The sequence below is a fragment of the Haloplanus natans DSM 17983 genome, from assembly GCF_000427685.1.
Taxonomy (GTDB): domain Archaea; phylum Halobacteriota; class Halobacteria; order Halobacteriales; family Haloferacaceae; genus Haloplanus; species Haloplanus natans.
Genome location: NZ_KE386573.1, coordinates 2654249 through 3091763 on the forward strand (window position 1 = coordinate 2654249; position 437515 = coordinate 3091763).

The window sequence follows — 437515 nt, forward strand, 5'->3', positions numbered from 1 at the left end:
ACCGGCCCCATCACGGGCAGGCCATTGGGCGACTCGGCGAACATGCCGTTGTATTTGAACTCCAGTTCCTTGTCCGCCGTCGCCGGGAGGAGTTCGTCGGAGGCCCGTCGCGGGGCCTTGTGCGGCCGGTCGGGATGGGTCGGATTCTCCATGTGGTAGTCCGTGAACTCGTGGACCGACCCCTGCTCTCCCTCGGGGTCGTTGCCACCCAGGTCCTGTGGGTCCGGCACGATTGGCTCGTGGTTGTACGAGCCGATGCCGTAGGCGTCGCCGTGGTTCCGGTAGTACATGGCGTTGTCCTGGTCGCGCAGGATCGGACGGTCCGGGCCGACGAGCAGCCGTTTCGCCTTCTCGCCGGAGACGTTCTCGTAGCCCTCGAACAGCGGGTGGTCGGTGATATCGACCGCGCTGTCGGCCAACTCCTCCAGCGACTCGGTCATCGTGTACTGGTGTTCGACCGGCGTCACGGGCAGGTGGACGCCCAGCTTCTCACCCAACTGGCGGGCCCAGATGTTCGTCGCGACCACGACTTCGTCACAGTCGATCCGCCCGCGTTCGGTGACGACCGACTCGACGGAGCCGTCCACGACTTCGACGTCCTCGGTACGGGTGTGTGGGACGAACGTCGCGCCCCGGTCCATCGCCTCGCGGGCGAGAGCGTCACAGGCGATGACCCCCGACACCTGCCCGTCGGTCGGCGAGTAGTAGCCGCCGAGGATCTGGCTCTCGTCGACGAGCGGCAGGTGGTCCGTGACCTCTTCGGGCGTGAGCAGCTGTGGGTCAGGAATGCCCCACGCCGTCGCGTGTTCGACCCGTCGCTGGAGGAAGGCCATCCGCTCCTCGCTTCGGGCGACTTCGATGCCGCCCGTCTCGTTGTACGCCTGCCGACCGTCCCGGCCTTCGAGCTCGGAGTACAGCTGTCGGCTGTAGTTCGCGAACTTGGAGAGTTCCTTCGGCTCGGCCGTCTGGAACATGATACCCGGCGCGTGCGTCGAGGAGCCGCCAGTCGTCGGCATCGGCCCCTGATCGACGACCACTACGTCGTCGCGGCCCAACTCGGTCAGCTGATACGCGAGGTTACACCCGACGATGCCCGCGCCGACGATTACGGTGCCGGCGTCGCTGGGTAGCGTGGTTTCTTCACTCATACCGAAACACTGCGTCCGGTGCGTCTTATATTCACACCTCCGCGACGACACCCGTTTATATACCAGCATCCACGGGAGACGGACAGCAATTCTTAACGCAGATAGAACTGTTAAATTGGGGCGACTGACGAACGGTCCCGTGCCGGGGGGCCTCTTATATGTACGAGATAGCTGTGGTCCACCCTTATGCGGATAGGGGTCAACGTTTGGATAGATGACGAACAACGAATCCCAGTCGCTCGATGCACACCCGAACCATCCGGAGATCGACCAGTCCGACCGCGTACTGCCGCGGAATCTGCGACAGACCGGTGATCCGGGCATTCAGATGCTCGTCTCGACCCGCGTCCGCAAATCCCCTTTCTTCGATAAGTCGTTCAACGAGGAGGGTGCGTGGCGCTGTACCGTCTACAACCGAATCTACCACCCGCGTGGCCTCGTCGAGCCGGAAGACGGCGGCGCGATGAAGGAGTACGAGGCGCTGACAGAGAGCGTGACGCTGTGGGACGTGGCCGTCGAGCGTCAGATCCGCGTGAAGGGGCCGGACGCGGAGGCGCTCACGGACTACGTGATCACGCGGGACGCGACGGAAATCGAGACGATGCGCGGGAAGTACGTCATCCTCTGTAACGAGGACGGCGGCATCCTCAACGACCCGGTTCTCCTGCGCGTCGAGGACGACGAGTTCTGGTTCTCCATCTCGGACTCGACGCTCATGCAGTGGCTCCAGGGCGTCAACGTCGGCATGGACTTCGACGTCGAGATCGACGAAATCGACGTGGCACCGATGCAGATTCAGGGGCCGCTCTCGGAGGACGTGATGGTCGAAGTCGTCGGCGAGGAAGTGAGCGACATTCCGTACTACGGGCTCATGGATGCCGAGATCAACGGCTGTGACGTGCTGGTGAGCCAGACCGGCTTCTCCGGCGAGAAGGGCTTCGAAGTCTACGTCAAGGACGCGAGCGAGAACGCCGAGGCCGTCTGGGACCCGGTGATGGAGACGGTGAAAGACCACGGCGGCCGACAGATCGCACCCGGTCACCACCGCCGGATCGCGGCCGGCATCCTCTCGTGGGGGCAGGACATGGACCACGAGACGTCGCCGTTCCAGGTCAACCTCGGCTACCAGGTCCCCGACGACAAGGAGGGTGACTACATCGGCAAGGAAGAGCTCGAACGCCAGAAGGCCCTGATCGAGGACGGCGAGTACCCGTTCAACCTCAAACTCGTGGGCCTGAAGATCGCGGGCGAGCCGATCCGCGACTACGCACCGGACTTCTGGCTCATCTCCGATCCGGAGACGGGCAAGGAGTGTGGCTACATGACCTCACCGTGGTGGAATCCGGATCTCGAGACGAACGTCGGCCTCGGCTTCGTGCCCGCCGAGAAACTGCAGGCGGAGACGGATGCTCTGCTCAACGACGAAATCTACGAGCATGACCTCGACCTCGAGTTCAACGTCCACCTGCCCGACGAGTACTCCGAAGAGGCGGGCGAACCGGCGTACGCGACGGTCTCCGAGGTTCCGTTCAAGGAGTCGGTCAATCCGAGCGCCCGCGAGCAGGCGAAGCTGAACGCTCGGAAAGAAAGCGAAGAGTAACTCCGGGAACGGAGTTAACCGCCGCCGGACCGTACGAACGACGAACGGAACCCACCACATGTCACTCACCACATCAAAAGGCGTCGAGGGCGAATCGAGCCTGCTCAGCGAGCCACGCTTCGAGTTGATGCCGTTCGACAGCTTCGAAGGGCAGATGGAACAGCTTCCGGACGGGGCGGCTATCGCCGTCACGGCGTCGCCACAGCTCGGCCTCGATGCGACGGTCGAGTGGTCCGAGAAGGCCGCCGCGCGCGGCTACGAACCGATCCCACACGTCGCGGCGCGTTACGTCGAGGACCGCGACCACCTCGACGAGGTGGCCGGTCGGCTGCTCGATGCGGGCATCACCGACATCTTCGTGCCGGGCGGCGACCGCGAGGAACCGGTTGGCGAGTTCGAGTCGGCGTACGAACTCCTCACCGCCCTCGACGACCTCGGTCACGAGTTCGACGAGGTGGGCATCACCGGCTACCCCGAGGGCCACGACTTCCTCGACGACCGCACACTCGCCGAAGCGATGGACCGAAAGGCTCCCTACGCCACGTACATCACCACCCAGCTCTGTTACGACCCCGCCGCCGTCATCGAGTGGGTCGAGACGATCCGCGACCGCGGAGTCGACCTCCCCGTCGAGGTGGGAATTCCGGGCGTGATGAAATACCAGCGCCTCCTGAGCATCTCCCAGAAGGTCGGCGTCGGGGATTCGATCCGGTTCCTGCAGAAGACGAGCGGCATCCTCGGCTTCGTGCGCCAACTCGTCGGCTCGCGCGGGAAGTACACCCCCGACGCCCTGATCGACGGACTCGCTCCGTACGTCGACGACCCCGAGTACGGCATCCGCGGAATCCATATCTACACGTTCAACCAGACGGCCGACACCGAGACGTGGCGGCGCGAGCGGCTGAACGGTTGACATCCTCCCCGCCCTGAAGCGCGGGGCTTTCTCCTTGCACTTCCGCGAGCCCGGCTATTGCCCCACGGGTTCGAGTCGGTCACGGACCATCCACGTTCGACGGAGCGTCGATAGCTCCGCGTTGCTGTCGGGCCGACTTATCCGGTGTCGGTCGTCTCGCGAAGCAACACGACGCCGGTACTGCGGACGACGACGACGTAGCCGCCGTAGGTGAACGTGAGACAGCCGGCGGTTGGGCGGCCGGGGGCGTCCGTCTCCCACAGTGCGTCGAGCGCCGGGACGTTGATCCGGGTTTCGAGAGGGGGGAGGTCGGCGGGCGCGGTGTCGGTGAGGTCGGCGACGGCGTCGACGAGGGTGTCGCTCAACCGGCCATCGCCGTCGTGGTGGACCCGGTGGATCTCACCCTGATTCGTGGTAGCGGTGCTCATAGGTAGTTCTCGGAAAGAAGCGACCTGACTTCACGGGTGTCTCACCTGCGGCGTTTATTTGACCGGGTTCGTGGAGGAGGGGCTTCCTGACGGGCCTCGACGGTGGCGCCCGCGCTACGAATCGTCGATCAGCGTCCGTTCGATGAGCCGGGAGGTGCCCCGGCGGATGCGGCCGCCGACCGCGGTGGGGGAGATGCCGAGCTCCTCGGCGAGTGCCTGGAGCGACGTGCCCCGGGGTTCCTCGAAGTAGCCGGCCTCGTAGGCGGTCACGAGGGTGTCGCGCTGGGCGTCGGTGAGCCCGATCCGGTCGTCGACGGAGAACTCGTCGAGCGAGTAGATGTGGCCGAGGTCGAACTCGATGTCCTCGCGGTCGCAGTGCTCCCAGAGCGTGCCGAGCGTCTCGCGGTCGGGGAGTTGCATCCGTACCGACCAGCCACGGGCCGTGCTCTCGGCTTCGAGCATGAGACCGCCCATCTCCGTCGTCGTGGGCGAGATGAGCTTCGTCCCCGGAGTGTGCCGGAGGCGGTAGATGCGCGTCGTCGACGCCTCGGCGACGAGCATCGACTCCGCGACGGTGTGGTCGCGTTCGAGCGCGGCCTCGAACATCGGAAACGACTCCGTCTCGACGAGAAAGAAGAACATCCCCGTCTCGGGGTCGGTGGCGGTGTGTGAGACCACCTGCACGTCGGCGTCGGTCGACTGGATGGTCGGCGTCAGGGCGAGATCGGGGTGGGAGAGTTCGGCGACGGCGATGAGGCTCATCTGTCCCTCCGGGCGCCGGCAGGGGAAGGGCTGGCGGACGGTCCGTCCCCGTCGACGGAGTACCCGTTCATGTCCACCCTCGGGAAGCGAACCGACTTTACGCTTTGGGAGTCGGAGCCGAGCGAATTTCCGCCTCCGGTGACTCTTTCAACGGCGGCGTGGCAGGTCGGGGCATGGATCTCGGACTCGACGGCAACGCAGCACTGGTATCGGCCTCCAGCAGCGGCCTCGGAAAGGCGTCGGCGGCGGCGCTCGCCGCCGAGGGGGCGAACGTCGTGATCAACGGGCGCGATCCGGACCGCCTCGACGACGCCCTCGCGGACGTACGGGAGGACGCGACGGGCGAGGTGATCGCCGTGCAGGGCGACCTCACCGACCCCGACGACGTGACCCATCTGGTCGAGCGGACCGTCGAGGCGTTCGGCGGCCTCGACCACCTCGTCACGAGCGCCGGCGGGCCGCCGAGTGGCCCCTTCCTCGACACCACCGACGAGGACTGGTACGAGACGTACGACCTGCTGGTGATGAGCGTCGTCCGGCTGGTCCGCGAGGCGGCGCCCCATCTGCAAGACGGCGGCGGCACCATCGTCAACGTCACCTCCGGGACCGTCAAGGAGGCCATCGACGGCCTGGTCCTTTCCAATTCGGTGCGGATGAGCGTCGTCGGCCTGGAGAAGACGCTCTCGACCGAACTCGCCCCCGAGGTGCGCGCGAACACGGTGTTGCCGGGCACCCACGAGACGCCGCGGATCGCGGAACTCGTCGAACAGGGCGTCGAGCGCGGCGACTACCCCGACTACGAGACGGGCGTATCGGAGTGGAGCGCCGGCAACCCGGCCGAACGGATCGGCCAACCCGAGGAGTTCGGCGACGTGGTCGCCTTCCTCTCGTCCGACCGCGCGAGCTACGTCAACGGGGCGGCCATCCCCGTCGACGGCGGCGATCACGCCTCGAACCTGTAGTGCCGACGAGTGGTGTCGGGTGGGTTTATGTAACACCCTCCGTTTCTCCCTCCAACTCGCATGGTGCTCGGACTGTCGGGAGAGCTGGTCTCGGTCGTGTTGTTTCTAGTCGGCGTCGTCATCGTCGTCGTGAGCGTCGAGACGTTCATCGAGGCGGTGGCAGAGGGCGCCCTCGCGCTCGGCGTCTCGGGGTTCTTTCTCACCGTCGTCCTCGCCGGCACCGATTTGGAGAACGTCATCCTCGGCATCGCGGCGGCGTACGATCAGTTGCCGGATCTGGCGCTCGGCACCGTCTTCGGGGAAGCCCTCTTTATTCTCGGCGCCGCCGTCGGCCTCGCGGGCGTGCTCGTCCCCTTCGAGACGGACGTTCCGCGGAACTATCTGGGACTCATGCTGCTGGCTCCGTTTCTCTTCTTCGGCCTCGCGCTCGACGGCACGCTCTCGCAGTTCGACGGCATCGTCCTCACCGCGACGTTCGTCCCCTACCTCGCGATTATTTACACGCTCGAACGGTATACCGACACCCGCTACCTGTCGGCCGAGGAAGTCGAGATCATGGAGGAAAGGCGGGAGGCGGCCGAAACGGAGGACGACGACGGGTGGTTCGACTTCGATCTGGACCTCGACGTCGACGACTTCGTCGAGGAGCGCGTCCCGGAACGGTACGAGGGGCCGGCCTTCCTCGCCATCGCCGTCGTCGCCGCGGTCGGGATGGCCGTCGGTTCGGAACTCGCCGTCGAGGGGGCGAAGGCCATCCTCGCGATCCTCGGCGTGACCGGCCTCGCCTTCGGCGCGACCGTCATGAGCTTCATCGCGTCGCTCGAAGAGCTGTTCCTGACCGTCGAACCCGTCCGGCGAGGGCGGCCCCACATCGGCGTCGGCAACGTCGTCGGGAGCATGCTCTTTTTCGTCAGCGCGAACGCGGGGCTGATCGCGATAGTCCACCCGCTGAACACGGCCGGAACGGTCGTCACCGTCCACTGGCCGTTCTTCTTCGGAACCTTGCTCGTCGTCGCCGCCGCGTTCTACCGGGGAAAGGTGGGGCGACCCACTGGGATACTGCTCCTCGGTGCGTACGCGGCGTACTGGGCCGCGAACTACGTCGTGTGACGGCGCGGCCACTCGCCGTCTACGGTCGAAAGAACGGAGACACCGGGAGCGCTATTCGCCGACCGGCATCCCGCTCAGGACGACGAGCGAGATGACCCAGTAGGCGACGTAGAGCCCACCGAGCAAGGCACCCTGCCAGCGCCTCATCTCGCCCTGATAGAAGAAGTAGGCGGCGAGCGCCGTCACGACGATCATAAACGGGAGATGGAAGGTGAGCACCGTCGAGGAGATGGTCACCTCGCTGAGAAACATGATGACGCCGATGTTGCCGGTCACGGAGAACAGGACGCTCCCGATCACGTTGCCGACGCCGATCTCGGGGAACCCCCGGCGGACCGGTTCGAGCGTCAGCATGATGTCCTCGAAGGTGAGGATGAGCGTGAGGAAGGTGGCACCGAAAACCGTCTCGCCGATGCCGAACCCTTCGATGACGACTTCCGAGCCGCCCTCCAGGAGCATCGCGGCGAAGACGATGCCGGCGAGTGCAACGATAGCGAGAGCGATCCAGACGATGCCGGAGTCGGCGAGATCACCCAGAATTCGTTCCTCGGGGATCTCTTCCAGCGACTGCGGCCGGGCGACACCGCCGTCGGGCTGGAGTTCCTTGCCGAGTTCGGTGTCACGGAAGACCGGAATATCGCGCTGGCGCTCGCGGACGATGAAGTACGCGAACGCGAAGACGAAGAAGGCGGTCAGAATGACGCCGTGGACGAGCGTCAGCGTCCCGAGCAGGACGAACGGAACGAGAACGAGCGGTGCGAGTCCGAAGATAACGATGTAGTCGGTCGGCAGATCGACCGGGAACGGCTTGACGAGCGCTGCAAGCGCAAGCGTCACGCCGATGATCGCCAGCCCCGTCCCGAGGGCAGAACCGAGCGCCGCCTGTTCCAGGCCGCCGCCGGAGAGCACCAGCGCGAGGATGGTGTCGTCGAACTCGAAGCCGGTGAAGACGATTGCGAGCGCGAACAGGGACATCTTCATGTTGATCGACGCGCGGGCGAGGTAGCTGATCAGTTTCTCCGTGCAGGCGGTGAGCAGGAGGATGCCCCCGAGGAGGACGATCACCGCCCCGATGGTCCCCTGGGCTTCGATGAAGCCGGAGATGGCGCCCTCGATGCTGCCTTCTTCCTCTCCGCCCTCTTCGCCGGCTTCCTGTGCATTCACTAGATCGACCGGCCCGCTCGCACCGAAGTCGTCCGCGACCGCGGACACCGCGGGAGAAGCGACGACGAGCGACAGTAACAACACGATACCGACAACCATCCGCTTGCGTGTCATGGACCGTCGGAAGGGGTGGTCCTACATGTATGTTAGTACGCGAGTAGAAACATGCATTGAACGATTATACATGCGGGCGAAGACGTATCGAGCGGCCAACTACCGAGAGCGTTCGGGATCGTCGACGTCGTCGGCGTGCAGGAGGAACATGGGGTCCGGGGAAGGAGAGGCCCGGAGTTCGATGCGCTTGGTCAGTCGGTAGTACTTCCGCTGGCTCGTCCGGTAGCTCTCGACGAAGCCCGCCTCCTCCAGCGTCGAGAGGTGATGCACCGCCGTCTTGCCGTCCATCCCCACCCGATCCGCGAGTTCGGAGACGTAGCGGGGCTCGGTCGCGAGTTCACGGATGATCTTCAGTCGTGCCTTGCTCCCGAGCACGTCGAACAGGGACATTCGTTACTGTTCTTTGGGACGCACACTATTTTACCTCTCTCCTCTATAGATTCCCTATGGCTGACCTGCCGGACGCGAACGACGGGCCGCGAACCGTCACCGAGGGGTATTTCGAGCGGGAAGTTCGGCTCTCCCGTGAATCGACCGCCGCCTTTTTGCGTGATCTCGCCGACCAGATCGAATCCGAACCTCGACTGACCATCTCCACCGACGAGTGGGAGATTCCCTTCGAGTTCGACGAGCCAATCGAGGTGGAAGTGGAGTTCGTCGGGGAGACACACCGGCAGCTAGAACTGGAGTTGGAGTTCGAATGGTCCCCGCCCGAGGACGAGCTAGGAGTTAGTTAATAAACGTTTCACCGGAATTTTTATACTAATCGTATCCTGATAGCCGCACATGAGCGGGACTACGAGGCGAGCGTTTCTCGCGGCCACGGGCGTGGGTGCGAGCGGACTGGCCGGCTGTCTCGGCGGCACGAACGGGGGTGGCGCCACCGGCGACGGGGATGGGACGGCGTCGCCGACGGGAACGACGACGGGGACGCCGATTCCGGGGGAGTCCTCGCTGCTCCTGAACTGGAAGCCAAGCGGCCTGCACGTCCCCTACTTCACCGCGAAGGCGAACGGGTTCTACGAGGCGGAGGGGTTGACACTCGGGGAGATTCGGACGGGGGAGGGGTCGACGTTCTCGGCGAAACAGGCCGGCCTCGGCAACGTCGACTTCGCGGTCACGAGCAGCGATCAAGTGTTGAACGTCAACAGCCGCGGCCTCTCGCCGCTGTCGGTGGGGGTCGTGATGCAGAAGAGCCCGGTCGTGGTGTTCTCCACCCGGGACACCTTCGGCGGCGAACTGACGAGCGTCGACCAGCTATCGGGCAAGACCGTCGGCACCGGGCCGGGGATGGTCCGGATGCTCACCAGCCTCCTACTCGAACAGGCGGGCGTGCGCGGGAACGTGGAGATGGTGGATACGGGCTACGACACCGTCCAGCAGCTCCTCTCGGGGGAAATCGACGCCGCGGGCGGCGTCTTCGGCGACGCCATCAGCGCCGAGGCACAGGGGTACACCGTCGACAGCCTCGCCGTCGGCGATTCGATTGCCTCCTACGGCCACGTTCTCGCGACGAACGGGGAGTGGGCGGGAGACAACGCCGAGGCGGTGCGCGCGTTCCTCCGGGGGACCGCCCGCGGTGCGGCGTGGGCACACGAGCGCCCCGGCGCAGCGACGGACCTCCTCGTCGAGGCAAACGGCGTCCTCAAGGAGTCCCGTGACCAGCAGCAACGGAAGTGGGAGCGGATGGCGAACGGCTTCATGACCGGCGACGCCGTGGCCGAACACGGCTGGGGGTGGAGCACGAACGAACCGTGGCGGGTCATCCACGACGCCCTCGCCAGCGCCGACGCCCTCGGCGGCGAGGTCGATCCGTCGTCGGTCTGGACGAACGAGTATCTGGACACCGACTACCGGTTCGTCGGCTCGTACACCGACGTGGTCTGATGGCGACGAGTGACCGACGGCTCCCGGCGGTGGGAACGCTCGCGATGAGCGGCGGCGCCGTCCGGTCGCTCGTCGGCCGCGTCTGGCCCCCGGTCGTCGTCGCCGCCGTCGTCGTCGTCGGGTGGCAGTGGTTCGTGACGGCGACGGGCGTCCCCGAGGTGATCCTGCCCGGCCCCGGCGACGTGGTGGCGGCGGGACTGGCGGCGCGCGGGACGCTCCTCGTCGCCGCGGCGACGACGGCGCTGACCGCGGTGATCGGTCTCCTCGGCGGCGTCGTCGCCGGTCTCGTCCTCGCGTTCGCGATGGTCGGCTCCCGGACGGCCGACGCCGTCCTCCATCCCTACCTGATCGCGCTCCGTATCGCCCCCCTGATCGCCATCGCCCCGCTCGTCTTCCTCTGGATCGGCGACGGCGTCCTCGCGCGGGCGGCGCTCGTGACGACGATGACGGTCTTTCCCGTCGCCATCGCCTCGGTGGACGGCCTCCGCGCCGTCCCGGCGGAGTACACTGATCTCGCGCGCTCGGTGCGGGCGCCGCCCGCCCGGACTTTCCTCCGGGTTCGAGTGCCCGCGGCGGCGCCGAGTGTCTTCGCCGGCGTGAAACTCGCCGCGACCCTCGCGGTCGTCGGTACCGTCGTCGCGGAGTTTCTCACCCTGCAGTCGGGGCTCGGCTACCGTCTGTTCGACTCGGCGGAGTTCCTTCGGACGAGCACCACCTTCGCGGCGCTGTTCGTCCTCACGCTTCTCGGCCTCGTCTTCTATCTCGTCCCCGCGGCGGTGGAGCGACGGCTCGACTGGGGGTGATCACTGCCACGCGACGGCGCGATAACAGAGCGACACCCCGCCGTAGAGGAGAAGGCCCATACCGAGGAGGACGGTCAGCGCCGCGAGCATCACGTCGACCTGGACGTTCTCGGAGGCGACGAGGACGAGCGAGCCGAGGCCGTCGTTCGAGAGGATCCACTCGGCGACGACGGCGCCGACGACGGCGAGGGTCACCGACTGCTTCACGCCCGCGAACACGTCCGGGAGGGCGTGGGGAAGCCGGACAGCGAAGAAGGTGCGAACGGGGTCGGCGTCGACCGACCGGAGCAAGTCGAGGTGGGACTCCGGCGTGCGATCCAGGCCCGCCGCCGTCCCGACGACGACGGGGAAGAAGACGATCAGGGCGACGAAGACGACGGCCGTCTCGAAGCCGACGCCGAAGTAGATGAGAAACACCGGCGCGACGGCGATTTTCGGAAGGACGCGCAGGGCGACGAGGTAGGGGTAGAGCGCCCGTTCGAGGACTGGCACCGCCCAGACGACGAGCGCGATGGTGAAACCGGAGACGATACCGACGGTGCCGCCGATCAGGATCTTGCGCAACGTCGTGACGGCGTTTGCCAGATAGAGGCCGGGGCTGTCGAGGAGGCGGGTGGCGACGGCGACGGGCGAGGGGAGGAGATACGGGGGGATAGCCAGGGCGACGGTGAGCGCCCACCAGGCGGCGACGGCGACGACCAGGCCCGAGACGGGGAGGACAACGTTAGGGGCGGGGACCCGTTCGGCGACGCTCATGGGGGTCGTGAGCCGTCGGTACCGCGGTGGCGCCTCGCGGCGACTCGCCGGGACGCGGTTGCCACGGTCCGAGTCATGCGTCGTCGTGGAGCGACCCACGCACCCGCGCGACCTGTCGGCCGAACGCCTCCGAACCGAACACCGACTCGTCGCGGGGACGGGGGAGATCGATGTCGAACTCGCCGACGATCCGGCCCGGCGTGCCGTTGCCGGCGACGGACCCATCGGCCGTGCCGGCGCCGGAGACGACGAGACAGCGGTCGCCCAGGAAGACCGCTTCGGGCACGCTGTGGGTGACGAAGACGACAGTCTTGCGGTTCTCGCGCCACAGGCGGAGAATCTCGACGCTCATCTCGTCGCGGGTGATCTCGTCGAGTTCGCCGAAGGGTTCGTCCATGAGCAACACGTCGGCGCCGAGGTGGATGGCGCGTGCGATGGCGACGCGCTGTTTCATGCCACCGGAGAGTTCGGCGGGACGGGTGTCCTCGAAGCCGTCGAGGCCGGTCGTCGCCAGCAGGTCGCGGGCGCCCTCGGGGTCGGGCTCTTTCCCCGCCATTCGGCGGAGGAAGGTGACGTTCTCGAGGGCCGTCTTCCAGGGGAGGAGGGTGTGATCCTGAAAGACGAAGCCGAGGCGGGCGTCCGACTGGGCGGCTTCAGGGGGGTCGCCGTCGACCCTGACGTGACCGTCCGTCGGCGACTCCAGCCCACCGATGGTACGCAACAGCGTGGTCTTGCCACAGCCCGAGGGGCCGACGACGGTGACGAACTCGCCGTCGGCGATGTCGATGGACACGTCGTCGAGGGCGCGGAGGTCGCCGTAAGTAACGGACAGGTTCTCGACGGAGATCATGGGTTGAGAGTCGCGGCCTGTTCGAGGGCGACACGGAGCCGTTCCCACGTCTCCGGCGAGTGCCACCCCCAGCCGTTCTTCTCGACGGCGTCCCCGCCTGCGAACCGGTCGAGCGCACCGTCGAGCTTTCGGCGCTCGTCGGCGACGACGACATCGGCGTCGGCGTGGCCGGCGAGGGCGTCGATCGCGGCATCCGGGTCGGCCCGGGCCACCGACCAGCCGGCCATCGCCCCTTCGAGAAAGCCTCGAAGCGCCTCGGGGCGCTCGCGAAGCGTCTCCCGACGAACGACGAACGCGGGGCCGGGGACGGGGAAGTGATCGGCGAGCAACACGGAGTCGACATCGTGGCCGGCGGCCTCCAGTTCGAGCGGGTCGGTGAAGACGCCGGTGGCCACGTCCGCGTCGCCACCGAGCAACGCCTCGCGCTCCTCGCCGTTCGCGCGGACGGTGATCACGTCGTCGACGACGCCGGCCTGAGCGAGAAAGAGACGGCCGAGCGCACCGGTTTCGGAGCCGGCCGGCATGGCGACGCGGCGGCCACGGACGTCCTCGACGCTCCGGAGTGGGCCACCGAAGGCCGATCGGGTCGTATAGAGAGTGACTATCGCGCGCTGGTAGTACAGGGCAAGTGGGACGACATCGACGGTATCCCGCGCGCGGAGAAACGTCGCTGCGCCGGTGAGACCGACGTCGACGTCGCCGTCGGCCACAGCCGAGAGGGCGGCACTGGAGCCGCGACGGCCGGTGAGGGTCACGTCGACGCCGTAGTCGGCGTAGGTACCGGCAAACAGCGGGGCGTGGAGCCCGTTCGGCTCCCAGTTCAGGCCAACTGCGACACGACCGGCGTCGCGGGTTCGGGGATCGGAGCCCGCCCCGCCGAGGGAGAGACCGTCCTCGAACGCGGAGGCGACGGTGGCCGCCTGATCGAGCAGCGACTGTGAGTGGAGGGCGCGAACGCGGGTGAGGGTCCGGTCACGGCCGGCGTCGGCGCGCCACCCCTTTGGCGGCCGGCCGGGGGCCTCGCTGTCCACGGTCGTCTCGACGACGAGACCCAGATCCGTGAGCGTTCCCAACACGTCGGAGACACGGCCACGGCCCAGGTCGACGCCGACGCGAACGGCGAGACGCGACGCCGCCTCGCCGGAGAAGCGACCGGACTCCTCGCGGCCGACGAGGTAGGCGAGGACGCGTGCTGCCTCGCGGTCGAGGCCCGTGGCGAACGCCTCGACCGTCGGCGCGTCCTCGTCGCCGAGGATGGGAAACTCTCGAACTCGCACGTCCTCCCCTTGGCATTGCAGGATATATAAACTGCGGGCGGGCCGTGGCGATACGTTGGCAATTGCACACGTACGGGCGTGCGTGGGAGTGCCTGACGTAAATTCACCAGTTTTAAGAGATACAAACCGAAGTTCGTGCCGATGGTCTCAAAGCAGTCGAAAGAGTTCCTGTCGCGGCGGAAATTCGCAGCCACGTTCAGCGGCGTCGTGCTTGCCGGACTCGCGGGATGTTCGGGAGGCGGCGGCGGTGGCGGTGACGAGGCAACGGCGACGGCAACCGAGACACCGGAACCGACCGCGACGGCGACGGCGACGGCGACGGCGACGGCGACCCCCGCCGCGGAGGCCGACGCCACGATCACGGTCGGTCCCGGTGGCAGTCTCCAGTTCGACCCGGCGAACACGGCAGTCTCACAGGGGGATACGGTCGAGTGGGTGTTCGACTCCGGCGGTCACAACGTCTCGGGCCATCCCGACGCCCACCCCGATGTCTCGCTTCCCGAGGGTGCCGAGCCGTTCGCGAGCTACGACATCTCGGGTGACGACATCAACCACATCTCGCTCAACGAGGCCGGTACCACGTATCGACACACCTTCGAGACGACCGGACAGTACACCTACGTCTGTGTGCCCCACGCCGCCTCGGGTATGATCGGTCAGCTAACCGTTCGATAACCCGAACAAATTCGGCAACCGCGGGTAGACGCCCCCTTTCTCGTCCCTACGGCAATGCTCCTGATAGACGCTTATGAATGGAACTTTAATTTACGTCTTCGATTGTGAAAGATATCACAAAGTTAAATATAGACAATTCCTACGCTACTGTTGGAGTGATATGGCATGTCGCAATATGTAAACGACGGAATGCCCGAGATCGGCCGGGAGGATCGTCGACAGTTCCTCAAGGTCGTCGGGCTCACCGGCGCAGTGGCAGCAGGCAGCGAGTTCACCCTGAGCGACCTCAGGGGCGAAGTAGAAGGGGAGACGGCGGGGGAACTCGCCGCGATGGGCGAAGCGATCCGCTCGGACCTCGTCGGCACGCTCGACGCTGGTCTGCTCGGTAGCGAGCTCGCTTCCCTCGAAGGCCAGATCGAACGCCTCCCCGAACTGCGGGCGATGGGTGTTCCGGCCGAGGACAGCACGGAGTATCAGACACTCGCCGAGCCCGGTTGGGCGATCCACGAACATCTCGTCGAAGTCGGCTTCTTCGGGAGCGTCGAGGAGCACCTGCCGGAGTTCACCCCCGAGCATATCGGGGCGACGGCGCGCGAGTTCATCAACACGGCGGCGCTCGCGTCCGCGCTCGTCGAACTCGGCTACACCGAAGAAGAACTGACGTCGACGGTCGTCAACGTCGTCAACAACAAGGAACGCCTGGCAATGTGGGTGCCGACGAAGAACATCCCGGCCGGCGTCGAAGGGTTCGACCCCGAGAACATCGCCCCGCTCCACCAGCGAGCGTCGGCCGGTGTTCTGCTGTGGACGGACTACCTCGACACGTACCTCTGGCAGAACGAGGTACTCCTGACCGAGACGATCCTCGACAACAACTACGGCGACCTCAAGCAGATGTACGCCGGCCTGCACCTGCTCGCGAGCGCGGCCGAAGACCTCGCGGGTTCGCAGGAACTCAGCGATGCGCAGCTCACGGCTGCGCTGTCCGCCGGCGCGGCGATGATGATCGTCGGACAGGAAGATCTGACGAACGACGTGATGCGCATCACGGACGAAATGCGCGCCCCGCGCACGGGAGGTGCGTAACGCATGGCTAGCATTCACCAGCACGACGCAGCGGTAGAGGCGGCACAGAAGATCGAGATGGTGGAAGTCGAGGACGGGTACACGCTGACCAACGTCCCCGAGCAGTCCATCACCCAGCAGTTCGACATCGAGCAGATCCCCCAGCAGGACGTTACCCAGCAGATGCGGGAGGAGTCCGCGGTCGAGGACCCCACGTCCTGGCTGATGTACGGTGGGAACTACCAGCAGCAGCGTCACACCTCCGCCGACGTCATCACGAAGGACAACGTCGGGGACCTCGAACTCGAGTACCTGGTCCAGACCGGAGTCGCCTCCAGCATGGAGGGCGTGCCGATCGTCGTGCCCGGCGACCCGCCGGTCATGTACCAGACGAACGGGCCGAACCACGCGAAAGCGATCAACGCCCGCACCGGTGAGACGCTCTGGAGCTACACGTACGCGAACCCGCAGGGGCTGCTTCTCTGCTGTGACGCGAACAACCGCGGCTTCGCCGTTCACGGCGACAAGGTCTACATGACCACCCTCGACTCCGGGATCGTGGCGCTCAACCGCTACACCGGCGAAGAGGAGTGGTACACCTCGACCGGCGACCACGAGATCGGCTACTCCGCGACCTGGGCGCCCAACGTTCACGATGGCAAGGTCATCACCGGTTCCGCCGGTGGCGAGTACGGTGTCAGCGGGTTCGTCGCCGCCCTCGACCCCGAGAGTGGGGAAGAGATCTGGCGAACGAACACGACGCCCGCCGAGGAATGGGCGGGCGACTCCCACGAACACGGTGCCGGTACCGTGTGGATGACGCCGACGATCGACCCCGAAAGCGGCATGATCCACGCCCCGGTCGGCAACCCCGGTCCGGACTTCGACGGTACGGTCCGTCCGGGTCCGAACCGCTACACCATCGGGACGCTGACCCTCAGCGCCGACGACGGCTCCATCCAGTGGCACTACGGCGAGTCGCCCCACGACGTGTGGGACTACGACTCCTCGGCGCCCAAGATCCGTGTCAACGACATGGAGATGGACGGCGAGACGCGAGACGTCGTCATCAGCCCCGGCAAGACGGCCTGGGTCTACACGATGGACGCCAACAACGGGCGTCTGCTCGAGCGGTCCCAGGAGACGACCCAGCACATCAACATGTGGAAGATGGTCCCGCACGTCGACGAGGACCGTCGCGTGGCCTTCGTGCCCGGTGCGCAGGGTGGGAACGACTGGCAGCCGCCGTCGTACAACCCCGAGACTGGCCTGGTCTATCTCAACCAGCACAACGCACCACACGAGATTTTCTGGGAAGAGGCGCAGTACGAGGCCGGCCAGACCTACTGGGGCGGCGGCCTGAACGACTGGCCCGACGTCACCAATCCGGAAGGCTGGAACGGCAACATCAGCGCCATCGTGGCCGTCGATCCGGTCACCGGCGAACGTGTCTGGCGCGAGTGGATCTCCGGCGAGGAGACCAGCGACTACCTCTGGGGCGGGTCGATCACGACCGCGACCGGACTCACCTTCCTGGGGACCCAGAAGGGTAACATCGTCGCCTACGACGGCGAGAACGGTGACCGACTCTGGCAGTTCCAGCTCGGTGCGCCGATCTGCTCGTCGCTCTCTAGCTGGTACGACCCCGGCGAGGGCAAGCAGTACGTCGCCGTGCAGGTCGGCGGCTCCGGCTGGCTCCACGGAGGTCGCCGTGGCTCCACCGTCGCCGTCTTCGGCCTCAGCGAGAACTAATCGCCACCCGATTTCTCCGTTTTTTCACCACCCAACAGCGACGCGTCTCGGCCCCCGCGTGACTCGGTCTCAGTATGAATACCCCCTAATTTTATTTAATGCGGGATACAGGGAACGGGTATGGCGACGCGAAGAACATTCCTGATCGGTGCTGCGGCAGCGACGACCGGACTGGCTGGCGCCGTGGGATCGGCGTCCGCACAGGCCCAGACCTTCGAACTCGAACTGACGGAGCAAGGCTTCGTCGGGCGTTCACCCTCCGGCATCTCCGGGACGACGAACCCGACCCTGGAGATGGAGGCAGGCAACGAGTACACCATCAGCGCCACCTTCAGCTACTACCCCGAGACGGAGGGGCTGCCGGCACGGCACAACCTCGCCCTGCGGACGGAGAGCGGGACACCCTTCCGGAGCAACTACGTCTTCCCACAGGACAACGATCCGGAGAGCCCGTCGACATCCCAGAGTATCTCGACCACTGTCGAGGCGACATCCAACATGACGGCGTACCTCTGTGAGGAACACATGGGCGAAGGCGGTGACATCTCCGTCTCCGGCGGCGCGACGGCGACACCGGAGCCGACGCCGACCGAGAGCGACATGGACGGCGGCGCCACGGCGACGCCGACCGAGAGCGGCGGCGGCGACGGCGGTGGAGAGACTTCGGGCGGCGGCCCCGGCTTCGGTGTCGGTGCGGCCGTGACGGCCCTCGGTGCAGCGACCTACGGCGCCCTCCGCAAGCGCGACAGCGACGAGTAACTGCCGGCGGTCCGGCACACAGCCTTTTTCGAGACGTACTCCCAAGAAGGGAGCGATGCGTAACGAACTCATCGCCGTCGGCGATCGCCTACGGCGTCCGGAGTACACGGGCGAGAACCGCTGTTTCCCGTGTACCGTCGTGAACCTCTGTCTCACTCTCGTCGCCGCCGCCGTCGTCTCGGTGGTCCTCACACCGCTCGGCGGGCTGTTCGTCCTCACGGGCGGCCTGGGCGCCATCTACTTTCGTGGCTATCTCGTTCCCGGGACGCCCGAACTCACCGTCCGGTACTTCCCTCCCTGGCTGCTCGAACTGTTCGGGAAGGAGGGAGAACTCCGCGAGACGCTCCACCCGGTCGAAGGAGTCGCCGTCCGGGCGACGCCCGAAGGCGGCCGTCTCGTCGCGGGGTTCGCGTCGGCGTGGGACGACCGGATCGAGTCGCTGCGTGCCGCGGGCGTGGCCGACGACGACGTGGCGACGCTGCTCGGCGTCGACGGGGCGTCGAGCGTCCCCGGTGACGTGGCGTACGTCGTCGACGGCGGCCTCAGGCAGTGGCTCTCCGAATCCGCGCTCCTGGCCGATGCCGCCGCCGCGGCGGTGTTGGCCGAGCGTGGCGGCGAGTCGTGGGCGTCGCTCGACGCCGACGGGCGGGTGGCGACGCTCCGTGATCTGCGCAAACTCCTCGACTACTGCCCGCTGTGTGGCGGTGACCTCGACAACGAAGAGACCGAAACCGTAGAAACCTGCTGTACCGAATCCGAACGGGTGTTGATGGCGACGTGTGTCGACTGCGACGTGCGGTTGATCGAGGATCTGGACGACCGCTAGTCGTCGGCGGGCGCGTCCGCGTCGGCGGCGTCCGTATCGACGGCGACCTCGATTTTGGCCGCGGCGGCCTTGTACTCCGGAATCTTCGCACGCTCGTCGAGCACGTCGTTGGTGAGACGGTTCCCCGCCGAGTCGGCGAAATGCGGCGTCGTCCACACCGTTCCCTCCTTGATGTCCTCGGTGACCTGCGCTTTCACCCTGATCTCGCCGCGACGGGATTTGAGCATCACGTAGTCGCCGTCCTCGATCCCGTACGTCTCGGCGTCGTTCGGGTGGACGTCGACGAAGTTCTCGGGTTCGACGCGGGTGAGCGTCGCGGACCGACGGCTCATCGTCCCCGTGTTGTAATGTTCGATGATCCGACCCGTGGTGAGAATGAGCGGGTACTCCTCGTCGGGCACCTCCTTGGGCGGCTGGTGACGAACGCCCTCGATCTGTCCGCGGCCACTCTCGGTGGTGAATCCGTCCTCGTAGAGGTACGGGTCACCCTCGTCGCCGGGTTCGTAGCAGGGCCAGTGAACGCCCTCCTCGCCGAGGACATCGTAGGTCATGCCGTGGAAGATGGGCGCGACCTGGCGGAGTTCCTCGAACACGTCCTCGGGGCCCTCGAAGTCGAAGCTGCCGTCGCCGAACAGGCGGTTGCCCACGTCACAGAGGATCTCGAGGTCGTCTTTCGTGTTCGGATACACCTTCTCGACGCCGCGCATCCGCTGGGTGCGGCGGTCGGTGTTGACGACGGTGCCGTCGCGTTCGGCCCACGAGGTGGCGGGCAGGACCACGTCGGCGTACTCGGCGGTTTCGGTCGGGAAGACGTCCTGAACCACCATGAAGTCCAACTCCTCCATCCGTTTTTCGACTTGGTTGGTGTCGGGTTCGCTCATCACGGGGTTCTCGCCCATGATGTAGAGGCCGTGGATGGTGTCACCGATCTCGTGGGACACTTCGACGTTCGTCAGACCGGGTTCGGACGGAATCTCGAAGTTCCAGACCTCCTCGACGTCCGCGCGGACCTCGGGGTCGGACACGTCACGGTAGCCGGGGAGGACGTTCGGCATCGCGCCCACGTCGGAGGCACCCTGAACGTTGTTCTGGCCGCGAAGCGGGTTGACGCCCGTGCCGGGACGGCCGAGGTTCCCCGTGATCAAGGCGAGGTTGATCTCGTTTTGCACGTTGTCGACGCCGCAGGTGTGCTGGCTCATCCCCATGCCGGTGAAGATGGCAGCGTTGTTCGCCTTGGCGTACTTCTCGGCGGCGAGTTCGATGTCTTCGAGGGGGACGCCACACTCCTCGGCGGCCGCCTCCTTGTCGAAGTCCTCCAAGGTCTCTTCGAGGTGCTCGAAGCCCTCGGTGCGCTCCGCGACGAACTCCTCGTCGACCCAGTCGTTCTCCAGAACCGTCTTGATGACGACGTTGAGAAGCGGGATGTCGGTGCCCGGTTCGAGCTGGAGATGCATGTGGCGGTCGGTCTCGGTGACTTCGAACGACTGCGTCGTCTTGTTGGCGTGGGGATCGACCTGGATGACGGTCGCCCCCTCGAGGACGGCCTGCCGGAAGTACTGGCTGTTGGCGATGGGGTGTTGTTCGCCGGGGTTGGCGCCCTGAATCCAGAACACGTCGGCGGCATCCTCCAAGTCCTCCATGCTGTTGGTCATGGCGCCCTCGCCGAGGCTGTTCTTGAGCGCGTACACCGTCGAGGCGTGGCACATCCGCGTGCAGGTGTCGACGCTGTTGGTACCGTAGCGCCGGGCGAGCTTCTGGATGAGGTAGTTCTCTTCGTTCATGGCCTTCGAACAGCCATAGAAGCCCATCGCCTGCGCGCTGTACTCGTCGCGGATACCCTCCATCTCGTCGATGATCCGGTCGTAGGCCTCCTCCCACGTCGCCTCGTGGAGTTCGCCGTCGTCGCCGCGGATCAGCGGGTCGGTCAACCGCTCGTCGTGGTTGACCGACTGCGTCGCCGCGCCGCCCTTGATACAGATGCTCCCCTCGTTGACCGGCGCGTCCGCCCACGGTCGGAAGGTTACCTCACCGTCCTCGTCCTGTGAAATCTGGATGCCGCACCCGACTCCACAGTACGGGCAGATGGTTTTGGTCGGCCCGTCGGATTCGCCGCTGGATTCGGATGACATTGTATGTAAAAATCACCGCGGTGGATCATCAATGTTGTCATCCAGTACCGTGCGAAACCCCGTCATCGGGGCCTAAAAGTCCCGATTGGGGCAAATACGGCGTCGGGGAAACGTTGACCCATCGGGGGACGAATACGTTCGTATGACCAGTTACAGCGAACGGCCAGACGGGGGAAACGAAACCACAATCCACCTCACCCGCGAACGGATCGACGACCTCGCAGCCGAGTACGGACAGCGCGAGCCGTTCGATTTGGTCGAACGCGAACACGTCGAGACCGTCCCGCGCACGTTCACGTCGGAGGACTTCGGCCGCCGCGACGCGGAGTGGCCGGTCCAGTGGTATCACCGCCGTGAGCTCCGGTCCGACCCCGAGCGACGCGACGCGGAGGAACGCTTCCTCGACAACGACTACGAGGCGATGGTCGACGCCATCCACGGGGCCATCGAAGCGACGACGCTCGACCGAAAACTCGACGCCTTGACCACGCTGGTCGGTGTCGACGTGCCCGTCGCCTCCGCGTTCCTGGCGTTTACGCATCCGGACGACTACGTCGCCGTCGGACGGCGGGAGTGGGAGGCCCTGCGCGCGGCCGACGAACTGGCCGACCCGTATCCCGACACCGTCACACCCGCCGCGTACCGGACCTACGTCGAGGCGGTCCGCACCGTCGCGGACCGGACCGACCGTGACGTGTGGACGGTGTATCGGGCGCTGTGGCGCCTCGGCACCGACTAGCGGCCGATCCGATCGGCGTAGTTCGCGATCACCGGTTCGGCGTCGTCGACGTACTCGTTCGTCCACGCGTCGTCGGGGTCGACCGGCGACTCCAACAGGTCCGTCTCGGCGAGCATCTCGGCCAGGTTCTCCCAGCGCCCGCCGTCGAAGTGACCCCACCCCGCCTCGCGGACGAACTCGGTGAACTGGAGGTCCTCCGCCGAGGCGAGGAACTTCATCCGCTCCACCTCGCGGTTGTGTTCGAGTTGGGCGTTGCGGGCGATCAGCGCGTCGATGGCGCGGTCGGGCTCGTTCGTTGCCAGCTCCCATCCGCGAGCGGTCGCCCGCAGGAACGATCGGATCGTCTCGGAGTTGTCGGCCGCGAACTCGGGGTTGGTGACGACCGTCATCCCGTAGACGTCGAGGTAGTTCCCGATGAGGAGTTCGTCGGCCACCCGGTCGTACTCGCGTTCGAGCTCCTTCCCGTTCGTGACGACGCCCACCGCGGCGTCGACGTCGCCGTCGAGCAACTGGTGTTCGACGCGATGGTGGGTGTGTTTCTGCACGTCGTTGACCTCGACCTCGTCGCGGATACCTCGATCCTCCAGCAGTTGCAGGGTGAGGATACGGGTCTTGGTCGCCGACGGCCCGACGACGCGTCCGCGAAGCTGTTCGGGCTCGGTGAACGGTTCGCTGAAGGCGTCACGGAGGGTGTAGACCGTCGCAGGCGTCTTCTGGCTGACCGCGGCGACGGCCAACGGGTCGAGTCCCTGGCTCCGCACCGAGAGGACGGCGCTCCCACCGGAGAGGCCGAGGTCGCTCCGACCTTTCGCGGTCTGTTCGGCGGCGAAGGGCGAGCCGTGGCCCTCGACGAACTCGACCTTCAAGCCCTCGTCGGCGTAGAAGCCCGCCTCGCGTGCGAGGAAGTACGGTGCCTGGAAGCCGTTCGGTTCCCAGTTCAACTGAAAGGTGACGGTTTCCGTCATGGATCGACCTCGAAGGTCCCGTCGGGGATCTCGTCGACGCCGAGCGCCTCGGCGCCGGCGACGGCTTTGAGATGATCGAACAGTCGGTACATCCCGTCGACGCTCTCGGCGTCCCAGTCGCGGACGACCATCTCCCGCCAGCCGTCACGCACCGCACACGTTACGTCGGGGTCGTCGTAGGTCATCAGCTTCTCGCTGATCTCCGTCCAGATGTCGTCGTCTTCGACGAGTTTGTCGACCGCGTCGCGGTACGCGTCCGCGAACGCCCGCACCGTCTCGGTCTGCTCGTCCAGATACTCCCCGCTCGTGAGGAAGGCGGCGATTGGGAGTTTGTTGTCCGTCTCGGAGAGGCGCTGGACCAACTCGGCGACGGGCAGGACGTTCTCGTAGGGGCCCGTCTCCGTAATCTCGGGGATGATCTGCCAGAACTGGAAGCCGGCATCGACGTCGCCCTCGCGAATCATGCGCGTGAGTTCGACCTTCGACCCGGCTTCGACCGGCGTCGCCGTCTCGTCCGGGTCGAAGTCGTGATACTCCCGGCAGGCCGCCCGCGTCAGAATCCAGTTCTTGTCGAGTCGACGGACGACGCCGATGCGCTTGCCCGACAGGTCGGTCAGGCCGTCGATGTCCGAATCCTCGGGGGCGACGAGGCCGCCCACGGTCCGGCCGTACGGGTGGAAGGCGACGATGTCCGCCCCCTCGGCGCGTTCGCGGGCGATGGAGATGTAGTCGATGTCGATCAGGTCGGCGTGACCCTCCTGCAACTGGGCTTCGACCGTCTCGATGCCGTCCTCCAGGGCGTCGGAGACGAGTTGTACGTCGAGATGGAAGCCGTGGTCCCGGTCGAAGCCGAAGCGCTTGATGGTGTAGAGCAGGTACCGGGGGCTTCCGTTGTGTTCGAACCGGGCGCGCATGGTCGGCAGGTCGCCCGGGTCGTCGTGATACCCGTCGAGGGCGGCCTGCTGTGTGTCGACGTGGTCCCGACTCATCGGCCCACGGGAGCAAATGCGGTCGTCCGTCGCGTCGACTCGGGGCCGTCACGTCCGGCGTCGCTCTCGGAGGGTGTCCGACAGCGCGCCACGATGGTCTCGTCGGTCGGCATACCCGCAGGGTACGACTGTACCCTGATAAAAGTTCCTTGGAAACGTTCAAATGATAGCCGAGATTCACGCGTCCGGTCGGAGCGTCCCGTCCGGAATCTCGTCGACGCCGAGCGCCTCGGTACCGGCGACGGACTGCAGGTGGTCGAAGAGGCGATACATCCCGTCGACGCGCGCCTCGTCCCAGTCGCGGACGACCATCTCCCGCCAGCCGTCACGCACCGCGCGCACCACCGTCGGGTCGTCGGTTCGCATCAGGCGCTCGCCGATCTCCACCCAGAGGTCGTCGTCGGTCAGGAGGCGGTCGGCCCCGTCCCGGGCGGCCGCTCGGAAGCCACGCACTGCCTCGGGGTGGGCGTCGAGATACGACTCGCCGGTGAGGAAGGTGGCGATGGGGAGTTCGTCGTCGGTGCCGGCGAGTCGCTGGACCAGCGCGGAGACGGGGAACACCTCGACGTAGGGCCCGGTGCGGGTGAGTTCGGGTACGAGCGGCCAGAACTGGAAGCCGGCGTCGACGTCGCCCTCGCGAATCATGCGCGTGAGACCGTCACGCGAGTCGGCCTCGACGAGTGTGACCGTCTCCGCCGGGTCGAAATCGTGATACTCCCGGCAGGCCGCCCGCGTCAGAATCCAGTTCTTGTCGAGACGGCGGGTGACGCCGATACGCGTGCCCGGGAGGTCCGATAGGCCGTCGATGTCCGAATCCTCGGGGGCGACGAGGCCGCCCACGGTCCGGCCGTACGGGTGGACGGCGACGATGTCCGCCCCCTCGGCACGCTCGCGGGCGACGGAGATGTAGTCGGTGTCGACGAGGTCGGTCCCGCCCCCGTCGAGTCGGTGGCGAATCGTCTCCATGCCACTTTCGAGTTCGTCGGTGACGAGGCGCACGTCGAGGTGGACGCCGTGGTCGTGGTCGAAGCCGAAGCACTTGATGGCGTAGAGGAGATACCGGGGGCTCCCGTTGTGTTCGAACCGGGCGCGCATGGTCGGCAGGTCACCCGGGTCGCCGTGGTACGCGTCGAACGCGGCCTGCTGTGTGTCGACGTGGTCCCGGTTCATTCACCGCAGCGGCGACACGATGGCGTCGATGTCGGCGTCGTCGTCGATCAACTGCCGCCGTTTCATCCAGTCGAGGTGGTAGTCGAGGTCCTCGCGGTCCGCGAGTTCGGGCACCTCGTACTCGGGCACCTCGATGGAGTCGCGGACGGCGTCGACGTCCACGTCGTCGAAGAGGTCCGGGGCGACTTCCTCGTCCTTCCAGAGCATGTCGAGATACTGGTCGCGGTAGGCGTCGGGGTCGGCGTTGATTTCCTCGACTGCGCGGCGGTACGCACGCATGAACGCGTCGAGCGTCTCGCCTTCCAGCGCCTCCGCGCCGACGACGCCCATGTGGTTCTCGAACTCCAACACCTTCTCGAAGCCGAGGTGTTCGGCGAGCGTGATGTGGGGGTCGAGGAGCGTGACGGCGTCCACGTCGCCGTCGCGGAGGGCGCGAAGTCGGTCGGTCGGCATCCCGTGGCCCTCGATGACCACCTCGTCTTCGTCCATGTGCTCCTCGAGGGCGCGAATCGCCGTGTACTCCTGTCCGGTGCGTCGGTTGACGCCGACGGGGACGTTCGCCAGGTCGGCCGGCCCCTCGATGCCCGAGTCGGGGCGCACGAACACCGCGTACGGCTGGTCCGCGAACGTCCCCTTGGCGACGATGCGGCCGTCGTCGAACTCCCACGTCCGCTTCAGGCTCTCCCACTTGCAGATGGGGTAGAGGTCCACGTCGTTGTCGCCGGTGAGCGTCTCCTCGGCCGGGATGTACTTGTTCGTCACACAGGTCCGGTCGCGCTCGACCAGGTCGACATCGAGCCCCTCGTCGGCGAAGTAACCACGTTCCGCCGCGATGCGCTGCGGGAGCATGAACGAGAACGGCAGGTGAAACACCGTGATCGCCTTGGATGCTGACATACGACATGCGTACGACCAGACTCATATAAAATTTCCTCAGGAACCTTTATTAATTACCCATAGTATCGGGCATGTGGGGACATCGAATGAGGCGGATCAACGACGAACGAGCGGACGGCAAGGAGGTCGCAGACGGCGTGTATCTCGCTGACCTCGCGGCCGGCGAGCAAGCGTCGATGAAACACTGGCGAGTCGAACCGGGAGCCACACTCCCCGTCCACCGGCACGACAACGAACAGATCGGATACATGATTCGGGGGACTCTGACGGCGATCACCGAAGACGAGGAGATCACGCTCCGACCGGGCGACTCGTATCTGTTCACCGCGAACGAACTCCACGGCGCGGAGAACCGCGGCGACGAACCCGCGGTCGGCATCGGCGTCCTCTCGCCGCCTCGTTCGGACCCGGACTGGAAACAGTCGTAGTCGTCTCCGCACCGCTCTCGCGCAGTCACCCGGACCCGGCGAGCCGGTCACATCGCGTGACCGGCACCGTTCCGTCCTCGTTCCAGCCGCGCCGGTCGTAGTACGCGTCGAGCGCCGCCGCGAGCCCGTCGAGCGCGTACGGGAGCGCGTCGTCGTCACCGCGGTCACGACCCCGACGGTCGTTGAAGCCACGCTCCAAGTCGACGCCGCCGTCCCGAACGTGGACGGCGAGGCGGTCGTCGCTCGCGCCCGTAATCTCGACCGCCGAGTGGTCCGTGCCGACGAAGTTGCCCGCGGCGAAAATCAGTCGCTTCGTCGACCCGAGCGGGTCGGCGTCGAAGGAAATGCGCTCGTAGGCCAGTCGGGTGCCGAGTCCCCGACCGCCGACGAACGTCCCGCGGCGTCCCGAGCGTCCTCGGCGTGCCACTGGCGCGCACTACCGTCGACGGAGAGCAAGGGACCGTGCACGTGTCGCATCGCCCCGACGAAGGGAGGCGGGCCACACGAGGAAAACCTATATCCGGAGCGCCTCGCCAGTAGAGGCATGGACGCCGTCGACCACATCAACATCGACGTGGACGACCTAGACGCCGCGTACGAGTTCTACCGGGACGTACTCGGCCTCGACCTGTTGCGCCCACCGGAGGATTTCCAGGGCGCTCACGTCATGTTCGAAACCGACGCCGGGACGGTCGTGACGCTCATGGAGACGGGGCGAGCCGAGAAGTGGGACGACGAGGGGCTGGCACATCCCCTCGATAAGGCCCACGTCGCCTTCGAAACCGACCGCGACACCTACCAGTCGCTGATGGACCGTCTGGAGGGTCAGTTCCCGAAACAGGGCCCCTACGACTGGGGGACGTTCGAGGGCTTTTATTTCCTCGATCCCTCGGGGAACTTGCTCGAAATCATCACCTACGACCCCGCGCCCGCGGATCGACCACGGTCGCTCATGGATCACGACGACGTGGAGTGAACCGCGGGGGCGGCGATCAGTCGGCCGGGGCGGGGGCGTTCCCCATGTCGGTCGTCACCACGTCGGTGAAGACACGACGCCGGGCGTAGAAGAAGTAGACGTACGGCACCTTCGCCAACACGTCGAGGAAGGCGTACGTGAGGCTGACGCCGACGAAGCCGGCGAACCCGAGGCCCGCGGGCCCCATCAGCCAGACGAACGGGTAGGCGATCCAGAGGAGTGCGATGTGGTTTTTGAGCAGGCTGAACAGGCCGCGCTGCATCGGCGCGTCGGGGGCCCTCCGCGGGAACACGACGTACAAGAACCCGAACAGGGAGAGATGCGCAAGCACCGAGACGCCGAAAAGCGACCACTTGAGCAACCCGCCGGTGGCTACCGCACCGGCGCCGGCGGCGATCATCAACGCGTCCGCCAGCATGATCCCGGCGATCGCTCGACGCGAGGCACCGGCGACGTAGCCGATGTATCCGACGAGCAGCGGCGTCGTCACGATCCAGTCGACGTACCGGAAGCCGACGAGCGTCGTCCCACCGAACTCGACGGTACCGATACCGAGCGCCATCGCGACGTACGAGAGGCCGGCGAAGCCGGGAATGATCATGAGTCCGGCGAGCGGGCCCTGATGATCCGAGCCCTCGAGGGAGACGTACAGTATCGCGGCTACACCGGTGCCGACGAGGAAGGCGGCGGCAGCCAGGGCGTACGCGATCGTGACGGGGTCCATCAGCGGTCACCCCCGTCGGTCGCGGCGGCGGTCGGCCTTGGCGTGGCGGCGGTACCGGCATCGACGGTGAACGCGTCGATGTCGGCTTGGAGCTGTGTCACCACCGTCTCCCGGAAGGTCCGGAGCGACGCCGAAATCGACGACACCACTTCCTCCTGGTCCTCGATACGGGTCGCCGTCTCCGCGGCGGTCTCGGCCGTATCCCGGCTGAGGTCGGTGAGCGCCTCAACGGAGGCCGCCGTGCTCTGGACGGTATCGGCTTGATCGGTCGTCGTCTGCCGGATCTCCTCGAGCGACGCGGAGACGTCGTCGATCGAATCGGCGATCGTCTCGATGTCGCCGAGCGTCGATTCGACGGTGTCGGTGCCGGCACGAACCCGCTCCTGAGTCGATCGGATCGAGACGGTGACCTCCTCCGTCTGTTCGGAGAGCTCCTCTATCATGTCGGCGATCTCGCTCGCTCGCGCTCCCGTCTGCTCGGCGAGGGACTTCACCTCGTCGGCGACGACGTCGAACCCGTTGCCGGTGACGGCACCACCGCCGGCTCCGTCGCCGGCGCGGGCCGCCTCGATGGAGGCGTTCAGCGCCAGCATGTTCGTCTGCTCGGCGATGTCGGAGATGATGTCGACGATTTCGGTGATCTCGTCCATCCGGCTCTGGAGCGTCTCGACCCGCTCGACGGCTTGCTCGGCCTCCTCCTCGATTCGACTCATCTCCTCGATGGCCGTCCGCGAGGACGTCCGCGCGTCGTCGCTCGCCGTCGCCACCTCGTCGGCCCGCTCCGACAGGTCGCTCACCGTCGCCGCGATCTCCTCCGCGGACGCGCTGATCGTATCGACATCGCCGGCGACCGACTCCAGTTCCTCGCGCTGCTCCGACGACTGCGTCCGTATCGTGGACGCGGTCTCGACCGTCTCCGTGACCTGTCGTTCGACCGTCCGGCTCATATCCGTCATTTCCTCGGCGTCGGTGTCGATTCGGTCGGCTACGTCGGCGACGGTTTCGACCGTCTCCTGCAGGTCGTCCATCATGCGGTTGAACGACAGGCCGATCGTCTCCAGCGCGTCGTAGTCGGTGTCGGTGTCGAGCCGCTGTGTGAGATCGCCCGTGGCCGCCCGCTCCATCGTCTCCCCGTACTGCTCGGCGATACGCCGGTAGTCCTGTGCCATGTCGCGCGCCTCGCGTTCGGCCTCGCGGGCCTCCGCCTCCGCCCGTTCGGCTTCCGCCTTGGCGTCGTCGAGTTCGGATCGAGTCTCCTCCATCTCCGCCAAGCGCTGCCGGAGTGACTGCCGCATCTGGTCGATGGAGCCGGCGAGTTGGCCGAACTCGTCCGTTCGGGAGGAGGCGACCTCCCGTTCCAGATCGCCGTCAGCGACGCGGGCGGTCTGTGCGGAGATCTCAGTTACGCTCGCGATCGTCTCCGCCGCGTTGATCGATCCGAGGGTCAACAACCCCGCGATGGACGCGACGACCGTCGCCGCCACGTCGTTCGTAACCGTGCCGACCGCGACGATGAACGCCCCGGTGGCGATATAGCCGAGCCCCAACTTCGCACCGTATCGGCGCCTGATTGCTCCGACGAACATACACCGTTCGCCGATACGGGCGGATCGACATAAACGGCGTCACTCGATTTTCACAGATAGTAACTGGACGGACGGCGTCGACGGGATCGGTCGGCTCCGACGCGGTCAGTCGTCCTCGACCCGCGCTTCGACACCCGCCAGATCCTCGATGACCTGCATCACGCCGGAGTTGTCGTCCTTGCCACGACCCGTCGCGACCATCGATTTGTACATCTCGTGGACGAGTTCCGTCTGGGGCATCGGCGATTCGTACGCCTCGCCGGCGTCGGTGGCGATGCGGAGATCCTTGTACTGGTAGTCGGCGAAGAAGCCGGGTTCGAAGTCGCCCTGGATCATGCTGGGCGCGCGGTTGTCGAGCGTCCAGCAGCCGGCCGCGCCGCCGCTGATGGCGTCGACGACGGCTTCGAGGTCCGCGTCGGCCTTGTACGCGAAGACCAACGCCTCGCTGACGGCCTCCATCGTCCCCGCGACGACGATCTGGTTACACGCCTTCGTGACCTGTCCCGCACCGTTGTCGCCACAGTACGTGATCGTCTCGCCCATCGCGTCGAGGATCGGGCGACACGCCTCCAGAACGTCCTCGTCGCCGCCGACCATGATCGACAGCGACGCCTCGATGGCGCCCTCCTCGCCACCGCTGATCGGGGCGTCGAGCATCCGGGCGCCGCGTTCCCGTACCTCTTCGGCGAGCGCTTCGGTCACTATCGGCGAGATAGTCGAGTTGTCGATGACCACGTCGCCCTCGCTCAGGCCGGCGAGGACGCCCTCCTCGCCCCGCATGACCTCGCTTACCACGTCCGAATCCGGCAGACACATGATCGTCACGTCGGCGCGTTCGGCCGCCTCCTTCGGCGTCTCGGCGGCTTCCCCGCCGGCGGCGACGTGGTCGTCGACGGGCCCTTGCGAACGGTTGTGCCCGACCACGGTGTAGCCCGCGTCGAGGAGGTTCTTCGCCATCGGTCCACCCATGATCCCGAGTCCGACGAATGCGATTGTCTCGTCCACCATATTCAGTTCACACCGCTCGCCCGACATAAAAGGGCCGGACCGGGAACCGGCGTCGAGAGCGGGGACCGTTTGATGCGTCTGGCCGTCAAAGGGACGGGTATGACCGACGCCGACACCGCCGTCGAACGCCGCCTCGGCCGTCGTCTGCGCGAGCGCGACGAGACTATCGCCGTCGCCGAATCGCTCACCGGCGGCCTCGTCGGGTCGCTGCTGACTGACGTGCCCGGCTCCAGCGACTACTTCGACCGGAGTGTCGTCGCCTACTCGAACGACGCCAAACTCGACTGCCTCGGCGTCTCCCGGGAGTCACTCGACGCTCACGGCGCCGTCTCCGCCCCCGTCGCCCGCGAGATGGCCCGCGGCGTCCGCGACGACGCCGGGACGACATGGGGCGTCTCCACCACCGGCATCGCCGGGCCGGGGGGCGGAACCGAGGACAAACCGGTCGGCCTCGTCTTCGTCGGCGTCGCCTACGCCGCCCCGTGGGGGACCGAAGACTCCTTCGTCCGCGCCGAACGCCGCGTCGCCGACGGCGACCGCTCGACGGTCAAAGCCGAGAGCGCACGGTGGGCGCTGCGGGCCGTCGAGGATGCACTGGATTAGGTCGTCGTCACGAGTTCGATCACGTCGCGGTCGTCGAGAACGTATCCCCCGCCGATCTGTCGTGACGACCGGCAGTCGACGCCGTGGAGCAACGCATTACCCAGATCCGTGTGGATGTGGTTCGCGAAGTCCTCGGTCGTCGAGCCGTCGGGCAGAAGGAAACAGTCGCGGAACGACCCCTTCTCGCTCGTCGATCCCCCGGAAACACCGCGATGAGATCGAGGGCGTCGAAGAGGGCGGCCTCGAGCGACGACTGAACGCCCGTCCCGCCGTGGTCGTCGAGCAGCGATCCGATCCGTTCCAGCCCCGCTTCCTGCTCCGCGCTCACGTCCCCAACGAGTTCGAAATCGTCGTGACCGGGCGTGTAGTCGACCCGCCCCGCCTCGTCGGCCGCTTTCGGTGCCTTCTCCGCGTGTGCGCTCGCCGGGACGATGGGAAGGTGGTCGTAGTCTGGATCGGCAGCGATGTCCGCGAAGTTCGCCGCGGCCGCGGGATCGTCGGTCTTGTTCGCCGCGATCACCATCGGCTTCGTGCGCTTGCGAATCTCGCGGGCCAGCGACTCGCGGTCCGACTCGTCCCACGTCCCCGGATCGAGGTCGAGTCCCTCGGAGAGGATGATCCGTTTGATCTCGTCCTCGTTCGTCCGGAACGCGCTCATCTGCTCGGCGAGATCGGCCTCGATGCTCGCGTCCGCACCGTGGGACTTCGACTCGAAGCGTTCGATCCCTTTCTTCAGGATCCCCGGATACCACATATCGAGTTCGTCCTCGAGGAAGTCGATGTCGTCGCGGGGGTCGTGGCCCTCCGTGGGTTCACCCTCGCTGTCCGCTTGCCCGAGAAGTCGACGGCGTGGACCAGCACGTCGGCCTCGTTCAGGTCGCTCAGGAACTGGTTGCTGAGACCCTTTCCCTCGTGGGCGCCGGGAATCAGTCCGGCGACGTCGACCAGCTGGACGGGGACGAACCGCGTCCCGTCGTCACAGTAGCCAACACTCGGCGTACACGTCTCGTCGAACTCCGGGGCCGCACACTCGACCCGAACGTACGCCTCGCCCACGCTCGGGTCGATGGTGGTGAAAGGATACGCGCCCTCCGGTACGTCGTTCATCGTCGCCGTCGCAGGATCGCAGTGCGATCCTGCGGCCCGTCAGAGCTTCGCTCTGACGACCGCGTTAAAAAACGTCGACTTGCCGACGAGTCCGATGGCGTAGCTCATACTCTCCCTCCACCGTCGGCGGTCAAAAACGCCGCCATCGCGTCGCCATCCGGCTGTCACTCACACCCACACCGACCGGCTTATTCGTCCGGACGACCGAGCGTGGGCATGGCCGACGCCTCCGACGGCGCGTCCCCCGCCGACACCTTCGGCGTGAGTATCGGCGTCGACGACGACGCGTTCCGGTTTCTGGTCCACGTCCCCTCCGCCCTCGAAGCCGCGTGGAGCGACCGCGACGCGTTCCAACGACTGGTCGAGGAGGCGGTCTGGGACCTTCTCGACCGCGGCGAGACGCTTCGCGCCGTCGACCGGGTGGCCGACGCGGGCGAACGCGTCGAACTCGGAACGGTGACACTGCGGCCCGACGGTACCGTCGTCGATCACGCCCTCACGGCACCATGACCCTCGACGAGATTCGAGCGGCCGCTATCGACCGAGCACTCGTCGGGGACGACCCCGGACCGGCGCTGGCGTTAGCGGGCGCCGTCGACGGTGTGGCACGACGCGACGCGAGCAGCGGGCCGCGGACCGCGACACCGCTCGCTGCCGCGATGCTCACCGTCACCTATCTGTCCGCCGAGAGGGGTCGCCCGCTCGACGACCGAGCGTGGCATCCCGGACGGGTGACCGATCCGCTCGTCGTCGCCGGGGCGGCCGCCGCCGTCCGAACGCGAAACGTCGCCGTCGACCGGGCGGCCGAACTCGCCGACTGCGCGACGACGACACTCGACGCCGCCGTCAACCGACAGCGTCGGCGTGAAAAGGAGCGCTGACCGTCTCAGTTATCGGCCGTTGCCGTTGTCGCCGGCGTTACCGTTGCCGCCGGCGTTGCCGCCGCCGTTACCGTTGCCGCCGCCGTTACCGTTCGAATCGTCGTCGTCTCTCTCGTCTTCTTCGTCGCTGTCGTCAGCCTCGTCGCTGTCGTCAGCCTCGTCGCTGTCGTCAGCCTCGTCGCTGTCGTCGTCACTGTCGTCGGACTGACCCGGTGCGGACCCCGAGTTGCCGGGCGCGTCGTCCTCGTTCTCGTCAGCCTCGTCGTCGGACTGACCCGGTGCGGACCCCGAGTTACCGGGTGCGTCGTCCTCGTTCTCGTCAGCCTCGTCGTCGGATTGACCCGGTGCCGACTCCGAGTTGCCGGGCGCGTCGTCCTCGTTCTCGTCAGCCTCGTCGTCGGACTGACCCGGCGCCGACTCCGAGTTGCCGGGCGCGTCGTCGTCGTCCGCACCGGACTGACCTGGCGCCGACTCGGAGTTCCCCGGACTGTCGACCGGCGGGGTCGCCGGGACGACGCGGGACTCGTTTTTCTTCTCCTGCCCCGGCGGCGTGACCGGCGCGTTGTTGCCCGCCTCCGGCGGCGAGACGGCCTCGGAGTTGCCCGCGTTCGACGGGTTGTTGCTCGTCACGAAGTCGGACACCTGCGAGCCGATTCCGGTGAAGCCGGCCCCTTTCAGTGCGTCGACGAACGCAGAGACGATCTGGCCGAACGGCCCGACCGATTCGGCCGGTTCGAGTTCGACCGTCGTCGTCGCCGTGTCGTCGTCCGCCGTCGCGACGACGGTCACCGTGACTTCCTCGGACGGTGCGGGGAGCACGACCGTCCCGGTGTCGTCGGTTTCGTACTCGCCTGCGGCCGCGTACGAACTGTTCCCTTTAGCCTCCACGGTCACCGTCGCGTTCGCGACCGGTTCACCGAGGCGACCGACCGAGACGGTCACCGTCCCGTCGTCGGCTTGGTCGACGCCCACGGCGAGCGTCTGGACCGGCTGGACGGCCACCGTCGTCGACGCCGTGTCGTTCTCGTCAGTCGCCGTGATCGTCAGTTCAACCGGGTTCTCCGGATTGGCGAGCGTGACGGTCCCGTTGGCGTCCGTCTCGAACTCCCCCGTGTCGGCGTACGTCGTGTTCGCCGCCGCGGTCACGTTCACCGTCGCGTTCTCCACCGTGTCGTTACCGCGCGTGACTGTCACTACGACCGAACCGTCGGCCGCCCCCTCGATGTCGATGCCGAGGGCGGGGTCGAGGTCGACCGTCTCCGAGACGGTCGTGTTGTCGTAACTCGCTTCGACGGTGACCGTCGTCGGCTCGTCGGGCGCCGCCAACGACACCGTCCCGTTGGCGTCCGTGTCGTACTCGCCCGCGTCGGCGTACGTCGTGCTCGCCGCCGCGGTCACGTTCACCGTCGCGTTCTCCACTGCCGTTCCGTTGTCCGCGACGGTGATCGTCACGCCACCCGTTTCGTCCTGTGTCACGTCCAGTGACAGCGATTCCGCCGTCTGTGCCGCCACCGCCGCCGGCGCCACCGCCGACACCAGCAACAGCGCGGCCATCAGTATCGCACCAGTTCGCTTTGCGTTCATGCCGGTCGAGGCCACGGGCTACACCCCGTTAAATCGGGAATGCGCTGAAGCCGGGTTTGGAGGGTTTTAGCCCGATTAAATCCGATTTAATCCGGATTACGGTGCGATATCGCTCCTGAGAGTTACGAAGTGACGACCAGACGCGTCGCTCTCGAATGTGAATGAAGTATGAATGGTGAGGCGGCGAATCGGATCTCCCAGAGGCTCGCGCACTCCAGTACTGGCCGATACGCAGGCGGGCTTAACGTCCGTGTTCGGGATGGGTACGGGTGTGTCCCCGCCGCTCTGGCCGCCTTCATGCCGACCGACGGAATCGAACCGTCGTCACGCCAGCGTCGGTAGGGTCGATTACCGTATGTACGTGCGATCCAGTTGACGCCTGGACCCGACAGCATCGGGTCACAGTGCGAGTCATGATGAATGTGGCTTGGACTGTTAGTGCTCGCGGGCTGAACGTCTCGTTGCCTCGACGCGTACACCCCGAGTCTATCGAACTCGTCTTCTACGAGTGTCCTCGGTGGTACTTCTTTTCCAGGTGGGTTTCGAGCTTAGATGCGTTCAGCTCTTACCCCGTGGTGCGTGGCTGCCCGGCAACTGCCCTCTCGGACAACCGGTACACCAGTGGCACCCAAGCGGAGTTCCTCTCGTACTATACGCTTGTTCCCGTCAAGTACCTCACACCCCCAATAGATAGCAGCCGACCTGTCTCACGACGGTCTAAACCCAGCTCACGACCTCCTTTAATAGGCGAACAACCTCACCCTTGCCCGCTTCTGCACGGGCAGGATGGAGGGAACCGACATCGAGGTAGCAAGCCACTCGGTCGATATGTGCTCTTGCGAGTGACGACTCTGTTATCCCTAAGGTAGCTTTTCTGTCATTTACGGCCCGCAACAAGCAGGCTCGTAAGTTCGCTAGACCACGCTTTCGCGTCAGCGATCCTCGTTGGGAAGATCACTGTCAGGCTTCCTTGTGCTCTTGCGCTCTCTTCCGGGTTCCCGACCCGGATGAGGAAACCATCGGGCGCGCTCGATATCTTTTCGAGCGCGTACCGCCCCAGTCAAACTGCCCGGCTACCGGTGTCCTCCGCCAGGAGTGAGAGTCGCAGTCACTACCGGGTAGTATTTCAATGTTGGCTCGGTGGCCCGCTAGCGCGGGTACCTATGTACCGCCTCCTACCTATGCTGCACAGTAGCGACCACGTCTCAGCGACAGCCTGCAGTAAAGCTCTATAGGGTCTTCGCTTCCCCTTGGGGGTCTCCAGACTCCGCACTGGAACGTACAGTTCACCGGGCCCAGCGTTGGGACAGTGGCGCTCTCGTTGATCCATTCATGCAAGCCGCTACTGAAGCGGCAAGGTACTACGCTACCTTAAGAGGGTCATAGTTACCCCCGCCGTTGACGGGTCCTTCGTCCTCTTGTACGAGGTGTTCAGATACCCGCACTGGGCAGGATTCAGTGACCGTACGAGTCCTTGCGGATTTGCGGTCACCTATGTTGTTACTAGACAGTCGGAGCGCCCGAGTCACTGCGACCTGCTCCTCTCCGGAGCAGGCATCCCTTATTGCGAACGTACGGGACTAACTTGCCGAATTCCCTAACGCCGGTTGCTCCCGACGGGCCTTGCCTTTCGCCGGCAGAGCACCTGTGTCGGATCTCGGTACGATCACTACTCTCGTCTTTTCACGGGCTCTAGGTACGACCGACTTGCGCTATCTCGAGAGTTGGCCGCTTCCTGCCGTTACGGCTTCCACGGCGGTGCTCGATTCGACCGGGCGAAGGCCCGGCTCGGTTGTCCCCAAAGCGTCGACTTTCGGTGAGTAGTGGTGCTGGAATATTAACCAGCTTCCCTGTTGTCTCGGTCGAATTACGGCGAGACTTAGGATCGACTAACCCTCGGCTGATTGACAGTGCCGAGGAACCCTTGCTCGTAAGGCCGTCGGGGGTCACACCCGACTCTCGCTGCTACTATGACCAGGATTTTCGTCACTGCTCGGTCCACACGAACTCTCGCCCGTGCTTCCGTCCGAGCAGCGTGCCAGCCTACGCGATTGTCCTGTGATGGACACGGGTAGGTCTCGGTGGTAGACTTGAGCCCCGATCATTTTGGGCGCCCCGAACCTCGGCCGGTAAGCTGTTACGCTTTTCTTAGAGGGTAGCTGCTTCTAAGCTCACCTCCCGGCTGTCTAGGGCTCGGGACCACCTTCGATCGCACTTAGTCTACACTTTGGGACCTTAACCTACCGCTGGGTTGTCTCCCTTACGGTGCACAGGCTTACCCCGCACACCGGACTCCCACCGTCTACGGCGTCCGCAAGTTCGGAGTTCGACAGGAAGGCCGACTCCTCTCGGAGGCGGGTCTTCCAATCGGTCGCTCTACCTCGCGGACTACCTCGGGTGAGGTCATGCTTCGACATGTTTCGGCTGGAACCAGCTGTTGCCGGGTTCGATGGGCCTTTCACCCCTACGCATAGGTCACGGGAGGGTATTGTAGGACACCACCCCTAACGGGCCTCCACGTGCCTTTCGGCACGCTTCACCCTGCCCACGCGTAGATCACCCGGTTTCGGGTCGCACCCGCTTGACTCCCCGCGCTTGAACACGGTGGCCCTGGTCTTCGAATGAAGACTGCGGCCATATCGGTTTCCCTGTGCCTTCCCCGATGGTCGGGTTAGACTCGCCAAGCAAGTGCACTCCCTGGTTCGTTTTTCAAAACGCACGACGGAACATCGGCTTCCCTCGAGTCCTACTAGTGGGTCGCCCCACGGTCGTTCGTCGAGGGACCTTGTATGCCCCGTCGCTCGATCGCCAGCTGAGTTCAGGCTCTATTGCAGTTCCCTTCTCGGGATACTTTTCAGCGTTCGCTCACGCTACTTGTTCGCTATCGGTCTCGAGGAGTGTTTAGCCTTCCCGGTTGATGCCCGGGACGTTCACGAGGAATATCCAATCCCCGCTACTCGTGGACTGACTCGCGTCGTACTGTATCCCGATACGGGGCTGTCACCCTGTATCGCGCTCCGTTTCAGGAGACTTCTCGGGATCGGTCGGACGGTGATCGTCAGCCTACACCACATGTCTCGTGAGAGATTCGGTTTGGGCTGGCCCGCGTTCACTCGCGGTTACTAACGGGATCGCGGTTTGCGTTCTCTTCCTGTTCCTACTGAGATGTTTCAATTCGGAACGTTCCCCATTGCGCGAGGCAATTGCGAGGGGATTCCCATTCGGAGATCCTCAGTTCTTTCCTTCCATGCAGGTCCCTGAGGCTTATCGCAGCTTGGCACGTCCGTCGTCGGCTCTCGAGCCGAGCCATTCACCAGCTGGCACAGTAGCCAGATTGATGGATGTCACACTAGTGACCCGGATAACTGTCGGGTCCAGTGGACGCCTGGATCGCACGTACATACGGTGTCATAACGCTCTCGTGGACGCGAGGGCGTTCGACCCTTCCCATCCGCGCTTACGCGGGATGGTGCATCGGTCTTGCGTGGATCAACCGAGTGCCCTCGACCACTTAAGCCGCGTGGTTCGCGTCGGGCGATTCGGCGATCCGGCATGGACCCGCTGGGATTCGAACCCAGGGCGTCCTCCTTGCAAAGGAGGTGCTCTACCGCTGAGCTACGGGCCCGGTCCTTGCGGACCTGGGCGAAAGATGTGAGCCTCGGTGGGTCGTAGGTGCCCGATCGCTCGGGTGGTCGAACCGGTACCTTGGAGTCGTGGTCTTTGTGGTGGGCCTCCCGTGTGGGAGGTCCCGGTCAGTAGGAGGTGATCCAGCCGCAGATTCCCCTACGGCTACCTTGTTACGACTTAAGCCCCCTTGCGGAGCCCAGATTCGACACGGGTGACCGTGCCTCATCCGGACCCCACTCGGGTGCTTTGACGGGCGGTGTGTGCAAGGAGCAGGGACGTATTCACCGCGCGCTGCTGACACGCGATTACTACCGAATCCAGCTTCATGAGGGTGAGTTTCAACCCTCAATCCGAACTACGACCAAGTTTAGGAGATTACCGCCCTCTTTCGAGGTGGGAACCCATTGTCTTGGCCATTGTAGCCCGCGTGTAGCCCAGCACATTCGGGGCATACTGACCTACCGTTGCCCGTTCCTTCCTCCGTGTTAGCCACGGCAGTCCTCCTAATGTACCCACCCGGCCGAAGCCGGTGCTGGCAATTAGGAGTGCGGGTCTCGCTCGTTGCCTGACTTAACAGGACGCCTCACGGTACGAGCTGACGGCGGCCATGCACCTCCTCTCAACGGCTCTGGAAAGGTCATCAACCTGACCGTCATTACCGTTGTCGATGCTGGTGAGATGTCCGGCGTTGAGTCCAATTAAACCGCAGGCTCCTCCGGTTGTAGTGCTCCCCCGCCAATTCCTTTAAGTTTCATCCTTGCGGACGTACTTCCCAGGCGGTCTGCTTAGCGGCTTCCCTACGGCACAGCACCCACTCGTAGTGGGAGCCACACCTAGCAGACATCGTTTACGGCCAGGACTACCCGGGTATCTAATCCGGTTCGAGACCCTGGCTTTCGTCCCTCACCGTCGGATTCGTCTTCCCAACGTGCTTTCGCTATCGGTGGTCCGTCCAGGATTACAGGATTTCACTCCTACCCAAGACGTACCCGTTGGGTCTTCCGATCCCGAGCCACACAGTTTCCACCGGACGCCCGCCAGTTGGGCTGGCGGATTTCCCGATGGACTTGTGTGGCCGGCTACGGACGCTTTAGGCCCAATAAGATCGGCCATCACTCGAGCTGCCGGTATTACCGCGGCGGCTGGCACCGGTCTTGCCCAGCTCTTATTCCACTACCACCTTACGGTAGTGAAAAGCGAGGACTGTATGCCCTCGCACTCGGGGTCCCCTTATCGCACTTGCGTGCAGTGTAAAGGTTTCGCGCCTGCTGCGCCCCGTAGGGCCCGGAATCTTGTCTCAGATTCCGTCTCCGGGTTCTTGCTCTCACAACCCGTACCGATTATCGGCACGGTGGGCCGTTACCCCACCGTCTACCTAATCGGCCGCAGCCACGTCCTACAGCGTCGGAACGTTTGCGCGTCCCTGTATTCCAACATGGGACGGGTATGAACTATTAGCCTCAGTTTCCCGAGGTTATCGTTCTCTGTAGGGTAGTTTGGCCACGTGTTACGGAGCTATTTGCTACGAGTGTGAACTCGTACAACTAGCATGGCTAAATCGGACCCCGATAGCAATGGCCTCCGGCAGGATCAACCGGAATGGGCTCTCTCCGTGTGGAGAGAGGGGTGGCGGGAAACGTAGTGTTTCCGCGTCGTAAAGACCACTGAGGTCCAAGGTGGTGGTTCGGTGCCACCGGATCGATCGGGTGTCACCGAACCACCGAGGCTCACATCAGATTCCGTCTTACGGCGGACCGCAGGGGGGGAATCCTCATGTTTCGTCCGGACTTGAACCGATGGGGGCGACACATATAAGCCCGTTGATCGGGCGTGGATCGTGCCGCGTCGGGCGTGTCGTCCGGGGATCGAGGGCACCGTCGCCCTCGCCGCCTTCGCATTACACTCCGAGTGGAGGTGAATACTTAACCCCGTTGGTTTCCCCTGAAATCGGCAGACGGGTTGATATTTGCGTGGTGATCCCTGTCGTGGTGAACGGGCACACGACGGCCGGTCCGGACGTTCGAAAGGCGAAAGGCCACCCATCTCCGGGGTGGTTTATAAGGATGGGGCGTGCATTTGGGCGCATACGATGAGTGACCCGGCAGATTCGATAGAGATTCAGAACGTGGTGGCGTCGACCGGCATCGGGCAGGAGCTCGATCTCGAAGCGCTGGCTGAGGACCTCCCAGGAGCGGACTTCAATCCCGACAACTTCCCGGGGTTAGTCTACCGGACGCAGGACCCGAAAGCGGCCGCTCTCATCTTTCGGTCGGGAAAGATCGTCTGTACGGGCGCGAAAAGCATCGACGACGTGCACGAAGCGCTCGGCATCATCTTCCAGAAGCTCCGTGACCTCCACATCCCCGTCGAGGAGGATCCGGAGATCACGGTCCAGAACATCGTCTCGAGCGCCGATCTGGGCCACACGCTCAACCTCAACGCCCTCGCCATCGGCCTCGGCCTAGAAGACGTGGAGTACGAACCGGAGCAGTTCCCCGGCCTCGTCTACCGCATGGACGACCCGGACGTGGTGATCCTGCTCTTTGGTAGCGGGAAAATCGTCATCACGGGCGGGAAGCGAACCGCCGACGCGGCGGAAGCAGTCGACGTGATCGTCGACCGCATCGACGACCTCGGGCTGTTAGGATAGAGAAGCGGGTCACAACTCGTTTCTCCGTCCGGGCCGTATCGCAGTCGATGACCGACGAGTCCGTCGACGGTGACGATCCGGCCGTCACCGTGGAGTCGTTTCACGACGCGTTACAGGACGAGGGGCGCCCGGTGGCCACTGCCCAGCAGATCGCCCGACGCCTCGGCTGTTCACAGGCGGCCGCCAGCGACGCACTCGACCGTCTGGTGACCGAAGGCGAGGTGCAACGGCTCGACGTGGAGTCGGACCCCGTCGTCTGGTACCCGACCGAGTGGGGTCGACTGGCCGAGCGCGAACGCGTCGTCTGCTTCCCGGAACGGCGGGAACTCGTCGTCGACCAGCCGACACAGTACACGCGCGCACAGCTCTCCCGATTCGCACACCTCGTCGACACCTCGGGAACGAAAGGGTATCTCTACCGCATTCGGCGGGAAGACGTGTGGAACGCGCCGTTCGACGACTGCGAGTCCCTCCTTCGGACGCTTCGCTCCGTGCTTCCCCGTCGCTCGCCGCATCTAGAGGAGTGGATCGAGCGCCAGTGGACCCGCGCCCGACAGTTCACGCTCACGACCCACGAGGACGGCTACACCGTGCTGGAAGCGGCGAGCGAGAGCCTCATGGGCAACGTCGCCCGTCAAAAACTCGACGAGGAACACCTCCACGCCCCCATCTCCGACACCGAGAGCTGGGTCGTCGAGGGGAGTGAAGCGGCGATCAAGCGGGTGCTCTACGAGGTAGGGTACCCTGTCGTCGACGACCGAGACCTCGAGACCGGCGATCCACTCGACGTGGAGCTAACCACTTCGCTCCGCGACTACCAGCGCAACTGGGTCGACCGCTTTCTTGATCAACGTGCGGGCGTGTTCGTCGGTCCCTCGGGGAGCGGGAAGACCGTCGCCGCCATCGGCGTCCTCGCCGCTGTCGGCGGCGAGACGCTGATCCTCGTCCCCAGCCGCGAACTCGCCGGGCAGTGGCGGGCCGAACTCCGTGAACACACGACGCTCGACGCGGCCGACATCGGCGAGTACCACGGCGGCGAGAAGGAGATCCGTCCCGTCACGATAGCCACCTACCAAGTCGCGGGCATGGACCGTCACCGCGCGCTCTTCGACCGGCGCGAGTGGGGGCTGATCGTCTACGACGAGGTCCATCACATCCCCAGCGAGGTGTACCGGCGGAGCGCGGACCTCCAGAGCCGGCACCGCCTCGGCCTCTCGGCGACGCCGGTGCGTGAGGACGACCGCGAGACGGACATCTACACGCTCGTCGGGCCACCCATCGGCACCGACTGGGACGCCCTCTTCGACGCCGGCTACGTCCAGGAGCCGGAAGTCGAGATCCGGTATCTCCCATGGGCGAACGACGAGGAACGGAACGCGTACGCGAGCGCGGAGCCGCGAGCGAAACACCGGATCGCGGGCGAGAACCCGGCGAAAGTCGACGAGGTGCGCCACCTCCTCGCCGAGCATCCGACGGCGAAGGCGCTGGTGTTCGTCGAGTGGCTGGATCACGGGCAGGCGCTCGCCGACGCCCTCGACGCCCCCTTCGTCAGCGGGGAGATGCCCCACTACGAGCGCGACCGGCTGTTCCGGGAGTTCCGAGCGGGCGAACGCCGGACGCTCGTCGTCTCCCGCGTCGGCGACGAGGGGATCGACCTGCCGAACGCCGAACTCGCCGTCGTCGCCTCCGGTCTCGGCGGGTCTCGGCGGCAGGGCGCCCAGCGTGCCGGTCGAACCATGCGTCCCGCCGGCAGCGCAACGGTGTACGTGCTGGCGACCCGCGGAACGAGCGAGGAGGACTTCGCCCAGCGACAGATGCGCCACCTCGCGGAGAAGGGGATCAGGGTGACCGAGCAGGGCGTCGATTAGAGTTCCGCGTCGAGGGCGTCCATCGCCCGGTCGACGGTCTCGACGTCCGCGTTGTACCCCATGTGCCCCACCCGGAGCACGTCGTCCGCGAGGTCACCGAGCCCCGTCGAGAGCGTCACGCCGTGGGCCTCGCGGAGGCGTTCCTGCAACGCGGTCGCTCGCCCCGGCGTCGAGAAGGCGGTGACCGTCGGCGAGCATCGGTCGGGATCGGGGTACGGATCGAGTCCCATATCGGCGCCGCGCTCCCGGCAGACGGCGGCGGCCTCGCGGTGTCGGTCGTAGACGGCGGCGGGTCCCGCCTCCAGCAGGAGGTCGAGCGCCTCGTCGAGTGCCACCACGAGCGTCGTCAGGTGGGTGTAGGGGTAGGGTTGCTCGGCGTCGTGCCACGGGAGCAGGTTGGTGTACAGCGATTCGGGCTCGCGGGTCTCGATCCGTTCCCATGCCGCGTCGCTCACCGACGCGATGGCGAGCCCCGGCGGCGCGCTGAAGCATTTCTGTGACGCGCCGAGGCAGATGTCGATACGGTCGGCCGGGACGGGCGTCCCGCCGAGCGAGGAGACGGCGTCGACGACGGTCAACACGTCGTGCGCTTCGAACCGATCGAGCGCTGGGCCGAGGTCGTTCAGCGTCCCCGTGGGCGTCTCACAGTGGACCATCGTCGCGAGGTCGAACTCGCCGCGTTCGAGCGTCCGTTCCAGGTCCGCGATCGGAAGCGGGTCGTCGTAGTCGGCGTCGACGAGCGTCGACTCGCCCCCGTAGCGCTCGACGAAATCGGCGAAGCCGTCGCCGTAGGGGCCGTTCGAGAGACACAGCACCCGGTCTCCGGGCGCGACGGTGGAGGCGATAGCGGCCTCGAGTCCGAGGATACCCTCGCCGCCCATGACCACTATCTCGTCGTCGGTGCCGAAGACCGTCCCCAGTTTGTCGAGCAGGGCGTCGTACCGGTCGGCGAAGGCGGGATCGACATCGGGGTTGATCAGCGCCTCGCTCATCACCTCGCGAACGGACGGCGGCAACGGCGTCGGACCTGGCGTCAGGAGCATACCACACCTATCGCCCGTGGTGGCTTGTAGGTGTGGACGGGAAGGCACATGACCGGGGCGGGCGTAGCGCGACGCATGACCGGCAAGCTGGATCGAGCGACGCTGTCGGACCTCGTCCTCTCGCGGACGGGGGCGGCGAATCGGGACCTGCTCGCCGGCCCGGCGTTCGGCGAGGACGCCGCGGCGATTCGGGTCGGTTCGGAGACGCTGGTCGTCAGCACGGACCCCATCTCGCTCGCGGCCGAGCGCATCGGACAGTTGGCCGTCGCCGTCGCCTCGAACGACGTGGCGGCGTGCGGAGGCCGGCCCGAATTCCTCCTCTGTACGGTCCTTCTCCCCAGTGGCGACCCGTCGCTACTCGATACGATCACCGGGCAACTCGACGCCGAGTCGCGACGGCTCGGGCTCGCTATCGCCGGCGGACACACGGAGGTCGTCGCCGGCCTCGACCGGCCGCTCTGCTCGCTCACCTGCTTCGGCGTCGCCGACCGCTACGTCCCGACGGGCGGGGCGTCGCCGGGCGACCGGATTCTGCTCACGAAAGGCGCTGGCGTAGAGGCGACGGGCGTCATCGCCACCGACTTCCGCGACCGTCTCGACCTCCCGGCGGCGATCATCGACCGGGCGACCACCGCGTTCGACGACCTCAGCATCATGCCCGAGGCGGCCGTCCTCGCACCGGTCGCGACGGCGATGCACGACCCGACCGAGGGCGGCGTCCTCGAAGGGCTGATCGAGATGGCGTTGACCTCTGGAACGACCCTCGACATCGACCGCGGCGCCGTCCACGTCCGCGAGGAGACCCGCGCCGTCTGCGACGCCGTCGGTGTCGACCCCCTGCGCGTCCTCGGATCGGGGGCGCTGTTGGCCGCCGTCGGCGAGGACGACGCCGAGAACGTCCTCGCCGCACTGGCAGACGAAGGGATCGACGCCGTCGAAATCGGCCGTGTCGTTGCCGGCGAGGCGTGCGTCGACCTCGACGGCGAGCGCGTCACCGAACCGATCCGCGACGACGTGTACGCGCTGTGGGACGACTTATAATAAACACTATGAGACGGATCGCTTGCCCGTCGCCGCCTCTATACCCGGCGACAGTTGCCCGTCTGCGCTACTCCTCGAAGGCCGGTTCCGACCACCGATCGTCAGCGTCGACGGCCGCGAGCGCGTGTTCGATTTCGGCTTCGGTGTACTCGTACTCGTCGAGCGCCAGATACAGCCGCTTCCACCGGGCGCTCGGCTCCGTCTCCCCCTCGGGACCGACGCGCGCGCCGTGAACCCGGAAGAACGGAGAACTGCGGTTCAGGCGTGCGCCTTCCCCAGTATGCCCGTCGAGCGCCACGTCGAACCGACCGCCTGCGGAGAGGTCGGCGGCCGTGACGGGGAAGGAGTGGGACGGCTCCTCGCCCCGTTCGTGGGCCTCCGCCCGCCGTTTCGCGATGGCGTGAAACGCGTTCACCGCGTTCGCGCCCTCGCGGGCGCCGCGGGCACGGGCGACCACCAGTGCCGCCTGCACGGCCGCCATCTGCCCGCGACGGGATTCCGTCTCCCAGTTCTCCGCGAGGTCCTCGTATCGGCCGACGAGGAGGGCCGCCTGCGCGCCGGCCCGCAGGTCCTCGACGACGAAGGTGTTCAGTCGGTCCCAGAGATTCCACCCGAATCCGGAGCGGGCGAGTTCCCACGCGCACCACGCCGACACCTCCTCGTCGCCGCGGCGGATAGCCTTCTGGAGCAGGCTGACGACCGCGTAGCGGTTGAACCCGCCGTCCGTCTCGTCGGCCCCCGTCTCCTCGCCGAAGTCGTTGGTCCCCGTCGCCTCCGGCGCCTCCGTCTCCAGTTCGCCGTCGGGCCCGAAGGTGGCCTGTCGCTCCTCGTCCATGCGGCGTCGATGGCGGGCGACCCACCAAAGGGTTCGGGTCCCTCGCCCGGATAAATGAGAATCCTTAAGTCCAGTCTGGCGATTACCTCTACGTGCCCGCCCTTAGCTCAGACTGGTAGAGCAGCCGACTGTAGATCGGCTTGCCCCCCGTTCAAATCGGGGAGGGCGGATACGAAATAAAGCCGCCCCCGTCGGGGTCGGCCAGTCGACTTCCCCCGCATCAGTCCAACACCTCCAGCTTCGAGCGACGCTGTTCCGTCCGTTCACGGGGCGTCCGCTCGTCGTAGTAATCCTCGACCACGTCGACGACGTGCTCCGACAGGGCGACCGCTCGCCGTGACCGTGGTGGGACGGGTGGGGTAGAAATCGCTAGTCCGCGATACGGTAATAGAACGATATTTTTCGAAAGATCACAACAGTGTGCGGATCGAAGCGGTTCCCCCCGGACGGATCGTCGGCCGGGCGAGGGTGGCAGTGAGCGGTGATGGCGTCCGAGCGCCGGTGACACCCCGAACGGGCGTTCACCCGGGCACAAAAACGCATATCTTTTCCAGCGTGGTCGAAACACGCGTGCTGTCACGCCAATCGGCTCCGACAGCGTCGTGCCCCCAACCACTTTGCATCCCTCCGTCGTACGTCGACTATGAAGTTTGCCGTCTTCGGGGCCGGTGGTGTCGGTGGCTATCTCGGCGCACGACTCACCGACGCCGGGCACGAGGTACATCTGATCGCCCGTGGAGACCACCTTGAGGCCCTCCAGTCGTCCGGGTTGCAGGTGGAGAGCGTCGCGGGGGATACGTCGGTCACACCCACGGCAACGGACGACCCGTCCGATATCGGGCCCTGTGACTACGTCCTCTTCTGCGTGAAGTCGTACGACACGCGCGAGGCCGCGTCGGCTCTCGAACCGCTTCTGGGTGCGGAGACGGCCGTCGTCTCCCTCCAGAACGGCGTGGACAACGAGACGTGGCTCGCCGACGAGGTCGGCGCGGACCACGTGGTCGGCGGCGTGGCCTACATCTTCTCGACCATCGCGGAGCCGGGGGTCGTGGCCCACACGGGTGGTCCCGCACGATTCGTCTTCGGCGAACTCGACGGGGAGCGAACCCGACGAGTCGAGGCGTTGGACGACGCGCTCTCCGCGTGTGCGGGGATCGAATCGGTGCTATCCGAGGACGTCCGCGTCGAACTCTGGCGGAAGTTCTGTCTCATCTGTGCGCAGGCGGGGATGACGGCGACGACTCGCCTGCCACTGGGCGAGATTCGGGAGACCGAGTCGTCGTGGGCGATGTACCGTCGGCTCATGGCGGAGGTGGCGACGGTCGCACGAGCGGAAGGTATCGACCTGCCCGAGACGGTCGTCGACGAGTGGTGCGAGTTCGTTCGGGATCTCGATCCGGAGATGTACTCCTCGCTCCACTACGATCTGACCCACGGCAACCGGCTCGAACTCGACGCGCTTCATGGCTCGGTCGTGCGACACGCCGCGGACGTGGGCATCGACGCGCCGATAAACGAAGCCGTCCACGCGATACTGCGTCCGTGGGCGGCGCGGAACGCCTAGTCCATATACGCCAGTTCGCGCTCGGGGTTGGTCGGCAACCCGTTCAGAATGTCACCGATTTCGTCCTCGTCGAGGTCCATCTCGTCGAGTTCGCCGTCACTCTGGTGGAGCGACCAGACGAAGTTGACCATCGTCGCCTGAAAGTGGGGGCTGTCTTGGTCGTGGGCTCGGATGTTCTTGATGATCTTCGCGGCCGTCTCGTCGTCGAGAACCTCGCTCATAGCCGACGGATGGCGTGGGGCACAGGTAGGCCTTCCGGAGCGCGGCGGCTAGTCGCCGCCGACGGCGAAGCGGTCGGCGTCCTCGCCGAACGAGGGAGAGGAAAGGGCGGAGACGCCGACGGTGAGGGCGGCGCCGAGGAGCATGAACGCGAGCGCCACGTCCCACCCGCCGTAGCTCCGGGCGAGGAGTTCGACCGTCGTGTTGCCGACCGGGACCGTCGTCGCCGGAACAAGGACGTGCAGGAGATAGAGCGCCTGCGGGACGGCGACGCCGGCGAGCATCCCGTCGCGGGTGGTCGCCTCCCGGTAGAGCGCGATGATCACCGGGGGCGCGAGGAGGGCGAACCCGGAGAAGGCGGTGTCGCCGACCTCGATGAGCGTGCCGGGGCGGGTGAGGCTGGCGAGAAAGGCGAGGGTCGCGAAGACGGCGACGCCGATGCGGGCGATCCACGCCTCGCGGCGGTCGCTCGCGTCCGGGCTGACGATGGGTCGATAGAGGTCGCGGGTGAAATACGACGAACCCGAAAGGAGCATCGAATCCGAGGAGGACATCATCGCGGCCATCGCGCCGGCGACCACGAGCGCCGCGAACCACGTCGGCGTGTACTCGGCCAACAGGACCGAGAGGACGTTCGCCCCCTCGGGCACCTCGATGGGGAGGCCGGCCGCCCACGCCCCGAGCATGAACGCGGGGACGAAAAGGAGGAGGACGAGCACCGGCCAGAGGGCAAACGACCGCTTCAACACCGTCGCCGACTTCGCGACGAAGAAGCGCTGGTTGATCTGGGGGAACATGGTGACGCCGAAGGCGATGGTGACCGCCGAGGAGATGATAAACTGCGGCGAGTAGAGGCCGCCACCGAGCGCGGCGAAGTCGGGGTTGGCCGCGACCATCCCCTCCGTGGCGGCACCGACGCCGCCAATGGCGCTCGCGACCCAGACGACGGCGACCCAGAGGACCGAGAGCATGAACAGCCCCTGCAGGGTGTCGGTCCACGCGACGCCCCGGAGCCCCGCGACCATCACGTAGACGATCATGAAGACGGTGATGAGCGCGGCGCCGCCCCAGTAGGGGATGGCGCCAGCGGTTAAGCCCCGGAGCGCCTCGCCGGCGCCCATCTGCTGGAGCATGACGTACGGGAAGAGCCAGAGGAGGCTGACGCCGGCGACGAGTGCCCGTAGCAGGGGCGACGCGAACCGATCGCCTAGCATCTCTCCCAGCGTCACGTAGTCACGAGCGCGGCCGATGAGCCACTGGCGGTAGCCGATGACGTACCAGAGGACGGCAAAGAGCACCCCGTCCATCACACCCATCACCAGAATCCACTCGGGGCCCGCCCTGTACGCGAGGTTCGGCCCCCCGAAGAACGTGAAGGCGGAGAGCAGTGTCGCAAAGGTGGTAAACAGGAGGACGAGCGTTCCGAGGGTCCGGCTGGCGAGGTAGAAGTCCTCGGCGTCGCTGCCACCGACGCGGTAGGCTAGCAAGCCAACGCCGAGCGCAACCAGCAGGTAGGCGACGACGATGCCGAGCGGTTGGAGGGTCACGAGTCACCACCCCGCCGCGACGTGCCGAAGCCGGCTTCGGCGTCGAGGCCCATCAACCGATCCCACCCGGTCCGGGCGAAGAGGGCGAAGACGACCGACGCCACCACCATCCAGCCGACGTGCCACCACAGCCAGACCGGCAGTCCGGCGACGACCGTCGACGACCCCCAGAGGAACCAGGGGACCGAGAACGTGATCAGTACCGCAAAGGCCAGCACCCATAACCAATCGCGTATCGAACGCGCCATCGGAGTACACTCGTATCTCCAACTACGTAAATGATGCCAAATAATTCCTCAGAAAGAGCTTTGAAGAAATTTTGTCTTCAGTTATGCTCTATCAGCGACTCGGTTTGTTCGGTCCGCAGTCGACATCGGTAAGCCATCCCTAGTCGAGCGGTGACGTGTGTCCGCACGCGACGATCCAGTCGTCCCGCCCTTACTCGCCCTCGGCATCGCGGTGCTCGCGATCAGCACGAGCGCCATCCTGGTCCGCTGGAGCGACGCGCCGAACGTCGTCAAGGCGCTGTACCGGGTGTCGTTTACCGTCGGCGCGCTGGTCCCCCTGACCGTGCGCGACCGGGCGTCGATCGGTCAAATTCGACGGCGTGACAGCGTCGTGGCCGCCGCCGCGGGTGTCGCGCTCGCGGCCCACTTCGTCCTCTGGTTTCGGAGTCTCGACCACACCACCGTCGCCGCGAGCGTCACGCTCGTCCAGGCACAGCCGGCGTTCGTCGCCGTCGGCGCGTGGCTCCTCCTCGGCGAGCGCGTGAGTCGCCGGGGCGCGCTGGGCATCGTCATCGCGCTCGTCGGGATGGCCGGCCTGTCGTTCGGGCCGACGATCCGGGTGGCGGTCGACCCCGGCGTCACTGCGGCGGGTGTCGTCGTCGGCACGCAGTACGGCAACGCCCTCGCCCTCCTCGCCGCCGTCGCCGTCGCAGCCTACTACCTCGCCGGCCGGTCTCTCCGGCGACGGCTGGGCGTCCTCCCCTACGTGGCCGTCGTCTACACCGTCTGTGCGCTCGCCCTCCTCGTCGTCGCCGTCGCTCGGGGGCTGCCACTTCTGGCCTACCCGCCCCACGAGTGGGCGCTGTTCGTCGGCATGGCGGTCGGCCCGGGCGTCCTCGGCCACACGGTGATCAACTGGGCGCTCGGCCACCTCGAATCCCACGTCGTGAGCGTCACGCTCCTCGGCGAACCCCTCGGAAGCACGGTGCTCGCGGTGGTGCTGCTGTCGGAAGTGCCGACCGTGGGGACGCTCGTCGGCGGCGCCGTCGTCCTCGCCGGGATTTACGTGACGGCGTCGGCGCGTCGTTACGCCGACGCGTGATGGGCGCGTCGGGACGCCGACGCGTGATGGGCGCGTCGGGACGCCATGGCTAGTGCAGTTTGAGTTCGACCCGCCGCCCGTCCGGGTCGCGCACGTACGCGGCCCAGTCCCGGCCGTACGCGCCGTAACGTTCGTGCGGTTCGCCGGCCTCCACCTCGACCCCGGCGTCCCGGAGTTCGTCGAGGAGGGCGACGAGTTCCGCGCGGGTGCCCGTCCCGTCCGAGCGGAGGAGGAGACACACGTGTTCGCCACCCACGTCTATCTCCTCCTCGGTCGGGACGAGGTGGAGGTGACGCCCGCCGGCGACGACGGCGACGTACGGTACTTCGTCGGCCTCGAACCGCTCACGGTCACGGATCGGCATCCCGAGCAGGTCGTGGTAGAACTCGAGGGCACGGTCCAGGTCGCTCACGCGGAGGGCGACGTGATCCATGTCGACGACATCGACATCCATGTACGACGCTTGGATCGCCGGCGGCAAAAGTTCACTCCAGCAACTCGCGTGTCCGCCGGTGTCGGAACCGAAACATGGGTTCGAAGCCGACGCGGGCGAGCCTGCTCACCGCCTCGCCGACCCCCCCGAACGGGAGCGCGTACACCACCCGGTCGTCGACCACGGTCTCGTCGCCGTCGGCGAAGAAGCGATGCGTATGCTCCCAGCAACGGAACGGGCCACCCTCCATCTCGTCGCGGAAGTGGGCCGATCCCTCGTCGCGGTCCCGGTCGGTGATGACCGACGTCCACCGCTGGCGCGGGGCGATTCCGAACGGCCGCATCGACGCGTCGATTCGCGATCCGGTCTCCAGGATTCCGGGATCGGGCTCACCGTCCGGACCGGTGACGCTCTCGACCCGGAGGTTCATCCAGCCGGGCGTCAGCGCCTCCAGCCCCGTCACGCGGGAGTGAAAGTCCCACACCTCGTCGAGCGGCGCGGCGACACGCGTCCGGCGTTGGTACACTGCCATACCCAACGGTAGGGGGGAGACTCGGAAAAGCGCGCGGATGGATCGAGAGGATAATGAGGCCCACCGGCCTCCGCGTAGGTATGCTGCCACTCGATTCGGACGCGTCGGTGGTCGTCCTCGCCCACGAACAGTTCCCCGACCGGGCGAAGACGGCCGTCGGCGTCCTCCGCTACGCCGACTACGACGTGCGGGCGGTCCTCGACCGCGCCCGCGCCGGCGACACCGTCGCCGACCACGTCCCCGACGTGGCCGACGCCCCTATCGTCGAGCGCATGGCCGACGCCCTCGAGTTCGACCCCGACGCCCTCCTGATAGGCATCGCCCCTATCGGCGGCGGATTCGACGAATCCTGGCGCCCCGACGTGCGCGCCGCCATCGAAGCCGGCTGTGACGTGATCGCGGGCCTCCACTACTTCCTCGACGAGGACGAGGAGTTCGCCGCCCTCGCCGCCGAGAACGGCGTCGATCTGATCGACGTTCGCCGCCCGCCCGACGACCTGACGGTGAGCGAGGGCCGCGCCCGCGACGCCGACGCCGACGTGGTGTTGACCGTCGGCACCGACTGCTCGACGGGCAAGATGACGACGACGCTCGAACTCGTCGCCGCCGCGCGGGAACGGGGTATCGACGCCGGCTTCGTCCCCACCGGACAGACGGGGATCATGATCGCCGGGTGGGGTATCCCGGTCGACCGCGTGATCGCCGACTTCGCCGCCGGCGCCGTCGAACGGATGATCCTCGACGCCGCCGAGGACCACGACCTCCTTTTCGTCGAGGGGCAGGGGACGATCATCCACCCCGCGTACTCCGGTGTCACCTGCAGTCTACTCCACGGCGCGATGCCGGACAGACTCGTCGTGACCCACAGCGCCGGCCGCGAGGCCATCCACGGCTACGAGGCGTTCGCTATCCCGCCCGTCGAGTCGTACGTCGATCTCTATACGGATCTGGCCGCCCCCGTCGCGCCGACGGAGGTGGCCGCGGGCGCCCTCGACACCCGCGCCCTCGACGCCGACGACGAGGCCCGACGGGCCGTCGAGGCGTTCGGGGATGCGGTCGAAGCGCCCGCGACCGACCCCGTCCGCTTCGACGCGAGCGAGATTCTGGACGCCCTCCGATGAACGCCGAGTTCGAGCGCCTGACGCTCCCCATCGACGGCGCGTTCACCATCTCCCGAGGGTCGAAAACCGAGGTCGAGACGGTCGTCGTGCGCGTCAGCGACGAAGGCGGCCAGACGGGCATCGGCGCCGCCGCGCCGGACGCCCACTACGGCGAGACGGCCGACACCGTGTGTGCGGTTCTGCCCGCCCTCCTCGACGCCGTCGAGGACGTGAACGATCCCCTCGCACTCGATACGATCGAGCGCCGACTCCGGACCGTCGTCCGCGACAACCCCGCCGCCCGCGCCGCCGTGAGTATCGCGGTTCACGACCTGGCGACCCGTCGTCTCGGCGTCCCCCTCTACCGATACTTCGGACTCGACGCCGACCGGGCGCCGCCAACCTCGTATACGATACCCATCGACGACCCCGAAGCGATGGGAAAGCGGGCGGCGGCAGTCGTCGACGACGGCTACGGAATCGTGAAAGTGAAACTCGGCACCGACCGCGACCGGGAACGGATGGAGGCGGTTCGGGCGGCCGCCCCCGACGCGACGGTTCGCGTCGACGCCAACGAGGCGTGGACGCCGAGCGGGGCGATCCAAAACTGCGAGTGGCTGGCCGACCTCGGCGTAGAGTTCGTCGAGCAACCCGTCCCCGCGGAGAACCCCGACGGCCTCCGGCGGGTTTACGAACGAAGCGCCCTCCCCGTCGCCGCCGACGAGTCCTGTGTCAGCCTGCCCGACGTGCCCGCGGTGGCCAACAGCGTCGACATCGTGAACCTGAAGCTCATGAAATGTGGCGGCGTCCGCGAGGCGGCCCGGATGGTCCACGCCGCCCGCGCACAGGGGCTCGAAGTGATGCTCGGCTGTATGGTGGAGTCGACCGCCTCCATCGCCGCGGCCTGCCATCTCGCGCCCCTCGTCGACTACGTCGATTTGGACGGCTCGCTCCTCCTCGCCGAGGATGCGTACGAGGGGCCGAGTTACGCGGGCGGGACGCTCGCCATCCCGGACCGACCGGGGACGGGCGTCCAGTCTACCTGAGGGCGTACAGGTCGGCCCCGACGGTCACGAACACGCGGTCATCGACGAGCGCCACCCCGTTCGGGTCGGCGTCGAACCCGCGTGTCCACAGCGTCTCGCCCGAAGCGGCGTCGTAGGCGCGGACGACCCCGCCGGCCCGCTCCCCGCCCTCCCGCACCGCCCCGGCGACGACGAGCGTCTCGCCCCCCACGACCGGCGTCGAGGCGCGCCAGTCCACCGCGTCGCGCCACCGTGTCTCGCCGGTCGAGAGGTCGACGGCGGCGACGAGGCCGGCCTCGTCGCGCCCGACGGCGACGTACCCCCGATCCTCGACGACGGCGGGCGTCGACACGTCCCGTCCGAGCGCCCTGGGTTCCCAGAGCGGTTCGCCGGAGTCGGCGTCGACGGCGGCGAGGACGCCCCCGGCCTCGGCGACGGTGCCGAGGACGACCCGCCCGTCCGCGACGGCGGGGCGACCGGGGAAACCGTCGGTCGGACCGGCGCTCCAGAGGCGTTTCGGGCCGACCGTCAGCCGGCGGTCGAGCCCCGTTCGCTCCCCGTACGCGACGGTGCCGTCCAGTGGCGCGTCCGCGGCGTACAGCCGTCCGTCACCGAGCGCCGGCAACGCACCGTCGACGCGCCAGCGCCGGCCACTCGTGGGGTCGACGGCACGGAGCGTCCCGTCCTGACCGCCGACGTACGCCTCGTGCGCGCCGACGACGAGTCCCTGAGGGTGGTCGGCGTCGAGGCCGACACGGGCCGTCTCGCCGAAGTCGGCGGCGCACGCGACGAGCGACGCGGGCGCGTCGGAGTCGGCCCGTTCGACCGTCAGGAATCGACCGTCCGGGCCGAACCCGGCGAGCGGCGTGGGCGCGTCGCGTTCGCGGATCGGATCGCCGCCGTCGCGTGGATACACCCCGAGTCCCGAGCCGTAGACGACGAGACGGTCGTTTCCGAGCAGCGGGGCGAAGCGTGGCCGTCGAGCGGTCGTCGCCGCCGACGCGACGCGTCGAGCCGTCGGCGTCTCGCGTGGCGGGCTGGCGTGGGGGTTGTGCGCCGTGTTCGCGCCGTCGTACCGGGGGAGCGGCCACGTGCCCGGCGCGGGGTCCCACGGGGACAACGCCGCGTCCGTCGCGCCGCGGTGCAGACGGTACGCGCCGTAGCTGCCGGCCGTGATGACGGTGCCGGCGCCCGTGGCGAGGAGCGTGCGGCGGGTGATGGAGGGCATCACGCCGTGGTTCGTGGCGGCCTATAAAAAGTCGTGGCGTCACGTCTCTCGGGCGGTCGCGTGGATCACTCATAGTGTTTATTGTAAGTCATTACCGGTGGGTCGCCGGACCGTCTTGGCGACTCACCGGTAACCAGTTACAGTAAACACTATCAGCGGTCGACCTGCAGATCGGTCCACCCGCCGGCCGCCCGCCGGCCGCCGTCGCGGGTCAGGAACAGTGCCGAGAGGCCGTCGCGGGCCTCGACGAACGACGACGCCCGGTCGTTCTCCATCACGAAGGCGGCGGTGGAGTAGGCGTCGGCCGTCTCGGCGTCGGGCGCGACGACGGTGACGCTCGTGTCCTCCGTCGGCGACCGGCCGGTCCCCGGCGTGACGATGTGGTGGCTGGTGCGGTCCTCGTCGTAGTAGATCCGGTAGTCGCCGGAGGTGGCGACACCGCCGCTCCCGAGACGGAGGGTCGCGGCGAGGCCGTCCTCGCGGGGGTCCTCGACGCCGACGCGCCAGCGGCCGTCGGTCCCGCCGAAGGCCCGCACGTCGCCCCCGGCCTCGACGAGGCCGGCGTCGACCCAGTCCCGCAGGGCGGCCACGCCCGCGTCGACGACCGCCCCCTTGGCGACGCCGTCGAGGGTGATGGGCGTGGGCGCCCGGAGTTCAGAGTCGGAGACTGCCACCGAGTCGAAGGTGGCGTCGGCGACCCGGTGGCGCGCGTCGCGTGGCCGGTCCCGTCCCGACTCGAAGGCCGAAAGCACCGGAAGGACGGTCGGGTCGAACGCGCCGTCGGTCCGGTCGTAGAGCGTCCGACACCGGCGGAGGAGGGCGACGAGTTCCGGCGAGGGGTCCACGAGGACGCCCGCCCCGTTCAGCCGCGCCACCTCCCCGTCGGGGTCGTGACGCGTGAAGACGGACTCCAGACCCGACATGGTCTCGAAGGCGCGTTCGACGCCGAGTTCGGCCCGGTCGGGGTCCCGGGTTACCGCGGTGACGGTCACGAGCGATCCCATCATGAGCCGTGTGCTCCGCACTTCGGTGACTTCGCCGCGGACGAGGAACGTCCGCCCGAGGAGTCCGGCGCCGACCGCACCCCCGGCCGCCGTCAGGAACGACCGCCGGTCGAGTTCACGCATCGGTACCCTCCTCGTCGGGACACTCAGCGGACGAAGTGGCAGGCTCCGAACACGAACTGTCCGACCCCGAACACGAACACGAACCGCCGCGTGCGTCGTCCGAGGCGCCGCCCGCCGACCGACGAACCATGTCGACGATGGTCCCCTTCGGGACGAGGTCGTCGCTGCCCGCGAACAGTTCCGGTTCGCCGCCGTCGGTCACGGCGCGGTCGGCGAGGATGCGTTGTTGCTCCGTCGTTCGGTCCTCGGGACGGATGCGTTCGATGAGATGCGGGTCGCGCCACGCGTCGACACTGAAGCCGTGTTCGTTGTCGTACTGGAGGACGACCGGACAGCCGCCGGGGTCGTAGTAGTTGTCGACACAGACCGAACACTGGAAACACTGGAACTGGTTGATCGAGCCGTCGTCCTCGATGGCCTGGAACTCACAGTCCGACTGGCATTTCACGCAGTCGCCACAGAGGTCGTAGCGCTGGATCGGCGTCCGCTGGAAGACGTTCCCGATCGCTAGCCCGGCACCGAGCGGACAGATGTACCGGCAGTAGGGCCGGAACATGACCGCCCCGGAGACGACGAGGATCGCCGACCAGGCGATGTAGACGGGGTCGGTCACCAGCGAACTGTAGAAGGCCGCCTTGAACGGTTCGACCTTCGCCAGTTTCGCCCCGAAGTCCGTCGAAATCACGAAGCCGATCACGATGGCGATAAACAGGGGGTACCTGAGCTTCTCGAGTTTGACGTGGTACTCCCGGGGGAGTTCGTACTCCCACGGCGTGAGCTTGTAGAGTAGTTCCGAGAGCGCGCCGAACGGGCAGATCCACCCGCAGAAGACGCCGCGACCCCACTTCGGAATGACGACGGCGATACAGATGAACGTTATCGCGACGAGCGGCGCCGAAAAAAAGAGCGCCCAGCGGAACCCGCCGGTCGTCGCCCACGAGATGAGTTCGCGGACCAGGATGGCTATCTGCTGGGTGGTGGGCTGTGTCGGGTGATACCAGCCGAGGAAAACGAGCGTGACGCCGAGCGTGCCGATCCGGAGGCGGTTGACGGTCACCCCCTCGCGCCGACAGAGGCGGGAGCGAAACGCGAACACGCCGACGATACCGCCGAGAAAGACGATCAGTGCGAGCGCGGTGCCCCCGTTGTCACGCCACGCCGACTCGACGGTGCCGGCCCAGGCCGGGAGCGTCCGCGCGGCCGCGGCGTCGACCGGGCGGCGAACCGCCAGCCCGCCGGGGGCGTAGGTCCGGCGAATACGCTCCTCGCCGACCGTCAGACCGAGGACGAACGGGCGGGCGGTGTCGAGTCCACCCTCGATCACCAGGGCGGCGCTCCAGTCGACGCCGTCGACCTGCGTCTCCCGGATCGGCGGCGCGTACGACCGGGTCCACTGGTGGAGACGGAGGTGGTCCGGCCGGGGCTGACCGGGCGCGCGAAGGCCGATCCAGAGGACCGTCGCGTTGGCGTCGGGGACGCTGGCGTTCGCGCCGCCGAGCAGGCTCTGCTTGACGGGATCGGATTCGATCGGTGCCGCGTAGAGCTGGATCGGTGCGGAGTCGTTGGGGTCGGCGGGCGTGCCGGCGTCCCAGCGAACGAGGTCGGTCCCCCGCCCCAGGTCGCCGAGCGTCATTCGTCGCTCCGCCGAGTCGTTCCCCTCGGCCGTCTCGTTTGCCGACTCCCCGCCGACGGCCAACTCCGAGACGATGCCCTTCTCCCGGGCGACGATCCGAGCCGAGCGCGTCACCGATTCGATGGACACGCGAGTAGTCACGGAGGCGCCTGTGAGCGCGTCGACGTGGTACTCGCCCGACTCCGCCTCGCGGAGCGTGACCTCCTCCGTGACGGACATGCCGACCATCTGGTAGCTGAACCGGCGCAACCGCTGGATCGCGGAGATTCGGTCGAAGAAGGGCTCGTGCTGTTCGACGAGTTCGATGCCCTGGATGGTGCCGTTGGTGTCGAGCGCAACCAGGAACTCGATGGGTTCGTTGCCGTACCCCTCGGCGTCGACGACGTTGCTCGTGAGGTAGATATACCCCAGGAGTTCCCGTTCACCGTCGGTCTCGTCGTAGGCTTCGACGATCCGGTACTCGCCCGTCGGCTCCGAGAAGGAGTCCGCGCCGGGGAACACCTTCGAGAGGGCTCGATCCGAGAACGGGTCGTCGATGGTCGTCCGGTCGACGGCGGCGGCCGGGGCCGGCATCGAGAGAGCGAGGAGGAGCGCGAAGACGACCGCGAGGTAGCGACGACTCACGGCAGGGAGCACGCCTCCAGTTCGGATCGCGCGTCAGTCGAGGGTCGGGGTGCGCTGGAAAAGGTCGTGAGAGTCGTCTGTGGCACGGTCCCAATCGCCATTCGGGGGAGTTAACTGTGTGGGTCCGTGTCTCACCAGTCGACGAAGACCGTCTCCCCGCCCGCTCGCTCGATGTACGCACGCTGCATCGCCTCGATGGCCTCGGAAAGCGTGGCCCCGTCGGCGACGGCCTCGCGGACCCGGGCTTTCTTCCACGCGCTCGGAACAGTGCCGTCGCGGCGGCGTTCGATCGGATCGAGATACGCGTCGACGACCCCGTCGTCGAGACCGGCCTCACGGAGGCCACGGCGGGCGAACGCGAACACCTCGTCGTAGATCGTTTCGGGGTCGTCGGTCCGGTCCCCGTCGGCAGTCACCCACGCGAGGTCCGCGTCCGGACCGCGGTCGACGGCGTCGTAGAAGCAGTCGCGGGCGTCCGTCCACGGCAGGTCGGTGAGCGGGTGGCCGGCGGCGACGAGGCCACGGAGGAGGCCGACGACGAGGACCTGCACCGAGACGGTGTCACGGACCGTCGGCTGGGTCGGAAGCGGGCGATACTCGATGCGGAGCGACGCGCCGGCGTCCTCGGTGCCGACGGGTTGGCCGCCGACCACGCCCCGCACCCAGCGCCAGTGGACGCCGCGCTTGTGGTCGTACTCCGGCAGCGTGGCGCGGTAGGGGCTGGCGTCGCCGCCGTCGTCGCCGTCCGCGAGGACGGGGGCGTACGTCTCGTCGGCGACGACCCGATCGACCACGTCCGTCGCGTGGTCCAGATCCGACGGGAACCTGACTTTCCCCTCGCTCCGGGGGGCGCCGGCGTTGATGCTCTTCTCGAAGACGTGCACCCGGAGTTCGTGTGGCGTCGCCGATATCACGTCCGGGTCGTCGTCGTAGCAGTCGGCGGGGAGAAACGGGGAGTTGCTCGAGAGAGCCAGAATGGGTCCCGCCGTCCGCAGGGCGGCGTTGAAGTAGTCGGGGAACGCCCCGGCGTCGGGAATCTGGAGGTGGGGCTGGATCGACGTGGCGAGCGATTCGACGAGGATGGTCGGGTAGACGAGGCAGGTACCGGGAACGTCGAGCGTGATTGCGCCGCCGCTTCGCTCCAGAATCTCGTTGTCGAGGGCGATATAGCGCGGGTGGTGGCGCATGTTCGTGGCGACGGTCACCCCGTCTCGGTCTTCGATTGATCCGAGGTACGCGTCGGTCCCCTCCGCAGGGGGGATGGTCCACATCGCGTCGAGGACGGGTGCGATTCCCTCGTCGGCGAGTGCGTCAGCCGCGGTGTCGACACTCGCCGTGATGCGGTCGGCCTGTTCGGCCACGCCGGCCGCGTCGAAGACCGTCGCCGGCGAGTTGACCTCGAGATTGTGGACGCCGAGTTCCTTCGCACAGCCGCCACGCTCGAAGACGCGTTCGGGAATCCGCGCGAGGCGGTCGTCGGCGTCGGTCGCGTACGCCTCCAGTTCCATGCCGACGGCGAACTCGTCCGTGTCCAGCCGGCCGGATCGGATGTCGTCACGGATTCGTTGCGCTTGCTCGCGAACCCGGCGGTCGAACTCCGCGCGCACGTCCGGGTCGGTCGAGCGCGCAACCGCGTCGACGGGGTCGGGATGCCCCCCCATCAGGCCGACTCCTCGTCGTCGTCCGCCCGCAACTCGTCGAGTTCGGCCTCGACATCCGTACCGGAGTCCGTCGTCTCGGCCGCCTCGCCCGACCCAATCTCGGCTTTCAGCGTCTCCAGTTCCGCGTCCACCTCGCTGTCCGTCCGTCCGGCTTCGAGCTGGCGGTCGATGGCGTCCTCGTCGGAGAGAGCGTCCTCGAACGCGCCCGACTCCTGCAGTTCGTCCATCGCCGCCGCGCGAGCCTCCATCTCGTCCGTCCGCTCCTCGGCGCGTTCGAGCGCGCGGCTCACGTCGCTCATCTCGTCGCCGACGCCGCTCATCGCCTCCGAAACACGGGTCGACGCCTCCGCCGCCTCGTACCGGGCTTTCATCGTCTCCTTTTTGGTCCGGAACTCCTCGATCCGGCGCTGGAGCTCGTTTTTTTTCTCGACCAGATCGTCCTGTGTCGACTGGAGGTCGGCGATCTGGCCCTCGATGTCCTCGATCTGACTCATCTTCTCTTTCTTTTTCTCCAACGCCTGCCGCGCCAGATCGTCACGGTCCTGTCGCACCGCCTCTCGTGCCTGCTCGTTGTGTTTGTCGACGTTCTCTTCGAGCCGACGTTTCTGGATCTCCAGTCGCTTTTTCTGGGTCGTCAGGTCGGCGATGCCCTGCTTGACCTGCTGTAGTTCGTCGCGCATCCGCTCGTAGGAGTAGTCGAGCGTCTCGGTCGGGTCCTCGGCCCGATTCAGGAGGGCGTTGACCTTCGACCGGACGACGTAGGAGGCCCGCGAGAGTATTCCCATACCCCCCGTTTGGGACGCGAGGCTTAAAATCTCACCCGCCGGAGAACGACAGGATTGAGGCCCCGCGTGGCGTAGCTCCGGGCGTGCCGACCGAACGCCTCGCCATCCCCGGCAGCCGGGACGTGCGCGCGACTCTGGCCTGCGAGAACGGCGAGGGTATCCTCGTCGCCTGTCCACCTCACCCCCGACACGGCGGCACCCGCCACGACGGCCGGCTGACCGCCGTCGCCGACGCGCTCCCCAACCGGATCGACTGCCTCCGGTTCGACTACGGGCCGTGGGATCAGGGGCGGGGGGAACGGACGGACGCCGCGAGCGCGTGTTCGTGGGCCGCCGAGCGGTACGACCGTGTCGGCCTGTTCGGCTACAGTTTCGGCGGCGGGGTCGCCCTCCGTGTCGCCGCCGAGACGACCGTCGACGCCGCCGCCGCACTCTCGCCGGTCGCCCACTTGGACGACGGGACCGACGTGGCAGCCGCCGTCGCCCGCGTCGACGCGCCGCTGTGGGTGGGGTACGGAACGCGGGATACGACCGTCGACGCCGGGCGGGTGGCCGAGGCGGCGGACGAGGCAGGGGGAGCCGTCGAGACGTTCGCCGCCGATCACGTCTTCGTCGGGCAGGAAGCGGCGGTCGGCGAGCGCGTGGCCGCGTTCGTCGACGACAGCCTGTGATACGGATTGTTGTAACGGTGCACCGGTGGTTCGTCTCCGGGCGAACCATCGGTACTGACTGACGACAAATCGTACGAACGGGGGCGGCGATTTTTATCGGTCGCCGCCGTACGCAGTCGCCGTGTCACTCCCCACTCGCCGACGCGTGTTGCTCGGCGCGGCCGCCGTTACTGGCCTCGCAGGCTGTCCGGGGACCGACGGCCAGTCGGACGGGCGCGACGGTGACGCCGACGCCGGAGCCACGCCGACCGACGCCGAACCGGCCGACCGTGAACTCGACCTCCGCGAGGCGAACGTCGTCGCCGTCGCCGTCGACCGACGGGCGGGCGGCTATCGCTTCGGCGTGACCCTCCATCACGACGACGGCGGCGAGGGCGGCTACGCGAACTGGTGGCAGGTCGAGACGCTCGACGGCGAGCGGCTGGATCGGCGCGAACTCGCACACCCCCACGGCACTCGCGAGTTCACGCGGTCGGCGACGGTGACGGTGCCCGACGGGACGACCTGTGTCGTCGTCCGCGGCCACGACGAAACCCACGGCTACGGTGGCCAGGCGATGCTGGTGAACGTCGAGACGGGCGCGACGGCGGCCGTCCGACAGGGGTCCGGTCGAGCGTCGATGGCCGGGCGCGGCTGCCCGGGCGGCTGAGTCGCGTTACTCCGCGTCGGCGTCGTCCCGCTCCATCCGCGAAATCTTGAGATACGAGGCCATCGCCAGGATGGTCGCCGGCCACAGCCCGACGAACTGTCCGCGCTGTTCGTCGCCTTTGATGTAGTAGTAGTAGAGCGCGAGGGCGACGGAGCCAATCGCCGACAGTGCCGCCGGGCCGAGACCGCTCGATTCGAGTTCGTCCGCCAGTGCGTTCGTCTCGTCGGTGTCCGTAGTCGAACTCACTTTTTATCGTTGGACTGCAGACATATATATCATCCGCCGCGACGGTCAGTTGTACTCCCGCCACCGATATCCGCACTCCTTGCATTTGAAAAAGCGCGTCGGCGGTTCGTCGGCCGCCCCGGTCTGTTTGATCGTATACCACGCCTCACCGTGCCCGCATTGCTCGCAGGTCACGTCCGTCGCCGTGGGTTTCCCCTCGAAGTTCGCGCCCTCTTCCGTCTCGATGACGTCGTCGTCGCTCTGGGCTTCGGTGGAGACGAACTCCGCGGCGCGTTCCTCGTCGCGTTCGCTGGTCGCGCCACAGGACGTACAGACCATCTCGCCGTCGCGGGTGTGCATCATCGACCCGCAGTCGTCGCAGAACTGCATACCGACGGGGTAGCGGGTCGACCTACAAAGGTCACTCGGCGTAGTGAATCGACCGGCCGTCGGGGCCGACCCGATCAGTCGAACCGGGTGGTAGCGTCCTCGTCCTCGACGACCGGGCAGTTCCGGACGCGGAACCGATCGGTGTCGACGGCCTCGACGATGGAGGTTCCCTCGTGGGTGCAGGCCGTCTCGGGCGGCGCGGCGAAGTGAGGGCACCGCTGGCAGAAGTCGCGTTTCGGGACGACGCGTTCGTCCGGGTCGTTGGCCCGTTCCGCCTCGGCGCCGAGGCCCACCCGCTCTTCCGGCCCCGTCTCGCCCTCGACGAACGACTCCCAGACGGCCTCGTCGTCGACATCGCCGACGTCGACGGACTCGAAGAGGTCGTCGTCGGGTGGCACCTCCGCCGACTGCGACTCGCGGGCCTCCCGGCGGCCCCGAACCTCGCGCGCGAGGTCCTCGAGGGGGGCGTCCACGTCGTCGCGGTCCGGTTCGCCATCGGCACCGGCGTCGTCCGTCGGCTCCTCAGTCATCGGTCGAGGCCTCCACGTCCAACAGGTCGGCCGCGTCGCCGAGGGCGTCGTCCCGGCCGTCGGTCAGCGCCGGGCGGTCTCCAGTCGAAAGCGTCGCACTGCCGAAAAAACCCGTCGAGGGCTCGAAGTCGACGAATGCCGCCTCGCAGTGGGGGCAGTTGGGTCGAGCGAGGAGACCGAGGTCGACTGTCGCCGAACAGTCGGCACACGACGCCGTGCGCTCGCCGTGGCGATTCGCCGCCGTCCGCAGGTCGTCGACCGCGCGCCGGTCGTGTTCCGCGGCCGAGACGCGCCGAACCTCGGCGCGGATGTCGACGACGGCGCCGGCCAGCGTCTCGACGGTCTCGTCTAAGTCGTCGGTCACGTCTGTCAGATACTCCAGGATCTCCTCGTAGTTCTCGAACCCGCCGTCGAGGCGGTCTTCGAGGTCGGCCACCGCCGACTCCGCGTCCGCGGCGGCGCGGACGGCCTCGTTCACGCGGTCATCGAGGTCCGGATGGCCATGCGCTTTGGGCGCCTTGGCGTCGGTTTCGCGTTTGATCTGGACGACCCGGTCGCGCACGTCGTCGATCTTGTAATCGAGTTCGTCCTCCACCGCGTCGACGCGGTCGGCGAGCGTGTCGACGTCGGCTGCGAGTTCGTCGAGCGGCGCCGCCGCTCCGTCGGTTTCGGCGTCGAGCAGCCGATAGACTGCGGCTGCACGGGCGAGGATCGCCTCGGGCTCGGCGTCCCGCTCGGCCGCTTTCCGTTCGACCCACGCCCGTAGCTCCGCCGGGAAGGCCTCGGACTGCTCCCCTTCCATCCCATAGATGGTTGGCCCCCGATGGTATAAGTATGGCCGCCCGGTTATCTCATCTGATCTTGCGGACGCCACTGACATCGAACCCGCCCTGATGAACCTCCGTCTCGAAGCGGATGATGTTCTCCGCTTCGAGTCGGGAGAGCACCCCCTGGAACTCCTTGACGAACATCGTCCGGGCGCGTTTCGACCCGCCGCTCTCCCACTCGAACTGGAGGGTACCGGACGCGGCGTCCATCAAGTGACCGAGCTCCGTCGGCCCCAGCGTGTCCTCCTGAACCAGCAGCAGGATGATCCCGCCCCAGTCGTACGCGGCCTTTCGGATACCCTTCATCAGGAGTGCGAGGTCGCTCCAGTCCATATCGCCGCTGACGGCGGCGACGAGGTCGGTGATCGAGTCGACGACCACGAGATTACCCGCGGCGTGCTCGCCGAGATACTCGCTGAGTGCGCCGAGTGCGCTCTCGCGGCGCTCCTCCGTCGCCAGATCGCTCACCGTCCGCGTCTTGCCCACGTACCACTCCCGGGGAATCGGGCTCAACTGGAAGTATTCGGGCGAGAGGTCACAGAAGTGGACGTGGTCGACGGCCGCTCGGACCAACTCCTCGTCCATGGTGTAGGCCATCTCGCGTTCGAGCTGATCGCGGCCGGCGGTAAAGGAGACGTAGTGGACCTCCTCCGGCGGGTCGGCTGCCGCGTTCGTGTCGCCGTAGTGGAGATCGAACGCCTCGCTGTCGCCGTAGTAGAGCCCGTTCATCACGGTGCTCGTGTGGACGAACTCGCGGGCGCCTGCGCCGGCTTCGCCGCTCAGGAGAACCACGCTCCCCGGCGGGGCCCCGCCGCCGACGATCGAATCGAGGCGGGCGATGCCGAACGGAATCCGAGCCATGTGATGTCTACGGACGACGGCCCGTTAGTCGTTGCGGCGACCGACCTCGGTCCGCGCACCGCGATTGCGTCCCTCGGCGACCAGCACCCGGCCGTCGACATCCGCGGCGTCGAGGGCCGCCCGCCCCGCCTCCCGCGATGCGGACGCCCGGTCGGCGTCGGTCACGCCGTACACCGCTGGGCCCCACGACGACTGGCCGGCGCCGTAGATGGCCGGCGAGTCGTCGAGGGTCGCGACGAGTTCGCCCGCCGGCGGCCGGTAGACGCCACCTTGCTCGTCGGCGTACCACGTCCCGTTGAGCCGGCCGACATCGGCGACGGCGGCGCCGAAGCGTTCCGCCGAGCCCTCCGTGATCGCCGGGAGGACGCGACGGACGATCACCCCGGCCAGTCGGTCGCTCGGCGACGGCGGCGCGGACTCGACGACGGTTCGCATGCTCCGATCCTCGTCGTCGCCGCTCGGCCCCACTGAGGCGTCGGGGACGACGATCAGGAACCGCCAGCCGTCGGGGATGGGATGACGGGCGGCAACCGGCGGCACCGACCACCGGCCGAGCGCGGGCCGGTCGGTGGTGAAACGCGCGGTCGGGTGGCCGGCGTCGAGGACGAACCCACCGTCCTCGAAGGTGGCGACGCCGACGCCGGAGCGACCGCCACGACCCAGCTCCGGCGCACGTTCACGCACGCCGACCGGCACGTCGTGGGCCCGCGCGATGGCGGCGAGCGTCGCGAGCGCGAACTGCGTCCCGCTCCCGAGGCCGACGTGTCGGGGGAACTCGCCCTCGACCGTGAGGTCGGCGCCGGGAACGTCGAGCAGGGAGACGGCGCGGGCGGCGTACTCACGAGCCACCTCGTGTTCACAGCGAACGCCGTCGGCCGGCGTCGCCGTGATACACACCGCCGGCCGGTCGAGGCCGACACCGAGGCTCCCGTACAGTCGCTCGCGCGCGAGGCTCAGGTTACAGAAGCCGAAATGCAGCCGCGCGTAGGCCGTGACGCTGGCACGTGTCATACACCTAGCCCGAGCCCGGCATCGGACAGAGGCTCGCGGTGAAGACGACCGTTTCGTCGGTGTCGTTTCGCGCCCCGTGGAGCACGCCACGGTCGTGTTGAACGACGCCGGGGGAGTCGATGGCCTCCTCACTTTCCCCCTGAGCGACCGTCACCGTCCCCTGCAGGACGTGAAAGACGTTCGTACTGTCGTCGTGTTCGTGGGGATGCAGCTCCGCGCCGGGACCGAGCGCGAACGCCTTCACCAACACGTCGTCGCTGACGACCAGTTCGGCCGTCAGCACCTCCTCGGGATCGGGATCGAGCGCGGTCAGTCGATCGAGCGTCATACGTGTGGATCGGCTGCCGGCGTCTTAACGGTGCGGCTTCGGGGTGAGTGGCGGCGATTCCGATCAGTCCGCGTCGAGCGGATAGGGCTCCGGTGCGGGGATCACGGCGCGTGCGAGCGCCGACATCTCGTCGGCGCGTTCGTTCACGATGCGACGGAAGTAGGGAGTCATGACCTCGCGGGCCTGCTTCCACTGCCGGGTGTCGTGGAACTCGACGCCGAGGGCGTATCGAGTGGGCTCGGGACCGAAGCCACCCTGCCCGTGACGGGGTTTGTGCGGGTACGCCTCGTCCTGGAACGCCGTGCGGAGTTCGAGCATCTGGGCGCGCATCATCGGCGACCAGTAGTCGCCACCACATTTGTGTTCGCGCCACGCGACGGTGGTGAGCCGGGCGTACTCGGGGTCGATACCGGCGACCTCAGCGCGGGCCCGAAAGCCGTCTTCGACCGCCGACCAGTCCGCCCCGGCGAGCCGATCCGGATCGATGTCGCCGGTCTCGTTCCGGCACGCGTCCTCGACGGCGTCTTTCGCCCAGAGCGCGTCGACGTAGCCCTCGGCCGCCTCGCGTGCCGTCGACGCCTCGAGATGGGCGAACTGGAGCGTATCGACGGCCGCGAACGCCTCGACTGCCGCCTCGCGTTCCCGCCGGTCGTGGTAGATGAAGCCTCGACACAGCTGATCGGCCATGTACGCCGCGACGGATTCGGCACGTTCGACGCCGTCGCCAGTAGTGGGAGGGCGCGTCGTCATGTGAGCGTCGAGTGAGTGGGGGCGGTTACGGTAACAGACGGTCCGTCGCCGGCCGACGCGTCGGAGAGTGGCGACGACGATCCCTGTCGGCCGCCTTCGGCACCGCCCGCGTCGGTCGGGGGGATCGCGGTACGGTCACGGTCGTCGTGGGTGGGGGGAGTGTGAGCGTCCATCTCGCTCTCGTTGTCGTCGTCTACGTCGGAGTTATTTGTAGTATCGATATCAATCGCGGTGATTTCGGCGGTCTTCCGCCACTCAGCCGACAGTTTCGGGTCGGCCGCCGTTTCGCCGAACGTGGGGATCGGAGCGCAGGCGGGCGGCGTGATCGGCACGTCGTCGGGGCCCGTAGCCGCCGGAGTCGTGGCGAGGACGGGCGGCGTCGGGAACGGGTTCGTCGCTAGCATCGTGGACGAATCCAGTGGCCGACACCACTTCAATGGCATCGAGGATAAACCCGCGTTAGCGGCTCTGAAGCCGATTTAACCCGAGTTAAACGTCAGGCCAGCTCCTCGGCGACCAGATCCACGCCGAACAGGTCGGGATCCATCGCGAGGTCGGCCTGCCCGCGGGCGAAGTTCGGGAGCGAGTCGTGGCTGTAGACGACGATCCGGGCGTCGGGATTTCGGTCCTTCACGACCGAGATGGCTGTCGCCTCGTCGAGGTCGGTGAGGACGAACAGGTCGGCGTCGTCGACGCCGGCGTCGTCGAGCACCGACGCGGTGAGGATGCCCTCGATCCGGGTCACGTCGATACCCTGTAGCTCCAGCGCGGCGCCGAGACCGTCGTGATCCGGGCCGGCGAGGATGGCTCGACTCATTCGTACTCGATGGTCGCGGGGGGTTTGTGCGTCACGTCGTAGACCACCCGCGCGACGTTGTCGTTCTCGCCCGTGATTCGGCTCTGAATCCGCTGGAGCGTCTCCCAAGGGAGATCCTGTGCGCGCGCGGTCATCCCGTCTCGGCTCTCGACGGAGCGGACGGCGACGACCCAGCCGTGGACACGGTTGTCACCTTTGACGCCCGTTGCTTTGCCGATGACGGCCGCGAAGGCCTGCCACGGGTCGTGTTGTTCGACTTCCTCCTCGACGACGTGACACGCCTCGCGCGCCACGTCGAGTTTCTCCTCGGTTACCTCGCCGATGATGCGCACGGCGAGTCCGGGGCCGGGGAACGGCATCCGTTCCGAGACGACTTCTTCTAAGTCCAGTGCCCGCGCCACCTGCCGCACCTCGTCCTTGTAGAGGTCGCGGACGGGTTCGACGATGCCCTCGAAGTCGATTACGTCGGGCAGGCCGCCGACGTTGTGGTGGGATTTGATGTTCCCCTCGCTCTCGATGCGGTCGGGGTAGATGGTTCCCTGGACGAGGTAGTCGGCGTCGGCCTCGCGGGCCTCGCGTTCGAACTCGCGGATGAAGCTCTCGCCGATGACGTGGCGTTTCTCCTCGGGGTCGGTCACGCCCGAGAGGGCGTCGAGAAAGCGGTCCTGCGCGTCGACGATCCGGAGGCTATCCATGAACGCAAAGGTCTCCCGAATCCCCTCGGTCTCCCCTTTGCGCATCAACCCGGTGTCGACGTAGACGGGGGTGAGCTGGTCGCCGATGGCGCGGTAGGCCAGCGCGGCCGCGACGGAGGAGTCGACGCCGCCCGAGAGCGCGATGATGGCGTTGTCGTCACCGACCTCGGCGGCGATTTCGTCGGTCGCCTCCGCGATGAACGCGTCGGTGTCGACCATCAGATCTCCACCTCCTGCCCTTCGTCGGCCTGTGCAAGCGCCGCTTCGACGAAGGCGACGAATGGCGGGCTCGCCCGGTCGGGACGGGAGCGGAACTCGGGGTGGAACTGCGTCCCCAGGAAGTACGGGTGGCCGTCGAGTTCGACGATTTCCATACGGTTGCCCGCGCGCCCGGAGAACGTAAGGTCGCCGGCTTCGAGATCGTCGATATACTCCGGGTTGACCTCGTAGCGGTGGCGGTGACGTTCGGTACAGGAGTCGGCGCCGTACACCTCGTGGGCGAGCGTCTCCGGCCGAATCTCGGTTTCGTGTGCGCCGAGACGCATCGTCCCACCGAGGTCTTCCAGATCGTACTGCTCCGGCAGGAGATCGATCACGGGGTAGGGCGTGTCCGCGTCGATTTCGGCCGAATGAGCGCCCTCGAGACCGAGGACGTTCCGCGCGTACTCGACGACCGCCATCTGGAAGCCGAGACAGAGGCCGAGGAAGGGCACGTCGTTTTCGCGGGCGTACCGGATCGCCTCGATCTTCCCCTCGGCGCCGCGGGAGCCGAAGCCGCCGGGGACGACCACCGCGTCCGCCTCGCGGAGGCGTTCGGTGTGGTGGTCGCGCATCTCGTCGGCGTCCACCCAGAGGACGTTCACCTCGACCTCCTGGTGGATGCCCGCGTGTTTCAGCGCCTCGTGGATCGACATGTACGCGTCTTCGAGGGCGTACTTGCCGACCAGCGCCACGTCGATCTCACCCGTCCGTTCGCGCGTGACGAGTTCGCGCCACCGGCTGTCCCGCTCCGCCGCCGGCAGCGCCTCGTCGGCGATATGCAGCCGCTCCATCACGTACTCGTCTAGCCCCTCTTCCTCGACCATCAGGGGGACGTGGTAGATGTCCTCCACGTCGGGGTTGGAGAACACCGCGTCGGTCGGCACGTCACAGAACAGCGCGATCTTCTCTTTGGTCTTCGGGTCGAGACGGTCCTCGCACCGGCCGACCAGCACGTCCGGTTGGAGACCGATCGAGCGGAGTTCCTTCACGCTGTGCTGGGTGGGCTTGGTCTTTTGCTCCCCGTTTTTCGAGTAGGGGACGAGCGTCACGTGCGCGAAGAGCACGTCCTCGTCGTCCTCCTCGTGGGCGAACTGCCGGAGGGCTTCGAGATAGGGCATCCCCTCGATGTCGCCGACGGTGCCGCCGACCTCGATGAGACAGACATCGGTCCCCTCGGCGGCCTCACGGATGCGGCGCTTGATGTCGTCGGTGATGTGCGGGATGATCTGGACCGTGTTGCCCAGGTAGTCGCCCGCCCGCTCCTTTTCGATGACGTGTTTGTACGTCTTCCCCGTGGTGACGTTGTGGTCGAACGTCATGTCCGTCCCGAGGAAGCGCTCGTAGTTGCCGAGGTCGAGGTCGACCTCGCCCCCGTCTTTCAGCACGTACACCTCCCCGTGCTGGTAGGGGTTCATCGTCCCTGCGTCGACGTTGAGGTAGGGGTCGATCTTCACGGCGGTCACGTCGAAGCCCGCGTTCGACAGGAGGCGGCCGGTGCTGGCGGCCGTAATCCCCTTACCGAGCCCGGACATCACCCCCCCGGTTACGAAAACGAACTTCCGACCCAGTTCCGGGTCGTACCCTGTCTCGGGTTCCGTCGGCATAACGACCCTGCGCGAGCGCGCATGAAAATCGTTTCGCCTACGCGCTCCGCGTGCGCCGGGGTTGCACGGAACTCACCGAAACCGCAGGCTTCGAGTCCGCGGGCTCTCTGGTGACGGTATGGACATCCCGCAACTCGGCTTCGGTACCTACCAGTTGACCGACCCGGAACGGTGTGTGAGCGCCGTGCAGACGGCACTCGAAACGGGCTATCGCCACGTCGACACCGCCGAATACTACGAGAACGAGGCCGCCGTCGGCGAGGGAATCGCCGCGAGCGACGCCGAGGACGTGTTCCTCGCCTCGAAGGTATGGCGTGACCGCCTCGCACACGACGACTTCCTCGAGAGCGCCCGCGAGCGTGTCGACCTGCTCGGCGTCGACAGCCTCGATCTGCTCTATGTCCACTGGCCGATGGACACCTACGACCCCGCGGAGACGCTCCCCGCCCTGCTCGACGCGCGCGAGGAAGGGTTGACCCGCGGCCTCGGCCTCAGCAACTTCACGCCCGAACTCGTGGACGAGGCCATCGACCACCTCGGCGAAGCGCCCGCGGCCCACCAGGTAGAGTTACATCCGCTCTGCCAGCAGGAGGCGTTGCGCGACCACGCCGACCGCCACGGCTACCAACTCGTCGCGTACGCGCCCATCGCGCGCAACGCCGTCGCGGACGTGCCGGAGATCCGGCAGGTGGCCGAGAAACACGAGGCGACGCCGGCGCAGGTGTCGCTGGCGTGGGTGCTGGCGAAAGGCGTCGTCCCCATCCCGAAGGCCGGGACGCCCGCACACATCCGGGAGAACTACGCGGCGCTCGATCTCGACCTCGACGACGAGGACGTGGCCCGGATCGACGCCATCGACCGTGAGGATCGGGTCGTCGACTTCCCGAACGCGCCGTGGCACTGATACGGGCTACCGTAGCGGTCCATAGGCCCTCGGCGTGACGGCCCGGGAGAACCGACGAGCGTCGGGAACGCCGAAGGGGTATCCGAATAGACAACGTAACAACAAGAATGGCAGACGACAAATCGGGCCGAGAGGCGCAGGCACGCAGTGCCGAACGGCGCCAGCGGGAACGCGAAATCGCCGCGGCACTGGAGCGCGGCGGTGAAGCGGAACCACCGATCGACGCGGCCGAACTCGTCGACTTCGAGGTGGCGCTGGAGTCGTTGTCCTATCCGGCGACGGGTGCCGAGATCGTCACCGCAGTCGGCGATCACGAGATCGACGCGGCCGATCGAACGTACACCGTCGGGGAGCTGTTGCCCAAAGCGGACGTGGAGACGTTCGACTCCCCTGCCGACGTTCGGGTTCGCGTACAGCGACCGACGATCGCCGCGACGATGAAACGGATCGTCGAAGCGGTCGACGCGCTTCCAAACGAGGAGTTCGGCGGCTCACAGCGCGACGCCTACGAGAAGACGCTCGATGAACTCGAATCGATCGACGAGGACGACGACGAGGGCGTTCGCGTCATCGGCGACTGGATCGTCGAACGGATTCGCGACGACGAGACGCTTCCGGGGTCCCGAGCGGTACGCCGACGGGCGGCGAAGTTCTGCCAGGAGAGCGGCTATCGGGTCCGTAACGACGAGTGGCTGGGTGTCTAATAGTGATCATTGTAAGTCAGTACCGGTGGTTCGCCGACCCGTTCTGGCGAACCATCGGTAAACAGTTACAATAAACACTATAAGCCACGGCCGGCGGGGACGGGATACGACCGTCGTCGTCGGGCACTTCGTCATGCTTTTCACTACCCGCGCCAAGGTTCGAGCATGAGCGCGGACGACAAGTATCCCGAAGAGAGCGGGCGGCGGCGGTTCGTCAAAGGCGTCGTCGGTGGCTCGGCGCTCGCGGGCGTGGGCGCCCTCGGGACGGTCACCGTCAACAGCGCGACCGCCTCGCCCGGGGCCGGCGGTGGGAGCACGCAGGCGTGGGCGATCAAGAACACCGGCGGCCCGGCGCCGCGCGGAATGCCCCAGATTCCCATCGAGATCGATTCGGAGGGATACCTCAAGGGCGTCTGGCCCACCGTCAAGACCGTCACGCAGGGCGGCCGGCAGGTCCAGATCGCCGAGATGGAGCTCGGCGGATCGACGTACTCCTCGGAGTGGTTCCAGTACTGCGGCGTCGAGGGGTACGCAGGCATCCAACCGGGCTACGAGAGCGACAACTACTTCCGCACCGGATCGAACCCCGCCTACGAGTGGCAGTCCCAGAGCAAGGAGGAAGGCGACCGCCTCCACGTCGACGACTTCAGCGACTACGAGGAGTGGGGCAACGGCATCGGCACCGCGGGCACCGGCAAGCCCGCGACCGGTCGGTGGCGCTCCGAGGACGCCGAGGACATCGTTCCCATCCAGGTGCTCCGGAGCACGCGCATCGAGGAGGCGGCCCAAGGCGACGAGTGGCTTCAGGCCAGCACCTCCGAGGGCTTCATCGCGTGGCTCAACAAGTGCACCCACTTCTGCTGTGTGCCGGGATACAAGCAGTCCGAAGACGCCGCGCGCTTCGGGAACGCCAACGGCGTCTACTGTCAGTGCCACCAGTCCATCTACGACCCGTTCAGCGTCGTCCAGACGCTGTTCATCGCGCGGCCGCGCCCCACTAACTGAACTGCGAAGTCCCCGTTCTACGCGCGCCCACCGCTCACCGGCGGGAACAGCGCGAGTTCGTCACCCGATTCCAGCGTCGTCTCCAGCCCCTCGGCCCCGTGGACGCTCTCGCCGTTCCGAAGCACGTTGATGTGGTCGGCCACGTTCCCCGCGTCGTCGAGGACGCGGTCACGGAGAGCGGGCCGCGCCACGAACAGTTCGTCGAGGGCGTCGCCGACCGTCGCGCCGGGTTCGGTGTCGACCCGGATCTCCCGGTCGCCGGCCACCTCAGCGAGGTCCGCGAACAACTTCCACTGCATGGGTACGTCTCGCGCCCCGTCAGTCAAAGGCGTTGTGTCTACGCCGGCCGACTCCGGGCGTCGAGGCGGCGGTACGTCTCGGGGCGGGCGACGACGTACACCGAGTCGCCGGCGGCGAGCGTCCGGTCGTCGGGCAGGTCGTCGACGCTCCCGTCCGCGCCGGCGACGGCGACGACGGTGGCGTCGAGTGTCTCGACGGCCGCCCCGGCGAGGTCGCTCCCGTCCGCGACGGTCACGACGTACATCGTCTCCTCGGCCGCCCGTAGGAGGGAGGCGAACTCGCGTTCGGCCTGTGGTTCGGCGGGCAGGGTCACCAGCCGGTAGGTCGCCTCGCCGTCGAGTCGCGTCGCCTCCTCCTCCGCGACGGCGAGTGTCGCCACGTCGTCGACGTGTGCGCGCAGTTCGGCGGTCAGGACGCGTTCGGGGCCGTCCGAATCGGTTCGCCACACCTGCACGCGGTCGCCCGGACTCGCGGCGTTGGCGGGGTCGGCCCGGACCGCGACGGCGACGGTCCCGGGCGCGAGCGTCGGGCCGATACCGGTCGCCCGGCTCCCCAGCGCGAGATACTCGACGGTGCCGTCGGCCGCGAGTTCCACGTCGACGTAGCCCACGTCGTAGTCGTCCTGCAGGCGGGTGGCGAGCCGATCCTGCAGTTCCGTGACGGACAGGCGCCGGGGGAAGATCAGCGTCTTGCCCGCGAGTGCCTCCTTGGTCGCTGGGCTGACGGGGTCGTAGCCCTCCATGTCCTCGATGTCGTCGACCGTCTCGGGGAGGGTCACGTCCGTGATGCGGCCGACCGAGCGGACGATCCGACTCACCTCCACGTCGAGTTCGCGGGCGCCCGCGACGGCGAACACGTCGGTCGCGATCCGGTCACCGACGAGGCGGCCGGCGGGCGCGGCGAGGCCGCCGACGGCGAGGGCGAGCGTGTTGAACACGATCCGAGGCGTGGAGAAGATCCCCGTCTCGCCGCTGAGCAGGTCGGTGAACACCCCGACGGTGTTGAGCGCGAGCGCGACCACCGAGAGACCAAGCAGTATCGACAGCCACAGCGGCAGTCGGAGTTTGGTGTACCAGCGGTAGGCGAGCGCCGCGATAGCGCTCACGAGGGCGGCGCCGACACCGACGGCGAGCAACTCCGCGAGGACGATGAGCGAGGGGGAGAGGGCGGGCACCGACACCTGGAGCGTCACGCGACCGCCTCCCGGAACGCGGTGACCGCGTCGTAAGAGCCGACGACGAACAGGTCGTCGCCGGTGGCGAGCGCCTGCGACCCACGGGGAGCGAGCTGCCAGCGACCCTCGTGGCGGACGGCGAGAACCGTCACGCCGAAGGCATCGCGCAGGGCGGCAGCGCCGATGGTCGTCCCCGCGATGGGGGCGCCCTCCCGGACTGCCAGCTTTCGAATCCGGGTACCGGCCTGCCGGAGGATCGAGAGGAGTTCGTACTCCCGGCGCGTCCCCCGCGACTGGACGGCGAGACGGTCGACCGCCGAGCCGAGCAGCGACGACGCCTGACCGGCGTCGACGGCGACGGTCACGCGGCCGTCGCCGCCGTCGGCGACGGGGAGGGACGGGGCGACGGCCGGATCGGGCGTCGGCTCCGTCCCGCCGTCGGTGGCGTCGGCGCCATCGTGGACGCGGTCGCTCCGGAGGCTGAGCACGTCCCCGCGGTAGGTTCGATCCGGAGTGACGACCGCCACCTCGTCGCCGCGGGCGGTGCCGGTGGGGAGGAGCGCACGCACCGAGACGCCGCGTTTGCCGGGGGGGACCCGCTTCGAGAGGCCGCCGAGTGGCGGCGCGGCGCTCACCGTCGCTCGCGCGCGCTCGTCGAGCGTCACCGCCACGTCCGCGAGGTCGAACTCCGTGCGGAGGCGGTCGGCCACCCGACCCTCCAGTTCGACGACGGGCACGTCGGCGGGGAAGGTGGCGGCCCACTCCCGAATCTCACGGCGGAGGTCCGCGGGCACGGACGGATACCCCTCCATGTCGCCCACGTCACCGGAGACGCGCACGTCGACCTGACCGCGGCCGCCGACGAGTTCGACGACGTCCGTCGAGAGCGTGCGGTCGGTGAGTTTGCGCAGGGAGAGCTTGCGGGGGAACTCGACGCCCATCTTGTCGCCGGCGTTGTGGGCGTACAGCGAGAGCATCAACACGACGATGAGCGCGACGCTGAGGCGAATCTGGTTCGACGACCGGGTGAACGTCGGATCGTTCAGCGCCATCAGCCCGCCGTTGACGCCTGCGATGGCGACGGCGAGAACGACGACACCGAACGCGGGGACGGTGACGCCGGTGACGTATTTGAAGACGAATCCGAGCGCCCAGGAGACGAGCGCCGGGATGATACCGGTCAAGACGCCGAGATAAATGCCGAGTACCACCTCAACCGGAACGGAGGCCATAGTCCGGTCACGACGGCGAGGCCTAAACCGCTAACGGGACGGGTCCGACGAGTCCTTTATCAAGCCCGTCCGCGAGGGCGTAGGCATGGCCGCGAGTCGGAGCGATCGGTTCCTCGGCGTGCGAGCGGCGGTGGGGCTGACGCTACTCGCTGGCGCGCTCTCGATGGTGACGGGTATCGTCCACATGGGGTCGCCCACGGGACGGCCGCTCGTCCCCTTCGTGCCGCCGGTGGCCCGCGCCACCGCCGGCTTCACCGGCACGCTCACCGGCTTCCTGTTGCTCGGGAGCGCGCTCGGCCTCCGCCGGGGACTGCGTGCCGCCTGGCTCTCGACGCTCTGCCTGCTCGTCGTCTCGGCGGTACAGGGGCTCGTCCAGGCGAGCGAAACCTCGATTCCGCTCGTGGTACTGTCGGTGTTGGCGCTGCCCGCCGTCGCGCTCAACCGCCGCCGGTTCGACCGCTCGGTCGACTTCTCGGCGACGCAACTCGCCGCCCTGCTCGCCCTGGGCGGCTCGCAGGTGTACATAACCACGGGCGCGTACGCCCTCCGCGAGGAGTTCGGCGGCATCAGCACGCTCGTCGACGCCGTCTACTTCGCCGTCGTCACGTCCAGTACCGTCGGCTACGGCGATATCACGCCCCAGACGGCGGTGGCGCGGCTGTTCGGCATCTCGGCGCTCGTCGTCGGTACGGCGAGTTTCGCCATCGCGCTCGGCGTCCTGCTGACCCCGGCCATCGAAGCCCGACTCGTCAAGGCACTCGGAAGAATGACACAATCAGAACTCGACTTACTCGACGATCACGTCCTCGTCCTCGGTTACGGCGACCTGACCGAGGCGATCATCCAGGAACTGAACGGGAAAGCGCAGTTTCTCGTCGTCGTCCCCGACAGCGACGTGGCCCGGCGGTTGGGCGAACGCGACGTCGACACGCTCGTCGGCGACGCCAGCGACGAGGGGACGCTCCGGCGGGTCCACGTCGAGGAGGCACGCGCCGTCGTCGCGGCGACGAACGACGACGCGGCGGACGCCCTCGCCATCCTGACCGTCCGGCATCTCGCGCCCGACGCCCACATCGTCGCGGCGGCAACTCAGCGCGAGAACGTTGACAAACTCCGGCGTGCGGGCGCCGATACGGTGATCAGCCCCGCGAGCATCGGCGGCCACCTGCTCGTCGAGTCGGCTCTCGGCGGGGCGGACGTGGACACGGAGGCGGTCGCCGACCGCTTGCTCGACGAGATATAGCCAGACCGACACCAGCGAGCGCAAGCGGTCGCCGACCGCTACGGCTTCCCCCGGTCGACGATCGCCACGTCACACTCCACGTCGTGGAGCCGTTCGAAGGTGGGCGGCGAGACGAACCGGGAAGCGCGGGAGCGGTCGCCCGACGACCCGACCACAAGCAAGTCGTACGCGCCGGCGTTGGCGCCGATAAAGTCGGTGACGTTGCTGCGCGCCACCCGCGTCTCCACGTCCGCGTCCACCGTCTCGGCGAGGTTCGCCAGCCGCGATTCGGCGCGCCGGCGCTCCACTTCGGCGTCGATGCAGGTACAGACGCTCAGGCTCCCGCTCTTGCCGGCCAGTCGCGCCGCAAAATCGAGCATCGCGTGGGCGGTGTCGCCCGGGCGGGCGACCGTTACGAGAATCCGCCGCCACCGGCGCGTCCCCGTCGTCGACCGGAAGGCAACGGCGTCGAACTCGCTGTCGAACACGCCGCGGACGTACGGCGAGAGCAGGCCACGGTCCTCCTCGTACGGCGTGACCACGAGGTCGCAGTTCGTGTTCGTCGCCGTCTCCATCGTCGTCGGTACCGGCGCGTCCCGCGCCACGACGACTTCACAGGGGACGCCGGCACGCGTTCGAACCGTTCTGGCGGCGTCTTCGAGCCGTGCCGCAGTTTCGGTCGCGGCGTCGTCGAGCGTCGGGGCGGCGTCCCCGTCGGGCCCCTCCTCCAGCACCGAAAGCAACACCACTTTCCCGGCGTCGTGGGCGGCGGCGAGCGTCGCCCCGAAGAGGGCCGTCGTCTCCGCGGCCTCGGGGTCGCCACGCATGGGGACGAGGACGTGGTCGTCGCCCTGTGCGGTGTCGTAGAGATACTGCGCGCGGCGTTCGTAGAACCGGGTGCGCCAGACCGAGAACACCAGCGCGACGAGGGCGCCAAACACCGCGACGCTCGTGACGTACGCCTCGGGCGACGCGTCGTCGGTGACGAGGACGAGCAACGCCGTCGAGAACGCCGCCGGCTCCTCCACGTCGAGCGCCCACGTCGCGGCGCCGGTGAGGAAAATGGAGAGGGCGGCGCTGACCGGCGATACGGAGACGATAGTGGCCATCGGGAACAGAGGTGCAGAAAGGCCGAGCGCCGCCCACCCACACAGCGCGCCGACGACGAGGCCGACGACGAACTTCCGGGGGGAGGCGTACCGGCCTTCCGGATCGGAAAAGAGCGTGTACGCGCCGGAGGCGAGCGGCGGGAAGAGGAGAAAGGAGAGTTCGGCCAGTGCGTTCGAGACGAGGGTGACGAAGCCGATGAGCAACGGCACGGCCACCAACACCGTCAGGTGGAGGAGGTTGCCGGTGTGCTGGACCCAGCGGCCGAAGGCCGCGAGTTCGCGGCGCTCGAACCGCCGGAGCCGACGGGCAACGGCGACCAATCGGGCGAGCACACCCTCGAACATCCTAGCCCAGCGTGGCGGCGGCGTCGAGCGCGAGCCCGATCATCCGCTCGACGTTGTTGCGGGCTTTCGGCGGCAGTTCGTCCTCGGTGGCGTCGCCGGTGCCCTTCTGTGTCCCCTCGACGAGGTTGCCGTCGACGGTGCAGATGGCGCCGGCCCGGAGCCCCTTGCGCCGCGCGAGGGTAAAGAGCGCGGCCGCCTCCATCTCCACCGCGAGCAGGCCCGCGGCCTCCCAATCGGCCACGTAGTCGTCCGTCTCGGCGTAGAACGCGTCGTCGGTGACGACGGGGCCGACGTGGACGGCTTCGTCGTTCGCCTCGCTCGCGTCGACGAGCGCGCGAACCACCTCGAAGTCGGGGACCGCCGGATACTCGGCCCGCTCGTACCGCTTGGTCGTCCCCTCCTCCTTGGCGGCGCCGGTGGCGACCACCATGTCGCCGATCTCGATGCCGGCTTGGAGCGCGCCGGTCGTCCCCGGCCGGATGACCGTCTCGACGCCGACGGCGGCAAGTTCTTCGAGCGCGATGGCCGCCGAGGGCGACCCCACACCCGTCGAACAGATGGTCAGCGGGACGCCGTCGTACTCGGCGTCGACGAGGCGGTACTCGCGGTTGTGCGCGAGGTCGGTGGCCGAATCGCAGGCGGCGGCGATTCGCTCGACGCGGCCCGGATCGCCGGGCATGAGCGCCACATCGTGTACGTCGCCGTCGCCGACCCGCAGGTGCGGCTGGAGTGTCATACTGGAGTCACACCGGGCCGGAAAGAAAACAGTCCCGGCTGACGGGGATGACTCAAGCGGCCGTCGTAGTCACCACAGTGTACAAGCGGCCCGGACACGAGGGAACCCGTATGGATTCGACACGACGGGGACTCCTCGCGGCGGGCGCGGTCGGCGGCCTCTCCTCGCTCGCCGGCTGTCTCGGCGCGTTCGGTGGGTCGGACGGGGCTCTCGAGGGCGACGGCGGGGGTCGCGGCCTCCAACTCGTCCTCTCGGACGCCCCGACACCGCTTCGGTCGGGCTACGTCGTCGACTTCGCGGAGACCGAGCGCCCGGACGACCGAGCGGCGTTCGAGGCGGCGCTCGCCGGCGAGCATTACACCAGCCGGCATCGGACGCCCTTCGGCGCCCGCCCCGACGACCCGAAATACGTCCGCCACGAGGGGACGTACTACCGACTGGGCCACGTCGTCGTGAACGAACGGGCCGTCACCCACCCCGTGGTTCGGCTGTTCGAGGTCGCCGACGCCGACGACGGGGGCGCCCCCGAGGCCGTCGACGCGGACGCCCTCTCCGAAGCGGACCGGACGGCCGTCCACGTCGCCCACATGGCCGCGCGGGCGCGGGAGAACGAGGGCGGGGTTCCCTGGGGCGCGGTCCAACGTGGCGGCTTCGTCTTCCGCGACGCGGCCGACATCGCGGAGAGCCGGTTGGTCGGCGAGGACGCGCCCAGCCACGTCGTCTACCGGGAGACGGTGTACGAACTCGCGGTGCGTCGCGAACGGTTCTACGAATCGGTCTACCGGGCGACGGTCGAACCGGTCGCCGAGTCGCCCGAGCGGATGGAAACGATCCTCCGGGCGCAGTTCGTCGACGCGCGCCTCTCCGGCGGCGACCTGTCGGGGCAGGCGCGGTCGCTCCTGCGGGACGCGATGGGCGAGGGCTACGCGGAGTCCCACCCCGTCTCCGAGCCGTATCGGACGGTCCTGACCCGACTCCACGCCCGCGCGTACCTCGACGGCGACATCGAGAAGGACGCGTACGTCGAGGACCCCGGCGTCGGGATGGCGCTCTACGACGGGTCGTACTACCGGTATCGGCTGCGGTTCGTCGACAGAGGCTGACGGTCAGGGAGCGACGGTGAACAGGAGGACGTTGTGCGCACCCGGACCCAGTCCGACGGCGGCGACGAACCCCAGCAGGAGTCGGCCGGTCGTCGGCTCCTCGCGGACCGTCTCGGTCAGCGCGACGACCACGGCCGAGGCGACGACGAGTTTCACGAGGACGAACAGCCACGCGCCGCCGACGGCGGGGGCGGTGGGGAGCGACGCCCCGAACTCGATGACGAGCCGCGAGAGCGGGGTGCGCTCGCCGAACCCGAGGAGGTCGACGCCCACGGCCGTCGAGACGCCGTCGAGGGCGTGGGCGCCGACGGCGAGGATGCCGAGGCGGCCGGTGACGGTCACCGCAGGGCGAAGGCGTCGGAGGAGGAGCCACGTGCCGGCGGCGGCGACGCCGGCGCCGACGAGGATGCCGAGCGCGTAGCCGAGACGGAGCGTCCCGGCGCCCGCGCCGACGGCGAGGACGGCGGCGACGACGGGGAGGGCGAGGAGGATGCCGACGCGGCGCAGTCGGCGGGCGGTTCCGGCGTCCGCACCGACGGCGAGCCACGCCGCCCCCGCGACGACGGCGACGGAGAGGTAGACGGCGGGGGTCCCGGCAAACGGTCGCACGACCGACGGGAGCGCACCGAGGACATAGAGGACGTGTAGGGCGGAGCCGAGAACCATCCACGGCACGAACGCGCGTATCGTCGCGTCCGTGACCGGAGGGCGGCGACGGCGGAGGAGTGTGCCGACGGCGACCAGACCGGCGACGAGGACGACCAGATAGGGGAGCGGCGGAAGCGCGAAGCCCTCGGGAAGGACGGCCATAGGTGATGGGCGGGGAGTCGGCGGGAAAGCCTTACGCTCCGGCGACGTGAGGACGCGGCATGGACCGAGCCGACTTCGCCGCACGCATCGACCACACCGTCCTCGGGCCGGAGACGACGCCCGCCGACGCCCGGCGGGTCGTCGCGGAAGCGGCCGAACACGGGACGAACGCCTGCATTCCCCCGTGTTACGTTGCCGAAGCCGTCGACGAGGCACCGGACGTGACGGTGGTGACGGTCGTGGGATTCCCACACGGCCAGCACGACCCCACGGTGAAACGCGAGGAGGCCGTCGAAGCGTGGGAGGACGGCGCGGACGAACTCGACGTGGTGGTGAACGTCGGGCGGGTGCGAGCGGGCGAGACGGACGCGGTGACCGACGAACTCGGCGAACTCGTCGCCACCGTGCCCGTACCGGTGAAAGTCATCGTCGAGGCGCCGCTGCTGACGGAGACGGAGATGCGGCGGGCCGCGGAGGCCGCCGTCGAGGCCGACGCCGACTACCTCAAGACGGGCACCGGCTTCGCGGGGCCGGCGACCGTCGAGGACGTGGCGCTGCTCGCGGAGTATCTGCCGGTGAAAGCGAGCGGGGGGATCGAAACCTACGAGACGGCGAAGGCGATGCTTGACGCGGGCGCGGACCGTATCGGCGCGTCGGCGGGCGTCACGCTGGTCGAGGGGTTCGACGGGTAGGCGAGCGTCTCGGACACACTCGCCGCGTTCGGCGACGGCCGGGACGAGTGGGGCAGATCACCACCGGACCGTCGCGCTTTTGTCCGCGGACGCGCTACCGTCGACAACCGAATGGCGCGGTATCACATCGAGACGTACGGGTGTACGGCCAACCGCGGCGAGAGCCGAGGGATCGAGCAACGGCTCCGCGACGGCGGCCACTACCCCGCCGACGGGCCAGCGGACGCCGACGTGGCCATCCTCAACACCTGTACGGTCGTCGAGAAGACGGAGCGCAACATGCTCCGCCGGGCCGAGGAACTGCAGGCCGAGACGGGCGACCTCGTGGTGACGGGCTGTATGGCGCTGGCACAGGGCGAGGCGTTCGCCGAGGCGGGCATCGACGCCGACGTGGTCCACTGGGACGCGGTGCCCGAGGCGGCGCTGAACGGCGAGTGTCCGACGACGACGCCCGACGCCGAGCCGATCCTCGACGGCGTGATCGGCATCCTCCCCATCGCACGCGGCTGTATGAGCGACTGTTCGTACTGCATCACAAAGCGCGCGACGGGGCGAATCGACTCGCCACCGGTCGAGGAAAACGTCGAGAAAGCACGGGCGCTGGTCCACGCCGGCGCGACGGAACTCCGCATCACGGGCCAGGACACCGGCGTCTACGGCTGGGACCGCAACCAGGGCGAGAGCCTCCTGCCCGAACTCCTGGATCGAATCTGTGACATCGAGGGCGACTTCCGGGTGCGGGTCGGCATGGCCAATCCGAAAGGCGTCCACGGCGTGCGGGAGGAACTCGCCGACGTCTTCGCCGAAAACGACGAACTGTACAATTTCCTGCACGCGCCGGTGCAGTCGGGGTCGGACGACGTACTCGGCGATATGCGCCGCCAGCACCGGGTCGACGAGTTCCTGGAGGTGGTCGAGACGTTCGACGACCGCCTCGACGAGTGGACGCTCTCGACTGACTTCATCGTCGGCTTCCCGACCGAGACGGACGCCGACCACGAGATGAGCATGGACCTCCTGAGGCGGGTGCGCCCGGAGAAGATCAACGTCACCCGCTTCTCGAAGCGGCCGGGGACGGACGCCGCCGACATGAAGGGGCTCGGCGGGACGATCAAGAAGGAGCGCTCGAAGGCGATGTCCGAGTTGAAACGCGAGGTGGTGGGCGAGGTCCACGAATCGATGGTGGGGACACGGCGCGAGGTGCTCGCGGTGCGACCGGGCACCGGCGACTCCGTGAAATGTCGCGACGGCGCCTACCGTCAGGTGATCGTCACGCGGGCCGACGAGCGAGGGATCGAGCCGGGTGATTTCGTCGACGTGGAGATCACGGGCCACGAGACGATGTACGCCTTCGGCGAGCCGGTATGAAGTGGCTCCGGAGCGGCCTCCGCCGCGATATCTGTGTCGTCGTCGCGAGCGAGGGCGCGCCGACGGCCCAGAGGTGTAAGGCGGCCGTGGAGTCGCGATACGACGACCGGATCGACCCCAAGACCTTCTACGGCGCGCTGGACGCGCTGACGGATACGGGCCACCTGAGGAAGACGGTCGACGGCCTGCACGACCGCTACGAACTCACGGCGGCGGGCGAACGGGCGCTCCGGGACCACTACGAGTGGGTCGACGGGGCGCTCGCGGACGACGGTGCGGAGTGATCACCGCACCGTCGTCGACGCGGACGACCGTTCGGCGGCGTCTTTCCACTCGCCGAGGCCGGCGGGATCGAGGTGGACGTGCACGTCCGAGACGGGTTCGATCTCCCGCACCCGTTCCCGGAGTTGGGTTTCGAGGTCGTGAGCCTCGGCCAGGGAGAGGTCGCCGTCGACTTCGGCGTGAAACTCCACCTCGATGACGTGTCCGGAGTAGTAGGCGACGAAGTCGTGGAGGCCGTGGACCTCGGGATGCGAGCGAATCGCGGCTTCGATCCGATCGCGTTCCTCCGTGGGGGGCGCGCCGTCGGAGAGATAGCGGATGTTCTCCCGCGAGACATCGACGCCCTGATAGATGACGAGGAGGCTCACGACGCCGCCGGCCAGCGGGTCGAAGATCGGGTAGCCAAGCGCCATACCGGCGACGCCGGCGACGACAGCGATGGTGGTGTAGATATCGTTTTTGCTGTCGGCGGCGAGGGCGCGGAGACTCGGCGAACCGACTTCGCGGTTGACGCGGACGGTGTAGACGTAGCAGGCATACCGGACGACGAGGGCGACGAGGAGGCCGGCGACGAGGACGACGCTGTACTCGGCGGCCGGGCCATCGAGGAGGGCGTGCCCGGAGTCGTAGAGGAGTTTCAGGCCCAGAAGAACGAGAACGCCACCCACGAACAGGGCGGTGAGGGGTTCGAACCGGTCGTGGCCGTGCGGGTGGGAGGCGTCGGGGTCGTCGTAGACGAACCGCCCCCAGACGAGGACGACGGCGCTCGCGAGGAGGTCCGCGACGGAGTGGGCGGCGTCGGCCATGAGCGCGAGGCTGCCGAAGGTGACGCCCAGGAACCCCTCGACGCCGATTTTGACGACGTTGGAGGCGACGTTGACCCACGACGCCTTGAGGAACGATTCACGATCCGCGCTCATACGCGACTTGACGAGTTAAACCCACATAAGCAGTGTCATTAGGCCAGTAGAAGCCAGTTTTTGATTGAGTCTAATCCATCGAGAACGATATCGCCCGGTCGTCGCCGGGGACCGTCGCGCCCGGTTGGGCGGCGAAGGCGTCGCGGAGACGGTCGTACGTCTCGTCGACGGCTTCGACGATGACTGTGGTGTCGGCGACGACGGGCATGAAGTTGGTGTCGCCGGACCACCGGGGGACGACGTGGGTGTGGAGGTGGTCGTCGATGGAACCGCCGGCGGCACCGCCGCCGAGGTTGAGGCCGGCGTTGTAGCCGTCGGGCGCGAAGGCTGCGTCCATCGCGTCGAACGTGCGTTGCTTGAGGCGGGCGTGGTCCAGAAGTTCCGCGTCGTCGAGCCCGCGGTAGTCGCCCTCATGTCGGTCGGGGATCACCATCGCGTGCCCGGGATTGTAGGGGTAGTTGTTCAGGATGACGAACGCGTGGTCGCTCCGGGCGACGATCCGACTCGCCCGGTCGTCGTCGCGGGTGGGGAGGACACAGAACGGACAGCCCTCCACGTCGCCGTCGTCGTCGCGGCTCACCCACTCGATGCGCCACGGCGCGAACAGTTGGTCCATATCCCCGCGGGGGCGCCCAGCGATTTATACTGTGGGGCGCTCGCCGCCCGATACGGATCGGTGTGTCGGTTCGCCGGCCTAGCGAACAACCGGTACTGACTGCCACCGAATCGTCTGACGCGTGGCAGACGACGAACGTTCTCACGCGTGAGAACCCGATTGAGCCGGAGTTAAGCGGGTTTAATCCGGGTTAACCGACTGCCGGGCTTATGCGCAGGGCGTCGGTATGGGTAAGCGATGAAGGCGAAGCGTCCCAACCCAGACACTAACCTCGAACTGTGTCCCGACTGCGGACGGGAAACCAGGCACGCGGTCCGGGTCGAAATCCGGACGGAGAACCCTGCCTCGGCGAACGCCGCGTTCTCGCGGGAGCCGTACCGGGTCGCGGTCTGTGGGGAGTGTGAGGCGGAGTCGATCCAGCGGATGAACGACGCCTAGCGTCGGCAACCGGGTGTGGTGAACGCTCTGTGCCCGCCGGTCGACGGCGGATCTACGCGGTCGTGATCTCACACCCGTCGTCGGTGACGATGAGGGTGTGTTCGGCCTGACTCACCAGCCGTCCTGCCTCCTCTTTCAACACGGGATAGCCGTGGATCACGTCCTGCTGTTTGAGCCGTCGGAGCGCCATCTCCGCGCGCGAGGCGTCGATCCACCGGGCGGCGAAGGGGAGGGTGCGGTACTCCTCGGTCACCTGTTCGAGCACCTGCCGAGCCTGGCGGTTCCGGACCGAACGCTCCCGTTCGAGCCCGTAGATCTCCTCTTTGTTCCCCTCGCTCACCTTGCCGCGGCCGTCGGTGGCGAAGGGTTCGATGGCGACGACATCGCCGACCTGGAGTTCCGAGCCGTGTTCGATACCGCGGTTGGGGACCGACGGGCCGGTGTGGGCGTCCCACTGCGCGACGCCGTGGCCCGAGAGGTTGAGGACGGGCGTGTAGCCGTAGCCCCGGATCACGTCCTCGATTTCGCCGCCGATGTAGCCGGTGTCGACGCCGGGAGCGACGGCGTCGATGGCCACGTCGAGGGCCTCCTCCGCCGCCTCCACGAGTTCGGGATTGCCCGAAAGGTCGACCGTCGTCGCGGCGTCGGCGATGTAGCCGTCGACGTGGACGCCCACGTCGAGACAGACCATCCCCTCGTCGAACGTCGTCTCGTCGTCGCGGGCGGGGGTGGAGTGGGAGGCCTCCTCGTCGACGCTGATGTTGACGGGGAAGGCAGGCCCGTCCGCGAGTTCGTAGATCCGATCCTCGGCGTGTTCGGCGACTTCGAGGTGGGTGACGCCGGGTTCGATCATCCCGGCCGCCTCGTCGAGGACGGTCCGCAACGCCTCGCCAGCCTGGCGATACTTCTCGACGGTTTCCTCGTCGAGGGGTCCTACGCTCATGGACGCCCTTGGCGTGAGCCGGGGAAAGAGGTTGCGACGTTCGGCTGCCAGGGTGAGTGTTATATAGACATGGAGGGACCAATTAGCGCGCTTTATGTAAGTAGACGATCCTGTTCGAGCCATGATCCGGACCGACGCGCTCGACGCCAGCCTCGACCTGGCCCTGGGCGACGAGCACCGGGAAATCGACGCCGACGCGTGGGACGATATCTACGTGGTCGGCGACGTGCACGGCTGTCTACAGGAGCTACAACGACTCGTCGACCGCCTCGATCCCGGCGCGAACGACCTCGTCGTCTTCGTCGGTGACCTCGTCCGAAAAGGTCCCGACAGCGGCGGCGTGATCGACTTCGTGCGCTCCCGCCCCAACTTCGTCACCGTCCGCGGCAACAACGAGGAGAAACTCCTCCGGGACGAGAAGTCCCTCGACTCGCTCTCCGAAGACGATCTCCGGTGGATCGCCGACCTCCCCGTCGCCGTCCACTGGGACGGCGCGCTGGTCGTCCACGCCGGCGTCGACCCGCGGAAGTCGCTCGTCGAACACACCGTCGACGACTTCGAGAACGTCCGCGAACTCGGCGACGGCGACTACGAACCCCCGTTCTGGTACGACGAGTACGCGGGCGACCACCGCGTCTTCTTCGGGCACACGCCGCTCGAAGCGCCGGTGGTCCGCGAACACGCCGTCGGCCTCGACACTGGCTGTGTCTACGGCGGCACACTCACCGCCTACGACTGCCGCGGCGACCGCTTCGTGAGCGTCGCGCCCGACCGGACGGTTCAGGAGCGCCCGGCCCGGAAGTTCGTCACGCCGCGTCGCACCGTCGCCGCCGACTAACGCTCCGCGACGGCTACCTGCATCGACTCGCTGTTTCTCGCCGCCCCCGTCCCGTCCGGCCCGCAGACGATGACGCCGGCCGTCGAGCCGGTCAGTTCCTCGAACGCGTCGATGGCGAGCGATGCGGCCCGGTCGGCGGGAGCGCCGGCGGCGAGATGATCGACCGCCAGCTTCGCGAGGGTGACACGGGCGATATCCTCGCCGGCACCCGTTGCGCTCGCGCCGCCGGCGGGCGTACAGAAGAACCCGGACCCGACCTGTGGCACGTCGCCGACGCGCCCGGCGAGCGCGAACCACCGGCCCGCGGTGGAGGTGGCGGCGGCGAACCGCGCTCCGTCCTCGCCGGCCGTGGGTCGGCTTCCCGTGGAGCGCGGCTTCAGGGTTGCGACGGCGCCGACGGTGTCGTGGTCGTGGCCCTCACCGCGGCCGAACCGCTCGCGGAGCCAGTCGAGATGCGTCTTCGGGGACCCCGTGGGCGGATCGGCGTCCGCGAACCGCTCGCGGGTGCGTTCGGTCGTCAGATCGACGCCCGTCTCGATTCCGAAGTCGGCCGCGAGCGCGGCGGCGTACTCGCCGGCGACACAGACGTGTGGCGTCTCCGTGGCGACGACGCGGGCGGCGCTCACGGCATCCTCGACGCCGGGAACGTTCGCGACGGCGCCGACGGCCCGGTCGCTCGTCATCAGCCCGGCGTCGACGCGGACGACGCCGTCCGATTGGATCGCGCCGCCGCGGCCGGCGTTGAACCGGTCGTCGGCCTCCAGTCGGCGAAGCGCCGTCTCGACGGCCGAAAGCGGCGTTGCTTCCGCCGCTCCGTCGGCCGCGGCGGCGTCGAGGACGGCCTGACGCTCGGGCGTGGGTCGGCCGGGACCGGTGCCGGAGCCAGCGCCGCCGTGGACGATGATGCGCATACGGATCGATAGCCGGGACGGAGAATAAGCCTCGTGCCCGATAACGGCAGGTCTTTTACGGTGGTCGGCGAATTCGCCGACGATATGAGCTACGACAAGGTCGAGGTTCCCGCCGACGGAGAACGCATCACCGTCGACGAGGACGGCGAACTCGACGTACCGTCGAATCCGATCATCCCGATCATCTACGGCGACGGGATCGGGACGGACGTCGGTCCAGCCGCCCAGATGGTTCTCGACGCCGCGGCCGAAGCGACGGGGCGTTCGATCAACTGGATGCGCCTCTACGCCGGCGAGTCGGCCCGGGAGAAATACGACGAGAACCTGCCCGCGGAGACGGTCGAGGCCATCCGCGAACACCGCGTCGCGATCAAGGGCCCGCTGACGACGCCCGTCGGGAGCGGGTTCCGATCGCTGAACGTCGCCCTCCGGAAAAAACTCGATCTCTACGCGAATATGCGGCCGACGTACCACCTGAACGGCGTCCCCTCGCCGGTCACGAACCCCGAGAAGATGGATATGGTCAACTTCCGGGAGAACACCGAGGACGTCTACGCCGGCATCGAGTGGGAAGCCGGTACCGACGACGCCGAACGCGTCCGCGAGTTCGTCGAAGAGGAGATGGGCTTCGATAACACCATCCACGACGGGCCGGTCGGTATCGGCCTCAAACCCATCTCGGAGTTCGGGAGCAAGCGCCTCATCCGGCAGGCGATCAACTACGCCATCCGGAACGGCCGCGATTCCGTGACGCTCGTCCACAAGGGCAACATCATGAAGTTCACCGAGGCGGCCTTCCGCGACTGGGGCTACGAACTCGTCGAGGAGGAGTACGGCGAGAACGTCATCACGGAAGACGAACTCTGGGACGACTACGACGGCGAGGCCCCCGCGGGGACCGTCGTCGTCAAGGACCGCATCGCCGACAACATGCTCCAGCAGTTGTTGACGCGGACCGAACAGTACGACGTGCTGGCGATGCCGAACCTGAACGGCGACTACCTCTCCGACGCCGCGGGCGCCCAGATCGGCGGCCTCGGCATCGCGCCGGGTGCGAACCTCGGCGAGGGCGCCTGCCTCGCTGAACCCGTTCACGGCTCCGCGCCGAAATACGCGGGCCAGGACAAGGTCAACCCGACAGCCATGATCCTTTCCGGCCGGATCATGCTCGAACAACTCGGCTGGGAAGACGCCGCCGGCCTCGTGCGTGACGCCGTCGAGGAGACCATCTCCTCGGGGACAGTCACCTACGACCTCCACCGACAGATCGAGGGCGGCACAAAGCTCGCGACGAGCGAGTACGCCGAGGCCGTCGTCGAGAACGTACACGACCTGGCGTGAACCGACCGCGCGTCGCTCGGTGATCCCACCCGTTCGGATTCCGTCAATATCGCGGCGGTTCCTTCACTAATTTATACTCGGAGGGGGGAGAGTCCTACATGAGCGAGCCTCATGTGCTGTTGCTCGGCGCACCGGGAGCGGGTAAAGGAACCCAGAGCAAGCGCCTCGCGGACGCGTTCGGCATCGAACACGTCACTACCGGCGACGCGCTCCGTGCGAACAAGGACATGGACATCAGCCACATGGAGACGGAGTACGACACGCCGCGGGCGTACATGGACGCCGGCGAACTCGTCCCCGACGAGGTGGTCAACGAAATCGTCAAGACGGCGCTTTCGGCGGCCGACGGCTACGTCCTCGACGGCTACCCCCGCAACCTCGAACAGGCCGAATATCTCTCCGACATCACGAGTCTCGACGCCGTGGTCTTTCTCGACGTGAGCGAGGCGGAACTCGTCGAGCGTCTCACCGGCCGCCGCGTCTGTGACGACTGCGGCGCCAACTACCACGTCGAGTTCAGCCCGCCCGCGGAGGACGGCGTCTGTGACGACTGTGGCGGCGACCTGATCCAGCGCGACGACGACACCGAGGACACGGTGCGGGAGCGCCTCCGCGTCTACGAGGAGAACACGGCGCCCGTCGTCGAACATTACCGCGACGAGGGCGTCCTCGTCGAAGTCGACGGCGAAGGGACGCCGGACGAGGTGTTCGAGTCGATCCGCGAGGAAGTCGAGGCGGCGACGTAGCGGTCGAACAGCAGATTCGTCGGCGCCGGCGGCACGCGCACCGATGCGTTCCCGCCCGCCGCGAGCGAGCCAGAGTAAAACCTTCTTAACCGCCGGGTGGTTACTGATCCTCAATGGCACGGATCGAGCAGAAAGTGCGGGACCTCGTCTCCGAGGACGCGGAGATGGAGGCGGTCGTTCGGACCGTCCTCGACCACGCGGACGACGGCGAGGTCAAGTGGGTCGACGTTCGTGAAGACCTCTCCAGCGGGCAGTGGGGTCGACTCATCGAGACCGGCGTACTGGTCGACGGCGACGCCGGCTTCCGGCTGGCCGCCCCCGAGGCGACTCGTGACGCCCTCGAAAACGGCGAGGCGGAGACGACCACGTCCACGACCACTACCTCGTCGAGCGACGACGACGAATCCTCGTGGTCGAAGTGGGACAAGGGCGCGGCGGTCGTCAGTATCGCGCTCTTCGCCGGCTACTCCTGGGCGCCGATGCGGAACGTCATCGGCAACGGGATGAACGTCTTTCTCGGCCCTCTGAACACGGCGCTCCCCTTCTACGCCGTCGTCATGATCCTCGCGGTCGTGACGGGGCTGTACTCGACCATCCTGCAGGCGAACCTGATGGACTCCGAAAAGATGGGCGCCTACCAGGAGAAGATGCAGGAGATCCAAGAGAAACGCAAGGAGGCGAAAGAACGGGGCGACGACGAGGCGCTCGATCGCATCCAAGACGAGCAGATGGAGGCGATGGGCGACCAGATGGGTATGTTCAAAGAGCAGTTCCGCCCGATGGTGTGGATCATGTTCCTCACCATCCCCGTCTTCCTGTGGATGTACTGGGGAGTCGGCATCGGGGCGAACGCGACGCCCATCTTCGACCTCGAACCGCTGGTGCTCCCGTTCGCGGGCGAGAGAGCGTGGACCGATCAGGTGCTCGGTCCGATCCAGGTGTGGATCGTCTGGTATTTCCTCTGCTCGATGGGCTTTACGCAGATCATCCGCAAGGGGCTGAACATCAACATCAGCCCGACGGGGAGCTAGCGGTTCCACCCGAGTATCGTGACGAACGGGCGGCGATATAAGGACACGCTCTTTTAGCCGGCTCTCATGAGTGGCGGTATGTTACTCACCGTGTCCGGCCCGGCGGGCAGCGGAAAGAGCACCACCGCGGCCGGCCTCGCGGAGGCGCTCGATCTGGAGCACGTCAGCGGCGGCGACATCTTCCGCGAACTCGCGGCCGAACGTGGCTACTCTCCCGTCGAGTTCAACGAACTCGCCGAGGAAGACGAGAGAATCGACCGTGATCTGGATCGGCGGCTGTACGAAATCGCCCGCGACCGCGACGGCGTCGTCCTCGAATCGCGACTCGCCGGGTGGCTCGCCCCCGACGCCGACTTCCGCCTCTGGCTCGACGCCCCCATCGACGTGCGGGCCGCCCGCATTGCCGATCGTGAGGAGAAATCCGTCGAGCAGGCCCGCGAGGAGACGCGCCGACGCGAACGGAGCGAACGAAAGCGGTACCGCGACTACTACGACATCCCTATCGACGACCTCTCGATCTACGACCTCGTTATGAACACGGCACGGTGGCCGGCAGCCGCCGTCCTCGCCGTTCTCACGACCGCCGTCGAGCAGTACGACCCGGCGGCCGACGAGGGGCGGTACGCCATCGAGGGCGTCGACCTCGACGGTCTACAGCCGTGACCTGCCTCCGTGACCCACCCGACGACCGCGACCTCGACGCCCTCCTCGCGTTCGGCGTCGTCAACCTCGACAAGCCACCCGGCCCCTCCGCCCACCAGGTCGCGGGCTGGGTGCGCGACCTCGTGGGCGTCGACCGCGCCGCTCACGCCGGGACGCTCGACCCGAAGGTGACCGGGTGTCTGCCCGTCACCCTCGGCGACGCCACCCGCCTCGCGCCCGTCTTCCTGGAGGGCCGCAAGGAGTACGTCGCCGTCCTCGAATGCCACGGCCGCCCACCCGCCGACCTCGACGACGTGGTCGCCGAGTTCGAGGGAGAACTCTACCAGAAACCGCCGCGGAAAAGCGCCGTCGCGCGCCGCCTCCGCACCCGGACGGTCCACGGCCTCGACGTGCTCGAAACGCGTGACCGCCAGGTCCTCCTCCGGATCGAATGCGCGAGCGGCACCTACATCCGCAAGCTCTGTCACGACCTGGGCCTCGCCCTCGGGACCGGCGCACACATGGGCGCCCTCCGCCGGACCGCGACCGACCCCTTCGACGACCGCGACCTCGTGACGCTTCATGACCTCGCCGACGCCCTCGCGTTCGCCGAGGACGGCGACGAGGAGCCGATCCGGGAGGTCGTCGCCCCCGCCGAACGGGTATTGCGGGATCTGCCCACGGTCACCATCGCCCCGAGCGCCGCCGAACAGGTGGCGACCGGAGCGCCCGTCTACGCCCCCGGCGTGATCGACAGCGAGGTGTCGGCGCCTCGGGACGCCGGCGAGTCCGGCGACGAACCCCCACTCGTCGCCTGTGTCACACCCAGTGGGGCCGCAGTGTGTCTCGGGCGGTTCGTCGGCGACCCCGACGGGGACTCGGGGACCGTCGTCGATCTGGAACGGGTGCTCGTCTAGCCCAAAGCGACACGCTTAACCCACACACCGCCCTCGCTCGAAATGCGGGACCGTGGGGTAGTGGTATCCTCTGCGCATGGGGTGCGTTGGACCCGTGTTCGAATCACGGCGGTCCCACTCCCTTTTCGACGCAACTGATGCGGAAAGCCTTCCGGCTGCTGATTTGAGCGCCGGCGACGTGGTTGTCGTCGACCGTTCGGTCGTCGCGATCGATAGCCGCGGCTCGCGGCTGGTCGGTGTCGATCGTGTCGACGAGTCTTGGGTATGTGCCACCCCCTTCGGCAACCCTTCTTCCGTTCCGGCGGGATCGGTGTCCCTGACGAAAGAGCGTGGCTGCAAGTCCAAGGAGAGTCGGAACGACCGATTCATACTGTTTATTGTGCCGGTTTACCGGTGGATCGGCAGAACGGGTCGGTGAACCACCGGTGATGACTTACAATAATCACTATCAGAACTCGTCCACGATCTCCTCGGCAAACTGCGTCACCGTCTCCTCGGGATCGTCACCTGCCAGACTCACGATGACGTGATCCAGCCCGTAGTCGTCGAGCCGCCGGAAGTAGTCGCGGAACCACTCCACCCCCGCCCGGTAGCCGAGGTGGAGATGTTCGGGCTCCGCGGCGGGGTCGTCGGCCAGGGCGACACGAACGGCGATGACGAACGGCTTCTCACCCGCGAGGTGGCGCCACTTGTCGACGTAGGTCCGGAGGGTGTCGTCGGGGAGATGGTAGAACAGCCAGCCGTCGCCGTGTTCGGCGATCCACTCGACGGACTGCCGTGCGTGGCCGGTCGGAAGGAGCGGAAGGGTGTCGGTCGTCGGGTCGGGGAGGACGGTCAGGTCGCCGTCGAGTTCGCCCCAGGAGCCGTCGAGGGTCGGAAAGTCCTCGCGCCAGAGCGTGCGGAGCGCGTCGACGCTCTCGCGGACCCGTTCGCCGCGCGTGTCGGCGTCGACGCCGAAGGCGGGATACTCCGGGTCGCGGTCGCCGGAGGCGACGCCGAGGACGAGACGCCCGTCGGAGAGTCGGTCGACGCTCGCGGCCGACTTCGCGACGTGGATCGGGTGGCGCAAGGGAAGGACGACACTCGACGTACCGAGGGCGATGTCGTCGGTTCTGGCGGCCAGATATGAGAGGAGTGGCCACGTGTCGAACGCGCCGCCTGCGTCACCGAATTTCGGCCAGTAGGTCGGCACGTCGCGCGCCCAGAGGGCATCGAAGCCGACCGATTCGGCGTGGGTCGCGAGCGCGACTTCGTCCTCGATAGCCGGCGTCGACATCCGGTCGGCTGTCAGTGGCAGTCCGAGGCCGATGGAGAGATCGGCCGACCCGAACAGCCGTCGGTACCCCCGATTCGCGTACGCGGCGTCGGTCATCGGGCGTGCTTGGTGGCGGGGACGTATCCGTGCTCGGATCGGAGCCGCGGGGCAGGCGTGAGGCGGGCGAACACGCGGTTCCGTCGCCGCCGTCAGTTCTGCCGTTCGAACCGGTGCAGCACGATTTCGGAGGTGTCGTCCCACTCGAAATGGTCGTGGGCGCGCTCCAGAATCTGCTTGTAATGGTCCAAGTCGCGGGCGCCCTCGGCCTGGGCGTCGGCGTCGGTCATGTCCCCGAGGGTGCGGTCGGCCACCTCGACGACTTCGAAGGTGGCGCCGTCGAGTTCGAAGGTGTCGCCCTCGTCGGCGTACTGCTGGCCGCGATGGATCTGCGTCACTTCGCCGTCGAGTGCCTGCTGGCGCATCCGGTCGTTCGGCAGGAGCGTGCCGGGGTCGATGTCTGCCATACGCGAACGTAGGACTCGACGGTCAAAAACGGTCGGACGGGAACGAGCGCCACCATCCGGGTGGTGCGGCAAAAATCGTGCAAATATATAAACAAAGACAAATGATACACCAAAATAGACTACATTCAAAACACTATTTCTCCAATTTAGGCTACTATGTCCGATAAATATTTATTCCTCTGCCTGAATGGTCAGGTATGGTAGAACGCGACGACGGATCGACGGTCGCATCGCACACCGAGTACGTCCGGACTCGGGTCCAGTGTGTCGGCTGTGGGATGAGCGTCCCGACGAGGAAGGGAAGCGGTCGGCGGCTATGCGGCCGCTGTCGGCGGAGCAACTGATGGATCGCACGGACGCGACGCTCCAGCAGGCCCCGGAGTTCGAACTGGAATGTCTCTACGACGATCCATCGAGCCCGTCGGAGCTGACGGTGTTCTCACCGGAGACGCCGGCGATGGCGACGGAATGGCTCACCGTCGACCGGTCGGCGGCGGTCAGCCTCGATCGGATGCGATAGCCTACTCGTCGGGGCGCACGAAGCCGTCCTCGTCGTCGGACGACCACACGCCCGACACGTCGGTCGGCTCGATCGGTACCTCCTTGCGGCTCCCCATCGCTCCCACTTCCCGCGTCGGAAAGTCGTCGTCCGGGGCCGTGATCGTGATGTCGGAGTGAGCGAACAGATACTCGGCGGTGATGCAGACGTCTCCGGAAAGCTCGCCGCGGATCACCCCGTCGGCGTCGGTGAACGTGAGCGCGCGTCGGTACGGCCGTTGGCAGGCCGGACACGTTCCGCCGTACGGCTGTCCGTCGGCGTCGCCGGCCATGATGCGGTCGTCTGAGTCGACCATACGGTTCCCACTGCGACCGGGGAGTATAGGCGTTGCCAGTCGGCCCGCAGAGGGGCGGCGGAGCGTCGCGATCCTAAACCGTGTTTAATCACCTAGTACACTGCCCCACACACCAATGCAATTTGGAATAATAGATGGCAAAACGATATATACTTGGATATATTGAGACATAATCGACGTGTTCGAGCACAATAGCCCAAAGATTTCGGAGAATAGTGCAAAATTGATCGAGATTGATTCGGAGACGGGAGCCAACTGACGACCAATGTTCGACAAATCGGATCTGGAAGGGCCACGTATCGATCGACGGACGGCGACGAAACTGCTCGCGGCGGGGGGTCTCAGCGGCCTCGCCGGGTGTAGCGGTGGCGGTGATTCGGGCGGTGACGACGATGCCGGTGGGGGTGGAACCGAGAGCAGCAGTGAGTCGACCAGTTCAGGTGGGTCGAGCGGCGGGTCGATCACCGCCGGGTGGAACATCGACGAAATCGAGTATCTCGACCCCCACTACATCGACAAAGGACAGGAGATTTACCTCTCCTCGAACATCTACAGCGGCCTCGTGAAAATCGGGGCCGACGGCTCCATCGTCGGCGACCTAGCCACCGACTGGTCGCTCCCGGACAGTTCGACGTACGTCTTCGACCTGAAGGAGGGGGCGACCTTCCACAACGGCGATCCGCTCGACGCCGCGGCGGTGAAGGCGTCGTTCGAACGGCTGATGAGCCTCGACGACTCGCCGCATCTGGGCAAGGTGTCGTCGGTCGACAGCGTCACCGCGGAGGACGCCACCACCCTGCGGATCAGCCTTTCACAGACCGTCGGGCCGTTCATCTCCTTCCTGACGCGGGGGCCGGGTCGTGCCGGCACCATCGTCCACGCCCCGAGCGCCACGTCGAACCCAGACGAGTACAACCGGATGCCCGTCGGCAGCGGCGCGTTCGAACTCACCGAACGCGAGTCGGGCGAATACCTCCAGCTCGAGGCCCACGACGGCTACTTCGGCACCGACAGCGAGGGGAACTCGCTCCCGTATCTGGATTCGGTCCGGGTCGACCTGATCCCGGAGCCGTCGACGATGTGGACGGCGATCCGCGGCGGCGAGATCGACTACTCGATCAGCATTCCCGCCCAGAACGCCGGGCAGGCCGAGTCGATGGGCAACCTGAACGTGACCGGGACGAACCCCGGCGCGTGGTTCTGTATCGCGCCGCTGTGTAACGACCCCGCGGAGGTAGAGTTCGCCCAGTTCGCCAGCGGAAGCGCCCAGCCGACCGATAAGTGGTCCAACCAGGACCTCCCGACGGCGGACAAGCGGGTCCGGCAGGCCATCTCGATGGCCATCGACCGCGAGGCGCTCATCGAGCGTGCCTTCTTCGGCTACGCGGAACCGGCCCACTCCGTGTTCAACCCCGCGCTCGCGTGGCTCTACGAGGAGGAGCCCGATCCGGGCCAGTACTACGACCCCGAGACTGCCACGCAACTCCTCGACGAGGCGGGCTACACCGGCGATCCGCGGATGAGCCTCTCACTGCTCGGAACCCCCAACGACGAACGCCGGATGACCGTCGTCCAGGAGATGCTTTCCCAGGTCGGCATCGAGGTCCAACTCAACGTCCAGCAGTCCTCGGCGTACTGGGACAACCTCTACCAGTACGAGAACGAACTGGTGATGTACGACGGCTACGTCGACATCGACCCGTGGATGTCGCTGTGGAAGCAGCTCAAAACGCCCGTCGAGAACGGCTCGGCCGGGAAGTGGCAGGCGAACCTCTACAGCAACCCCAAATTCAACAGCCTGCTGGAACAGGACTACGGCACATCGGATCAGGCCCAGCGGAAGGAGATCCTCCGGCAGGCCGAGGAGATATTCGTCGAGGACACCCCGTGGGCGATGACGACGTTCCCGCTCATTCCGAAGGCGAGCACGTCGGAACTCTCCGGCATCGGTAATCAGGCCGGCCTGAGCAACTTCCACACCGCACGGCTCGGATAGATGGGACTGCAACGGTACGTCGCAAAACGGGTGCTACAGGCGGTGCTGGTGGTGTACGTCGTCGCCACCGCAGTCTTCGTCGCCGTCCGGTCGGTTCCCGGTGATCCCGCCCGACTGGTCCTCGGCGGCAACGCCGGGCCGGAGGAGCTCGCCGCGGTGCGAGAGGAGCTCGGCCTCGACGAGCCGATCTACGTCCAGTACGCCGACTGGATGGCCGACCTCGCGCGCGGCGACCTCGGGCAGTCGATTTTCACCGGCGAAGCGGTGATCACGCGCATCCTCGGCGCCGCCGAACCGACGTTGAGCATCGGTCTCGTCGGCATCTGTATCGCCCTCCTGGTCGCCATTCCGGGCGGCATCGTGAGCGCGACCCGCAAAGGAGGATGGGAGGACTACGCCGTCACGAGCGTCGCCTTCCTCGGCGTCAGCATGCCGTCGTTCTGGATCGGTATCGTCCTGCTGCTCGTGGTCAGCACGTTCGTTCCGTTCCTGCCCTCGTACGGCTACGTGTCGATCAGCGAGGGGGTGGTGCCGTGGCTCTCCCACGTCATCCTTCCGGGACTGGCGGTCGGACTACCGTACGCCGGCATCATCACCCGGATGACCCGATCGTCGATGCTCGAAGTGCTGAGCGAGGATTACATACAGACCGCGCGCGCCAAGGGGCTCCCGCCACGGACCGTCCTGCTCAAACACGGGCTCCAGAACGCGCTCCTGCCGGTCGTCACCGTCGCCGGCATCCTCTTTGCCCTCCTCCTCGGCGGCATCGTCGCCGTCGAGGTGGTGTTCGGAATCCAGGGCTTCGGTCGCCTGCTCATCCGCTCCATCGAACGCCAGGACTTCCCCATCGTGCAGGGGTCGGTGATCGTCATCTCGATCATCTTCGTGTTCATGAACCTGTTCGTCGACCTGCTGTACACGTCGATCAATCCGAAGATTCGGTACGGAGGTGAGGCCTGATGGGCGCCGACTACGGCGGGTACGGGAGCGACGAGGAGACCCGCGTGTTCGGGGTTCGAATCGACCGATTCGACACGTTCCGGGAGACGCTCGCCGGCGATTACAAGGCCACGCTCGGTCTCGTTATCGTCGTCACCTTCGTCCTCGCGGCCGTCTTCGCGCCAGAGCTAGCGCCCTACGACCCGATGGCTCAGGAGTTCGCCATCATGCAGCCGCCGTCGCTGTCGAGTGCCCACCCGTTCGGCACCGACTCCTTCGGCCGGGACCTGCTCTCGCGGATGATGCACGGCGCCCGAATCAGCCTCGCGGTCGGGCTCGCCGCCGTCTCCGTCGCCGCAGTCGTCGGCATCGGACTGGGCCTCGTCGCCGGCTACTACGGCGGTGCCGTCGACGACGCGCTCATGCGCTTTGTCGACGTGCTCTGGGCGTTCCCGTGGCTCCTCGTGGCGATCATGCTCGTCGCCATCTTCGGCCAGGGCGTCTGGAACGTCATCGCCGCCATCGCCTTCGCGTACATCGACGACTTCGCCCGTATCGCGCGCAGCGAGGTGCTGTCGATCCGCGAAGAGGAGTTCGTCCTCGCGGCCAAGAACATCGGCCTCGGCGACAGGGAGATCATGATCGAGGAGGTGCTGCCGAACGCGGTGGCGCCGCTGATCGTCCAGTTCACCGTCCTCGTCGCCCGCGCGATGCTCGCCGAGAGCACGCTCTCCTTTCTCGGTATCGGCGTCAAACCGACCACACCGACCTGGGGGGCGCTGCTCGGCCAGGGCCGGAGCCTCATCGGCCAGGCCTGGTGGATATCGATCATCCCCGGCATCGCCATCGTCGTTACGGTACTCGGCATCAACCTCTTCGGCGACGCGCTCCGCGACGCCTTCGACGTGCGTGGGGAGGAGGGATCGGCGTGACACTCCTCGACATCGAGGGACTGGAAGTCACCTTCCCGGTCGAGGGCGGGCCGGACGTGCCCGCCGTCGACGGCGTCGATCTCTCGGTCGAAGCGGGCGAGATTCACGGCCTCGTCGGCGAGTCCGGGTCGGGCAAGAGCGTCACCGCCCGGTCGATCATGCGCCTGCTCGACGGCGCCGAGGTGGCCGCGGATCGCTTCGACTACCGCGGCGAGGACCTCTACGCCAAATCCGATGCCGAGATGCGACGGGTCCGCGGCGACGAGATCGGCATGGTATTTCAGGACTCGCTCTCGGCGCTCAACCCGGTGATGACCGTCGGCGAACAGATCGCGGAGGTCGTCAGACACCACGGCGACGTGGACGAGTCGGCCGGCCTCCTGGGCGAACTCCGCCGCAAATACGTCACCGGGACGAGCAAATCCGCTCCGTCGTGGCGTCGCGCCGTTTCCCTGCTCGAGACGGTCGGGATCGCGGACCCCGAGGCGATCGCCACCTCGTACCCCCACCAGCTCTCCGGCGGCCAGCGCCAGCGCGTGATGATCGCGTCGGCGCTCGGGGGCGATCCCTCGCTCATCGTCGCCGACGAGCCCACCACCGCACTCGACGTGACCGTCGAAGCGGGCATCCTCAACGAACTCCGGCGGCTCTGCGAGGAGTTCGACGTGGCGATCCTGCTGATCACTCACGACCTCGGCGTCGTCGCCGAGACGTGTGACAGCGTGACCGTCATGTACTCGGGGTCGGTGATGGAGCACGGAACGACCGAGAGGCTGTTCGAGAACCCGGCACATCCCTACACCAAGGGGTTGCTCCGAAGCATTCCCGAAGGGGCGGCGACGGGCAGCGAACTGACGACGATTCCGGGATCCGCACCGGAGCCGACCGAACGCCCCGACGGCTGTCCCTTCCGGGACCGCTGTCCCGCCGCCTTCGACGCGTGTTCCGAACCGCTCCCCGAACACGTCGTCGACGAGGGCCACGTCGCACACTGTCACCTCTACGCCGAGGGTGACGGGCCCGGCGAAGTGACCTGGGACGCCGCCGCGGCGGCGACCGAGAGCGTCGACGACGGAACGACCGATGCGGCCGAGCGGACGGCCACGACGGAGGTGACCGACCGATGAGCACGACCGATACGACGAGCGACGCGACCGACGCACGGCCACCGGAACTCCTGCGAGCGACGAACCTGAAGAAGCATTTCCCGCTCGACGATGGGCTCTTCGACCGCCTGTTCGGCAAGAGTCAGGTGGTCCGCGCCGTCGACGGCGTCGACCTGACCGTCCACGCCGGCGAGACGGTCGGCATCGTCGGCGAATCCGGGTCGGGCAAGAGCACGCTCGGCCGGACCGTCTCGCGGCTGTACGAGCCCACGGACGGGAGCATCACGTTCGACGGCGAACATATCGAGACCCACTCCGGGCGGGAGCTTCGCCCGATCCGGCGACGGGTCCAGTACGTCTTTCAGGACCCGATATCGGCGCTCAACCCGCGCAAGACGGTCGGCGAGAGCGTCGCACGCCCGCTCTCGGTCCACGACATCGCCGACGGCGAGGCGAAGTGGGAGCGCGTCGCCGACCTGTTCGAGGAGGTCGGACTCGCACGGTCACAGCTCGGCGCCTACCCCCACGAACTCTCTGGCGGCCAGCGCCAGCGGGTCGGCCTCTGTCGGGCCCTCGTGACCGAACCCGACCTCGTCGTCTTCGACGAACCCGTCTCGGCGCTCGACGTGACCCTACAGGCACAGATCCTCAACCTCATCAACCGTCTCCAGCGGGAGTTCGAACTCTCCTACCTGCTGATCTCGCACGACCTCAACGTCGTCCGGCAGGTGTGTGACCGCATCGCAGTGATGTACGCCGGCGAAATCGTCGAACGGGGAACGGTGGCGGACATCTTCGAGAACCCGAAGCATCCGTACACGCGGGCGCTCCTCGACGCCATCCCGCAGGTCGAAGGGGGGAAACGGGGCGAGCGGAAGTCCCTCGGCGGCGAACCGCCGAGCGCGACGAACCCGCCCACGGGCTGTCGGTTCCATCCCCGGTGTCCCGAGTTCATCGACGGTTCCTGTTCGGGGCAGAAACCGGCGCTCCAGTCCGTCGACGACGCCGGCCACGAGGCCGCCTGTCACTGGCTCGACCGGAGCGAGGGCGAGCGGGCGACACACACCCCGCCCTCGCCGTCCGAACGGGAGGTCATCCGGGAGTCGAGCGACTAGTCCCCGGCCCGCCAGCGCCAGCGGCCCGGTCAGCCGGGCCGCCCGGTCGTCCGCCGCGTCCTCCCGGTGTCGCGAGTACGCCTGCACGACGGCGGTGAGGAGGAACAGACAGACGGCGACGAGGTGAGGCCGGCGACGACGACGGCGGTCGGGACGGGCCGTCCACAGGAGGCGAAGCGCGCGGTAGGTGGCGACGGAGAGGGAGGCGTGAACCGCCTCGGGGTCAAGCCCCGAGGCACTCGGCCTGTTCCGCCTGTAGACGAGGAGCGTGACAGCCACCGCGACGACCCGGAGCGCCGGACCGCGTCGCATTACTCGTCGACGCCGATGACGGTGCCGACGCCCTTGCTCCGGCCTTCGCGGAAGACGAACCGCTGTCCCTCCTCGATCAGGTAGGGGCGGAACTTGAACTCGACCGACGCCGTGCCGCGGTCGCCGGGCAGGAGGTGTCCTCCCTCGGGGCGGAAGACGGCCGCCTCGCTGATCGTTTCGAGGTGGACGACGGGCTCGTACCCCGTTCCGATGCGGGTCGGGTGGTTGAGCACGACCACTTCGGCCTCGAACTCGCGGACGGGCGTGGGATCGGCGTCGGCAGGGAGCAACACCATCCCGCGTTCGATCTCGCGTTCGGCGACACCTTTGAGCGCGATGCCGACGATCCGGCCCGCCTCCGCGCGGTCGACGCGGTGATAATGCATCTCGATGGAGCGAACCTCCACCTCGCGGAACGTGCCGTCGGGCATCGGACCGAGGAGGAGGTCGTCGCCGGCCTCGACGGTGCCGGAGTTGACGGTACCGGAGGCGACGGCGCCGACGCCCGTCACCGAGTAGGTGCGGTCGATGTACATCCGGAAGTCGCCGTCCCCGCCGTTGGTCTTGGGGAGGCGCTCGAACAGGTCGTCGAGGTCGTCCAGCCCCGTCCCGGCAACGGCGCTGGTTTTCAGGATGGGCACCACGTCGCCGATCTCCTCGGCCGCCGTCGCCACGCCGTGTCGTTCGATCCGGAGCGGCGTCTCCTCCACGTCCCGCAGGAGGCGTTCGACGGCGCGTTCGACCTCGTGGACGCGGTCCTCGCTCACCACGTCCGTCTTGGTGATAGCGACCATCGTCGGCAGCTCCGTCGCGAGCAGGATGCCGAGGTGTTCGCGCGTGGTCTTCGTCGGGCCGTCGTCGGCCGCGACGGTCAACAGACCGTAGTCGAGTTTCTGGCCCACCAAGCCCCTGATCGTCGTCCGCAGCCACGGTTCGTGACCCACGGTGTCGACGAACGAAACCAGTCGGTCCGCCTCCTCGACCACCCGGGCGCGGTCGCTCTTTCGGTGGGGGTTGTCCATCCGCACCGGCCCCGCATCGTCGAAGCCATACACCGCGTAGGAAAGATCCGCCGAGAGGCCCCGCTCGACCTCGTGGGGCTGTACGTCGAGATACGAGCGCGTACTCCCCTGCCCGTCGTCGGCCTGTCCCGTCACCAGGGTCCCGACGAGCGTGCTCTTGCCGTGATCGACGTGTCCCGCCGTCCCGACGACGATGTGTGAGTCGTCGGTGTCGAGGATCGCTCCCTCACGGATGGTGGCGACGCCTACCAGCCCACTTTCGTCCTCGCCGCCGACACCCCACGTCTCCACGTCCTCGATGTGGGCGCCCGCCTCCTCGGCGAGCAAGGAGAGCACGTCCATCGATTCGGAGAAATCGGTCGGATGGATGCCGGCGATGTGGCCGTCGTCGGTGACGCCCACGACGTACGTCGCCTCGCCGTCGCCGGAGAGCACGCGGTGGCGCAACTGCGCCGCCAGGCTCTCCATCCGGCCGTCGACAAGGTGGACTTCGCGGGAGAGCCGCTCCTTAAACTCGATTGGGCCACCCTCCTCTTCCCCGCGCTCGAGGGCCCGTTCCAGCAGGGCCCGATCGGCGGTCATGTGGCGTGTTAGGCAACGACTCGGCAAAACGCTTTCCGTCGTATGGGTATAGTTATCACACTTTTCGAACAGCTGACCTACTCATAGTGTTTATTGTAACTGGTTACCGGTGAGTCGCCAAGACGGCCCGGCGACCCACCGGTACTGACTTACAACAAACACTATCAGCCGGCAGGATCGAGTGTGGCTTGGTGCGTGTACCCGTCGAGATTGCTCCGTTGCTCCTCGAACTCTTCGGGGGAGAGCGCACCACACCGCATCGTGTAGATTCTGTCGTCCTCCGTATCGGTGAGGTCGGACCCGAATACGGACTGTTTCAACTGAAGCGGTCGCGCGGAGTCCCCTTCCTCAAGGCGCGACCGAAGGGAGCGAGTAGGGAGGGGAGGAGCGCGTTCGTACGGGATACAAACATTATTTTTTAAGTAGCCACTCATCTACATTGAAACTGTGGCAGACGACTACGTGCGTCGGACCGCCATCACCCGCCTCTCAGTGAATGGTGAGCAACGCGAGTTGCTTGAGGAAACCATCTCCGAGTGGAAGTGTGGTTGCCAACTCGCTACGGACATGGCATGGGGCAAATGCAACGCCAAAAGCGACGTACAGCCCCTCGCCTACGACGACGTGCGTGAACAAACTGACCTCGGGAGTCAGCACGCGATTCTCGCCACACACCAAGCCGCACAAGCCATCACCGGCTGTATCGAACGTCGCTCGAACGGCAAGAAGGTCAGCAAACCAATCTTCACCGCACCCACGGTGAAATACGACACTCGGACAATGACGCTGTTTGACGACGATACCGTGTCACTCTCGACAACGGAGAGTCGCGTCCGGTGTGACCTTGCTCTCCCTAACGCCGACGACGGCTACCAACGGCAGTACCTCAACTCCAAGAAGTGGAGCGTCACGGAAAGTACGCTCACCGCCCGTGACGGCGATTACTTCCTGCATATCGGTTTCCGCCGACACAAGAACGATACCGAACGGAACACCGCCAAGGACGGAATGGTTCTCGGGGTTGACCTCGGTATCGAAAATCTCGCCGTTACGAGTACTGCCTCCTTCTTCAGCGGGCGGGAACTAACCCATGACCTCCGCGAGTTTGAGAAGGTACGCACCGGACTCCAACAGACCGGGACGAGAAGCGCCCACCGAACGCTTGAACAGTCCAGTGGTCGGGAACTTCGATACGTCAGAGACGTGCTTCACCGAGCGTCGAACGCCATTATTACGGAAGCACTCCGCTACGAGTGCGACGTGATCGCGTTCGAGGACTTAACCTATATCCGCGAGCGCACGGGAGCGTCGTGGGGCCACAAGTGGGCGTTCCGAACGCTCTATGAGCAAGTGGAGTACAAGGCTGAAGCCGAAGGTATCTCGGTGAAACAAGTTGGTTCGGCGTACACATCAAAGCGGTGCGCTGAGTGTGGATTCACGGCAGATGAGAATCGACCGACTCGAAATGCCTTCCGATGTGTGAAGTGCGAGTCGGAAGCGAACGCGGATTACAACGCGGCGAAGAACATCGGTATGCGGTATGTCCGTCGGGGCCAACAGTCGTCCCGGCGGACGGGCAACAGTCAGCTTGCCCTAAAGTCTGGAACGGTGACGCCGAGCGGGGGATTTACAGCCCACCCGGACGGGTTCAAGGCCGAGTTCATGGACAAGCCCCACCCTCCACGAGCGAACCCGTCAGGGTGAGCGAAGTAGGGTGGGGTAGTTGACATAATAGCTCGATACCTATCCGTCCCGAAGCCGCTCGTACGCGCGGTTCACCCGCTTGAACGCCTCCTCGTCGCCCCCGTCGGCGTCCGGATGAACCTCCTTGACTTTCGATCGGTAGGCCCGCCGCACCTCGTCGTCGCTCGCGTCGGGGTCGAGTCCGAGCGTCTCGTAGGCCTCGCGCCGACTCGGGCCGGCGTCTGTCCCGGGGGCGCCGGTCCGCCGCCCGGACGCCCGGGCGCCCGACGCCGCGCCGCGGGCCGTCGCACCGAACCCACCGGGGGCACGGCGCTGCCGACGGCCGGCGGACCCCCGACTCGCCCGCGCCTCCCGACGGGCGCGCTCCTCGATCCGGCCCGTCGAGTGGTGCCACATGAGGTACGTCGTCGCCGCGAACGGAATCGCCAGAAAGAGCAAGAACAGTTGGTAGACGAACGCGATCACTACGAGGACGACCGTGAGGCCAGCGAACATCGCCGCGAGGCCGAGAACGAGTCGATCCCTGTCCACACCGGAACGTGGGGTGGCCACGGTTGTAAGCGTCTCGCCCGGGTGACCGTGTGGATCGAACACCAGTCGGTCATCCCGGTCGTGTGGCTCCCTCGTGACGACACTCGAGGGGTCGAGACACGGCGGGCCGACGACGTGTGCGGCCACACGGCGACGCTCTATCTCGGACCCGAAGACGCGCCGGATTCGCTCGATCCGGGGCACCTCGGCGACCACTTCGACAGCCTGGAACGGACGGGGGGAGTCGCCAACATCTCGCCGTCGAGACGCCGGGGCGGACGTATCGATACGACCTGCAACGCCGCGGCTACGAGTGATAGTGTGTATTGTGACTGTTTACCGGTGGGTCGCCAGGACGGGTCGGCGAACCACCGGTACTGACTTACAACGATCAGTATGAGCCACCCGGTGGCGGCGTGTTTCAGTGCCGTCCGTACTTTCAGGTCCCCCGGCGTCGAAGGGGCGAATCGATGCGTACCGTCGACGGCGCCGACGGCGGGGGCCAGTTGCTCCGGACGGCATTGAGCCTCTCGGCCGTCACCGGGACCCCGTTTCGGATCGAGAATATCCGCGGCGAGCGTCCGAATCCGGGGCTCAAACCGCAGCATCTCACGGCGGTCGAGGTGATGGCGGAGCTCTGTGGCGCCGACGTGGAGAGCGCCGAACTCGGTGCGGAGTCACTGACCTTCCGTCCGGGGGACAAACGGCACACGTCGCTCCGGGCCGACATCGGCACGGCCGGGAGCGTCACGCTCCTGTTCGACACAGTCCTGCCGGTCGCGGTTGTCGACGACGAACCGTACCGGCTGACGGCGACCGGTGGGACGGACGTGAACTGGTCGCCGACGATCGAGTACCACCGGTCGGTGAAGTTTCCGTTGCTCGCCGCCCAGGGGGTCGACGCCGCTATCGATCCGGCGAGGACCGGCTTTTATCCAGCCGGCGGCGGGAAGGCCACCCTGCAGGTGACGCCCGCGTCGCTCTCGCCGTTCGGCCTCGACCGCCGTGGCGACCTCGACGGGGTCGGCCTCTACTCCAAAGCGTCCGAGTCGCTCGCCGACCGGAACGTGGCGGATCGGCAGGCGGCACACGCACGCGAGGAACTAGACGCGGCGGGAGTGTCGGCGACGGTGCAGCGCGTCGAGTACGTCGAGACGGCGTCACCGGGATCGTCGCTTCTCCTCCGTGCGAACTACGAACACACGGTGGCCGGGTTCGACGCCCTCGGTGAACGCGGCCGCACGTCAGAGGCCGTCGCCGAGGACGCCGTCCGACGGTTCAGAGCGTTTCACGACACGGCCGCGGCGGTCGATCCCCACATGGCCGACCAACTGCTGGTCGTTCTCGCGCTCGTCGGCGGGCGCGTCCGGATTCCGGCGCTCACCGACCACGTGCGGACGAACCTGGCTCTCCTCGATCGGTTCGGGAGCGACGTGGATATCGACCCGGCGGCGGACGGGACGCATCTGATCGAGGCGAACGCGCATCCGGCGGTCGATTGATCTCCGCGTTCGCCAAGGACCGCTCACGACCGGAGCTCGATCCGCGAGGCGCAGGTCCGCCGTCCCAACGTCCGTGCCGGGGCGTCGTCGGAGTCAGCCCGGCGACAGCGGTTCCACGGGGGAACGACGTTGCAGGAAGGCGTCGAGACAGTCGTCGACGGTCACGCGTTCCCCGTCGATGTCACACGGAAAGAGTCCCCACACGTGGGTGCCGGCGTACACCGCCAGCGTGATCACCAGGGGCTGGAAGACGTCATGAACGGCTACGTCGCCGTCCATCCCGGGGAACTCACGGACGTGATCGGTCAGTTCCGTCCGTGGCGACTCTCAGAAAATGACAACTAGCCCATGTTTTTTCGGGATGGTCGTCGTACCGGAATCGTGGAGGTCCAACCGTGAGTTCACCCAGTAACCCCTTTGACGAGTTGGAACGTCTGTTCGAACGAATGAGCCGGCAGTTCGACGATGCGACCGGTACGTGGGACGCGGAGAACCCGTTCGGTCGGATGGCTACGGGGATGGAGTCGATGTCGATAGATCTCGTCGAGGCGGACGGCGAGTTCGTCGTGACCGCCGACCTGCCGGGGTTCGAACGTGACGAGGTCGAGATCCAGGTGACGGATCACACGCTCCGCATCGAGGCCGACCGCGAGGAGGCGACGGAGGAAGGCGAGGGGGACTACCTCCGACGCGAACGGCGCCAGGAGTCGATGCACCGATCCATCCGCCTCCCCGACAAGATCGACACGGAGTCGGTGAACGCCCGGATGAAAAACGGCGTGTTGACCGTGACGCTCCCCCGTCTCGACACCGAGGAGGCACGGTCGATCGAGATCGAATAGCGGCGTCCCGCCCACAGCCAGGTAGTGTTTATTGTAACTGTTTACCGGTGGTTCGCCAGAACGGATCGGCGAACCACCGGGACTGACTTACAATGATCAGTATGAAGCCCCGCGACGCCGTACTCGGCGCCATGAGCGTGACGACCCTCTGTCAGGTCTGTGAGTCGGCGACGGCCAGTCACGCCTGTGACACCTGCGGCGCGGCCGTCTGTGCCGAGCATTACGACCGTGAGACCGGGCTGTGTACGGTCTGTGCCGCGAGGGTTCGGGGCGGCTAGCGGAACTGCTCGAGTCGTTTTTTGAGTCGCTTGGCCGCCTCGCCCGCCGCGCCGAAGTACGCGCCCTCGTCGTTGCCGGGGGCGTCCTCCCCCGCGAAGATGATCCCCCGCGAGGAGTTGACGAGGCCAACGCCGTCCGCGAGGCCGTACTCGACCGCCGCCTCGGCGTCGCCGCCCTGAGCCCCCACGCCGGGGACGAGAAAGGGGATGTCCGGAACCTCGGCGCGGAGCGTCTCCAGTTCCTCGGGTGCCGTCGCGCCGACGACGAGGCCGACGTTCCGGTGCTCGTTCCACAGATCGGCCAGCGCCGCCACGCGCCGGTAGAGCGGTTCGCCCGAGGCGAGTTCGAGGTCCTGCAGGTCCGCGCCGCCCGGGTTCGACGTGCGACAGAGGACGAACACCCCCGCCTCCTCGCGGGAGAGGAAAGGATCGAGCGAGTCCCGGCCCATGTACGGGTTGACGGTGATGGCGTCGGCGGTGTCGAGCAGTTCCGCGTACCGCCGCGACGTGTTGCCGATGTCGGCCCGCTTGGCGTCCAACAGAACCGGCACGTCCTTCCCGCCCGCGTAGGCGATCGTCTCCCGGAGCGCGCGCCACCCGTCGGCGTCCTCGTAGAAGGCCGCGTTGGGTTTGTAGCAGGCCGCGTGTTCGTGGGTAGCGTCGATGATCCGGCGGTTGAACGCCCACCGCGGCAGGTCGCGGTCGGACAGAAAGTCGGGAATGCGGTCCGGGTCGGCGTCGAGGCCGACGGAGACGACGCTGTCGACGCGTTCGATGCGCTCGCGCAGACGGTCGAAGAAGGCGGTCATAGGGGGAGTGGTCGGGGCACCGACTTCAATCCGACTCTCATCGGTCGTCGTAAACCACCGCGCCGTCGACGACCGTCAGCGACACGTCGATGTCGTCGATGGCGTCCGGTCGCTCCCACGGCGACCCGTCGAGGACGACCAAGTCGGCACACTTGCCCGGTTCGACCGTTCCCAAGCGATCCTCGTCGAAGCCGGCGTACGCGCTTCCGAGCGTGTACGCCCGCAACGCCTCGGTCACCCCGAGGCGCTGTGCCGCCGTCGGCGCGTTGACGGCGTGATGTACGCCGAAGAGGGGGTCGAGGGGCATACCGTCGCTCCCGAACGCGAGGTGGACGCCCGCCTCGGCCAGTCGACCCAACCGGTTCGTCTCGGTCCGGCGGTCGCCGAGGCGGTCGGCGTACAGGCCGTCCGCGCCGGCCCAGCGGTGGAAGTTCGGCTGGACAGAGGCGACCACGCCGCCCTCGGCGAGGCGGTCGATCGCCGCGTCGCTCGCGAGTTCGGCGTGTTCGATCCGGTGTCGTTTCTCCCCCGAATCGGCGCTACCGGCCCCTCCAGATGTCGCCGACGCCTCGCCCACGAACGCGTCGACGACTTCGTCGACCGCCTCGTCGCCGATAGCGTGGGCGGCGACCTGGAAGCCGGCGGTGTCGGCACTGTCGAGTAGGTCGCGGAACTCGGCGGACGTGACGATCCACTCGCCGCGTTCGTCGGGGGCATCGCTGTAGGGCGTCGAGAGCTTCGCCGTCCGCCCACCGAGGCTGCCGTCGGTGAACGTCTTGATCGCCCCCACCCGGACGAGGCCCTCGCCGTGGTTCGTCCGGAGGCCCGTCTCGACGAGGGCGTCGAGGTGGTCCGCCCAGTAGTTGAGGCGAACCCGGAGGGTCAACGCGCCGTCGCGCGCGAGGTCACGGTAGGCGCGCGTGGCGTGGCCACCCCGAACCATGTCGTGAACGCCGGTCACGCCGCGGGCGTTGGCGTAGTCCTGGGCGGCCCGGAGCAGGTCGACCATCCCCGTGGCGTCGGGGCCGAGGGCGTCGAGGACGGCGCCGGCGGCCGCCTCGACGACGACGCCGGTCGGCTCGCCGCCCTCGTGGCGGACGCCCGCCGCGGGCAGGTCGTCGACCCACCGTTCGAGCGCGGTCGAATCCAGCGAGACGACGTGGAGGTCCTCGCGGACGGCGACGACCGGCCCCGCGGCGTCGACGGCGTCCAGATCCGCCCGGGTGAGGTAGTCGGCCTCGACCCACGTGCTCTCGTCGTAGCCGAAACCGACGACGGGGTCGCCGGCGTCGACGGCGGCGGCCCGGTCGTCGAGGCGGGCGAGCACGTCCGTCCGACTCTCGGCGCCCGAGAGGTCGGCGTCGACGAGTCGCCGGCCGAGGATGTCGAGGTGGGTGTGGGCGTCGATAAAGCCCGGGAGGACGACCCGGCCGGCGCAGTCGACGACCCGGGTGTCGACGCCGCTCAGGAAGTCGAGGTCGTAGGCGTCGCCGACGCGGACGATCCGTCCCCGACGGACGGCGACCGCCTCGTGGGTCTCGTCGGGGCGGGCAAGGGTGTGGACCTCCGCGTTCGTCAGGATGAGGTCGGCGGCCTCGGTCATATCCGATCCCCCGGCGGCGAACGCGTTAACGCTTTGGGGAGCCGCGAGACGGACGGGTCCGTCGGGCGCCGGCCACCGGACGACGATCGGTCCGACTCGACGCGAAGACGACGGCCACCGAGGCGGGGGGAGAGACCGCCTCGTGTACAGTATCGAAAACGCCGGGGTCGGGGCGATGCATGGTCGATCCGACCTGACGGCTGGCCCCGCGACGGGGCATTCGGTCGTGGGTGAAGCGGCTATACAAACGTACCGCTCCAATTCTCAGTAGCTAAAACTGCGGCCCTACTCGGCGGGTGGCAGTCCCTCGTCGTTCACCACCGTGCCACCCTCGTCGACGGTGACGACACCGCGGTTGTTCACGGCGTAGGGATCGAGACCGATCTCCTCCATGAACCCTTTGTAGAGCCGTTCGACCGTCTCGCCGTCCTTCTGTCGGTCTGACGCGCGGTCACAGAGTTCGATCAGGTCCTCCGGAACGTCGTTCTCGTGGACGATCCAGTGGTTGATCAGGTCGGAGAGCCGCCGGATTGGGGAAGTGAAGTGGCCGTAGATGTCGAAGTTGAGGGCGTGGTGGCCGCCGAACGGGTCGTTCATGTACTTCGCGCGGGGCATCACCTTCAGCACCGCACGCTGGATCTTCGACAGCATCCGGTCGGGCGCGGTTTCGAGCGCCCCGTTGACCGCCTTTCGGGGGTCGTCCCACTTATCCGAGGGGATGGAGACGCCGTTCAGTTCCTGAATCTCGCGGAGCGCGTCGTTCCACTGGTCCGGCGTCGGCTGGGGGTGGACCCGGTACATCGCCTCGACGCCCCGGTTCCACATCAGTTCGTGTGTCACCGCCTTGTTCGCTTTCAGCATACACTCCTCGATGATGGTGTGGGCGCGGTCCCGCCGGGGGTTCAGGACGAGCGACCCGTCCTCCTTGCGCTGTTCGTGCATCCGATCCGCGAGTTCAAAGGCTAGAGAGTTCTCGGCGTGAAGGGGGGCGTCGGGGTCCTCCAGTCGGTTCTCACACTGGCTGTAAGTGAGGCGTTCGTCGCTCCGGATGACGGACTTGTAGATGTCTATCTCCTCGAACGAGAGCGTCTCGGGGTCGAGTTCCATCTCGACGGTGTGGGCGAGGCGGTCCTCCTCGGGCACGAGCGAACAGACCGTCTCCGCGAGCGTCGGCGGCAGCATGTGGATGGTGTAGGCGGGGAGATAGACGGTGTTGCCCCGCTGGACGGCCTCTTCCCACATGGCGGAGTCGGGGTGGACGTAGTGGGTCACGTCGGCGATGTGGACCCACAGCCGATAGCAGTCCTCCTCCTCGCGGACGCTGATCGCGTCGTCGAAGTCCTGAGCGTCGATGGGGTCGGTCGTCCACGCGGTCAGGTCGCGGAGGTCCCGTCGCTCGTCGAGTTCGTCCCGAATCTCCGCTTGAACGCCCTCGGTTCGCTCGCGCGCCTCGCGGAGAACTTCGGGCGGAAAGGCGTCACGGATCTCGAACTCCTCGAACAGATCCTCGCGTTTCTCCTGTAACTGGCGGGCCTCGGCCGGACTGATCTCGACTGGTCCCTGGCCCTCGGCCGTCCCGGCCTGGGCCTGCGCCTCGGAATCGTTCGTCATGCTCCGGACTATACGTGACGGGTAGTTAGACGTGTCGGGCCGGACGCCCCAGCCGTGGCCGTGTGCCGAGCCGTCTCAGGATTCCGGTTCCTCGGCCGAGCCGTACCGTTCCTCGACGGCGCCGTAGTACCGTTCGAGGAAGTCCCGCTGTGAGAGTTCGGCGTCGTCACCGACTTCGACGAGCAACGCTTCGAGTTCGTCCCGGGGCTGGTGACAGAGGTTTCGATAACACTTCTTGCAGAGATGCTCGAACTCCTTGCCGTGTCGGCTCCAGCGGTCACCCTCCTTGTCGTACTCCCGGGCCTCGGATCGGCGCAGCGAGGTGCCACACGCGATACAGACGACCGTCTTCCGATCCCGCCCCCCGTCCGATCCGGAACGCCACATGGCCGACAGCAGGCACCACGCCCACTTAGCGTTTGTTACGCGTCAGACGCGGCCGACGGCGACGCCCGATAATCAGTATTATCCGCCGAGGGATCTACCCTCACCTATGGAAGTCAAATCCCGCCACCACCTGCGGAGCGACGAGATACGGGACCTGGAGACGACCCTCGGAGACGCGCTAGGGGTCTCCCTCGACGGCGACACCTACGAGCGCGTCGACCTCGTCGGGACCGAGTTCGACCTGGTACTCGTCGACGGCGACCCGTCGGTGTTCTACGTCGACGGTGAACCCTTCCTGACGGTCCGCGGCGCGAACGCCTATTCCCCCGAGCGACGGGTCGTCACCGTCGACGCCGGCGCCGTCCAGTTCGTTAGCGACGGCGCCGACGTGATGCGTCCCGGGATCGTCGACGCCGACGACGCGATCGAATCCGGCGACCTCGTCGCTATCGTCGAGGAGACCCACGGCAAGGCGCTGGCGGTCGGTCGCGCCATCGAACCCGGGAGCGACCTCGTCGGCGACTCGGGGAAAGTCGTCGAATCCGTCCACCACGTCGGCGACGACCTCTACGAGTTCTCGGTGTAGCGGTCGACCGCCGCGTCGTAGCCGTGTTTCGCCCGTCGGTACGTCTCGCGCAGGTCGGCCACTGGCGTCTCCGCCGCGTCGACGCGCAGGTCGTGATACAGTGGCTCGGACGTCCCCGTCCGCACGGCCACCGCGGCGCTCCCGACCGGCAGATCACGGTCGTCGCCGCCCGCCCGCGCCCCGGCCGCGAGCGCGGTGATCAGGCGCCGAACGAGCGGCGCGTCCCGCTCGTTCTCCCGGTAGCCCTGTGCCAGCGCGTCGAGCACTCCCTCCTCCGCCAGCGACGTGCCCGCGACGGTGTAGCCGTCGCCGACGCGGCCCGCCGCGACGGGTCGGCAGTCCGCACCCGTGTGGGCGCCGGCCGAGTCGACGCCGACGCCGTGGCGCTGTGTTCGGGGATCGCCCGTCGCGGCCATCGCGTCGGCGACGCGGTCCCCGCCGGCGACAGCGTCGAGGAGCCGTCGCCCGGCGTCGGCGTCGGTCACGCCGGCCACCGCGACGGCGCCGGCGTCGCTCACGTGTGGGCAGACGCTTCCCACCGCCGGGACGCGGGCCGCGGCGGCGACGCCGAAGCGATAGCCCGCCGCCCCGCGCTCCCGGACGCAGATGCTGAAGGTCACAGTCGAGGCTGGGGGTGCGGGCTCAAAAGTTCCGCCGTCTGACGCAAGAACTATTGAGCCGGTGGGTCCTGTACGTACTATGGGCATCATGAGCAAGATCCTCGGCGGTGGCGGCACCCACAGCACCGAGGACTACGTCGAACTGAGCCTCGACGACTTCGATACGGCGCGGGCCGAGGCCGGGATGAGCGTACACATCGCGGAGATCAGCGAACAGCGCGACGCGATGGCGATCAAGGACGCCGTCTACGACGGCGACCTCGTCATCGCGGACATCACGCGTCTGAGCCCGAGCGACAGCGTGGCCGACCGCATCATGGAGGACCTCCGGCAGGTCGCCCGCGAGGTGGACGGCGACGTGGTGCAGAAAGGCGACGACCAGATCATCGTCGCGCCGACGGGCGTGGCGATCAGCCGCGAGAAGCTCTCCTGATAGTGTAACTGTTTACCGGTGGGTCGCCAGAACGGGTCGCCAAACCACCGGTGATGACTTACGGTGGTCACTACGAGGACCGGTTCCGGGGGCTCGCCGACGGAGAGAGCGGGACACCGGCACCCGGTTTCGACCGCCCGAACCGACAGCGTTTCAGCGGTCCGGCCCCCAGTCGGCCGTAGATGAGCAAGGACTACATCGAGGTTCGCGGGGCCGAGGAACACAACCTCAAGGACCTCGACGTCCGCATCCCCCGCGAGGAGTTCAGCGTCGTCACGGGCCTGTCGGGTTCGGGCAAGTCGTCGCTCGCCTTCGAGACGGTGTACGCCGAGGGCCAGCGCCGCTACATCGAATCGCTCTCCGCGTACGCCCGCAACTTCCTCGGGCAGATGGACAAGCCACAGGTCGAAGCCGTCGAGGGGCTCTCGCCCGCCATCTCCATCGACCAGAAAAACGCCGCCAACAACCCCCGGTCGACGGTCGGGACCGTCACCGAACTCCACGACTACCTGCGCCTGCTGTACGCCCGCGTCGGTACCCCACACTGTCCGGAGTGCGGACGGGTTGTCGGCGAACAGAGCGCGAGTCAGATGGTTCGGCGCCTCCTCGACCTCCCCGACGGGACGAAGGCCAAACTCTGTGCCCCGGTCGTCCGCGACCAGAAAGGCGCCTTCGAGGATCGCTTCGACGACCTGGTGAGCGAGGGGTACAGCCGCGTCGAAGTCGACGGCGAGCCCTACGACCTCACGATGGACCGGCCCGACCTGGACGAGAACTACGACCACACGGTCGACGTGGTGGTCGACCGGGTGAAAATCGATCCCGAGGCCCGGTCACGCCTCACGGATTCGGTGGAGACGGCGCTCGCCGAGGCGGGCGGCGTCCTGAAGGTGATCCTTCCCGACCCGCCCGAGGGTATCGAACTCGGCGGGGCAACGGCGCGGTCGACGGGGGATCTGGCCGCCGTGGACGAGGGGGACGGCAACGGCGACGGCGACGCCGACGAGGGCTCCGACCGCCTCGTCGTCGAGTTCTCCGAGGCCCTGGCCTGCACCCACTGTGGCATCGACATCCCCGAAATCGAGACGCGGAGCTTCTCTTTCAACAGCCCCCACGGCGCCTGCCCCGAGTGTGAGGGCATCGGCAACGCGAAGGAAGTCGATCCGGATCTCGTCGTCGAAGACGAGGGGAAACCGCTGAAAAACGTCTTCGAGCCGTGGAGCTACAACCGGTCGTACTACCGCCGACAGCTCGACTCGATGGCCCGACACTTCGGCGTCTCCGTCGACACGCCGTTCGAGGAGTTAGACGACGAGGTGCAGGACGCCTTCCTCTTTGGCACCGACGAGGACGTACTCTTCGAGTGGACGACCAAAAACGGCGTCCGCCGGAAGGAACAGCCCTTCGAGGGCGTGGTCGGCAACCTCGAACGCCGGCACGTCGAGACGGATTCGGACAACACCCGCGACCACATCGAGGAGTTCATGGCCGTCACCACCTGCCCCGAGTGTGAGGGCACGCGCCTCAAACCCGCCTCGCGGGCCGTCCTCGTCGACGGCACGGCCATCACCGAGGTGAACCACATGTCCATCGCGGACGCTCTCGACCACTTCGAGGGGCTGGAGTCCGCGCTCACCGACCGCGAACGCACCATCGCCGAGGAGATTCTGAAGGAGATTCGCGCCCGTCTCGGCTTCATGCAGGAGGTGGGGCTGGACTACCTCACGCTCGACCGCGAGGCGGCGACCCTTTCGGGGGGCGAGTCCCAGCGCATCCGCCTCGCCACGCAGGTCGGCTCCGGCCTCGTCGGCGTCCTCTACGTCCTCGACGAACCCTCGATCGGCCTCCACCAGCGCGACAACGACCGCCTGCTCGACACCCTCGAAGGCCTGCGTGATCTGGGCAACACGCTCCTCGTCGTCGAACACGACGAGGAGACGATGCGCCGCGCCGACAACGTGATCGACATGGGGCCCGGGCCGGGAAAACGGGGCGGCGAGGTGGTCGTCCAGGGCGACTTCGAGACGGTGGTCGACGCCGACGACTCCATCACCGGCGACTACCTCGCCGGCCGCCGCGAGATACCGGTGCCCGAGGAGCGACGCGACCCCGGCGACGGCGCGCTCACGATCCGTGGCGCCCGCCAGCACAACCTCGACGACGTGGACGTCTCCCTCCCGATCGGCCAGTTTATCGCCATCACCGGCGTCTCCGGCTCCGGGAAGTCCACCCTGATGCACGACGTGCTCTACAAGGGGCTCGCCCGCGAGATGAACGACAACACCTCGGTCGACCCCGGCGAGCACGACACCATCGAGGGGCACGACGCCATCGAGACCGTCCGCCTCATCGACCAGTCGCCCATCGGGCGCACCCCTCGCTCCAATCCCGCGACCTACACCGGCGTCTTCGACCACGTGCGCGAACTCTTCGCCGAGACCAAGCTGGCGACCCAGCGCGGCTACGAGAAAGGTCGCTTCTCGTTTAATGTCAAGGGGGGTCGCTGCGAGGAGTGCGGGGGGCAAGGGACCGTAAAGATCGAGATGAACTTCCTCTCGGACGTGTACGTCCCCTGCGAGGAGTGTGGGGGTGCCCGCTACAACGACGAGACCCTCGATGTGACCTACAAGGGCGCGACCATCGCGGACGTGTTGGATATGGAAATCGACGAGGCCCTCGACTTCTTCGAGGCAAATCCCGGCATCCGCCGGCGTCTCGAACTCCTGCAGGACGTTGGGCTGGGCTATATGCAGCTCGGCCAGCCCTCGACGACGCTCTCGGGCGGCGAGGCCCAGCGCGTCAAACTCGCGGAGGAACTGGGGAAGAAAGACGCCGGCGAGACGCTCTACCTGCTCGATGAACCCACCACCGGCCTGCACTCCGAGGACGAACGCAAGCTGATCGAGGTGCTCCACCGCCTCGCCGACGCCGGCAACACGGTCGTGGTGATCGAGCACGAACTCGACCTGGTGAAAAACGCCGACCACGTGATCGACCTCGGCCCCGAGGGCGGCGAGGGCGGCGGCGAGGTGGTGGCGACGGGGACGCCCGAGGAGATCGCACAGCGGGACGACTCCCACACCGGGCGGTATCTCCGTGATCTGTTGCCGGACGTGGATCTGTCGGGGCCGCGGTCCGATCGGCGGAAGCCGGCGAAGGCCGCGAGCGACGACTAGTCGAACGCCGTCCGCACCGCATCGGCCATCTCATACTGTCGGGTGTAAGTCAATCATGACGTTCGCCACCCTGGGTGGCGAATGTCTTGAAACAGTTACAGCCGACAGTATCACACGCCCGCTGGCCGTGTTCCGTCTCGTGATCCCGAACCGGGTCGTCGTAATCGAGGTGACCGCGCTCGACGAGTCGGTGCAGACAGACGCCGGCGTAGGGTTTGGTACACGAGAAGAGCACGTGCCGGCGGTCGGGCGTCGTCGCCGGGCCGTCCGGGCCGACGGTGCCCGTCGCCAGGTCGAGGACGAGGTCGTCCCCGTCGTACACCGACAACTGCGCGCCGTGGTGGAACCCCACCGTCGCGTGGCGCTCGAACACCCGCCGCACCCGTCCCGCCGGATCGGCGTCGAACGTCGATGGCATACGCGTCCCCTCTCGTGGCAGGACCGAAAGCCCGTCGCCGCTCGTTACTCAAGCTGGATTTCGTTAGATAAATTTATATTGCTAAGGGCGATCGGATCGGGCATGCACACGACACGGTGGGTTCTCGTCGTGTTGATCGTCGCCGCGACGCTCGGATCGCCGGGCGTCGGCGCCGCGGCGGCCGACACGGGCTGTTCGTTCCCCGTCACGCGGACGGACGCGACGGGGACGACGGTCACGATAGCCGAGGACCCGGACACGGTGGTGACGCTGAACCCCAGTGCGGCACAGACGATGTACGAAATCGGCGCGTGGGACGAAGTAGTGGGCGTCTCGTCGTTCGCCGACTACCTCCCCGGCGCGGACGAGAAGACGACGGTGGGCACCGGAAACAGCGACGCGACGGTCGAACGGACCATCGCGCTCGATCCGGACCTCGTGCTCGCGCCCAACACCATCTTCGATTCCACGGTGCAGCAACTCCGCGACGCCGGCCTGACGGTGTACAAGTTCGAGGCCGCCGAGGACCTCGACGACATCGAGGCGAAGACGCGGCTGACGGGCGAACTCGTCGGGCACTGTGAGGATGCGGACACCCGTGCCAACGAGTTCGCCCGGCAGGTCGACGTGGTCCGGGACGCCGTCGACGACGTCGACCGGCCGGACGTGTTCTACACCTTCTTCGGCTTCACGGCCGGATCGGACACCTTCGTCAACGAGGTCATCGAGACGGCTGGCGGAAACAACATCGCGGCCGACGACGCCGGCATCAACGCTAGTGGCGGCGACACGTCCGGTTTCTTCAGCGTCAACAGCGAGGTCGTGGTCGCCGCCGACCCCGCGTGGTTCGTCCTCAACAGCGACCAGTACGACACCGCCGAAGTTCCGTCGGGCCCCGGCGGCGTCTACGAGGGTACGACCGCCTACGAGGAGGGGAACGCCGTCGTCCTCGACGCGAACGAAATCAGCCAGCCGGCCCCCCGCATCGTCGACGCCATCGTCGACCTGGTTCGGGTGCTCCATCCCGACGCCTACGAGAACGAGATTGCGGGGCGGATCGATCCCGACCTCGCCGAGGGCGAGCGACGGGTCACGGCCGAACGCCTCGCCGACGGGAGCCTCTCCCTGCAGGCCGACAACATCGGCCGCGACGACGCGGTGAGCTTCGCGGTTCCGGCGCGGCCGAACGCGACGGTCGACGTGCGCCGACTCAACGTCACGCTCTCGACGGTGAACCCGACGTTCGAACTCCGCGTGCGGCCGGCGGGCGACCGCGCGGCGCCGACCGGCACCCGCACCCTCGACACGATGGAGGTGTCCGGCAACGGCATCTTCGCCCGCGACATCGATCACCTGACGCTCCGGTTCGCGGTGAACGGGAGTCGCCTCGACGGGGCCGACCCCGAGACGGTCACGCTCTACCGCGCGAACGAGAGCGGGTGGACGCCGCTCCGGACGACGCGGGTGAACGCGACGAACGGCACCCTCGTCTACGAGGCGCGGGCGACCGGGATGCCGACGCTGCTGGTGGCCGTCGACGAGCCGCGACCGGTGTCGCCCGGGACGAACGCGACGGCGACGGCGACGGCCACCTCGACGGCCGCGCCCACGGCCACTCCGACGCCCACGACCACTCCGACGCAGACGGCCACTACGGCGCCGTCGACGCCCGGCAGCGCCCCCGGATTCGGCCCGCTCGTCGCGCTCGCGGCGATCCTCCTCGTGGCGCGGGGGTGGCGTCGATGAACCACACCGCCGTCGCCGCCCTCGCCGTCGCCGTCCTGCTCGGCGCTGCGACGCCGGCAGCGGGCGCGGGCGTCGGCTTCGGCGACGCCACCGTCTCGCCGACGGCCGTCTCGACGGGCGAGACGACGACGCTCGACCTCTCGGTGAACGCCACGGGCGTGAACACCACCGACGGGACGACGGACGCGAACGTCACGGTGACGGCCCCCGAAGGACTCGATTTCGCCGGCGCGACGGCGACGACGCCGGCCGCGACGCCGAACGCGACGGGCGTGACCGCATCCGTCGACGGCACGGCAAACGCCGTCGTCGTCTCGTGGGACGACGACGCGGGTGTCGACGCCGAGACGGTGACGGTGACGGTCAGCGTCTCGGGCGTCGTCGTCGGCCGGACGGGGAGCCACGACCTGACCGCGTCCGTCGACGCCGACGGCGACGGGACGGCGGACGCGACGGGATCGCTCGGCACCGTCACCGCATCGGCGACGGGGAGCGACCGGAGCGTCACCGCGGGCGACGTGCTCTATCTCGGCGAGGAGGACGTGGACCTGACGCGTCTCGATGGGGTCGCCCCGGCGGGGTCGTCCCAGCGGTTCTACGGCACCAGCGGCGACGTCGAGGGGAAGCCGGCGACCGTCGACGACACCCTCGTCGCCGACGTGACCGCCGCCAACGGCTTCCAGCCCGGGACGTACGGTCCGGCAGGCGACACCGACGCGTCCACAGTCGGCGTCGAGCGCCCGAACGTAACGGACGTGGAGCTTTCCCCGGCGGACACGCCCGGCGGCACGGACGTCGCCGGGTCGTCGATTCCACGGAGCGTCGGGACGCTGGTCGTCGACCCGCAGTTCGACTTCGCGGCCGCGGACGACGCGACGGTCGTCGTCGAAAACGCGGACGGGCTGGATCTGACGGGTGAACTCACCGACGATCCGACCGTCTCGGCGTCGGGTGAGACGGTTCGGCTCGACGTATCCGGCCTCTCGGCCGGTACGTACACCGTCCGCGTCGAGGGGGCGACCGACCTCGATCACGTGAACGAGACGGTGACGGTCCGCCTCCGTCCGGAGGCACGGACCGTCTCCCTGAGTCGGACGCGCGTCCCGCGGGGCGAGACCACCGTCGCGACGGTGAGCGGGTCACCGGGGGCGGTTCGACACGTTCGCGTGCCGACCGACGCCCTCCGTGACGGGGAGACGGCGACCGTCGCCACCGCGGAGGCGGTGTTCGGCGCCGCGGAGGGCCTCGTCCTCGTCGGCGTCGACGCCGATGCGACCGCCCTCTACGCCGCCGTCCGTCTCGACGACGACGGCTTCGCAAAGGTCGAACTCGAAACCGACCGGCTGGACGAGGGGACCCACGAGATCGATCTGGCACGAAACGCCACCGCCGACCCCCGGGCGAGCGTCCCGCTCACCGTCACCGACCGTCGGCTCTCGATGACGGCCAACCGTTCGACCCTCGCCGTCGGCGAGACGGTCACCGTATCGGGGTCGGCCCGCGGTGCCGACACGGTGAAACTCTACGCCCACGTCGGCGGCGAGTACGCCCCGCTGTACGCCGACACGGACACCGACGAACTGGCGGAGGCGCGCGTCCACGACGGCTCGTGGGACGTGGACCTCGACACCCGCGCGGTGGTGACCACCGCCGACAGCTACCGGATCGCCGCCGTCGCGGACCCCGGCGAGGAGTTCCTGGGATCGACGGCCCGCATTTCGGAGTCGACGCTCCGCGGGTTCGACACCGTCGCCACGACCACCGTCGAGACGGTCGACCCGTCGCCCACGGCGTCGGTGTCACAGTCCCGCATCGCCACCGCCGCCGGCGACGAAGTCGAGGTCACCGGCACCGCCCCCGGGCCGGGCGAGACGGTTCGGGCCTACGTCGTCTCCCCGCGCGGCGCCGTCGACCCCCGCGACGTGGACGTCGCCGAGGACGACGCCTTCGACTTCGACTACGCCGCCTTCGACGCGCCCGGTCGGTACCGCATCCTCCTCGTGACGACCGGGCGCGACGCGACGTTCGGGTTCGCCGACGGGGGCGACGCGGCGGCCATCCGAAGCGAACTTTCGGGGTCGGAGACGCCCGACGAGGCCGCGGCCGTCGTCCGCGACGCCTACGGCGGCGCCGGCGTCGACGACCGGATCGTCGGCCTGACCGTCACCGCCACCGATCCCCAAGTGCAGGTCGAGACGGTTCGTCACCGGGCGGGCGAACTCGTCGTCGCGGGCACGTCGAACCGCGAGAACGGGACGACCGTCCTCCTCGACGTTCGGGACGGGACGCGTCTCGCCGCGACGGCCGACGCGACGGTGAACGCGTCCGGCCGCTGGCGGACCGCCATCGACGTATCGGGCGTCGACGCCGGCCGATACACCCTCCGGGCCGAGACGGTCGACGCGACGGACACCCGAACCGTGCGGGTCGGCGACGCGTCGTCCGCGACGCCCGTGCCGAGGGCGACGGCGACGGTGACCCCGATGGACACCCCGACGGCGACGACCACACCACCCGCCACCGACGCGGCGGCCGCCGGTGGGGAGACGCGTCGGGCGACCGACCGCGCGGCCCGCACGGGGGCGGGCGGCGACGGGTTCGGGGTCCTGCCCGCCGTCGCCGCGGCGCTCGCGGGCCTCCTCCTCGCGGCCGGTCGGCGTCGGTAGCGCCGGGGCCGCGTCTCCGTCGCAGTGAAAACCCCCGCGCGCCTAGCAGGGGTATGATGGACGACGAACTCCCTGCCCCGCCGGCACTGGCCGGCCGATCCGTATGAACGTCCGCTGTCGCGGTATCTACACGACTGCGCTCACGCGCCGCTTTCTCGACGCCGGACACGACGTGGTGTCGGCGTCCGATCCGATCCGCGAGCGCTTCGACGCCGACTTCGGGACCGATCCCCACGACGTGACCGTCGAGACGACCGACGACCGGCAGGGCGTCGGCGTGGCCGGCGCGCCCGACGCCGTCTCCCGGGCGGTCGGGATGCTCGACCCGACCCGCGACACCTTCGCGTGGGCGTCGCCCGCGCCCCGCGACGCCGTCTTCGACGCCCGCATCACCGAGACGCTGGGGAGTGGCGCCGTCTGTGACCTGGGCGACGCCGAGGGCTTTCTCCCCTTCGGGAGCGTCGACGCCCACGTCGAAGTCGGCGACGACGTTCGCGTCCAGGTGTCCGAGTCGGCGGCGCCGTGGGTCGACCGCCGGCCCGTCCTCGACGGCGGCGTGTGCGCCCGCGCCGGCCCGGCGACGCTCGTTCGCGGCGAGTCCGGCATCACCGTCGATAGCTACGACGACGAGGCGGGACGGGAACTCGCGGGCATGACCGACCTCCTCGGCATCGATCCGCCCGACGGGTGGGGGTTGGTGTGGGCGGACGCCGCCACCGAGGCCGACATGGGGGCCTTGGAGACTGCCTTGAAGCGGGCAGTCGAGCACGCCGAGACGCTGGAGTCGGCTCTCGACGGTCCAGTCGACGCCCCCCGCAGCCTCGCCGCCCCCGCCGCGACGACGTGGGTGTGGTTCGGCCGCGAGGCGCGCTTTGCCCTCGACGAGGACCGCCGGGCGGTGACGCCGACGATGACCGGCCACCACCGGATCAAGGCCGCCTCCACCGAAGCGAGCCGCGCCGTCGACTTCGTGGAGGCGCTTGGCTCCCACGACGGCGACTTCGCCTTCGAGGCCGTCACCGACACCTTCGGCCCCGTCGCGGGCGACCACGTCCGTCTCGACCACGGCAAACCCGACGGTCGGCGGATCGTTCTCGGGCGCGCCGAGGTGACCGACCGCGACGCCGACGGCACGCTCACCCTCCGACGCGAGATGACCGCCGGCGGCACCTACGACGCCCTCGGCGTCGACCGTGAAGCCGGCGACGTAGCGATCACCAAGGTCCGCGAGGGGCGGTGGTGGTATCCGACCGTCTACCGCGACGCCGACGGGGCGCGCAAGGGCACCTACGTCAACGTCTGTACGCCCGTGGAGTGTTTCCCCGACGCCGTCCGCTACGTCGACCTCCACGTCGACGTGGTGAAGGGTCCTGACGGCGAGGTGCGCCGGGTCGACGACGACGAACTCGACGATGCCGTCGGTGCCGGACAGGTGTCGGCGCCGCTCGCCGAGAAGGCACGATCGGTCGCGACGAGTCTGGAAGGCGCGCTCTAGCGGTCCGCGGGGTCGCCCGTGCCACCCGTGATCGCGCTCGCGAGCGCCCCCCTGACGACCGCGTCCCCGTCCCGGTCCGTGAGCCGTATCTCGGGGGTCGACGCCACGTGGACGTGCGCCGACAGCCCCTCGCGGATCGGCCCGAGGATTCGCTCGGGGTTGTTGCGCGCGATGCCGCCGCCGACGGCGACGACCCGCGGCGCGTAGGCGTGGACGACCATCGCGACGCCGACGGCGTTCCACCGTCCGATCCGGTCGACGACCCGTCGGGCGAAGTCATCGCCCGCAGCGTCGGCATCGAACACCGCCGCGGCGTCGGCGGTCGCGAGGTCGAGCCGCGTCGCCTCGCCGTCGTGCATGTCGCGGGCGTATTCCGGCACGTTCGCGCCGCCACAGTACGCCTCCCAGTGTCCCTTACCCCCGCAGCCACAGGGCCGGCCGTCGGGGTCGACCGTCACGTGGCCCACTTCGGCGGCGTTGCCGCCCCACCCGGAGAGGACGTGCCCGTCGACGACGGCGCCCGCGCCGATACCCGTCGAGAGCGTGAGGTAGACGAGGTTCTCCTCGCCGTCGCCGAAGAAGCGCTCGCCGATGGCGCCGGCCGTCGCGTCGTTGTGCAGGGAGATCCGGTCGGTCGAGACGAGCGTCCGTAGCGGGCCGGTGAGCGACACCCGATCCACGTCGGGCAGGTTCGCGGGGGCGACCGTCGCGCCTGCGCCGCGATCCAGCGGTCCGATGGCACCGATCCCCGCGGCGACGGTGGCTTCGGGGTCGACACCGGCGTCGGCACACGCGTCGCGGACGGCGTCGAGGACCGCGTCGGTGACGGCGACGCCGGTGGGTCCCTGCGGCGTCGGTCGTCGGCCCGCGCCGGCGACGCGGCCGGCACGGTCGCCGACGACGGCCCGAATCGTCGTCGCGCCGAGGTCGACGCCGAGATACACCGCCATCTACTCCGTACCGGTGCGGACGTAGAGGGTCGGACACGGGGCGTCGAGCATGATCGTCTGCGCGACGCTCCCGAAGATGGCCTTGCCGGCCGGCGAGCGCCCCCGCCCGCCGACGACGACGATGTCGGCGTCGACGGTTTCTGCCACCTCGACCATCGTCTCGCCGGGGTCACCGACCGCACCACGGACCGTATACTCGACATCGGCCGCCTCCAGTACGTCTTCGAGATCACGGATCGTCGCGCTGTGTGTCGCCACCTGCCCCGGCGTCGCGTCGTCGAAGTGGAGGTTCGACCGCGCTTCATCGAACCCATCCTGGGTGAACGCGTGCGCGAGGACCACGTCGGCGCCGGTCGGCGTCGCGATGTCGATGGTCTCTTCGGCGAGGCGTTCGACGCGGTCGTAATCCTTCGGTCCGATGGCGACGAGGAGTGTCTCTACGGCCATGCCGGTCGGATTGACGGGCCGGATACAAACCGTTACCGCCCCCCGGAACCCATTTGCGGCCCCCTCTCCATGCGTTCGTATGCTCACGACGGATCTCTCCGACCGGGTGGCCCTGGTGACGGGGAGCGCGAAGGGTGTCGGCCGCGAGTTCGCCCTCTCGATGGCCGAGGCGGGCGCGTCGGTCGCGGTGCATTACCACACGAGCGCCGAGGCGGCGCGCGCGACGGCCGCCGTCGCCCGCGAGGCAAGCGGCGAGGCGACGACGGTGCAAGGCGACGTGACCGATCCCGACGACGTGGACGCGATGTTCGACGCGGTCGAAGCGGCTCTCGGGTCGGTCGACATCCTCGTCAACAACGTCGGCGACTTCGCCCCCCGTCACTGGGAAAAACTCACGTTCGAGACGTGGAATCGCGTCCTCGGGACGAACCTCAACGGGACCTACCTCTGCTCGAAACGCGCCCTGCCCGCGATGCGCGAGGCCGCGTTCGGCCGCATCGTCAACGTCGGCTACGCGGGAACCGAGAAGGCGCTGGTCTACCCGAAGAACTTCCCGTATCTCGTCGCGAAAACGGGCGTCATCATGTTCACGCGGATGCTCGCGAACGACACCACATCCGACGGCATCACCGTCAACTGCATCTCGCCGTACGTCGTCGAGAACTCGGACGAGTTCCCCGACGAGGCGCCACGTGGGCGGTGGGCCTCCTTCGACGACCTGCGGCAGGTGCTCTTTTTTTTCCTCGATTCGGACAGCGACTACGTGAGCGGCGAGAACGTGGAAGTCGACGGCGGGTGGATTCCGGAGGCGCTGTAGGGCGGGTGCGGCTACGCCTCGGGCACGTCGTCGGGGTCGTCCTCGACGGAGCGTTTCATCGAGTCGCGGCGCGACTTGGCATCGCGGCCCGTCACTTCGAGCAGGAAGTCGTTTTTCGCGCTGACGGCGTCCTCGGCGGCGTCGGCGTGGCCCTCCTCGATGACCTGGGCCGCCGGCTTCTCCTCGAAGTGGACGCCGAGTTTGTCCTTTTTCCCGCTGTACTCGACGGCGCCGGCGACGATGCGCTCGAAGACCGGGTTGTCGGGGTCGCCGACGACGTAGAGGTCGCTTCCCTTGTACTCCTCCGTGCCCGTGACGGGGCCGAAGTACCCCTCGACGGTCCCTTTCAGATCAGGCGCGTTCTCCGCTAACGTCTCCCCACGACGCATCTTGTACTCCTTCATGGATTCCGGTTCGAAAGGCGGCGGTTTACCAGTTTCGTCCTCACGCTGCCGGCTATAGTAGCCGTCGTAAGTCAGAGCACACCTGATCGCACGCAGTCCTGCGATCAGGTGTGCAAACAGTTTCAAACGCTACTGTAGGAGTCGATCGAGATTCCCGACACCCCGGGCCGCGAGTGGCGTGAAGCGGTTACGGCCGACGGAATCACGTCTCGCGTTCGGCGATGTACCCCTTGTGGCAGTCGGGGCAGATGTCGCCGGCGCGCATCGACGACCCGCCGGCCTCGCGAGCGTAGCCACAGTTCGGACAGAAAAACTCCGTCTCGCCGGGGGACTCCTCGCCGACCGGTTCGACAGCCTCGGCGGCGACGAACTGCTTGCCTGCGACGGCACCGCCCTCCGTTCCAGCCTCGCCGTTCGTCGCCGCTTCGTCCGCTCGCTCGGGCGCCAACCCGCCGCCGAAGGACACGTCGGTGGGGGCACCGTCGCTCGGTTCGGCGTCGAACCCCTCGTCGTCGCCCTGCGGTTCGGGCCAGTTCTCGTCGCCGCTGACGACGGTCGTCCCGTCGTCTACGGGGCCTGGGTCCGCCGGTGTGTCGGCGTTCGCGGTCTCCGACCCCTCGGCGTCGGCGGCCGGCCACTCGCCGTGTTCGCGGCCGTCGTCGTCTTCGGTCGCCCCGTCGTCGAGGATGACGGCGTCCTCCTCCGCGGGGTCGGGTGCGGGGTCCGGGTCCGCGTCGTCGGGGACCGTCTCGGCCTCCGCGTCGGCCACCACGCCGTCGTCCCCTGTCGACGCCGGCGCGGTCGGCGTCGGCTCCGTGTCGTCCGTGGTGGGAGCGGCGTCGCTCGTCGGCGCGTCCGACTCCGAATCCGCGTCGCCCCCCATATCGGCCGTCACGCCGCCGCCGAGTCCGGTCGTCACGTCCTCATTCCGAGGATTTCGGATCGGTCGGACCTCCTTGTTCTCGCTGACGACCCGACGCTCGCCACAGCGGTCACAGGTCTCGACCGTCCGATACGTGACGACCACCTCGTCGCCGCGCTCCTCCCGTTCGCGCTCCACCTCGCGGTTCGCGTACTCGTGTCCCAGCAGGCACCTGAGTCCCATCGTGTAGGGGGTAGCGGCGCCCGACACCAAAAGCGTCCGTCAGACGCGCGTCCGACCCCGCGGGCGACGGGCGGTACTGGTAAACCATCCGCGGCCGTTACCTCCGTGCATGAAGGCCAAACGGGAGTTCCGCGACCGCGACGAGGTCGAAGTGGCCGTCCTCGATGCGCTGGTCGACCGTGGTGGCGACGGAATGACCGTCTTCGAACTCCGTGCAGCCGTCGACGTGGATATCGACACGCTCGAAGCCGCACTCGGGGAGTTGAAAGCGGACTCGCTCATCGCCGTCGAACGAGACGACGGGCGGACGGTCGTCCTCCCCGACGACCGCGTAGTGCCCGATCCGACCGAGACACCGGACGACGAGGAGGGACTGTTCGACGCGATCCGTGACCGCCTCGGCCTCTGATCCACGTCGGCAACCGCGTCACTTTTTCCCGCCGCCGACCTATCTCCCGTCGATGCAACGCGATGGGGGTCGTCACGCCGGCTACGGCGCCGAGTTCGAGACGCGCGGCGGACGGACGGTGGTCGCTCACTACGGTCGCCCCGAGCGCACCCACCTCGCCGTCCGCAACGGCGTCGGCGTCATCGAGATGGGCTACGGCGTCGTCGTCGTCGAGGGAAGCGACGCCGTCGACTTCGTCGACAACGCCGTCTCCAACCGTGTCCCCGCCGCCGACGGCGAGGGCTGTTACGCGCTCCTCCTCGACCCACAGGGCGGCATCGAAACCGACCTCTACGTCTACAACGCGGGCGAGCGCCTGCTCTGTTTCACGCCGCCGGACCGGGCCGACCCCCTCGCCGACGACTGGGGCGAGAAGGTGTTCATCCAGAACGTGGCGATCCGCGACGCCTCCGCTGAGTTCGCCGTCTTCGGGGTTCACGGCCCCACGTCGACGGAGACGGTGGCGACGCTGCTCGCCGGCGCGAGCGTTCCCGAGGAGCCCCTCACGTTCGTTCGCGGCTCCATCGCCGACGCGGGCGTTACCGTCGTCTCGACGGACGATCCGACCGGCGAGACGGGCTACGAGGTGATCTGCCGCGCCGACGACGCCGACGACGTGTGGGACTCCCTGCTCACCCGCGGAACGCCGACGACGCCAGTCGGCTACCGCACCTGGAACAGCCTCACTCTCGAAGCCGGCACCCCTCTCTTCGACACCGAACTCGTCGGCCGGATTCCGAACGTCGCCGGCGTCCGCAACGCACTCGACTTCGAGAAGGGCTGTTACGTCGGGCAGGAAGTCGTTTCCCGCGTCGAGAATCAGGGTCGGCCGAGCAAGCGGTTGGTCGGGCTTCTGGTCGACGCCGTACCCGACTCCGGGGCGGCCGTCTTCGACGGCGACGCGAGCGTCGGCGACGTGACCCGTGGCGTCGAGAGCCCGTCGCTCGACCGTCCCATCGCGCTCGCGTACGTGGAGAGCGCGGCGCTACGCTCCGCGGCCAGTCGGGCGCAGTCCGGCGAGAGCGCGGTGCTTGACGACGGCTCCGACCCGCCGCTCACCGTCCGCATCGGCGGGGACGACGTCGCTGCCGCCACTACCTCGCTCCCCTCCGTCGAGGGGAGTGGACGGTCGGGGCGGCTCCCCGATTACGACTCCGACTGAGGGCGGTCCGGCTCGTTCCCGGCGCCCGGCCACAGACTCCCCACCAGCGCCCGCAGGTGCTCGGCCGAAAAGAAGGAACTGGGACGGTCCATATGCACCCCGATTTCGCCGTCGAGCGCCCACAGTCCCAGCCGCTGGATCGGATCGGGCAGCGAGTACGCCCGGCGGATGGCGTGCCCCAACCGTATCTCCCGGCGCAAGTCGTCTCGCCACGCGCGTTCGTAGGTGTCGAGCGTCGACGGGTCGTCCGGATCGACGGCGTCGACGGCGTGGTCCGCGGCCGTCATACCGTAGAGGATGCCGCCGCCGGTGAAGGGTTTGGTCTGGGCGGCGGCGTCGCCGACGAGGAACGTGCGGTCGCCCGTCACTCGCGCCGGCGGGCCGATGGGGATGGCGCCCGAGCACCGGTGGGTCGTCTCGGCGCCGTAGGCGTCGGTCAGTTCCTCGAACCGCCCGGTCACGTCGGTACCCGGCGGCGCCGCGAGGCCGTATTCGACCCCCGCATCGCCCCGGGGGATTCGCCACGCGAAAAAGCGCGGCACCGTCAGATGCACGTCGACGAAGTCGCCGTTGTCGGGCGTCCCGTCGAACGCGAGGACGCCGTGGAGGGTCTCGGCCGGCTCCGGAAGGCCGATCTCGCGGCGCACCCGCGAGACGGGGCCGTCACAGCCGGCGACCAGTCGCGTCTCGAACGTCAGCGTCTCGCCGTCGGCGCGGGCGGTCACCGTCACGCCATCCGGCCGTTCGTCGACGCCGACGACCGTATGCCCCTCGCGCACGTCGGCGCCCGCCGCCCGTGCCGCGTCGGCGAGGGTCCGGTCGAGTTCGACGCGGTCGATCACGTTCGACACCTCGGTCGACTTGTAGAAGGGGTAGGATCGCGAGTCGGGGCCGCCGAGCCGGAAGTTCGCGCCGTACACCCGGTTCTGGAGCAGGTCCGCTCTCGACGCCTCGGGCACGAAGTCCCACACGTCCGTACTGACGTGGCCGGAGCAGGCAAGTGGGGTTCCGACCGTCCCCTTCTCCAGGGCGAGCACGTCGTATCCGGCGGCGGCGGCTCGGCGGGCGACGCGCGCACCGGCGGGGCCGACGCCGACTACGACGAAGTCGTACATGGCCGTCGTTGGGGTGTGAGCGGACAAATAGTCGGCGGTCTCACGAGCGAGTCGGCGAGCGAGTGAGACCTCGCGGACGAGCACCGCGAGTCCGCGGTGGTCCCGTGAGCGAGTCGGCGAGCGAACGGGGGGAGCAGACTAGCGAGTGAACGGACGTTCGTCCGCTCGTCGTCCTGGAAGCCAAGAACTTAACCGCTGGACTCCGAGGCGTGTGATATGTCGCGTAGACGGGACCCGGTCGAGGAACGCGCCCGCGACGGGACCGACCTCTACGACATCGCGACGTGGGAACGACGCGGGCCGCTCGACGCCGTGTCCGCCGGGCTCTATCGGCTGCTCGTCGCCTCGACCCGGCTGTTCGTCGTCGGCGTCGCCCTCCTGATCCTCGTCGGCATCGGCGGTCTGAGCGCCATCACAGACCCACAGATCGGGGCACTGACGCTTCTCTCGGCGCTGCCGGCGCTCGCACTCGCCATCTACGTCCGCCGGACCGACGTAACCAGCGGCGAACCCCTCTCGGTTCTGGTCGCCACGTTCCTCCTCGGCGTCCTCACCGCCAACTTCGCGGCGGTGCTCAACTCGGTCACCCGGCCTTACTTCTCCGTTCTCGGATTCGTCGGTAACGCGCTCTTTTTCTTCCTGATCGTCGGCCCCATCGAGGAGACGGTGAAGCTTCTCGCGGTTCGGCTGTACGCCTACGGCACCGACCACTTCGGCGCCGTCGTCGACGGCGCGGTGTACGGCGCCGTCGCCGGCCTCGGCTTCGCCACCATCGAGAACGCCCTCTACATCACGCAGAACCTCGACGCGCCGATGGCGAGTGGCCTCGGCCTCATCGGTGCCGGAGGCGGTATCACCGCCATCCGTGCCCTCGCCGGCCCGGGTCACGTCATCTACTCCGCCTTCGCCGGCTACTACCTCGGCCTCGCGAAATTCAACCCCGAGAACCGCGGACCGATCATCATCAAGGGCCTCCTGATCGCCGCGCTCATCCACGCCACCTACAACACCACCGTCGGCATCGGTTCGGCGGTCATCGGCCTCTCGACCGGCCTCTCGCAGCTTCCGTCCTTCCTGATCTACGTCCTCATCTACGACGGCGTCTTCGGATTCATCCTCTTCCGGAAAATCCGGCGGTACAGCCGCACCTACAGTGAGGTCCACGAGGAAGAAGACGCCAAGGAGTCGGCCATCGAGGCCGAACTTACCGAGTTCGAATCGTAATCAGGCGTACACGGGGTCGTCCCCGTCCCCGCCGACCAGCCGTTCCACGTACTTCGCGATCACGTCCACCTCGACGTGGATCGGATCGCCCGGCTCCTTCGCCGAGAGCGTCGTCAGGTCGTAGGTGGTGGGGATGATGGCGACGGTGACGGTCTCAGAATCTCGCTCCGCGACGGTGAGGCTGATCCCGTCGAGCGCGATGGAGCCCTTCGAGACGACGTAGCGCCCGAGTTCCGGGGGGAGCGCGAACTCGAACCACCAGTCGTCGCCGACGCGGTCGACGGCCTCGACGGTCGCGACGCCGTCGACGTGGCCCTGCACGACATGGCCGTCGAAGCGCCCGTCCGCGGGCATGGCGCGTTCGAGGTTGACGGCGTCGCCCACCTCGACCATGCCGAGATACGTCTTCGCGACCGTCTCGCTCGCCAGAAACACCTCGAACCAGTCGTTGGCGTGTGCTTCGACGGTGAGGCAGACGCCGCTGACGCTGATCGACTGGCCGCCCTCGACCGCGTCGAATCCGTGACGGATACGGAGCCGGCGTCCCGCCTCGGTCACGTCGACGCCGACCACCTCACCCGTCTCTTCGACGATACCCGTGAACATGGGCGTCCTTGACCGGCGCCGGAGTAAGGGGTTGCGATCCGCCACGCGGGGACCGCCCGGTCGTGCCCGCTGTCCCCGCAGGGGCGCCTCCGCCGCGGGCTTCGCCGGAACGACGGGTCGGCGACGAGGCGGGTGGATCTCGGCTTTTTTACGCCATCGCCGCTTAGGGCCGCCGATGCGACTCGGGATTCTGGAGACCGTCGGCCTCGCCGCCACGCTCATCTTCGCCATTCCGGTCGGCCTCTACGGCATCGAGGCGTTCGTCTCGGGGAATCGAGCGCTCGGCGCCGGCCTCGTCGTCGTCGCGGCCCTGATGGTCGTCCTACCCCGACGGCTCACGACGCCGGCCGACCTGCCCGGTGCCGTCCTCGAACGTGTCGTCGGGCGCGCGGTGAAAGAGCCGGACGACGAGGACGATCAGCCGGAGTAGGCGGCCGGCGACAGCGACGTGGGGAGATCACTCGACACCCGACAGCCGTCGTCGGTGACGACGTACCAGCCGCCGATGCGGACGCGACCACGGTCCGTGTCGGGGTCGGGGTCGCGCGCCGCCGGATCGAGGGCGAACCGCGTCCCCGCGTCGAGGGGCGTGTCGCCCGAGAAGTCGATACTCGTCCCGATGCCGTGGGCGACCGGGCCGTCGGCGGTGGCGAGGCCGTACGCCCCGAGTTCGGCGACCGCCTCGTCGACCACTCGGCGGGCGGGGACGCCCGGTTCGACGACGCGGCGGACGGCGTCGTGGGCCATCCCGACGGCGACGGCCGCGCGGCGCGTCCACCCGCCGGCCCCGTCGACGACGAACGTCCGCGCGAGTGGAGCGGCGTCGGCCGGGTCGACGGCGACGACGACGGGGTCGTCCGGGGGGAGGACACCCGCCCGTGTCTCGACCGTTACCGTCGCGTCGTCGCCGGCCGCGGCGCTCGCGACGCGTTCGAGAACCGACGGCGTGAGCGGGTCACCGACGTGCAGACGGTCGTCGACGACAGTCGCCTCGGCTAGCCGAGTCGCGGCGGCGACGAGGCCCCGTTCGGCCGCCGCCAGCGCCGCCTCGCTGCTCACGGCTCCGGTTCGGGCACCTGCGTCGCCTGTGCCTCCTCCAGCATCTCCTCGACGTCCTCGTCGCGGAGTTCGTTGTGTAACACGACGCTGACGGGCAAGGTCGGCGCGCCGCCGATGAGGTTCTCTAGGAGGACGAGGCGTTCGCGCGCCCGACTCATCCCGACGTAGAACACGCGGCGTTCGTTGTCGGTGAGGAGGGGGACCGGGCTGGTGTGGGCGGTGAACTCCTCGACGCCCGGCACGTCGGTCGGGTCGTCGACGCTCGCGGCCATCTGCTCGACCACCTTCTCGGTCAGATCGGTGCAGACGAAGACGTGGTCAGCCTCGCGACCCTTCGCAGAGTGGATGGTGCCGACGCGGACCCGACTCGGGTCCATCTCCCGATAGTCGCCGTCGAAGTAGGCGTCGACGGAGTTGCGCTGGAAGCTCGTCACCTTCCGGAGCATGTCGCCCGCGGCGGCCGGGTCGGGCATGAAGGGGACGTGCTCGGTCACCAGGTCGGCCGGCACCTCGAGTTCCGCGATGTCGTCTTCGTCCGCCGCCTCCTCCCGGTCGTCGAGCGTGTCGTAGAAGGCGTCGCGCTCGTTCGTTCCGAACGCGGAATCCTGGAGCATATCGGCGAGACGGCGCGCCTCCAGCCCCGTAATCGGCTCGCCCGCGTCCAGTTTCTCGACGGCGCGGACGTAGTCCGTCAGGCGGTCCGTCCACATCCGCTGGTCCGTCATCACGGAGAAGGGGATTCCCTTCGGGAGGAAGTCGTCGATGAACTGGAACATCTGGTAGCGTGCCCGAAAGAGGATCATCAGCGTCTCGTCGGTGGTATCGACCGTATGCTGGACGTTCCGCACCACCTCGAACATCGACGGGTTCGGAATTCCCTCGACGACGCCACCCTCCTTGCGCGGGTTGAGGTCTTTCTCCTGGCGCTTGTCGATGTGGCGAATCTCCCGGTTGACGACGTTCAGGATGCGCGAGGGAAGCCGGTAGGAGTTGGGCAACACCACGTCGTTGTCGACTTCGGCGTCGAGCAGGATGTTGGGGTCGGCGCCCTGCCAGGCGTAGACGACCTGGTCGTCGTCGCCGGCGATCAGGACCCCCTTCATGTGGGGTTTCCACTCCTCGTAGACGTCGTACTGGAGGGTGGTGATGTCCTGAAACTCGTCGATGACGAGGTAGTCGACGTGGGGAACGAGCGAGCGCTGAGCCACCCGCTGGAGCATGTCGGCGAAGCCGACCAGCCCGTGCTCGCCCTTGTAGGCCCGCCAGGCACGGATGACCTCGGGCACGTCGATCCGGTCGTCGTCGGTCGGCCACGTCGGCGTGTACTTGTTCCCGTCCTGTGCGTTGGGGTCGATATCCGGCGGGAGCCGCACCGTCTCCACGTCCCACTGGAAGGGTACGTCGTACCAGTCGGCCACGTCGCGCTGCGTGCGCTGGAGCCACTGGCTGGTTGCGATGATCTTGTTGCCGAGAGTCGTCGACCGGGCCGTCCGTCGGCCAGCGCCGCCGTACTCGTCCTCGTACTCGATGCCGTACTCCTCGCAGAACTCCTCCTTGTCGCTCTCGCCGACCACGTCGCCCCGCGAGAGGTCGAGCAGTTCGTACGCCTTCGCGTGCATCGTACAGACGTTCCCCTGCAGGGCGCGCGGCGACGTGTCGAGTCGCTCGGCGAGACGTTCGCGAACCTCGGCGGCCGCGGCGCGCGTATAGGAGACGACGAGCACGTCGCGGATGCTCACGTCGTCGTCTTCGAGTAGTTCGTCCACGCGGTCGAGGAGGGCCGTCGTCTTCCCGCTACCGGGGCCACCGAAGAGGCGGGTGACCGTAGCGTCGTCGCTCATTGTCCACGTACATGCCCCGAGGCTGTATAAACGGCGTGGCTCCGGGGACGCGTGGTGCCGACCCGGCTACGTCGCCGGATCCCAGCCACAGACCGAGCAGTCGGTCGCGGCCTCGTCGTGCAGCGCCCCACAGTCCGGGCACTGCAGCTTGTTATATGATCGCTCCCAGCGTACCGGTGTGGTGTCGTGGCCGTTGTCCGCGAGGAACTGGTCGAACAGCTTGTCGTCGCGTGCGCTGGGTTCGGCTGCCATACATGTCGTGGTACGTCATACCATCACTTAGACGTACTGGTTTGGGTAACGTTGACACGGAGCAACCGTCGCGGAGCGCTCCCCGGTTCCGGATATCCGGTCGGCGGCCGGCACGCCCACGGACGGTCCGCAGACGAAAGGACCGATGCGGCCGCTCACAGCCCGTACAACTCGCCGTACTTCGCGGTTGCGTAGTCGACGAAGGCGTCCGCGCTCACGTCCTCGTCCGTCGCCTGCCGGACCAGGTCGTTCGTCTCGAAGCGCTTGCCGTGGCGGTGAATCCGGTCGGTCAGCCACTCGTGGAGCGGGTCGAACTCGCCCTCGCGAATCCGCCCGTCCAGCCCGCCGAGGTCCCGTTCCGCGGCGTCGAACAACTGTGCGGCGACGACGCTCCCCAGCGAGTAGGTTGGGAAGTAGCCGAAAGCACCGTGGGACCAGTGGACGTCCTGCAGACAGCCCTCGGCGTCCGTCTCGGGCCGCAGCCCCAGATACGACTCCATCTTCTCGTTCCACACCGCGGGCACGTCCTCGACCGTCAGATCACCCCGAATCAGGTCGCGCTCGATTTCGAATCGCAGGACGATGTGGAGATGGTAGGTGAGTTCGTCGGCCTCGACCCGGATTGGGTTCGAGGGGTCGACGGCGTTGACCGCCTCGTAGGCGTCGCGGACGCTCACGTCGCCCACGTCGGGGAACGCCTCGATCACGCGGGGGAGAAACAGCTCCCAGAACGCCGTCGACCGGCCGACGTGGTTCTCCCACAGCCGCGACTGCGACTCGTGGATCGAGAGATCACGCGCCTCGCCCAGCGGCGTCCCGTACGCCTCGTCGGGCAGGCCGAGCGTGTAGGTGGCGTGGCCGAACTCGTGGATCGTCGACAGCAAAGCGCCGACGGGGTCGGTCTCGTCGTAGCGAGTCGTGATCCGGGCGTCGTAGGTCGTCCCCGTCGAGAACGGGTGTGGGGCCTCGTCGAGTCGGCCCCGTTCCCACGGGTAGCCCAGCAGGGAAAGCGCCTCGCACATTAGTTTCTCCTGTGTCTCGGCCGCGAATGTTCCGGCGAAGGTACCCGTCGCCAGGTCGGCGTCCGAGGCTCGAATCTCGTCGACCAGCGGCACCACCGCGTCCCGCAGGTCCGTCAGCACGTCCTCGGCGTGGTCGAGCGGGAGGCAGGGTTCGTACTCTTCGAACAACACCTCGTAGGGGTCGCGGTCCGGGTCGACGTGGTCGGCGTACCGCCGCTTCAACCCGACCAGTTCCTCCAGATGGGGCGCAAAGGCCGCGAAGTCGTCGGCCTCTTTCGCCTCGCGCCACGCGGTCAACGCCTCGGAGGAGGCGGCGGAGATGCGCTCGACCAGATCGGTCGGTACGCGGACGGCGCGTTCCTGCTCGCGGCGCACCTCGCGGACGACGGCCCGCTGATCGTCGTCGAGGCTGCGCGCCTCCAACTCGTCGAGGAGCGCGCCGAGTTCGTCGGCGGTGAGCAGGTCGTGTTCGACCGCCGAGAGCGCGGATAGCTGGCGCGAGCGGGCCGGCGTTCCCCCTTCGGGCATCATCACCTGCTGGTCCCAGGAGAGCAGTTCCTCCGCGTGCGAGACGTTGCTGATACGGCCCACACGGTCGAGCAAGTCGTCGTAGGCGCCCTCGGGGGCCGCCGTCGTGTCGCTCATGGGCAGACGTAGCTGCGCGTCGTAATCAACCCCTCGTCGGCAGTCGGTGATACTACCGAGTGGTAACACCTATACCGACGAGGCATCGACGGGAAGGCATGGACACCAACGACGTGACCAGGGCGGCGGCGGAGCCGGGGCTCACCGCACGTATCGGGGGCTACCTCTCCGGGATGGGCCCCTCGTGGGTTGCCGGCGCCATCGCCGCCGGCCCGGCGACCATCGCCAGCCTCGTGACCGCCGGCGCGCTCTTTGGCTACCAACTGCTCTGGGTGGTCGTCCTCTCCGCGGGCGCGGGGGCGCTCACCCAGTATCTCGCGATGCGTCTCGGCCTCCTGACCGAGCGTGGCATCGTCGCCGTCGTCGAGGACCACCTCGGCGAGTGGTGGGCGTGGCTGCTCGTCGCCGACGCGGTCATCGCCGCCGGCGTTGCCCAACTGGTGATCATGAAGACCGTCGCCACGGTTTCGTCCACCGTTACCGGCATCGACGCCCGCATCTGGGGCGTCGTCTGGGCGCTCGTTCTCGCCGTCGGCCTCGCCGGCCGGGGCTATCGCTTCCTCGAAGTCGCCGCGAAAGTGCTCGTCGCGGGCGTCGTCGTCGCGTTCGTCGCGAGCCTGTTCGTCGTCCCCATCGATCCCGGCGCGGCCGTCGCGGGGCTGGTTCCCTCGGTCCCCTCGGGTGGTGCGCTCGTCGCCGCGGGCATCCTCGGCGGCGCCGTCCACATCACGCTGATCACCATGCACTCCTATACGATGCGCTCGCGGGAGTGGACCCGCGAGGACTACGACCTCGCGACGTTCGACGTGGGCGCGTCGATGCTCGTCGCCTTCGGCGTCTACAGCCTTGCCATCTTCCTCGTCACCGCGAGCGTCCTCACCTCCGCGGACCTCTCGACTGTCGGCGCGGCACAGGCGCTCGGCCCGCTGGTCGGCCCGGGCGCCAAGTGGCTCTTCCTGCTCGGTCTCTGGGGCGCCGCCGTCTCGACGCTCGGCGGCAACACCATCGTCCCCCCGTTCCTGCTCGCCGACAAACTCGGGTGGGGCACGACCATCGAGGACTCACGGTATCGTGGCCTGCTCGTCGCCGTCGCGCTCCTCTCGGCGCCCGGCGCGTTCATCGGCGGCGCCGTGCTCGGCCAACTCGTCCTCGTCCTCGCGCTCGGGACGGTGGGCACGCCCTTTGCCATCGCTGTCGTGCTCTACCTGCTGAACTCCGACGCCGTGTCGGACCGCAACTCGCTCGTCGCCAACGTCGGCGGCGTGGCGCTCCTGCTTGTCACCGGCGGCCTCGCCGCCAACTTCGTCCGCTCGCAGGTCGCCGGGGGCGTGGGGCCGCTGGCGGGGTTCGTCCTCGCGTTCGCCGTCGCGCTCGCGCTCGCCATGGTCGGTCTGGGCGGCAAGTTCGCGCTCGAAGAAGTGGCCTGAGCCGTGACCGACGCCGACCACCCCGTCCCGCTCACGGGCACGACCCTGATCGTCGGCCCCTCGAACGTCGGTAAGACCCGGCTGACCGCCCGGGCGCTGTCAGCGTGGCTGGGCCGCGAGGGCCCCGAGGGCGTCGTCATCCTCGAATTCGCGCCCGAAATCGAGCGCGACGGCCGGGTGCTCGGCGGCCGCCTCGACCGCTTCGTCACGCCGCCAGCAGGGGTGTGGCGGGGCGTCCTCGACGCCCACGCGCCGCGAACGATGGCCGACACCGAGGACGAAGCAGTCGAACTCGCCGCCGACAACGCCCGTCGCGCCGGCGGGATGTTCGACGCCGCACCCGCTAACCCGCGGGCCGTCTTCGTCAACGACGCCACCATCCCCTTTCAACGTCCGGACGCCGACCCGACGCAACTGCTCGACTACTGTGCCGGGGCGGAAATGGCGGTGTTGAACGCCTTGGAAGCCGACGCCATCGTCGCCGAGGACCCCGTCTCGGAGGCCGAACGGGAGACGCTGGCGGCGTTCCACGAACGCGCCGACCGGGTGGTTCGGCTCGGCGGCGGCTATACCGACTCCGCGACGCCGCGGTAGAGCCGCTCGCACCGCTCCAGTACGTCGATAGCGACGCTCTCCCCGTCGGTGTGGGCCTCGCCGGGCTCCGCGGCGCCACAGACCACACACGTTGTCCCCGCCGCGGCCAGCCACCCCGCGTCCGTCGCGTGGGGTTTGGCGACGTGCCGTGGGTCGCCGTCTTGGGCCGCCCTCGCGGCGTCGAGGACGGCGTCCGCGAAGTCGGCGTCGTCACAGGCCATCGGCGGTAGGTCCTGATCGACGACCCACTCGACGCCCGGCAGCGACTCGATCCGTCCCAGGGCGGCGCGCTCGCCCGGCACCGTCCGCTCGTCCACCGTCACCACACAGCGGTCGGGAACGACGTTCCATCCCGACCCACCCTCGATTTCGGTGACCGCGACGCTTCCCGCCAACCGCTGCCCCAGCACCGTCGTCTCGGGGGCGTCGAAGCCGCGGACCACGTCGACGGCGTCGCAGGCGCGGTAGATGGCGTTCTCGCCCGCCTCGGGTTCGCTGGCGTGCGCGCTCGCTCCCGTGGCGACGAGCGTACTCCCGCGCCGCCCCTTGTGTGCCACCGCTACGTCGGTCACGCCCGGCGCGGAGTAGCCCGTCGAGCCCTCGCCGACGACGGCGTAGTCCGGCGCGAACCCCGAGTCGATTGCGGCACGGACGCCCACGCCGCCTTGCTCCTCGCCGGCGAAGGAGGCGAAGACGAGTTCGACTTCGGGGTCGGCGTCGCGGAAGGCGACCATGGCGGCGGCGAGGCTGCCTTTCATGTCCGCAGTACCGCGGCCGTAGAGGCGGCCGTTCCGTTCCTCGACGACGTACGTATCGCCGTCGTCGCTCACTTGCTCGTTCGCCGGCGCCACCACGTCGTGGTGGCCGACGAGGGCGAGCGATCGATCACCGTCGCCCCGCCGGGCGATCACGCCCGCGTCGTCCCGACGGACAGTCGCGTCCGTCTCCCCGCGGAGCCACGACGCCACGGCGTCGCCCACCGCCAGTTCGTCCTCGTGGCTGGGAATCGAGACGAGTCGGCGCGTCAGGTCCAGCGTGTCGCTCATGAGTCGGTCGACGGCCGCGTCCCGTTTATACGGACCGTCGTCCGCCCGTCAAAATGTTAGCAAAAGAATAGATTATCTACTCCGGCGACGAATAGGGTAGCGGTGATACACAGTGTCGGATAAAGTGAACGGCCGGATGGAACTCACGGAAACGCCGGACAGCGAGGATGTCGTGATCGCACTCGACGCGATCAAAGGTGAGATCGAATCGGGCGGGAACGGTCGGAGCGGGGCGTTACGTCTCAAAGGTGCCGTGCAGGACCGACTGATCCACCTCGACGCGGATCGAGGCCGCCTCCGGTTCACCGACGACCGGGGAGAGCAGGTGGTTCTCGGGGACGGCGACCTCTCGCTGGGTGGCGGCGGGGCGGACGGGGAACTCAACTTCCGCAACGCCGACGGCGACCTCCGCGTGCGAATCGGTGCCGGCAACGACCTCCTCGACCTCATCGGTCGGGTCGGGAAGCCGGTGCTGACCGTCGACGACGACGCGACGCTGACACTGGGCGGCGGCGGCGACGACGGCGACATCTTCGTCCTCGATCGGATGGGGGAGACGGTCGTCCACGTCGACGGCGAGACGGGGAACGTCCACGTCGGCGGCAACGGCCACGACGGCGACATCTTCGTCGACAACGCCAGCGGCGAGTCGACCGTGTCGATCCACGGCCAGTCCGGCAACGTCAGCGCCGGCGGGAGCGGGAGCGACGGCGACCTGCGACTGAACGAATCCAGCGGCTGTACGACCATCCACCTCGATGGCCGGTACGGCAACGCGACCCTCGGTGGCTGTGGACAGGACGGCGACGTGATGCTGGACGACGCCGACGGCAACACAACCATTCACCTGAACGCCCAGTACGGGAACGCGCGGCTCGGGGGGCATGGACAGGACGGCGACCTCTACCTCGACACCGGTGACGGCGACCGGACCGTCCACCTCGACGCCCAGTACGGCAACCTCACGCTCGGGGGGCACGGGCAGGACGGCGACGTGATGCTCAACGACGAGAACGGCGACCGAACCGTCCACCTCGACGCCCAGTACGGCAACCTCACGCTCGGAGACCACGGCCAGGATGGCGACATCTTCCTCAAGGACGGCGACGGCACCACCCGCATCCATCTCGACGCGCAGTCCGGCGACATCAAACTCAGCGGCGCGGACTGCGCCGAGGCGTTCGACGTGAGTCAGGACGTGAGTATCGGTCCCGGGACGGTGCTGGTCACGGCCGACGGATTCCTCGAGCCGAGCACCCGCGCGTACGACCCGCGGGTCGCAGGCGTCGTCTCCGGTGCGGGCGCATACCGCCCCGGCATTCGCCTCGACAGTGCGGAGGACGGCGACGAGACCGGCCGTGCCCCCGTTGCCCTCGTCGGGAAAGTGGTCTGCAAGGTGGATGCGGACCCCGCACCGATCGAGGTGGGCGACATGCTCACCACTGCGGACACGCCCGGCTACGCGATGAAGGCGACCGACCGCGACCGGGCGTTCGGGGCCATCATCGGCAAGGCGCTCGAACCACACCACGAAGGGACCGGTGAGATTCCGATCCTCGTGGCCTTACAATGACGAACCACATCGCACTGGCGCGCGAACGCCTGCAGGACCCCGAGCAACGCGAGTCGATCCGGCTCACCTACTGTGTCCACGGCGGCGTGCCGAGCGAGCGACTGGACGAGCGGGTCGAACTCACGGGAAGCGGCGAGATGCACGTCGACGTACGCGACGACACCGACCCCGAGCGTGACGGCGAAGCGTCGGGGACGGTCGAGGCCGAGGAACTCACGGCGATTCTCGACGCCCTCGGCGACGCTGGGGAGCGCCTCTACAGTCGCGAGGACGCCTCCTTCACGCCGGATTCGATGGTCGGATGGGTGGACGTGACCGTCGACGGCGATACGGAGCGGTTCTACTTCGACGCCGACGCCGTCTTCGAGGGGTTGGCGAAAGCGCCCGAGAATCGACCGGCTGCGGAGCAGGACGACCCGCTAGAAGTCGTCACGTACCGGGTCGACCGCCTCCGGACGCGGCTCATGGGCGGTGGAGGTGGCGATGAACGATCTTAGCCTCAAAGGCGTTGCTCGCAAGTACGCCGGCGAGACGGGGAGTTTCTCGGTGAAAGACGACATCCTGAACGGGACGGGATCGCTCCGAACCCGCCTCGAAGCGCTCGCCGAGGAGGAAATCTCCTTCGGCGTCTCCGAGTGCATCTACGGGTGGACGGCCGCCTTCGAGCAAGTGTGGACACACGTCACGGTCCGCATCGACCTCGATCCGGACGCCGGCATCACCGCCTCGACGGTGAACTCCCTCCAGACGACGTGGGAGAACGGCATCGAATCGACGTGGAGCGACCAGTGGGCGACCAGTCGGGGCGGCGAACTCCCCTGTCCGTTCACCTTCGAGGTGCGGTGGGTGGGGAGTAACGAACACCACGAGGTTCGGATTCGACCCGGCGCCGCCCGGAGCAACATGACGACGTGGGACACCCTCGACTCCGGGGCGGTGGCCGCCCACGAGTACGGCCACATGCTCGGCCACGTCGACGAGTATCCGGACTCGAACTGCCCGGACCGCGACCCCGTCAATACGGGCATCGTGATGGACGACAACTCCGCGAACGTGCCGAGTCGGCTCCTCGATCCCTTCGCGGACCGCCTCGGGACGGGCCTCCGGAGCGCCTGACCGCGCTCGGACCGCCGCTTGAATACCCTTATCCGTCTCGCACTCCGATTTCGGGTATGAACGTCGTACCGGACACGAGCGCGGTCATCGACGGCCGCGTGTCCGAACACGTCGAATCCGGCGCCTACCAAGGGGCGAGGATCACCGTCCCCGAGGCCGTCGTCGGTGAACTCGAGTGGCAGGCCAACGAGGGCCACGACACCGGCTGGGAGGGTATCGAGGAACTGCAACGGCTGGTCGAACTGGCCGAGGAGGGAACCATCTCCATCGACTACTACGGTCAGCGCCCCAGCGCCGGCCAGATACACGGCTCCGACGAGGGCGACATCGACGCCATCGTCCGCGACGTAGCGGCCGACGTAGACGCCACGCTCCTGACCAGTGACGTGGTGCAGGCCGAGGTGAGCAAGGCGAAGGGCCTGGACGTGGAGTACGTCGAACCCCGCGGGCGCGACGCCGAGGGGCTGGAGATAGAATCCTTCTTCGACGAGACGACCATGTCCGTCCACCTCCGTGCCGGGTCGAAGCCGAAGGCCAAACGCGGCGAAATCGGCGACATGCATTACCAGGTCATCCGGGACGAGGTGACGACCGAGGCCGAGATGAAGGAGTTCGCCCACGACATCGCGGAGACGGCGCGGGCGAGCCCCGACGGCTTCCTCGAACTCGACGAACCGGGGATGACCATCGTCCAGTATCGATCCTACCGCATCGCCGTTGCCCGCCCGCCCTTCGCGGACGGCTTCGAGATCACGGCCGTCCGACCAATCGTCAAGACGGATCTGGAGGACTACGAGTTCGCCGAGGACCTCAAGGACCGCCTGCTTGAGCGCCAGCGTGGCGTCCTCATCTCCGGCGCGCCGGGCGCCGGGAAGTCCACGTTCGCACAGGCCGTCGCGGAGTTCCTCGCGAGCCACGACAACGCGGTGAAAACGATGGAGAAGCCCCGCGACCTGCAGGTCGGGCCGGACATCACCCAGTATACCGCGCTCGGGGGCGATATGGCGAAGACGGCCGACTCCCTTCTTCTGGTGCGGCCGGATTACACCATCTACGACGAGGTTCGCAAGACCGCCGACTTCGAGGTGTTCGCCGATATGCGCCTCGCCGGCGTCGGCATGGTCGGCGTCGTCCACGCCACCCGCGCCATCGACGCCCTCCAGCGACTCGTCGGTCGGGTCGAACTCGGCATGATCCCGCAGGTGGTCGACACGGTTGTCTACATCGAAGACGGCCGCGTCGACACCGTCTACGACGTGAAGACGGAGGTGAAGGTGCCCGAGGGACTGACCGCGGAGGACCTCGCCCGCCCGGTCATCCAGATTTCGGATTTCGAGACGGGCACGCCCGCCTACGAAATCTACACCTTCAACCGCCAGGTCGTCACCGTCCCCCTCGACGACGGCGAGTCGAGCGAGACGGGCGTCTCCCGGCTGGCGAAAAAGGAGGTCGAACGCGAGATTCGCTCCATCGCCCGTGGCCACGTCGAAGTCGAGTTGAACGGAGGGAACGAGGCCGTCGTCTACGTCGAGGACGACGACATCTCCTACGTCATCGGCAAGGGCGGCGGCCGAATCAGCGACGTGGAGGACCGCCTCGGGATCAGCATCGACGTACGGACGCTGGACGAGCGCCCCTCCCACGGGGGCAGCAGTGCGGGCAGCGACGCAGGCAGCGGCGGCGACGCCGGCCGGGCGGACCGTCAGGGCACCGTCGTCACCCCCGAGATCACGTCCCGACACGTCGTCGTCGACGTGAGCGGCGGCGCCGAAGTCGGCCAGACGGTCGAGGTGCGAGCGGACAGCGAGTATCTGTTCACCGCGACGGTGGGTCGCGGCGGCGAGATTCAGGTGTCACGCGGCTCCGCTATCGCCGACGAACTCGAACGCGCAATCGACGAGAAACGACGGATTACGGTCCAGCCGACGTAGCGTCACGTCGGCGGTCGACCGAGGGTGAAACGCGACGGCAGCCTCCGCGACCCCTAGTCACACTCGACGCAGGCGGCGTCGGCGTCGGCCTCGGCCAGTGCCGTCTCGTCGAGCTGGTAGAGGTTCTGTCGTGCGTCGGCGAAGTAGACGTCCTCGTCGACGACGCCGATATCCTCGAGTCGCTCGAGCGCGTATCGGACGGTTCGGGCCGACAGCATCGACTCCTCGACGATCCCTTTCTGGGTCAGCGACCCGTTGTATTCGAGGACCTTGAAAACCAGTTTCGCGCTCGGGGGAAGGTCGTCGAGACCCTCCTCGTCAGTTCCAGCCATCGTGTGATTCGAACGGGGCCACCAGCATAAAGGTTCACGACCCACACCGCCGGCGTCGGTCACACGAGCTCCGTCGAACGGCTCGAGACGCCCCGATAGACCGTCGCACCGCCGACCGGACGGCGTGGGTGCCGCCGTCATATTTACCCCGATCGGTAGTGGGCGTGAATAGCCTCGCCAACCTCGTCACGAAGGTGGGGGATCTCGTCGCCAAACGCCGGGAGGTGGCGGAACTCGATCTCAACCCGGTGATGGTGCGCCCGGAGCGAAGCGTCTGTGTCGACGCGTTCGTCAAGACGGACTGAGTCGGATCGTCGGAACTGGGTCCGGACGGTGAAGACGGCGACGACAGCCCACGTCGCGGCGTTCCCCGTATCGAACGCCTTTTCATGCCCGGCGTCGCAGTGGCGTGTATGGCTACCGAAACGGAATCGGGGACCGGCCTCACCGGACACGTCCGCGGGGTGACGGTCACCACGCTGGCCTGTCTCGGCGGCGTCGCGGCCGCCGTCCTCGGGGGCGCCATCGTCGGGACCGGCGCGGAGGCGGCGTCCGATACGCGCACCCTCATGTTCGTGGTCGCCGCCGTCGCCGGGCAGTACCCCGTGCTCAAGGCGATCGGGGTCGACGTTGCCGACTTCGGTGCGAAAGACCACCTGTACGTGGCGTTCATGACCTTCACGCTCTGGTTCATCACGTTCGCCATCCTCCTCACCACCGGCGCCTCCCTGTAATCATGGCCGACGACAGCATCGCGGTCGTCGACCTCGACCGGTGTCAACCCGACCGCTGTAACTACGAGTGTGCGAACTTCTGCCCCCCGAATCGGACGGGCGAGGAGTGTATCGTCACCCTCGACGAACGACACGACGACCCCGACCTCTACGAGGGTGGCCCGGACCAGATCAGCATCTCGGAGGAACTCTGTCTGGGCGAGACCTGCGGCATCTGCGTCGAGAAATGCCCCTTCGACGCCATCGAGATCATCAACCTTCCCTCCGAACTGACCGAGGACCCGGTGCACCGCTACGGCGAGAACGCCTTCTCGCTCTACGGGCTGCCGGTCCCCGAGTCGGGGACGGTGACGGGGCTGCTCGGGCCCAACGGGATCGGAAAGTCCACCGCGGTCCACGCCCTCGCGGGCGAGATGGTGCCCAATCTCGGGCGGTACGACGCCGACCCGGACTGGGAGACGGTGCTGGACCGATATCGGGGGACCGCGCTCCAGACCTACCTCGAACGGCTGATGGACGACGACATCTCGGTCGCCCGCAAGCCCCAGTACATCGACCGCATCCCGGACCAGTTCGGCGGGAAGACCCGCGACCTGCTGGAAGGGACGGACGAACGCGACGTCGTCGACGACCTGGTCGATCGGCTCTCGATCCGGGCGGTGATCGACCAGCCCATCGATACGCTCTCCGGCGGCGAACTCCAGCGAGTCGCGCTCGCGGCGACACTCGCCCGTGACGCCGACTTCTACTTCCTCGACGAGATCACTCCCTACCTCGACATCGGGCAACGCGTCACCGCGGCCAGACTGATCCGCGAACTCGCCGAGGAGGGCGACCGTTCGATGCTCGTCGTCGAACACGATCTGGCCGTTCTCGACCTGCTTGCCGACCGTCTCCACGTCGCCTACGGCGAACCCGGGGCGTACGGCGTCGTCACCGACCCCAAATCGGTGCGAAACGGTATCAACGAGTATCTCAAGGGCTACCTCGACAACGAGAATATGCGCATCCGCCCGAACGAAATCACGTTCGAGGAACACGCCCCGCGGGAGTCGGTGACCGGGACGCCGCTGGTCGAGTACCCCGACCTCTCGAAGTCCTACGGCGAGGGCGAGTTCTCGCTCGACGTGGCGGGCGGCACCATCTACAAAAGCGAGGTGCTGGGCGTGGTCGGCCCGAACGGGATCGGGAAGTCGACGCTCGCGAAACTGTTCGCGGGATCGCTCGACCCCGACGAGGGGGATCTGGATTTCCGCCTCGATATCGCCTACAAACCCCAGTATGTCGAGGTGGATCAGCCGATGCGCGTCGACACCTTCCTCTCCTCGATCACCGACGACTTCGGCACCTCCTTCTGGAATACGGAGATCGCCAAGCCGCTGCAGTTAGAGCGTATCATGGAACAGCAGTTGACGGACCTCTCGGGCGGGGAGCGCCAGCGGGTCGCCATCGCAGCCTGCCTGTCGAAGGAGGCCGACCTCTACCTGCTGGACGAACCGTCGGCCCACCTCGACGTCGAACAACGGGTGCAAGCGACCTCCGCGATCCGGCGGTACGCCGAGAACCACGACGCGACGGCGATGGTCATCGACCACGACATCTACATGATCGATCTGCTGGCCGACCGCCTGATGGTGTTCGACGGCGAACCCGCCGAACACGGTCACGCCTCGCAACCGCAGGACATGCGTTCGGGGATGAACGACTTCCTCGCGGATCTGGACATCACGTTCCGCCGCGACGAGCGGACGGGCCGCCCCCGAATCAACAAGCCCGAGAGCCAACTCGACCGCGAACAGAAGCGGGCGGGCGAATACTACTACGCCCCCTGAACTGGCCCGTCGCCCCACGCTGTCTCCGTGGCCCGTCGCCCCACGCCGTGGTCGTCCGCTCGCCACGCACGACCGCTGTAGCGTTAACTCGATTCCGGTCGAGGGATGGGTATGGGGGAGCCCATCGACGCCGACACGAACCGGACCGACGAGCAGACCCGTCCCCGATTTCGGGGCTGCGTATTCTGTTACACCGCCGAACTCGCCGCCTACGGCGTCCGGAAGCTACGTCGGTAGGCGATCGACCGTCCGCCGCCGGGCCCTGGATTAGCTGATTGAGGCGCTAAGCCCCCTTCCTCAGCGAGCGACCAACGGGAGCGAGCAGGGAGGGGATACAGCGCCGCACAGTTCTCAAACACCTTCGACGCTCGGCTCACAGGCCAACGCTTCACCAATACCATTATGCGTACAACGGGCATACCGTGCATTACGGTGAAACGGAAGACGATCACCATCCGGGAGAACCAAGACGAGTGGATAGAGGACCAACACCTCAACCTCTCGTCGTTCGTTCGAGAGCAGTTGGACGAACTCATCGAGGAACGAGAGTAACGGATGTACTACGCCTACAAGTACCGTCTCAAGCCGTCCGACGCCCACCGCGAGGAGTTGGACCGCCACCGAGACATTTGTAGGCAACTGTACAACCACACGCTCTACCGCCTCAACGAGTACCAAGACGAACACGGCGAACTGCCGTCCATGACCATCCTGCGGTCGGAACTCCCCGACCTCAAGAAGTGGTGGGACGGCCTCTCGGACGTGTACTCGAAGGTTCTCCAAACCGTTGTAGAAAGATTGTTCGACAATCTCAAAGGCCTCTCCGCACTCAAGGAGAACGGCTACGGCGTCGGGCAACTCAAGTGGAAGCCGCCACGGGAGTTCCGCAGTTTCACGTACAGTCAATCTGGCTTCAAGCTCGACAAGAAGGGCGGTCAGACTGTCCTGTCCCTCTCGAAACTCGCGGACATACCAATTCGGCTCCACCGTGCCATCCCCGACGATGCCACACTCAAGCAGGTCACGGTCAAGAAGGAACCGACGGGCGAGTGGTTCGCCACGTTCGGCGTCCAAATGGACCGCGAACCGCCTAAACCGCCTGAGAAACCCGAGCAGTGCGTCGGTATCGACGTGGGCATACTCAAGTACGCCCACGACACGGACGGCACGGCGGTCGGGTCGCTCGACCTCTCAGACGAACGTGACCGCTTGGAACGCGAGCAACGGAAGCTCTCGCGCAAACAGCACGGGTCGAACAACTACGAGAAGCAACGACGGCGCGTTGCGGAGTGTCACGCCGACCTCCGACGGAAGCGCCACGACTTCCTCCACAAACTCTCGAACTACTACGCTCGGGAGTACGACTTTGTGGCGGTCGAAGACTTGAACGTGAAGGGGATGATGGAGTCGCCGTCGAACAGCCGCAACACCGCGTCCGCCGCGTGGCGAACGTTCATCTCGTTGCTCAAATACAAGTGCAAACGAGAAGGGACACATTTCGTCGCGGTCAACCCTAGAGGGACGACCAAGGAGTGCGCGTCGTGCGGCGTTTCGACCGACAAGCCGTTGTGGGTGCGCGAACACTCCTGTCCTGCCTGCGGTTTCGAGGCGGACAGGGATGCGAACGCGGCGTGGAACATTCTTTCTCGCGGCCTCGAAGATGTAGGAGTGGGATACTCCGAATCAACGTCCCCAGAAATCTTCAATTTCTGGTGTGCGGACGAATCGTGTAGCGATTCGTCAACGCCTGTGGAGACTGCGCTCCCTGTGGACATCCCGGTGTCTGCAAAGCGCGTCGTGCAAGCAGGAAGCCCTACCCTCAAGGAGCGAACGGCGCAAGCCGTGAGCGAGTAGGGTAGGGTAGTTCACAGGTACAACCCAAGACCCCGTAACAGGGGCAGAAGGTGAACGCCTCGAAGGAGGACCGCAGTGACCCGACGCCCGTCCGACATGGCGGACGGGAGAGAAGACCAAGTAACGGGTCTCGTGTAAACGAGGCTCACGAACCCGGGAACCAGTGCCGGTCGTGAGGGTCGTGAAACGCATCTCCCGCCCGAATCCAAATCGTGGGGACCGACCGATGACCTCGCCCGAGAGCGACGGCATCGGATTCACGTTGCCGACACCCCGGACGAAAGGGGCCTCGAGAGACGATGGTACAGGGAGTGTCCGAGGCCCATCAGGACGGTAGAACTGTAGGTTTGAATATGTCAGGGTCGATCACAATATTTTCACCATCGTAGTGCATAAAATGCAATCTGGCCGATAGTATTAAATTGTTGACCTTCCACATTAGTGTGGGCACCGCGACATCGGCCCCAACAGAGGCACCCTGTTTCATCTCCCGGTGGCCCGCCGACCTTCCGTTTTCGATCGGACGACGTTCACACGCGAGAAGGGTCGACAGCCTCGGTCAGGACGTACGCATCGGGGGAGCCGACACGGCGAAATCCTGCGAGCGACCGGTGGGTACGAACGGGGGGAGTACCACTGCCACGGACCTCGAAACTGGACTGGCCCGCGGTGGGGACAGCCGTGCCGAGGCGCTCGCACAACTCGCCGAAGTTCTCGCGCTTCACGAAGGCGACAGTGAGCGGAGCGACGACCCGGACGCCTTCCTGCAGGACGAACTCGGCATCGAACCGAGCGACGAGGACTGGGACCTCTCGGAGTTATACTCCGAGGCGCCTCAGAATTTTGATTGGCTCGCCGGGTGGGTACGTCTGCCGGGCGAAGAGGGCTCGGCCGAAGGCTTATCATCAACGTCGGCCCTACTTCGCAGTAATGGCGAGCGCGACGCGTGACCACGACGAGGCGGAGGGAATCGTCTTCCACCGCGAGGACGACGGGAGTGTCACCGCCGAAGACCTCGAAACGGGACTGGCCCGCGGCGGCGACACCCGTGCCGAGGCGCTCGCACAGCTCGCCGAAGTTCTTGCACTCCACGAAGGCGACGGTGAGCGGATCGACGACCCGGACGCCTTCCTGCGGGACGAACTCGGCATCGAACCGAGCGACGAGGACCGGGACCGTCCCGACTTCCTGCAGTAGTTGATGGTTCGGACGACGTTCTCCGGCCGTGAGATCATTGCCGTCCTGCGGAGTTTCGGGTACGTCCCCGTCTCTCGGAGCGGGAGCCACGTTCGACTGCGGTACGAAAATACGGACACGGGCGAAGTTCGGAACGTCGACGCGCCGATGCACGACGAGGTGAAAATCGGGACGCTTCGCTCGATTGCCGGCCAGTGCGGTGCAGAGGATTTTCAAGAGTGGTGTCGCTGGATCGATGACCACGCCTGATGGCACTCTCGAACGTCCGTCACGAGGAGAACGACCGTGTGTCGGAGACATGGACGGAACCCACGGAATAGTTCGCGCAGAAACGGGATTCGTTTCTGACCGGAACGAAAGGTAAACTGTCGAGTGAGAAGCTATACCCGGCGTTACCCCGATATTTCGAGGAATGTCAGAAGTCCGATGGACTCGCCGGGAGTGCCGTGAGCGAAGCGAACGGCACGTCGGCGAGGGAACGAGACGAACGAAGTGAGCGCATGGACTCGCCGGGATTTGAACCCGGGGCCTCTTCCTTGCGAAGGAAGCGATCTGCCACTGATCTACGAGCCCGCACTGAAGCCGAACCGTCCAGCGTACTTGTATGCTTCCCTTTGGACGTGAAAACGCCTTAGCGCGGTGCCCTGGCGTCAGTCCTCGAGAACGATCTCGATGCTGACGTCGTTGGGCACCTGAATGCGCATGAGCTGGCGCAGCGCGCGTTCGTCCGCGTCGATGTCGATGAGGCGCTTGTGCACCCGCATCTCCCAGTGTTCCCAGGTGGCAGTTCCCTCACCGTCGGGGGACTTCCGCGCCGGGACTTCGAGCGTCTTCGTCGGTAGCGGGATCGGGCCGCTGAGACTGACGCCCGTCTTGCTCGCGATGTCGCGGACTTCGTCGCAGATACCGTCGAGATCCTCGGGGCTCGTGCCCGCCAGGCGAACGCGTGCCTGCTGCATCTATCGCTCGTTGACCGAGAGCACTTTGCCGGCCGCGATGGTCTGACCCATGTCGCGGATGGCGAAGCTGCCGAGCTCCGGAATCTCGGACGACGGCTCGATGCTGAGGGGCTTCTGCGGGCGGACGGTCACGACCGCGGCGTCGCCGGACTTGATGAAGTCCGGGTTCTCCTCGGCGACCTCGCCGCTCGCGGGGTCGAGTTTCTGGTCGATGGACTCGATGGTACACGCGACCTGCGCCGTGTGGGCGTGGAAGACCGGCGTGTAGCCCGCCGTGATCACGGAGGGGTGCTGCATGACGACGACCTGCGCCTGGAACGTCTCGGCAACCGACGGCGGGTCGTCGGCCGGGCCACACACGTCACCGCGACGGATGTCGTCCTTACCGATGCCACGAACGTTGAACCCGACGTTGTCGCCGGGGCCGGCCTCGGGCACCTCTTCGTGGTGCATCTCGATGGTCTTGACCTCGCCACCGACGTCCGAGGGCTGGAACGACACGTTGTCGCCGACGTTCATGACACCCGTCTCGACGCGGCCGACCGGGACCGTCCCGATGCCCGAGATGGTGTAGACGTCCTGGATCGGCAGGCGAAGCGGGGCGTCCGTCGGCGGCTCCGTCTCCGGCAGGTTGTTCAGGGCCTCGAGCAGCGTCGGGCCGTCGAACCAGTCCATGTTCCCGGACTTCTCGGCGACGTTGTCGCCTTCGAAGGCCGAAATCGGAATGAAGGACGCGTCCTCCGTGCCAAAGCGGACCTGCTTGAGGAGCTGTTTGACCTCCTCGGTGACTTCCTTGAAAGTGTCCTCCGAGTAGTCGACGATGTCCATCTTGTTCACGCCGATGATCAGCTCGTTGATCCCGAGCGTGCGGGCCAGGAAGACGTGCTCGCGGGTCTGGGGCGCGACGCCGTCGTCGGCCGCGACGACGAGCACCGCGTTGTCGGCCTGGGACGCCCCGGTGATCATGTTCTTCACGAAGTCACGGTGACCCGGACAGTCGACGATGGTGAAGAAGTACTCGTCGGTGTCGAACTCCTGGTGGGCGATGTCGATGGTGACACCACGCTCTCGCTCCTCTGCGAGGTTGTCCATGACGTAGGCGAACTCGAAGCCACCCTTGCCCTTCTCCTCGGCTTCCTCGCGGTACTGCTCGATTACGTGCTCCGGTACGGACCCTGTCTCGAACAGGAGTCGCCCGACGAGCGTGCTCTTGCCGTGGTCGACGTGGCCGATGATGGCCAGATTCTGGTGCGGTTTGTCACTCATGGTGGAATCACGCGCTAAGGCGCTTGGTGACGACTATTTGCCCCGAGCAACCTAAAACCATTTCGATACACATCACAGAACTCACCGACGCCGTCTTGCGGTTTGTGATGCCATACCGCACGACGGGGCGGGAACGGATGACCTCGACGACGCGGAGGGGAGAAGGGGCGCCGCGACGGGTGGACGACTCGAAACGGGGTACGGCGACCGCTCACTCCAGTCGGGTCACGTCCGAGAGAATCGCCGTCGCCGTCTCCGGCCCACCCGCGCCGCGCCCGCTCAGATGCAGTTGTCCGGCGTGCACCGTGTCGAACTGGACGATGTTTCGCGTCCCGGTGACCGCCAGCGCGTCGTGTTGGGGGACGAGTCGGGGGCCGACCCGGACGCCGTCGGCCGTCGCCTCGCCGATCAGTCGGACGGTCCGGCCGTCCTCCGCCGCCAAATCGAGCGCGCTCGACGGAATCGACCGGATACCCTCCACCTCGGCGTCGTCGAGGCTGTACACCTGTTCGCCGTCGCTCAACACGTTCGCGAGGATGACGAACTTCAGTGCCGCGTCCGTCCCCTCCACGTCGAAAGCGGGGTCGGCCTCGGCGACGCCTAAGTCCTGTGCCTCCGCGAGTACGTGCTCGTACCCCAGCCCTTCGGCGGCCATCCGCGAGAGGATGAAGTTGGCCGTCCCGTTGAGGACGCCGCGGGCCGCCGTGATCTGATCCGGTCCGAAGTCCGCGATGGTCGAGAGGATGGGGATAGCGCCGCCGACGGCGGCTTCGAACTGCACCGTCCCACCGCTCTCCGCTTCGAGCGCACGCAGGTCGGCGTACCGCTCGGCGACGGGGCCTTTGTTCGCCAGGACGACGTGTCGGTCACGCTCCAGGGCCGCGCGGACGTGCGAGAAGCCGGGGTCCGCGTCGCCGAGCGTCGTCGGCGTCGCCTCGACGAGGACGTCGTAGTCGGCCGCGAGCGCGTCCGCGGGGTCACCGCCCCCGACGACGCCCTCGCGCTCCTTCCGATCGAAGATGGCGTCGGCGTCCAACCCGCTCGGGTCGACGGCCGACGACTGCGAGTCCGCGACGGCGACGACGGCGTGGCCGTACTCCGGTGCGAGTTCGACCACCGACCGGCCGACGGCGCCGACACCGATGACGGCGAGTCTCATTCCGACACCTCCACGAGCGGTTCGATGACGTTCAGCGCCTTCTCGTCGGCGATATCGCGGACGTGTTCGAACACTTCGTCGGTCCGGCCGGTCCGGGTGGCCAGCCGAAGCCGGGCGCTGGACGCGCTTCCCCGGCCCTCGGGCGCCGAGAGCGACAGGTCCGCGAGCGTCGCGTCCGTGCTCGATTCGATCCGTCGGAGCGTATCGGAGAGGTCGGTGTCGACGATGTCGCCGACGAGCAGGAGCGTCAACTCCTCGCCGTAGCGCTCCGCGCCGGCCTGGATGACGTTGACTCCCTCCTCGCGGAGCGCTTCGACGATGGTCTCGAAGCGGTCCGGCGGACACTCCACGTCCACCTCGACGGGGATGTGTCCCCGGGGGGTGAGGTTGCCGCGCTCGTGGAATATCGAGAGGAGGTTGCCACCGTTCTCGGCGATGGGACGTAACGCCGACAGCAGTTCACCCGGCTTGTCGACGAGTTCGAGCCGGATCGTATGCGTCTGTGGGCGTTCGCCGCCGTCGGTTTCGGGATCGGTGACGGCGGCGTCGCCGTCGGCGTCCGCAGCGTCGGGGGTGGAAGCAGCCTCGTCGCTCATTCAGGCCGTCACCCCCGCGGCACGACCCGTCGACGCAATAATTGTAATCGGCGACGGGGAGGGGCCGCGGGGTGTCTCCGTGCCGACACGTCGACTGCCGGTAGTCGTGCCGCTGGGCATGGTACACAGTGTGCCGGTGGGGTATAAGATTGCATCGGTCGCGGATCGACCGATCAGGTCGCCGTCGCTGTCCGCGCCTCGCTCGACGCCGTCTGGGGCGCCGCTGCCCGGTCGTGCGAGAGGCGGACGACCGTCCGCTCGCCGTCCGTCCGGAACGTCAACTCCCCGCCGGCGGCCTCGGCGACGGAGCGTGCGACCCAGAGACCGAGCCCGCTCCCGTGTTTGAGCTGGGTGATCTCCGACTCGCCCGCGATCACGGCTCGTTCGTCGTCCGGGATTCCAGGCCCGTCGTCGACGACATCGATCCGGACCGTACCGTCGGCGTCGGCCGCGGCGCTCACGACTATCTCCGAGCCGCCGTGTTCGGCCGCGTTCTCGACCAGTTCGACGAGCGCCCGTTCGATGCTGTCGTCGGCCCAGATCCACAGGTCACGCGGTACGTCGACGGTGATCGCCATCTCGTCGTCGACGGCGACATCGTCGGCGACGGCCGTCGCGATGTCGTGGACGTTCAGCCGTGCGTTCGGCGACGACCGACGCTCCAGCGCTTCGAGCATCGTCTTGGTCTTCTCCGCCATCCCGCCGACCGCCCGGGACCGCCGATGGACCATGTCTGCGGCCTCCGCGAGCGCCCCCTCGTCGAGTTCGGTCGCCAGCCGCTCGGACTGGCCGATCAGCACCGTCGCGTCGTTGCGCAGGTTGTGCCGAAGGACGCGGCTGAGGACGGCGAATTTCTCGCGCTCGCGGGCCAGTTGCTCCGCGCGAACCCGCCGGGCGTCGTGGACGCCGATGATGACGTGGGCGGCCGCACTGACCGCGAGGACGTTCCCCGCCGCCAGTGCGTCCGCCGTGCTCACGGTGCCGAGGCTCCCGCGGTAGGCGCCGTGACCGAGTAGAACGCCCCCGAGGACGACGAGGCCGAGGAAGTTCCAGACGGCGATCCGCACCGCGTTCGGCGTCGAGAATCCGCTCCGATAGAGGCGGAGACCGGCCGCGACCAGGCCGACACAGACGACCGTGCCCAGCGCGGCCAGTCCCAGTCCGACCGCCGGTTGGCCCGTGGCGAGATACGGGGCGAGGTGGGGGATCACCAGCGCGATGCCGGTCAGACTGATCGCGGTACACGCGCCGAGTCGGGCGAGCCGTTCCCGACGGCGGCTCCCGTCGGTCGGCCCCGCCGCGAACATCCCGACGAGCGCCCGGTCGATCCGGCCGAGGAGTCCTGACATGCACGGGGAGTTGCCGAACGGTGATGATGAAACTAGCCGTCGGATTATCGCGAATGAGAGAAGAGGGGCCGAATCGAGCCGTTCGGGACGGGAACGGCTACAGTCCGATCAGATGTAGTCGATCGACGGCGGCAGTTCGAGCTTCATTCCCTTGCGCTCGCGGATCTCCGTGATGATGTCCGGCTGGAGGTTGTCGGCGAGCACGCGGAAGCCGGCGTTCTCCGTGTTCCACGAGGCTCGACCCTCGGTGGCGCTCCGGATGTCGGAAGAGAAGCCGATCATCTCCTCGACGGGCGCGATGCCCTCGATGACCATGAGGTCGCCCTCTTGATACATGTCGTCGACGCGGCCACGGCGACCCTGAATCTCGCCCGAGGCCGCCCCCATGTGTTCCGAGGGAACGTCGATACGCACGTTCTGGATGGGTTCGAGTATGCGGATCTCGCCGTCGATCAGGGCGCGGTGGACCGCCTCGCGGACGGCGGGGATGACCTGTGCCGGACCGCGGTGGATGGTGTCCTCGTGGAGTTTCGCGTCGTGCAGGCGGACGAGCGCACCCGAGACGGGTTCGGCCGCCAGCGGCCCGTCGTCGAGCGCCTCTTCGATCCCCTCGACGACCAGTTCCATCGTCTCGTTGAGGTGCTGAATCCCCTTCGTGTCGTCGATGAGGATGTTCGTCCCGTGGATGTGCTCCACGTTCTGGGAGGTGTCCTTGTCCATGCCGGCTTCCTGGAGGGCCTCGCGGCGCTCCAGTTCGGGCATGTCCATCGAGACGTTGCCGAGCTGAATCTCGTCGACGATGTCGTCGCTCAGGGGCTCGACCGTGATGTAGAACTTGTTGTGACGGTTCGGCGAGACGCCCTCGACTTCCCCGGAGGCCATCTGGGGCGACTCACGGAAGACGACGATCGGTTCGCCGGTGTTGATCGGGATACCCTGGTTGCGCTCGATGCGCTGACCGATGACTTCGAGGTGGAGTTCACCCTGACCGGAGATCAGGTGTTCGCCGGTCTCCTCGTTGATCTCGATCTGGATCGTCGGGTCCTCCTTCGCGACCTGCTGGAGCGTCTCGATGAGCTTCGGCAGGTCGTCCATGTTTCGCGCCTCGACGCTTTTCGTGATGACCGGCTCCGAGATGTGTTCGATGGACTCGAACGGCGTCATCTCGACGCTCGACACCGTCGAGCCGGCGATAGCGTCCTTGAGGCCCGTGACTGCGGCGATGTTGCCTGCGGGGACGTGTTCCACTTCCTCGCGCTCGCCACCCATGTAGATGCCGACGCTCTGGACGCGGTTCTTGCCCGCCGTCCCGGAGACGTAGAGCTCCTGGCCCTTCTCGATGGTGCCCGAGAAGACGCGGCCGGCCGCGATTTCGCCGGCGTGGGGGTCGATGCCGATGTCCGTAACCATGAGGACGAGTTCGCCGTCTTCGTCGACCAGCCGCATCGACTCCGCGATTTCGGAGGTGTCGTCGCCGCGCCAAATGCGCGGGATACGGCGGGGCTGGGCGTCCAGCGGGTTCGGGAAGTGCTCACAGACCATGTCGAGCACCACGTCGGAGAGCGGCGTCCGCTCGTGGAGCTCCTGGCGCTTGTCGGCGCGTTCGAGGTCGATTATATCGCCGAAGTCCATGCCCGTCCGCTGCATCGAGGGCATCGAGACGCCCCACTTGTAGAGGGCCGAGCCGAAGCCGACGGTACCGTCCTCGACGCCGACGGTCCAGTCGTCGTTGATGTCGTCCATCTCCTCGGTCATGCCGCGGATGAGCTCGTTCACGTCACGGATGACCGACAGGAGCCGCTCCTGCATCTCCTGGGGACCCTCCTGGAGCTCGGAGATGAGGCGGTCGACCTTGTTGATAAACAGCGTCGGCTTGACGCCCTCGCGGAGCGCCTGCCGGAGCACCGTCTCCGTCTGGGGCATCGCGCCCTCGACGGCGTCGACCACCACCAAGGCCCCGTCGACGGCGCGCATCGCCCGCGTCACGTCGCCACCGAAGTCGACGTGACCCGGCGTGTCGATCAGGTTGATCAGGTGGTTCTTGCCCTCGTACTCGTGGGTCATCGAGACGTTCGCGGCGTCGATGGTGATGCCGCGTTCCTGCTCGTCCTCCTCGGTGTCCATCGCGAGCTGCTGGCCCGCGGTGTCCTGCGAGATCATGCCCGCGCCGGCGAGCAGGTTGTCCGTCAGCGTCGTCTTGCCGTGATCGACGTGAGCGGCGATGGCGATGTTCCGGATGTTCTCCGGTTTGTCCATCAGCCGTTCACATTCTTGTACGATCTTCTTTCGTCGGCCCATTATAGGCCCATACCGTCAGGAGGGTCAAAAGGGTAGTGTTTTGCCGACAACGAAACGGCCGATTTCAGGCCGTTGATCCGGCGTGTCACGGGATACCACGAAACGGCCGGAGGGACCACAACCGTCTTACGCTTCTGCACCGTGGTACCAACGAGCATGGACGTACGAGTACAGGGTGGCGCCCCGCCGGACCCGTTTCTCGGGGCCGCCGACCTGCTAGCGACGGAACACGACCTCGACCACCCGGTCCGCGTGCGGGTCCGGGACGACCCCGACGAGCGAACCTGGACGGCCCACTACGACGACTACCACGTCCTCAACATCTCCCGTCAGGCCGCGACGAGCGCGATGGCCCGCGAACTCGCGCTCCACGAACTCGCGCACATGGCCCGCTACGAACAGGGGCACGCCTCCCACACTCAGTCGACCGACGAGGCGCTCTTTCTCGCCCTCTCCGGGCGCACCGTCGAGCGCCGCAAACTCGCCCACTGCTATCAGATCGCCAACCACATGCGCGATATCTACGCCGACGACATCACCCTCGCCGTCGCGCCCGCGGGGAAACTCGTCCAGTTTCTCGAATCCCAGTTGGCGGCGGCCGTCGCCGACGCCCCCGGTCCCGCCGGCTCCCGTCCCGCCGGCGCCGGCCCTGCCGACGACGGCGCCGACCCCGACATCACCGCCGTCAACGCCGCCTTCGCGCTCGGCCTCGTCGAACGCCATAGCCTGATCGACGCCGACCACCGGCTCTACGACCTCGCGCGCGCCGCTGCCGCCGACGCCCCCACCGTCGGGATGGAGGCGTTCAAGCGGCGCTTCCGGTCGCTGATCGACGATCCAAGCGAGAGCGACTTCCGGCGCGACCTGGTGACCGTCACCAAGGAGTACGCGCTCGAGACGGGGCCGGCGGCGGACTGATCATCGGCCCTCGTCGGCCGCCTCGAACACGCCGATCACGTCCTCGCGGTCCATCCGTCGTGGGTTCCGGTCGATGTTGTGCTCGGAGTGCTCGAACGCCACGTCGGCGAAATCCGCGAACGTCTCCCGGTCGAAGTCACCGTATTCGGCGATACTGGTCGGCACGTTCACGTCCGCCAGCAGGTCGAAAACCGCCTCGACGCTCCGGTCGGCGAACGCCCGGTCCGACTCGCCGGGACGACGCTGCTCGCCCAGCAGGTCGGCGAGGTCCGCGAACCGATCCACCTCCGCGGGCACGTTGTACCGCATCACGTGCGGGAGGAGGACGCCGTTCGCCAGCCCGTGCCCCAGCCCACACTCCATGCCGAGCGGGTAGGTGAGCGCGTGGACCGCCCCCAGGCCGGAGTTGACGAACGCCTGTCCCGCCAGGGTGGCGGCGAGGCTCATGTTCGCGCGCACTTCGTCGTTTTCCGGCCCCTGTGCCACCGCCGGCCGCAGGTTCTCCGCGACGAGTTCGACCGCCCGCCGCGCCAACGTGTCCGTATACGGCGTCCGGAGGACGGAGACGTAGCTCTCTATCGCGTGCGTGAGCGCGTCCAGTCCCGTCGCCGCGGCGACGCCCGGCGGCATCGTCTCCGTCAAGTCCGGATCGACCGCCGCGAGGTCGGCAAAGAGGAACGGCGAGAAGACGACCTTCTTTACTCCGCCGTCGCGTTCGTCGGCGAACACGCCGACGTGCGTCACCTCGCTGCCCGTCCCCGCCGTCGTCGGGACGAGCGCCAACGGTCCCGTCTCCCCGGGCACGTTATCCATGCCGAGCATATCTCGAACGGGGCCACCGTGGGCCGCCAGCGCCGCCGCCAACTTCGCCGTGTCCATCGAACTCCCTCCGCCGACGCCGACCACCAGATCGCGGTCCCCGACCTGCTCCGCCGCCGCCTCGGCCATCGCCAGTTTCGGCTCGGGCGCCACGCCGTCGTACACCACCACGTCGACGCCTGCGGCCTCCAGACGGGCGACGGGCGTATCGATGACGCCGCTGGCCGCGAGGTGGTCGTCCGTGACGACGAGCACAGAGTCGATACCGCGGTCGCGGGCGAAGGATTCGAGCGCGTCGACCGCGCCCGACCCGTACTCGACGTGGGCGGGGCTCCGAATCGTATGTGTGTCGGCGAGTGAGCCGAGTGTCATGCCAGCCCCGTCGGCCGGAGGATACGTAGCTGTTCGGGAGAAGAGACGAGACGTTACCGCGCGGCTGCGGCGACCCGCTCGGCTTCCTCTTTCTGGTTGATGGCGTAGGTGCCGACGTCGTAGTCGGCGGCACCCATCAGCTGCGTCGCGAGCGCCTGCGCGGCACTCGTCGGCGTCTTGTAGGAGCCGCGATAGGTGCCTTCCGCGAGGAACTTCAGGGCCTGGTCGACCCGGCGCTGGGGCGCCACGTCGACGGCCTGCGGGACCGAGATCCCGCCGTATTTCAGGCGAACGGTCTCCTCGCGCGGCGCGGCGTTCTCGACGGCCGTGACGAGCACCTGCACCGGGTTCTCCTTCGTGTCCTCGTGGACGATTTCGAAGGCGTCACGGACGATGCGCATCGCCTGTTGCTTTTTGCCCGTGTTCTCCTCGGTCTGCATCAAGCGATTGATCAGCCGCTCGACGACCGAGATTTCGCTCTTCTGGAACTGCTTGGAGGCGTGACGGCCCATCGTGTGCGCGATGGGGGTCACGTTGATATAGCGCTGCGTGCTGGGGTCGGTGTACGCGATGTCGCCGGTCTCCCAGACGCCAAAGAGGAGCGCGTCCGTCTCCTGCTCGTCGCTGCCGGCCGGGGCGTCCGGCTCGGGGGTGTCGCTCTCGGACATTATCGAACCGGTTTCTCCGCGTTCCCGCGCACGAGTTCGATCATCGACACGCCGTTGACCTTCTCCACTTTGTAGTTCACGCCCGAGAGGTCGCCCATCGCGCGACCCTTCGCGCCGCCGATGCCGGCGATGGTGACCTCGTCGTGTTCGTCGATGAAGGAGATGGCGCCGTCGCCGGGGCAGAAGGCCGTCACCTGCTTCCCGTTTTTGATCAGCTGGACCCGGACGCATTTCCGGATCGCGGAGTTGGGCTGTTTCGCCTCGATGCCGACCTTCTCGAGAACGATGCCCCGGGCCTGGGGCGCACCCTCGAGCGGGTCCGATTTCTTCCGGAGACCGCGCTCGCGTCGCGCGTACTCCGAGTCGGACCACCGTCGCGTCTGGCGGTCCTTCTTGAGTTTGCGGGCCGCGTACTTGCCGTTCGCCATAGTGCAACTTCGTTCCCGACGGAGCTACTTAAGCCTCCCTTTTCGCACTCGGCGAGACCGTCTCAGAACGCGTTAGGACACCCGCTACTCCGATCTGAGAGGGTCGACACGATCGATCGGCGACCGGAGAGCGACGTTCAGCATCGAAAGAGCGTCGAGAGACCGTGAGAAGCGGAGGACGCCCGAACGTGATCTCTCGCCGTCCTCGTCGCGACCCAGGCCGGCGACGTGTACGCGTTCGACGACGGCTAAGTGAGTCGCGTGAGCGCCGTCAGGTTAACTGCACGTCGTCCAGGTCGTAATGCCGCCGCGCCAGACGCCGCGCCGTCTCGATGTTTCGCCCGTCGCGGCCGATGGCGGCACCGCGGTCGGCGTCAGGGACTTCGGCGTACGCCACCCGGTCACCCTGCTCGCTGATCGTGACGTGTTGGACCGCCGCCGGCGCGAGCACGTTGGCAACGAACGCCTCCGGCGTGTCCGCGTCCTCGACGAGTTCGACCGTCCGGCCGAGTGCTTCCTCGACGCGCCCGACGGTCCGACCGCCGGGCCCGACCGCCTGGGCCATCTCGCCGGCGGCGACGAGGAAGACGACACGGTCCTGATCGTCGTACACCAGGCAGTCGCGGGCCGTGGCGCCGGTTTCGTCCTCGAACCGGGCGATGAACCGGCGGTCGCGATCGGAGAGGGTGACCCGCATCCGCTAGTCGTCCGACGGCTGCGTCGCGCTGAACGACCCCATCCGCAGGTCCACGTCGCCGGTGCCGATGGCGACCGGCTTGCCGACGATCACGTTCTCGATGACGCCGTCGAGTCGGTCGCGCTCGCCGTGGATCGCCGCGTCGAGCAGGTGGTTGACCGTCACCTCGAAGGCGGCGCGGGCGAGCACCGACTCCTTCGACCCCGAGATGCCGTGGCGGCCGATGGACTCGATGGTGCCGCGGTTGGTCATGATGTCGGCCACGAGCATCAGGTGACGGACGTTCACGTCGTCGAGCCCCTGCTCTTCGAGCGTGTCCATCGTCTCGTTGATGATGGCCTCGCGGGCCGCCTCGACGCCGAGGTTGCGATAGATTTCGTGGATGTTGTTACAGGTCGTCCGCGAGGCGTCGACGCCCTCTATTTCGATCACGTCGCCGAAGGCCGACCCCTCGGTGTAGAGGACGAACTCCTCGCCGTCGTCGAGACTCTCCTTGCGGATGACGACGCGAGAGACTTCCTCGATTCCTTTGAACACCACGTCGCGGAGTTCCTCGACCAACTGGAGCAGTTCGCGGTAGCTCGGCTCGGAGGGGCCGAACTCGACGAGCGTTCCCGAGCGCCGGGTCTGGACGCCGAGGGCGTCCTCGATGGTCTCGGCGATCTCCGCCGCGATCTCGCCCACGTCGCCGACGGTCGGCCACCGTTCGAGCAGCGTCTCGTCGTTCAGGTCGATCTGGACGAGCATGTCGGCGACGTTCGTCGAGACGTCACCCAGCGAGAGGATCTTGGTCGATTCGATCGACCACACCACCTCGTGGGCGCGCTCGCGGTCCGTCGCGTACTCCTCGTCGAGATACACCGTCATCATCGGCGTGTCGGGTGTCTTCCGCGCGTCGACGAGTTCGATGAGGCGGGGGAGCCCCTGGGTCACGTCGATCTCCGCGACGCCCGCGTAGTGGAACGTGTTCATCGTCATCTGCGTTCCGGGCTCGCCGATGGACTGTGCCGACACCGTGCCGACGGGGTCGAGCGGGTCGACCCGCGTGTCGACGTAGCGTGACTCCGTCGCCTGCGCGATCTCGTTCGCCTGCTCGACCGTGATCGGCCCCCGATCCTCGACCGTCTCGTAGATCTGCTCTTTCAGGCGGCGCGGCAGTTCCGTATCCTCGACGACCACCTCGATGTCCTCGGTGACGTGTTCGTACTCGGATTCAGTCATCGGACTCCACCTCCATCCCCTGGGCCTTGTTCAGACCGGGACCCGCGTACTCCGAGAGGTTCGTCGGCGGTTCGCGCTCGCCGAGGAACCGCTCTTTTTCCGCGTCGGAGTCGAACTCCGCCTCGATGACCCGATCCGCGATCCCCTCGACGTCGATGGGGTTGTCGTCCGTGGAGGACACCTTCACCGGGCTGGTGCCGTCCTCGCCGAACTCGAACTGGACGATGGTGTCGGAGGTGTCGCGGACGGTGCCGTCGTACTGCGACTCCAGTTCCGAGAGCGCGTTGATGAGGCGGCGCTGGAGGTAGCCGGACTTCGAGGTCCGGACGGCCGTGTCGACCAGGCCCTCGCGCCCACCCATCGCGTGGAAGAAGAACTCCCGCGGCGTCAGCCCACCACGGTAGGAGTTCTCGACGAAGCCGTGTGCCTCCGCAGAGAGATCGTTCGGCTCGTAGTGACTCAGGGTGCGGTCCTCGTAGCCGCGGTTGATCCGCTCGCCGCGAACGGCCTGCTGGCCCACACAGCCGGCCATCTGCGTGAGGTTGAGCATCGACCCACGGGCACCCGAGCGCGCCATGATGACGGCCGGGTTGTCCTCGTCGAAGTGGTCCTCGGCGATCTCACCCGCACTGTCGCGGGCCTTGCCGAGCGTCTGCATCACCTTCATCTCCAGGGTCTCGTCGATCGTTCGTCCGGGCAGGGATTCGAGTTCGCCCGCCTCGTACGTCCGAATGAGCTCCTCGATCCGTTCGTAGGCGTTGTCGATGGCCTCGTCGACCATCTCGTTTGCCTCCTCCGGGATGGACTCGTCGTCGATACCGAGCGAGAAACCGAAATGCATGATCGCCCGCATCGCCAGGGCGGCCACCTCGTTGATGAACACGCGGGCGCGCGTCTCGGAGTACACCTTGGTGAGCGTGTCGACGATTTCGCCGCCGAACGCGCCGACCGCGTCCTCGTCGATGGTGCCCGAGACGAGCTGGCCGTCCTCGATCAGGACGGTGTCGCCCGCCGAGGACGTGAACTCGAGGTTCAGGTCGTCCGGCAGGAGTTCGGAGAAGACGGTGCGACCCGTCCAGTAGGGCCCGCCGTTCTCCTCCCCGTCGGCCGGCGGGAGTTCGTCGACGCTCGTCGCCCGCAGCAAGTCGAGCGCCTGCGTCTCCGAGAAGTGGGGATTCTCGTGGGTCAGCAGGTAGGTCCCGCTGATGTGGTCCTGGATGGCGCCGATGATGTTCTCGCCGAACCGCGGAGAGAGAATCTGCTCCTGGACGCGCATCAGGACGCGTGCCTCCGCCCGCGCCTCCTCGTTCTGGAGGGCGTGCATGTTCATTTCGTCGCCGTCGAAGTCGGCGTTGTAGGGGGGACAGACCGTCGTGTTCAGCCGGAACGTCTTGTACGGCATCACGACCACTTCGTGGGCCATGATTGACATCCGGTGGAGCGACGGCTGGCGGTTGAAGATCACGATGTCGCCGTCGACGAGGTGACGGTTGACCTCCCATCCCTCCTCGACTTTGGTCGCGAGTTCCTCACAGTTCTTCTCGGTGACCTTCAGCCGTCGGCCGTCGGGCCGGCGCACGTAGTTCGCGCCCGGATGCCCTTCGGGCCCGTTGGCGACGTACTGGCGCGCCCCCTCGACGTTTCGCTCGGTGACGTTCAGCGTCTGGGTCATCTCCGTCGCGACCCGCTCCGGAACCCCGACTTCGTTCAGACTGAGGGTGGGGTCCGGGCTGATGACGGTTCGTGCCGAGAAGTTGACGCGCTTCCCGGACAGCGAGCCACGGAAGCGACCCTCCTTGCCCTTCAGCCGCTGGGAGAGCGTCTTCAGCGGCCGCCCGGAGCGGTGGCGGGCCGGCGGCGTCCCCGAAATCTCGTTGTCGATGAACGTGGTGACGTGGTACTGGAGCAGTTCCCAGAGGTCCTCGATGATGAGTTGGGGTGCCCCCGCTTCGCGGTTCTCCATGAACCGCTGGTTGATGCGGATGATGTCCACCAGCTTGTGGGTCAGGTCGTCCTCGGATCGCTGGCCGTTGTCCAGCGTGATCGAGGGACGGGCCGTCACCGGCGGCACGGGAAGGACGGTGAGTATCATCCACTCCGGCCGCGAACGGCTGGGGTCGATGCCGAGCACCTTGATGTCCTCGTCCGGGATGTCCTCGAACCAGTCCCGAATGTCCGAGGGCATCAGCTTGTTCATGTCCTCCTCGGTCAGGTCGACATCGAGGGCCTTCTCCAACTTCTTTCGCGTCCCGCTTTTCGGCCGGAACTCGCCGGCCATGATGTCGTTGACTCGCTCCAAGTCGATGCCGAGGCCCTCGGCCAGTTCCTGCGGGCTCGTCCCCTCGTCGTCCTCGTCGTCGGGATCGGGCTGCATCGCCTCCGCGATGCGCTCCGAGTAATCCCCGGAGAGCACGTCCTGCACCTCGTAGTAGGTGGTCGGCTTCTCGTGTTTGATGTCGTGCATCACGCCGTCGCAGTCCGGGAACGGACAGTAGCTCTGCTTGCGTGCCTGTCGGACCGCCGCCTTCAGCACGTCGTTGGGGTCTTTGCCCAGTTCCTCCGCGCGGACGAGGTTCTCCTCGTACTCCTCGCGCTCCTCCTCGGTGAGCGCGAGGCGGCCACACTCCCGACACGTCGAGCGCAGGAGTCGCCGGATGAGCTTCGTGAAGCCGACGTGGATGACGGGCGCCGCGAGTTCGATGTGGCCGAAGTGGCCGTTACACGAACCCGAATGCTGCCCGCACGTCCGACACTCCAGCCCGGGGTCGATGACGCCCAGGCGCGGGTCCATCAGCCCCATGTCGATGGGGTAGCCGTCGTCGTCGTAGGTGTCCGCCGTGATGACCTTCGTCGCGGACATGTCGCGATACGTCTCCGGGTCCATCAGCCCGAACTGAATGCCGCCGATCTCTTTTGGTGTCTGCATTGACATTGTTACACTGCGTCCTCGAGTTCCAGCCGCGGTCGAATGCCGAGCGCGATCATCTCGTCGAGGAGGAGCTTGAACGCGTAGCTCACCTCGAGCTCGTGGATGTCGTCCTCGTCGCCGGTGACGGGGTCGTACACCCGGCGTTGCTCGACGTCCTCGACGGCGACCATCCCCGTCTCGGCGCTGATGTAGACGTTCTCGCGGTCCGAGGAGTCGAGCAGACGCTCCTTGAGCGCCATCGCCGCCCCGTGACCGATCAGCACCTCACGCTCCATCTCCCCCACGCGGAGGCCGCCCTCGCGGGCGCGCCCCTCGGTGGGCTGGCGGGTGAGCACCTGCACCGGCCCGCGCGAACGGGCGTGCAGCTTGTTGCTCACCATGTGGTACAGCTTGTGATAGAAGATGGTGCCGACGAAGATTTCGGCCTCGATCTTCTCGCCCGTGACCCCGGAGTACATGACTTCCTTGCCCGAGGACTCGAAGCCGTGGTCCTCCAGCGCGTCGCGAAGCTCCGATTCGTCCTCGCCTTGGAAAGCCGTGCCGTCGACGCGGCGGCCCTCCAAGGAGCCGACCTTGCCGCCCAGCATCTCCAGTACGTGGCCGACTGTCATCCGCGACGGCAGGGCGTGCGGGTTGAGCACCAAGTCCGGCACGACGCCCTCCTGTGTGAAGGGCATGTCCTCCTGCGGTGCGAGGTGGCCGACGACTCCCTTCTGGCCGTGGCGGGACGCGAACTTGTCCCCGAGTTCGGGGATGCGCTCGTCCCGCACCGAGACCTTCGAGAGCTTCGACCCGTCCTCGCCTTCCATCAGCGTGACCGTGTCGACGACGCCGTCCTCGCCGGAACGCATCGTGACGCTCGTCTCACGGCGCTTCTGGGGCGACAGCCCGCCCATGTCGTCCGGCTCCTCCAAGAATCGCGGCGGGCTCGTCTTCCCCAGCAGAACGGAGTTCTCGTCGACCTGTGTCTCGGGGTTGACGAGGCCGTCCTCGTCGAGGTGGGTGTAGGCGTCCTCGCCGCGGGCGCCGCGTACGTCCTGACTCGGCACCTCGAAGCGGTCCTCTTGGCCGCCGGGATACCGGCGTTCTTCGCCCTCGTAGGTGCGGAAGAAATGGGAGCGAGCCAAAGCCCGGTCGACCGACCCCTTGTTCATCACGAGGGCGTCCTCGATGTTGAACCCCTCGTAGCTCATGACGGCGACGACGAAGTTCTGGGCCGCCGGTCGCTCGTCGAACCCGATCTGTTCCGTGGTCTGGGTCTTGACCATCGCCAGCTGCGGGTAATGCATCAGGTGCTGGCGCGTGTCCGGCCGAATCCGATAGTTGGCGGCCGGTAGCCCGAGGGACTGCTTCATCATCCCCGCGCCCATCGTGATCCGGGGGCTGGCGTTGTGTTCGGGGTAGGGGATCATCCCGGCACCGATGCCGAAGATGAGCTGTGGGTCGATTTCGAGGTGGGTGTGACGCTCGTTGAGTTCGTCCTCGTCGACGGCGACGTAGATGTCCTCCTCCTCCTCGGCGTCGATGAACTCGATGTAGCCGCGTTCGACCAGCTGTTCGAAGCTGAGGTCGCCCTCCTCGACCGCCTCGATCTCCTCGTCGGTGAGGAGCGGATCGCCGTCCTCGACGACGATCAGCGGCCGGCGGGCCCGGCCCGCATCCGCGTTGATGATGACCTCGCGTGTGCGCTCCTTGATCGAGACGTTGACCATGTCGCTGACGTCGCCACGCCGGCGCGCTTCGCGGATCTGTTCTGCGAGCTGTTCGGGGTCGGGATGTGTCCCGACCAGACTGCCGTTGACGTATACTTTCGCCTCGCGTGCCTGAGCCATGTTAATCCGCCATCGAGTCGACGCCTTCGATTCCGGGGATACCCTCGACCCCCATCGACGCCAGTTCGCGTTTGAGTTCCTGTTCGTCTTCGACGTTCTGGGAGAGCTCCATCGCCTGCGCGAAGTTCTTCACCAGTCCACAGTTCGGCCCCTCCGGCGTCTCGGAGGGACAGATGCGACCCCACTGGGTCGCGTGCAGGTCCCGCGCCTCGAAGTGCGGCTGCGAGCGCGAGAGCGGCGAGCGCAGCCGCCGCAGGTGCGACAGCACGCCCATGTAGTCCGTGCGGTCGACCAACTGGGAGACGCCAGAGCGCCCGCCGACCCAGTTGCCCGTCGCGATGGGGTGTTCCAGCCGCTCGGTCAACACGTCGGACCGGACGACGGTGTTGACCGTCAGCTGCCGGTTGCGCATGTTCGCGCGTTCGAGCTGGTATTTCACGTCGCGGGCCAGCTTGTTCAGGGCCGTCCGGAACAGGTCGCGCATCAGGTCGCCACTCACTTTCAGGCGCTTGTTCGCGTAGTGGTCCTTGTCGTCGGCCTCGCGACGTTCCAGCGCGAGTTCGAAACACGCCTCCGCCATCCGGCAGAGGTAGTACGCCTTGTTGATGCGAACCTCCTCCTCGTCGACGCCCTCCTCGTGGAGATGCGGGAGCAGGTAGCGGTCGATGACGTAGTTGGCGCGTTTCAGCTGGTAGTTTTTCCCCTGCCCGCCGGCGACCCGCTTGCCGAGCGTCTCGATGGCCTCCTCCTCGCTCTGGACCTCGGCCATCTCCAGGTTCTCCAGCATGAACTTCACGATCTCGGGGTCGTCGCTGACGCGGTGGACGATCTCCTCGTCCGATTCCAGCCCGAGTGCCCGGACCAGCGTCACGAAGTTGACGCTGCCCGACACGGAGGGGAACGAGACTTCCAGAATCCCTTCGCGGTTGCGCTCACAGAGCACCAGCGCGCGGTACCCCCGCCGCTGGGAGAACGTCTTGGCGACCTGAATCTCGTCGCCGTACTTCGTGTCGTACTCCGCGAGGATCTTGTTGGGTGCGAGGTCCTCGCTCGTCATCAGCACCCGTTCGGAGCCGTTGACGATGAAGTAGCCACCCGGATCCACCGGGTCCTCGCCGATGTCGATCAGTTCCTCGCGGGTCAGTTCCGCGATGTTGCAGCGCCGCGAACCGACCATGATCGGCATGCGGCCGACCTTCGTCTCGGTGGTGTCGACGACGACTTCCTCTTCCTCCTCGCCCCCGCGGACGATGGCCATCTCCATGAACACCGGCGCGGCGTAGGTGATGTTGCGCAGGCGGGCCTCCTGCGGGTAGAGGAGTTCCTCGCTCCCGTCGGCCTCGCGTACGCGCGGTGTTTCGACTCGAACGTCGCCGAGTTCGACGAACACCGGCTCCTGTCCTTCCTTGTCGCCGATATCCGTCTCGATCCGCTCTTTCTCGTCGACGACTTCCTGCATCCCCCGATCGAGGAAGGCGTTAAAGGAGCGGAAGTGGTGTTCGGCGAGCCGTTCCTGTGAGAAATATTCCCGTGAAATCGTGCGTCGGCTCTGTCGGTTCATTCGACCACCAGTCGGTATACGATTGCTTGGTCAGTGGTTCGAGAGTCGCGAACGATCTCGATCACGTCGCCCACCTCGGCCTCCTCGGGCAACGCCGGATCGCTCGTCTTGATCTTCGGCAGGTTGGTCTTGCTGACGTTGTACTCCGCGAGTACCTCGTCGACGCGGTCAGGGTCGTCGAGGACTGTATGCTCCGGCACCAGTTTGTGTTGGCTTACGTCTACCATGTGTGAGTGGGTGGAGAAGTTGTCACGAGATACTACGGCGCTTTTGTCGACCCACGCATTTAACCCTTGTCAAAGAAGCGCGAAGCAGGGCTAATCGACCCCACCGGCGGGCGAGGCTCGGTACGCGTTCCCATGCGTCCTTCCGGTACAAAGCCGTTTCGGCGACGTGTCGCGGTACCGCGACACACGGCGCCTCCATATGGCAAGTCTTATTTCCCAGTCCCCGTTCGAATTAGATGCGAAAGCCCGGATGGTGTAGTGGCCCATCATACGACCCTGTCACGGTCGTGACGCGGGTTCAAATCCCGCTCCGGGCGCTTTCTGTTGCGACCAACCGTCGAGCGAGGAGCGTAGCGACGAGTGAGACGCGGTCGCAACGAACCGCCACAGCGGCGATTTGAATCTGAGGACGAGCGAGCATCGCGAGCGAAGTCCTCCGGGTTCAAATCCCGCTCCGGGCGTATCGGCGCTTCGCGCCTTCTAACGGTTTTTAGGGTGCTTACAGGTATGAAACCATGTACGCATCGGGTCGTGCGACGAAGCGTACACGAGTCGATCCGAGTGGTGAATGCCGTCGGCGTGTCCCCGCGACAGGTACGACGTGTCCTTGCGGCGCCGGGCACCTGCGCCGCGCCAGCAACGGCCCGGGACGGCTACTGTCTACGAGCCGAGTGAACAGCCTGGGGCCGGAGAGGTCAACCCCCCAGTGTCGAGTCAAGAAGGAAGCCCGCTAAGGATGGACGATCCACCTCTATAGATACGCGGAATGTCCGGGCGTCGGACGTGCAAACGGGGGTGACGACATCCACGCCGGTGAGAGCCGCCGCCGAGGCAGCGCCGCCCGCGCCGTCGGGCACGGTAGAGGTGGTCGCCCCACCCGATTGATGCCGATCATGCCACCGACGTTCGCCTCCTCGAAGAACGATGTGGCTGTCGCCCCCGCGACCGCGAATGCCTACCACTAAGTGCTACGAACGTGTATGAGCCAAGCACGCGACCCCGAGGATGCTGGCGACGTGACGCTCACACTCGACGGGGAGTGGTACGTCGCCCGCGACGAAGAGACGGGCGTCGCGAGTCAAGGGAAAACCCGGGCCGAGGCCCTGGCGAATCTCGCGGAGGCGCTCGAACTCCACGAACGGCCAGTTCCGGAAGACCAAGACGTTGACGAGCCCTCAACGGCCCCCTAGCTGTAAGCGTCTCAATCGAACAGCGGGTATTTTTAATGTGCCGTCCGAATCTTGACAATAGTGGCGCGGCGAACTTGCTCCGGCGAGGAGATCGGGAAAGCTCTCGGGAAGTGGCGCTTCCGAAAGATCGATCGGACCGGGAGTCACGTCAAACTCCGTTACCAAGACCCGAATACAGGGAAAAGCGAACCGTATCAGTTCCGCTGCACGACGAACTCGCGACGGGGACGCTGAAGAGCATCGCCGAACAGGCCGGCGCCGAGGATTTTCAGCAGTTCCTCGACGCGATTGACGACCTGAGATAATCACTCAGCGCGGTACGACACGCACCGGTTCGAAGTTACGAGAAATCGAGGAGAAAGCCCCGCCGTTCACGGCGGGGATGAATCCGACAAATGCTATCCAACCGAAAGCTACACTACGCCCAGCATCGTACTATGATACAAGTCAACCGCGTAAAGTCTCAATCGGGAGATACGGGGTCGCTTCCCGCTGATACGGACGATTCCGCGCCCACCACCGGCAAACCCGGTGGGGAGTACGTGGTTAAGATTCGTTCGCCGTCCTCACAGTACCCCTACCCGTCACTGGAGACGGTCGGCAACGACCGCGCACACGAGGGGGTGACAGCATACCAAAACACGCCCCGTTCGCGGTTGCCCACTCCGCCGACGCGGGTCGGTGGAGTCTGGTCGATGGCACGACCCGTGTCGGTCGCGTCGAAACGACGGGGCCGAACACACCCGTTCGGACGGTCGCCCCTTGTTGCGGTTAGGTGACCGGGCGTGTGTGGAGCCACAAGCGGGGGAGTCCGCATCGAGACGGACTGGCGTCGTCACGCGCCCACCGCCCCGACGTGGTGCTCGCGAACCCGGTACTCCCTTCGGGGAGGAAGTTGCCTTCGGGGGCTGATGGACCGGCCCGATTCCCCACGAAGGAATCCTCGCGCTTCAGCGCGGGGAGGATGTCAACGACGGGTTGTGCTGTTCGGCTTGTTGCTCCCGCTCCGGGCGCTCTTCTTGATACTGCCGGCTGTAAGTCAATCAAGATATTCGCCATCCCGGGATGGCGAATATCTTGAAACAGTTACAGCCGACAGTATGATTCAACTCGGAGCGGGGGGAGAAGCCAGCAGATGACTTATGAAGCATATTATAATAACTATCCCCACTTGTGTCGGTAGGCTGTGTTCCCCGGCAAATCCGTCTATTGGTTTATAATCGACCCCGTCGTACGTATCGTATGATATCCCAGGTACTCGTTCCGATGGACGATTCGGAGATGGCTGAACACGCACTCGAATATGCGCTCGAAGCACATCCCGACGCGGAGATTACGGTTTTGCACGTTGTGGGTGAACCGTCTCCGATGATGGGAAAAGCAGTCGGACTCGCGCTCGAAGATGACATAGAGGAAGCAGCAGAGCAACATGCATCGAAAGTTCTCGGGCGCGCACGGAGCGTCGCCGAGTCGTACGATGCGACGGTTGACACGACGGTCGCGTGGGGATCTCCGGCACGAGTGATTCTCGACCGAGTGGAGGACTTTGATACGGTTGTGATCGGGAGTCACGGGGGATCGTTGGTAGATCGCTTGTTTGTCGGGGACGTTGCCGAACGGATATTCCACCGCTCACCGGTTCCGGTCACTGTTGTTCGATGACTCATCTGTAGTGAGCAATTCCGACTCCTAGTTCCCCGACGGTTACGTGCCGGAACGACGCGCTGACGACCCGGTACGGCCGAACGAGTGATGTGCCGGCACTGCCGGCACATCCCGCTATCGGCTGGCGGTCAGATATCGTCGGGGCCGAACCCCGGTTTCACACCGGCTCGAACTCGTGGATCGGCCACTCGGCCTCGTACGACAGCGCCATCTCCCGTTCGTCGGCGTCGGGCGGTCGCGCAACCAGCCGAACCGACATGTCGATAGCGGCGTCCGCGTACGGGACGGTCACCCGTCCAGTCAGCCGCGCGCCGGAGTCGAGTTCGACGACGGCGACGGTGTAGGGCGCCCGATCGGCGAGCGCCGACGGCGGCGTCCGAACCTCGGTGTAGGAGACGACCGTTCCGGTGTTCGGCTGTGGCTCGGCGTGGAGATTCCGCCCGCCGCAGGCGTAACACGCGGGTCGGGGCGGAATCAGGCGCTTCCCGCAGTCCTCACAGACGGCAGCGAACAGGTCGCCGTCGGCCAGTGCGGCGAAGAACCCGGGGAGGGTGAAGGGACTATCGGCGGTCACCTCGTCGCGGGCGAGCGGTGCGGTCGGGGTGTCGGTGTGATCGGTCATGTGGTGAGGACGTGGGCGACGGTGACGGCGTCGGCGACGCCGCCCTCGTTGATGCACAGGCCGGTCGTCGCGTCGTCGACCTGCCGGGCCGGCGTCGCCGTGCCGGTCAGTTGTTCGTACACTTCGACGGTCTGGGCGATGCCGGTGGCGCCGATAGGGTGGCCGCGGGCTTTGAGGCCGCCACTGGTACTCAGGTGCGTGTCGGTCCAGCCCTCGGAGCGCTCGGCCGGCGGGAGTGCGCTCTCGTAGCCGCGGCCCCGCGGGGCCAGTCCGGCGGCCTCGGCGAGCATCGCCTCGCAGCTGGTGAAGGCGTCGTGAACTTCCGCCACGTCGATATCCGCGGGGTCGATGCCGGCCTCGTCGTACGCGTCGGTCGCCGCCTCGTGGGCGCCCTCGACGAACGTGAGGTTCCGGTCAGCGACGCCGATGTTGTTGGCACCGGCGCCGACACCGGCGATTTGGACCGAGAGGTCGTCGGTCCCGAACTGCGCCGCAACCTCCTCGTTCGCGACGAGGACGACGGCCGAGCCGTCGGTCACCGGCGCACAGTCGAACAGTTTCAGCGGCGGCGCCACGTAGTCGGAGTCGAGGACGGTCTCTACGTCCGTCTCCCGCTGGAACTGCGCCCGCGGGTTGGCGGCGCCGTTCGCGTGGTTTTTCACCGCGATGCGGGCCAGGTCCCGTTCCGTCGCCTCGGTGTCGTGGAGGTAGCGCTGGGCGAGGAGGGCGTACTGGCTCGGCGCGGTGACGCCGGAGCGCTGTTCGAGCGCCCGGTCGAAGGCGGCCGAGAGCGCGTTCGTCGCCCCCGCGGTGCCGCCGGCGGTCATCTTCTCGACGCCACAGGCAAGCACCGCGTCACGGAGCCCGGAACGGACGTCTTCGACGGCGTGTCGGAGCGCCAAGGCGCCGGCGGCGGCACAGCCCTCGACTCGCTCGGCGGGGACGTGGCGCAGCCCACACCATTCGGCGAGGAGCGTGCCGTGCATGATCTGATGTTCGTAGGACTCCGACTGGTTGCCGACGTAGACGGCGTCGACCACCTCTGCGGGGTCGGGGCCGTCCCCGAACGCCTCCGCGACGGCGGCGCTGAACAGGTCCCGTCCCGTCAGGTCGGTGCGACCGAAGGCAGAGGTGCCGACGGCCGCGACGTGTGGGTCCATACCTCGGTCAACAGTGGCCAACGAATTAACTGTTGGCGCCGAACGCTTACGCCCACGCGGCCCGAAGCGTGGCTATGGGCGATCCGGCCTGCTATCTGGACTACTGTCCGGACTGTGCCGCCCCGGTCCCCGTCGTGGCGGGCGAGTGCCCGGACTGCGGGGCCGACCTCGACGGGGGCGGGTGACCGGCTCCGTGCCGGCGGTACGATCGGCAACGGTCGTCGGTGAAATCGACTACTCGGCGGTGATACGGGCGACGACGTACCCGATGACGACGCCGATGGAGAGCAACACGAGGTCCGAGTCGAGCGTCGCGATCTCGAACAGCGCCAGATAGCCGACGAGAATGAAGACGGCGAAGCCGACGACGAGCGCACCGAACAGCGGGACGATATCGCGGGAACCGAGCGGGAGGGCCATAGCCGACGGTGCATACTGTGGGTCATCGGTCTTGTGTTTTGGACGGCCGGTCGCTCGCCCGTGGGTCGGCCCCGCCGTGTGGGGTCTCGCGCGCCCGGACTTGCACGCCGTGAACCGACTCGGTGGCGTCGTCGACTGAAGCAACGCCTATGGGTTCGAGAGAGCCTGCGTGTGCGTGGGTGTGCCTGAACCGAGCCAGTGACGATGCCGTAGAGAGGGGAGGCGATGGTGTCTGCTGTCATAATCGGTCAGGAGATTTGAGGGGCGCGTATAGGATGGCTACGGGGCAGAACATCGTTGAGGGGATGTTCATAATCGACCTATACGGCCGCGAGAAGTGGGGGAGACTCGGACTCGGGTGCCGTGTCTGCTGGCACAGTCAGCAGTCGTCACCCCAGCCAGTCCCAGTCAGAACCACTCTTCTCGTCCGAAACTGGCCGCTGACGTCGCCAGCCACGGAGCGGGCAGTCGATGTACGCCGATCAATCAACCAAATCGCCCGACAACAACCGATTATGAGGAGTTCGGCACCCCAAGTACTCCCCCCTGACACGACGGGACTGGAACCGACTATCGACGAAACGCCAGTATGAGGCACGAAGACGATCGATAAGCGCACTCCATCAATTGGCGACGATCAGGCTAGTTCCGCAGTGTGATCGAAGCCCCCCATTCTTGCGGTCCACAGGATCGAGTATGATCTCACGCAGACAGGAGTGAAGCCACAAAATCGACAGTCTACCCGAAAATCCGTCCCAATTCCGATTATGAAGATCACGAGCCAGTACACATAGAATCGGGGACGGCGAGCGCGCCAGAAGCGGGCACTCACTCGGCGTCAACGCAACGGATTGGCACGCTGTGTTACATCAGGAGCACCCCGCAGACCGCCACAACGTCGGTAGGCAACGACTCAGTGAAGCCGAGAGACGATCAGATGTCGACACAGCCGACCAATAGATGCGACCGGCGGAATGGATTCCAGTAGCCCGGTCGGGGGAGATTTAAATACGAAAACGAGGCCAACCCATCTCGATGGGGGTCCGTCGCACAGTCAGAATCGCGCTAGAGGTCGCTCCCCAGAGTCAAGCAGCGCTTCACGAGACAGCGACGCAGTTTCTCTGGGCAGCAAACAGCGTCGTCGATGCCGGGTGGGGCGATGACGATATCGAAACCGACCGACAGACGCTCCACGAACGAACGTACGAGGCGGTTCGTGAAGCGACGGAACTCCATTCCCACTTGGTGCAAGCAGCCCGAAATCGGGCTGCTGAGGCGCTCACCAGTGCCGTCGCGCGACGAGAGCAGGGACAGCAAGCCGGCAAGCCGACGTTTACGTCGCCAACCATCCGGTATACGACGAAGAGCGCAACGATCGACACCGATCACGCGACACTCGCGACGGTCGAAGGACGGGTCCGTGTCGACTTCCGCCGGCCGACGACACCAGCCGGTACCCCTTTCGCATATCTGGACGATCCGGATGCGACGGTCACGGGCGCCGATCTCGTCTACGACGAGGTGGTCGATCGATTCGAACTGCATGTACGGGTCGAAACGACAGCGGCAGCCGGACAGGAATCCGAAGCCACATCGCAACGACGAGCCCAGACCGACAGCGAGCACAGAACAGTCCTCGGTGTCGACATGGGAATTGAGGCCCTCGTCGTCACCTCAACGGGGGCATTCTGGAGCGGTCGTGAGCTCACCCACTGGCGCCGAGAGTTCGAGCGGCGACGGCGATCCTTGCAGGAGCGTGGCTCACGATGGGCACACGAAGCGATGCAACGCGTTGGACGGCGTGAGGCGGGCTACTACGACGATGTCCTCCACACGATCTCGAAAGGCGTCGTCGAGGAGGCAGTCGCCCATGGGTGTGCTGCCATCGCCATCGAGAATCTCGACGGGATCCGTGAGCGATTCCCCCAGGCAGCGAGATTCCAGCAGTGGGCCTTCCGGCAAGTCCAGTCGTTCATTCAGTATAAGGCTCGGGCAGTCGGAGTCGAGGTGATCAGCGTGAATCCAGCCTACACCAGCCAACGGTGCTCACGGTGTGGACACACCGCGTCGACAAATCGACGAACACGATCGGCATTCCACTGCGGGGACTGTGGGTACAGCGTGAATGCAGATTACAACGCGGCCAAAAACGTCGCCATGCGGTCACTCCGGTCGGCGCAGATGTCGTCGGTCGGAGGCGCCCCCGTCGGCGTGCGCTTACACAGCGGGCAACTCATGAGGGACGGCACGTACGTGCCCGATCCGTCGTGAGTGCCACGCTGAAGGCACAGTCGGTGTCAGCCGACGATGAACATGTGATGGGGTTCTGACGGGTCGTCGCGCCGATCATGGTCGGAGACTGACGACGCAGAGTCACTAATGAATCAGCAGCACGGGCACCGGGCTGGAACGATGTCCGCCGGGGGCGGCTACGTCGACCGGCGTGGGAACACGAAGGTGCTGGTGGTGCGGAGGGGCTAGCAGTCCCCGCCACATTTGAGCCTAGCGTCCACAGACCACCTATGGGGTGGCGAACGATCGTGGTCGCGCTCGCGGTGGTCCTCGCGGGCTGTCCCAGCGCGAACACGGGTGGACCGACGCCGACGGTGACCGACACGGCGACATCGACGCCGACGGCAACGCCAACAGCGACTCCCACGCCGACGCCGGTACCGACGGCCGCACTACAGTCCCGGAACTACACGGTCGACGAGTCGTTCGTCGTCGGCACGGGCGACGACCGTCTCCGATACACCGTGACGAACGTCACCGAAACCGATCGAGTGGGCGGTGAGTTCGGCCCGGCGGCGGACCGGCAGTTCGTCGTGGTGAATCTGACAGTGACGAGCGTCGAAGGCTACGTCCGCCTCACGAGCGACGCGTTCGCACTCGTGACCGCGAACGGGACGCATCCGCCCGACGAGAGTGCGATGCTGTTCGTCGACGAGGCGCTGACGCTGCGAAACGTGGCGTCCGGCGCGACCCTGCGCGGCGTCGTCGTCTTCGACGTGTCGCCGGACGGGGGGACCCAACGGCTCCGGATCACGCCCGCGAACGCGACAGCGGGGCAGTCACAGTACGTCGTCCTCGACTGAGGCGGGGTGCTGTACGTCGGTCCCAGTGGGTCGTCAGGACGGGTCGGCGACCCACCGGGACACAGGGACAGCAATCCGTACGAGCGCGCTCACCGACGGCGGTGCCCGCGCCCGCCGTCGAGGCGGTCGTCCCAGTCGATCCACTCGTGTTCCCAGCCGGTGGGGGCGAAGTAGCCCTGCTGGGCGAACTCGCGGTCCTCGCGCTCGGTGCGGTTGCGCGTGACGCCGCCGGCCTGTTCGCCCTCGACGAGCAACGGTGCGAGCGCCACGGTTCCGAACTCCTCGATTACGGCGTAGCCCTCGGGGGAGTCGTCGGGAGCGACGGCGGCGAGTGTCCCCTCGGGCGTGCCGAGGGGCATCACGAGGCGGCCGTCGGGAGCGAGTTGGTCGAGCAGGGCACGGGGCGGTCGAACGGCCGACGCTTCGACGAGCACGCGGTCGAAGGGGGCGTACTCGGGAAGCCCGTCGGCGCCGTCGCGGCGGTCGACGAGGACGCCGTCGTAGCCCGCCCGCCCGAGATTCCGGCGCGCGTCGAGGACGAGTCGGCGCGCGATGTCGACGGCGTGGACGTGGCGCTCGCCGACGAGTTCGGCGAGGAGGGCGGCCGTGTAGCCGACGCCGACGCCGACGACGAGCGTCTCGTCCCCATCGTCGACGGCGAGGGCTTCGAGCAGGCGGGCGACGGTCCGGGGAGAGAGAACGTCCGTGCCGGCGTGGTCGCCGGTGCGGTTGTCGTACGGCCGTTCCTCGACGAACGCGTGGCGTGGCACCGTCCGCATCGCCACGCCGACCGCCTCGTCGAGGCCGTCGAGGGCGTGGTCGAGGCCGTCGACCATATCCTCGCGCAACACCGCAGGGTCCATACGTGAACGCTGGATGTCGGTGCTTATAAACACCAAGGAGAATACCCGCGTCTTTAGGCGCGGGATGAATCCGACACTACTCTCCACTATCCACCGACGACACCCCAGCCGGATATTCAACTCCCAGTCGTCGTTTTTAATAGTTATTCTTTCATAATTAGTTATGTCCCACAAAACGATGCTGGAGACGACCCGCACCTACGTCGCACGTATCACGAACCACCAGCAGGTTCGTGACGACCTCGACCAGTGCGCGTTCTCCGCATCCAAACTGTGGAACGTCGGACGCCACTACATCCAACAACGGTGGGACGAGGACGGCGAGATACCCGACGAAGCCGAACTGAAGACGGAGTTGAAAGACCACGAGCGCTACAGTGACCTACATTCTCAGTCGAGTCAGCGAGTTCTCGAAGAACTTGCTGAGGCGTTCACCGGCTGGTACAACTCCGACGGCGGCAACAATCCACCGGGCTACCGGAAACGTGGCGACGACCACCCGCGCTCCACCGTGACGTGGAAGAAACGGGCCATCAAACACGACGACAAACACGGCCAACTCCGACTCTCCAAGGGCTTCAACCTGAAAGAGAGCCGATCTGACTTCATCCTCGCGGAGTACGAGACACGCCCCGACGTAGAGGTTGAGAACATCCAGCAGGCGCGTGCCGTCTGGAATGGCGACCGATGGGAACTGCACCTCGTCTGCAAGAAAGAGATTCCAGTCGAAGACGCACCCGGTGACAAGACGGCGGGTATCGACCTCGGTCTCAGTAACTATCTCGCCATCGACTACGAAGACGGGTCGAGCGAGTTGTATCCGGGGAATGTGTTGAAAGAGGACAAGCACTACTTCACCCGCGAGGAGTACCAGACCGAAGGTGAGAACGGCCCAAGCAAGCGTGCGCGGAAGGCTCGACAGAAACGTTCGCGACGCAAAGACCACTTTCTCCACACGCTCTCGAAACATATCGTACAACGGTGTGTCGAGGAAGGCGTGGCGAAAATAGCAGTTGGCGACCTCAGCGATATCCGCGAGGACGAGAACGGCGACTCCCGGAACGGGGGTGCGTCAGGGAACAAGAAACTCCACGGGTAGGAGTTCGACCGATTTGCCCGTCTCCTCGAATACAAAGCCGAGGAACACGGCATCCTCGTCAACCGCGTGGACGAGGAGAACACGAGCAAGACGTGTTCGTGTTGCGGGCAGATTCGGGATCGCAACCGTGTGAGCGTGGGCTGTACGTCTGTTCGTCGTGCGAAACGATCATGAACGCAGACGTGAACGGTGCAGTGAACATTCGCAGAAGGATAACTCGGAGTCCCCCAACGGGGGATATGAGTAACGGCTGGTTGGCACAGCCCGGAGTCTTCCTGTTCGACCGCGAGAGCGGACGGTTCTCACCGAGAGAGCAGGGAGACTGCAAACCCTAATATCCCAACACTTGGGATTCCCGCGTCTTCAGGCGCAGGAGGATGTCAAGGCTTTGTTGCCCTGCGGCAGGCCGGGCTTGCGAGAACTGTTAACTATATGTAAGACTTGGTGCGGGTATGGGTGATCTCGACCGGGTGTTACGGAAGTACGCAACCAGTCAGAAGCTGATGGACCGGATCAGGTACACGGCCGAGACGCTCAGCATGGAGTTCGAACGCTGGGACGAACCGCACGTCTCCGGACCGAGCCTCTATTTTCTCGTCGTCGCGGACGTCGACTTCGACCACTACACGGACCCGCTGGGGGGGAATCAGTGGCCGGTCGAGCGGTGTCGGGTGGTCTCGGAGTCGACCGAGGCGTTCACCAAGGTTGCCCGCGACGTGGCGTTCAGTTGCGACGGCGCCGTCGTGGTCACCGGCGACGGCACCATCCAGGAACAGATGGTTCGCGTTCGGAGTCCGGGCCGGGGCGAAATCGGCGACGCCGGCGATCTCGACTACCCCGACTGGATGGGGACGAAACACCTGAGCGCGCTGGAGACATCGACCCGCGAGGGGGTGCTCTGGGCCATCACGTTGAGCGAGGAGGACGGCCGGGTGACGACGTTTCTCGACGGATCATACCAGGACTATCCCCGCCCGGAGATCGGGGGTCGGTGGCGCCCCGATCTGTAGGTACGAAGCGCACGTCAGCACGACGGCCGCCGTGTGTCTCGCGGGCGGCCCATCGTCGGCCCGGCGGGCCAGCCGAGGAGGTTCTGTCGAGGGGGCGACGATCCGCCCGCCTACCAGGCGGACCACGCAGCCGAGGTCACGTCCCGGCCGTACACCCGCTTGACGTCTTTCGCGAAGACGCTGTCGCCCTCGTGATCGAGTTTCTCGAAGCGGTACTCCGGGGCGTCGTCGCGCACCTGGACGCCCGTGATTTCGAACTCCTCGTCCGCGAACTCGGCCGTCTCGCCGACGACGAACTCGTGGTCACCGGGCACCGACACGGTGACGCTCCGGGAGTCGTCGCGCCGGCCGTCGTTCGGGTGGACGGTCACGTTGACGCGGACGTTGTCGACGGCGCGGGTCCAGAGCGTCGCCACGTCCGCCACGTCGGCTTCCTCGACCCGCTGGTCGTCGGGGAGTTCGACGGCGGTGATTCGCACCTGCATGATCGCCTCGGCCGTGTCGACGACGAACTCCTCGCCGCGGGCGACCGTCTCCTCGGCCGGCACGTCGACGGTCGTCGTCAGGGATTCGTCGCCCTGCGAGACCACCACGTCGACGGCCACCTCCCGGGGCGGGTCGTAGCGCTCCTTGTGGACGTGGCCGCAGTCGGTACAGCGGACGGTGACGTGGCCGCCGGGTTTCAACACTTCGTGGACCGTCGTCGCGGTCGGCGTACAGGAGGGACAGGCGAGGGCGACGCGGTCGCCCGCGTCGGGGCCGGGATGAGTCATACGGGCCGGTAGCCGGTCAGGCGGTAAAAATCCGCCCTTCCGAGGCTCGGAAGACGAACCGCTCGCGCGGCCGGCACCCGAGCAGTCGGGGACTGCTGTGACTCGCGGGATCGCGTCCGTTCGACTATGCGACGCCCCGCTTCCCGTTGCAGGTCCGCTCGACCGACGGAAGCGCCACGTCCGACCCGTCTCGCGGACTCACGTCCGCTCGGCTGTCGGGAGGTCTACGACCTCCCCGTCCGCGTACACCGTCGGCTCCCGGATGATCCCGTCGAGGTGAAGCGGGGCCTCGGTGTCGCCGCCGATGCTCGCGTCGTCGCCGATGGCGACGTGGACGGTGCCCGCGGCCTTCTCGTCCAGCAGCACCGATCCCACGAGCTCCGTCACGCCGACGTTCGTCCCGATACCGAGTTCGGCGAGGTTGGCGGCGGCGTCGCCCACCTCCTCGCGGCCCGCCTCGACCTGTTCGCGCACCGCGTCGTCGGAGATGTGCGTGACGTAGCCGTCTTCCACCTCGAACCGGAGGGGTTCCGGAACGAGCCCGTGGGGCATCATCGTCCCGTCGACGACGTAGGTGCCGTTGGCCGTTTCGGGACTGACGAACGTCTCGCCGGCGGGGAGATTCGAGAAATCGCCGGCGTCGTGGACCATTCCGGTGTCGGTCAGCCACTCGCGGTCGCCGGGGCGGACGGTCAGGTCGGTGCCGGCGGGCGCCGTCACGCGAATCTCGTCGGCGCCGTCGACCTGTGCGAGCACCTCGCGACAGCCCCGCTCGATGGCTTCGTAGTCGGCGTCGAGGCCGGCGGTCATCACCGCCTCGGTGACGCCGGGGAGGGTCGCGGCGCGGGCGCCGGCCTCGCAGGCGCGTTTCCGAGCGCGCGTGTGACTCAAACTCTTCGTCGTCGGCGCGAGCACCACGTCGGCGTCGGCCATCGCCGCCGCGACGGGCGCGGGCGGTTCGGTTCCGTGTTGCTCGCCCGGCGGATATCGCAGGAGGACGGCGTCGGCGGTCACGTCGCTCGCGACCTCGTACAGCGCCTCGCCGATCGGGAGGCGCTCGTCGTCGGTGACGACCGCACAGGACTCGTCGGCGCCGAGCGCCATGCACTGATGGACCGCCGTCTCGGCGGCCTCGCGGAGTGTGTTGGACATGGGCGAACGGAGGGACGCGGCGGGGTTAGCCCTTGCCCTCCGTCTCGGGTCGTCGTCGGACGCCTCGCTGTCGGACGAGTGGTACAAACACTATTCAGCGTAGAAACGCATCTTCGGGACATGGGTGAACCGATCCGCGTCCTCCACGTCGACGACGACCCGGACTTCGTGGAGTTGGCCGCGACGTTTCTCGAACGCGAGGACGAGCGGTTCGCCGTCGAGACGGCGACGAGCGTCACGGAGGGTTTGGATCGGCTCGCGGAACTCCCCATCGACTGCATCGTCTCGGACTACGACATGCCGGCTCGGAACGGCATCGAATTCCTCGAAACCGTGCGCGAGGAGCATCCGAAGCTTCCTTTCGTCCTGTTTACCGGACGCGGCTCGGAGGAGATCGCCAGCCGGGCGATCTCGGTCGGCGTCACCGAATACCTCCAGAAGCGGAGCGGAACGGATCAGTACACGGTGTTGGCCAACCGCATCGCGAACGGCGTCCGGGCCTATCGTGCGGAAACGGCCGTGAGCCGGAGCGAGGAACGCTACCACAACCTCGTCGACACCGCTCCGATTCCGATCATCGTCTTCGGCCGCGATCGGGAGCTGGTCTACTCGAACGACGCGGCCGTCGACTTTTTCGACGCCGACGACCCCGCGGCACTCGACGGGCGAACGGTCACCGACTTCCTCCATCCGGACGACAGGGAGCGCGCGCTCACGCGCTTCGAGCGTCTCATGGAGGAAGGAGAGCCACTCCCGGGGACCGAGTTCCGCCTCGTGACGGTCGACGGCGAGATCAAAACCGCCACCGTCGCGACCGCACCCGGCTACTACCGGGGACGGAAGGTCGCACAGGCGATGGCGTACCGGTAGCCCCGGCTCGAAACGATTATCACCGTCGCTACGCGACTCGGCGATATGACACAGGTCGGCGTCAACGGCTACGGAACCATCGGCAAGCGCGTCGCGGACGCGGTGGCGGCACAACCGGATATGGATCTCGTCGGCGTCGCGAAGACGCGCCCGAACTTCGAGGCGGAGACGGCCGCGCGGAACGGCTACCCCCTCTACGCGGCCGTCCCGGAGCGGGTCGACCGCTTCGCCGAGGAGGGCCTCGACCTCGCCGGCGAAGTCGAGGGTCTCGTCGCCGCGGCGGACGTGATCGTCGACTGCACGCCCTCGGGGATCGGCGCCGAGAACGCCTCGCTCTACACCGACCACGACACGCCCGCCATCTTCCAGGGCGGCGAGGACGCCGACGTGGCCGACGTGAGCTTCAACGCCCGTGCGAACTTTGACGAGGCGATCGGCGCCGACTCCGCGCGGGTCGTCTCCTGTAACACCACCGGGCTCTCGCGGGTTCTCGCGCCGCTCTCGGAGGCCTACGGCGTCGAGAAGGCCCGCGTCACGCTGGTGCGCCGCGGCGGTGACCCCGGCCAGACCGGGCGCGGACCCATCGACGACATCCTCCCCGACCCCGTCACCATCCCCTCGCATCACGGCCCGGACGTGAACACCATCTTCCCCGACCTCGACATCGACACGCTGGGCATGAAGGTGCCGGCGACGCTGATGCACACCCACAGCGTCAACGTGACCCTGGAGTCCGACGCCGACGCCGAGGACGTTCGCGAACTCTTTGCCGACGAGACGCGCCTGTTCCAGATTCCGGCCGGCGCCGACATCGACGGCGCGGGCAAACTCAAGGAGTTCGCCCACGACGCCGGGCGCCCGCGGGGTGACCTCTGGGAGAACTGCATCTGGGCGGAGTCGATCACCGTCGAGGGCCGTGATCTCTACCTGTTCCAGGCCATCCATCAGGAGAGCGACGTGGTGCCGGAGAACGTGGACGCCATCCGCGCCCTGCGCGGCGACGCCGACGCCGCGGAGAGCATGGCGACCACCGAGGACGCGATGGGCGTCGGCATCGACTACTGATCGCGGCACCACGCGCAGCGCTTTGTGGTCTCGGCCCGTACGAGGGGTATGAACGACCGCCCCCGTCGTCGAACCAAACTGGTAGTAGTCGGCGTCCTGTTGCTGCTCGTCCCGGCCCTGATCCTCGTCGCCACGCTTGGCTTTCTACTCGTCGCCGAGGGCCTCGTCCTGGGGGAGCTATCCCTGCTCGAACTGCTCGAACTCTACGTGATCGAACTCCTCCTCATCGCGGCCATCGCGTACGCGCTCTACAGGCTCCTCGGACGCTCGATCCGGCGGGTCGTCCTCGCCCCGACAGATGCGGGACGGGCCGATGACGACGCGGACGCCGGTACCGGCGTCGGGGCGGCGAACCAGCCCCGCGAGTAGGGTCACTCGTTTCGTGCCAGAACCTCGACGCCGGGGAGCGACTGTCCCGTGAGCGCCCGGACGTAGGCGCCGCCGGCGATGGAGACGTGCGAGAAGTACCCCTCGTCGAGGCCGTAGAGTTCGATGGCGCGGGAGGTGTCGCCGCCGCCGATGACCGAGAAACAGTCCGTGGTAGCGATGGTTTCGAGGAGGGCAACGGTGCCGTGAGAGAAGCGTTCGTCCTCGAAGACGCCGAGGGCGCCCTTGACGAACACGGCGGCCGACTCCTCGACGATCGCCCCGTAGCGCTCGACGGTGTCGGAGCCGACATCGAGGAGGGGCTGGGTTTTCGACACGCCGTCGACGGGGCACTCTGTGCGTTCGTTGTTCTCGTCTTCGTACGCCAGATCGAGGGGGAGGCTGATCCGGGCGGCACGGTCGTCGAGGAGCGAGCGGATGCGCTCCGCGTTGCTCTCCCACTGGTGGTCGTACAGTTCCCCGTCGCCCACGTCGTAGCCGACGTCGTAGCCGGCGGCACGGAGGAAGAGTTCGCCGACGATCCCGCCGAGGAGGTAGTGGTCGATTTCGTCGTCGAGCGCGCTCATCACGTCGATCACGTCGGTCGCTTTGGCGCCGCCGAGCACCATCGTCACCGGGCCGTCGAACTCCCGGTTGGCGATGCTGGAGTTGGCCTCGTACTCCGCCGCCATGACACGCCCGGCGTAGGCGGGGAGGACGAGCGGAAAGCCGACGATGGAGGCGTGCGAGCGGTGGGCAACGGAGTAGGCATCGTCGACGTAGCAGTCGAACTCGGGGGCGAGCGTCCGGACGAACTCGCTGTTTGCGTGTTCCTCCGGGGACCGCTCCGGCAACTCGTCGTCGCACATCCGGACGTTCTCGAGCATGAGCACCTCGCCGGCGCCGAGCGATCGAACGGCGTCGATGGCGCGGTCACCGTACACGTCGTCGACGAAGGCGATGGGGCTCTCGACGTACTCCGCGAGCAGATCCGCGTGCTGGTCGAGCGAGACGAAGGAGTCCCGACCCGGCCGACCCTGATGGGCAACGACGACGACGCGGTGGTCGGACTCGACGAGTTCCCGAACGGTCCGGGCGTGGCGGGCGAACCGTCGGTTGTCCTTGACGATACCGTCCTCGACCGGCGAGTTGAGATCCAGTCGGACGAGGACGCGTTTCCCGGACCCGAGATCGTCGAGCGTCTTGAACATGACCTTCGTGTCGTGGATGGCGGGACCAGTATTTCAAACGGGCGATTCCCGGCCGAACGACCGTGTCATTCCCTACCGGGGACAGAAGGCTTTTGACCGGAACTTCCCTACAGTGGTCCATGAGAGGCGACGACCGCGACGACCCGTTCGGCGACATTTTCGACGAGATCGAACGGATGATGAACGAGATGACGGGCACCGGAAACGGGGCCGTCGGCGACGGCTCCGGATTCACCTCCGAAACGCACGTGGACGTCTACGAGGAGGACGACCAGGTGCGACTCGTCGCCGACCTGCCGGGCGTCGAGAAGGAGGCCATCGGGCTGAAATGCGACGGCAAGACCCTCACCATCAGCGCTAGCTCCACTCACCGCGAGTACGACGAACGGGTTCGGCTCCCCGCCCGCGTCGACGAACACTCCGCCTCGGCCAGCTTCAACAACGGCATCCTCGAGGTCACCGTCGACAAGGTCGGGGACTCCGCAGCCATCGACGTAGAGTAGCTCACTTCTCTGCCGTCGTTCGAATCAACTCGGCCAGCCGATCGTAGAAGTCGTCGACGTACTTCGTCGCGGCGTCGACCGTCGGCCGCGCGTTCGTCTCCGCGACGACCACCCGGTCGTCCGTAACGAGGAGGTCGACCCCCAGATACGACACGTCGAGTGCCGCCGCCGCGCGTTCGGCGAGGCGTCGATACTCGACGGGCAGGTCGACGCCCGTCGCCTCGGCACCGCGGTGGACGTTGTGTTTCCAGCGGCCCGCCTCGCGGTCGGCGTCGTCGAGTCGGCGTTCCACCGCGCCGGCGTACGCGCCGTCGACGACCATCACCCGATAGTCGCGGGCGTCGGGCAGGTACTCCTGGAGGAGAAACGTCTTGTCGCCGGTCGCGCGGTAGTCGTGGACCAGATCGAGGTAGTCGACGACGCCGGACAGTGAGTCGAGGTCGCCCGCCTTCGCCACGCCGGTCCCGCGCGTCGTCGAGTTGGGTTTGACGACGACCGGCCAGCCGAGGCGGTCGGCGGCGGCCGCGAGAGCGTCGTCGTCGACGGGGCTCGCGGCCATCGTCGTCTTCGGCGTCGGGAGGCCGGTGGCACGAAGCGTCGCGAGGACGCCGCCCTTGTTCCGCGAGGTGAGGACGGCGGCGCGGTCGTTCACCCACGAGAGATCGTACAGCGCCGAGAGCGCGACGCCCGACTGGGTGCGAGCGGGGAAGACGAAGCCGGCGTCGAACGTCTCGGTCGGCGGAGTGTCGAGGTCGATCGTTCGCCCCTCCGCGGAGAGGTGGGCGACCTCGATTCCCCGGTCGGCAAGGGGTGCCCGGAGCCGGTCGAACGTCTCGGCTTCGGTGGTCACGGCGAGACGGAGCATAGGCTGGGTGGGGAGTGAGAACGGAAAAGGCCGCGGGTGGTCGGCCCGGACTGTCGGCCGTCGGTGCCGGGCGGATGCGACGACCCGATCAGGCGACGAGCAGCTTTTCGCCCTTCTCGACGACGATCCGACACGGCGGCGAAATCTTGTTGTAGGAGCGCCGGAAGGCGTCTTTGACCGTGGCGGCGTCCTCGGGGTTGCAGTAACAGGTGAACACCGTCTCGTTCGTCCCGATGCGGGCGGCGGTACCGACCGGCTTGCCGAACGCCTGGCGCATACCGTCGGAGACGCGGTCCGCGCCCGCGCCGGTCGCCTGCTTGTTCTCCCGGATGATCTGGTGGGGGAACTTCCGGAGGACCATCTTGTAGTTCTCCTGGCCGACCTCCTTCAGGAGGCGGCGGTTGGCGGAGAGCCGCGAGGCTTCGAGGGCGCCGTGGCGGAGCTGGCACTCCTCCTCGACTTCGAGGCTGATGTGAACCGGGTAGTCCTCGGGGCCGGTCTGCAGGTTACCCATGTTGTGCTGTGCGATCTTGGAACCCGGGATGCCCGTGACGTACTCGCGTCGGGTGTACGAGGGCTTGCTGATCTCCCGGTACATCGAGGCGGGTTTGTCGCTCATGGTTACTTGTCAAAGCCGAAGCCGACGCGGTGAATAAACCCTTCGATGCCGTACGGCGGCCCCAAACCGCCGATACCGAGTGCTGTCCCCGGCTCCGACACAGCCGACTATCCCGTGCTTTTCATCCCCGCGGCGATCCCTTTGACCGTCAGGCGGAGGGTGCGCTCCTCCGAGGGCGTGCGCTCGTCGCGGGCCAACAGACGCGTCTGCAAGTAGTTCAACGGATCGACGTAGGGGTTGCGTCGGTCGAGGCTCTCGCGGAGCCACGGTCGCCGGAGCGTGTCGTCACGGCCCGTGATCTCCAAGACGAGTTCCACGGCGCGTTCGTGTTCCCCACGGATGCGCGGGAAGAAGCGTTCGCGAAGCTCCGTCGGCGCGAGGGCCGCGTACTCCTCGGCGATCTCCATGTCGGTCTTCGCCATCGCCTGGGCGGCGTTGTCGAGTGTCGTCCGGAAGAAGGGCCACCTCTCGTACATCTCCCGGAGCGTCTCCATCGACCCGCCGTCGTCGAGGTAGGCGTCGATCCCCGTCGCCAGTCCGTACCAGCCGGGGATGATACAGCGGGACTGCGTCCACGAGAACACCCACGGGATCGCCCGGAGGTCCTCGACGGTCCGCTCGCCCGACCGGGAGGCGGGTCGCGAGCCGAGGTTGAGGTCCTCGATGACCGTGATGGGCGTCGCCGTCTCGAAGTAGGGGATGAACCCATCGGTCTCTAAGAGGTCGGTGTAGGCCGTCCGCGCCGCGGGCGCCATCGCCTCCATCGCGTCGGTCCACGCCTCGGGCGTCTCCTCCACCGGGCCGTCGAGCGCCTGGTGACGGGCGCGGGCCTCGGCGTCGAGCATCCGTTCGAGGTTGCGCTCGGCGATTCGAGGGTTGCCGTACTTCTCGGCGATGGCTTCGCCCTGTTCGGTGAACTTGATCTCGCCGGTGACGGTCTCTAAGGGGAGCGCGAGCATCGCCTCGTGCATCGGGCCGCCGCCCCGCGAGATGGACCCGCCGCGGCCGTGGAACAGGCGCATCGTGACACCGAACTCGTCGGTGATGTTCGCGAGGCGCCGCTGGTTCCGGTAGAGACTCCAGTTGGCGGCCAGGAAGCCGTTTTCCTTGTTGGAGTCGGAGTAGCCCAGCATGATCTCCTGCGTGTTGTCGCGACAGTCCAAGGCGGCCGAATACGCCTCGTTCTCGAACAGCGTCCCCATGATGCGTCGGGCGCCGTCGAGGGCGCGTTCGGTCTCCAGCAAGGGGACCACGTCGAGGCCGCTGTACTCGGGGAGGGAGACGACGCCCGCCTGATCGGCCAGAAAGAGCACTTCGAGGACGTGACTCGGCTCGTCGGTCATGCTGATGCAGTAGGTGTCGATGGCGTCGGCGCCGTACTCGCGCTGCCAGCGGCGGAGCGCCGCGAAGCGCTCACAGACGCGAGCGGTCGTGTCGCTCACGTCGCCGGGGTTCGAGAGGTCGACCACCGGCGCGTCTTGCATGATCGCCTCGGTCAGCACCTCGATGCGCCCCGCCTCGTCGCGGTCACGGTAGTCGAGTCCCTGCCCCTCGAGCAGTTCGCCGACTGTCTGCGTGTGGTTTTTCTGGTGGTCGCGCAGGTCGAGGCTGGCGAGCGAGAAGCCGAACGTCTCTACCTTCCGGATCACGGGTTCGACGTAGGCGTCCGCGATGGATTCGGCGTCGTTGAGCCGCAGACTCTCGTCGATGGCTTCGAGGTCGGCGACGAGTTCGTCGGCGTCGTCGTAGCCACCGGGACGCACGTCGTCGACGCGTTCGAGGCGTTCGCGCATCAGCTTCAGCTTCTGTCGGTAGAACTCGTGGGGGTACCGCTCTTGAGCCTCACTCGCGATCTCCGGGAAGCGCTCGCGGTCGTCGAGAAGCGACGACTCGAAGCGGTCGCCGGGGGTGATCCACGCCGCGTCCTGGCTCAGGATGCCCGAGAGCCGTTTCAGATCCTCTCGGTACTTCGAGAGGACGACGGAACGCTGTCGGTCGAGCGTCTCGCTCGTCACGTCGACGGTGACGGCGGGGTTGCCGTCGCGGTCGCTGCCGGCCCACGATCGGAACTCGAAGAGCTTCGGCACGTCCACCTCCGGATACTCCTCGGCGAGAGTGCCCTCCAGATCGGCGTAGACATCCCCCACCACGTCGAACAGCGTGTTCTCGAGATACCACTGGACGTTGCGCGCCTCGTCTTCCGGTTCCGGCGCACGGTCACGAACCTGCGGCGTCTGCCAGAGGCTCGTCACTTCCGCCTCCAACTGGTTCCACGCCGACCCACGCTCGGCGTCCGTCTGTCGGCGTTCGTCGAGGTCCTCGAGCAGTCCGGTGATCGCCCTCAGTTTCGCCTTGACCGTCTTGCGGTGGGCCTCGGTCGGGTGGGCGGTGAACGTCGGCTGGATGAGTACGTCGTCGAGCACACGCTGGACCGTCTCGGCGTCGGCGTCGCGTTCGACCAGCGAGGCGACCGTCTCCGTCTGGCTGTCCTCGATGCGACCCTCCTGTTCGTCGCGGCGGATGGCGCGGACGCGTTCGCGCTCCTCCGCGAGGTTGATGAGTTCGAAGTACGTCGTGAACGCGCGGGCGGCGGCCGCCTCCATATCGGAGTCGAGCGATCCCAGCGTCGTCCGGAGTGGTTCACGCGTCCGGAGCGTGCCGTCGCGGTAGTCGATGGCCGCGGTGCGGAGGTCTTCGACCGCTTCGAAAGCCGCCGTCGAGGACTGCTCCTCGAGTACGTCGCCGAGGAGGGCCCCGAGTTCACGGACATCCTGTCGAACCGTCCGGTGGTGCAAGTCCATGAGACAGTGTATCAGGACCAACCACATTAAACGCCGGGATGTGCAGTGTTGGCCCCCACACGTCCAGTTTGTGGATGTTCGATCCGGACAGTTACTCGGCGGGCGCGTCGTCGGGAGGCCGACCAGTCGCCGGGTCGAGCGCGACGAACTCCAACCCCTCGCGCTCGATGAGCGTCGCCGCCCGGTCGGTGACCGAGGGGGCGACGAGGACGCCCCGAATCTCGACGCCATCACCGAGTTCACGGCCGAGCGCGTCGACGTAGCGGCGGAGTTGGCCAACCGCGTCCGGTCCGACGCGCCGCCGCTTCAACTCCACGACGACGGGCCGCCCGTCGGCGTCTTCACCGAACACGTCCATCGGGCCGGCGTCGGTCTCGCGTTCGGTCGCGGTCGGTTCGAACCCGGGGACGATCCGTTCCGGATTGGCGAGTACGTGCTCTTTGAGGTCGGCCTCGCTCCCGTAGAGGTCGAGGTCGTCGGAATCGGTGACGTCGTAGGTGACGAGGTGGTGGACGCGGTCGAAGCGAACGTCGAGGAGTTCCTCGGGGGAGCGACGGACGCTCCGCACGCGCAGGCGGCCGTCGCGGACGCTGGCGAAGTGATCACACCCGGGCGGTTGCCAGTTGACCGGCGTGCGCCCCTCGTCGGTGTGAACCAGCGCCGAGCCGTCGGGTTTGAGGAGGAGGAGGCGGTCGCCGGGACCGAGGCTACTCGATGCACGCCCGTCGTACTCGACGCGACAGCGGCCGAAGGCGGTGATCAGGTCGCCGCGTCGGAAGGCGTCTTCGAGGTGTGCCAGCGCGTCGCGGTGGGCCGGACGGTGGAGCGTGGTGACCGGCATCCAGCGGGTGTACGCCGTCGGCGTACAAAAGGGGCGCGTCGACGATACGTCAGTTTGCCGGCATAAAAGCACAAATAGCGGCCGCTCGTTTGTCCGGCCGAATGGGGCTGTTCGAGATCATCGCCGCGGTCGACGACGCGGAGAAGACGCTGACGGTGTTCAACCCCGAGGCGGGCGTACCGACGGCGCTCCGAGAGCATTTCGCGGACCGCAACCTCTCGATCGAGGAGGCGGAGAGCGCCGCCGGCCCCCGAAACTACGCGGTGTTGAGCAGCGGCGAGGAGTTTCTGGCCGCGATCGACGTAAGCGACGTGCTCGCCCCCACGAACGGCGTCGCCCCGGATTTCACCCGCGAGACGTACGAGGTGGTGCTCGACGAACTCGACGAGACGATGTTCACCTCCTACGACACCCAGCGGATGGTCGCCGCTTCGAAGGAAATAGAGGACCGCGCGTGGCGTGGGGCGGCGGGCGAACTCCACGCGGGCTTCCAGACCTGCGGCCGGTTCGCGTCGCAGGCCGACGTCTACGACCACATCGCCGACCGCGGCAGTCTCGAGGTCCACGTCTACGCGCATCCGGAAGGGGGCGAGGCGTTCGACCCGCCGGCCGCGCCGACGCTCCACCTCTCGACCGAGACGGAGATCCACGACACCTGGTTCGTCGCCTACGACGGCGGCGGGGTCGACGCCGCGAAATGTGCGCTACTGGCCGAAGAGCGCCTCCCCGGTTCTTTCTACGGCTTCTGGACGTACGACGCCGAGACTGTCGGCGAGATCATCGACTACCTCCGGACGGCGTACGCCCTCCCCGAAGCGGACGGCACCGCGACCGACGGCGGTGCGGACGAACGATAACGCGCCACCGTCGTCGGTTCGGGGCTCACGTATCTGCCGACCGATGAGCGGCGGCGTCGCAACGGAGTCAATTTCGCCTACTCACTGCCCGTAACCGAACCAAAGATTTATATTTAGTAGAAAAACCTTATTTCGAATCGTTGTTCGACTAAAAATGCATATTTATGCAGTTTCAGAACGTATACGTCGTTGTCAAATTTAGTTGTATCGAGTGATCTTTTATTAGTAAACTATTTACCCTCTAGGATATGTTAACGATTGTCTATGCGATCGAAACTCAGCAGACGGCGGATGTTGCAGACAGCAGGGACGGTTGGTCTCGTTGGCGTCGCGGGCTGTTCCGGCGGCGGGGGGGGCGGCGGCAGTGGCGACGGAGGCAGCGGCGGCGACGGCGGGAGCGATGGCGATACCAGCGTGGAGTTCACCGACACCTCGTGGCGTCCGAACCGCAACGTCCGTGTCATCATTCCGTGGGGTGCCGGCGGCGGCACCGACACCATGACACGTGGAGTCATGAACCCCGCTCAGGAGCTCGCATCCGAGCAGGGCGTCAACGTCAACCTGACCTTCGAGAACATCACCGGGGCGAACGGGCTGAACGCGGCACGCCGTGTCCTGAACAACCCCGCGGACGGCTACACGCTCTTCCCGAGTACGAACTCTATCTCCCCGCATATCGCGACGGGGCAGGCGGACTTCACGCTCGACGACTGGGGCTACGTCGCCCGCGTCCAGCACGACACCAGTTGGCTCTACTCCAGCGGTCGTGACGGCACCGGCCACGACAACATCAGCTCGCTCGTCGAGAAGGCCGAGGGCGGCGACACCGTCAACATCGGCGCCGTCGGCGGCGTCACCGGCGCGGCATTCGCCGTGCTGGTGGCCGAGGCGGCCGGCATCACCGACAACACCAACATCGTCACCTACCAGGACGCGGGCCGGATGACGACGGACACCATCTCCGGCGAAATCGACGCCGCGTACGGCGAGATCCAGGAGCTACAGTCGCAGTACGAGGCCGGCGACATCAGCCTGATCGTCGTCGGCGTCGAGGACCGACTCGACGACTTCCCGGACGTGCCGACGACCGTCGAGAACGGCTGGGACGTGACCTACGGCCTCTCGCGAGGCTTCAACGTCAAAGCGGGGACGCCGGACGATGCCACGCAGTTCTGGTCCGACTTCGTCCAGCTGGGCATGGGCAGCGACCAGTACCAGCAGCTCGAACAGGAGACACTCCTGTACTTCCGTGAGGGGTACCAGGGCCCCGATGGCTTCCGTGAGACGATGGCCAACGAGGTCTCGATCTACCAAGAAGTCGTCAGCGCGCTCGATATGTAAGCGACGGCGCCGTCGACCGGCGCACAGCTTCCCGCTTCGAAACGCACACCGAGTACCTCAGAACATCGAGATACCACATGAGTCATACGAAAACTGTAATCACGGCATCCAAACACGCACGGCTAGCCTGGGCAGGGAGCATCGGCTCCCCTCGGGCGACGGGGCCACCCGAACGGAGAGGTAGCGAATGGTAGGCGGTCTGCTCGTCGGGGTCGGAAACGGCCTCGTCCCGCTGATCGTCCAGGATCTGATCGCCGGGTTCGGGAACGTCCTCACACCGTTCAACATGTTCCTGTTTTTGGTCGGGATCACGCTGGGCATGATGAGCGGCGCGATTCCGGGCCTGAACGGCACGATGACCGTCGTCCTGATGGTCCCCATCACGTACGCGATGGCGCCGGACTCGGGCATCATGATGCTCGCGGTTATCTACGCGGCGGCGGTGTACGCGGGGTCGATCAGCGCCATCCTGTTCAAGGTTCCCGGCGCACCGGAAGCGATCATGACGACCCTCGATGGCTACCCGATGAACCAGAACGGGCAGTTGCGGGAAGCGATCAGTACGGCGGTGTTCGCCTCGGCCTTTGGCGGCATCGTCGGCACGCTCATCCTGATTTTCTTCTCGCCCGTCCTCGCCGAGTTCGCGATCCAACTCTCCGATCCCGAGTTCTTCGCGGTCATCCTGCTGGGCCTCGCGCTCGTCTCGACCATCGGCGCGGGCAACATCACGAAGGCGACGATGATGATGTGTTTCGGCCTCTTTCTCGGCGTGTTCGGGTTCGACCCCCTCACGGGTGTCCCCCGGTTCACGTTCGACAGTAACTACCTCGCCAGCGGGATCGACTTCATCCCCGTCATCCTCGGCGTGTTCGCGTTCTCCGAGGTGCTGAAACAGATCCAGAGCGGCGGGAACCTGATCGGTGGCGGCGGCGAGGGCGGCGGCTCCGATTTCAGCCAGGCCACGTCCGGCTCGATGTTTCCCCCGCTCAGCTACTTCAAGCGCTTCGGTCGTATCCTCGGTGTCAACTCAGTGATGGGGACTATCATCGGCGTCCTGCCCGGCGCGGGCGCGACGACGGGCGCGCTGTTCGGATACACCTTCGGTCAGCGGCTGGTGCCCAAAAACGTCCGCGAAAAGTTCGGTACCGGCGTCCCCGAGGGCGTCGCCGCCCCGGAGACGGCGAACAACGCCGCCGCGAGCGGGGCGTTCGTCCCGCTCCTGACGCTCGGCATCCCCGGCAGCGCGACCACCGCAGTCATCCTCGCGGCCTTTATTCTGCACGGCATCCGGCCCGGTCCCTCGCTGATCGAGCAGCAGGGGCCGCTGGTGTACACCATCTTCGCCGCGCTCCTGCTGGCGAACGTGGCGATTCTCCTGTTGAACAAGCCGGTCGTCAAGCTGTTCTTGCAGGTGCGGCACATCCCGCGGGAGCTGTTGTTATCGCTCATCGTCATCTTCACCGTGGTGGGGGCGTTCGCTACCCGGAACATCATGGCCGACCTGTGGACGATGTTCCTCTTCGGCGTCGCCGCCTACTACCTGGAGAAGTACAACTACTCCGTGGCACCCATGGTCATCGGCCTGGTACTGGGACCGCTGGCCGAACCCAGCTTACGCCGCAGCCTCACCAAGGCCGGTGGCGACTGGATGGTGTTCTTCCAGCGGCCGGTGTCGGCCCTGATGATCATCCTCGCGGTGTTCACGTTCTTTATCCCACTGATTATGGACAGCACACAGTTCGGTGATCGAATCCGCGAACAGCTCGGCCTAACGGAGATGGAACAATGAGCGAGAAAGAGAGCAGCATCGAGACGCTTCGCGAACAGGCACCGCCGAGTGTCTCCCGGGACATCGGCATCACGGTGTTGTTCCTCCTCTTCGCCGTGGTGTTTCTCGTCCTCTCGGAGCAGTTCGCGGGCAACCGCATCTCGCAGTACGATCCCGGCTCGTCCCTCTGGCCGCGCGCGGCGCTGCTCGTCATCGTCGCCGCCGGCCTGTTGAACCTCCTCTTGCTCTACAAACGGGCACAGAAGAGCGGCGAGTCCGTCATCCCCTCGTTCTCCAGCGAAGTGAGGACTCTCACGAGGAAACAGCGGGAGTACATCCTCGCCATCGCGCTCTCCGTCGTGTTCTTCCTCTCGCAGAACTACATCGGCTTTTTTGTCTCGGCGCCGGTCTTCCTGTTCGCGTTCTCCTACGCCATCGGCTACCGCAACCTTCTGAAGCTGACGGTGTTCAGCCTCGTGACCGGACTCGTCGTCTTCTTCCTCTTCCGGAACGTGGTGAACATCGCACTCCCGTACGGTACGGGACCGTTCCGCGAGATCAGCATCTGGGCCGCGAACCTGTTCTGATTCGCGGCCGCGGTTTCGGTTTCGTCACGGTGACAGTGGCGCCTCGGCACCGGGCTCATAGTGATTATTGTAAGTCAGTACCGGTGGTTCGCTGACCCGTTCTGGCGAACCACCGGTAAACAGTTACAATAATCACTATCGGTCGTCGCCGAAGGCGCCGCCCTCACGCCACGCCTCGACTTGCTCCTCGTCGGCGACGGCGCCGAAGACTTCGTCGACATCGTCGCCGAGTCGCGGCGCCGGCGACCGGATCGACGTGTCGTGGTCGGGGAAGTGGATCGGATGCCCGGGCATGAGACACTCGCCCCAGTCGGGGTCGTCGTGTTCCTCGACGAGTCCGCGCGCCTCGCTCTGTTCGTTCTCGACGACGTCCTCGACGTTGTTCATCGGGCCGTTGGGGAAGCCGTACTCGGTGAGTCGATCGAGCCAGTAGTCGGTCGTCTCCGCGCGGAACTCCTCTTGGATGATGGAGACGACGGTCTCTTGCTGTTCGACGCGGTCGGCGTTGGTCGGGTAGTCGGCGAGTTCCTCGCGCCCGATCGCCTCGACGAAGTCGCCCCAGCGCTCGTCGCTCCCGACGCCGGTCACGATGTGGCTGTCCTTCGTCTCGAATAGCTGGTACGGCACGGAGGTCTGGTGACTCGTGCCCTGGGGACCCGGCACGTCGCCGGTCATCGAGTAGTTGGTGATGTACTCGTTGAGGAACGACACCACGGCGTCGTACAGTCCAACGTCGAACTCGCCGCCCTCGCCGGTTCGCTCGCGCTCGTAGAGGCGCGCGAGGATGCCGATGGTGGTGAGTAGGCCGGTGTTGAGGTCGCCGAGTGCCTGTCCCACCTTCACGGGGTCGCCGCCCTCGGGACCCGTGACGCTCATGATGCCGCCCTCGGCCTGGAGGATCAGATCGAGCCCTTTCTTCTCTTTCAGCGGGCCGGTCTTCCCGTAGCCCTTGATGCTGGCGTAGATGATGTCGTCGTTGACCGCGCGCACGTCCTCGTACCCGACCCCGAGTCGCTCGGGGACGCCCAGCGAGAAGTTCTCGATGAACACGTCGGCGTCGGCGAGGAGTTCGAGCACCGCCTCCTGCCCAGCCTCGGATTTCAGGTCGAGCGTGACCGACTTCTTGTTACGGTTGTTCACCATGAAGTACGCGGACTTCCCGTCGGGGCCGACGCCCTGACTGCGCGCCGGGTCGCCGACACCCGGCCGCTCCACTTTGATCACGTCGGCGCCCATGTCGGCGAGGAGGGCGCCACAGAACGGCGCCGCCCGGTGGACGGTGAGTTCGACGACGGTCAGATCGGACAGTGGACCAGTGCCTCTCATACCCCCCGTTCCATCACTGTAGTGATAAACACTTCCAGACCCTCGGTGAAGCTTCCAATCGACCGACATTGGCGGGTCGTGTGGCTTTATATCTGTCTGCATCCAACCCGGGAAAGATACCCATATGAGCCTCAGAGAGCGGATCGGCGTCGACACCGGACAGCGACTGAGCATCGCGGCGGCCGTCGAGTGGGCGGCCGACAACGACGTTCACTACGTCGACGTCTGTCTCGACGGGACGCCAATCGACCCCGACGGCTACGACGACGAGGTGGCGTCGATCCGGGCGACCTGCGCGGAAAACGACGTGAGCCTCGGCCTCCACACGCTGTCGGCGGTGAACGTCGCCGAAACGTCGGCACACATCGCCGACGCCGTCGATGACTACCTGCGTGCGTACGTCGACATCGGCGACCTGGTCGGGGCGGACCGGATCATCGTCCACGGCGGCTACCACTTCACCGACGACCGCGAGGACCGAGTCGCGGCGAGCAAGGCCCGCCTCCGCCGGGCCATCGAGTACGCCGCGGACGCCCACCCCGACCTCCTCCTCGAGAACCACAACGTCGAACCCGACACCTCCGAGATGCATTACGTCCCCGTCACCCTCGAGGAGGTGACCGACTACTTCGACGCTCTCGCGGCCCCGAATCTGGGCTGGGCGTTCAATCCACCCCACGCTCGCCAGTTCCCGGCGGACATCGAGGGCTACTTCGAGGCGCTGGGGCCGGACATCTGTGGCGAAGTCCGCCTCAACGACAACGACGGAGAGATAGAGGAACATCTCGCCCCCGGCGAGGGCACCCTCGATTTCGACGCGATGTTCCAACTGATCGAGAGCAGCGGCTACGACGGCCACTACATGCTCGCGTTCGGCACGCTGGAGGATATGCTCGACGGGCGGGAGTACTTGCTGGAGCGGTATTCGGGGCTTCCGAGCGCTTGAGGTCGGTCGTCGCCGGCGTCAGGCCGAGTCCCGGAACCTGACGGATCGGGGAGAAATTGGCATTCGATTGTATGTTATTCCAACACGAACCAACACACTTAGGCAGGCCCAAAGCGAGTCAGTAGTAATCTTCATATCATGGCGAACGGCGACACCTCGTTCGGCGGCGGCGGTCCGATGAGCGACTCCCGGGCGAACTACGATCACCGTAACGAGTCGGTCGAACGACCCGGACTGGCGAGTGACCTCGACGACCTGATCGACGGCGACGTGCGGTTCGACGACTACTCCCGGGAGCTCTACGCGACGGACGCGAGTATCTACGAAGTGACGCCGATGGGCGTGGTCTACCCCACGGCGACGGCCGACGTGGCCGCGGTCGTGGAGTACTGTGCCGACCGCGAAATACCCGTCCTTCCGCGGGGCGGCGGCACCAGCCTCGCCGGTCAGAGCGTCAACGAGGCGGTCGTCCTCGATTTCACGCGGTATATGGATTCGGTGCTGGAGGTCGACCCCGACGACCGGCTGGCGCGCACGCAGTCCGGCACCATCCTCGCGGAGCTCAACCGGGCGCTCGAACCCCACAGCCTGAAGTTCGCGCCCGATCCCTCCACCGCGAACCGGAGCGCGATGGGGGGCGCCGTCGGCAACAACACGACCGGCGCCCACTCCCTGCTGTACGGCAAGACCGACGCCTACGTCGAAGAACTCGAAGTCGTCCTCGCGGACGGGACGGTGACGACCCTCGGTGAGGTGACCCTGGCGGAACTCGAAGCCGGCGCCGACCCCGATGGAGATCCGGAGGAACGCCTCTACGCCGAGGTCCACCGGATCGTCGAGGAGGAGAGCAACCACGTCGAGGAGCGGTTCCCGGACCTGAAACGCAACGTCTCCGGCTACGCCCTCGACGTAGTGGTCGAGGAGGCCGAGTCGGGGTCGGTCAACCTCGCCCGTCTGATCGTCGGCAGCGAAGGGACACTCGCCGTCGTGACGGAGGTGACCGTCTCGCTCGAACCCCTGCCGGAGACGAAAGCGCTCGGCCTCCTGACCTACGACAGCCTCCTCGACGCGATGGAAGACGTAGACGCCATCCTCGACCACGAACCCGCGGCACTGGAGGTGCTCGACGGCGTCCTCGTCGACCTCGCCCGCGAGTTGGAGGAGTTCAAGGACGTACTCGCCCTGCTTCCGGATCGGACGGACACGTTCCTGCTCGTGGAGTTCTACGCCGACACCGACGCGGAACGCCGCGAGAAGGTCGAGGCGCTCCTGGAGGACCGCGTCGGCGACATCGCGTTCGACGGGCTCGAAGCCTACGAGGAGGGCGATCAGAAGGACTTCTGGAAGATGCGCAAGGCGTCGACACCGATCCTGCTCTCGCGAACGACGGACGCGAAACACATCGCGTTCATCGAAGACGTGGCGGTGCCGCCGAAACACCTCCCGGAGTTCATCGCGGACTTCCAGCAGGTGTTCGAGGACCACGACACCATCGGCAGTTTCTACGCCCACGCCGGTCCCGGCTGCATCCACGTCCGCCCGCTGGTCAACACCAAGACCGAGGAGGGCATCGCGCAGATGGAGTCCATCGCCGACGCCGCGACCGACCTCGCGGTTCGGTACGACGGCTCGGTGTCGGGCGAACACGGCGACGGCCGGGCGCGCACCCAGTGGAACCGGAAGCTGTACGGCGACCACCTCTGGCAGGTGTTCCGCGACCTGAAGACCGCCGTCGATCCCGACTGGCTGCTCAATCCGGGAACCGTCTGTGGCGACGTCGACATGACCGAACACCTCCGGTTCGACGCCGACTACGAGTTCGACGCCGGCTTCGACCCCGCGCTCAACTGGGACATCGACAACGGGTTCCAGGGCATGGCCGAACTCTGTCACGGCTGTGGCGGCTGTCGCGGGACCCAGGAGACCACCGGCGGCGTCATGTGCCCCACCTACCGCGCCAGCCAGGAGGAAATCACCGCCACCCGCGGCCGGGCCAACCTGCTCAGACAGGCCATGAGCGGGAACCTCGACGACGAGGCCACCGACGTGGAGTTCATGCACGAGGTGCTCGACCTCTGTATCGGCTGTAAGGGCTGTTCGAAGGACTGCCCCAGCGAGGTCGACCTCGCGAAACTGAAAGTCGAAGTCGCCAACGAGTACCACCAGCGCCACGGCTCCAGCCTCCGGGACGAACTGTTCGCGAACATCGACGCGCTGAACGCGCTCGGGTCGAAACTCGCGCCCCTCTCGAACTGGGCGGCGAAGGTGCCCGGCGCCCGCCTGCTGATGGAGAAGACGGTCGGCATCGCGCGGGACCGCTCGCTCCCCACCTTCCACCGCGAGTCGCTGGTCGACTGGTTCGACGCCCGTGGCGGCGCGCGAGTGGGCGAAGACGAGGCCGACCACCGCGTCCTCCTCTTTCCCGACACGTACACGACGTACAACGCGCCGGAGGCGGGGAAGGCGGCGGTTCGCGTCCTCGAAGCCGCCAACGTCCGCGTCGAGATTCCCGAGGCCGTGACCGGGAGCGGCCGCCCACCTCACTCGAAGGGCTTTCTCGACTTGGCCCGGGAGCAGGCGGCGACGAACGTCGACGCCCTCGCGCCCCGGGTTCGGAACGGCTGGGACGTGGTCGTCGTCGAACCCTCCGACGCCGTAATGTTCCAGTCGGATTATCTGGACCTCCTCTCGGGGCCGGACGTGGAGACGGTGGCCGCCAACAGCTACGGCATCATTGAGTACGTCGACGCCCACCGCCTCGACGAGGCCCTCGACGTCGACGCGCCCGACGAGACGTTGACCTACCACGGCCACTGCCACCAGAAAGCGACGAAGAAGGACCACCACGCAGTCGGCGTGTTGCGGCGGGCAGGCTACGGCGTCGACCCCCTCGATTCGGGCTGCTGTGGCATGTCGGGATCGTTCGGCTACGAGGCCGAGCATTTCTCGATGAGCACGGCCATCGGTTCCATCCTGTTCGATCAGGTCGACGCCAGTTCGGGCGACCGGGTCGTCGCCCCCGGCGCCTCCTGTCGCACCCAACTCGGCGACCACTACGACGGGAAGCCCCCGACACCCGTCGAGGCGCTGGCCGAGGCGCTCGTCTGAGCGCCGCCATCGGCACAACACTTAATCTCTCACCCGTCGCGCGGTGAGTAGAGATGGTAGTCGTCGCTGCAGTCGACCGATCGGGTGGGGAACGGATCGTCGCGGAAGGGCGAAAGACGGCCGACGCGCACGGTCTGGCGCTGCACGTCGTGCATACGCTCTCGGAGGCCGACTTCCGCGATCTCGAACGGGCGTCGTACGAGACGAGCGGGACGAGTCTCGACATGGAGCAGATCGAGTCGGTGGCGATCACGATCGCCCGCGAGGCCACCTCGAACGCCGGCGTCGAGGCGGACGAGGTGGTCGGTCTCGTCGGCAAGCCGTCCCAGCGCGTCATCGAGTACGCCGCGGACGTGGACGCGGACTACCTCGTCGTCGGCGGGCGGAAACGCTCCTCGGTGGGCAAGGTCCTCTTCGGGAGCGTCACCCAGTCCATCCTGTTGAACGCCGACTGCCCCGTGGTGACCGTTATGGAGGAGTGAGACGGCTCGGTGTGACCGTGTCCCGATGGGTCGCCGAACCGGCTCGACGACCCGCCGGTGTCGACGGACGACGGCCCGTACGAGGCGGACTACCGGACATCTCGGGAAGGCGATAATTCCGGTAACTCTACGGTAATCGTTTCCCCTTCGCACCACTTTATTAGAGCCTTCGGAGTCAGGATCGACATGGCATACGAAGCGTACGAGAGCATCTCCGTAGACGTATCCGGCGGCGTCGCGGTGATCACCTTCCATCGGCCGGAGAAGTACAACGCCCTGAGCACCGAGGTGTACTTCGATCTGGCGCGAGCGTTCGCCGAAATCCAGCTCGACCGCACCATCGACGTGACGGTCATCACGGGCGAGGGCGAGAAGGCGTTCTGTGCGGGCGCGGACATCCAGCAGTACGCCGGGCCGGCGGCGGAGCACGACCCGCGACAGAAGGACCGACAGGAGTTCTTCTACGAGGACGTTTACAAACGCGTCTACGACCTGCACTGCCCGGTGATCGCCAAGATCAACGGCTACTGCGTCGGAGGTGGCCTCATCCTCGCGGCCTTCTGTGACCTGCGCATCGCGGTCGACGACGCCAAGTTCGGCGTCCCGGTCACCGACATCGGCCAGATTCCCGGCGGCGGCTCGACCCACCGCGTCTCCCAGTTGATCGGCGAGGCCAAGGTCAAAGAACTCGTCTACACCGCCGGTATGGCGGAAGCCGACGAGGCGGAGGACATCGGCTTCGTCAACCACGTCGTCCCACGCGAGGACCTCGACGAGACGGTCGACGGCATCGTCGAGGCCATCCAGAACACCGGCCGGAAAGCCGTCAAGAACTCGAAGCGGGCGATCAACTACAGCGTGAACGCCCCGGACCTCGATACGGCACACGAGTACGAATCGGCGGTCTGGTGGGAGCAGTTCGCCACCGAGGAACGGGAGCGACTCGTCGACGAGTTCAACGCGGAATGACCGACCGAATCGTCGTCACCGACTACGACTTCCCCGATCTGTCGATCGAGTCGGGGGTCGTCGATGGCGCGGCCGACGTGGAACTGCGCGGCGAGTACGCCCGGACGCCCGACGAGGTTATCGAGGCCGCCGAGGGCGCCGACGCCCTCCTCGTCCAGTACGCCGAGATCACCGATGCGGTGTTCGAAGCACTCCCGGACCTGCGGGCCGTTGGCCGGTACGGCATCGGCGTCGACTCCATCGACCTCGACGCCGCGACGGCCCACGGCGTCCCGGTCGTGAACGTCCCCGACTACTGCATCGAGGAGGTGCCGACCCATACCCTCGCGCTTCTGCTCGCCTGCGTCCGCAAGGTGCCGAGCTACGACCGGGCGATCAAGGGCGGCGAGTGGGACTGGACGGCCGGCAAGCCGATCCGCCGGTTCACGGGGGCGACACTCGGCCTCGTCGGCTTCGGCAAACTTCCGCGGCGTCTGATCGAACTCGTCGAGGGGTTCGACCTCGAAATCCTCGTCTACGACCCCTACGTCGACGCCGCGACGGTCGACGCGGCGGGCGCCGAAACGGTCGACCTCGACGAACTGCTCGATCGGTCGCGATACGTCTCCGTCCACGCGCCCCTCACCGACGAGACGCGGGGGTTGATCGACGCCGACGCGCTCGACCGGATGCGCGAGGACGCCATCCTCATCAACACGGCCCGCGGCCCGGTGGTCGATTACGAAGCGCTCGCCGTGGCCGTCGAGGCGGGCGACATCGCCGGCGCGGGGCTCGACGTGCTTCCCGAGGAACCGCCGTCGACGCCGCCGCTCGATCACGACGCCATCGTTTACACTCCCCACGTCGCCTTCTACTCCGAGGAATCCGAGGAGACGATGCGCCGGACGGTGACCGAGGACATCCTCGGGATTCTGGGCGGCTCGGACCCGACGAACCCCGTAAACGACCTCGACGGGAACTGACCGCTCGCCCCAAATCTCGGAAGGATTTTACCCGATTCGACCAAGGGGCCGATATGGACGCAAACGACGACGCTGCGGACAAAATCCTCGACGGGATTACCGTCGTGGACCTGACGACGTTCGTCACCGGCGGGTTCGCGACGCTGATGCTCGCCAACCAGGGTGCGGAGGTAATCAAGGTCGAACGACCCGAACTCGGCGACGACAACCGCCACTCCGGACCGCCGTTCGTCGAACCGAACCCCGACTACGACGGCCCCGGCCGCACCGCCGACGCGAACGGCGAGTCGCCGTACTTCTGGACGATCAACTACGACAAGCTGAGCGTCGAGTTCAACCTGAAGACCGACTCGGGGCTTCAGGCGCTCTACGACCTCGTTGAAAAAGCGGACGTGGTCGTCGAGAACTTCCGGCCGGGGACGGCTGAGCGCCTCGGAATCGGCTACGACGACCTTCGCGAGGTGAACGACGATATCGTCTACTGCTCTATCTCGGCGTTCGGCGAGACGGGGCCGTGGAGCCGGCGACCCGGCTACGACCTGCTCGTTCAGGGGACGAGCGGCATCATGTCGGTGACGGGACCGGAGGACGGCGACCCCGTCAAGGTGGGCCTCCCCCAGACCGACCTCATCACCGCGATGTGGGCGGCCTTTGGCATCGTCGGCTCCCTGTTCCGCCGCGAACTCACGGGCGAGGGCGACCGGATCGAGATCGGGATGCACGACGCCGCGCTCCCGTGGCTGACCAAGCAGGCGGGGAAGGCGTTCGTCGGCGAGGAGACGAAACGGATGGGGACGAAAGACCCCGTCCTCGCGCCGTACCAGGCGTATCCGACCGCGGACGGCTACCTCAACGTCGGGTGTGCGAACCAGAAGCTCTGGAGCGAACTCTGTGAGGCCATCGACCGGCCCGATCTGATCGACGACGACCGCTTCGCCTCCAACCCCGACCGCGTCGCGAACATGGACGAGTTGGAGGAGGAACTGTCGGCGGTGTTTCGCGAACGGCCGACCGAGGAGTGGGTCGACCTGCTGGCCGAGGACCACGGCCTCCCCGTCGGCCCCGTCTACGACGTGGCGACCGCCCTCGACAACGAGCAGACGGAGGCCCGCGGCGTGATCCGGGAGCTAGAGCATCCGGCCCTCGGCACCGTGCCCGTCGTCGAACATCCGCTCAACTACGAACACGCGACGGCCGGGTTCGAGGAGGCGCCGCCGCTACTGGGTGAGGACACCGAGGCGATCCTCGATGGACTGGGATACGACGAGGGTGAGATCGACCGCCTCCGCGAGGAAGGTGCGATTCCGGGCGACGAGTAAGGTGAGTCGGTCGCAGACGAATCCGTAACGCGGTCACACCGACCGATCGACGACGAACGTCACGCCGTCGCAGGCCGGGCACTCGATCGCATCGGCGTTGTCGACGGTAACCGTCGTACTCGACGAATGCACGAGCAGGTGGTCGGTCGGCCTCGCGATCTGCCGACCGCAAAGCGGGCACTCGACGACGCCCGCACGGACCTGCTCACGGAGGACGACGTTTCCGGACACGTGACCGATCCTCTCAGGTAGGTAGGTTGCGTACAGTGAGGAATAGGCGTGGCGGTCCCGACCCCTCGAACGCATCGGTCGCTGCGTTCGGTCCCGGGACGGCGAGCGTGCGGCGCGTTCAGAGCCGGCCTCGTAGCTCCGTCGCGACGGCTTCGGTCCCCGCACTCCCACCGAGGTCGGCCGTCCGGGGCGCGTCGGCGTCGGCCAACTGCGCGGCCACCGCGTCCCACAGCGCCTCGGCGGCGGCGTCCTCGCCGAGGTGTTCGAACATGAGCGACCCCGAGAGCACGGTCGCGAGGGGGTTGGCGACGCCCTCACCCATGATGTCGAACGCGCTGCCGTGGACGGGTTCGAACATCGAGGGGTTGTCGCGACCGGGGTCGATATTCGCCGACGGCGCGAGGCCCATACTCCCCGTGACGATGGCGCCCACATCGGTGAGGATATCGCCGAAGAGATTCGAGCAGACGACCACGTCGAACGCCTCGGGCCGCCGAACCAGATCCATGCTCGCGGCGTCGACGAGGAGGCGTTCCACCTCGACGCCGGGGTACTCCTCGCTCACCTCCGCGACGATGTCGTCCCAGAACACCATGCCGTGGGCCTGCGCGTTCGACTTGGTGACGTTCGTCAGGTGGCCCGAGCGCTCGGTCGCCGCCTCGAACGCCGCGCGGACGATGCGCTCGGTGCTGCGGCGGGTGTAGACGGCGCTCTGGACCGCCACCTCGTTCGCGTAGCCGGCGTGTTCCCGGCCGCCGATGTCAGCGTACTCGCCCTCGGTGTTCTCGCGGAAGACGAGGATGTCGATGTCGCCGCCGGCGTAGCCTTTCAGCGGACTGTTGACGCCCTCGAAGAGGACCGCCGGGCGCTCACAGATCGTCTGGTCGAAACCCTTGCGGATGGGAAGCAGGAGGCCATTGAGCGTGACGTGATCCGGCACCTCGGGGTGGCCAACGGCGCCGAGGAGGATGGCGTCGTGGGGCGCCAACTGATCGAGGCCGTCGTCGGGCATCATCGCGCCCGTGGACAGATAGCGGTCGGTACCCCAGTCGTAGCGCGTGGTCTCGACATCGAAGCCGTGAGCCGCGGCGGCGGCGTCGAGAATCGGCAGCGTCGCGTCGACGACTTCCGGTCCGATCCCGTCGCCGGGGATGAGCGCGATATCGTACGACATGACCGTCGACTCGACGGACGCATACAAAAAGGTGTGATACTTCCGCTGGAGCGATCCGGGCCGTTACGCGTCCGGACCGAAGGGAAGCAGGTCGTCGTCCCGGCCGCCATCCGTCGACGCCCGCCGGAGAAGCGGGTCGTCGAGGTGGTGAAGGTCGATCCGGGTCGCCAACTCCGAGAGTTCGGCTTCGAGGTCGGCGTACGTCCGGTCGTTCCGGAGTACGGAGCGAGACTCGGTTTCCAGCAACGCCGCCTGCTTCGAGAGATTCGAGAGATATCGCTCGACCGTCTCCGGGACCGCCTCCCGCCGGAGCAGCGACTGCACGAGGTCGAGGTACGCGTCCCGTTCGACCGGCTTGGTCAGGTAGGCATCGATATCGAGGTCGACGATCCGAACGTCGGGGATCGCCGCCGACACGAACGCGACGCGAGGGGAGAGAGAGCTGTCACGGAGTTCGGCGAGCACCTCGTCACCCGAAACCCGGGGCATGTGTCTGTCGAGCATCACCACGTCGATCCCCTCGTCACACCGATCGAGCGCCTCGGCGCCACAGCCGGCGCAAACGACCGTCACGTCCAAATCCGCGAGCCACAACTCGTAGAGGTCGAGCAACGCCGGTTCGTCGTCAGCGATCAGCACACGAGGGGCCGACGTCATCGGTTCCCCCCACGGTTGCCGGGACCGTCGTTGCCCGAGTTGCCCGCGTCGTCGCCGTCGCCGTCGTTGCCCGAGTTGCCCGCGTCGTCGCCGTCGCCGTCGTTGCCCGAGTTGCCCGCGTCGTCCGAGTTTCCGGAGTTACTAGGGCTGTCGTCGCTGTCGTCTCCGTCGTCACTGTTACCTGTCTCGTCCGAGTTGCCCGCGTCGTCCGAGTTTCCGGAGTTACCGGGGCTGTCGTCGCCGTCCTCACCGTTGCCTGCCTCTCCCGAGTTTCCCGGCGCGTCCTCGTCGGCTTCGTCGGATTGGCCGGCTTCGTCGGCTTCGTCGGATTGGCCGGCTTCGTCGGCTTCGTCGGATTGGCCGGCTTCGTCGGCTTCGTCGGATTGGCCGGCTTCGTCGGATTGGCCGGCGCCGGTCGATCGGTTTCCGGACGCGCCGGCGTTCCCGTTACCCGGATCGTCGGGAGGTCCGGCGTCGTCGGCGTTCTCGGACCCCGACTCGCCGTTCTCGGACTCGTCCTCGTCGTCATCCCGCGCCGGTTCCGGCAGTTCGTCCGGGCCGCGTTCGGGGTCGAGTTCCCGGCCCTCGTCGTCGCCGGCGATGTCCCGCGCGATTTCGGCTACTTCGGGACCGCGGAGTTCGTCGGCGTCCGCGCGCAGTCGGTCGAGTTCCTCGCGGCTCACGCCGCGGGCTTCGAGTGCGGCGGCGGGGAGGTCACGCGAGACGGCCTCGCTGGAGTCGAGTTGGGTCTGCACCGCTCGAATCTGGGCGGCCGTGACCGCCATCCGAGCACGGTACTCGCCGCGCGAGATGTCGCCCGACCGTCTGGCCTCCCGGAGGTCGGTCTGGGTCTCGCGGAGCCGCTGGAGTCGGTCCCGGGCCGTGTTGAGTTCCGTCGCCACGACGGCGGCTTTCGACTCGTTCGACCCGGCACGGGAGATCCGGGTCGCCAGCGTCCGCTCCTCGAGTTCGCCGTCGATCTCCGCTCCCTGCACGCCGACGACGGCGGCGAGTCGCTGGCCGGGCGCGAGCGATTCGGTCCCGTTCCCCGCCGTCTGCGGTGCCACCTGCTCGGTCCCCCCATCGGTCGCCATCGTCGTCCCCGCCGCCGGCCCCCCGAGAGCCGACACTGGCAGAGCCACCGCGCTCACGACGACGACGGCGGTGAGCGCGAACGCGACGACGTCCGGAGCGTCTCTCATCACGAACGGTCGTACGTGGGAGGACCCAATAAACCGCTACGAACCTCAAGAACGCTTAATCCGGATTAAACCGGCCGTAGGGGGAGCCTGAACCGCTGCAGTCGATCGATTTGGGACGTGTTATTCCGATGACGAGTCCTCGTCCGGGAGTTTCAACACGTTCTCGCGGCCGAGGCGGAACCCTTCGAGACTGCCGTCGTCGCGCAGATCGCGGACGATCTGGCTCGTCCGCGCCTCCGTCCAGTCGAAGGCCTCGACGATCTCCTGTTGTTTGACCCGACCGCCCTGGTCGTGGACGAACTGGAGGACGCGTTCCTCGTTGCTCAGGAGGTCCTCGCGGGCGTCGGGAGGCGGCGCGGTGTCGTTGCCGTCGTCGGCGTCGTCGCCGTTCGCGGGCGCGGTGTCTTGGCTCGTGTCGTTGCCGAACCGATCCCGGTAGCGCCACGCGACGGCCCCGACGACGGCGAGGAGACCGGCGCCGAGGAGGGGAAGTATCGACCTCGAGCCACCATCCGGCGTGGGGGTCGGGGCCCCGCCATCGCTGTCGCCACCACTACCGGCCGTCGTCGTCACCGCCGATGCCGGGCGAAGGACGACGCTCGGTTCGCCGGAGACGAAACTCGTCTCGGATCCGCGCCAGACGACCGCGTCGTCCCGACGCTCGTCGGGGTCGGGAGCAACGTCGGTCGTGGCGTACGTCGCCGGCCACTCGACGACGAGGCGGGTGCGCTCGTCGAGGAAGAGACCCTCGATGGCGTCGCCGACGCGGATCGTGTCGCCGTCGACGGCGGCGAAGCCCTCCCAGCGGAAGGTGTAGATGATGACGCCGTAGTCCGGCGGCGTCCGCCGCTCCGCCCGCACCTCGAAGCCGCTGGCGTTCATCTCCCGTCCGGTCGCGTTCTCGGCCGTTCGGACCGTCGAGCGCATGCGCGACGCGAAGCGATCGGAGAAGTTCGACGGGTTCGCCTCGATGTCGCTCCGGAGTGACTCGAACGCGTCGGTCGTGTTCTCGTCGTCGAGTCGCGTCCAGTACTGGACGGTCCAGGTCGCCGAACCGTCCCCGTCGACCGAGACGATCAGTCGGACGGAGTCGGTGTCGACCCCTTGCTGGTAGACCGGAGTACCGCCGAGTTGTGCGGTCGACGGCGACGGCGACGTTGGCTGAGTCGACGCGACGACCCCGGCACCGAACGCAGGACCGACCGCCAGCGATAGAATCAGCACGACTGTCACGAGGCGATCCGACGAGCCCATCCACATCTGCGTAGGCCTGCCTTCCAACCGACCGTAGATAGGTCTTGTCGCTTGGATCGGCGGCGATCCGCCCCATCACCGATAAATATCAGCCCGTAATACGCGTGAGTATGGCAACGACATTGGATTCGCGGGACGGACGCCCGGCGGGCCGGATCGGGGTGACGACAGCGTGACGCGTCGTCGTGCCCCCGTCTCGCCGCCGGTCGCGCTCACGATTGCCGGCAGCGACTCCGGCGGCGGTGCGGGCGTGCAGGCGGACCTGAAGACGATGGAGGCCCACGGCGTCTTCGGCACGTCGGTCGTCACCGCCGTCACCGCACAGAACACCGTCGGTGTCGATCGATCGCACGTCCTGCCGGTCGACGAGATAGAGGCGCAGTACCGCGCCGTCGACGACGATTTCGACCTCGGTGCGGCGAAGACGGGGATGCTCGCGGCCGAACCCGTGATCGAAGTGGTCGCGGACCGCGTCGCCGCCCTTGACGCACCGACCGTCGTCGACCCCGTGATGGTCGCGACGAGCGGCGACCGTCTGCTCGATGCGGACGCCGAAGCGGCCTACGAGGCGTTGATCGCCGAGGCGACGCTCGTCACGCCGAACGCCGACGAGGCCGCGGTGTTGACGGGAATCGAGCCGACCGACCGCGAGACGGCACGCGAGGCGGGCGAGGCGCTGGTGGCGATGGGCGCCGACGCCGCGCTCGTCAAAGGGGGGCACATCGACGGCGACGACGCGGTGACCGACACGCTCGTCGACACGCTTCCCGACGGGGAGCCGAGGGTACGCACGTTCGCCCACCCTCGGATCGACACCGAGGCCACCCACGGCTCGGGCTGTACGCTGTCGAGTGCCATCGCCGCCCACCTCGCACACGGCGAGACGCTCGGGTACGCCGTCGAGGCTGGGACGGCGTTCATGGAGCGGGCGGTCCGCTACAGCCTCGACGTGGGGCAGGGACCGGGTGCGGTCCACCACCTCGCTGCGCTCCGCGAGGCTGCCGACCGCCACCGAACCATGACCGACGTGGCCGAAGTGGTCTCGGCCTTCGTCGACCGCGACGTGTCCCGACTCGTCCCCGAAGTCGGCATGAACGTCGTCGGCGCCACCGCGTACGCCGAGGCGGTCGGCGAGACGGCCGCCGTCGAGGGGCGAATCACGCGCACGTTCTCGGGTGTCGCGCCCAACCGTGGCGTCAGACTCGGCGCCTCCTCGCACGTCGCCCGCTTCCTGCTCGCGGCCCGGGAGTTCGATCCCGACCTCCGGTTCGCGGTCAACTGCCGCTTCGACGACGAAACCGAGGCGGCAACGACCGAACTCGACGGCCCCGTCACCGAGTACGACCGTGACGCCGAACCCGCGGACGCGAACGGGACGATGGGCTGGGGCGCCCGACAGGCGTTCGGCGCCGTCGACCCCGACGACCCGACGCCCGCCGCGGTGCTCGACCGCGGCGCGGTGGGCAAGGAGGCGATCATCAAGGTGGTCGGAAAGACCCCAGAGGAGTTGGGCGAGCGTGTGTTCACCCTGCTCGACGCCGTCGAATGACGTTCGACGAGCCATCGCCTCCCGCCGATGACGCCGTCGAATGACGTTCGACGAGCGGTCGGACGGCGCCCGACGACACGGTGGCGGCCGAAGGGGCGGAGACCCACAGCGTTTTAGCCACCCACGGCCCGGGTGTGAGTATGACCGCGGACAGCATCGTGGGGGAGTTCCTCTCCCTGAAATCCGAGACGGACGCGGATCTGCTGGCGATGCAGTGTGGCGATTTCTACGAGTTCTTCGCGGAGGACGCCGAGTTCGTCGGCGACGAACTCGACCTGAAGGTGTCCGAGAAGTCCGCCCACGGCTCGACGTATCCGATGGCCGGCGTCCCAGTCGACGATCTGACGCCGTATCTGAAGGCGCTGGTCGAACGCGGCTACCGCGTCGCCGTCGCCGACCAGTACGAAACCGAAGACGGTCACGCCCGCGAGATAACCCGTGTCGTCACGCCAGGGACCCTGCTGGAGACGACCGATCCGGCGGCGCAGTTTCTCGCCACCCTCGTCGCCGTCGACGGCCGGTACGGCCTCGCTCTCGCGGACGTGACGACCGGCGAGTTCCTCGTGACGACGACGGACGCGGCGACGGACGTGGCGGCGGAACTCCACCGGTTCGACCCCGTCGAGGTGGTGCCGGGACCGACCGTCCGCGACGACGACGACGGCCTGCTGGCACGGATTCGGGACCGCACCGGCGCCTCGGTAACCGACTACGACGACGCCGCCTTCGCCCCCGGCCGGGCCGAACACGCCCTGCGCGAGCAGTTCGGCGACGCGACCCTCGATAGCGTGGGGCTGAATCACCGCGCCGGCGTCGCCGCCGCGGGTGCCGTCCTCGCGTACGTCGAGGAGACGGGCGTGGGCGTCCTGGACGCGATGACACGCCTGCAGGCGTACGATCCCGGTGACCACCTCGACATCGACCCCACCACACAGCGGAACCTCGAACTCACGGAGACGATGCACGGCGACCGCGAGGGCTCGCTGTTCGGGACGGTGGATCACACCGTGACGAGCGCGGGCGGTCGTCGCCTGCGTGAGTGGCTGACCCGTCCCCGTCGGGACCGGGCGGTCATCGACCGCCGCCTCGACAGCGTCGACGCCCTGAAGGACGCGGCGCTCGCTCGCGACCGGGTCCGGGAAGTGCTTGGCGACGCCTACGACCTCGAACGCCTCGCGGCGCGGGCGACGGGCGGGAGCGCGGGCGCGTCCGACCTCCTGTCGGTCAGGGACACCCTCGGAGTCCTCCCGGCGCTCGCGGAGGCGGTGGCCGACACCCGACTGGCCGACTCGCCGTTGCCGGCGGTCGTGAGTCGGCCCGACCGGGAGGCGGCGGCCGACCTCCGAGCCGAACTCGACGCGGCGCTCGCCGAGGACCCGCCGAAGTCGGTGACCGAGGGCGGCCTCCTCCGGCGCGGCTACGACGACGAACTCGACGACCTGCTCGACCGGTACGAGGAGGCCCGCGAGTGGCTGGACGGCCTCGCCGACCGCGAGAAAGAACGGACGGACATCACCCACCTGCAGGTCGACCGCAACAAGACCGACGGCTACTACATACAGGTCGGGAAGTCCGAAACCGACCGCGTGCCCGACGAGTATCGCGAGATCAAGACGCTGAAGAACTCGCGTCGGTACACGACCGACGAGTTGGCCGAGCGGGAACGCGAGATACTCCGCCTAGAGGAGGCCCGCGGCGAGTTGGAGTACGAACTCTTTCGGGAGTTGCGCGAGCGGGTGGCCGACCGCGCCGAACTCCTGCAGGACGTGGGGCGGACGCTGGCGACGGTGGACGCCCTCGCCTCGCTGGCGACCCACGCGGCGAGTCAGAACTGGTGTCGGCCGGCAGTGGTCGAGCCCGGACCGCTCGTCGTCGAGGCGGGACGCCATCCGGTCGTCGAGACGACGACGGAGTTCGTGCCAAACGGCGTCGAACTGGGGAACGGCCGGGGCTTTCTCCTCGTCACCGGGCCGAACATGTCCGGGAAGTCGACGTACATGCGCCAGGCGGCGTTGATCGTCCTCCTCGCCCAGGCGGGGAGTTTCGTCCCGGCCCGGTCCGCGACGGTGGGCGTCGTCGACGGCATCTACACCCGCGTCGGCGCGCTCGACGAACTCGCCGGCGGGCGCTCGACGTTCATGGTCGAGATGCAGGAACTGAGCAACATTCTCCACTCCGCGACCGAGGAGTCGCTGGTCGTCTTAGACGAGGTGGGGCGCGGGACGGCGACGTACGACGGAATCTCTATCGCGTGGGCGACGACGGAGTACATTCACAACGAAATCGGCTGTAAGTGCCTGTTCGCCACCCACTACCACGAACTGACGGCGCTCGCCGACCACCTGCCACGGGTGGCGAACGTTCACGTCGCCGTCGCGGGCGAGGACGGCGACGACGAGGACATCACCTTCCTGCGGACCATCGAGGACGGGCCGACCGATCGGAGCTACGGCGTCCACGTCGCAGAGCTAGCGGGCGTCCCCGCGCCGGTCGTGGATCGGTCGCGGGACGTACTCGACCGCCTGCGTGAGGAACGGGCGATCGAAGCACGGGGCGCCGAGACGGGGAGTGGCGGAACGACCCAGGCCGTCTTCGACCTGAGCGCCGGGACGATGCGAACCGGGGCGGACGGGGGAACTGAGCCGGAGCCGGAGCCGGTGCTATCACCCGAAACCGAGGCGGTGCTCGACGAACTCGAATCGGTGAACGTCGAGGAGACGCCGCCGATCGAACTGCTGTCGAAGGTGCAGTCGTGGCAGCGGCGGCTAGAGGATTAATCCAAGTCCGGCCGCGACAACTCCGTCTCGTGGCACGTGATGAACTCGAGCAGCACGGGCGTGCCGGCCTCGGTTTTTTTAATGCCGCGCTCGATTGCGTCGGCCACCTCTTTCGGCTCCTCGATCCGCTCGCCGTAGCCGCCGAGGCCCTCCGCGACGGTGGCGAAGTCGCCACCGAAGGGCGTGTCGTATCCCGCCATCTCGTAGTTGTTCAGCAGGATCGAGAGGATGGGGAGGTCGTATCGGACGGCCGTCTCGAAGTCGAGGCCGGTCATGCCGATGGCGCCGTCGCCCCAGACGTTGATACAGAGCTTCTCGGGGTGGGCGAGCTTCGCGCCCATCGCGAGCCCGAGGCCGTAGCCGAGCTGAGTGGTCTTCCCCCAGCCAATGTAGCCGAGCGGCTCCGGGGACTCCCAGAACGGTGCGAGGAAGTCGCGAGCGTTGCCCGCGTCGTGGGTGATGATCGCCTCGGACGCGTCGACGACGTTCGTCAGTTCGTCGATGACGCGGTAGGGGTTGATCGGTGCCTCGTTCGATTCGAGTTTGGGCTGCCACTCGTCGAGCCAGGCCTCCTTGACCGAAGCGATTTCGGCGGCGACATCGTCGGCACGGCCGCGGGGGCCGTCGAGGCGCGCGTCGGCCGCCTCGACCATCGCTTCGAGGACGAGTTTAGCATCGCCGAGGACGGCGTGGTCCGCCTCGATGTCCTTGTTCACGTCCGTCGCGTCGAGCGTCGAGTGGATGATCGTGTTGTCCGTCGGGACGGTAATGCCGTAGGCGGTGTCGGTAAAGCTGGTGCCGACGCCGAAGAGGAGATCACACTCGTCGAGGAAGTGTGCGAGCTGTCCGGGTTCGCTCTTCGAGCCCGCGCCGAGCGAGAACCGGTGATCCTCGGGGAAGGCGCTCTTGCCGTTGAGGCTGGTGGCGACGGGCGCCTCGACGAGTTCCGCGAGTTCTCGCAACGCCGCCCAGCCCTCGGCGTAGTGGACGCCCTGCCCGGCGTAGATGACCGGGCGCTCGGCGTCGAGCAGGCGGTCGACCGCGGCCGAGACGGCCTCGGGGTCGGCCCCGGGTCGGGAGGTGGGACCCGGCGTGTAGTCGAAGGGTGCGACCTCGTGGTAGAATACGTCTTTCGGGATTTCGACGACGGCCGGGCGCGGGCGACCGTTTCGCGCGGCGCTGAACGCCCGTCGAACCGTCTCGACGACGGCGTTCGCGTCCGTCAACTGCTCGCAGGACTTCGAAATCCCCTGGTAGTTGACGAGCGAACTGAACTTCGGGTCGGTGTCGTTGTTCGACTGGTCGTAGCCCGCGGGGAAAGCAACGAGCGGAACGGATTCGCCGTAGGCCTGGGCGATCCCCCCGAAGGAGTTCTCGGTGCCCGGGCCGTGCTGGCAGGCGAAGACGCCGACGGTGTTGCCCGACGTGACCCGACTTAGCGCGTCGGCCATGTGGGCGCCCGTGCGCTCCTGTCGGACGATTATCTTCTGAATCCCCTTCTCCGCGAGAATGCCCGTATCGAAGATCGGGTTCGACGGAAACCCGAAGACGTACTCCACTCCCTCCTCGACCAGAATATCCGCGATGGCTTCGGTGACATCCATACGACCGTCACTGGAGCATGTTATATAATGATATACGTCTCATCCCTCACGAATGTTTACTCTTAACCCACTCTAACGTCCGAAAACGTCGGATTAGCAGCACGACCGCCCGAAAATATCGACCGTCGATACCGGCGACCGGTTCGCCCGACAACAGGTCTATGAGCCTCCATCTCGATGTGTGCGAGTATGACACACGTAGCTGTCGTCGGTGGTGGTCCCGCAGGACTGAGCGCGGCGTTGTTCACGGCGAAAAACGGCCTCGAGACGACCGTCTTCGACACCGACGGGACGTGGATGCACAAGGCCCATCTGTTCAACTACCCCGGCATCGGCTCCATCGGTGGCGACGCGTTCATAAGCGTGACCCGCCAGCAGGTCGACGACTTCGGCGTCGACCGTCGGCAGGGGTCGGAGGTGACGGGCGTCTCGGCGGACGGGGACGGCTTCGTCGTCACGACCGGAAGCGAGGAGGTCGACGCCGACTACGTCGTTCTGGCGACGGGAGCGGACCGGAGCCTCGCCGAGGATCTGGACTGTGAGACGACAGAGGACGGCACCGTCGACGTGGGCGTCGAGATGGAGACGAGCGTCGCCGACGCCTACGCCACGGGCGCGATGGTGCGCGCCGAGGAGTGGCAGGCGGTCATCGCCGCGGGCGACGGCGCCGCGGCGGCGCTCAACATCCTGAGTAAAGAAAAAGGCGAACATTACCACGACTTCGACGTGCCGGGGGATGCGACCGAGACGTTCGGCGGGATGGTCGACGAGGGGTAGGCGGTGGGGAACGTCTCGGTCGCCACGGCCGAGACGGTCGGCGGGATGGTCGACGAGGGGTAGGCGGTGGGGAACGTCTCGGTCGCCACGGCCGAGACGGTCGGCGACAGGGAGTAGCGACCCAACGTACAAGCCGCCCGCGGCCCTACCCCTTCATATGTCCTCACTCGCGGACGAACCGTGCGAAGCCTGTACGAGCGACGACGAACCCCTCACCAGCGACGAGTACTCGGAGTATCTCGATAGCGTCCGGTCGGACGTGTGGGAAGTCGTGGACGACCACCACCTGACGGCCCACTACGAGTTCGACGACTTCCGTGACGCCCTGGAGTTCACGTACGAGATCGGCGAACTCGCGGAGGAGGAGTGGCACCACCCCGATATCGCGCTCGCGTGGGGGGAAGTCGAGGTGGAGATGTGGACCCACAAGATCGACGGCCTCCACAAGACGGACTTCGTGATGGCGGCGCGGATGGACCGCCTCTACGGGCCGTACGAACCCGAGGAGTAACCGATCCCAGTCCTTATCCCTCCGACAGCCGACGAACGGGTATGGCTATCACTACTGGCGATACGGTTACCATCGAGTACACCGGCCGTCTCGACGACGGCTCCGTGTTCGACACGACGGACGAATCGGTCGCCGAGGAGGCCGGTCTACTCGACGAACAGCCAAACCGGGAGTTCGAACCGCTCACCGTCGAGGTGGGCGAGGGTAATCTCATCGAAGGGATGGAGGAGGGTCTGCTGGGGCTCGAAGCGGGCGATTCGGAGACGCTCACCATCCCCCCCGCGGAGGCGTACGGTGAGGCCTCGGACGACCAGACCCGCGAGTTCGAGCGGGGCCGATTCGAGGAGATGGTCGGCCAAGAAGCCGCCGAAGGGATGCAGGTGCAGGCACAGGGCGGAGCGAGCGGGACGGTCACCACCATCTCCGACGACGCCGTCGAGGTGAGCTTTCAGCACCCGCTCGCGGGCGAGACGCTGACGTTCGAAATCGACGTCCTGTCGGTCGAATAGTTCAATAGCCCGCCGACCGTCGTGCCCCCGTGAGCGAGACGCCGACCATCCACGCGCTCGACGACGCGACGGTGCGCCGAATCGCCGCCGGCGAGGTGGTCGAGCGCCCCGCTAGCGTCGTGAAGGAACTGCTCGAAAACAGCCTCGACGCCGACGCCTCGCGGGTGACCGTCGCCGTCGAGGGCGGTGGCGTCGAAGGTGTGCGCGTCCGCGACGACGGCGTCGGGATGACAGCCGCGGACCTCGAACGCGCGGTCGAAGAACACACGACGAGCAAGATCAGCGACGGCGACGACCTCGAAGCCGTGGGTACCCTCGGCTTCCGGGGCGAGGCGCTCCACACCATCGGCGCCGTCTCGCGGCTGACGATCCGCTCCCGACCCCGCGCGGGCGGGCGCGGACACGAACTCACGGTTGAGGGGGGCAACGCAGGCGACATCGAACCGTCGGGCTGTCCGCCCGGAACCGCCGTCGAGGTGGCGGACCTGTTTTACAACACGCCGGCGCGACGGAAGTTCCTCAAAACCGAGGCGACGGAGTTCGACCACGTCAACCGCGTGGTGACGCAGTACGCCCTCGCCAACCCGGACGTGGCGACGACGCTCGAACACGACGGACGCGAGGTGTTCTCGACGGAGGGTAGCGGCGACCTCGAATCGACGGTGCTTGCCGTCTACGGCCGGGAAGTCGCGTCGGCGATGGTGAGCATCGACGCCGAACCCGAGAGTGGCTCCGTTACCGCGGTGTCGGGGGTGGTGAGCCATCCCGAGACGACGCGGGCCGGCCGGGAGTACCTCTCGACGTTCGTCAACGGCCGCTACGTCACCGCTGGGACGCTCCGCGAGGCGGTGCTTTCGGCCTACGGTGGCCAACTCGCGCCGGATCGCTTCCCCTTCGCCGTCCTCTTCGTCGAGGTGCCGCCGGACGAAGTCGACGTCAACGTCCATCCCCGAAAGATGGAAGTCAGGTGGGAGCAAGAAGACGCCGTCGCCGACGCGGTGGAGACGGCAGTGCGCGAGGCGTTGTTAGCGGAGGGACTCGTCCGCTCGTCGGCGCCGCGGGGACGGTCCGCACCCGCGGAGACGGAGATCGACCCCGAGTCGCCGGCACGGGAGGTGGCGGGCGGCGAGGCCGCCGAGGCGGACGACGAGGCGGCCACGCCGACCGACGACGCGCCATCGGCCGACGCGTCGGGGCGTGATGACGGGACGACGACGGATTCGGAGACGCCGGACGCCGACGGCGAGACGGCGCGGACACACACGTCGACACTCGACGACGTGACCGGGGCGGCGCGGACGGCCGACTCGGCCGCGAAATCGGACACAACGGGGTCTGCACCGCCGTTGACGGACGAGTCGGATTCGCGTCGGGACGCCGGCGACGCGAGCGCGAGAACGAACGATCGGGCAGTTGCCGACGAGGGCGTGACCGCGCATCCGGCGACCGACGATACGGACCGGGACTGGTGCGGCGGCGCCGTCGCGCCCACCGACCAACGGACCCTCGACGGCGAGACGGCGACGCCGGACCGCGAGTTCGACCGCTTGCCCGCGATGCGCGTCCTCGGCCAGTTCGACGAGACGTACGTCGTCGCGGAGACGCCGGATGGCCTGGTCCTGATCGACCAGCACGCGGCGGACGAACGGATCAACTACGAACGGCTCCAGGGGAAGCTGAGCGGCGAAACGCCGACGCAGGCGCTCGCCGAGCCGGTCGAACTCGAACTCACGGGGCGGGAGTCGGAGCTGTTCGCGACCTACCGCGACGCGCTGGCGGCGTTGGGCTTTCACGCCGACCGGGTCGCCGACCGGACCGTCGAGGTGCGGACGGTGCCGACGGTGTTCGATTCGGCGCTCGACCCGTCGCTCCTGCGCGATGCGCTGACGGGCTTTGCGGACGGATCGGCGGGCGAGACGGTCGACGCCGTGGCCGACGCCCTCCTCGCGGATCTGGCGTGCTATCCCTCCATTACGGGCAACACGTCGCTGACGGAGGGATCGGTGGTCGACTTACTCGGCGCCCTCGACGACTGTGAGAACCCCTTCGCCTGCCCGCACGGGCGGCCGGTCGTCGTCGCGTTCGATCGCGTGGAGATCGAGGATCGGTTCGAACGCGATTATCCGGGGCACGCCGGGCGGCGGGCGGAGTGAGCCGCGTCGGCGGCGAGACGCGGCGCGTCGAGCGGGCACATCTTTTTGCGCCACTCTGCCGAAATGCGCTCGTGACCGATCTGGTAACCGTCGGCGAAGCCACCCTCCGGTTCTCGCCGCCACGTGGCGAACGCATCGAGACGGCGGGGACGTTCGCGGCCCACGTGGGCGGTCCGGAGAGCAACGTCGCGGCCGCGGCGGCGACGATGGGGCTCGACGCCGTCTGGCTGTCGAAACTCCCCGACACGGCGCTCGGGCGGCGGGTGGTCGGCGACCTGCGCCGGCACGGCGTCCGGACGGGCGTGGTGTGGACCGACGCCGACGACGGCCGGCTGTCGACCGCGTTCGTCGAGCGCGGCGGGACCGCCGGGGCGACGACCGTTACGGACCGCGACGACGCCGCGGTGACGACGATGACCGAAGACGACGTGCCACTCGGCGTGCTCCGCGACGCCGAGACGGTGTTCGTCGGCGGCGCGACGCCCGCCCGCTCGGAGACGCTCTTGGAGACGACGGAGTGGCTCCTGTCGGTGGCGAGCGACGCGGGGGCGACGTGCGCGTTCGACACGCGGTTCGGGGCGACGGGGCTCGACGCCGCGACGGCCCGTGAACTGTACGACCGCCTGCTCGACGACGTGGACGTGTTGATCGTCGACGAGACGGACGCCGAGGCGGTGTACGGCCTCGACGGCGACGTGGTGCCGACGGGCCACAGCCTCCGGACGCGGTACGACTGCGAGACGGTGGTCGTCACCCGCGAGGACCCGACCCACGCGGTCGTCGGGCTGGAAGGCGAGTCGATCTACGAAGTACCGCCGTACGAAGCCGACACGCGGGACCCTGCGGGCGTCCACGACGCGTTCGTCGGTGGCTTTCTGTCGGGACGACACCGCGGCGCCGGCGTACGGGAGGCGTTGCGCGACGGCGCGGCGACCGCGGCGCTCAAACGGACCATCGTCGGTGACGCCGTCGTCGGCTCGCGCCGGGACGTCGTGGAGATACAGGCTCGCCGGGAGCGGTAGGCTGGAAAAGCGGCAGCAGCCGACCCACACCCGGTCGGGGAGACGGGTGGGGCCGGACGGAACGTCGGTCGGGGAGACGCTGCGGGGACCGACGCCACCGGCACACGGGGAGGTCGTCCGGAAGGCGTCGGCAGTTCCACGTACACCCGGTGGGCGCATAAATCCATCAAAGGCTTAGATTCGCGTTTCAGTCTCGAGGGGCCTTCGGATGTCGGACGCCCCGATGGGCGGGCACGCCGGCGACGGACGGAGTGACCGTCGACGTTGGGAGCCGGCCGAGGGGCGATCACTCGATGTCGACGTGTTCCGAGCCATCGAACGCCCCGTCGAGTTCGTCGCTGGGATTCTGCGCGACGGCCGAGCCGAGCGCGCCGATACCGCCGAGATCGCCGGTGATCCACGTGATGCTCCCGCTGGATTCGAGGAATCCGAACCGCCCGTTCGCCTCGTCGATAACGAGGACGCCAGCGAAGAAGCCGTTCTGGCCTTCCGCGATAGTCGCGTCGTACCCCTGTGCTTCGAGCTGTGGCCGGTAGCGCTCCAGCCGTTCTTCGAGCCGTTCTCGCTCCGCGTTCGTGAGCTGATCGAAATACTGGGTCAGTGGTTCGTCGGTCATGTCTCCTCTTCCGTCGTGTCGGGTTCGTCGCTCGATTCGTCGGCCTCGGTCCCGGGACGCATCGCCGCTGCGTCCTCGAGAGCCCGGAGTTTGGTGCTTGCTTCGTCGATCCATCGCTCCGCACGCTCGGACGAGACGCTCACCGACTCGGAAGTCGTCGCCTCGGCTATCTCCTCGGGTGAGCGCTCGACCAGCGACGAGAGCGCCGTGATCCCCGCGTCCCGGAGCCGGGTCCCGAACACGGGACCGATCCCGTCGACGAGTTCGACCGGAAGCGCCTCGTCGTCCGCCGACAGGAGCGCGATCAACCCACGGGCTTCGTCGAGCCAGGCCGCCGTCGTCTCCGGTGACACGTCGACGCCTTCGCGCTCGACGGCCGCGGAGAGCTCCGTCGGCGATCGATCGACGAGATCCGTCAGCCGTTCGATGCCCACGGCTTCGAGCGCCGCCCGATGCTCCGGGTCGATGTCCTCGACGGCGTCGATCGATTCGTCCACGACCGTCGAGGCGTCCTCGTCCACGCGCTCGCGTGCCTTCGACGGACCGTCGTCGGTCGGGACGAGTCCGTCCAGGTCGTCGAGGTCCCCCCGTTCGAGGAGTTCGAGCAGATCGACGGTGAAGGTGAGTTGCGAGGCGTCCGCCTCGCCGGCGTCGGTCACGAACACCTCGGTTCCGCGTTTCGTCTCCTCGGCGACCAACCCCACGTCGAGGGTGATTTCCACCTCGCTCGCGTGGTAGACTGGGACGGCGACGTCGTCGGGGACGGTCCCCGATTCCAGAAGCTCCGCCAGTCGCTGGTGTCCGTGCTGGAGTGCCTGCATCTCCGCCTCGGAGAACGAGTCGTACAGCGACGCGAGGAACTCGGTGAGTTCAGTCATCGCGGTTGTCCGACTCGGCTTCGTGCACCCGTTCCGGCGTGATCGACGACGCCCGACGACGCTTCTCGAGGCGTTCGGTTCGCTTCTCGTCGACCCGTTCGAAGACGGCGTTGTTCGCCGCCCGTTCCAACATCTCCATGCCGGTCGATCCGTTCTCGAGTTCGGCGACCATCCGGATGTTCATGTCGAACTGTGCTTTCGTCGTCCGGTCGAGCGTCGTCGACTGGCCGGCCGGTTTGACGTTCAGACGGCGGGGCGCCGAGACGCGACCCAGTTTCGTCGATCGATCGGTCCCTTCGGTCTCCGTGATCCGCGCGGAGAACTCCTCCTCGATCTTGCTGACCTGTAGGTTCGGCAACGAGAGGAACAACAGGAGGGGAACGTCGATCTCCTTGCTGACGCGTCGCTCCCGTCCGGTCTCCGGGTCGACCTCGGTCGTCGTGTAGCCGAACGTCACCGTGACCAGGTCGCCGTCCGAATCGAACCCGGTTTCCAGCAGCATCTCGATCGTCTCGGACTGAGACTGAATGCTGGCGTCGATAGCCGCCACCAGCGGCCCGGAAAAGAGGACCGAGAGCGGCAGGTTCTCCAGATCGTCGAGTCCCGTCACGCTTCACCTACGGACTCGGCGACGACTCGGTCGTCTCCGTTTCGGTGATCGTCTCTTCCAGAACGTCGAACACTCTGGTGACGCCCGTCGGCGGTTCGACGCTCTCCGCCTCGACGTGGACGCTCTGGTCGTAGGTCCGCTCGATCTTCTGGGACTGGCTCTTCTGTTTCTGGTAACTCGCACTCACCTTCCACTTGACGTTGCCCGTGAACCAGCCCTGTTTGCCCTTGACCTCGCTGTCGATATCGAACTTGCTCGACGTCGCGTACGTCTGGACGGAGTTCAGTTTGACGTTGAAATCGACGGTGACCCGGCTGACTTCGAAGTACGGAATGTTGACCAGCAACAGGAGCGGCACCCGCATCTCGAACTCCTTTGTCGACTCGGCGCCCGATTCGTCGTCGATGACCGTCTTCTTGTACGAAAACGTCACGTACACCGGCTTCCGCGACGACTCCCAGTCGTCGGCCGCGTCCTGGAAGCCGACGTCCTGGATGAACTTCGCGGCCGTCATCGACGCGTCGGCGTTCGCCTCGACGGCCGCGTTGAGTGGCCCGCCGATGATCGTCCCGTAGGGAATACTACCTAACTCGCCGGGGAAGTTTGGATTGGGCATATGATACCTCAAACAGCTTGACACTCGGAGAGATGTTAAGTGTTTTCGCCGTTACCGGCACTGAACGGCGCGTTCCGACCGGCTAACCTTATGCTGTCAGCCAGCGTCCGAGTGTCATGCAGTGGAATCGTTTGGTCACGCTGGGTGTCGCCGTACTGATGCTGACGGCCGGCTGTCTCGGTGGCGGCACTCCCGCCGACGGTCCGGAGCTGACCGATCCGGAGGCGGCGCTACGTGACGCCGGGAGCTTCACGGTCACGTGGCAGTACGCCGGCGTCGACGCGAGCGGAGCCCGAACCGAGGTGCACCAGAAGTACTACGCCGACCTGCGTGGCGAACGCTCGCTTGCGAGTACGTCGTCGTTCCGCGACGGCCAACCCGACGGCACCACCGAGCAGTTCGTCGCCGACGGGACGATCTACCTCCGCACGGGCCCGGCGGACGCGCCCTCGTACGCCGCCTACCCCGGCACCGCGGACGTGGTCGGCACCGCCATCGCGCTCTCGCAGGCTCGCGCCTACGGCGCGAACGAGGACATGACAAAGCGCGGCACCGAGCGCTTCGACGGCGTGACCGTCACCCGCTACGAACTCTCCGAAGCCGATTCGCAGTTGATCCAAGCCGGCTCCGCGGCGACGGGCGGCGCGCCCGGCACCGCCGAAATCACCGACTTCCACTACGTCGTCCTCGTCGACGCGGACGGCCTCTCGCGATACGAGTCGTGGTCGTTCACCGGTCGAACCGCGGAAGGCCGGACGGTGAGCGGCGAGTGGGAGTACTCGCTGACGACGGTCGGATCGACGGCAGTCGAAGACCCCGGGTGGCTGGCGGCGGCGCAGGCGACGGTGAACGCGTGAGTATCGAACATATATAAGAAATAAATGTATTTTTTATTTCCTACATATTTGTGTACTGTCGATCGGCAGCGGAGTCGGCGGAAAACCCGCTATTCTGTATCGTAGGCGCTCGAAAAGCGACGTTTCGGACGGTGAACGGCGGTCGAACGCCGGTCGAGTTGGGATTCGTCACATCCGTCGGTCGACGCCGGCCGTATCAATACGAGAACCACCACGAAACTCCGTCTATCGTTCGAAAATCATCGACCGCCGCTGGAACAGTGACGAGCAGATCGGATGCCCGTCGAGTTTTCTGTTTCGATACACTTCTTTTGAACAGAGTATTATCTGATATTTGTAGAGGCCGGTAGAGCCCGACCACGTGAACGACTTCGTGCGGCGTCGATCCGCCGACCCTCGGCGTGATCGGTTCTCGACCGAACGGACCGACCCACGGCCGGCCGTGTCGAATGGGAGTCTTTTTTGAGCTAGCACCTGCATAGTTCCCTGTATGAGTTACATTCTCGACCACACGATGATGCGGGTGGGCGACCTAGAGGCGTCGCTCGACTGGTACCGGACACATCTGGCGTACGAGGAGAAAGACCGCTTCGAGGGGGACGGGTTCACCATCGTCTACCTCGGGCCGGAGGGTATGCACGAGGACGGGGCGATGCTCGAACTCACGCACAACGAGGGCGAGACGCCCAAGTTCGGCGACGCGTGGGGACACATCGCGGTGCGCGTCGAGGACGTCTACGAGGCCTACGAGGAACTGATGGACGGGGGCGTCGAGGACTACCGCGACCCCGACTCCTGTGGCGGGGGGTACGCGTTCGTGAAAGATCCCGACGGACACGAGGTGGAGTTGGTCGAACGCGACCACGGCGCACGGTGGAGCCTCGATCACACGATGATCCGCGTCGAGGACGCCGACGCGGCGATCGGTTTCTGGGGTCGGAAGTTCGAGTACGAAGGGACCGGGCGCTGGGAGGCCGACACCTTCGCCAACTACTTCATGAAGCCCGCGGGGGCCCCCGAAGAGGCGATGGCGGTCGAACTCACCTACAACTACGACGGGCGCACGTACGAACACGGCGACGCGTGGGGACATCTCTGTGTCCGGGTCGACGACCTCCACGACGACTGGGAGACGCTGTTGAAACGCGAAGCGCCGGACTACCGCGATCCGGCCTCGTGTGACGATATGTACGCGTTCACGAAAGACGGCGACGAACACGAGATCGAACTCATAGAGCGCGACGGGATCGACGGCGACCTCTTCCCGTTCTGATACGGTTTATTGTAAGTCATTGCCGGTGGTTCGCCGGGCCGTCCCGGCGAACCACCGGTAAACAGTTACAATAATCCGTATGAGCCACGGCGGCGCCACACGGCGATCGGCCGGGTCCGACACCTCGGCTACCGAAATCCGGAAGAGCTCCGTCGGCCTGCGTCCTCCTCTGTCCATCGGTCGTGGACGCTCGGGGTGCGACCCGTGTTGGTGACGATCTTTATTCGGATGTCGCGTAGTCGCTCGCTACCGAGGGTTTCGGCGATCCACTTGTGTGGAGTGTCCCGCGGGAGTTTGCCGAACACGTACAGCGAGGAGTCGGCGGAGACGAAATACTGGTCGACGTTCTCGCTCGTCTCCAGTGCCGCCTGGAGTTCGGCGACACGGTTCGGAACGGCGTCGAGAATCATCAGTACGTTCGTTCCCCCGCCGACCAGTTCGTAGTCGATGTCGATGGTGAACCGGCGGATAACCCCCTGCTCTTTGAGCCGGTTGATGCGATCCGAGACGGCTGGGGGGGAGAGATCGACCGCCGACGAGATTTCGTTGTACGTGCGGCGTGCATCTTCCGACAGTAGTTGGAGGATGATGACATCGGTTTCGTCCAGTTCTTGCATATCCTTTCTCCAGACGGGGTTGGGTTACCGGCTCTCCGAGGCTCCGCCGGTCACCGTCACCGGCAGATCCGTGTTGAGGATGACACCCTGCGTGACGCTTCCGAACAGCGCCTTGCCCGCGGGGGAGCGCTTGCGTCCACCGAGAACGATGTGGTCGACGTTGGCTCGCTCCGCCAGATCCACGATGCCTTCCTCGGGCGGGGAGTGCGCACTCCGGACGGTGACCGAGAACCCCTCGTCGTCCAACCGCTCCCGTGCCTCCTTGACGAGGGCGACCCGTTCCGGGCGTTGCATCTCCTTCGGTGCTCGTTCCTCCTCGCCCGTCAGGACGTGTGTGAGCACGACTTCAACCTCGTCCCTGTCGACGGGGAGGTCGATCAGCGCGGATATCTGCGTTCGTTCACGCTCTCTACTGCTGTCGAGTGGTACGAGCACCGTGTACATACCCGCAACTGCTTGGTCGCGTAAAGTTGAGCGTAGAGAGTGGGGCGTGCTGATTTCTAAGTTGTCCATGCACGAAATCACACGCCTCAGCGACGGTAGCGACTGGATCGAATTAGAGTTTGTGAAGCGTCAGCTGACACCCGAGTTCGCGATCCGGCTCGGTATTCGGATGCACGTGGCAGGACTATCACTTTCGAATACTACCTCGATTCTTGAAAGGTTGGGTGTCGAACGCTCTCGAGCGGCCGTCCACAGCCGGGTGCAGAAGGCCGACCTACAGCCCGAAGGCGGTGCGAGTCCGGATCACGTTGCACTCGACGAAACCGTGATTCGAATCAACGGACAGCAGTATTGGCTGTATGCTGCCGTCGATCCTGAAACGAACGCATTCCTTCATATCCGGCTTCTTAGCACGTATACGACCGTCCTAACCGAAATCTTCCCGAGTGAATTACGCGAGAAACACGATGTCGAAACCACCGTGTTTCTCGTCGACGATGCTCAGTGGCTCCAAACTGCCCTCGACCGACACGGCCTCGATTGCAGACACGAATTCCATGGCAATCGGAATACCGCCGAACGTATATTTAGAGAAGTGAAAGGCCAAACAGTTTTGTTTTCAAATACGTTCAACCACGTAGAGCCGACGACCGTAGAAACGTGGCTTCAAGCCCTTGCCGTCTGGTAGAATCGATGCCAAGGTTAATCCGACCGTCAGTATCGCCGGGCCGGCGAGTCGCTTTCAGGGCGACTACTTCGAGGAGGAACTCGCCCGACTCGTCTCCGACGCGGCGAACATGATCGAACTGAAAATTCAGGAGTACTGAACCGGCGAGCGAACACGCGAGGGTGGACGACGCCACAAAATTTCTAACAACATTATGTCTGTTACGAAGATGGGAGCGCTCGGCCGAGGTGAAACCGGTGGAGCCGAGCGGTCACACCCGCACTAATTATTTTTATTTTGGTATTTAAATCGTCTTATAGTATTTTTGGTAAATATATCCCGAGGCCAGCAGTATCGTAAAATCCACGCAGAGAAGTTGCGTATTAGCCCATTTAGATTCTATTTTCCGGCGATAAACGGCATACACTTCGATCAGAATCACCGGGATCGACAAAGGTGTGTACAGCGCCCGAGAATGCGCCGACTGTCGTGATACCACGGCCACATCGGACGGCATTTCGGATATTCGATATTGCATTTTTGGCGATTTAAGCACTCTAAATCCGAATACTATGCTTCTTCGACGATCCGCTACCCTCAACTGCAGCGGCCGGCTTCCACATCGACTGATCTACACACGGTAGTTCAAAAGTATAAATTTTCAGTGTATATCATAATTATGGATTTTTCGTTACAGGCTCATATCACATCGAATGGGTCGTTCGGCTGCGACCGACTGGACCGAGTCGGCTCGACGGCGTGGCGTTACCTGCTCGCTCCGTTCACAGGGTATGTCGAATAGACGAGTCCGTCAAACCTACATCGACGAAGTGTCGGAACTCGTCGATGGATAGTCTGAGCGGGCGTGAGCGTGTCCGGCACGTCGTCGAGTTGCTGGACGAGCCAACGCCGGTGCAGGAGATCGCCGACCGAGCAGATGTCTCGCGCCCAACGGCCGACGATGAACTCCAGCGACTGCGGAGTGATGACTGGGTCACCGAAACGACAGTCGACGGGACGAAAGCCTACGACCTGAATCCCGTGCGGATGCTCTTCGATGAAGTGACGGACCTGATCGAAGCCCACTCGCGCGACGAACTGGAGAGCCAGCTCACGGAGCTGAAGGAGGAACAGGAAGAGCTGGCGACGGCGTACGACGTGAGTTCGCTCGGCGAGTTCCGAGGAGAACTCGCTGACGAGGAGTTCTCGGCTGAGGAGCGTCGCGAGCGTCGCAACGTGATCGCCACGTGGGAGGCGATCAACACGGAACTCGGGCTCGTGAAGCACGCCCTCCAACTGTACGATGACGTCGTGGAACTCCCGTCACCGTGGACTGACTCCCCCTCGACACTCGCCTAATGGTCGGTTTCCTCGCTAATCGGGCAAATTTGCAGAGCAAGCGGCTCCCCGACCGCATCCAGAACCGACTCGGCGGTGAGTTCGAGAGCGTTCGGCGGCGACGTGCTGAGCCACGTGAAGCTGGCCCGTACCGGGTCGTTGCCGACGTGAACCCACGGCTCGATGACGACGAGTACCCAGTGACGGCCGCACGAGTCGAAATCGGATTTCAACTGCAGACTCGGGAGCCCCACGAGTACTACTGGTTCAACTGGATCGAGCCAGACCGAAGTCTGCTGGTCGGCTGGCATCAAGACGATACGCACGACGGCCTCGGACCAGTCCATCTGCAAGTGAACGACTGCGCGACACCCGTCGCGCACGAACCGGCCGAATTCATCGACTCACACAGAATCGAGGAGGAAGCCCACGGCTTTAGCCGTGGGCGGAATCCGACAAGGCTCGGAACAAACCACGAGCGATAGCAACCCGACTCCCCCACGCCAGTCGTTGAAATCATAAAGAGAAAATACGATATGTGAAATACGGGTGGAGGACGTGATTCGCACCGTCAAGGTCAAACTCGACGTACCCACAGAGCGGTGCGACGACCTCCATCGGACGAAAGACCAGTTTCTCCACTGCGCGAACACCACCGCAGCGTGGGCGTGGAGACACCCGAACGACTACTGTGTAACCTCGAAACAAAAAGCCGAGAACGCCCTTTACGACCAACTCCGCAACGAGACGGAGTTGACGGCAAACCTCGTCCAGAAAGGGATTCGGCGTGCTATGAGGCCACAAAAAGCGGTGTCGCCCGACTCCAGAAAGAAGACAACACCAGCCAACCGCACTTCGATGCGTGGAGCGTCGTGTACGACAAACGGAGTGCGACGTTCTACCGCGACCACGTTTCCCTTTCCACAGTGAACGGTCGCATCGAGTGCGACTACGTGCTTCCCGATGACGCAGAGAGGACACCGATTGGTGAGTACCTGCTGAACGAGGACTACGAGTTCAGAATGTCCACGTTACAGTACGACCGCCAAACAGAGTCGTTCTACCTCCACGCCCGAATGCGCCGAACCACGGATGAACAAGAGCAATCCACGACTTCCTCGTCCGACGCCACGCACAGAACAGTCCTTGGTGTTGACCTGAACGTGGACGGCTCGCTCGCCGTGACTTCCACAGACGCGTTCATCGGGAACGCCGACGAGATGAACCATCAACGCCGAGAGTTCGAGAAGACTCGCGGGTCGATGCAACAGGCGGGAACGCGGTCGGCGCACCTGTCGATTCAGTCGATGAACGACCGCGAACACCGCTGGATGCAAGACGAACTCCACCGTGCCTCAAACCAAATCCTCGAAGAAGCCCGCGACCACGGGTGTACGCATATCACGTTCGGGAACCTGACCGATATTCGTGACCGGATGGTTGGGGCGAAGCGGTTCCACGCGTGGGCGTTCCGTCGCTGGACATGAGAAGACCAAATACCGCGCCGAGCGGAGCGAGGCGCGGTTTCACCGGACGCGACCGGAGGGAGCGTCCGGGTCGTTTTTCCCCAAGTTTTTACGAGGAGTGGTGCCCGCAGGCCGCCGGAGGTGGCCGAGGACACCCGACGAAATAAAAAGTGGGAGTGTGCCGCCTCCCCGATTTGAACTCACCGAGACGGTCCGGGCATGCGGCTCGCTTCGCTCGCCGTTCCGGGCTGCGACTCGTCTGCTCAAATCGGTTCGGCGTCGTTTCCGTGACCGCTCGCTACGCTCGCGGTCTTGGAATATGCCGCCTCCCCGATTTGAACGGGGGACAGCTCGATCTTCAGTCGAGTGCTCTCCCAGTCTGAGCTAAGGCGGCGCAGTTCTGACGAGGGGGATAGTAGTCAAAAGGATTTCGGAACACGGCGGGGCGATCACGATACGTCGCGGCGTTCGGTGAAGACGCGCGTCCCGTTCGCGGTGCGGACCGTCGTCTCGATCCGGACGACGCCGTCGTTGGCCTCGATGCGCGCCGCGTCGAGGTAGCCCACGTCGACGGTGCGCGTCCGCATCACCGTCTCCCCCGCAACGAGACGGCCCACGTCGGACCGGCCTTGCCAGACGAGACTACCGTCGGTCGTAATCCGCGTCGTGACGGACACATCGCGGGCGGGCGCCGAGCCGCCGTTGGTCAGCGCGACCGTCACCTCACGACAGCGGGTGCTACACGACTCGATGGACCGAACCTGCATGGTGATCGTCGGCGGGGATTCGGCCGCCGCCTCCGTGCCCGTCGTCGCCGGCGTCGGCGTCGCCGTCGACACACTATCGGCCCCCGCCGCCGCAGAGGTTCCACCACCGCTCGCACCGATAGCGACGGCCACGAGCAACGCCACGACGAGACCGCCGAGCAGGACGGCAGTACCACGGTCCAGCGACGGGAACGCACCGGTGGCGGCCGACACCCCCTCGTCGTCGCTCCCGCTACTCGTCCCCGAAGGCGGTCGCTCGTCGTCCCCCGAGCCCATATCTCAACGTTGGCCGTCGGCGCGGATAGCTCTGATGGCCCCGATGGAGAGCCTTTTGCCGTGGCACGACAACAACCCACATGGAAGGGTCGTTCGTCTGCCCCATCTGTGAACACGAATGCAAGACTCGGAACCATCTACGCGAACACCTCCACGACCACCACCACAAAAGCGACATCATCGACCGGTATCTGGCGGAAGTAGAGGGATGAGTCCGAGCCACAGGTGGTGGGCGAATACGGCCGTGGAGTTATCGTCGCTGGGCGACTTCGATCCGACCGGAAAACGGCAGTTTCGGCGGGCGGTCGCCGAGGACCTGCGGACCACGCTGGACATCGAGGCGTACCGGCGAACGGTCGAACGTGAACCGGAGACCGAAGAGTTCGACGGTGGGTCGTCGCTCGAGTCCTCCGATATCGTGCCCGAGCCGATAGGGACCGCACGACGAGGAGACGATGGGATGGACGCCATTCGGTTCGAAATCATCCGAGACGCCCTCGGGACGGATCTCGCGGACGCGCTGGACCTCCCGTAGTGTCGGGACCGTTGCAGTGCGGATCGCGTGTCGGCGACGACCCGTCCGAGTCACGCCGGGAGTCGGTACACGTCGAACTCGGTCCCCGTCCCGGCGTCGCGTTCGGCGGCCGCCGAGAGCGCGTCGCGGGCGAGCGTCGTCGCCTCGTCGAGGGTCGCGTCGGGGTCGTGGCCCGCTTCGAGGGCACCCAGGACCACCGACGTGCCGCTTCCGAACGCCGCCACGTCGTCGGTAGCGACGCCACCGTTGGCGGTGACGGCTCGGAGACACGGCCCGCCGTCGGCGGCGGCGAGGACGACCGACGCGTCGAACTCGTCGGCGAGGTCGCTCGCCAGGCGGGTGAACGGGTCGATTCCCAGATCGCCGCGTTCGGTACGGTAGGCACGCACGTCGCCGGCGAGTCGGTCGGCGAAGCCGTCCACGTCCGCGGCCACGACGGCGGCGCCGGCGCGGCCGAAGTCGAAGACGTGTCGGCGGGACCGGCTGCGAACCTGTCCTCGATACACCGCCACGCGGTCGCCCGCGAGGACGACGCCACCGGCACACGCAACGCCGAGGACGGTGCTCATAGGGAGTGATTGAGCGGGCAGACGGGTAGGGATGTCGCCTACCCGACGAGGTCGGCGACCAGTTCCTCGGGGTCGAACCGATCGAGGTCGTCGTACCCCTGTCCGGTGCCGAGAAAGAGGACTGGCTTGCCGGTCACGTAGGCGACGGAGATGGCGGCGCCGCCCTGCGAGTCGGCGTCGGCTTTCGTCAGCACCGCGCCGTCGATTTCGGCGGCGTCGTCGAACTGCTTGGCGCGTTCGACGGCGTCCTGACCCGCGACCGCCTCGTCGACGAAGATGGTGAGGTCGGGATCGACGACGCGGTCGATCTTCTCCAACTGCGCCATGAGGTCGCTCGACGTGTGCAGGCGGCCGGCGGTGTCGCCGAGGACGACATCCACGTCGTTGGCCTCGGCGTACTCCACGCCGTCGTAGATGACGGCCGCGGGATCGCCGCCCTGTTCGTGAGCGATCAGCCGCTTGCCGAGCGCCTCGGCGTGTTCACGGATCTGCTCGTTCGCGCCCGCGCGGTAGGTATCACCGTTGGCGAGCACCGAGGAGTAGCCCCGCTCCTCCAGATACCGGGCCATCTTCGCGATGGTCGTCGTCTTGCCGACGCCGTTGACGCCGGTGAAGACGATGGTGACGGGCTTGTCCGCCTCGGCGATACGGGCCTCGAAATCGAACTGGCCGACGCTGATCACGTCGAGCAGGGCATCCCGGAGGGCGTCGGCGACGAGGTCGCCGGTGCTCGCCATCTGGGATTTGGTCTCGCCGATCAGACTCTCGCGAAGGTCGTCGAGGATGGCCTCGGCGACTCCCATCTCCACGTCGCTCTCCAGCAGGGCCATCTCGAGGTTCCAGAGCGGATCTTCGAGGTCTTCCTCCTCGAGGACGACTTTGCCGGTGGCGAAGGCCTTGGCCCGCTGGAGGCGACCGGGTCCGGAGTCGTCCGAGCCGTCGGCGTCCGCCGTGGCTTCGGCTTCGGGTTCCGCCTCGGCGGTCGAGTCGGGGTCGGGGTCCGATTCCGATTCCGATTCCGATTCGACCGCGTCGGCCTCGGACTCCATCTCGGCGGCGTCGGCACTCTCCTCCACGTCGCTCCGGAAACTGTCTAGCTTCTCTTTCAGTCCGTCGAACATCGGCGTTCGCTACTCGTCGCCCTGCTCTTGCTGTTGCTGGAGCTGCTGCATCTGCTGTTGCTGCATCTGCTGTTGCATCTGCTGGGCCTGCTGTTCGATCTCGCTGCTCTCGGCTTCGAGTTCGGAGATTTCGTCCTGCACGTCTTCGATCCGGTCGTCGAGGACGCCCTTCTTGCGTTCGAGCGCGTCGACGGCACCGTCCTGCTCCTGTTCGGCCGCGTAGCCGCCACCGAGGTCGACGATCACCTCGTCGATGTCCTGGATTTCCGCGCGGAGGTACGCGCCGCCGCCGAGCGGGACCTGCACCGTGGAGCCGCTGTCGAGCGTCTCGATGGCCTCGATGGCCTCGTCGATCTCGCTCTGACGGGTCCGGAGCCCCTCGATTTCGCTTTCCAGCTCTTCGATCTCCTCGTCGATCGCTTCGAGTTCCTGGGAGAGCTGCTGAAGTTGCTGCTGACCGCCGCCACCCATCATGCCGCGCTCACCTCGCTGATCTCGACCTGCGTGCGCTTGAGGCCGTGCTCGCTGCCGAGCTGTGAGAGCGTGTGCTCGCGCGCGACGTTCTCGTTGGGTGCGTCGATCGTCTTTTCGAAGTCCCGGTGACCGAGTCGATCCTGAAAGCGCCCGCTGACGACGTACTGACTCATGTATTGGAGGGTCGTGAGGAAGCGGGAAGTATCTTCCTACTCGATGTAGCCGAGCGTCTCCTCGATGCGACCCAGTTCCGGGCCGGTGGTGTCGGTCCCAACGACGTAGCCCGAATCGTTGGCGACGAGGCCGGAGCCGACCAGCGGCGCGCCGTAGTTGACGGTGCCGATGTCGGCGCGCACGTCGAGTACGTCCTCGATGGCCTCCAACTCCGGTTCCCGTGCTTTCGGGTGACAGAGGACGCCCTCGTTGGTCGCGACAGCGGCGGTGCCGACAGTGCGCACGTCGGCGAGGTCACCGCGCTCGACGGGCACGTCGAGCGCCGATTTGACGGCCCGAACGGCCTCCCGGCTCAGGTCCGGGTGGACGTACGCGCCGTAATCGTTCGCGAGAACGACGTTGCCGGCGGCGTTGATGCGACCGGGAAGTTCGGTCACGGGCAGGTCCGTCGCCTCCTCGATGGCGTCTATCTCGCGGCCGGTCGCCCGGCCGGAGACGAGCAGGCCGGTCTCGTTGCCGGCCGCGAGGGCGCCGACGGTGCCGGAGCCACCGACCGTCGTCGGCACGGCGTCGATGTCGAGTTCCGATGCCATGGCGGCGACGGTGTCTTCGTCGGCGTCGGGGCGCACGAGCAGACAGTCGTTCGTCGCCCGCGCGAACACCCCGACGTAGGACGACCCGGCGAAGGAGGCGCGTAACACGTTAGTCGGCGATCTCGGCTTCGACGGTCGGTTCCCCGTCCTCGACGAAGCGGGCAGCGCGAACGCGAAGCTTGCTTGGCGGGTTGTTGCGGCCCTGCGCCCACATCGCCTCGTTGATGCCGGGGTCGAGTCGGACCTCGCTCTCGTCGACCTTGAAGTGTTTCGCGAGATGCTCGCGAACGAGTTTCATCGCGCGGTCGGCGCGCTTGTTCGACGGCGCGGCCTTCGCATCGCGAAGCGGAACGGTGACGACGCGCTCCTCGAAGTCGTTCGCGCTCATCTATTCGTCCGTGTCGTTCCGGCGCCAGTTGCGCCGCTTGGGGTTGCGCGTTACCTGTCGGTCCGTCTTGAGCATGACCCAGGCGGGCACGCGGCTGTTCTGGTTCTCCAGTTTCGCGAGGCGCTTCTTTTTCGCCTTCGATTTCTTGCCCATAGTGGGCACCACTACCCGGTGGCTGCATAAAATCTTGTTCGTTCGGCCGTCGCCGCGGGACGCGACGCAGACCCCCGTCAGGCGCCGTCGAACGGGTCCGAGAAGCCGTTCCGGGCGTAGTAGCGGACGAAGTTCCCGTAGGTTCGGTCGCCAGGGTGGTCCGCGACCTGTTCGTAGCGGACGATACCGTCGGTGTCGATCACGTACGTCGCCGCGATGCCGGTCAGCCCGTGGCTCGTCTCCTCGGTCCCGCTGTACTGCCCGGCCACCTCACCGGCGGGGTCGGCGAGCAACTGCACGTCGGGGTCGTAGCGGTCCCGCATCTCGGTAACCGTTCCGAGCGAGTCGGTCACGACCGGGAGAACGCCCACGCTGTCGTGGAACCAGAGGTGGTAGGACACCTCGCTGAACGTCTGGAGCTGTTCGGCACAGAAACTGCACCAGTGTCCGCGGTTGATCAGGACTACCGTCGGTCCGTCGTCGAGTGTCTCCGAGAGCGTGACCGGTTCGCCGGCGGTGCTGTCGAGCGTGAAATCGGGGGCGTCGTCGTGTTCGAGACATACGTGGATCGGTGGGCGGCGCCCTCTTGACTTCCCAGCGGCTGGACTCGGGGCGAACACAACCGCAGGCTGTTCGCTATCGCAACATACGATTTATCCACCGCACACCGCCGAATCGGCGGGACCACCGTCTCCGAAGCGGGAGGGCGCTTCGACGCCGGAATCGGGAATAGAGTCCACACCCCAAGCGTCTCGCCGCAAGACAGGTCTGCGACTCGATCCGTCTCGACCGACCTCTTGGCGAGCAGTTCTCCTGATCCGCGGTGTGTCGAGAGGTTCAGACCCCGAGCGCTCCGGCCCCGGGGTGGCTCACAACAGCGGTTCGTGACCGTCCGGGTCGAGGGGACGGTTTTCGCGTCCGTGTCAGCCGGCAACGGCCCACGCGGCGGGAGGCATCCCGCCTCGGCACGGGAGACCCGTGAGCGCGTGTTCGACGTACCGCCGACACCGAAGACGTTCGAGAGGTCCCCCACGAATCGCTCGGACTCCCTACCGTTGATTAGCCGCCGCTACATCCGGTCGTCGCCGGGGACGACCGTCGCTCATAAATCACATATCGCGATACGAAATGGAGTCCACCACAGATGCCACCGGACGAACCGGCCGCGTATCGGACCGACGACTACACCCACGAAGCGCCGGACAGTACCGACCTCGCGATTCGGATCTTCCGGCCGGCCGAGGCGAACCTACCGTTCCCGACCCTGCTCCAGCGGGCGCCGTATGGGTCCCGAGACGCCCGACGGCCTCGGCGTGGCCGTTTCCGCCCTCGACGCCGGCTACGCCGTCGCCGCCGATACCGTCGACCGGCTCCACAGCGCGGGACGGCTCGACGACGGAACAGCCGCGGCGGCCCACGACGCCATCGAGTCGGCGACCGACGACCTGCTGGAGACGGCAACGACGCGGCCGCTGATCGAACTTCCTGCGTCCGTCTTCGCGGACGTGGCGCCCCCGTCCGGCGTGGTGCCGGCGGACCTCGTCCACCGGACCGACGATGCGGCGTACACCCTCACGAGCGGGGTACGGCGGGTGCGCTACCGGCGGGGTCGGGACCGCGAGACGCCGGTTCCGGACGGGCCGATGCGCGTTGCCGTCGACATGTGGGACGTACACCACCGCGTGCCCGCGGGCGATTGCCTCCGGCTGGAGGTGGCGAGCAGCGACGCGCCGCGATTCGACCCGCATCCGGGGACGACGCGTCCGTGGGAGGCGACGGACGAGGCGGTGTGTACGGCCGAACAGACGTTGTTTCACGAACTGGATCGCGAGAGCACGCTGACGGTGACACATCGCAGGGCGAGCCAGCCACCCACGATTTCGATATAGCGGACTGAAATATATCGTGGCCGCGAATCGGAAGAATCGGCGGCGACGAAAGCGTGAGAGTTGCTGAACGGCGCTCGACCGGAGAAATCGCAACCCGCTCGGAAGCCCATCCTGGCGTCGGAGGCATCCGTTCACTGGTTGCCGGGTCGACCGGCGTACGTCTCCCTCGAGGGCCGCCGTCGCCGCTCTCCGGTACGGCCTCGACTCGATAAACTACACTTCGCGATACGAAACGCCCGGAGCTCACGCGAACGGGACCCGTGCCACCGTCTCGTACACGGGGCCGTCGTCGGTCAGTCGGCTCTCGGTGAGACGGATCTCGGTCACGTCGAGACGCCCGACGGTCGGATCGGCTTCCTGGACGACTCGCTGTACCGCCTCTTTGCCCCGGGCGTCGTTCATCCGAGCGAGCGTGACGTGGGGCGTAAAGTCGTGGTCGGCTGGGTCGAAGCCGAGGGCCGTCGTCTCGCGTTCGACCGCGTCGTGGAGGCGGGTGAGTTCGGGGCCGCCCTCACGGACGCCGGCCCAGACGACGCTGATGTAGTCGAGCGAGGGAAAGACGCCGAGTCCGCCAACCACCATCGTGAAGCGACCGACGCCGGCGTCGTCGACGGCCGTGGTGAGGGCGGCCTCCAGGTCGTCGAGGCGGTCGGGAGCGACCTCGCCCAGGAACTCGAGCGTGACGTGGGCGCCCGCAGGGTCGACGGGGCGGAGGCTCCCCGTCTCGGGCAGGCGAGCCTGTGCGTCGGCGACCCCCTCGGCCAGTCCGTCGAGGTCGACGCTGACGAACAGTCGCATGGGAGGAGTTGGACGGTGAGCGGTCGTAAGTGCCACGGGGAGTCGAGTCGGTGACGCAGGTCTTAACCCACCTGACACCCAATCTCGGCGCATGGACGACGACCGCCCCCACCGATTCTCGGAAGGGCAGGGCTTCGACGAGGAGTACGAGGAGTTCTCGCTCGACCCGCCCGAACTCTCCGTCGACCCGTCACAGGTCGACCCGGTCGACTCGCGGGTGTTGACCGACATGCTCGACGAGCGCAACGTCGCCAGCGACCAAGTCGACGCCGAACGCCTCGTCGACGTTGGACTCTCCTACATGGGGATCAACCGCTTCGAGGAGGCGACGGAGACGTTCGAGCGGGCAGCGAGTTTCGCCGACGACGACCTAATCGAGCAGGAGGCGTGGGTGAACAAGGGCGCGGCCCACGCCCAACTGGAGGAGTTCGACGCGGCAGTCGGCGCCTACGAGGAAGCGCTGTCCATCGACGGGGACTCCGAACACGCCGCCGAGGCGCACACGAACCTCGCGTACGCGCTCTGGGAGTGGGGCCGGACGGAGCAGGCACTCGAACACGCGGAACGGGCGGTCGAGGTCGACCCCCGCTTCGGCCAGGCGTGGTACAACCGTGGCTTCTTCCTCTCGGAGCGCGGCCTACACGAGGAGGCGGTCGACTGCTTCGACAACGCCATCCGTCTCGGGATGCGCACCGCGGGCGTACTGGAGGAGAAGGCCATCGCGCTGGAGGAGGCCGGGCAGACGGAGGAGGCCGAGCGCGTCCAGCAACAGGCCGAGGAACTGCGCGAGGAGGCGGAGCGCGAACTGGTCGAGGATCGATAGATGCTCGTTCGCGAGCGCGACACGCCCGAGGGGCTGCTGGTCGCCGTCTGCGACGAGGAGTGTCTCGGCGAAACCTACGGCGACGGCGAGGTGTCGCTGACGGTGACCGAGGATTTTTACGGCGGCAGGGAAGCCGACCGAGACGAGGTGGTCGATTCGCTGACGCGAGCGTCGGTCGCCAACCTCGTCGGTGAACGGTGTGTCACGGTCGCCATCGAAGCCGGCCTGGTCGACGAGGAACGCGTCCTCGACCTCGACGGGGCGCTCCACGCCCAACTGCTCTGGCTCTAGGTGAACGAACTCCGCAGTTCCTCGACACCGGAGACGGAGCCGACGGGCACGTAATGTGTCTCGCCGGAGTCGCCGGTCGGGTTGACGCGAATCCAGTACGACCGGTCGGGATCGACGTCGAAGACGACGGCGCCGGTCTTGGAGCTCCCGGCGAGGACCGTTGCGGTCCCGATGGGCGTGACGTCGAGCCGGTCGTCGTCGCCGATCTTCGGGGTCGCTTCGTCGTCGAAATAGAGGATCTGCTCCTCGTTCCAGACGAGGAAGCTGTTGTTGGGGAACGAGATGGGCTCGTCCCGGGGGTTCGAGAGTTCGAGGATGACGATCAGATACGTCCCGTCGGCGGTCGAGTTGTTGGCGCTGCTGCCGATCCGATCGGCCCGAAAGAGTTCGGCGATCCGGTAACCGATGGCCTCGTCGCCGCTGCCGACGGTGAACGACTCCCCGATATCGTGGGTCGGGCCGTCCGGCCCGGCCGCCGCGGTGGTCGTCGGCTCGGCCGTCTCCGTCGCCGTCGGCTCGGCCGTCTCCGTCGCCGTCGGCTCGGCCGTCTCCGTCGCCGTCGGCTCGGCCGTCTCCGTCGCCGTCGGCTCGGCCGTCTCCGTCGCCGTCGCATCGCCGCCACCGCCGCCACAGCCGGCGAGCATCCCCGTGAGAACCGTTCCACACGCTGTCAGCACATGTCGACGTTCCATAGAGAGGTTACGTGTGAGTAACGGTAAAGAAGCTGTCGACCGTTCGGATCGGACGGCCGTGCAACCGGAATCGGTTCACGGCCGGTCGAGACACCGAAGGGGTGTTATCCCTCCGGACCCTAGCCGGTTCCAATGGGAGTGCAGGAATCGTATCCGATCGACGTGGAGGCCATCCGGGCCGATTTCCCCGTCCTGGAGCGACTGGTCGGGGGGGACGTGGAGACGCCCGGTCAGGGGCCGGACGACGACACGCCGCTGTGTTATCTGGACAACGCCGCGACGAGCCACACGCCGGACCAGGTGGTCGACGCAATCAGCGACTACTACCGGGGGTACAACGCGAACGTCCACCGAGGCATCCACCAGTTGAGCCAGGAAGCCTCCGTCGCCTACGAGGAGGCACACGACACCGTCGCCGGGTTCATCGGTGCGAACGGGCGCGAGGAGGTCGTCTTCACCAAAAACACCACCGAGAGTGAGAACCTCGTCGCCTACGCGTGGGGGCTGAACGAACTCGGCCCCGAGGATTCGGTCGTGATGACCGAGATGGAACACCACGCGTCGCTGGTGACGTGGCAGCAGATTGCGAAAAAGACCGGCGCCGACGTGCGCTACATCCGGGTCGACGAGCAGGGCTACCTCGACATGGACCACGCCGCCGAGTTGATCGACGACTCGACGGCGATGGTGTCGGTCGTCCACGTCTCGAACACGCTGGGGACGGTGAACCCGGTGGCGGAACTCGCCGATATGGCCCACGACCACGACGCCCTCGTCTTCGTCGACGGGGCGCAGTCGGCGCCGACGCGGCCGGTCGACGTGAAGGCGATGGACGCCGACTTCTTCGCGTTCTCCGGGCACAAGATGTGTGGCCCGACGGGGATCGGCGCGCTGTACGGCAAAGAGGCGATCTTAGAGGAGATGCAGCCGTATCTCTACGGCGGCGACATGATTCGGCGGGTCACCTACGACGACGCGACGTGGGAGGATCTCCCCTGGAAGTTCGAGGCGGGCACCCCCTCCATCGCCCAGGGAATCGCCTTCGCAGCCGCCGTCGACTATCTGGGAGACATCGGCATGGCGAATGTCCAGGCCCACGAGGAACTGCTGGCGGCGTACGCCTACGACCGCCTGACCGAGTTCGAGGGCGTGGAGATTTACGGCCCGCCGGGCGACGACCGCGGCGGCCTCGTCGCGTTCAACCTCGACGGCGTCCACGCCCACGACCTCTCCAGTATCGTCAACGAGTACGGCGTGGCGATCCGTGCCGGCGACCACTGCACGCAACCGCTCCACGACAAACTCGGCGCCGCCGCCTCCGCGCGTGCCTCCTTCTACATCTACAACACGCGCGAGGAGATCGATCGGTTGATCGACGCGCTCGTCGAGGCCCGCGACCTGTTCGCGTAGCTCGTCGAGTTATCACCGGTGATACACCGGGGCGTACCGTTATTAGCCGACGTTCGAATCGGGAGGTAATGAGTTCACTCGCCGACGGGCAGTCGATCGGAATCGGAGACACATCCACGGAACAACTCGCCACCGAGATCGGGTTGACGGACGAGGAAATCGCGTGGCGAAAGGACTTCCTCGGATTCACCGACGAGGACGCCGAGCGACTGGAATCGCTCCGTGAAGTCGTCGACGCACGCGAGGACGACCTCGTGGACGCCTTCCTCGACCCCATCCACGAACACGATCGAACCGAGGAGATCCTCGATCGGTCCCCGCGGGACGAGGCGGCCCTCAGACGGATCGTTTCGGGCTACTTCCGGATGCTCACCGGCGGGCAGTACGACCGGGAGTATTTCAAACACCGCACCCGGATCGGCAGTCTCCACGACCGCCTCGACATGCCGCTGCATTATTTTGGCGGCATGTTCGGCAACCTCATCAACACCGTCCTCGACGAACTGGCGACGGTCACGGTGGAGTCGGCGACGGCGGACCTACCTCCCGACCACCGCGACGCGGTGGCCGACGCCATCGAGGAGGGGTTCGAGACGGCGAAATCGGGGGTTCGTGGCATGAACCTCGACATGCAGGTGGTCAACGACACGTACCTGCACTCCTACTCTCAGGACCTGTACGAGGAGATCGAGGCGTCGCGGGAGTTGCGCGAGGAGATCGCCGACTCCATCGACGAAGTGCAGACCGAGGCGGCGAATGCAACCAAGCGAATGACACAGATCGATCACCTCGTCGACGAGCAGTCCGAGGGGACGGCCGACCTGTCGGGCGAGATCGCGGATCTGAGTGCGACCATCGAGGAGATCGCGGCGACGACGGACGACGTGGCCGACACGAGCGAGGAGGCCCGCGAAGCCGCCGCGACGGGCGACGACGCCGCCGCCGGCGCGATGGCGGCGATGGAGCGCGTCGAGGCGAAACAGACCGACATCGGCGAGGACGTGGAGGCGCTGGTCGACGCCATCGACGAGGTGGAAGGCATCGTCGAGGTGATCAACGACATCGCGAACCAGACGAACATCCTCGCCCTGAACGCCTCCATCGAGGCGGCGCGGGCGGGCGAGGCCGGCGACGGCTTCGCCGTCGTCGCCAACGAGGTCAAAAGTCTCGCGGAGGACACCCAGGAGCAGGCGAGTCGCGTCGAGGACATCATCGGCGAGGTGACGGAGCGTATCGACGACACGGCGGACAGCCTCGACGAGGCGGACGAGGCCATCGACCACGGCGCGGCCCGCGTCGACGAGACGCAGGCGGCCTTAGAGAGCATCGTGGACTCCGTGGAGTCAGTGGCGACGGGCATCGAGGAGGTGGCGGCGGCCACCGACGAACAGGCCGCGTCGAGTTCGGAACTGTCCAACATGGTCGACGATATCGCCGCCCGCGCCGACGAGGTGACCGACGAAGTGGCCGAGGCCCTCGAGAGCGTCCGCTCGCAGTCCCGGCAGATCACGGTCATCGACGACGCCGTCGGCGACCTCGGCTCGACCGAGGCGGTCGACCTGACGGCCGTCACCGACGCCAGCCGAAGCGGGAGCGCGTGGGCAACTGACGGGGGGCCCCGGGCCGACGGCGGCATTCCTGCCGCCCTGCGCGACGAGTTGCCGGACGGGATGCCCGACGCGGTGCTCGAAGGGATGGACGAGGCGACGCTTCGGAAGATTGCCCAAAGCGGCGCGGACCGGCCGTTCTGAGCCGGACTCCGGCGTTCGAGTGACGTACCGGATGGGTTTTCAATCGCGTCGACCCAACGGTGGCCAATGGACAGACGGACGGCGCTGGTTGCGCTCGGATCGGTGCTCCCGACCGGTGGGTTAGCTGGCTGTCTCGGCGGCGCGGATCGGCCGGAGCCGGTCGATCTCTCGGGCGGCAAGGCGGACGATCAGGGCGGCATGATCGTCGGCAAACACGGCGGCCCAAACGGGCAGATATTCTACGCGGACAACAGCCCGGACGGGCACGACAATCCGGCGTGGTTCCACACGCTCGCGTTCGGCCTGTTTCGGTACTACTTCCGACACGAGCGACGCGGCTGGGAGGCAACGGCAATCTACGTCACCGACTACTCGTCGCTCGACTACGAACTGACCGAGCGGGACGGACGGCTGTACATGCCCGCACCGACCGCCGCCGAGACGTTCGGCGACGCGACGGCGATGACGTACGTGATGGAGAGTGCGGTGTACGGCGGGATGGGGCCGGAGCTACACCCGTTTTCGGCGGCCGAGGACGCGCGGGCGTTCGTCGAGGAGTACGGCGGGCGGACGGTGACGTTCGACGACGTGACGCCCCCGCTCATTTCGGAGTATACGTCGCGCTGACAGGTGTCGGGACTGGCTGGGTCGTAGCATCGATAAAATGTGGGAGTTGGTCTGAAGCCGAGTCGACTCGCAGGCGTCGGGGGTAAGTGACTGAGGCGCGCGCCGAACTTACATCGCGCCGCCCATGCCACCCATGCCACCCATGCCGCCGCCCATGCCGCCGCCCATGCCGCCGGCGCCGGGGCCGCCCTCGTCGCCGCCGTCGTCGCTGCCGCCGCCCTTGAGGTCGCCGGCCGCGATGACGTCGTCGATGCGGAGGATCATAACAGCTGCCTCGGTGGCGCTCTCGATGGCCTGGGTTTTGACGCGGAGGGGTTCTACGACACCGTCTTCCTCCATGTCGACCACGTCGCCGGTGTAGGCGTCGAGGCCGGCCGAAAGGTTGCCCTCACTGTGGCTGGCACGGAGTTCGACCAGCGAGTCGATGGGGTCGAGACCGGCGTTCTCGGCGAGGGTGCGCGGGATGATGTCCACGGCCTCGGCGAACGCCTCGACGGCGAGGGCCTCGCGGCCGTCGACGTCGTCGGCGTAGTCGCGCAGCCCGAGCGCGAGTTCCGACTCGGGGGCACCGCCGCCGGGCAGGACCTTGCCGTCCTCCAGCGTGGTGCGGACGACGCCGAGCGAGTCCTCGACCGCGCGCTCGACTTCGTCGACGACGTGTTCGGTGCCGCCGCGGAGGACGAGCGTCACGGACTTGGCCTCGGCCACGTCCTCGACGAAGATGCGCTCGTCGCCACCGATGTCCTTCTGGGCGACGGAGCCGGCGAAGCCGAGGTCGTCCTCGGTCAGGTCGTCGACGCTCCCGACGACCGTGCCGCCGGTCGAGCGGGCGAGCCGCGAGAGGTCCGAATCCTTCGCGCGGCGGACGGCGAGGATGCCCTCCTGGGCCAGGTAGTGCTGGGCCATGTCGTCGATGCCGTTACCCACGAAGACGACGTCGGCGCCGACCTCCTTGAGGTGGTCGACCATCTCCTTCAGCTGTTTCTCCTCCTGATCGAGGAACTGCTGGAGCTGGTCGGGGTCGGTGACGTTGACCTCGGCGTCGATCTCGGTCTCCTTGACTTCGAGCGCGCCGTCGATCAGCGCGATATCGGCGTCCTCGACCGCGTAGGGCATGCTGTCGCTGACGCGTTCCTTGTCGACGATGACGCCCTCGATGAGCTCGGAGTTGTCGATGGCGCCGCCGACGACCTTCTCGATGGAGACGTTGTCGGTGTCGACACCGTCGTCGTCGCGCACGGCGAGGACGGCGTCGACCACGAGATCCGCGAGCTGGTCCTTGGCGCTCTCGGCGCCCTTGCCCGTCATCGCCGTCGCGGCGATTTTGACGAGCGTCTCGCGGTCGTCCGGGGAGACGTCGATGGCGTTCTCTTCGAGGATCTCCTTTGCCTTCTCCGCGGCCCGGCGGTACCCCTGGGCCAGCGTCGTCGGGTGGATGTCCTGGTCGATGAGCTCTTCGGCCTCGTCGAGGAGTTCACCAGCGACGACGACGGCCGTCGTGGTGCCGTCGCCGACCTCGTCTTCCTGGGTCTCCGAGACCTCGACGATCATATTCGCGGCGGGGTGGTCGATGTCCATCTCCTTCAGGATCGTGACGCCGTCGTTCGTGACGACGACGCTCCCGCCGGAGTCGACGAGCATCTTGTCCATCCCTTTCGGGCCGAGTGTGGTCCGTACGGCCTCCGCGACGGCCTTGCCGGCCGTGATGTTCATCGTCTGGGCGTCTTTGCCCTGCGTTCGCTGGGAGTCCTCGCCGAGAATGATCATCGGCTGGCCTTGCTGCATTCGCTGAGACATAATCGGTCGTTGATTGATTGTGATTCTATAAAAAAGTTGTGTTTTGCTGTGTGGGATACCCTCACGCGGTCACGGGATTAGCCGAATCGGGCAGCAACGTGAGGGTGGGGGTATATCGTTACTCGATACCACGGACCGAGCGGTGGCGGTGGCGGCTCGCGGGTCAAAAATGCGTCAGCCGCGTCAGTTCGACGGCTGGAGGTCCGCACCGCGGGTCAGTTCGTTGTGCTTGCGTTCGAGGAAGCCGTAGACGGCGCCGTGGGGCGCCCCGTCGAGCAACATCTCGGCGGCCCGGCGAACGGCCTGAACCTCCTCCGGCTGGCCGATGATACCGAGGGTCGTGCCGTAGATCACGACTTCGGCGCCCGTGAGCTCCTCCATCAGTTCGCGGGTCCGACCGTCCTCGCCGATGAGGCGGCCTTTCTGTCGCTGGAGGTCGTTTTTGTTTCGCGTGGCGTCGTCGATGTCGATGAGGTCGAACATCCGCATATCGTCGTCGAGCAGGGAGAGCGCCGCGTCGGGACGGAATCCACGACCGATGGCGCGGACGATGTCCGGCGCCACCAGCGCGGTGACGGGGTCACCGACGGCGTCGATGGCGACGCTCCCGCTCTCGCTGTCGATGTCGAGGCGGACATCGGCACGTCGCTCGATTTCGCGCATCGTCTCGCCACCGTCGCCGATGAGAACGCCGAGACGGTCCTGCGGAACCTTCACGTGCTGCATACCCGCCGATACCGGCCGTAGCGGTTTAAGCGTTCTCGCTCGGGGCTACGGCTCCGCGTCGACCGCCGTCACGAACGAACGCAGGTCCCCGGAGTCGACGTCGAGCCCCTGCCGGCTGAAAAAGGAGGCGACGTTCCGGCAGTCCCGTTCCAGAAAGTCGTCGGCGTTCGGGTGGTGGACCGTCACCGCCTGCCCCAGATCGATCACTACCAACTCGCCGTCGTGGATGATCAGGTTGTACTCCGAGAGGTCGCCGTGGACCAAACCGGCGCCGTAGAGCCGGCGCATATACTCCCGGACCACCTCGAACGCCGTCTCGGGGTTCTCCACTGTCACTTCGGCCAGCCGCCGGGCGCGCTCCTCGACCAGTCCCACTAACTCCATCACGAGAACGTTGCGCTCGACGGCGATAGGTTCCGGCACACGGACGCCCGCCTGCCGCGCACGGCGCAGGTTCGCGAACTCCTTTTTCGTCCACGCGAGCACGATTTTTTTCTTGTCCGAGCCGATCCCCTCGAAGCGCGGATCGCCTTCCAGATACTCCCGCATCTGCTGGAAGTTCGAGGCGTTGATGCGGTAGATTTTGACCGCCACGTCCCGGTCGTCGGCTCCGAGCGCCTCGTAGACGTTCGCCTCCTTCCCCGTCGAGATTGGCCCGCCGAAGGCGTCGATGTACCCGTCCTGGACGAGTTTGTAGATGGCCGCGAAGGTGGCGTCGTCGAACACCGACTGCTCTACTTTGAACTGGTCGGCGTCTTTCAGCCGCTTGCGGAACTCGGCGAACTCCCGATCCCGTTTCCTGGCGATGCGGTCGGCCTCGGTGTCGGAGACATCGATCTCCTCCCACTCGTCGCCGAAATCCTCGCCCTCGCCTTCCTCGGGGTCGAGTAAACCGTACTCCTCTGTCATCTACGTCGGGGTACGCGGGCGAGGGGGAAAAGCGTGGGTATCGGTCGCGATTGGATTCGGAGATAGCGCATCGGATCGGACCACCTCGAAAGCCCCGAGTCGCTGGGGTCGGGGGGCTCGCTGCGCGCGCTCGCACCACTCGCGTGCTTGCGCCCCCGGGAGAGCTCCGCTCTCCCGATGACGACTCGCCCCTTTCAGTCCCACCCAACGGTGGCTGATCGGCCAGCCCATGCAGGTGGGACTGGAAGGGGCCGGCATCTCGGCGAACCTGGACGACGTAAGCACCGCAGGCCGAAGGCCGAGGAGCACAACGAGTCCCGGGAGCCGAGATGGCGGGGGCTTTCGAGGTGGCCACAGAAACGATGCAGTAGCCCTCGTCGGAATGGCACGACACTACTAGTGACCGTCGCGCTTATCCACCCCGCTCTACAACCGACCGTCGATGCGCCCCGACCCGCTCTACGCCCGGTATCCGTTCTTCGGCGCCGCCCGCGAGGCGGTCCAGCGGGCGGACATCTCCCCACCCCGGCTGGTCACCGAGGGCGACCCCGCCGTCGAGCGCGCCCGCGAACGCGTCGAGCGCGCGCTCATGTCCGGGACGGTGGCGTCGGAGACGCCCGGGCGCTGGAGCGACCGCGACGAACTCCTCTCGTATCCCATCGCGCGCATCCTCGTCTCGCTGGTCGACGTGCGCGCCGCGGTCGAGAAGTACGCCGAGGCCGAGGCCGAGACGGCGTTCGCGCGCCTTCGCGAGGACTTCGACGCCGGCGACGCGGAACTGCGCAGCGTCTCGACGCCCCGTGCCGACCTCGAAACCGTCCTCGACGAGTTCGACCTCGACGGGGCGGTACGGCGGGTCGAGGATGGCCCGAACCGCGCCGGCTTCCGGATCGACGTGACCGCGTATCTCCGGCTGGCCGATCCCGACTGGGGCGACGGCTGGCGGCTCGTCAACCGTGACCTCGCCGACGGCGCGGTGCCGATCGCCGGCGACGAACTCCGCCGCCTGCTCCGGGAGGCCGTCCGCCGCCGGGTCGCCGACGGCCTTCCGTTCGAGGTGCGGGGGAGCGCCGGCGGCGACGCCATCGCCGAGGCCCTGAGCGAGGACGTGGCGGCCCTGCGTGACCGCCTCGCTGAGCGCGAGCGGCTGCCGGACGTCGAGGCCGTGATCCCGGCGCAGTTCCCGCCGTGTATGCGGGCGTTGCTCGATAGGGAGGAGGACCTCGCCCCACACGCCGCCTTCGCGGCGACCGCCTTCCTCGTCTCGCTCGGACTCGACGCCGACGCCATCGCGGAGCGATGGCCCGCACTCGACGACGGCTCCCTCTCCTACCGAACGACGGTGCTCGCGGACGCGAACGGGAGCCAGTACCCCGCGCCCTCGTGTGCGACGATGCAGGCGTTCGGCGACTGCGTGAACCCGGACGAGCGCTGTGAGACCATCGATCACCCGCTGCGGTACTACGCGGCGGCGGTCGCGGACGTCGACGCCGACTAGTACTGTCCCAAGACGTTCACCACCCGGGGTGGCAAAGCGCTCTATCGACGTACAGCCGACCTACCGGTCGAGAAGGAGGCCAACGCCGGCCATCAGGAGAATGAACAGAACGATAGCGCCGACGAGCGCGAGCCCGCCGCTCGAACCCAGTCCACCGTCGTTGTAGGTGGTGCCGATGCCGACGACGAAGGCGACGAAAACCCCCACCGCGACGACGGAGATGGCGATTTTCCGGACCATCCCCTCTTCGAGTTCCATATGCGGCCATCCGCCGGCCACCTCAAAAGGGCTTCGATGACACGGCGCCCCCGGAGAGCCCGTTTTTGCCACCCAGGCCGCCCGAAACGAGGGTTTAGATGTGTCGAGCACCAAGGAACGACACCGGAGCGACGGCCGCTCCACACCATGACGCACCCAGCATACACACCCGCGTCACTGCCGGCTACCCGCTCGAAGACCACGTTCCCCGCCGCCGGAACGACGGGCCGCGCCAGGCGTGCCCGTGTCGAACCGATGGCGGTCCGCCCGCTCCGTGACGGCCGCTACGCCGTCGAGACGACGGGCGGGACGTACGTCGTCGACCTCGACGCCCGCACGTGCACGTGTCCGGACCACCAGCTCCGGGGCGCTCGCTGTAAGCATCGACGCCGGGTCGCCCTCGAAGTGACCGAAGGACTCGTTCCCCCGCCCGGCGAGCGCACCGCCGTCTGTGCGGTCTGTGGCGGTCGAACGTTCGTCCCGACGGCGTTCGAGGGCCCCGCGCTCTGCCCCCGCCACGACCATCGGCCGGGGACGCTCGTCCGCGACCGCGAGACGGGCGACCGTCTGATCGTCGTGGCGGCGACCGGCGAGCGCGCCGACCGCGTCGAGACTGCGGAGGGGCGCCCCGTCGCCGACTATCCGACAAACGCCGCCTACGGCCCCCACGAACCCGTCTTTCGTGCGGTCTATCTCGACGCTCTCCGACGCGACGGCGACGTGAAACGCTACGCGTTCCCGGCGTCGCGACTGCGGCGGATCGACCGCGCGAACGAGTCGGACTCCGGCCCCTCGCCCACGGACGGCACGGCATCGCCGACGACCGCCTAGGACTCGTCGAGACGCGCCTGCGTCGAGTGGCCAACGAGTGCGTCCAGATCCTCGCCATCGGCCAGCGCCGTCTCCTTTTTTACCCGGTAGTTCCCGCCGTCGGTGACGTGCAGGTCGCCGGGATGGAAAAAGTACCAGTCCTCGCGGTCGAAGCGGATGGCGATGCGTGCCTTCGCGCCGAAATTACGGGCGAAGTAGATGAGGGATTCGACCTCCTCACCCGAGAGATAGATGGGGTCGCCGGCGGACGACTTCGCCTCGATGGCGTAGAATTTGTCGCCGTCGCCGGCGAGCACGTCCGGCAGGTCACGCTCTGTAGCGCTCCCGCTCGCGGGAGCACGCATGACCGCAAAGCCCGCGGCGTCGAGTTCGTTGACGAGTTCGCGCTCCCGGCGATCCCCCTTGCGGTTCGCGGACATACGACCGACTGGGCGACGGCGAGTGATAAAGGAACGGTCCGCGGTCGGAGGGGCCGGTGGGGGAACGCCGATAGCGACTGCCACCGATCAGTCGTCGGCGTTCGAGGACCGTGGGTCCTCGCCCTCCTCGAACGGCGACGGCCCGGCGGCCCCCGATGCGGGGACGGCCCACGCCGCGACGGCGGCGAGAAAGATACCGAGGGTCGCACGGCGTCGGCGGTCGGTCATGCGCGTCGTATCGGCGGCGACGAGTTAAACGGTCGGGTGATGGCTGCTCGCGCGGGTCGTCGGGCAGGCCGTCGTACCGGAGCTGTTCAAGACTCCGTCTCCAGCGAGGGAACGTCGAACCGCTTTCGGAACCGCTGAATCGCCTCGTCGGAGCCGACGACCGTGAGGCGCTCGTCGCCGGTGAACCGCTGGTGTGGGTCGACCGCGACCGACGGCCCGGTGTCGTCTTCGACGGCGATGACGCGACAGCCGGTCTCCTCGTAGATGCGCGATTCGGCGAGGGTTCGCCCGGCAAACGGCGCCGCGGACACGCGGACGATCCGAATCTGTGTCGACGGCGTGATCACGTCCTCGCCGCGCAGTTCCCTGGCGACCATCCGGGCGCTCACCCGCGGGACCGACAGGACGTAGTCGGCGCCAGCACTCAGCGCCTTTCTCGTGGCGTCGGCGTCGCTCACCCGGACCAGTATCTCGGCGTCCGGGTTCATCGACCGTGCCAGAACGGTCGTCAACAGGGACGCCGAATCGTCGGGGAGTCCAACGACGATGGCGTCCGACCGCTCGACGCCCGCCTCCCGCAGCACCGACCGCGAGCCGGCGTCGCCGACGATGTCGACCCCGTCACGCTCCTCGATGTCGACAGTCACGAAGTCGATCCCCGACTCCTCGACGACCGACCGTGCGGCCCGTCCGACCTCCCCGTGTCCGACGAGGACGATGCGCTCGTGTTTCCGGAGGGAGCGACGCGACCGGGTGAACTCGCTGAACGCCTCCAGCGCCTCGTGGCCGCCCGTGACGAGCAACACCGTGTTCGGTTGGATGACCGCGTCCGGATCGGGGGGCAACTGCAGTTCGCCGTCGATCCAGGCGCCGATGATGTTCGCGCCCGTCCGCTCCCTGATCCGCGAGTCCCGGATGCGCATTCCGACCAGTCGACTGCCGTGGGCGACCGGAATCTCGACCACTTCCACGTCGGCGCCCAGATCGATCGTATCCGTCAGCTCGGCGCTGAACGAGGAGACGGCTTTCTCGGCGAGGCGGTGGCCCAAGACACCGTGGGGGGAGAGCACGCTGTCGGCGCCGGTCGAACGCAACACGTCCCGCAGGTCGCTGTCGTCGGTGAGCGCGATGATTTCGACGTCCGGGCGCACCGATCGCACCGTGAGGATGGTGTTGACGTTCGCCACCCCGGCGTCGGTGATGACCGCCCGGGCGTCTCCGATGCTGGCCCGCTCGAACGCCGACACATCCTGCGGGGAGCCGTGGATGGCGGCGTACCCCTCGTCGGAGAGGTTCTTGGCGTCCTCCTTGGACGAGGAGATCAGGACGTAGTCGATTCCGAGTTCCCTGAGTTCCTCGAGGAGCACGGCGGAGTCGCGGCGGTACTCACAGATGACGACGTGGTCCTCCTTGCGCGAGAGTCGGTCGTCGAGGTTGACCTCGGCGTCGGTAAACAGGGGGATGATGATTAATCGGAGCGTAAAGAAGCCGATGCCGATGCCCGACACCTGCGTCAGGATCACGAACAGGTACGTCACCGGGTGGCTCCAGTGCCCCGAATCCTGACCGTAGCCGGTCGTCGTCATCGTCTGCGCGACGAACTCGATCGAGGCAAAGATGGACTGATCGACCCCCTCCAGCCGCGCCATCACGACGTTGTACACGGCCGCGTAGACGAGGACGAGTGCCAGAAGCCCCGTGAGGTAGTAGACGATGATCCGATCCCGACGGGAGAGCTCGATGTCGGAGAGTCGGTCGCGGGGAGAGAACATCCTGGTAGGTTACTAGCTGACTGTCGACGGTTAAATAAGCCAGTTACGCCCGGATGGACAGGCGACGCGTCAGGTCCCGTGATCCCACGAGTCCAGATACTCGCGCTGGTCGTCGCTCAGGCCGTCGATGGCGATGCCCTCGGCGTCGAGTTTCACCTCCGCCACCTCCCGGTCGAGGCGGTCCGGCACCTCGTGGACGCCCGCGTCGTAGGCGTCGGGAGCGGCCGACAGTTCGCGTACGCAGACCGCTTGCACGCCGAAACTCTGATCCATCACCTCGACGGGATGGCCCATCGAGAGCGGGCCGGCGAGATTGACGAGTCGGCCTTCGGCGAGGACGTTCAGCCGCCGGCCGTCGGGCAGTTCGTACTCCTGCACGCCGTCGCGGACCTCGCGGCTCGAGACGGCCATATCGGCGAGCTGGTCGAGGTTGATCTCCACGTCGAAGTGGCCTGCGTTGGCCAGCAGGACGCCATCCGGCATCCGCTCGAAGTCCTCGCGGGTGAGCACGTCGCGGTTGCCCGTCGTCGTCACGAACACGTCGCCTTCGCTCGCCGCCTCGTTCATGGGCATCACCTCGTAGCCCTCCATGTGCGCTTCGAGGGCGCGCCGGGGATCGACTTCCGTGACGATCACGTCGGCGTCCATCCCCGCGGCCTTCTTCGCGACGCCGCGGCCACAGTAGCCGTAGCCCGCGACGACCACCGTCTTGCCCGCGATGGCGAGGTTGGTCGTCATGGCGATGTTGGTCAGCGCCGACTCGCCGGTGCCGTGGACGTTGTCGAACAGCGTCTTCATCGGCGTGTCGTTGACTGCGAACATCGGATACTCCAGCGCGCCGTCGTCGGCCATCGACCGCAGGCGGTGGACACCCGTGGTCGTCTCCTCACAGCCACCCTTGAGTTGGGGGATCAACTCGGGATGTTCGTCGTGGATGTGGGTCACCATGTCGGCGCCGTCGTCGACGGTGATGGTGGGGTCGACGCCGACGACGGCTTCGATGGCGTCGTAGTACTCGTCGGTATCGACATCGTGGATGGCGTAGGAGGCGACGCCGTCGACAGCGTCGAGCGCCGCGCTCACGTCGTTTTGGGTCGAGAGGGGGTTGCAGCCGGTGATAGCGACCTCCGCGCCGCCGACGGCGAGGAGTTCGACGAGCACCGCCGTCTTGGCCTCGACGTGCATCGCCATCGCGATTCGCTCGCCTGCGAGGGGTTGCTCGGCCGCAAACTCCGCGCGAAGTTCGGCGAGGATGGGCATATGCGCCTCGGCCCAGTCCATCTTCCGACGGCCCTCGGCACGGGCGGCGGCAGGGTCGTCGAGTCGCTCGGTTACGGTGGGAGCGGTCATACCGTTCGTAATGGGAGGCGTGGCAAAACGCTACCGTCTCGAAGCCCGGAGAGCGGGCCACCGAGTCATCGGTGGCCCGCTCTCGACGGGTTCGAGACCCGCGGTGTCGTGGAGCAGGTCGCCGAGTCAGCGGGGTGTACGCTCGACGGGTTCGAGACCCGCGGTGTCGTAGGGGAATGAGAACGCGCGCCGCGTTGTGAGACCCCCGTCTCATAGTGTTTATTGTAACGGTGTACCGGTGGTTCGCCGACCCGTTCTGGCGAACCACCGGTACTGACTTACAATGATCACTATCAGACCCCCACCCGGTCCAGCAACCCCTCCGCACGCTCCGCGGCCCGCGCCATCACCGCCGCCTCGTCCAGCGTCAACACCTCCCGGTCACGCATCACCACCTCGCCGTCACAGATCGTGTGGCGCACGTCCGAACCACGGACGGCGTAGGCGAGGTGGCTCACGAGGTCGTGTTCGGGCGTCAGATGCGGCGCGTCGAGGTCGACCACCGCGAGGTCGGCGGCGGCACCGGCCTCGATCCGGCCGGCGTTCAGACCCAGTACGTCCGCGCCGCCCGCCGTCGCCATGTGGACGGCGTCGGGGGCGGGGACGGCGCTCGCGTCACCGGCGGCGAGTTTCCCCAGCATCGCCGCGTCCCGCAGTTCGTCGAAGAGGTCGAGGTCGTTGTTCGAGGCGGCGCCGTCGGTGCCGAGGCCGACGGGGACGCCAGCGTCGAGGAGGCGCTGGACCGGCGCCATCCCGGAGGCGAGTTTCATGTTCGACGCCGGGCAGTGGACGACACCCGTGCCCCGCCGGGAGAGGAGGTCGATCTCCGCGTCGTCGAGGTGGACGCCGTGGGCGAGAAAATCCGCTTCGGTACAGAGCCCCATCTCCGCGGCCCACTCCAGCGGCCGCAGTCCCCGGTCCTCGACGATGGGGTCGACTTCGTCGACCGTCTCGTTGGCGTGGTAGTGGACCGGCACGCCCGTCTCGTGGGCCTCGGTGGCCGCCAGTTCGAGCAACTCCGGCGTGACGGTCGTGAGGCTGTGTGGCATCACGGCCGTCGAGATTCGTCCATCCGCGGCGCCGTCGAGTCGCCGGGCCATCTCGATCGATTCCTCGATGTCGGCGCGGGCCGCCACGTCGTCCTTGCCGGCGGAGATGGCGCCGTGGCCGAGGACGGCCCGCACGCCCGCCCGGTCGACCACGTCGGCCGTGCGGTCGATTTCGAAGTACATGTCCGCGAACGTCGTCGTCCCCGACTTGATCATCTCGAGGATTCCGAGGGCGGCGCCGGCCGCGATGTCGTCGGGGTCGAGCGCCGCCTCGACCGGCCAGATGTCCTCCCGAAGCCACGTATCGAGGGGTTTGTCGTCGGCGTGGCCGCGAAGGAGCGTCATGGCAACGTGGGTGTGGGCGTTCACTAGTCCCGGCATCACCAGGTCGCCGTCGGCGTCGAGTTCGTCGTCGCCGGCGAGTTCGGCACCGATTTCGACGATGTCGCCCGCCTCGCGGTCGACCAACACGTCCGCTTCGGTGACGGTCATATCCGATCGGAGAATTCGCCCGCCACGGATCGAGAGGGTAGCCATATCCCACCATTACCTCCGGCCGGGTTAAGTCCGGTTCGGTGAAAAGACGTTTACCGATCGGACCGGGAGTGGTATCGATGCCCTCCACCACACGCAGACGCGCCCTCTCCGGCGCGGCGGCGCTTCTGACCGGATTCGCCGGCTGTTCCGGCGAGTCGTCGTCGGGGTCGAGCTATCCGCCCGAGGAAGTCGGGTCCGTCGAGACCGACCCCGAGTCGTACAGCCTCCGCAACCCGAGCGCCGAACCGGTCGTCTGGACCGGCGAGCGCCCGACGCCACGCGAGGACGAGGACCGTCGGCACTACCGACACCACACGTTCGTCACGGGGCCGGACGACGCCGCCGGCCTCTCCGTCGCGGACGTTCCCGGCGTCGACGAGGCCCGCGCCTTCCTCGACGCGACCGACTACGACGCCGCGACGGTGTACGTCGAACAGCAAACCGTACAAGAGTGTTTCGCGCCGGAACTCTGTCACGTCCGGTGGTCCGAGGACGACATCGAGACGAGCTACGCCCGGCGCTACCGCGACGCCGACGTGGCCTGCGAGACGGACGCCGAGGACACGATCGCGACGCTGATCCGAATCCCCGAGGCGTTCGATCCGAGCGGCATCGACAGCTACGGATCGAGCTACGGGTCGGGCACCTGCGAGGAACGCAACGCACGGCTGCGACGGCGGCAAAACGAATCGCGGAGGGCGGAATGAACGATCACACGCTCACCCGTCGGGGCGCGCTCGCGGCCCTCGGCGCGCTCGCGGGATGTAGCGCGGCGAACCCCCTCGGCGACGGCCGGACCGAACTCGACGGCGCGGCGATCCGGGCGCTCGTCGACGACTCGGTGCCCGCGGTGCCGGAACGGCTCCCTGTCGGCGTCGGCGCGGCCCACCTCGCGGCGAGCGAGGAGCGCGCGCGGGCGCTTCTCGACGCCGTGCCCGCGAGCCTCGGATCCGACGACCTTCCGAACGGAGCGATGCGCGAGCAGGTCCGGCGAAAACGGGAGTACGCCGTCGAGAGCCTGGACGCCGCAGCCGTGGCGCCGACGCCGTTCGAACGGCTGGACGCCCTCGCCGACGCGCGGGCCGAGGCCCGCTTCGCCGCCGGGGCGTGGCGTGCCGTCGACGACGGCCTGACCCGCGACGACATGCGCGAGGAGGCCGGGACCGTCCGCGACGAGCGGGCGGCGTTCCGGGAGCGGTGGCGGTATCTCGGCGGCGATCCGGCCGTCGCGGTGCGGGTCCACGCCGAAATCGAGGAGCGCGTCGACGCGGGGCGGGCCGACATCGCGCTCGGCGAGCCCCGGCGCTACCGCGTCGGCAACCCCCTCGGTGTGGGCGAAATCGCCGAGGAGGTCGAACGCGCCCGCGTCGCCGTTTCCGACGCCACCCACTGTTACGACCGGCTGCTGGCGTCGGTCGACGAGCCGACGGAACTTCGTACCCGGTTTCTCGACGCCCGCCGGACCGTGCGCGAGACGTTCGAGTCGGAGCGCGACGACCTGCCGCCCGTCGACGCCGAGGAGCCGTGGCAAATCGAGGGAGTCGACACCGAGGGGACGCCCGCGGCGGCGGCGCTGGAGGACCTCTACCGGCCGATCAACCCTCGACACGACGACGACTGGGACGACGAGTGGCCCGCGCGGTCCCTGCACTGGGCACACGCCTCCCTGCTCGGTCTGCGGGCGTTCGCGTCGCTCCGTAACGCCGTCGCCGACGGCGAGACGTTCGCGGTCGAGTCGGCCGACGACGTGGCGGCAGTCCGACGCGAGGCGATCGACGCGGTTCGGGCGGCGGCGGCGGAGCCGACGATCCTGGGACGGACGGCGCTGACCGACGCGGCGGCCCGGCTGGGACACGCCGACGACCGGCTGAGTGAGGTGCATGACGACGTGAGCGCCGGCCAGATCCGAAACGAGGTGGGGCGGTATCTCGTCGTGATGGCGCGGGCGGGGGCGGTGTCGAGCGCGAGCGAACGGGTGGTCGAGGCGTTGCGGTCGTGACCGAGGCCTCGACGCGACGCGGCGGGCGGAGTGAGCCGCGGAATCGCGGAAACCGTAGGGACCGGGGCTTCGCACCCAAAAGGCAATTGCACCCGGACCGAGAGATATCGACAATGCGCATCGCCATCCCCAACAAGGGCCGTCTGCACGATCCCTCGATCGACCTCCTCGAACGCGCCGGCCTCCACCTCGAAGGCGGCGCGGACCGCAAACTCTACGCGAACACGGTCGACCCCGACGTGACCGCGCTCTTTGCCCGCGCCGCCGACATCCCCGAGTACGTCTCCGACGGCGCCGCCGCCGTGGGGATCACCGGCCTCGATCAGGTGCGGGAGTCGGGGCACGACCTGGTCGACCTGCTCGACCTCGAATTTGGTCGGTGCCGCCTCGTCGTCGCTGCGCCGGAGGACGGCGACATCGAGACGGTCGCGGATCTGGAGGGTGGCACCGTCGCCACCGAGTTTCCCCGCATCACCCGCGACTTCTTCGCGGAACGGGGTGTCGACGCCGACGTGGTCGAGGTGACGGGCGCGACGGAGCTCACCCCCCACGTCGACATGGCGGACGCCATCGTCGACATCACGTCGACGGGGACGACGCTCCGCGTGAACCGGCTGGCCGAAATCGAGGAGGTGCTTTCGAGTTCGGTCCGGCTCGTTGCCCACCCCGACGCCGTCGACGACGAGAAAATCCGGCAACTGGTAACGGCCTTCGAATCCGTCCTCGCCGCCGAGGATCGGCGCTACGTGATGTTGAACGTGCCCGAGGACCGCCTCGACGACGTGCGCGACGTGTTGCCGGGGATGGGCGGCCCGACGGTGATGGACGTGGCCGGCAGCGACGACGTGGCGGTCCACGCCGTCGTCGCGGAGCGCGCCGTCTTCGGCGTCATCAACGACCTCAAAGCGATGGGGGCGAGCGACATCCTCGTCACCGAAATCGAGCGGCTGGTGGAGTGATCAGTCCTCGGGCGCCGGCTCCCAGCGGTCGCCGTCGATCGACCCGTCCGTCGCGTCCCGCTCCGGTCGCAACTCCGGCGTCGTCACCGCCGAGTCGATCCGCAGGTCGCCGGTGCGCCACCGGACCCAAGCGGCGATAGCGGCGGTGCCGACGGCCATCGCACCGAGGCCGAGGAGGCCCGCTTCCGGGCCGAACGCGCCGCCGGTGACGACGTTCGGTCCCGTCTCCTCGACGGCGACGACGCTCGCACTGACGCCCAGACCGGAGACGGGAAACCCGAAGACACCGCCCTGAAACAGGTTCCAAGTGATATGGAGGCCAATGGGAACCGCGAGTTCGCCGGTCAGGACGTAGCCGACGGCCAGCATCACGCCCGCGACGACGATAGCGAGCGTCGAGAGCATCGTCACGTTCGGGTTGTTGGCGTGGGCGAGGCCGAACACGAGCGAGGAGAGAAGCGTCGCACTCACGACGGCACCGCGGTCCCCGAGGATGCCGGCGAGCCCCTCGGCGGCGTTCGTCAGGAGATACCCCCGCAGGAGGAGTTCCTCGTAGACGCCGACGACAACGAAGACGGCGACGAGACCGGCAAAGCGAACGGGAAAGCCGGAACGGGGCTGGACGGTGCCGGTCACGCGCACCCACCCGGCCGCGAGCGTGACGAGAAAGAGCAGTGCCATGAGGCCGGCGCCGAGGGCGAGGCCGAACCCGCAGTCGAGCCACCAGTCCCGGTCGAGTCGGAGGCCGAAATCGCGGAGTCGTCGCCGGTCGATGTACCGGCCGGCGATCAGCACGGAGAGCGTGACCGTCCCGCCGGTGAGAGCGATACCGACGACGGCGACGACGGCCGTCCCGACGGCCTCGCCGAACGTCGTCGCGAGCCACGCCCGGAGCGACCCGAATCCGATCGTCGCGCCGACGCTCGTCCCGACGGCAAGCAGCGCCGAGACGACGATCAGGAGGACGACCCGGAAGAGCGCCCGGGGGCGGCGCTCGGCGTCGTTCCACACCACGTCACGGAGACCCATTGACCTCACGTGCGTGGCGGCGTCTAATAGGGATTGCCGTGGTGCGCGAATATTTTCAGAGAGAATACATAATGAACGTATGCGTAAGATTAGTGTGAGCTGGTACCGAAGCTCACGGTATGAGTTCACACACTGTCGACCGCGAACGGCTCCCGTCGATGGACGAACCGCTCGATGCCGTGGACACGCTCCTGACGGGTGGCGGGGCGGTGGGGATCCTGCTGTACGCGGTGGCCCTGTTGCTCGGCCACACCGAGGCGGCGACGGTCGGCGTGGGTATCGGCGTCGTCTGCGTGCTCGGCGCGCTCACGGTTCGGAGCGTGGTGCGGACGATCGGTTAGCCCGGCGCCGAGAGGACGAGTACGTAGAGGCTGAAGATCATGCTCCCGAGGATGATGCTGACGACGGCGTGAATCGCGGTGACGCCGGCGGTCAGCCGGCGGTCGATGTCGTAGACGTACTTGATCAGGACGGCGTCGACGGCGAGGGCGACGAGGAGCGCGGGGATAGAGGGGAGTTCGAGCGCGGCGGCGACGACGGCGATAGCGGCGGGGAACGGCCCGACGAGGAAGGCGTTGCGAACCGGTACGTCGCCGAGTACGTTCCGGGCGGCGAGGTGGGCGGTGAGGGTGAGAAACAGGGCAAACAGCGCGGCGGTGCCGGCGACGGCGAGGGGGGACGCCGCGCCGACCGTCTGGAGCGGGACGGGGACCATCGGGGCCGGTGACTATCCCAGGAGTCCGAGTTCTTCGAGGCGGGAGACGATCACGTCGACCGCTTCCTCGGCGTCCTCGGGCTGTTTTCCGCCCGTGATGACGAGTTTGCCGGACCCAAAGAGGAGCGCGACCACGTTGGGGTCGTCGAGACGATAGACCAAACCGGGGAACTGCTCGGGTTCGTACTCGATGTTCTCCAGACCGAGGCCGATAGCGATGGCGTTGAGGTTGAGATTCCGACCCAGATCCGCGCTCGTGACGATGTTCTGAACGACGATTTCCGGATCGTCGTCCACGCTGATCTTGAGGTCGCGGAGCTTATCGAAGACGATGTGTAGGCTCTCGTGAACGTCGGCGGTGGATTTCGCGCCGGTGCAGACTATCTTCCCCGACCGGAAGATCAGCGCCGCCGACTTGGGGTTCTGTGTCCGGTAGACGAGGCCGGGAAACTGCTCGGGGTCGTAATCCGCGCCTTCCAAGTCCATCGCGACGCTCTGGAGGTCGAGTTCCTGTCCGATTCCGGTAGAAGCCACCACGTTCTCGATGTTGATCGTCTCCTTGGGATCGGTCATGAGACGACTTAAGTATCGTATTTAAGGTTTAAAAAGATTGGTGGGCCGTCGCCGGCGGGTCGGTAGTCTCATGCCGACGGCGGACGGACGGCGACGCGTGTACGGTCTCGAACTCGCGGGCGAGGACGACGCGTTCGCGGCCCGGGAAGCCGCGTGTGCAGCGACGGCGGTCGACGTGATCGCCCCCGGGTTGGCGACGGCCCGGGGCGTCGACGAAGACCGCCTCCGAACGCTCGCGTACACCCACCGCGCCAGCCGACTGCTCGGCCGCTGCGTGGCCGATATCGACGCTGCGCGGGCCGCCGTCGAGGCGGCGACGATCGACCGCTCGGGCACCGTCGCCGTCCGCGCTCGCGACGTTCGGGGGACGGCGGGGATCGACACCCGCCGTGCCGAACGTGAACTCGGCACCGCGCTCGTCGACCGCGGGTTCGTCGTCGACCTCGACGCCCCCGACCACGAACTCCGGGCCTGCTTCGCCGGCGACACCTGCCTGCTCGGCTGGCTGGTCGCCGAGAGCGTCCGCGACTACGGCAACCGCAAGCCGACCGACCGGCCCTTCTTCCAGCCCGGAAGTATGGCCCCGCTCGACGCCCGCGCGTTCGTCAACCTCGTCGGCGCCGAACCGGGGGCGACGGTTCTCGATCCGATGTGCGGGACGGGGGGCACGCTGATCGAGGCGGGGCTCGTCGGTTCCCGTCCCATCGGGATCGACGCCCAGCGAAAGATGGTATACGGCGCCAGCGAGAACTGTCGGGCGTATCTCGACGACTACCACCTCTGCCGTGGCGACGCGACGGCCCTCCCTCTCGTCGACGACGCGGTCGACGGCGTCGTATTCGACGCACCGTACGGCCGCCAGTCGAAAATCGCCCGCCACTCCCTCGCGGATCTCGTCTCGGGAGCGCTCGCGGAAGCGGCCCGAGTCGCGCCGCGGGCGGTCGTCGTCGCCGATCGGTCGTGGCGCGAGGCGGCCGAAGACGCGGGGTGGACGGTCGAGGCGAGCTTCGAGCGGCCGGTCCATCGCTCGCTCACGCGGCACGTCCACCTGCTGGAGCGATGAGGGCGCCGCGCTCATACGGTTTATCGTAAGTCACTACCGATGGATAGCCGGCTCGTCTCGGCGATCCACCGGCGAACCGTTACAATAATCCGTATCAGGCGGTTTCGGGCTCGGCATCCGTCTCCGAATCGGTCTCGCTACCGAAGAAGCCGGAGGCGCCCTGTCCCCGGTTACCGAGGAGAAGCGCCACGAAGAGCGCGAGGCCGACGCCCCGGAGTGCGAGATCGATTCCGACGGCGACTTCGCTCCCACCGCCGCCCCCGATTCCGACCAGGCCGAGAACGTCGAGAGCTCCCCGGACGCCGAGGCCGGGCGCCATCAGGAGGAGCGAACTCAGCGCGAAGGCACCGCGTTCGAGGCGGGAAACCGGCGTGTAGACGTAGCCGATGACCGTCGCCGCGAGGGCGACGACGCCGAGGAAGAGCCCGACCACGGGGATCACCACCTCGGGGATGATATAGCCCAGGTCGAACAGGTCGGCGGTCCCGAGGACGCGGTATTTCTCGCCTACCTCCAGATTCGCGGCGTCCGGCTCACGGCGCAAGAGCACGAGCCCCGGCGCGAGGACGAACGCGAAGGGGACGATTGCCTTGTTCAGGGAGAGCGAGAAGGCCTCGATCCCGGTCTGGAAGGCGTCGGATTTCGCCACCCCGGAGGCGGCGTAGGCCGCGACGGCGACGGGGGGAGTGATGTCGGCGATGACGCCGAAATAGAGGATGAAGAGGTGTGCGGCGAGTTCGGGCACGCCGAAGACAGTCAGGGCCGGCGCGAGCAGGGAGACGAGGATGATGTAAGTGACCGTCGTCGGCATCCCCATACCGAGCAGGATGGAGGAGACGGCGGTGACGAGGAGGAGAAGAACGAGCGACCCGCCGGCGACGGCCTCGATGAGCGCGACCAGATTCGGCCCGAGACCGGAGACGCTGATGACGCCGGGGATGATGCCCGCGGCGGCGACGGCGATGACGACCGGCACCGCGGTCCGTGCCCCGCCCTCCATCGACTTCCCGAGGAAGACGCCGAGACGGTGGAGGCCGTTGTCCGCGAGGCGAGGGCGGCCGACGGCCGTCGCCGTCGTCTCGGCGGCCCGGTCCACCGCGTCGTCGTACTCCAGTAGCGGCGCCTCGATGAAGGGGTGGGTCGCCAGCGTGAGCACGCCCGCGACGATGCTGATGCCGCCGAGTTGGCCGAGAGTGGCCGCGAACGCCGCCGCGAGCGACTGGCCGCCCGCGCCGGTGCCGAGGAGCGCCCCGGGGATGCCGGTGCCGGCGACGTACTGCGCGCCGAGCGTCGCCGCGAACAGGCCGACGAACAGCGCGCCGAGTCGGCCCCGCGTCTCGTCGCTGTAGGCCGCGACGAGCGCGATCAGGGCACCGATAGCGACGAGCGTGAACCACGCCGACCGCGCGACCGACAGGCGTTCGACGATGAGGTAGTAGAGCAACAGGCCGATCGGGACGAGGTAGAACCAGCCATCCCGGAGATGCGACCGGACGTCGACGAGATCGGCGGGATCGAGGCCGCCGATGCCGAGTTTCGACGCCTCGAAGTGAACCATCACCCAGATACCGAAGAAGAAGACGATGGCCGGAATCGCGGCGGCGACGATCACGTCCGCGAACGGCGTCGCCGTATACTGGACGATGAGGAACGCGGCGGCACCCATCACGGGCGGCAGGATCTGGCCGCCCGACGACGCGGAAGCCTCCACCCCGCCCGCGAACTCGGGGCTGTAGCCCGACTTCTTCATCAGGGGGATGGTGAACGCGCCCGTCGTCACCGTGTTGGCGATGGAGGAGCCGGAGATAGTGCCCATGAAGCCCGAGGCGAGGATCGAGGCTTTGGCCGGGCCGCCCCGACGGGTCCCGGTCGCCGCGTACGCGAGGTCGATGAACCACTTGCCGGCGCCGGACATCTCGAGGAAGGCGCCAAAGAGGATGAAGATGTAGATGAACTGGACGGAGACGGTGACCGGGATGCCGAAGACGCCGTTCTCCGTGTTGTACCAGAGGTTCTGGATGATCGAGGGCCACGAGAGTTCGGGGATAGAGAGGACGCCCACGTAGGCGGCGTTCTGCGGAATGAGGACGCCGAACCGGGCGTAGACGATGAACGCCGCGACGATGAGCATGAGATAGAGGCTGATCGCCCGGCGGGTCGCTTCGAGGACGAGGAGGACCCCGAGGATACCCAGCAACATCGCGTAGGAGATGTCGGCCAACGGACCGAGCAGGCCCGCGACGGGGTCGAGAAACGTGAACACCTCGTGAATGGGCCGGCCGGCCTCCAGTCCCAGCGCGCGCATCGTCTGAATCTCCTGAAAGTCGGTGATGAAGTAGGCCGCAGAGAGAACGGCAACGGGAATGAGCGCGAGGTCGAAAGGCGTCACGCGGTCCATCTCGGGGTCGACGAAGATCCAGCGGAGCGCGTCGCCGACGGCGTGGACGACCCGCGAGAGCGGATGCGTGGCGCCGAGTCGGTCGTCGAGCATCGCGCCGAGCGCGACACAGCGAGACGAGACGGGGCCCTCGCCGGTGCTACCCGGGTAGAGCAGGAACGTGAGAACGAGGCCGAAGGCGACGTGGATGGCGTTGATCTGGAGGAGTTGGAGCGAGACGAACTCCACCTCGCCGAGGCCGGGCACGGTGAGCGAGAGGATGAAGCCCTTCGCCGCGAGCCACATCTGAAACAGGGAGAAAGTGATGCCGATGGCGGCGACGGCGACGACCGCCCAGCCACCCAGCGATCGTTTGCGCTCGATCTCCTGGATGAGCGCGTCGGTCTCCTCTCGATCCGGTTCGTCTACCGTCTCGTCGGGTGTATCATCGGTCATCTATCGACTCCTAGAGTGGGATCGCGAACCCGGATTCGTGCCGAATCGAAAGCGTCACCGACCGGCCGTCCGAGAGAGCGACCAGATCGTACGTCTCGTCGCCGACGTGGAGACGGTGGCCGGCGATCCGGCCGGGTGCGACCGTCAATCGCTCGTAACTGCCCGGTGGATCGTAGATAAAGGTCCCGTTCTTCCGAGTGACGTTCGCACGGCTCGGCAACCCCCAGCCGAACGATTCGAACTCCATGTGTGTCATCACCAGCCGGTCGCCACGGACCGTGTAGGCCTCGTAGACGCGGGTTTTTTCCACGCTGTGGGTGTATTCAAGCGCCACCACGGTGCCGTTGTCGATGGGGGTTTCGAGGTAGATGTCGCCCGTCTCCGCGTCGCTGACGACGAGCGTCGGCCGGTCGGGAGCGGCCGCGACGCTCCCGAGGGCGGCGGCGAGAACGACGATGGCGACGGCGGCGACGTATCGGCGCTTCATGGCGTCGAAAGCGTGTGCGCGGCGACGTTACGCGTCGAAGTACGCGGCCGCGCCGGGGTGAAGCTCGATGGACATGCCGTCCTGGGCCGAGTCCTTGCCGATGAAGTCGGTCTTGATCGTGAGTTCGCTCACGTTGTCGAAGATGGCCGCCGTGACCGTCTCGACCGTCGACTCGGGGACGCCGGAACGGGTTGCGATCATCGCCTGCACGGCCACCGTCTCGACGGCGCTGTCGACACCGCTGTACGTGCCCGCGGGGATGGTGTCGTTCGCGAACCAGGAGGCGGCGTCCTTGACGGCCTCGCGGTTCTCGCCCGCGATGGGGACGATGTTGATGTCGTTGGTCGTCGCCAGGTCCTCGATGGCGCCGACGGGCCAGCCGCCGACGACGAACGCGGCGTCGATGTCGCCGTTCCGGAGCTGATCTGCCGCCTGCGAGAACGAGGCGTTCTGCTCGGTGAACTCCGTGACGCCGACGGCGTCGAGAATCTGGAGGGCGTTAACCTGCGTGCCCGACCCGAGGTCACCGGTGTTGATCGTCGCACCCGACAGGTCCGAGAGCGTCTCGATGCCCGTACTCTGGAGCGTGACGACGGTGATGGTTTCGGGGTAAAGCGTCGCGACGCCCCGCAGGTTGTCGACGGCGTTGCCCTGGAACGCCTCGATACCCGTGCCGTTTTTGGCAAAGTAGGCGATGTCGTTCTGAATCAGGGCGAAATCGGCGTCGCCGCTCGCGAGATTCCCTACGTTCTCGACGCTGGCGCCCGTCGACTGGACGTTCAGCGTGAAGTCCGTGTTCGCCTCGACGACCGACTTGAACTCGTTCGAGAGCGGGAAGTAGGTCCCACCGGTGCCGCCGGCGTGCCACGAGAGGCGGGTGTCACCGCTGCCGCTACCGTCGCCGCCGTTCTCACCGCCGGAGCCGCCACCGCCACCGCCGCTACATCCGGCCAAGGCGGCGACGCCAGTCACTCCGGCCACACGCAGGAATCGTCGTCGGGTGGAATCGTCTGACATACTTTTGATACTAACGAATTGCGCGCATTTAACCCTGTCCAAACGGGCGGCCGTTAGATAACATATGGCGTGATTACGGCGACTCGAGAGCCAGGACCGTCTCCCCGGCACGGACGGCATCGCCCGTCGCGACGAGCAGATCGTCGCGGTCGTAGTCGGCCGGCAGGAGTACGTCCGCCCGGCTCCCGAAGTCGATGTGACCGATCCGGTCGCCGCGGGTGACGGCGTCGCCGGCGCCGCAGTAGGGATGGATGCGCCGCGCGAACCAGCCGGCGATCATCGACACGTCGTGGGTGTCGAAGGCCATGTCGACCCGTTCGTTGCGATCCGAATCCTTGGTGAACGCCGGCCGGTGCGCGCCGGGTCGGTGCGTGGCCGTCTCGACCGTTCCGTCCATCGGCGCCCGGAGGACGTGCACGTCGGTGACGTTCATGAACACGCCGACCCGAATTCGATTCTCTTCCTCGCGGACGACGGAGACGCGGCCGTCGGCGGGGGCGACGACGCCGTTCGGCGGCGGCGTGCGCTCGGGGTCGCGAAAGAACCAGATCACGAACCCGCCGAGCGCGAGGGCGAGGGCGCCGAGCGGCGGCGCCAACACGGCGAGCGGGATCGCGGCGAACAGCGGCGGCAGGGTGAACCGGCGGGCGCCGGGCGCGAGCGAGAACGAGGGACCGATCATCGGTGCGTGCCCTGTCCGGTCCCCCACGACGCCAGCAGATGCGTGAGGTGGAGGCGGTCGTCCGTCCCCGTCACCAGATCGTGATCCACCTCGCCCGCGAGGCGATGGAGGCGCGCGAGCCGCTCGCCGTCGTAGCGCTTGCGCCCCGCCTCCAGCAGGTCGACCAGCAGCGACTGCCCGTCGTACCCCTCGTCGTCCAGCAGGGTGCCCACGGTCTTCCGCGCATCGGCGACATCGCCCGCCTCGGCCGACTCCAGGATCGCGGCGAGTTCGTCGTCGTGGCCCACGTCCCGGAGCGTCCCGTGGACCGTCGTCATCGTCACTTCGCCGGCCTCGACGGCGGCGGCCTGAGCACCGAGGATCGCCTTCCGGAGGTCGCCGTCGGCGTAGCCGGCGACGAACTCCAGACCGTCGGCGTCGTAGTCGACGGCCTCGGCGTCGAGGATGTCCCGGACGACCGCTTCGATTTCGTCGGCCGTCGGCGCCCGGACGGGCACCGGGAAACACCGCGACCGAACGGGTGCGATCAGCGTCGACGGCTGGCGAGTGACGATCACGAACTGGGTGGTGCGGTGGTGGCGCTCCATCACCCGGCGGAGCGCCTGCTGGAAGTCCTCGCGGATCGCCTCGGCGTTGTCGAGAACGATCGTCTTGTAGTCGCCGGAGACGGGGGCGTAGCTCGCCGACTCCTTCAGCACGCGGTTGATCATGTCGCGTTTCGCCATGCGCGAGCGGCCGGTGAGGAACTGCTCGAACCGGGGGTCCTCGCGAATCTCCCTTTTCGTCCGGTCGAAGAAGTCCGCGACGTTGATCTCGACGAGATCAGTCGCGTCCGCGTGTGCGGCGTCGGCGAGCGCCCGGACGGCGGCAGTCTTGCCGGCGCCCGGTGGTCCCTGCACGACGAGGTTCATCGGTTCGTCGACCGCACGGTCGAGACGGTCCCGGACCGACGCCTGTGGCAGGTCGTCGAGTCCGGGGGCGTGCGTCTCCGTCCACAGCGGGGCGTCCATTGTCGGGGGTAGTCGCGCGTGCAGTACAAAGCTTGCTCTCTTCCTCCCCCGGCGCTCGCTTACGACCCGCTCACACCGTCTCGTCGGGTTCGTGTCGCGCCGCCATCCGCGTCGCCTCGGCGGCGTACCGCTCGCGCAGGTCGGCGTCCGAGATCGGTTCGAGCGCGTCCGGATCGGCGTCGACGGCCGCGGTGACCCCGCCCGACCGCTCGACGGCGATCGGCGCCCGTTCGATCCGACGTACCGCCGTCCCGTCGGCCGTCGCGTACGCCAGTGAGATGAGTCCCTTGTCGTCGTAGGTTCGGTCGACCAGCCACAACCGCTCCGTCTCGCCCATGCCCGACCATCGCCGCCGGCCGTGTTATAGCCTGTCCTCGCGCCCGTCGGCCCGGATGTCCGCCACGCTCCGCTGGAGTTCGTCGACGGCCCCGTCAGCTTCGTCGGCTGCGGCGACGATCCGATCCGCTGCGTCGGCCGTCTCTTCGGCCCGATCCCGGAGGTTCTCGATAGTCGCCGTCAGTTCCTCGGCGGTCGCCGCCTGATCGTCGGCCGTCCGCGACACCTCCGCGACACCGTCCGCCACCCGATCGATGGTGTCGGCGATATCCTCGAACGTCTCCAACACCGCGTCGATACGGTCGCTCGCCTCCTCGATACGGTCGAGCGAGTGGGTCGCCGCCCCTACCGTCTCCTCCGTCTGGGTCTGGAGCGCCTGAATGTCGTCGGTGATCGCTTCGGTGTGGTCGTGGGTCTGTTCGGCCAGCGACTTCACTTCCTCCGCGACGACGGCGAACCCGTCGCCGTCCTCGCCCGCCCGCGCCGCCTCGATGTTGGCGTTCAAGGCGAGCAGGTTCGTCCGGTCCGCCACCTCCGAGATGACCTCCACGACCTCCTCGATGTCGTCCATCCGATCGCCGAGGGCGGTCACGTCCTCGACCAGTTCCTCGCCCACGTCGACGACGCTCTCGGTCGCCGCCCGGGCGTCCTCGCTCGCGTCCTGCCCCGTCGCCGCCGCGTCGCGGGCGTCCTCGGCCGCCGACTCCACTTCGTCCGTCGTCGCCGCCACCTCCTCGATGCCCGCGCTGAACGACTGCATCTCGTCGGCCCCCTCGATTAGTAGCTCGTTTTGCTCCTTGACGTTGTCGGCGATGGCGTCCGCCGCCGTCGCCGTGCGGTCGATGGCGTCCGCCAACGACTGCGTCTCGTCGTCGACCTGTCCGGTGAGGCTCTCGAACTCCGCCGCCGTCCGGTTCAGCTCCTCGACGACCAGCGCGAGGCGGTCGTCGACTTCGCGTTCGTCGGCGTCGAACGCCGCCCGGGCGTCGAGCCGTCCCTCGGCGAGGTCGTGGAGCGTCCCACGGACCTCGTCGACGAGATCCGCCACCGCTTCACGGCGCTTCACCGCCGTCGTCCGATCGCGGATCGCCTGGATGACGGCGACGAACTCGCCGTCCTCGTACAGCGGCATCGACGTGTGCCGGAGGTGCCGCGTCTCTCCCCATCGATCCGTCATCGTCTCCTCCATCGCGTAGAGCGACAGGTCGTCGTCCTCGAGTTCGATGCCCGACCGCTCGTCGGCCGATTCCGGCGCATCGAGCACCGTCTGAGCCAGCATCTCCGATTCGCGGCCGTCGGGGTAAAACACCGAACTCGGCCGCGTCGAACCGATAGCGGCGTCGTCGCCGTTGCCAGTCAGCCGTTCGATGCTGTGGTTCCACGCCGCAATCGACCCGTTCCGGTCGAGGACGAACACCGGCATCCCGACGCCGTCGATCAACACGTCGTCGTCGATGTTCAACTCCACCGATCGTTTCCCTGCCTGTGACTCGGGAGCGTTATTCATACGCCACCGGTCGATATGTCGGTTCTTAACGGTTTCCGGCGATTATCACAGGCGAAAATCCGAGCGAACGCGTCAGGCTCATTTGTGCTCGCCGGCTACGACACTCCGATGGACGCGACGGCGGTTCGAGCACGTGCGGCCGACCTGCCGCCCGATCCGGGCGTTTACCTCTTTTACGAGGGCGAGCACGTCCGCTACGTCGGCAAAGCGGTCGACATCCGAGCGCGCGTGCGCTCCTACGCCGACCCGCGGAGCGACCGTATCCGGCGCATGGTCGACCGGGCCGACCGGATCGACGTGGCCGTCACCGACACCGAGACGCAGGCGCTCTTGCTGGAGGCGAACCTCATCAAGCGCCACCAGCCGCGGTACAACGTCCGGCTCAAGGACGACAAGTCCTATCCACTCGTCCAACTCACCGACCACGACGCGCCACGGATCGAGGTGACGCGGGACCCCGACGAGGGGGCGACCGTCTTCGGCCCCTTCACCGACAAGGGTCGGGTCGAGACGGTCGTGAAGGCGCTCCGGGAGACGTACGGGCTCCGTGGCTGTTCGGACCACAAGTACCGCGGCCGGGATCGACCCTGTCTCGACTACGAGATGGGACTCTGCAGCGCCCCCTGCACCGGCGAAATCGACGCCGAGTCGTACGCCGAGGACGTCCATGCCGCCGTCCGCTTTTTCAAGGGGGAGACGGGCACCCTCGCCGACCCGCTCCGCCGGGAGATGGAAGCCGCGGCACAGGACCGGTCGTTCGAACGCGCCGCCAACCTCCGTGACCGCCTAGAGACCGTCGAGTCGTTTCACGGTGCCGGCGGCGACGCGGTGGCCGACCCGTCCGACGAGCGGACGGTCGACGTTCTCGGCGCCGCCGTCGAGGGCGACCGGGCGACGGTCGCGCGCCTGCACAGCGAACGGGGGCAACTCGTCGACCGCTCGCGCCACCGGCTCGACGCACCGGAGGGCGAGGATCGGGTAGGGACGCTCCTCGCGGCCTTCGTCCCCCAGTACTACGCCGACCGCAACCTCCCCGACGCCCTGCTGTGTTCCGAACGGCCGGACGACGACGAGGTGCTCGCGTGGCTGGAGGCCGAAGGCGTCGCCGTGCGCGTTCCAGGAGCCGGCCGCGAGGCGAAGCTCGTCGACCTCGCACTGAAAAACGCTCGCCGACGGGCCGGCGGCGACGACGCCGCAGAGCGGCTCGCCGACGAACTCGGTCTCGACGCCCCCGTCGAACGGATCGAAGGGTTCGACGTAAGCCACAGCGGCGGGACGGCGGTCGTCGGGAGCGACGTCTGTTTCGTCGACGGGAGCGCCGAGAAATCGGCGTACCGTCGGAAGAAACTCACCGAGCGCAACGACGACTACGCGAACATGCGCGAACTCGTGCGCTGGCGGGCCGCCCGTGCCGTCGACGGGACGGATGACCGCCCCGATCCGGACCTCCTCTTGATCGACGGCGGCGACGGCCAACTCGCCGCCGCTCGCGACGCCCTCGCGGAGACGGGCTGGGACGTGCCCGCCGTTGCACTGGCGAAAGCCGAAGAGCGGATCGTAACGCCCGGCGGCGTCCACGACTGGGCCGACGACGCCCCCCACCTCCATCTCTGCCAGCGGGTTCGCGACGAGGCCCATCGCTTTGCCGTCCAGTACCACGGGGCCCTCCGAGACGAGGTGTCGACGGCGCTCGACGACGTGCCGGGCGTCGGCCCCGAGACGCGACGACGACTCCTCCGGCGGTTCGGGAGCGTCGAGAACGTCCGCACGGCGTCGGCCGCGGATCTACAGGACGTGGACGGCGTCGGCGAGAAGACGGCGGCGGCGCTGACGCGACGGCTGTGATGGCAAACAGGTGGCGCCTCTCCTGGCAGCGTCACGAGGTGTGGCACCACGCGCCCGCGAACACCCCGTGACTGCTCGTCAGATCACGGGGAGGCTGGCCGCGGCCTCCTATATAAGACTCAGGCGATTTCGTCGTACTGCTCGCTCAGCTTTTCCGCCGCGTCGTCCATCAGGTCCGCCTCGTAGTCGTCGAGGTCCCACTCCACGACCTCCTCGACGCCGTTCGCGCCGAGTTTGACGGGGACGCCGAACGCGGTGTCCTCGTAGCCGTACTCGCCGTCGAGGACGACGCTGCCGGGGAGGACCGCGCCGGTGTCGCGGATCACGGCCTCGACCATGTGGGCGACGCCCGTCGCCGGGCCCCACTCGGTCGCGCCCTTGCGCTCGATGACATCCATCGCGGACTGCTTGAGGTTGCCGAGGATCTCTTCGCGTTCGTCGGCCGAAAAGTCGGGGTCGCGGCCGTCGACCCGCACCTTCGAGAAGACGGGTACCTGCGCGTCGCCGTGTTCGCCGAGGATCGTCGCCTCGACGTTCTTGACCGGCGCGTCGAACCGCTCGGAGAGGACGTAGCGGAACCGGGCGGAGTCGAGGCGGCCGCCGAAGCCGACGACCGAGGATCGGTCGCGGTCGCCCGTCTCGTAGAGGTGGCGATTGAGGAGGTCGACCGGGTTCGAGGTGGTGATCGACACGAAGTCGTCGTTGTACTCCGCGAGCGAGGAGCCGATGTCCTCCATGATCGGCGCGTTGTCGCCGGCGAGGTCGATGCGGGTCTGACCGGGTTTCCGGGGGATGCCCGCGGTGATGACCACCACGTCCGATCCCTCGGTCGCCTCGTAGCCGCCCTGCCGGACGACCGTGTTCGAGTCGTAGGCGATGCCGTGGTTCGCGTCGGCCGCCTGCCCGATCGTCTCCGCCTCCATATCCGGAATGTCGACGAAGACGAGTTCGTCCGCGATATCGCGGAGCGCGATGTTGTAGCCGGCCGCGGCCCCGACCGTCCCTGCGGCGCCGATGACGCTGACTTTCGTCATATCACGTACCGATGGCTGCGGATTCCGATTAAACGCTTCGGAAGGGCCGTATTCGGCCCGCAGTCGGCGTACGACCGATCGACGACCGTCGAAAATCGCGGGGCGAGCCCGTGGGGTTTTTCGACCTCGACCGTCTTTTCGACCCTATGAGCGGGTTCGACGAGGAGGCCGAGCGCGAGCGACTCCGGGAGAAGTACGAACGCGACCAGGAGAAGCGCGCGAGTACGCAACGCATGAGCGAACTCCTCTTGAAGGGAGCGACGATGACGAACAGCCACTGTGACACCTGTGGCGATCCCATCTTCCGTTACGACGGACAGGAGTTCTGTCCGACGTGCCAGACGGCCGGTGAGGAGGCGGCCGAACGGGACGCCGAGGCCGAGACGACGGCGTCCGAGGAGGTTACCGAACCCGAGACGGCGGCCGACACCGCCGACGCGGCGGCGGACGACACGACTCCGGCCCCCGAGGCCGCCGGCCGCCCCGTGCAACCCGGCACGGCCGACGAAAGGATGACCGTTACGAGCGACGGACGGATTCGCGACGCGGGTGCGGAGCCGACGGCGAGTCGACCGTCGGCGTCCGCCGACGGATCGCTCGACGAGGCCCGCGCGTCGCTCTCGCGGACGCTGCTCCGGTACGCGCGGGCGGCCGAAGAAGCGGACGACCCGCGGCGGGCCACGGAGTTCCTCTCGGCCGCGCGCGAGGCCGCGGAGACGCTCGCCGCACTGGACTTTCAACGGTAGTCGCTGCCCACTACGTCGCGGATGCGGTCGGCGGTGACCTCGCCCACGCCGTCCACGTCCAGTAAGTCCCCCTCGCGGGCCGTCATCACGGCCTCGACGCTGCCGAAGTGTTCGAGCAGCGAGCGTGCCGTCACCGGGCCGATATCCGCGATGGCGCCGACGACGTACTCCTGCTGTTCGGCCAGCGTCTTCGCGCTCTTCTCGCCGTGGACGCTGACCGCGCGGTCACGGGTCGTCTGCTCCCGGCCGGCAAGCACCGCGAGGAGGTCAGCCGTGTCGCCCTCCCCCTCCGTCCGCAGGACGCTCACGCCGAAATCGACCGTGAGCGACGCCAGCGCCCCACGGATGGCGTCGGGATGGACGTTGCGCTCCTCGTAGAGCCCCTCGCCTTCGATCAGGACGACGGGGCGGGCGTAGTGACGCGACAGGTCGCCCACCTGGTCGAACAGGGAGCGGTCGCCCCCGGTGAGGGTGTCGAGGAAGTCGGAGACGGTCTTGCGTTCGAGCGCGACGCGGTCCGAGACGACGTAATCGCCCACCGCCAGCGTCTCCAGTCGCGTCTCGATCCCCTCGCGGGTCGAGAGGTCGCGGGCGATGGCGGAGTCGAGTTCGCGCTGGTCGACGACGATTTCGACGGTGTCGTCGTCCTCGTCCGTCTCCGCGGTGGCGACGACGGCGTCGGTGTCCGCGCTCTCGCTTTCGCCCGCCTCGTCCGCATCCGTCGCCCCGAAGTCGGCCAGCCCCGGCTGGGCCGTCGCACCGCCGTCGGCCTCGGCGCTGGCGCCCGTCTCCGCACCATCGAACGAGTCGAGCGCCGTCTGGGAGTCGTCGAGTTCCGCCGCCATCTCGTCGGCGACGCCTTTCAGCTCCTTCAGCTCGTCTTCCATCTCCTGTTCGCGTCGTCGGGAGATCCAGAAGAAGGCCTCGTCGCGGGTGTCCTCGGCCATCAGGACGACCACCCGACCCTCGTCCTGTCGGCCCGTCCGCCCCTTGCGCTGGATGGATCGGATCGCGGTGGGCACCGGTTCGTAAAAGAGCACGAGGTCGACCTCGGGCACGTCCAGTCCCTCCTCGGCGACGGAGGTAGAGACCAACACCTCGAACTCACCGTTTCGAAAGGCGTCGAGCGTCTCGCCCTGTTCCGTCTGGGTCATGCCGTCCGACCCCTCCTTGTCGCCCTGGCCGACGAACCGCCGCACGTCGAAGCTCTCGCTCAGGAAGTCGGTCAGCGCCTCGGCGGTGTCGCGGGACTCGGTGAAGACGATGACGCGGTCCCCGCCGCCGATGCCGAGCGTCCGTGCGAGGAGGACGCGCGTCTGCCTGAACTTGGGATGTAGGTCGTCGAAATCCTCGGCGTTCCGCATCGCTTCCCGTACCTTGGGCTCCGAGACGAGCCGCTGGCTCGCTTTCGACGCCCCGGAGGCGCGGGCGGCGTTGCGCTGGCGCTCGAAGTAGCGACGCAGGGATTCGACGGACTGCGTCTCCGCGAGTTCCACGGCTCGACGAAGCTTCATCACCTCGGCGTGGATCGACATCCCCTCGTACCCCTCCGACTGGTCGGCGTCGATGAGGTCCTGTAACTGCCCGCGCATCGAGTTCAGGTCGCGCTGGGAGAGGTCCGGACTCGTCTTGTTCGTGACGCCGAGCTCTTTCAGTTGCTCCAGCCGGTCGGTGATGACCTCGTTGATCGCGTCTCTGATGTCGAGCACCGGGTCGGGCAGCGTCACCCGCTCCCACTCGACTTCGGTGTCGTGGGTGTAGTCGGCCACGTCGGCGTCCTCTTCGGTCATCACCGCCACCTCGCTCAACCCGAGATTCTCACAGACGGTGCGGATCGCCTCCTCGTCGCCGCCGGGCGAGGCGCTCATGCCCGTCACCAGCGGCGCCTCGGCGTCGGCGTGGTAGCGCTCCGCGATGTAGACGTAGGCGTAGTCGCCGGTCGCGCGGTGACACTCGTCGAAGGTGCAGTGGGTCACGTCGGACAGCGAGATGCGTCCGCCGATCAGGTCGTTTTCCACCACCTGCGGCGTGGCGATGACGATGCGGCTCCCCGTCCACAGGTCGGCCCGGTCGTCCGGCCGTACCTCGCCGGTAAACACCGTAATCTCGTCGTCGGGGATGGAGAGCGCCTCGCGGTAGAAGTCGGCGTGTTGCTGGACGAGCGGCTTGGTCGGGGCGAGAAAGAGCGCCGTCCCGCCGATGTCGTGGAGGCGTTCGGCGGTCACGAGCAGGCTCACCGTCGTCTTGCCGAGGCCGGTGGGGAGACAGACCAGCGTGTGCGCGTCGCGGGCATCGGACGCGAGTTCGAGCTGGTAGCGACGGCGCTCGATGAACCCCGGTTCGAGCAACGGGTGCTCGACGTACGTTTCCTCGTCGGTGGCCGCCATTACCCGGGATTCGTCGTCCGCGTGGTTAAGGGTTGGCGAACCGCAGTGAAAGTGAAACCGAGACCGTGACTACACGATCCGTTCGCCGTCGTCGTCGTACAGGCGGATGGCGTCGACGGGGCAGGTGCGCGCGGCGAACTCGGCGTCGAGTGCCGCGTCGTCGGGCACCTCGCGGACGAAGACGTCCGGTTCGGTCTCCTCACCCCCCGCGAGGTCGGCTTTCCCGTCGTCCCGGTTCTCCTCGAACGCCGCCCACTCGTCGGTACACTGGAACATCCCGATACAGGTGTCGCGGTCGAACTCGACGTGCATGAACGGTGGTAAACGGGGCGACGAGAAAGGTGTGGCGCTGAGCGGGTGTCGTCCGGCGGCCCTCGATCGGACCGACACTCGTCTCAGTTCGTCGTCGACTTCGACTCGCCGCCGTTCTGCGGCGGTTCGACGCCCTCGACGACTTCCGCGACGGTCGTCTCCTTTTCGGTGTCGACGTGCCAGCGATCCACCGCGTCCTCGTAGTCGGTGAGCCGATCGCTCACGGCCGACTTGAGTTCGTCTTCGTTGACGTTCACCTCGAAGATGAACCGATCCTCGTCGCCGCCGCGAGCCGTCTTCTGGACGTTCGCGCTCACGAGTTCGTTGTCGAAGTAGTAGGGAGCAAGCTGGGTCATCACCTTCCGGTAGACCGTGTCCTCGACGGCCCGGAGCGCCTTTCGCCCGGCGGAGTCGGCGGCGCGGGCGACGTAGTTGATGGAGTCCTGCCAGCGCTCGACCGCCCCCTCGTTGTCCCCCTCCTCGACGCGTTCGTAAGACTCCGAGAGCTTCTCGCCGGCCGTCCGCAGATCCTCGTCGGGCTCTTTCCCCGCTTTCTCGCCCTCGCCCTCGGCGACGCTTGCCTGTTCGGCCGTCTTCTCGTTGACGTCCTCGCCGAGACGCTCGTGGGACTTGGGTCGCCACTCGTCCCACTCCTCGAACGCGTCGCCGTCGGCACCGGCCTCGCGAAGTGCGCGCGTAATCCGCTCACCGTGCTCGACGATATCCGCCCACGTGCCCCGGCATTTGAAACCGGATACGCTCTCTTCCATCTCTTGTCACCTTCCCACGGCTCCGGCGTACAAAACGGTTCCGCGGTATCACCGGGGCGAGGTCCTCGTGACCGAGCGGCCACGCCTCCCGGTCTCATAGGGATTATCGTAGCCAGGCGGAAGTAAAGCGATCCTCGACTGGCCGTGGTCTCCGATTCGGACGAAACCGAACCGATGACCATCTACGAGCATCCCTATCACGTCCCGAACCCGCTGTGAGGTTGCTGACGCCGGCCACGTACCGTGAGCCGTCGACGACGGGGGATTTTTATTGTTCCTCGGCCGTGATCGACTATGGGTTACCACGTCGTCGATACGGACGAAGTCGATCCCGACCCCGACCGTCCCTGCACGCGCCGTTCGTTGTCGGAACTGGGCGGACTCTCGAAGATGGCGATCAATCGCTACACGGCCGAACCGGGCGAGGAACTGCCGCTTGCCTACCACTACCACGACGAACAGGAGGAAGCGTTCTACGTCCTCTCGGGAACGCTCCACGTCGACACACCGGAGGGACGGCTGGAGGCCGGACCGGACACCCTCCTTACCGTCGAACCCGACAGCCCGCAGTTCGCGTACAACCCCGAGGACGCGACCGAATCCGTCGACGTCGTCGCGGTCGGTGCACCGGCGGTCGACGGAGATGTCCACGCGTACGAACCGTAGCTACCGGTTCCAGACGAATCGCGTGACTGCGTCGTCGACCCGCGTCGAGAGCCGCGACAGCCACGCCTCCGGGGAGGCACGTTGCATCGAGGTCCGGTCGACCTCGATCCGCTCGTCGCCGAACGGGTCGCGGGTCTCGTCCTCGTCGACGGCGTCGACGACGACGCTCATCGAGCACCGTCCGCACGCTTCGGTATCTTTCGCCATTGATCGTAGTTGGGTCGCCAGTGATTTAAATCCTGTTCGCGATGCGTTTTTCATCGTCGCTGGTGTATCCCCCCTTATGCACCGACTCGTGACGCCGACGCCACCGACCGACCCCGGTCACCGCCCGCGGCGATGAGCGGCGATCGGGGTGAGGACGCGACGGACGGGGCGAACGCACCCACCGCCGCGATACCCTCCGAAGGACCGGCGAACCACGCGCCCGACGACGACTGGGGCGCGCCGGCGGGCGAGGCCGAGCGGCTAGCGTCCCTCCCGGACGAGGTGATCGAAGGGGTTCCCGACTGGCACGACGACCCGTATCTCGACCGCGTGAGCGATCGCTTGCTGCACAGCTACGATCTGGAGCGGGCGGTGACCCACGGCGGCCACCGCTGGGACCTCTACGGCGAACTCCGGGTGATAAACCAGAAGCAGTTCGTCCACCCCGCCCTCTCCTACGCCGACCACGAGTCCGAGGAGTACCTCTTCGCCCGCCGGGTCCATCGGCCCACCGTCGCCGAACTCGAACGCCTCGTCGACCTGGGACACGACATCGCCGACGAGCGGGTGAGCGGGGACGAGGAACATTATCGGACCGACATCACGTTCGTCCTCGTCGCCGACGGGATTCCCGACCCAGTCCGGGAGTTCGTCGACGGCTTCCGCGACCGCACCCTGTTGAAGTTCGGGTACTACGGCCACTACGAGGTGAATCTGATCGTCGTTGCGCCGGACCGCCGGGCTGCGGTCGCCAGCGAGGCGGCCGACGCCGTCCAGGCGTTCGCCCTCTGGGAGGACCTCGACGACTCCGAACCGGGCCTCCTCGAACGCGTCGCCCGCCGCTTCTGGTCGTAGGATGCGTCGCCGTCACTTCCTCGCCAGTGGGCTGGCCGGTCTCGTCTGGACCGCGGGCTGTGGGCTCGTTCCCGAGGAAAGCGATCCCATCGAGGCCAGCGCGACCGCACCGGCGACGCTCCCCGAGGCTGCGGCGGCCGAGGCGGGGGACGAACGGATCGTCGCCGAGACGACCACCGTCGAGACGACTGTCGACGCCGACATCGGCGGCGACGTGGCGTTGAGCGCCAGCCGGGAGGTGGTGATGACGCTGTTCCGACGGGTCTACCGCGCCGATGGCGAACGGCGGTTCGGGCTGGTGACCGCGCCGACGGTTCGGCTCATCGGGAACTCGGAGACGCGGTACGATCCGATCCCGGCGCTCGACCGCGCGCGTGTCGTTGCCCTCGCGACCGACCGATCCGTCGACACCGTGAGCGACGCCACGGAGTCGGGAGCGGTCACGATGCTCGGGACGGAAACGCCACGCGAGACGGCGACCGCGACCGACGGGGACGAGAAACTCGCGCTCGTCCGGGCGCGCGTTCGCGCTGACGACGACGCCGTCACCGCCGTCGCCCTCGCCCCGACCGACGACGCCGTCGTCGCGCCGCTGGGTGCGGTCGCTCGCGACCCGTAGCGGGTCAAAAAACCGTCGGTTCTGGCGGTCAGTCGTCGCTCGGCGTGCTGACCGCGCTGCCCTTGTCCCGAACGCTCCGAATGTTCGAGTAGCCGATACGGACGAGCGACAGTGCGAGGTAGATGAGCACCAGCGCGAGCACGGCCTGGACGGCGCTGGAGATCATCGCGGATGTCGACTCGGCCCCACCCTGCAGGATGTTCGTATAGATGTTCTCGTAGAGCGCGAGCCACAGCAGTCCCAGGATGGTGATGACGGTCATGACTGCCATCGGGACGCCGGTGGAGATGAGCTGTTTGGAGTCGTCCCAGTTGGCGAGCCACACCGTCGCGGTCAGGAGCGCAAGCGCGGCCAGCAGCTGGTTGGCCCCGCCGAACAGCCCCCAGAGGACGACCCACTCGCCCGACGCGACCAGCGCGTAGGCGGCGAGACACTGGATGACGGGGTTGGTGTAGCGGCCCCGGGCGAGGTTCCCGAGGCTGAAACTCTCCAGTCCGGTCGTCGTATTCCCGGCAGGCAGGCCGACGATCTCCTCCATCATGTATCGGCCGAGGCGGACGGCCGTGTCGGTAGAGGTCAGGAGGAAGCTCACGAGCACCAGCGCCATGAACACGCTGGCAGCCGTCTGGGGCAGGCCGAAGCTGGTGAGAATGATGCCACCGCCCGTGGCGAAGTTGGGGAGCGCACCCCCGATACCACCGGCGGCGGCGTCGGCCGCGAAGCCCCCGATCGCCAGCGTCGACAGCGCGACGGACGCGAGCAGGCCCTCACCGAGCATCCCGCCGTAGCCGATGAGGCGGGCGTCGGTCTCCTTGTTCAGCTGTTTGGCCGTCGTCCCCGAGGAGACCAGCGAATGGAACCCGCTGATCGTCCCGCAGGCGATAGTGATGAAAAGCAGCGGGAACAGCGGCAGGAACACGCCTTCGACCCCCCAGAAGCCGTTGTACATTCCGATCGAGGGGTCGATGACGAGCGGCTGACTGCTGGTTCCAAACACCGTGCCGACGATGATCGCCAGCAGCGCGCCCCCGACGCCCGTGTACAGCAGGAACGACGAGAGGTAATCGCGCGGCTGGAGCAACACCCAGACGGGGAGTGCGCTGGCGATCCCGGCGTACACCAGCACGACCGGGATCCACGCCGCGGTGTTGGCGCCGAGTGCCCCGGCGGCCGGGACCCAGCTACCCGGTCCCGAGAACAGCACGAACGTGCCGGCCGTGTGGCTCCCCTCGGCCAGCGGGAACAGCGCGAACGGGTACTGGAGCCCGACCCAGACGCCGCCGAAGACGCCGGCGACAAACAGGATCGTTCCGGGGATGAACGGGCCGTCGAGCTGGTAGAGGTAGACGCCGAAAATCAACGCGAGTACCACGTAGACGAAACTCGCCGTCGCTACCTGTGGGAAGGCGTTGAAGACGATGGCCACCACGAGGGCGAACACCGCCACCACCAGCACGATGGTGAGGAAGGCGAACCACAGCAGCATGTTCTTGCCCCGCTCCCCGACGTACTCCCCGATGATGTAGCCGATCGACTTCCCCTCGTGTCGGAGCGATCCTGACAGCGAAACGAAGTCGTGGACTGCACCCATCAGCGGGTTACCGATGGCGATCCACAACAGCGCCGGCACCCAGCCCCACACCGCACCCGCGGTGATGGGACCGACGATCGGCGCACCACCCGCGATACTCGAGTAGTGGTGCCCCAGCAACACCGGTTTTTTGGCCGGAATGTACTCCTGACCGTCCTCGTACTTGTGTGCTGGCGTCTCGGCCTCCTCGTCGAGGTCCACGAACTTCGCGAGATACCGCGAGTATCCCACGTACCCGAGCGTGAACGTCACCAGCACCGCGAGTACGATCCAGATTACTTGTGTCATGTATGGCCCCAGCCACAAGGATAATTAAAGATAAACTTAAGCGTTGGTATTCTGGGCGTGAGACGTACACACACGCACCCACCGCCCGAACGGCAGACTGGCGGAATCACGGAAGCAGCCGGCCGCCGTGCCGACCGAACGGATCGTGTCGTGGAAACGACGGCCCCGCTCACCTCACCGACACGTCGAGTTCGGCGGCCACCTCGTCGAGCAGCGACCCCTTCACCTCCCGGACCCGGGTTTCGATTTCCGCGACGACCGGTTGGTCGAACGTCTCGTGGAGTTCGTCGAGACGTTCGTTCTCGGTGGCCACCCGCTCTCGGAGGTAGCGAGCGCCGCGGCCGTCCTCGTCGTCGTCCGGCGACGGCGTCAGTTTGTTCACCGCCAGACCCCGAACCGTCAGACCGTGGTCGGCGAGCCCCTCGATCGCGCGTCGCGTCTCTCGGATCGATAGCTCGTCGGGGTTGACGACGAGAAAGAAGGCGGCGTCCTCCTGAAGCGCCTCCTTCGCGAACTCGAAAGTCTCCTTGCGATCCCGGAGGCGCGCGATGATGGGGTCACCGTCCATCAGCCGTCGGGGCTCCTTGTTGCCGATGGCCGCCCGCTCGTACAGTTTGACGCTCTGTTCGCGTTTGTGGAGGAGGCGCTCGACCCACGCCTGCAGAAACTCGGGGAGGCTCAGGAGCCGCAGGGTTCCCCCGGTCGGCGACGTATCGAAGACGATCCGATCGTACGGATCGGGGTCGCGCATCACGTCGATGAACCGGTCGAACAGCGCGGCCTCGTAGGCGCCCGGCGTCTGGTGGGCCATCTCGATCTGGCGGTCGATCTCGGTGACCATCGCCGGGCTCACCTGATCGCCGAGGGCGCGTTTGGTCTCCATCAGGTGCCGTTCGAGTTCGTCGTCGGGATCGATCTCCATGACGCTGAGGTTCTCGACCCCCTCGACCGGGCGCGGGTCGTCGGAGAACTCCTGGTCGAACACGTCGGCGGTGCTGTGGGCGGGGTCGGTGGAGACGACGAGCGTCTCGAGGCCCGCGCGGGCGCATTTCTGACCGTAGGCGCTCGACATCGTCGTCTTGCCCACGCCGCCCTTACCGCCGAAAAAGACGAATCGGTCCATCAGAAGTGAAACTGCTGGCCCTTTCGTTCGAGCAGCGACCCGCGGTTCCACATCCGACGCTCCCACGCCTCGAACTCGTCTTCGAGGTAGGGGAGGAGTTCGGCGGTGTAGTACGACACCGGACTCGGGATACCGAAGGCGTCGGGGAAGCAGGCCAGCATGAACGTATCCTCCCGATCCTCGGCCTCCTTCTCGATTTTCTCGTACGCCGGGTGGGAGATCAGCCCGTGATACAGCCCACGGAGCCACTCCTCGGCGACCCGCCGGAAGCGCTCGATCCGTTCCGCGAGATCCATACCCCGACTCCCGGCGGCGCGGAGAAAAGGGTGTCGTCGGTCGCCCGCCGCGAGCGCACGTCCGCGGGGTTAACGTCGGTCGACGCCCTCTCCCCGGTCATGTCTCGCGACCGCGACACTATTCCCGTCACGATCCTGAGCGGGAGCCTCGGCGCCGGCAAGACGACGCTGCTCAACCACCTGCTCACCGGGGCGGGCGACCGCGATATCGCCGTCCTCGTCAACGACATGGGCGACATCAACGTCGACGCCGACCTCGTGAGCCAGAACACGGACCTCGCCGTCGACGGCGGCGTGACCGAGCTTTCGAACGGCTGTATCTGCTGTGAACTGCAGGACGACCTCGAAACCGCCGTCGTCCGGCTGGCCCGAGACCGCGACTTCGATCACCTCGTCGTCGAGGCGTCAGGCATCTCCGAACCCCGGCCCGTCGCCCGCCTCTTTACAACGGGATCGCAGGCCGCCGCTCGCTACGACGTGGCCGCTGTCGTGGCCGTCGTCGACGCCCGCCAGTTCCACGACGCCTTCGGCGAGGCGGGCGCCGCGGCACGCCGGGGCGAGACCGACGACGGGGCGCGACCCCTCTCCGACCTCCTCGTCGAACAGGTCGAGTTCGCCAACCTCGTCGTCCTGAACAAGACGGACCTCGTGACGCCAGATGAACTGGACGCCGTCGAGGAGATGGTTCGCGCGCTCCGCCCCGACGCCGAGGTGGTGCGGACGGAGCAGAGCCGGGTCGACGCCGAGACGGTGTTTCGAACGCGATACGATCCCGCGACCGCCGACGAGGCGGGGTGGAAGCGGACGCTCGAGGAGGACGCACACGACCACGGGGGCGAGGACACCGCTCACGACCACGCCCACCCCGAAACCGTCTACGGCGTCACCTCAATCACCGACCGCCGCCGCCGTCCGTTCCACCCGAAACGCCTCCACGCATTTCTCGCCGACCTGCCCCCGACGGTCGTCCGCTCGAAGGGCACCTGCTGGATCGCCACGGGGGCCGACCAGTCGTACACGATGGGCCAGGCCGGTCCCTCGGTCCGGATGACGGCCGCCGGGCCCTGGATCGCCAGCCTCCCCGAGTTCGAACAGGACGCCTACCGGCGCAACCGCAAGAATCTGGAGTGGGACGCGGAGTGGGGCGACCGCCGGACGGAACTCGTCTTCATCGGCCGGGGGATGGACGAGAAGGCGCTGGTCGCGGCGCTCGACGACTGCGTGCTCACCGACGAGGAGATGACGGCGGACTGGGACGACTTCGAAAATCCGTTTCCAACCGAGACGGGGGCGGAGTACGTCGTGGTCGAACCGACGATGGAGCGCTAGCAGGCACACCCGGTCGATCCGGGCGACCGTTCGAGCTCCATCGCCTCGCCGCAGTCCGGACACGTCGGTGCGTCGTCGCCGTCTACCTCGGTGTCGAGGATCCGTTCGCCACAGTCGTGACACCAGTACGCGCCCGTCGACTCGTCCGCACCCTCGCTGCGGTTCGGCGCCGGGGTCGAGGCCTTGAACGTGTCGGTGATCGTGTTCAACAGTCCCATAAGTGACGCTTCACACGGTGAGCGTTAAAAACTCGGTCGGCTGTCCGCGGGCGGCGCACGGCCGCGACGGATCGCCGCCGCGGTCACGCCTCGTCGTCGGGCGTCGAATCGGCTTCGACCTTCGCGACCCGGCGTTCGAGAGCCGCGACGCGGTCGGTGCGTGCCCTCCTCCGGGCGCCGACGGCCAACAGCCACTATCGGGTCGCCTCGTCGGCCAGCGTGTCCAGCAGCCGGGTCAGTTCTCCCCGTCGCTTCCACGTCGCCAGCCGGTCCGTCAGCGCCGGCGTGGGCAGCCCCAGGCTCACCGCCGACCGGGCGGTCACGCGCGACCCCTCGTTTTCGGCCTCGACGGTCAGATCGGTCGTCATGGCGTCGAACGGTCCCGCCGAGCCGGCCTGCGTGTAGTGGAGGCCGCACGGCCGCTCCTCGAACCGGAGCGTGAGTTCCAGCCCGCGCGCGCCGGCGGTGACGAGCGTGCCGTCGTCGGCCTCGGTCACGTCGCGGACGGTGAAACTCCCCTCGCTCTCGACGACCGTTGCGGGCGTCAGGGCGCGCTCGACGGCCGTCGGTGTCGCCCGGACGAACCGCGAGACTTCGACCTCGCGCATGGGAGGCGTTCGCGTCACGGCATGAAAAGGGGGAGGGAGAGGGCAACGAGCACCGCGGCCCCGACCAGCGCGGCGTAGAACAGCCCCTCGATGCGCTGTCCGGCCGGGAGTTCGCCGCGGAGTTCCGGCCGGGCGGTGTAGACGAGACGGTGATACGCCACGCCGACGGCGGCGAGACAGGCGACGGTCGGCAGGCCGAACACCGCCGGCCCCGACAGGCCGATAGTGATGGCGTAGACGGGGCCGAACGAGTAACAGACGAGGACGGCCATCGACGCCACAACGAGGAAGGGCACGGCGTCGACGGCGGTTCCGTCTCGGTTCCGGAGGGGCATAGGTGGCGTATACGCCTGCGTGGTGAAAACTCGCGCGGCGCGACGGAAGGTTCAGGGGCGTCCGCCGACTCCCTCCAGCCATGCCCACGGTTCGCGCCGAGGTGGTCGGCGAAGGCGTCGAAACGGTCGCCCTCGACGCCGACGCCACCTACGGCGACCTGCTCGTCGCCCTCGAGTTCAGCCCCCACGAGGCGACGGTCCTCGTCGACGACCGGCCGGTACCGGAGGATCGATCGGTCGACGCCGACCGGGTGCGCGTCCTCCGGTTGGTGAAGGGAGGGGCGCTCGACGAGCGGGCGATCCGGGTTCGCCGCGCCGACGCCGCCGACCTCCTCGACGTGCTGCGGATTCTCGACGGCGCGATGCTCGAAACCGACGCCGATCGGGTGTCCGAACGCATCGAAGCGGGGTCGGTGCTGGTGGCGACGGTCTTGGAAGACGGCGAAGTCGTCGGTGTCCCCGTCGGCGCCCTCGTCCGCGACGGCGACCGCGTGACCGCGGTGGCGACCCGCCGGCGCCACCGCGACCGGGGCGTCGGGAGCGCCCTCGTCCGGGCCGCGCTGGCGGGTCGGGATCACCTCGTCGCCGAGTTCGACCCCTGCGTGCGGCCGTTCTACGAGTCCCTGGGGTTCGATATCGAAGCGGCCGGGGACGGTCGTCTCCGTGGCCGGTTAGAGGGGTAGTCGCCGCGAGACGGCGATCCCCACCTCGTCCGCCCAGTAGAGGAGCGCGATGGTGAGAAGAAAGACGAGCGTCGAGAGATCCCAGGACAGCCCCGTCAGCGTCGACCCGAAGAGGGTGGTGGCGCCGAGGATGGGGAGGAGAATGGAGAACGTACAGCCGACACAGGAGACCAGACCGAGGACGCCGGAGAGCACCGCCCGCGTCGCGTCGAGCAGGCGGGCGTAGACGAGGTAGGTCATGGCGAGGTAGCCGACGAATTTGAACGGGACGACGGCGAGCCGAACCCGCGGCGTGCCGTAGACGACCGACGGCCCCCAGCCGGGGATGTTCCAGTGAATCGACGAGACGGCGCCGCCCGGGAGGGGCCCCGGAATGCCGAGAAGGAGGATGCCACCGGCCCACGAGAGCAGGAGGAAGTAGCCGGCAGCGAGGGCACGCGCGACCCAGCGCTTGCGACCGTCGACGCTCGGGAGGCCGGTCCGAATCATCGCCCACAGACCGACGTTGATCCAGACGAACGGGTAGACGACGTAGCGTGGTTCGGTGATGATAACGCCCGTGACCACGATATACGCCGTCACGAGGGCGAGTTCGGCGGCGACGACGAGGCTCCACCACCGGATCGCCCGCGTCTCCGCGAGGAGGAGACGGCGCACCCGGTCGAGCGGGTCGTAGGCTTCGCTCACGGGACCACCTCCACGGCGTCACCGCGTGGCGCGCACATGGTCGACGGCAGGTTCCGGAGCAGTATGGACGCTTCGACTGCGGCCTACAGGTGGCCCGCGACCAGCTCCCGGCCGGCGTCGAGCAGGTCGTCGACCCGGTCCCGGCTCCCGGCTTCGGCGTACACCCGCATCTTCGGCTCGGTCCCGCTGGGGCGGACGAGGAGCCACGAGCCGTCGGTCAAGAGGAGTTTGAAACCGTCGAGTGTGACGACGGTTTCGACCGCCTCGCCCGCGACGCGGTCGGGGATGGCGTCGCCGAGGGCGTCGATCACCGCGGCCTTGCGGTCGTCCGGGCAGTCGACACTCACCTTGTCGGCGACGATATCGCCGTAGGTGTCGAGCAGTCGGTCGACCCGGGCGTCGAGTGACTCGTCCGCGGCGGCGTCGGCCGCGAGCGCCGCCATCAGCACTCCGTCTTTTTCGGGGACGTGCCCGCGGATGGAGAAGCCGCCGGACTCCTCGCCGCCGATCAGCGCGTCGTGCTCGACCATCGCCTCGGCGACCCACTTGAACCCGACGGGCGTCTCGACCACGTCCTCGCCGTGGGCGTCGGCGATGCGGTCGATCAGGAACGTCGTGGGGACGGTCCGCACTGCCGGCCCCGAATCGTCTTCGAGGAGCGCGTCGTACATCGCGGCGAAAAAGAGGTTCTCGTCGAGATACCCTCGGTCGGGCGTGACGAGGGCGAGGCGGTCGGCGTCGCCGTCGTTCGCGATGCCCAGGTCGGCGTCGTGGGCGGCCACGGCGTCGACGAGGCCGGCGAGATGCTCCGCGCTCGGTTCGGGCGGCGTCCCGCCGAAGGCGGTGTCCCGCTCACAGCGCCGGCGGATCACGGTCGCCCCCGCCGATTCGAGGACGGCGTCGGTCACCCCCCGGCCGCTTCCGTGCATGGCGTCGTAGACGACGGTCAGCCCCTCGCAGTCGGGGGCGACCAGATCCTCGATCTGGTCGGCGTGTGAGGTCACGAAGTCGGCCCGGTCGACGGTGCCGCGGGGGCCGCCGGCCCGTGGCTCGGCGAGGCGGTCCTCGATGGCGTCGGTCACCTCGGGGAGGGCCGGCGCGCCGTTTTCGGGGATGAACTTCACGCCGTTGTACTCGGGCGGGTTGTGGGAGGCGGTGACCATCAGCGCACCCGAGAGGTCGCGGTCGACGACGGCCCACGCGACCAGCGGCGTCGGGCAGTCACGCTCGGGGAGGATGGCGTCGAAGCCGTTGGCCGCGAGGGTGTCCGCCAGCGACTCGGCGAACCCCTCGGAGGTGGCCCGCGCGTCGTACCCGACGGCGATGGGGGCGTCGTGGCCGGCATCGGCGAGGTAGTCCGCGACGGCCTGTCCGACCATCCGCACCCGCGCGTCGGTGAAGGTGTCGAGACGGGCGCGCCACCCGTCGGTGCCGAAGGAGATGGCGTCCATACGCTTCCATCCCCGTCGGGCGAGAAAAAGGTGGGCGTCGGGCGGAGTCGGGTTGCTATCGCTCGTGGTTTGTTTTGTCGGAATCCTCCCACGGCTAAAGCCGTGGGCTTCTTCCTCGATTCTGTGTAACTCGGCCGAGGTGCGCCGGATCAACCGCCTGTATCGCCGTCGACCAACCGTTCTTTTTGTCGCCGCGACAACGACTTGATCTCGTACTCGCGGCTCATCGCCGCCGAGCGAGTCTCGTACGTCTCGACGTGGACGAGTTCGACCGGCGTCCGGCCGCGGGTGTATTTCGCCCCCTCGCCAGCGTCGTGTTCGGCGACGCGGCGCGCCACGTCCGTCGTATAGCCCGTGTAGTAGGTGCCGTCGGCACATTCGAGGACGTAGACGTAGTGCACGCGTCCGTGACGGGTCGGTGTCGGTATAGTGGTTGTCGTCACTCTCCGGAACTCGCGACGATCCGTATCGGAACGTCAGCCGGTCACCCCGCCGACTGCGGCCGGGGGTCGATCGGAGGCTGACGCCGAGCGGGCACGAACGGTTCGTGCGTGGAAGGCGGCTTCGCGTGGTGGTCGAACGTCGCTGTAGTGATTACGCGTTTGGGGTCCGGCGTCTCGATTCCTCCGCGATACCGGCGTTGGCCGAGCAGCTTGGACAGGCGAGGATTCGCCCACTGGCGTCGGCGAACACCCGTGCGAAGCGCTCCGAGACGTGTGACCCGCAGTGATCGCAGCGTGCCATGATTGAAACCGGCTACCACCGGTGGCCGGCATCTTCGTGTACGATACACACACATAAATGGGCGTCGCGCGCGTGCGTGAACGGTTTACGTGCGTCCAAAAATGCGCGTATGAACGACCTAACGGTCGGTCCTCGTGCCGTCGGCTGTAAGTCGTTCACGGGAGTCGTCGTCTCGGGGTAGCGACTATCCCGATCGGCAGACGGTGTCACGCGTCGCGGGCAGCGGCGACCGATCGGGCGATCAGGCCGGCCTGTGCGCCCGCGGTGAAGCCGTCGTCGATGTTGACCGTCGAGAGGACGGTACACGACTGGAGCATGCTGGCGAGTGCCGACTCCCCCTCGCCGCCGTAGCCGTAGCCGGTGGAGACGGGCAGTCCGATCACCGGCGTGTCGACGAGGCCGGCGACCACCGTCGGGAGCGCCCCCTCCCGCCCGGCGGCGACGACGGCCACGTCCGCCGCCCGGAGCGCGTCGAGGTGGTCGACGATGCGCCCGAGGTGGGCGACGCCCACGTCGTCGATGCGTTCGACCGTTGCGCCGACGGCGCGGGCGAGGACCGCCGCCTCGCCCGCCGCCGCCGCGTCGGAGGTGCCCGCGGTGACGACGGCGACGGTCGCGTCGATGGCTGGCGGGTCGAACGACGGCGCGTGGACGACGAGCGTCCGGGCGCGTTCGTCGTGGCTCACCGTCGTGTCCGGCGGCAGGTCGTCGGTGACGGCGGAGACGTGGGCGTCGTCGGCACGGGTGATCAGGGCACGGCCCGCCGTCTCCAGCGCCGTCGACGCCATCGACGCCACCTCAGCCGGCGTCTTGCCCTCGGCGAGGACGGCCTCGGGAATCCCGCGGCGGCGCTCGCGGGCGGCGTCGAACCGCCCCGCGTCGGTCGTCGCGTAGCCGGCGAGTTTGACTTCCGCCTCGGCCGGCGAGAGGTCGCCGTTCGCCACCGCGTCGAGAACCTCGCGCATACCCCCAGTCCGGTCGTCAGACACTCGTAGGTGTCGGTTTTGAGCCCCAGTATTTATATATCTGGGGCGAAACACGCGAGAACGGCTTCTGTGGCGGTACGTGCGGCCGATTTGGGAAATCTTATTAATAAGGGTCAGTATGTGTAGGTCGTATGGCAGACCTTATCGTCAAAGCCGCTGTCAAGGAAGCGCTCCAGGACAAGAACGTCGCTTCGGACTTCTACGATGCCCTCGACGAGGAAGTCGAGGAACTGCTCGCCGACGCCGCCCGGCGTGCCGAACAGAACGACCGAAAGACCGTCCAGCCGCGCGACCTGTAAGACGGTTTATTGTACGTCAGTGCCGGTGGTTCGCCGGACCGTCTCGGCGAACGGCCGGTACACGGTTACAATAATCCGTACGAGGCGGCACCCACCTCTCGACTTCTCCGTTTATTGTAAGTCACAACCGGTGGTTCGCCAGAACGGGTCGGCGAACCGCCGGCAAACAGTTACAATAACCACTATCACTCGTCGGCACGTCGCACCGTCACACCGTCCTCGCTTCCCACGTGTACCTCGTCGGCTACGCCGACGAAGAGACCGTGTTCGACGACTCCCGGTAGCGTCGCGAGGTCGGTCGCCAGCGCCCTCGGTTCGGCGATGGTGCCGAAGTCGGCGTCGAGAACGAGGTTTCCGTTGTCGGTCACGACGGGACCGTCCTTGCGCTCGGCCGCCCGGAGCGTCGGCGTCCCCCCCAACTCGCGGATGGCCCGGCGAACGGTCGCGCGGGCGTCGGGCAACACCTCGACGGCGACCGGGCGATCCAGCGCCGCCGCGACCTTCGAGGGGTCGGCGACGACGACGAACCGCTCCGCCGCCGTGTCGACCACCTTCTCGCGGGCGTGGGCCGCGCCGCCGCCTTTGATCACCGCCAGGTCGTCGTCGACCTGGTCCGCGCCGTCGATGGCCACGTCGATCCGGTCGACCGCGTCGAGGCCGACCAGCGGAATGCCGACCTCGCGGGCCAGATCCCGGGTGGCGTAGGAGGTGGTGACCCCACACACGTCGAGGCCGTCGTCGACCGCCCGACCCAGTGCGCGGATGGCGTGGGCCGCGGTGCTCCCCGTCCCCAGGCCCACCGTGTCGCCGTCGGTCACGAGTTCGGCGGCGTGTTCACCCGCGCGACGCTTCGCCGCGTCCGATCCGCCGGGCGTCTTCATGCGCGTAGCCATCACCGGCGTCGACAAAAGCGGCCCGGTCCTTATACGACCCTCGCCGCCGTCGGGGACGGTATGGTCCCCCTCCAGGCCGCTACCCACCTGTTCGTCCGCTGGATACACGTCCTCGCGATGGCCGTCGCTCTCGGCGGCGCCGCCCTCACGTGGGGTGTGAGCCGCGCCGCCGACGCCGAGACGACCATCGCCGTCGCGACGACCTACGAGCGCGCGTTCTGGGGCGCACTCGGCATCCTCGTCATGACGGGGGTCGGCAACCTCGGTGCCCTCGCCCCCGCCATCCCCCGCGGCCGGTGGGGGATGGCGTTGCTCGCCAAACTCACGCTCGTCTGTCTCGTACTCGTCGGCTCGGCGCTCCGTTCGGCGACGGTCCGCGCGGCCCGCGACGCCGCCGCACCGCCGACGAGGACCCTCGAACGCGGCTACGCGCTCACCACACTCGCGCTGGTGGCTATCGTCGCCCTCGGGGCGGTGATGGCGCATGGCTGACGGCGACGCGGACGGGGCGCCCGCCCCGGACGCGGCGGCCACCGCCGACCCCTTCCTGCGGTGGCTGCTGGCGTCGTTTCACGCCGCGACCCTGCTGGTCGCGCCACTCGCCCTCCTCTATGCCGTCGGCGCCCTCGGCTCCCTCCTGCAGGGTGTCCACACGGCGACCGGCCTCGGCCTTTATTTCGCGCTCTGGGGGCTCACCTGGTGGACGAACGGGCGATGGCTGGCCGCGACGCGCCTCGACGGCCTCCGGGAGACGATCCGACCGGCTGCGACGTGGGGCGCCGCCACCGGCGTCGGATTTCTGCTCGCCTTGCTCGTCGCCGTGGCGGTGTCGCTCCCGGAACCCGCCTTCGTCGCGATTCTCGCTCTCGTCGGCGCGCCCGTTTCGGCGCTGATCGGGGCCGTCGTCGGCGCGGGGTTCGCGGCCCTCGATCTGGCCATCGTGGCGGCGGGCGAGCGACTCGCCGGAGCGTGAGCGGCCGAACCGTTTTGTCCGCGCCGGCCCTCGTCCCACCCATGACACGAACCGCCGTCGTCGCCGGGGTCGGACCGGGCCTCGGCGCCGCCGTCGCCCGTCGCTTCGCCGCCGAGGGCTGTCGGGTCGCGCTGCTCGCGCGTACCGAATCGTACATCGAGACGCTCGCGGCCGAACTGTCGGACACCGACGGGTCGGGGCTGGCCGTCCCGACTGATCTCGCCGACGCCGACGCGGTGGCGGCCGCGTTCGAGACGGTGCGCGAGGCGTTCGGATCGACCGACGTGCTCGTCTACAACGCGAGCGACACGCCGTGGAAAGGGCTGACCGACATCGCTCTCGACGAGTTCGACGACGCGCTGGCGACGGGACCGCGGGGCGCCCTCCTGTGTGCGAAGGCGGCGACAGCGGGGATGCTGGACGACGGGGACAGCGCCCAAAAGGCCGGCACGCTCGTCTTCACCGGCGCCACCACCTCGGTCCGGGGGAAGGAGGGGGCGCTCGGCTTCTCGGCTACCAAGTTCGCGATTCGGGGGATGGCCCAGTCGCTCGCGCGCGAACTCGGTCCCGAGGGAGTCCACGTCGCCCACGTCGTCCTCGACGGCTCGATCCGACCGCCGGACGTGGTTCCCGCCGATCCGCCGACGAGGCTCGATCCCGACGCCATCGCGGGCCAGTACTGGGATCTGGTGACGGCCGATCCCGCGACGATGCCGTTCGAGGTCCACCTCACGAACGGGCCGGGTGGCGCGGTGGAGTTCGTCTAGACGCTCGTGAACGCGAACAGGCGGCCGTCGGTCGTGATGCTGAAGAGGTAGCCGTTGGCGGCCATCACGTCGACGATGGGGTCGTATATCTCCTGTTGCCACCGCGGGGTGCCGGACGGCGCGTCGACGGCCGCGAGCAGGATGCGCTGGCTCGTCGGATCGCTCCGGCCGACGGCGAAGAGCACGTCGCCGACGAAGATCACGTCGCCCCGGACGCCGAAAGGGATCGACCAGCGTTCGGTCCCCGTCGCCACGTCGAGGCCGTGAAGCGTCCGCCGCGTACCGTAGACGGCGATACCGTTCGCCACGGCGAGGGTGGCGGGACGGATCGACGCGTCGGCGGTGACGGACCACAGTTCCTCGCCGCTCCGGGGTGAAAAGCCCGCGACGCCGTTGCCCGTCGTGGCCACGACGACATCGTCGGCGACCGCGATACGGCCGACCGGGCCACTCATCGGCACGTGCCACCGAATACCGAGGACCGACGGGTCGACGGCGTACAGGTGACCGATCTCGGTCGTTGGCTCGCCGTCGGGGTAGCCCGTGCCGACGAACGCGACACCGTCGCCGACGGCGGCGGCGCGGATCTTCCGGTCGCGGCGGTCGGTCCCCTGTACCCGGTTCGGCGCGAACGACCAGCAGTGCTCGCCGGTGCGGGCGTCGACGACGCGGTACGCGTCTTCGCTCGGCATCACCAGGCTCGTCCCCGCGGTTCCCAGTTCTCCGACGAACCGCCCGGGGAGGTCGTAGGCGTCCCGAAGCCGGCCGTCCTCGCGGTCGATGGCGAGGACGCGGGCGTCCTCACGGGGACCGAAGGGGACGTACACCGACCCCGCGGCGACCACCGGGGGGCCGATCGGCATGGCGTCGACCTTGTGTCGCCACTGGATCTCGCCGTTGCGCCGCGGGTCGTGACACAGCACGGCCGCTACCGGCACGCTCGGGGGCGAGTCCGGGTCCGCCGCGACCACGTAGACGAAGTCCTCGTCGGCGACGGGAAACGTGACCTGGGCTTCGAGGGCCGACATGGTCCAGCGTTCGTTGAGCGGGAAGCCGGTCGGGCCGTTGGCGGCCGGCGAGGCGTTCGTCCCCGCGGGGTCGTGGTGGGACATCGGCCACGTCCCCTCCGGGATGGGATCGGCTTCGAGCGCGCAGGTTCCCGGCCCCTGCTCGAACGACGCGTCCGCCGCTGCCGTCGACGCGCCGACGTCGTCGCCCGACATCGCCGCCGTCGTCGAGGGGCGCGTCGCCGTCGTCGTGGGCGGCGGCGTGGCCGTCGGCGTGGCGGTCTCACCCTCGCCGGACCGCCCCCCACAGCCCGCGGTCACTCCCCCGGCGAGGACCGCGAGCCACCCCCGTCGTGTGAACCTGTCACGTGGCATTCTCTACCACCACGCAGTATTCCGTGGCTAAATGTGTTCCGGCGGGGGCCCTACAACCGATCGAGCACCGCGTCCGGGTCGTAAGAGAGCGTGAGCGAGCGCGAGCGTCCGCGGCCCTCCACGTCGGCGTAGTCGGCCTCGATGACGCCCAACTGATCGAGTTTGTTGACGATCTCCGTATAGCGGGTGTAGCCCAGCCCCGTCGAGTCGTGGAACGCCTCGTACACCGTGCCCGCCTGCTGGCCGTCGTGGTCGGCGATGGTCTCGACCAGCGCCTGCTCCGAGTCGGTGAGTTCGCGCAAACACCGCGAGAGGTGGACGTACTTCGACTTGTCGTACGCCGCCTCCACGTCGTCGACGCTGATCGTCCGACTCGCGCGCATCTCGGCGTTCAGTCCCGCCCGACGCAGTAAGTCGATACCGACCCGAAGGTCGCCGCTCTCGGCGGTCAACTCGGCGACGCGGTCGAGTTCCGGCGCCCCGATCACGCCGTCGTGGAAGCCGCGGTCGACCCGCTCGCCCAGGATGTCGACGATTTCGTCGGCGTCGTAGACGGGGAAGTACACCTCCTCCGGCCGGAAGACACTCTGGACCCGGCCGTCGAGTTCGTTCATGATGTCGAGACCCAAATCCGAGGAGACGACGATGACGCCGATCCGAACCCCCGCCGACCCTTCGTGGGCACGCAGGAGCGAGTAGAGCGTGTCCGACGCCTCGTTCTCGTAGAAGAGGTAGTTCACGTCGTCCAGAGCCACGACGAGCACCTCGTCGTCGTCGACGAGACGGTCGGTGATCTGCCCGAACAGTTTCTTGAACGAGATACCCGACGAGGGGGGTTCGTACTCGAAGACGTTCTCGAAGACGCGGGAGAAGACGGCGTAGCGAGTCGAGTCGAGCTGGCAGTTCACTCGGACCGTCCGCACGCCGGGCTGACCCGATAGCTCGCCGAACAGCTTCAGTACCGCCGTCGTCTTCCCCGTCCCCGGTGGGCCACGAACCATCGTGTTGAGCGGGCGGGAGCCACGCACCGCCGGGCGGAGGGCGTATTTCAGGTTCTCCAGTTGCGTCTCCCGGTGGTCGAAGGTCTCCGGGACGTAGTCGATCTCGAAGACGTGCTCGTCCCGAAAGACCGACTCGTCCCACGACAGCATCCCCTCGTCGGGGTCCTCCGTCATCACTTTCACCTCGCTCGCGTGACCACTTAACCCTTGCCGCGGGCCGCAAGACGGCCGTCCGACGGCGGCCGATAACGCGGCCCTCGTCGTCCGCCTCCACCCCGACTGTCGGCGTTCGTCCCCCTCTACGGACGTGTCAGAACTTCTCCAGCAAGCGCCCGTAGAACTCGCCGTCCCCCTCGCCCGCCAGTTTCTCGACGATGAGTTCGGGCGTCGACCGCGCGAGGTGGTCGGTCACGGGCGAGCGGTTCACCCGGAGTTCGCCATCAACCAGCCCGACGGCCTCGATACCGTCGACGGCCACGTCGACGGCCGCGGCGTCCCGAATCTCGCCCGCGAGGTGGGAGACGAAGACGGCCGTCACGGCCTGTCCCTGCAGGGATTCGAGGATGCCGGCGATGATCTTCGCGCTCGCCCCCGGCTCCGTGATACTCTCCAGTTCGTCGACGAGGACGAGCCGCGAGTCGGTGCCGCGGGCGAGGTCGGCGAAATCGCGGAGCGTCGCCTCGAACGCCCCGGCGTCGAGGGTTCCCTGACTCTTGGCGTAGTAGTGAAGTTCCGAGACGCGCTCGACCCGCGCCGACTCGGCGGGGACGGGCAGTCCCATGTGCGCGAGGACCGTCACCAGCGCCAGCAGGTCGAGCGTCGACGTCTTGCCGCCGCTGTTGACACCCGAGAGCAGGGTGACACCGGAGACGGCGTAGTCGACGGGTTCCACCTCGTCGAAGGGAACGTCGAGCAGCGGCGAGCGCCCGCCCTCGACGGCGACACCGGCCACGTCCGTACCGATCTCCGGGAGCGTACAGTCGAAATCGCGGGCGAAACGGGCGAGCGCGAGTTCCACGTCGCGGTCGAGCGCCGCCCGCACCAGATCGGTTGCGGGCTCCCGAAGCGTGCCGAGATCCGCCGCGAGGTCGGTTTTCAGCCGTGTCGCCCGGCGGTCGCGGGCCGCTTTCAGTTCCGTTCGGAGGCGGGAGACGGCCTCCGCGTTCCGCTCGACCGGAAAGGTGGGGTCGTCGTCGAAGGCACGCTCGGCGAGGTCAGCCTCGTCGGCGAGATCCAGGCTGTCGATCAGGTGGTCGCGCGCCTTCTCGACGGCACGGTCGAACTCGTCGGCGAGTTCACGCGAGAGCAGGGCGTCGACGCGGGCGCCCTGTTCGACCAGCGAGAGGAAGTCGGTGCCCTCGATGGTCACGTCGCGCTCTCGGATGGCGTCGCGGAGGTGGTCGTTGGCGACCGATTCGGCCGTCCCCACGGCGGCGTCGAGGTCGTCGACGGCCGTCGTCAGCCGGTCGAGTTCGTCGTCGCCGACGGGCGTCCCGTCGTCGTCGAGGCGCGCGAGGGCGTCCCGGAGCGCGTCGAGATCACAAGGCGGCTCCATCCCCGCCGTCTCGTGGACGCGGGCGGCCGCGAGCAGGGAGTCGCGGTTCGCCGCGAAAAAGGCGAGGGGGCGCTCGGGCACCACCTCGGCGGGGTGGGAGAGGGCGTCGGGCCGAACCCGTACGTCGCCCGCCACGTCGACGCCCGCGAAGGTTTCATCGAGCGCGATCACCGTCGCGTACGACCGGGCGAGCTCCGCCAGTCCGCGGGCGTCGTCGACCACTTCGACGGAGAGTTCGGGGATGGCGTCGCTGGCCGCGGCGTACGTCTCGGCGTCGGTGGTGGCGAGACAGCGGTCCCGAACCCGGGTCGGCGGCGGCGATTCGAGCGGGGCCACGTCCGCCAGGGCGTCGAGGGTCGCCGCGTCGATGTCGTGGGTCGTCGCCCGCTCGACGAGTTCGCGCACCTCCGCGATCCGCGATTCGGCGCCCGTGGGGACGAACGTCTCCACCCGCCGGGCGGCGTAGTCGGTGACCGTTCGCTCCTGCAGGAGCGAGAGGACGGACTCGAAGATATCGCGGGCGCGGTCGGTCGCGAGGAAGTCGCCCTCGGCGCCGTGTTCGTGACGGACGGCCGCGCGGGCGATGGCGGCGGCGCGGCCGGCGGAGATGCCCGGCGCCCGCGAGAGCGCCGCCACGTCGCCCTCCCGGAGCGCCCGGTCGGGGTCGGCGAGGTCGGCGAGAGCGGCCGCCGTCTTCTCGCCGACGCCGGGGATGGCCGTAAACTCCATTCGGGGCAGTGTATCCCCCCATCCGGCAAAACGTTGCGGGTCTCCAACAACGCTCTTTTGCCCGTCGACACGGTACGGACGGGGGATGACCGCCACTGCCCTCGACGCGAAACTCGACGCCGTCCGCGACGACCTGGCCGCCCGCGACGGCGTCGTCGTCGCCTTCTCCGGCGGCGTCGATTCGAGCGTCGTCGCCGCCCTCGCCCGCGACGCCCTCGGCGACGACGCCGTGGCGTGTACGGCCCGGAGCGAGACGCTCCCCGCCGCGGAACTCGACGACGCCCGCCGGGTCGCCGAGGAGATCGGGATCCGCCACGAGACGGTCACCTTCTCCGAACTCGACAACCCCGACTTCGTCGAAAACGACGGCGAGCGGTGTTACCACTGCCGGACGATGCGGCTGGGAAAGATGTACGAGGTGGCCCGCGACCTGGGTATCGGAACCGTCTGTGACGGCACGAACGCCTCCGATCCGGGCGAGGGCCACCGGCCCGGCCTCCGCGCCGTCGAGGAACTCGAAGTGTTCTCGCCGCTCCTCGTCCACGACCTCACCAAATCCGAGGTGCGCGAGGCCGCCGAGCGCTACGACCTCTCGGTCGCCGACAAACCCTCGATGGCGTGTCTCTCCTCCCGTATCCCGACAGGACTGGAGGTGACCGAGGAGAAGTTGACGCGCGTCGAGACGGCCGAACGCCTCCTGCGGACGTGGGGCTTCTCGCAGTTCCGCGTCCGCGACCACGACGGCCTCGCACGCATCGAGGTGGCGCCCGACGAACTCGACGCCGCCCTCGACCGCGAGTTCGTCCGCGCGGCCCGCGAACATCTCACGGACGCCGGCTTCGACCACGTCACCCTCGACTTACACGGCTACCGGACGGGGAGCGTGAGTCCCGGGGGCGACTCGGCAGGGCCGGATCCGGACCAGGAGTATCCGGTTCGCGAGGACTGACCGTTCACCCCGCCTCGTCGCCGTCGCGTATCGTCGTACGCCGCCATCTCGCGGAGGAACACGAACTTACAGAGCATCGAGACACCGAGGCCGACGAGCGTCGTAGCCGGCGTTCGCCGGACGACGCCCCGAACCGTTACCGTCGCGCCGAGGTTCACGACGTTCAGTCGGCCGATACGCGTATCCAGGGCGAACACGTCGTGACCGTCGGCGAGCCACCGGCGTTCGCCACGGACCGCGCGGGTCATCCACGCGTTGTCCGGCGGCGGCGAAAAGAGGATCGGATTGAGAACCGTGAACGCGACGGCGACGACGAACGCCGGGGGTTGCGGTAGTACGCGGCGGCGACGAGCGCCGGGCCGGCAAACGTGCGGGTCCAGCCGCTCAACGGGTGGGTGTGTCGCGCCCAGAACCACTCGCGGAGACTGGAGAACGGGGCCATGCGTCGGCGACGGCGCCCGCAGTCAAAACTATGGGGACGGCGCGTCGAGGAAGTCGGTCCGGTTCTCCACGACGACACGCGACGAACCCTCCCGAACCCGGAGTTCGTTCAGCGCGCAGTTGTGTTGTTCACCCTCCACCACCGCGGAGACGATGTCGCGGCCGGCGACGGCGCCGAGGAGCAGATAGAGGGGGCCGCCGTGGGCGACGACGACCACCGTCTCGTCGGGGTCACTCTCGGCGAGCACCCGCTCCCAGCCGGAGAGGACCCGTTCGCGAACGTCACGGAGGCTCTCGCCGCTCTCCGGGCGGGCGTCCACCGCATCGCGGCCGGCGCGGGCGAGCGACAGGCGTTCGTGGTCCTCGAACACCGTCTCGTGGGGAAGCCCCTGATACCGGCCGAAGTCGCGTTCGCGCCACGCCGACTCGAAGGTCGGGTCACAACCCACGCGGTCGGCGAGATACGCCGCCGTCTGTCTGGCACGCCGGAGGTCCGAGGCGACGACCCGGTCTACCTCGTACTCCGTCGCGACGGCGGCGGCGAGCGCCCGCGCCTGGTCGTGCCCGCGGTCGGTCAGCGGCGTCGGCGCCCAGCCCTGCAGTCGCCCGTCGCGGTTCCACGTCGTCTCGCCGTGTCGGGCGAGGAGGACGGTCGGCATGGGTCGGGGTAGCACCGTCCCGTACAAGAGCGTTCCTGGGGAGCGCTCCCCAGCGATACGGACGGCAACGGTCACCACGCTAGTTGCCCGTCCACCGCAGGAGCGCGAGCGTCCCTTCGAACAGCGCGATCATCGTCGCGGCGACGATGATGGGCGCCATCCCCGTCGGATCGGGGCTGATGAGGAAGGCGACGCCGAGGAAGCCGCCCCAGAACAGCAGACGACGGTCCTCCAGCCAGACCCGGGTGGTGAGGTTCATCATGATCGCGAGCATGATGAACAGGGGGATCTGGAAGACGAGCGCCATATAACCCATGAGGACGAGGATGAGGCTGAACGTCTCCTTGAGACCGAACGCGACGACGGCCGTCCCCGTCGTGTAGGCGGTGAAGTACGCGAAGATGGCAGGGAGGACGACGAAGTGGGCGAAGGCGACGCCGATCAACGCGAGGATGAGGCTGGTCGGGACGGCGGCGAGGTAGTAGCGGCGTTCGCGGGGGAAGAGACCGGGGCGCATGAACAGGTACGTCTCGTAGACGGCGATGGGGAGCCCGACGACGAAGCCGGCCAGCGCCGCCACTTTCAGTTCGGTGACGACGAGTTCGAGCGGGCCGTACAGTCGGGGGCGGCGGTCCGTGATGGTCTCCGCCCCAGGGATGTGGGAGTTCCAGAGGAAGTTGATGAGCTGGTCGGCGATCGGAAAGACCGCGAGGGCGACGACCCCGCCGACGACGAGGACGACGGCCAGCCGGCGCACCATCTCCTCGATGTGGGCCGCCAGCGGCATCTCCTCGTCCGAAGCGGGTCCCTCACCCACCAGTCCGTCGTCCAGCACGTCGGTCGACTCCTCGCCGGCCGCGGTGAGGTCGGTCGCCGGCTCCGCGTCGGCGTCGAACTCCGCGTCGACTGACGGCTCCGTCGGCGTCTCGGCGGGTTCGTCGTCCGTCTCCACCACCGAGTCGGCCGTCGTCTGCACGACCGAGTCGTCGTCCGTCGCGTCGGCGTCCTCGTTTTGCCAGTGCCGGGGGGTCGTGGAGCCGCGCATCTCCTGTCCGGACCGGGACGCGGAGTCGCTTCCGGGGGTGTCGTCGGCGTCGGCGTCCGGCGCACCGTCACTCGCCGCCACGCTCGGATCGAGTTCGAGTTCGGGGTCGTCTTCGAGTTCGGACTCGGGAACGGGCGCGCCCACGGCGTCGGAGACGCTCCGGCGTTCGTCCTCGTCGAACGGGTCCGGCGTCCCCGTCGCCCCCATCGGCGCCCGTTCGTCGGTTTCGATGATGGACTCGTCGTCGAGGTAGTCCTCGATGGAGCCGCCGGGAACGTCGTCGGACGAATCGGCCGCGTCCGTCTCGCCGTCGTCCGCGGCCGCGTCGCTCGCGTCCCCCGCCGTCGATGGTCGGTCGTCGGACTCGGACGCTGTCTCGGGCGACTCGTCGTCCGTCGGACCCGGCGGTGGTTCCGACTCCGATTCCTCAGCCATTCACCCGACATATCCTCCCGGCTGTTATAGGCCTTTTTCCATTGTGCCGCGCGGCCGACGAGGGAGAGAAAAGATTGATAGCGGCGAGACGGTTTCGATAACCCATGTCGAGCGCGCTCGATGAGGACACCCGTCAGACGCTTGATGCCGGTCGAGAGACGGCTGGCGCGATGCTCCGGTCCGCCCAGAAGGACCTACAGAAGGTGTTTATCGTCTTCCTCGTCGGGTTCATCGGCTCGTTTTACGCCCTCCGACTGTACGTCTGGGGCTTCCTCGAGAGTGTCACCCGATCGCGGCTGGACGAGGTTGCGTCGAGCGAACTCGAGATCATCGCCCAGACCCCCTTCGACGTGATCCTTCTGCAGGCGAAGATCGGTCTCGTCGCCGGCATTCTCCTCGGACTGCCAGTCTTCATCTACTTCTCGCGGGACGCGCTCCGGGAACGAGGCGCGTGGCCCTCCTCGCCGGTTTCGCGGTGGAAACTCGCCCTCGGCGGCCTGCTGGCGGCCGGCCTCTTCGTCGCCGGTCTCGCCTACGGCTACCTCGTTTTCTTCCCCGTGATGTTCGCGTTCCTCGCGAACAACGCCCTCTCTGCCGGCTTTACTCCCACCTACTCCATCGTCCTCTGGGCGCAGTTCATCTTCCTGCTCACCCTCTCCTTTGGTCTCGCGGCCCAACTGCCGCTGGCGATGAGCGGGCTCGCCTACGCCGAAATCGTGCCCTACGAGACGTTCCGCGACCGCTGGCGCTACGCCGTCGTCGCCATGGTCGCCCTGGGTGCCCTCTTCACCCCGCCGGACCCCTTCACGCAGATCATGTGGGCGGTCCCGATGATCGTCCTCTACGGGTTCAGCCTCTATCTCACGAAACTGGTGGTGACGGCCAGACGCGGGAGCGAGCAGATCAGCATCGGTGCGGCCGCCGCCGGGCACTGGAACGTCATCCTCGGGTTCGGCCTCGTCGGTGGCCTCCTCGTCTACGCCTTCTTTACCCGCGGCGGCCTGCCCGCCACCAACGACCTGCTGGCGTGGGCGGGGAGCAGCCGACGCCTCTCCGGCCCCGGATCGACCCTGCCGCTCTCCCGGAGCGCCGGCCTCGCGCTGTGGACCGGCGTCGGCGCCCTCGGCGCGGGGGTCGTGGCGTTCATGTACTACGTCTACGTCGAACTCGACGCGGCGGTCGATCCCACGGCGGTGGGCGATCCGACCGAAATCGACCTCGGCGAGCTCGACGCATCTGGGATTCGCGCCGCGCCACCGGAGGCCTTCGCGGACCTGAGCGAGGACGACGCGGTGGGAATGGCCGGCGACGCGATGGACGACGGCGACAAGGAGAAAGCGCGCGCGATCCTCGAACGGTTCGACGAGGCCGAGGCGCGCCGGGCCGTCGAGGGTGAGGACGCCCCCGGAACCGACGCCCCGCAGTCGACGACCGAGGAAATCGGCGACCGGGCGAGTCGCGCCGGCGGGACGTTCCTCGACGAGTTCACCGGCGGCGAGAAAGACGAGGACGATATCGGCGGCTACTACACCGATATCGCCTTCATCCTCGATTCGCTCACCTCACGGGCCTTCCGCATCGCCGCCTTCTTCGGCATCGTCCTCGCGTCGACGTTCGGCTGGCTCTACACCGGCGGGATCGGTCGCGTCTTCGAACAGTTCCTCTCGCAGTTGCCGAGTCAGGTGACGCCCGAGGACATCAACGTCGTTGCCCTCCACCCGATGGAGGCGCTCATCTTCGAGGTGAAGTTCTCGACGCTCGTGGCCGCCGCCGCCACCTTCCCCATCGTCATGTACTACGCGTGGCCGGCGCTCAGGGATCGTGGGTTCGTCCGCGGCAACCGTAACGTGATCTTCGGCTGGGCCGCCGCCCTCGTGGTCGGCCTGTTCGGCGGGTTCGTCGTCGGCTACACCACCGTCGCGCCGACGGTCATCTCCTACCTCGTCGCCGACGGCGTCCGGGCGAACATGATCATCGCCTACCGCATCACCAACTTCTTCTGGCTCATCTTCTTCACCACCGCCGGCATCGGCTTGCTGGCCGACGTGCCCGTCCTCATGCTCCTGCTCAACACCGCCGGCATCTCCTACCGGACGATGCGGGACCGCTGGCGCGAGGTGACCGTCGGCATCCTGGCTTTCGCCGCCGTCGCCACGCCCGCCGACGTGATGACGATGTTCATGGTAACCATCCCGCTGATGGTCGCCTACGGCGTTGGCTTGGTCGTGCTGTTCGTGGTGACGCTGGGTGGGAGACGCGATCTGTCGCGGCACAGGAGTGCGGCCGCCGAATCCTAATCCTCGATCAGCGTCAGTCGGAGGTCCATCACGTTCGTCCCCGTCGGACCCGTGACCACCGCGTCGTCGACCGCCCGCAGTGCCGGCGTCGCGTCGTGGCGACGCAGGTGATCGCGGGCGTCGAGTCCGCGGTCGGCCATGCGCGGGACGGTCGTGGCGTCGACCAGACCGCCCGCCACGTCGGTGGGGCCGTCGGTGCCGTCGGTGCCGAGAGCGAGTGTCGTCACGCGGTCGTCGTCGAGTTCGAGCGCGCTGGCGAGGGCGAACTCCTGGTTCGGCCCGCCCTCCCCACACCCGTCGTCGACTCGGACGGTCGTCTCGCCGCCCGAAACGAGGAGACACGGTGGCGTCACCGGGCGGCCGTACGTCGCCGCCTCCGTGGCGATTGCCGCCAGACAGGTCGCCACCTCGCGGCTCTCGCCCTCGACGGTTGTCGAGAGGATCAGCGACTCGTATCTCAGTTCCGCGGCACGCGCCTGCGCCGCTTCGGGGGCGTCCGCCGGTCCCGCGAGGACGACGACGTGGCCGTCGGTGTCGGTCGGCGTCTCCGCGACGGCGCCGTCACGACCGCGTTCGAGGTGTCGGACGACCGCCGGCGGCACGGTATCGAGGAGGTCGTTGCGCGCCAACACGTCCAGTGCGTCGGCAAAGGTCGTCGCGTCGCCGACGGTCGGTCCCCACGGCTCGCCGGCCACCTCGTCGACGACGACGAGCGTGACCGCCGTCGCCGGAGCGATGCGCTCGGCGAGACGGCCGCCCTTGATCGCCGAGCAGTGCCTGCGAACCGTGTTGATCTCGTCGATCCGCAGCCCCGCGGCCAGTAGCGTCTCGGTCGTCGCCGCGAGGTCGGCCAGCGTGAGGTCGCCGGCCGGCGCGACGAGCGTCGACGACGCCCCGCCGGTAACCGGGACGATCACGAGGTCGTCGGGGCCGGCCGCGTCCGCGACGGCGAGCGCCCGTCGACCGGCGGACAGGCTCCCGTCGTCGGGGATCGGGTGGCCGGTCCCGATCACTGCGACCAAGTCGGCGACGCCAGCGTCGGCGACGCCCGCCTTCGCGGCGACGACGCCCCCGGCGAGCCGGTCGCCGAGGATCGCCGAGAGTTCGGCTGCGACGGCGGCCGCGCCCTTGCCCGCGCCGACGACGGACACGTCGTCGACGGCGTCGAGGTCGTAGGATCGGTTGCCGACGCGGAGCCGGGTCCCGTCGCGGCCGATGGCCTGTGGGACGGTCCGGCGCGGGTGGACGGCGTCGACGGCCGCCCGCGCCACGTCGAGGAGGGTCGCCCGCGCCTCGCGGTTGCCGTGATCGAGGAGGGCGTCGCGGTTGCGGATCATCGGAGGGCGTCGCCGGGCGGGCCGAACGTCGCGGAGTCGCCGAGTTCGGCCTCGATTTCGAGGAGTCGGTTGTACTGCTCGGTCCGCTCGCCGCGGGTGACGCCGGTCTTGATCTGGCCGGCGGCGAGGCCGACCGCGAGGTCCGCGAGCCACGTATCGGGGGTCTGTCCCGACCGCTCTGACACCTGGACGGCGTAGCCGTTGCGGGTGGCAAGCCGTGCGGCCTCGGTCGCCTCGGTCACGGTCCCCACCTGGTTCACCTTCCACAGGAGGGCGGTCGCGGCGCCGCGGTCGATGCCTTCTTCCAGACGGCGTGGGGTCGTCGTGAACAGGTCGTCGCCGACGATCTGTACGTCGAGGCGGTCGGTCAGGTCGGCGACGCCCGTGAAGTCGTCCTGATCGAGGGGGTCCTCGAGCGAGACGATCGGGTAAGCGTCGACGAGGTCGGCGTAGAAGTCGGCGAGGTCCTCGCGCGTCATCGACTCGCCGAGCAGAGCGTAGGTCTCCGTCTCGGAGTCGTAGAAGTGGGTGGCGGCCACGTCCGCGGCGAGGGCGAACTCGTCGCCGTAGCCACACGCCTCGATCGCCCGCAGTTCGAGGTCGAACGCCTCGCGGGGGTCGTCGACGCCGATGGGGTTGTACCCCCCCTCGTCGCCCACGTTGCACGACGCCTCGCCGTACTCGTCCCGGAGGATGTCGCCGAGTTCGTAGTACACCTCGGCGGTCCAGCGGACGGCCTCGGCGACGGAGTCGGCGCCCACGGGCACCACCTGATGTTCCTGGAAGGGAAGGTCGCCGCCGGCGAGTTCGCCGCCCTCGATCAGATCGAAGAAGGGAAGGGGCAGGACGCCCGCGTCGGCGCCGCCGACGTACCGATAGAGCGGGAGTTCGGTCGCCGCGGCGCCCGCACGGAGGGTCGCCAGCGAGACGCCGGTGACGACGTTGCCGCCGAGGCGTTCGTACCGCCGGGTCCCGTCGAGAGCGCGGAGGGCGGCGTCGACGCCGCGCTGATCGGTCGCGTCGTGGCCGGCGAGGGCGGGCGCGACCTCTCCCTCGACGGCCGCGACGGCCTCCCGGACGCCCCGACCACGGTATCGGTCGCCGCCGTCGCGGCGCTCGTGGGCCTCGTGGGCACCCCTGGAGCGGCCACAGGGCACGTCGGCCCGGCCGGTGCCGGCGGGCGTCTCGACGGTGACCCGCAGCGTCGGCTCCAGTCGGTTGTCGAGGATTTCACGGGCAGCGACGGCCTCGATGGGCGCGGTTGTCATCGGGCGCGCCTACTACCGGCGGCTGTAAGTCTATACCGGTAGTCGCCGTTCGTAGTGACGAGCGTGATCCACAGCCGCCGGTATCCGTCGGCGGGGCGCGACGGAACTTCAGCGTCGTCACGGCTGCGGACCCAAGCCGTCGCGTTTAACTTCTCGACGGAGAATATTCGCTGGAGAACACCATGCGAATATTTCGGGGAGTCATCGGTCGCAGGGGGGACGCAGCGTGAGCAAGATCAGCGTCGAGATTCCGGACGAACTGCTCGCCGACCTGGACGACCACGTCGGCGAGGACGGCAAGTTCGTCAACCGAAGCGACGCGATTCGGGCGTCGATCCGGAAGACGCTCGATACGCTCGACGAAATCGACGCCCGGCACGGCCGGTTGGAGGACGAATGAGCGCGCGCACCGACTGGCCGGCGGGCCGCGTCGCCATCCTCGCGCTGTTCGTCACCGCCCTCGCGACCGCACAACTGACCGCGTCGAAGATCCTCGCGATCCCGCTTCCGACCGCCGTCCCGCGGGTCGGGGAGACGATTTTTCTGCCGGGGGCGGCGCTGGCGTACGCGCTCACCTTCTTCGCGTCGGACTGTTACGGCGAACTCTACGGCCGGCGCGACGCGCAGGTGATGGTGAACGTCGGGTTCGTGATGAACTTCGTCCTCCTGGCGCTGGTGTGGTCGACCATCCTCGCGCCGGGGCGAAACGCCGAGTTCGCCGCGCAGTTCGAGGGCGTCCTCGCCCCGGCGACCAACATCGTCGCCGGAAGCCTACTGGCGTACATCGTCAGCCAGAACTGGGACGTGATCGTCTTCCACCGTCTCCGCGAGGCGACCGAGGGCGACTTCCTCTGGCTTCGGAACATCGTCTCGACGGCGACGAGTCAGGCCATCGACACCGTCATCTTCGTCGGCATCGCGTTCTACCTCCTGCCGACGTACGTTGGCATCGGCATGGAGACGCCGTGGTCGGTCGTCGTCACGCTCATGCTGGGACAGTATCTGCTGAAGCTACTCATCGCGGTCGTAGACACGCCGTTCGTCTACGCCGTCGTCGGCGTCGTGCGCTCGCGGGCCGACGCGGCCGCGAAGGCTACGGCCACTGCGGGGGCGGGCGAAGGGGAGCCGGTCGAGGAGTTCTGAACGCTCACACCGACCGTCGTCCAGAGCCCGGCGACCCGGGCGCGGACAGTTGCGACCGCTACGACAGCCGTTCCGCGAACGCGAATCGGGGTTTCACGTCCACGATTCGCACCGTCACTTCCTCCCCCACGTCGGCGTCCGGAACGAAGACGGTGAAGCCGTCGACGCGGGCGATGCCGTCGCCCTCGCGGCCCTCGTCGCTGATTTCGACGACGAGTTCGTCGCCGGCGGCGACCGGCGCCGTGAGATAGCCCTTGGCGACGAGGTAGAGTTCGGACGACGAGTCCCGGGAGGCGTCGGGCCGGATGGAGCGTACGTACTCGAAGGACTCCTCCATGTCGCTCCGGAGGTCGGCGAGGTCCGGGCCGTCGAACACCTTCGTGACGAAGTCGCCGCCGGGAGCGAGCAGGTCGCGAGCCACGTCGAACGCCTGCCGGGCGAGGTGGACGGAACGGGCGTGGTCGACGGAGTACTCGCCGGTCATGTTCGGTGCCATGTCGGAGACGACGGCGTCGACGGCGTCGCCGACGGTATCGTGGAGGTGGTCGACCGTCCGCTCTTCGGTCATGTCGCCACGAACCGTCTCGACGGTCGCGGCGTCGAGGGACCGAATCCGCTGGCGGTCGACGCCGACGACCGTGCCCGACTCGCCGACGGCTTCGGCGGCGACCTGAAGCCACCCACCGGGGGCGGCCCCCAGGTCGACGACGCTGTCGCCGGCGTCGAAGAGGTTCGCTTCCGCGTCGAGTTGCTTGAGTTTGTACGCCGACCGGGCGCGGTAGCCCTCCTGTTTCGAGCGGTTGTAGTACTCGTCTTTACCCGTCATGGTCCCCTCCGGAACGCGTTCTGGGCTGGCGACTCGGCGGTCATACCGGAACACAGGCGGTCGACCCGGAAAGGCACGTCGAATCGGGCAGCGGGCGGTCAGACCTGCTCTAGCAGGCGTTCGAGAAGCGGCGGACCGTCGTACCGGATCCGTGACCGATCGGGTGCGTACTCGACGACGCCGGCCGCGTCGAGTTTCGGCAGGTGGACGTGTCGGAGCGAGACGACGAGCTGGTCCGGGTCCGGGTCGCCGGGCTCGCGTCCGGCCAGCGCCTCTGCGAGCGTCGGCACGGAGACGGAGCCCCCGGAAGACCGGAGGGCACGCACGACGCGGCGTCGACGTGCGTCGGCGAGCACGCCGAACATCGCGTCTACGTGCTCCTCGGTCGGTCGGTGTCGGTTCCCCCTTGATTCCTCACCCGTCGCCTGGTCGTGTCTATCGACGTTTGATGTGGTCATGGCACCCCCCTACGATGCGAATACCGATTCGACGTGAGCGTTCATGAAGGTGTTGGATAGAAATACTGTCACGTCCCGCGTCACTCGTCGTGGTCGAGTAGCAACGCGTTGGTCACGAACGTCACGATACCCCGACGCAGTCGTTCGGTGACGGCTTGATCGGAGATGCCGAGTTCGTCGGCGAGTTCGAGGGTCGTACAGCGACGCGGGATGTCGTAATACCCCCGTTCGACCGCGAGTTCGAGCGTTCGATGCTGTCTCCGTGTCAGCCCGTACCAGGCACCGGTTCCGCGTCTGGTCGGGCAGTACACACGGTCCACCTCGGCTCCGAACGCCCCGTCGGTACAGGCCGACCGGAACCCAGCGAACGCGCCTTGGGTCGGAAAGCACGTCTCGAAGACCCAGGCATCCGACGTCCCCGTACCGCGGCGGACGACGCCGTCGTGGTCGTCGAGCAGCCGGAAGAACGGATCGACCGCCGGATCCCACCGCATCGCGTAGACCGTCTCGTCGCCGAACACCTCCAGCACTTCGACCCGACACCCCTCCACGTCGGCGAACGAGTCCCCGACACCCCCGTCCGACGGATCGCCGAACGACCCCGAGAACGAGAAGACCGAAACGTCACCGTCCCCCACCGAGCCCATCCGTTCGATTTCCGTGACCTCGTCGTGTTGCAACGGAAACCGCCGACCGAACTCGAACTGATGGGCCGGTATTCGTAAATCTACGATCACACCCATATAGTGCGTTAGGAACTTGCCGACGAGGGGTCATAGCAGGTATGCTTGGTTAACCAAGTTTCGTTCGTCGTTGGCGACGCCCTCATAAAGCCCGGACGCGAACGGCGTCGGTACCGAGACCGAGCCACGCGCGCGGTCGCGCTCGAACAGCGGGTATTTTTAACGCATGGGGCGTACCACTGGATACATGTTCAAGGCCATCGTGAGCGCGTCGACGCTCCGGGATGCCCTCGACTCGGTGAGCGTGTTGGTCGACGAGTGTAAGATACGGCTCAACGAGGACGGCCTGTCGATCCGCGCGGTCGATCCGGCGAACGTCGGGATGGTCGATCTCTCGCTCGATTCGGCGGCGTTCGAGTCCTACGAGGCCGACGGCGGCGTCATCGGTGTCAACCTCGCACGGCTGGAAGACATCGCCGGCATGGGCAACGCCGGCGACCTCGTCCACCTCGAACTCGACGAAGAGACCCGGAAGCTCCACATCCGAATCGACGGCCTCTCCTATACGCTGGCGCTCATCGATCCCGACTCGATCCGGCAGGAGCCGGACATCCCCGACCTCGACCTGCCGGCCCGAATCGTCGTCGAGGGGAACCAACTCGACCGCGGTATCACGGCGGCGGATATGGTCTCCGATCACATCAACCTCCGCGTCGACGAGGACGAGGCGACGTTCCACATCGAGGCCGAGGGTGACACCGACGACGTGGATTTCGAGATGGGGGCGGACGCCCTCATCGATTTGGAGGCCGGCCCGGCGGACTCGCTGTTCTCGCTGGACTACCTCAAGGACATGAACAAGGCCATCCCCGGCGACGCCGAGGTGGCGATCGAACTCGGCGAGGAGTTCCCGGTGAAGCTCCACTACGAGTTCGCCGAGGGGATGGGCAACGTGACGTTCATGCTCGCGCCGCGCATCCAGAGCGACTGATATATTGTAACTGTTCACCGGTGGATCGACGAAACGAGCCGTCGAACCACCGATACACGGTTACAATGCTTCGTACGGCACTGTCGTCCGCCGAGACGCCGTCACCGTGTTCGGGTGATCGCTACGCCGGCCACCCCCGCTTGCACCGGCCTTCTCCGTCGGCCCACCACGGGAGCGGCCGCGGCGCCGTTCGGGCGGACGTGCCGGGGGCCTCGTCCGAATCCGGGCGGTGAGCCGCCGACAACTAATTATATATGCTTCCGTGAATTCTCCTGAGAAAAGTATCAGTATTATTTCTTTTACTCCGACGGAAATATATGTGTTCGACGAATTTGGCGAAGCTTTTATAAATTTAGCGCCCTAACAGATAGTTAAGAAGCGCCACGGCGGCCGGTCCCCGCCCGGCCGGTCGTGGCGTCCCACCCCATCATGACTGAAACACGCGTATGGACGGCGAGCGACTCGACGGTCGGTGAGCGAGAACGATCGGCGAGTGAATCGGAACGAGAACACGTCTGTCCCGAGTGTGGCGGCGCGCTCGTGACCGACGAGGAGCACGGCGAGACGGCCTGTAGCGAGTGTGGTCTCGTCGTCGAGGAGGACGGTATCGACCACGGCCCCGAGTGGCGAGCGTTCGATTCGAGCGAGCGCGACCGCAAGGCCCGCGTCGGCGCCCCCACGACGAAGATGATGCACGACAAGGGGCTGTCGACGACCATCGACTGGCAGAACAAGGACGCCTACGGCAAGACCCTCTCGGCGGAGCAGCGTCGGAAGATGCAGCGCCTACGCACCTGGAATCGCCGGTTCCAGACCAGCGATCACCAGGAGCGCAACCTGCGTCAGGCGCTCGGCGAGATCGACCGCATGGCGTCGGCGCTCGGCCTGCCCGAGACGGTTCGCGAGACGGCGAGTGTCATCTACCGCCGCGCGCTGGAGGAGGACCTCCTGCCCGGGCGATCGATCGAGGGCGTCGCCACCAGCGCCCTCTACGCCGCGGCCCGTCAGGCGGGCGTTCCCCGGACCATCGACGAGATGGCCCGCGTCAGCCGCGTCGACGAGGAGGAGTTCAAGCGGACCTACCGATACGTCGTCCGCGAACTCAACCTCGAAGTCGCGCCCGCCGACCCCGTGAGCTACGTCACGCGGTTCGCGTCGGAGCTCGACCTCTCGGACGAGGCCGAACGCCTCGCCCGCGAGATGCTCGACGCGGCCAAGGAGCGCGGCCTCCACAGCGGCAAGAACCCCGTCGGCCTCGCCGCCGCGGCCGTCTACGCCGCGCCCCTGCTCACCAACGAGCAGGTGACACAGGGCGAAGTGAGCGAGGTGGCCGACATCTCGGAAGTGACCATCCGCAACCGCTACCGCGAACTCCTCGGCGCCTACGAGGAGGCCGGCGCCGTGGCGGCGTAGACGGGAACCCCTTGCCCGGTTCACAGTAACGGAATCCTTTTACTCGGCAGAACCGTAACCGGAGACAACTATGGGTATGGGCTCGGATATGTACCGGCAGCAGATCCTCGATCACTACAAGAACCCCCGTAACCACGGGGAACTCGAGGAGCCGACGTTCTCCCACGTCGGCGAGAACCCGTCGTGTGGCGACACGATCAAGATGGACGTTCGCCTCGACGACGACGGCGAAACTATCGAGTACGTCAGCTTCTCCGGCGACGGCTGTGCGATCAGTCAGGCCAGCGCGAGCATGCTCACCGAACAGCTCCCCGGCACGACGCTCGACGAACTCGGCGAACTGGACACCGACGACGTGGTGGAGATGCTCGGCGTCGACATCAGCCCCATGCGGATCAAATGCGCCGTTCTAGCCGAGAAGGTCGTCCAGGACGGGGCGAAGATTCACGAGGGCGACCTCGACCTCGACGAGACGACGACCGAAGAGTAGCTACTCGCGGTCGAGTTCTCGGCCGATTCCCCGCGCGAGCGCCACCAGAAAGGCGAGTCCCCGCTTGACTTCCGGATCACGGAGCGCCCGCAGGAGCCCGACGATGCCTACGCCTCGATAGGTCGTCCCGGGGTCGCCCGCGTCGCCGAGCGCCCGCAGGAGCGTCCGCGCCCCGCTGATGGTCTCCGGATCGGCGGCCTCGTCGGCCAGTTCGCCGAGCGACGCGGCGGTGCCCGCGACCGACGAGACCATCTCGTCGTCCGCCGCCTCGGTGGCGAGTGCCATCACGTCGAGCAGTTCGTTCACGTCGTCGAGCCGTCGGACGAACGCCGCCACCGCTTCGGGGTCCTCGGCGATGGCGTCGGTCGGCGTCGACTCCGACGCCGCGGCGTCGTCGCTCATCTCAGATCAACCCCCGTGCGGTCAGCCAGTAGGACTCGTTGTACGCGCCTTTCGCCCAGTGGACGAGTTTCGACTCCTCGCGCAGGTCGGGCATCGAGTCGTAGTCGAAAGAGACGAACGTCGCCTCGTCCAGTCCCGCTTCGAGAAAGCAGAGCACCTTGCCGTCGTAGATCGCGGTCGGCCGATGACCCCGAACCCGGGCGGCGATCCGATCGGCGACGACGCCCGCTTGGTAGTGGGCAACGCTGCCCGCCATCGGCCGTTCGAGGTCGGTCGTGTCGCCGATGGCGTACACGTCGTCGGCACCCGCCGCTTCGAGCGTCCGCGGGTCGGTTTCGACCCAGCCGTCGTCGCCGAGGCCCGCGTCGGCGACGAGGTCGACGCCCGCGTGTGGCGGAATCGTCACGAGCAGGTCGTAATCGAGCGCCCGGCCGTCGGCGGCGTGGAGGGTCCGGTCGTCCGGGTCGACCCGCTCGACCGTGAACCCGGTGTGGCTCCGGACGCCGCGGGCGTCGAAGCGTTCGTCCGCCCAGTCCGCCACCGGCGGGAGCTTGTGTGACCGTTCGGTCGGGGTGGTGTAGCACACCTCGCTCACCTCCCGGAGACCCCGTTCGCGGAGCCAGTCCTCGACCATCAGCGTGAACTCGACCGGTGCGGCCGGGCACATGTGGGGCATGCCGGCGACCGAGAGGACGACCCGACCGCCGTCGAAGGCGGCGAGTGCGTCCCGGAGTCGTTCGGCGCCGTCCTCGCTGTAGAAGTCGTGAGCGCCCTCGACGAGACCCGGAACGCGGTCCGGGACGAGTCGCGCTCCCGTCGCGACGACCAGGTGGTCGTAGTCGAGCATGTCGCGGGACGGCGTCCGGTTCTCCCCGCCGTCGATCGTCAGCCGCTTCGCGTCGGTGTCGATAGCCGTCACCCGGCCCGTCCGGAGCCGGACCTGTCGGTCGAGCAAATCGTCGAGCGGACGATGCCCCTCGGCCGGATCGGCCTCGCCGAAGGCCACGTAGAGCCAGACCGGCTTGTAGACGTGGACGCCGGTGTCGTCGATCAGCGTCACGTCCACGTCGCCGGCGTCGATTTCGTCGTCGAGTTTCGACGCGAGTTTGTTCGCGAGGACGGTTCCTCCCGTCCCCCCACCGAGGACGGCAATACGAGCGGTCATTGTGATATCACTGCGTGGAGGAACGCACCGACGCCACGTAAAATTGTGCGTCGATCACAACTCCGTGAGAACAGGAGGCTACTCGGGGACGAGCCCGGCGTCCTGAACGCGCATCACAGCCTCGCCATCGGCGAGATTCGGTGCGTCGACGAGACGGACGATCCGCTTGTCGCCTTTGGACTTGCGCAGATACATCCGGAACGTCGAGGTGTGGCCGAGGATGTTGCCGCCGATGGGCTGGGTCGGATCGCCGAAGTAGGAGTCGGGGTTCGAGGCGACCTGGTTGGTGACGAGGACGGCGGTGTTGTAGAGGTCGCCAATCCGCATGAGGTCGTGGAGGTGTTTGTTGAGCTTCTGCTGGCGTTCGGCGAGTTCGCCCCGGCCGACGTACTCGGCTCGGAAGTGCGCGGTGAGGGAGTCGACGTTGAGCAGTCGGACCGGCCACTCACCGTCCTCGTGTTCGCTGGCGAGTTCCTTTGCCTTCTCGGCCAGGAGGATCTGGTGGTTGGAGTTGAACGCCTTGGCGACGTGAATCTTGTCGAGAACGTCGGTGACGAGCGCCTCCATCGCCTCCTCGTCGCCGGGCGAGCCCTCGATTTCGCGGTCGTCCATCGTGGCCTGGATGATCTCGTCGTCGAGGCCGCGCACCATGTCGTCGATGCGTTCGGGGCGGAACGTGTCCTCGCTGTCGACGAAGATGGCGCTCCCGCGGAGGCCACCGTACTCGCGGGGAAGCTGGACGTTCACCGAGAGCTGGTGGGTGACCTGCGACTTCCCGGCGCCGAACTCGCCGTACACTTCGGTGATCGACTGCGTCTCGACGCCGCCGCCGAGGAGTTCGTCCACCTCGGGGACGTTCCAGGTGAGTTTACCGATCTGTTCGCGGCGTTCGAGCACGGCCGCGCCCGACTCGAACCCGCCGATGTCCGCGGCGTCGCGGGCCGCGTTGATGATGTCGCTCGCCGTCGACTCGCCGATGTCGGCGGTGTTCGACAGTTCGGCTGGACTCGCGACCGCGATGCTCTGATAGCTTTCGAAGCCCGCTTCGACCAACTTGTCCGCCGTCGCCGGCCCGACGCCCGGAAGGGTCTCGAGATCGTCTTCTGCCATGTGAGCGTGCTTGTGCCGGCCCGTACATAAAGCCTCGTTAACACCATGGTGAAAGTGAAATCGGACGACGGCATGACGGTCGTTCACACGCGATAGCGACGTTCAAACCCGGTGACGCGCCGGTTCGACACTCACTCCCACGGGTGTCCGTCCGACCCGTCCGGCCACAGCGGATACCAGTACGATTCGTCCCCTTCCACGTCGAGTTCGCCGTCGAGAACGGACTGAAGCTTGAACTCCAGTCGGTTGTCACGCTCGTGGCCCCCCGTCGGGGCGAAAGGGTAGTACGCGCCCCGGCGGAAGGAGTAGATCCAGTAGGCGCGGGCGCCGTCGCGGGGGCGTTCGAAGCCGAAGGCGGCGGCCAGGAGCCGCGAGCCGTACCCCTCCTCGACGAACGTATCGGCCGCGAAGTGGACGCTCGTCACGAGGTCCTCGGGGTCGCCGTCCTCGAGGACGACCCAGTGGTAGCCGTGGTCGTCCTCGTGGCGACGGAAGACGGTCCCGGTGTCTTCCTCGCCCGCCCGGAGGATGGTCTCCACCTCGTCGACGGCGGCGGCGAAGTCGGTGCTGTCGACCGAGGAAAAACAGAGCGCTGCGGCGCCGACCGGGACGAAATCGAGGTCCGCCTCCATCGTCAGGTAGGCCGTAGACATCCCGAACAGATCCTCGGGATCGGCGTCCCGGGTCGCGTCCGCTTCGGCGCTCAGTCCGAACGCGGAGCGGATGGAGTCGAACAGGCCCATCGCCTACCGCCGCTCCATCTCCGCGGCCATCTCGCGGAGCCGTTCGACCCGTTTCTCCGTCGGCGGGTGCGTCGAGAAGATCCGGCCGACGAAGTCGCTCCGGATCGGGATGACGAAGAAGGCGTTCATCTCCGACTGCTCCCGGAGGTCCTCTTTCGGTACCCGGTCCATCCGACCGGAAATCGTGAGGAGCGCGGAGGCGAGCGCCGTTGGCTTGCCCGTGATCGCCGCGCCGCCACGGTCGGCGGAGTACTCGCGGTACCGCGAGAGCGTCCGGATCAGGACGAAAGAGACGATCCAGACGACGAGCGAGACGAGGATGGCGACGATCATCCCCCCGCCGCCCTGCCGGTTGCGCCCGCCGCCGAACAGCCACCCCCAGCGCACGATCAGGAACGCGATGGTCGAGAGAAAAGAGGCGATAGTCATCACCATCACGTCGCGATTCTTGACGTGGGCGAGTTCGTGGGCGAGCACCCCTTCGAGTTCCTCCTCGTCGAGGGTTTGGAGGAGTCCCTCGGTGACACAGACGGTCGAGTTCGACGGCGACCGCCCGGTCGCGAAGGCGTTCGGCACCCGCGTGTCCGCGACGGCCACCGTCGGTTTCGGCAGGTCGGCCTGCTGGGAGAGCCGGCCGACCATCGCGTGCAGGCGCGGGTACTCGTCTTCCTCGACTTTCGACGCGCCCATGCTGTAGAGGGCGAGGCGGTCGCTGAAGAAGAACTGTCCCAGCGAGAACAGCCCCATCACCACGACGACCCCGAACAGACCCATATACTGCGACAGGATCGCGATGAAGACGATGTAGAGGGCGAAAAGGAGGAACATGGTCAGGACCATGCGACCCCGCAGTCCCCAGTCGGATTTCCACTCCATACCCGAAGTAGCGGCCCGCGAAGGTAAACAGTATCGCCCGGCGATGTCGCGGGGCTTAACCGCCACGGCCGACTACCGACGGCGCATGAGCGATAGCGAGTCCCGGGAGTTCTGTCCCCGCTGTGGCGATCCGGTTCCGGCGCGAGCGGAGCCACTACCGGGTGCCCCCCGCGACCGCGACGCCCACCTCTGTGACGCCTGCTACTTCGACGACTACGAGATGATCGACGCCCCCGAGCGCATCGAGGTGCTCGTCTGTTCGGGCTGTGGGGCGGTCCAGCGCGGCAACCGCTGGGTCGACGTGGGCGCCCGCGACTACACCGACGTGGCCGTCGACGAGGTGAGCGAAGCCCTCGCGGTCCACGTGAACGCCCGCGATGTCACCTGGGCGGTCGACCCCGAACAGGTCGACGAAAACACCATCCGGATGCACTGTCATTTCGCCGGCGTCGTCCGCGAGACACCACTCGAAGAGTCGGTCGTCGTCCCCGTCAAAATCTCGCGGGGTACCTGCGACCGCTGTGGCCGCATCGCCGGCGGCTACTACAACGCCATCGTCCAAGTCCGCGCGGACGACCGAACGCCGACGGCCGCGGAACGGGACCGCGCGGTCGAAATCGCCGAAGCGTACGTCGCCGACCGGGAATCCGCGGGCGACCGTAACGCGTTTATCACCGAAATCGAGCCAGTAGACGAAGGCGTCGATATTCGGATTTCGACGACACAGATGGGGCAAGGCGCCGCCACCCGCATCGTCCGCGAACTCGGCGGCAGCGTCGAGAGCTACCCCACCCTCGTCACGGAGGACGGCGACGGCAACGAGGTGTACCGCGTCACCTACGCCGTCCGCTTGCCGGCGTTCACGCCGGGCGACGTGATCGACCCCGACGACGACGAGGGCCCCGTCCTCGTCCGGAGCGTCAGCGGGAATCTGAAAGGCGTGCGTCTGGCCTCGGGCGAGGCGTACGAGGAATCCTTCGACGAGGGGATCGATGCTCGGCGACTCGCCACCCGTGACGACGCCGTCGAGACGACGGTGGTGACCGTCGAGGACGACCACGCCGTGCAGGTGCTCGACCCCGAGACGTACGCGGCCGAAACCGTGTCGCGACCCGACTTCTTCGACCCCGACGCGGAGACGACGCCGGTCGTCAAGACCCGCGCCGGCCTGCACCTGCTTCCGGACTAGTCCGCGGTTTCCATGCCGTCCCGTGACGAACCCACCGCCGCCGCCAGCGCCGCGTCGGAACACCCCGCGTGTCGCGCCGCCTGCGAGAGCGTGAGCGTGCCGCTACGATACAGGATCACCGACGACTGGAACGATTTGTTGCTCATTCGTCTACGTTATTTCCGAGAATGCGCTTGAGTATAAACCTTTCTGCGATAAAATACCTATATAGAGAAAGTAAGAGAGCTATTAACTTCATGTGTGTCCGATTATCGTGCGTCGCGGTGTCGTGGCTCACTCCCCCCACACGTCCGAGAGGGGGTGGTCGGCGTCCGCCGAGTCGGACGGCGCCGTATCACCCGTGGACCGGGACCGAGAGCGCGATGTCGACTCCCGTCCCGCGCTCGACCCCCCGCCGGTTCGTGTCCCCGGCGTCGACGCCGTGCCCGCGAGCGCCGCGTCGGGGTCGAACTCGGGGAGCGTGGGGCGTGACAGCCGATCCACCGCCTCGGCGAACCAGTCGGGCATATCGCCCCGGGCGCGGTCGAACAGGTCGAGGAGGCTCGAATCGGCGAGATACGTCGCCCCGTGATCGTCGGGGGCGCGCACGACTCGCCCGGCCGCCTGAATCACCGTCCGGAGCGCCGTCCGGTAGTACCACGCCCACTGCCCCTCCGCCAGTCGCCGGGCGACCCGCGAATCGTTCGTGTTGAGATACGGCGCCTTGCAGAGCACCTGCCAGCGCGCGAGGTCACCACACAGGTCCAGTGCCTCCTCCATTTTCACCGAGAGGAAACAGTCGGGGTCGTCGGTCGCTTTCCACTCCTCCAGCGCCGCGTCGCGGTTCTCCCGGTCGTGTGTCCGGATGCGGGGCGCGACGCCGAACTCCGCCAACTGCGCCGCCAATCGCTCCTGAATCGCGTAGGAGTGACAGTGGACGATACCTTTCTCTTCCGGGTGGCGAGCCAGCAGGCGGACGAGTAGCCGCGCCACGTTCGGCAGCGTCTCGTCGCGGTGTTCGTAGGTCATCTTCCCCTGTGTCACGTCGTAGAGCGGGCGATTCTCCAGTGGAAACGTGTGGGGGACGTCGACGAGAGCGACACTCGACGGGTCGAGGCCGACGCCACGACAGAACGCCTCCTTGTCCAGAATCGTCGCCGAGAGGAGGGCGAACTTGTTGCCGCGGTCCCAGACGGTGTGGTGGAGGTAGCGACCAGGGTCGAGCGGTTTGATCGTGATTGGCGTCCCCTCGCCGTCGGGCTGATCGACGACCCACGTCGTCGTGCTGGTTGGGTCGCGGTAGTCCGAGACGAACCAGTCGAGTTCGGAGCGCAGGTCCTGAAGCCGGTCCCGGCGCGCGGCCTCGCCCGGCGTCAACTCGTCGCTGGCGACGAGGTCCTCGGCGGCACGCGCACAGACGCCGGCGAGCGTCTCGGCGAACCGGGCGGTACGATCCAATGGGTCGTCGGCGTCGGTCACCGCCGGCACGCCCACGTCGTCCCAGACGGGGACGGTTTGCGGGCGCAGGTCGACAGTGGCGTACATCTCAGCCCACTCCGCGAGGCCGTGGGCCTCGTCGATCACCACCACATCCCGCGTGCCGAACACCTCCGAGCCGGCGGTCTGCATGAAGTACGCGAGCGTCATCGCCGCGATGGATCGGTTCGAGGCGATGGCGCGGTCGGCGTAGTACGGACAGCGGTGCTGGATCGAGCAGTCGTAGCCCGACTGGCGCGCACACGGCGCCCGGTCGACGGGCGTCGTCGTCTCGTCGGGCAGAATGCAGGTGTAGTTCCCCTTCCCCCGGATGACGTTCAGATCCGAGAGCAGGTCGTCTGCGGCCACGTCGTCCAGTTGCGACACCTGCGGCGTGGTGTAGTAGGCGCCGGTCGCCTGCGCGGGGTCGGCCTCCTCGGGCGCGCGGGCCGACCCCGCGACGGCGCGAGCGAGGAGGGATTTGCCGCTGCCCGTCGGCGCCCGCACGAGGACGGCGTCGTTGCCCGCGGCGAACGCGTCGCGGATGGCGTCGAGGGCCTCGCGCTGGTTGCCGCGAAAGGAGGGGGCGGGAAACGAAGACGGAATACGGTCGGGGTCCACGGTCGATTCAGCCTGCGGTCGCAGGTAATACTGTCGGACGTGACTACTCCGACAGCGCCGCCACGTCCTCGGCGGTCACCTCGCGGTCGTCAGGCAGGCGCTCGATACAGTCGAAACAGAGGAAGTGGTCGGTTCCGTCGGCGAGTTCGAGCGACATCCCGCCCGTCGCCTCGGCTTCGAACGTCCAGAAGTTCCCGACGCCGCCCGCGACGGGCACTTCCTCGCCACAGCCGTCACAGGGATCGGAGCTCATTACGACGAGTCGTACGAGTTACGGTAAGTCAGTACCGGTGGGTCGCCGGATCGTTTCGGCGAACGGCCGGTACCCAGTTACGGTACTCCGTATCGGGCGGGAGGAACCCGCCGTCCCGTCACGCACACCCACTCGTGTCCGCGGCGACGCCGAGCGAGAACGACACACCGTCGCTCTGGACGGTGTTCGGGGCGTCGGAGGGGAGGGTCCACCGGAGTGTCGCTACGTGGGCGCCGGGCGCCGCACACGTCGCCGTCAGTGGAATCCAGCCGTCGTCGTCGCCGGCAGCCCCGAGGCCGGTGAGGGGCCCCTCGTAGACGACCGACTCGTCGGCGTCGGCGGTCCCGTCCCCGTCGGCGTCGTACCACACCTGCACCTGCACGTAGTCCTGGAGTTCGCCCGACTCTCCGAGGTCACCCGCGCTTCGTTCGGCTTCGGTCGTTCCACCCTCGTCGACGGCCGTCACGTCGCCCCGAACCCAGAGGCGGGCGGGCGATCCCGACAGCGTCAGCGAGAGGTCGACGGTGCCGCCGTCGCCGGGTTCGACGTTCTCGACCGACACCGGCGGGATCGAGGCGGTGACCGGATCGTCACCCGGGGTGGTCGGGGCTGCCGTCGCCGCCGCGCCCGGCGCCGGGTCGTCCGCGTCGTACGGAACCGGCTCGTCGGTGGGGGTCGGCTCGTCGACGGACCCCGTGTCCGTAGCCGTCGTGTCGTCCGGTCGTTCGGGCGGATCGGTCGCCTCGTCGGCGCTACCCCTGCCGCCGGGCGTCGGCGTCGGCGTCGGGTCGTCGGGCGTCACGGTGTAGTCGACCGACAGGTCGACGCCGTTCTCGTCGCCGTCCCCGTCGCCGTCGTCGGTGAAGAGGTTCGAGACGCCGGCCCCCGCGCCGAGCAGCGCGAGGAGGCCGGCGAGGAGCAGGGCCAACACGCGGCGGCGCGACGAGGACTCCTCGTCCGGCTCGCCGCTCACGCGGCGTCACCGGCGGCGAACCACCGTCGAATCGGGGGATGGAAGGCGAACGATCGCAGGATCGGGGTCGGGTACACGGTTCCGAATACACCACGGGGGGTCATAGGTAATCGGATACTAGTCGGCCGGGATGGCTCGTCCTGAAGGCTCAGGGTGAGCCTGAAGCGGGTGCGTCGACCCCGACGGTTAATCCCACGTCGTCCCACTAACGGGTATGCACGTACTCGTCACCGGCGCCACGGGGTTCGTCGGACGCCGCCTCGTTCCCGCTCTCCTCGACGCGGCCCACGAGGTGACGGTCCTCGCCCGCGACGCCGGACGCTACGACGGCCCGTCGGGGGTCCGGATCGTCGTCGGCGACCTCCTCGAACGGGAGTCGATCGACGCCGCCGTCGGGAGCGAGGATACCGTCGACGCCGCCTACTACCTCGTCCACTCGATGACGGCCCGAGACGATTTCGAGGCCCGTGACCGCCGGGCGGCAGCGAACTTCGCCGACGCCGCGAGCGCCGCCGGCGTCGACCGAGTGATCTACCTCGGCGGTCTGGGCGAGGAGCGGGACCGCCTCTCGCCGCATCTCCGATCCCGACGCGAGGTCGAACGGGTGCTCGCGGCGGGGACGTACGACCTCACGACGCTCCGGGCGGCGATCATCGTCGGCCCCGGGAGCGCCGGGTTCGAGATGGTCGTCCAACTCGCCTCGCGACTTCCGGTGATGGTGACGCCCCGGTGGGTGCGGACGCCCTGTCAGCCCATCGGCGTCGACGACGTGATCGCCTACCTCGTCGGCGTCCTCGACGACCCCGAGACGGCGGGAGAGACGTACGAAATCGGCGGCCCGGAGGTGCTGACGTACGCCGAGATGCTCCGGCGGACGGGACGGCATCTGGGACACGAACCGACCCTCGTCGCGGTGCCGGTGTTGACGCCACGGCTCTCCGCGTACTGGGTGGGGCTGATGACGGACGTTCCCTGGAGCGTCGCTCGCCCGCTGATCGAGGGGCTGAAGAATCCGGTCGTGGTCCACGACGACCGACTCGCCCGACTCGTCGACGTCGATCCGACCCCCTTCGACGAGGCGGTCCGGCGGGCGCTGACCGAGCGCGCGGCCGCGGAGGCCGGCGCGTGATCGGGACCCGTGACGCAGTCGACGGTGATCCAACCTTCGGCGACACGTGGGTGTACGAGAGCCTCGTGGGTGGGATTCCCGGGCTCGACCTCTCGGCTCGGGCGGCCATCGCCCTCCAGGTCCTCCTCTTCGAGACGCTGGTCGTCGGCCTCGGGGTCGCCTACGGCCTGTCGCTTGCGGCCGTCGTGGGCGGCACCGTCGCCGTCGCCGTCGCCGCCGCGGGGAGCGTCGCCATGCTCTATATCGGCACGGCGACACGCGGCCTCGCCCTGCCGGACGCCCACCGGCGCCTCCTCTTTGGCTCCGGCGTCGAGACGCTGTTCGGCGTCCTGAGCTTCGTCGCGGTCGTGACGCATCTGCTCTCGGGGGCGCCGGCGCCGTTCGACCCGTTCGGCGGCGGACGGTCACCCGCCCCCGTGACGTTCGTCGCCCTGTTGATCCTCTGGGATCTCTGTTACCGGATCGGCACCTCGTGGTGGACGGCGCTGGTGTCGCTGTGGCGGTCGCTCAGATACCGGGTCGCGCCCGAGACGGCCCGTCGGTGTCGGCGCCTCGACGCCGCCAACGTGGGCTTTTCCCTCCTCGAACTGGCGCTCCTGCCGCTGGTCGTCGGACAGCCGTTGCTCGTCTGGGGGGTGGTCGGCCACGTCGCTGCCGTGACGGCCGTCTCGACGGCGGCGACACTACTGCTCAGAACCGAGCCGTGACCTACTCGCCCTGCAGCTGCTTGAACTGATCGAGCAGCGCTTCCGTCGAATCGCCGGATTCGTACGAGAGGGTCCCTCGGAACTCCGACCGGTCGTCGTCGAACTCCGTGTCGACTTGCCCCGTTTTCTGCGCGCGGCGTTCGTGCTCGTCCTCGTCATAGGCACCCATTGACATGGTACACTGTAGCTTCGATACCTCCGAATATATATGTAACGGACGATGTGGTGCAATCTGGAGCCCACACGTTTTTGCGCAGTAGCCCGAAAGAGGGAGTATGGCACGGCAACGTAAGCCCGACTGGCTCAGGATGCGCCCCCCGTCGGGCGAGCGGTTCACGGAGATCAAGCAGACGCTCCGCGACCGCGACCTCAACACCGTGTGCGAGGAGGCCAACTGTCCGAACCTGGGCGAGTGTTGGAGCGGCCGTAACGGCCCCGGGACGGCCACGTTCATGCTCATGGGCGATCGGTGTTCCCGCGGCTGTAACTTCTGTGACGTACGGACGGGTGGGATGTCGGCACTCGACCCCGACGAACCCGCGAACGTCGCCGACGCCGTCGCGGAGATCGGCCTGGACTACGTCGTCCTCACGAGCGTCGACCGCGACGACCTGTCCGATCAGGGTGCGAGCCACTTCGCGCGCACCATCGAGGCGATCAAGGAGCGCGATCCCGGCATCCTGGTCGAGGTGCTCATCCCCGACTTCCGGGGCGACCTCGATCTGGTGGATCGCATCCTCGACGCCGGGCCGGACGTCCTCGCACACAACGTCGAGACGGTCGAACGGCTCCAGTGGCCGGTCCGGGACCGCCGCGCCGGCTACGAGCAGTCGCTCTCGGTGCTCGAACACGCGGCCGACGCCGGCGGGGTGTACACAAAGACGAGCCTCATGCTCGGGTTGGGGGAGTACGACCACGAACTCTACCGGGCGCTCTCGGACTGTCGCGAGGCCGGCGTCGACGTGGTGACCCTCGGCCAGTATCTCCAGCCCTCCCGCACCCACCTCGACGTGTACGAGTACGTCCACCCGGACGCCTTCGAGACGTGGCGCCGCGTCGCCGAGGAGGAACTCGGCTTCCTCTACTGCGCCAGCGGCCCGATGGTCCGGTCGTCGTACCGGGCGGGCGAACTGTTCGTCGACGCGGTCCTCCGCGACGGTCGGAGCGTCGAGGAGGCACGCCGCGAGGCCCACGCCGCGACGTGACGATGTCCGTCCGCCGCCCGGCGACCCGGCACCGAACGACTAAGACGTGGGGGCGTGATGGTGTATCGTAGCCAGCCGGAGGTCCAGCGATCCTCGACTGGCCGTGGTCTCCGATTCGGGCGAAACCGAACCGATGAACAGCTACGATAATCCCGACGAGCACCCGGTCATAGCGAGGGCCGAACCGTGAGCGACGTGTTCGACCGCGACCCGGACGACATGGTCCAGGTGCTCGACGAGTCGGGCGAACTCGTCGGCGACCCCCCCGATCTCGCTGACGACGAACTGGTCGCCCTCTACCGCCACCTGCGCCTCGCGCGCCACTTCGACGAGCGGGCGGTCAACCTCCAGCGACAGGGCCGGATGGGCACCTACCCGCCGCTGGCCGGTCAGGAGGCGGCCCAGGTTGGGAGCGCGATGGCCCTCGACGACCGGGACTGGATCGCCCCGAGTTACCGCGAACACGCCGCCGTCCACGTCCACGGCCTCTCGCTCTCCGATATCCTGCTGTACTGGATGGGCCACGGCGCTGGCGGGTGGCGCACGGACGTGAACGTCCTCCCCGCGGCGGTCCCCATCGCGACGCAGGTGCCGCACACGACGGGGCTGGCGCTGGCGTCGAAGCTTCGCGGCCACGATGCAGTAGCCTGTGCCTACTTCGGCGACGGCGCCACCAGCGAGGGCGACTTCCACGAGGGGCTGAACGTGGCGGGCGTCTTCGACGTGCCCGCCGTCTTCCTCTGTAACAACAACGGGTGGGCCATCTCGGTGCCGCGGGAGCGCCAGACCGCGAGCCCGACGCTCGCGGGCAAGGCCGTCGCCTACGGCATCGACGGCGTGCAGGTCGACGGGATGGACCCGCTGGCGACCTACGAAGTGACCCGGGCGGCGGTGGAGAAAGCCCGGACGCCGGGCGAACGGCCGCGACCCACCCTGATCGAGGCGGTGCAGTATCGCTTCGGCGCCCACACCACCGCCGACGACCCGACGGTCTACCGCGACGAGGCGGAGGTGGCCGAGTGGCGCCGCCGGGACCCCATCCCCCGCCTCGAACGCTTCCTGCGCGAGACGGGCCGCCTCGACGACGAGACGGTCGAGGGGATCGAGACGAGCGTCCGCGAGCAGGTGAGCGAAGCCATCGAACGGGCCGAGAACACCGCCCGCCCGGAGCCCGACGCGATGTTCGACGACGTGTACGCCGAGCCGTCCCCGGCGCTTCGCGACCAGCGGGCCGCCCTGCATCGACTGCGCGACCGACACGGCGACGACGCCTTCCTGAAGGAGTAATATGAGCACTGATACCCAGACCGAGACACAGAATCTGACGCTGGTACAGGCGGTACGGGACGGTCTCCGCACCGAGATGCAACGTGACGGGGACGTGATCGTCCTCGGGGAGGACGTGGGGAAAAACGGCGGCGTGTTCCGCGCCACCGAGGGCCTCTACGAGGAGTTCGGCGACGACCGCGTGATCGACACGCCGCTCGCGGAGTCGGGGATCGTCGGCACCTCCATCGGCATGGCCGCCTACGGCCTCCGGCCGGTGCCCGAAATCCAGTTCATGGGCTTCATCTACCCCGCGTTCGACCAGATCATCAGCCACGCGGCCCGCCTGCGCACCCGGACCCGCGGGCGCTTTACCTGTCCGATGGTCGTCCGGGCGCCCTACGGCGGCGGCATCCGCGCCCCCGAACACCACTCCGAGTCGAAGGAGGCCTTCTTCGTCCACGAACCCGGGCTGAAGGTGGTGATCCCCTCGACGCCCGCCGACACCAAGGGCCTCCTCGCCTCGGCCATCCGCGACCCCGACCCCGTCATCTTCCTCGAACCCAAACTCATCTACCGCGCGTTCCGCGAGGACGTGCCGACCGGCGAGCACACGGTCCCGCTCGGCGAGGCCGCGGTGCGTCGCGAGGGAAGCGACGTGTCCGTCTACACGTGGGGCGCGATGACCCGGCCGACGATGGAGGCCGCCGAGAACCTGGCCGCCGAAGGCGTCGAGTGTGAAGTGATCGACCTGCGGACGCTCTCGCCGCTGGATCGCGAGACCATCGTCGACTCCTTCGAGAAGACGGGCCGGGCCGCAGTCGTCCACGAGGCCCCCCGAACCGGCGGGCTCGGCGGCGAGATAACCGCGATCCTGCAGGAGGAGTCCCTGCTCTACCAGGAGGCGCCCATCGAACGAATCACCGGCTTCGACACCCCCGTCCCCCTCTACGCGCTGGAGGACTACTACCTCCCCTCGCCGACCCGGATCGAAGACGGCATCCGGGAGGTCGTCGACTTCCGATGACCGTCGAGACGTTCGAACTCCCCGACGTGGGCGAGGGCGTCGCCGAGGGCGAACTCGTCCGCTGGCTGGTCGAGAAAGGGGAAGAGATCGACGAGGACCAGCCGCTCGCGGAGGTGGAGACGGACAAGGCGCTCGTCGATCTGCCCTCACCCTTCGCGGGAACGGTGGTCGAACTGCACGCCGAGGAGGGGGAGATGGTGCCCGTGGGCACCGTCATCGTCTCCATCGACGTGGGCGGCGACGGGGACGAGGCGGAAGCGGAACCGCGATCGGAATCGGAGTCCGAGAGTGCCCCCACCGACGCCACGGTCGACGACGGGAGCGAGGCCGCCGCCGGCGGCCGCGTCTTCGCCTCCCCGAGCACCCGTCGACTGGCCCGCGAACTCGGCGTCGACATCGCTGGCGTCGAGGGATCAGGGGCGGGCGGGCGCGTCACCGGCGCGGACGTGCGGGCGGCGGCCGAGGGGACGGGCGACCCGACGCCACGGTCGGTCGACGCGTCGGCGACGAGCGTGGTGGAAGACGGCGACGAGGGGGCCGACGCCGACGACGCCGAAACGCACCGCGAATCGGCCGACGCCGTGACGGCGGCGACGGAGGCGGCGGGCGGGATCGACGCCGCGGACCGCGACCGAACCCTCGCCGCCCCGGCGACGCGACGGCTCGCGGACGAACTCGGCGTCGACCTCGACGCGGTGCCGACCGACGAACGCCGCGACGGGGAGGCGTTCGTCACGCCCGAGAGGGTCCGGGAGTTCGCGGCGACGGCCGACGCCGACCCGACGGCGTCGGCCCCCGCCGACGGGGCGCGGCCCGGCAACCGTATCCCGTACCGCGGCGTCCGCCGCGCCATCGGCGAGCAGATGGAGCGGGCGAAATACACCGCCCCCCACGTCACCCACACCGACGAGGTGGACGTGACGCGGCTGGTGGAGACGAAGACCGAACTCGAACCGTACGCCGCCGAGGCGGACGTGTCCCTCACCTACCTCCCTTTCGTCATGCGCGCCGTGACGCGGGCGCTGCAGGAGTTCCCGCAGGTCAACGCGTCACTCGACGAGGACGCCGAGGAAATCGTCCTTCACGACGACTACAACATCGGCGTGGCGACGGCGACGGACGCGGGGCTGATGGTCCCGGTGGTCGAGGACGTCGACACCAAGGGCCTCCTCGAACTCGCCGCCGAGACGGCAACGAAGGTCGAACGGGCACGCGACCGCTCGATCGACCGCGAGGAGATGCAGGGTGGCACCTTCACCATCACCAACGTCGGCGTCATCGGCGGGGAGTACGCGACGCCCATCGTCAACTACCCCGAAGTCGCCATCCTGGCGCTCGGGAAAGTCGCGGAACGGCCCCGCGTCGTCGACGGCGAAGTGGTCCCCCGATACACCCTGCCGCTCTCCCTGTCGGTGGATCACCGCGTCGTCGACGGCGCCGTCGCCGCCCGATTCACCAACCGCGTGATGGCGTTGCTCGCGGCGCCCGCGCGGTTACTGGTCGACTGATCGACCCCGGTGTCGGTGGGCTCGGCCGAAGAAGACGCTTAAACGCCTTGTTGCACTAAGCACGGCACTTATTCGGTCGGTGGACGCAGGGTAGGGCATGACTGAGACGGTCACACTGGCGGACATCGAAGCCGCGCGCGACCGATTCGACGACCCGGCTATCGTCAGACGGACCCCGATCGAGACGAACCGCTCGCTCTCGGAGATGTCGGGCGCGGACGTGCACCTGAAGATGGAGCATCTGCAGCGGACGGGGTCGTTCAAGACCCGCGGGGCGTACAACAAGCTGAAACAGGAGGCGGGAAGCGACAAACACGTCGTGGCGGCGAGCGCGGGCAACCACGCCCAGGGCGTCGCGCTGGCGGCGACGACGGTGGGGCTGGAGTCGACCATCGTGATGCCGGAGAACGCTCCCCAGACGAAGGTCGACGCCACGCGGGGCTACGGCGCGACGGTCGAACTCCACGGCTCGAACTTCGGCGAGGCGATGGCCCACGCCAAGTCGCTGGCCGAGAAGCCGGGAATGCTGTTCGTCCACGCCTACGACGACCCCGCCATCGTCGCCGGACAGGGGACGCTGGGGCTGGAGATCCACGAGCAGGTTCCGGACGTCGATACGGTGATCGTGCCCATCGGGGGCGGGGGGTTGATCGGCGGTATCAGCACGGCACTGAAGGCACTGGACGACTCGATCCGCGTGATCGGCGTGCAGGCGGAACTGGCGTCGACGGTCCACGAGAGCCTGCGCAAGGGAGCGCCGGTCGACGAGGAGTCCCCGAAGACCATCGCGGACGGCATCGCCACGGGGAGCATCTCCGAACTCACGCTCGGCCTGATCGAGGACCACGTCGACGAAGTGGTGACGGTGAGCGACGACGACATCGCGCGGGCCATCCTCACGGTGCTCGAACGCGCCAAACAGTTGGTGGAGGGGGCGGGCGCGGCCTCGGTCGCAGCGATGCTGAGCGATCGGGTGGACGTAGAGAGCGAGACGGTCGTCCCGCTGCTCTGTGGGGGCAACATCGACATGTCGATGCTCCAGACGGTATTGACCCACGCACTGACCGACCGGAACCAGTTGCTCCACCTCCGCATCCGCATCCGGGACCAGCCCGGCGAGATGGGCCGTATCTCGAGTATCATCGGCGAGAAAGGCGCGAACATCCGGACTGTGAGACACGACCGCGCGGTCGGTGACCTCCACGTCGGCGACGCCTATCTGGTCTTCCAGGTGATCGCGAGCGGTGAGAACCACGCGAACGCGGTCATGGCGGCTATCAAGGACGCGGGCTACGAAGTCGAGCGCGTGAACTGAGACGGATTCCCGCACAGGCGGGGGTGTCGTCACCGTCGGGGACGCTTCGCCGGACCGTCGTCGACTGCAGGTGAGCGAGGAACGGACGAACCATTACTACAGAACATGTAAAATGCTGTACAGCGTCGAATATATACGTCGAGCGGCCTGAGTTTCGTTGACATGCCGTACGCGACTCACTCCGACGCTGAGCGATCGGCGATGCTCGACGCGGTCGGGGTATCGGACCCCGACGAACTGTTCGACATCCCCGAATCGGTTCGGTTCGACGGCGAGTACGGGATCGAGGGCCGGTCGGAGCGGGCGACCCGCGCGGCCGTCGAGGGTATCCTCGACGAGTCGCCCGATCTGACCGAGTTCCTCGGCGGTGGTCACTACGACCACTACGTCCCCTCCGTGGTCGATCACCTCTCGTTGCGCTCGGAGTTTCTCACCAGTTACACGCAGTACCAACCCGAGATCACACAGGGGTTCCTGCAGGCCCTGTTCGAGTTCCAGTCGCTCGTCGTGGAGTTGACCGGCCTGGGCGTCGCCAACTGCTCGATGTACGACCGCGCGACGGCGCTGGGCGAAGCCGCCCTGCTCGCCGACCGGGTGCGTCAGTCGAGCGGCGAGACGGTCCTCGTCCCCGAGAGCCTGCCCGACCGGGTGCGGTCGGTGCTTGACAACTACACCGACGGTCCGGACATCGGCGTCGACACCTACCCCACGAGCGGGGGGACGGTCGACGTGGACGCCCTCGCCGCCCGGGTCGACGACGACGTGTCACTGGTCTACGCCGCGACGCCGAACGCCCGCGGGGTGCTCGAACCCGACCTCGGCGCGGTCGGTGACCTCGCGGCCGACCACGACGCCCTGTTCTGTGTCGGCTCCGACGCGGTTGCCCTGTCGGTGCTCGAACCCCCCGAATCGTACGGTGCGGACGTGGTCGTCGGCGACGCCGGCGTCCTCGGCCTGCCGACGACCTACGGGATGGGCCTCGGCCTCTTCGCCTGCCGCGAGGAGTTCCTCCGACAGGTGCCGGGACGGCTCGTCGGCGCCAGCGAGGACGGCGCGGGGAATCGTGCGTACACGCTGACCCTGCAGACCCGCGAACAGCACATCCGCCGGGAGCGCGCCACCTCGAACATCTGCACGAACCAGGCGTGGCTGGCGCTCCGGGCGGCCATCCACGCCGCGTGGCTCGGCCCAGACGGCCTCGTCGAGTTGGCCGAGGAGTGCGTGACGGGCATCGAGGAGACCTGCGAGCGGATCGACGCGCTCGACGGCTTCACCGCGCCCGTCTACGACGGCCACCACTTCCGCGAGGCGCTGGTCGACTGTGCGGAGCCTGCGAGCGACGTGATCGACCGATGCCGGGAGGCCGGTATCGCCCTCCGGACCGTCGAGGACGGCGGCGAGGAGCGACTGGCCGTCTGCGTGACCGACACCAACCGCGAGCAGGTGGACGCGCTGCTCGACGCCCTCGCGCCCGAGACGGAGGTGCCTGCCGTATGAGCCAGGAACGTCGCGAGCGATCCGACGACTCCGGCGAGGCGACCGATCCGCCCCACCAGCAGACGCGCTGGTACGCGGGCGGGCAGTACGAACCGCTCCTGAGCGAGAAGCGCTCGAAGTCGGTGGGCGTCGAGTCGTCGCTACCGGACGACCTGACGCGTGACGAACTCGAACTCCCCGCGCTCGCGGAGCCGGAGGTGTCCCGGCACTACACGCGGCTCTCCCAGATGAACTTCGGCATCGAATCCGGCACCATCCCGCTGGGGTCGTGTACCATGAAGTACAACCCCAAATTCACGGAGGACGTGGCGGCCCACCGGGGCAACCGGGTGCATCCCCACCGCGCCGACGCCGACAAACAGGGGGTTCTCCACCTGCTGTACGACCTCCAGGAGACGCTCGCGACCATCGGCGGGATGGACGCGGTGACGCTCCAGCCGCCGGCGGGCGCGGCGGGCGAGTTCACGGGCATCCAGGTGGCGAAGGCCTACCACGACGCGAACGGCGACGACCGGAGCGAGGTGATCGTCCCGGAATCGGCCCACGGAACCAACTTCGCCAGCGCGTCGATGGCCGGCTACGACGTGGTCGAACTCCCGTCGAACGAGGACGGGCGCGTCGAGGTCGACGCCCTGGAGGCGGCGGTGAACGACGACACCGCCCTCCTGATGCTCACCAACCCCAACACGCTCGGGTTGTTCGAGCGGTCGATCGAGGAGATCGCCGAGATCGTCCACGACGCGGGCGGCCTGCTCTACTACGACGGCGCGAACCTCAACTCCCTCTTGGGGAAGGCCCGCCCCGGCGACATGGGCTTCGACATCATGCATTTCAACCTGCACAAGACGTTCGCGACGCCCCACGGCGGCGGCGGGCCGGGACAGGGGCCGATCGGCGTCGGGGAAGCCCTCGCGTCCTTCCTCCCGACCCCGCAGGTCCGCGAAACCGACGAGGGGTACGAGACGTACGAACCCGACCACACCATCGGCCGGGTCCACGAGTTCGTGGGTAACTGGCTGGTGCTGGTGAAAGCGTACGCATACATCCTGCGCCACGGCGACGAGGGGTTGGAGACCGTGAGCGAAACCGCCGTTCTCAACGCCAACTACCTCGCCTCGCGGATCGAGTACGAGGTGCCGTACGGCCCCTTCCACCACGAGTTCGTCGCGAGCGCGGACGCCGACGCGGGCGACGTGGCGAAGTCGATGCTCGATCACGGCGTCCACCCGCCGACGACGAAGTGGCCCGAAATCGTCGACGAGGCGCTGATGACGGAGCCGACGGAGACCGAATCCAAGCGGCGACTCGACGACCTCGCGGCGGCGTTCAACGCCGTCACGGGGATGGCCGAGGACGACCTGGCCGAGACGCCGCGGACGACGACGGCCCGGCGGATCGATCAGGCCTCCGCGGCCCGGAACCCGCGGCTGTCGTGGCACGCGCTGGACGAGTAGTCCGGGTCCCGATTTTGCGGGAACGTTTGTGAACGACCACGCTACTTATGCCGCTGTTTTCCCTGATTCGACGTGTGACATCGAGCCACTCGCACCTACAGGAGACCGACCCCGCGGTCGCCGAAGCCATCGCGGGCGAGGAGCGACGGCAGGAGACCAACCTGGAGATGATCGCGTCGGAGAACCACGTCTCCGAGGCGGTGATGGAGGCCCAGGGAAGCGTCATGACGAACAAGTACGCCGAGGGCTACCCCGGCGAGCGCTACTACGGCGGCTGTCAGCACATGGACACCGTCGAGACCCTCGCCATCGACCGCGCGACGGAACTCTTCGGCGCCGATCACGTCAACGTCCAGCCCCACAGCGGGACGCAGGCGAACATGGGTGTCTACTTCGCGGTGCTGGAGCCCGGCGACCGCGTCATGTCGCTGGACCTGAACCACGGCGGCCACCTCAGCCACGGCCACCACGTCAACTTCTCCGGCCAACTCTACGAGGTCGAACAGTACGGCGTCGACCCCGAGACGGGCTACATCGACTACGACGAACTGGCCACACAGGCCGCCGAGTTCGATCCCGACATGATCGTCAGCGGCTCCTCCGCCTACCCCCGCGAGTTCGACTGGGAACGCCTCGGCGCCATCGCCGACGACGTGGGCGCCTACCACCTCTCGGATATCGCTCACATCACCGGCCTCGTCGCCGCGGGCGTCCACTCCTCGCCCGTCGACCACGCCGACTTCGTGACGGGGAGTACGCACAAGACCATCCGCGCCGGCCGGGGCGGAATGATCATGACGACCGAAGAGTACGCCGACGCGGTGGATAAGGCCATCTTCCCCGGCGGGCAGGGCGGCCCCCTGATGCACAACATCGCGGGCAAGGCGGTCGGGTTCGGCGAGGCGCTCGAACCCGACTTCGTCGACTACGCGGAGCAGGTCGTCGCGAACGCGAAGACGCTCGTCGACGTGTTCACCGACGCGGGCATCCAGCCGGTGTCGGGCGGGACGGACAAACACCTCCTCCTGCTGGACCTGCGGGAGTCCCATCCGGACCTCACGGGCGAGGACGCGGAGGACGCCCTCGACGACGTGGGAATCACGGTGAACAAGAACACGGTGCCCGGCGAGACGCGGTCGCCGTTCGTCACCAGCGGCATCCGCATCGGGACGCCCGCGCTCACCACGCGCGGCATGGACACCGGGGCGATGGAGACGGTGGGCGAACTGATCGTCGACCGGCTGAACAACCCCGACGACGCCGACGTGGCGAGCGAGGTTCGTGACGAAGTGGACCGGCTCTGTGCCGAATTCCCCGTCTACGAATAAACGGTCGCCAATCCCTGCCAGTTTTTATAACCGGGCGCCTCCCGAGTGTGACCACCATGGTCGTCGGAGACGTCACGACCGGAACTGAAGTACTGGTTATCGGCGCGGGACCGGGCGGCTACGTCGCCGCCATCCGTGCCGCCCAGCGCGATTTAGACGTCACGCTGGTCGAACGCGACGCCTACGGCGGCGTCTGCCTGAATCGCGGGTGTATCCCGTCGAAGGCCTACATCACCGCGACGGGGGTCGCAGAGGACGCCGCGAACGCCGAGGAGATGGGTGTGTACGCCGATCCCGTCGTCGACCTCGCGACGATGCACGAGTGGAAGGAGGGGGTCGTCGACCGCCTCACCGGCGGCGTCGAGAAGCTCTGTAAGGCAAACGGCGTCGGCCTCGTCGAAGGGACGGCGAAGTTCGAAGACGAGGGGACGGTCCGGGTCGAACACGGCGGGGAGGGTCAGGGCGCGGAGACGATGACCTTCGAGCACTGCATCGTCGCGACGGGGAGTCGACCGATCGAACTACCCGGGTTCGACTTCGCCGACGACCCGGTCCTCGACTCGGCCGCGGCGTTGGATCTGGACACCGTCCCGGACCGCCTCGTGGTGATCGGTGCGGGCTACATCGGGATGGAGCTCTCGACGGTCTTTGCCGACCTCGGGAGCGACGTGACCGTGGTGGAGATGCTGGACGGCGTCCTCCCGGGGTACGAGGACGACGTGTCGCGGGTGGTGCGCAAGCGTGCCGAGTCGAAGGGGGTCGACTTCCAGTTCGGCGAAGGGGCGAGCGGGTGGCGCGACGCCGCCGACGGCGGTATCGTCGTCACCACGGAGACAGAGGACGGCGAGGAGTCGACGTACGGCGCCGACCGGGTGCTCGTCGCGGTGGGTCGGGAGCCGATCACCGACACCCTCGACGCCGCGAAAGTGGGGCTGGAGACGACCGACGGCGGCTTCTTCGAGACGGACGAGCGGTGTGAGACGGCCGTCGACGACATCTACGCCGTCGGCGACGTGGCCGGCGAACCGATGCTCGCCCACACGGCGTCGGCGGAAGGGATCGTGGCCGCCGAAGCCATCGCGGGCGAACCGGCGGCGTTCGACACGCGAGCCGTGCCTGCCGCCGTCTTCACCGACCCCGAAATCGCGACGGTGGGACTGACCGAGGCGGAGGCGAAGGCGGAGGGGTTCGACCCCGTCGTCGGCGAGATGCCTTTCAACGCCAGCGGGCGGGCGCTGACGCTCGGCGAAACCGAGGGGTTCGTCAGGATCGTCGCCAGCGAGGACGGCTTCGTCCTCGGCGCACAGATCGTCGGCCCGGAGGCCTCGGAACTGATCGCGGAGCCGACCCTCGCCATCGAGATGGGTGCGACGCTCTCGGACGTGGTGGCGACGGTCCACACCCACCCTACGCTCGCGGAGGCGGTGATGGAGGCGGCGGAGAACGCGCTCGGGCAGGCGATTCACACGCTCAATCGGTAGTCGGGACGCCCCCGACGGAGGCCGTCCGCGGCCTTCGGCCCGCGTGTTCAACCGATAGTCGTTACGCGGGGGCGATCGATGCCCGATTCGTTGACGCCGACGGTTACATACGTAGCCTGTCAAGAGACGGGGGGACGACGGCGACGCCCCCGAAATCGAACACGTTCGTCGGCAGTGAGGGCGTCAAGGCTTTGCCGAACAGCAAAGTCTAATGGGATGGCCGCTCAACCTTCGGCTGATGCCCACGGTAGAATACCTCAATTACGAAGTACTGGACGATCACGGCTGGGAAATGGACGACGACGACCTCTTCGAGAAGGCGGCGGACGCCGGTCTCGACGACGTCGACTACGGCTCGCTGGAGGTCAACGAGGGCGAGTACGTCCTCGAAGCGGCCGAGGCGCAGGGCTACGACTGGCCCTTCTCGTGCCGTGCCGGCGCCTGTGCGAACTGCGCGGCCATCGTCATGGAGGGCGATCTCGATATGGACATGCAGCAGATCCTCTCCGACGAGGAAGTCGAGGAGAAGGACGTCCGGCTGACCTGCATCGGTAGCCCGACGGCGGACGAGGTCAAACTCGTCTACAACGCGAAGCACCTCGATTACCTGCAGAACCGCGTCATCTGAGCCGGCAGTCTTCCGTTTTTTTGACACGCGACGACCGGTAGCGACCGCTCGGTAAGCCGGAAACCCTAATTTCTCCCCGCGTCCCTACTCGACAATGCTCGGGGCGACGACGGATCTGTTGCGGTTGATCGCAGTGCCCGCACTCGGGTGGGCGGCGTGGCGTGACGTGCGAACCCGCCGGCTCCCCAACCGGCTGTGGTACCCCCTCCTTGCCGTTGGCCTGCTCACCCTCGCCGTCGACGCGGCCGGCCACCTCCCGATGACGACCGTCGCCGACCGCCTCTTCGCCGTCCGCGTCGGCGTCAGCGTCCTGATCCTCGTTCCGCTTGCCTACGGTCTCTGGTGGATCGGGGGCTTCGGGGGCGCCGACGCCAAGGCGCTGATGACGCTGGCCGTCCTCTTTCCCACCTACCCCGTCTTCTACCTTCGGACCGGCGCGTATCCGCTCGTCACGACCACCCTCGGCGTGTTCTCGATGACCATCCTGACGAACGCGGTGCTCGTTGGCCTCTTCTATCCCCTCTATCTCGGCGTTCGAAACGCCCTCCGTGGCGATCTCTCGCTGGTCATGTTCGTCGGCCGACGAACGGACGTGTCGGCGCTTCTGCGCGAACACGGCCGCCTGTTCGAGACGACCGAAGGGCTCACTCGGAGCGGCCTCGACCTCGACGCCCTGCGGATGTATCTGCGGTGGCGCGGTACCACCCTCGCGGCGCTCCGGGCGTCGCCGTCGGCTCACCGCGACCCGACGAGCGTCGGTGAGACGTACGAGCCGACCGACGGGGCCGTCGACACCGGCACGGACGATGATCGCCCGACGCCGGTGGACGAGACCCGGACAGTCGAGAGGGCTCCCGACGACGCCGACCACGACGATCCCTGGGCGGCCGAGCGCTTCCTCGACGACATCGAGGGGAGCGCGTACGGCACGACACCGGAGACCCTCCGCGAGGGGCTGTGCGTCGTGACGACCCGCGAGACGGTGTGGCTCTCGCCCGGCGTGCCGTTCATCGTGCCCGTCTTCCTCGGCCTCGTTGTCGCGCTGATCTACGGGGACCTGCTTTTCGGGCTGTTGCGGGCGCTGGGCGTCGCGTGATAATGTTTACTGTAACTGTTTACCGGTGGGTCGCCGGAACGGGTCGGCGACCCGCCGGTAATGACTTCCAATAATCACTATGACGCCGCGCGAAGTAGTGCCACCGAACGGTGGAGATTAGTAGTATCCACCCGTATCGATCCGATATTCAGATGGTGGAAACGGAGTACGATCACGTTCGGCCCATCGGCGACGACGAGCACGCCAGCGAAGCCGTCATCAGAGCCGTCGCGGCCGTCTCCGATCGGTCGCCGCTGGATCTCCCGCCGCTTCAAGAGTCCGTCGACGTCGACGCACTCGATCTGCTTTTCGCATCGTCGACGGCGATCGAGGGGCTCCGATTCACGTACGCCGGCCACGACGTACTGGTCGAACCGGCCCGCGTCCACGTCCGTCGCGGGGACCGGCGGTAAGTTCCTCGGCTACTCGATATCGAGTCGGTCGAGACACGCCGCCAGCCGCGGCGTCGGGGTGACCGTCCGCGCGTCCGGATCGTACTCGATTACCTCGATAGCCGCCAGTTTCGGCAGGTCGACGTGGTGCAGGGCGATCGGGAGCCGCCGGTCGTCGTCGGGCTGTATCACGTCGTCACGCAGGCGCAGTTCGGCCGCGAGGTCCTTGAGGGCGAGGCGCCCGTCGTGGTCGGCGACGACCGACAGGATCACCCGACGGGACGGCCGGGCGAGGAGCGCGCTGACGACCGGCCACGCGGGGTCGTCGGGCGCTCCCAACGGCGGCGGCGAGATGTCGACCGCCGAAAGCGGGTCGTCGAGGCGGATTCCATCCGGCTGTCGGTCGATCCAGCCCACGGACTCCAGACCCGGGAGGCAGCGGTGCCGGAGGTCGAGCCGGATCGATCGCGGGTCGACATCGTCCACGACCGCACCGTCGCCGCGTTCCACAGCGGCGAGTCGGCGCCCGAGTTCGTCGACCGTCGTCGGCCGCGCTCGCGACTCGAGGATCGAGAGGATCCGTCGCTGCCGCGGATCGGCGACGATCGCCGATCGTTCGAGCCCCGCCCTCCCCCCCAGGAGTGGTTGCAGTTCGCCGTCCATGCACGTAGCCATACCCGTCGGCGGCATAGTTTATCTACCCAAAATATGTGAGTGTCACAGCTCGGCAAACACCACGTCGAGGAGTTTCCGCTCGGCCTTCCGGACGTGCTGGTGGAACGTCGAGGCGCCGATGTCGAGCGACGCCGCGATGTCCTCGCCGGAGCGGTGCCGCGGCCACGCGAAGAAACCGCCGAAATAGCCCGCTTCGAGCGCCGCCCGCTGCCGCTCGGTCAGGTTCTCCGCGAGCGTGTGCAGGACGCGCTGTGACGACGGGTGCTCGCGGATCACCTGTCGCTGGCTGACGACCCTGACCTCGAGCGGTGTCTCCTGAAGCCGCTCGACGACCCGCCGCACGTTCGTGCCCGGCGGGAACTGGACGGTCGCGCTGTACTCGCCGTCTTCGATCGTTCCCCCCTCGACGTTCCCGCCGTAGTCCGCGACGATCGAGGTCAGCGGCGGGTCCGCGAGGCGTTGTTCGAACCGTATCCGTCCGTCCTGCTCGTCGAACGTCCGCAGTTCCGTCCAGTCCGATCGGTCGTCACGCAGCGCGCGTATCGTCGTCATGGCGTCGCCGGTCGCCGTCCCGTAGACGAGGAACTCGTCGTCTCCGACCGGCGTCACGCGGTCGATGGTGATCGTCCCGTCTATCGTCCGCGAGTGCTCGACGAGTCCCGGAATCCGGATGTCGAGTTCGACGACCTCGTCGCTCATGAGTGCCCGCTTCCGATCGACGGCGGTGATCGCATGCCCGATCACGTCGCCCAGCTGGCCGAGCACCGCCCGCTCTTCCGCCGCGAACGCGTCCGGTCGCGTCGAGCAGACCCCGAGCACGTCGTAGACGATACCCCCGTGGACGACCGGAATCACCGCGGCTGCCCGATACCCGACCTCCCGGGCGTCGTCGTGCAACGGGCGACCGTCCTCCTGGGCGTTTCGGACGATCTGTAGCTCCGCGGTCCGGACGGCCTCGCCGACCAGTCCCTCGTTCTCGCCGGCGGCGGCCGCGATGTCGTCGAGATACCCCTCGACGCCGGCTTCTACCCGTGGCTCCACGCCCGGCCCGGCGTCGACCGCGCCGATCCAGGCCCCGCGGTACGAGTCGGAGGCCGCCAGCCGGTCACACACTACCCGCTCGATCTCCGCCCGCGTCGACTGCTCGATGACCGCCTCGGTGATCCCCCGGACCACGTCGTTGAGTTCGTCGAGGGCGGCCAGTTGCTCGCGCTGTCGCTCGAGTTCGCGTTCGTACTGGCGGCGTTCGGAGATGTCGGTGGCCATCAGGATTGCGCCGTCGAACTCGCCGTCGCGATAGACGGGGACGGCTCGCCCCGTGAAATACGCCTTCTTCCCGTAGATCGACTCGAACGGGAAGTCGAACTCGATGGTCTCGCCCTCCTGTAGCCGGTCGAAAAGATCCGCCTGCCCCGTCTCGACGATCGGTGGCAGTGTCCGGATATCCACGCCGATGGCGTCCGAAGACTCCATGTCGTCGGGGAGGCCGATGATCTCTTCGGCACGCGGATTCTCGTAGGTGATCCGTAACTCCTCGTCGAGGCGGAAGGTGCCGAACGGGGCGTTCTCCACCAACTCCTCGTTGAACTGGCGGGCATCCCGGAGTCGTCGCTCCTGTTCTTTGCGCTCGGTGATGTCGCGGACGACACAGATGATCCCGTCGTCGTCGGCGACGGTTAGCGAGAGATCCTGCGTGAAGGTACTCCCGTCTTGCCGCTGTCCGAGCACTTCGCCGCGCCACGCGCCGTCCTCGTACAGCGTCGGGATGATCTCCGCCTCGAACCGGTCGAGTTCCGACTCGGGGTAACACATCGACCAGTGGTCGCCGAGAAACGCCGTCGCGTCGTCGTAGCCGTACACCTCGACGTGGCTCTCGTTGACGTAGACGTACTCGCCGTCGTCGTCGGTGATGGCGATGCCGTCGATGGCCGACTCCATCATCCGGGACCGGCGCTCCAGTTCCCGGTCCCGGTGTTCCCCGGGCGTCTCGCTGCTTGTCGACCGCTCGTAGGCGGGCGGTCGCCACCAGACCCGCGCGTTCGAGCCAACCGACTTCGTGCGTACCGCCCCGCGGTCGGCGAGCGTCCGCAACCGCTTGTAGACGGTCCGACGGTTCGCGTCGAGTGCGTCCGCCACGTCGAGCGTGGTGAGCGGTTCGCACCGATCCTCGCGCCGGTCGAACACCGCCAGCGTCTCGGCGTAGATGTCCGTCCCCTGACTGGAGCCCATATCCGAGGCTTGGTACCGAGACACATAGTTCCGCCGGCGGAACTCCGGACCGGACGACACAAGACCTATCGGTGGAGCCGTCCTGTCTCGTCTATGACCGTCGAGGTGGATTTCGGCTCGGACGGCCTCGTCCCCACCGTCGCACAGGACGCCGACTCCGGCGAGGTGTTGATGCTGGCGTACGTTTCGCCCGAGGCACTCGACCGGACCCGCGAGACGGGGCGGGCGCACTACCACTCCCGGAGCCGTGACGAACTCTGGGAGAAGGGAGCGACGAGCGGCCACATCCAGCACGTTCGGGAGGTTCGGGTGGACTGTGACGGCGACACCCTGCTCTATCTCGTCGACCAGGACGGCGGCGCCTGTCACACCGGTTACCGCTCCTGTTTCTACCGGACCGTCGAGGGCGAAACCGTCGGCGAACGCGTCTTCGACCCCGACGAGGTGTACGATTCGGAATGAGCGACGCGGAGAGCGGCGTCGCGGCGGAGACGCTCCGTGACGCCCGCGAGGAACTCGCCGACGCGAGCGCCGCCGTCGAGGAGGCGGGGGAACGACGGCTCCGGACCGTCCGCGACGCCCACCGTGAGGCGACCGCCCTCCTCGACCGGTACGAGGGGAGGGCGACCGGGACCGGCGACTTCCGCGCGTACGTCGAGTTCCAGGAGAAGTTCGTCGAACTCGTCGAGGAACTCCCCGAGGACCTGCCGGCCCGGGAGGCGTTCGAGGCGGCGAACGAGCACCTCGACCAGCGCCGCCTCGGCGAGGACGACTTCGACCGGGCGCGGGAACTCCTCGAACCGGCGGCCGACCGTGCCGCCCTGCTCGGGGAGCGCGAGGACGCACGGGAGCGCTACGAGACGGTGCGACGCGACGCCCGGCGGCGACGGCGGGAACTCGACGACCGGATCGACGAACTGGAGCGCCTGCAACGCCTGGGCGAGGCCGATCTCGACGCCCCCGTCGAGCGCCTGCGTGATCCGGTCGCGTCCTACAACGAGGCCGTCGAGGAGGCGTGGCGGGAGTTCCGACGGACGGCGAGCGCCCGCGAACTCTTCCGCGTCGTCGAGGCGAGCGAGGCGTACCCCCTCGCCGCCTTCGAGCAGCCGCCGTCGGACCTGCGGGCGTACGTCGAGACGACGCCGGCGGGCGAGGAGCCGATTCCGACGCTCCTGGAGTACGCGGACTACTCGACGTCGAAGCTCTCACACTACGTCGACGACCCGGGCGCCCTCCGGACGCGGGTGTCGACGGGACGGACCTATCTCGAACGGCTGGACGCCGAGCCGTTGACGGTGTCGTGGCCGCCGCCGTCGGCCGACCGTCTCCGGTATCGGGCGGCCGAACTCGTCTCCGTCGTTGCCCGCTTCGCCCCCGAGGAGGTTGTCGCGGAGGCGCGTCGGCTCCGCCGCCTGCCCGACGAAGTGGCGTACGAGCACCTGCGCGAGACGGCGCTCGCTCGCGACGAACTCGACGCGGACGAACGGGAACGGCTGGAACGCGGGGCGGTCGAGGCGGAACTGAGCGCCGCCCGCGACGAACGCGAGCGGATCGAACGGGCGCTCGCCGAGACGGGGAGCTAGGCGTCGAGGTGGGCGCGCAGGTCGGCGACGAGACGCTCGGCCCGCGCCGCGTCCCGCGCCTCGGCGTAGACGCGGATCTTGGGTTCGGTGCCGCTGGGACGGACGAGCAGCCACGCGTCACCGTAGTCGAGACGGTAGCCGTCGGTCGTCTCGAGGTCGGCGTCGGCCCCGCGGGCGTAGGCCTCGGCGGCGTCGAGGAGCCGGTCGCGTTCGGCGTCGTCGTCGTAGGGCAGGTTCTCCCGGACCAGGTGGTAGTCGGTGTACGGCGCGACGACATCGCTCGCCGGCCGGTCGGCCGCTGCGAGGAGTTCGAGGAACTTCGCGGCGACGTAGGCGCCGTCGCGGGTCAGGCGGTGTTCGGGGAAGAAGACCCCGCCGTTGCCCTCGCCGGCGACGGGGACCCGGTCGCCCGCGTCGCGGCGCTCCTGTATCCGCGTGACGATGTGTGTCGAACCGATGGGCGTCAAATCGAGGTCGGCGTCCGCCTCGGCGACGGCGTCGACCAGTCGCTGTGAGACGTTGACCGCGGTGACGACGACATCGTCGGCGTCGATTTCGGCCGCCGCGAGCGCCGCGAAGGAGGTGTCGCCGTCGATGGTCTCCCCGCGTTCGTCGACGAAGATGGCGCGGTCGGCGTCGCCGTCGTGGGCGACCCCCAGGTCGGCGTCCGTCGAGCGAACGAGACGGCGGAGCGCGCTCAGGTTCCCGGCGACGGGTTCGGGGTCGCGGCCGGGGAAGCGGCCGTCCGGGTCCGCGTTGACCGTACGAACCGTACAGCCGAGTTCGCGGAGGAGGGCGGGCGACACCCGACAGCCGGCGCCGTGACCGGGATCGACCGCGACCGTCAGATCGGCGGCCGCGATGGCCTCGCGGTCCACGCCCGCGAGGAGGTCCGCACGGTAGTCGTCGGCCGCGCCGTCGATTCGGCGGGTGCGCCCGACGCCGTCCCAGGCGGCGACGGCGTCGACGGCGAAGACGTGCGTTTCGACCCGCTCGTACCCGTCGACGGACAGTTCCGTGCCGTCGTCGCCGAGGAGTTTGATGCCGTTGTACTCCGGGGGGTTGTGAGAGGCGGTGATGTGGACGGCGGGCACCCCCTCGGTCGCACAGTAGTACGCGACGCCGGGCGTCGGGAGCATGCCCAGTCGATCCACGTCGACGCCGGCGGCGGCGAGGGTGCCGGCAGCAACGTCGGTGAAGGGATGGCCCGAGAGGCGGGTGTCGCGGGCGACAGCGATTCTGTCGGCGTCCCAGACGGTTGCGGCGGCGGCCGCTACCTGCTGGACGAGTTCGGCAGTGAACCCCTCACCGACGACGCCGCGTGTACCGCTCGAACCGAACAGTTCCATCGAGGGATGGTCGGCGCGGAGGGCACAAATCCGTTGTGTCTGTGGTGTCTCGGACGGCTCCCGCCGTACCGGTCGGATTTTAGGCGCCCACGCCGTCCCGTCCGGTATGACGCAGTTCCCGGAGTTCGAGGTGATCCCCGCCGTCGATATGCAGGACAGCGAGGTGGTGCAACTGGTCCAGGGGGAGCGCGGCACGGAGAAACGCTACGGCGACCCCGTCGAGGCGGCGCGGCGGTGGGTCGACGCCGGCGCCCGAACCCTCCATCTGGTCGACCTCGACGGCGCCTTCGAGGGCGAACGCGCCAACGCGTCGGCGGTCGAAGCCGTCGTCGAGGCGGTGGACGTACCGATCCAACTCGGCGGCGGTATCCGGACCGCCGCGGACGCCCTGTCGCTGCTGGATCGGGGCGTCGACCGCGTGATCCTCGGCACCGCCGCCGTCGAGAACCCCGACATCGTCCGGACGATCAGCGACGAGCGACCGGGGAGCGTCGTGGTGAGTCTCGACGCGAAAGGCGACGAAGTGGTCGTCTCGGGGTGGACCGAAGGGACGGGGCTCGACCCCGTCGCGGCCGCCGAACGCTACGAGGAGTTGGGCGCCGGCGCCATCCTCTTTACCGACGTGGACGTGGAGGGAAAGCTGGAGGGGGTGCGGACCGAGCGGATCGAACGCCTCGCGGACGCGGTGGAGATACCGGTCGTCGCCAGCGGGGGCGTCGCCAGCCTCGACGACGTGCGGGCGTGCCGGGAAGCGGGCGCCGCGGCCGTCGTCGTCGGCACCGCGCTGTACGAGGGGGCGTTCACGCTGGCGGCGGCGATGGACGCGTAGGCGCAACCGACTTACGCACGCCCCGAGAGGATCGGATATGGACCGCACGGCCGCCCGGAGCCGCGAAACCGCGGAGACGACGATCGATCTGACCCTCGACGTGGACGGCGAGGGCGACGCCCGCGTCGACACCGGCATCGGCTTCTTCGATCACATGCTCGAATCCTTCGCCAAACACGGCCTGTTCGACCTCACAGTCGACTGCGACGGCGACCTGGAGATCGACGACCACCACACCGTCGAGGACGTGGCGCTCGTCCTCGGCGCGGCGTTCGACGAGGCCCTCGGCGACAAGCGCGGCATCCGCCGGTTCGCCGACCGGCGTGTCCCCCTCGACGAAGCCGTCGCGAGCGTCGTCGTCGACGTGAGCGGCCGCCCCCTCTATCGCTTCGACGGCGCGTTCTCCCAGGAGCGCGTCGGGGCGTTCACGAGCGCCATGGCGCGACATTTCGGTCGATCGCTGGCGATGCAGGCGGGGCTGACCCTCCACGTCGACGTGACGGGCGAGAACGCCCACCACGAGGTCGAAGCGCTGTTCAAGGCGCTCGCGCGCACGCTCGACGACGCTACCCGGATCGACGACCGACGCTCCGACACGCCGAGCACGAAAGGCGAGCTGTGAGACTCAACTACTGTCGTAGCTCGTTTCGACACCCGTCGTTAGTTATTTGATCGAGGGAGCCGAGTGGGCGGGTATGCAGGCGTTCGACAGGCTCGACAGCGACACCTCGAAGCTCGTGGTGCTTTACCTCCAGCGCGTAGGGGACGCGACGCCGGATCGGATCGCCGACCGCCTCCGACTGCCGCTTCTGACGGTGCTCGCGACCGTTCGCTACCTGGTCGAGGAGGGGCTGGTTCGCCGGCTGGACGGCTCGGATCGGGTCGTCCTGGCCGAGACGGCGCGGCCACGGCGTGACCGCCGGCCCGCTTAATCCAGCACCGCCTCGTTCACCACGGACGGCGGCACCTCGCCGACGAGCGCCGCCGCGACGTTCCGGGCGGCCTTCTCGCGGAGTTCGACGACGCTCTCGGCGGAGTTGTAGGCGGCGTGGGGCGTGAGGATCACGTCGTCGAGGTCGAGCAGCGGCGAGTCGTCGTCGGGCGGTTCCTCCGCGAGTACGTCGAGGCCGGCGCCGGCGATTTCGCCCACCCGGATCGCGTCGGCCAGCGCGTCCTCGTCGACGATGCCGCCGCGGGCGGTGTTGAGCAGGAACGCCGTCTCCTTCATCCGGGCCAGTTCGTCCGGACCGATCAGTCCCTCCGTCGCCGGTGTGAGCGGGGCGTGGATCGAGACGGCGTCCGATTCGGCGAGGAGGTCGTCCCGGTCGTCGACGAGCGTCACGGCCTCGCCCGCCACGTCGGTCTCGTCGAGGTAGGGGTCGTGAGCGAGGACGTCCATCCCGAGCGCTCGGGCCTTCTCCCCGACCGCCCGCGCGATGTCGCCGTAGGCGATCAGGCCGAGCGTCCCCCCGTCGAGGCGGCGCATCGTCCGCCCGGCGGTCACGTCCCACTCACCCGCCTCGACGCGGTCGTTGTAGTCGACGACCTTCCGCGCCAGGGCGAGCAGGAGGGCTATCGTGTGGTCCGAGACCTCGGGGATGCAGTAGTCCGGCACGTTCGTCACGTAGACGCCACGCTCGGTGGCGGCGTCCAGATCGACGTTGTCGAAGCCGATGCCGGTCCGGGAGACGACCCGGCAGTTGGGCATCAGATCGAGCAGGTCGGCGTCGACATCCGCGTACATCACGATGACACCGTCGGGATCGGCGTCGGCGAGGACGGTTTCGAGCGGGTCGTCGCGCGTCTCGGCGTCGACCAGTTCGGCGTCGACCTCGTCGAGGATGGCACGCTCGATGTCGAGGTCGGCGAAAGTGTGGTCGGTGAAGACGACGGTGTGGCGCATGGCTCGCCAATCAGCGGCCAAAAAGTAGTATGTGTCGAACGATGGGTGGCGACCACGCTCACGACCGATTCGAGCGCGTCGGGGCCGGCGGACGAAACCAAACACCGAAGCGGGATGCCCGCGAACCCCCTCGTCATGTTCGACGAGATCATGGGGAAATTCGAGGGGAGCCCGAGTCAACAGGCGGTGATCCGCCTCCTCCTCGAACGGGGCTTCTCCGTCAACGACGAGGGGCGAGTCGTCTCCGGCGGGATCGAGATTCCCAACACGGGAATCGCCCGCGAGATCGGCGTCGACCGCCGTGTCGTCGATTCGACGACCGATGTCATCCTCGGAGACCCCGAACTCCGCCGTATCTTCCAGAACATCACGGCCATCCCGAGCCTGATGGATCTAGCGCCCGTCTTGGACCTCTCGGTGCTCACGGTCTGGGTCGACGACGAGACGGAGTCGGGCATCGTCGCCGACGTGACGACGGCCATCGCGGACCGCGGCATCTCGATCAGGCAGGTGATCAGCGAGGACCCCGAGTTCGTCGACGACCCCAAACTGTACGTCATCACCGACGCCGCCCTGCCGGGGGACCTCCTGGTCGAGATTCGCGAGTTGCCGTACGTCCGCCGGGTCGAGTTCTGATGGGCGAGGCGTTTCTCACCGTCGCGGAGCGGGCACAGGCCGATTTCGAGGTGAAGGGCTCGGAGTTCATCGGCCACGTCGCCCCCGCCGACTCCGTCGCGGCCGCCGAGGCGTTCGCGAGCGAGGTGCGCGAGGCGTACGCAGACGCGACACACAACGTGCCCGCCTACCGCGTTCCGACGGGCGACGGCGGTATGCTCCGCGAGTGGTCGAGCGACGACGGCGAACCCACCGGGTCCGCGGGCAACCCCGCGCTGAACGTCCTCGTCCAGCGCGACCTGCGAAACGTCGTCGCGGTCGTCACCCGCTACTACGGCGGCGTCAACCTCGGCGTCGGCGGATTGGCGCGGGCGTACGCCCGGGGCGTGAGCGACGCGGTGGCGGCGGCGGGCGTCGTCGAGGAACGACCCCACGAGCGGTTCGTCGCCACGGTCGACTACGACGACTCCGGCACCGTTCGCGGCATCCTCGAAAGCGCCGGCGTCGAGTTCGACGCCACCTACGAGGCACGGGCGAGTTTCGAGGTGCGCGTCCCCGTCGAGGACGGGGCGGGGCTCCGGGACCGCCTGCGGAGTGCAACCGGTGGCCGGGTCGAACTGTCCTAACACTGTCGGTTGTAACTGTTTCGAGATATTCGCCATCTTAGGATGGCGAATATCTCGATTGACTTACAGCCGGCAGTATGACTCACAGCCGACAGTATACGGATGACTACGGACCGGTATGGAGCCGTCCACGGGTCGGTCTCGGTGGAGATTATCGACGCTCGAATCCGGCGTCGTCGGTCGAGGTTCGACCTGAAAGGGAGGGGTTATTTGGTGCGGAACGCCCGGTCGCCAGCGTCGCCGAGGCCGGGGACGATGAAGCCGTTCTCGTCGAGGTGGTCGTCGATAGCGACGGTGAGGAGGTCGGCCTCGGGGACGGCCTCGCCGACACGGAGGAGGCCGTCCGGGGCGCTCACCGCAGAGAGGACGAAGAGGTTCTCCGGATCGGCGTCTTCGAGAACGTAGCCGAGGACGGCCGACATCGTCGATCCGGTGGCGAGCATCGGGTCGGCGACGATGACGGTGTCGGTGTCCTTGATCTCGGGGAGTTTCACGTAGTCGACGGTGATGGGGAACTCGCCGTCCTCGTTCATCCCGGCCTCCTCGTCGCGGCCGGCGCTGATGACACCCTGTTTGGCGCGGGGGAAGGCCTTCAACAACCCCTCTACGAAGGGCGTCGCTGCACGGAGGACGTTGATGATCACCACGTCGTCTAAGCCTTTCACGCGCTCGCCGGTCGTCTCGGCCAACGGCGTCTCGATGGCGACGTACTCGGTGTCCATCGCGCCGTCGATGATCTCGTAGCCACAGATGCGCCCGAGTTTCACCAGGCCCTTCCGGAAGGCCACTTGCTCGGTCGTCACGTCCCGAATCTTCGAGAGCGTATCCTTGGCGAGGGCGTGAGTGACGAGATACGCCTCGTCGCGGTCCTCGATGGTCATACACCTACACCGCGAGTCGAGGCTAATAAAACGCGCTATCGTCGTGTCCGCTCGGCCGACCGGGACACATCCGCGTCACCGCGTCACGAGATACGTCACGCCCATCAACAGGAGCGCGAGCGACGCGACGTTCCAGATCGTAAATCCCACCAGATCGATAACGGAGAGTCCCCAGACGACGCCGACCGCGAACACCGAAGAGAGGAGGAGATTCATCACGAAGAGTACGCGCGGGTCGCCCTGCGAGGCCATACCTCGTGGTGGTCCGGGGGCGTACTTAATACTCCCCGGTCTCGGGGAGTTTATGTGCGGACCGGCCCCTCCGTATGGTATGAGCGAGGCCGAGTCCGAGGGCGCGACCGGACGGGAAATCTGGATCGAGAAGTACCGTCCGGAGACCCTGGAGGACGTGCACGGACAGGACGACATCGTCGACCGTCTGCGGAGCTACATCGATCAGGACGACCTGCCGCACCTTTTATTTTCAGGTCCTGCAGGCGTGGGTAAAACTACTTGTTCCACAGCTATTGCGCGTGAAATTTATGGCGACGACTGGCGGGGCAACTTCCTCGAACTCAACGCCTCCGACCAGCGGGGGATCGACGTGGTGCGCGACCGAATCAAGAACTTCGCGCGGTCGAGTTTCGGCGGCTTCGACTACCGGATCATCTTCCTCGACGAGGCCGACTCGTTGTGCGTGCCGCCCGGGACCGAAGTCGTCACCGGATATCCGTCGAGTCCGGAGGTGAAACCCATCGAGGAAGTGAGTGAAGACGGTGAGCCGATCCCATCAGTCGACTTCGAGACGAACGAGATCCAGTCCGACAAGGGGAAACTCGTCGACTCCGGCGTCGCGGATTTCTTCGAACTCGAACTGGAAGATGGCCGGACGATACTGGCGAGTCTGACTCACCCCTTCTTCGTCGTCGACGAGGACGGGCGACTCGTCGAGACGGAGCTTCGGGACCTGTCTCCGGGCGACGAAATCGCTGATTTCAAAGACGACATCGGCGTGTCGCAGTGTGAAATCTGTGACGCATGGACTGCGGGCCGGTTCTGCTCGGTCGACTGCAAAGACGAGGGACACAGCCGCGACATGCTCGGAGAGAAGAACCTCGTCGGCGATGGTGATCTCCCTCAGCACGAGCACTACGAACGTACCGAGTTCGAACCCGCGGTCCTGTCGGACGGTGGCCTCAAGCCGGTCCGGACGGTCGGTATCAGCCGCATCGACTACAGCCACCGTGGCGAAGCCTACAACATCAGCATGGATGGAACGCCGAACTTCATGCTCGCTAACGGGATTTTGACCCACAACACCTCCGACGCCCAGTCGGCCCTCCGCCGCACGATGGAGCAGTTCGCCGACAACACCCGCTTTATCCTCTCGTGTAACTACTCCAGTCGCATCATCGACCCGATCCAGTCCCGGTGTGCGGTGTTCCGGTTCTCGCCGCTTCCGGACGCGGCCATCGCGACACAGATCGAGGAGATCGCCGCCGCGGAGGGCATCGAGATGACCGACGACGGCCTCGACGCGCTGGTCTATGCCGCCGGCGGTGACATGCGCCGTGCCATCAACACGTTGCAGGCGGCGGCGACGACGGGCGAACTCGTCGACGACGAGGCGGTCTATACGGTGACGAGCACCGCCCGCCCCGAGGAGATCGAGTCGATGGTCGAGGCGGCCATCGCGGGCGACTTCCCGCGGGCGCGCTCGACGCTCGAAACCCTCCTCGTCGACTCGGGGATGGCCGGGGGCGACGTGATCGATCAGCTACACCGGTCGGCGTGGGAGTTCGACCTCGACGAGCGTCGGACGGTCCAGCTGATGGAGCGACTGGGCGAGGCCGACTACCGCATCACCGAGGGCGCGAACGAACGGGTGCAGTTGGAGGCGATGCTGGCGGCGCTGGCGCTGGACGATCAGGACGGATAGACGATCACCCGCCGGTCGTCCACGTTCCGCTTCTCGGGGAGGACGCCGAACGACCCCTCGCCCGCCGTGAGCGCGAGCGCCGCCGCGTCGAGTACGTCGTCGAGGCGACCGGACTGGATGCGGTGGTGCCACTGCGGGTCGTCGCGGCGCGACTCGACGAAGCGTCGCACCTGCGTGCCGAACGCCTCGTCGACGGTTTCGAGGATCGACAGCCGGGCGTCGAGCCCCGCCGCTTCCAGCTTCGATCCGGGGTCGTCGGCGCCCGTCCGGGCCGCGAAGCGCGCGTAACACACCTCCGGGTGGCTCTCGTACACCTGCGCTTCGGCCTCGGGGTGGGCGTCGAGAAAACAGTCCACCTCGCGGATGCGGGGGACGAGCCCCCAGCTTTGACTGCCGAGTCGACCGCCGTTTTCCGCGCGGGCCGCCTCGTAGCCGTCGGCCTCGACGGCGGCGCGACGGGGCACGTCGAAGACGGAGCTCTGGCGCTCGCCGAGCATCGAGGCGGCGGCCCGGTCGCAGTCCCGGGGCGGCGTCTCCGGCAGACCGATGGGGATGTCGACGAGGATGGCGTCGGCGTCCGGGTGGGCCCGCCACACGTTGAGGACGGTCGGTTCGGTGGTGATCGTCACGTCGCCGTCGTCGAGTGCGACGACGACCCAGCAGCCACGCGCCCAGTCGACGCCGAGTGCCGTGGTCATGTAGGAGGTGGGACGGCCAGCATCATAAGTCGTCGAATTCGGGCGACTGCGCCGCGGCGTGTGCCCCGAAATCGAGCGAGACGCCCGGTCCCGGAACTGTTTTAGGCGGAGACTGGCCAAAGAGGAGGTAATGAGCGAACTCGAAGCGGCCTACCGTCTCGACTACTTCGAGGAGGAGGGATTCACTCGACAGGAGTGTGCCTCCTGTGGCGCGCATTTCTGGTCGCGCGTCGAGCGCGACACCTGCGGCGAGCCACCCTGTGACGACTACAGCTTCATCGGCAATCCGGGCTTCGACGGGGAGCGCACGCTGGAGGAGATGCGGGAGGCGTTCCTTTCTTTCTTCGAGGAGAACGATCACGAGCGCATCGACCCGTACCCGGTCGCGGCGAACCGCTGGCGCGACGACGTCCTCCTGACCCAGGCGTCTATCTACGACTTCCAGCCCCTGGTCACGTCGGGGGAGACGCCGCCGCCCGCGAACCCACTGACTATCAGCCAACCCTGCATTCGGATGCAGGACATCGACAATGTGGGCAAGACCGGCCGCCACACGATGGCCTTCGAGATGATGGCTCACCACGCCTTCAACGTCCGCGAAGACGCCGAAGACGACTACGCCTACGAGGGCGAGGTGTACTGGAAAGACGAGACGGTCGAGTACTGCGACGCCTTTTTCGAGCACATGGGCGCCGACCCCGTAGAGGTCACGTACATCGAGGACCCGTGGGTCGGCGGCGGCAACGCGGGGCCGGCGTTCGAGGTGATCTACCGCGGCCTCGAACTCGCCACGCTCGTGTTCATGTCGATGGAACAGGACCCCGACGGCGAGTACGAGATGAAAGACGGCAACCGCTACAGCCCGATGGACACCTACATCGTCGACACGGGCTACGGGCTGGAGCGGTGGACCTGGATGACACAGGGGACGCCGACGGTGTACGAGGCCGTCTATCCGGAGATGATCGACTTCCTCACCGATCACGCGGGGATCGATCACAGCGACGAGGAGCGGGATCTGATCCGCGACGCCGCCCGCCTCTCGGGCTATCTCGACATCGACGAAATCGAGGATCTGGCGTCGGCCCGCGCCGAGGTGGCGGGCGAACTCGGCGTCGACGCCGAGCGTCTCACCGACCTGCTCGAACCCCTCGAAGACATCTACGCCATCGCCGACCACTGCCGAACCCTCGCGTATATGCTCGGCGACGGCATCGTGCCCTCGAACGTCGGCACGGGCTATCTTGCGCGGATGGTACTCCGGCGGACCAAACGCCTCGTGGACGGGCTGGGCATCGACGCGCCGCTCGACGAACTCGTCGATATGCAGGCCGAACGGCTGGACTACACCAACCGCGATACGATCCGCGACATGGTGCGGACGGAGGAAAGGAAATACCGCAAGACGCTCGAACGCGGCCAGCGGAAAGTCGAAGGGATCGCGGAGGAGTACGCCGCGCGCGACGAGTCCATCCCCCGAGAGACGCTGATCGAGCTCTACGACTCCCACGGCATCCAGCCGGACATGGTGGCCGAAATCGCCCGCGAGTACGGCGCGGCCGTCGACGTGCCCGACGACTTCTACGGGCTGGTCGCGGCGCGACACGAGGGCGAGGGGGCGTCCGAGGCCGCCGCCGAGCGCGACGACCGCCTCGCGAACCTTCCCGAGACCGACCGCCTGTTCTACGACGACCAGGAGCGCACGGAGTTCGAGGCGGTCGTCCTCGACGTGTTCGAACGCGAGGAGGGGTTCGACGTGGTGCTCGACCAGACGATGTTCTACCCCGAGGGCGGGGGGCAGCCGGCCGACACGGGCACCCTCTCGACGGACGAGACGACAGTCGAGGTCACGGACGTACAGCGCCGTGACGGCGTGATCCTCCACCGGACCGACGGCAACCCCGGCAAGGGCGAGTTCGTCCGCGGTCGGATCGACGCCGAGCGCCGGTTCAGCCTGATGCGCCATCACACCGCGACCCACGTCGTCGGCTACGCCGCCCGGCAGGTGCTCGGCGACCACGTCCGACAGGCCGGCGCCCAGAAGGGGACCGGCCAGTCCCGCCTCGACGTGCGCCACTTCCGTCGGATCAGCCGGTCGGAGGTGAAAGAGATCGAACGCGTCGCCAACGAGGTGGTGACGGACAACCGCCCGGTCACACAGGAGTGGCCGGACCGCCACGAGGCGGAGGCGAAACACGGCTTCGACCTCTACCAGGGCGGGGTCCCGCCGGGCCAGCAGATCCGGCTCATCCACGTCGAGGACGACGTGCAGGCGTGTGCGGGGACACACGTCTCCCGGACCGGTGACATCGGCGCGATCAAGATTCTCAAGACCGAGCCGATCCAGGACGGCGTCGAGCGCATCGTCTTCGCGGCGGGATCGGCGGCCATCGAGGCGACCCAGCGCACCGAGGACGCCCTCTACGGCGCGGCCGACGTGCTCGACGTATCGCCCGAGGCGGTGCCCGAGACGGCCGAGCGCTTCTTCGAGGAGTGGAAGGAACGGGGCAAACGGATCGACCGTCTCAAAGAGGAACTCGCGGAGGTGCGCGCGGCCGCGGCCGACGCCGACGAACTGGAGGTCGCCGAAGGCGTCACGGCCGTGATCCGACGGATGGACGCCGACGCCGACGAACTCCGCGCCACCGCGAACGCCATCGTCGACGAAGGGTCGGTGGCCGTCCTCGGGAGTGCACAGGGCGGGAGCGCCCAGTTCGTCGTCGGCGTGCCCGACGGCGTCGACATCAACGCTGGAGAGGTCGTGGGGCGCCTCGCGGGGCAGGTCGGCGGCGGCGGCGGCGGCCCGCCGGACTTCGCGCAGGGGGGCGGCCCCGACGTGGACGCCCTCGACGACGCCCTCGACGAGGCGCCCGAGGTGCTCCGGGCGACCCGGAACGCGTAGCGGGGGCGCGTTCGTTCGGCCGCGGCTATCACTGCTGAAATCCCCGGACGAAGCTTCAAATACGAGAGCGCGAACAGACCGGGTGTGAAGTCGTCCCGCGTCTCGCGCGCGTCGCTCCTGACGGTCGCTGGCCTCCTCGGGATCGGCATCGTAGCGCTTACGAGCGTCTCGCTCCCCGGCCAGTCGCTCTTTCGCGAGGTGACGCTGCTCGACCTCCTCTCCGGCGCGACGCCGATCGATCTTCCGTCGCTGGCCTACGGCGGCGGCCTCTTTTTCATCGGCTTCGCGGCCACCGTCATCGGACTGGTGCTCCTCGTCGCGCGCGTCTACTGATCGACACGCCCTACTGTCGCGCCGCCGTATCGCCGGCCATGCCCACCGCATCGAACGAGTCCGTGTCGCTGTACTACGAGGCCGACGGCGGCGGGGACCGGAGTGCCACGGGCGGCCGACCACGGGCCGACGGCGGCGGGACGGTCGTCTGTCTCGGCGACGTGGGGTACGGCGCCTGGCAGTGGGGCTGGCAACACGCCGGCCTGACCGGGCCGTTCGAGACGCTGGTGACCGACCTCCGGGGCGCCGGGCGCTCCGACGCTCCGCCCGGTCCTTACGCCGTCGACGACCTAGTGGCAGACGTGCAGGCGGTCCTCGACGACCACGGCGAGCGGCGAGTCCACGTCGTCGGCGCGGGCCTGGGTGGGATGGTCGCGCTCGAACTCGCACGGATATCGACACGGCCCCGGTCGCTCGCCCTCCTCGGCACCGCCCCCGTCGGCGCCGATCTGACGCTCGAACCCCTCTTCGGGGCGCCCGACGACCCCGACGCGCTCGAGTCGTCGCTCGCGGCCGCGCTCTCCCGGGACTTCCTGGACGCCAACCCCGACGCAGTCGAGCGGATCGTCGAGTGGCGGGCGGGCGAAGACGCGACCCGCGAGGCGTGGGACGCCCAGGCCGCCGCCGTCGCGGCGTTCGACATCTCGGATCGACTCTACGAGGTCGACGTGCCGGCGCTGGTGTGCCACGGCCGCGACGACGCGGTGTGGCCGGTCGAATACGGTCGCCGTCTCGCCGAGAACCTCCCCCGTGGCGAGTTCGTCGCCCTCGACGGCGGTCACCTGATCGGGATCGAACGCTCCCGCGCGGTGAACGACCGGCTCTTTGGCCACTTCGAGTCCCCGTAAGGGCTTCCCGGCTCGACGACGTGAGTCCGGGTATGCCCCTGCGGATCGCCCTCCTCGACGCCTCGCACGGCACCGCACACACGCGCCGGAACTTCCGGCGGGAGCTCGACGCCGCCCTCGCGGAGTTCGACGTGACGGACGGCGAGTTGCCCGCCGACTTCGAGTACGACGCCGTCGTCGTCACCGGGTCGCGCTCCTCGGTCTACTGGGACGAGCCGTGGATCGACGGCCTCGTCGACTGGGTCGCCCGGGCGGCCGACTGCGGCCGCCCCGTCCTCGGCGTCTGCTACGGCCATCAGGCCCTCGCCGAGGCGCTCGGTGGCCGCATCGAGGCGATGGACGACATCGAACTCGGCTACCGCGAGGTGCGCCGCGTCGACGACGGCGACCCCCTCCTCGACGGCCTCGACGACCCGTTCGTCGCCTTCGAGACGCATTCGGATCGCGTGGCCGAGTTGCCGCCGGGGGCGACGCTCCTCGCCGAAAACGAGCGTGGGGTACAGGCCTTCCGCCGCGGCGACTGCTGGGGCGTGCAGTTCCACCCCGAGTACGACCGGGGGAGCGCCGAGCGGGTGACGAAGGGCAAGGACCTCTCCGAGGGACGGATTCGGGGCGTCCTCGACGGCATCGACGCCGACAACTACGCGGCGGCCTGTCGGACCAAGCGGCTGTTCGACAACTTCACCGACTACGTCCGCAAGGTGGCCGGGACCGGCGCGTCGCCGCCGCAGTCGGCCGACCGTTTTTGAGCCCCGCCCCCGGAGTGACGGTATGAGCTACGATCTGACCATCGACGAGAAACGCGTCTACGCCGAGCGAACGGGCGCCGACGAGGTGTTGATCGCCGCCGAGGAGGGCGTGGTGGTCGCGTCGCTCTCCGACGACCGGGTGGGGGAGTTCGGCCTTGACCACCGGGCCGCCGCCCGCGACGTGGCCGCCGCGGGGAACCGGCGCGCCGTCGCCACCGACGAGGACGTACTCGTCGGCGACTACGATCCGACCGACTTCGGCCCCGCCGTCGCCGTCGGCTTCCACGACGGCGCGCTCCTCGCGGCCGGGCCGGGCGGGCGGGTCGCCCGCCTGGACGACGGGTGGACGACACTCGGCGGCGTGGAGACGCCACGCGCCATCGACGGCGGGATGGTGGCCGCCGAGAGCGGGGTTCATCGGGTCGACGGCGACGGCCTCCGGAACGTCGGCCTCGGCGGCGTCCACGACGTGGTCGGTCGGGGGCTCCCCCTCGCGGCGACCGATCGCGGGCTGTATCGGCTGGGCAACGGCTGGATGGACGAACTCGACGGGGCGTTCCGTGTGGTGGCCAGCGAGGCGCCACGCTCCTCCGGGAGTCGGGAGGCCGACAGCCGAATCCACGCCGTCGGCGAGGCTGGCGTCTTCGCCCGCGAAGCGGTCGACGACTGGCGGGCCGTCGACGTGCCGAGCGACACCCCCGTCGACGTGGGGTACACCGAGGCGGCGACGGTCGCAGTGACGGAGACGGGGACGCTACTGGCCGACGCCGGCGACGGGTGGCGGGCGCGCGAACTGGGCGTGACCGGCGTCCAGCGGCTGGCTGTGCAGGCGTAGGGATGGACGGAAACGGTTTTCGGGGCGGCCGTCGACCGACTGCACATGATCGTACCCGGGTCCGCATCACAGGCCCTCGGCGCGGCGCTCGCCGCCGAGACGGGGCACGAACTCGCCGCCGTGGACTACGAGCAGTTCCCCGACGGCGAACGCATGGCGTCGGTCGACATCGGCGACACCGACCGGGCGGTCGTCGTCGCGGCGACGACCACCGACGCGTCACACGTCGAACTCCTCCAGTTGCAGGACGCCGCCCACGAGGCGGGCGCCGACGACGTGGTGACCGTCCTGCCGTACATGGGCTACGGCCGGCAGGAGCGCGCGTTCGAGGCGGGCCAACCCGTCTCCGCGCGGGCCGTCGCCCGCGCCATCTCGACCGGCACCGACCGGGTGGTCCTCGTCAACCCCCACGAGGCGTCGGTGACGGACTTCTTCGACGTGCCCTGTTCGGTCGTCGACGCCGCGCCACAGTTGGCCGCCCCGCTCCCCACCGATCTGACCGACCCGCTCTTTCTCTCGCCCGACGCGGGCGCCATCGACCTCGCCGAGTCGGCGCGGGCCGCCTACGGCCGCGGCGCAATCGATTACTTCGAGAAGGTGCGCCACTCCGGCACCGAGGTGGAGATTACGCCGAGCGACGCCGTCGTCGAGGGACGGGACGTGGTGGTCGTCGACGACATCGTCGCCACCGGGTCGACGATGAGCGAATCCATCCGCGTCCTCCACGACCGGGATGCAAGCGGCGTGTTCGTGGCCTGTGTCCACCCGCTGTTCGCCCGAGACGCACGGACGAAGCTCGAACGCGCGGGCGTGACTGGCATCTACGCCACGGATACGGTCGAACGCGACGTGACCGCCACCTCCGTCGCGCCCGTCGTCGCCGACGTGCTGTAGGGATGGTCCCTGACCCCGACGACGCCCTCGTTCTCGCCGCGGACTGCCGACGCCGTCCCGCACTCGTCGACGCCCGCGACCGGATCGCGTGGGGAAACGGGCCGCGGCGCTGCGGTCGTGTGGGGTCCTGTAGATGTCGCCGTCTCCGGGACGCTTTTGAGATCTGACGACGAGGCCACACGTATGAGTGACGACTGCATCTTCTGTTCGATCGTCGACGGCGACATCCCCAGTTACACGGTCTACGAGGACGACGAAGTGATGGCCTTCCTCGACGCCAACCCGCTGGCCCGGGGGCACACGCTCGTCATCCCGAAAGCGCACCACGAACGCGTCAACGACCTGCCGGCCGACCGGTCGACGGCGCTGTTCGACGCGGTCCACGACCTGACCGGCCGCGTCGAGGCGGCCGCCGACGCCGCGGCGACGACCATCGCTGTCAACAACGGCACTGCGGCCGGCCAGGAAGTGCCACACGTCCACGTCCACATCGTCCCCCGGTCCGAGGCGGACGGCGGCCGGCCGATCCACGCGCTGATCGAGGACCGTCCGGACGTGGACGACGACGAACTCGACGACGTGGCCGCCGCCATCCGCGGCGACTGAGGGGGCGGCAGCTGTTTTCTAAACAATAACAGCAATGCGGCCATAATTTGATCGAAAAACGGGATCAATGCGATAAAATTCTACTAGGCCTGGTACCTGAAAGCATATATACTGGCAGTGCGTCCAGTTCAATGCACGAGGTGATCGAAGTACGAACACACCAGACGACGACCCACCGATCCCCAACACCGCGATGTCGTCACAGCCACGAACCGGTCAGTCTCTGGGTGCCAGAACATGGACATGCTACCCAGGTTATCACTGGTCTGACGGTCCCGCTCGCTCCCGGCGGGACACACCCTGTTTTCTCGACGTACTGCGACTCACGACGATCCGTCCTCGTCGTCGGTCCACGCTCGACCATAGTAGCGTTTGGAACTGTTTGCACACCTGATCGCAGGACCGCGTGCGATCAGGAGTGCTCTGACTTACAAACGCTACGATAGCGATCGGTCAAAAAACGGAGACTGCTGTTACCGCCGATCGAACGACCGACGGCGCGAACGCGCCACGTCTCGACAGCCGACCGACCCTACGCCGCGTGCGGCACGTACGCCGACCCATCGCGGGCGACGACGCCCCGCTCGATCAGTGTCCGAAGAACGGGAAACAGTGAGATTTTGCTGATCTCGAGAGCGTCGGTGAGTTCGTCGATCGTCGCCCCGTCCGAGGCGGCGAGGAACACGTAGACCAGTTTCGACTCGGCGGCGGTCAGTCCCTCGGGAACGTCGATAGCGATGCGGTCGGATTCGGTCGCGTCGAACTGAGTGGCGCTCATCACGACTAGACTGTCAATCGAGAAATACATAAAGCTTTCTCCGAGTTGATACTTTCGTGAACGATCGGGAACGATCACAGATCGGGTGGTCGGCCGTCGGCAGAGAATCAGCAGTAGACGGCTTTCGTCCCGCATTTTCCGGTTTTTGGAGTTCGGACGGCCGCCGCCAGTCGGAGGAGATAGTGTGTAACGATCGTGAGAAACATACTACGATCGTGATAGTTCGTGAACCGGTGGCACACATCGGCAGCGCAAAACCGATTGGGGCCGTCCGGGGGCTACGTCGTCGCAGTCACTCCTCGCGTCGCTCGCCGTTTTGCTCCGGTTCTTGGGCGGCGAGCGCGGCCGGCGGGCGACGAGTTTGCGGGCGTCGGCCGCCGACACCGTCTCGCCGAGGAAGGTGGAGAGATAGCCCGGCAACAGCGGGAAGGCACAGGAAACGTCGCCCTACCCGCCGGGAACGCAAGAGCGAGCAGCGCCGGGGTAGCGAGACCGGGCACGGTCACGCACCGTCCACCAGCGGGTCGATCACGGCCTCGAACCCCTCGAAGGTGCGCGCTCGCACCGATGGGCCGCCCTCGACGGGCGTGCCGTCCGCCTCGAACACGAGGTTCGTTACCGGTTGGCGTCCCACCGCGCCGTCGCGGTCAGCCCGGGGTCGGTGACGACGGGCCACGTTCCGTCGTACTCCGCCCGGAACTCGCGGACGAGCGACCGGTCGATCTCGGGTGTGATCGACACCATGTGAAGCGTGTCGGGGTCGTACACAGCCCGGACCGCCGAAGTCGTCCATCTCGCGCTGGCAGGGCTTACACCACGTCGCGAAGAAGTCGCACCTCGCCGTCGGGACGCTCACCGCGCGTGAGGGGGTCGTCGGGGGTCGGGAAGGCGTCCGCGTCGCCCGTCGAACCGCCCGCACAGCCGGCGATACCGCCGCCGATCGCTGTACCGATGGCTCCGGAAAGGAGCCGACGCTGTCCGGAGGGCATGCAGCCGCGGACGTTTCCCACGACGGCATATATACGTCGGCGCCGTCCATCCGGTACTGTTTAGATTAGCGTACTTGGATTGGGGACACCTCGAAAGCCCCGACTCCCTGGAGTCGGGGGCCTCGCTGCGGTCCTCGGCCTCCGGCCTGCGGTCCTTGCGTTGGCCGCCTTCCTCCAGCAGCGAGGGAGCAAAGCTCCCTCGGGCAATCGGGCGGCTCCGCCGCCCGATGACGAGTCGCCCCTTTCAGTCCCGCCCGGCGGCGGCCGGTTGGCCAGCCGATGCGGGTGGGACTGAAAGGGGCCGGCGTCTCGGCGAACCCGGACGACGCAAGCACCGCAACGCAGTGAGGAGCGCAGCGAGTCCTGGGAGCCGAGACGCCGGGGGCTTTCGAGGTGGTCCCGGTTTCACAGGCTTATCTAAACACTACTGTCTCTCCGATCCCGAGTCGACCCGACCTTTTAATCCGACGCCGCGCAGAACTCGTGACATGACCGACGCCGGCGACGAGACGGCCGCCCTCGTGGGCGCGACGGGCGGGGCGGGCACCACACGGCTGACGATCGAACTCGGCGCCCTCCTCGCGAACGACGGTCGTAAAGTCGCCGTCTTCGACGCCGCGTTCGCGACCCAGGGACTGTCCGACTACCTCCCCGGCCGGATCAACCCCGACCTGACCGCACTGCTCACCGACGAGCGTGACGCGCCCCTCTCGGCGGGACTGGTCGACTTCCCGCTCGACGACGCCGCGGGCCGACTGGCGTGCTGCCCCGCCGCTGCACCGTTCGAACGCATCGCTCGGGCGAAGTCGCCGGCGGCCGCACAGGCTCTCGAATCCCGCATCGCCGCCGCGGCCGACGCGTTCGATCACGTCCTCGTCGACACGCCACCCGTGGCCGCCAACCAGGCCGTCGCCGCGGTGACCGCCGCCGCCCGAACCGTCGTCGTCGCCCCCGCGACGACCCGCGGCCGCGACGGCGTTCAACGAGCGATCGGCCGTCTCGACGACCTCGAGGTCGGCGTCGACGCCGTCGTCGCGACGCGGGGCGACCTGTCCGTCGCCGACGCGGCGGTGCCGGAAACCGAGGGCGAGGTGACGGCCGCACCGACCTGTCTCTCCGAGCGGTCGACCGCCGCCGCCGTCGCCGACGTGGCGAGCGTCGCCCTCGGCGTCGACCCTTCGACCGGCGACGGACAGGGCCTGCTCGACTCCGTGGGCGAGTTCGTCTCGCGGTAGCGCCACACGTGCTCCGTGTGAGTCGCTACCGTCTCTCTGAAAAACGGTTATTGTCGTTCGACTGATGTGTGTGGACACGATGACCCTCCGTACGATCGACTGAGTGCGAGCCCAGTCGCGAGGCCCTCCTCCGGCGGGGCTCCCCGACTCGAGGCGTCCGATCGCCAACCAACGCCCTCTCCCCGCCACCGATGTTCGATCACACACAGTCCGAGACGTATCGCCCCCACCCGCACACGTACAGCGTGACCGGCAGCGCCCTCCTTGCCGCCGCCGTCCCCGCCGTGTGCTGGGCGATCAACTACCCGCTGACGACGGCGCTGTTCGTCGGCGCCAGCGCCGGCGTCCGCACGCTCCGATCACGGGGCGTCGACGCCGACGCCACGGACCCGCGTGCCGTCGAGGCGGCCGAGAGTCGGTGAGCCACGCGTGCCGTCGCCGCGACGGCTGATATCGATCACTCCTCGACGCCCAGTTCGTCTCGCGCGTCGGCGAGCACCTCGCGTGCGTGTCCGTCCGGGTCGGCCAGGGCCGGGTCGTACGTGGCGAGGACTTCGCCGTCGCCGACCAGAAACGTCACGCGGTCGGTGTGGCCCCCGTCGGTCGGGACGCCGAACGCCGACGCGACGGTGCCGTCCGGGTCGGCGAGCAGGTCGAACTGGACCCCCTCCTCCTCGGCGAAGTCGGCGTGGGTGTCGACATCGTCCATCGAGACGCCGTACACTGCGACGCCGAGCCCGCGGAATTCGGGGAGTGCGGCCTGGAAATCGGCCGCCTCGATGGTGCAGCCACCGGTGAAATCCTTCGGATAGAAGTACACCACCGTCAGTTCCGTGAAGTCGGGCGTGACCGACTCGCCGTCCTGGTTCCGTGCCGTCACGTCGGGTGCCGGATCGCCGGATTCGAGCATCGGCCGTCGTTCGGGCGGCGGCGAGTTAACGGGTTCGGCGTGCGGCCGGGTTCGCGCGCCAAACCTGCGTTCCGCTCCGTCGTCTGAACTATGTGGCCGTCGACGTGGTCTCACGGCGCATGGCGGAAGCCGCCCCGGGCGCCGTGTTCTACGACCTCACCGAGAAGGGGCGTGACCTCGCCGGCGTGCTCGACGAGTTCGGGGCGTGGGCACGACGCTGAAGCGAAGAAGCCCCGCCGAGGCCGAGCGTCGTCGCGAGCCGCTCCCGGCAGTCCGGGCGCTCCAGAATCTGGCTCATCGGGTGGACGGCGACGCCCGCCGCACTGGCCCGGAGGGCGATGCGCTCGAACGCCCGCCCCGTCTCGACGCGGGCGATCGGGTCGTCGGTGTCCGTCGCCAACACCGCGACGACGGGCGCGCTCTCGATCAGCCGCGAGCTCTTCGCGGCCTCCCGGTCCCCGAGATCAAGGTGGGTGACGACGGCCTGGCCGACGCGGGCCAGGAGCCACGATTGACCGAGCGCGCCCAACCCGATCCAGCGCCCCAGCTCCGCCCGATACGCCTGGTCGGCCATCTGCAGCCGATCGGCCTCGGCCTGCAACTCGCCGACGGCGCGTTTCGCGTCGCCGTCGACGAACCGGACCGTCACGGCGTCGGCGTTGACGGCCGCGGCGAGTCGGTCCCGCATCGTCGTCCCTAACGGCGCCCCGTCGAACGGGTCGTGGCTCGTCCGCCGCGTCGTGAGCGCGTCGAAACGCGCCGACCGCTCGGCCGGAGGGTCGCCGTCGCCCCCAAGCGTCACCGTCGCCACGCGGTCCGTGTCGTCTCCGTGGTACGTCACCGCCGCGTCGACGCCGAACCCCTCGGCGGCGACGAGGATGTTCTCGACGGCACAGCCGAGGCTCACGAACAGTTCACGCCGGTCCGGGTCCGCGGCCCGAAGCCAGCGCGACTCGTCGGCCGCGACATCGATCCGCTCCCCCTCGATGCGGAATCGCCACGGCTGGGCGTTGTGGCTGGAGGGCGCCAGAATCGCGTAGCGCAGGCAGAACCGCGCCCGCTCCTCGATCGGCGCCTCCGCGGGGTAGTCGTCGGCGTCGATCGCCCAGACTGATCGGGTGAGGTCCTTGGCGGACATGTGTACGACTAGTCACGAACCGGCATAGTTTCACGGGGTGGGGGCCAGGGGTCGAGAACGCCGCTACCGCAGGTCGCCGACCGAACTCATCGTCTCCGCCAGTGCGTCGCGCTTTTGCACCGTCGCGTTCGCGTCGGGTTCGCGAACGCCCGCCACGGCGTCGGCGAGTTCCGGCACCGGGTCGTGCGTCTCGACGTACGTCGCCAGCGCGACGTCGGCCTCGTCGGCGCCGACGAGTTCGACCGCCTCGGCCCGGGAGAGGTCCCCATCGAGCCAGTGGCGGGAGGGAATACTCTCACCGGAAGACTGCCCCGAACTGCACGTGGAGTATTGCACACAGAGTCGTATTCCGTCTTGTCTGTAGCGGGAGTCATGTACTGAATAGAGAGGGGTGTAGTCAGTATATGCTGGCATCGATAAACGTAATAGATCTATTAAATATCGAAGACAGCGAGGACTGGCGCGTGGTCACTGTGGGTCGCTCCGGTTTCTGAATACCAGCAGTTGATTGGCGAGAGGGCCTCCGATGCGAAGAGGTGATCGATTCGTCGACCATCATGACTCACCGAGAGCGAGTCGACATCACCGTACCCATGTTGGGCCCGGAAGACATCGATCATCCCGAAGTGTCCTAAGCCTTTGAGAATTTTGAGTTCTGCTGTGACTCCGCGCTGCTGGAGATCATCGTCACGTTGGTAGCCGTACGTGATGGCTTGGCCGTCAGCAAGTTCTCGCTGTGGGCTGTTCAGGTCTCCAGCAATGATACGGGGTTTCTCTTCAGCCTCTTCGACGTACTCGTAGGCGAGTTCAAGGATCGTGAGTTTTTCCTCCGGGTAGCTGTTGCCAGGCACCGCCCTGATGTTCCAGACCTCGATAGTTGTATTCCTGTAGTCGATACTAGCAATGAGGAATTTTTCGGGATATGCTGTTGAGCGGTCCGACTCAGTCCGTGTCGTGTGCTCATTCAATTCAAGACCAGTAGTAGTTTTTATGCATTCTAATTCGCTCGTCGTAGCAGTGATGTGGCCGTTGCTGTTGCCTTGTTCTACCGCGATATCGAGGGTATCTCGTACAGTCGTATACCCAAGGCGGTCGGTCAACAATTCCTGCCAGAGATCACGTCGATTTGGGTTGACCTCCTGTAGTAAGAGGAGGTCCGGCTGAGTCGCAAGTGAGTCTAACCATCCTATCTGATCGGCAATCTGATCTGGTGAGCCTTGGGGCGGGAACGTTCCATCAACGTTCCATGAAAGAACTCTCATCGGTGCTGGACACCCGTGTCTGGTTACTAAATTGTAATGAGAACTGAATTTTTCCATTGGACCGTTCGAACAGATCGATATCGGCGTGTCATCAGTACTGTATTCAGCACACCCCCTACCGCGCACCGGACACCGTCAGCAGCCCAAAGTCGTAAATCTCGGCTCGGTATCGCTCCACGATATCCTCGTAGTACGTGTGGACGTAGCTATCGATGGTCTCGCGGCTCACCTCGACACCTTCGATCCGATCCCCACGCATGTACTTCACTAACTCACGATTCCAATCCTGGCTCACTAACCAGTGCGTCGTGAACCGATGCCGCCCGAAGTGACTCGTCACCGCCCGATGGGTCTCCGTCTCCGGATAGTCATCTTGGAAGTGCTCGGCCCAGATGCGGCGCACGTCTTCGGTGTCCAACGGGTTGTGTGTCGAGGTGGTGTAGAACACCTCGTTGGCACCCGTATCTGGACGTGTCATCAGCAACGCCACGAACGTTGCCCGCAGTTCGTCGTCCAACGGCAACACCCGTGGCCGTCCCGATTTGTTCCCCGAGCGCTCGTATCGTGACGGGATGCAGACGGCGTTGTCGCGGCCGGTGACGAGTGGATGCGATCCTAACGATGGGTACGCGGCCGCGAGGTCGGGGTGGTCGATCGTCACATCCGACAGCCGAAGATTACAGACCTCGCCGGCCCGGACCCCGAGTTTGAGTTGGATCAGGACGACCGCCCGATCGCGAATGTGCGTCAGTGCGCGAAGATACGTCGTCAGTTCGTCGATCGAGAGTCGCGGTGGATCCTTCTGTGGTGGCCGTGTGAGATCGAGTTTCGACAGGACGAGTTCGAACGGATCGTACGTCTGTGGATGGGGGAAGGCCGGATCGCGCTGCCAGAAGTGATAGATCGCATCAAGTCGATGGAGTTTCGTCCGCGCCGTGTCCGGCTGATTCCCCCGGTCGTCACAGCAGTGACGAACGAACTGGCGCACGTGCCGTTCGTTCGGACACGCAGGGTGTCGGCCCTGTCGGTCCATGTGCGCCACCCATTGGTCGATTACACGCCGATACGCACGCTTCGTGTCCGCCGTCAGGTCACGCGGGGCGGCCACGGCGTCGAAAAAGAGGTCGAACGGATCGACAGTGAGGTCGTCGAACGTCGGTGCATGCACCGCGAGCGGATCCGTCGTCCGGTCGAACGCATCGGCGATGGCTTCGTGCTCGTCAGTTGGGCCCGCTGTATCACGCATCGCCATCACTCCCTGTCGTCGTGTCGCAGCGCCCCACCTTCGTCTCCCAGATGCGACCTGCAGTCTCCGTCGTCGCCGCCGCCATCCACACCGGATGATACCGATGCGGATGGTCCGCGTGGAACTGCAACCACGTGTAGAACTCCTCGAGGCGCACCCAGTACTGCGTGTACACCGTTCGAGTCGTCCGGGAGGCAGCCAGGTTGGTACACCACGTCTCCACGTCATCCGGACGGGCCAGTGCGTGATGGCGCTCTCGCTCACGCATGTGCGCCTTCCACGAGCGAGCCGTCTTCGTGAACGTCTGTTCGTACCCCGTCGAATCGAAGGCGTTCGACCGGCTCTCCCGGAAGTCGGTCCAGACGTCCCAGCCGTCGTAGCGCTCTGCGTAGGTACTGAGGCGGTGTCGGGGAGGAACGTCACTGAGTCGTGTGTAGATGCCCATGCGTCGGTCTGGATCGCGCGCTTTCTGTCGTGTCATTGGTCGATCGGCGCTGCCCGCCTGCGGGCAGCCGGCACCCGTTGCCGGCTGCCCATAACCAGACCGTACACTGGCCGGGTGTCTCCGTCACACCGCGATGGCAGTCACAGGTGTGTGACTGCGGGCACGGTGCGTAACGCGCTAGCCGGTGACGAGAGCTGTTCTCGGGCGGTTTGGCGGGGTTCATAATCGGGGTGTGGCTCCGGTAGTCGGCGGGCGGACGCGACATGTACCTGGTTGCTGTCGGCATCGAGTGGGCTCGTCGCGGTGTCGCTGTCGCCTTGCTCGACGATCGTGCCGGGGGGTATCTGGTACGGCGGCTGCGGCAAACTGATGCACCGACGATCTCTCGGGTCATTGCGGCTGTTCTGCGTAGACTGCGATCGACGGCAGCAGTCGCGGCGCCGGTCTGCGCGGCGACGACGGCGCGTCAGCTGGCCGCGAATGGCGCCGTCCGGACGCCGGCCACGGCGTTCGTGACGCCGTTTCATAATCGCTCGAATCGACCGACGGCAACCGTGTATGAAAATTGCGCGGGGCCACGGCCGGACGCTTACGCCGAGTCGCGAGCACCAACCCACGCGCCGCAGCACCGAGCGTTTCCCGTCACCACCGCGTTGCGCGCCGCGTCGCCTACGTCTGTCTCCACGGCAGGTGGTCGGCGTCCGCACGCGCCCCCGTCATACTCACCACGATGGCTCGTGACACAGCCGCCTTGCGGGCAAACACATCGATTATGAAACACAGCACAGGAGTCTAGACGAGCCGAGGCAGTCGCTCATCACGCTAGCTCCCGCACAACCGATTCAGGAACACCCCGCGGTCACAGACAGTCGACGCCCAGTCCGTCACGCGTTGTGACCGGTCAGCCAGCTAAACCACCTTGTACTGATCCGTCTTCGGGCTGTACAGGTCGCCTTTCCGACGTAACTGCTCGATCTGATCCATCACTTTCGACTCCTCGATCCCCTCCGCTTCGGCGCGTTCGACGATCGCTTCCAGCGGCGCGCCCGCCTCCTTCTCGTACTCGGCGTCGACCGTCTCGATCACGTCCTTGATGCTCTTGATGCGGTCGCGCTGGCTCTTGGAGGTGCCCGTCTCGATTACGTCGGCGTCGAATTCGCCCGTCTCGGGGTCGACGCCGATGTCCTGCAGGCAGGAGCGGACGATGTCGATGACGCGGTCGGCGTCCTCGCGTTCGACGGTGTCGGAGAGGCGCACCCGCGCGCTCGCCTCCGCGAGGCGAACCAGCGCCTCCAGTTTCCGCGCCGTCACCGGCACCGGCGCGTCCTCGTCGGCCCCCTTCGCGCGCAGGTCGACGTAGAAGTCACGGATCGCTTCCTTCGCCTCGTCGGTCATCGTCGGGAAGCAGGTCCGCTTGGCGTAGGCGATGTACTTCCGCAGGAGGTCGGGGTCGATTTCGGGGTCGACCGTGTCGGTCACCGCCTCGACTTCCTCGGCGCTGTGATTCGAGTTCGCCACCTTCGTCCGCTGGGTGTTCAACTCGCCCGCGTAGTTGGTCCGCAGGATGTGTTCCGCGAGGGCGGCGTCCTCCTCCGGGTCGGGCTGGTCGGTCACCGTGAAGATCAGGTCGAACCGCGAGATGAGCGCGGGTTCGAGGTCGATCTGCTCGCCGATTGGTTCGTACTGGTCGAACCGGCCGTACTTCGGGTTGGCGGCGCCCAGCAGGGAACAGCGGGATTTGAGGGTAGCGTTGATTCCGGCCTTGGAGATGGAGATAGAGTTGTGGAGCGCGACGCCCTGACTGACGAAGGTGTTCGTCGGCTCGACGGTCACGTCGTAGACGTAGTCGCAGGCGTACTCCCCTTCGTTGGGAATCGTTTCCACGTCGGCCACCCGGTAGTACCGGAGCGTACATCGCTCTTCGAGCGCGTCCAGTCGCGTCGCCGCGTCGTCGAGCGCGTCCGAGACGGCGTCGCGTGCCGCCGTCGCCAGCGCAGCCCGACGCTCGGCGTCGTAGCCGCCGTCCTCGGCGTAGTGGACCGCACTCGTCGTTTCGCCGTCGAGCCGGTCAGCGAGTTGTCGCCCGGACCAGTCGGCCGCCGCCCGCACGTCGGCGAGCGTGTCGGCCTCGTCGAGAGTGGACCGAATCGCCTGCGCACGGTCTCGAAGCGTCTCGACGTGCCGTTCGACCGTCTCGATCTGCACCCCGTATCCCTCGTCGAGGTTCGGTTTCAGTTCGCCGGTGAGTCGGAGGCCAAGCAGCCGCCTGAGCGACCGAATCTCCGCCGCGGCGCTCGGCGGCACCACGTCGTGGTGTCGCTTCGTCGCCTCGCTTCGATCGACGAACTCGCGGGCCTTCGCGTAACGGTCGTCCGCCGGTTCGACGACGGCGTCGACGAATCTCGCCGTCGAATCGCCCATCACGTACGTCTTCCACGAATCCTCGGCCACGTCGTGGTGGATGCGCGACGCCACGCCGAGCTTCGCCAGCGCGTCGGCGTAGTCCTCGGCCAGCCCCGCCGACGCCGTCGAGAACGACATGGCTTCGCTCTCGACGCCGCCGTCCCCGGCGAACGCGCCGACGAGGAACCGCCGGATTACCTCCTCCGAAGCACCGAGCACGGCGGCCGGAATGCGTTTCCCCCGTGCGGTGGGCATCACTTCGGGGACGTTCGACTCGAACCAGCGGTAGAGCTTCGTCGAGGTGTACTGTTGGGTTACGGTCCCGGCGGCGTTCGTCGTGTCGCTACTCGTCATCCCGAACACGTCGTCCATTAGGCGCTCCATCCGATCCAGCAGCTGCTCGTCCTGATTCGAGAAGCCGATTTCGTGACTGCTCCCGGCGTACGAGTGGCCCTCCGCGACGAGCAAGCCCAGAATCTCCGCAAGATCAGGCGTGAGTTCGTCGGGCAGGTCGATGTCTTTCTCCTTGCCGCGGTGTGGCTCTCCGTCCAGCGACACGCCAGCCGTCGAGTTCGGCAGTTTCCGCGGTGCGGGGACGAACGATCCCGTCTCGACGTCGCTCGCGTCGACCGTCGTCGTCTCGCCGTCTCGCTCGACGAACATCGGATGCTCCGGCGTCACGAGGACGCTTCGCCCGTTCGAAAACGTGACGCGGACGAACTCGTCGGGCGCCTCGTGTCGGCTCACGCGGTCGACCGGTTGCTTTTCGACCTCGTTCGTCTCGAAATCGATCGAGTGGACGCCCACCCCGTCGACGGGCAGGATGTCGCAGTTCACGCCGTCGACCACCTCGTCCGGGCGGTCGGCCATCGCTCCGTCGACGAACTCTCCGATTTCGACGCGCCGGCCGTTCGCGAGCAGGATTTCCGAACTCGGGTGGTAGGACTGCTGTTCGAGCGCCTGGTGCATTGCTGATCGATCTTCGGAATTATGTACGACCATCCCGTTGGCGACGAAGTTGTGGGTGCCGTCGACGGTGAGGTCGTAGACGTGGTCGTGATCGTGTGCGACGACTGCCTTTGTCGACGCAACCCGACGGAAGTCCACATCTTCTCCACCGTCGTCCGCGCTTGGCAGTTCGCCCGGCGTGACGCCGTCCGGGGTCGCTTCGGCATCGAACGCATTGACCCCACCGTCAGTCGCCGACTGTGGTACCGCTCGCGGCACGTACACCCAGTCGCCCGACGACAGGTCGCTGGCCGCTCGCTCCACCCGCTCCCCGTCCTCGAAGACGAAGAACGGATGATCGTCGGTGGCCGTGAGTCGCTCGCCAGTCTCCAGTCGGACTTCCGAAAGCTCCGTGGGTGCCTCGTACTCGTGAACTGCCGTCACGGGCCGTGAGACGATCCGACCGTCGTCGGTCATCGTCCACGCGTCGAGATCGACGTCTCTGATCGTCCGCCCGTTGTCGAGTTCTTCGACCGTTCCCGTTTCCGCGGCATCGCGTGCGAGTTCCTCGATTCGACGGATCGACCCGTCGGCGAGGTGGACGATCGTATCGCCGGTCACACATCGCATCTTGTCTAACTCGTCCACAGCCGCGATCCCCTGATCGGCCAGCACGAGCGCCCCGGCTTCGAGACTCCACTGCTGTCCTTCGCCGAAATCGTCGCGTACAGCCGCTGCAGTCAGGCCTGCCGAGGATGATCCTTTCCCCGACGTGTAGACAGACCGGGGTGCGATATTGCGGATGTAGGACAAGAGTTGGGAGTTGTGGGAGACGATGCCGTTGCCGAGGTACGTGTGTGTATCCTCGACTTCGAGGTCGTACACCCAGTCGTAGTCGGGGGCGACCCTTTCGATGGATTCGATACGGTCCCAGTGGGTGTCGTCGCGAATCCCTCCCCCACCGGCGGCAGTCGAACCACCGTCCGGGACGGCGGAAGTCGGCGTCGTCGATTCGTTCCTCACGCCGTCAGCGACGCCGCTTCTACGTGCCGCGATACGATCACCGACTTCGAGTTCGTCGGCTCTGGTCGCATCCAGACACCCTGTTTCCGAAACGAACAGCGGATGCGACGGCGTCACTTCCACCTCGCGGCCGGACTCGGTACGAATCCGGTACATCCGGTCGGGTGCTTCCCGCTTCCAGACCTTCGTCGCCCGTCCACGGGTAATCGTCCCATCGGCAGTCACCGTCTGGACGGGGAAATCGACCGACTGATACACCCCGTCGTCGACCAGCACAGGGTTTTCTAGCCGTGATTCGACCAGCTCGCCGAGTTTTCGCTCGGTCCCGTCCCCGAGCACGACATTAGTATCAAATTTTTGGCACTTGCCGGTCCCCGGATCACCGATCAACAGCATATGCAGGTCCCCCCGAATCCGCGACCCGTCGGGCAGGTGCTTCGTCACCCCCGAGAACAACTGGAGGATCATGGAGAGTTTCTCCTCGTCGTAGCCGTAGATGGAGGGGGCGACGGAGGCGACCATCTCCTCGTAGATGTCGGGGTGGTTCGACAGTTCGATGATGTCGCGCTTGTCCGCCTCGCTGATCTCCATGTCCTCGAACTGTTCGTCCTCGATTTCGACGCTGACGCCGTCCATATAGAGGTCGAACAGTTGGGATTTCTCGTTGCCCTCGGTCACCTGATCGATGTGGAGGACGCCCGTGACGGTGACGTGGTCGCCGGCGGTCACCTTCCCGGTGATGTCGTCCTCGATGTCGATGTCGATGCTCTGGGGCGTCTCGCCGCCGCGGAGGCCTTCGGGCGACTCCTGGACTCGGAGCTTCTGGGAGTCGACGAACTCGCTTTGATCGTAGTTGACGCGGAACGGGCCCTGTCGCTCACAGCCCTGGCACTCGTGGGGTTCCTGGAAGCCGCCGTCGCTCTGGGGGATATACGTCATCGTGCCACAGCGCTGGCACTCGAAGGCGGCCTCGGTGATCTTCGGACGCACGTCGGTCGCCTTGCGGACGATGCCCGAGACGGCGATCATGCGCCCGACGTGGTTGTCGTGGACGCGGATCGACCGGATGTCGACGGATTCGGGGAGGTTCCGCAAGCGGACGTGGGCCTGTCCGAGCGACACGTCGGCCGGCAGGTCGTACACCCGAAGGGCCTCCTCCGCGAAGTCCTCGAGTTGGTCGGGTTGGGAGAGGTAGTCCTCGGCGAGGTCCTGATCGAACTGATACAGGTCGTCGTAGTCGACGTGGAGGGAGCGCTGCTCGTTGGGATATCGCTGGGCGAGTCGGCTGATCGCGTCGCGGTAGTAGTTCCGGTAGAACCGGACGAATCGATCGACCAGTTCCTGATTCGGCGACGACTGCGCCATTGAAACACCCTTGCGCGGGATGACCTAAGAGTCTTCGTTCGGACGACGAGGGCGAGCAGTCGCGCCGGGGGCGCGGCCGCGTCGACGGGGTGAGTCCGACGCCCGTTCGGCGTCAGGGACGCCGCCCGCTCATCCGCCGCCGCCCGCGACGCCGCTCCCGATGGCGGCGCCGCAGTCGTTGCACGCGACGACGTAGAAGCGCTTCGAGGACCGGAAGAGTCCGCCCATCTTCGAATCCATGTCGACGAACTCCACGTCCGATTCCTCCGCGATGGCGGCGTCGCACTCGGGGCAGTGTACCATACCGGGAGTACCGACACCGCGTCCGGGCAAGTGTCTTCCCGACGCTCAAACTGGCGTTGTACCGACTAGAGCGACACGTTCGTCTCGATGTCCTCGGTCGCCTCGCGCAGACCGTCCTCGCGGGAATCGCTGGTGAGGCGACCGGAGAGGTCCGCGTCGGTCAACAGGTCGACGAAGGCGTCGCGAAAACGGTCGTTGGCGCGGGTGGCCTCGCGGTCGGCGGCGACGGCACGTTCGCGGATCGCGTCGGGAGCGTCGTCGTCGCGGTCACGATCGCGGACGAGGTGACAGTCGAGACGCGCCCAGGCGACCGTCTCGGCGTCGACGCCCACCGCGTCGGCGAGGGCGGCGTCGGTCTCGTCGCCGTAGAAACCCCGGATCAGGCGGAGGTACGCGTCCGTCTCGAGATCGGTCGCGAAGTCGTAGCGCTCGCGCATGGTCGCGACGAGGTCACGCAGGCGCGCGTCGACCGTCTCGGGGTCGTCGACGTCGACGAGTGAGCCGCGGCGCTCGGCCTGTCGCTCCGTCACCGTTCCCTCGCCGCCCGTCGCGTCGAGGAAGATGTCCCGTAGCTCCGCGGTTTTGTCGTCCATACTACGTGTGAGGAGTTCGTTCGCGGTGAAAAACCCATCGGCGAGGAGTCTCGTCGACCACTACGTACTAAGTGGTTGACGAGCGTGGCTGACGGTATGTCGACGCCAACGGACTCCGTCGAACTGGTAGGCGACGAGGCGGCGGGCAACGTCGCCCGCGCGGTGTTGTTCGCGGCCGCGACTAGTGCTACGGCGCCCGTGGACATGGTCCACCCGCTCGCCCCGAACGTTCCGATCACGCTCCAGACGCTCTGGGTCTACCTCGCGGGGGTCGTCCTCGGACCCCTGTGGGCGGGCGTCGCGTTCACCCTCTACCTGCTCGCTGGCCTGATCGGCCTGCCCGTCTTCGCGGGCGGGAACGCCGGCCTCGGCGTCCTGCTCGGCCCGACGGGTGGGTTCCTCGTCGGGTTCCCCCTCGCCGCGATGACAATCGGCGCCGTTGCCCACGGCACCAGCGGGTTGAACCCACTCGACTCGATTCCGATCCCCCGCCTCGTAGCCGCGCTCGTGGCGGGGACGGCCGTCGTCTACGCCGCCGGCGCCGTCGGCTACGCCCTCGTCCAGGCCATCGGCCTCCTCGCGGCCGTCTCGGCCGTCGTGGTTCCCTTCCTGCCGGTCGCCGGGCTGAAAGTCGCCGCGACGGTCGCCATCGTCCGCAGCGACGGCCTGGTCGCTCGATGACGATCACCGTCGAGGATTACACGTATCGGTACGACGACGACGCCATCCCCGCCGTCGACGGCGTCTCCCTCACCGTCGCGGACGGCGAGTTCCTCGTCCTCGCCGGCGCGAACGGCTCGGGGAAGACGACGCTCGTTCGCGGGTTCAACGGCCTCGTGACCCCCGACGCCGGCACCGTGTGCGTCAACGGCCGCCCCGTGGACGGGGACCTCGTCGCCGCCCGTGCGAGCGTCGGCATGGTGTTTCAGGACCCCCGCGACGGCTTCGTCGCGGCGACGGTCGGGGCCGACGTGGCGTTCGGACCAGAGAATCTGGGGCTGGAACGGGCGGAGATCGACCGCCGGGTCGACGACGCCCTCGACGCCGTGCGGATGCGGGGTCGACACGAGGACCGTATCGACGAACTCTCGGGCGGCGAGCGCGAACGCGTCGCCATCGCGGGCGCGCTGGCGATGGACCCCGATCATCTCGTCCTCGACGAACCGTTCACCGGACTCGACCTCCGCGCGCGGGAGTCGGTGCTCGACCGCCTCGCCGCCCTCAACGCGTCGGGCGTGAGCGTCGTCGTCGTCACCCACGACCTGCGGGACCTGTCCGCGCTCGCGGACCGAACCGTCGTGCTCGCGGACGGGTCGGTGGCGCTCGACTGCGCCGACCCGCCGGCCGCCGACCTGCGCGACCTCGGCGTTCGCCCGCCATGATCACCTACGCCGCGGGTGACACCCTCGTCCACCGCCTCGACCCTCGGACCAAGCTGTTCGTCCAGGCCACCGTCGCCGTCGCCGCGTTCGCGCACACGACGCCGCGGGGCCTGGTCGTCCTCACGGCGTTTGCCGTGTCCGTCTGCTGGCTGGCGGCGACGCCCCTGCTCGCCAGCCTGCGCACCTACCGGGCTTTCCTCCCCTTCCTCGTCGCCGGGCCACTCGTGGAGGGCGTCACCCTCGGCGCCCCGTGGTTCGTCCCCGCCGACGCCGCCACGCCCGCGCTGGCGAGCTATCGGGTCGTCCTCCTGCTTCTCGTCTCGACGGCGTACATCCGCACGACCCGGGTCCGGGAGTCGCGGGCGGCGATCCAGTGGCTCGTCCCCGGCCGCCCCGGCGTCGTTCTCGGGGCGGGGGTCGGGTTCGTCCTCCGATTTCTCCCTCTGCTCCGCGACGACCTCTCTTCGATCCGGGCGGCGATGGACGCGCGTCTCGGTTCGGAGCGCTCGCTCCGCGAGCGGATTCGCCTGGTCGGCGTCACCGGGCTCCGGCGGGTGTTCGTCCGGGCCGACCGCTTCGCACTCGCGCTCCAGGCCCGCTGTTTCGCCTGGAACCCGACGTTGCCGCCGCTGTCGGCGACGTGGCGGGACGCACCCGCGGCGCTGGTGGGGGTGGCGCTGGTGGCGTGGGCCGTGCTGTGACAACCTTTAACCCCCACCTGCGCTCCTCACTACGTATGCCCGTCCTCCAGACGGACGCCGTCACGCGGGAGACGTTCTGGACCATCGGTCCCGTCGGCGAGGCCGCCTTCTACTACCTCGCGGCCGTCGCCATCCTCGTCTTCCTGTACGGCGTCTACGCCCGCGTCACGGCGTACGCCGCGGCGCCCGCGGACCCGTTCGACCGCCTCGACGACCTGCCCGGCCGCGTCGCCCACGCCACCCGCCTCCTCCTCTCGAACGAGGCGCAGTTCGACCGCGACACCTACGCCGGCGTCATGCACACGTTCATCGTGTGGGGCTTTCTCACCCTGCTCATCGGGACGACCATCCTCGCCATCGACATGGACATCTGGACGAAGCTGCTGGGTCGGGACTCGTTTTTCGTCGGCGACTTCTACCTCTCGTACTCGCTGGTGATGGACGCCCTCGGTCTCCTGTTCGTCGTCGGCGTCGGGATGGCCATCTGGCGGCGCTACGGCGTCCGCGATCCGCGGTTGTGGGGCAAGCACACCGACCTGGAGGACGACGCCTTCGTTCTCACCCTGTTTGCCCTGGGCGTCGGCGGCTACGTCGTCGAGGGCCTGCGCATCCTCGGCACCGACTTCCCCGCCTTCGAGACGGTGAGTTTCGTCGGCTACGCGCTGGCGCTGGTCGGACGGGCGGCGGGCATCTCGCCCGCGACGGCCGAAGCCGCCTACGCCGCCGTCTGGTGGAGCCACGCCCTCCTCGCGCTGGGTTTCATTGCCCTCCTGCCATACGCCAAACCCGTTCACATGCTCACGTCGATGGCGAACATCGTCACCCGCGACGAGAAGGCGGGCAAGCGCCTGCCGGGCGTCCCCGCCGACCTGCCGCCCGAGGAAATCGGCACCGGCTCCGTGGACGACTTTACGTGGCGCGAACGCCTCGATCAGGACGCCTGCACCACCTGTGGCCGGTGTTCCTCGGCCTGTCCCGCAGAGGAGGTGGGCCGCAACCTCGACCCGCGGAACGTCATCCTCGATCTGAAGACCTACCGTGAAAGGCGGGCGGCCGGCGACGGCGACGAGATACCCATCGTCGGTTCGGGGGGCGAGAGCGTCATCGACGCCGAGTCGATGCACGCCTGCCTCTCCTGTATGGCCTGCATGGACGCCTGCCCGGTCGATATCGAGCACGTCAAGCAGTTCACGGGGATGAACCGACGGCTCACGGAGTCGGGCGAGATGGACCCCCACGTCCAGGACGCGATGATGAACGCCTTCCAACAGGGCAACGTCTTCGGCGACCCCGCACGCAAGCGCCCGGAGTGGACCGAAGCCCTCGACTTCGAGGTGCCCGACGCCCGCGAGGAGGCCGTGGAGTTCCTGTGGTACGTCGGCGACTACCCCTCCTACGACGACCGGAACAAGCGCGTCGCGCAGTCGCTCGCGCGCCTCTTCGAAGCCGCGGGCGTCTCCTACGGCATCCTCTACGAGGACGAAGCCCACGACGGCAACGACGTGCGCCGGGTCGGCGAGGAGGGCCTCTACGAGATGCTGGTCGAGGACAACGCCGCCGCCTTCGCCGACGCCGAGTTCGACGAACTCGTCTGTACCGATCCGCACAGCTACAACACGTTCACCCACGAATACCCCGAGATGGTCGAGGAGTTCGACGCCCCCGTCTCCCACTACACCGAAGTGGTCGAACGGCTGGTCCGCGAGGGTCGTCTCGACGTGCCCGCCTCCCTCGGTCGGACCGTCACGTACCACGACCCCTGTCACCTCGGGCGCATGAACGACGTGTACGAGGCGCCGCGTGACCTCGTTCGCGCGACGGGGGCGACGCTGGCGGAGATGCCGCGCAACCGGTCGAACTCCTTTTGTTGTGGCGGCGGCGGTGGTGGGGTCTGGACCGAAGTCGAGGAGGAGATGAAGCCGAGCGAGGAACGGCTCCGCGAAGCCGTAGAGGACACGAGCGGAGATGTCGAGCAGTTCGTCGTCGCCTGCCCGATGTGTACGACGATGTTCGAGGACGGCCGCAAGACGGGCGGGTTCGAGGACGACGTGGAAATCGTCGATCTGACGGAACTGCTGGTGGAGGCGATCGACGAAGGTGGGGCCGTCGTCGACGACGCGAACGGTCGAACGGGCGCGAAAGCGGACTGAACGCCCGATTTTTTCGTCCGCAATGTGGTCTCCGTCCTCTCGGTCCTCGTCGGCGTCGGCGCCTACGCCCTCCTCGTCGCGCGGGCCGTCGTCGTCTCGCCCGTGGTCAGCGGCGTCGGTGGCCTCGTTTTCGTCTCGGGGACTCCGACGCCGCCGCTCGGCCCGGCGGCGGTTGGCGTCGTCGCGTCACTCGGCCGGGCGTTCGTCGTCATCCCGCAGAAAGAGCCCGAACGCCGCTGAGCCGCGGGGTCGGCGCTCCCGGCCGACGAGTCGCCCGAGAGCGAGGGCGGCGGCCGCGACGGCGAGAAGAGCCGCGAGCAGGCCGAAGCCGACGGTCCAGCCGGCGGCGTCGGCCAGCGTACCGACGACAGCGGGGCCGAGCGCCCCGACGAGGATGTACCCCGTGCGCACGGCGCCGAAGCCGACGCCACGCTCGGCGTCAGCGAGAGCGTCGACGGCCCGCGACTGCACCGGCGGCCCCCACGCCATCGCGATACCGACGAGCGCCACGGCCGGGAGGGCCGCGGCGAGACTCCCACCGACCGCGAGCGATACGTAGCCGACGGCGCCCGTCGCGAAGAGCACGCCGGTGACTGCGTCGCGGCCGAGCCGATCCGAGAGCCACCCGCTCACGGGCTGTAGCGCCGCCACGACGACGAAATACGCCCCGAACAGCGCGCCCGCCGTCGACAGCGGGAGTCCGTACCCCTCGACGAGGAGTGTGGGAAGAAAGGACAGCGTCGCCAGCGCGGCGAACTCCCCGACTGTCGCCAGCGCGGCCGCCGCGGCGACCGGCGGGCGGGCGAGTACGCCGAGGAGTTCGCGTGGACGGACCGCCACCCCGCCGTCGGCTCGCGCCGTCGACCGGAGGCGTGGCGACGGATCGCTCCGACCACGAAAGAGGACGACCCCGAACGCACCGGCGGCGACGACGGCGCCGCTCCCGAGGGCGACGCGCCAGCCGAACCGAGCGCCGAGGAGCGCGGCCAGCGCGGGGGCGACCAGCCCCGCGGCCTGACTGCCGACGCGGTGAACGCCGATGACGCCGCCCATGCCGTCGAATCGGGCGGCGAGCAACGCCGTCGCCGGCGTGTAGTAGAGGCCGGCGCCGACGCCCAGTAGGAGGGCAACGGCACCGAAGGTGAGCAGGGAAGGCGCCGCCGCGAGGGCGGCGGCCGCGACGGCGGTACAGCCGAGTGCCGCGAGGACGACCCGCCGCGGACCGTACCGATCCCCGGCGGCGCCGCTCGGCGCCTGCACGCAGGCGTACACCAACCACATCCCGGTGAGGATCACCCCGATGGTGCCACGTGAGACGCCGAACGCCCCCCGGAGCGACGGGACGACGGGGCTGACGAGCAACTGCGCGAGACGCACCGCGAAGTACGCCCCGACACACACCGAGAGCGCGGCGTACCGCTCGTCCCACCACGACACCGCCAATATCGACATACAGTGTCATGGTTAGTACTATATAGTAATATGTTCTTCGCTGGCGGCGTATAGTAGCCTTCGTAAGTCATCGCACGTCTGATCGCGGGACTGCGTGCGATCAGGTGTGCGAACAGTTCCAAACGCGACTATATGTGGCGGGGCACCGAATCGCCGCCATGCGTGTCAACGAAACCGACCTCGACTGGGCGACGACCGAACGCGACGAGACGGCGTTCCGGCGCAAGAGACTCGCGGCGGCGGCCGGCGGCGAACGTCTCGGCTGTTCGCTGTACGAACTCCCGCCCGGCAAGAAGTCGTGGCCCTTCCACTTCCACACCGGCAACGAGGAGGCGCTGTACGTCCTCGCGGGGACGGGACGGCTCCGAACCGAGGACGGGACGGAACCGCTCGACTCCGGCGACTACGTGGCGTTTCCGATCGGTGCGGACGGGGGTCACCGCGTGATCAACGACGGTGACGACACCCTGCGCTATCTGGCGCTGTCGACGATGAACGAACCGGACGTGACGGTGTACCCCGATTCCGACAAGATCGGCGTCTACGCGGGGTCGGCGCCGGGGAGCGACGACCCGCGGAGCGTGGCGGGCTACTACCGCCGCGACGACGACGTGGACTACTGGCTCGACGAGGGCTGAGACGGGACGGACTAGCGGCGGTCCGCCCGAGGGGTCGAGAGGGCGGCGCGGATCGAGGCTACTGGCTCCCGGTCACGGTCGGGGGCGTCGTACGTCGAGAGGGCGTCGCGAACGAGGTCACGGTCGGCCGCGTCGAGTGGCTCACACGACTCGATCCGGTCGAGGATCGTCACGGCACGGTCGGGCGACCGCCCGGCCGCGACGAGCCGTTCGACGTGGTCGAGGACGGCGGCGTGGAGCACCCACGCCGCTTCACGCGAGAGTTCGACGCCGTCGGGACCGTGGCAGGTGGTCGGGGACATGACTGTGCACCTCGGTTGCGCGTAGGGGAACGAGACCTTTGTGGCTACCCCCGCTGGGTGCCGGCCGCGCACGACTCCGAAAGGATCTATTCGAACGCCGACAGCCCCGTCAGATCCTCGCCGAGGATCAGCGAGTGGATGTCGTGGGTGCCTTCGTAGGTGTACACCGTCTCCATGTTGGCGAGGTGGCGCATCGGCGGGTAGTCGGCCGTGATGCCGTTGCCACCCAGTATCTCGCGGGCGGTCCGGGAGCCCTCGCGGGCCATCCGAACGTTGTTGCGCTTGGCCATCGACACCTGCTGGGGCCGCAGGTCGCCCCGCTCTTTCAGGTCCGCCAGCCGGTGAGCGAGCAGTTGCGCCGTCGTGATCCGCGTCGCCAACTCCGCCAGTTTCTCCTGCTGGAGTTGGAAGCCACCGATCGGCCGGCCGAACTGTTCGCGCTCCGTGGCGTAGGCCAGCGCCGTCTCGAAGCAGTCGCGAGCGGCGCCGACCGCCCCCCACGCGATGCCGTAGCGCGCCTGCGTGAGACAGGAGAGCGGCCCCTTCATCCCCGTCACGTCGAGGACGGCCGCGTCGGGCACCCACACCTCTGAGAGGCTGATCTCGCCCGTGATGGAGGCCCGAAGGGAGAGCTTCTCGTCGATTTCCGGCGTCCGCACGCCGTCGCGGTCCGTCTCGACGAGAAAGCCCCGGACGGGCTCGTCGGGGACGCTCCGATCCCGCGCCCACACCACCGCCACGTCCGCGATGGGGGCGTTCGTGATCCACGTCTTCGACCCCGTCAGCCGGTAGCCGTCGCCGTCGGGGTCGGCGCGGGTCGCCATCGACGACGGGTCCGAGCCGTGTTCGGGTTCGGTCAGGCCGAAACAGCCGACCGCCTCGCCCGTCGCCAGGTCGGGCAGCCACCGCTCCCGCTGTGTCTCGGTTCCGAACGCGTGGATCGGATACATCACCAGCGCGCCCTGAACGCTCGCCATCGAGCGCACCCCCGAGTCGGCGGCTTCGAGCTCCTGCATCAACAGGCCGTACGCCCGCTCGCTCACGTTCGGCAGGCCGTGGCCGTCGAGGTTCGGGCCGTAAAAGCCCAGTTCGCCCATCTCCGGGATCAGATCGGTCGGAAACGTGCCGTCGAGGAAGTGGTCGGCGATGCCGGGGCGGACCTGTTCGTCGACGAACCGGCGGGCGGTGTCGCGGATCAGCCGCTCCTCTTCGTCGAGGTCGGCCTCCAAGTCGACGTAGTCGAGCATGGCGGGAGTGGGAACCGTTCGGTGAAAACGCTTGCTCGGCGCCCTACAGGAACTCCCGCACCTCGGAGTACCACATATCGTGGTGGTCGACGGCGTCGACGCGTTCGGCGATGTCGACGGCGAGGGCGTGCCAGCAACGCTGGGTCGGATCGCCCGAATCGAGGTTGTACTCCGCGTCCTTGCAGGTGCAGCCACCGTCCTCGATGATGTACTCGTCGTCGTGGCCGACGACGACCGTGAAATCGCGGTACTGCTTCACCCGTTCCTCGGAGACGGCTTCGATGGCCCGTTGGCCACGGTCGCCGTGGACCGAGAGGATGGCGTCGACGATGGGGCCGGATAGCTCTCCGGCCACCGAGAGCGCTTCGCGCCAGTCCTCCACCTCGCTCACGACGCGAACGGTCGGGCTTGGGCGTCTAAAGCCGTTCGGTCGATCGAACGGGCGGTCACGCCGAACCGCGGCCCTTTTCGCCACGCCCCGTCCACCTCCGCCATGCGCGTCACCGAGGGCGAGGTCGAGTTCGAAGTCGCGGACGCCCGCGACGGCGCGAGCCAGGGCCGCGGCGAGGGCGTCTTCTACAACCCAACACAGGAACTGAACCGGGACGTGACCGTCGCCGTCCTGCGGGCCTATCGCGAGCGCGAACCCCGTGCGGAGACGTATCTCGACGCCATGACCGCAAGCGGCGTCCGCGCCGTCCGCGCGGCCGCGGCGGGCTGGGACGTGACGGCGCTCGACACCGACCCCGACGCCGTTTCCCTCGCCCGGGAGAACGCCGCCCGCAACGACCTCGCTGTCGACGTGATCGAACGCGACGCCAACGTCCACATGCACGACTCCACACACGACGTGATCGACCTCGACCCCTTCGGCACGCCGATCCCGTTCGCCGACGCCGCCGTCGCCAACGCCCGCGACCTGGTCTGTGTCACCGCCACCGACACCGCGCCGCTCTGTGGCGCCCACTTCGAGAGCGGCGTCCGCTCCTACGGCGCCGTCCCCCGCAACACTGATTATCACCCCGAGATGGGGCTTCGGGTCCTCCTCTCGGCGCTCGTGCGCACCGCCGCCCGCTACGACACGGCCGCCCGCCCCATCTGCTCGCACGTCTCCAGACATTACGCCCGCACGTATCTCGAACTCGACGGCCGAGCGACGCAAGCCGACGCCTGTATCGACGAACTCGGCTACGTTCACCACTGCGAGGACTGTCTCACCCGCGAGGCCGAGTCCGGCCTGATCGCCCACCCGCCCGAGGACTGCCCGGCCTGCGGGGGAAATCGCGTCGTCACCGCCGGCCCCCTCTGGCTGGGGGCGATCCGCGACCGCGAGTTCGTCACCGCAGTCCGTGAACGGGTCGACGACGGGATGGGCGAGGCGGCCCGCGCCCGCCGGCTGCTGGATACGCTCGAAGCGGAACTCGACGAGCCGACCCACTACGACCAGCACCGCCTCTGCAAGGAGTGGACGCGCTCTGCCCCCGCGATGGACGACTTCCTCGCCGACCTGCGGGACGCCGGGTACGACGCCTCGCGCGCACACTACCACGGGACGGCGTTCAAGACGGACGCCTCCGTCGAGGAGATTCGGGTGGCGACCGCCGAGTGACACCGCCCGAAAATCGTCTGCCCAAACGTCCATATACACCGACGTCGTTTGGTACGGTATGACATTATCCGTGAATCGGATCGTCGTCGCGCTCCTCGTCACCCTCTCCGTTGCCACCGCAGGAGCGCCCGTCGCCGCCCAATCGGGGGAGCAACCGGCGTGGGCGGACGAGCTGTTCGCGGATCTGCAGGATATGCAGCCGCGGTTCAACGCGAACGTCACCGACGCCGAGATGAACTTCGCGGAGCGGCAGGTGTTCAACCAGATCACGGGCAACGTCGTCAACGTCTACTTCGTCGACACCGGCGTCGTGTTCTCCTTCTACATGCGTCCGGACGGGACGATCACCGACCTCAGACAGTCGCGACGCGACGACGCGAGTCTGAAGATGCTGCTGACCCGCGAGACGGCGGAGAACCTCGTCGACCTCGACGACCCCGTGCCGCAGTTCGTCGAACACGTCCGGAACGGCCGACGGACCGGTGACACCGTCGAGGGCATCGTCATCAACGGCGAGGACGGCAAACCGATCAAGCAGGCGACGTGGACGGTCATCAACACGGTGAAAGGGTTGTTCTGACGCGCTCGCACTGACCCCCTGAATTTTTGAGGGCTGGCCGGGCAGGTGGGCGTGATGGTCGAGCACAGACGGACGCTGGATTTCAAGATCGCCTTCGCGATCGGGCTTGGGACCATGATCGCGGCGGGTATCTTCTCGCTGTCGGGCACCGCCGTCGCGGCGATCGGCAGTAGCGCCGTCGTCGCCTTCGTCCTCGCGGCGCTCGTCGCCGGACTCACCGCCGCCTCCTACTCCGAATTCGCCTCGATCTACGCCGAGAACGGCGGCGGCTACCTCTTTTCGACGCGCACGTTCGAACACGAGACGCTCGTCTACGCCGTCGGCGCCATGCTCTTTCTCGGCTACACCGGCACCACTGCCTTCTACCTCGCAACGATGGACGAGTGGTTCTTCCGCTTTATCATCCCCGAGTCGCTGCACGGCCTGCCCCACGGCACGACCGGCGTCGTCGCGGCGGTCCTGCTGGGTACGCTCAACGCCCGCGGCACCGAGGAGAGCGGGACGTTCCAGCTCCTCGTCACCGGTGCGAAGGTGGCCGTCCTCATTGCCTTCGTCGCCGGCGCGTTCACGTTCCGCGGCCCGACGGCCGCCGTCGACACCTTCGCCGCGCGCTTTTCGGCCGACGCCGTCGGCATCGTCACCATCGCCGCCCTCGCTTTCATCACCTTCTTCGGCTTCTCCGCCATCGCCGCCAGCGCCGGCGAGATCATCGAACCGCGCAAGACGGTGCCACGGGCCATCGCCGCGAGTATCGTCACCGTCACCGTCCTCTACGCGTTCGTCATCGTCGCGATGGTCAACTCGCCCGTCCCGGCCGAAGTGATCGCCCAGGAGGGTGAGACGGCGATGGGCCGGGTCGCCGCCGGCTTCCTCGGTCCCGTCGGCCGGTCGCTCATCGTCGCCGGCGCGGTGTTCAGCATGGTCAGCGCCTCGAACGCGAGCGTCCTCGCCGCGAGCGGTATCGGCTCCCTGATGGGCCGACAGGGGCAGGCACCCCGGCCCTTCGCCCGCATCCACACCCGCTACGGCACGCCGTTTTGGAGCGTGGTGGCGACCACGGCCACCATCGTCGCCATGATCGTCGTCTTCATCGGCCTCTTTCCCGCCGAGGGCGGGTTGCTCCCCGTCGACCTCACCGTCTCCCTGCCGGCGCTCGGCCCCCTGACCCTCACCGAACTCGGCCTGACGACGCTCACCGGGTTCGCGACGCTCAACCTCCTCCTGCCGCTCTCGGTGGTCAACGCCGCCCTCGTCTACTCCCGGCGGCGGTTCCCCGACCTGGAGCGTGGCTTCCGCGTCCCCGGCGTCCCGGCCGTCCCGATCCTCGGCATCCTCGCCAACGTCGCGCTCATCACCAACCTGCCGGTCAAGGGGGTGGTCGTCGGCCTCGTCCTCGTCCTCGTGCTCCTCGTGGCCTACCTCGTCTGGGGCGGCGCGCCGGGCGTCGAGGACCTGTTCGAGCGGGTGGTCCCCCCGTCGGAACACGCGGGCGTCGGCGCGCCGACCGGCGAATCGGAGGCCGCCGAAAGGGGGGCCGACCGCCACCGCATCCTCGTCGCCGTTGCCCGGCCGGAGCGGGCCGCCCAGTACGCCGAACTCGCCGCGACGCTCGGGCGCCTCCGCAGCGACGATCCGCTCGTACAGGTCGTCAACGTCACCCACATCCCCGACCAGACGCCGTGGGAGACGGTGGAGGAGACGGCCCGTCGGCGCACCGAACGCATCGAATCGCGGCTCGCAGAGGCAGGCGTCGACGCCGACTACACCGTCGAAGGCCACGTCTGTCAGGACGTTGCCTTCGACATCGTCCAGACCGCTCGCGACGACGACGCCGACCTAATCCTCATGGGCTATCCCGAGGAACACACCCGCATCGCGGAGACGGTGGAGTACACCGCCCCCTGTGGCGTGCTCTTCGCCAGCGGCGTCTCCGATCCGGACACGAGCGTCGTCAACATCGGCGCCGGCGGCGGCCCCCACCACCTCGACGTCCTCCCCCTCATCGAGCGCATGGGTCAGGAAGGGGCGGAACTACACGTCATCAACGTCACGCCCGAGGGCGGACAGGGGCGGCCGGAGAACGCCGAGACGACCATCTCGCGACTCACTGGCGCGCCCTCCGTTCAGGTGCAGAACGTCGCCGCCGCCAGCATCGCGGCGGGCCTCGTCCGCACCGCGAGCGAGAACGGCGGCGTCCTCGTCATCGGGGCCACGCGCACCCGGCGGCTCCGGCGGTGGGTGTTCGGCAGCACGCCGGATCAGGTCATCGAACTCGCCAAGAGCGAGGATCTGCCCGTCCTCGTCTACGCGAGTCCGCGCGGCGTCCACGGACCGATCGAGGACTACATCTACCCCGTCTACCGCGCGCTCACCGGGCGGCGGCGCGGCCCCATCGACGCCGGCTCCGACGAGTCCACGGCGTCGACGCCCGAGGGCCGGTCGGGATAAGCAGTAGCGATTTGTGGCCACGAACCGTCGTCGTCGCCAATGAGCGTGCAAGCCGAGTTCGATCGGTGGGCGAGCGAGGGGAAGGATCGAGGCATGGAGAAGCGACACTGGCACACGGCGAAGGAGGCGCTCGCCCGGATGCCGGTCGAAGCCGGCGAGACGGTGCTCGATCTGGGCACCGGGTCGGGCTACGCGCTCCGGGCGCTCCGCGAGACGCGGGACGTGGGTCGGGCGGTCGGCCTCGACGCCTCGGGCGAGATGGTTCGAAACGCGCGGAGCTACACCGACGACCCCCGCCTCGACTTCTGCCGTGGCGACTTCGGCCACCTCCCGCTCCGCGACGACAGCGTCGACCACGTCTGGTCGATGGAGGCCTTCTACTACGCCCGCGACCCGGACGCCGTCCTCCGAGAACTTCTCCGCGTCCTGCGCCCCGGCGGCACGTTCTTCTGTGCGGTGAACTTCTTCGAGGAGAGCGTCCACACCCACGAGTGGAAGGAGACGGTCGGCGTCGAGATGCACCTGTGGAATCGCGAGCAGTACCGCGAGCGGTTCCGGAAGGCGGGCTTTCACGTCGCCGAGCAGAGCACCATCCCCGACCGCGAAATCGAGATTCCGGACGTCGACGCGTTCCCGACCGACGACTGGGAGCGCCGCGAGGCGATGGTCGACCGCTACCGGACGTGGGGGACGCTCCTGACGGTCGGCGTCGCGCCGTAGCCGGGTGCTAGCCGACGAACGCGATGGGTACCGGCGTGAAACACGCCATCCCGAGAAGCAGCGTCAGGACGCCGATCGCCCGCCGTTTCACGTCCACTGGCGTCTCGTCCATCGGCGTCGCGTTGCCGGCGCGGGAGAACAGCAGCGCAAGCAGGGCCCAGAGCCCCCAGACCTGGGCGCCCTGGCCGTTCTCGAACAGGACGAGGTAGCCCGCAAGCCCGAACAGCGCGATCGGAACCAGCCGCTGGACCGAGGCCAGACGGTCGCCGACGAGCGCCCGCGTCACGTGTGCCCCGTCGAGTTGGCCGACGGGGAGAAGGTTGAGGAACGTGACGAACGCGCCGACCCAGCCGCCGACGACGACCGGGTTGACGGTCGAACCGGGGCCGTACGTCAGCGGTTCGCCCAGGAGGGCGGCGATGCCCTGCACCAGCAGGGGGTAGCCGAGTTCCAGGTCGGCGACCATCGACCCGTCCGTCGCCACCGGCGGGAGCGAGACGCCGACCGCGGTGACGACGACGGTGGCCGCCAGCCCGGCGAGGGGACCGGCGACGCCGATGTCGAACAGGGCACGACGGCTCGGGATGGTGTCTTTCATGCGGATCACCGCCCCGAGCGTCCCGAGGATGCTCGGGATCGGGATGAAGTAGGGAAGCGTCGCCTCCACGTCGTGGTACCGGCTGAACGCGTAGTGACCGAGTTCGTGAATCGCGAGGACGCCCATCACCGAGAGGGCGAAGGGCCACGCCCCGACGATGGCGAGCGGATCGGCCGACAGGTCGATGCCGTACCACTGTGACCCGGCGTACAGCGTCGTCAACACCGTCGCCCCGAACAGCGCCACGTGGCTCCACGGCACGCCGTCGACCCCCGTCGAGCGCTCCGTCGCGGTCAGGACGTACTCGCCCGTCTCGTAGGTGAGGTCGACGCGGTAGCCCCGCTCCCGGAACGCGGGGGCGAGCGTCCGCATGACCGACTCCTTCGCGCCGGCGAGTTCGCCGTAGTACCGAACCCGCTCCTCGGCCACCTCCACCTCGTATACGAGAAACGCCTCCGTGAGCGACCCCGGGTCGGGGAGGTCGCCCGGAACCGTGGGTTCGTCCATCGTCGCGAGTAGGGCCTACAACCACTAGTATTGCTCGGCGGCAAGCGTCGGAATTCCGGTTCGTGAGGACCGAGACCGTCGAATCCGACGGTAGATACACGGCATCGAGTGCCGGCGACGACGAGCCCTATTTCCCTCCACGACCCGTAGCCGTGCCGTGCTCGGACTCCGATATTTCGCCTGTGAACGGTGCGGAACGGTGTACGCGAGCCCCGACGCCCCGAGCGATTGCGCCGACTGCGACGGCACGCGACTCGCCGAACTCGCCGAGGGGTCGGGCGCCGCGGCGTACTTCGCGCCCGTGGACTGATAGCCGAGGGTCGTGGCGAGGGGGCGCGCCGCCGCGGGCACGGCCTTTTGTCGACGCCGCGCGAACCGGACGAGCGTGTCCGCTCGATCACGGGTCGCCCTCGTCCGCGCCGTCGTCCACGAGGTGCGGACGCGGGACGTAACCCTGTTGGCCGCCAGCATCGCCTACTACGCCTTCGTCTCCCTGCTTCCCTCACTCGTCCTGACGACCGTCGTCGCCACCGCCGTCGGGGGAGCGGCGCTCCGGACGGCGGTCCTCGATCTCGCCGGTCGGTATCTCCTCCCCGTCGGGCAGGGGGTGGTCGACGAGGCGCTGGCGAACACGGCGGGTCGAGGCGGCGTCACGCTCGTCGGCCTCCCACTCCTGCTCTGGGGTTCGCTCAAGCTCTTTCGCGGCATCGACACCGCCTTCGCCCGCATCTACGGCACTCCCGCCCGCGATTTCCTCGGGAGCCTCCGGGTCGGCGTGACGGTCCTCGTCGCCGTCGGCGTCGGCGCCTTCGGCGGCGTCGCCCTCGTCGGCGCCGCGACCCTCATCCGAACGCCGGTCGCCCTCGTTGCCCCCCTGATCTTCTTCGCCATCCTCCTCGCCGCACTCTTTCCGGTGTACTACCTGACCCCGGCGGGTAGCGTCTCGCCGGGCGAGGCGCTCCCCGGCGCACTCCTGTGTGCCGGCGGCTGGACGGTCTTCGGGACGGCCTTTGCCCTCTACGCGGCGGCCGCGACGACGAGCGGCCAAGCCGCCCTCTACGGCACGCTCGGGGCGATCCTCCTGCTCGTGACGTGGTTCTACCTCGCCGGCCTCGTCTTGCTCGTCGGCGCGACGCTGAACGCCGTCCGGGCCGATCGCTCGGTCGACCGGGATCGGCAGGTACAACACCCGCCGGACCGAGACGACGTGACGACGGCAATGACCGGCGACGACACGCAAACGGACCCCTCCCCGGCACCGGATATCGAGGACCTCGAGGACCGACTCGACTCGGTCCGCGAGGATCTGGACGCCTTCGAGGCCGACGTGGAGGAACGGACGGTCGACCGGCCGGATCTGGAGTCGGAACTGAAGGCGTACGTCCGCCGGCGGATGCGCCGCGGCCACGCCCGCGGCTGGGGACCCTATCTCGTTCTCCTCTACGGGACGGCCATGACGCTCGGCGCCTTCTATCTCCTCTCCGATCTCGTTGCGCTCGTCGCCATGATCGTGATCTTCCTCTCGACGCTCGGGCTGTACGTCCTTTTCGTCCTCGCGGGCGTCGGCTTCACCCTGCTCGGCAAACCCGGGCAGGCCCTCGATGCACTCCGGCGGTTTCGGCGCTGACCGACGCGGCGAAGCACGGATTATATATCCGTTCCACGTCACTCACTCCCTATGTCGCGTGCCGTCCACACCGTCGCCGACCGTGGCGTCGGCGAAACGGCCGTCGTCGAGACGGTTCCCGATACCGTCGTTGGCCTCTTTGGCGTCCTCACCCACCTCGGCGATCCGGTGGCGCTCCTGTTGCTCGTGGCCGCGGGCTATCTCCTCGCGAACCACCTCGGCGTGTCGTCGACGCGCATGGCGGCCGCGATGGGCCTCGCGCTCGGCGGCTTCGCCCTGACGCTCGCGCTCAAATACGGCTTCGCCCTCCCACGCCCGCCGGGCGCGGGGACGGACGGCTACGGCTTTCCCAGCGGCCACGCCATCGGCGCGACGGTCGTCTACGGCGGCCTCGCGGGGTTGTTGGCCCCCCACGACCGCCGCGTGACGCGTGTCGCCGCCGCGCTCGTCCTCGTCGTCGCCGCCTCGCGGGTACTCATCGGCGTCCACTACCTCGTCGACGTGGTCGTCGGCGTCGCCGTCAGCGTTGGCTACCTCGCCGTCGCGTTCCGTGTCGGCCCCGGGTGGGCGCCCGAGGAGGTGAGTCCCGGCGCCGTGGGGCGCACGTTCGCGCTCGCGGCCGGCCTCGGTGCCGCGGCGGTCGGCGTCACGGTCATCGTAGACACCGTCATCGCCGCCGCCGCGGCCGTGGGCGGGTGGCTAAGCTGGCGAGTGGTCGCGGACCGGGTGGTCGAAAGCGCCGGCACGACCCGCCAGCTCGTCGCGTCCGTGGTCGTCATCCCGGCCGTCGGCGTCGTCGCCGCAACCGTCGTCGGCGGGGACGTCTCGCTTCCCGTCGCCGCCGGACTCGCCGGCGGGACCGTCGCGGTGGTGCTCGCCGCGCCCGGCCTGTCGGCGCTCGGCGTGCCGGCGAGGTGAGGCCGCGCGTGGATGCGGCGTGTCGAAAAAACTGGATCGGGTGCTTGCCGCCTCGTACTGTCGTCTGTGACTGTTTCGAGCGATTCGCCAGCTGCGATGGCGAGGATCGTGATCGACCGACAGCCGGCCGTATCAGTACTTCTCGAGGTAGCGGTCGAGTTCCCAGTCGGAGACTTCGACGATGTACTCGCCGAACTCCTGGGATTTGGCCTCGACGAACTTCTCGGCGACGTGGTCGCCCATCGCGCTCGTGATGACCTCGTCTTCCTCGAAGGCCTCGACGGCCTCGCCGAGGTTCGACGGCAGCGTCGTGATGCCGTACTCCTCGCGTTTCGCCTCGTCGAACTCGTAGATGTTCTCGCGGACTGGGTCGGGGCAGTCGAGATCTCGCTCGATGCCGTCGAGACCGGCGTGGATCATGGCCGCGAAGGCGAGGTAGGGGTTACACGACGGGTCGGGCGAACGGAGCTCGATCCGCGAAGCCGCCGGGACGCGCGCGGCCGGCTTGCGGATGAGCGCCGAGCGGTTGCGGTCGGACCAGGCGACGTAGACGGGCGCCTCGTAGCCCGGCACCAGCCGCTTGTAGCTGTTCACGGTCGGGTCGGCGATTGCCGTGATGGCCGGCGCGTGTTCGAGGATGCCCGCGAGGTAGCTCTTGGCCGTGCCGCTCAGGTTGAACTCGTCGTCCTCGTCGTGGAAGGCGTTCTCGCCGTCCTCGGTGAACAGCGACATGTGGGTGTGCATTCCCGAGCCGTTGATCCGGGCGATGGGCTTGGGCATGAACGTCGCGTGGAGGTCGTGTTCCGCCGCGATGGCGCGAACGACCGAGCGGAAGGTGGCGACGTTGTCGGCCGTCGAGAGGGCGTCGTCGTACGTGAAGTTGATTTCGTGTTGGCCCTGGGCCACTTCGTGGTGGGAGGCCTCGATGTCGAAGCCCATGCTCTCCAGGCCGTAGATGATGTCACGGCGCACGTCCGAGGCGAGGTCCTTGGGCGCGAGGTCGAAGTAGCCACCGGCGTCGTTGGTCTTGGTCGTCGCGCGCCCGTCCTCGTCTTCCTCGAACAGGAAGAACTCGGGTTCGGGCGCCATGTTCACGTTGTAGCCCATCTCCTCGGCGCGCTCGATGGCGTCTTTGAGGACGCCTCGCGGGTCGCCCGAGAACGGCTCGCCGGTCGACGTATCGACCACGTCACAGATGAGGCGGGCCGCCGCGCCGCCGTCGGAGTCCCCGTTCCGCCACGGGAGGACCGCGAACGTCTCCGGGTCGGGGTCGAGGCGCATGTCCGATTCCTGAATCCGGACGAAGCCGTCGATGGAGGAGCCGTCGAAGTAGATGCCCTCGGTGAACGCTTTCTCGGCCTGCGTCGCCGGGACCGAGACGTTCTTGACCGTCCCGAGGATGTCGGTGAACTGAAGCCGGAGGAAGTCGACGTTTTTCTCGTCGATCTGGTCGATTACGTCCTGTTCTGTCGCCGTCAAACCGCCGTCAGTCGCCGTATTTTCGTCCGTCATGTTCTGGACAGGGTTAATCTATACTCCTAGTATTAAGCCCTTTTTGTTGTCTGCAATTTCCTCTCGGTGTCGATCGGAATTGGATATTCGTAAACTTCTATACCCCCGGTGTCGTGTGTAACTGCCATGACGTACGAAAATCTCGACGCCAAGCTCATCAACGCGCTCCTCGGCGACGGGCGAGCGAGCCTCCGCAGCCTCGCCGAGGAACTCGACGTCTCCGTCACCACCGTCTCGAATCACCTTCGTGACCTCGAAGAGGAGGGCGTCATCGAGGGGTACACGCCGCGGGTCAACTACGGGGCGCTCGGCTACGACGTGACCGCCATCCTGCAGTTGAAAGTGGAGGGGAGCGCCCTGCCGGGCATCACCGACCGCCTCCAGGAACAAAAGCAGATGGTCAGCGTCTACGAAGTGACCGGCGACTACGACGTCATCGCCGTCGGCAAGTTCATCGACACCGACGGGATGAACGAACAGATCAAGACGCTCCTGACCGACGCGGACATCCGTGAATCCAACACCAGCGTCGTCCTCAACGCCGTCGTCGAGAACAAGCAGTTCGACCTCGACGTCGACGACGAGTAACACCCACCGTTTCGACGGGGTTCGCTCCCTTCGGTCGCTCACCCCGTCGAAAAGCCGGAGCAAAAGATCGCACTCGGCCAGCGACTCCTACTCGAAGCCGTCTTCGAAGACGAAGGTTCCGTTCCGCTGGACGACTTCCCCGTCAACCTCGATGGTCGAGTCCTCGGACATGTCGACGATCATATCGACGTGTTCGGCGCTCTCGTTGCGAACGTTCTCCTCGCCGACGGTGTCGGCGTAGGCGTTGCCAACCGCCATGTGGACGGTGTCGCCCATCTTCTCGTCGAACAGCATGTTGTACGTGAACTGGTCGATGGAGCGGTTCATCCCGATGCCGAGTTCGCCCAGATAGCGCGCGCCCTCGTCCGTCTCGAGAATCCCCGTGAGCACGTCCTCGTTGCGCTCGGCGCTGTGGCCGACGACCTCGCCGTTCTCGAACCGGAGGCGAGCGCCCGCGATTTCCGTTCCTTTCCTGTACAGCGGCATGTCGAAGTGGACGTAGCCCTCCACCGACTCTTTGACCGGCGCGGTGAACACTTCGCCGCCGGGGAGGTTGTGCTCGCCGTAATCGTTGATCGTGGGATTGCCCGCCACCGACATCGTCACGTCCGTCTCGTCGCCGCTCGTGATCCGCACCTCGTCGGCGCCGTCCATGATCTCGACCATCCGCGCCTGATGCTCGCGCTGTGTGTCCCAGTCGAGGGTGACGGCGTCCCAGACGAAGTTCTCGTAGGCCGCGGTGCTCATGCCCGCGAGTTGGGCGTGGCCGGAGGAGGGAAACTGGGTGAGACACCAGCGCTTACCCAGTCGCTCGTCGAGGACGGGTCGCATCGCTCGGCGGTATGCGGCGTTGGTCTCCGGGGTCACGTCGCTTTGCTCGGACACGTTCGCGCCGCCGCGGGCGATGACGAACGCGTCCGCCTCCTCGAAGAGGGCGAGCTGGTGGCTCGGCGTCTCGAACGCCTCGTCGTCGCTCGCGCGGAGGTACGCCCGCGCCGCGCGCTCGGAATTGTTGATGTAGAGCGGGGTCGCCCCCCGGTCGCCCAGCACCTCGTGGAGGGCAACGGCGAGGTCCTCCGCGACCGCTGGCATGCTGACGACGACGTTGTCGCCCGACTCGATGCGCGTCGAGTGATCGACGATGATCTCCGCGTGGGTCCGAATGCGCGGGTCCATGTCAGGGGATTCCGGTGCGGCCGACAAAGCCTTTCGGAGTGCGACCGGAGTAGGTTCTTGTGGCTTGGTACCGAAAACCATGCGGTCGCTCACCCGAGTGACCGATCCGGAATGGAGACGGTCGTCAGCCTGGTGAACTACACGGGGGAGGGTGTACAGCACGTGGACGAGGGCCCGGACCGCCTCGACGGCGCCCGCGAAGTCGTCGAGTCGATGGGGGTCGAACTGACCCACTTCTTCCAGACGATGGGGCAGTACGACGCCGTCGTGATCATGGAGATGCCGGACGCGGAGACGGCGACGCAGGGTGGCATCGCCATCGCCGGGGCGGTCCGAACCGAGACGCTCCGGGCGTTCCCGGAGGCCGAGTACCGCGAGTTGATCGACGGACTGCCGTAGCCATCCTCGCTCTTTTTCTCGTCGCCGGTCCGAGAGGGAGGTATGCTCGACATCGACCTGCGATCGGATACGGTCACCCGCCCCTCCGACGCGATGCGGGATGCGGCCCGCGACGCCGACGTGGGCGACGACGTGTACCGCGACGACCCGACGGTGAACGACCTCGAACGCCGCGCGGCCGCCGTCGTCGGCTGCGAGGACGCCCTCTTCGTCCCGACGGGGACGATGGGCAATCAGATCGCCGCGGCGGTCCACGCCGACCCCGGCACCGAAGTCGTCGTCGACAGCGAGGCACACATCGTCCGCTGGGAACTCGGCGGCCTCGCCCGCAACGCCGGGCTCCAGACGCACACGGTCGACGCCGAGGGTGGGGTCCTCACGCCCGAACAAGTCCACGCCGTCTGTCACGACGCGGACCTCCACCGCCCCGGCACCGGCCTCGTCTGTCTGGAGAACACGCACAACGCCCGCGGCGGCCTCGCGATTCCGATCGACCGGATTCGAGCCGTCGCCGAGGCCGCAGGGTCCCACGGCGTGCCCGTCCACCTCGACGGCGCCCGCCTGTTCAACGCCTGTGTCGCCCGCGGCGTCGACCCCGCGGAGATGGTCGCGCCCGTCGACTCCGTCCTCTTCTGTCTCTCGAAGGGGCTCGGCGCACCCGTCGGCTCGATGCTCTGTGGCAGCGAGTCGTTCGTCGACGCGGCGCGACGGCTCCGCAAACTCCACGGCGGCGGGATGCGACAGGCCGGCATCGTCGCCGCGCCGGGGCTGCTCGCACTGGAGAACCGGTCACGGCTGGCGGAGGATCACGAGAACGCCGCCCGCCTCGCCGCGGGACTCGACGCCATCGACGGCCTGTCGGTGCCGACGCCCGAGACGAACATCGTCGTCGTCGACGTATCGGCGGCGCCGTTCGACGCCGGGGCGTTCGTCGACGCCTGCGCCGAGCGCGGGGTCGGAAGTGGCGCCATCGACGGCGCGCACGTCCGGTTCTGTACCCACCTCGACGTGGACCGCGAGGATATCGAAACGGCACTCGATCGGATCGAGTCGGTCGTTTACAGTTCGGGTTCGATGTAGGCGAAACGCACGCGGTCGTCCCGGTCCCGGAGTTTCCCCTCGATCAGGTCGATGTCCTCGTCGATGGCCCCGGTTTCGAGGCCGGTCTCGAAGCTCACGTCGGCGGCGACGAGGATGGCCGACGGGCCGACGAACATCGTCCGGAAGTTGTCGACGTGGTCGACGCCCGGATGCTCCCGGATGAGTGCCCGAAAGTCGGCTTCGAGCCCTTTAGGCGCGCTCTCACCCAGCAGGAGTCGTTTGTTCTCCCACGCCAGCGCGAGGGCAAAGCACATGAGGAGGAGGCCGATGAGCGCGGCGGAGACGGCGTCGTAGAGGGGGTTACCCGTCACGCGCGAGAGGCCGATGCCGACGAGGGCGATGACGGCGCCGCCGAGGGCGATGGCGTCCTCGGTGAAGGCAGTGAGCGTCGTCACGTCGCTGGTCGATCTGAACGCCTCTACCAGCCCCGACCAGCCGTACTCCTCTATCTGCTGTTGCAGTTCGGCGTTGGCCTTCACGAACGCGTACGACTCGAACGCGATGGCACCGAGGAGGACGACGACGCTCACGTAGACGGCGTCGACGGTGACGCCCGCGAACGTCACCGTCCCCGGCGTTGCCGAGTGGCCGTGGCGGATGGCCTCGACGCCGTGTTTCAGGCTCTCCCACCCCGCGATGCCGAACAGGAGGACGGAGACGAGGAAGCTGTAGAAAAACTGCGCCTTGCCGTAGCCGAAGGGATGCTCGCTGCTCGGCGACTTCCCGCTGTAGCGGATGCCGATCAGGAGAAACACCTGGTTGCCCGTATCGGAGATGGAGTGGTACGTCTCCGAGAGCATGGAGGGACTCCCGGTGAGGAGGAAGGCCACGAATTTCAGGACGGCGATGGCCCCGTTCGCGACGAGTGCGGCGAGGACGACCGACTTGCTGCCTGCCATATTCGGCCCGTCGGACGGCCGCCGATTCAACCTTCCGACCGAAATCGAGTTGCCGCTGGGGCGCGACTCGTCCCCATGCTCGTCGTCTGCTCCGACACGCACGGCACCGACGACGCCCGTCTGGCCGGTCGCACCCGCGAGGCGGTCGACGCGGCGGACCTCGTGATCCACGCCGGCGACTTCACCACGACGACCGTCCTCGACGCGTTCCGGGACCGGGCCAACCGACTCGTGGCGGTCCACGGCAACGCCGACGGGGCGGGCGTTCGCGACCGCCTCCCGTCCGCCGCGACGACGACGTACGCGGGCGTCCGGGTTGCGATCACTCACACCGAACGCGGCGGAGCGACGGCGCTCTCGCTGTTCGGTCGCCAGCGGGGGGCCGCCCTCGTCGTCTCCGGGCACACCCATCGGCCGACGGTGGACGTACCCGGGACGGGGCCGATACTGCTCAATCCGGGAAGTCACGCCGATCCGCGGGGGTATCGCCCGGCCCACGCCGAACTGTGGGCGGCGGGGAGCGACGACGCACCCGAAACCGTCGCCGGCGCCGTCGCGTCCGGACTGGTCGGCGTCCTTCGCACGCCCGAGGGCGAGGTGATCGACCGGATTCGAGTGCCGGCGGAGGAGTGAACGGATTGGGAGGGGGACGAAAAGGGAGGGCCGAAGCGAGGTCGGGGGACCACGCGGTTCGACTTACAGCGGTGAGGATAATATAAACGGCGTAGGCTCAAAGCGCTGTTGTAGCTTTCGACCGGATCGGAGCGCGGGGGCGGCGGATCGGGGACCCCGGGGAGCCCGAGCTCCCGGACACGCCGTGTCGGCGGGCCGCCTCCGCCGTCGAAAGGGCTTTGCCCGCTCCGGGCCACCCCCCGATCATGCAGGCGACCGTCCTCCAGTTCGGCGGCCTCCTCGGGGACCCAATCTTCCTCGCGCTGGTGGCACTGATGCTGTTGCTCGTCTTCTTCGCCTACCTGCTCGTCCGACGAACCCTCCTCTCGCTCCGTGAGGGGTACGACGAGGGGTACCGCTGATCGATCCGACGCCGGGCGTACCGACCCCGACACCCCTTAGTACCCCCCTCACACAGACGGACACACCCTAATGGTCGCCACCGGTACACTGCTCACCTTCGTCGTCGCCGCGCTCGCCAGCCTCTTTATGGCGTGGGCCATCGGCGCCGGCTCCTCGGGATCGACGCCCTTTGCCGCCGCCGTCGGCGCGAACGCCATCTCCGTGATGCGTGCCGGCTTCGTCGTCGGCTTGCTCGGCTTCGCCGGTGCGGTGTTACAGGGGGCGAACGTCACGGAAGCGGTCGGCACCCAACTGATCGGTGGCGTCTCGCTCACCGCCACCGCGGCCATCGTCGGCTTGCTCACCGCCGCGGGTCTCGTCGCCATCGGCGTCTTCACCGGCTACCCCATCGCCACCGCCTTCACCGTCACCGGCGCCGTCGTCGGCGTCGGCCTCGCCCTCGGCGGCGACCCGGCGTGGGCGAAGTACCGCCAGATTGCGACGCTCTGGGTGCTCACACCCTTCGTCGGCGGCGGCGTCGCCTACACGACGGCCCGACTGCTCCGGGCCCCGTCCGTGCCCGAGCGCTACGCCGTCTCCCTGCTCGGTGGTCTCGTGGGCGCTCTCGTCGCCACCATCAAGTTCAGCCTCCTCGGCGCCGAAGGCGAATCGGCGTCCATCGCGGCCGCCCTCGGCGCCGGCCTCCCGGTCGGTGCCAGTGTCGTCACCGCCGTCTGTGCGCTCCTCGTCGTCGCCGTCCTCTACCGTGGCCTCGTGACCGATCCCGAGGCGACCCAGCGACGCTTCCTCCTCACGCTCGGCGGCCTCGTCGCCTTCTCGGCCGGCGGGAGTCAGGTCGGCCTGGCCATCGGCCCGCTGGTGCCCCTGCTGGGCGACTTCTCGATCCCCCTGCCGGCCGTCCTCGCCGGCGGCGGGATCGGCCTCCTGCTGGGCTCGTGGACCGGCGCGCCCCGTATGATCAAGGCGCTCGCACAGGACTACTCCTCGCTCGGTCCGCGGCGCTCCATCGCGGCGCTCATCCCCTCGTTCGCTATCGCCCAGGCCGCCGTCGCCTTCGGCATCCCCGTCTCGTTCAACGAAATCGTCGTCTCGGCGATCATCGGCTCCGGCTACGCCGCCGGCGGGGGTGGGGTCAGTCGTCGGAAGATGCTCTACACCGTCCTGGCCTGGATCGGATCGCTGCTGCTCGCGCTCGTACTCGGCTACGGCGCCTTCAGCGCCATCGACGCCCTCTAACTCTCGGCTTCCGCCTCGTCGACCGGTTCCTCATGCTCGTCGTCGTGGATCGTGAGTCGGGCCTTCATGATCCGGGTGTTGTCAACCTGCTCGATCCGGATGGTGATGCTGTCGTAGTCGATCTCTTCGCCCTCCTCGACGAGGCGGCCGGCGCGGTTGAAGACGAAACCCGCGAGCGTCTCGAACTCCTCGCCTTCCGGCAGGTCGAGGTCGAGCATCTCGTTTACCTCGTCGATGTTGACCTCGCCGCGGACGATCACCACGTCCTCGTCGACGAACTCGAACGGCTCCTCCTCGTCGCCCTCGAGGATGTCGCCGACGATCTCCTCGACCATGTCCTCGAGCGTTATCAGCCCCTCCGTGGTGCCGAACTCGTCGATGACGATGACCATCCGCATCCGGTTGTCCTGGATCTCCTCTAACAGCTCGTCGACGTTTTTCGATTCGGGGACGTGGAGGGTCGGCTGGACCACGTCCGTCAGATCGCTCTGGCCTTCGCCGTAATCCTTCTCGCGGATCAGATCACGCAGGGTGACGATACCGATGATGTTGTCCAGGTTACCCTCGTAGACCGGAATACGCTCGTGGTCGCTCTGGACGCAGGTCTCGATGGCCTCGTCGAGGGTTGCGTCTTTCGGCACCGCGGTCACGTCGAGTCGCGGCGTCATCACCTCCTTGGCGATGGTGCGGTTGAACCGGAAGATGCGCTGGAACATCTCGCGTTCTTCCTCCTCGATCACGCCCTCGCGCTCCCCGGTCTGGATCATGTTCTGGATCTCGTCGCGGGTGACGTACGTGGTCTCGATTGCCGACCGACCGCCGGTCACGCGGTTGACCACGCGTGTCAGGTAGTCGAAGACGACCACCAGCGGGAGCAAGGCGAGCTCCGAGTACTTGAGCGGGCGGGCGATCCGGAGCGCCCACGACTCCGTGTTCTCGACCGCGTAGGATTTGGGCGCGCTCTCGCCGAACAGGAGGACGAGCGTCGTGATGCCGAAGGTTGCGGCGAGCACCGCCTCCCCCTGCGAGAGGTAGATGGCGAACAGCCCGGTCGCGATGGAGGACATCGCGATGTTGACGATGTTGTTGCCGACGAGGATCGTGATCAGGAGCCGGTGGGGGTCGGCTTTCAACTCCTGGACGACCGCCGCTCCCGGAATGTCGTCCTCGACGAGCGATTCGACGCGGTGACGGGCCAGCGAGAACATCGCGATCTCGGACGAGGAAAAAAACGCCGACAGCGCGATCAGAAACAGGATCGCGATCGAGCCGCCGATGGTGACGGTGGTGTCGGTCAGCGGGACGATATCGGAGATCTGCGCCGGAGTCCCGACCCCGGCGGCGCTCGCTGTCGGCGACAAACCCATGTAAGTACCCATCCTAGTCACGGGCCTGAATTAAGCGTTGCCCTCACGACGCCCGTATCACCCGAACGAAGGGCTTAGGCCGGGGGCTGCCGTACGGCGTTATATGTCCGACAGCGACCCGCCGATTACCCTGTATCGCCTACAGGCGTGTCCGTACTGCGAACGCGTCGTCCGGACGCTCGACGACCTGGGCCTCGACTACACCTCGCGGTTCGTCGAACCGATGCACTCCGAACGCAACGTGGTCAAACGGGTCGCCGGCTCCCGCCCCGTCCCGGCCATCGTCGACGAACGCACCGGCGTCACGATGTCCGAGTCGGCGAACGTGGTCGAGTATCTCGAATCCACCTACGGCTCCGGTCTGGTGGCGGGAGGTGACGACTGATGGTCGATTTCGACGTCGTCTCCCTCCCCGAAACCGACCACGTCGCCGAAGGCGAGCAGGCGCCCGACTTCACCCGTCCGCTCGTCAACGACGAGTTCTGGGCGGACGCCTCGCTCTCGGAACTGACCGACGAGGGCCCCGTCTGTCTGGTCTTCTACCCGATGGACGGCGCGTTCCCCGCGACGTACATCTGGAACGAGCTCCGGGACCGCGCTCTCGAAGATCACATCACCGTCGTCGGCGTCTCCATCTCCACGCCCTACGCCCACAAACGGCTCATCGAGGAGCGCGGGATGGCGTACGACCTCTTTTCGGACCCCGCGAACGGCGTCGCCGAGGCGTACGGCGTCGCCAACGACCTCGACGGGATGGCCGGTATCTCGGAACCCCGGCCGGCCACCTTCCTGATCGACGAGGATCGCACCGTTCGGTACGTGTGGGTGGCTGCGGAGTGGCCCGACTTCCCGCCCTACGACGAACTGGAACACGAGATTCGGGCGCTCGTCGACTGATCGTGCGTATCGTCACCATCCGGAGGCTTCGAACCTGCCGGCCTGCCGACGAATCGCGCTCCGACGCCGGACGTCGATGACTGCCGACGATACGCACGACGAAGCGTCGCTCGCCGACGCTGCCGCCGCCGTTCGCGAGGGCCGCGCCGTCGTCTACCCGACCGAGACGGTGTACGGACTCGGCGCCGACGCCACCGATCCCGACGCGGTCGAACGGGTGTTCGGCCTGAAGCGCCGGTCGCGGGCGAACCCGCTCTCGCTCGGCGTCCCCTCCGTCGACGCCGCCCTCGACTACACCCGGCCGACCGCGGTGGAAGAGCAGTTCATGCGCCGCTTTCTCCCCGGTCCCGTGACCGTCGTCGTCGAACGCCGTCCCTCGCTCCCCGACGTACTCACCGCCGGTCGGGACCGAGTCGGGGTGCGCGTCCCCGACCACGAGACGGCGCTCGACCTTCTCGAACGGGCGCCACCCCTGACGGCCACCAGCGCCAACCGGTCCGGGTCGCCGAGCGTCACCCGCATTTCCGCGCTCGACGACCGCATCCGCGACGGCGTCGCCGTCGTCGTCGACGGCGGCGAGACGCCCGGGACCGAAAGCACCGTCGTCGACCCCGGCGCGGGCGTGATCCACCGCCGCGGCGCGATGGCCGACGACATCGATGCGTGGTTAGAGACCCAGTAACGACCGAAGCGACCGCGTCCGAACCCCACACTCCTCGTGGTAGTCACAGGCGTCACACTTCGCCTCGTCGTCGATGCGTGACGGCGGGCCGTCGACGTCCCGAACCGTCCGCACCGTCGTGCGGTACGCCGCCCGGTTCCGCGTCGTCAGCCGAACCCGCCGGACGACGCCGTGGGCCGGATACTCCACCAGCGCCGACGGAATCTCGCGCCCGCGCTCCCAGGCCAGCGCCTTCGCCATCGCCACCGCCCGCACCCGCTGTGGGCGCCACACACCCCGATCCGGTGGTTCGCCCGGCGAGACGAACGTCGGTACCGGCGGGTCGCCGTCCAGAATCTTGTGTGCGATGCCCCGACACTCCCGACCCGTAAGCAGTACCTCCCGAACCGTCGGATCGGTCAGCCCGTCCCAGTCCGCCCGGTCCGCGAGCCGATCGAGGGCCGTTCGGTACGCGTCGGGCGGGCGTTCGATGGGTTCGGCCGCCAGTTCGGCGTCGCTCGCCCGCCGGAGCATGGGGTAGCGAAAGGCCAGGTCGCGGCGGGCACGGACCGACGGCGGCGGTTCGTTGCCCCCCTCCTGCTGGGCGTAGTAGTACTGACGCGGGCAGTAGGCGGCCCGGGCGAGCGATCCGAAGGTGAGCACGGGCGTCGATGGCCGCGGCTTTCCGTTTGAACCCTCGGCCGTCCACGGCTCTCTCGGGTGGTGACATCCTCCCACGACTAAAGTCGTGGGCTTCCCACGCCCGTTTGCGCTGGTTTGGGAACTTACGTTTACGACCCGACACGCCGATGGGAGTGCCACGCCCCCGTTACTCCTATCGTGTGAAGGATTCGGAGTTATCTGGTTGTTTGAGGTCGGTTGAGGTGTCCGAGGGCTTACTTTTTGATGAGGCAAACACCGAGTCAACTGCCAGTTTTCGGACCATCAATCACGACGGGAGTCCGTCGCAATGACAGCCACAAATACGTAGTGTAGGCACTCAAACCGTCCGATTTCGGCATCTGATAATTGGATGGTAACGTTTACCACGGTGTACGTCGGATCGTCTGTCGGAGGAACACGGGACCATCCCGATCCGAGCACGTATGAACACGGATTCCAGCGATCCGAACAACGGATCGGTCGACGACCGGCGCCGATACGACGAGTTGACCATCGGCACGGGTGAATGCATCATCTACGACCGCGAGAACCACCGGGCGTGGATTCAGTCGACGGTCGCCAGATCGATCACCGACCTGGACTGATACCGTGTATTGGACCCGTTTTCCGGTTGGTCGCCAGACCGGGTCGGTGTGGCCGGTGTCGGCACGGTGACTCGCCGCATCGGTTGACGGGGGCGCGTGGCCGTCCGCCCACGATCAGCCGCACTTTTCCGTCCACATCTTGAACCACCGATGATGTCACGGCGGCGCCAGTTTCTCACAGCGATCGGATCGGCACTCACGACTGTACTGGCCGGCTGTTCCGCCCTCACGTCGTCCGACGGGGTGACCTCCGAGGGCGAGTCCCCACCCACGGCCACGGGCACGCCGACGTCGACGCCGACATCAACGCCGACGCCGACGCCCACCCCCCGCTCGACCCCCGACGGGGCGACCGAGAGCGAGTACACGCAGGTGTATCGTGAGACCATCGATTCGGTCGTCCTCGTCCGCACCCCGCGCGGATCGCTCGGTTCCGGGTTCGTCTACGGCGACGGGACCATCGTCACCAACGCCCACGTCGCCGGGAATGCCGAGCGGGTCGAAATCGTCTTCAGCGATGGCGAAACCCGAATCGGGACGGTCCTCGGGACGGACTCGCTGAGCGACCTCGCCGCCATCGGGGTCGGACCCCGTCCCGCCGACGCGGCACCGCTCGTCCTCGCCGACGACGAGCCGGCCATCGGCACCCACGTCGCCGTCATCGGCAGTCCGCTCGGCCTCCGTAACTCCCTCACTTCGGGCATCGTCAGCGCGACGAACCGTCTGATCCCGAACCCGCGGGCTAACTTCCTCCTCCCCAACGCCATCCAGACGGACGCTCCGGTCAATCCCGGCAACAGCGGTGGCCCGCTCGTCGGCCTCGATGGAACCGTCCTCGGCGTCGTCAACTCCGGCGGCGGCGAGAACATCGCCTTCGCCATCTCGCCCTCGCTGGTCCGCCGGGTCGTTCCCGACCTCGTTGCCGACGGCGCCTACACACACCCGTTCTTCGGTGCCGCCGTCAGCGACGTGAGCGGCGCCATCGCCCGTGTCCGAGATATGCGTCGCACGCGAGGCGTCCTCGTCACCGGCGTCGCGGAAAACAGTCCCGCAGCACGGGTGCTTGCGGTCAACGACGACCGCACCACCGTCGGGGGGTTCGAGGTTCCCGCCGGCGGCGATATCGTTCTCGCTCTCGACGGGAACGAGGTGAAATCGCGACAGGACTTCCTCTCACACCTGCTGTTGAATACGTCGCCGGGCGAGACGGTGCGACTCGACGTGTTGCGTGGTGGCGAGACGCGAACGGTCGAGGTGGTACTGGGGGCCAGAGACGGAGGCTAGGACGCCTACGCGTCGTCGAGAGTGTGGGTCCGCCGTGTCTTCCGAGGAGGTGGAGCGACCGAGGAAAAAGTGGGATGGGCCCTGCCGGATTCGCACCTCGGTCGTTCCGTTCGCTCCGCTCGTCCGCTGGGCTCGAATCCGTTCTGCGGTCTTTTTCCCCACGTTTTTGCGAGGGAGCGAAGCGACCGAGGAAAAAGTGGGATGGGCCCTGCCGGATTCGAACCAGCGATCACCCGGTGTCCCATACCCGCGACGCGTATCGCGACCACTATGAGCCGGGGGCTTTAACCGGACTAAGCTAAGGGCCCTCGATCCGACATCGACGCCCCGCCGTCTTGAACGTGCCGGACCGTCGGAGTCGACCAAAAGGTTGAGTAGTACCATTCACATATAAGTGTGACAACGAGGGTCGTCGACGGCGCCGGGATGGGCCCCGTCGACGGCCGCACTGCCTCATCACATGACAAACTCTCCCGTCTCCAACGCCGTTCTCGTCACCGTCGACTCCCTGCGTACCGACGCCATCGAGCCGTACGGCAGCGAGTACCACACGCCCACGCTCTCGGCGCTCGCGGAGCGGGGCACCGTCTTCGAGAACGCCTTCGCCCACGGCAACTGGACGCCGATGTCCTTCCCCTCGATTCTCGCCTCGCGCCCGGTCTTCGCCGACACGGGGCGTATCGGCGTCGACGGCGAGGGTGTGACCACCCTCGCCGAACGGCTCCAGTCGGCGGACGTCGCCACCGGCGGGTTCAACGCCGCCAACGGCTTCCTCACCCAACACTGGGGATACGACGACGGCTTCGACGAGTTCGACGCGTTCGTGGGCGGGAGCACCGACGGCCGCGCCGGCGAGTTCGTCGCCGCCCACCCGACGTGGGGGGCGTGGCTCCAACTGCTCACCTCGCCGTTCCGACGGGTCGGCAACTACCTCCGCGGGGGCGCGGACGACCAGCCGTTCACCGACGCATCGCGGATGCTCGATACGGAGCGGGCGGCCACCGCGTTCGTCTCGGAGACGGACGAGCCGTTCTTCCTCTGGATCCACTACATGGACACCCACACGCCCTACGTCCCCGCGCCGCGATACCTCCGGGACACCGACCGCCGCGTCGGGAAGGTCCGGATGCTGATCGCCCACGTCCGGACGGGACTCGGGTGGTCGGTCGGCGACCGTACCCTCGCGGACCTCCGGACCCTGTATCAGGGCGCGGTACGACAGGTCGACGCGAGCCTGGAACGGCTGCTCGACTCCCTCGACGCGGCGGGCGTCGCCGACGACACCGCCGTCCTCGTCGCCGGCGACCACGGCGAGGAGTTCATGGATCACGGCCACCTCGCCCACTACCCCAAACTCTACGACGAACTCGTCCACGTCCCCCTGATCGTCGACGTGCCGGGGATGGAGGGGCGGCGAGTGCCGGAACACGTCGGCCTGGACGCCATCGCGCCGACGGTCTGTGACCTCCTCGGTGTCAGCCCGGCCGACGAGTGGGTCGGCGAGAGCCTCCTCCCGACGCTCCGGGACGGCGTCGCGCCACTCGACGATCCGGTGGTGACCGTCACCGTCCGCGGCGAGGACGTGACTCAGCAGCCAATCCCCAGGTCGCTCGACGAGGGCGACCTGCTGGTGAGCGCCCGCGACGCCGACTGGGTGTACATCCTGAACGCGGAGACGGGGACCGAAGAGCTGTACGACCGGCGAGCGGACCCCGACCAACGGTCGGACCGCGCGGACGACGACCGACCGGCTATCGCGGCCGCGCGCGAGCACCTGCGGACGGTCGCCGGGGACCACGCGTCGATGCTAGGGTCGGTCGACCGCGAAGCGGGCGCGGGGGGAGTCGACGGGGATATCGAAACCAGACTGGAAGCCCTCGGGTATCGATAGCTCCGCGGATGCTCCGGCGATTTCTGCGGGCGATACTGTTCGGTCCCGAAGCACCACAGCTTCGACGGTTCTTCCTCGTCGGGGCGATGGCAGCGGGCTTTCAGACGGCGCTGCTCGGCACGCTCGTCGAGTGGGGTCGGATTCAGTATCTGCTTGCCGCCGTCATCTCGATCGAAATCACGATTCTGCTCCAGTACGGAATCAACAACTACTGGACGTTCCACGCCGAGCGCCACCAGGGATGGTGCGAGTACGGTCACGGCCTCCTGCGGACGAACGTCGTCCGCGGGACGGCGATACCCATTCAGGTTGGCGTGCTGTACGCGCTCGTCTCGGCCGCGGCCATCCCCTACCTCGTCGCCAACGGCGTCGGGATCGTCATCAGCGGTATCTACCGGTACGTGCTCGACTCGCGGTGGACGTGGCAGGGGTGAGGGCGGTCGGAAATCGGGGGCGGGGCGATCGGCCTCCGGTACTCGCATCGGCGCCCAGTCACGGCCGGCACCGCAGTCACCAGTCGAGCCGTCGTTGCAGGAGGGTCGTCCCGCCGAACAGCGTCATGCCGAGCGCGAACAGGCAGGCGATGCCCGCGTACGTCAGCGTCGGCTGCAGGTTTCGCATTCCCTGATTGACGAGAACGCCGAGGCCGTCGTTGGCGACGAACCACTCGGCAATGACGACGCCCGAGAGCCCGCTGACGAGCGAGAGCTTCACCCCGGCGACGATGGTCGGCAACCCGTAGCGGAGGCGGACGACCAGGCGCGCTCGGCGAGGGGCGTCGACCGAATCGAGCAGCGAGCGGTGGGTCTCGGGGAGCGTCGCCAGCCCGCTCGCCGCCGCGACGGCGACCGGGAAGAAGGTCGCGAGCGCGATCAGCACCGTCGCCGCGGAGAAGGAGATGCCGAACCAGACCAGCAGGAGGGGGGCGGCGACGATGGTCGGGGTCACGCGAACGCCGACGAGAAAGGGGCCGACGACGGGGCGGGTCCGCGGCGCGAACGCGACGAACGCGCCGACGAGGCCGCCGACCCCCGCACCGACCGCCCAGCCAGCGGCGAGTTTGTGGAGCGAGCCGACCGACGCGTCGACGAACAGGCCGGGTGTCGCCAGAATCGACGCCGCGACGGCCGTGGGCGCGGGGAGGAACACGGCCGCGTTCGGGACGGTGACCGTCCCGACCACCCAGAGACCGACGAGGGCGGCGAGGGCGAGGGCGCCGGCGCGGACGCGTTCGAGCGTCGGCGCCGTGTCGGCGGCGCGGGTCCCGAATCCACTCGCAGTCCCGTCGTCTCGATCCGTCCATCGGACCCGGTGTTCGTAGCCCGAGACGAGGCCGAAAAGCGTCAGACCGACGCCGACGATCAGCGCCACCTGCCCGAACACGAGGGCGGTGTCGAGGTCCGCGGAGGCCTGCAACACGGCGTGGCCGAGGCCGCGCGACGAGGCGAGAAACTCGGCGAGCAGGACCCCCTCGACCGCGAGCGGGGTAGCGATTTTCACGCCAGCGAAGACGCTCGGCAACGCGTTCGGCAGCCGGACGTAGCGGATGCGCCGCCACGTCGACGCCTCGACGGACCGAAGCAAGTCGAGTTGGCTGGACGGCACCGACAGGAGACCGTCGAGAGTCGCCACCGTGACTGGGAAGAAAGTGAGGATGGCCGCCATCAGGACCCGCGTCCACAGCGTCGCACCGAAGACGACGATCAGGAGGGGAGCGATCGCGACGAGCGGGACGATGCGGATCGAGACGAGAAGCGGGTAGATCGCGAGTCTGAGCCGACGCGAGGCGGCCATGACGCCAGCGAACGCGACGCCGGTGGCGACGCCGGCGAGCCACCCGAGGCCGATTTCGTAGGCCGTATACGCGAGGTTGCGTGCGAGGTCGGCCCGATGCCCGCGGACGGCCGCGACCACCTCCGTCGGCGCGGGCAGGAGGATCGTCGGCACGCCGGAGACGACCGCCGCCACCTCCCACGCGACGACCGCGACCCCGAGCGAGAGGACGGCGACGGCTGGACGGGCGAGGTCGTCGAGCAGCCGTCGGGTGCGGAACGGGACGCGGGCCGTGGACATTCAGACTGGGAGATCGTAGTCGGTGGAAACCCGTGCGGCGTAGTCGCCGACGTAGTCCGTGTCCGTATCCAGATACTCGTTGGTCCACACGTCGTCGACGGCGATGCCGGCGTCGATCACGTCGTTTTCGATGAGCCCCGTGACGACCCGATCCCAGGCGTCGGCGCGCTGGTAGCCCCAGCCGTGTTCGCGGACCGTCTCGCTCAACACGAGATGCTTCGCCGTGTACTGCATCTTGAGGAGGCCGATCTCGCGGGATTTCGACAGGCTGGGCCGCGCCTCGACCATGCGATCCATCGCTCCCGCCGGGTTGTTGGACGCCCACGCCCACCCGCGGGCGGTCGCGCGGAGGAAGCCACGCATCGCCTCGGGGTTCTCCGCGACGGACCCGGGCTGGGCGAAGACGGTCCGGCCGATGGCCGGCGTGTAGTTGGCGAGCCAGAGCATCGAGGCGTTGTACCCCTTGTCTTCGAGGCCGAGCGAGTCGGAGAAGATGCCGACCGCGGCGTCGACGTTCCCAGAGAGGAGATTCGACGTCTGCTGTTCGACGCCGACGTTGACGAGTTCCACCTCCTCACTGATGCCTTCTTGATCGAGAAGCATCTGCAGATACGTCATCGTCTTGGCCGACTCGGCGACGACGGCGACCCGTTTGCCGGCGAGTTGTGCCGGTTCGGTGAGCGCCTCGCCGAACTGCTCCTCGACGGTGTAGATAGCCGCGTTCGAGTCCTGGGTGCCGGCGAACGAGCGGATGTCGAGGTCACGGTTCCGCGCCTGCAACAGCGCGACGCCCGTCCCCAGCCCGATATCCTGGTTACCGAGGCCGACCTGTTTCGCCGCGAACGCACCTCCCTGTCCGGAGACCAGGTCGACGTTCAGCCCCTCCTCCTCGTAGAAACCGTTCCGGTCGGCGACGAAGTAGCCCGCCTGTGTCGCGTTCGGCTTCCAGTTCAGAATGACGGAGAGATCGGTCGACGCGGCCGGCGTGTTCGTCGCACTGGCGTCGGCGTTCCCGCCGCCACCCGTGCCGCCGACACAGCCCGCGAGTCCGAACGCCGCCGCTGTGCCCGCCGCCCCCAACGCTTCGCGCCGCGTCATGCGTTCCCGAGACATGCCTTGCAATGGCGATGGGATGCGGGTTAATTAAACATTTCATCGTTATTTTTATTATAGATTGGTCGACCCGCGCGACGGGCCGGTGGCTCGGCGGGGAAGTCGGCCGGAGAACGGAGCGCCGTCGCCAGGGCTCGAACCTGGGACCACCTCGTTAACAGCGAGGTGCTCTACCATCTGAGCTACGACGGCTCAGGTGGTGATAGTCGAACTCGGATGAAAGGGCTTTCGTTTTCACCCGCTCCCCGTCGTACGGATTGTGGACCGACGAGTCGCCGACAGCCGGAACTGACTTACAACAGTCGGTCGGACGATTGCCGCATGAGCGACTTCGAGGCCGTCACCGCGCGGGTGGCCGACCGCGTGACGCCTGACGCCGCCGAGCGCGAGCGCCTCCGAGTGGCCGTCGACGACCTGACGCGACGGGTCCGCGACGCCCTCGCCGACCTCCCCGTCGAGGCGAGCGTCGTCCAGGTCGGATCGACGGCCCGTGGGACGTGGCTCGCCGACGACCGGGACATCGACCTCTTCGTCCGGTTTCCCGCCGACCTCGACCGCGCCGACCTGGAGCGGTACGGCCTCGACGTGGGCCGGGCCGCCCTCCCCGATGGCCACGAGGAGTACGCCGAACATCCCTACGTCACGGGCGAAATCGGGGGGTTCGATGTGGATCTCGTCCCCTGTTACGACGTGGCCGACGCGACGGCGATCCAGTCGGCGGTCGACCGCACACCCTTCCACGACGCGTACCTGCAAGAACGACTCGATGCGACTCTCGCTCGCGACGTGCGCCTGTTCAAGGCGTTCCTCACCGGAATCGGCGCCTACGGGAGCGACCTCCGCACCCGCGGGTTCTCCGGCTACCTGTCGGAACTGCTCGTCCTCGAGCACGGCGGGTTCGAACCCCTGCTCCGTGCCGCCGCGGACTGGCAGCCACCCGTTCGTCTCGACCCCGAGAACCACGGAACGGCGGCGTTCGACGACCCGCTCGTGGTGATCGATCCGACCGATCCGGCGCGCAACGTCGCCGCCGTCTGCTCGTCCGAGAACGTCGCTCGCCTCCAGCATCACGCCCGTGCCCTGCTGGCCGATCCCCGCGAATCGTTGTTTACCCCCAGCGAGCCCGACCCGCTCGACGCCGCCGCGGTCCACGCCCACCTCGACCGCCGGGAGACGACGCCCGTCGCCGTCGTCTTCGAGACGCCGGATCTCGTGGACGATCAGCTCTATCCACAACTGCGCAAATCCCTCGACGGGATCACGGGCGAACTCGACCGACGCGGATTCGCGCCCCTCCGGAGCGCCACGTTCGCCGACGGCCGGGCCGTCCTCCTCGTCGAACTCGCCGTCTCCGAACTGGCCGCCGTCGAGCGCCACGACGGGCCGCCCGTCCACGTCCGCGACCACGCGACCGGCTTCTACGACGCGTACGCCGACCGCGACGTGTACGGTCCCTTCCTCGACGGCGACCGCTACGTCGTCGAGCGCGAGCGGGAGTTCACGTCTCCCGACGACTTGCTCGGGAGCGACGCCATCTTCGAGGTAGCGCTCGGCGCACGCGTCGAGACGGCACTCGACGACGGGTACGACCTGCTCGTCGGCAGCGAGGTGGCGACGCTCGCCGACGACTTCGGCGTCGAACTCGCACGCTACTTCGAGCCGCGTCCCTAGAGGCCGTGGATCGACCGCACCTCGTCGAGCAGGTCGGTCGTGTCGTCGGTCGGGTCAGCGTCGTCCTCGACGGGCGACCGACCGTCGAACGTCTCGTGGACGGTCGCGATGCTCTCGGAGAGCGTATCGAGACTGTAGCCGCCTTCGAGGACGAATCCGAGGCCGGCGTCGGCGTCGTCGGCGGTCGCCCGAACCCGCTCGGTGAGGCTGGCGTACCCCTCGGTCGAGACGCGCATCCGCGAGATGGGGTCGTGGCGGTGGGCGTCGAAGCCCGCACTCACCAAGAGCAAGTCGGGGTCGAACCGGTCGAGGACGGGAGCGACCGCCCGCTCGTAGGTCAGTAAGTAGTCGGCGTCACCCGCGCCGGCACGGAGCGGGACGTTGAGCGTCGTCCCCTCGCCCGCGCCGGTTCCGGTCTCCTCGATGTCGCCGGTTCCCGGGAACAGCCCCTGTTCGTGGAGCGAGACGTAACACACGTCGTCGCGGTCGTAGAAGATGTCCTGTGTGCCGTTGCCGTGGTGGACGTCCCAGTCGAAAATCGCGACGCGGTCGGCGGCGCCGGAGTCGAGGACCGACTGGGCTGCGACGGCCGCGTTGTTGAAAAAGCAAAAGCCCATCGCGTCGGCTTCGACGGCGTGGTGTCCGGGTGGGCGGCCGAGCGAAAACGGCGTCTCGCGCCCGTCGTCGCCGTCGAGGGCGCGTTCGGCCGCCCACTGGGCAAGGCCGGCGCTCGTGAGGGCGGCGTCCCACGTGCCCCGGGAGGCGACGGTGTCGGCGTCCCACTCGCCGCCACCGTCGGCACAGAATTCGCGGAGGTCGGCGACGTAGTCGGCGTCGTGGACGGTGCCGACGGTATCGACCGACGCCGGATCGGCGTCGACGTACTCGACGCCGTGACGGCGGGTGAGCTGTTGGCGGATCGCCCGGAGGCGGTCCGCCGTCTCCGGATGCCGGGCGCCAGTATCGTGGTCGAGACAGGTCTCGCTGTAGCCGAACTGCATCTATTCGAAGAGTGCGAAGTACGTCTCGATGTCCTCCGCCTGGATGGTGCGCCGGTCGGCGTGGTTGGCGAGCGTCGCCGCCGCCGCGGCGACGTTGTCCGCGTAATCCTCCAGGATGTCGGCGAGCGCGATCCGCGCGTCCATCGAGACGCGGTAGTGCCCGTCGATTTCGAGGCGAGCGATTCGATCGACCGGCGCCACCGGGAGCTCGAGATCGTCCCGGGCGACCACCTGCTCGACGCCGAAGTCGGCGGCCATCAGCGTCTTCCGCCCGTCCACCGTTGCGTGCTCGGCGGCGTCGACGGCGAGGTCCGCCCCGTGGCGCTGGATGCGGCGGGCGAGTTCCTCCGCCGCACCCGCACTCACCCGCAGGTCACCCGCGTTCCGACGGATGATCGTGTCTACGGGGGCGAACGGTAACTCGACACTCATACACCGATAGGCGTCCGTGTCGCGTATAATCCTTTCCGTCGGTCGGGCGGCGCCCCGGAGTATACCTGCGTGGGCGGACACCTGCGCGCCACGCGACGAACAGCCGGGATGCGAACGCCGGGAGCGCGTACGGGCACGTCGGCCCGGATATCGTGCCCGCGGAGAGCCGGCGTGTCCGTTCTATCCCCGGTCGACGACCCGGGCCAATAACCGCCCGTTAGCCGCAAAAATCGGGCGTTAAGCTTCTGAAAGTGGTGATTAGCTATACGTAGGGGTTGTGTTGACGAACCCGTCTCACTCCGGCGACCGGCGATCGGCGGTGGTTCGACTCCACCCGTGAGTATCCCCCTACGGGGGGTACAGGCATGCAAGACGACTTCAATCTCTCTCGACGGAAGGCACTGGCCGCACTCGGCACCATCGGCGTCGCCTCGGCGGGCGCCGGCCTCGGCACGAGCGCGTACTTCAGCGACCAGGAGACGTTCGAAAACAACCGACTCGTGGCGGGCGAGCTCGATCTGAAGATGGACTGGGAGGAGCATTACTCCGACTGGTCGGCCGACGAGGACGATCCGGGGGTGCCCGAGGGTGACGCCCTCGACATCACGATGGACGAGCCGGCGGACCCGACCCAGTACACCGCCTTCCCGCCCGGTGTGGAGGCGTTCGATGGCGAGCCCGGCGACGACTTCGTCAACGGCGATCCGCTCCTGTACGTCAACAACGACGACGTCGGCCAGTTCATGGACAACACGTCCGTCGAGGCGTTCCCGGATTCGGACGACGACGGGGTACAGGACGAGTTCGACGCGACGAACGCCTGTACCATCCTCGCCGACGTCGGCAACGACGACGGTGGCCTCGATTCCGACCTGCGGACCGAAAGCAGCCGTGGCGACCCGCTCATCGGCCTCGACGACGTCAAGCCGGGTGACTTCGGCGAACTCACGCTCAGCTTCCACCTGTGTGACAATCCGGGCTACGTCTGGCTGAACGCGGCCAACGTCTCGGCGGCCGAGAACGGACTCACCGAACCCGAAGCCGACGACCCCGACGAGACGGGACCGACCGACGAGACGTCGACCTCGGTGCAGAACGAGGTCGAACTCCTCGACGAGATTCAGACCGCCCTCTGGTACGACACGGACTGTAACAATCTGACCGGCGGGCGTGGGGGCGCGACCGGCTCCGCAGCCGACGTGGCGCTCGTCCTCGACGATTCGGGATCGATCGGCTCGTCGGAACGGAACGACATCATCAGCGCCGCGAAGGTGTTTATCGACGAACTCAGCACGACCGACCAGGCCGCGACGGTGGCCTTCGGGAGCAGCGCCGAGGTAGAGCAGCAACTCACACAACTCGACACGCAGGGCAACGTCGACGCGGTAAAAGACGCCATCGACACCTACGGGAGCTCCGGAGTCGGGAGCAACACCAACATCGACGCGGCGCTCGACGCGGCGAACGGGGAACTGGAGAGCAGTCGCGCGCGCCAGAGCGCGACGCCGGTCATCGTGTTGTTGAGCGACGGCTCCCCGTCGGCCAACGACGGAGTCGAGGGCACCGACGACGCCCTCGACAACGACTTCGAGGCCGCCGTCGAGGAGGCCGACGACGTGAAAAGCTCCGGGAAACGCATCATCACCATCGGGTTCGGACTCGACGCCGGCGGCGACGGCGAGAACCTGCTCAGAGCAGTCGCCGGAACGACCGCCAACAGCGAGTCGGACTACACCGACTACGAGAGCGGCAGCGGCGACGAGCCGGACGACGAGGGCGACTACTTCGCGGCGCCCGAACCGGAGGACCTCCAGGGGCAGTTCGAGGACATCGCGGGCGTCATCACGACGGGCGAGGAGATATTCTTCCAAGGGTCGCTCCGCAACGCGCTGGCGGCGCTCACCGACGGCAACGGGATCCCCCTCGACGGCGACGCCGGTGACGACTTCGACGAACTCGGCAGCGATCCGACCGCCAGCGGCCGTGCCTGCTTCCCACAGACGCCCGCGACCAACTGTCTGGGGTTCTCGTGGTGGCTGCCGGCCGACCACGGCAACGAGATCCAAGGCGACTCCGTCGCCTTCGACCTCGGCTTCTACACCGAGCAGTGCCGCCACAACGACGGGAGCGGCATGAACAACGAGGCAGTCGGCAACCCCGACGAACTCGACGCCTGAACGGTTAGTACACCTCGTCCGCGTCGATCCGTCCGTCGTGGATCGGCCCGCGGACGGTCACTTCTTCGCCGAGTCGCAGATCAGCCTCGGTCTCGACGCTCCGGGTCTCCGTCCCGTCGTCGAGGACGACCGGGTTTCCGGCCTGGACGACCGTCCCCGTGAACTGGACCGTCTCGCCGTCGGCTGGATCGGCGTCCGTGGTCGTCGCCTCGGCTCCGACCGATTCGGTCCCCCCGTCATCGGCGAAGGCACCGAGACCGGGACTGTCGCCGCCCGAGTCCGTCGTCTCGGCGGCCGAGGCACCCGCGTCGGTCCCCGCCGCGTCCTCGGGCGGATCGGTCACCGTCACCGTTGCCCGCCAGCCCGCGGAGGCTTCGAGGTCGTCCTGCCATCCCTCCTGAATCTCGGCGTCGGTGACGACCACGTAGTCCGCGAGGTCGACGTCGAGGTCGGCCTTTTCGCCCCAGAGCGCGACCCGGATGTCGCCCGTCCCGTCCTTGATCCGGACGTTCCGCACCTGTCCCTCGCTCCCGTCGTCGCGGTCGAAGGTCCGCTTCGGGTCCGTCTCGATGACGCCGCCCGCGATGTCGGCCGTCTCGTCGAGTTCGAGGGCGTCGATGTCGGTCGTCTCGGGATCGTACGCCACGTCGGCGTCTATCTCCTCGACCGCGCCGCGTGACCCGACGTGGAGTTCGAGGTCACCGTCGCGCTCCCGGACGTAGCCGTCGACGACTTCGACCGACGTGCCGGCGTCGAGTTCCTCGGCCCGATCGGCCTTCTCGTCCCAGAGCGTCACCCGCACACGGCCCGTCTCGTCGCCGAGGGTCAGGTTCGACACTCGCCCTTCGGAGCCGTCGTCGCGCTCGAACGTCCGCATCGTGTCCGTCGCCAGCACCAGCCCCTGGAGGTTCACGTCCGAGAGGCCAAGCGAGAGGTCGTCGACGCGGTAGGTGTCCTGCACCTGTACGTCCACCTCGGCGTCCTCGTCGATCTCGGCTTGATCGACGCTGACCTCGACGCCGCTGTACCCCTCCTGCGGTCGGCCCTTGATCCGAAGCACGTCACCGACCTCGACCTCGCCGTCGGCGACCGACTGCGCCATGCGATCCCAGAACGAGATGCGCACCTGTCCGGTGCCGTCCGCCACGTCCAGATTGATGACGCGACCCTCGTCGGCCTCGTCGTCGTCGCGCTCGAAGGTCCGCAGGTCGCCGATGCCGACGACCTTCGCGAGGAACTTCACCTCGTCCATCCCCGGCGCGATGTCCGCGATACCGCTCACCTCCTCGTCCTCGAGTTCGTGGGCGATGAGCATCGCCGCCGTCTCCTCGTCGGCCAGCCCCCCCATCTGCTCGACTTTGTCGTGAACGGCGGCCTCGAACTCCTCGAAATCGACGTCCGTGTCGAGGTCCTCGTACACGTCCTCGATTACGCCCATAGTACCCTGCATCAGGAGAACCCTCGGGTTAAGCGTTGTCCTTGCCGAAACGCCACGCCGCTGTCCGTCGATTTCGTCCGTCGTCGCTGGTGGTGCACGAGCCGTGATGCACTCGGCTTCCTACATATACCTACGCCTCGGCGACCGTCCGCCGCCCGTTCGGCGTGTCGTGGATCACGCGGACCGCCACCTCGCCGTCGAGCGTGATCGTCGCCGTGTACGCCCGGTAGACGAGCGCCTCGGTACAGGCCACGTCCGGCGGCGCGTCGCGTTCGGTGGTGACGACCACCTCCAGGTCGCCGTCGGTGACGGTCGCGGAATCGAGGGTCGCGACCGCACAGCCGTTCGGCCCGGTGATACAGCCCTCGACCGATACGGTCGATCCCTCGGTGTCGACCGTCGCAGTCTCGGCGTTCGAGCACTCGCCCGTGTCCTCGAACGACCGATCGGTCACGCGGGGCGGGTCGTCGCCGCCACCGCTGCCACTGCCGAGACACCCACTCAGCGCGAGAAGCGGAGCCACCCGGAGCAGAGTTCGTCGGTTCATAGCTGTCACGAGGGCCGGCGGGATCATACCCCTTCGGTACTCTCAAGTGGTCCTTTGACGTTCCGGCCGTCGTCGCCGGCGTATCGTAACCGTCTTAAGCGACTCCGCGGTATAGATGAATGAGTCCTGATAGGGTAGTGGACTATCCTCTTGGCTTGCGGAGCCAGGGACCGGAGTTCAAATCTCCGTCAGGACGTTCACTTCAGTCGTGACCTAACTTCGTTAGGTCACTCCTTCGTTCACGACCTGACGTGCCCCCACGCTCGCGTCCGCTCGCGTGGGGACTCCGTCAGGACGTTTCGTTTCAGCACAACACGACGAGCGAAGCGAGGAGTGTCCGCTGAAAGAAACCGTCTCGCGGAGCCTTGAGCGAAGCGAGGAGTGTCCGCTGAAAGAAACCGTCTCGCGGAGCCTTGAGCGAAGCGAGGAGTGTCCGCTGAAAGGAGTTCACTTCAGACGCCGGCCGACGACTATCTCACCAGTTCCGACCTGACAGACAGTCGGGACAGCCGTGGACGCGTCCGCTGTCGTCGCCGAAGACGCGCACGAAGTCCGTACTCACCGGGCCGTCGCAGTTGTGACAGGTGTTCATACCCCATCCGACGGCGGCATCGGTAGTGAGTATAGGTAGCGTACAGCACGGATACCGTCCCCTTAGGACGCGACAAACGGGTCATCCGTCACTCCGTCCGCGCGCGCTCCTTCCACGCCGCTTCCTGCCGTCGTTCGGCGACGTGACGCCGCCCGTCGGCCACCTCGTCGTGCACCCGGTCGCCGAAGGCCACTACGTCCTCCAAGAACGTCGCCTGGAACTTCTCCAGAATGTCGTACGACCAGCGCCCGGCGGTCGCTCCCTCGCCGTCACAGGGCGGCACGACGCCCCGCGGCAGGTGGTCGTCGCGCAGGCGGTTCGCGAGTTCGTCGCGTCCGGCCTCGCGGAGCAGCTCCTCCGCCGTGGCCAGATGATCCATCGCCCGGCCCGTACTGTGGTGAAAGGAGACGAGGTGGCCGTGTGCCCGGTGGAGGTTCTCGACGCCGAGTTCCACCTCGTGAAGCGCCTCGCGTTCGCGGTCGGTCAGGCCATCGCTCTCGGTGCGCCCGTTCATAACGTATGGTAGCAAGCGACGAGATTTGTAGCTTGCGACGGTGCGGTTTTTGAACGTCGGGCGGCAACACGTCGTATGGACTCGTCGATTCGGGCCGGCGTCGCCATCTACAACGCCGGCAAGTACCACGCCGCCCACGACGCGTGGGAGGAGCCGTGGCTCGGCCTCGACGACGGCACCGACGACGAACGGTTTCTGCACGGCCTCATCCAGTTCACGGCCGCGGTCTATCACGCTCGAACCCGGAACTGGAGCGGGGCGACGGGCCTCGCCGAGAGCGCGGGCGACTACCTCGCCGGCCTCCCCTCGCCGTACCGCGGGGTCGACGTCGACGCCGCGCGGCGCGCGCTGTCGACCCTCGCCACCGATCCGGAAGCCATCGAGCGCCGCCGCCCCCCGCCGCTTCGCTACGAGGGGGCGGCGCTCGCGCTCTCCGACCTCCGATTCGAGGCGGCCGCCGTGGCGGCGCTGGTTCTCGCCGAAGAAGGCGGCTACGACGCCGCGCCGGTCGAGCGAGCGATCACGCTCGCCCGCGAGGAAATCGCGGGCGGCGAGCGGACGCTCTTTACCACCGTCGTGATGGAGTTCGTGACCGCCGACGCGGCGCGCTCGCTCGTCTACCGACGGCTCGTCGACCACGTCGCACGCCGGAACCGGGAGGACGCCGACGTCGAGGGGCTGTTCGAGGACTAGGAGACCCGCGGGTCGTCGCGCGGCGCCTCCTGGCAGTCTTCGAGGTGTTCGGGCAGCAGTTCGACGCGGTCCCCACAGAACGGACACGTTCGTCGCATGATAACTTTCGTCCCCTCCTGATCGACGGGTCAACTTAACCGCTCGCCCCTGATTTTCGATTCTGGTAACGGGGGGCGGGCAGTGCCGGCGGATCGTTCGCGAACCCGTCGCCGACGACGGTGGTCGCGTTCAGAACAACGAGACGGTGTACGCGACCGACGAGAACAGCATGAGAACCACGAAGACGAGGGCGATCAGTTGCTGTCGATCCATACGCGCCCGTCGACCTTCGGACAGGAGTAGCTTTCGGCTACGACTCTTTCGGCTCGCCGTCGAGCGTGTAGTCGGCGGCGTCGTCCTGCGGATCGTAGCCCAGCACCTCCTTCGCGCGCTCGATGGCGTAGTACTTGCGCTCGTTGTCGGAGATACCGTAGACGATTTCGTAGCCGTAGTCGGCGCGGATGCAGCAGTCGAAGAGGTGGGCGCAGTCGCGGTAGGAAAGCCACATGGCCTGGCCGCGCTCGTAGTTGCGGGGCGGGTGTCCCTCGGTGAGATTGCCGATGCGGACACAGACGACGGCGAGGCCCTCGGCGTCGTGGTAGTACCGGCCGAGCGTCTCGCCCGCAGCCTTGCTCACGCCGTAGAGGTTGCCGGGACGGGGAAGTTCGGTTCCATCGAGCAGGTAGTCGTCGTCGGTGCGGTACATCTCGGGCGTGCGCTCGTCGGTCTCGTAGGCCGAGACGGCGTGGTTCGAAGAGGCGAACGCGACCTTCTCGACGCCCGCCTCGACGGCCGCCTCGAACACGGTCTGTGTCCCGTCGATGTTGTTTTCCAGCACCGAGTTCCACGGCGCTTCGGGCCGAGGGTCGCCCGCGAGGTGGATCGCCGCGCCGACGCCCGCCATCGCGTCGGCCACCGCCTCGCGGTCGGTCACGTCCGCGACGATAACGTCGTCCTCGTCGACGCCCGCCGGGAGGCGGTCGCTCGGCAGCGGTTCCCGGTCGAGCAGTCGCCACTCGTGGGCGTCGCCGATCCCGTTCAGGATGGCTTGCCCGACGCGCCCACCCGCGCCCGTCAGTAACACCGGGTCGTCCATTCGGGCGTCAAGAGGACGACCGAACTCAAGTAAGGACCGATTCGGGGTGGCCGAACGACAGGTCTTACCGGCGGCCGACCCACGGAGCGGTATGGCTACCGACGCACAACAGGCCTGCTTCGAGGCGGGCATCAAGTTCGGCTCACTCTACCACCAGTTCGCGGGGACGCCCGTCTCGCCCGACAGCGCCACCAGCCTCGAACGCGCCATGGCCGACGCCATCGAGAACCAGCCGTTCTGCGAGTCGGTGACCGTGGATATCGACGAGGCGGCCCTCACCGACGCCGCCGACGACCACGGCTACGTCGAACTCACCGGCCGCTTCATGGAGGTGGGGATGCGAATCGAGTACGAGGGCGTCGTCGTCCGTACGGCGATGGAGATGGAGGGAGAGTATCCGCTGATGCGACTCGTCGACGTAGAATAGGCGCGTTCTCCGGGCGAGTCGTCCCGTTTCACTTTCACTTTCACTTTCGGGCGTGCGTTTAACTCACACGGCGGTGAAATCCGACTATGAGTCAGACGACGCTCGGCGACGACGAACTCTTCGGCGAGGCGGCGGAAGAGATGCGCGCGGACGTGGAAGAACACTTGACGAAGGCGCGCGCCGAACTTCCCGCCGCCGCCGACGTCTGGGAGACGGAGGCGGAAAACGTCCTCGGCGTCCTGAACGGCCTCCGCTCGGCGCTCGACGTGGGCGAGGCCGAGGCGCACCTCCGGCAGGCGAAAAAGTGGTACACGATGGGCGAACGCGCCGACGCCTTCGAGGACGCCGCCGACCTCGCGGCCGCCATCGAGGACCTCGAATCGCTGATCGCCTCGATCGACGAGGCCCACGACGGCGTGAGCGACCTCACGAACGCGATTCCGGAGCTCCGCGGGTCGCTACAGGAGTTCGAGGACGCGGAGGAGTGAGTTATCGGTCCGCCGGCCGCGACACGTCGCGCTCGGCGACCGCCGTCAGCAGTCGGTCGAGCGCGTCGGCCGCCCGCTCCAGCAGTTCCTCGCCCAGTTCGGCGTCGCCCGCTCCCGGATCGCCGACGACCCCGTTTGCCGTGAACTCCGCGGAGTCGTAGGCGAGGTTCGTCTTCGACACCCAGTCACCCCACCCCTGACTCGCTCCCGCCCGTGCCTCGTCGATCCGCTCGTCCCGCACGAGGTCGGGGTGAGTCGCCCGCAGTAGCGCCGTCTCAAGCGGCCCGCCGTGGCCCATCTCCCCGCTGTGCTCGCCCACCGCCTCGAACCAGGTGAACGGGACGGCGTACGCGTCGTCGTGGCGGGAGATGGTCGCCGTCACCTCGCCGAGCGCGGGGACGTTCCCCCCGTGCCCGTTGACGACGACCACCCGATCCATGCCGTGGTGTGCGAGGCTCCCGACCACGTCGCGGACGTAACTCCGGAAGGTGTCGGGCGACACCCAGAGCGTGCCCGAGAAGTGGCGGTGTTCCTCCGCGATACCGACGGGAATCGTCGGCGCGACGGCCACGTCGCCGTCGAACCGCTCGGCGCCCGCTTCGGCGACCGTCTCGGCGTGGTACGCGTCGGTGCCCAGTGGGGCGTGCGGGCCGTGCTGTTCGGTGCTCCCGACAGGCAGGAGGGCCAGTTCGGCGTCGGCGTCGCGCACGTCCGTCCAGGTAACGTCGCTGAGATGCATACCGGCCCCTCGGGGGCGAGGGTTTTCAACGCGACGACAACCGAGTCGTGATCGGCGAAGTCGACTAGTCGTCGGCGTCGCCGGACCCCGTCAACTCGGCGGTCCGGGCGCCCCGCCGCGTCGCCCGCTCGACGAACTCCTCGGGGAGGTCCTCGATTTCGCCCGCCTGCACGCCCCAGAGGTTGGCGTAGAGGCCGTCCGCGGCCAGTAGCTCCTCGTGCGTGCCGCGTTCGACCACTCGGCCGTCGTCGAGGACGACGATGCGGTCCGCATCCTTCACCGTCGAGAGGCGGTGGGCGATGACGAACGTGGTGCGGTCGGCGGTGAGCCGATCCAGCGACCGCTGAATCAGCATCTCCGTCTCGGTGTCGACGTCGCTGGTCGCCTCGTCGAGAACGAGGATGTCGGGGTCTTTGAGCATCGCGCGGGCGATGGCGAGGCGCTGGCGCTGGCCCCCGGAGAGCTTGACGCCGCGCTCGCCGACCATCGTGTCGTAGCCGTCGGGGAGGTTGGTGACGAACTCGTGGGCCTCGGCCGCTTTGGCGGCGGCGATCACCGCCTCCTCGTCGGCGTCGAACGTGCCGTAGGTGATGTTCTCGCGGACCGTCCCGTAGAAGAGGAACGTCTCCTGGCTGACGTAGCCGATGGCGCTCCGGAGGCTGGCGAGAGTCACGTCGCGCACGTCGCGGCCGTCGACCCGAACCGATCCTTCGTCAACGTCGTACATCCGGAGCAGGAGCTTCAGCGCGGTGGATTTGCCGGCACCCGTCGGGCCGACCAAGGCGACGGTATCGCCCCCGTCGGCGGCGAAGCTCACGTCCTCGAGGATGGAGGCGTCGTCGTAGCCGAAGGACACGTCGTCGTACTCGACGCGGCCCTCGCTCACGACGAGTTCGTCGGCATCGGGGCGCTCGTCGATGCCCGCGTCCTCGTCCATCAGCCCGAAGATTCGGGCGGCGGAGGCGTAGGCCCGCTGGTACATATTGATGATCTGTCCGAACTGCGCCATCGGCCAGATGAACCGCTGGCTGTAGAGGATGAAGGCGACGAACTCGCCGGGGCGGAGGGTCCCGGTGAAGATCCAGGGACCCTCGCCACGGAACACCCAGAGGCCGCCGATGGTGAACGTGAGCGCGAAACCGATGCCCGCGAGCACCCGGAGGCCGGGGAAGAATTTGATCCGCGTCTCGATGGCGTCCCAGTTGGCGTCGAAGTAGTCGCCCGACACGTCCTCGACCCGGTCGGCCTCGTACGATTCGGTGTTGCTCGTCTTGATCACCTGAATGCCGCCGAGGTTGTTCTCCAGTCGGGAGTTGACCTGGCCGACGCTCGACCGCACCTCGGCGTATTTGGGCTGGATGGTGTTGACGAACCGGTAGGTGAAGAAGGCGATGAGCGGGACTGGCAGGAGGGCAACGACGGCGAGTTGCGGGTTCATCCAGAACAGGAGCGCGGCGATGCCGACGACCATGACGCCGAGGCGGAACGCGGAGTTCAGCCCGTCGTTGAGGAACCGTTCCAGCCGGTTCACGTCGTTCGACAGCACCGACATCATCTCGCCGGTCTGCTTGTCGGCGAAAAACGTCATGTTCAGCCGCTGCATCGCGTCGTACGTGTCGGTCCGGATGGCGTGTTGGACGTACTGGGCGAAGCGGTTCCAGCCCCAGTTGCGGACCCAGTGGAGGCCGGCGCCGCCGAGAAAGGAAAAGAGGACGATGCCGACGACCAACCAGAACTGCGCCTCGGCGTCCGTCGGGAGCCACGCGGTCGGAACGAGCGGGAGGGAGAACTCGCTCTCGTCGAGGAAGATGGCGTCGACGGCGATGCCGAGGAGGAGCGGCGGCAGGAGGTCGAGGATGCGGGCGAAGAGACTGGCGACGACGCCGACGGAGAAGGGGCCGGCCTGCTCGCGTCCGTACGCGGCGAACAGCCGTCGCATCGGGTTGGCCGTCCGCTCCCGTTGCTCCTCGAAGGGGTCGTCGTCCGCGGCCGCGGGGACGTCCATCGTCTTTACTGGGGCGCGAGCGGGCAAAAGGCTGACCCGTCGATGGCGACGTTTTCACGGATGATAATCCTCGCCTCGCTTTCTTTCCGGTCGGTCGGTTATCGGTCGCCTATGTCGAACGCTGCATCCGAACTCGACGCGGGGGTCGACGACGAACTGGACGGCGAGGTGCAACAGGATATCGATCGGCAGGAGGACTACGACAACGAGGCGGCCAGCGAGATCCAGACCTCTATCGCCGAGTTACAGGGGAGTTCGGAGGAGATCGCCGAGCGGACGCGGGAGATCACGGACCACACGACCGAGCAGTACGAGCGGATGACGGAGGTGGCGGGCGAGATTTCGAATCTGAGCGCCGCCGTCGAGGAGGTGGCGTCGTCGGCGGAACAGGTCGCGGCCGCCAGCGAACGCGCGGACGACCTCACCGGCGAGGGCCACGAGGCGGTACAGCGGGTCGCCGCCGCGATGGAACAGATCGAGAAGTCGACGACGAACGTCGTCGACGACGTCCGCGCGGTCGAGGAAGCGGTCGCCGAAATCGACGAAGTGGTCGAGATCATCAACGACATCGCGGATCAGACGAACCTGCTCGCCTTGAACGCCAACATCGAGGCGGCGCGGGCGGGCGAGGAGGGTGAGGGGTTCGCCGTCGTCGCCAACGAGGTCAAGAGCCTGGCCGAGGAGTCACAGGAACACGCCGCCGACATCGAACGACGCGTCGACGGGATACAGGACTCCACGTCGACCGCCGCGGAGAGTTTGGGCGAGACACAGGACGCCGTCGGCGAGGGGGTCGCCGCCACCGAGGACGCCCTCGACATCCTCGACGACATCGACTCCTCGGTCTCGGAGGTGAACGACGGGATCGACGAGGTGGCCGAAGCCACCGACGAACAGGCCGCCGGCCACGAGGAGATCGCGAGCATGACCGAGAACGTCACCACGGACGCCGAACGGATCGTCGGCGAGACCGAAGAGATCGCCGACGAGGTGGACGAACAGACCGAACGGATCGAGGATATCGACCGCGCCGTCGGGGCGTTGGTTGACGACCTATAACGACCGGCTCTCGACCGCCGGATCGACGCCCGCGGCGTCCAGATCGATCCGCACCCGTTCACGGAGCGGGTCGGGGACCGTCCCCCGACCCACCGGCACCGCCGTCTCCCCGTCGCCTCTCACCTTCCAGTAGAGCACGCAGTCACTCGGCGCGTAGTACTCGACCGAGTACCGATCACCCTCGCCGCGGTAGTGGACGCGGGCGGCGAAGCCCTCGGCACGCCAGCCCTCACGGTCGGCGAGGGCGTCGATCACGTCCGTCATCGGCCCTCGATCCGAACCCGGTCGCCGACGTCGATACCCGTCCGGTTCGTATAGCCCATCGGCACTTCGAGGACGAACTTCGCCCGGCCCGAGTACTGTGTCAGGTCGCCGTCGGATTCGACCGGCGCGTGGTGGATGGCCGTGATCGTCCCGTCCGCGCCGATAAACACCATATCGAGCGGGAAGGCCATATCGCGCATCACGAACGCGCGGTCACCCTCGCTATCGAACACGAACAGCATCCCCTGGCCGGGTTCGAGCGCGCTCGTGTCGCTCAGGCCGGTGTACTGTTTCGAGAAGGTGTCGGCCACCCATACGTCGACCGTCGCCACCGCCGTCCCGTTCGCGTCGAGGAGGACGACGGTCGCCGTGTCGTAGTCGCTTCCGGGCGTCGATACCGGCGCGCTCGTCGCCGTCGCGGCCGTGCCGGGCGCGTCGGTGGCCGTCGCGGTCGGTGCCGTCGGTCCCACGCCCGAACAGCCGGCGAGGCCGACGAGGAGGACGACGAGGAGGGGCCGGATCGCTCGACGGAGCATAGTGGACGAATCGCGTCCGCGGCCCTAAGGGTTTCGCGACCCGAGACAGAAACCGTTATTCGGTCGGGGGACGGTGTTCGTGCCGAGGGCTCGTGGTCTAGCTGGTTATGACGCGGCCTTTACAAGGCCGAAGTCGGTGGTTCGAATCCGCCCGAGCCCACTACTTCTGTGCGAGCGTCAGCGAGCACGAAGTCGGTACCGAGGGCGATTCGAATCAGGGAACGGAGCGAACGTAGCGAGCGGAGTGACCGTGGTTCGAATCCGCCCGAGCCCACTACTTCTGCGCGTCGTCCGAGTCCGCTCACTCCGCCCGCGGCGACTGCCGGCCGCTCGACTCGTCGACGGAAAGTTCGTACCAGTTCGACTCGATATCCGCCAGCGGCCGGTCGAACACCGGCGCCCCGACGACGGTGGCGAAGTCGGCGAACACGGCGGCGGCGTCGACGGCTTCGGGCGAGTCGTCCGGGATGGCCGACAGGTCGCCGTCGACGACGACGCTACGCCACTCGTCGACGCCCTCCCACTCGTACGCGACGAGATTCACCGCCGGCGAGTCGTCGAGATACGCCGCTTTCTTGCCGTCTTCGGCCCCCAGTGGTTGGAAAATGACGCGCTCGTTCACCACGTCGTAGCCGAACGACACCGGGAGTCCGTACGGCACCTCGCCGCCGAACGAGAGCACACCGTGGCCCCGTCGTGCGAGAAACGATCCGATCTCCTCGTCCGACATCTCGACGCCGTACTCCATAGTGGGCCGGTTCCGTCGGCGCATCAAGAAACCCCTGACATCGGTCGGCCCAGGGACTCGTTCGGGCCAGGCCTGGTCGGGGACGACCCACGGGCCGCTGATCCGTCTCGGACGAACTAGTGGAAGTCGATGTCGGTGGTTCGCCGTCCCGTCGTGGCGACCCGTCGGGACCCCTTACGCCGGACTCGCCGTCGCCCGCAGGTCATCCGTCCCTTCCGGTACGTCGACCGAGAACGTCACCCGCTTTCGCTCGTCGGCCCCCATATCCGTCGTCTGGGTCTCGTCGAGGAGGACCGTCCCCTCGCTGTCGAGCAGTTCGAGCGTCACGTCCACGTCGCCGGCGGCGCCGTCGTTTTGCACGGTGACGAAGATGTCGGTATCGCCGAGGAGGGAGTCGATACCCCCGTCGACTTCCGTCCCGACGACGGTCGGATCGGGACCGGAGATGGCGCTACAGCCGGCGAGGCCGGTCACGAGTGTGAGACCGAGGCCGCCGAGGACCGCGCGTCTGGAGTACATGGGCGGCGTTCGGTGATCGCCTCCTAAGGCCCTTCTGGCCTACAACAGGCGGATCAACGAGTTCTCCACCTCGCCGGCGACGGTGAGAAGCCGGCCGTCGCGGGTGAACTCCCCGATGGGTTGGCCGACGTGGCGGAGTCGGATCTCCTCCTCGACCGCGTCCCGATCGATCGTCGCGTCGGGTGGGAGGACGTACGTGCGCTCGGTTCGGGTCGTCGCGCCCTGTACGTCGAGGCGGCGGCCGGTGGCGACGGCCTTGCTCAGGGCGTAATCCTCCGCTGCAGGCTGGAGTTCGCGCCCGCTGACGTAGTCGGCGGTGCCGAAGTGGTCGATCAAGAGGGCGAGGCCTTCGTCCTCGTCGGGTCGAATCGTGCCGGCGGCGTGTTGTGCGACGGCCGTTTCGAGCGGCGTCGCTGCGGACGCGTCGGTGCCGATGCTGACGATCACGTCGGGGTGGAGGCCGACGACGCGGAGCCGGCCGTTTTCGGTCCGGACGAACCGCTGGAAGTCGTCGACGGCGCCGTCGGCGTCGAAGCCGGCAGTGTCGAGGGCGACCCGGAGCGCCGACGGGTCGAACGACCCGGCCGCGACGCGGTAGGACTCGTTGGCGACGCTGGTGTGGTTGACCGTGAGGACCGATTCGAGCGCGGCAACGGGCACCTCGAAGCCGAAGTACGACCCGGTTCGCTGGCGCCAGTAGGTATCGAGCGACTCGGCGAAGTCGGCAGTGGCGTCGGCGCGGACGGCCGCCAGTGAGAGGTGGCTGAACTCGTAGGTGTACGGCGAGACGGGGGTGGGGGCGACGAGCCACGAGCGGTACGGCGAGAGCGAGCGGTCGCCGGGGGTCGGCGTGGGTTCGGACGTGGCCGTCGGAGTGGCGGTTCGCGTCGCGGTGGCGGTGGCCGTCGCCGTCGTCGTGGGGACGGGTGTCGACGGCGACGATCCGGCGTCCGAACAGCCGGCGAGTGGGCTCAGTCCGGCCAGTGCGAGGAGGTAGGCGCGCCGCTGCATCGGGCGGCGTAGGGTAGGGAGTGACTTATACTCGTTCCCGTCGTGAACAAAGCCTTTACCGGCGCCAGCGCGTATCGAGGGGTAATGGTACTCGACAATCTGGGGAGTTCCCTGCGCGGCACCTTCTCGAAACTGCAGGGGAAGTCCCGTCTCGACGAGGACGACGTCTCGGAGGTCGTCAAGGAGATTCAGCGCTCCTTGCTCCAGGCGGACGTCGACGTCTCCCTCGTGATGGCGCTCTCGGACTCGATCGAGACGCGCGCGCTCGAAGAGGAACCGCCGGGCGGGACGAGCGCCCGCGATCACGTCCTCAAGATCGTCTACGAGGAACTGGTCGATCTGATCGGCGAGTCGACGGAGATTCCGCTGGAACCGCAGACGATCCTGCTCGCCGGCCTCCAGGGTTCGGGCAAAACCACCTCCGCGGCGAAGATGGCGTGGTGGTTCTCGAAGAAGGGGCTCCGCCCCGCGGTCATCCAGACCGACACCTTCCGTCCCGGTGCGTACGATCAGGCCGAGCAGATGGCCGACCGCGCCGAGGTGGAGTTCTACGGCGACCCCGACGCCGACGACCCCGTTCGGATCGCCCGTGAGGGGCTGGAAGCGACGGCCGACGCCGATGTACATATCGTCGACACGGCGGGTCGACACGCCCTCGAAGACGACCTGATCGCCGAGATCGAGGAGATAGACTCGGCCGTCGATCCCGACCGCTCGCTGCTCGTCCTCGACGCCGCTATCGGGCAGGGCGCCAAGGATCAGGCCCAGCAGTTCGACGCGTCGATCGGCATCGACGGCGTCGTCATCACCAAACTCGACGGGACGGCGAAGGGTGGGGGCGCCCTCACTGCCGTCAACGAAACCGAGTCCTCCATTGCCTTCCTCGGCACCGGCGAGACGGTACAGGACATCGAGCGCTTCGAGCCCAACGGCTTCATCTCCCGCCTGCTGGGGATGGGCGACCTCAAACAGCTCTCCGAGCGGGTCGAACGCGCGATGGCCGAGACGGGCGAGGAAGAGGACGACTGGGACCCCCAAGACATAATGAAGGGGTCCTTTACCCTGAAGGATATGCAGAAACAGATGGAGGCGATGAACAACATGGGGCCGCTAGATCAGGTGATGGACATGATCCCCGGGATGGGCGGCGGCCTCATGGATCAGTTGCCCGACGACGCCATGGACGTGACCCAAGACCGGATGCGGAAATTCGACGTGGCGATGGACTCGATGACCGAGGAGGAGTTGGAGAACCCGCGCGTCATCGGCCAGGAACGCGTCGAGCGCATCGCCCGCGGCGCCGGCGTCGACGCCGAGTCGATTCGCGAACTCCTCGAACAGCACAAGATGATGGAGCGGACGATCAAGCAGTTCCAGGGGATGGGCGACGGCGATATGCAGCGGATGATGAAAAAGATGCAGCAAGGCGACGGCGGTGGCGGCGGGATGGGTGGCATGGGCGGCATGGGTCCGTTCGGGTAGGCGTCGGCCGGCCGGAACGGTCGCACTTTTATCCGTGACCGTCCATCCCTCGCCGTGTCGCTCGTCGCCCGCCGCTGGCTCCGTCGCCGCACGCTCGGTGGACTCGCACAGACACGGTGAGGGAGTCGGCCGACTTTTCATCCCGGCCCGCATTGCTCCCCACGATGACCGTCCGCGAGGTGGCCGTGGCGGCGTACCGCGAGGCGCTCCCCGCCCTCGGCGCCAGCCTCGTCGGTGGCCTGCTCGCCGGCGTCGTCCTCGGCGGGATGCGATCCGACCTCCGCGCAGTCGAAGGGTTGCTCGTCCTCGTCCCCGCGCTCCTCGCCACCCGCGGCAACGTCTACGGCTCGCTGGGCGCGCGGCTGGCGACCGGGCTCCACCAGGGGTTGATCGAACCGCGGGTTCGGGCCGGCGACCGGCGCATCCGGGCGGCCGCGGCGGCGGCGCTCGCCAACGGTATCGTCGCCTCGGTGTTCGCCGCGACGGCCGCGTTCGCGGTTCTGACGACCCTGGGATCGCCCGTCGCGAGCCTCGGGCGGCTGGTCGGTATCGCGCTCGTTGCCGGCCTTCTCTCTGGAAGTACGCTCGTCGTCGTCGTCGTCACCGTCGTCTTCGCGGGCTACCGCCGCGGCCACAACCCCGACACGCTCGTCGGGCCGCTCGTCACCACCACCGGCGACGTCTTCGGCGTCCTCTTCTTGCTGGTCGCGGTCCGAACCGTCGCGCTCGTCCTCGGGGGTGTCTGAGTGACGACCGACTGGACCGTCCGGGCCATCACGCGGGCGATGCTGCCCGTCCTCCTCCTCCTGACGCTCGTCGAACTCGGCAGCGGCCTCGTCCTCGGGAGCTTCGAGGATACCCTCCTTCGATACCCCTCCTTGCTCGTTCTCGTCCCCGTCACCATCGGCACCGCCGGCAACCTTGGTAGCGTCCTCGCGGCCCGTCTCTCCACTGCCTTCCACCTCGGTACCCTCTCTTTTGCCCCGGACGACGAGACGCTCGTGGGCAACGCCCTCGCCACCGTCGCTCTCGCGGCCACCGTCTTCCCCGTCGTCGGCCTCGGGGCCTGGAGCCTGAGCGCGCTCACCGGCTCGACCGACCTCTCGCCGTGGACCGTCCTCGCCGTCTCGCTGTCCAGTGGCCTCTCGCTCGCCGTCCTCGCCGTCGTCGTCACCGTCGTTGCCACCTACGCCGCCTATCGCCTCGAACTCGACCCCGACGACGTGGTGATCCCCGTCGTCACCAACACCTGCGACGTGCTCGGGGTCGTCCTGCTCTACGTCGCCGTCCTCGTGTTCGTCTAGACGACTCGGACCGTCCGCTCTCGGGGACCGTCACACTCCACCAAGAGCACCGACTGCCACCGCCCGAGCGCCGGTTCGCCATCTACCACCGGCACCGTCGCCGACGGCCCCAGCAGCATCGCCCGCAGGTGCGAATCCGCATTCCCGTCGAGTTCGTCGTGGCGCCAGCCCTCGTCGGGCACCAGATTCGAAAGGAACGTTCGGACATCCTCCAGCAACCGTGGTTCGGCCTCGTTGACGACGACGCCCGCGGTGGTGTGGTCGACGAAGACGGTGGCCGTTCCCTCGTCCTCGCCCGCGACCGCCGCGGCGACTCGGTCGGTCACGTCCACGACATCGAGCCGTGCATCCGTCGAGACGGTGAACTCCATATTCGCCCTCGGTCGCCGGGGCGCAAAACTCCGGGGTAAGCTATTCGGTACCACGTGTCGTACGGCCGTCATGGTCGACAGCCGAGACTACGCGTTCGAAGGGGTTCGACCGACGATCCACGACGACGCCCGGGTGAGCCACGAGGCGACGCTCGTCGGCGACGTTCGCGTCGGAGCCGACGCGAGCGTCTGGCCCGGGGTCGTCCTCCGGGGCGACGTGGCGCCGGTCGAAGTCGGGGCGGAGTCACACGTCGGCGACGGCGCCGTGTTGCACGCGGCGTCGCTCGGCGACCGGGTCATGATCGGACACGGGGCCGTTCTCAACGAAGCGACGGTCGACGACGGGGCGCTCGTCGGGTTCAACACGACGGTCAACGCCGACGTGCACGTCGGTGAACGCTGCATCGTCGCCTCCGGGACCGTCGTCCCGAACGGGTACGACATTCCGGCCGAGTCGTTCGTCCGCGGCGTGCCCGCGCGGGCGACGCCGCTCGACGAGACACGGATCGACGCCGAATCGATCTTCGAGGCGTACAGTACGGGTGGGTACACCGACCTCGCCTCACGACACAGCGAGCTATTCTGACGCTCGCACGCCTCTCGGACCGAATCGGCGCCTCGCACTACCCGCTCACTCGTCCGACTGTACCGGTCGTCCGTCCTCCGTCGGCGGCGCGACGTGATCCACGACCGTGGCCACGTCACGCCTCGCACTACCCGCTCACTCGTCCGACTGTACCGGTCGTCCGTCCTCCGTCGGCGGCGCGACGTGATCCACGAACCCCTCCACCTCGGGGTCGTGAACCGTCACCTGCACCTCGATGTCACCGAGTTCGTCCGGGTTGCCGACCGCGAAATTTATTACGCTTTTGAACGCCGCCTGTTTCTTCAGCGCGAAGGCGAACCCCTCGTCGTCGGCCCGGCGGAAGAACTCGCGGCGGGCGGTGTCGAGAATTTCCTGTTCGTGGAGGCGCTCCGAGAACGCGTCCATCGAGTGGGCCTCGGCGACGAGCTGTCCCGGCTCCTCGCTGAGTTCCGCGTTCGGGAACAGGTTGCGCACCGCGTCGGCGACTCGATCCGTCACCTCGGTGTCGCGGACGGGAGCGACCACCCGCACGTCGATGCGGTGTATCATCGATCGGCCTCCGCGGACTCGTTCAAGAGCCCTCGAACCCGCTCGTGGAAGGCCTCCAGCGACCCCGTGTTCTCGACGGTCACGTCCGCGCGATCCATCACCTCACCCATCCCGAAGCCGAGTTCGCGCTCCTCTCGCTCCCGGAGTGCCTCGCAATCGAGGTCGGAGTCGTCGCGCCCGCGGTCGGCCAGCCGTTCGGCTCGCGTCTCGAACGGCGCCTCGACGCTCACGAGGACGAACGCGTCGCGGAAGGCGTCCTCGAAACGCGCCACTTCCGCCGGCGAGCGCAGACCGTCGACGAGGACCGTCTCCGACTCCTCGAGTGCCGCTTCGATGTGCGGGAGCGACCGCTCCGCGATGGCCGTCTCACCCTCCTCCTCGCGGATCGCCCGCGCCACCGAACCGTGGTGTTCTTCCGGGTCTAGCCCCCGGTCGCGACACGCCTCGCGGATCACGTCGCCCATCGTGACGACCGGGATGCCGACCTCGCGGGCGACGGCCGCCGCCTCGCCCTTGCCGCTTCCCGGAAGCCCGACGGTGCCGAGTACCCTCATCGGTACCCGATACCCGTCTCGCGGCCTTATACCCTCTCCTCTGTCCCGGTCGCGCTAGCCTTTTTACCGCGTTCCGCCTTCCCTCGGTATGACCCAGCGGTCCCTCCTCACGCGCGCCCTGTGGTTCGTCGCCGTCGGCTGGTGGGCGACGCCCGCCGTCGTCAACGCCGCGTGGTTTCTCTGTGCCACCATCGTCGGCGCCCCCATCGGCGTCAAACTGATCAACCTCGTCCCCACCGTCCTCACCCTCAAAGAGCCGCGGTCGGTCGTCGACCCCGATACCGCACGCGGGCAGCGATCCCTCGCCGTTCGTGCCGTCTACTTCGTCGTCGTCGGCTGGTGGCTCGGCTGGCTCTGGGCGAACGTCGCGAGCGTTCTGGCGATCACCATCGTCGGCCTCCCACTCGCGATTCCGATGTTCGACCGGCTACCTTTCGTCACCTCGCTCTATCGGTTCGACGGATAGGCTTTCTGCGGCCCGTAGAAATCGTCGCCGGTCAGCCGAAACCGGGCGGCGACCCAGCGGAACCGGCTGACGACGGAGCTTATCGAACGGTTTTTTCATTCGCCCCCCGTTTCGCCGGTGGGGCACGTAGCTCAGTCCGGATAGAGCGTCGGACTTCTAACCGCACGCGGTCGCGTGTGTGGGAAGTCATCCGACGGTCGTGGGTTCAAATCCCATCGTGCCCGTGACGGCGTGCCCGAGCGACAGCGAGGCCCGCCGAACCCCTCGTGGGATTCGAATCAGGGAGCGGCTTCGCCGCGACCGTGGTTCGAATCCCACCGCGCCCGCTATGATCGATCACGGGGGTCTACGCCCCGCTCGAAGGTTTTTTCGCCGTCCCTCCGAAGAGCGTGTATGTCGATATCACGGACCAGCCTACTGACGCTCCTGACGCTGTCGGTGCTCGTCGCACCGGTCGGCGGAGCGGCGGCCGCGACACCGCACGCGACAGGCGCCGCCGCCGACATGGTCGACTCGCCCCCGGACCCCGAGTCCGACGTGCAGGGCTGGGAGAACGGCTACTGGCACAACGAGACGCTCTCGAACGTGACGCCCGACGACGGGTACACCGGCGCGGAGATAGGGAAAGTCAGGGCGCGATCGATGGCCCGTATCGAGGTCGTCAGAGGAATCGAGTTCGAAGAGACCCCGCCGGTGCGGGTCATTTCGCGCGAGGAGTACGTCTCCAACGTGCGGGACCGGCGGCAGGGAGTGAACGTCTCGACCCCGGCCCGCCTCCACCAGAACGCGAAGTTCGAGGCGTTGCTCATGGTCGACGAGGAGACGGACTATTTCGACGAGCAACAGCAGTTGCAGTCGAGCACCATCGGGGGGTTCTACGTGGTCGACGACGTGCCGGGGACCGACACGATATCCGAGGGCGAAATCGTCCTCATCTCGGAGAACGCCGAGACCCCGCAACTCTCGGAGATCACCCTCGCACAGGAGCTGTTCCACTCGTATCAGGACAAGCAACTGCGCATCGACGGGCGGTACAACCGGACGACAGAGGAGGACGCTCGGCGGATCGACGCCGTCATCGAGGGCGACGGCAACTACGTCGACTATCGTTACGAACAGCAGTGTGGGAGCGAGTGGACGTGTTTTCAGCCGTCGAGCGGATCGAGCGGGGACGGGAATGGGGTCGGGAGCACTACGCGGCCGAACCTGGGGCTGCTGGTGTACTCGTTCGTCCAGTATTCCGAGGGGCCAGCGTGGGTGCAGTCCCTGTACCAGAACGGCGGATGGGAGGCCGTCGACCGGACCTACGCGAACCCGCCCCGGAGCACCGAGCAGTATATCCACCACGACAAGTACCTGCAGGACCCACCGACGAACGTGACCGTCACGGACCGCTCGAACGAGGAGTGGTACGTGCCGCAACTGGAGGGTGGCGTGAACTACGCCACCTTCGGCGAGGCGGGGATGTACTCGATGCTGTGGTACGCGAGTCCGGCCGTGCCGAGAAACGACATCCTGACCCAGCGACAGCTCGACCCGTACGACTACGCGCATCCGGCCTCGGCCGGGTGGGACGGTGATAAACTCTACCCGTACGTGACCGACGAGTCGAACGAGACGGGCGAGATGGGCTACGTCTGGAAGAGCGTGTGGGACACGCCCGGAGACGCTCAGGAGTTCGCCGAGGCGTACCGGGCCATTCTGGAGGGAACCGGCGAGCCGGTCGAGGGGCGAGCGAACACGTGGCGCCTGCCGGAGTCACATCCGTTCGACGACGCCTTCTACGTCGCCGTGAACGGGACGACGGTCACCATCGTCAACGCACCGACCGTCGCGGAGCTCTCCGCGGTGCGGTCCGGCGCCGCCCCGACGGTGGCGACGCCGACGCCCGACGCGGACGGCACCGGTACGGCGACGGATAGCGCCGGGACGGACGGGACGCCGACACCGGCAGAGACGACGACGGCCCCGACGGTGACCGAGAGCACGTCGCCCGGCTTCGGCGTCGGCGTGGTGGTGGCGGCGCTCCTCGTGGTGGCGCTCCGGTTCCGTCGCCGGTAGTCGGCGCGAACGTCGCACCCCCGTGGATCGTCACACCCCGTCGACGAAGTACGCGCCCAGATACCCGCCGAGCGCGCTCAGACCGACGGTGTAGGCGACGGCGACGACGCCGACGAGGAGGAGGACGAAGAGACCGCCGAGGCCGACGCCCATGCCGCCGCCGGGACCACTGACGGCGAAGAGGCCGAAGATAGCGAACGCGAGGAGGCCCAGCAGGAGGAGCGGAATGGTGGCGATCAGCCCGGAGAGCGCACCGATCCGGACGCCGGCGTTCGTGTCGGCGTCGTTCAGGTAGGCGGCGACGCCGCCGCCGAGGACGGGCGAGAACGGAACGAACGAGAACACGACGGTCACGACGGCGCCGATCAGCGCGTGGAGAGTGGAGTCGGAGACCATGCCGGACGGTCGGCGGGCGGTCAAAAAACGTCTTCGGCCCTATCGGCTCCGCTCGATGACGCGCTTTGCCGCCGTGGCCTTCTCCTTCCAGCCGTAACCCGCCTCGTAGACGTGGCGTTTCTTCTCGACCAGCGCCTCGGGAGAGGCCTCCTCGAAGCCGCCGCGGTCCCACGCACCGCTCTCGCGGAGCCACTCGACGACGTTCGCTTTCGTCTCCGGCCACGAGAGACCGACCATCTCGTACCACGCGATCATGGCAAAGACGGCGTTGTCGTGACAGCCGGGGACGCTCCCGCGTTCGTAGATGGTCTTGATCGGATCGCGGGTCGGCACCGACACCGCCTCGCGGTACTCCTCGGCGGGGAGGAGGCGGAGGCGGTCGTTCGAGTCGTCGATTCGGCCGTCGCGACGGAGTCGTTCCAGCGCCGCTTGCCGGACCGGTCCCCACTCCGTGACCGCCTCGGGCACCGCGTCCGCGTCGACGACGCCGCCCGAGAGGACGGCCACCACGTCGACGTAGGCGGCCTCCACCTCGGCCCAGGGAGTCCCTTCGAACCGGCAGTCGGCGTCGTGGAGGCTGTTGGTCGTCCGGCAGTCGGGACAGGGGTAGTCGAACGTCGGCACTGCTGGGGCCGTGGCGTGGCGTGGACTTAGGGATTGCTGTCCGTCAGTTTCGGAGTGTCACTCGATGTGGCCTTCACGCCGCAACTGATCGGCTTCGGATTTCTCGTAGCGCCACGAGATGTCGGCCTTCTCGTCCTGCCAATCCCAGGGCTCGATCAACACGACGTCGTCCTCACGGATCCAGATGCGTTTCTGCATCCGGCCGGGAATACGAGCGGTGCGCTCTTTCCCGTCCGCACAGCGGACTTTCACCCGGTTGGCGCCGAGCATGTTCGTTACGACGGCGAACACCTCGTCGTCGTCGGGCATACGGAGGTCCCTGCGCCCGCCATTCTCGTCCTCGCTCATGCGCGGGGGTTCGTGAGCGTGAGGTTTAAAACCGCCGACGTGTCGTCGATCGGGCCGCTGGCCGCCGATCAGCGGTCGGATTCGATCGCCCGAAGCTTCCGGCGCCCCGGGGCGATGAGGTCGTCGAGGTAGGTCGCCAGCGCCCCCTTCGCGTCCGCCGGATGCAACTCGCCCGACTCCAGGTCGGCGGCCAGCGACTCGTAGTCGTCGTAGATCAAGTCGCCGCCGTACTCCTCGGGGCGGTCGACGACGACCGTCTCGAACCGGGGGAAGACGTGGTACTCGAAGATCTGGAGGACGGGATTCTCGCGTTCCTCCCCGTCGTCGGTAGGGTCGGGGTCGCGGGTCGGCGGGCAGTACGCGCCGTTTACCTTCTCTTCGACCGCCGCGGTCGAGTCCTCCATCGAGATGGAGACGCCCTCGCTCGCGGACATCTTCCCAACCCCCGTCTGGAGGTCGGCGATCAGCGGCGTGTGCAGGCAGGTCGGCGACGCCTCGCCGATCTTCGGCAGGGTGTCGCGGGCGAGCATATGCACCTTGCGCTGTTCCATCCCGCCAACCGCGAGGTCGACGTCGAGATAGACGATGTCGAGCGCCTGCATCAGCGGGTAGACGGCCTGGGAAACGGTCACCGTGTCGCCGCTTTTGATTTCCGCCATCGCCCGCTGGGCGCGCGAGATGCTCGTCTCCAGTTCCAGGGCGTGCAGGTCGAGGACGTACTCGCGGTCGAACTGGAAGTCGGAGCCGTAGACGAACTCCGTCTTGTCCTCGTCGAGGCCGTACGCGAGGAACTGGGCTTTCATCCGCTCGGCCGTCTCGCGAATCTCCTCGAAACTTCCCTTGTCGTTGAGATAGGCGTGGACGTCCGCGAGCAGGACCGTCACCTCGAAGCCGACCGCCTGCAGGTCCATCAGTTTCGTCGCGGTGAGCATATGGCCGATGTGGAGCACGCCCGACGGTTCGTAGCCGACGTACGCGCGCTTGCCCTCCGGCTCCGTGGCCAACGCTCGCCCCTCGTCTTCCGTGACCACCTCGGTCGCGTTCCGGGTGATCCGCTCGTAGACGTCCATACCCTATACCGCGGGAGCGGCAAAATATGGCTTCCGCTTACCGGATCACGACCCGGGCAGGAGATCACCGAGCGCCGCGCCGATGCTCATGGGAACGAACGCGACGACGACGTTCGCGACGGCGAGCAGCGGCGTGCCCCAGTCGACGCGCCCCCACGCGGTCAACAGGAGCGTGGCCGTGACCACGGAGACGCCGAGGACGCCCACCAGTCGGCGCGGAATCAGCCCGAAGAGGGGTTTGTAGACGCGTACGTCCTGAATATCGGCGACGTAGATGATGCCGATGACCATGCCGACGGCGAACAGGAACGTCCCCCCGAGCGCGCCGGGATGGCCGGTGAGGAAGACGGCGACTTCCCCCGTCCCGCCCTCGACGGCCATCGGAATGCCGAACAGGAGGCTCCCGAGGAGGGCTTCCGCGAGGTCACCCCGGTCGAAACCGTGGATGACGCGCCCGAACGGGGTCGCCGCCGCGCTGGCTACCATCGCGACGCGCATCGTCTCTCGAACCTGCTCGCGGGCGGCGTCGGTGGCCACGAGGTCTTCGAGTTCCTGGAGTTCGTCGAAGAGATCACCCATGTCGGCCGACTCGACGCCACCGTCCGTGGCGTCCGGATCGGACTCTCCTGCGCTCATACCCGCCACTCTCGTTCGACGATCAAAGCCGTAGGGGTCAGTCCCCGCTCTCGGCGCGGTGCTCGCTGATGATCTGGTCGACCATCTCCGATTTCCGTTCCCGGGATCGCTCGTCCGCGCGGCGCTCCCAGTCCTCGATGGCGGCCGCCACCTCGCTCTCGCGGGCGACGGCGAGTTCGTCGACTTCCTGGATCGTCACGTCGGCCGCGGGGGCGACGGGCACGCCGGCGTCGAACAGCACCTCGTCGGCGGCGTCCGGAAGGGTGCCGTCCCGGAGGACGACCCGCGGATCGGTCTCGGCGAGGCGCTGTGCCGTCGAGCGCCCGGCGCCGCTGGCGTCACGGAGATAGACCACGTCGCCCGCCGCGAGGCCGTACGCCTCGTCCGCGGCGTCGATGGCGTCCCACGTGAACTGCTCGACCACCTTCACGGGGACGAGGTCACGCCCTTGAGCCACGTCGGCGAAATCCGAGTGATCGAGTTTCCAGAGCGTCTTCAGCCGCTCCAGCTTCGACGCCAACTCCTCGGCGCGTTCGTGCTCCTCGTCCCGCTCCCGTTCCAGCCGGTCCGTCTCGCGCTCCAGTCGATTCACCTCGCGGCGCTCGCGGGCTTCGCGGCGCTCCTCGCGGCGTGCCTCGGATAGCTCCTCTTCGTACTCGGCGATGCGCTCGTCTTTCTCCGACAGCGTCGACTCCAACTCGTCGACTTTGGACTCCAGTCGCTCGACTTGCCGTTCGAGGCGCTTGATGCGGCGCTCCTCCGGCGAAAGTTCGCGGGGTTCGTGGGTCGACTCCTCCTCCTCGGCCTCGTCGTCGTCGGACAGGTCGCGCAGGACGGCCTCGACGGACGTGTCGCCGGATATCACGCGGTCGATCACTTCGCCGCGGTCGAACCCCGCCGGCACCTTCCGGGAGATGCGCTCGAACTGGTCCTCGTAGGCGTCGAACGCGAACAGGGCGGCCGCCATCGCGTCGCGTTCGTGGTCGTTGTCGTAGGCGTGCTCGCGGGTGCGGTGGAGTTTCTCGTCGACCGGAAGGTCGGTGTCGGGTTCCCAGCCCGCGGCGTCGAAGCTCCGGCGGAACTTCTCGACCGTCTCGGGCATGGGCTCTACGTCCGCGGCGACGACGACGGGACGGCCGCGCTCGACCAGCCACTCGATGACGCCCGCCGTGTCCGCGGTCCGGGTGGAGTAGACATCGAGGACCGCGCCGTCGAGGCCGACGACGGCCGCCGCGGTGGTCGTGCCGGGGTCGATGCCGACGAGCACCCGGTCCCGGCGTTTCACCAGCGGCTCGAACTCGATGCCGTCGCGGCGCTCACGCTCGATTTCGACGCGGGTGTCGCCGGAGCGTGCCTTCGATACCGGGATGTCCTCGGGCGCGGCCTCGACGGTGAAAACCGCGTTGGCGTAGCCGCCGTACTTCTCGGTTATGTCCTGCTCGTAGTCGAGGTTGGCCTCGTCGAGGGTGCGTTCGACCTCGCGGGCGCGGGCCTTGACGTTGCCGTGGATGCGCCGGGTGTAGCGGTCCTGGCTCCAGCCGCCCTTGCCGGTCGAGCGGCCGCGGGACACCTTCACCGTCGTCGTGTCGGTGAAGGCCGTCACCTCGTGGCCGACGTTGGCGGCGGCGAGGCGGGCGGCGGCCTCGGCTTCCTTCATGGGCTTCTTGCCGTACGGGACGCCGTGGCGGGACGCGACCCGCGAGAGGGGTTCCGGGCGCTCCGCGCCGGTCACCTGAACGAGGCGAGTGCGGTCGGGGAGCCACCGCAGGAAGCGTACCAGGTCGTCGCGGTCGGTCGCGAGTTCGTAGACGTTGTCCGTGGCCAGGAGGGCCGGCTCCTCACGCTCGATCAGGCGCCGGAGCTTGCGGAACGAGACCACGTCCCGATCGACGTTCTCGCCGTCGTACGCGACGACTGCGTAGGAAGGGGCGTCGCCGCGCACGTCGCCGCTCTGTACGTCGACGCCGAACACCAGCGCGTCGAGCGCACTCGTCCGGGCGTTCACACCGGCCGTTGGCGCGCGGGAAATAAATACTCCACGGGGAGTGCGAGGCCGAGTGACCGACGGGAACGAGGCCTCGCAGCGACGCGGCGAGCATCGCGAGCCGCGGAGCCCGGTGGGGATGACAGCGTGACCGACGGGAACGAGGCCTCGCAGCGACGCGGCGAGCATCGCGAGCCGCGGAGCCCGGTGGGGACGACAGCGTGACCGACGGGAACGAGGCCTCGCCGACGACGGCCTCACTCGGCGTCCGGATACGGCACGTCGACCGTCTGTCCGTCGCTGGCGACGAAACACTCGCCGTCGAAGACCTCCCGTGCCTCGCGTTCGAGGCGCTCCCACCGGCCGGCGTAGCGGGAGGAGAGGTGGGTCAGCGCGAGGCGCTCGGCGCCGGCGCGAGCGGCCACCTCCCCCGCCTCGCGGGCGGTCGAGTGCCCCGTGTGTCGCGCCCGGTCGCGCTCGTCGTCGGCGAACGTCGCGTCGTGGATCAGGAGATCCGCGTCCCGGGCCACCTCGACCACCGCATCGACGGGACGGGTATCACCGGTGTACACTAGCCGCCGGCCGGGACGGGGGTCGCCCACCACCTGTTCCGGTTCGATCACCCGGCCGTCGTCGAGTTCGACCGCCTCGCCCCCGTGGAGCCGGCCGAACTTCGGGCCGACGGGCACGCCGAGTTCCTCGGCGCGGGCCCGGTCGAAGCGGCCGGGGCGGTCGTCCTCGACCAGGGCAAAGCCCATCGATCGGGTGCGGTGGTCGGTTTCGGCGGTCCGCACCTCGAAGTCGTCGGCGGCGTACGCGACGGCGCCGGGGGATACCTC

General features: G+C 67.5%; 453 protein-coding genes, 11 tRNA genes, 3 rRNA genes and 8 pseudogenes (2 of these 475 cut by a window edge). 225 read left to right on the forward strand and 250 right to left on the reverse strand.

All coding sequences use genetic code 11. The features are described 5' to 3' along the window. Positions 1–1148: the 5' end (the start) of a GcvT family protein gene (locus HALNA_RS15755; protein ID WP_049937293.1), read on the reverse strand. It extends 1429 nt beyond the left edge of the window; only the first 1148 of its 2577 coding nucleotides appear in the window; its start codon is at positions 1146–1148; its stop codon lies off the left edge, out of view. A gap of 214 nt (positions 1149–1362) precedes the next feature. Between HALNA_RS15755 and HALNA_RS15760 the strand changes: the two genes are divergently transcribed. Next, positions 1363–2748 (forward strand): aminomethyltransferase family protein, encoded by a 1386-nt coding sequence (locus tag HALNA_RS15760; protein WP_049937294.1) that lies wholly within the window; start codon positions 1363–1365, stop codon positions 2746–2748. A gap of 58 nt (positions 2749–2806) precedes the next feature. Continuing rightward, positions 2807–3661 carry a methylenetetrahydrofolate reductase gene (locus tag HALNA_RS15765; protein ID WP_049937295.1) on the forward strand — a complete coding sequence of 285 codons (855 nt, stop codon included), beginning with the start codon at positions 2807–2809 and terminating at the stop codon, positions 3659–3661. Positions 3662–3798: 137 nt separating this feature from the next. Here HALNA_RS15765 and HALNA_RS15770 read toward each other — a convergent pair whose 3' ends face one another. Both HALNA_RS15770 and HALNA_RS15775 read right to left on the reverse strand, forming a co-directional pair. Continuing rightward, complete coding sequence (locus tag HALNA_RS15770; protein WP_049937296.1) at positions 3799–4089, reverse strand: HalOD1 output domain-containing protein; 291 nt, start codon at positions 4087–4089, stop codon at positions 3799–3801. Positions 4090–4203: 114 nt separating this feature from the next. Next, positions 4204–4851 carry a helix-turn-helix domain-containing protein gene (locus HALNA_RS15775; protein ID WP_049937297.1) on the reverse strand — a complete coding sequence of 216 codons (648 nt, stop codon included), beginning with the start codon at positions 4849–4851 and terminating at the stop codon, positions 4204–4206. Positions 4852–5024: 173 nt separating this feature from the next. Here HALNA_RS15775 and HALNA_RS15780 point away from each other — a divergent pair, with 173 nt between their 5' ends. Continuing rightward, positions 5025–5813, forward strand: coding sequence for an SDR family oxidoreductase (locus HALNA_RS15780; RefSeq protein ID WP_049937298.1), 789 nt, complete (start codon positions 5025–5027; stop codon positions 5811–5813). A gap of 60 nt (positions 5814–5873) precedes the next feature. Further along, positions 5874–6923 (forward strand): sodium:calcium antiporter, encoded by a 1050-nt coding sequence (locus HALNA_RS15785; RefSeq protein WP_049937299.1) that lies wholly within the window; start codon positions 5874–5876, stop codon positions 6921–6923. A gap of 51 nt (positions 6924–6974) precedes the next feature. On the opposite strand, the gene HALNA_RS15790 is transcribed toward HALNA_RS15785, so the two are convergent. Together HALNA_RS15790 and HALNA_RS15795 are read right to left on the reverse strand one after the other, a co-directional pair. Continuing rightward, complete coding sequence (locus tag HALNA_RS15790; RefSeq protein WP_084510087.1) at positions 6975–8201, reverse strand: sodium:calcium antiporter; 1227 nt, start codon at positions 8199–8201, stop codon at positions 6975–6977. A 99-nt stretch (positions 8202–8300) separates the two neighbouring features. Further along, positions 8301–8591: an ArsR/SmtB family transcription factor gene (locus HALNA_RS15795; RefSeq protein WP_049937300.1), complete on the reverse strand. Its 291-nt coding sequence runs from the start codon at positions 8589–8591 to the stop codon at positions 8301–8303. Between the two features lie 56 nt (positions 8592–8647). Here HALNA_RS15795 and HALNA_RS15800 point away from each other — a divergent pair, with 56 nt between their 5' ends. Genes HALNA_RS15800 through HALNA_RS15810 form a run of 3 tightly spaced genes read left to right on the forward strand, consistent with a single transcriptional unit; the run spans position 8648 to position 10891 of the window. Continuing rightward, a complete protein-coding gene (locus HALNA_RS15800; protein WP_049937301.1) occupies positions 8648–8938 on the forward strand; it encodes an amphi-Trp domain-containing protein in 291 nt (96 codons plus the stop codon). Between the two features lie 49 nt (positions 8939–8987). After that, entirely contained in the window at positions 8988–10088 is a 1101-nt protein-coding gene (locus tag HALNA_RS15805) for an ABC transporter substrate-binding protein (protein WP_049937302.1), read from the forward strand. Further along, positions 10088–10891: an ABC transporter permease gene (locus tag HALNA_RS15810; RefSeq protein ID WP_049937303.1), complete on the forward strand. Its 804-nt coding sequence runs from the start codon at positions 10088–10090 to the stop codon at positions 10889–10891. Before HALNA_RS15805 ends, HALNA_RS15810 begins: the two co-directional genes overlap by 1 nt. Here HALNA_RS15810 and HALNA_RS15815 read toward each other — a convergent pair whose 3' ends face one another. From HALNA_RS15815 to HALNA_RS15825, 3 genes are all read right to left on the reverse strand, one after another. Further along, positions 10892–11647, reverse strand: coding sequence for an ABC transporter permease (locus HALNA_RS15815; RefSeq protein ID WP_049938100.1), 756 nt, complete (start codon positions 11645–11647; stop codon positions 10892–10894). A gap of 73 nt (positions 11648–11720) precedes the next feature. Then, on the reverse strand, positions 11721–12497 hold the full coding sequence (locus HALNA_RS15820; protein ID WP_049937304.1) for an ABC transporter ATP-binding protein: 777 nt from the start codon (positions 12495–12497) through the stop codon (positions 11721–11723). Next, entirely contained in the window at positions 12494–13774 is a 1281-nt protein-coding gene (locus HALNA_RS15825; RefSeq protein WP_049937305.1) for an ABC transporter substrate-binding protein, read from the reverse strand. The genes HALNA_RS15820 and HALNA_RS15825 overlap by 4 nt, the downstream gene beginning before the upstream one ends. Before the next feature lie 141 nt (positions 13775–13915). On the opposite strand from HALNA_RS15825, the gene HALNA_RS15830 reads away from it, so the two are divergent. The 5 genes from HALNA_RS15830 (at position 13916) to HALNA_RS15850 (ending at position 18851) form a co-directional block, all read left to right on the forward strand. Further along, on the forward strand, positions 13916–14449 hold the full coding sequence (locus HALNA_RS15830) for a plastocyanin/azurin family copper-binding protein (protein ID WP_049937306.1): 534 nt from the start codon (positions 13916–13918) through the stop codon (positions 14447–14449). Between the two features lie 189 nt (positions 14450–14638). Next, positions 14639–15535, forward strand: a complete 897-nt coding sequence (locus tag HALNA_RS15835; protein WP_211226031.1) for a hypothetical protein — start codon at positions 14639–14641, stop codon at positions 15533–15535. A 3-nt stretch (positions 15536–15538) separates the two neighbouring features. After that, positions 15539–17266: a pyrroloquinoline quinone-dependent dehydrogenase gene (locus tag HALNA_RS15840; protein ID WP_049937308.1), complete on the forward strand. Its 1728-nt coding sequence runs from the start codon at positions 15539–15541 to the stop codon at positions 17264–17266. A 120-nt stretch (positions 17267–17386) separates the two neighbouring features. Further along, positions 17387–18025 carry a PGF-CTERM sorting domain-containing protein gene (locus tag HALNA_RS15845; RefSeq protein ID WP_049937309.1) on the forward strand — a complete coding sequence of 213 codons (639 nt, stop codon included), beginning with the start codon at positions 17387–17389 and terminating at the stop codon, positions 18023–18025. A gap of 55 nt (positions 18026–18080) precedes the next feature. Next, a complete protein-coding gene (locus HALNA_RS15850; protein WP_049937310.1) occupies positions 18081–18851 on the forward strand; it encodes a hypothetical protein in 771 nt (256 codons plus the stop codon). Here the strand turns inward: HALNA_RS15850 and fdhF are convergent. Beyond that, a complete protein-coding gene (fdhF, locus tag HALNA_RS15855; protein ID WP_049937311.1) occupies positions 18848–20980 on the reverse strand; it encodes a formate dehydrogenase subunit alpha in 2133 nt (710 codons plus the stop codon). The two genes, HALNA_RS15850 and fdhF, sit on opposite strands and share 4 nt — an antisense overlap. Before the next feature lie 142 nt (positions 20981–21122). Here fdhF and HALNA_RS15860 point away from each other — a divergent pair, with 142 nt between their 5' ends. Continuing rightward, complete coding sequence (locus HALNA_RS15860) at positions 21123–21719, forward strand: hypothetical protein (protein ID WP_245576040.1); 597 nt, start codon at positions 21123–21125, stop codon at positions 21717–21719. On the opposite strand, the gene HALNA_RS15865 is transcribed toward HALNA_RS15860, so the two are convergent. The 4 genes from HALNA_RS15865 to HALNA_RS15880 all read right to left on the reverse strand — a co-directional run bounded on the left by HALNA_RS15865 (position 21716) and on the right by HALNA_RS15880 (position 25740). Next, positions 21716–22684 (reverse strand): ABC transporter substrate-binding protein, encoded by a 969-nt coding sequence (locus HALNA_RS15865; RefSeq protein WP_049937312.1) that lies wholly within the window; start codon positions 22682–22684, stop codon positions 21716–21718. The two genes, HALNA_RS15860 and HALNA_RS15865, sit on opposite strands and share 4 nt — an antisense overlap. Continuing rightward, on the reverse strand, positions 22681–23673 hold the full coding sequence (locus HALNA_RS15870; protein WP_049937313.1) for an ABC transporter substrate-binding protein: 993 nt from the start codon (positions 23671–23673) through the stop codon (positions 22681–22683). Before HALNA_RS15870 ends, HALNA_RS15865 begins: the two co-directional genes overlap by 4 nt. A gap of 177 nt (positions 23674–23850) precedes the next feature. Further along, positions 23851–24843 carry an ABC transporter substrate-binding protein gene (locus HALNA_RS15875; RefSeq protein WP_049937315.1) on the reverse strand — a complete coding sequence of 331 codons (993 nt, stop codon included), beginning with the start codon at positions 24841–24843 and terminating at the stop codon, positions 23851–23853. Continuing rightward, a complete protein-coding gene (locus tag HALNA_RS15880) occupies positions 24844–25740 on the reverse strand; it encodes an ABC transporter substrate-binding protein (protein WP_049937316.1) in 897 nt (298 codons plus the stop codon). An 86-nt stretch (positions 25741–25826) separates the two neighbouring features. On the opposite strand from HALNA_RS15880, the gene HALNA_RS15885 reads away from it, so the two are divergent. Next, on the forward strand, positions 25827–26168 hold the full coding sequence (locus HALNA_RS15885) for a cupin domain-containing protein (RefSeq protein ID WP_049937317.1): 342 nt from the start codon (positions 25827–25829) through the stop codon (positions 26166–26168). Positions 26169–26193: 25 nt separating this feature from the next. Here HALNA_RS15885 and HALNA_RS15890 read toward each other — a convergent pair whose 3' ends face one another. Continuing rightward, complete coding sequence (locus HALNA_RS15890; RefSeq protein WP_049937318.1) at positions 26194–26595, reverse strand: aldehyde ferredoxin oxidoreductase N-terminal domain-containing protein; 402 nt, start codon at positions 26593–26595, stop codon at positions 26194–26196. A gap of 117 nt (positions 26596–26712) precedes the next feature. Between HALNA_RS15890 and HALNA_RS15895 the strand changes: the two genes are divergently transcribed. Next, positions 26713–27144, forward strand: coding sequence for a VOC family protein (locus HALNA_RS15895; RefSeq protein WP_049937319.1), 432 nt, complete (start codon positions 26713–26715; stop codon positions 27142–27144). A gap of 16 nt (positions 27145–27160) precedes the next feature. Here HALNA_RS15895 and HALNA_RS15900 read toward each other — a convergent pair whose 3' ends face one another. The 3 genes from HALNA_RS15900 to HALNA_RS21710 all read right to left on the reverse strand — a co-directional run bounded on the left by HALNA_RS15900 (position 27161) and on the right by HALNA_RS21710 (position 30462). Then, complete coding sequence (locus HALNA_RS15900; protein ID WP_049937320.1) at positions 27161–27868, reverse strand: bacteriorhodopsin; 708 nt, start codon at positions 27866–27868, stop codon at positions 27161–27163. Beyond that, positions 27868–29454: a methyl-accepting chemotaxis protein gene (locus HALNA_RS15905; protein WP_049937321.1), complete on the reverse strand. Its 1587-nt coding sequence runs from the start codon at positions 29452–29454 to the stop codon at positions 27868–27870. The genes HALNA_RS15900 and HALNA_RS15905 overlap by 1 nt, the downstream gene beginning before the upstream one ends. 105 nt (positions 29455–29559) lie before the next feature. Then, positions 29560–30462, reverse strand: coding sequence for an NAD(P)-dependent oxidoreductase (locus HALNA_RS21710; protein ID WP_049937322.1), 903 nt, complete (start codon positions 30460–30462; stop codon positions 29560–29562). A 99-nt stretch (positions 30463–30561) separates the two neighbouring features. Here HALNA_RS21710 and HALNA_RS15915 point away from each other — a divergent pair, with 99 nt between their 5' ends. Further along, positions 30562–31065, forward strand: a complete 504-nt coding sequence (locus tag HALNA_RS15915) for a CinA family protein (protein ID WP_049937323.1) — start codon at positions 30562–30564, stop codon at positions 31063–31065. Here the strand turns inward: HALNA_RS15915 and HALNA_RS15920 are convergent. Next, positions 31062–32280: pseudogene (locus HALNA_RS15920) on the reverse strand (redox-regulated ATPase YchF). The gene HALNA_RS15915 and the pseudogene HALNA_RS15920 overlap by 4 nt on opposite strands. Before the next feature lie 108 nt (positions 32281–32388). Between HALNA_RS15920 and HALNA_RS15925 the strand changes: the two are divergent. Continuing rightward, a complete protein-coding gene (locus tag HALNA_RS15925; RefSeq protein ID WP_049937324.1) occupies positions 32389–32682 on the forward strand; it encodes a hypothetical protein in 294 nt (97 codons plus the stop codon). Continuing rightward, positions 32679–33053 carry a hypothetical protein gene (locus HALNA_RS15930; RefSeq protein WP_049937325.1) on the forward strand — a complete coding sequence of 125 codons (375 nt, stop codon included), beginning with the start codon at positions 32679–32681 and terminating at the stop codon, positions 33051–33053. The genes HALNA_RS15925 and HALNA_RS15930 overlap by 4 nt, the downstream gene beginning before the upstream one ends. A gap of 9 nt (positions 33054–33062) precedes the next feature. On the opposite strand, the gene HALNA_RS15935 is transcribed toward HALNA_RS15930, so the two are convergent. The 5 genes from HALNA_RS15935 to HALNA_RS15955 all read right to left on the reverse strand — a co-directional run bounded on the left by HALNA_RS15935 (position 33063) and on the right by HALNA_RS15955 (position 39865). After that, positions 33063–34637 (reverse strand): hypothetical protein, encoded by a 1575-nt coding sequence (locus HALNA_RS15935; RefSeq protein WP_049937326.1) that lies wholly within the window; start codon positions 34635–34637, stop codon positions 33063–33065. Between the two features lie 175 nt (positions 34638–34812). Beyond that, a 5S ribosomal RNA gene (gene rrf / locus HALNA_RS15940) occupies positions 34813–34934 on the reverse strand. Positions 34935–35054: 120 nt separating this feature from the next. Then, a 23S ribosomal RNA gene (locus tag HALNA_RS15945) occupies positions 35055–37975 on the reverse strand. Positions 37976–38190: 215 nt separating this feature from the next. Beyond that, positions 38191–38262 (reverse strand) — tRNA-Ala (locus tag HALNA_RS15950). 132 nt (positions 38263–38394) lie between these two features. Beyond that, positions 38395–39865: ribosomal RNA gene (locus HALNA_RS15955) — 16S ribosomal RNA — on the reverse strand. The 16S, 23S and 5S rRNA genes sit together here with 1 tRNA gene alongside, the layout of an rRNA operon. 488 nt (positions 39866–40353) lie before the next feature. Between HALNA_RS15955 and HALNA_RS15960 the strand changes: the two genes are divergently transcribed. Continuing rightward, positions 40354–40914, forward strand: coding sequence for a TATA-box-binding protein (locus HALNA_RS15960; RefSeq protein ID WP_049937327.1), 561 nt, complete (start codon positions 40354–40356; stop codon positions 40912–40914). Between the two features lie 47 nt (positions 40915–40961). Continuing rightward, positions 40962–42782: a DEAD/DEAH box helicase gene (locus tag HALNA_RS15965; protein WP_049937329.1), complete on the forward strand. Its 1821-nt coding sequence runs from the start codon at positions 40962–40964 to the stop codon at positions 42780–42782. Here HALNA_RS15965 and HALNA_RS15970 read toward each other — a convergent pair. Continuing rightward, positions 42779–43825 carry a pyridoxal-phosphate-dependent aminotransferase family protein gene (locus HALNA_RS15970; RefSeq protein ID WP_049937330.1) on the reverse strand — a complete coding sequence of 349 codons (1047 nt, stop codon included), beginning with the start codon at positions 43823–43825 and terminating at the stop codon, positions 42779–42781. The genes HALNA_RS15965 and HALNA_RS15970 overlap by 4 nt on opposite strands. Positions 43826–43900: 75 nt before the next feature. On the opposite strand from HALNA_RS15970, the gene HALNA_RS15975 reads away from it, so the two are divergent. Then, a complete protein-coding gene (locus tag HALNA_RS15975; protein ID WP_049937331.1) occupies positions 43901–44866 on the forward strand; it encodes an AIR synthase family protein in 966 nt (321 codons plus the stop codon). Between the two features lie 67 nt (positions 44867–44933). Here HALNA_RS15975 and HALNA_RS15980 read toward each other — a convergent pair whose 3' ends face one another. After that, positions 44934–45701: a hypothetical protein gene (locus HALNA_RS15980; protein WP_049937332.1), complete on the reverse strand. Its 768-nt coding sequence runs from the start codon at positions 45699–45701 to the stop codon at positions 44934–44936. Positions 45702–45797: 96 nt separating this feature from the next. On the opposite strand from HALNA_RS15980, the gene HALNA_RS15985 reads away from it, so the two are divergent. Beyond that, positions 45798–45871, forward strand: a tRNA-Tyr gene (locus HALNA_RS15985). A 473-nt stretch (positions 45872–46344) separates the two neighbouring features. Beyond that, a complete protein-coding gene (locus HALNA_RS15990; RefSeq protein ID WP_049937333.1) occupies positions 46345–47265 on the forward strand; it encodes a 2-dehydropantoate 2-reductase in 921 nt (306 codons plus the stop codon). Here the strand turns inward: HALNA_RS15990 and HALNA_RS15995 are convergent. From HALNA_RS15995 to HALNA_RS16005, 3 genes are read right to left on the reverse strand one after another with little or no spacing between them, the layout of a single operon-like run. Beyond that, positions 47262–47486, reverse strand: coding sequence for a hypothetical protein (locus HALNA_RS15995; RefSeq protein WP_049937334.1), 225 nt, complete (start codon positions 47484–47486; stop codon positions 47262–47264). The genes HALNA_RS15990 and HALNA_RS15995 overlap by 4 nt on opposite strands. 48 nt (positions 47487–47534) lie before the next feature. Next, positions 47535–49031 carry a sodium:solute symporter family protein gene (locus tag HALNA_RS16000; RefSeq protein ID WP_049937335.1) on the reverse strand — a complete coding sequence of 499 codons (1497 nt, stop codon included), beginning with the start codon at positions 49029–49031 and terminating at the stop codon, positions 47535–47537. Further along, a complete protein-coding gene (locus HALNA_RS16005; RefSeq protein WP_049937336.1) occupies positions 49028–49279 on the reverse strand; it encodes a DUF3311 domain-containing protein in 252 nt (83 codons plus the stop codon). The genes HALNA_RS16000 and HALNA_RS16005 overlap by 4 nt, the downstream gene beginning before the upstream one ends. 157 nt (positions 49280–49436) lie before the next feature. Here HALNA_RS16005 and HALNA_RS16010 point away from each other — a divergent pair, with 157 nt between their 5' ends. Next, complete coding sequence (locus tag HALNA_RS16010; RefSeq protein ID WP_049937337.1) at positions 49437–50360, forward strand: DMT family transporter; 924 nt, start codon at positions 49437–49439, stop codon at positions 50358–50360. A gap of 49 nt (positions 50361–50409) precedes the next feature. On the opposite strand, the gene HALNA_RS16015 is transcribed toward HALNA_RS16010, so the two are convergent. Further along, positions 50410–50814: a VOC family protein gene (locus tag HALNA_RS16015; RefSeq protein ID WP_049937338.1), complete on the reverse strand. Its 405-nt coding sequence runs from the start codon at positions 50812–50814 to the stop codon at positions 50410–50412. Positions 50815–50845: 31 nt separating this feature from the next. Then, on the reverse strand, positions 50846–51325 hold the full coding sequence (locus HALNA_RS16020; RefSeq protein WP_049937339.1) for an SRPBCC family protein: 480 nt from the start codon (positions 51323–51325) through the stop codon (positions 50846–50848). Between the two features lie 80 nt (positions 51326–51405). Here HALNA_RS16020 and HALNA_RS16025 point away from each other — a divergent pair, with 80 nt between their 5' ends. Then, on the forward strand, positions 51406–52446 hold the full coding sequence (locus tag HALNA_RS16025; RefSeq protein ID WP_049937340.1) for a DUF1611 domain-containing protein: 1041 nt from the start codon (positions 51406–51408) through the stop codon (positions 52444–52446). Beyond that, positions 52443–53471 carry a dipeptide epimerase gene (locus HALNA_RS16030; RefSeq protein ID WP_049937341.1) on the forward strand — a complete coding sequence of 343 codons (1029 nt, stop codon included), beginning with the start codon at positions 52443–52445 and terminating at the stop codon, positions 53469–53471. The genes HALNA_RS16025 and HALNA_RS16030 overlap by 4 nt, the downstream gene beginning before the upstream one ends. Here HALNA_RS16030 and HALNA_RS16035 read toward each other — a convergent pair. The 5 genes from HALNA_RS16035 to HALNA_RS16055 all read right to left on the reverse strand — a co-directional run bounded on the left by HALNA_RS16035 (position 53464) and on the right by HALNA_RS16055 (position 60508). Then, the gene (locus tag HALNA_RS16035; protein WP_049937342.1) at positions 53464–54678 is read right to left on the reverse strand and encodes a PQQ-binding-like beta-propeller repeat protein; all 1215 of its coding nucleotides are present in this window, start codon (positions 54676–54678) and stop codon (positions 53464–53466) included. The two genes, HALNA_RS16030 and HALNA_RS16035, sit on opposite strands and share 8 nt — an antisense overlap. Positions 54679–54830: 152 nt before the next feature. Next, positions 54831–55805: an FAD:protein FMN transferase gene (locus tag HALNA_RS16040; protein WP_049937343.1), complete on the reverse strand. Its 975-nt coding sequence runs from the start codon at positions 55803–55805 to the stop codon at positions 54831–54833. After that, positions 55798–58062 carry a 4Fe-4S binding protein gene (locus HALNA_RS16045; RefSeq protein WP_157573599.1) on the reverse strand — a complete coding sequence of 755 codons (2265 nt, stop codon included), beginning with the start codon at positions 58060–58062 and terminating at the stop codon, positions 55798–55800. Before HALNA_RS16045 ends, HALNA_RS16040 begins: the two co-directional genes overlap by 8 nt. Positions 58063–58193: 131 nt before the next feature. Then, the gene (locus tag HALNA_RS16050) at positions 58194–59723 is read right to left on the reverse strand and encodes a hypothetical protein (RefSeq protein WP_049937345.1); all 1530 of its coding nucleotides are present in this window, start codon (positions 59721–59723) and stop codon (positions 58194–58196) included. Continuing rightward, the gene (locus HALNA_RS16055; RefSeq protein ID WP_049937346.1) at positions 59723–60508 is read right to left on the reverse strand and encodes a PspA/IM30 family protein; all 786 of its coding nucleotides are present in this window, start codon (positions 60506–60508) and stop codon (positions 59723–59725) included. Before HALNA_RS16055 ends, HALNA_RS16050 begins: the two co-directional genes overlap by 1 nt. Positions 60509–60591: 83 nt before the next feature. Here HALNA_RS16055 and HALNA_RS16060 point away from each other — a divergent pair, with 83 nt between their 5' ends. Both HALNA_RS16060 and HALNA_RS16065 read left to right on the forward strand, forming a co-directional pair. Next, positions 60592–61179, forward strand: a complete 588-nt coding sequence (locus tag HALNA_RS16060; protein WP_049937347.1) for a dienelactone hydrolase family protein — start codon at positions 60592–60594, stop codon at positions 61177–61179. 121 nt (positions 61180–61300) lie between these two features. Further along, positions 61301–61828 (forward strand): hypothetical protein, encoded by a 528-nt coding sequence (locus HALNA_RS16065; protein WP_049937348.1) that lies wholly within the window; start codon positions 61301–61303, stop codon positions 61826–61828. A gap of 6 nt (positions 61829–61834) precedes the next feature. Here HALNA_RS16065 and HALNA_RS16070 read toward each other — a convergent pair whose 3' ends face one another. The 12 genes from HALNA_RS16070 to HALNA_RS16125 all read right to left on the reverse strand — a co-directional run bounded on the left by HALNA_RS16070 (position 61835) and on the right by HALNA_RS16125 (position 70127). After that, the gene (locus HALNA_RS16070; protein ID WP_245576041.1) at positions 61835–62074 is read right to left on the reverse strand and encodes a hypothetical protein; all 240 of its coding nucleotides are present in this window, start codon (positions 62072–62074) and stop codon (positions 61835–61837) included. Positions 62075–62119: 45 nt separating this feature from the next. After that, positions 62120–62443 (reverse strand): transcription factor S, encoded by a 324-nt coding sequence (locus HALNA_RS16075; protein WP_049937349.1) that lies wholly within the window; start codon positions 62441–62443, stop codon positions 62120–62122. Positions 62444–62517: 74 nt separating this feature from the next. Further along, positions 62518–62973, reverse strand: a complete 456-nt coding sequence (locus HALNA_RS16080; protein WP_049937351.1) for a hypothetical protein — start codon at positions 62971–62973, stop codon at positions 62518–62520. Continuing rightward, positions 62966–63775, reverse strand: coding sequence for a hypothetical protein (locus tag HALNA_RS16085; RefSeq protein ID WP_049937352.1), 810 nt, complete (start codon positions 63773–63775; stop codon positions 62966–62968). Before HALNA_RS16085 ends, HALNA_RS16080 begins: the two co-directional genes overlap by 8 nt. A gap of 49 nt (positions 63776–63824) precedes the next feature. Next, entirely contained in the window at positions 63825–64661 is an 837-nt protein-coding gene (locus tag HALNA_RS16090; protein ID WP_049937353.1) for an RAD55 family ATPase, read from the reverse strand. Between the two features lie 24 nt (positions 64662–64685). After that, positions 64686–65672 (reverse strand): beta-ribofuranosylaminobenzene 5'-phosphate synthase family protein, encoded by a 987-nt coding sequence (locus HALNA_RS16095; RefSeq protein ID WP_049937354.1) that lies wholly within the window; start codon positions 65670–65672, stop codon positions 64686–64688. 4 nt (positions 65673–65676) lie between these two features. After that, a complete protein-coding gene (locus HALNA_RS16100) occupies positions 65677–66000 on the reverse strand; it encodes a cupin domain-containing protein (protein ID WP_049937355.1) in 324 nt (107 codons plus the stop codon). 63 nt (positions 66001–66063) lie between these two features. Further along, the gene (locus HALNA_RS16105; protein ID WP_049937356.1) at positions 66064–66750 is read right to left on the reverse strand and encodes a hypothetical protein; all 687 of its coding nucleotides are present in this window, start codon (positions 66748–66750) and stop codon (positions 66064–66066) included. Next, the gene (locus HALNA_RS16110; RefSeq protein WP_049937357.1) at positions 66747–67154 is read right to left on the reverse strand and encodes a hypothetical protein; all 408 of its coding nucleotides are present in this window, start codon (positions 67152–67154) and stop codon (positions 66747–66749) included. Before HALNA_RS16110 ends, HALNA_RS16105 begins: the two co-directional genes overlap by 4 nt. A 92-nt stretch (positions 67155–67246) precedes the next feature. Then, positions 67247–67567 carry a DUF7126 family protein gene (locus HALNA_RS16115; RefSeq protein ID WP_049937358.1) on the reverse strand — a complete coding sequence of 107 codons (321 nt, stop codon included), beginning with the start codon at positions 67565–67567 and terminating at the stop codon, positions 67247–67249. Continuing rightward, positions 67564–68481, reverse strand: a complete 918-nt coding sequence (gene guaA, locus HALNA_RS16120; protein WP_049937359.1) for a glutamine-hydrolyzing GMP synthase — start codon at positions 68479–68481, stop codon at positions 67564–67566. The genes HALNA_RS16115 and guaA overlap by 4 nt, the downstream gene beginning before the upstream one ends. Next, on the reverse strand, positions 68481–70127 hold the full coding sequence (locus HALNA_RS16125) for a CTP synthase (protein WP_049937360.1): 1647 nt from the start codon (positions 70125–70127) through the stop codon (positions 68481–68483). The genes guaA and HALNA_RS16125 overlap by 1 nt, the downstream gene beginning before the upstream one ends. 118 nt (positions 70128–70245) lie before the next feature. Between HALNA_RS16125 and HALNA_RS16130 the strand changes: the two genes are divergently transcribed. The 3 genes from HALNA_RS16130 (at position 70246) to HALNA_RS16140 (ending at position 72740) form a co-directional block, all read left to right on the forward strand. Beyond that, entirely contained in the window at positions 70246–71031 is a 786-nt protein-coding gene (locus HALNA_RS16130) for an aldo/keto reductase (RefSeq protein ID WP_049937361.1), read from the forward strand. 107 nt (positions 71032–71138) lie between these two features. Beyond that, positions 71139–71735, forward strand: coding sequence for a DUF5789 family protein (locus tag HALNA_RS16135; protein WP_049937362.1), 597 nt, complete (start codon positions 71139–71141; stop codon positions 71733–71735). Positions 71736–71900: 165 nt separating this feature from the next. Continuing rightward, the gene (locus HALNA_RS16140) at positions 71901–72740 is read left to right on the forward strand and encodes a cytochrome b (RefSeq protein ID WP_049937363.1); all 840 of its coding nucleotides are present in this window, start codon (positions 71901–71903) and stop codon (positions 72738–72740) included. Positions 72741–72757: 17 nt separating this feature from the next. On the opposite strand, the gene HALNA_RS16145 is transcribed toward HALNA_RS16140, so the two are convergent. The 3 genes from HALNA_RS16145 to HALNA_RS16155 are packed head-to-tail and all read right to left on the reverse strand — an operon-like array spanning position 72758 to position 75446. Next, positions 72758–73039: a ubiquitin-like small modifier protein 1 gene (locus tag HALNA_RS16145; RefSeq protein WP_049937364.1), complete on the reverse strand. Its 282-nt coding sequence runs from the start codon at positions 73037–73039 to the stop codon at positions 72758–72760. Between the two features lie 38 nt (positions 73040–73077). Continuing rightward, positions 73078–74232 (reverse strand): hypothetical protein, encoded by a 1155-nt coding sequence (locus HALNA_RS16150; RefSeq protein WP_049937365.1) that lies wholly within the window; start codon positions 74230–74232, stop codon positions 73078–73080. After that, entirely contained in the window at positions 74229–75446 is a 1218-nt protein-coding gene (locus HALNA_RS16155) for a potassium channel family protein (protein WP_049937366.1), read from the reverse strand. Before HALNA_RS16155 ends, HALNA_RS16150 begins: the two co-directional genes overlap by 4 nt. Before the next feature lie 85 nt (positions 75447–75531). Between HALNA_RS16155 and HALNA_RS16160 the strand changes: the two genes are divergently transcribed. Continuing rightward, positions 75532–76689 carry an NAD-binding protein gene (locus HALNA_RS16160; protein WP_049937367.1) on the forward strand — a complete coding sequence of 386 codons (1158 nt, stop codon included), beginning with the start codon at positions 75532–75534 and terminating at the stop codon, positions 76687–76689. 38 nt (positions 76690–76727) lie between these two features. On the opposite strand, the gene HALNA_RS16165 is transcribed toward HALNA_RS16160, so the two are convergent. Then, entirely contained in the window at positions 76728–78122 is a 1395-nt protein-coding gene (locus HALNA_RS16165) for a universal stress protein (RefSeq protein ID WP_049937368.1), read from the reverse strand. 1 nt (position 78123) lies between these two features. Next, on the reverse strand, positions 78124–78858 hold the full coding sequence (locus HALNA_RS16170; RefSeq protein WP_049937369.1) for a nucleoside phosphorylase: 735 nt from the start codon (positions 78856–78858) through the stop codon (positions 78124–78126). A 110-nt stretch (positions 78859–78968) separates the two neighbouring features. Here HALNA_RS16170 and HALNA_RS16175 point away from each other — a divergent pair, with 110 nt between their 5' ends. Continuing rightward, on the forward strand, positions 78969–79961 hold the full coding sequence (locus HALNA_RS16175) for a hypothetical protein (protein ID WP_049937370.1): 993 nt from the start codon (positions 78969–78971) through the stop codon (positions 79959–79961). A gap of 3 nt (positions 79962–79964) precedes the next feature. On the opposite strand, the gene HALNA_RS16180 is transcribed toward HALNA_RS16175, so the two are convergent. After that, positions 79965–80771, reverse strand: a complete 807-nt coding sequence (locus HALNA_RS16180; protein WP_049937371.1) for a DUF63 family protein — start codon at positions 80769–80771, stop codon at positions 79965–79967. A gap of 59 nt (positions 80772–80830) precedes the next feature. On the opposite strand from HALNA_RS16180, the gene deoC reads away from it, so the two are divergent. The 3 genes from deoC to HALNA_RS16195 all read left to right on the forward strand — a co-directional run bounded on the left by deoC (position 80831) and on the right by HALNA_RS16195 (position 83115). After that, positions 80831–81463 (forward strand): deoxyribose-phosphate aldolase, encoded by a 633-nt coding sequence (gene deoC / locus HALNA_RS16185; RefSeq protein ID WP_049937372.1) that lies wholly within the window; start codon positions 80831–80833, stop codon positions 81461–81463. Between the two features lie 111 nt (positions 81464–81574). After that, positions 81575–82831: a tRNA (N(6)-L-threonylcarbamoyladenosine(37)-C(2))-methylthiotransferase gene (locus HALNA_RS16190; RefSeq protein WP_049937373.1), complete on the forward strand. Its 1257-nt coding sequence runs from the start codon at positions 81575–81577 to the stop codon at positions 82829–82831. Next, positions 82828–83115, forward strand: coding sequence for a multidrug DMT transporter permease (locus HALNA_RS16195; RefSeq protein WP_049937374.1), 288 nt, complete (start codon positions 82828–82830; stop codon positions 83113–83115). Before HALNA_RS16190 ends, HALNA_RS16195 begins: the two co-directional genes overlap by 4 nt. Here the strand turns inward: HALNA_RS16195 and HALNA_RS16200 are convergent, their stop codons facing one another. Next, the gene (locus HALNA_RS16200) at positions 83116–84033 is read right to left on the reverse strand and encodes a cation diffusion facilitator family transporter (RefSeq protein WP_049937375.1); all 918 of its coding nucleotides are present in this window, start codon (positions 84031–84033) and stop codon (positions 83116–83118) included. It abuts the gene before it with no gap. A 70-nt stretch (positions 84034–84103) separates the two neighbouring features. Continuing rightward, complete coding sequence (locus tag HALNA_RS16205; protein WP_049937376.1) at positions 84104–84649, reverse strand: HIT family protein; 546 nt, start codon at positions 84647–84649, stop codon at positions 84104–84106. A 237-nt stretch (positions 84650–84886) separates the two neighbouring features. Here HALNA_RS16205 and HALNA_RS16210 point away from each other — a divergent pair, with 237 nt between their 5' ends. Continuing rightward, complete coding sequence (locus HALNA_RS16210; RefSeq protein ID WP_049937377.1) at positions 84887–85087, forward strand: DUF7835 family putative zinc beta-ribbon protein; 201 nt, start codon at positions 84887–84889, stop codon at positions 85085–85087. Between the two features lie 52 nt (positions 85088–85139). Here HALNA_RS16210 and map read toward each other — a convergent pair whose 3' ends face one another. Continuing rightward, complete coding sequence (gene map, locus HALNA_RS16215) at positions 85140–86030, reverse strand: type II methionyl aminopeptidase (RefSeq protein ID WP_049937378.1); 891 nt, start codon at positions 86028–86030, stop codon at positions 85140–85142. A gap of 121 nt (positions 86031–86151) precedes the next feature. Here map and HALNA_RS16220 point away from each other — a divergent pair, with 121 nt between their 5' ends. Beyond that, complete coding sequence (locus HALNA_RS16220) at positions 86152–86868, forward strand: metallophosphoesterase family protein (RefSeq protein ID WP_049937379.1); 717 nt, start codon at positions 86152–86154, stop codon at positions 86866–86868. On the opposite strand, the gene HALNA_RS16225 is transcribed toward HALNA_RS16220, so the two are convergent. After that, positions 86865–87779: an isoaspartyl peptidase/L-asparaginase gene (locus HALNA_RS16225; RefSeq protein WP_049937381.1), complete on the reverse strand. Its 915-nt coding sequence runs from the start codon at positions 87777–87779 to the stop codon at positions 86865–86867. The two genes, HALNA_RS16220 and HALNA_RS16225, sit on opposite strands and share 4 nt — an antisense overlap. A gap of 84 nt (positions 87780–87863) precedes the next feature. Between HALNA_RS16225 and icd the strand changes: the two genes are divergently transcribed. From icd to HALNA_RS16255, 6 genes are all read left to right on the forward strand, one after another. Further along, on the forward strand, positions 87864–89120 hold the full coding sequence (gene icd, locus HALNA_RS16230) for an isocitrate dehydrogenase (NADP(+)) (protein ID WP_049938103.1): 1257 nt from the start codon (positions 87864–87866) through the stop codon (positions 89118–89120). A gap of 98 nt (positions 89121–89218) precedes the next feature. Continuing rightward, positions 89219–89866, forward strand: a complete 648-nt coding sequence (locus HALNA_RS16235) for an adenylate kinase (RefSeq protein WP_049937382.1) — start codon at positions 89219–89221, stop codon at positions 89864–89866. Between the two features lie 113 nt (positions 89867–89979). Next, positions 89980–90897, forward strand: coding sequence for a DUF106 domain-containing protein (locus tag HALNA_RS16240; protein WP_049937383.1), 918 nt, complete (start codon positions 89980–89982; stop codon positions 90895–90897). 78 nt (positions 90898–90975) lie between these two features. Then, complete coding sequence (gene cmk / locus HALNA_RS16245) at positions 90976–91560, forward strand: (d)CMP kinase (RefSeq protein ID WP_049938104.1); 585 nt, start codon at positions 90976–90978, stop codon at positions 91558–91560. Next, a complete protein-coding gene (locus tag HALNA_RS16250; protein WP_049937384.1) occupies positions 91557–92456 on the forward strand; it encodes an RNA-guided pseudouridylation complex pseudouridine synthase subunit Cbf5 in 900 nt (299 codons plus the stop codon). The genes cmk and HALNA_RS16250 overlap by 4 nt, the downstream gene beginning before the upstream one ends. Before the next feature lie 46 nt (positions 92457–92502). Then, positions 92503–92573, forward strand: a tRNA-Pro gene (locus HALNA_RS16255). A gap of 331 nt (positions 92574–92904) precedes the next feature. Here the strand turns inward: HALNA_RS16255 and HALNA_RS16260 are convergent. Next, positions 92905–93828 carry an LLM class oxidoreductase gene (locus HALNA_RS16260; protein WP_049937385.1) on the reverse strand — a complete coding sequence of 308 codons (924 nt, stop codon included), beginning with the start codon at positions 93826–93828 and terminating at the stop codon, positions 92905–92907. Between the two features lie 92 nt (positions 93829–93920). After that, positions 93921–94235: an ASCH domain-containing protein gene (locus HALNA_RS16265; protein WP_049937386.1), complete on the reverse strand. Its 315-nt coding sequence runs from the start codon at positions 94233–94235 to the stop codon at positions 93921–93923. Between the two features lie 197 nt (positions 94236–94432). Between HALNA_RS16265 and HALNA_RS20285 the strand changes: the two genes are divergently transcribed. Then, positions 94433–94579, forward strand: coding sequence for a hypothetical protein (locus HALNA_RS20285; RefSeq protein ID WP_157573600.1), 147 nt, complete (start codon positions 94433–94435; stop codon positions 94577–94579). After that, positions 94579–94755, forward strand: a complete 177-nt coding sequence (locus HALNA_RS20690) for a DUF7511 domain-containing protein (RefSeq protein WP_169719054.1) — start codon at positions 94579–94581, stop codon at positions 94753–94755. Before HALNA_RS20285 ends, HALNA_RS20690 begins: the two co-directional genes overlap by 1 nt. A gap of 1 nt (position 94756) precedes the next feature. Here HALNA_RS20690 and HALNA_RS16270 read toward each other — a convergent pair whose 3' ends face one another. Then, the gene (locus HALNA_RS16270; RefSeq protein WP_049937387.1) at positions 94757–95089 is read right to left on the reverse strand and encodes a hypothetical protein; all 333 of its coding nucleotides are present in this window, start codon (positions 95087–95089) and stop codon (positions 94757–94759) included. A gap of 265 nt (positions 95090–95354) precedes the next feature. On the opposite strand from HALNA_RS16270, the gene HALNA_RS16275 reads away from it, so the two are divergent. From HALNA_RS16275 to HALNA_RS16295, 5 genes are read left to right on the forward strand one after another with little or no spacing between them, the layout of a single operon-like run. Then, complete coding sequence (locus HALNA_RS16275; protein ID WP_049937388.1) at positions 95355–97085, forward strand: ABC transporter substrate-binding protein; 1731 nt, start codon at positions 95355–95357, stop codon at positions 97083–97085. Then, positions 97086–98045, forward strand: a complete 960-nt coding sequence (locus tag HALNA_RS16280; RefSeq protein WP_211226032.1) for an ABC transporter permease — start codon at positions 97086–97088, stop codon at positions 98043–98045. It begins immediately after the preceding gene. Further along, positions 98045–98956 carry an ABC transporter permease gene (locus HALNA_RS16285; protein WP_049937389.1) on the forward strand — a complete coding sequence of 304 codons (912 nt, stop codon included), beginning with the start codon at positions 98045–98047 and terminating at the stop codon, positions 98954–98956. The genes HALNA_RS16280 and HALNA_RS16285 overlap by 1 nt, the downstream gene beginning before the upstream one ends. Further along, a complete protein-coding gene (locus HALNA_RS16290; protein WP_084510091.1) occupies positions 98953–100083 on the forward strand; it encodes an ABC transporter ATP-binding protein in 1131 nt (376 codons plus the stop codon). The genes HALNA_RS16285 and HALNA_RS16290 overlap by 4 nt, the downstream gene beginning before the upstream one ends. Beyond that, on the forward strand, positions 100080–101177 hold the full coding sequence (locus HALNA_RS16295; protein WP_049937390.1) for an ABC transporter ATP-binding protein: 1098 nt from the start codon (positions 100080–100082) through the stop codon (positions 101175–101177). Before HALNA_RS16290 ends, HALNA_RS16295 begins: the two co-directional genes overlap by 4 nt. A 311-nt stretch (positions 101178–101488) precedes the next feature. Here the strand turns inward: HALNA_RS16295 and HALNA_RS16300 are convergent, their stop codons facing one another. Further along, the gene (locus HALNA_RS16300) at positions 101489–103093 is read right to left on the reverse strand and encodes a GTPBP1 family GTP-binding protein (RefSeq protein WP_049937391.1); all 1605 of its coding nucleotides are present in this window, start codon (positions 103091–103093) and stop codon (positions 101489–101491) included. 447 nt (positions 103094–103540) lie between these two features. Here HALNA_RS16300 and HALNA_RS16305 point away from each other — a divergent pair, with 447 nt between their 5' ends. Continuing rightward, a complete protein-coding gene (locus HALNA_RS16305; protein ID WP_049937393.1) occupies positions 103541–104797 on the forward strand; it encodes an RNA-guided endonuclease InsQ/TnpB family protein in 1257 nt (418 codons plus the stop codon). A gap of 39 nt (positions 104798–104836) precedes the next feature. Here HALNA_RS16305 and HALNA_RS16310 read toward each other — a convergent pair whose 3' ends face one another. Then, positions 104837–105328, reverse strand: a complete 492-nt coding sequence (locus HALNA_RS16310; protein ID WP_049937394.1) for a J domain-containing protein — start codon at positions 105326–105328, stop codon at positions 104837–104839. Between the two features lie 470 nt (positions 105329–105798). Between HALNA_RS16310 and rtcA the strand changes: the two genes are divergently transcribed. Then, entirely contained in the window at positions 105799–106830 is a 1032-nt protein-coding gene (rtcA, locus tag HALNA_RS16320) for an RNA 3'-terminal phosphate cyclase (protein WP_049937397.1), read from the forward strand. Between the two features lie 93 nt (positions 106831–106923). Here the strand turns inward: rtcA and HALNA_RS16325 are convergent, their stop codons facing one another. Beyond that, positions 106924–107109, reverse strand: coding sequence for an HTH domain-containing protein (locus tag HALNA_RS16325; RefSeq protein WP_049937398.1), 186 nt, complete (start codon positions 107107–107109; stop codon positions 106924–106926). 167 nt (positions 107110–107276) lie between these two features. Between HALNA_RS16325 and HALNA_RS16330 the strand changes: the two genes are divergently transcribed. Both HALNA_RS16330 and HALNA_RS16335 read left to right on the forward strand, forming a co-directional pair. Continuing rightward, positions 107277–107672, forward strand: a complete 396-nt coding sequence (locus HALNA_RS16330; RefSeq protein WP_049937399.1) for an Hsp20/alpha crystallin family protein — start codon at positions 107277–107279, stop codon at positions 107670–107672. Between the two features lie 92 nt (positions 107673–107764). Then, positions 107765–107950 (forward strand): hypothetical protein, encoded by a 186-nt coding sequence (locus HALNA_RS16335; RefSeq protein WP_049937400.1) that lies wholly within the window; start codon positions 107765–107767, stop codon positions 107948–107950. On the opposite strand, the gene pyrF is transcribed toward HALNA_RS16335, so the two are convergent. The 4 genes from pyrF to HALNA_RS16355 form a co-directional block, all read right to left on the reverse strand. Continuing rightward, positions 107947–108759, reverse strand: coding sequence for an orotidine-5'-phosphate decarboxylase (pyrF, locus tag HALNA_RS16340; RefSeq protein WP_049937401.1), 813 nt, complete (start codon positions 108757–108759; stop codon positions 107947–107949). The genes HALNA_RS16335 and pyrF overlap by 4 nt on opposite strands. A gap of 37 nt (positions 108760–108796) precedes the next feature. Beyond that, the gene (locus HALNA_RS16345) at positions 108797–110362 is read right to left on the reverse strand and encodes an amidohydrolase (protein ID WP_049937402.1); all 1566 of its coding nucleotides are present in this window, start codon (positions 110360–110362) and stop codon (positions 108797–108799) included. Positions 110363–110647: 285 nt separating this feature from the next. Beyond that, positions 110648–111973 (reverse strand): ribonuclease catalytic domain-containing protein, encoded by a 1326-nt coding sequence (locus tag HALNA_RS16350; protein WP_049937403.1) that lies wholly within the window; start codon positions 111971–111973, stop codon positions 110648–110650. A gap of 75 nt (positions 111974–112048) precedes the next feature. Beyond that, complete coding sequence (locus tag HALNA_RS16355; RefSeq protein ID WP_049937404.1) at positions 112049–112360, reverse strand: DUF7562 family protein; 312 nt, start codon at positions 112358–112360, stop codon at positions 112049–112051. 106 nt (positions 112361–112466) lie between these two features. Here HALNA_RS16355 and HALNA_RS16360 point away from each other — a divergent pair, with 106 nt between their 5' ends. After that, the gene (locus HALNA_RS16360; protein ID WP_049937405.1) at positions 112467–112946 is read left to right on the forward strand and encodes an RNA-binding protein; all 480 of its coding nucleotides are present in this window, start codon (positions 112467–112469) and stop codon (positions 112944–112946) included. On the opposite strand, the gene HALNA_RS16365 is transcribed toward HALNA_RS16360, so the two are convergent. Beyond that, on the reverse strand, positions 112928–113566 hold the full coding sequence (locus tag HALNA_RS16365) for a DUF1028 domain-containing protein (protein ID WP_049937406.1): 639 nt from the start codon (positions 113564–113566) through the stop codon (positions 112928–112930). The genes HALNA_RS16360 and HALNA_RS16365 overlap by 19 nt on opposite strands. A 79-nt stretch (positions 113567–113645) precedes the next feature. On the opposite strand from HALNA_RS16365, the gene HALNA_RS16370 reads away from it, so the two are divergent. Further along, positions 113646–113999, forward strand: coding sequence for a cell division protein SepF (locus tag HALNA_RS16370; RefSeq protein ID WP_049937407.1), 354 nt, complete (start codon positions 113646–113648; stop codon positions 113997–113999). 182 nt (positions 114000–114181) lie between these two features. Next, positions 114182–117175 (forward strand): excinuclease ABC subunit UvrA, encoded by a 2994-nt coding sequence (uvrA, locus tag HALNA_RS16375; RefSeq protein ID WP_049937408.1) that lies wholly within the window; start codon positions 114182–114184, stop codon positions 117173–117175. A gap of 49 nt (positions 117176–117224) precedes the next feature. On the opposite strand, the gene HALNA_RS16380 is transcribed toward uvrA, so the two are convergent. Then, positions 117225–117593, reverse strand: coding sequence for a serine hydrolase (locus HALNA_RS16380; RefSeq protein ID WP_049937409.1), 369 nt, complete (start codon positions 117591–117593; stop codon positions 117225–117227). A 102-nt stretch (positions 117594–117695) separates the two neighbouring features. Between HALNA_RS16380 and HALNA_RS16385 the strand changes: the two genes are divergently transcribed. Then, complete coding sequence (locus tag HALNA_RS16385) at positions 117696–119339, forward strand: PGF-CTERM-anchored ABC transporter substrate-binding protein (protein WP_049937410.1); 1644 nt, start codon at positions 117696–117698, stop codon at positions 119337–119339. Between the two features lie 2769 nt (positions 119340–122108). Next, on the forward strand, positions 122109–123500 hold the full coding sequence (locus HALNA_RS16395) for a DUF402 domain-containing protein (RefSeq protein WP_049937412.1): 1392 nt from the start codon (positions 122109–122111) through the stop codon (positions 123498–123500). On the opposite strand, the gene HALNA_RS16400 is transcribed toward HALNA_RS16395, so the two are convergent. After that, positions 123497–124450, reverse strand: coding sequence for an ROK family protein (locus tag HALNA_RS16400; RefSeq protein WP_049937413.1), 954 nt, complete (start codon positions 124448–124450; stop codon positions 123497–123499). The two genes, HALNA_RS16395 and HALNA_RS16400, sit on opposite strands and share 4 nt — an antisense overlap. Continuing rightward, entirely contained in the window at positions 124451–124897 is a 447-nt protein-coding gene (locus HALNA_RS16405) for a universal stress protein (RefSeq protein WP_049937414.1), read from the reverse strand. It abuts the gene before it with no gap. A 79-nt stretch (positions 124898–124976) separates the two neighbouring features. On the opposite strand from HALNA_RS16405, the gene HALNA_RS16410 reads away from it, so the two are divergent. Then, positions 124977–125714: an SDR family NAD(P)-dependent oxidoreductase gene (locus HALNA_RS16410; protein ID WP_049937415.1), complete on the forward strand. Its 738-nt coding sequence runs from the start codon at positions 124977–124979 to the stop codon at positions 125712–125714. Positions 125715–125725: 11 nt separating this feature from the next. Here the strand turns inward: HALNA_RS16410 and HALNA_RS16415 are convergent, their stop codons facing one another. Then, positions 125726–126118: a DUF5611 family protein gene (locus tag HALNA_RS16415; RefSeq protein WP_049937416.1), complete on the reverse strand. Its 393-nt coding sequence runs from the start codon at positions 126116–126118 to the stop codon at positions 125726–125728. A 202-nt stretch (positions 126119–126320) separates the two neighbouring features. After that, positions 126321–127223: a DUF7093 family protein gene (locus tag HALNA_RS16420; protein WP_049937417.1), complete on the reverse strand. Its 903-nt coding sequence runs from the start codon at positions 127221–127223 to the stop codon at positions 126321–126323. A 109-nt stretch (positions 127224–127332) separates the two neighbouring features. On the opposite strand from HALNA_RS16420, the gene HALNA_RS16425 reads away from it, so the two are divergent. Further along, a complete protein-coding gene (locus tag HALNA_RS16425) occupies positions 127333–127632 on the forward strand; it encodes a DUF6432 family protein (protein WP_049937418.1) in 300 nt (99 codons plus the stop codon). A gap of 52 nt (positions 127633–127684) precedes the next feature. Continuing rightward, positions 127685–128833: a CAF17-like 4Fe-4S cluster assembly/insertion protein YgfZ gene (gene ygfZ / locus HALNA_RS16430; protein WP_049937419.1), complete on the forward strand. Its 1149-nt coding sequence runs from the start codon at positions 127685–127687 to the stop codon at positions 128831–128833. Here the strand turns inward: ygfZ and HALNA_RS16435 are convergent. Continuing rightward, positions 128818–129948 carry a geranylgeranyl reductase family protein gene (locus HALNA_RS16435; protein ID WP_049937420.1) on the reverse strand — a complete coding sequence of 377 codons (1131 nt, stop codon included), beginning with the start codon at positions 129946–129948 and terminating at the stop codon, positions 128818–128820. The two genes, ygfZ and HALNA_RS16435, sit on opposite strands and share 16 nt — an antisense overlap. Positions 129949–130164: 216 nt before the next feature. On the opposite strand from HALNA_RS16435, the gene HALNA_RS16440 reads away from it, so the two are divergent. Beyond that, positions 130165–131172: a PrsW family intramembrane metalloprotease gene (locus tag HALNA_RS16440; protein WP_049937421.1), complete on the forward strand. Its 1008-nt coding sequence runs from the start codon at positions 130165–130167 to the stop codon at positions 131170–131172. Here HALNA_RS16440 and HALNA_RS16445 read toward each other — a convergent pair whose 3' ends face one another. Beyond that, complete coding sequence (locus HALNA_RS16445) at positions 131173–131778, reverse strand: riboflavin synthase (protein WP_049937422.1); 606 nt, start codon at positions 131776–131778, stop codon at positions 131173–131175. A gap of 175 nt (positions 131779–131953) precedes the next feature. On the opposite strand from HALNA_RS16445, the gene HALNA_RS16450 reads away from it, so the two are divergent. Beyond that, positions 131954–132208 (forward strand): DUF7533 family protein, encoded by a 255-nt coding sequence (locus HALNA_RS16450; RefSeq protein WP_049937423.1) that lies wholly within the window; start codon positions 131954–131956, stop codon positions 132206–132208. Here the strand turns inward: HALNA_RS16450 and HALNA_RS16455 are convergent. The 4 genes from HALNA_RS16455 to HALNA_RS16470 form a co-directional block, all read right to left on the reverse strand. Beyond that, the gene (locus HALNA_RS16455) at positions 132196–132837 is read right to left on the reverse strand and encodes a M24 family metallopeptidase (RefSeq protein WP_049937424.1); all 642 of its coding nucleotides are present in this window, start codon (positions 132835–132837) and stop codon (positions 132196–132198) included. The genes HALNA_RS16450 and HALNA_RS16455 overlap by 13 nt on opposite strands. Beyond that, the gene (locus tag HALNA_RS16460; protein ID WP_049937425.1) at positions 132834–134678 is read right to left on the reverse strand and encodes a UvrD-helicase domain-containing protein; all 1845 of its coding nucleotides are present in this window, start codon (positions 134676–134678) and stop codon (positions 132834–132836) included. The genes HALNA_RS16455 and HALNA_RS16460 overlap by 4 nt, the downstream gene beginning before the upstream one ends. 66 nt (positions 134679–134744) lie before the next feature. After that, complete coding sequence (locus HALNA_RS16465) at positions 134745–134930, reverse strand: HVO_0416 family zinc finger protein (protein WP_049937426.1); 186 nt, start codon at positions 134928–134930, stop codon at positions 134745–134747. A gap of 155 nt (positions 134931–135085) precedes the next feature. Further along, positions 135086–136597, reverse strand: coding sequence for a carboxypeptidase M32 (locus HALNA_RS16470; RefSeq protein WP_049937427.1), 1512 nt, complete (start codon positions 136595–136597; stop codon positions 135086–135088). A gap of 173 nt (positions 136598–136770) precedes the next feature. On the opposite strand from HALNA_RS16470, the gene HALNA_RS16475 reads away from it, so the two are divergent. Beyond that, positions 136771–138024 carry an NRAMP family divalent metal transporter gene (locus HALNA_RS16475; RefSeq protein WP_157573649.1) on the forward strand — a complete coding sequence of 418 codons (1254 nt, stop codon included), beginning with the start codon at positions 136771–136773 and terminating at the stop codon, positions 138022–138024. 3 nt (positions 138025–138027) lie between these two features. After that, complete coding sequence (locus HALNA_RS16480; protein WP_049937429.1) at positions 138028–138618, forward strand: hypothetical protein; 591 nt, start codon at positions 138028–138030, stop codon at positions 138616–138618. On the opposite strand, the gene HALNA_RS16485 is transcribed toward HALNA_RS16480, so the two are convergent. Continuing rightward, positions 138591–139664 carry a M20 family metallopeptidase gene (locus tag HALNA_RS16485; protein WP_049937430.1) on the reverse strand — a complete coding sequence of 358 codons (1074 nt, stop codon included), beginning with the start codon at positions 139662–139664 and terminating at the stop codon, positions 138591–138593. The genes HALNA_RS16480 and HALNA_RS16485 overlap by 28 nt on opposite strands. Before the next feature lie 136 nt (positions 139665–139800). On the opposite strand from HALNA_RS16485, the gene HALNA_RS16490 reads away from it, so the two are divergent. The 4 genes from HALNA_RS16490 to HALNA_RS16505 are packed head-to-tail and all read left to right on the forward strand — an operon-like array spanning position 139801 to position 144284. Next, complete coding sequence (locus HALNA_RS16490) at positions 139801–141237, forward strand: DUF4097 family beta strand repeat-containing protein (RefSeq protein ID WP_049937431.1); 1437 nt, start codon at positions 139801–139803, stop codon at positions 141235–141237. Next, a complete protein-coding gene (locus tag HALNA_RS16495; protein WP_049937432.1) occupies positions 141234–141734 on the forward strand; it encodes a hypothetical protein in 501 nt (166 codons plus the stop codon). The genes HALNA_RS16490 and HALNA_RS16495 overlap by 4 nt, the downstream gene beginning before the upstream one ends. Continuing rightward, the gene (locus HALNA_RS16500) at positions 141721–142353 is read left to right on the forward strand and encodes a hypothetical protein (protein WP_049937433.1); all 633 of its coding nucleotides are present in this window, start codon (positions 141721–141723) and stop codon (positions 142351–142353) included. Before HALNA_RS16495 ends, HALNA_RS16500 begins: the two co-directional genes overlap by 14 nt. Positions 142354–142409: 56 nt before the next feature. Next, the gene (locus tag HALNA_RS16505; protein WP_049937434.1) at positions 142410–144284 is read left to right on the forward strand and encodes a PINc/VapC family ATPase; all 1875 of its coding nucleotides are present in this window, start codon (positions 142410–142412) and stop codon (positions 144282–144284) included. Between the two features lie 53 nt (positions 144285–144337). On the opposite strand, the gene HALNA_RS16510 is transcribed toward HALNA_RS16505, so the two are convergent. Further along, positions 144338–144616, reverse strand: a complete 279-nt coding sequence (locus HALNA_RS16510) for a winged helix-turn-helix domain-containing protein (protein WP_049937435.1) — start codon at positions 144614–144616, stop codon at positions 144338–144340. 158 nt (positions 144617–144774) lie between these two features. On the opposite strand from HALNA_RS16510, the gene HALNA_RS20695 reads away from it, so the two are divergent. The 8 genes from HALNA_RS20695 (at position 144775) to HALNA_RS16540 (ending at position 150482) form a co-directional block, all read left to right on the forward strand. After that, positions 144775–144921 (forward strand): acetate--CoA ligase family protein, encoded by a 147-nt coding sequence (locus HALNA_RS20695; RefSeq protein ID WP_169719055.1) that lies wholly within the window; start codon positions 144775–144777, stop codon positions 144919–144921. A 108-nt stretch (positions 144922–145029) separates the two neighbouring features. Beyond that, positions 145030–145350: an EMC6-like membrane protein gene (locus HALNA_RS16515; RefSeq protein WP_049937436.1), complete on the forward strand. Its 321-nt coding sequence runs from the start codon at positions 145030–145032 to the stop codon at positions 145348–145350. Positions 145351–145352: 2 nt separating this feature from the next. Further along, entirely contained in the window at positions 145353–147182 is a 1830-nt protein-coding gene (locus HALNA_RS16520) for a ribosome biogenesis/translation initiation ATPase RLI (protein ID WP_049937437.1), read from the forward strand. Between the two features lie 111 nt (positions 147183–147293). Further along, positions 147294–147419 (forward strand): hypothetical protein, encoded by a 126-nt coding sequence (locus tag HALNA_RS21405; protein WP_281172120.1) that lies wholly within the window; start codon positions 147294–147296, stop codon positions 147417–147419. A gap of 318 nt (positions 147420–147737) precedes the next feature. Next, the gene (locus HALNA_RS16525) at positions 147738–149036 is read left to right on the forward strand and encodes an RNA-guided endonuclease InsQ/TnpB family protein (protein ID WP_049937438.1); all 1299 of its coding nucleotides are present in this window, start codon (positions 147738–147740) and stop codon (positions 149034–149036) included. A gap of 611 nt (positions 149037–149647) precedes the next feature. After that, entirely contained in the window at positions 149648–149986 is a 339-nt protein-coding gene (locus HALNA_RS21235) for a type II toxin-antitoxin system HicB family antitoxin (protein ID WP_245576042.1), read from the forward strand. Then, the gene (locus HALNA_RS16535; protein WP_049937439.1) at positions 149967–150233 is read left to right on the forward strand and encodes a type II toxin-antitoxin system HicB family antitoxin; all 267 of its coding nucleotides are present in this window, start codon (positions 149967–149969) and stop codon (positions 150231–150233) included. The genes HALNA_RS21235 and HALNA_RS16535 overlap by 20 nt, the downstream gene beginning before the upstream one ends. A 3-nt stretch (positions 150234–150236) precedes the next feature. After that, entirely contained in the window at positions 150237–150482 is a 246-nt protein-coding gene (locus tag HALNA_RS16540) for a type II toxin-antitoxin system HicA family toxin (protein ID WP_049937440.1), read from the forward strand. Positions 150483–150734: 252 nt separating this feature from the next. Here HALNA_RS16540 and HALNA_RS16545 read toward each other — a convergent pair. The 7 genes from HALNA_RS16545 to HALNA_RS16575 all read right to left on the reverse strand — a co-directional run bounded on the left by HALNA_RS16545 (position 150735) and on the right by HALNA_RS16575 (position 157860). Further along, positions 150735–150806: transfer RNA gene (locus HALNA_RS16545), tRNA-Ala, on the reverse strand. 77 nt (positions 150807–150883) lie between these two features. Then, positions 150884–151192, reverse strand: a complete 309-nt coding sequence (gene rpsJ / locus HALNA_RS16550; protein WP_049937441.1) for a 30S ribosomal protein S10 — start codon at positions 151190–151192, stop codon at positions 150884–150886. Next, positions 151193–152458 carry a translation elongation factor EF-1 subunit alpha gene (tuf, locus tag HALNA_RS16555; protein ID WP_049937442.1) on the reverse strand — a complete coding sequence of 422 codons (1266 nt, stop codon included), beginning with the start codon at positions 152456–152458 and terminating at the stop codon, positions 151193–151195. It abuts the gene before it with no gap. A gap of 211 nt (positions 152459–152669) precedes the next feature. Then, a complete protein-coding gene (locus HALNA_RS16560) occupies positions 152670–153617 on the reverse strand; it encodes a homoserine dehydrogenase (protein ID WP_049937443.1) in 948 nt (315 codons plus the stop codon). After that, positions 153614–154213: an amino acid-binding protein gene (locus HALNA_RS16565; RefSeq protein WP_049937444.1), complete on the reverse strand. Its 600-nt coding sequence runs from the start codon at positions 154211–154213 to the stop codon at positions 153614–153616. The genes HALNA_RS16560 and HALNA_RS16565 overlap by 4 nt, the downstream gene beginning before the upstream one ends. A 173-nt stretch (positions 154214–154386) precedes the next feature. Further along, complete coding sequence (locus HALNA_RS16570) at positions 154387–155562, reverse strand: sensor histidine kinase (protein WP_049937446.1); 1176 nt, start codon at positions 155560–155562, stop codon at positions 154387–154389. Positions 155563–155670: 108 nt separating this feature from the next. Further along, a complete protein-coding gene (locus HALNA_RS16575; RefSeq protein WP_049937448.1) occupies positions 155671–157860 on the reverse strand; it encodes an elongation factor EF-2 in 2190 nt (729 codons plus the stop codon). A 156-nt stretch (positions 157861–158016) separates the two neighbouring features. Between HALNA_RS16575 and HALNA_RS16580 the strand changes: the two genes are divergently transcribed. Beyond that, entirely contained in the window at positions 158017–158778 is a 762-nt protein-coding gene (locus HALNA_RS16580) for a DUF5781 family protein (protein WP_049937449.1), read from the forward strand. Here the strand turns inward: HALNA_RS16580 and HALNA_RS16585 are convergent, their stop codons facing one another. The 9 genes from HALNA_RS16585 to HALNA_RS16625 form a co-directional block, all read right to left on the reverse strand. Then, a complete protein-coding gene (locus HALNA_RS16585; RefSeq protein ID WP_049937451.1) occupies positions 158779–159969 on the reverse strand; it encodes an iron-containing alcohol dehydrogenase in 1191 nt (396 codons plus the stop codon). It abuts the gene before it with no gap. Between the two features lie 53 nt (positions 159970–160022). After that, positions 160023–160637, reverse strand: a complete 615-nt coding sequence (locus HALNA_RS16590) for a 30S ribosomal protein S7 (protein WP_049937452.1) — start codon at positions 160635–160637, stop codon at positions 160023–160025. Next, positions 160637–161065 (reverse strand): 30S ribosomal protein S12, encoded by a 429-nt coding sequence (locus HALNA_RS16595; RefSeq protein ID WP_049937453.1) that lies wholly within the window; start codon positions 161063–161065, stop codon positions 160637–160639. Before HALNA_RS16595 ends, HALNA_RS16590 begins: the two co-directional genes overlap by 1 nt. A 271-nt stretch (positions 161066–161336) precedes the next feature. After that, on the reverse strand, positions 161337–161762 hold the full coding sequence (locus tag HALNA_RS16600) for a NusA-like transcription termination signal-binding factor (protein ID WP_049937454.1): 426 nt from the start codon (positions 161760–161762) through the stop codon (positions 161337–161339). Between the two features lie 3 nt (positions 161763–161765). Next, positions 161766–162983 carry a DNA-directed RNA polymerase subunit A'' gene (rpoA2, locus tag HALNA_RS16605; protein ID WP_049937455.1) on the reverse strand — a complete coding sequence of 406 codons (1218 nt, stop codon included), beginning with the start codon at positions 162981–162983 and terminating at the stop codon, positions 161766–161768. Then, entirely contained in the window at positions 162976–165909 is a 2934-nt protein-coding gene (locus tag HALNA_RS16610) for a DNA-directed RNA polymerase subunit A' (protein WP_049938106.1), read from the reverse strand. The genes rpoA2 and HALNA_RS16610 overlap by 8 nt, the downstream gene beginning before the upstream one ends. 8 nt (positions 165910–165917) lie before the next feature. Next, positions 165918–167744, reverse strand: coding sequence for a DNA-directed RNA polymerase subunit B (gene rpoB, locus HALNA_RS16615; protein WP_049937456.1), 1827 nt, complete (start codon positions 167742–167744; stop codon positions 165918–165920). A 1-nt stretch (position 167745) separates the two neighbouring features. Continuing rightward, a complete protein-coding gene (locus tag HALNA_RS16620) occupies positions 167746–169305 on the reverse strand; it encodes a DNA-directed RNA polymerase subunit B'' (protein WP_049937457.1) in 1560 nt (519 codons plus the stop codon). After that, positions 169302–169532 carry a DNA-directed RNA polymerase subunit H gene (locus HALNA_RS16625; RefSeq protein WP_049937458.1) on the reverse strand — a complete coding sequence of 77 codons (231 nt, stop codon included), beginning with the start codon at positions 169530–169532 and terminating at the stop codon, positions 169302–169304. Before HALNA_RS16625 ends, HALNA_RS16620 begins: the two co-directional genes overlap by 4 nt. Positions 169533–169776: 244 nt before the next feature. Between HALNA_RS16625 and HALNA_RS16630 the strand changes: the two genes are divergently transcribed. From HALNA_RS16630 to HALNA_RS16640, 4 genes are all read left to right on the forward strand, one after another. Continuing rightward, positions 169777–169849 (forward strand) — tRNA-Asp (locus HALNA_RS16630). A 663-nt stretch (positions 169850–170512) separates the two neighbouring features. Then, positions 170513–170722 carry a type II toxin-antitoxin system HicB family antitoxin gene (locus HALNA_RS16635; protein WP_049937459.1) on the forward strand — a complete coding sequence of 70 codons (210 nt, stop codon included), beginning with the start codon at positions 170513–170515 and terminating at the stop codon, positions 170720–170722. 35 nt (positions 170723–170757) lie between these two features. Next, complete coding sequence (locus HALNA_RS19495) at positions 170758–171027, forward strand: type II toxin-antitoxin system HicA family toxin (RefSeq protein WP_157573603.1); 270 nt, start codon at positions 170758–170760, stop codon at positions 171025–171027. Positions 171028–171964: 937 nt separating this feature from the next. After that, the gene (locus tag HALNA_RS16640; protein ID WP_049937460.1) at positions 171965–172384 is read left to right on the forward strand and encodes a universal stress protein; all 420 of its coding nucleotides are present in this window, start codon (positions 171965–171967) and stop codon (positions 172382–172384) included. A 160-nt stretch (positions 172385–172544) separates the two neighbouring features. Here HALNA_RS16640 and HALNA_RS16645 read toward each other — a convergent pair whose 3' ends face one another. The 3 genes from HALNA_RS16645 to HALNA_RS16655 all read right to left on the reverse strand — a co-directional run bounded on the left by HALNA_RS16645 (position 172545) and on the right by HALNA_RS16655 (position 174589). Further along, on the reverse strand, positions 172545–173009 hold the full coding sequence (locus HALNA_RS16645; RefSeq protein WP_049937461.1) for a Zn-ribbon domain-containing OB-fold protein: 465 nt from the start codon (positions 173007–173009) through the stop codon (positions 172545–172547). Beyond that, on the reverse strand, positions 173006–174169 hold the full coding sequence (locus HALNA_RS16650; RefSeq protein ID WP_049937462.1) for a thiolase C-terminal domain-containing protein: 1164 nt from the start codon (positions 174167–174169) through the stop codon (positions 173006–173008). The genes HALNA_RS16645 and HALNA_RS16650 overlap by 4 nt, the downstream gene beginning before the upstream one ends. A 234-nt stretch (positions 174170–174403) precedes the next feature. Then, entirely contained in the window at positions 174404–174589 is a 186-nt protein-coding gene (locus tag HALNA_RS16655; protein WP_049937463.1) for a hypothetical protein, read from the reverse strand. Positions 174590–175624: 1035 nt separating this feature from the next. Here HALNA_RS16655 and HALNA_RS16660 point away from each other — a divergent pair. Beyond that, entirely contained in the window at positions 175625–176860 is a 1236-nt protein-coding gene (locus tag HALNA_RS16660; RefSeq protein WP_049937464.1) for an RNA-guided endonuclease InsQ/TnpB family protein, read from the forward strand. A 251-nt stretch (positions 176861–177111) separates the two neighbouring features. Then, on the forward strand, positions 177112–177684 hold the full coding sequence (locus HALNA_RS16665) for a DUF4352 domain-containing protein (RefSeq protein ID WP_049937465.1): 573 nt from the start codon (positions 177112–177114) through the stop codon (positions 177682–177684). A gap of 89 nt (positions 177685–177773) precedes the next feature. On the opposite strand, the gene HALNA_RS16670 is transcribed toward HALNA_RS16665, so the two are convergent. Further along, on the reverse strand, positions 177774–178547 hold the full coding sequence (locus HALNA_RS16670; protein ID WP_049937467.1) for a protein-L-isoaspartate O-methyltransferase family protein: 774 nt from the start codon (positions 178545–178547) through the stop codon (positions 177774–177776). 178 nt (positions 178548–178725) lie between these two features. Between HALNA_RS16670 and HALNA_RS16675 the strand changes: the two are divergent. Together HALNA_RS16675 and HALNA_RS16680 are read left to right on the forward strand one after the other, a co-directional pair. After that, positions 178726–179981, forward strand: a pseudogene (locus tag HALNA_RS16675) (RNA-guided endonuclease InsQ/TnpB family protein). A 117-nt stretch (positions 179982–180098) separates the two neighbouring features. Beyond that, entirely contained in the window at positions 180099–180656 is a 558-nt protein-coding gene (locus HALNA_RS16680) for a diadenylate cyclase (protein WP_049937469.1), read from the forward strand. A gap of 110 nt (positions 180657–180766) precedes the next feature. On the opposite strand, the gene HALNA_RS16685 is transcribed toward HALNA_RS16680, so the two are convergent. Together HALNA_RS16685 and HALNA_RS16690 are read right to left on the reverse strand one after the other, a co-directional pair. After that, the gene (locus HALNA_RS16685; RefSeq protein WP_049937470.1) at positions 180767–181429 is read right to left on the reverse strand and encodes an HVO_0476 family zinc finger protein; all 663 of its coding nucleotides are present in this window, start codon (positions 181427–181429) and stop codon (positions 180767–180769) included. Between the two features lie 198 nt (positions 181430–181627). Beyond that, positions 181628–182581 carry an aminopeptidase gene (locus HALNA_RS16690; protein ID WP_049937471.1) on the reverse strand — a complete coding sequence of 318 codons (954 nt, stop codon included), beginning with the start codon at positions 182579–182581 and terminating at the stop codon, positions 181628–181630. A gap of 120 nt (positions 182582–182701) precedes the next feature. On the opposite strand from HALNA_RS16690, the gene HALNA_RS21410 reads away from it, so the two are divergent. Genes HALNA_RS21410 through HALNA_RS16705 form a run of 3 tightly spaced genes read left to right on the forward strand, consistent with a single transcriptional unit; the run spans position 182702 to position 184885 of the window. Continuing rightward, positions 182702–183451 carry a response regulator gene (locus HALNA_RS21410; RefSeq protein WP_049937472.1) on the forward strand — a complete coding sequence of 250 codons (750 nt, stop codon included), beginning with the start codon at positions 182702–182704 and terminating at the stop codon, positions 183449–183451. A 45-nt stretch (positions 183452–183496) separates the two neighbouring features. After that, the gene (locus HALNA_RS16700) at positions 183497–184516 is read left to right on the forward strand and encodes a type II glyceraldehyde-3-phosphate dehydrogenase (RefSeq protein ID WP_049937473.1); all 1020 of its coding nucleotides are present in this window, start codon (positions 183497–183499) and stop codon (positions 184514–184516) included. Positions 184517–184564: 48 nt separating this feature from the next. Beyond that, positions 184565–184885, forward strand: coding sequence for a hypothetical protein (locus HALNA_RS16705; protein ID WP_211226033.1), 321 nt, complete (start codon positions 184565–184567; stop codon positions 184883–184885). A 2-nt stretch (positions 184886–184887) separates the two neighbouring features. Here the strand turns inward: HALNA_RS16705 and HALNA_RS16710 are convergent, their stop codons facing one another. Then, positions 184888–186093: a phosphoglycerate kinase gene (locus HALNA_RS16710; RefSeq protein WP_049937474.1), complete on the reverse strand. Its 1206-nt coding sequence runs from the start codon at positions 186091–186093 to the stop codon at positions 184888–184890. A gap of 119 nt (positions 186094–186212) precedes the next feature. Between HALNA_RS16710 and HALNA_RS16715 the strand changes: the two genes are divergently transcribed. Next, entirely contained in the window at positions 186213–186596 is a 384-nt protein-coding gene (locus HALNA_RS16715; RefSeq protein WP_049937475.1) for an Hsp20/alpha crystallin family protein, read from the forward strand. A 1-nt stretch (position 186597) separates the two neighbouring features. Here the strand turns inward: HALNA_RS16715 and HALNA_RS16720 are convergent, their stop codons facing one another. From HALNA_RS16720 to nucS, 4 genes are all read right to left on the reverse strand, one after another. Further along, entirely contained in the window at positions 186598–187461 is an 864-nt protein-coding gene (locus tag HALNA_RS16720; RefSeq protein ID WP_049937476.1) for an ATP-grasp domain-containing protein, read from the reverse strand. Positions 187462–187549: 88 nt separating this feature from the next. Continuing rightward, a complete protein-coding gene (locus HALNA_RS16725) occupies positions 187550–188080 on the reverse strand; it encodes a 50S ribosomal protein L16 (protein WP_049937478.1) in 531 nt (176 codons plus the stop codon). A gap of 107 nt (positions 188081–188187) precedes the next feature. Continuing rightward, entirely contained in the window at positions 188188–190881 is a 2694-nt protein-coding gene (gene ppc, locus HALNA_RS16730; RefSeq protein WP_049937479.1) for a phosphoenolpyruvate carboxylase, read from the reverse strand. Positions 190882–190972: 91 nt separating this feature from the next. Further along, complete coding sequence (nucS, locus tag HALNA_RS16735; protein ID WP_049937480.1) at positions 190973–191722, reverse strand: endonuclease NucS; 750 nt, start codon at positions 191720–191722, stop codon at positions 190973–190975. A 101-nt stretch (positions 191723–191823) separates the two neighbouring features. On the opposite strand from nucS, the gene HALNA_RS16740 reads away from it, so the two are divergent. The 4 genes from HALNA_RS16740 to HALNA_RS16755 all read left to right on the forward strand — a co-directional run bounded on the left by HALNA_RS16740 (position 191824) and on the right by HALNA_RS16755 (position 196275). Beyond that, entirely contained in the window at positions 191824–192579 is a 756-nt protein-coding gene (locus HALNA_RS16740) for a DICT sensory domain-containing protein (protein WP_049937481.1), read from the forward strand. Between the two features lie 264 nt (positions 192580–192843). Beyond that, positions 192844–193920 carry a tripartite tricarboxylate transporter substrate-binding protein gene (locus tag HALNA_RS16745; RefSeq protein WP_049937482.1) on the forward strand — a complete coding sequence of 359 codons (1077 nt, stop codon included), beginning with the start codon at positions 192844–192846 and terminating at the stop codon, positions 193918–193920. A gap of 187 nt (positions 193921–194107) precedes the next feature. Next, the gene (locus tag HALNA_RS16750; protein ID WP_049937483.1) at positions 194108–195709 is read left to right on the forward strand and encodes a tripartite tricarboxylate transporter permease; all 1602 of its coding nucleotides are present in this window, start codon (positions 194108–194110) and stop codon (positions 195707–195709) included. Then, on the forward strand, positions 195706–196275 hold the full coding sequence (locus HALNA_RS16755; RefSeq protein ID WP_049937484.1) for a tripartite tricarboxylate transporter TctB family protein: 570 nt from the start codon (positions 195706–195708) through the stop codon (positions 196273–196275). The genes HALNA_RS16750 and HALNA_RS16755 overlap by 4 nt, the downstream gene beginning before the upstream one ends. A gap of 135 nt (positions 196276–196410) precedes the next feature. On the opposite strand, the gene HALNA_RS16760 is transcribed toward HALNA_RS16755, so the two are convergent. Continuing rightward, complete coding sequence (locus tag HALNA_RS16760) at positions 196411–197601, reverse strand: CaiB/BaiF CoA transferase family protein (RefSeq protein ID WP_049937485.1); 1191 nt, start codon at positions 197599–197601, stop codon at positions 196411–196413. A 124-nt stretch (positions 197602–197725) separates the two neighbouring features. On the opposite strand from HALNA_RS16760, the gene HALNA_RS16765 reads away from it, so the two are divergent. The 6 genes from HALNA_RS16765 (at position 197726) to HALNA_RS16790 (ending at position 205387) form a co-directional block, all read left to right on the forward strand. Further along, positions 197726–198547: a sugar phosphate isomerase/epimerase family protein gene (locus HALNA_RS16765; protein ID WP_049937486.1), complete on the forward strand. Its 822-nt coding sequence runs from the start codon at positions 197726–197728 to the stop codon at positions 198545–198547. A 138-nt stretch (positions 198548–198685) separates the two neighbouring features. Further along, positions 198686–201655, forward strand: a complete 2970-nt coding sequence (locus tag HALNA_RS16770) for an FAD-binding and (Fe-S)-binding domain-containing protein (RefSeq protein WP_049937487.1) — start codon at positions 198686–198688, stop codon at positions 201653–201655. Between the two features lie 53 nt (positions 201656–201708). Beyond that, the gene (locus HALNA_RS16775; protein ID WP_049937488.1) at positions 201709–202137 is read left to right on the forward strand and encodes a universal stress protein; all 429 of its coding nucleotides are present in this window, start codon (positions 201709–201711) and stop codon (positions 202135–202137) included. Between the two features lie 186 nt (positions 202138–202323). After that, the gene (locus tag HALNA_RS16780) at positions 202324–203106 is read left to right on the forward strand and encodes an enoyl-CoA hydratase/isomerase family protein (protein WP_049937489.1); all 783 of its coding nucleotides are present in this window, start codon (positions 202324–202326) and stop codon (positions 203104–203106) included. Beyond that, complete coding sequence (locus HALNA_RS16785; protein ID WP_049937490.1) at positions 203103–204068, forward strand: C-terminal binding protein; 966 nt, start codon at positions 203103–203105, stop codon at positions 204066–204068. Before HALNA_RS16780 ends, HALNA_RS16785 begins: the two co-directional genes overlap by 4 nt. 53 nt (positions 204069–204121) lie before the next feature. Further along, positions 204122–205387, forward strand: a complete 1266-nt coding sequence (locus HALNA_RS16790; RefSeq protein WP_049937491.1) for a CaiB/BaiF CoA transferase family protein — start codon at positions 204122–204124, stop codon at positions 205385–205387. Positions 205388–205420: 33 nt separating this feature from the next. Here HALNA_RS16790 and HALNA_RS16795 read toward each other — a convergent pair whose 3' ends face one another. The 5 genes from HALNA_RS16795 to HALNA_RS16815 all read right to left on the reverse strand — a co-directional run bounded on the left by HALNA_RS16795 (position 205421) and on the right by HALNA_RS16815 (position 209884). Then, positions 205421–205618 carry a hypothetical protein gene (locus tag HALNA_RS16795; protein WP_049937492.1) on the reverse strand — a complete coding sequence of 66 codons (198 nt, stop codon included), beginning with the start codon at positions 205616–205618 and terminating at the stop codon, positions 205421–205423. Positions 205619–205736: 118 nt separating this feature from the next. Beyond that, positions 205737–206792, reverse strand: coding sequence for an isocitrate/isopropylmalate dehydrogenase family protein (locus HALNA_RS16800; protein ID WP_049937493.1), 1056 nt, complete (start codon positions 206790–206792; stop codon positions 205737–205739). Positions 206793–206855: 63 nt separating this feature from the next. Then, positions 206856–207449: a response regulator transcription factor gene (locus tag HALNA_RS16805; protein ID WP_084510093.1), complete on the reverse strand. Its 594-nt coding sequence runs from the start codon at positions 207447–207449 to the stop codon at positions 206856–206858. Then, positions 207446–208651: a hypothetical protein gene (locus tag HALNA_RS16810; RefSeq protein ID WP_049937495.1), complete on the reverse strand. Its 1206-nt coding sequence runs from the start codon at positions 208649–208651 to the stop codon at positions 207446–207448. Before HALNA_RS16810 ends, HALNA_RS16805 begins: the two co-directional genes overlap by 4 nt. A gap of 120 nt (positions 208652–208771) precedes the next feature. Beyond that, positions 208772–209884: a helix-turn-helix transcriptional regulator gene (locus HALNA_RS16815; protein ID WP_211226034.1), complete on the reverse strand. Its 1113-nt coding sequence runs from the start codon at positions 209882–209884 to the stop codon at positions 208772–208774. A 193-nt stretch (positions 209885–210077) separates the two neighbouring features. Between HALNA_RS16815 and thiD the strand changes: the two genes are divergently transcribed. Both thiD and mutS read left to right on the forward strand, forming a co-directional pair. Further along, a complete protein-coding gene (gene thiD / locus HALNA_RS16820) occupies positions 210078–211454 on the forward strand; it encodes a bifunctional hydroxymethylpyrimidine kinase/phosphomethylpyrimidine kinase (protein WP_049937497.1) in 1377 nt (458 codons plus the stop codon). Between the two features lie 140 nt (positions 211455–211594). After that, entirely contained in the window at positions 211595–214231 is a 2637-nt protein-coding gene (gene mutS, locus HALNA_RS16825; RefSeq protein ID WP_049937498.1) for a DNA mismatch repair protein MutS, read from the forward strand. Here mutS and HALNA_RS16830 read toward each other — a convergent pair. Further along, the gene (locus tag HALNA_RS16830) at positions 214228–215835 is read right to left on the reverse strand and encodes a thiamine pyrophosphate-requiring protein (protein WP_049937499.1); all 1608 of its coding nucleotides are present in this window, start codon (positions 215833–215835) and stop codon (positions 214228–214230) included. The two genes, mutS and HALNA_RS16830, sit on opposite strands and share 4 nt — an antisense overlap. Positions 215836–216024: 189 nt before the next feature. Between HALNA_RS16830 and HALNA_RS16835 the strand changes: the two genes are divergently transcribed. Continuing rightward, positions 216025–216612: an FAD-dependent oxidoreductase gene (locus HALNA_RS16835; RefSeq protein WP_049937500.1), complete on the forward strand. Its 588-nt coding sequence runs from the start codon at positions 216025–216027 to the stop codon at positions 216610–216612. Here the strand turns inward: HALNA_RS16835 and HALNA_RS20700 are convergent. Then, a complete protein-coding gene (locus HALNA_RS20700; RefSeq protein WP_169719056.1) occupies positions 216546–216737 on the reverse strand; it encodes a hypothetical protein in 192 nt (63 codons plus the stop codon). The two genes, HALNA_RS16835 and HALNA_RS20700, sit on opposite strands and share 67 nt — an antisense overlap. A gap of 32 nt (positions 216738–216769) precedes the next feature. On the opposite strand from HALNA_RS20700, the gene HALNA_RS16840 reads away from it, so the two are divergent. The 4 genes from HALNA_RS16840 (at position 216770) to HALNA_RS16855 (ending at position 220807) form a co-directional block, all read left to right on the forward strand. Continuing rightward, entirely contained in the window at positions 216770–217123 is a 354-nt protein-coding gene (locus tag HALNA_RS16840; RefSeq protein ID WP_049937501.1) for a 4a-hydroxytetrahydrobiopterin dehydratase, read from the forward strand. A gap of 41 nt (positions 217124–217164) precedes the next feature. Next, entirely contained in the window at positions 217165–217632 is a 468-nt protein-coding gene (locus HALNA_RS16845) for an FKBP-type peptidyl-prolyl cis-trans isomerase (RefSeq protein ID WP_049937502.1), read from the forward strand. A 29-nt stretch (positions 217633–217661) separates the two neighbouring features. Further along, a complete protein-coding gene (gene mutL, locus HALNA_RS16850) occupies positions 217662–219785 on the forward strand; it encodes a DNA mismatch repair endonuclease MutL (RefSeq protein WP_049937503.1) in 2124 nt (707 codons plus the stop codon). A 71-nt stretch (positions 219786–219856) separates the two neighbouring features. After that, positions 219857–220807 carry a sugar kinase gene (locus HALNA_RS16855; protein WP_049937504.1) on the forward strand — a complete coding sequence of 317 codons (951 nt, stop codon included), beginning with the start codon at positions 219857–219859 and terminating at the stop codon, positions 220805–220807. 286 nt (positions 220808–221093) lie between these two features. Here the strand turns inward: HALNA_RS16855 and HALNA_RS16860 are convergent, their stop codons facing one another. Genes HALNA_RS16860 through HALNA_RS16875 form a run of 4 tightly spaced genes read right to left on the reverse strand, consistent with a single transcriptional unit; the run spans position 221094 to position 223527 of the window. Next, complete coding sequence (locus tag HALNA_RS16860; protein ID WP_049937505.1) at positions 221094–221423, reverse strand: hypothetical protein; 330 nt, start codon at positions 221421–221423, stop codon at positions 221094–221096. Beyond that, complete coding sequence (locus tag HALNA_RS16865) at positions 221420–222301, reverse strand: helix-hairpin-helix domain-containing protein (RefSeq protein ID WP_049937506.1); 882 nt, start codon at positions 222299–222301, stop codon at positions 221420–221422. The genes HALNA_RS16860 and HALNA_RS16865 overlap by 4 nt, the downstream gene beginning before the upstream one ends. Continuing rightward, on the reverse strand, positions 222294–222911 hold the full coding sequence (locus HALNA_RS16870) for a DUF2589 domain-containing protein (protein WP_049937507.1): 618 nt from the start codon (positions 222909–222911) through the stop codon (positions 222294–222296). The genes HALNA_RS16865 and HALNA_RS16870 overlap by 8 nt, the downstream gene beginning before the upstream one ends. 7 nt (positions 222912–222918) lie before the next feature. Continuing rightward, a complete protein-coding gene (locus HALNA_RS16875; protein ID WP_049937508.1) occupies positions 222919–223527 on the reverse strand; it encodes a DUF2589 domain-containing protein in 609 nt (202 codons plus the stop codon). A 116-nt stretch (positions 223528–223643) separates the two neighbouring features. Between HALNA_RS16875 and HALNA_RS16880 the strand changes: the two genes are divergently transcribed. Further along, positions 223644–224384, forward strand: a complete 741-nt coding sequence (locus HALNA_RS16880; RefSeq protein WP_049937509.1) for a DUF7537 family lipoprotein — start codon at positions 223644–223646, stop codon at positions 224382–224384. Between the two features lie 490 nt (positions 224385–224874). After that, positions 224875–225657: a VOC family protein gene (locus HALNA_RS16885; RefSeq protein WP_049937510.1), complete on the forward strand. Its 783-nt coding sequence runs from the start codon at positions 224875–224877 to the stop codon at positions 225655–225657. 128 nt (positions 225658–225785) lie between these two features. On the opposite strand, the gene HALNA_RS16890 is transcribed toward HALNA_RS16885, so the two are convergent. Together HALNA_RS16890 and HALNA_RS16895 are read right to left on the reverse strand one after the other, a co-directional pair. Next, the gene (locus HALNA_RS16890; protein WP_049937511.1) at positions 225786–226274 is read right to left on the reverse strand and encodes an Lrp/AsnC family transcriptional regulator; all 489 of its coding nucleotides are present in this window, start codon (positions 226272–226274) and stop codon (positions 225786–225788) included. Between the two features lie 24 nt (positions 226275–226298). Further along, positions 226299–226718, reverse strand: coding sequence for a universal stress protein (locus HALNA_RS16895; RefSeq protein ID WP_049937512.1), 420 nt, complete (start codon positions 226716–226718; stop codon positions 226299–226301). 67 nt (positions 226719–226785) lie between these two features. Here HALNA_RS16895 and HALNA_RS19500 point away from each other — a divergent pair, with 67 nt between their 5' ends. From HALNA_RS19500 to HALNA_RS20930, 3 genes are all read left to right on the forward strand, one after another. Beyond that, complete coding sequence (locus HALNA_RS19500; protein WP_084510172.1) at positions 226786–227406, forward strand: IS6 family transposase; 621 nt, start codon at positions 226786–226788, stop codon at positions 227404–227406. After that, entirely contained in the window at positions 227393–227545 is a 153-nt protein-coding gene (locus HALNA_RS20300) for an IclR family transcriptional regulator C-terminal domain-containing protein (RefSeq protein WP_157573604.1), read from the forward strand. Before HALNA_RS19500 ends, HALNA_RS20300 begins: the two co-directional genes overlap by 14 nt. A 686-nt stretch (positions 227546–228231) precedes the next feature. Beyond that, positions 228232–228744: a winged helix-turn-helix domain-containing protein gene (locus HALNA_RS20930; RefSeq protein ID WP_211226035.1), complete on the forward strand. Its 513-nt coding sequence runs from the start codon at positions 228232–228234 to the stop codon at positions 228742–228744. Here the strand turns inward: HALNA_RS20930 and HALNA_RS20935 are convergent. Continuing rightward, a complete protein-coding gene (locus HALNA_RS20935) occupies positions 228741–229070 on the reverse strand; it encodes a hypothetical protein (RefSeq protein ID WP_049937513.1) in 330 nt (109 codons plus the stop codon). The two genes, HALNA_RS20930 and HALNA_RS20935, sit on opposite strands and share 4 nt — an antisense overlap. A gap of 202 nt (positions 229071–229272) precedes the next feature. Here HALNA_RS20935 and HALNA_RS16910 point away from each other — a divergent pair. Continuing rightward, positions 229273–230232 (forward strand): annotated as a pseudogene (locus HALNA_RS16910) (RNA-guided endonuclease TnpB family protein); the annotation flags it as partial. A 277-nt stretch (positions 230233–230509) separates the two neighbouring features. On the opposite strand, the gene HALNA_RS16915 reads toward HALNA_RS16910, so the two are convergent. Beyond that, a tRNA-Phe gene (locus HALNA_RS16915) sits at positions 230510–230583 on the reverse strand. A gap of 55 nt (positions 230584–230638) precedes the next feature. Further along, positions 230639–231232 (reverse strand): hypothetical protein, encoded by a 594-nt coding sequence (locus tag HALNA_RS16920; protein WP_049937514.1) that lies wholly within the window; start codon positions 231230–231232, stop codon positions 230639–230641. A gap of 80 nt (positions 231233–231312) precedes the next feature. On the opposite strand from HALNA_RS16920, the gene HALNA_RS21415 reads away from it, so the two are divergent. Next, complete coding sequence (locus HALNA_RS21415; RefSeq protein ID WP_281172121.1) at positions 231313–231444, forward strand: hypothetical protein; 132 nt, start codon at positions 231313–231315, stop codon at positions 231442–231444. 32 nt (positions 231445–231476) lie between these two features. Further along, entirely contained in the window at positions 231477–231767 is a 291-nt protein-coding gene (locus HALNA_RS16925; RefSeq protein ID WP_049937515.1) for a hypothetical protein, read from the forward strand. A gap of 50 nt (positions 231768–231817) precedes the next feature. Here the strand turns inward: HALNA_RS16925 and HALNA_RS16930 are convergent, their stop codons facing one another. The 8 genes from HALNA_RS16930 to HALNA_RS16965 all read right to left on the reverse strand — a co-directional run bounded on the left by HALNA_RS16930 (position 231818) and on the right by HALNA_RS16965 (position 235808). Further along, a complete protein-coding gene (locus HALNA_RS16930; RefSeq protein ID WP_049937516.1) occupies positions 231818–232336 on the reverse strand; it encodes an Ntn hydrolase family protein in 519 nt (172 codons plus the stop codon). Between the two features lie 38 nt (positions 232337–232374). After that, the gene (gene ftsY, locus HALNA_RS16935; RefSeq protein WP_049937517.1) at positions 232375–233457 is read right to left on the reverse strand and encodes a signal recognition particle-docking protein FtsY; all 1083 of its coding nucleotides are present in this window, start codon (positions 233455–233457) and stop codon (positions 232375–232377) included. Between the two features lie 9 nt (positions 233458–233466). Continuing rightward, positions 233467–233928 carry a prefoldin subunit alpha gene (pfdA, locus tag HALNA_RS16940; RefSeq protein WP_049937518.1) on the reverse strand — a complete coding sequence of 154 codons (462 nt, stop codon included), beginning with the start codon at positions 233926–233928 and terminating at the stop codon, positions 233467–233469. Continuing rightward, entirely contained in the window at positions 233928–234104 is a 177-nt protein-coding gene (rpl18a, locus tag HALNA_RS16945; protein ID WP_049937519.1) for a 50S ribosomal protein L18Ae, read from the reverse strand. The genes pfdA and rpl18a overlap by 1 nt, the downstream gene beginning before the upstream one ends. A gap of 36 nt (positions 234105–234140) precedes the next feature. Beyond that, positions 234141–234806, reverse strand: coding sequence for a translation initiation factor IF-6 (locus HALNA_RS16950; protein ID WP_049937520.1), 666 nt, complete (start codon positions 234804–234806; stop codon positions 234141–234143). A 1-nt stretch (position 234807) separates the two neighbouring features. Continuing rightward, positions 234808–235086 (reverse strand): 50S ribosomal protein L31e, encoded by a 279-nt coding sequence (locus HALNA_RS16955; RefSeq protein WP_049937521.1) that lies wholly within the window; start codon positions 235084–235086, stop codon positions 234808–234810. Next, the gene (locus HALNA_RS16960) at positions 235087–235239 is read right to left on the reverse strand and encodes a 50S ribosomal protein L39e (RefSeq protein WP_049937522.1); all 153 of its coding nucleotides are present in this window, start codon (positions 235237–235239) and stop codon (positions 235087–235089) included. A gap of 77 nt (positions 235240–235316) precedes the next feature. Then, on the reverse strand, positions 235317–235808 hold the full coding sequence (locus tag HALNA_RS16965) for a peroxiredoxin family protein (RefSeq protein ID WP_049938108.1): 492 nt from the start codon (positions 235806–235808) through the stop codon (positions 235317–235319). Positions 235809–236522: 714 nt separating this feature from the next. On the opposite strand from HALNA_RS16965, the gene HALNA_RS16970 reads away from it, so the two are divergent. After that, complete coding sequence (locus tag HALNA_RS16970) at positions 236523–237128, forward strand: CocE/NonD family hydrolase C-terminal non-catalytic domain-containing protein (protein ID WP_049937523.1); 606 nt, start codon at positions 236523–236525, stop codon at positions 237126–237128. Positions 237129–237371: 243 nt separating this feature from the next. On the opposite strand, the gene thpR is transcribed toward HALNA_RS16970, so the two are convergent. Next, positions 237372–237926, reverse strand: coding sequence for an RNA 2',3'-cyclic phosphodiesterase (gene thpR / locus HALNA_RS16975; RefSeq protein WP_049937524.1), 555 nt, complete (start codon positions 237924–237926; stop codon positions 237372–237374). Positions 237927–238017: 91 nt separating this feature from the next. Between thpR and HALNA_RS16980 the strand changes: the two genes are divergently transcribed. After that, the gene (locus HALNA_RS16980; protein ID WP_049937525.1) at positions 238018–238749 is read left to right on the forward strand and encodes a tetratricopeptide repeat protein; all 732 of its coding nucleotides are present in this window, start codon (positions 238018–238020) and stop codon (positions 238747–238749) included. Next, positions 238750–239040, forward strand: coding sequence for a DUF424 domain-containing protein (locus HALNA_RS16985; RefSeq protein ID WP_049937527.1), 291 nt, complete (start codon positions 238750–238752; stop codon positions 239038–239040). On the opposite strand, the gene HALNA_RS20940 is transcribed toward HALNA_RS16985, so the two are convergent. Beyond that, a complete protein-coding gene (locus HALNA_RS20940; RefSeq protein WP_049937528.1) occupies positions 239037–239732 on the reverse strand; it encodes a DUF4352 domain-containing protein in 696 nt (231 codons plus the stop codon). The genes HALNA_RS16985 and HALNA_RS20940 overlap by 4 nt on opposite strands. Before the next feature lie 138 nt (positions 239733–239870). Between HALNA_RS20940 and sufS the strand changes: the two genes are divergently transcribed. From sufS to HALNA_RS17005, 3 genes are all read left to right on the forward strand, one after another. After that, positions 239871–241142: a bifunctional cysteine desulfurase/selenocysteine lyase SufS gene (gene sufS / locus HALNA_RS16995; RefSeq protein ID WP_245576065.1), complete on the forward strand. Its 1272-nt coding sequence runs from the start codon at positions 239871–239873 to the stop codon at positions 241140–241142. Positions 241143–241210: 68 nt separating this feature from the next. Continuing rightward, positions 241211–242893 carry a globin-coupled sensor protein gene (locus HALNA_RS17000; protein WP_084510097.1) on the forward strand — a complete coding sequence of 561 codons (1683 nt, stop codon included), beginning with the start codon at positions 241211–241213 and terminating at the stop codon, positions 242891–242893. A 66-nt stretch (positions 242894–242959) separates the two neighbouring features. Continuing rightward, the gene (locus HALNA_RS17005; protein WP_049937530.1) at positions 242960–243520 is read left to right on the forward strand and encodes a nitrous oxide reductase accessory protein NosL; all 561 of its coding nucleotides are present in this window, start codon (positions 242960–242962) and stop codon (positions 243518–243520) included. A 108-nt stretch (positions 243521–243628) separates the two neighbouring features. On the opposite strand, the gene thsA is transcribed toward HALNA_RS17005, so the two are convergent. The 3 genes from thsA to rio1 form a co-directional block, all read right to left on the reverse strand. Then, on the reverse strand, positions 243629–245287 hold the full coding sequence (gene thsA, locus HALNA_RS17010; RefSeq protein WP_049937531.1) for a thermosome subunit alpha: 1659 nt from the start codon (positions 245285–245287) through the stop codon (positions 243629–243631). A gap of 213 nt (positions 245288–245500) precedes the next feature. Continuing rightward, complete coding sequence (locus tag HALNA_RS17015) at positions 245501–246043, reverse strand: KH domain-containing protein (protein ID WP_049937532.1); 543 nt, start codon at positions 246041–246043, stop codon at positions 245501–245503. 45 nt (positions 246044–246088) lie between these two features. After that, positions 246089–246952 (reverse strand): serine/threonine-protein kinase Rio1, encoded by an 864-nt coding sequence (gene rio1, locus HALNA_RS17020; protein ID WP_049937533.1) that lies wholly within the window; start codon positions 246950–246952, stop codon positions 246089–246091. Between the two features lie 442 nt (positions 246953–247394). On the opposite strand from rio1, the gene HALNA_RS17025 reads away from it, so the two are divergent. Next, complete coding sequence (locus tag HALNA_RS17025) at positions 247395–248450, forward strand: DNA primase (protein WP_049937535.1); 1056 nt, start codon at positions 247395–247397, stop codon at positions 248448–248450. 60 nt (positions 248451–248510) lie between these two features. On the opposite strand, the gene HALNA_RS17030 is transcribed toward HALNA_RS17025, so the two are convergent. Further along, positions 248511–248708: a DUF7472 family protein gene (locus HALNA_RS17030; RefSeq protein ID WP_049937536.1), complete on the reverse strand. Its 198-nt coding sequence runs from the start codon at positions 248706–248708 to the stop codon at positions 248511–248513. A 147-nt stretch (positions 248709–248855) separates the two neighbouring features. On the opposite strand from HALNA_RS17030, the gene HALNA_RS17035 reads away from it, so the two are divergent. Next, positions 248856–249539: an SWIM zinc finger family protein gene (locus HALNA_RS17035; RefSeq protein ID WP_049937537.1), complete on the forward strand. Its 684-nt coding sequence runs from the start codon at positions 248856–248858 to the stop codon at positions 249537–249539. On the opposite strand, the gene hjc is transcribed toward HALNA_RS17035, so the two are convergent. From hjc to HALNA_RS17055, 5 genes are all read right to left on the reverse strand, one after another. Beyond that, positions 249536–249958, reverse strand: coding sequence for a Holliday junction resolvase Hjc (gene hjc / locus HALNA_RS17040; RefSeq protein WP_049937538.1), 423 nt, complete (start codon positions 249956–249958; stop codon positions 249536–249538). The two genes, HALNA_RS17035 and hjc, sit on opposite strands and share 4 nt — an antisense overlap. Positions 249959–250045: 87 nt before the next feature. After that, positions 250046–250186 (reverse strand): hypothetical protein, encoded by a 141-nt coding sequence (locus tag HALNA_RS20315; protein ID WP_157573605.1) that lies wholly within the window; start codon positions 250184–250186, stop codon positions 250046–250048. A gap of 86 nt (positions 250187–250272) precedes the next feature. Beyond that, positions 250273–251958 (reverse strand): potassium channel family protein, encoded by a 1686-nt coding sequence (locus HALNA_RS17045; protein ID WP_049937539.1) that lies wholly within the window; start codon positions 251956–251958, stop codon positions 250273–250275. 69 nt (positions 251959–252027) lie between these two features. Next, positions 252028–253308 carry an adenosylhomocysteinase gene (locus HALNA_RS17050; RefSeq protein WP_049937541.1) on the reverse strand — a complete coding sequence of 427 codons (1281 nt, stop codon included), beginning with the start codon at positions 253306–253308 and terminating at the stop codon, positions 252028–252030. Between the two features lie 293 nt (positions 253309–253601). Beyond that, positions 253602–254894, reverse strand: a complete 1293-nt coding sequence (locus HALNA_RS17055; RefSeq protein WP_049937542.1) for an amidohydrolase — start codon at positions 254892–254894, stop codon at positions 253602–253604. A gap of 77 nt (positions 254895–254971) precedes the next feature. On the opposite strand from HALNA_RS17055, the gene HALNA_RS17060 reads away from it, so the two are divergent. The 3 genes from HALNA_RS17060 (at position 254972) to hisG (ending at position 257852) form a co-directional block, all read left to right on the forward strand. Continuing rightward, positions 254972–255601 carry a hypothetical protein gene (locus HALNA_RS17060; protein ID WP_049937543.1) on the forward strand — a complete coding sequence of 210 codons (630 nt, stop codon included), beginning with the start codon at positions 254972–254974 and terminating at the stop codon, positions 255599–255601. Then, positions 255598–256893 (forward strand): hypothetical protein, encoded by a 1296-nt coding sequence (locus tag HALNA_RS17065; RefSeq protein ID WP_049937544.1) that lies wholly within the window; start codon positions 255598–255600, stop codon positions 256891–256893. The genes HALNA_RS17060 and HALNA_RS17065 overlap by 4 nt, the downstream gene beginning before the upstream one ends. A 113-nt stretch (positions 256894–257006) precedes the next feature. Then, complete coding sequence (gene hisG / locus HALNA_RS17070; RefSeq protein ID WP_049937545.1) at positions 257007–257852, forward strand: ATP phosphoribosyltransferase; 846 nt, start codon at positions 257007–257009, stop codon at positions 257850–257852. On the opposite strand, the gene HALNA_RS17075 is transcribed toward hisG, so the two are convergent. After that, a complete protein-coding gene (locus tag HALNA_RS17075; RefSeq protein ID WP_049937546.1) occupies positions 257853–258881 on the reverse strand; it encodes a CPBP family intramembrane glutamic endopeptidase in 1029 nt (342 codons plus the stop codon). It lies immediately after the preceding gene. A 119-nt stretch (positions 258882–259000) separates the two neighbouring features. On the opposite strand from HALNA_RS17075, the gene HALNA_RS17080 reads away from it, so the two are divergent. Next, a complete protein-coding gene (locus HALNA_RS17080) occupies positions 259001–259222 on the forward strand; it encodes a hypothetical protein (RefSeq protein ID WP_049937547.1) in 222 nt (73 codons plus the stop codon). On the opposite strand, the gene HALNA_RS17085 is transcribed toward HALNA_RS17080, so the two are convergent. Continuing rightward, complete coding sequence (locus HALNA_RS17085; RefSeq protein WP_049937548.1) at positions 259219–259596, reverse strand: DUF7473 family protein; 378 nt, start codon at positions 259594–259596, stop codon at positions 259219–259221. The two genes, HALNA_RS17080 and HALNA_RS17085, sit on opposite strands and share 4 nt — an antisense overlap. Before the next feature lie 12 nt (positions 259597–259608). Further along, positions 259609–260169, reverse strand: a complete 561-nt coding sequence (locus HALNA_RS17090; RefSeq protein WP_049937549.1) for a TATA-box-binding protein — start codon at positions 260167–260169, stop codon at positions 259609–259611. 70 nt (positions 260170–260239) lie between these two features. Here HALNA_RS17090 and HALNA_RS17095 point away from each other — a divergent pair, with 70 nt between their 5' ends. Continuing rightward, positions 260240–261232, forward strand: coding sequence for a methyltransferase domain-containing protein (locus HALNA_RS17095; protein ID WP_049937551.1), 993 nt, complete (start codon positions 260240–260242; stop codon positions 261230–261232). A gap of 94 nt (positions 261233–261326) precedes the next feature. Here the strand turns inward: HALNA_RS17095 and HALNA_RS17100 are convergent, their stop codons facing one another. The 7 genes from HALNA_RS17100 to HALNA_RS17130 all read right to left on the reverse strand — a co-directional run bounded on the left by HALNA_RS17100 (position 261327) and on the right by HALNA_RS17130 (position 269104). Then, on the reverse strand, positions 261327–264065 hold the full coding sequence (locus tag HALNA_RS17100) for a TRAP transporter permease (RefSeq protein ID WP_084510098.1): 2739 nt from the start codon (positions 264063–264065) through the stop codon (positions 261327–261329). A 10-nt stretch (positions 264066–264075) separates the two neighbouring features. Further along, positions 264076–264552: a DUF1850 domain-containing protein gene (locus HALNA_RS17105; RefSeq protein WP_049937552.1), complete on the reverse strand. Its 477-nt coding sequence runs from the start codon at positions 264550–264552 to the stop codon at positions 264076–264078. Between the two features lie 27 nt (positions 264553–264579). Continuing rightward, positions 264580–265569, reverse strand: coding sequence for a TAXI family TRAP transporter solute-binding subunit (locus HALNA_RS17110; RefSeq protein ID WP_049937553.1), 990 nt, complete (start codon positions 265567–265569; stop codon positions 264580–264582). Positions 265570–265642: 73 nt separating this feature from the next. Further along, on the reverse strand, positions 265643–266251 hold the full coding sequence (locus tag HALNA_RS17115; RefSeq protein ID WP_049937554.1) for a protein sorting system archaetidylserine decarboxylase: 609 nt from the start codon (positions 266249–266251) through the stop codon (positions 265643–265645). After that, the gene (locus HALNA_RS17120; RefSeq protein WP_049937555.1) at positions 266248–267261 is read right to left on the reverse strand and encodes an AAA family ATPase; all 1014 of its coding nucleotides are present in this window, start codon (positions 267259–267261) and stop codon (positions 266248–266250) included. The genes HALNA_RS17115 and HALNA_RS17120 overlap by 4 nt, the downstream gene beginning before the upstream one ends. 70 nt (positions 267262–267331) lie before the next feature. Continuing rightward, a complete protein-coding gene (locus HALNA_RS17125) occupies positions 267332–267598 on the reverse strand; it encodes a hypothetical protein (protein ID WP_049937556.1) in 267 nt (88 codons plus the stop codon). Positions 267599–267622: 24 nt separating this feature from the next. Continuing rightward, the gene (locus HALNA_RS17130) at positions 267623–269104 is read right to left on the reverse strand and encodes a methyl-accepting chemotaxis protein (RefSeq protein WP_245576043.1); all 1482 of its coding nucleotides are present in this window, start codon (positions 269102–269104) and stop codon (positions 267623–267625) included. A gap of 108 nt (positions 269105–269212) precedes the next feature. On the opposite strand from HALNA_RS17130, the gene HALNA_RS17135 reads away from it, so the two are divergent. Further along, complete coding sequence (locus tag HALNA_RS17135) at positions 269213–270949, forward strand: excinuclease ABC subunit C (protein WP_049937557.1); 1737 nt, start codon at positions 269213–269215, stop codon at positions 270947–270949. A gap of 119 nt (positions 270950–271068) precedes the next feature. Here HALNA_RS17135 and mdh read toward each other — a convergent pair whose 3' ends face one another. Next, on the reverse strand, positions 271069–271983 hold the full coding sequence (gene mdh, locus HALNA_RS17140) for a malate dehydrogenase (RefSeq protein ID WP_049937558.1): 915 nt from the start codon (positions 271981–271983) through the stop codon (positions 271069–271071). 146 nt (positions 271984–272129) lie between these two features. On the opposite strand from mdh, the gene HALNA_RS17145 reads away from it, so the two are divergent. Next, complete coding sequence (locus HALNA_RS17145; RefSeq protein WP_049937559.1) at positions 272130–272729, forward strand: Sjogren's syndrome/scleroderma autoantigen 1 family protein; 600 nt, start codon at positions 272130–272132, stop codon at positions 272727–272729. Here HALNA_RS17145 and HALNA_RS17150 read toward each other — a convergent pair. The 3 genes from HALNA_RS17150 to HALNA_RS17160 form a co-directional block, all read right to left on the reverse strand. Continuing rightward, a complete protein-coding gene (locus HALNA_RS17150; protein WP_049937561.1) occupies positions 272720–275116 on the reverse strand; it encodes a DEAD/DEAH box helicase in 2397 nt (798 codons plus the stop codon). The two genes, HALNA_RS17145 and HALNA_RS17150, sit on opposite strands and share 10 nt — an antisense overlap. Positions 275117–275185: 69 nt before the next feature. Beyond that, on the reverse strand, positions 275186–275428 hold the full coding sequence (locus tag HALNA_RS17155) for a ferredoxin (protein ID WP_049937562.1): 243 nt from the start codon (positions 275426–275428) through the stop codon (positions 275186–275188). A gap of 83 nt (positions 275429–275511) precedes the next feature. Further along, positions 275512–276198, reverse strand: a complete 687-nt coding sequence (locus tag HALNA_RS17160) for a DUF5828 family protein (protein ID WP_049937563.1) — start codon at positions 276196–276198, stop codon at positions 275512–275514. A 294-nt stretch (positions 276199–276492) separates the two neighbouring features. Here HALNA_RS17160 and HALNA_RS17165 point away from each other — a divergent pair, with 294 nt between their 5' ends. Beyond that, positions 276493–276864: a cupin domain-containing protein gene (locus HALNA_RS17165; RefSeq protein WP_049937564.1), complete on the forward strand. Its 372-nt coding sequence runs from the start codon at positions 276493–276495 to the stop codon at positions 276862–276864. On the opposite strand, the gene HALNA_RS17170 is transcribed toward HALNA_RS17165, so the two are convergent. Then, the gene (locus tag HALNA_RS17170; protein WP_049937565.1) at positions 276865–277071 is read right to left on the reverse strand and encodes a hypothetical protein; all 207 of its coding nucleotides are present in this window, start codon (positions 277069–277071) and stop codon (positions 276865–276867) included. It abuts the gene before it with no gap. Between the two features lie 132 nt (positions 277072–277203). Here HALNA_RS17170 and HALNA_RS17175 point away from each other — a divergent pair, with 132 nt between their 5' ends. After that, the gene (locus tag HALNA_RS17175) at positions 277204–277926 is read left to right on the forward strand and encodes a hypothetical protein (RefSeq protein ID WP_211226036.1); all 723 of its coding nucleotides are present in this window, start codon (positions 277204–277206) and stop codon (positions 277924–277926) included. A gap of 1 nt (position 277927) precedes the next feature. Beyond that, entirely contained in the window at positions 277928–278545 is a 618-nt protein-coding gene (locus HALNA_RS17180) for a DUF6517 family protein (protein WP_049937566.1), read from the forward strand. 28 nt (positions 278546–278573) lie between these two features. Here HALNA_RS17180 and HALNA_RS17185 read toward each other — a convergent pair whose 3' ends face one another. From HALNA_RS17185 to HALNA_RS17195, 3 genes are all read right to left on the reverse strand, one after another. Continuing rightward, positions 278574–280424 (reverse strand): carbon starvation CstA family protein, encoded by a 1851-nt coding sequence (locus HALNA_RS17185; protein WP_049937567.1) that lies wholly within the window; start codon positions 280422–280424, stop codon positions 278574–278576. Between the two features lie 169 nt (positions 280425–280593). Then, positions 280594–281547 carry an ArsA family ATPase gene (locus tag HALNA_RS17190; RefSeq protein WP_049937568.1) on the reverse strand — a complete coding sequence of 318 codons (954 nt, stop codon included), beginning with the start codon at positions 281545–281547 and terminating at the stop codon, positions 280594–280596. Next, positions 281547–281843, reverse strand: coding sequence for a hypothetical protein (locus tag HALNA_RS17195; RefSeq protein ID WP_049937569.1), 297 nt, complete (start codon positions 281841–281843; stop codon positions 281547–281549). Before HALNA_RS17195 ends, HALNA_RS17190 begins: the two co-directional genes overlap by 1 nt. Positions 281844–281942: 99 nt before the next feature. Between HALNA_RS17195 and HALNA_RS17200 the strand changes: the two genes are divergently transcribed. Further along, positions 281943–283172, forward strand: coding sequence for a CobW family GTP-binding protein (locus HALNA_RS17200; RefSeq protein WP_049937570.1), 1230 nt, complete (start codon positions 281943–281945; stop codon positions 283170–283172). Here the strand turns inward: HALNA_RS17200 and HALNA_RS17205 are convergent. The 3 genes from HALNA_RS17205 to HALNA_RS17215 form a co-directional block, all read right to left on the reverse strand. Further along, the gene (locus HALNA_RS17205; protein ID WP_049937571.1) at positions 283169–283390 is read right to left on the reverse strand and encodes a zinc-ribbon domain-containing protein; all 222 of its coding nucleotides are present in this window, start codon (positions 283388–283390) and stop codon (positions 283169–283171) included. The genes HALNA_RS17200 and HALNA_RS17205 overlap by 4 nt on opposite strands. 194 nt (positions 283391–283584) lie before the next feature. Next, positions 283585–283998: a hypothetical protein gene (locus HALNA_RS17210; RefSeq protein WP_049937572.1), complete on the reverse strand. Its 414-nt coding sequence runs from the start codon at positions 283996–283998 to the stop codon at positions 283585–283587. Positions 283999–284012: 14 nt separating this feature from the next. Next, on the reverse strand, positions 284013–284333 hold the full coding sequence (locus tag HALNA_RS17215; RefSeq protein ID WP_049937573.1) for a hypothetical protein: 321 nt from the start codon (positions 284331–284333) through the stop codon (positions 284013–284015). A gap of 80 nt (positions 284334–284413) precedes the next feature. Here HALNA_RS17215 and samp2 point away from each other — a divergent pair. Then, positions 284414–284614 (forward strand): annotated as a pseudogene (gene samp2, locus HALNA_RS21790) (ubiquitin-like small modifier protein SAMP2); the annotation flags it as partial. Beyond that, complete coding sequence (locus HALNA_RS20325) at positions 284603–285016, forward strand: GNAT family N-acetyltransferase (protein ID WP_342665036.1); 414 nt, start codon at positions 284603–284605, stop codon at positions 285014–285016. The pseudogene samp2 and the gene HALNA_RS20325, both read left to right, overlap by 12 nt. On the opposite strand, the gene HALNA_RS17225 is transcribed toward HALNA_RS20325, so the two are convergent. The 5 genes from HALNA_RS17225 to larB all read right to left on the reverse strand — a co-directional run bounded on the left by HALNA_RS17225 (position 285005) and on the right by larB (position 288863). After that, a complete protein-coding gene (locus HALNA_RS17225; protein WP_049937574.1) occupies positions 285005–285703 on the reverse strand; it encodes a DUF7546 family protein in 699 nt (232 codons plus the stop codon). The two genes, HALNA_RS20325 and HALNA_RS17225, sit on opposite strands and share 12 nt — an antisense overlap. 83 nt (positions 285704–285786) lie before the next feature. Further along, entirely contained in the window at positions 285787–287154 is a 1368-nt protein-coding gene (locus HALNA_RS17230; protein ID WP_049937575.1) for a phosphoglucomutase/phosphomannomutase family protein, read from the reverse strand. 149 nt (positions 287155–287303) lie between these two features. Further along, entirely contained in the window at positions 287304–287555 is a 252-nt protein-coding gene (locus HALNA_RS17235; protein WP_049937576.1) for a GIY-YIG nuclease family protein, read from the reverse strand. A 193-nt stretch (positions 287556–287748) separates the two neighbouring features. Further along, complete coding sequence (locus HALNA_RS21795) at positions 287749–287898, reverse strand: DUF7563 family protein (protein ID WP_449404872.1); 150 nt, start codon at positions 287896–287898, stop codon at positions 287749–287751. 206 nt (positions 287899–288104) lie between these two features. Further along, positions 288105–288863, reverse strand: coding sequence for a nickel pincer cofactor biosynthesis protein LarB (larB, locus tag HALNA_RS17240; protein WP_049937577.1), 759 nt, complete (start codon positions 288861–288863; stop codon positions 288105–288107). A gap of 152 nt (positions 288864–289015) precedes the next feature. Here larB and HALNA_RS17245 point away from each other — a divergent pair, with 152 nt between their 5' ends. After that, the gene (locus HALNA_RS17245) at positions 289016–289183 is read left to right on the forward strand and encodes a DUF1931 family protein (RefSeq protein WP_049937578.1); all 168 of its coding nucleotides are present in this window, start codon (positions 289016–289018) and stop codon (positions 289181–289183) included. Positions 289184–289368: 185 nt separating this feature from the next. On the opposite strand, the gene rpiA is transcribed toward HALNA_RS17245, so the two are convergent. Continuing rightward, the gene (rpiA, locus tag HALNA_RS17250) at positions 289369–290064 is read right to left on the reverse strand and encodes a ribose-5-phosphate isomerase RpiA (RefSeq protein WP_049937579.1); all 696 of its coding nucleotides are present in this window, start codon (positions 290062–290064) and stop codon (positions 289369–289371) included. 72 nt (positions 290065–290136) lie between these two features. Here rpiA and HALNA_RS17255 point away from each other — a divergent pair, with 72 nt between their 5' ends. From HALNA_RS17255 to HALNA_RS17265, 3 genes are read left to right on the forward strand one after another with little or no spacing between them, the layout of a single operon-like run. Further along, complete coding sequence (locus HALNA_RS17255) at positions 290137–290568, forward strand: CopD family protein (RefSeq protein WP_049937580.1); 432 nt, start codon at positions 290137–290139, stop codon at positions 290566–290568. Next, complete coding sequence (locus HALNA_RS17260; RefSeq protein ID WP_049937581.1) at positions 290561–291049, forward strand: hypothetical protein; 489 nt, start codon at positions 290561–290563, stop codon at positions 291047–291049. The genes HALNA_RS17255 and HALNA_RS17260 overlap by 8 nt, the downstream gene beginning before the upstream one ends. Positions 291050–291090: 41 nt before the next feature. Next, positions 291091–291816, forward strand: coding sequence for an SDR family NAD(P)-dependent oxidoreductase (locus HALNA_RS17265; RefSeq protein ID WP_049937582.1), 726 nt, complete (start codon positions 291091–291093; stop codon positions 291814–291816). Here HALNA_RS17265 and HALNA_RS17270 read toward each other — a convergent pair. From HALNA_RS17270 to HALNA_RS17280, 3 genes are all read right to left on the reverse strand, one after another. Next, positions 291813–293198, reverse strand: coding sequence for a PQQ-binding-like beta-propeller repeat protein (locus tag HALNA_RS17270; RefSeq protein WP_049937583.1), 1386 nt, complete (start codon positions 293196–293198; stop codon positions 291813–291815). The genes HALNA_RS17265 and HALNA_RS17270 overlap by 4 nt on opposite strands. A 50-nt stretch (positions 293199–293248) precedes the next feature. Then, positions 293249–294373 (reverse strand): ORC1-type DNA replication protein, encoded by a 1125-nt coding sequence (locus HALNA_RS17275; RefSeq protein ID WP_049937584.1) that lies wholly within the window; start codon positions 294371–294373, stop codon positions 293249–293251. A 136-nt stretch (positions 294374–294509) separates the two neighbouring features. After that, the gene (locus HALNA_RS17280) at positions 294510–296483 is read right to left on the reverse strand and encodes a MutS-related protein (protein ID WP_049937585.1); all 1974 of its coding nucleotides are present in this window, start codon (positions 296481–296483) and stop codon (positions 294510–294512) included. An 85-nt stretch (positions 296484–296568) separates the two neighbouring features. Between HALNA_RS17280 and larE the strand changes: the two genes are divergently transcribed. After that, on the forward strand, positions 296569–297432 hold the full coding sequence (larE, locus tag HALNA_RS17285; RefSeq protein ID WP_049937586.1) for an ATP-dependent sacrificial sulfur transferase LarE: 864 nt from the start codon (positions 296569–296571) through the stop codon (positions 297430–297432). Here the strand turns inward: larE and HALNA_RS20330 are convergent. The 3 genes from HALNA_RS20330 to HALNA_RS17295 form a co-directional block, all read right to left on the reverse strand. Further along, positions 297351–297848: a DUF6653 family protein gene (locus tag HALNA_RS20330; protein WP_157573606.1), complete on the reverse strand. Its 498-nt coding sequence runs from the start codon at positions 297846–297848 to the stop codon at positions 297351–297353. The genes larE and HALNA_RS20330 overlap by 82 nt on opposite strands. A 54-nt stretch (positions 297849–297902) precedes the next feature. Then, positions 297903–298532, reverse strand: a complete 630-nt coding sequence (locus tag HALNA_RS17290) for a histidine phosphatase family protein (RefSeq protein ID WP_049937587.1) — start codon at positions 298530–298532, stop codon at positions 297903–297905. Between the two features lie 79 nt (positions 298533–298611). Further along, complete coding sequence (locus tag HALNA_RS17295) at positions 298612–300012, reverse strand: twin-arginine translocase subunit TatC (RefSeq protein WP_049937588.1); 1401 nt, start codon at positions 300010–300012, stop codon at positions 298612–298614. Between the two features lie 104 nt (positions 300013–300116). Between HALNA_RS17295 and HALNA_RS17300 the strand changes: the two genes are divergently transcribed. After that, complete coding sequence (locus tag HALNA_RS17300; protein ID WP_049937589.1) at positions 300117–302309, forward strand: twin-arginine translocase subunit TatC; 2193 nt, start codon at positions 300117–300119, stop codon at positions 302307–302309. On the opposite strand, the gene HALNA_RS17305 is transcribed toward HALNA_RS17300, so the two are convergent. Both HALNA_RS17305 and eno read right to left on the reverse strand, forming a co-directional pair. Continuing rightward, the gene (locus tag HALNA_RS17305; RefSeq protein WP_049937590.1) at positions 302306–303646 is read right to left on the reverse strand and encodes a glycerate kinase type-2 family protein; all 1341 of its coding nucleotides are present in this window, start codon (positions 303644–303646) and stop codon (positions 302306–302308) included. The genes HALNA_RS17300 and HALNA_RS17305 overlap by 4 nt on opposite strands. Continuing rightward, positions 303643–304914, reverse strand: a complete 1272-nt coding sequence (gene eno, locus HALNA_RS17310; RefSeq protein WP_049937591.1) for a phosphopyruvate hydratase — start codon at positions 304912–304914, stop codon at positions 303643–303645. The genes HALNA_RS17305 and eno overlap by 4 nt, the downstream gene beginning before the upstream one ends. A gap of 226 nt (positions 304915–305140) precedes the next feature. On the opposite strand from eno, the gene HALNA_RS17315 reads away from it, so the two are divergent. Both HALNA_RS17315 and HALNA_RS17320 read left to right on the forward strand, forming a co-directional pair. Beyond that, positions 305141–305314, forward strand: a complete 174-nt coding sequence (locus HALNA_RS17315; protein ID WP_049937592.1) for a ribbon-helix-helix domain-containing protein — start codon at positions 305141–305143, stop codon at positions 305312–305314. Then, a complete protein-coding gene (locus HALNA_RS17320) occupies positions 305311–306057 on the forward strand; it encodes a queuosine precursor transporter (RefSeq protein WP_049937594.1) in 747 nt (248 codons plus the stop codon). Before HALNA_RS17315 ends, HALNA_RS17320 begins: the two co-directional genes overlap by 4 nt. Before the next feature lie 58 nt (positions 306058–306115). Here the strand turns inward: HALNA_RS17320 and HALNA_RS17325 are convergent, their stop codons facing one another. The 3 genes from HALNA_RS17325 to HALNA_RS17335 all read right to left on the reverse strand — a co-directional run bounded on the left by HALNA_RS17325 (position 306116) and on the right by HALNA_RS17335 (position 308021). Further along, the gene (locus tag HALNA_RS17325) at positions 306116–306883 is read right to left on the reverse strand and encodes a 23S rRNA (uridine(2552)-2'-O)-methyltransferase (RefSeq protein WP_049938112.1); all 768 of its coding nucleotides are present in this window, start codon (positions 306881–306883) and stop codon (positions 306116–306118) included. Positions 306884–306981: 98 nt separating this feature from the next. After that, positions 306982–307341: a DUF7344 domain-containing protein gene (locus tag HALNA_RS17330; RefSeq protein WP_049937596.1), complete on the reverse strand. Its 360-nt coding sequence runs from the start codon at positions 307339–307341 to the stop codon at positions 306982–306984. Between the two features lie 80 nt (positions 307342–307421). Then, the gene (locus tag HALNA_RS17335) at positions 307422–308021 is read right to left on the reverse strand and encodes a helix-turn-helix domain-containing protein (RefSeq protein WP_169719057.1); all 600 of its coding nucleotides are present in this window, start codon (positions 308019–308021) and stop codon (positions 307422–307424) included. A gap of 250 nt (positions 308022–308271) precedes the next feature. Between HALNA_RS17335 and HALNA_RS17340 the strand changes: the two genes are divergently transcribed. The 3 genes from HALNA_RS17340 to sufU all read left to right on the forward strand — a co-directional run bounded on the left by HALNA_RS17340 (position 308272) and on the right by sufU (position 310918). After that, positions 308272–309015, forward strand: a complete 744-nt coding sequence (locus tag HALNA_RS17340) for a DNA polymerase sliding clamp (protein WP_049937599.1) — start codon at positions 308272–308274, stop codon at positions 309013–309015. A gap of 429 nt (positions 309016–309444) precedes the next feature. Further along, positions 309445–310428, forward strand: a complete 984-nt coding sequence (locus HALNA_RS17345) for a transcription initiation factor IIB (protein ID WP_049937600.1) — start codon at positions 309445–309447, stop codon at positions 310426–310428. A 70-nt stretch (positions 310429–310498) separates the two neighbouring features. Next, positions 310499–310918 carry a Fe-S cluster assembly sulfur transfer protein SufU gene (sufU, locus tag HALNA_RS17350; RefSeq protein ID WP_049937601.1) on the forward strand — a complete coding sequence of 140 codons (420 nt, stop codon included), beginning with the start codon at positions 310499–310501 and terminating at the stop codon, positions 310916–310918. Here sufU and HALNA_RS17355 read toward each other — a convergent pair whose 3' ends face one another. The 5 genes from HALNA_RS17355 to htpX all read right to left on the reverse strand — a co-directional run bounded on the left by HALNA_RS17355 (position 310919) and on the right by htpX (position 315214). Beyond that, positions 310919–311320 carry a DUF1641 domain-containing protein gene (locus tag HALNA_RS17355; protein WP_049937602.1) on the reverse strand — a complete coding sequence of 134 codons (402 nt, stop codon included), beginning with the start codon at positions 311318–311320 and terminating at the stop codon, positions 310919–310921. 1 nt (position 311321) lies between these two features. Further along, positions 311322–312485, reverse strand: coding sequence for an NAD(P)/FAD-dependent oxidoreductase (locus tag HALNA_RS17360; protein WP_049937603.1), 1164 nt, complete (start codon positions 312483–312485; stop codon positions 311322–311324). A gap of 78 nt (positions 312486–312563) precedes the next feature. Next, positions 312564–313595: a DNA repair and recombination protein RadA gene (gene radA, locus HALNA_RS17365; RefSeq protein WP_049937604.1), complete on the reverse strand. Its 1032-nt coding sequence runs from the start codon at positions 313593–313595 to the stop codon at positions 312564–312566. Positions 313596–313726: 131 nt separating this feature from the next. Continuing rightward, complete coding sequence (gene pspAB, locus HALNA_RS17370) at positions 313727–314338, reverse strand: PspA-associated protein PspAB (protein ID WP_049937605.1); 612 nt, start codon at positions 314336–314338, stop codon at positions 313727–313729. 3 nt (positions 314339–314341) lie between these two features. Then, the gene (htpX, locus tag HALNA_RS17375; protein WP_049937606.1) at positions 314342–315214 is read right to left on the reverse strand and encodes a zinc metalloprotease HtpX; all 873 of its coding nucleotides are present in this window, start codon (positions 315212–315214) and stop codon (positions 314342–314344) included. A gap of 85 nt (positions 315215–315299) precedes the next feature. Here htpX and HALNA_RS17380 point away from each other — a divergent pair, with 85 nt between their 5' ends. After that, a complete protein-coding gene (locus HALNA_RS17380) occupies positions 315300–316403 on the forward strand; it encodes a 60S ribosomal export protein NMD3 (RefSeq protein WP_049937607.1) in 1104 nt (367 codons plus the stop codon). Here the strand turns inward: HALNA_RS17380 and HALNA_RS20720 are convergent. From HALNA_RS20720 to HALNA_RS17395, 4 genes are all read right to left on the reverse strand, one after another. Further along, positions 316400–316549, reverse strand: coding sequence for a DUF7317 family protein (locus HALNA_RS20720; protein WP_169719058.1), 150 nt, complete (start codon positions 316547–316549; stop codon positions 316400–316402). The two genes, HALNA_RS17380 and HALNA_RS20720, sit on opposite strands and share 4 nt — an antisense overlap. A 127-nt stretch (positions 316550–316676) precedes the next feature. After that, a complete protein-coding gene (locus HALNA_RS17385) occupies positions 316677–318479 on the reverse strand; it encodes a helicase C-terminal domain-containing protein (RefSeq protein ID WP_049937608.1) in 1803 nt (600 codons plus the stop codon). Between the two features lie 43 nt (positions 318480–318522). After that, positions 318523–318732 carry a DUF7561 family protein gene (locus HALNA_RS17390; protein ID WP_049937609.1) on the reverse strand — a complete coding sequence of 70 codons (210 nt, stop codon included), beginning with the start codon at positions 318730–318732 and terminating at the stop codon, positions 318523–318525. 118 nt (positions 318733–318850) lie between these two features. Then, the gene (locus HALNA_RS17395; protein ID WP_049937610.1) at positions 318851–319705 is read right to left on the reverse strand and encodes a hypothetical protein; all 855 of its coding nucleotides are present in this window, start codon (positions 319703–319705) and stop codon (positions 318851–318853) included. Between the two features lie 214 nt (positions 319706–319919). Here HALNA_RS17395 and HALNA_RS17400 point away from each other — a divergent pair, with 214 nt between their 5' ends. Both HALNA_RS17400 and HALNA_RS17405 read left to right on the forward strand, forming a co-directional pair. Further along, complete coding sequence (locus HALNA_RS17400; protein ID WP_049937611.1) at positions 319920–320834, forward strand: NAD(P)H-binding protein; 915 nt, start codon at positions 319920–319922, stop codon at positions 320832–320834. Beyond that, complete coding sequence (locus HALNA_RS17405; RefSeq protein ID WP_245576044.1) at positions 320831–321541, forward strand: DUF7530 family protein; 711 nt, start codon at positions 320831–320833, stop codon at positions 321539–321541. The genes HALNA_RS17400 and HALNA_RS17405 overlap by 4 nt, the downstream gene beginning before the upstream one ends. 1 nt (position 321542) lies before the next feature. On the opposite strand, the gene HALNA_RS20335 is transcribed toward HALNA_RS17405, so the two are convergent. Next, positions 321543–321716, reverse strand: coding sequence for a DUF5786 family protein (locus HALNA_RS20335; RefSeq protein WP_157573607.1), 174 nt, complete (start codon positions 321714–321716; stop codon positions 321543–321545). Between the two features lie 100 nt (positions 321717–321816). Here HALNA_RS20335 and lipA point away from each other — a divergent pair, with 100 nt between their 5' ends. From lipA to HALNA_RS17465, 12 genes are all read left to right on the forward strand, one after another. Beyond that, positions 321817–322746, forward strand: coding sequence for a lipoyl synthase (gene lipA / locus HALNA_RS17410; RefSeq protein ID WP_049937612.1), 930 nt, complete (start codon positions 321817–321819; stop codon positions 322744–322746). Between the two features lie 219 nt (positions 322747–322965). Further along, positions 322966–324033 (forward strand): pyruvate dehydrogenase (acetyl-transferring) E1 component subunit alpha, encoded by a 1068-nt coding sequence (pdhA, locus tag HALNA_RS17415; protein WP_049938114.1) that lies wholly within the window; start codon positions 322966–322968, stop codon positions 324031–324033. Between the two features lies 1 nt (position 324034). Next, the gene (locus tag HALNA_RS17420; RefSeq protein ID WP_049937614.1) at positions 324035–325039 is read left to right on the forward strand and encodes an alpha-ketoacid dehydrogenase subunit beta; all 1005 of its coding nucleotides are present in this window, start codon (positions 324035–324037) and stop codon (positions 325037–325039) included. Continuing rightward, positions 325036–326547 (forward strand): dihydrolipoamide acetyltransferase family protein, encoded by a 1512-nt coding sequence (locus HALNA_RS17425; RefSeq protein WP_049937615.1) that lies wholly within the window; start codon positions 325036–325038, stop codon positions 326545–326547. Before HALNA_RS17420 ends, HALNA_RS17425 begins: the two co-directional genes overlap by 4 nt. 97 nt (positions 326548–326644) lie before the next feature. Then, entirely contained in the window at positions 326645–327862 is a 1218-nt protein-coding gene (ilvA, locus tag HALNA_RS17430) for a threonine ammonia-lyase (protein ID WP_049937616.1), read from the forward strand. Positions 327863–328024: 162 nt separating this feature from the next. Next, entirely contained in the window at positions 328025–329359 is a 1335-nt protein-coding gene (gene gcvPA, locus HALNA_RS17435) for an aminomethyl-transferring glycine dehydrogenase subunit GcvPA (protein ID WP_049937617.1), read from the forward strand. Further along, on the forward strand, positions 329356–330813 hold the full coding sequence (gene gcvPB / locus HALNA_RS17440) for an aminomethyl-transferring glycine dehydrogenase subunit GcvPB (RefSeq protein ID WP_049937618.1): 1458 nt from the start codon (positions 329356–329358) through the stop codon (positions 330811–330813). The genes gcvPA and gcvPB overlap by 4 nt, the downstream gene beginning before the upstream one ends. 74 nt (positions 330814–330887) lie before the next feature. Continuing rightward, complete coding sequence (glyA, locus tag HALNA_RS17445) at positions 330888–332141, forward strand: serine hydroxymethyltransferase (RefSeq protein WP_281172123.1); 1254 nt, start codon at positions 330888–330890, stop codon at positions 332139–332141. 56 nt (positions 332142–332197) lie between these two features. Beyond that, positions 332198–333622, forward strand: a complete 1425-nt coding sequence (gene lpdA / locus HALNA_RS17450; protein WP_049937620.1) for a dihydrolipoyl dehydrogenase — start codon at positions 332198–332200, stop codon at positions 333620–333622. A 238-nt stretch (positions 333623–333860) separates the two neighbouring features. Continuing rightward, positions 333861–334250, forward strand: coding sequence for a ferredoxin Fer (gene fer, locus HALNA_RS17455; RefSeq protein WP_049938115.1), 390 nt, complete (start codon positions 333861–333863; stop codon positions 334248–334250). A 94-nt stretch (positions 334251–334344) separates the two neighbouring features. Further along, positions 334345–335346 carry an A24 family peptidase gene (locus tag HALNA_RS17460; protein ID WP_049937621.1) on the forward strand — a complete coding sequence of 334 codons (1002 nt, stop codon included), beginning with the start codon at positions 334345–334347 and terminating at the stop codon, positions 335344–335346. A gap of 152 nt (positions 335347–335498) precedes the next feature. Further along, positions 335499–335759 carry a HalOD1 output domain-containing protein gene (locus HALNA_RS17465; protein ID WP_049937622.1) on the forward strand — a complete coding sequence of 87 codons (261 nt, stop codon included), beginning with the start codon at positions 335499–335501 and terminating at the stop codon, positions 335757–335759. Positions 335760–335768: 9 nt separating this feature from the next. On the opposite strand, the gene HALNA_RS17470 is transcribed toward HALNA_RS17465, so the two are convergent. Beyond that, positions 335769–336413, reverse strand: a complete 645-nt coding sequence (locus tag HALNA_RS17470; RefSeq protein WP_157573608.1) for a DUF7344 domain-containing protein — start codon at positions 336411–336413, stop codon at positions 335769–335771. A gap of 42 nt (positions 336414–336455) precedes the next feature. After that, a complete protein-coding gene (locus HALNA_RS17475; protein ID WP_049937625.1) occupies positions 336456–338642 on the reverse strand; it encodes a bacterio-opsin activator domain-containing protein in 2187 nt (728 codons plus the stop codon). Positions 338643–338735: 93 nt separating this feature from the next. Here HALNA_RS17475 and hisI point away from each other — a divergent pair, with 93 nt between their 5' ends. Then, positions 338736–339104, forward strand: a complete 369-nt coding sequence (gene hisI, locus HALNA_RS17480) for a phosphoribosyl-AMP cyclohydrolase (protein WP_049937626.1) — start codon at positions 338736–338738, stop codon at positions 339102–339104. Next, on the forward strand, positions 339101–340225 hold the full coding sequence (locus HALNA_RS17485) for a DUF7118 family protein (RefSeq protein WP_049937627.1): 1125 nt from the start codon (positions 339101–339103) through the stop codon (positions 340223–340225). The genes hisI and HALNA_RS17485 overlap by 4 nt, the downstream gene beginning before the upstream one ends. Here HALNA_RS17485 and glmM read toward each other — a convergent pair. Continuing rightward, the gene (glmM, locus tag HALNA_RS17490) at positions 340222–341574 is read right to left on the reverse strand and encodes a phosphoglucosamine mutase (RefSeq protein ID WP_049937628.1); all 1353 of its coding nucleotides are present in this window, start codon (positions 341572–341574) and stop codon (positions 340222–340224) included. The two genes, HALNA_RS17485 and glmM, sit on opposite strands and share 4 nt — an antisense overlap. 106 nt (positions 341575–341680) lie before the next feature. Here glmM and hisA point away from each other — a divergent pair, with 106 nt between their 5' ends. From hisA to HALNA_RS17505, 3 genes are all read left to right on the forward strand, one after another. After that, complete coding sequence (gene hisA / locus HALNA_RS17495; protein WP_049937629.1) at positions 341681–342403, forward strand: 1-(5-phosphoribosyl)-5-[(5-phosphoribosylamino)methylideneamino]imidazole-4-carboxamide isomerase; 723 nt, start codon at positions 341681–341683, stop codon at positions 342401–342403. Between the two features lie 37 nt (positions 342404–342440). Then, a complete protein-coding gene (hisB, locus tag HALNA_RS17500; protein ID WP_049937630.1) occupies positions 342441–343025 on the forward strand; it encodes an imidazoleglycerol-phosphate dehydratase HisB in 585 nt (194 codons plus the stop codon). A gap of 73 nt (positions 343026–343098) precedes the next feature. After that, complete coding sequence (locus tag HALNA_RS17505; RefSeq protein WP_049937631.1) at positions 343099–343335, forward strand: hypothetical protein; 237 nt, start codon at positions 343099–343101, stop codon at positions 343333–343335. On the opposite strand, the gene HALNA_RS17510 is transcribed toward HALNA_RS17505, so the two are convergent. Next, positions 343332–344306 carry a C-terminal binding protein gene (locus tag HALNA_RS17510; protein WP_049937632.1) on the reverse strand — a complete coding sequence of 325 codons (975 nt, stop codon included), beginning with the start codon at positions 344304–344306 and terminating at the stop codon, positions 343332–343334. The genes HALNA_RS17505 and HALNA_RS17510 overlap by 4 nt on opposite strands. A 135-nt stretch (positions 344307–344441) precedes the next feature. Here HALNA_RS17510 and HALNA_RS17515 point away from each other — a divergent pair, with 135 nt between their 5' ends. After that, positions 344442–344942: an amino acid-binding protein gene (locus HALNA_RS17515; protein ID WP_049938116.1), complete on the forward strand. Its 501-nt coding sequence runs from the start codon at positions 344442–344444 to the stop codon at positions 344940–344942. After that, positions 344942–345547: an IMPACT family protein gene (locus HALNA_RS17520; RefSeq protein WP_049937633.1), complete on the forward strand. Its 606-nt coding sequence runs from the start codon at positions 344942–344944 to the stop codon at positions 345545–345547. The genes HALNA_RS17515 and HALNA_RS17520 overlap by 1 nt, the downstream gene beginning before the upstream one ends. A 206-nt stretch (positions 345548–345753) precedes the next feature. On the opposite strand, the gene upp is transcribed toward HALNA_RS17520, so the two are convergent. Both upp and HALNA_RS20725 read right to left on the reverse strand, forming a co-directional pair. After that, positions 345754–346428 carry a uracil phosphoribosyltransferase gene (gene upp / locus HALNA_RS17525; protein ID WP_049937634.1) on the reverse strand — a complete coding sequence of 225 codons (675 nt, stop codon included), beginning with the start codon at positions 346426–346428 and terminating at the stop codon, positions 345754–345756. A gap of 75 nt (positions 346429–346503) precedes the next feature. After that, entirely contained in the window at positions 346504–346680 is a 177-nt protein-coding gene (locus HALNA_RS20725) for a hypothetical protein (protein ID WP_169719059.1), read from the reverse strand. A 79-nt stretch (positions 346681–346759) separates the two neighbouring features. On the opposite strand from HALNA_RS20725, the pseudogene HALNA_RS21800 reads away from it, so the two are divergent. The 3 pseudogenes from HALNA_RS21800 to HALNA_RS21260 all read left to right on the forward strand — a co-directional run. Further along, positions 346760–347122, forward strand: a pseudogene (locus HALNA_RS21800) (AAA family ATPase); the annotation flags it as partial. A gap of 51 nt (positions 347123–347173) precedes the next feature. Then, a pseudogene (locus HALNA_RS21805) lies at positions 347174–347740 on the forward strand (hypothetical protein); the annotation flags it as partial. 6 nt (positions 347741–347746) lie between these two features. Further along, positions 347747–348367 (forward strand): annotated as a pseudogene (locus HALNA_RS21260) (replication factor C small subunit); the annotation flags it as partial. Here HALNA_RS21260 and HALNA_RS17535 read toward each other — a convergent pair. Next, positions 348355–349065: a DUF429 domain-containing protein gene (locus tag HALNA_RS17535; RefSeq protein WP_049937636.1), complete on the reverse strand. Its 711-nt coding sequence runs from the start codon at positions 349063–349065 to the stop codon at positions 348355–348357. The pseudogene HALNA_RS21260 and the gene HALNA_RS17535 overlap by 13 nt on opposite strands. Positions 349066–349195: 130 nt before the next feature. Here HALNA_RS17535 and alaS point away from each other — a divergent pair, with 130 nt between their 5' ends. The 7 genes from alaS to HALNA_RS17570 all read left to right on the forward strand — a co-directional run bounded on the left by alaS (position 349196) and on the right by HALNA_RS17570 (position 356232). After that, complete coding sequence (gene alaS, locus HALNA_RS17540) at positions 349196–351967, forward strand: alanine--tRNA ligase (RefSeq protein ID WP_049937637.1); 2772 nt, start codon at positions 349196–349198, stop codon at positions 351965–351967. A gap of 84 nt (positions 351968–352051) precedes the next feature. After that, on the forward strand, positions 352052–352300 hold the full coding sequence (locus tag HALNA_RS17545) for a hypothetical protein (protein WP_049937638.1): 249 nt from the start codon (positions 352052–352054) through the stop codon (positions 352298–352300). A 38-nt stretch (positions 352301–352338) separates the two neighbouring features. Continuing rightward, positions 352339–353148, forward strand: a complete 810-nt coding sequence (locus HALNA_RS17550; protein WP_049937639.1) for an alpha/beta fold hydrolase — start codon at positions 352339–352341, stop codon at positions 353146–353148. A gap of 32 nt (positions 353149–353180) precedes the next feature. Further along, positions 353181–353897, forward strand: coding sequence for a type 1 glutamine amidotransferase (locus HALNA_RS17555; RefSeq protein ID WP_049937640.1), 717 nt, complete (start codon positions 353181–353183; stop codon positions 353895–353897). A gap of 22 nt (positions 353898–353919) precedes the next feature. Then, the gene (locus tag HALNA_RS17560; RefSeq protein ID WP_049937641.1) at positions 353920–354732 is read left to right on the forward strand and encodes an HVO_0234 family beta-propeller protein; all 813 of its coding nucleotides are present in this window, start codon (positions 353920–353922) and stop codon (positions 354730–354732) included. Between the two features lie 45 nt (positions 354733–354777). After that, positions 354778–355626, forward strand: a complete 849-nt coding sequence (gene prs / locus HALNA_RS17565; RefSeq protein ID WP_049937642.1) for a ribose-phosphate diphosphokinase — start codon at positions 354778–354780, stop codon at positions 355624–355626. Between the two features lie 183 nt (positions 355627–355809). After that, on the forward strand, positions 355810–356232 hold the full coding sequence (locus tag HALNA_RS17570) for an HIT family protein (RefSeq protein WP_049937643.1): 423 nt from the start codon (positions 355810–355812) through the stop codon (positions 356230–356232). Positions 356233–356764: 532 nt separating this feature from the next. On the opposite strand, the gene HALNA_RS17575 is transcribed toward HALNA_RS17570, so the two are convergent. The 4 genes from HALNA_RS17575 to HALNA_RS17580 form a co-directional block, all read right to left on the reverse strand. Beyond that, positions 356765–357010 (reverse strand): helix-turn-helix domain-containing protein, encoded by a 246-nt coding sequence (locus HALNA_RS17575; RefSeq protein ID WP_049937644.1) that lies wholly within the window; start codon positions 357008–357010, stop codon positions 356765–356767. A gap of 502 nt (positions 357011–357512) precedes the next feature. Further along, positions 357513–357644 carry a hypothetical protein gene (locus HALNA_RS21420; RefSeq protein WP_281172124.1) on the reverse strand — a complete coding sequence of 44 codons (132 nt, stop codon included), beginning with the start codon at positions 357642–357644 and terminating at the stop codon, positions 357513–357515. Further along, complete coding sequence (locus HALNA_RS20340; protein ID WP_157573609.1) at positions 357626–357778, reverse strand: thioredoxin domain-containing protein; 153 nt, start codon at positions 357776–357778, stop codon at positions 357626–357628. Before HALNA_RS20340 ends, HALNA_RS21420 begins: the two co-directional genes overlap by 19 nt. A 41-nt stretch (positions 357779–357819) precedes the next feature. After that, a complete protein-coding gene (locus HALNA_RS17580; protein WP_049937645.1) occupies positions 357820–357999 on the reverse strand; it encodes a hypothetical protein in 180 nt (59 codons plus the stop codon). 488 nt (positions 358000–358487) lie between these two features. Here HALNA_RS17580 and HALNA_RS17585 point away from each other — a divergent pair, with 488 nt between their 5' ends. Together HALNA_RS17585 and HALNA_RS17590 are read left to right on the forward strand one after the other, a co-directional pair. Continuing rightward, positions 358488–359234, forward strand: a complete 747-nt coding sequence (locus HALNA_RS17585) for a cell division inhibitor (protein ID WP_049937646.1) — start codon at positions 358488–358490, stop codon at positions 359232–359234. A gap of 191 nt (positions 359235–359425) precedes the next feature. Beyond that, positions 359426–359656, forward strand: coding sequence for a hypothetical protein (locus HALNA_RS17590; RefSeq protein WP_049937647.1), 231 nt, complete (start codon positions 359426–359428; stop codon positions 359654–359656). A gap of 35 nt (positions 359657–359691) precedes the next feature. Here HALNA_RS17590 and HALNA_RS17595 read toward each other — a convergent pair whose 3' ends face one another. Beyond that, the gene (locus HALNA_RS17595) at positions 359692–360144 is read right to left on the reverse strand and encodes a peroxiredoxin (RefSeq protein ID WP_049937648.1); all 453 of its coding nucleotides are present in this window, start codon (positions 360142–360144) and stop codon (positions 359692–359694) included. A 119-nt stretch (positions 360145–360263) separates the two neighbouring features. On the opposite strand from HALNA_RS17595, the gene HALNA_RS21720 reads away from it, so the two are divergent. Then, positions 360264–360365, forward strand: a complete 102-nt coding sequence (locus tag HALNA_RS21720) for a winged helix-turn-helix transcriptional regulator (RefSeq protein ID WP_084510102.1) — start codon at positions 360264–360266, stop codon at positions 360363–360365. 23 nt (positions 360366–360388) lie between these two features. Here the strand turns inward: HALNA_RS21720 and HALNA_RS21265 are convergent. From HALNA_RS21265 to HALNA_RS17630, 8 genes and pseudogenes are all read right to left on the reverse strand, one after another. After that, positions 360389–361282, reverse strand: a pseudogene (locus HALNA_RS21265) (Acg family FMN-binding oxidoreductase); the annotation flags it as partial. Between the two features lie 63 nt (positions 361283–361345). Continuing rightward, entirely contained in the window at positions 361346–361618 is a 273-nt protein-coding gene (locus HALNA_RS17605) for a DUF7858 family protein (protein WP_049937652.1), read from the reverse strand. A gap of 98 nt (positions 361619–361716) precedes the next feature. Then, complete coding sequence (locus HALNA_RS19530; RefSeq protein WP_169719060.1) at positions 361717–362544, reverse strand: endonuclease/exonuclease/phosphatase family protein; 828 nt, start codon at positions 362542–362544, stop codon at positions 361717–361719. Between the two features lie 115 nt (positions 362545–362659). Beyond that, entirely contained in the window at positions 362660–363790 is a 1131-nt protein-coding gene (locus tag HALNA_RS17615; RefSeq protein WP_084510175.1) for a tyrosine-type recombinase/integrase, read from the reverse strand. Next, positions 363783–364271, reverse strand: a complete 489-nt coding sequence (locus HALNA_RS17620) for a hypothetical protein (protein ID WP_157573611.1) — start codon at positions 364269–364271, stop codon at positions 363783–363785. The genes HALNA_RS17615 and HALNA_RS17620 overlap by 8 nt, the downstream gene beginning before the upstream one ends. Positions 364272–365144: 873 nt before the next feature. Then, positions 365145–369974, reverse strand: a complete 4830-nt coding sequence (locus HALNA_RS17625; protein ID WP_049937656.1) for an intein-containing Cdc46/Mcm family DNA replicative helicase — start codon at positions 369972–369974, stop codon at positions 365145–365147. Between the two features lie 129 nt (positions 369975–370103). After that, positions 370104–370277, reverse strand: a complete 174-nt coding sequence (locus HALNA_RS20730; RefSeq protein WP_169719061.1) for a hypothetical protein — start codon at positions 370275–370277, stop codon at positions 370104–370106. A 65-nt stretch (positions 370278–370342) separates the two neighbouring features. After that, positions 370343–370870 (reverse strand): hypothetical protein, encoded by a 528-nt coding sequence (locus tag HALNA_RS17630; RefSeq protein ID WP_049937657.1) that lies wholly within the window; start codon positions 370868–370870, stop codon positions 370343–370345. A gap of 96 nt (positions 370871–370966) precedes the next feature. Between HALNA_RS17630 and HALNA_RS17635 the strand changes: the two genes are divergently transcribed. Genes HALNA_RS17635 through HALNA_RS17655 form a run of 5 tightly spaced genes read left to right on the forward strand, consistent with a single transcriptional unit; the run spans position 370967 to position 375343 of the window. Further along, positions 370967–371551: a biotin transporter BioY gene (locus tag HALNA_RS17635; RefSeq protein WP_049937658.1), complete on the forward strand. Its 585-nt coding sequence runs from the start codon at positions 370967–370969 to the stop codon at positions 371549–371551. Next, positions 371548–372252, forward strand: a complete 705-nt coding sequence (locus tag HALNA_RS17640) for an energy-coupling factor ABC transporter ATP-binding protein (protein ID WP_049937659.1) — start codon at positions 371548–371550, stop codon at positions 372250–372252. The genes HALNA_RS17635 and HALNA_RS17640 overlap by 4 nt, the downstream gene beginning before the upstream one ends. Then, the gene (locus HALNA_RS17645) at positions 372249–372953 is read left to right on the forward strand and encodes an energy-coupling factor transporter transmembrane component T family protein (RefSeq protein WP_049937660.1); all 705 of its coding nucleotides are present in this window, start codon (positions 372249–372251) and stop codon (positions 372951–372953) included. Before HALNA_RS17640 ends, HALNA_RS17645 begins: the two co-directional genes overlap by 4 nt. 35 nt (positions 372954–372988) lie before the next feature. Further along, the gene (locus HALNA_RS17650) at positions 372989–375103 is read left to right on the forward strand and encodes a heterodisulfide reductase-related iron-sulfur binding cluster (RefSeq protein ID WP_049937661.1); all 2115 of its coding nucleotides are present in this window, start codon (positions 372989–372991) and stop codon (positions 375101–375103) included. 24 nt (positions 375104–375127) lie between these two features. Continuing rightward, entirely contained in the window at positions 375128–375343 is a 216-nt protein-coding gene (locus tag HALNA_RS17655) for a hypothetical protein (protein WP_049937662.1), read from the forward strand. Here the strand turns inward: HALNA_RS17655 and HALNA_RS17660 are convergent. Next, positions 375290–376555: an MFS transporter gene (locus tag HALNA_RS17660; RefSeq protein WP_049937663.1), complete on the reverse strand. Its 1266-nt coding sequence runs from the start codon at positions 376553–376555 to the stop codon at positions 375290–375292. The two genes, HALNA_RS17655 and HALNA_RS17660, sit on opposite strands and share 54 nt — an antisense overlap. Before the next feature lie 158 nt (positions 376556–376713). On the opposite strand from HALNA_RS17660, the gene HALNA_RS17665 reads away from it, so the two are divergent. Next, positions 376714–377193 (forward strand): cupin domain-containing protein, encoded by a 480-nt coding sequence (locus tag HALNA_RS17665; RefSeq protein WP_049937664.1) that lies wholly within the window; start codon positions 376714–376716, stop codon positions 377191–377193. Between the two features lie 11 nt (positions 377194–377204). Here HALNA_RS17665 and HALNA_RS17670 read toward each other — a convergent pair whose 3' ends face one another. The 3 genes from HALNA_RS17670 to HALNA_RS17680 form a co-directional block, all read right to left on the reverse strand. Further along, positions 377205–377495, reverse strand: a complete 291-nt coding sequence (locus HALNA_RS17670; protein WP_049937665.1) for a DUF7853 family protein — start codon at positions 377493–377495, stop codon at positions 377205–377207. A gap of 86 nt (positions 377496–377581) precedes the next feature. After that, positions 377582–378742, reverse strand: a complete 1161-nt coding sequence (locus tag HALNA_RS17675) for an acyl-CoA dehydrogenase family protein (protein WP_049937666.1) — start codon at positions 378740–378742, stop codon at positions 377582–377584. 43 nt (positions 378743–378785) lie between these two features. Next, complete coding sequence (locus HALNA_RS17680; protein WP_049937667.1) at positions 378786–379133, reverse strand: hypothetical protein; 348 nt, start codon at positions 379131–379133, stop codon at positions 378786–378788. Positions 379134–379235: 102 nt separating this feature from the next. Between HALNA_RS17680 and HALNA_RS17685 the strand changes: the two genes are divergently transcribed. From HALNA_RS17685 to HALNA_RS17700, 4 genes are read left to right on the forward strand one after another with little or no spacing between them, the layout of a single operon-like run. Next, complete coding sequence (locus tag HALNA_RS17685; protein WP_049937669.1) at positions 379236–380351, forward strand: tRNA (guanine(26)-N(2))-dimethyltransferase; 1116 nt, start codon at positions 379236–379238, stop codon at positions 380349–380351. Positions 380352–380409: 58 nt separating this feature from the next. Next, a complete protein-coding gene (locus HALNA_RS17690) occupies positions 380410–380931 on the forward strand; it encodes a hypothetical protein (RefSeq protein WP_157573612.1) in 522 nt (173 codons plus the stop codon). 54 nt (positions 380932–380985) lie between these two features. Further along, positions 380986–383379, forward strand: coding sequence for an amino acid permease (locus tag HALNA_RS17695; RefSeq protein WP_049937672.1), 2394 nt, complete (start codon positions 380986–380988; stop codon positions 383377–383379). A 39-nt stretch (positions 383380–383418) separates the two neighbouring features. Then, complete coding sequence (locus tag HALNA_RS17700) at positions 383419–384099, forward strand: class I SAM-dependent methyltransferase (RefSeq protein ID WP_049937673.1); 681 nt, start codon at positions 383419–383421, stop codon at positions 384097–384099. Positions 384100–384106: 7 nt separating this feature from the next. On the opposite strand, the gene HALNA_RS17705 is transcribed toward HALNA_RS17700, so the two are convergent. After that, a complete protein-coding gene (locus tag HALNA_RS17705; protein ID WP_049937674.1) occupies positions 384107–385204 on the reverse strand; it encodes a site-2 protease family protein in 1098 nt (365 codons plus the stop codon). Between the two features lie 157 nt (positions 385205–385361). Here HALNA_RS17705 and HALNA_RS20735 point away from each other — a divergent pair, with 157 nt between their 5' ends. From HALNA_RS20735 to HALNA_RS17715, 3 genes are all read left to right on the forward strand, one after another. Next, the gene (locus tag HALNA_RS20735) at positions 385362–385514 is read left to right on the forward strand and encodes a hypothetical protein (protein ID WP_169719062.1); all 153 of its coding nucleotides are present in this window, start codon (positions 385362–385364) and stop codon (positions 385512–385514) included. A gap of 75 nt (positions 385515–385589) precedes the next feature. Beyond that, entirely contained in the window at positions 385590–386831 is a 1242-nt protein-coding gene (locus HALNA_RS17710) for a YihY/virulence factor BrkB family protein (RefSeq protein WP_049937675.1), read from the forward strand. 51 nt (positions 386832–386882) lie between these two features. Further along, a complete protein-coding gene (locus tag HALNA_RS17715; RefSeq protein WP_049937676.1) occupies positions 386883–387749 on the forward strand; it encodes a phosphatase PAP2 family protein in 867 nt (288 codons plus the stop codon). Between the two features lie 132 nt (positions 387750–387881). Here the strand turns inward: HALNA_RS17715 and glnA are convergent, their stop codons facing one another. After that, on the reverse strand, positions 387882–389261 hold the full coding sequence (gene glnA, locus HALNA_RS17720) for a type I glutamate--ammonia ligase (protein WP_049937677.1): 1380 nt from the start codon (positions 389259–389261) through the stop codon (positions 387882–387884). A gap of 126 nt (positions 389262–389387) precedes the next feature. Here glnA and lrp point away from each other — a divergent pair, with 126 nt between their 5' ends. Continuing rightward, on the forward strand, positions 389388–389849 hold the full coding sequence (lrp, locus tag HALNA_RS17725) for an HTH-type transcriptional regulator Lrp (protein ID WP_049937678.1): 462 nt from the start codon (positions 389388–389390) through the stop codon (positions 389847–389849). Between the two features lie 87 nt (positions 389850–389936). Here lrp and HALNA_RS17730 read toward each other — a convergent pair whose 3' ends face one another. Next, entirely contained in the window at positions 389937–391025 is a 1089-nt protein-coding gene (locus HALNA_RS17730) for an aminopeptidase (protein ID WP_049937679.1), read from the reverse strand. 111 nt (positions 391026–391136) lie between these two features. On the opposite strand from HALNA_RS17730, the gene HALNA_RS17735 reads away from it, so the two are divergent. After that, complete coding sequence (locus HALNA_RS17735; protein WP_049937680.1) at positions 391137–391424, forward strand: GYD domain-containing protein; 288 nt, start codon at positions 391137–391139, stop codon at positions 391422–391424. Between the two features lie 42 nt (positions 391425–391466). After that, complete coding sequence (locus tag HALNA_RS17740; RefSeq protein WP_049937682.1) at positions 391467–392504, forward strand: threonine aldolase family protein; 1038 nt, start codon at positions 391467–391469, stop codon at positions 392502–392504. Here HALNA_RS17740 and HALNA_RS17745 read toward each other — a convergent pair. Next, complete coding sequence (locus HALNA_RS17745; protein WP_049937683.1) at positions 392483–393424, reverse strand: cation diffusion facilitator family transporter; 942 nt, start codon at positions 393422–393424, stop codon at positions 392483–392485. The genes HALNA_RS17740 and HALNA_RS17745 overlap by 22 nt on opposite strands. Positions 393425–393499: 75 nt before the next feature. On the opposite strand from HALNA_RS17745, the gene HALNA_RS17750 reads away from it, so the two are divergent. From HALNA_RS17750 to HALNA_RS17755, 3 genes are all read left to right on the forward strand, one after another. Then, entirely contained in the window at positions 393500–394057 is a 558-nt protein-coding gene (locus HALNA_RS17750; protein WP_049937684.1) for a metallophosphoesterase, read from the forward strand. Positions 394058–394302: 245 nt separating this feature from the next. After that, entirely contained in the window at positions 394303–394458 is a 156-nt protein-coding gene (locus HALNA_RS20740) for a DUF7859 family protein (protein ID WP_169719063.1), read from the forward strand. Between the two features lie 70 nt (positions 394459–394528). After that, positions 394529–395695, forward strand: a complete 1167-nt coding sequence (locus HALNA_RS17755; RefSeq protein WP_049937685.1) for an inorganic phosphate transporter — start codon at positions 394529–394531, stop codon at positions 395693–395695. On the opposite strand, the gene HALNA_RS17760 is transcribed toward HALNA_RS17755, so the two are convergent. After that, a complete protein-coding gene (locus HALNA_RS17760; protein WP_049937687.1) occupies positions 395692–397062 on the reverse strand; it encodes a hemolysin family protein in 1371 nt (456 codons plus the stop codon). The two genes, HALNA_RS17755 and HALNA_RS17760, sit on opposite strands and share 4 nt — an antisense overlap. Before the next feature lie 103 nt (positions 397063–397165). On the opposite strand from HALNA_RS17760, the gene HALNA_RS17765 reads away from it, so the two are divergent. From HALNA_RS17765 to HALNA_RS17775, 3 genes are all read left to right on the forward strand, one after another. Continuing rightward, positions 397166–397447, forward strand: a complete 282-nt coding sequence (locus tag HALNA_RS17765; protein ID WP_049937688.1) for a glutathione S-transferase N-terminal domain-containing protein — start codon at positions 397166–397168, stop codon at positions 397445–397447. Continuing rightward, positions 397447–397959: a redoxin domain-containing protein gene (locus HALNA_RS17770; protein WP_049937690.1), complete on the forward strand. Its 513-nt coding sequence runs from the start codon at positions 397447–397449 to the stop codon at positions 397957–397959. Before HALNA_RS17765 ends, HALNA_RS17770 begins: the two co-directional genes overlap by 1 nt. Before the next feature lie 76 nt (positions 397960–398035). After that, a complete protein-coding gene (locus tag HALNA_RS17775; protein WP_049937691.1) occupies positions 398036–398641 on the forward strand; it encodes an L-threonylcarbamoyladenylate synthase in 606 nt (201 codons plus the stop codon). Here HALNA_RS17775 and HALNA_RS17780 read toward each other — a convergent pair. After that, on the reverse strand, positions 398627–399283 hold the full coding sequence (locus HALNA_RS17780) for a CRISPR-associated protein Cas4 (protein ID WP_049937692.1): 657 nt from the start codon (positions 399281–399283) through the stop codon (positions 398627–398629). The genes HALNA_RS17775 and HALNA_RS17780 overlap by 15 nt on opposite strands. Before the next feature lie 443 nt (positions 399284–399726). Here HALNA_RS17780 and HALNA_RS20745 point away from each other — a divergent pair, with 443 nt between their 5' ends. Both HALNA_RS20745 and HALNA_RS17785 read left to right on the forward strand, forming a co-directional pair. Next, positions 399727–399888: a DUF7331 family protein gene (locus tag HALNA_RS20745; RefSeq protein WP_169719064.1), complete on the forward strand. Its 162-nt coding sequence runs from the start codon at positions 399727–399729 to the stop codon at positions 399886–399888. A gap of 153 nt (positions 399889–400041) precedes the next feature. Continuing rightward, entirely contained in the window at positions 400042–401172 is a 1131-nt protein-coding gene (locus HALNA_RS17785; protein ID WP_049937693.1) for a S1C family serine protease, read from the forward strand. 202 nt (positions 401173–401374) lie between these two features. Here HALNA_RS17785 and HALNA_RS17790 read toward each other — a convergent pair. Then, positions 401375–401480: transfer RNA gene (locus HALNA_RS17790), tRNA-Ile, on the reverse strand. 152 nt (positions 401481–401632) lie between these two features. On the opposite strand from HALNA_RS17790, the gene HALNA_RS17795 reads away from it, so the two are divergent. Beyond that, positions 401633–403063: a sulfatase gene (locus HALNA_RS17795; RefSeq protein ID WP_049937694.1), complete on the forward strand. Its 1431-nt coding sequence runs from the start codon at positions 401633–401635 to the stop codon at positions 403061–403063. Between the two features lie 8 nt (positions 403064–403071). Further along, the gene (locus HALNA_RS17800) at positions 403072–403497 is read left to right on the forward strand and encodes a GtrA family protein (RefSeq protein WP_049937695.1); all 426 of its coding nucleotides are present in this window, start codon (positions 403072–403074) and stop codon (positions 403495–403497) included. 76 nt (positions 403498–403573) lie between these two features. Here HALNA_RS17800 and HALNA_RS17805 read toward each other — a convergent pair whose 3' ends face one another. The 3 genes from HALNA_RS17805 to HALNA_RS17815 all read right to left on the reverse strand — a co-directional run bounded on the left by HALNA_RS17805 (position 403574) and on the right by HALNA_RS17815 (position 406441). Then, a complete protein-coding gene (locus HALNA_RS17805; RefSeq protein ID WP_049937696.1) occupies positions 403574–405136 on the reverse strand; it encodes an ABC transporter permease in 1563 nt (520 codons plus the stop codon). Next, entirely contained in the window at positions 405137–406249 is a 1113-nt protein-coding gene (locus tag HALNA_RS17810) for an ABC transporter substrate-binding protein (protein ID WP_049937697.1), read from the reverse strand. It abuts the gene before it with no gap. Between the two features lie 119 nt (positions 406250–406368). Next, positions 406369–406441, reverse strand: a tRNA-Asn gene (locus HALNA_RS17815). Positions 406442–406570: 129 nt separating this feature from the next. On the opposite strand from HALNA_RS17815, the gene cca reads away from it, so the two are divergent. Continuing rightward, positions 406571–407920, forward strand: a complete 1350-nt coding sequence (cca, locus tag HALNA_RS17820) for a CCA tRNA nucleotidyltransferase (protein WP_049937698.1) — start codon at positions 406571–406573, stop codon at positions 407918–407920. Here the strand turns inward: cca and HALNA_RS17825 are convergent. Both HALNA_RS17825 and HALNA_RS17830 read right to left on the reverse strand, forming a co-directional pair. Beyond that, the gene (locus HALNA_RS17825; protein ID WP_049937699.1) at positions 407917–408921 is read right to left on the reverse strand and encodes a histone deacetylase family protein; all 1005 of its coding nucleotides are present in this window, start codon (positions 408919–408921) and stop codon (positions 407917–407919) included. The genes cca and HALNA_RS17825 overlap by 4 nt on opposite strands. Then, a complete protein-coding gene (locus tag HALNA_RS17830) occupies positions 408922–409353 on the reverse strand; it encodes a histone (protein WP_049937700.1) in 432 nt (143 codons plus the stop codon). A gap of 365 nt (positions 409354–409718) precedes the next feature. Between HALNA_RS17830 and HALNA_RS20750 the strand changes: the two genes are divergently transcribed. Continuing rightward, positions 409719–411530: a vWA domain-containing protein gene (locus HALNA_RS20750; protein ID WP_049937701.1), complete on the forward strand. Its 1812-nt coding sequence runs from the start codon at positions 409719–409721 to the stop codon at positions 411528–411530. Positions 411531–411534: 4 nt separating this feature from the next. On the opposite strand, the gene HALNA_RS17840 is transcribed toward HALNA_RS20750, so the two are convergent. Further along, complete coding sequence (locus tag HALNA_RS17840) at positions 411535–412968, reverse strand: single-stranded DNA binding protein (RefSeq protein WP_049937702.1); 1434 nt, start codon at positions 412966–412968, stop codon at positions 411535–411537. Between the two features lie 130 nt (positions 412969–413098). Continuing rightward, entirely contained in the window at positions 413099–413515 is a 417-nt protein-coding gene (locus tag HALNA_RS17845) for a hypothetical protein (RefSeq protein WP_049937703.1), read from the reverse strand. A 123-nt stretch (positions 413516–413638) separates the two neighbouring features. On the opposite strand from HALNA_RS17845, the gene HALNA_RS17850 reads away from it, so the two are divergent. Then, positions 413639–413711: transfer RNA gene (locus HALNA_RS17850), tRNA-Arg, on the forward strand. A gap of 279 nt (positions 413712–413990) precedes the next feature. Here HALNA_RS17850 and HALNA_RS21810 read toward each other — a convergent pair. Further along, positions 413991–414107 carry a DUF7563 family protein gene (locus HALNA_RS21810; RefSeq protein WP_449404874.1) on the reverse strand — a complete coding sequence of 39 codons (117 nt, stop codon included), beginning with the start codon at positions 414105–414107 and terminating at the stop codon, positions 413991–413993. Between the two features lie 88 nt (positions 414108–414195). Beyond that, positions 414196–414621 carry a hypothetical protein gene (locus HALNA_RS17855; RefSeq protein ID WP_049937704.1) on the reverse strand — a complete coding sequence of 142 codons (426 nt, stop codon included), beginning with the start codon at positions 414619–414621 and terminating at the stop codon, positions 414196–414198. Between the two features lie 75 nt (positions 414622–414696). Here HALNA_RS17855 and HALNA_RS17860 point away from each other — a divergent pair, with 75 nt between their 5' ends. Next, a complete protein-coding gene (locus HALNA_RS17860; RefSeq protein WP_049937705.1) occupies positions 414697–415314 on the forward strand; it encodes a DUF309 domain-containing protein in 618 nt (205 codons plus the stop codon). A 349-nt stretch (positions 415315–415663) separates the two neighbouring features. Here HALNA_RS17860 and azf read toward each other — a convergent pair whose 3' ends face one another. Continuing rightward, positions 415664–416449, reverse strand: coding sequence for an NAD-dependent glucose-6-phosphate dehydrogenase Azf (gene azf, locus HALNA_RS17865; protein ID WP_049937707.1), 786 nt, complete (start codon positions 416447–416449; stop codon positions 415664–415666). A gap of 91 nt (positions 416450–416540) precedes the next feature. On the opposite strand from azf, the gene HALNA_RS17870 reads away from it, so the two are divergent. Together HALNA_RS17870 and HALNA_RS17875 are read left to right on the forward strand one after the other, a co-directional pair. Next, positions 416541–416876, forward strand: a complete 336-nt coding sequence (locus tag HALNA_RS17870) for a dihydroneopterin aldolase family protein (protein WP_049937708.1) — start codon at positions 416541–416543, stop codon at positions 416874–416876. A gap of 86 nt (positions 416877–416962) precedes the next feature. Then, complete coding sequence (locus HALNA_RS17875) at positions 416963–417364, forward strand: DUF5790 family protein (RefSeq protein ID WP_049937710.1); 402 nt, start codon at positions 416963–416965, stop codon at positions 417362–417364. 1 nt (position 417365) lies between these two features. Here HALNA_RS17875 and HALNA_RS17880 read toward each other — a convergent pair whose 3' ends face one another. Together HALNA_RS17880 and HALNA_RS17885 are read right to left on the reverse strand one after the other, a co-directional pair. Beyond that, positions 417366–418103 carry a creatininase family protein gene (locus HALNA_RS17880; protein ID WP_049937711.1) on the reverse strand — a complete coding sequence of 246 codons (738 nt, stop codon included), beginning with the start codon at positions 418101–418103 and terminating at the stop codon, positions 417366–417368. A gap of 64 nt (positions 418104–418167) precedes the next feature. Beyond that, positions 418168–420108, reverse strand: a complete 1941-nt coding sequence (locus tag HALNA_RS17885) for an ABC transporter ATP-binding protein (RefSeq protein ID WP_049937712.1) — start codon at positions 420106–420108, stop codon at positions 418168–418170. A 111-nt stretch (positions 420109–420219) separates the two neighbouring features. On the opposite strand from HALNA_RS17885, the gene HALNA_RS17890 reads away from it, so the two are divergent. After that, entirely contained in the window at positions 420220–421167 is a 948-nt protein-coding gene (locus HALNA_RS17890; protein WP_049937713.1) for a methyl-accepting chemotaxis protein, read from the forward strand. On the opposite strand, the gene HALNA_RS17895 is transcribed toward HALNA_RS17890, so the two are convergent. Together HALNA_RS17895 and HALNA_RS17900 are read right to left on the reverse strand one after the other, a co-directional pair. Beyond that, complete coding sequence (locus HALNA_RS17895; protein ID WP_049937714.1) at positions 421162–421431, reverse strand: DUF7538 family protein; 270 nt, start codon at positions 421429–421431, stop codon at positions 421162–421164. The genes HALNA_RS17890 and HALNA_RS17895 overlap by 6 nt on opposite strands. After that, positions 421428–421967: a DUF192 domain-containing protein gene (locus HALNA_RS17900; RefSeq protein ID WP_049937715.1), complete on the reverse strand. Its 540-nt coding sequence runs from the start codon at positions 421965–421967 to the stop codon at positions 421428–421430. The genes HALNA_RS17895 and HALNA_RS17900 overlap by 4 nt, the downstream gene beginning before the upstream one ends. 86 nt (positions 421968–422053) lie before the next feature. Here HALNA_RS17900 and HALNA_RS17905 point away from each other — a divergent pair. Continuing rightward, positions 422054–422127, forward strand: a tRNA-Val gene (locus HALNA_RS17905). A 141-nt stretch (positions 422128–422268) separates the two neighbouring features. Here the strand turns inward: HALNA_RS17905 and HALNA_RS17910 are convergent. The 3 genes from HALNA_RS17910 to HALNA_RS17920 form a co-directional block, all read right to left on the reverse strand. Beyond that, a complete protein-coding gene (locus HALNA_RS17910; protein WP_049937717.1) occupies positions 422269–422715 on the reverse strand; it encodes a pyridoxamine 5'-phosphate oxidase family protein in 447 nt (148 codons plus the stop codon). 174 nt (positions 422716–422889) lie between these two features. Continuing rightward, positions 422890–423234 carry a hypothetical protein gene (locus HALNA_RS17915; RefSeq protein ID WP_049937718.1) on the reverse strand — a complete coding sequence of 115 codons (345 nt, stop codon included), beginning with the start codon at positions 423232–423234 and terminating at the stop codon, positions 422890–422892. Positions 423235–423273: 39 nt separating this feature from the next. Continuing rightward, positions 423274–424245, reverse strand: a complete 972-nt coding sequence (locus HALNA_RS17920; protein ID WP_049937719.1) for a hypothetical protein — start codon at positions 424243–424245, stop codon at positions 423274–423276. Between the two features lie 84 nt (positions 424246–424329). On the opposite strand from HALNA_RS17920, the gene HALNA_RS17925 reads away from it, so the two are divergent. From HALNA_RS17925 to HALNA_RS17935, 3 genes are all read left to right on the forward strand, one after another. Next, positions 424330–425727 carry a signal recognition particle protein Srp54 gene (locus HALNA_RS17925; RefSeq protein WP_049937720.1) on the forward strand — a complete coding sequence of 466 codons (1398 nt, stop codon included), beginning with the start codon at positions 424330–424332 and terminating at the stop codon, positions 425725–425727. A gap of 164 nt (positions 425728–425891) precedes the next feature. Next, positions 425892–426473, forward strand: coding sequence for a magnesium transporter (locus HALNA_RS17930; protein WP_049937721.1), 582 nt, complete (start codon positions 425892–425894; stop codon positions 426471–426473). After that, positions 426474–427031, forward strand: coding sequence for a magnesium transporter (locus tag HALNA_RS17935; RefSeq protein WP_049937723.1), 558 nt, complete (start codon positions 426474–426476; stop codon positions 427029–427031). On the opposite strand, the gene HALNA_RS17940 is transcribed toward HALNA_RS17935, so the two are convergent. Beyond that, positions 427028–427402 carry a secondary thiamine-phosphate synthase enzyme YjbQ gene (locus HALNA_RS17940; protein WP_049937724.1) on the reverse strand — a complete coding sequence of 125 codons (375 nt, stop codon included), beginning with the start codon at positions 427400–427402 and terminating at the stop codon, positions 427028–427030. The genes HALNA_RS17935 and HALNA_RS17940 overlap by 4 nt on opposite strands. 70 nt (positions 427403–427472) lie before the next feature. Here HALNA_RS17940 and HALNA_RS17945 point away from each other — a divergent pair, with 70 nt between their 5' ends. Then, positions 427473–427988, forward strand: a complete 516-nt coding sequence (locus HALNA_RS17945) for a gamma carbonic anhydrase family protein (RefSeq protein WP_049937726.1) — start codon at positions 427473–427475, stop codon at positions 427986–427988. 135 nt (positions 427989–428123) lie between these two features. On the opposite strand, the gene HALNA_RS17950 is transcribed toward HALNA_RS17945, so the two are convergent. Continuing rightward, on the reverse strand, positions 428124–428537 hold the full coding sequence (locus HALNA_RS17950; protein ID WP_049937727.1) for an RNA-binding domain-containing protein: 414 nt from the start codon (positions 428535–428537) through the stop codon (positions 428124–428126). Next, a complete protein-coding gene (locus HALNA_RS17955) occupies positions 428534–429091 on the reverse strand; it encodes an AAA family ATPase (protein WP_049937728.1) in 558 nt (185 codons plus the stop codon). Before HALNA_RS17955 ends, HALNA_RS17950 begins: the two co-directional genes overlap by 4 nt. 88 nt (positions 429092–429179) lie before the next feature. Here HALNA_RS17955 and HALNA_RS17960 point away from each other — a divergent pair, with 88 nt between their 5' ends. The 3 genes from HALNA_RS17960 to HALNA_RS17970 all read left to right on the forward strand — a co-directional run bounded on the left by HALNA_RS17960 (position 429180) and on the right by HALNA_RS17970 (position 431618). After that, positions 429180–429557 (forward strand): YccF domain-containing protein, encoded by a 378-nt coding sequence (locus tag HALNA_RS17960; RefSeq protein WP_049937729.1) that lies wholly within the window; start codon positions 429180–429182, stop codon positions 429555–429557. A gap of 120 nt (positions 429558–429677) precedes the next feature. Then, a tRNA-Arg gene (locus HALNA_RS17965) sits at positions 429678–429781 on the forward strand. 169 nt (positions 429782–429950) lie between these two features. Further along, positions 429951–431618 (forward strand): Hvo_1808 family surface protein, encoded by a 1668-nt coding sequence (locus tag HALNA_RS17970; protein ID WP_049937730.1) that lies wholly within the window; start codon positions 429951–429953, stop codon positions 431616–431618. Positions 431619–431648: 30 nt separating this feature from the next. Here the strand turns inward: HALNA_RS17970 and HALNA_RS17975 are convergent, their stop codons facing one another. The 7 genes from HALNA_RS17975 to rnz all read right to left on the reverse strand — a co-directional run. Continuing rightward, the gene (locus HALNA_RS17975) at positions 431649–432014 is read right to left on the reverse strand and encodes a DUF5518 domain-containing protein (protein ID WP_049937731.1); all 366 of its coding nucleotides are present in this window, start codon (positions 432012–432014) and stop codon (positions 431649–431651) included. A 39-nt stretch (positions 432015–432053) separates the two neighbouring features. Continuing rightward, the gene (locus tag HALNA_RS17980) at positions 432054–432638 is read right to left on the reverse strand and encodes a DUF7474 family protein (RefSeq protein ID WP_049937732.1); all 585 of its coding nucleotides are present in this window, start codon (positions 432636–432638) and stop codon (positions 432054–432056) included. Positions 432639–432695: 57 nt separating this feature from the next. Further along, positions 432696–432986, reverse strand: coding sequence for a translation initiation factor eIF-1A (gene eif1A / locus HALNA_RS17985; RefSeq protein WP_049937733.1), 291 nt, complete (start codon positions 432984–432986; stop codon positions 432696–432698). A 68-nt stretch (positions 432987–433054) separates the two neighbouring features. Next, positions 433055–434056 (reverse strand): tyrosine--tRNA ligase, encoded by a 1002-nt coding sequence (locus HALNA_RS17990; RefSeq protein ID WP_049937734.1) that lies wholly within the window; start codon positions 434054–434056, stop codon positions 433055–433057. Positions 434057–434101: 45 nt separating this feature from the next. After that, positions 434102–434692 (reverse strand): DUF2391 domain-containing protein, encoded by a 591-nt coding sequence (locus tag HALNA_RS17995; protein ID WP_211226038.1) that lies wholly within the window; start codon positions 434690–434692, stop codon positions 434102–434104. A gap of 37 nt (positions 434693–434729) precedes the next feature. Further along, positions 434730–436697, reverse strand: coding sequence for a DUF460 domain-containing protein (locus tag HALNA_RS18000; protein ID WP_049937735.1), 1968 nt, complete (start codon positions 436695–436697; stop codon positions 434730–434732). A gap of 236 nt (positions 436698–436933) precedes the next feature. Further along, on the reverse strand, positions 436934–437515 hold the 3' portion of the coding sequence (rnz, locus tag HALNA_RS18005; protein WP_049937737.1) for a ribonuclease Z. Its footprint extends 348 nt past the window's final position; only the last 582 of its 930 coding nucleotides appear in the window; its start codon lies beyond the right edge, outside the window — the gene reads right to left on this strand; it ends in the stop codon at positions 436934–436936.

What these genes read in the sequence shown, in the direction of transcription:
- HALNA_RS16380 (WP_049937409.1), bottom strand. Translation starts at nt 117,593, where the DNA reads ATGCCATCGACGTTCGACGCCGATCCGGCGGGACGGGTGCGGCGGGTG.
- HALNA_RS17750 (WP_049937684.1), top strand. Translation starts at nt 393,500, where the DNA reads ATGCTCGTCGTCTGCTCCGACACGCACGGCACCGACGACGCCCGTCTG.
- HALNA_RS16035 (WP_049937342.1), bottom strand. Translation starts at nt 54,678, where the DNA reads ATGCCCTCCATCACCCGCCGCACGCTCCTCGCCACGGGCGCCGGCACC.
- HALNA_RS17705 (WP_049937674.1), bottom strand. Translation starts at nt 385,204, where the DNA reads ATGGACGAACCCACGGTTCCGGGCGACCTCCCCGACCCGGGGTCGCTC.
- HALNA_RS16585 (WP_049937451.1), bottom strand. Translation starts at nt 159,969, where the DNA reads ATGACACTCGGCTCACTCGCCGACACACATACGATTCGGAGCCCCGCC.
- HALNA_RS15770 (WP_049937296.1), bottom strand. Translation starts at nt 4,089, where the DNA reads ATGAGCACCGCTACCACGAATCAGGGTGAGATCCACCGGGTCCACCAC.
- HALNA_RS16610 (WP_049938106.1), bottom strand. Translation starts at nt 165,909, where the DNA reads ATGCAGACACCAAAAGAGATCGGCGGCATTCAGTTCGGGCTGATGGAC.
- HALNA_RS16465 (WP_049937426.1), bottom strand. Translation starts at nt 134,930, where the DNA reads ATGGCAGCCGAACCCAGCGCACGCGACGACAAGCTGTTCGACCAGTTC.
- upp (WP_049937634.1), bottom strand. Translation starts at nt 346,428, where the DNA reads ATGACCATCGAGGACCGCGACGAGGCGTATCTCGTCACTCACGCCCTC.
- HALNA_RS16295 (WP_049937390.1), top strand. Translation starts at nt 100,080, where the DNA reads ATGAGCACGACCGATACGACGAGCGACGCGACCGACGCACGGCCACCG.
- HALNA_RS17165 (WP_049937564.1), top strand. Translation starts at nt 276,493, where the DNA reads ATGGGTTACCACGTCGTCGATACGGACGAAGTCGATCCCGACCCCGAC.
- HALNA_RS16170 (WP_049937369.1), bottom strand. Translation starts at nt 78,858, where the DNA reads ATGACACTCCAGCCGCACCTGCGGGTCGGCGACGGCGACGTACACGAT.
- HALNA_RS17275 (WP_049937584.1), bottom strand. Translation starts at nt 294,373, where the DNA reads ATGACGGAGGACCCCGACGAGGGGATGCTGTCGTGGGACGAGTCGGTC.
- HALNA_RS17755 (WP_049937685.1), top strand. Translation starts at nt 394,529, where the DNA reads ATGGTCGCCACCGGTACACTGCTCACCTTCGTCGTCGCCGCGCTCGCC.
- HALNA_RS16085 (WP_049937352.1), bottom strand. Translation starts at nt 63,775, where the DNA reads ATGGAAGGGGAGCAGTCCGAGGCCTTCCCGGCGGAGCTACGGGCGTGG.
- fer (WP_049938115.1), top strand. Translation starts at nt 333,861, where the DNA reads ATGCCCACGGTAGAATACCTCAATTACGAAGTACTGGACGATCACGGC.
- gcvPB (WP_049937618.1), top strand. Translation starts at nt 329,356, where the DNA reads ATGAGCCAGGAACGTCGCGAGCGATCCGACGACTCCGGCGAGGCGACC.
- HALNA_RS17855 (WP_049937704.1), bottom strand. Translation starts at nt 414,621, where the DNA reads ATGAACGGGCGCACCGAGAGCGATGGCCTGACCGACCGCGAACGCGAG.
- HALNA_RS17210 (WP_049937572.1), bottom strand. Translation starts at nt 283,998, where the DNA reads ATGCGCGAGGTCGAAGTCTCGCGGTTCGTCCGGGCGACACCGACGGCC.
- HALNA_RS17255 (WP_049937580.1), top strand. Translation starts at nt 290,137, where the DNA reads ATGGTCCCCCTCCAGGCCGCTACCCACCTGTTCGTCCGCTGGATACAC.
- HALNA_RS20690 (WP_169719054.1), top strand. Translation starts at nt 94,579, where the DNA reads ATGGATCGCACGGACGCGACGCTCCAGCAGGCCCCGGAGTTCGAACTG.
- rpoA2 (WP_049937455.1), bottom strand. Translation starts at nt 162,983, where the DNA reads ATGACTGAATCCGAGTACGAACACGTCACCGAGGACATCGAGGTGGTC.
- HALNA_RS17625 (WP_049937656.1), bottom strand. Translation starts at nt 369,974, where the DNA reads ATGGCGCAGTCGTCGCCGAATCAGGAACTGGTCGATCGATTCGTCCGG.
- HALNA_RS16330 (WP_049937399.1), top strand. Translation starts at nt 107,277, where the DNA reads ATGAGCCGGCAGTTCGACGATGCGACCGGTACGTGGGACGCGGAGAAC.
- HALNA_RS17990 (WP_049937734.1), bottom strand. Translation starts at nt 434,056, where the DNA reads ATGGACGTCTACGAGCGGATCACCCGGAACGCGACCGAGGTGGTCACG.
- HALNA_RS17510 (WP_049937632.1), bottom strand. Translation starts at nt 344,306, where the DNA reads ATGCGCCACACCGTCGTCTTCACCGACCACACTTTCGCCGACCTCGAC.
- HALNA_RS16345 (WP_049937402.1), bottom strand. Translation starts at nt 110,362, where the DNA reads ATGACCGAGGCCGCCGACCTCATCCTGACGAACGCGGAGGTCCACACC.
- HALNA_RS17420 (WP_049937614.1), top strand. Translation starts at nt 324,035, where the DNA reads ATGAGCACTGATACCCAGACCGAGACACAGAATCTGACGCTGGTACAG.
- HALNA_RS17180 (WP_049937566.1), top strand. Translation starts at nt 277,928, where the DNA reads ATGCGTCGCCGTCACTTCCTCGCCAGTGGGCTGGCCGGTCTCGTCTGG.
- cca (WP_049937698.1), top strand. Translation starts at nt 406,571, where the DNA reads ATGAGCGACTTCGAGGCCGTCACCGCGCGGGTGGCCGACCGCGTGACG.
- HALNA_RS16920 (WP_049937514.1), bottom strand. Translation starts at nt 231,232, where the DNA reads ATGGGCTCGGGGGACGACGAGCGACCGCCTTCGGGGACGAGTAGCGGG.
- HALNA_RS17340 (WP_049937599.1), top strand. Translation starts at nt 308,272, where the DNA reads ATGTTCAAGGCCATCGTGAGCGCGTCGACGCTCCGGGATGCCCTCGAC.
- HALNA_RS17800 (WP_049937695.1), top strand. Translation starts at nt 403,072, where the DNA reads ATGCTCCGGCGATTTCTGCGGGCGATACTGTTCGGTCCCGAAGCACCA.
- HALNA_RS16660 (WP_049937464.1), top strand. Translation starts at nt 175,625, where the DNA reads ATGGGGGTCCGTCGCACAGTCAGAATCGCGCTAGAGGTCGCTCCCCAG.
- HALNA_RS21405 (WP_281172120.1), top strand. Translation starts at nt 147,294, where the DNA reads ATGGGGGAGCCCATCGACGCCGACACGAACCGGACCGACGAGCAGACC.
- HALNA_RS17940 (WP_049937724.1), bottom strand. Translation starts at nt 427,402, where the DNA reads ATGGAGTTCACCGTCTCGACGGATGCACGGCTCGATGTCGTGGACGTG.
- HALNA_RS17170 (WP_049937565.1), bottom strand. Translation starts at nt 277,071, where the DNA reads ATGGCGAAAGATACCGAAGCGTGCGGACGGTGCTCGATGAGCGTCGTC.
- HALNA_RS17030 (WP_049937536.1), bottom strand. Translation starts at nt 248,708, where the DNA reads ATGGAACTCGAAGAGGGGATGGTCCGGAAAATCGCCATCTCCGTCGTC.
- HALNA_RS17970 (WP_049937730.1), top strand. Translation starts at nt 429,951, where the DNA reads ATGTCGATATCACGGACCAGCCTACTGACGCTCCTGACGCTGTCGGTG.
- HALNA_RS17670 (WP_049937665.1), bottom strand. Translation starts at nt 377,495, where the DNA reads ATGTCCCCGACCACCTGCCACGGTCCCGACGGCGTCGAACTCTCGCGT.
- HALNA_RS15790 (WP_084510087.1), bottom strand. Translation starts at nt 8,201, where the DNA reads ATGACACGCAAGCGGATGGTTGTCGGTATCGTGTTGTTACTGTCGCTC.
- HALNA_RS16235 (WP_049937382.1), top strand. Translation starts at nt 89,219, where the DNA reads ATGAGCGAGCCTCATGTGCTGTTGCTCGGCGCACCGGGAGCGGGTAAA.
- HALNA_RS17265 (WP_049937582.1), top strand. Translation starts at nt 291,091, where the DNA reads ATGACACGAACCGCCGTCGTCGCCGGGGTCGGACCGGGCCTCGGCGCC.
- HALNA_RS16240 (WP_049937383.1), top strand. Translation starts at nt 89,980, where the DNA reads ATGGCACGGATCGAGCAGAAAGTGCGGGACCTCGTCTCCGAGGACGCG.
- HALNA_RS16865 (WP_049937506.1), bottom strand. Translation starts at nt 222,301, where the DNA reads ATGACTGAACTCACCGAGTTCCTCGCGTCGCTGTACGACTCGTTCTCC.
- cmk (WP_049938104.1), top strand. Translation starts at nt 90,976, where the DNA reads ATGTTACTCACCGTGTCCGGCCCGGCGGGCAGCGGAAAGAGCACCACC.
- HALNA_RS16350 (WP_049937403.1), bottom strand. Translation starts at nt 111,973, where the DNA reads ATGACGAACGATTCCGAGGCGCAGGCCCAGGCCGGGACGGCCGAGGGC.
- HALNA_RS17885 (WP_049937712.1), bottom strand. Translation starts at nt 420,108, where the DNA reads ATGGACGTCCCCGCGGCCGCGGACGACGACCCCTTCGAGGAGCAACGG.
- HALNA_RS16175 (WP_049937370.1), top strand. Translation starts at nt 78,969, where the DNA reads ATGGATTCGACACGACGGGGACTCCTCGCGGCGGGCGCGGTCGGCGGC.
- HALNA_RS16210 (WP_049937377.1), top strand. Translation starts at nt 84,887, where the DNA reads ATGAAGGCGAAGCGTCCCAACCCAGACACTAACCTCGAACTGTGTCCC.
- HALNA_RS17695 (WP_049937672.1), top strand. Translation starts at nt 380,986, where the DNA reads ATGGTCGAGCACAGACGGACGCTGGATTTCAAGATCGCCTTCGCGATC.
- HALNA_RS16710 (WP_049937474.1), bottom strand. Translation starts at nt 186,093, where the DNA reads ATGTTCAAGACGCTCGACGATCTCGGGTCCGGGAAACGCGTCCTCGTC.
- HALNA_RS15835 (WP_211226031.1), top strand. Translation starts at nt 14,639, where the DNA reads ATGCCCGAGATCGGCCGGGAGGATCGTCGACAGTTCCTCAAGGTCGTC.
- HALNA_RS21810 (WP_449404874.1), bottom strand. Translation starts at nt 414,107, where the DNA reads ATGAACACCTGTCACAACTGCGACGGCCCGGTGAGTACGGACTTCGTG.
- HALNA_RS17000 (WP_084510097.1), top strand. Translation starts at nt 241,211, where the DNA reads ATGAGTTCACTCGCCGACGGGCAGTCGATCGGAATCGGAGACACATCC.
- HALNA_RS16270 (WP_049937387.1), bottom strand. Translation starts at nt 95,089, where the DNA reads ATGGTCGACTCAGACGACCGCATCATGGCCGGCGACGCCGACGGACAG.
- HALNA_RS16650 (WP_049937462.1), bottom strand. Translation starts at nt 174,169, where the DNA reads ATGGACCCACACGTCGCGGCCGTCGGCACCTCTGCCTTCGGTCGCACC.
- guaA (WP_049937359.1), bottom strand. Translation starts at nt 68,481, where the DNA reads ATGGTCGACACCGACGCGTTCATCGCGGAGGCGACCGACGAAATCGCC.
- HALNA_RS17535 (WP_049937636.1), bottom strand. Translation starts at nt 349,065, where the DNA reads ATGACCACGGCACTCGGCGTCGACTGGGCGCGTGGCTGCTGGGTCGTC.
- HALNA_RS17175 (WP_211226036.1), top strand. Translation starts at nt 277,204, where the DNA reads ATGAGCGGCGATCGGGGTGAGGACGCGACGGACGGGGCGAACGCACCC.
- HALNA_RS17690 (WP_157573612.1), top strand. Translation starts at nt 380,410, where the DNA reads ATGACATTATCCGTGAATCGGATCGTCGTCGCGCTCCTCGTCACCCTC.
- HALNA_RS17485 (WP_049937627.1), top strand. Translation starts at nt 339,101, where the DNA reads ATGAGCGACGCGGAGAGCGGCGTCGCGGCGGAGACGCTCCGTGACGCC.
- HALNA_RS16980 (WP_049937525.1), top strand. Translation starts at nt 238,018, where the DNA reads ATGGACGACGACCGCCCCCACCGATTCTCGGAAGGGCAGGGCTTCGAC.
- HALNA_RS16805 (WP_084510093.1), bottom strand. Translation starts at nt 207,449, where the DNA reads ATGACGTCGGCCCCTCGTGTGCTGATCGCTGACGACGAACCGGCGTTG.
- HALNA_RS16770 (WP_049937487.1), top strand. Translation starts at nt 198,686, where the DNA reads ATGGCGAACGGCGACACCTCGTTCGGCGGCGGCGGTCCGATGAGCGAC.
- icd (WP_049938103.1), top strand. Translation starts at nt 87,864, where the DNA reads ATGAGCTACGACAAGGTCGAGGTTCCCGCCGACGGAGAACGCATCACC.
- HALNA_RS15765 (WP_049937295.1), top strand. Translation starts at nt 2,807, where the DNA reads ATGTCACTCACCACATCAAAAGGCGTCGAGGGCGAATCGAGCCTGCTC.
- HALNA_RS16400 (WP_049937413.1), bottom strand. Translation starts at nt 124,450, where the DNA reads ATGGCGGTGTATCTCGGCGTCGACCTCGGCGCGACGACGATTCGGGCC.
- HALNA_RS20750 (WP_049937701.1), top strand. Translation starts at nt 409,719, where the DNA reads ATGCAAGACGACTTCAATCTCTCTCGACGGAAGGCACTGGCCGCACTC.
- HALNA_RS17730 (WP_049937679.1), bottom strand. Translation starts at nt 391,025, where the DNA reads ATGGACCCGCGCATTCGGACCCACGCGGAGATCATCGTCGATCACTCG.
- HALNA_RS16190 (WP_049937373.1), top strand. Translation starts at nt 81,575, where the DNA reads ATGGCGCGGTATCACATCGAGACGTACGGGTGTACGGCCAACCGCGGC.
- HALNA_RS17270 (WP_049937583.1), bottom strand. Translation starts at nt 293,198, where the DNA reads ATGCCACGTGACAGGTTCACACGACGGGGGTGGCTCGCGGTCCTCGCC.
- HALNA_RS16160 (WP_049937367.1), top strand. Translation starts at nt 75,532, where the DNA reads ATGGCCGCGAGTCGGAGCGATCGGTTCCTCGGCGTGCGAGCGGCGGTG.
- HALNA_RS16895 (WP_049937512.1), bottom strand. Translation starts at nt 226,718, where the DNA reads ATGTACACGGTGCTCGTACCACTCGACAGCAGTAGAGAGCGTGAACGA.
- HALNA_RS17975 (WP_049937731.1), bottom strand. Translation starts at nt 432,014, where the DNA reads ATGGTCTCCGACTCCACTCTCCACGCGCTGATCGGCGCCGTCGTGACC.
- HALNA_RS16115 (WP_049937358.1), bottom strand. Translation starts at nt 67,567, where the DNA reads ATGAGTCGAGCCATCCTCGCCGGCCCGGATCACGACGGTCTCGGCGCC.
- HALNA_RS17195 (WP_049937569.1), bottom strand. Translation starts at nt 281,843, where the DNA reads ATGGATCTCGCGGAACGGATCGAGCGCTTCCGGCGGGTCGCCGAGGAG.
- HALNA_RS16135 (WP_049937362.1), top strand. Translation starts at nt 71,139, where the DNA reads ATGGCAGACGACAAATCGGGCCGAGAGGCGCAGGCACGCAGTGCCGAA.
- HALNA_RS16405 (WP_049937414.1), bottom strand. Translation starts at nt 124,897, where the DNA reads ATGGCCGTAGAGACACTCCTCGTCGCCATCGGACCGAAGGATTACGAC.
- HALNA_RS17515 (WP_049938116.1), top strand. Translation starts at nt 344,442, where the DNA reads ATGTTCGACGAGATCATGGGGAAATTCGAGGGGAGCCCGAGTCAACAG.
- HALNA_RS17330 (WP_049937596.1), bottom strand. Translation starts at nt 307,341, where the DNA reads ATGACCACATCAAACGTCGATAGACACGACCAGGCGACGGGTGAGGAA.
- HALNA_RS17590 (WP_049937647.1), top strand. Translation starts at nt 359,426, where the DNA reads ATGTTCGATCACACACAGTCCGAGACGTATCGCCCCCACCCGCACACG.
- HALNA_RS17830 (WP_049937700.1), bottom strand. Translation starts at nt 409,353, where the DNA reads ATGAGTGTCGAGTTACCGTTCGCCCCCGTAGACACGATCATCCGTCGG.
- HALNA_RS17050 (WP_049937541.1), bottom strand. Translation starts at nt 253,308, where the DNA reads ATGACCGCTCCCACCGTAACCGAGCGACTCGACGACCCTGCCGCCGCC.
- HALNA_RS16195 (WP_049937374.1), top strand. Translation starts at nt 82,828, where the DNA reads ATGAAGTGGCTCCGGAGCGGCCTCCGCCGCGATATCTGTGTCGTCGTC.
- HALNA_RS16485 (WP_049937430.1), bottom strand. Translation starts at nt 139,664, where the DNA reads ATGAGCGACACGCTGGACCTGACGCGCCGACTCGTCTCGATTCCCAGC.
- HALNA_RS16560 (WP_049937443.1), bottom strand. Translation starts at nt 153,617, where the DNA reads ATGAGACTCGCCGTCATCGGTGTCGGCGCCGTCGGCCGGTCGGTGGTC.
- HALNA_RS17700 (WP_049937673.1), top strand. Translation starts at nt 383,419, where the DNA reads ATGAGCGTGCAAGCCGAGTTCGATCGGTGGGCGAGCGAGGGGAAGGAT.
- HALNA_RS15930 (WP_049937325.1), top strand. Translation starts at nt 32,679, where the DNA reads ATGACCCTCGACGAGATTCGAGCGGCCGCTATCGACCGAGCACTCGTC.
- HALNA_RS16435 (WP_049937420.1), bottom strand. Translation starts at nt 129,948, where the DNA reads ATGTACGACTTCGTCGTAGTCGGCGTCGGCCCCGCCGGTGCGCGCGTC.
- HALNA_RS15865 (WP_049937312.1), bottom strand. Translation starts at nt 22,684, where the DNA reads ATGACGGAAACCGTCACCTTTCAGTTGAACTGGGAACCGAACGGCTTC.
- HALNA_RS16540 (WP_049937440.1), top strand. Translation starts at nt 150,237, where the DNA reads ATGGTTCGGACGACGTTCTCCGGCCGTGAGATCATTGCCGTCCTGCGG.
- HALNA_RS16050 (WP_049937345.1), bottom strand. Translation starts at nt 59,723, where the DNA reads ATGGGGGGGCATCCCGACCCCGTCGACGCGGTTGCGCGCTCGACCGAC.
- HALNA_RS16025 (WP_049937340.1), top strand. Translation starts at nt 51,406, where the DNA reads ATGCTGCCACTCGATTCGGACGCGTCGGTGGTCGTCCTCGCCCACGAA.
- lipA (WP_049937612.1), top strand. Translation starts at nt 321,817, where the DNA reads ATGGCACGGCAACGTAAGCCCGACTGGCTCAGGATGCGCCCCCCGTCG.
- HALNA_RS17550 (WP_049937639.1), top strand. Translation starts at nt 352,339, where the DNA reads ATGCCCACCGCATCGAACGAGTCCGTGTCGCTGTACTACGAGGCCGAC.
- HALNA_RS17785 (WP_049937693.1), top strand. Translation starts at nt 400,042, where the DNA reads ATGTCACGGCGGCGCCAGTTTCTCACAGCGATCGGATCGGCACTCACG.
- HALNA_RS16140 (WP_049937363.1), top strand. Translation starts at nt 71,901, where the DNA reads ATGAGCGCGGACGACAAGTATCCCGAAGAGAGCGGGCGGCGGCGGTTC.
- HALNA_RS17475 (WP_049937625.1), bottom strand. Translation starts at nt 338,642, where the DNA reads ATGGGCTCCAGTCAGGGGACGGACATCTACGCCGAGACGCTGGCGGTG.
- glnA (WP_049937677.1), bottom strand. Translation starts at nt 389,261, where the DNA reads ATGACGGACGAAAATACGGCGACTGACGGCGGTTTGACGGCGACAGAA.
- HALNA_RS15905 (WP_049937321.1), bottom strand. Translation starts at nt 29,454, where the DNA reads ATGTTCGTCGGAGCAATCAGGCGCCGATACGGTGCGAAGTTGGGGCTC.
- HALNA_RS17290 (WP_049937587.1), bottom strand. Translation starts at nt 298,532, where the DNA reads ATGCCGACCGTCCTCCTCGCCCGACACGGCGAGACGACGTGGAACCGC.
- HALNA_RS20935 (WP_049937513.1), bottom strand. Translation starts at nt 229,070, where the DNA reads ATGGACTGGTCCGAGGCCGTCGTGCGTATCGTCTTGATGCCAGCCGAC.
- HALNA_RS17105 (WP_049937552.1), bottom strand. Translation starts at nt 264,552, where the DNA reads ATGAAGCGCCGATACGTCGCCGCCGTCGCCATCGTCGTTCTCGCCGCC.
- HALNA_RS15960 (WP_049937327.1), top strand. Translation starts at nt 40,354, where the DNA reads ATGAGTGACCCGGCAGATTCGATAGAGATTCAGAACGTGGTGGCGTCG.
- HALNA_RS21720 (WP_084510102.1), top strand. Translation starts at nt 360,264, where the DNA reads ATGGCGGAAGCCGCCCCGGGCGCCGTGTTCTACGACCTCACCGAGAAG.
- HALNA_RS16830 (WP_049937499.1), bottom strand. Translation starts at nt 215,835, where the DNA reads ATGGATGTCACCGAAGCCATCGCGGATATTCTGGTCGAGGAGGGAGTG.
- HALNA_RS16520 (WP_049937437.1), top strand. Translation starts at nt 145,353, where the DNA reads ATGGCCGACGACAGCATCGCGGTCGTCGACCTCGACCGGTGTCAACCC.
- pyrF (WP_049937401.1), bottom strand. Translation starts at nt 108,759, where the DNA reads ATGACCGCCTTCTTCGACCGTCTGCGCGAGCGCATCGAACGCGTCGAC.
- HALNA_RS16410 (WP_049937415.1), top strand. Translation starts at nt 124,977, where the DNA reads ATGCTCACGACGGATCTCTCCGACCGGGTGGCCCTGGTGACGGGGAGC.
- HALNA_RS16800 (WP_049937493.1), bottom strand. Translation starts at nt 206,792, where the DNA reads ATGTCGTACGATATCGCGCTCATCCCCGGCGACGGGATCGGACCGGAA.
- glmM (WP_049937628.1), bottom strand. Translation starts at nt 341,574, where the DNA reads ATGGAACTGTTCGGTTCGAGCGGTACACGCGGCGTCGTCGGTGAGGGG.
- HALNA_RS16080 (WP_049937351.1), bottom strand. Translation starts at nt 62,973, where the DNA reads ATGACTGAGGAGCCGACGGACGACGCCGGTGCCGATGGCGAACCGGAC.
- HALNA_RS16005 (WP_049937336.1), bottom strand. Translation starts at nt 49,279, where the DNA reads ATGGCGCGTTCGATACGCGATTGGTTATGGGTGCTGGCCTTTGCGGTA.
- HALNA_RS17740 (WP_049937682.1), top strand. Translation starts at nt 391,467, where the DNA reads ATGCTCGACATCGACCTGCGATCGGATACGGTCACCCGCCCCTCCGAC.
- thsA (WP_049937531.1), bottom strand. Translation starts at nt 245,287, where the DNA reads ATGATCATTCTCGGCGAGGACTCCCAGCGAACGCAGGGCAAAGACGCC.
- HALNA_RS17390 (WP_049937609.1), bottom strand. Translation starts at nt 318,732, where the DNA reads ATGAGCTCCGATCCCTGTGACGGCTGTGGCGAGGAAGTGCCCGTCGCG.
- sufU (WP_049937601.1), top strand. Translation starts at nt 310,499, where the DNA reads ATGGGTATGGGCTCGGATATGTACCGGCAGCAGATCCTCGATCACTAC.
- HALNA_RS17880 (WP_049937711.1), bottom strand. Translation starts at nt 418,103, where the DNA reads ATGCATCTCAGCGACGTTACCTGGACGGACGTGCGCGACGCCGACGCC.
- larE (WP_049937586.1), top strand. Translation starts at nt 296,569, where the DNA reads ATGACCGCCACTGCCCTCGACGCGAAACTCGACGCCGTCCGCGACGAC.
- gcvPA (WP_049937617.1), top strand. Translation starts at nt 328,025, where the DNA reads ATGCCGTACGCGACTCACTCCGACGCTGAGCGATCGGCGATGCTCGAC.
- HALNA_RS16720 (WP_049937476.1), bottom strand. Translation starts at nt 187,461, where the DNA reads ATGCTCCGTCTCGCCGTGACCACCGAAGCCGAGACGTTCGACCGGCTC.
- HALNA_RS16505 (WP_049937434.1), top strand. Translation starts at nt 142,410, where the DNA reads ATGAACGTCGTACCGGACACGAGCGCGGTCATCGACGGCCGCGTGTCC.
- HALNA_RS16275 (WP_049937388.1), top strand. Translation starts at nt 95,355, where the DNA reads ATGTTCGACAAATCGGATCTGGAAGGGCCACGTATCGATCGACGGACG.
- HALNA_RS21410 (WP_049937472.1), top strand. Translation starts at nt 182,702, where the DNA reads ATGGGTGAACCGATCCGCGTCCTCCACGTCGACGACGACCCGGACTTC.
- HALNA_RS15805 (WP_049937302.1), top strand. Translation starts at nt 8,988, where the DNA reads ATGAGCGGGACTACGAGGCGAGCGTTTCTCGCGGCCACGGGCGTGGGT.
- HALNA_RS17955 (WP_049937728.1), bottom strand. Translation starts at nt 429,091, where the DNA reads ATGAGGGTACTCGGCACCGTCGGGCTTCCGGGAAGCGGCAAGGGCGAG.
- HALNA_RS17295 (WP_049937588.1), bottom strand. Translation starts at nt 300,012, where the DNA reads ATGGCTGAGGAATCGGAGTCGGAACCACCGCCGGGTCCGACGGACGAC.
- HALNA_RS16260 (WP_049937385.1), bottom strand. Translation starts at nt 93,828, where the DNA reads ATGACCGACGCCGCGTACGCGAATCGGGGGTACCGACGGCTGTTCGGG.
- HALNA_RS16810 (WP_049937495.1), bottom strand. Translation starts at nt 208,651, where the DNA reads ATGAGAGACGCTCCGGACGTCGTCGCGTTCGCGCTCACCGCCGTCGTC.
- HALNA_RS16960 (WP_049937522.1), bottom strand. Translation starts at nt 235,239, where the DNA reads ATGGGCAAGAAATCGAAGGCGAAAAAGAAGCGCCTCGCGAAACTGGAG.
- HALNA_RS17805 (WP_049937696.1), bottom strand. Translation starts at nt 405,136, where the DNA reads ATGTCCACGGCCCGCGTCCCGTTCCGCACCCGACGGCTGCTCGACGAC.
- HALNA_RS16445 (WP_049937422.1), bottom strand. Translation starts at nt 131,778, where the DNA reads ATGTTCACGGGTATCGTCGAAGAGACGGGTGAGGTGGTCGGCGTCGAC.
- HALNA_RS17715 (WP_049937676.1), top strand. Translation starts at nt 386,883, where the DNA reads ATGTCGCGTGCCGTCCACACCGTCGCCGACCGTGGCGTCGGCGAAACG.
- HALNA_RS16020 (WP_049937339.1), bottom strand. Translation starts at nt 51,325, where the DNA reads ATGGCAGTGTACCAACGCCGGACGCGTGTCGCCGCGCCGCTCGACGAG.
- HALNA_RS17795 (WP_049937694.1), top strand. Translation starts at nt 401,633, where the DNA reads ATGACAAACTCTCCCGTCTCCAACGCCGTTCTCGTCACCGTCGACTCC.
- HALNA_RS16100 (WP_049937355.1), bottom strand. Translation starts at nt 66,000, where the DNA reads ATGACGCTCGATCGACTGACCGCGCTCGATCCCGATCCCGAGGAGGTG.
- HALNA_RS17620 (WP_157573611.1), bottom strand. Translation starts at nt 364,271, where the DNA reads ATGACACGACAGAAAGCGCGCGATCCAGACCGACGCATGGGCATCTAC.
- HALNA_RS17840 (WP_049937702.1), bottom strand. Translation starts at nt 412,968, where the DNA reads ATGGGCGTAATCGAGGACGTGTACGAGGACCTCGACACGGACGTCGAT.
- HALNA_RS15840 (WP_049937308.1), top strand. Translation starts at nt 15,539, where the DNA reads ATGGCTAGCATTCACCAGCACGACGCAGCGGTAGAGGCGGCACAGAAG.
- HALNA_RS16090 (WP_049937353.1), bottom strand. Translation starts at nt 64,661, where the DNA reads ATGGCTCGGATTCCGTTCGGCATCGCCCGCCTCGATTCGATCGTCGGC.
- HALNA_RS16500 (WP_049937433.1), top strand. Translation starts at nt 141,721, where the DNA reads ATGAACGATCTTAGCCTCAAAGGCGTTGCTCGCAAGTACGCCGGCGAG.
- eif1A (WP_049937733.1), bottom strand. Translation starts at nt 432,986, where the DNA reads ATGAGCGAGGACGAGAATGGCGGGCGCAGGGACCTCCGTATGCCCGAC.
- rpsJ (WP_049937441.1), bottom strand. Translation starts at nt 151,192, where the DNA reads ATGCAGCAGGCACGCGTTCGCCTGGCGGGCACGAGCCCCGAGGATCTC.
- HALNA_RS15875 (WP_049937315.1), bottom strand. Translation starts at nt 24,843, where the DNA reads ATGAACCGGGACCACGTCGACACACAGCAGGCCGCGTTCGACGCGTAC.
- HALNA_RS16285 (WP_049937389.1), top strand. Translation starts at nt 98,045, where the DNA reads ATGGGCGCCGACTACGGCGGGTACGGGAGCGACGAGGAGACCCGCGTG.
- HALNA_RS17120 (WP_049937555.1), bottom strand. Translation starts at nt 267,261, where the DNA reads ATGGACGCCCCGCTGTGGACGGAGACGCACGCCCCCGGACTCGACGAC.
- HALNA_RS17425 (WP_049937615.1), top strand. Translation starts at nt 325,036, where the DNA reads ATGACCGTCGAGACGTTCGAACTCCCCGACGTGGGCGAGGGCGTCGCC.
- HALNA_RS17115 (WP_049937554.1), bottom strand. Translation starts at nt 266,251, where the DNA reads ATGATCGGTCCCTCGTTCTCGCTCGCGCCCGGCGCCCGCCGGTTCACC.
- HALNA_RS16145 (WP_049937364.1), bottom strand. Translation starts at nt 73,039, where the DNA reads ATGCAGTGGAAGTTGTTCGCGGACCTCGCTGAGGTGGCCGGCGACCGG.
- HALNA_RS17860 (WP_049937705.1), top strand. Translation starts at nt 414,697, where the DNA reads ATGGACTCGTCGATTCGGGCCGGCGTCGCCATCTACAACGCCGGCAAG.
- HALNA_RS16845 (WP_049937502.1), top strand. Translation starts at nt 217,165, where the DNA reads ATGGCTATCACTACTGGCGATACGGTTACCATCGAGTACACCGGCCGT.
- HALNA_RS17950 (WP_049937727.1), bottom strand. Translation starts at nt 428,537, where the DNA reads ATGATACACCGCATCGACGTGCGGGTGGTCGCTCCCGTCCGCGACACC.
- HALNA_RS16525 (WP_049937438.1), top strand. Translation starts at nt 147,738, where the DNA reads ATGTACTACGCCTACAAGTACCGTCTCAAGCCGTCCGACGCCCACCGC.
- HALNA_RS16105 (WP_049937356.1), bottom strand. Translation starts at nt 66,750, where the DNA reads ATGACGACGCGCCCTCCCACTACTGGCGACGGCGTCGAACGTGCCGAA.
- HALNA_RS17150 (WP_049937561.1), bottom strand. Translation starts at nt 275,116, where the DNA reads ATGGCGGCCACCGACGAGGAAACGTACGTCGAGCACCCGTTGCTCGAA.
- HALNA_RS16685 (WP_049937470.1), bottom strand. Translation starts at nt 181,429, where the DNA reads ATGACTCATCCCGGCCCCGACGCGGGCGACCGCGTCGCCCTCGCCTGT.
- hisB (WP_049937630.1), top strand. Translation starts at nt 342,441, where the DNA reads ATGGACCGCACGGCCGCCCGGAGCCGCGAAACCGCGGAGACGACGATC.
- HALNA_RS16785 (WP_049937490.1), top strand. Translation starts at nt 203,103, where the DNA reads ATGACCGACCGAATCGTCGTCACCGACTACGACTTCCCCGATCTGTCG.
- HALNA_RS17825 (WP_049937699.1), bottom strand. Translation starts at nt 408,921, where the DNA reads ATGCAGTTCGGCTACAGCGAGACCTGTCTCGACCACGATACTGGCGCC.
- HALNA_RS17635 (WP_049937658.1), top strand. Translation starts at nt 370,967, where the DNA reads ATGTCGACGCCAACGGACTCCGTCGAACTGGTAGGCGACGAGGCGGCG.
- HALNA_RS16840 (WP_049937501.1), top strand. Translation starts at nt 216,770, where the DNA reads ATGTCCTCACTCGCGGACGAACCGTGCGAAGCCTGTACGAGCGACGAC.
- HALNA_RS17075 (WP_049937546.1), bottom strand. Translation starts at nt 258,881, where the DNA reads ATGGGTCTCCGTGACGTGGTGTGGAACGACGCCGAGCGCCGCCCCCGG.
- alaS (WP_049937637.1), top strand. Translation starts at nt 349,196, where the DNA reads ATGAGCGAACTCGAAGCGGCCTACCGTCTCGACTACTTCGAGGAGGAG.
- ftsY (WP_049937517.1), bottom strand. Translation starts at nt 233,457, where the DNA reads ATGTTCGACGGACTGAAAGAGAAGCTAGACAGTTTCCGGAGCGACGTG.
- HALNA_RS19500 (WP_084510172.1), top strand. Translation starts at nt 226,786, where the DNA reads ATGCACGAAATCACACGCCTCAGCGACGGTAGCGACTGGATCGAATTA.
- HALNA_RS17155 (WP_049937562.1), bottom strand. Translation starts at nt 275,428, where the DNA reads ATGCACGTCGAGTTCGACCGCGACACCTGTATCGGGATGTTCCAGTGT.
- HALNA_RS16360 (WP_049937405.1), top strand. Translation starts at nt 112,467, where the DNA reads ATGGAAGTCAAATCCCGCCACCACCTGCGGAGCGACGAGATACGGGAC.
- larB (WP_049937577.1), bottom strand. Translation starts at nt 288,863, where the DNA reads ATGCGCGAGGTTCTCGACGCGGTGGCGAACGGCGACCTCTCGCCGGCC.
- HALNA_RS20940 (WP_049937528.1), bottom strand. Translation starts at nt 239,732, where the DNA reads ATGGAACGTCGACATGTGCTGACAGCGTGTGGAACGGTTCTCACGGGG.
- tuf (WP_049937442.1), bottom strand. Translation starts at nt 152,458, where the DNA reads ATGAGTGACAAACCGCACCAGAATCTGGCCATCATCGGCCACGTCGAC.
- HALNA_RS15820 (WP_049937304.1), bottom strand. Translation starts at nt 12,497, where the DNA reads ATGATCTCCGTCGAGAACCTGTCCGTTACTTACGGCGACCTCCGCGCC.
- HALNA_RS16490 (WP_049937431.1), top strand. Translation starts at nt 139,801, where the DNA reads ATGGAACTCACGGAAACGCCGGACAGCGAGGATGTCGTGATCGCACTC.
- HALNA_RS17160 (WP_049937563.1), bottom strand. Translation starts at nt 276,198, where the DNA reads ATGGAAGAGAGCGTATCCGGTTTCAAATGCCGGGGCACGTGGGCGGAT.
- HALNA_RS16775 (WP_049937488.1), top strand. Translation starts at nt 201,709, where the DNA reads ATGGTAGTCGTCGCTGCAGTCGACCGATCGGGTGGGGAACGGATCGTC.
- HALNA_RS16040 (WP_049937343.1), bottom strand. Translation starts at nt 55,805, where the DNA reads ATGCGTGAACTCGACCGGCGGTCGTTCCTGACGGCGGCCGGGGGTGCG.
- HALNA_RS16265 (WP_049937386.1), bottom strand. Translation starts at nt 94,235, where the DNA reads ATGGCAGACATCGACCCCGGCACGCTCCTGCCGAACGACCGGATGCGC.
- HALNA_RS16495 (WP_049937432.1), top strand. Translation starts at nt 141,234, where the DNA reads ATGACGAACCACATCGCACTGGCGCGCGAACGCCTGCAGGACCCCGAG.
- HALNA_RS17810 (WP_049937697.1), bottom strand. Translation starts at nt 406,249, where the DNA reads ATGTCTCGGGAACGCATGACGCGGCGCGAAGCGTTGGGGGCGGCGGGC.
- HALNA_RS16535 (WP_049937439.1), top strand. Translation starts at nt 149,967, where the DNA reads ATGGCGAGCGCGACGCGTGACCACGACGAGGCGGAGGGAATCGTCTTC.
- HALNA_RS17095 (WP_049937551.1), top strand. Translation starts at nt 260,240, where the DNA reads ATGCCGACGGCGGACGGACGGCGACGCGTGTACGGTCTCGAACTCGCG.
- HALNA_RS17630 (WP_049937657.1), bottom strand. Translation starts at nt 370,870, where the DNA reads ATGGACGACAAAACCGCGGAGCTACGGGACATCTTCCTCGACGCGACG.
- HALNA_RS17615 (WP_084510175.1), bottom strand. Translation starts at nt 363,790, where the DNA reads ATGCGTGATACAGCGGGCCCAACTGACGAGCACGAAGCCATCGCCGAT.
- HALNA_RS17355 (WP_049937602.1), bottom strand. Translation starts at nt 311,320, where the DNA reads ATGAGCGACGACGCCGCGGCGTCGGAGTCGACGCCGACCGACGCCATC.
- HALNA_RS15815 (WP_049938100.1), bottom strand. Translation starts at nt 11,647, where the DNA reads ATGAGCGTCGCCGAACGGGTCCCCGCCCCTAACGTTGTCCTCCCCGTC.
- HALNA_RS16700 (WP_049937473.1), top strand. Translation starts at nt 183,497, where the DNA reads ATGACACAGGTCGGCGTCAACGGCTACGGAACCATCGGCAAGCGCGTC.
- HALNA_RS16460 (WP_049937425.1), bottom strand. Translation starts at nt 134,678, where the DNA reads ATGAGCGACGACGCTACGGTCACCCGCCTCTTCGGTGGCCCCGGTAGC.
- HALNA_RS17645 (WP_049937660.1), top strand. Translation starts at nt 372,249, where the DNA reads ATGATCACCTACGCCGCGGGTGACACCCTCGTCCACCGCCTCGACCCT.
- HALNA_RS17190 (WP_049937568.1), bottom strand. Translation starts at nt 281,547, where the DNA reads ATGGACCGATTCGTCTTTTTCGGCGGTAAGGGCGGCGTGGGCAAGACG.
- HALNA_RS15925 (WP_049937324.1), top strand. Translation starts at nt 32,389, where the DNA reads ATGGCCGACGCCTCCGACGGCGCGTCCCCCGCCGACACCTTCGGCGTG.
- HALNA_RS17035 (WP_049937537.1), top strand. Translation starts at nt 248,856, where the DNA reads ATGACGCACCCAGCATACACACCCGCGTCACTGCCGGCTACCCGCTCG.
- HALNA_RS21795 (WP_449404872.1), bottom strand. Translation starts at nt 287,898, where the DNA reads ATGGCACGCTGCGATCACTGCGGGTCACACGTCTCGGAGCGCTTCGCA.
- prs (WP_049937642.1), top strand. Translation starts at nt 354,778, where the DNA reads ATGATCGTACCCGGGTCCGCATCACAGGCCCTCGGCGCGGCGCTCGCC.
- radA (WP_049937604.1), bottom strand. Translation starts at nt 313,595, where the DNA reads ATGGCAGAAGACGATCTCGAGACCCTTCCGGGCGTCGGGCCGGCGACG.
- HALNA_RS17760 (WP_049937687.1), bottom strand. Translation starts at nt 397,062, where the DNA reads ATGGGTTTGTCGCCGACAGCGAGCGCCGCCGGGGTCGGGACTCCGGCG.
- rpl18a (WP_049937519.1), bottom strand. Translation starts at nt 234,104, where the DNA reads ATGAGTCAGTACGTCGTCAGCGGGCGCTTTCAGGATCGACTCGGTCAC.
- HALNA_RS16985 (WP_049937527.1), top strand. Translation starts at nt 238,750, where the DNA reads ATGCTCGTTCGCGAGCGCGACACGCCCGAGGGGCTGCTGGTCGCCGTC.
- HALNA_RS16765 (WP_049937486.1), top strand. Translation starts at nt 197,726, where the DNA reads ATGAGCCTCAGAGAGCGGATCGGCGTCGACACCGGACAGCGACTGAGC.
- HALNA_RS16030 (WP_049937341.1), top strand. Translation starts at nt 52,443, where the DNA reads ATGAACGCCGAGTTCGAGCGCCTGACGCTCCCCATCGACGGCGCGTTC.
- HALNA_RS16655 (WP_049937463.1), bottom strand. Translation starts at nt 174,589, where the DNA reads ATGGCCCTCCCGCTCGGTTCCCGCGATATCGTCCCGCTGTTCGGTGCG.
- HALNA_RS17845 (WP_049937703.1), bottom strand. Translation starts at nt 413,515, where the DNA reads ATGAACCGACGAACTCTGCTCCGGGTGGCTCCGCTTCTCGCGCTGAGT.
- HALNA_RS17230 (WP_049937575.1), bottom strand. Translation starts at nt 287,154, where the DNA reads ATGGACGCCATCTCCTTCGGCACCGACGGGTGGCGCGCCCGTCTCGAC.
- HALNA_RS17915 (WP_049937718.1), bottom strand. Translation starts at nt 423,234, where the DNA reads ATGTACTCCAGACGCGCGGTCCTCGGCGGCCTCGGTCTCACACTCGTG.
- hisA (WP_049937629.1), top strand. Translation starts at nt 341,681, where the DNA reads ATGACGCAGTTCCCGGAGTTCGAGGTGATCCCCGCCGTCGATATGCAG.
- HALNA_RS17960 (WP_049937729.1), top strand. Translation starts at nt 429,180, where the DNA reads ATGACCCAGCGGTCCCTCCTCACGCGCGCCCTGTGGTTCGTCGCCGTC.
- HALNA_RS15870 (WP_049937313.1), bottom strand. Translation starts at nt 23,673, where the DNA reads ATGAGTCGGGACCACGTCGACACACAGCAGGCCGCCCTCGACGGGTAT.
- HALNA_RS17090 (WP_049937549.1), bottom strand. Translation starts at nt 260,169, where the DNA reads ATGACCGATCCCAAGGAGACGATCAACATCGAGAACGTGGTGGCTTCT.
- HALNA_RS16725 (WP_049937478.1), bottom strand. Translation starts at nt 188,080, where the DNA reads ATGAGCGACAAACCCGCCTCGATGTACCGGGAGATCAGCAAGCCCTCG.
- HALNA_RS16280 (WP_211226032.1), top strand. Translation starts at nt 97,086, where the DNA reads ATGGGACTGCAACGGTACGTCGCAAAACGGGTGCTACAGGCGGTGCTG.
- HALNA_RS16600 (WP_049937454.1), bottom strand. Translation starts at nt 161,762, where the DNA reads ATGCGGGTCACCCTCTCCGATCGCGACCGCCGGTTCATCGCCCGGTTC.
- HALNA_RS16745 (WP_049937482.1), top strand. Translation starts at nt 192,844, where the DNA reads ATGCGATCGAAACTCAGCAGACGGCGGATGTTGCAGACAGCAGGGACG.
- HALNA_RS15780 (WP_049937298.1), top strand. Translation starts at nt 5,025, where the DNA reads ATGGATCTCGGACTCGACGGCAACGCAGCACTGGTATCGGCCTCCAGC.
- HALNA_RS16790 (WP_049937491.1), top strand. Translation starts at nt 204,122, where the DNA reads ATGGACGCAAACGACGACGCTGCGGACAAAATCCTCGACGGGATTACC.
- HALNA_RS17400 (WP_049937611.1), top strand. Translation starts at nt 319,920, where the DNA reads ATGCACGTACTCGTCACCGGCGCCACGGGGTTCGTCGGACGCCGCCTC.
- HALNA_RS15885 (WP_049937317.1), top strand. Translation starts at nt 25,827, where the DNA reads ATGAGGCGGATCAACGACGAACGAGCGGACGGCAAGGAGGTCGCAGAC.
- HALNA_RS16580 (WP_049937449.1), top strand. Translation starts at nt 158,017, where the DNA reads ATGGACGTACGAGTACAGGGTGGCGCCCCGCCGGACCCGTTTCTCGGG.
- rio1 (WP_049937533.1), bottom strand. Translation starts at nt 246,952, where the DNA reads ATGACAGAGGAGTACGGTTTACTCGACCCCGAGGAAGGCGAGGGCGAG.
- lpdA (WP_049937620.1), top strand. Translation starts at nt 332,198, where the DNA reads ATGGTCGTCGGAGACGTCACGACCGGAACTGAAGTACTGGTTATCGGC.
- HALNA_RS20315 (WP_157573605.1), bottom strand. Translation starts at nt 250,186, where the DNA reads ATGACCGACCGCCGACGCCGTGCGACCCTCGGTATCTTTCTCGCCGCC.
- htpX (WP_049937606.1), bottom strand. Translation starts at nt 315,214, where the DNA reads ATGGAGTGGAAATCCGACTGGGGACTGCGGGGTCGCATGGTCCTGACC.
- HALNA_RS17580 (WP_049937645.1), bottom strand. Translation starts at nt 357,999, where the DNA reads ATGCCCTCCGGACAGCGTCGGCTCCTTTCCGGAGCCATCGGTACAGCG.
- ilvA (WP_049937616.1), top strand. Translation starts at nt 326,645, where the DNA reads ATGACTGAGACGGTCACACTGGCGGACATCGAAGCCGCGCGCGACCGA.
- HALNA_RS15900 (WP_049937320.1), bottom strand. Translation starts at nt 27,868, where the DNA reads ATGGACCCCGTCACGATCGCGTACGCCCTGGCTGCCGCCGCCTTCCTC.
- ppc (WP_049937479.1), bottom strand. Translation starts at nt 190,881, where the DNA reads ATGGACTTGCACCACCGGACGGTTCGACAGGATGTCCGTGAACTCGGG.
- HALNA_RS15850 (WP_049937310.1), top strand. Translation starts at nt 18,081, where the DNA reads ATGCGTAACGAACTCATCGCCGTCGGCGATCGCCTACGGCGTCCGGAG.
- fdhF (WP_049937311.1), bottom strand. Translation starts at nt 20,980, where the DNA reads ATGTCATCCGAATCCAGCGGCGAATCCGACGGGCCGACCAAAACCATC.
- HALNA_RS16565 (WP_049937444.1), bottom strand. Translation starts at nt 154,213, where the DNA reads ATGAGCGACGAGGCTGCTTCCACCCCCGACGCTGCGGACGCCGACGGC.
- HALNA_RS19495 (WP_157573603.1), top strand. Translation starts at nt 170,758, where the DNA reads ATGTGCCGTCCGAATCTTGACAATAGTGGCGCGGCGAACTTGCTCCGG.
- HALNA_RS17185 (WP_049937567.1), bottom strand. Translation starts at nt 280,424, where the DNA reads ATGACACAAGTAATCTGGATCGTACTCGCGGTGCTGGTGACGTTCACG.
- HALNA_RS17770 (WP_049937690.1), top strand. Translation starts at nt 397,447, where the DNA reads ATGGTCGATTTCGACGTCGTCTCCCTCCCCGAAACCGACCACGTCGCC.
- HALNA_RS15970 (WP_049937330.1), bottom strand. Translation starts at nt 43,825, where the DNA reads ATGCTCCTGACGCCAGGTCCGACGCCGTTGCCGCCGTCCGTTCGCGAG.
- lrp (WP_049937678.1), top strand. Translation starts at nt 389,388, where the DNA reads ATGACGTACGAAAATCTCGACGCCAAGCTCATCAACGCGCTCCTCGGC.
- HALNA_RS15995 (WP_049937334.1), bottom strand. Translation starts at nt 47,486, where the DNA reads ATGAGCGAGGTTCTCGACGACGAGACGGCCGCGAAGATCATCAAGAAC.
- rpoB (WP_049937456.1), bottom strand. Translation starts at nt 167,744, where the DNA reads ATGGCTCAGGCACGCGAGGCGAAAGTATACGTCAACGGCAGTCTGGTC.
- HALNA_RS16740 (WP_049937481.1), top strand. Translation starts at nt 191,824, where the DNA reads ATGGGGCTGTTCGAGATCATCGCCGCGGTCGACGACGCGGAGAAGACG.
- HALNA_RS20335 (WP_157573607.1), bottom strand. Translation starts at nt 321,716, where the DNA reads ATGTCAATGGGTGCCTATGACGAGGACGAGCACGAACGCCGCGCGCAG.
- HALNA_RS15785 (WP_049937299.1), top strand. Translation starts at nt 5,874, where the DNA reads ATGGTGCTCGGACTGTCGGGAGAGCTGGTCTCGGTCGTGTTGTTTCTA.
- nucS (WP_049937480.1), bottom strand. Translation starts at nt 191,722, where the DNA reads ATGCCGGTCACCACGCTCCACCGTCCGGCCCACCGCGACGCGCTGGCA.
- HALNA_RS20720 (WP_169719058.1), bottom strand. Translation starts at nt 316,549, where the DNA reads ATGAGCAACAAATCGTTCCAGTCGTCGGTGATCCTGTATCGTAGCGGC.
- HALNA_RS17595 (WP_049937648.1), bottom strand. Translation starts at nt 360,144, where the DNA reads ATGCTCGAATCCGGCGATCCGGCACCCGACGTGACGGCACGGAACCAG.
- thpR (WP_049937524.1), bottom strand. Translation starts at nt 237,926, where the DNA reads ATGCGACTGTTCGTCAGCGTCGACCTCGACGGACTGGCCGAGGGGGTC.
- HALNA_RS17870 (WP_049937708.1), top strand. Translation starts at nt 416,541, where the DNA reads ATGGCTACCGACGCACAACAGGCCTGCTTCGAGGCGGGCATCAAGTTC.
- HALNA_RS17575 (WP_049937644.1), bottom strand. Translation starts at nt 357,010, where the DNA reads ATGAGCGCCACTCAGTTCGACGCGACCGAATCCGACCGCATCGCTATC.
- HALNA_RS15800 (WP_049937301.1), top strand. Translation starts at nt 8,648, where the DNA reads ATGGCTGACCTGCCGGACGCGAACGACGGGCCGCGAACCGTCACCGAG.
- HALNA_RS15990 (WP_049937333.1), top strand. Translation starts at nt 46,345, where the DNA reads ATGAAGTTTGCCGTCTTCGGGGCCGGTGGTGTCGGTGGCTATCTCGGC.
- HALNA_RS17650 (WP_049937661.1), top strand. Translation starts at nt 372,989, where the DNA reads ATGCCCGTCCTCCAGACGGACGCCGTCACGCGGGAGACGTTCTGGACC.
- HALNA_RS16575 (WP_049937448.1), bottom strand. Translation starts at nt 157,860, where the DNA reads ATGGGCCGACGAAAGAAGATCGTACAAGAATGTGAACGGCTGATGGAC.
- HALNA_RS16440 (WP_049937421.1), top strand. Translation starts at nt 130,165, where the DNA reads ATGTCGCGTAGACGGGACCCGGTCGAGGAACGCGCCCGCGACGGGACC.
- HALNA_RS17280 (WP_049937585.1), bottom strand. Translation starts at nt 296,483, where the DNA reads ATGGAGTTTACGGCCATCCCCGGCGTCGGCGAGAAGACGGCGGCCGCT.
- HALNA_RS17460 (WP_049937621.1), top strand. Translation starts at nt 334,345, where the DNA reads ATGCTCGGGGCGACGACGGATCTGTTGCGGTTGATCGCAGTGCCCGCA.
- eno (WP_049937591.1), bottom strand. Translation starts at nt 304,914, where the DNA reads ATGACAACCGCGCCCATCGAGGCCGTCGCTGCCCGTGAAATCCTCGAC.
- pdhA (WP_049938114.1), top strand. Translation starts at nt 322,966, where the DNA reads ATGGTCCAGGTGCTCGACGAGTCGGGCGAACTCGTCGGCGACCCCCCC.
- HALNA_RS17015 (WP_049937532.1), bottom strand. Translation starts at nt 246,043, where the DNA reads ATGCAGCACGTGAAGGTTCCGCAGGACCGTCTCGGCGTTCTCATCGGC.
- azf (WP_049937707.1), bottom strand. Translation starts at nt 416,449, where the DNA reads ATGGACGACCCGGTGTTACTGACGGGCGCGGGTGGGCGCGTCGGGCAA.
- mdh (WP_049937558.1), bottom strand. Translation starts at nt 271,983, where the DNA reads ATGACGAAAGTCAGCGTCATCGGCGCCGCAGGGACGGTCGGGGCCGCG.
- HALNA_RS15965 (WP_049937329.1), top strand. Translation starts at nt 40,962, where the DNA reads ATGACCGACGAGTCCGTCGACGGTGACGATCCGGCCGTCACCGTGGAG.
- pfdA (WP_049937518.1), bottom strand. Translation starts at nt 233,928, where the DNA reads ATGGGTGGCGGCGGTCAGCAGCAACTTCAGCAGCTCTCCCAGGAACTC.
- HALNA_RS17125 (WP_049937556.1), bottom strand. Translation starts at nt 267,598, where the DNA reads ATGGGCGAGACGGAGCGGTTGTGGCTGGTCGACCGAACCTACGACGAC.
- HALNA_RS17260 (WP_049937581.1), top strand. Translation starts at nt 290,561, where the DNA reads ATGGCTGACGGCGACGCGGACGGGGCGCCCGCCCCGGACGCGGCGGCC.
- HALNA_RS16885 (WP_049937510.1), top strand. Translation starts at nt 224,875, where the DNA reads ATGAGTTACATTCTCGACCACACGATGATGCGGGTGGGCGACCTAGAG.
- HALNA_RS17890 (WP_049937713.1), top strand. Translation starts at nt 420,220, where the DNA reads ATGTCGAACGCTGCATCCGAACTCGACGCGGGGGTCGACGACGAACTG.
- HALNA_RS17465 (WP_049937622.1), top strand. Translation starts at nt 335,499, where the DNA reads ATGGTGGAAACGGAGTACGATCACGTTCGGCCCATCGGCGACGACGAG.
- HALNA_RS16860 (WP_049937505.1), bottom strand. Translation starts at nt 221,423, where the DNA reads ATGACCGACGAACCACTGACCCAGTATTTCGATCAGCTCACGAACGCG.
- HALNA_RS16880 (WP_049937509.1), top strand. Translation starts at nt 223,644, where the DNA reads ATGCAGTGGAATCGTTTGGTCACGCTGGGTGTCGCCGTACTGATGCTG.
- HALNA_RS16130 (WP_049937361.1), top strand. Translation starts at nt 70,246, where the DNA reads ATGGACATCCCGCAACTCGGCTTCGGTACCTACCAGTTGACCGACCCG.
- HALNA_RS16780 (WP_049937489.1), top strand. Translation starts at nt 202,324, where the DNA reads ATGGCATACGAAGCGTACGAGAGCATCTCCGTAGACGTATCCGGCGGC.
- hisG (WP_049937545.1), top strand. Translation starts at nt 257,007, where the DNA reads ATGCGCATCGCCATCCCCAACAAGGGCCGTCTGCACGATCCCTCGATC.
- HALNA_RS20740 (WP_169719063.1), top strand. Translation starts at nt 394,303, where the DNA reads ATGCAGGCGACCGTCCTCCAGTTCGGCGGCCTCCTCGGGGACCCAATC.
- HALNA_RS17005 (WP_049937530.1), top strand. Translation starts at nt 242,960, where the DNA reads ATGGACAGACGGACGGCGCTGGTTGCGCTCGGATCGGTGCTCCCGACC.
- HALNA_RS17745 (WP_049937683.1), bottom strand. Translation starts at nt 393,424, where the DNA reads ATGGCAGGCAGCAAGTCGGTCGTCCTCGCCGCACTCGTCGCGAACGGG.
- HALNA_RS16715 (WP_049937475.1), top strand. Translation starts at nt 186,213, where the DNA reads ATGAGAGGCGACGACCGCGACGACCCGTTCGGCGACATTTTCGACGAG.
- HALNA_RS16640 (WP_049937460.1), top strand. Translation starts at nt 171,965, where the DNA reads ATGATATCCCAGGTACTCGTTCCGATGGACGATTCGGAGATGGCTGAA.
- HALNA_RS17470 (WP_157573608.1), bottom strand. Translation starts at nt 336,413, where the DNA reads ATGGCTACGTGCATGGACGGCGAACTGCAACCACTCCTGGGGGGGAGG.
- HALNA_RS15915 (WP_049937323.1), top strand. Translation starts at nt 30,562, where the DNA reads ATGACCGACGCCGACACCGCCGTCGAACGCCGCCTCGGCCGTCGTCTG.
- HALNA_RS16155 (WP_049937366.1), bottom strand. Translation starts at nt 75,446, where the DNA reads ATGGCCTCCGTTCCGGTTGAGGTGGTACTCGGCATTTATCTCGGCGTC.
- HALNA_RS16370 (WP_049937407.1), top strand. Translation starts at nt 113,646, where the DNA reads ATGGGCATCATGAGCAAGATCCTCGGCGGTGGCGGCACCCACAGCACC.
- HALNA_RS16125 (WP_049937360.1), bottom strand. Translation starts at nt 70,127, where the DNA reads ATGCCGACGGAACCCGAGACAGGGTACGACCCGGAACTGGGTCGGAAG.
- HALNA_RS17215 (WP_049937573.1), bottom strand. Translation starts at nt 284,333, where the DNA reads ATGCCCCTCCGGAACCGAGACGGAACCGCCGTCGACGCCGTGCCCTTC.
- HALNA_RS16590 (WP_049937452.1), bottom strand. Translation starts at nt 160,637, where the DNA reads ATGTCCGAGAGCGACACCCCCGAGCCGGACGCCCCGGCCGGCAGCGAC.
- HALNA_RS16425 (WP_049937418.1), top strand. Translation starts at nt 127,333, where the DNA reads ATGAAGGCCAAACGGGAGTTCCGCGACCGCGACGAGGTCGAAGTGGCC.
- HALNA_RS17060 (WP_049937543.1), top strand. Translation starts at nt 254,972, where the DNA reads ATGCCCTCCACCACACGCAGACGCGCCCTCTCCGGCGCGGCGGCGCTT.
- HALNA_RS17305 (WP_049937590.1), bottom strand. Translation starts at nt 303,646, where the DNA reads ATGATCCGCAACCGCGACGCCCTCCTCGATCACGGCAACCGCGAGGCG.
- HALNA_RS16335 (WP_049937400.1), top strand. Translation starts at nt 107,765, where the DNA reads ATGATCAGTATGAAGCCCCGCGACGCCGTACTCGGCGCCATGAGCGTG.
- HALNA_RS15775 (WP_049937297.1), bottom strand. Translation starts at nt 4,851, where the DNA reads ATGAGCCTCATCGCCGTCGCCGAACTCTCCCACCCCGATCTCGCCCTG.
- HALNA_RS16165 (WP_049937368.1), bottom strand. Translation starts at nt 78,122, where the DNA reads ATGTTCGAGGGTGTGCTCGCCCGATTGGTCGCCGTTGCCCGTCGGCTC.
- HALNA_RS20930 (WP_211226035.1), top strand. Translation starts at nt 228,232, where the DNA reads ATGGATAGTCTGAGCGGGCGTGAGCGTGTCCGGCACGTCGTCGAGTTG.
- HALNA_RS17110 (WP_049937553.1), bottom strand. Translation starts at nt 265,569, where the DNA reads ATGTCAGACGATTCCACCCGACGACGATTCCTGCGTGTGGCCGGAGTG.
- HALNA_RS16705 (WP_211226033.1), top strand. Translation starts at nt 184,565, where the DNA reads ATGAACGACCGCCCCCGTCGTCGAACCAAACTGGTAGTAGTCGGCGTC.
- HALNA_RS16665 (WP_049937465.1), top strand. Translation starts at nt 177,112, where the DNA reads ATGGGGTGGCGAACGATCGTGGTCGCGCTCGCGGTGGTCCTCGCGGGC.
- HALNA_RS16325 (WP_049937398.1), bottom strand. Translation starts at nt 107,109, where the DNA reads ATGGACGGCGACGTAGCCGTTCATGACGTCTTCCAGCCCCTGGTGATC.
- HALNA_RS17130 (WP_245576043.1), bottom strand. Translation starts at nt 269,104, where the DNA reads ATGAATAACGCTCCCGAGTCACAGGCAGGGAAACGATCGGTGGAGTTG.
- HALNA_RS17380 (WP_049937607.1), top strand. Translation starts at nt 315,300, where the DNA reads ATGAGCGATAGCGAGTCCCGGGAGTTCTGTCCCCGCTGTGGCGATCCG.
- HALNA_RS21710 (WP_049937322.1), bottom strand. Translation starts at nt 30,462, where the DNA reads ATGGTGGACGAGACAATCGCATTCGTCGGACTCGGGATCATGGGTGGA.
- HALNA_RS16095 (WP_049937354.1), bottom strand. Translation starts at nt 65,672, where the DNA reads ATGACACGTGCCAGCGTCACGGCCTACGCGCGGCTGCATTTCGGCTTC.
- HALNA_RS17135 (WP_049937557.1), top strand. Translation starts at nt 269,213, where the DNA reads ATGGACGCGACGGCGGTTCGAGCACGTGCGGCCGACCTGCCGCCCGAT.
- HALNA_RS17055 (WP_049937542.1), bottom strand. Translation starts at nt 254,894, where the DNA reads ATGGCTACCCTCTCGATCCGTGGCGGGCGAATTCTCCGATCGGATATG.
- ygfZ (WP_049937419.1), top strand. Translation starts at nt 127,685, where the DNA reads ATGCAACGCGATGGGGGTCGTCACGCCGGCTACGGCGCCGAGTTCGAG.
- HALNA_RS17520 (WP_049937633.1), top strand. Translation starts at nt 344,942, where the DNA reads ATGGGCGAGGCGTTTCTCACCGTCGCGGAGCGGGCACAGGCCGATTTC.
- HALNA_RS16890 (WP_049937511.1), bottom strand. Translation starts at nt 226,274, where the DNA reads ATGCAAGAACTGGACGAAACCGATGTCATCATCCTCCAACTACTGTCG.
- HALNA_RS17900 (WP_049937715.1), bottom strand. Translation starts at nt 421,967, where the DNA reads ATGCTCCGTCGAGCGATCCGGCCCCTCCTCGTCGTCCTCCTCGTCGGC.
- hisI (WP_049937626.1), top strand. Translation starts at nt 338,736, where the DNA reads ATGACCGTCGAGGTGGATTTCGGCTCGGACGGCCTCGTCCCCACCGTC.
- HALNA_RS17245 (WP_049937578.1), top strand. Translation starts at nt 289,016, where the DNA reads ATGGCAGACCTTATCGTCAAAGCCGCTGTCAAGGAAGCGCTCCAGGAC.
- HALNA_RS16510 (WP_049937435.1), bottom strand. Translation starts at nt 144,616, where the DNA reads ATGGCTGGAACTGACGAGGAGGGTCTCGACGACCTTCCCCCGAGCGCG.
- HALNA_RS17085 (WP_049937548.1), bottom strand. Translation starts at nt 259,596, where the DNA reads ATGGTCCCCGTCCCGCTCCAGACGGTCGGCGCGGCGTCCCCCCTCGCC.
- HALNA_RS17945 (WP_049937726.1), top strand. Translation starts at nt 427,473, where the DNA reads ATGGTCGACAGCCGAGACTACGCGTTCGAAGGGGTTCGACCGACGATC.
- HALNA_RS16620 (WP_049937457.1), bottom strand. Translation starts at nt 169,305, where the DNA reads ATGAACCGACAGAGCCGACGCACGATTTCACGGGAATATTTCTCACAG.
- map (WP_049937378.1), bottom strand. Translation starts at nt 86,030, where the DNA reads ATGAGCGTAGGACCCCTCGACGAGGAAACCGTCGAGAAGTATCGCCAG.
- hjc (WP_049937538.1), bottom strand. Translation starts at nt 249,958, where the DNA reads ATGTCCGCGAACCGCAAGGGGGATCGCCGGGAGCGCGAACTCGTCAAC.
- HALNA_RS21415 (WP_281172121.1), top strand. Translation starts at nt 231,313, where the DNA reads ATGGAAGGGTCGTTCGTCTGCCCCATCTGTGAACACGAATGCAAGACT.
- HALNA_RS17685 (WP_049937669.1), top strand. Translation starts at nt 379,236, where the DNA reads ATGCGCGTCACCGAGGGCGAGGTCGAGTTCGAAGTCGCGGACGCCCGC.
- HALNA_RS17325 (WP_049938112.1), bottom strand. Translation starts at nt 306,883, where the DNA reads ATGACGGGTAAAGACGAGTACTACAACCGCTCGAAACAGGAGGGCTAC.
- HALNA_RS17205 (WP_049937571.1), bottom strand. Translation starts at nt 283,390, where the DNA reads ATGGGACTGTTGAACACGATCACCGACACGTTCAAGGCCTCGACCCCG.
- HALNA_RS16110 (WP_049937357.1), bottom strand. Translation starts at nt 67,154, where the DNA reads ATGCTAGCGACGAACCCGTTCCCGACGCCGCCCGTCCTCGCCACGACT.
- HALNA_RS16955 (WP_049937521.1), bottom strand. Translation starts at nt 235,086, where the DNA reads ATGAGCGCGAACGACTTCGAGGAGCGCGTCGTCACCGTTCCGCTTCGC.
- rpiA (WP_049937579.1), bottom strand. Translation starts at nt 290,064, where the DNA reads ATGAAGACGCCCGGCGGATCGGACGCGGCGAAGCGTCGCGCGGGTGAA.
- HALNA_RS17925 (WP_049937720.1), top strand. Translation starts at nt 424,330, where the DNA reads ATGGTACTCGACAATCTGGGGAGTTCCCTGCGCGGCACCTTCTCGAAA.
- HALNA_RS15980 (WP_049937332.1), bottom strand. Translation starts at nt 45,701, where the DNA reads ATGGACGAGGAGCGACAGGCCACCTTCGGGCCCGACGGCGAACTGGAG.
- HALNA_RS16225 (WP_049937381.1), bottom strand. Translation starts at nt 87,779, where the DNA reads ATGCGCATCATCGTCCACGGCGGCGCTGGCTCCGGCACCGGTCCCGGC.
- HALNA_RS15830 (WP_049937306.1), top strand. Translation starts at nt 13,916, where the DNA reads ATGGTCTCAAAGCAGTCGAAAGAGTTCCTGTCGCGGCGGAAATTCGCA.
- HALNA_RS17200 (WP_049937570.1), top strand. Translation starts at nt 281,943, where the DNA reads ATGTCTCGCGACCGCGACACTATTCCCGTCACGATCCTGAGCGGGAGC.
- HALNA_RS16075 (WP_049937349.1), bottom strand. Translation starts at nt 62,443, where the DNA reads ATGCAGTTCTGCGACGACTGCGGGTCGATGATGCACACCCGCGACGGC.
- HALNA_RS15845 (WP_049937309.1), top strand. Translation starts at nt 17,387, where the DNA reads ATGGCGACGCGAAGAACATTCCTGATCGGTGCTGCGGCAGCGACGACC.
- mutS (WP_049937498.1), top strand. Translation starts at nt 211,595, where the DNA reads ATGACCGCGGACAGCATCGTGGGGGAGTTCCTCTCCCTGAAATCCGAG.
- HALNA_RS17775 (WP_049937691.1), top strand. Translation starts at nt 398,036, where the DNA reads ATGACTGCCGACGATACGCACGACGAAGCGTCGCTCGCCGACGCTGCC.
- HALNA_RS17360 (WP_049937603.1), bottom strand. Translation starts at nt 312,485, where the DNA reads ATGACCGCTCGTATTGCCGTCCTCGGTGGGGGGACGGGAGGAACCGTC.
- HALNA_RS16970 (WP_049937523.1), top strand. Translation starts at nt 236,523, where the DNA reads ATGGGTCCCGAGACGCCCGACGGCCTCGGCGTGGCCGTTTCCGCCCTC.
- HALNA_RS16415 (WP_049937416.1), bottom strand. Translation starts at nt 126,118, where the DNA reads ATGAAGGAGTACAAGATGCGTCGTGGGGAGACGTTAGCGGAGAACGCG.
- HALNA_RS17560 (WP_049937641.1), top strand. Translation starts at nt 353,920, where the DNA reads ATGAGCTACGATCTGACCATCGACGAGAAACGCGTCTACGCCGAGCGA.
- HALNA_RS17995 (WP_211226038.1), bottom strand. Translation starts at nt 434,692, where the DNA reads ATGAGCGCAGGAGAGTCCGATCCGGACGCCACGGACGGTGGCGTCGAG.
- HALNA_RS20285 (WP_157573600.1), top strand. Translation starts at nt 94,433, where the DNA reads ATGGTAGAACGCGACGACGGATCGACGGTCGCATCGCACACCGAGTAC.
- HALNA_RS15935 (WP_049937326.1), bottom strand. Translation starts at nt 34,637, where the DNA reads ATGAACGCAAAGCGAACTGGTGCGATACTGATGGCCGCGCTGTTGCTG.
- HALNA_RS20745 (WP_169719064.1), top strand. Translation starts at nt 399,727, where the DNA reads ATGAACACGGATTCCAGCGATCCGAACAACGGATCGGTCGACGACCGG.
- HALNA_RS16300 (WP_049937391.1), bottom strand. Translation starts at nt 103,093, where the DNA reads ATGACCGCCGATCGGGCCCTGCTGGAACGGGCCCTCGAGCGCGGGGAA.
- HALNA_RS17920 (WP_049937719.1), bottom strand. Translation starts at nt 424,245, where the DNA reads ATGCAGCGGCGCGCCTACCTCCTCGCACTGGCCGGACTGAGCCCACTC.
- HALNA_RS16875 (WP_049937508.1), bottom strand. Translation starts at nt 223,527, where the DNA reads ATGCCCAATCCAAACTTCCCCGGCGAGTTAGGTAGTATTCCCTACGGG.
- HALNA_RS17505 (WP_049937631.1), top strand. Translation starts at nt 343,099, where the DNA reads ATGCAGGCGTTCGACAGGCTCGACAGCGACACCTCGAAGCTCGTGGTG.
- HALNA_RS17910 (WP_049937717.1), bottom strand. Translation starts at nt 422,715, where the DNA reads ATGGAGTACGGCGTCGAGATGTCGGACGAGGAGATCGGATCGTTTCTC.
- HALNA_RS17930 (WP_049937721.1), top strand. Translation starts at nt 425,892, where the DNA reads ATGACCGTCCGCGAGGTGGCCGTGGCGGCGTACCGCGAGGCGCTCCCC.
- HALNA_RS16385 (WP_049937410.1), top strand. Translation starts at nt 117,696, where the DNA reads ATGCACACGACACGGTGGGTTCTCGTCGTGTTGATCGTCGCCGCGACG.
- HALNA_RS16625 (WP_049937458.1), bottom strand. Translation starts at nt 169,532, where the DNA reads ATGGTAGACGTAAGCCAACACAAACTGGTGCCGGAGCATACAGTCCTC.
- HALNA_RS16750 (WP_049937483.1), top strand. Translation starts at nt 194,108, where the DNA reads ATGGTAGGCGGTCTGCTCGTCGGGGTCGGAAACGGCCTCGTCCCGCTG.
- rtcA (WP_049937397.1), top strand. Translation starts at nt 105,799, where the DNA reads ATGCGTACCGTCGACGGCGCCGACGGCGGGGGCCAGTTGCTCCGGACG.
- HALNA_RS17555 (WP_049937640.1), top strand. Translation starts at nt 353,181, where the DNA reads ATGCCCCTGCGGATCGCCCTCCTCGACGCCTCGCACGGCACCGCACAC.
- HALNA_RS16595 (WP_049937453.1), bottom strand. Translation starts at nt 161,065, where the DNA reads ATGGCGAACGGCAAGTACGCGGCCCGCAAACTCAAGAAGGACCGCCAG.
- HALNA_RS17665 (WP_049937664.1), top strand. Translation starts at nt 376,714, where the DNA reads ATGCGTGTCAACGAAACCGACCTCGACTGGGCGACGACCGAACGCGAC.
- HALNA_RS17660 (WP_049937663.1), bottom strand. Translation starts at nt 376,555, where the DNA reads ATGTCGATATTGGCGGTGTCGTGGTGGGACGAGCGGTACGCCGCGCTC.
- HALNA_RS16635 (WP_049937459.1), top strand. Translation starts at nt 170,513, where the DNA reads ATGAGCCAAGCACGCGACCCCGAGGATGCTGGCGACGTGACGCTCACA.
- HALNA_RS16450 (WP_049937423.1), top strand. Translation starts at nt 131,954, where the DNA reads ATGCGACTCGGGATTCTGGAGACCGTCGGCCTCGCCGCCACGCTCATC.
- HALNA_RS16835 (WP_049937500.1), top strand. Translation starts at nt 216,025, where the DNA reads ATGACACACGTAGCTGTCGTCGGTGGTGGTCCCGCAGGACTGAGCGCG.
- HALNA_RS17585 (WP_049937646.1), top strand. Translation starts at nt 358,488, where the DNA reads ATGACCGACGCCGGCGACGAGACGGCCGCCCTCGTGGGCGCGACGGGC.
- HALNA_RS16015 (WP_049937338.1), bottom strand. Translation starts at nt 50,814, where the DNA reads ATGGATGTCGATGTCGTCGACATGGATCACGTCGCCCTCCGCGTGAGC.
- HALNA_RS16205 (WP_049937376.1), bottom strand. Translation starts at nt 84,649, where the DNA reads ATGGACCAACTGTTCGCGCCGTGGCGCATCGAGTGGGTGAGCCGCGAC.
- HALNA_RS17640 (WP_049937659.1), top strand. Translation starts at nt 371,548, where the DNA reads ATGACGATCACCGTCGAGGATTACACGTATCGGTACGACGACGACGCC.
- deoC (WP_049937372.1), top strand. Translation starts at nt 80,831, where the DNA reads ATGGACCGAGCCGACTTCGCCGCACGCATCGACCACACCGTCCTCGGG.
- HALNA_RS16220 (WP_049937379.1), top strand. Translation starts at nt 86,152, where the DNA reads ATGATCCGGACCGACGCGCTCGACGCCAGCCTCGACCTGGCCCTGGGC.
- HALNA_RS16755 (WP_049937484.1), top strand. Translation starts at nt 195,706, where the DNA reads ATGAGCGAGAAAGAGAGCAGCATCGAGACGCTTCGCGAACAGGCACCG.
- pspAB (WP_049937605.1), bottom strand. Translation starts at nt 314,338, where the DNA reads ATGGGCCTGTTCGACTCCATCCGCTCCGCGTTCGGACTGAGCGCCGAA.
- HALNA_RS16475 (WP_157573649.1), top strand. Translation starts at nt 136,771, where the DNA reads ATGGGCCCCTCGTGGGTTGCCGGCGCCATCGCCGCCGGCCCGGCGACC.
- HALNA_RS20730 (WP_169719061.1), bottom strand. Translation starts at nt 370,277, where the DNA reads ATGGTACACTGCCCCGAGTGCGACGCCGCCATCGCGGAGGAATCGGAC.
- HALNA_RS17675 (WP_049937666.1), bottom strand. Translation starts at nt 378,742, where the DNA reads ATGCTCGACTACGTCGACTTGGAGGCCGACCTCGACGAAGAGGAGCGG.
- HALNA_RS16420 (WP_049937417.1), bottom strand. Translation starts at nt 127,223, where the DNA reads ATGGGACTCAGGTGCCTGCTGGGACACGAGTACGCGAACCGCGAGGTG.
- HALNA_RS15810 (WP_049937303.1), top strand. Translation starts at nt 10,088, where the DNA reads ATGGCGACGAGTGACCGACGGCTCCCGGCGGTGGGAACGCTCGCGATG.
- HALNA_RS16180 (WP_049937371.1), bottom strand. Translation starts at nt 80,771, where the DNA reads ATGGCCGTCCTTCCCGAGGGCTTCGCGCTTCCGCCGCTCCCCTATCTG.
- HALNA_RS16930 (WP_049937516.1), bottom strand. Translation starts at nt 232,336, where the DNA reads ATGAGCACCGTCCTCGGCGTTGCGTGTGCCGGTGGCGTCGTCCTCGCG.
- uvrA (WP_049937408.1), top strand. Translation starts at nt 114,182, where the DNA reads ATGAGCAAGGACTACATCGAGGTTCGCGGGGCCGAGGAACACAACCTC.
- HALNA_RS17320 (WP_049937594.1), top strand. Translation starts at nt 305,311, where the DNA reads ATGAGCGCGCGCACCGACTGGCCGGCGGGCCGCGTCGCCATCCTCGCG.
- HALNA_RS17895 (WP_049937714.1), bottom strand. Translation starts at nt 421,431, where the DNA reads ATGACGGACGTGATCGACGCCCTCGCCGACCGTGAGGGCTGGCGTGCC.
- HALNA_RS16395 (WP_049937412.1), top strand. Translation starts at nt 122,109, where the DNA reads ATGAACGTCCGCTGTCGCGGTATCTACACGACTGCGCTCACGCGCCGC.
- HALNA_RS19530 (WP_169719060.1), bottom strand. Translation starts at nt 362,544, where the DNA reads ATGAGAGTTCTTTCATGGAACGTTGATGGAACGTTCCCGCCCCAAGGC.
- HALNA_RS17065 (WP_049937544.1), top strand. Translation starts at nt 255,598, where the DNA reads ATGAACGATCACACGCTCACCCGTCGGGGCGCGCTCGCGGCCCTCGGC.
- HALNA_RS15860 (WP_245576040.1), top strand. Translation starts at nt 21,123, where the DNA reads ATGACCAGTTACAGCGAACGGCCAGACGGGGGAAACGAAACCACAATC.
- HALNA_RS16055 (WP_049937346.1), bottom strand. Translation starts at nt 60,508, where the DNA reads ATGGGAATACTCTCGCGGGCCTCCTACGTCGTCCGGTCGAAGGTCAAC.
- HALNA_RS17570 (WP_049937643.1), top strand. Translation starts at nt 355,810, where the DNA reads ATGAGTGACGACTGCATCTTCTGTTCGATCGTCGACGGCGACATCCCC.
- HALNA_RS17765 (WP_049937688.1), top strand. Translation starts at nt 397,166, where the DNA reads ATGTCCGACAGCGACCCGCCGATTACCCTGTATCGCCTACAGGCGTGT.
- HALNA_RS15880 (WP_049937316.1), bottom strand. Translation starts at nt 25,740, where the DNA reads ATGTCAGCATCCAAGGCGATCACGGTGTTTCACCTGCCGTTCTCGTTC.
- HALNA_RS20725 (WP_169719059.1), bottom strand. Translation starts at nt 346,680, where the DNA reads ATGGCCTCGCAGGGCGACCCGCGCGTACTCTTCGTGATGAATCTCCTC.
- HALNA_RS16680 (WP_049937469.1), top strand. Translation starts at nt 180,099, where the DNA reads ATGGGTGATCTCGACCGGGTGTTACGGAAGTACGCAACCAGTCAGAAG.
- HALNA_RS16760 (WP_049937485.1), bottom strand. Translation starts at nt 197,601, where the DNA reads ATGAGAGGCACTGGTCCACTGTCCGATCTGACCGTCGTCGAACTCACC.
- HALNA_RS15760 (WP_049937294.1), top strand. Translation starts at nt 1,363, where the DNA reads ATGACGAACAACGAATCCCAGTCGCTCGATGCACACCCGAACCATCCG.
- HALNA_RS17735 (WP_049937680.1), top strand. Translation starts at nt 391,137, where the DNA reads ATGGAGACGGTCGTCAGCCTGGTGAACTACACGGGGGAGGGTGTACAG.
- HALNA_RS17045 (WP_049937539.1), bottom strand. Translation starts at nt 251,958, where the DNA reads ATGTTCTCTCCCCGCGACCGACTCTCCGACATCGAGCTCTCCCGTCGG.
- HALNA_RS16570 (WP_049937446.1), bottom strand. Translation starts at nt 155,562, where the DNA reads ATGTCAGGACTCCTCGGCCGGATCGACCGGGCGCTCGTCGGGATGTTC.
- HALNA_RS16200 (WP_049937375.1), bottom strand. Translation starts at nt 84,033, where the DNA reads ATGAGCGCGGATCGTGAATCGTTCCTCAAGGCGTCGTGGGTCAACGTC.
- HALNA_RS16690 (WP_049937471.1), bottom strand. Translation starts at nt 182,581, where the DNA reads ATGTCCAACACACTCCGCGAGGCCGCCGAGACGGCGGTCCATCAGTGC.
- HALNA_RS16645 (WP_049937461.1), bottom strand. Translation starts at nt 173,009, where the DNA reads ATGACCGATCACACCGACACCCCGACCGCACCGCTCGCCCGCGACGAG.
- HALNA_RS16670 (WP_049937467.1), bottom strand. Translation starts at nt 178,547, where the DNA reads ATGGACCCTGCGGTGTTGCGCGAGGATATGGTCGACGGCCTCGACCAC.
- HALNA_RS15895 (WP_049937319.1), top strand. Translation starts at nt 26,713, where the DNA reads ATGGACGCCGTCGACCACATCAACATCGACGTGGACGACCTAGACGCC.
- HALNA_RS16470 (WP_049937427.1), bottom strand. Translation starts at nt 136,597, where the DNA reads ATGAGCGACACGACGGCGGCCCCCGAGGGCGCCTACGACGACTTGCTC.
- HALNA_RS17145 (WP_049937559.1), top strand. Translation starts at nt 272,130, where the DNA reads ATGAGCGGGTTCGACGAGGAGGCCGAGCGCGAGCGACTCCGGGAGAAG.
- HALNA_RS17100 (WP_084510098.1), bottom strand. Translation starts at nt 264,065, where the DNA reads ATGACCGATGATACACCCGACGAGACGGTAGACGAACCGGATCGAGAG.
- HALNA_RS15975 (WP_049937331.1), top strand. Translation starts at nt 43,901, where the DNA reads ATGACCGGCAAGCTGGATCGAGCGACGCTGTCGGACCTCGTCCTCTCG.
- HALNA_RS15795 (WP_049937300.1), bottom strand. Translation starts at nt 8,591, where the DNA reads ATGTCCCTGTTCGACGTGCTCGGGAGCAAGGCACGACTGAAGATCATC.
- HALNA_RS16355 (WP_049937404.1), bottom strand. Translation starts at nt 112,360, where the DNA reads ATGTGGCGTTCCGGATCGGACGGGGGGCGGGATCGGAAGACGGTCGTC.
- HALNA_RS17875 (WP_049937710.1), top strand. Translation starts at nt 416,963, where the DNA reads ATGAGTCAGACGACGCTCGGCGACGACGAACTCTTCGGCGAGGCGGCG.
- HALNA_RS17345 (WP_049937600.1), top strand. Translation starts at nt 309,445, where the DNA reads ATGACTGAAACACGCGTATGGACGGCGAGCGACTCGACGGTCGGTGAG.
- HALNA_RS17025 (WP_049937535.1), top strand. Translation starts at nt 247,395, where the DNA reads ATGCGCCCCGACCCGCTCTACGCCCGGTATCCGTTCTTCGGCGCCGCC.
- HALNA_RS17300 (WP_049937589.1), top strand. Translation starts at nt 300,117, where the DNA reads ATGTCGAGCGCGCTCGATGAGGACACCCGTCAGACGCTTGATGCCGGT.
- HALNA_RS17080 (WP_049937547.1), top strand. Translation starts at nt 259,001, where the DNA reads ATGAGTTCACACACTGTCGACCGCGAACGGCTCCCGTCGATGGACGAA.
- HALNA_RS16515 (WP_049937436.1), top strand. Translation starts at nt 145,030, where the DNA reads ATGGCTACCGAAACGGAATCGGGGACCGGCCTCACCGGACACGTCCGC.